Here is a 445463-nt window from a genome sequence, read left to right as displayed (position 1 = left end):
TAGTTGAGCCTGAAACTAACTGGAGCCACGAGCCAACTGACTTGAATAGTGCCTTCTTAAGGTTAACCGATGAATGTCTAGTGCCCCTAACCACCATAAGGAATGACAGAGTTAGGCAGTGATGAGATCACAATAAGAGAGCCTCTATATGTGTTTGCCGTAAGCAATTTATTTAACAGCCACAATGACAGAGCGAAGTAGATTATTTTGCTAATTGAAAAACAGTTAGCTGCCTATCGGCAGCTAAAAAAGATTCTATTGTTTATTTGACGGAAGAAGGTTCATATGTGTTAGGCATTTGTTCCACCGAGCAAAAGCTCTGAATCAACTAGTTTCGGATCGCGATATTTAGGGTTTTCTAATAAGACTTTTAGAACAAAGCGGAGGTAATCTACCGCAAGGGAGTGAGTTGTAGTCTCATTGTTATCTTCAAGCTTGATAACTCGCTTTTTGTCCAATTTTTTGCTTCCATGCACAATTGCCGAACGATATGCATATATACTTTTAATATCTTTGAAAGCTTGCTGTGGTGTCTTGTTAAAGCTGCTATCCAGATTTACCAGAGCTCCCACCCTCATCGCCAATTTATGAGTCATTTCTTGATTGCCATCATCTGAAAGTAAAGCTTCCAGTGCGATAGTTGCATCAAGTACAGAATCTTCCTCACTATCTCGTACAAGACACTGATTTAACCGTTTAACCGATAAATCAATTGAGTTTTCCTCAGAGTCGGAAAGCAAACCAAATATTTTACTAATGGTATCCATTTCATTATTTGCAACTAATGGTACAGATTCAGTGTTCCAGTAATAGTCTTCGAAAAATGCAGGGTAAGAACGAGTAGTAGTTCCGACAATGTGAGGCAGGTCAGCTTTACAATGACTAATCCAAGATTTAGCCATAGAAAAAACTTGAGCGTATCCTGTGCTTATGTCTTTAACCAGGCGAATCGAAGCAAAGAACTTGTTAATTCGTTCAATTGGATATGCTCTTATATTATGTAAAGCATTAAAATCCATAGAACAGGGACTGTTCTTTACCTCCCAGCCTTTTAAGACTAACGCATGCGTTGCTGAAGAAAGTACCGAGTCATGAACACTAACGTTATAGGACTTTATATTATATCGAGCTAGATGCTCTTTCTCTGTCAAACGCCTAACTTCAATCACTTCAGATAAGGCATATGAATCAAAGTCAAAGTTAACAAAAAGAATTGGTATTACGATATCAATTGGTAACGTATCTAAGTATATAAAATTTTGTATATCACGAATTACATCTGTGGCTTTATCTTCATCGTACTCAAAGCTGTCATTCGCATGTATATATCGTTCAACGGCATCTTTTACAATAGAGTGAATAAATATAGTTCTAAAATCTGGAAATTTATCATCCTTTATTTCTTTCCATTGTTCCAGTATGAATCGACTTTCAAGATCTTCATTTGATGTCACAAATTCTAAAAACTTTCCAAATGATGCTATATCTGATTCGTTAATTTCACCCTCTTTGGTTCCAAAGCACTTTCTATACTCTTTCGCGCCCTGGAAACTGGAAGAAGATAAGTTAGGAAGACCGTTTTCTCTTAATGATATTGAAGGCCATTCATAATACGTGCCAATATATTTTTTAGAAGCTACTGCTTTGGCCACTTCGGTTAGGCCGTCTTTCATCGCAGCAGTCAAGAGTACGCCAAACTCTTCTCGGCTATTTTCTATTTTTTTAAAAATACTATCTTCTGATTCCATTCTTACAACCTAAATAGATTAAATCTTCAAGTGTGCCTAACGCCCGGCTTAGCGGCGCGAGCGCAGTGAGCGTCCTAGGCCGCGTTTTTTGCGGCCGTTGCTACAGCCGCTTGTTAAGTGTGGTGGGGCTGAGGGAATCGAACCCTCGTGGCGCGCTCTTAGGTAAATTACAGTTGCACAATTAGCTCTGCGACTCGCTCAGATTGAAATCTACCACCAGGCACCCCAGTAACGCCACGATTCCACCTTTCACGTTTTTCATAATATTGCTATTACTATTGCTCTTCATAGTTTTTCTCTCCTGTTCCAAAGTCACCAATGGGGCATTTGATAGTTCCAATCCGAGCGAAGCATCCACTTCAAGATTCGCTGTAATTCCTGTTCCTAAGCCAGTTTGACCTGCTGGCAAGCAGATCTAATTAAACTTGTTTCTATTTACTCTTCGATTTTTCTGTACGAATAGTAACCCGTCTCTCTCCATGAGCGCATTACGCTCCCACAAGAACAAACAAAGCTGTCATCATCTTTTTCTGGGAGATTGTGATAAGTGACGGAATAAACTGCACCACATTCGGAGCACTCTTCAGTTCCTAATTTCTTTTCACTCCAATCCATAATGGTTCTCCTACGTTTAAACACTTAACGCCCTGTTAAGGTGTGAGCAACGCAATACCGACGCTTCCGCAAACCACCTTAACCACTAAACACAACGCATAGTAAAAATGCCACGCGTTGCGAATCACTCTTAAACAGTTTGTTAGCACACACTTATTCCTACAAGTCTATACTTTCAACACTATCTATTTTTAATGAATCTAAGTCTAAACTGTTTGAAAAGTCGTCAAAATCCAAGTTATCCCGATCAAATTTCACTGTTGCAATACCTTGAACAGTTACACGAAATTCGTCCTCAGCCTCAAAGTAGTGGTCATTGTGGTCCGAAACACTAGGAGGAAATTCCATTCCATAATAATCTGCTTTAAATATGTAATAATACGCACACACATCTATCTCTAGCTCAAAAGGTACCCCTACACTTCCACTCCCATAATAAAGTAGATTATCGAGATCTAACTCTATGGAGTCGACTTCTCCAAAGCTCGATATCGTAGCCTCATTATTATCATCAGGAATTGTCCCATCAATAATTACACTACCTATAATGTAATCACCAATTTCCCAAGATATCCCTGATTTTAAGTCACCCTCATTTTCTTCAAAGTCATGAATTGCTCTAAAAATAGCAGGTAAATCTGAAATAAGATCGATGTCTTTTAACTTATCTTGAACTGGAGGAGTCTTAATGTATTCACTGAGTTGAGCATAGCAATCCACTTTCTCATTTTCAGAAAATGAATTCTTTACCTTTGCGTCTTCAGCAATTACGACAACTTTTTGACTTTGGCTGGAAATTTTATTAATTGATTGAACAATGAAGCTATCAGGAATATCTTCTCGATTTTTTAAGTTTGTTAAAGGAGACTCTCCTTTAAAATATGCCTCCATGGCATTTAAAGCTTGCTCCTCACACAGAGCAACAACATTGCCACCAATACTATTTAACCAATCATTGAAATAGTTTTCAGCAGCTTCAAGTGTATCATCGTAAGCGGTCTCGACAGCTTGTTTTATTGCTTTAAGTTCGTCAAGCTTGTCACTTGTAAGTGGGCGTCTTAGTAATGCATTTATACCTGACAACGATTTATCCAAATCTTTTTTACATTGTTCTCGTTGTTGCGTTTGGAACTCTCGTTGGACTATGTAAGGTACCTGTACTTTCAAATAATGTGCATCAGACAACTTTTTTACGACCGAAAAATCGCTGTTATCTAACTTAGGATTTTTTCTATAAATGTTTGTATCTATAACTAAATTTATCATTACAACCTCATAATTAGTACATCACCTGTGGGTGCTAACGCCCCAATAACCGGCAGATGGAACACAGCGAAGCGTAGTGTAAGCTGTCCGGCGCCGTAGGCGCGAAGTTAATTGGTTTGTTATACGATTTCTGCAACATTAGCCTCATGCACTTCGATATTAGGATTGAGCTTGTTCACGAGATTTCTTACTAGACTTTTAGTTCGAGTGTCCATTTTTGAACCAAGCAATATTTGGCTTATGGATATATCCACGTAGTTTGAATCTGTGACGAATACTCGCTCTTCCTCTTCATAAGCCCACGGTTCCAGCTTACAAGTTAAGACATTTTTCGCGGTCTCGTGACTGCCATTCCTCGTGGCATTTTGAACATAAGATAAACCCTCGTATGTTATGGGCCTCATCTCATGCTTGTTATCAACGACCAAGCCTATAACTACTCCCCTATGACTATCTGCGTAGTGTGACCACATAAGAGTGCTATCGGGTCGGCGCGAAAGTGAACATATTCTGAGCTTAGTTTTCTCGCCCTTTATTTTTTCCACCAACTCTCTATTTATGGTTCCCGCATCATATGTATAAAGCCCTTCCATTGGATCATTAAGTTCGAAATATGGCGCCGCATAAATTCTATTATTTAGAATTATGTCTACAAAGTTCTTGAAATTTTCTAATGACCTATATTTGTAATGCATAGCTAACTCTTCGTATAACAGCTTATTAGCCTGCATTTCGGGTTAAGCCAAAATTCAAATAACAAAAAATTAGTCGCACACTTTATATTAATAAGTAATTTCATGAAGTTACCAGAGTGGATTGGTAATGTCTAAGCAGTATTGGTTTGTTAAAAACGAGCATTGAGATATCCGAGCCTAAAATGGCACGATATATAAATATCGAACTTCAACACTTTCATAGGGTTAACTTTAATTTCTACTTATTCGAGCCTAAAACTGCAGTATATAACGAGCCTTATTTTACGCTCTTGGCTTATTTCTGCTCTGTTGAGCACCCGCGTTATTTACACAAGGCAAGTAGCCTCTTTGATGATCGCTCATCGCGTTTTATTGGGTGTGAATGATGGCCACTTACCACAATGGCGAGGTTCAGATGCGAGGCGGCTGATACACTGCCTCGCACCTAATTAACCGGTATTGCGCATACCCGCTGCGATACCAGCCATGGTAACCATTAAGGCTTTATCTAATGCCTGTGAGCTATTTGTACGGGCTCGTTTCAATAGCTCCACCTGCAGGACATTAAGCGGATCTGTGTAGGGGTTACGCAATGCAATAGACTCACGCACCCACGGCTGATGCCCTAATAAAGTGTGCTCTGGGCTTAATTCTTTGATCAGTGCCACTGATTGCGCTAACTCTTGGCGTAAACGTTCGCCAAAGTGCTGTAACTGCGGCGCCACTAAGTGCTGATCATAATGCGCACTAAGCCAACTATCCGCCTTACAGAATACCATTTCCAACATTTCTAATCGGGTGCGAAAGAACGGCCACTGCTGACTCATCAGTTGCAACGTATGTTCACCGTATTCACTAATCGCCGCTCCTAAACCTTGATAGGCTCCCAACCAAGCAGGCAGCATCAGACGGTTTTGCGACCAAGCAAAGATCCAAGGAATGGCCCTTAAGCTTTCCACCCCACCATTGGGGTTGCGCTTAGAAGGCCGCGACCCCAATGGCAACTTACCCAACTCTTGCTCTGGTGTGGCACTGCGAAAGTAAGGTACAAATTCAGGGTTCTCGCGCACAGTCGCACGATAATGCTGGCACGATGCGTCGCTAATTTTAGCCATAACGTCACGCCACTTAGGCTCAGGCTCTGGGGGTGGCAGCAGGTTCCCCTCAAGTACTGCGCTGGCATATAAATGCAGGCTTTGCTTTGCGACACTGGCCAGTCCGAACTTGAAGCGGATCATCTCACCTTGCTCAGTCACGCGCAGGCCATTTTTCAAACTCCCTGGCGGTTGCGAGCGCAACGCTTGCGCAGCTGGGGCTCCTCCCCTACCAACAGTACCGCCGCGCCCGTGAAATAGCACGAGCTCAATGCCCTGCTCCTCACTAAGCTGCACCAAGGACTCCATAGCGCTATATTGTGCCCAGCCTGCGGCCATCATCCCTGCATCTTTGGCTGAATCTGAATAGCCAATCATCACATACTGATGAGTGCCTAGATGTTGGCGATACACATCATCGCTAAATAAAGCCTGCATCACTTCCGGCGCACGGTTGAGGTCATCCAGAGTTTCAAACAAAGGTGCAACCGGCATATTAAACTGGCAGCCTGCTTCTTGAAGTAATAACTTAACCGCCAGCACATCTGATGCCTGACGAGCCATGGAAATAATGTAAATGCCAAAGTTTTCGGCGCGATTTTGGGCAATCACTTTAAAGGTGTCGAGAACCTCTTGGCTTTGATCGCTTGGTTGCCAATTGCGAGGTAATAACGGCCGCTTGCTGGCCAACTCTGCTTTGAGAAACTCTTGTTTGCCTTGCTCATCCCACTGGCAGTAATCACCTAAGCCTAGGTACTCGGTCAGCTCACCGAGCACCTGTGCGTGTCTGTCACTGTCTTGGCGGATATCCAATTGCGAGAGCTGCAAACCGAAGCACTGGCAGCGGATCAGCGTATCGCGCAGCTGACCCTGGGCGATGATGGCCATATTATTGGCCTCTAACGAGCGCTCACAGGCCTTTAACACATCCGTTATCTGAATGATATCCGTGATGATGTTTTCGCCACGTGGCGACTGCCCAGTTATTTTGGCCTCGAGATACTCGTGAGTGAGTGTCAGCTTTTCACGTAGTTGCTTTAATACGGCACGATAGGGTTCATGGGCTCCTTCAGCCTGTTTAGCTAAAGCATCATCGCAGGCGAACATCGATAATTCACTGATCAGCAGGTTGATGTCTTTAATATACAGGTCCAATGCCATCCACCGGCCATGGTCGAGTACGCTCTGTGTCACACTCGACGTTACAAAAGGATTGCCATCGCGGTCGCCACCCATCCATGAGGTAAAACGCACCGGCTTAGCGTCACTTGCTAAACCAACACCCAACTCTTGAGTCAGCGTGTCATCGAGCTCACGCACATATTCTGGCACCGCTTGCCACAGGCTATTTTCAATGACCGCGTAACCCCACTTCGCCTCATCCAAAGGCGTTGGCCGTTGTTGACGAATTTCATCGGTATGCCACGCCTGAGCTATTATTTGGCGCATGCGCGCGTGGAGTTTTTGTTGTTCTTGCGGTAGCAAGTCGCCCAGCTCTAACAGGTTTAAGCAATCACTTAATTGCACATGTTTGTTAATCAGTGTGCGCCGTGTCACTTCCGTTGGGTGCGCAGTTAATACCAAGTTGATATCTAGTCGTGCGATTGCCTCTTTGATGGTGTGCTCTTGCACATGGCTTTGCTTGAGGCGCAGCAAAGTCTGCTTTAATGGGTCAAGTTCGCAAAAACCCTGGTTACCCGAGCGCGACACAGTATGGTACTGCTCAGCAACGTTAGCGAGGTTGAGGAATTGGTTAAACGCGCGCACAACAAGCAGTAACTCATCGTCGCTTAGGGATTGTAGCTCACTGATCAGCGCCTCACGCGCCTGCTCATCGCCACCGCGAGAAGTTTTTGCCAACTGACGAATTGATTCAACTTTGGCCAAAGCCGAATCACCCAATGCCTGAGCAATGGTTTGTCCTAGCATCTGCCCTAATAAACCCACATTACTGCGTAGTGCTGCGTATTGATCACTCATATCCTCACTCCTGTGTCTTTATTTTTATCTTTTGTAGCATGGAAGTGCCTCGCTTTGAAAGGCTAAGAAAAGGAGAAAAACTAATTTGATAATAATTCCTATTTGCACTTGACACATTAGGCCATGCTAGTAATAATCATTATCAACAAGACGAAACGGAGTCTTTTGCTTTCTCTTGGTCTTGTTCATACGCACTCAATGCGATGAAAACTTTACTTGCTACATTGCTCATATCGGTGACGGTAGATATGACCCCAAAAACCCAAGCCTTGCTTGGGTTTTTTTATGGCTAAGCTTTGGACCCATACTAATAAACAGGCTAGAATCATAAAGATACGAGCCATACGCGGAGAACACAGATGTTGCGATACACACTATGCGCACTGACACTGAGCAGTGCACTTGCACTCGCGCCCGCAGCACATGCGGGGTTAGAAGAAGGCATTGCTGCGGCCAATGTGGGAGATTTTGAAACCGCCCTCAGCGAGTTTCAATATTTAGCAGACATGGGCTATGCCCCTGGAATCTATCAACTGGCGCAAATGTACGAAAGCGGCCACGGTGTAGCCAAGAATCAACGTAAGGCTGCTCAGCTATATCAGCAGGCCGTGGATAAAGACTATGCAGACGCGATGTTTTCCTTGGCGGTCATGTACCAAGAAGGCCGAGGAGTAAAGCTAGACTTGCAACGGGCGGTCAGTTTATTCAAAGGGGCTGCCGAAAAAGGGTTGGCTGCTGCGCAATTTAACCTTGGCGTTATGTACACCAATGGCGAAGGCGTTATTAAAGATTACCAAAGCGCAATCGATTGGTATCGTAAAGCGGCAGCGCAAAATTATACCCTGGCTCAGTTTAACCTTGCGCTAATGTACTATGAAGGCCTAGGTGTAGCTAAAAGTATCGAGAAGTCTTATATCTGGAACACCATCGCGGAATACAATGGCAATGACGATGCCAGTACCAGCCGCAAACTCGACGAGAAAAAATTGCAGCCTGAAGAAATTGAGCGGGCAAAGCAAAAAGCCGACGACATCTATGAAAAGATCCTCGCCGGCCGTTATGCTGGAGAAGGTCGTCGCCTATAAATAAGCTGAGAGTGACTTGTTAATCGAGTCACTTCGCTCTATTAGCTTCTGCGCTGTACGATACATGCGCTTTTGCATTAATGCATGCGCCTTCGACAAATATGCAGAAGCGAGCGATTTCTTCAGTTTTACCATGGGCTGAAAATCTTCTGGCACTTTTTCTGCCAACGTGTTCACTTCTTCTTCCAGTGCAATCAGCTCTTTATGGTCATCCATATTAGTAATAGATACTTCCCAAGCATCAAACTGATCTTGGTAATACGCCGTGGCAGCCTCGTAAGGATACGGTGTATCCGGGTTACTCTCACGTTTATTGAAGTACTGTGCTAGCACCGTCATGGCTTCGCGTTTCGCTTCACCTTGTTGCAATAATTGCGCAATCTGCTGATTTTGCGCAAATACGGCCTCACCGACTTCGGCTAAGGTATCTAAAGTCGCAACGTCGTCTGCTTCAACGGCTGCTTGGTATTGCTCAAGGTATAAAGTAACCCCAGCTTCCATCGGTTGATAATCAAATTCAGGGGCAATGAAGGCTAGATCTTCAGAAAGCTTAACCAAAGAGTTGTCACCGCCCTCGGTTAGACGTCCTTGACTCAATAACAAGTCAATTTTTTCAACCACACCATCGAGCACCGATTGCTGCTCTGTTCGTGTATCTTGAATAAGTTCAGCCAACGCCAGTGAGTCTGGGAAACGAGGTTTGGCTTGATCGTACACGTTAATAATTGCAGTGAAGTTCTTGTATTCTTGCTCTTTATTCTGCCCTGCTAACTTCGCTTGTTGCTCTAACTGTGCCAGTAACTGGGGCTGGTTTTTAACCACCAAGCCTTGTTTTAGTACTTGGTACTGTGGCGGAATTTCACCTAATTTATTGAATAGGTTACTTGGCCCCCATCCCATCCACTGGTTAAGTTGCTCATTTTTAGCAACAGCATTGTCGTATTTAGCTTGCAACAGAGCGTAATCACTTTGCGCTTGGGTATGATAAGTAAATCCTAACCCTGCAACTACAGCTACAGTTGCCACCGCAGCCACTGCCGGCATGTGGTTGACAGTCAATAATTTCGACTTGAGTTCGCTAAAGCTCTTAAACCCTGGCTGCGAAATTGATAATGCTTTTTTCAGCGCGCCCCAACGTAGCATCGGCATCGACGCTGGCTTTTTCAGAGTATAAGTCGCTGGCACCTCATTGGCGGCAACACGGTCATAAGGGTGGTTACTCGAAATAAGTTCATAGGCGATACACGCGAACGAAAAAATATCATCTTGCGGTGTCGGCTCTTGGCCATCTAATTGCGATGCGCTGGCGTAAGCTGGGGTGTACCCGGCAACACCATCTTCTGCCTGAGCGCCTTGATAAGCGTAAATATCATCGCCACGATGGGCGCGAGCAACACCAAAATCTAGAATTTTTACGTCACCTTGGCTGGTGACCATAACATTGGAAGGCTTCAGGTCGGTGTGCACAACACCGTGGGCGTGCGCATAAATTAGCGCATCAATCATTTGCGTGAGAATGGGTTTGGCGTTGGCAAATTTCATGCCCGTTGGCCGTGAACGCTTGATTATTTGCTCAAGTGTCTCGCCCTCAATCCACTCCATAACGATGTAGTGAATCCCGGCCACGCTTGCACAATCATAAACGCGGACAATATTTGGATGCGATAATTGCTGACAGCGCTGGGCTTCTTTTTTCAACAGCGCCAATGCTTGCTCTGATTCTGCAAACTGCGATTGTAACACTTTAATAACGACGTGATGTTCGCCATCGCTGGTTGAGAGGTGTAGGTCTTTGGCGCGGTAGATATCACTCATACCACCTTGGCCGACAAGTTCCTCCAACAGATACCGTGCACCTAATTTCAGGCCCTGAAGGTTGGCACTTTGAGCATTCTTTTGTGGGGCGTTACCTGAGTTTGCGATACCAGCGATTTGCGTTTTATCTTGCTCGCTTGCATTTTGCGGCTTGTCATCCATATTGGCTGTCCTTTGATGCGTTCATCCATTCACTGAGCGTTAATATATTAGATTATTAAATAAAAGGCTATAACAGATTGCGGTTTAAATGACCTTTTATACGGTTCAATAGTATAACCACTAGTATAATTGCAAAAATCACCACAATCTCTTAAGGCCACTACAATGGTTACTTGAACTTATGCCACACCGGAGTAAATGTCGCGCTATTAGATACCGTCACTTTTATTGACAAAATCTAACTTAATATTTATCCTCGTGAGCTATTAACGTCGTCTTATGGAATAGAGTAAAGCAAATGGAAGCGACCTTTAACGTTATCAGCTACCACCGCCTATCCCCTGAAATAGAAACATCAAAGACCACCCAAGATAGCTTGGTATTTGGTCGTTCACAGGAGTGCGACTGGCACTTGCCAGATCCTGAGAAAATAATTTCCAGCACCCATGGCCGTATTGAGCGTTCTGGGTCGAACTTCGTTGTTCATGATTTATCAACAAACGGCCTATTTGTTAACCACAGTGTGACCCCCGTAGGCAAAGGCAATCAACAAGCATTGCAAGACGGTGATGTGCTCAGTATTGGCGATTATGAAATCGAATTTAAACTGGCGCAAAGCGCCGTCGCCGCGCAAAGCGCACCAGTAGCTCAACCATCGCAGCCGAGTATACCTGCGCAGCAAGCTGCACCTGCTGCGAGCACGAATAACGATGATTTGTTTGCAACGCAGATGCAATCCGCAAACGAACTTGACCAATCTTTCCAGATGCCCGGTCTAGAAACACCAGCGAGCGCCTCAGCAACCGGCTCTCAATCCGCAGCCGAAACCATTCCCGAAGACTGGGGGTTGGACTTAGCATTCGGCCAACCTGAGAGCGCGTCCCCTGCAAGTCAGCCTGCGCCTCAGCCAGAGCCACAACCAGCTCCTGCTCCTACGCCGGCACCAACAGCGCAAACGCAACATAGCATCGCTCCGACCCCAGAGCCAAAGGCGCCACAGCAAGCTGCACCACAAGCTTCGGCTGCGCCGCAGCCAGCTCAAGCTCCAGCAGCTGCAGGACAAGGTGAATTAGCAGCTGCTTTTTTGCAAGGTTTGCAAGTTGACGCGCAGCTTGCGAATGAATTAAACAACGCACAAACGTGGCAACAGATGGGGGAGAGTTTACGACTCCTATTGTTGGGCTTAGTTGAATCACTTAGACAACGCTCCTCGGTGAAACAACAACTGCGCTTGAATCACACTATGTTCCAAGCACAACAAAATAATCCACTGAAGTTTTCAGCAACTTTAGAAGATGTAATCCAGAACTTATACACCCGAAATAGCGCCAGCTTTTTAAATGCTGAGCAAGCTATTGCCGAGGCGTTTAAAGACACTCGCGACCACGATACGGCAATGATGGCCGGGACCGTGGGGGCCATTGAAGGATTACTCGATACACTTTCACCAGAGCGCCTGAAAAGCCAAGCCAACGAACAAGGCGGTCTGAAAAAAGTTTTACCATATCAATTAGAAGCGAAAAGCTGGCGTTTATTTAGCGCTATGCACCAAGACATGGAAAGTGAAATTGAGCGCAAAGGCAGTGGCGCGCTCGCTGATGATTTTGTTAAAGCTTACGATAGTAAATTAAAAACGCTTTAGATTAGTTATCCTAGAGGAAACAACATGAACAACAAATTATTGTCCGTATTGGTCGTAATTTTTACCTTAGCACTGAGTGCGTGTACTGCGGTGAATAAGATAGTACCGCCCTCCACCGACGTCACCTTTAATGTCGCGGCTGATATCAACCCAGATATTAATCAACGTCCTTCACCTGTTGTGGTTAAAATCTTTGAGCTGAGTTCACGGACAGTATTTGATAATCAAGATTTCTTCACCCTTTATGAAGATCCTGAGTCGGTGTTGGGCCCTGATCTGTTAAAAAAGGACGAGTTAGAGCTGCAACCTGGAAGCAAACTTGAGTACCCGATGTCGCTAGATAGAAATACGCGCTATGTCGGCTTTGTTGTAGCCTATCGCGATATTGACCAAGCTCGTTGGCGTGCAGTGTTAGCGGCCGATCCAACTGGCTATGATGATGTAACTGTTAATGTTGAGGAAATTGCTGTTTACGCCAAAGACTAAACAGCACTAAGAGGGAATTTACATGAGCGACCACAGCGCAATCGCATGGACCGAGGGGATGTTCTTACGTCCCCAACATTTTCAGCAGGCTGAGCGCAGCATTCGTCGTGCGATCAACCACAGCAGCCAGCATGTCCACCACTACCCGTGGGGGACTGTGTCGTTGGAAATAGACCAATCCTTGCTACCTTTAGGGCAAGTTCGTTTAAGCAAACTGACCGCTACTCTAGCTGATGGCACCGCCGTTGATATGCCTACGATCGACCCGCTACCACAAGCACTGTCGTTAACCAGCGAAGTACGGGACGAAGTTATCTATTTGGCGATTGCCAGTGATAAAACCAATGGCACAAATATCAGCGCTGATGGTGACGGTATGATCACCCGATACCGTTTCGCTGACCATACTTGCGCCGATGTAAGCTTAGGCAGCGATGCTCAGGAATCAGTGCAAATTGCCGCACTGCATAGCCAACTTAAACGCCATAACGATGACCGAGCTGGTTATATTTGTTTGCCTATTGCACGGGTAATCGAAGTATCCGACGAGGGCAACATTAAACTCGATAGCAAGTTTATTGCTCCTACCTTGAATGCCAAAGCGGTTGCGCCATTAACCAGCGTGGTACGCGAAATTCATGGCATGATTAAGCAGCGTGCAGAAGCGCTTTCTGCGCGGTTAACTCAAGGGCAAGCAGGTTCCACTTCGGTGGCTGACTTTATGATGCTGCAAGTGCTAAACAAGTACCAACCGGTGTTTAGTAACTTTGAAAATATGGATATGTTACATCCATTTATGCTTTATAACCGGGTGATTGAATTAGTCGGTGAGCTCAGTACCTTCAGTACCCGTGATAAACGAGTTCCCGAGCTGCCCCATTACAACCACAGTGAGCTGACTGCTGTGTTTGGTAATTTAATGGTATTAATCAACCAAACGCTGAGCCAAGTACTTGAACAAACTGCACTGGAAATACCCCTTGAGAAAAGCAAGTTTGGTATTTATTTTGGCGCAATTAATGATAAGTCTTTACTTGATAATGCTCACTTTATACTGGCTGTAAAAGCGAACCTACCTAACGAAGAAGTGCGTCAGCGTCTACCCGCACAGACGAAAATAGGTAGCGTCGAGACAATTCGCGACTTAGTGAATAACCAAATCCCAGGAATTACTCTTGCGACCTTGCCTGTCGCACCTAGGCAGGTGCCCTACCATGCTGGCTACCATTACTTCCAGCTGGAAAAAGGCAATGAGCACTGGCTTAAGTTAAGCAGTAGTGGTGGTATTGCACTGCATATTTCTGGCAACTACCCCGAACTACAAGTGGCACTTTGGGCCGTTAAGGGATAACTAACCAACAGGATACAATCATCATGGACAAGACGATTTTAAAGCCCCGTCCAGGAAGAAGAGGACTGGCACAAAATAATGGCGAGCCAGCTCCTGCAGGTGCTGGTGCTTCAGGCGCAGCGGCTAGTGCAGACACCTCTAGCGGGGATAAGACTGTAGTCAATGTGAACCAGTCAAAGCCTGTTGCTCGAGTGCAAGGGAACGCACCCATTTTTCAGTCCAAGCTAGTCGATTACGGTGCTGATATTTTTTCGCTGACAGTGGCAATCAATCGCATGAGTCATTGCGATGATGTCGATAAGCTTAAACAACAAAGCATTGATGCTGTTAAGAATTTTGAACAGTCTTTGCGTAACGAGCACCTCGATAGCCAGCTTATTGAGTCTGCACGATATTGCGTATGCGCGCTGTTGGATGAGACCGTGCTCAATACGCCGTGGGGCAGCGAAAGTGTGTGGGTGAATGAAAGTCTCCTATCCATCTTTCATAAAGAAACCTTTGGTGGTGAGTACTTCTTCACTTTACTTGATGAGGCACTGCGCCAGTCGAGTCATAATATCGACCTACTCGAACTACAATATTATTGTTTGAATCTTGGGTTCCAAGGCAAGTATCGTGTCAGTGCACAGGGACAATCTGCGGTCGATGATTACCGTGATAAGTTGTATCGCGAGATAAGCCTGATCCGTGGCACTGGTTCAAGCCAGTTATCGATTAATTGGCGCAAACGCATTGCTAACGGCCTAGAGCTACGCCAGCAATTTCCACTCTGGGTTATATTAACCTTATTTGCTGCCCTCGCCCTGGTGGTTTACACCCTTTTTTCGTACCAACTGAATCGTTACTCCGATAATGTTTTCACAGAGCTTGATGCCTTAGTTCCCTATCAATTAGGCGAACAAACCACTGGTGATAGCATGGAAGCCAGTGTGCTGAACCAGTTGTTGCAAACAGAAATTCAACGTGGCGTGCTCAGTGTCACGTCACAATCTGACCGCGTACGTATTCGTATATCCAGTGAATCGCTGTTTGATTCCGGCAGTAATATTGTTCGTGCTGATATGAAGCCGATTATTGCTAAAATTGCCCGTGCCCTTGAAGGCACACAAGGTAAAGTGCTGATCACCGGCCATACCGACAACACGCCGATTTCAACGCCTGAATATCCCTCTAATTGGCACTTATCATTGGCGCGAGCAACGCAAGTTGCCAACGCAATGGCGCAAAATGCGTCGTTAAGTGGCCGCTTATGGCCAGAGGGGCGTGGCGAAGCGGAACCAGTTGAAAGTAATGATACCGCCGCACAGCGAGCCAAAAACCGCCGTATTGAAATTGATCTGCTGTTTTAAGTTTCAAGGAAGAGATTATGTCTATCAAAGAAAAAGCGAGGCTGCTCTCGTACAAACTTAAATCTCGAGTTGTAGTAACAACTTTGGGCTTTTTAGCGCTTGCCTTATTGATATGGTTTGGCGGCCCACTCATTGCCATCGCCGGTGCCGTTCCTTTGGCTTCAGCAGCATGGCGGTTAGTGTTAATTTTATCCATTGTCGTCGTGTGGTTGCTAGTGACTTGGTCGAAACGAGTCAAACAGAACAAACGCAATGAACAAATGGCCAATGAGCTCATTGATGGAGATGCCGACGCCAACAGTGATGTGAACGAGGAAATCGACACACTGAAAAAGCGTATGAGTGATGCCATTGATACGCTGAAAACCGCAAAGCTATACAAAAACCAAAATGTATACCAGCTGCCTTGGTATATTATGATTGGCCCACCGGGTTCAGGTAAAACCACTGCTATTAACAACTCAGGCCTTGATTACCCACTGCGTGAATCCATGGGTATCGACATGATCCAAGGGGTTGGCGGTACTCGCAACTGTGATTGGTGGTTCACCAATAAAGCCGTGCTCATTGATACCGCTGGACGCTATACCACACAAGACAGTCATGCCCGACATGATGCTCGTGCATGGCAAGGTTTTTTGGGGTTATTACGTAAAAACAGACCATTACGCCCCATCAACGGCGTAGTTATTTCCATGGGCATTAGCGAATTAATGCACCAGACCAAGACCGAACGAAATCTCCACGCCCGCGCCATTAAACAGCGTTTACAGGAACTGCAAAACCAGCTTGGTATGTCGTTCCCTGTGTACGTTATTTTGTCGAAAGCTGATTTGATTGCTGGCTTTAATGAATACTTTGAGTATTTAACTGAAGAAGAAGCAGAACAAGTTCTAGGTGTCACCTTTGAATTGAATACAGCGGATAATGAACAAGCACCGGTGAATCACTTTAACCGGGAATTCCATGCGCTTATTTCTAACCTTGCAGCCAAGCTCAACCAACGCTTGATGCATGAGCGCGACCCGAAACGTCGTGGCATTATTTTTGAGTTTCCTCGTCAATTGCGTGTACTGCAGGGCATCGCCGACACCTTCCTAAAGGAAATTTTCACCCCTAACGCCTACGAGCAGCTGCCTATTTTACGGGGCGTTTACCTAACCAGTGCGACACAAGAGGGTGTACCTGAAGATTTATTGGCCCATAAGAAAGGTTACAGTGCTAACACAGGCGGTGAAAGTAGCCGCGCCTTCTTCATTAAGCGACTATTAGAGGAAGTGGTCTTTCCGGAGCAAAACTTAGCCTCAACTAACCGCCACCACGATAAACAGAACAAGTGGATGCGTATTGGTGCAATATCCACCGCTGCTTGTGCCACTTTAGCGCTGAGTATTAGCTGGTACCTTAGTTACTCATGGAACAAAGAACTCATCAAGTCAACGCAAGGCGCTATTGATGAGTACCAGCTGCTCACGGCTGGCGGGCTGAACGGACAAACCGATTTACTCACTCTCACAAAAGCGCTAAACCGCCTGCGTGATCTGCCTGCAGGATATAGCGACCATATTCCGCTCGCAGACCCATCAGCCGTAGGCTATGACAAAGGCAGCGATCTGAAACAACCATCGGTTGAAGCCTATAAACGGGCACTATTCGCACACCTCGCGCCTTATATGGGCGAAGCGATGACCACAGAGATGAGTGAACACAAAGAACACTTAGGGTATCTGTATGAAACCTTACGCGCTTATCTTATGCTCTATATGCCAGAACGCTTTAAGGCCGAGGATATTCAGGCTTGGTTCGCCGCGTACATTGAACGCGAGATGCCAGGCGATGCATATATTGCCGACCGACAAGCTCTTAACTCTCATATCGCAACGCTCTTAGCTGAAGGCTTTGAAGGTGCCGACCAAGACCTTGCTGCGGTTAAAAATGCCCGTGTAGAGCTGACTAAACTCCCCTTGGTTGATCGCGCCTACCAACGCCTAAAGACCGACTTCATCGACTCTAGCGTGGCCGACTTCAAACTCAGTGATGTGATCAGCTACAACAGTATGTATGCGTTTAGCTTTAAAAGTGGTCGTGACATAAACACAGGGATTCCGGGGCTCTATACCCACAGTGGTTTCCATGGCATTTTTAACATTGAAAAAAAGAAACTATTGAGCAACTTACTGCATGATAGTTGGGTGTATGGTGATAATCTCAGTGAAGTCGGTGACGATGCCAAAGCACGTATAGAGAAAGATTTAGAGTATCGTTATTTCCGCGACTATATCTACTACTGGGAAGAGTTTTTAGATGACTTAACGCTGCGCCCTTACAGCACCACAGAAGAAGGTGTGCGCGTTACAGAAATACTTTCTGGTCCAGAAGCGCCCATTAAGAATATTCTTGCTGCCGTGCAAAAAAATGTCGCGCTCACCAAAATGCCGGTGTCAAAAAACCAAAAAGCAGCTGCGGCTGTAGCGGCTAATGCCGCCGATGTGGCCCTGCATAGTAAAACGTCGCGATTAAAGCGCCTACTGCCTAATGAAATGCCAGATATCGAGATGCAACTCCCTGGTGCTGAAGTGGAACAGGCCTTTGCGAAAATCCTTGAGGTTGACCCGGATTCGCTAGAAGATATCCAAACCAACCTGCGTAGCCTTAATCGCTATCTTGATAAGCTCGCCAATGGCGATCAGCAAAAGCTAAGCTTTAAAACTAAGGTCGCCAGTAATACCGATCCGAAATTTATTGCGACACTGCGCTCACAAAGCCGCTCTCTGCCCTACCCGTTTGATAACTGGCTAGAAGGCATGACTCATAATGCCGATCGCATTACCAAGGCAAGCGCTAATCAGCACTTAAATGAGATTTGGCGCTCGCAAGTAGTTCGTGAGTACCGAGTTGCCATTGCCGATCGCTATCCGTTTAATCCTATTTCTTCGCAAGAAGTACGGATGCGTGATTTCAGCCGCTTCTTCGGCCCAGATGGTACATTGGATAAATTCTTCAAGCGCTACCTAGCAGCTAATGTTGATACCAGTACCTCTCCGTGGCGCTTTGAGCGCGATATCGGTGTTAGTCAACGCAGCCTAGCGATGTTTGAGCAGGCCTCGAAAATTCGCCAAGCATTTTTCAGTGGAGGCAGTGATAAGCCCAGCCTACAGTTCGGGTTGAAACCTATCTCACTGGACAAAAAAGTCAGTAATTTCCGCTTAGAAATAGACGGGCAAGCGCTTAACTATCGTCACGGTCCGCTGCGTGTAGTCAATATGACCTGGCCAGGGGACAGTGCAGAAAGCGAAACACGCATCGTCTTTACACCACCAGAGGGCGGGCGCTCAACGAATACCACCTACTCGGGTGAATGGTCATTGTTCAGAATGCTTGACGATATGAGCCAGAAGCGTCCAGAAACTAAGGATGATCATCAGTTACATATCGCTTTAAGCGGTAACGAAGCTAAAGTACAACTGCTACCAAGTAGCACCATTCACCCATTTTGGAGTGCCAACATAGAGAGTTTCAGATGTCCAACCAAGCTGTAAATATGGGCTATTGCGGAAAGGTCCCCTCCCGTGGGGACTTTATCGCGCATCAACTTGAGCGTAGTTTTCAGGTACCTTGGAACGAGTGGTTACAATCAGTGGTGGCGGTAAGTAAAGAACAGCTTGGTGATATGTGGACTGAGCGTTACCTCACCTCTCCAGTGTGGCACTTTGCCCTATCAAGCGGCGCCTGTGGTGCCAATGCTATGTGTGGCTCGTTTATTCCCAGTGTTGATGCGGTTGGGCGTCACTTCCCGTTTACCGTCGCTGCCATTACCAACAGTAAGCCGTTGGATTGTTATAACAATGACTTTGCAACGCAAGAGTACGAAGATGCGGTGCTCAATGTGCTAGAGGACTCGGTTGATTTGCCCAGCTGGTTTAAATCAGTTAATGAGCAATATCAGCAACCTAAAGCAGACATTGAAGAGCTTTTGCTGACACGCTCTGGCGATCCCAGCAAAGAGTCGTTAAGCGTCATGCTTGCTCCCAGTGCAGACGCTAACACCTTATTACACAATTTACTGAGCTCACGATATGCGAACTATTGTCTATGGTGGACACATGGTTCCTGTTTGGTTGAGCCTTGCTTACTGGTTACGCCCGGATTACCGGCGATAAGCCAATTTTCCGCCATGCTTGATGGACGATGGCAGCACTGGGATTGGAACCATAGTCAAAAATTAGACAGGGAAACTGCATGAGTATTACCAGTTACGCGCAGAGCCATCGAGGTGTAGTGCGAGAGATAAATGAGGATGCGTTAGTTGAGCTTCCACAACATAATGTTTGGGTCGTCGCCGACGGTATGGGCGGCCACGCCGCTGGCGATTACGCCAGTCAGCTAGTTGTTGATGTATTAAAGCGCCACCTCGATAGTGTAGGTAGTGGCAACGTCAATTGTAATGTCATCATCGCGGCATTAGAGGATGCCAATACTCAGTTGTACCAGCACAGCCAAGAAAATATGGATGGTAAAACCATGGGCTCGACAGCGGTGGTGCTATTTCTTCACGAACAAAGCTATTACTTCGTATGGGTGGGCGATAGTCGCGGCTACCTATTGCGTCGCGACCGACTCGAGCAGCAAACGCGTGACCACAGTCAAGTGAATGAGCTAGTAGATGAAGGTGTTATTACCGAAGAACAGGCTGCCGTGCACCCACTGTCGAATGTCATTACTCGCGCTGTAGGTGTAGCGCCGGAAGTACAGCCAGAGGTTATGCAAGGCAAGTTACAAGATAAAGATGTGTTCTTGCTCTGTAGTGACGGGCTCACTGGAGAAGTCTCTGATCTCGAAATAGAGAGTTCATTATCACCACTGAACATTATTGATGCCGGCATGGCACTTATGCACTCTGCGCTGGTGCGAGGAGCGAAAGATAATGTCACCTGCATTTTAGTGAAAAATAATGAAAATCATGTACAAGAGACGAATCAGTGCGATCAGGGTGACAAAACCGTACCGCTCTTCTAATATTTAACTATTGCCAAAAGATAAATAATCACATTTGTGCTATATAACCTTGTTTTAGGCACATTTATTATTTATCATGCATAAGACGCAATTAAGTTAAGCAATCAAGGGATTTTGAGCGTATATGTCAGGGACCGATCTTTTCGATTTATCACCACTTGTTAACGCTATCAGCGACGAGCAGCCGACCGGGGTAGACCCGCGTGAGGATGTATCGCCAACGTCGACGTACTACACGTTAAAAGACTTACGTAACACGCTGCGCGCGGATGAGCGCAATGCCCTCATTGACGATGAAAGTATTATCGCTGTTGCGCGAGATTGGCGACCCTTACTTGAACAAATCCCCGACGTCCTTTCACAACAGTGTAAGGACTTAGAGCTAGTCGCTTGGTACATAGAAGGGCTTTGTCGCTTACATGGTTTTGCCGGTTTAAGTCATGGCTTTGAACTTGCCGCACAGCTGATCGAATTATATTGGGATACCCTCTACCCCACTCCTGATGAAGATGACATTGAAGAGCGTGTAGCACCGATTGTCGGTCTCAATGGTATTGACAGTGAAGGCGCACTCATCATCCCATTGAAGAGCATCGCCATGACCGAAGGAGTCTCTCAAGGTCCATTCTCGTTATGGGAATATGAGCGTGCTGTTGATTTAGAGCGTCTAGATGAAGAAAAGCGAGAGCGCCGAGTTGAAGAAGGTGCGGTATCGCTAGAGCAAATCACGACCGCCGTCAAAGAAACTCCAACCGAGTACTTTGTTGCTCTTGATAAAGAAATTGATGACTGTTTACAGGCTTTCACGCACCTAAGTGAGGCCATGGACGAGAAAGTAGGTTCGCCCCAACCTACCAGCTACATCACTAAAACTCTCGAACAATGTAGAGCTGCTATCAAGCACCTGGCTGGAGATCGTATCGAAGCCGCAAATGCTGTCGATGAACCGGCTGCTGATGATGGGCAAGCAAGCGATGGCGACGCAGCCGATAGCGAAGAACAGAGCACTTCTGGCGGCAGCAAAGACGTTATTCAGGCGAGCATTAACTCACGCCAAGACGCCATAAAACAGCTGCAAAAAATATCCGATTTTTTTCGTAAGACAGAGCCTCATTCGCCCATGTCTTACACCATAGAGCAAGTAATCCGCTGGAGTGAATTAACACTGCCGGAACTACTTAACGAACTGATATCTGACAATGATGCACGCACAGGTTACTTCAAGTTGTCAGGCATCAAAGTCGAAGATAGCGAAACCTAGAATAATCTGAAAGGAGTTCTCGATGAGTATCCATGATAAGTTGAAAAGAGTAAGGAAGCCTCGCGTCCACATTACCTATGATGTCGAAACTGAAGGTGCAGTGGTCAAAAAAGAGCTCCCTTTTGTTGTTGGTGTTGTCGGTGATTTTTCCGGCCACAATAAAGAGGCACTAAAGCCATTAAAAGATCGCCGTTTTATTCAAATTGACCGCGACAACTTTAACGATGTGTTGAAGCGCATGAGCCCAACGTTGAATATTAAAGTTGATAACACTTTGGCCGATGATGGCTCCGAAATTGGTGTTGATCTAGAGTTTAAATCGCTGTCTGACTTTGAACCCGCAGCCATTGTGAACCAAGTTGACCCGCTGCGTAACCTTATGGACACGCGTAATAAGTTACGTGATTTAATGACCAAGGTTGACCGCTCAGAGGAATTAGAAAACATCCTAGAAGACGTACTGAGCAACACTCAAAGCTTGGATAAACTTGCCAAAGAGTTAGACGTTGAGGAGAAAGAATAATGAGCACGGACGTTCAAGAACAACAACAGGAAGGCGTAGAAGAGCAAAGCTTTTCATTGCTAGAGCAGGCAATTGGCGCTACCAAGCAGACTGAAAGCTCACGCGCTCAGGAGCTTATCAAAACCTTAACTGAAGAAGCGCTAAAAGGCACAGTACAGTGGAATAAAAACCTGACTGTCACCTTTAATGAAGCAATTAAAGTTATTGATGAAGCGATTTCTAAGCAGTTGTCGGCCATTATGCACAATGAAGAGTTTCAGAAGCTTGAAGGCTCTTGGCGTGGTTTGCATCACTTAGTGAGCAACTCAGAGACCAATGCCACTCTCAAAATTCGTGTAATGAGCTTGAAGAAGAAAGAGCTGCATAAAGATCTCTCTAAAGCTGTTGAATTTGACCAGTCGCAAACCTTCAAGAAAATTTACGAGTCTGAATTTGGTACCCCAGGTGGTGAGCCCTATGGTGCTATCGTAGGTGACTACGAGTTTACTAACCACCCAGAAGACATTGAAACTTTAAGCTTGATGTCAAACGTCTCTGCTGCAGGCTTCTGCCCATTTATTTCAGCGTCGTCACCTTCACTGTTTGGTTTTGACTCATGGACAGAATTAAGCAAACCGCGCGACCTTGAGAAAGTATTTGAATCGCTAGAATACACCAAGTGGCGCTCATTCCGTGACAGTGATGACTCACGCTTTGTGACGCTTACCATGCCTCGTGTGCTAGCGCGTCTACCTTATGGCGAATCGACTAAACCAGTTGAAGAGTTTGGCTACGAAGAATTTGACGTCGATCCGTCGACTTCTCGCTCTGGTAATACTGAGCATGATAATTATTGCTGGACCAATGCTGCGTATGCAATGGCAACGAATATGACTCAGGCCTTCTCAAAATACGGCTTCTGTACTGCTATTCGTGGTGCTGAAGGTGGCGGTAAAGTTGAAGGCCTTCCTACGCATATTTTCACCAGCGATGACGGCGACCCAGATCTCAAGTGCCCGACAGAAATCGGTATTACCGACCGTCGTGAAGCTGAGCTAAGTAAATTAGGCTTCTTGCCACTGTGTCACTATAAAAACACTGACTATGCTGTGTTCTTTGGTGGTCAAACTTGTCAAAAACCAAAGGTTTACGATAACCCAGACGCAACCGCCAATGCGGCAATTTCTGCTCGCCTACCTTATATGATGGCAACCTCACGTTTTGCCCATTACCTCAAAGTAATGGCGCGCGACAAAATTGGTAGCTTCATGGAAGCAGAAGATGTGGAAATGTGGTTAAACCGTTGGATCCTGAGCTATGTCAATGCTTCAGAAGGGGGCGGTCAGGAAATTCGTGCTCGTTACCCACTTGCTGATGCAAAAGTAAGTGTTAAGGAAATTCCTGGTGCACCAGGTTCTTATAATGCTGTGGCATGGCTTAAGCCATGGCTACAAATGGAAGAGTTAACCACCTCTTTACGTTTGGTAGCAAAAATTCCAGAGGTGGGCTAAGCCCTCCTCTTTACAAACTCAGTATTTTTGCAAAGGATGATGTGAATGAGTGCTGGTGAGTTTTCATTTGTTAGTCAGGATGTGTTCGAGCAGCAGCAGGAATCTGCTTCTCGACGCCTGCCAAATGATGTCTTTATGGAGCGCTTCGTGCGCCAAAAAGATGCAACTCATGCACTGCTTTTGTGGCTTGAAAACGCCCCTGATGCTCCATTACAACGCAGCAATGAAAAAGTGGGGGCTTATTTAAGTCGCACTATCGCACTGATTGATGAGCTGTTACAAAAGCAGCTCAATATCATCCTTCATCACCCCAAGTTTCAAGCGCTCGAGTCCAGTTGGCGTAATGTTAAATACCTCACAGAAGAGGCGGAGCAATACGACAAAGATGGTAAAGTCAAAATCAAGCTACTAAATTGTAGTTGGCAAACGCTGACCAAAGATGTCAGCAAAGCCATTGATTTCGACCAAAGCGACTTTTTTAAACAAATTTATTCCAACGAGTATGATAATCCAGGCGGTGAACCTTTTGGTGTCATCATCGGAGATTATCGTATTTCTCATAAGCCACGACCTGGCGTTGCTGGTAACGATATCGATACCTTGCAAGAAATTGTGCGCACGTGCGCGGCTGCTTTCTCGCCCTTCATTACCTCTGCAGAAGCAAATATGTTTGGCGTTGATAACTTTTCCGAACTCGGCTTTCACGTTGACTTGAGCTCCCAGTTCGAGCAAATCGAATATATTAAGTGGCGAAAGCTGCGCAATATGGAAGATGCTCGGTTTTTAGGGATAGCCGTGCCTCGCGTGCTAATGCGTGCCCCTTATGTTGAAGATGGTCAGCGTAGTGAGGGATTCAAATTTCGTGAGGTCATTAATAACCCCGATGAAGATAACCTCTGGGGCAATGCCGCTTACCCGTTTGCAGCAACGCTTATTCGTGCGTTTTGCAATTCAGGTTGGTTCGGACAAATTCGTGGAATGCAGCCTGGTCAAACTAACCAGGGAGTTGTAACGAACCTAGCACAGAGCCCTTTTGAAACGGACTTGTATCAAAAACAGCCGAAGCCTCCCGTTGATTTACTGATTACTGACCGAGCCGAAAAAGCACTCTCTGATAGCGGCTTTATTCCGCTTTCGCCACTGAGTAAAAGCGGCAACTTGGTGTTTTTCAGTAATGCAACTGCCCAGCAACCGGCCAACTACGATAGCGTTGCTGCGCGTATTAACGCCAAGCTGTCCTCGATGATGCAATATATTTTATGTGTTTCGCGCTTTGCTCACTACATCAAGGTGATGGGCCGTGACCGAATTGGTTCTTATGCGACTCCACAAGCCTGTGAGCGAGACCTGCAGTCGTGGATAAATAATTACACCACCGCATCAGACTCTGCGTCTGATGAAGTGCGCTCTCGTTACCCGCTTTCGAGCGCCCGGGTCAATGTTAAGGAACACCAGGCCAAACCTGGACATTATTACTCAGTGATGCAGCTTCAGCCCCACTTTCAGCTAGACCAGATGGTGTCCAGCATCAAGTTAGTGACCGAGCTCTCACCCACTCACTACGAATAAGGCAAATAGACAGGATTACTATGAAGGAAATATTCGATTACATTCAACAAGGCAAGCTACTTGAAGCGATCAGCTACTGTGAGCAACAGTTGAAAGATGATCCCGTGAACTTTGATATACGCAGCCAATTCATAGAGTTGCTTTGCCTTAACAATGAGCTTGAGCGCGCTGATAAACAGCTTGACTACATGGTTCAGAAAAACCCTGATTTTGCTGTTGGCGCTATGAACTTGCGTCAATTAGTACGTGCTGAGCAAGCGCGTCAAGACTTCTATCAAGGTAAAGCTGCACCAAAACTATTTCATGATAACGATGACCTAGATGCTATTTTCTTGGAGCTACGTATCGCGTTAAACGAAGGCGATAATGATACTGCACAGCGCCTAGCCAAACAGCTCGAAGAGCAGCGTGCCAACCCGACCCTAGCGATCAATGACGCTCCTTGTACTGATTTTAGAGATCTTGATGATAGCCTGAATAACTACATCGAACTGCTCGGCACCAATGGCGAGTTTTACCTCGCTCGCAGTGAAGAAATTCTCAGCATCGAGTTTAAACAACCCGAGTCACTGGTTGAGCATCTTTGGTTGCGCGTCGAAATTGATATTAAAGATGGTCCAAGCGGAGAAGCTCATATTCCTGCTATCTACGGTGGTGATAACAATGAAATCGAGCGTTTGGGACAAGCGACAGAATGGCAACAGTTAGGTGACGAGCTGTACATAGGTCGCGGTCTGAAAATGTGGTTTGTTGATGGTGAAGCAGTGGCTATTAATCAAATCACCACGGTGGCTCAACAATCTGAGCAAGCGGCCTAAAGGAATAAACGATGCGCGTTCGCAGTGACCATCAGCTACAAGCTTCTATTTTAGACAGACTCATCGATGATGAGCCTGATAATCAGCTGAGCACTAGCCGTGGAATGGCAATTAATCTAAAGACTCTGCGCGCCAGTGTGCGCCGAGACTTAGAAGCGTTGCTGAACGCGCGAATCCATTGGCATACGTGGCCAAGACAGTATGAAGAACTTGCCACCTCAGTGTTGACCTACGGCTTGCCTGATTTTTCAAACATGCCTGTTAGCAGCACCGAAGGCCGGGAGCTACTGTGCCAAAAAGTGCGCGACACGATTTTACGCTTCGAACCTCGCTTTATTGAGGTCGAAGTGAGCTGCCTAGAAGATGACTTGCCGCTGGATAGAATCATGCGTTTGCGCATCAATGCGCTGCTTTGGGCAGAGCCAGAACCAGAGCTCATTAGTTTTGACTCAGAAGTGGAACCGATTAATTTGGGAATGACAGTCCAAGAGACCAGCTTATGAATGACGAATTACTAAAGTATTATAATCGTGAACTGGCCTATATTCGTCATATGGGGGCCGACTTTGCCGACAAATATCCAAAGATTGCCGGGCGTTTAAAGCTTTCTGAAGAACAGATTGAAGACCCGCATGTATCGCGCTTGGTTGAGTCTTTTGCATTTATGACTGCACAGATCAGGCAAAAACTAGACGACAGCTTCCCAGAATTAACTGACGCCTTGATGGGTCAACTCTACCCTGATTATCAAGCGCCTATCCCGTCAATGTCTGTCATTAAGATGACTACTGAGAACCTTTCAACAACCGGGGTGGTGCTACCGCGCGACAGTGATGTTGAGTCTGATGTTGAGGGCATGAAAACCTGTCACTTTCGCACCTGCTACGACAGTTATTTATGGCCGGTCGAAGTTAATAACGCACAGTTTAACAACGCCCCCTTTAGTGCTCCGCGCCCAATTTGGTCTACCACTGCCAAGTCTGTAGTAAAAATTGAACTACAGGGTGAATACAAAGAGGTCGGCCTTAAAGAAACCGAATTAAACAAGCTACGGTTTTATATTAATGGTCAGTGGCACCATAGTTTGAGCATTTATGAATTACTCTTTAAAAGTGCGATTGGCTTTGCCATCGAGGCTGAGGGTCATGAAGCTAAATTCTTCTCAACGCGTCACCTGCAAGAGGTCGGTTTTAGCGACCAACACGCCACCATTCCCTACAGCGACAAATCAGCGACTGGCTATCGCCTGTTGGCAGAGAACTTTATTTTCCCTGAGAAGTTTCTATTCTTCGACTTAGAGGATATCAACCAGTTTCTACCTGAAGATAAAGCAAACTGTAATCTTTACATCTACTTCGATGAAAGCTCTCAAGAGCTTGAGAAACAACTCGGTAAGCAACATTTTCAACTCGGCTGCACGCCCATTGTTAACCTGTTTGAACAGGAACTCGAGCCTGTTCGCGTATCACTCAGCCAGTACGAGTACAAACTGGTACCGCGCTATATGGACGCGGATATCTCAGAAGTGATTCAAGTTGGTGAAGTCAACGCCTACGACCACAAAGATAACAGTTATCAGGTAACACCTTTTTATGGGCAAACTCACCCGGCTTATCGCGATCAAGATCGACTTTTTTGGCATATCCGCCGAGAGTCTGCATATTGGGCTGGCGGATTTACCGAGCAAGGCACCGACACCTTTTTCAGCTTGGTTGATAGAGAGTTTGAACATTTTGAGCCAGACAGCGAGCATGAAAGTTGGTTAGTTACAATAAAAGCACTGTGCAGTAACCGCAACTTGCCGGCCAATTTGCCTTTCGGCGGTGATGAACCGCAGATGCTCGTACCAGAGCGTGCGGATATTATTAAGAAAGTCCGTTGTTTAGTTGCTCCCACGCATGCAGTTCGCCCTGAGCTTAGCGATGCTACACGGTGGCAGTTAGTGTCCCACTTGTCTTTGGACTATTTCTCTGGCCCTGATGCGCTTCGCAAGTTAAAAGAAACGTTACGCCTGTATGATTTTAAGAATGCACCTGAATCGAAAGCGCTTATTGACAATATCCATGGTGTTAATATTGAGATGACCTCGGCGCGGCTTGTGCAAGGTGGGCGTACGTGTTTTGCCAGTGGCAGCGCTATTACGTTGACCTTTGCAAAGGATGACTTCTCCGGCAGCGGCATGTTCTTTTTTGCTTCGGTGTTAGATCATTTCTTCGCGCAATTTGCCGCCATTAATAGTTTTACTCAGTTGCGGATACGGTTTAAGGATCAAGACAGTATCTATCATAGCTGGCCTCCTCGCTCGGGTAAGGTGCCGCTGTTATGAGTATCGATAGCTTATATAAAACCCCCGGCCAATTTGACTTCTATCAAGCGGTGTTTATGCTGCAAAACCGTGCTGGAAGTCGTGGTCAGAAAGTAGGAGCTGATGCCTTACCTAACCAAGAGTTAGTGCGGTTCAAGTCTGTACAGCACTTAGGCTTTCCCGGCTCCCCTGTTGCTAAAGTCAAACCAGTCGCTTGCGAACAAGGCGGACAGTATCATCAAGTAGATGTGACCTTTATGGGGCTCACAGGCCCAAGTGGAGCGCTGCCTCAGCACTACAGTGAACTGGTGCTTTCTCGTATTAAGCAAAAAGACACCACAATGGTGGACTTTTACGACATGTTTAATCATCGCTTAGTGTCTTTGTATTACCGCGCCTGGGAGAAATATCGCCAAGCAATCAATTACTCTACGCATAGTGAGCATTTTGACCCATTTACTCGCGTATTAGGTCACCTTAGTGGCGGCAATGCACCTTACCGTTTGCATATGGCTGGTTTATTTAGCCGCCGAGTGCGCAGCGCGGTACAGCTAGAGCGTTTGCTCACTCACTATTTAGAACTTGATGTCGACGTAAAACAATTTGTCGGTACCTGGCGACCACTAGCGTCATCAGAGCAGACACGCCTAGGGACAAGAGAAAACCCCGAAGGACAATTTGCTCGCCTCGGCTCTGAGGCTGCGGCCGGTAAATCCGTATGGGATGTAAATAGCGCCATTGATATTACCTTCCATTGTAAAGATAAAGCCAAAGCACGCGCGCTGTTACCACAAGGCCCGTTAAATGGGTTGCTCAAAGATATGCTCCATAGCTATTTAGGCTATGCGGTCAAAGCTAACATTAATGTAAAAACGCAATTAAAAAACCTACCTGTTATGAGGTTGGGACAACAGTCTTCAGCCTTGGGCCATGGGGGCGTAACCCTCGCTCGGGAACGGGTACTATCGCGTGATGTTTGTATTCAATTACGCGGACAATAAGGAAAAGGAAAACACCTATGTCATCTATGACCCTCAATAAACTCGTAGAGAAGCTCTCGCCAGAATGTCGAGGCTCCTTAGAAGCAGCGGCTGCGCTGTGCCATAGTCGCAGCCACTTTACCGTGGAGCTTGAGCACTGGTTGCATGCCATGCTGGATAAAAAACTCGATGATGTGCGTATCATATTGGCGAGTTTCAGTATTAATGCTGACAGATTAATGGCCGAGCTAAACCAAGCTTTGGAAAGCTTTAAAACCGGTAATGAGTCTGCACCCAGCTTATCACCACATGTGATCTCTTTATTGCGTCAAACCTGGCTTAACACCAGTATCGAGTTTAACGATACGCAAATACGCAGCGCTTATTTACTTTACACGCTGGTAAAAGACGACACGCTTGGCTCTTTAACAATGCGCCATGCACCGCAACTGGAAAAAATTGACCCTTCTCAATTACTCCATGCGTGGCCCGAATTGGCCGGTCAATCAAACGAGAGTAATCAGCTCGCTTCATCTACATCAAATTCTGACAAACCAGCAACGCAAGCTTCGGGTAAGACGCCAAGCTTAGATCAATTCACCATTGATCTTACTGCGCAAGCAAAGTCTGGCAAGATTGACCCTATTCTAGGGCGTGATGACGAAATTCGACAAATGATCGATATCCTGACACGTCGCCGTCAAAATAACCCTATTCTGACTGGTGAGGCAGGTGTGGGTAAAACTGCTGTTGTGGAAGGGCTTGCGCTTCGCATCGCCGAACAAGATGTGCCAGAAGCAATTAAGAATGTGCGTATTCATACGCTGGATCTCGCGCTCCTTCAGGCTGGCGCAGGAATGAAAGGTGAGTTCGAAAACCGCTTAAAGTCACTAATTAGTGAAGTGAAAAACTCGGCGCAGCCCATCATTTTATTTATTGATGAAGCCCACACTATGATCGGCAGTGGCGGTCAGGCAGGTCAAAATGATGCCGCCAACTTGCTGAAGCCCGCGTTAGCGCGCGGCGAGTTGCGCACGATTGCGGCAACGACATGGGCCGAGTATAAGAAATTCTTTGAAAAAGACGCCGCTCTAACTCGACGCTTCCAAGTCGTCAAAGTCGATGAGCCTGAGCCAAGCAAAGCCATCGCCATGTTGCGCGGACTTGTACCCGTCATGGAAAGCCACCATAGCGTCTTCATATCAGAACAGGCACTGGAAAGTGCAGTGAATCTATCGCACCGCTATGTAAGTGGCCGCCAACTCCCCGATAAAGCCGTTGGTTTGCTAGACACAGCCTGTGCTCGCGTTGCTATGAGCCAAGCTGCTACGCCTGGCCCGGTGGAAAACTTAAACCGCAAAGTGCAGCGCCTTGATGATCAAATGGCCATGTTGACGCGCGAAGCGAATGCGGGCTTAGACCATAGCGCTAAAATTTCCGAATTAGAACAACAAAAGACGGATATCGAAGCGCAGTTAGCCCCGCTCAAAGAGCAATGGCAGCAAGAGCAACAAGCTATAGCCCGTGTTGGAGAAATTCTCAGTGAACTACAGCAAGAACAAGCGGATAAAGAGACGCTCGTTGCTGAGCTCAATGATATTAAGGCCAACCTGAGTGAATATGAGCAAAATATGGTTCACTGGCAGGTCGATGAAGCTCTCATTGCCCAAGTTATTGCTGATTGGACAGGTATTCCTGTCGGTAAAATGCATGAAGATGAAATCAATGCGGTACTTAACTTAGCCGACAGCATGAAAGAACGTGTGGTCGGCCAAGATCATGCGCTTGACCTTATTGCTAAAACCGTTCAAACATCACGCGCGCAACTTGCTGATGAGAATCGCCCCAATGGTATTTTCATGCTTACCGGCCCAAGTGGTGTAGGTAAAACAGAGACAGCGCTTACACTAGCAAGTGAAGTATATGGCTCAGAAGAAAACGTCACCGTTATTAATATGTCTGAGTTCAAAGAAGAGCATAAAGTGTCATTGCTATTAGGCTCACCACCGGGCTACGTTGGCTATGGCGAAGGCGGTATTTTGACCGAGGCGGTGCGTCGCCAGCCATACAGTGTGGTACTGCTTGATGAGATGGAAAAAGCACACCCTGGAGTACAGGATATTTTCTATCAAGTGTTTGATAAAGGGATGATCAAAGACGGTGAAGGCCGTGACATCGATTTTAAAAATACCATTATCATCATGACATCAAACGTCGGCACTGACACCACCATGAACTTGTTCGACGATCCGGAAACAGCCCCATCTATCAAAGGACTGCAAAAGGCGCTACGTGATGATTTGCTAGAAGCGTTTAAGCCAGCTTTCTTAGGAAGAATTAACATTGTTCCTTATGTACCTCTGACTGATGAAATGCTCATCGACATTGCCAAAATCCAGCTCGCGAAAGTCGAAAAACGCGTCGCCAAAAACTATGGCGCAGAGTTTAGCTTCGAAAAAGAGCTTACAGATTATATCGTACAACGCTGTCATGAGCCTGGTTCAGGTGCTAGGAACATTCATAATATTCTACAAAATGAAATATTGCCGAAACTGAGTGAAGAGTTACTCAACAGCATGACCAGTAAAAAGGACATTAATTCAGTATCATTGACTATCGAAGGTGATGAGTTAGTGATTGAGGTGGCTTAACCCACCTCAAATCGAATTGCAAAAATCAGAATAATATAATTTCTTATTAATTATATTCTTGTGTTAGATATCGCAATTAAATATAATTTACTCAGCGCATATAAAGATGCACTAGAGAAGGAATTATTTTTTGCTGACAAAGGGATTTATCAGTACCCACCCTTTACTTGCAGTTCAAAAGATAATGAAGTCGAAGCTATAAATTTCCGGTTCGCCGGGAAGTACCCTATCCATTTATGGATGTTAGTAAAATGCAAAAAGGAGCATAAGAAATGCAAGCAAATACTTACCTTAAGTATGGTTCAATCAAAGGCGAAACAACTGCTGAGTCTTTCAAGGATTTGATCACAGTACTATCTCTAGACTGGAACATCAGCCGTGAAATTACAGCTCACACTGGTACCGCTATGGACCGTGAAGCAAGCGCGACTCGCCTAGGCGATGTGACTATCACTAAACTTCAAGATAAAGCGTCTCCGGACCTTTTCAAAGAAGCTACGATTGGTAAAGGTCAACCAGCGACTTTCCACATCACTAAGCAAGGCGACAAAGTAGAAGAAATCATGAAAATCGACCTAACTGATGCCATGATCTCTAGCTACAGCGTGTCTGTACAAAACGACCGTCCTATCGAGACAATCACCATCAGCTACACAGAAATGATGATGACTGTAACTCCAACAGACGACAAAAACAGCATCACTGCGCCGCTTGTATACGGCTACAGCGGTGTTAAAGGTCAACAAATGTAATTTATTTGTTGCCCAACTCAGCTTCGGCGCTCACGCGCCGGAGCTTACTGTATTTTGGATAACAATTGAGGCATGGAATGCAAAAAGCGACACAAGACAAAAATGTAATTAAAATCACCACAGCGGCTGGCAAGGATGCGTTTTATCTCACTAGCTTTAATGCTGCGGAGAGTATGTCCGAGCTGTTTGTTATCTCTGCCAATATGTTTACCATTGGCTCGCAAGTAAGCCATGATGCCGTAGTAGGTAAAGCGGCTGTTATTGAGTTACGCAATGCTAAAGGCGGCGGTGCGGCTCGCCACTTTCATGGTATCGTAAGCCAAATGGTGTCCTTGGGCACACGCACAGCTGATAAAGATGAGCAAAAAAACTACATCGATTATCAGGTTACTATTGTGCCTGTTGCTGCGACAATGCAACATCGCCAAAATTATCGAATCTATCAGCAAAAGAAGGTTACGGAAATTGCCGCTGATTTATTTGGTCAACATGGCGTTGCTTTTAGCGATAAAACTAAAAAGAGTTATCCAAAGTACGAGTACTGTGTTCAATATCAAGAGAATGACTTGGAATTTATCCAACGCTTATTCCAGCAAGAAGGTATTTACTTCTATTTTGAACACTCACAAGGCAATCACACTTTAGTTTTTGCCGATGATGAAACCGTCTATGCTGATGTAGCAGATTCACCCGTAGCCCACTCCTCGGGCCACCTTAGTGAATCTCATATCAGCGCTTGGCAAGGTGGCCTCTCTCTGGCTCCGGGTAGTTATAAACGTTTAGGTTATGACTTTGAAAAGCCGAGCAAATACCCAGACGGTGAACAGAAAAAGCCTGAACTGCCGACACAAAGTAGCGGCGAGGTATTCGAGTACACCGGGGAGGCAGAGTGCAACAAGCGCGCCTCGGATCTCGCTTCAATTCAACTTCAAGCATTACAAAAAGACATGAACCTGAGTAGCGGTAAAAGTGACTGTCGCTCGTTTGTGCTCGGTGGTATCTTTGCGTTTAAAAAGCATGAAGATCCCCGCCTAGAGGGTAAAAAGTTTGTTGTTACAAAATTACGTACCTCTGCCAATGTTCCTAACCAATCGGGTGCTGGCCAAAGTGAAGGCTTAGTCTACTCCAACAGCTTTAGCTGCGTACCTAAAGATACTGTTTATCGCCCTACCCGCAGTTACCAAAAGCCCTTAGTTCAAGGTATACAAACTGCACTCGTAACCGGTGATCCAGGTGATGAAATCCATATCGATAAGTATGGTCGTGTAAAGGTGCAATTTGATTGGGACCGCGAGGGTAAAAAAGACTCCAAGAGCTCATGTTGGATCCGTGTAGCTCAAAACTGGGCGGGTAAAAAGTGGGGCGCGTTTTTCTTCCCTCGTGTTGGACAAGAAGTCTTAGTTGAATTTATTAATGGCGATCCTGATCAACCCATTATCAGTGGTGCGCTCTACAACGCCGACTTGATGCCTCCTTATGCATTGCCTGCGGATAAAACCCAAAGTGGTATTAAATCAAGGTCCACCAAAGAAGGTGGCGCCGATAACTTTAATGAAATACGCTTTGAAGATAAAAAAGGCAGTGAGCTTCTCTACTTACAAGCAGAGAAAGACCATCACTTACATGTTAAAAACGATCAGAAAGACACCATACTCAATGACCGCTTAAGTGATATAACCAACAACGACACGAACAAAGTCGGCAAAGATCGCAGTACAGATATAGGTAAAAACGACACCCTGAAAGTAGGTGACGCACTTAATATTGAAGCTGGTAAAGAGATTAATATTAAAACCGGTGGTGCGTCTATCACCATGAAAAGTGATGGCAGCATTGATATTAAAGGCACCAATATCAAGATCAATGGCAGCCAAATTGCCCTTAAAGCTGGCGTAATTAAGTTGAATTAATATGAACGCTTACCTTAGCAGCCACAACCAAGAAGCCTTGTTTTCACAAGGTATCGTGGTGTACTGCTGTTTTGGTGAGCCTCACTTAATATGTCGTCCAGAGCATATCCCTGATGATCCTATGCTGGGGCCAGCAATGGCCGAGTTCAGTGCGGGGGTGGTGTTTGCAGAGCAGTTCCTTCAAGACTTGGACCCGTGGCGAAATAATCACCTTATCATTAGTGCGCTTTACGACTATTTAAACTTAACCTTACTAAATGGCGGCTCAAAGCCCTTGCATGTACAGTTGTGCGATGTGGCGCAGGCGATGACAGACGGCCGGCTAGTTGTTTATCCACTAGAAGATATTGCCCAGCATCCAAGCGTTGTAAAACGTCAGCTGCAAAAATCTGACAAGACTCGTTCACAGCAATCCAGCGCTGAGCAACCAAAACGTAGTAGTGGTGCAGATTTGGCCAGTCCTCAAGGTAAAAGCACACCTTCTAGCTCAAAAGCTGCGGTTCCAGCCTCAAGCTCGGCCGGAGTAATAGACAGGCCTTCGACAAACACCCCATTACCCCAAGTGGCAGAGGTCCCTGAGCAGTTTGATGCTGTCGCAGCTAGGCAACAACGTTATCAGCAAAGAAAGACTCTAATTGCCGATACCCGCTCGCTACCTGGAGCAGAGCCTGCAGCGCAGCGTCTTGACTTTAATAATGACAATGTCGTTCGTGCTGAGGCCGCTCAGTATGTTTATCGCGTTGATGAATACAACCGAGGGCATATAGACACGCTGCCAGAACCGCCTGTGGGTTTAAAACACCTCAACGCAGAAAATACACCAGAATTAGCGGACGCGGTATTTACTGATAATGATTCGGGCTTTGGGGCGGCGTTATTTGAATCTGATATTACCGGTGAAAAAATGTTAACGTTCAGAGGAACGAATAACGGTGTAACCGGTGCAGCGGATTGGAAAACCAATTTTATGCAAGGCAGTGGTATGGAAACGACCCAGTACAACCAAGCGATGGAACTTGCACGAAGAGCTGAGCAATTATATCAAGATGATGTCATTATGGTCGGTCACTCTCTCGGTGGCGGGCTGGCAACATCCGGTGTAGCTGTATCGGGAAATAAAGGCTATACCTTTAACTCCTCAGGCTTACACCCGAAAACGTCGGCACGTGAACAAGGGTTGCCTTTAGAAGAAGTATCAAAACTGATTGTTTCTCAAGCGGTTGATGGTGATGTTCTCACCATGGCGCAGAGCTTGCCAGTAAAAGGCATACTCACTGGCGCTGCGGGATATCTGGGGGGCCCTGTCGCGGGCCTTGCTACCGCTGCGGCAATTGCCGGTTTAGACCTAATCCCTAAAGCGTCTGGTGATATGCGCAGTCTGCCAAGCCTTCAAGGTGGCACCCCCATAGACCGCCACGGTATGGACCAAGTTGTTGAGGGAATTGAGTCGCAAAAGCAAGAAGATATAAACACCCTTAATACCATTAAAGACAATTACTTAGGCTAGGTGAACATGAAGCTTCTTTTTATTGCTGTGCCTTTGGCACTGATACTGATAGCCTGCATAGCATTGCCTACTCAAGGAAAAAATATGAAAGCTGAACAATTTTTTGAGCCCTCCCATGTAAAGTTGCTCAACGCCATTAAAGCGGGTGACAAGCAAGCCGCGCAAGCTATCATTGATAATGGCGTTGCACTGGATGTACGCGGTGAACATGGTATTACGCCACTATTTTGGCTCGCCATGGAGACGGACAAAGAATCGTTACAGCTTGCGCTAGAACTCGGCGCGAATCCCGACTACCCGGCCTTAGTTAAAAAAGACCGTAACGAACCAAAGAAAGAGCAGCTCCTCGCAGCTTTAGCGGGCAGCGACAAAACAGATATGATGCAGGTTTTATTAGAGCATAATGCCTCTCCCAACGGCGTTGATGCCCATAAAAAGCCAGCTCTTTTCAATGCTATTGCCAACGATAAAGACGACCAAATAGAGTTACTGCTAAAGCATGATGTTGATCTTAATGCCACAGATGCGATGAACACCAACGCCGCCAACTATGCGGCGCTCATGCTAAAGTATAAATACGCTTTACTATTTATTTCTAAAGGAGCCAACTTCTCTGCGCCCTCAACCACTGGTGGCACGGTTGCCAACAGCATAGAAAAAGACTTGCGTAAAAAATTGGTTCGCCCTGGCACTGACAATTATGAGTATGTAATGGAAATCAAAGAACTGCTGATAGAAAAAGGCGTTTCTTTTCCTCCACCCTCACCGAAAGAAGTTAGAGCGGCTAATTAAGGCTTTGTGTAGCTAAAAGGCCGCAACTGAATCACTGCCCGCTCTACTTTATTTGCTACCGAAAAGGAGTGATAAATTAATAAGCCTATTTACCTTGTCACATTCATTGGTTCAGACTTCGCGTAAGACTGACATTGACGTTCTCCAACTTTAACGTAGCGCGAACATGGCTGTATGCAGTGCTGCTTATATTTATGGCCATGCCCACACTAGCGCAAGGTATGAAAGCTGAACAATTTTTTGAGCCCTCCCATGTAATATTGCTCAACGCCATTAAAGCGGGTGACAAGCAAGCCGCGCAAGCTATCATTGATACTGGCGTTGCACTGGATGTACACGGTGAGCATGGTATTACGCCACTATTTTGGCTCGCTATGGAAACGAATAAAAAATCATTAAGGCTTGCGCTAGACCTTGGTGCTGATCCTGACTTTCCAGCTTATGTAACCCTAGACCGAAATGGACCGACTGAAGAGCAACTATTGTCGGCTTTAGCCGGTAGCGACAAAACCGAAATGATGCAGGTTCTGCTTGAATATAATGCCTCTCCCAATGCAGTAGATGCAAGCTTAGAGCCGGCTTTATTCAATGCGGTTGCTAATGACAAAAATGAGCAGGTAAATTTATTATTAGCTCATGGGGTTGATCTTAATGCCACAGACGCGATGAACAATAACGCCGCCAACTATTCGGCGCTCATGCTAAAGTATAAATACACTTTACTATTTATTACCAAAGGTGGCGACTTTTCTGCGCCTTCAGCCACAGGCGGCACGGTTGCCAATAGTATAGAGAGAGACTTGCGAAAGAAATTACTTCGGCCCGGAACCAGTAATTACGATTATGCGATGAAAGTGAAAGAACTGCTGATAGAAAAAGGCGTTTCTTTTCCTCCGCCCTCACCGAAAGAAGTTAGAGCGGCTAATTAATATAAACGAAACTTAAGTTATTGTCGTTTTAATGAAGCCTCACACCTAGATCGCGCTGTAAGATGGGTGGTGGAATTGGCCACGTAATCACTTAATGCCGTTTATTTTACTCTTTGTAAAAATACTGACGCTAGGTATTGATCCGCCCTCTATTTCACTTAATATGCTACCTTAGCAACCAAAACCATTATATAGGGACATAAGCTATGGGCATTGATATTAAATATTTACAACGAATCGTTGATGAGGTGCTAAAAGCTTCAGCACTAAAAGACATTACCTGGTCAACCTTAGCTTTGGTTCTTACTCGAGAAGATAAGGGGTTTGCAAACGCTGGCTTCTACTACCAAGACGATGGTTCAGCCACGCCATTTTACGTCAACTCTAATGAGCATTTGGTTCTCTCAGATATGGTGCAGGATATGCAGCAGGAAATTACTCGCCAAGGCCCCTTGCAAATTCAGCAATTATTGGTACAAATTCAACAAAAAAGCGGCTTTTTCAAAGCAGACTTCGAATTTAAAAACCATCAGCGCTGGGACTTTAATACCACGGAGCTTGAGCCATTGCAGGCCTTGTTGAAACCTGACTTTTCAGAATAATCAAGCTGGGCATTCAATATACTTGTCGACGCACTATTAATCGGCGATAATATAGCCTTTCAGCGATTAAAAGGATGTGATCATGGGAAAACCCGCTTCCACTTTGACTCATATGCATGTATGCCCCAAGACTAATCCCGGCCCAGTTCCCCATGTCGGTGGCCCTATAATCATGGGCTCAGGCAATGTATTGATTGGTGGCCTGCCAGCGGCCAGAAAAGGCGATAAACTTATTTGCGTAGGTCCGCCGGATACCATTAATTCAGGCTCAGGATCTGTAAAAATCAATGGTAAACCCGCCGCACGTATGGGCGATGGGACCGCTCACGGCGGGAAAATAGTAGTTGGTAATCCAACTGTATTGATTGGTGGCTAGGCTAAAGGATTGCACTCACGCATGGAAGCTTTGAATACCGCTCAACGTTTGCAAGAACTGGTGTGCTTACAATCACATCCTCTGGCTAATCGTGCCAGCTTTTTAAGCGCCGTTAACCGCTTCACCGTCGAATTGCGGCAGGCCAGCGCGGGTTTGCGAGATTTTTCTGATCCTCATTGCCCTTTTTCACTGAGTATAGCCAGCAAAACGCTGCTCGATGCAGCTTTTATAGTTAGCGATGAAACCAACTCCGAGCAACGAGTGCTTTTTTGCCAGCTATTGATCAGGCTACAACGATTAAGTCTGAAATCTGCACTGAATCAATTGTTACTTAGCGAATCACCAGAGCATCATGCCATCGCTTTAGAGCTGGCTTGGCGAGAGGGGGTGTTAACACATATTCCCGAGTCGGTGTTGCAGCAAATCGACACGACAGATTACAGCGACTATCGCGCGTTGCTCACGGGGCAAACCTTAAGTTGGCAAGCAAACGATAAACAAGACATATTGACTGCTTGCGAAGAAATACTGGCACGTTATTCGCTCACGCACCCTTTAGCCCAACTATTTTTCTTGACCTGTTCCAATGATGATATTCAGCGTATTGCCAATACCTGGTCAAAAAGCCACAGCCCACAAGACATTGCACACCTATTCATGCTCGCAGGGCTGACAAAGCAGCTTCCTTTGATTTACCAATTACTGTGTGAGGAGCCCAATAACGAGCTTATCAACACTTTCATGAACTGTTACGGCGAGCACGTAGAAACGCTATTTACGCAAGAGCAACTGACCGAAGCTTGGCTTGCTCCCGATACCTTGGGCGACCTTCAAGAGCAACTATCAACACAGTGGCCAACCTTTTGCGAGCAGGTCGATTTTGCCAATCGACTACTGGCAGGGAAAGACATCTACACGCACCCGCTTAAAGACTATCAGTTCGATGCTATTACGCCTTACTTGGTGGCGCAGCTGTTTAATTTAATGCACAAAAAAGAGAGCCATATAGTTCATCCACTCTCCTTGGGGGTCACATGGCAATAACACTCACAGAGTTCGATATCGCCCTTCCTGGGCTCGAAAGTACCGACGCGGCACTTCTTCTTAGCGAGCCTATGCCTGTAAGCGAGCAGTCGCAACAGAGCGAGGCAATGCCCTGGCCTATTTCTCTTATTGCGCCACTGAATCAGTTTTTAGCCCGTTTTGAGTTTGACCCCGAGGAGCCTATTTTTTGGCTTCTGCCTAACCTCGCTTATGATGAGCAACGCTTAAATACGCTTATTTCAGCCCTAAACGAAGTGGCTCCCAATGGCCGAGCGCAACCAGGCCACCCCCACCCGGTAAACGAGTTTTTCGCGCACGGTGAATCGGCACTGCACTGCGCGCTCATTAAAGCGATGCAGCTTGCTAAACATGTCACATTCATTGCCTTAGATGAGCAATTTTTACATCTAAATGAAGGTATCACGCACAATAATGGCGCCGCATTCGCATTAGCACGAGTAAAATTTGGTGAAACAGGGCTGCACGTGCCCTTTTGTCATGGTGAACCTTGCTTCGATATCGAACAACACAACCCCTTCCCTACTTTACTCAGCCAAGCGGTAAAAGAAGTGCCCGCCCCAATAGAGCACATTGTAGCCCCCGCCTTAGGGGAAGAGCCTTGGCCTAGTGCCTGGCTTGAGGGGTATTTACAACTAAACGGTAAAGTGGTTGAGCAACCAAAGGTGACTCAAAGTGAATACGTTCATGGTCAGCTCGGCGCAGTGTTTGGCCTTTATTCATTTATTGGTATCTATAATGACTACAATTCGAGCATGCATCGTGATATTATTTTACACCTTGGCAGCACGCCCAAGCTCTATCAAGCAGCTTCTGTGTATCAATGGATTGATTAAGGAATAACGTAAGAATATGGATATTCGTTCAATTGCCTTTCGCTCAAAACGCGGCTCAGTGTTAATTACCCTCGCCAATGATAAGGCCCCTGGTGGCTACGATCCGGTGGCGATAGACACCCCAGATGCGGCAGGCGCTCAAGTCAATCTATTGGCCGAAGATCTGGTCGGCGATATTCATAAACGAATTCAATGTGTGCACATGCTACGCGCTGCGGGCGTGCATTCGGTTAACACCGCCACCGCGCGGGAAGTCGCCCATGGCCTAAGCTCGGCGTTAGCATCAGGCTCCTTACTTTGTTATAACCAAAAACCTAAACGCAGCATTCAAGTTAGCGACAACACCAACTCGGCCAGTGCCAGTGGCGGCGCCAAAGCACAAAAAGATAAAAAGTCCCAACCCAGCGTGGTCAAAAAAGGCGGTCAATCCGAGGGCAACCCTAACAAAGCACAAGCCAATGACACGGCCACTGAGCAAAGTGTAGATGAACAAGAGTGCCGCTCTGATCCTATCTCCATGCTCAGCGGTGAAGAAATTCTCCCATTGGTCGATTTTACCCTTAACGCCCCCATGCCTTTAAAGTGGCAACGCCTATACCGTTCCAGTAAAAGCGATACCAATGTGGGCTTGGGTTTTGGCTGGCGCCATCATTTTGCTCTTAGCATTTTTGAGCGCTACGAAGCGCCACCGAAAGTTGGCCCGAAAACACCCGGGCGCTATTGGCTAGAACTCGTTGATGAGCAAGGCCGCATACATGAGTTTGAGAAAGTAAAACCAGGGCAAACCAGTTATCAGCTTAGCTCACAACTTGCTTTACACTACCAAAACGATGGCAAGCAAACCTTAGTACGCCCTGATGACAGCCATTACACGTTTTTTGCTGGTTCCAAGGCCTGGTTACTCGAGAAAATAACCGATGCCAAGGGGCAAACACTCAGCTTTTTCTACGATGCCAACGAACGCCTAAGCCGTATTGCTATTAATGATAAGCGCGGTGTAGTACTGCAATATAACGGCGATGATTTATTAACCAAGGTTGCCGCTTATCACATGGATGACAAAGATAAACGTCACATCCATGAGCCGCTGCTTGCTTGTTACCAATACAATGACGCGAAACAACTGGTGGCAGTGACCGATAGCCAGGGCAATATCGAGCGTTACAGCTACCGTGGCGATAATGTTATCAGCAAGCGTACCCGCGCCAGTGGCTTTAGCCACCACTTTGAGTGGCAAGGTGCAGGCGTTGATGCAAAATGTATTCGCCAGTACGGTGATAACAACACCTACGAATACAGCTTTGAATACCCACGAGAGGGAGTGAGTAAAAGTACCGATAGTCGCGGTAATACCGAAACCTTTGTTCACAACAGCGACGGTAAGCTGATTGAATACACCGACGCGCGGGGCCATAGCTGGCGATACCGCTATGATGCCTTTGGCAATCGTACTCACACCCAGCATCCAGATGGCAGCGAAGAGCGCAGCGAATACAATGATCGTGGCCAAAAAGTGGCCCACTACGATGCTCAAGGCAATAAAACCACCTTTGCTTACAACCAACTGGGACAGCATGTACTGACTCGCTATGCCGATGGCGGCGAACTCAAGCGCGCGTTTACTGCCATGGGTCTGCTGCAATCGCAAACTCTGCCCGATGGCCGCACCAGCCATTATCAATACAATGATAATAATCAACTGACCACGGTAGTGCATGGCGATGGCCGCAGTGAACAGTTTAGCTGGAGTGCTCAAGGCGAGCTCTTAGCACATCAACAAGGTGATGTCCTAACGCGCTTTAGTTACGACGAACTAGGCCGTGTTAATGCAACTCTAACCAACACCGGTCTACTAACCCAATTCGAGCGCAATGCCGCCGGCCAACTCAGCGCCAAAGTCATGCGCCAAGAAGGCGACGAGCACGCGGCGATTCGTATTGAGTACCATTACGATGCTGCTGGTCGCTTAACGGCGACCACCAATGGCAATGGCGAGCAAACCAGCGCAGATTACGCTGGGTTAGCGCAGCCCGAACAAGTGCGTTTTGCCGATGGCAGCCACTTGCGCTACCGCTATGATAAAGAGCGCAACCTGATCGGTATTACCCGCAGTGATGGTGCAGAATACCGCATTGATTACGACGCCAATGAAAACCCAATTCGCACCACGGGCTTTGACGGTCGCGTGCAGCGCTTTGAGTTTGATGCTCATAACCGTGTGGTCGCACTCAACGATGCCGACGAGCGCTTTATTAAATTAAAACGAAACGCGCTTGGTCAAGTCATAGAGCAACAGGCTGCTCACCCCAATGCCAAAGACAGCACCCTGTGTAACCTGTCAAACTATTTTAGTTATGACAGTCAAGGACGCCTGCAGCGCGCCCATAACGGCGCCACCACTCTGACACAAGGGTTCGACCAAGCCGGTAAACTACTGGTAGCGACCCAGGGCCAACATACCCTTAATTACAGTTATGATGCCTTTGGCCGACGCAGCGCCTTAACTTTGGCCGACGGCCAAATTCTTAATTATCATTATGATCCCCAAGGCCAACTGGCGCGCATCGATCTCAATGGGCACACCCATGTTGAGCTTAGCCATCGACATGGTCAACTCAGTGAAATTCACTACGCCAATAACATCACCACCAAGCAAGAGTTTGATTGTTTTGGCCGCCTTTGCGAGCAGGAGTTATCGCACCCAGAAAATGCGCTCTATGCTAAACAGAGCTACCAATACGATGGCAACAATCAACTTATAGCCAGTCAGCGCGAGAGCTCACGTAGCGAGCTAAGTAGCGATAAGCAATATCAGTACAACGCCATCAATCAGCTTATTGAGGTCAACGGCGATCAATCGGCGCGCTACCACTGGGACAGCTTTGGCAACCCGGAGCAAGCGACCGCACCGGATGAACCAGCACTGCGTCCAGTTGATAAAGAGCACACTTCCCCTGCCCTTAATAACAGCGACGAGGATATCTTTACGGGCACAGCCTGTATTGATGACCGCCTGTACCATCTTGGCCAAGACGAGTTTGACTACGATGCCTGTGGTAACCAGGTGCATGTGCTTGGCAAGGGGCAGCGCCAACGCTTGGAATACAACGCCTTAAACCAGCTCGCAAGCTTTTATCATAACGATCAGCTGACTCGTTATGAATATGACCCACTCGGGCGACGCTGCACCAAACTGACCGAGCAAGGGCGCATTGACTATATTTGGGATGGTAACCAACTGCTCGGCGAGTGCCAAAACGGCCAGTATACCTGGTATGTATCACTGCCAGGCGAGTATCAGCCATTACTGCTAATCAACGACAGTGGTGTGTATTATTACCATTTAGACCAACTCGATACCCCGCAGTTTGTGACCAACGCCCATGCCGAGGTGGTGTGGCAAAATAATACCGATGCCTTTGGTTACAGTGAGCAAATCGAGCTCAGCACAGAGCACATTACCCAACCCCTGCGTTTTCAAGGCCAGTACTTTGATGAAGAAAGCGGCTTGCACTACAACCGCTACCGCTACTACAGCCCCAAACAACAGCGCTTTATCAACCAAGACCCAATTGGCCTGGTCGGCGGTATCAACCACTACCAATATGCACCCAACCCCATCAACTGGGTAGACCCATTAGGGTTATTGTGTAAAGAGGGGCAAGCCAAAGTACAAGCGGCAATTGATGCTAGCTCATCAATCGAACCCGCGTTGGCGGCGAAGCTAATTGAATTGTCCCAATTAGATGTAACCCCATATACTGCAGACGAAATGGTTGCAGCCATAAAGCAAGGAAGTGGGGATGCGCTTGTCAATATGAATGAGCCTTCAGCACTGGGCAGCGACAACTTGACGAAAGCGCAGAGAGCCCATTTTAGAAAGAAAATTGATAAAGCTGAAACGGATGCCGATGATGCAAGGTACGAACGTAACGCTATAAGTAGGTACAACAGAGGCCTTGCTCCTATTACACGCGAGGAGTGGGACAAAGCAAACGAGACAGCAAAGCGCAACAGAAAGCTTGGAAGTGAACGAGAAAAGGCAGCTCGTGAAGCGCTATCCAAGCATAAAGAAGAGTCGCTAGTTGATAATAATAACGCCAAATCCAGTGGCGGCAAAGTGCAGCAGCGCAGCGCAAGCTCCTCAGATTACAAAACACGTCCAGACAGCTTAGGTGACAATATTGTTCATGAGCATAAGCACTTTACGAAAGACAACAGCAATCCCGTTGCATATAATACCAAGCAACTAAAAGAGCAACGCAAAGCTTTCCCAAGTAAGAAACACGTATTGACTCTGTCATCAGACTCCCCCTGCAAAAATGGTCTGCCACCTTGCCGACCTTCATCGAGGATTAAAAGGGGTAGTGAAGTGTTATATTATGACAATGAAAAGAAAGCAATAACCCATCAGTGGGACAGCAAGCGACAATGCTGGGATGAAATATAAGGATAAATAATGGATTTTAAACCATTTCAAATTAATATATCTATGCTAGGTACAAATCCACTTAATAATGAGGCGTTATTTACTGAGATATTAAGCGTACTAGAGTATTACCCCGAGTTCGCACCGGAATTTTGGAACACCGAGGAGCGCGGTAAATTACCGTATAACCGCGAAGATATTTTAGCGAAAGCCACGGCAGTAAAAAAAGGCGGTGGTGAAGAGATTTACTTAAAACGCAATAAGGCGGCAAAGTATTTTGGCTGTATAGATGTAATGCCAAGACAAAGCATTAATTTTGAGTTTGATCCTAAGCTGAACCACAAGCACTACCCTACCCTCTTTGAGTTTGCCGACCGCCTCGTACAGGTATTTAAACCCGATATTGCTTCTGTGCACATAGACAGACCCTATGCTGACAGACCATGGCAAAGTGAACGCGACCAACATATTGAAATGATGGGCGAGGCCGCATTTTTAGCGCCGGTTGATTATTTTGAGGTTGGCCCTAAAGGGTTGGCCATGCGCACCTATTTAGGACCGCATTATATTAAACAATTTGGTCAGGAGTTATTACTCAGTACACCTAAAACGATTACTGAGCTCCAGCCTTGGGGCGGCGTTCGCCTTGACTTGTCCGACACCCCTTGGGAGCTCCCTGAACAAACACAAATTGAACATTGGCAAGCGGCCATGGCCCATTTACGCCCTGCCAAAGTCTTTGCTGAAATGGAAGTTGATGCCGAGCGTTATAGAACTAAATGTACAAAGGCCGAAAATTGCACTATCGGAGGCTTTAACTATGTCTAGGCAAGCCGCGCTGGCGCTGCTCGAAGAGTCTCGAATACAGGACAAGGTCAACGGTGTCGATATCTCTGGACTTGATTTAACCCAAACCGACATTAGCGAAACCTCAACGGAGTTACTCAAAGGGACCGGTGTTATATTACGTGCAGGTATCTTAGATTTAGCCTACTTTTTAGATGCCGATTTTACCTTGGCCAATCTAGAGGGGGCTAGCTGCAATCAAACTGCTTTTTTTGACTGTATTTTACATCAAGTCACCGCAACGAACGCCGACTTTACCCACGCAAATATATCGGCAAGCAGTGGCACTGAATGTGATTTTTCATCGTCTGAGTTTGATAACGCCACTCTTTGGGCCTCAATCTTTGTCAGAAGCAACTTCAGTGATGCAACACTCACTCAAGTTGAAGCAAGTAGCGCATGTTTTGATGAAGCAAACTTAACCAACGCAGACTTGTCGGATGGTAACTTTACAGAAACCGTGTTCAGAAAGGCAAATTTAACCGGTGCAAACTTAAGCGGTGGTAATTTTACAGGCTGTGATTTTACGGGCGCTATTTTAACCGATGTAAACTGGGACAACGCGACTCTCACCGGAGCCAAGTTCGACCCGGGAGTAGTCATTTAAGCTCTACCGACAAGTTCACATGAATCAAGGGCTGGCTAAAATAAATTAAAGGCTGTTAAAGGGTTTGCAGTCAATAAAGCCAGCCTATACAAGTTTCAGCTAAAACTTAAAGCACAATATAGGAAGGGACATCCAATGTCAGCAATGAGACTCAATCAATCCGTTGGGATTGGTGCAATGAATAACCCGAACGATGTGAAAGCAGTTCAGAATGCAATTAATTCCCTGATAAACTTAATTGCTCCTACGAGAACACTTGTCGTTGATGGCCGAGTTGGTGCAAGACCAGAGAATTCTAAGACTGTTGCTGCTATCAAGGCATTTCAAAGCAAAGTTGTGGGTATGGTGCGCCCAGATGGAAAAATAGATGTTAATGGACGAACTCACCGTAAAATAAATGAGAAACTGCTCCAAGCACCAGGTCAAGATAGCTTCAAGCTGCCAACAGCATCTTCTGATGTAATAAACTTATCAAACTCTGACTATGTAGATGTTGCCAACGAACTAAGCTGTAAAGTTGCCGCAATTAAAGCCGTTGCAGAAGTGGAGTCATCAACGGATGCTTTTCTACCTAACGGTAAGCCTAAAATCTTATATGAAGCGCACATATTTTCTCGACTAACGGGGCATATTTATGATGCAAGCCACCCGTCCATTTCAAGTAGGGCTTGGAACCGAAGCTTATACATTGGCGGAGCTCAGGAGTACACTCGACTGGAACAAGCGATGGCATTGAATGTGACTGAAGCGCTCAAGTCTGCTTCATGGGGACGCTTCCAAATTATGGGCTTTAACCATCGAGCAGCCGGCTTTGCTAGTATAGAAAACTTCGTTAAAGCGATGTTCACGTCTGAAAGGAAGCAGCTCGATGCATTCGTTAGCTTTGTAAAAAGTAAGGGGTTAGACCAGCACTTAACCACTTTGAATTGGGCTGCATTTGCTCGAGGTTATAATGGTTCTCAATACGCGAAAAACAAATATGATGTTAAATTACAACAGGCATTTGATAAGTATGACAACGAGTAAAGTCCTAACCACATTGCCACTATTTCTAATAGCTTCATGTCAAGCAACAGAAAGTGACACAAACACCGTATTTAAATGCTATGCAGATAACCCAGCACCAATTTATGTCGTTGCAAGCAAAGTGGGTAACACTTATGCACTCACCCATTTTGAGCACCCAAAATTAAAGCTCGATATTGGGTCTACTGCTGATAGTGTTAATAAGTCGAGTTATCACCGTGCTTTGGTTTCGGAGCACAGTATGCATTTTAGTTATGATAAAACTAAGGTTGTTATCAGCGACTATCACAGTGAAGAGCTTGGAACGCTAAACCAAGAGTACTCGGTGACATTCACCCAGGGTGATAACAAGCAATACTGGCTTTGCAATGACAAAAGTGAAAGCACACTTCCAGCGATTGAGGATTTCGACTAAACAATGACTAAAAGACCACAGAAAGTGCCAACCTAAATTCACTTCAGGAAGGCATAAGTAAGTGATAACTATATAAGGAAATAGCATGAATAAAATAAACAAGGATGTAGATTACAAAAAAATGGCAGGGAGCGCTCGTTTGGTGATGCTCGGCGAATCAAGCCATAATCCCGCAATCTATAAGTATGAAGCCATTAAAGCCCTAAGACAGCTAAAAGCTGCAGGCTTTACTCACTTTGCAATAGAGATGCTCCCCCGCTCCATGCAAGAGAAAGTAGAGTTTTATCAACGTACTGGTAAAGGGTTTGGTGAAATACAAAAGTACTTTGATGATAATTGGGCTTGGGGATATACAGTACCTGCTGCTTACGGTGAGCTAGTCAAATCAGCTCGTGACATAGGCCTTAAGCTCGTTGCTCTTGACTTAACTTTAGCTGAAATGGACAGCATTGACTCATCATGTCCTTCTAAGCTCGCGGAAGAAGAAGAGTGCTTCGATAGCCATACTCGGAGAAATCTAGTTTGGGTTGAGAACATAGTTAAAATTCTGAATCAAAAGAAGAAAAACCGCGTAATTGCGTTTATGCATCGATGGCATGCGCTGAGAGGTACTTCTTATCAAGAGGGCCTCGACACCCTAGTCGTAACCGAGGGGATATCAAAGGTAAGATATATAGATTTTGTTGGTGGAATAGCATGTTATTCAAAGCGCAGTTGCGAGGGCTTTTCAGACGAGCAAGGAAGCTTAAAAAACGAATATTTCTACAGAGAAAACGTTTCGCTTGAAACAGCAATCAAAACCTATCAAGTGCACTTGCCTGAGAAGAGCTTAATGCTTGAGAGAACAAAGTGATGAAATATTTAACTTTTATAGCCCTTGTGCTCAACTCTCACTCTTACGCTGGTACTTTATTCCCAGATCACGACATTAACGACCCGAGCTTACCTAAAGCCACTGTTATGTTGCAATGCAAAAAAAGTCTGATGTATGCGCCTAGACAGCTAGAGGCTTGGTGCGAAAAGGCGTATGAACTGGGTTACTGGAGGGCTCTAGAGTTTATCGGTTTGCATACAGGAGATGGTAGCCGTTATATCGCCGAAGTAAAAAAGCGCGCAGAAAAAGGCTCTTTAGATGGAGTATTAGCACTTGCCTATGCTTATAAGTCAGGGAGATTTATTGATAGAGACGTCAAAAAGTCTATCGCGCTTTTTAAACAGTACTTAAATGAATACAACTATTTAGAAACAGAGAGTTTGACTGTGGGTAAAACTCATGAGCAGCTTTACCTCCTATACAAGGAGTTAGGGAATGCTGAGAAAGCTGCTGAACACAAACTCTCCCTTGATAAAAGTAAGTATGCAGAAGTGAAGAAAGCCATGCTTAAAAAATAGCTTGATGACATTGGAAATTCACTAGAAAAGTATAAGCTGTAAAAACCTAGACTTGCACTTACAATCACACAGTTTAGAGTCGGTGATAGTCAGCTTAGATATGGGTTCTCCCCCTGCACCATGGTACACCAAGCTGAACGGTAATAAGCTATATTAGTGCAACCTATCATTCAGCTTTTTGAGGAAAACGGCGACCAATCAGCGCGCTAACACAAGGACAGTTTTGGCAACCTAGAACAAGCTACCTCATCGAATGAATCACCGCTGCGCCCAGTTGAACATGTCCGCAAATTATTTCAGAATACAAAATGATTAAAAATACCGCTCTATTTATATGCATTAGCATCTCAAGTGTCGCATGTACAAACGTAGATAAAAAAGCTATAGGTCCAAAATTTGGTTCAGAAAATAAAACGGATGGATATTTCTTAGAAAAACTGGCTTTAGACAAGCCTGAGCAATTTAAAGAGCTATTAAATAAAAAGTGGTTCTATTCTTACGAAGTTACCTCAGAGAGTAACAAAACTCTTGAAATTAATAGCTGCAAAAAGCTATCTGAAGCATTAGAAATAGGTTACAGCTCATCAAATTACAGAGAGCAGAAAGCATTAATTGCCACCAATAAAATATGCACTACTTGGTCTCATATGGGTGAGTTGAAACCCTCTAAAAAGAGCTTTATAGGAGCACTTAAACATAGCTTGGATTTACCAAATAAAATGCCTCCAGAGTTGTCTTTAGTTATTTCAAATGATGATAAACGTCGCTTAGACAATGCGAGTAGCTGGGAAGAGATGGGCCAGATTAAAAATATAGAGCAGGTCAACGATGAGCAGGCTGTTTATTATGACAAAGATGGCGGAATTCAAAGGTTGACCATAATGGCATATGGCGATTATAACGAGGATGGTGTTGAAGATGTTGTTCTTCACATGGCAAATACAGTTGAACGCGGAAGTTACTCATCCTCATATAGCTACGTCATAACACGGTTAACCGCCGACTCAAAATATAGCATTATTAAGAAACTTTGACCTTTCCCCCAATTTGAGCACCCACAATTAAAGATCTATATCGGGTCTACTGCTGATAGCGTCAATAAGTCGAGTTATCACTCGTGCCTTGGTTTCGGAGCACAGTGTGCATTTTAGTAACGATGAAAATAAGGTTGTTATCAGCGACTATCATAGTGAAGAGCTTGGATTGCTAACCCAAGAGCACTCGGTGACACTCACCCAAGGTGATAACAAGCAGTACTGGCTTTGCATTGACGAAAGTGAAAGCACATTACCAGCGATTGAGAATTTTGATTAAACAATGACTAAAAGACCACAAAAAGTACCAACCTAAATTCACTTCAGGAAGGCATAAGTAAGTGATAACTATATATGGAAATAGCATGAACAAAAAAAACAAGGATGTAGATTACAAAAAATGGCAGGGAGCGCTCGTTTGGTGATGCTCGGCGAATCAAGCCATAACCCTGTAATATATAAGCATCAAGCTATTAAAGCTCTCCGACAGCTAAAAGCTGCTGGCTTTACTCACTTTGCAATGGAAATGCTCCCTCGCTCTATGCAAGAGAAGATATTGGAATATCAGCAGACAGGTAAAGGCTTTAAAGAAGTTCAGAGATATTTTGATGAAAATTGGGCTTGGGGATATTTAGTCCCAAAAGCGTACGAAGAATTAGCCAAAGCAGCTCAAGATATCGGCTTGAAGATAGTCGCTTTAGATATTTCACAAGAAATGATGGCTAAATTTGATAAAGAGTGCATTTACAAAGAGTATGAAAATGGCAAATGTCTTAGTACCCATACTCGTAGAAACAAGATATGGGCGGACAATATCACTGCCATTTTAAATCAGTTTAAGTCAAATCGCCTAATTGCTTTTATGCACCGTTGGCATGCTGTGCAAGCCTCGGAGTATGAACCAGGTTTGGATATTCTGATGCAGGAAAGAGGGATAAACAATATTAGGCTTATAGACCGTATAGGCGGTATTAGTTGCCTATCTCAAAGACACTGTGAAGGTGAATCTACAGAGGTAGAAACTCTTAAACAACAATATTTTTATCGCGAAGGCTTCCCTCACAAACACTTCGTAAAAGCATTTCAAGTACATGTCCCTGAAAGGAAAATAGATTCAGATGGGAAAGTACGATGGTAAATGTAAAACTAATATTTTTCGCTATCTGCATCGGCCTAGCTTTTCCGTCGTATGGCAAACCTTTGTCAAATCAATTATGGCCAGCTCTTTATATAGAAGACCCGCAACTAACCAAAAATACCGTCATGCGGCAATGCCAAAGAAGTCTAAAGTATGTACCTAAGGAGCTTGAAGCATGGTGCGAAAAGGCTTATAAAATGGGGGCTTGGGAAGCTTTACTTTATATTGGTTACCACACAGGAGATGGCTCTCGCTATGTGAGCGAAGTAAAACGCCGTGCTGCAGGAAAAGAACACATAGCTATTCGTAAACTCGCTTGGCTTAACTATAACGGTATATTTATAGAGACAAATTTAGCGGAGGCAGCGCGGTTGTATAATATTTTTCTAGCACAAGGGAGCGACTCCTCTGCATTTATGCTGAGGTCTATTCACTATAACCTAGCAAAAATCTATACCACTTTTGAAGATTGGCCACGTGTTATTGAGCATGCACAGTATGTAATTGATCAGAATGTGGGAGATGGCTCTGACGCCCTTGCTAAAGACTTAAAGGCAAAAGCGCTAAGTAAGTTAAATAATTAGCCAAGGAGTACGGGTATTATAACCAAAGGAACCTGGCAACATAACGACTAGGCGATTGAGATGCGATACATTAGCTAGCGTTTTTAAGCTTAAGGTTTTTTCAATAGCAATGCCATTAACTCTCACCCACCTCTTATACTCTTAGATTAGAGGTGTCACTAGAAGGAGCTTCATTATGGTGAAGGCTATATTTTAAACTCTAACGCTATTACCAGCCACCTTAAGCGCAGCAGGGCCACGCTGGGATCACTCTATCAAGATTGACGATCCTAAGCTCACCGCCGAGGTGGCCGCACGGCAATGCCATAAAAGTTTGATCAACGCCCCAGAGCTTTTAGAAGATTGGTGCGAAAAAGCCTATGAGATGGGTTACTGGAGCGCTCTTCAGCTTATCGGCTTGCATACTGGAGATGGTAGCCGCTATATCGCGGAAGCGAGAAAACATGCTGAACAAGGCTCTCCTGGAGGCATTATCGCACTTGCCTATGCCTATAAATTAGGGCGTTTTATTGATAGAGATCTCCAAAAATCTATTGTGTTGTTTAAACGATATTTAGATGAATACGGTGATGTCGAGAGTGAGAAAATGAGAGTGGGTAGCACCCATGAGGAGCTGCTTGCTATTTATGAAGAGCTGGGCAATTCGGAAAAAGTCGCTGAGCATAAGCGTTATCTTGAGCAAAGCAAATACGCTGAAGCTAAAAAAGCCATGTTTAAAAGGCAGCTAGAAGACGCCGGTATTTCTTTGGGCGAGCAAAACCAGTAGTCGTGTCAATAGAGCAAGAAAGCTGCCTTTACTCACGTAAGCTGTATTTTCATTACTAATATGGCCTCAAGTAATTTCCGATAACATTTATCATAGAAACGCGTGGTCGACTCCCGTGTGATTATAGAAAGCTTAGTTGGCTTGCCGATTAAATAGGTTCAGGCGTATAGATTATAATGACGGCTTAGCTTGCTTTAGCAAAAGCTATTGTGAAGGACAATCGGATGAAGAAGGCTCACTTTCACAACAATACTTTTACAAAAAAGGCAGTGCTATTGATTCTCGTTTACCAACCTTCACCGTTCATTTGCCTGAGAGGAAGGTATCACAAGAAGGAGCCCTATCATGGTAAGGGCATTAGCGATGTTCCTAGCATTAATATCCAGCACTTTAATCGCAGCGGGCCCTCGCTGGGATCACTCTATTAAGATTGACGACCCTAAGCTTACCGTGAAAGAAGCTGCGCAGCAGTGCCAAAAAAGTTTGATAAATGCACCAGAACTCTTAGAAGCATGGTGTGAAAAAGCCTATGAGATGGGTTACTGGTCTGCTCTGGTACCTATAAGTTTGCATACAGATGACGGTACTAGGCTGGTAGCAGAGGCCAAAGAGAGACTAAAAAATAAAGAGCCAAAAGCATACACAGTGTTGGCTTGGCTCTATGGCTCAGGGCAGTTTGTAGAGGAAGATATTGAACGCGCAATATCTTTAAATAAAGAGCTGCTAAATCTCGCTCATGCCGGAGTTACACCAGCAATAAGAACCTCTGCTCATAAAGAGTTAGCCGATTTATATCAGCTACAGAAAAATTGGCCTGCGGTAATCAAACACGCTAGCTACGTCAAAAAGTACAGCCGCTTTAAGTTTGATATTGATGCTGCTCAAAGACAAATAGCCAAAGCGCAAAAACATACCCAACCAAGCACTCAATGACAATGTAATTTATCGCAGTACTTACTCATACTTAGGTAGTATCCTCGCTTGATTTTTGTAAACAAGAGTCAAGCGAATCACTCCATATTTATTCATAACCGAACAGTATGTTGGAGGCTCAAAGAAATAAGTGGGCAGGAAAAGCGTAAGATACAAGTTGTACACTTTATCGTTATCTATTGGTTACTAAGACAATAAGGCTTTCACATGGTAGTAAACGCTCCTTGGGTAACAGTACCCTTGCTCTTTATTTCGTGTTTAGCGCAATCAAATTGGCAAGAACCTGACGAAAATGATCCAACACTCACAGCCGACAAACTCTTGAGACTATGCGATAAAAGCTTTTATTACCGTCCCGACAGGGTGCTTTTTTGGTGTGAAAAAGCAGCCGAGGCTGGATTTGCACAGGCACTGCTTAATATTGGTTACCACACCAAAGATGGTTCTCGTTACATTGACGAGTTAAATAAACGTATTAAGGCAGGTGACTCCGTTGCCCTACTTTCACTCGCTTGGCTTTATGAAAGTGGTACGTTTGTTCGGCGCGACGAGAGTCGCTCCTTAGCTCTTTATAATGATTACCTAGAAGGTATTGATCCTTCACAGCCATGGTATGGGCAAACTCATCTGGATTTAGCCAAAATATATCAAAAACAAAAAAATTGGCCTCTCACTCTAAAACACGCAAGTGTTGCGGCCAAGTATATAAACGATAGTAACAAACGAGAGTATGCAGCCTCTATTATTGAAGCAGCTAAAGCTAAAATACACAGTCAAAAAGATACCAACTAAGGCCTGTAGAATGTCACCTTCACTAGTTCTCTTTATTATTTTGTTCGCGTTATATACGCATATAGCTATGGCAGCAGGCCCTCGCTGGGATCACTCTATCAGGATTGACGATCCTAAGCTCACCGCCGAGGTGGCCGCACGGCAATGCCATAAAAGTTTGATCAACGCCCCAGAGCTTTTAGAAGATTGGTGCGAAAAAGCCTATGAGATGGGTTACTGGAGCGCTCTTCAGCTTATCGGCTTGCATACTGGAGATGGTAGCCGCTATATCGCGGAAGCGAGAAAACATGCTGAACAAAGCTCTCCTGGAGGCATTATCGCGCTTGCCTATGCCTATAAATTAGGGCGTTTTATTGATAGAGATCTCCAAAAATCTATTGTGTTGTTTAAACAATATTTAGATGAATACGGTGATGTCGAGAGTGAGAAAATGAGAGTGGGTAGCACCCATGAGGAGCTGCTTGCTATTTATAAAGAGCTCGAAAATTCGGAAAAAGTCGCTGAGCATAAGCGTTATCTTGAGCAAAGCAAATACGCTGAAGCAAAAAAAGCCATGTTTAAAAGGCAGCTTGAGGACGCCGGTATTTCTTTGGGCAAGCAAAACCAGTAGTCGTGTCAATAGAGCAAGAAAGCTGCCTTTACTCACGTAAACTGTATTTTCATTACTAATATGGCCTCAATTAATTTCTGATAACATTTATCATAAAAACGCGTGGTCGACTTCCGTGTGATTATATAAAGCATAATTGGCTTGTCGATGAAATAGGTTCAGGTGTATAGATTATAATGACGGCTTAGCTTGTTTTAGCAAAAGCTATTATGAAGGACAATCGGATGAAGGAGCTCAACTATGATAAAGGCAATAGCGGTGCTGTTAGCATTAATATCTAGTACTTTAATCGCAGCGGGCCCTCGCTGGGATCACTCTATTAAGATTGACGACCCTGAGCTCACCGTCGAAGTGGCTGCGCATCAGTGCCATAAAAGTTTGATCAACGCCCCAGAGCTTTTAGAAATGTGGTGTGAAAAAGCCTATGAGATGGGTTACTGGTCGGCTCTGGTACCTATAAGTTTGCATACAAGTGACGGTACTAGGCTGGTAGCAGAGGCCAAAGAAAGGCTAAAAAATAAAGAGCCTGGCGCTTATACTACGTTAGCTTGGCTTTATGGGTCAGGCCAATTTGTGAAAAAGGATATCGCTAAAGCAATAGCACTTCGTGAGGAGTTAATGGTCTTAGATAAAAGTTTTACCCCTAATCAAATTGCTGCAAACCATATGAAGTTGGCAGATTTATATATACAAGATAGAAACTGGAAGAAAGTAGCTATCCACGCTAAACATGTTCTAAAGCATACCCAATCAAACTTTCAGAAAAAGTATGCTAAGAAACAGCTGGAATCTGCTGAGCGGCATTTGTCCTCAAACGAGCTCTAACTTTTTATGAAGCACTTTCCCCTGCTAGTGTGGCGTGATAAACGCTTAGCTAGCAGGATATACTTAGTTTGACAACTAAAATAATACGCATTTCATTATTTCAGGCGCTAAATTAAGCATTCACAAAGAGATAACCTAAACACGACTTATCGCTGAGCGTTTATATAGTAGTTACCCTAATAGTAAATCTATAAGTCTGCTATATCGTCATAAGTGTATAGCTTGTATTTGCCCGTGCACTCAGAGCCAAACCTTACATTACCTCACCCATTTTTTGCGCTAGATCAAAGTCTTTGCTGAGCAAAGTCTTCAGCGGGTCTGGACCTGATATAGATCAAATTTTTACTGGCCGTATTTGCTAAAGTTTGACCAATACATATAAGAACTCCAAGGACAGACAATGGCGCACTCAGACTTTCATACCCCAGTTGAACCTATGCCGCAGGCTACCGTAACCCCTATTGGCCAAAGTAGTGGCGAGCCTTCCCTGAGTGAGCAACTGCACCTTTACAAGCAACTGTTACAAGAAAAAGAGCGGCAAATTAAACAGCTAGAACAAGCTCATGCCCCTTTGGTTCAGCAGATAAACCAAGCGGAATCATTAAATAAAAAAGCCCTTGCGCACATGGATAAAATGGCAGAGCAGATGCAACAAGTGCAAATGCAGGCCAAACGCGATGTGCAAATTGAAATGGCCGAGCTTGAACAGCAACTCGAGGAAGCGAGCACCAGTAAGCATGTAATGAAGCATCATTGCCGTGACTTACAAGAGCGCAATAAAGAATTACATGAATTACTTAAAGCGTCGAACAGTCAAGTTGATGAACTACAAAGCCGATTAGATAGCCAAAGTATTGATGTAAAAAACCTGCGTGAAGAAAAAGTAAAACTGAGCATGCAAGTTATTGAACAAAGTGAACAGCTTAAACGCTGCGAACGGCAATTAAACGAGGCACTGCACGGTTATTACTCGGGTGTAATGAATAAGAATAAAAAGCTCAGTAAAAACTTACCAAGATAGCTAACACGCCCCCGATAAAGGCTCTTGCGGTCATTACCTACTTGATGGCTAAAAGAGCCTTTGCTATTTAAAGTACAGTTGCGCTACTGCGATGGTGTTGTTTACAATAGTGGCTTAAGGATAAGTTCACCCCCGAACAAGGATATGTCATGCTAAACATTGAGCGCCCTACTACAATTTCTGAAATTGACGAGAAGATAAACACCAGCCGCAAAAAGTACCAAGACACCCTTAACTTCGTGCATGTGCAGCGCGATAACCTGATGTGGCTCGCTAATCACGCACTCACTTTAGCGCAGTACCTTTCATATGAGCAAAGCCCAGAGCACAACGCAGAGGCGAAACAAGCCATTGCTCACTGTGCGCAGGCCTATGCACTATTATTTAGCCTCGCGAACGACCCTGAACGTATTGTAGAGCTAGAATTTAACGGTGAACAGCACGACACCCAGTACAACGGCGTCGGCCTAGTTGAACAAGGCCGGATCAATGCACAGAATTGGCAAGAAGCCGTCTTTTGTGCACTCACAGTACGCGACCACGATGCCCTTTCCTCACTGTTAGCGTTTGACTTGTCTCACTTAAGAGAAAGCCGTGCCGTGTGCCCGGAGGTTGAGCTTATGTTGGCCGAGCTGCTGCAAAAAGTGTTGTTGGGAGAAAAGGTCTCGCAACCAGAAATCATCGCTCTGAGCCAGCAAATTGCCGCCGACACTAACCCGCTAGTTCAACATTGCACCAATGCAAAATTAAGCCTGATTAATAATGCCTTGATCAGTAAAGCAACTGATCTAGATGAGACCTTCCTAGGTGCCTTAAATCACTATTGGCAATACCAAGGTCAGCACCTTTACACCGACCATGCCCACACAAACTTCTACATGCCTATTGAGCTTTTAGGCACAGCCTGTTTAGTGCAAGACCAAGGCCGCAGTGTAGATATTGATACCGATTTTATGCCACGTTTTTATATTGTTAGTTAGCGTATATTTTTTTGGATTTATCTCAACTGCGTTGACTATATCGCTGTGAGTAAGCTACAGTGCGCAGCTGTATCTAAAATTAAACCATTAACGAAGAGATCCCTGAAAGTTCGTACGAACCTACTAGGAAGTGAAGCCACAGTTAAGGAAAATCCATGAAAAAGCTATCTGTCCTTGCCCTGAGTTTAATGCTTGCAGCGTGTCAAAATACCCAAGCGCCAGCACCTGCTGAGCCACAGACTAATACCGAGCCAAAAGAGCAAGTTGTTGAGGTAGTCAAGCCTGAGATCACGCAGTTAACCGTGAATACCACCCCTTCGGATTCACGCGTAAGAATTATGAATATTCGTCCGAAATACCACGATGGGATAGAGCTGCAACCTGGTGAATATGAGGTTGAAGTGAGTAAACCCGGCTACGAAACCTTCCGCGAATGGGTCATGGTAGAGAATAACACCGTGATTGATATCGAAATTAAACAGCTATAAATACGCTTAGGAGGGGTAACCCTCCTATTTTTTTAAGTAAAGCCAAGTCACTATTTTTAATAACCAAGGCGAGCGATGTAACAACAACTTCGCACGCGGCCACCAATGGGGTGTTTTGAGAACCGAGCGCGCATGGGAAAAAGTATAAAACCCCTCAATACCATGATACTGGCCAAATCCCGATGCTCCTACCCCGCCAAAAGGTAAATCAGTTGCACTGACTTGCATGAGGGTGTCATTAACCGCCAACGTACCACTTTGTACTTGCTCACTCACTTTTTGCCAATGGGCCCGCTTGGTCGCGAACAAATACAATGCCAATGGTTTGGGCTGCGCTTTTAACGCTGCACAGGCGTCTTCAATATGCTCATAAGTTTGGATAGGCAATAACGGCCCAAAGATCTCTTCTTGGCAAACACGCATGCTATCATCGACATTTAAAAGCAGGGTTAACACATGTTGATCCCCCCCATTAATGAGCTCCAACGCCTTGGCTCCTTTGCTGATTGCATCCTCTTTTAACGCCTTTAGGCGATTAGCCTGAGCCTGATTAATCACCTTCGTTGGGCGGTGGCCTAGCTGCGCCACCTCTGCTTTGATGCAAGTGATAAAAGAATCTAATTGTGAGGTATGTAAAAGGACAAAATCTGGAGCTACGCATATCTGCCCAGCATTAGTCGATTTACCAAAGGCAATCTGGGTTGCCGCATGATTGACCTGCGCACAAGGCAACATCACCGCCGGCGACTTACCACCGAGCTCTAGGGTTACCGGTGTGAGATTCTCAGCAGCGCTGCGCATTACCTTTTTGCCGATTTGACCAGAGCCAGTAAACACAAGGTGATCCCAAGGCTTGGCGCTAAACGCGGCCCCTACTTGTGCATCTCCTTCAATGAAGGCCACATAGCGCTTCAACTCAGAGCTAAGCAATGTTTTTAATACTTGATTCACAGCAGGCGTATATTCGCTCAATTTCACTACCACTCGATTACCCGCTGCGAGGGCAAAAGCAAGGGGCGATAACGCCAAATTCACTGGATAATTCCAAGGCGATACAACGCCCACCACGCCTTTGGCCTCATAATGTACGTGTAATGACGAGGGAAAGTGTGCAAAACCACCCTGGCGCTTTTCCGGTTTAGCCCATTTAGTGAGGTTTTTACGGCAGTAGTCCAATGCCTCTATCGTAGGAAGAATGTCGCTCACCAAGGTGTCAAAGCGCTCGCGATAACCAAAATCTTCGCTGGCTGCTGCAATCAATGGCTCTTGTGCATCAAGTAGTGCATGCTTGAGCGCTAATAGCGCCTGCTTGCGTTGTACAAGACTCATTATTGGCTCTTGTTCATGGGCTTGTTTAAACTGCGAAAACACCTTATCAAGCACACACAACTGCTCGCTCACTAGAATATCCCTGCTCTTTAAAACTGATAAGTATAGGTTAGACTGGACTGACGTCCGTACCCGGGTACGCGGCCATCAAACACGCGCGCATCGAAGGTATCGTAATCTTTATCGGTAAGGTTTTCTACTTTTAAGCTCAGCCGTGTATGTTCATCCATCTGCCAATGCAGCGCTGCGCCGAGCAACACATACGCATCTTGATAAAAGCGCTTATCATTAGCACCGAATACTTCGACACTATCGCGCCACAAGGCATTCGCGCTGAGTGTCAATGTCTCAAGCTGCATATTAACCGCCACACTGGCAAAGCGCTTAAAGCTTGGGCTAATGGGATCATCAAATAGCTGGGTATAATTGATTTGCACATCACTATATTGGCCTAGCTGCGATTGAGCACTCATCTCAATACCCTGCATAGTGGTGCTAAATACATTCGCAAAGGTAAAAGCTTGCTGCTGCTCGTTGACCATCACCAAATCAATAAAATCCTCTAGGGCGTTATCAAACAGCACCACCTCACTTTTCCACTGTGTGCCTTGAGCTAACCACACCAGCTCGGTTGTTTTGATCACTTCAGAGGATAAATTGGCATTACCTGAGGTGATATCATCGTTAGAGTAAAGCTCATTGGTGACCGGAGTACGAAACGACTCGCCGTATTGCGCTTTTAAAACATGGCGAGTGTCGCCGCTGGGCAGCTCGTAAATAAGCGAGGCTCGTGGTGACCAACGTGCATCAATACCATTGACATGATCATAGCGTGCCCCGAAAAAGGCAGTGAGCCCGAAATCCGGAAGCTGTTGTTTCACTTGCACATAGCCTGCTTGGGCATCAAAGCGATGCTCTAAATCACTGAACTCACGATAGCGACTCAGTACTCGCGAAGGGTTTTCATAATACTCACTATTGAGCTCAATAAAGCCTGATTGGTCATTGAAATAGCTGGTCACAACGCCGGCTTGAGTTTGCTCGTCTCGGCGCAGCTCAACACCAGCAAATAACGTACTGTTAGCATGAAGCTGATGCTGATAATCGCTGACAAACTTAAGCTCAGAGCTTTGCCAGTTAGGACCAACAAAATACGGCATGTTTTCAGGTAGATTAAGGCCCTCCACTAAGCCTTGCGCTTCAATATGATGCTCGGCATAACTCAACTGGGAGGACAAATCGTGGTCGCCTTGCAACCATTGGTAGGCAACACTGGCGGCGTAATTATCACTGCGATGGCGATTCTGAGGACTATACCCGCCTAAATTCAAAAACTCATTCAGCTCAGTACGCTGATAGCGCGCATTGATGGTTAAGCGCTCGGTACTAAGCTGGGTATTGGCAAAAACAGAATACAGTGGGTCACGAACATTATCGGCAACGTCGTAATCTTGGCCATTGGTTTTTTCCACCGCAATATTCGCAGAGAACCGCCCTAATGATGTCGCTTGATGCCACTGCCCTGTTAATTGCTGGCGGGCATTCTCACCTATGCCTACACTCAAGGCATTGTTATCGTCACTTAGGATAATATTCATCACCCCTAAAAACGCATTGCTGCCATACAATGCAGAGCCCGGACCGCGAATAAACTCTACTCTTTCAATTAACTGCGCCGGAATATAAGGTGTGTACACTGAGGCTTTACCGAAGGAAACTTCATTTAAGCGCTCACCGTTAATCATCACCAGAATATTGCCACTGTCCAAATGCACGCCGCGCGCATGCTCTTTTGGCACGGCCCCGACCCAGTCGCCCCGAGTCAGCTGCATGCCGGGCACATAATTCATTAATTGATAAGCATTGTGGACACCCAACTGGGCAATTTGTTGGCGGGTAAATAAGGTCACCGAAGAAGGGGCTAGAGATTGGCTTTCTGCACTTTTTGATGCGATATCCACTTGAACATCAAGCAGTTGTTCAAAGCTTAGAGAAAAGAGCTCATCGCTGCTCGCTTGTTCAGCCAAGGCTGGAAAGACAAACGAGCCTACGAGCGTAAAATAGAAACAAAAACGGAACATCGCACATACGGTGTAAATCACTCATAAATTAAATAATTACACCATATTTACATAAAAACAAATGTAGTTTCACGCCAAGGTGTGTTTATGAGGCGGAATGCGCCGCTGCAAGCTTACTGGCTTTACGCGCTTTAATGTATTTATAGATACCAATGAGTGACGCCGCTATCCAGAAAATTTCGATAACGAAGCTGGCCAAGTTAAAGTTATAACAAAGGCTTATTAGCAATAAAATGGCGCCTGATAGGTTCATTAGGTTGTAACCTAAGCCCGTTGCAGGCAGCTTATTCAACTGCAACAAAAAGAATGCACCTACCACTAAAAAGGTGCCCGACATGCCAATAACATCGAACAAAATATCCATTGTTTACTCCAGATGAAAACCAAACCGGTCGAGCTTAACAGTGGCCATTCATACACTTTAAGGACAAATGCCCGTATCTTTTGCTTGCTTATTTCATAAATACTTTTTGGCCGATCATTTTCAATGCGGGGGTGCCCCTGATCATAGTCTCTCGTGCGAAAACCTGCTGACATTGCGGACAGGTGGCGAGCTGCTCAGTGAAGTCCTCAGTTATGCGTTCGATAAAACATTTAATAAGCGCGCCCTTGCCGCCTTTGCGGTATTTGTAGAGTTTAGTGCGGCACTGCGAACAATGAATATTCACGGTGCGAACGGGGCCCTTTTTGTTCGGTTTAGCCATGCTCCCTCCCTTAAGACAACACAGCCTAGTCTACCATTGTCAGGCGCGATGCTCTAATGCCACAAGCCCAGAATAAGCCCCATCAAGGTAAACTGCACAGTATGGTATCCGGCATTAACTAAAAACAGCTTTAGAGGTCGCTGCTCGAAAACATAGCTAATCCCAAAGGACGTAGCCACCCACCCTAAACCCGCAGCAAAGCCTGCACCTACCGCAAACCCGAGCTCGGGCCGAGGGCCTAAAAATAACGCAAAGATAAAAGCAGCCAAAAGAGAGAGTATAAAGGCGATGGTAAAGACCTTTCCCATTGCCGCATTTTGCAAATCTATGTCCGTTAACCCGCACCCATCTAACCAAGCATTTTTAAACATCAGTGGTGAATACCACACGCCACCTAAGATAAACGTGGCAAGGGCTGCAATTAGCACCGCGATAAAATTAAAATCTGCAAAATTCATAGCGTGGCTCACAAATAATACACCCTACTAAGCGTAGCTCGCGAACACCGTACCAGCAAAATTCGTGCGTTGATCACTGGAGTGCGACATATTGCCGCACTGTGGCGGTTTGTTATTGCACCTCGTCCCTAAGCAATTGAAAATTCAGACATGCTTTTCAATTCTCAGTGGATATTATGAAGATAAAATCAGCCCTTGGCGCAACCATCACCGCACTTCTCGCAGTCAATAGTCAAGCCATGGAAGTGATCACCGTGCACTCGCAACACCATGATACAGGTGCCCGTTTAATGCAAATACCGGCACAAAAGTTTGCAACCGACACGGCCGATTGGCTCGATGGTGTTGTTGGTGCGGGTGTAAACAAAAATGGCCCGATAACAGGGTTAGCGCAATACCGAGGTATGTTTGCCCAGCGCATTAATGTTGCCAGCAATGGCCTCAACTTTAGTGGTGCAGGCCCCAACTCAATGGATACACCGCTCAGTTACACCCCCGCCATCATCATTGCGAACATGGACATCTATCGTGGTATTGCCCCGGTCAGTGCCGGTATCGACACGCTTGGCGGGGCCATTGACGTAAACATGCGCCGCGCTGAGCTCGATAGCCCATTGACTGTAAATGGCCGCATCGATGCGCAAGATAATGGCTCAGGATTCAATGCTAGCCTCGCTGGGGGCGCTGGCAATAGCCAATTTGCTTGGCTTGCCTACGCAGATACGCGTAACAGTAATGAACAAGACGCCAAGGAACGTGCAATTCCGAACAGTGATTACCAGCGTCACCAGTATGGTGTGCTTACCACGTCGGCCCTAAATCAAGGGCGCCTCTTCGCCAATATTCATCGTACCGATACCAAACAAAGCGGCACAGCCGCGCTGCCTATGGATATTGATTACATTGACACCACACGATTTGAGCTATCGGGTGAGCACGAAATCAGTGACACAACGCTATTATGGGGTGTGGGCTTTCAAGATGGCGAGCATGGTATGGATAACTACCAACAGCGCGCCCTTAGTACCGCGCAAAAAGCACGTTATACCTTGGCTTTAGGACGCAGTACCAGCCTCTTTGCCCACATACAAACAGGGGCTTGGCTATGGGGCTATGATGGCAGTATCAACCGTCATGATGCGGACATCACTAATCCAAACAATGACGCGTTTTTCGTGGAAAACTTTAATAATGTTGCTGATGACCGCCATAGCCTATTCACCGAGTACACTTTTAGCCATCGTAAGCTCAACACAACAGTAGGCGCACGGTTGAAATACAATGTTGCCGATGCCGATAAAGTAAGCTCCACCATGGCCATGATGATGCCAGCGGTTGCAGCCTTACAAACTCGTTTTAATGATGCAGACAAAAGCGTCAGTGATACCACCTTCGATGTGGTCATCAATAATCGCTATACGTTGAATTCACACTCAGACCTCAGTTACGGTGTCGCTATCAAAGAGCGGGCTGCGAGCTATCAAGCGCGTTATTTATGGCTTCCCATGCAAGCAACTGGGGGCCTTGCGGATGGTAAAACCTATGTTGGTAATATCAACCTTAAACCTGAAACGGCGTACCAAGCGAATGTAGGTTGGTCATACACCAATGAGCGGCTCTCGATAAAGCCTCAGCTATTTTATCAACGTATCGATAATTACATTCAAGGCGCCCCCAGTGAAGACAGTGCAGTGAATATGGTGGCGATGATGATGTCTGGGCAAGGCGCGCTTCGCTTTAGTAATATTGATGCTCACCTTTACGGGGCTGATATGAGCGCCGAGTATCAACTCTCTCGTCAGTGGCAAGTTAATGCTCAGATTAGTTATGTGCGCGGTAAACGCAGCGATGAGGTGAATGACGATCTCTATCGTATCAGCCCACTTAACGGCCAATTGAGTGCCCATTACTATGCCAATGATTACCAAGTGGCTGCGCGTTGGCGCTTCGCCCAGTCGCAAACGCATGTGTCGCACTATAACAGCGAGCTGAGCTCACCCGGCTATGGTGTCGTTGATGTGAGTGTAGATTATGATATCAACAGCCATTGGCAGTTCAATGCAGCGGTTAACAACCTGTTTAATCACAGCTATGCGCCACATCTCAACGGCATAAACCGTGTTGATGGCCGGGAATTAGATAAAGGCCAGCGCTTACAGGCACTGGGCCGTACTCTCCATCTAGGTGTTAGTTTCTCTTTGTGATAGCTACCAAAGGCCACGTTATTATTGGCCTTTTTTCTTTTTTAAAGTCTCCTCAGCGAGGTTAATTTGCCACCGGTTTTTTCTGCAACTTACGTTGCAAGGTACGTCGGTGCATGTTGAGTTGGCGCGCTGTTTGCGAAATGTTGCCATTGTTGCGCGTCAATACTGCTTGAATATGCTCCCACTCCAAACGCTCAGGAGACATGACCTCATCGTCGTGCGAAACGTGTGAATGCACAATATCATCCTCCAGAGTTGCCAGTAAAAGTGCCATAGACACAGGCTTAGCGAGGTAATCATCAGCGCCGAGCTTCACTGCTTTAACAGCAGTGGCAATACTGGCAAATCCAGTTAGCAATATGATTCGTGCACTCGGCAGCAAAGAGCGCAGCGGAGCAAGCAGTTGCAGTCCAGACTCATTATTTAAATTCATATCCAAAATAATGTGACTGGGTCGCAACTGTCGTGCTTGGAACAGCGCACTTTGCACACAATCAGCATGTGCCTGCGCTTGGGTGTGCGCTTCTAGGCGCCGCATGAGTGTTCGCGCAAAGGCCAGGTCATCTTCAATCAGTAACAGCTTCATAGCGCCTCTTAGGAATAGTGATATCAATGCATGCACCGTGTTCATTGTTGGCCAATGCCAAAGTGCCACCAATGCGCTCTATCGTGGCGTTGGTTAGCCACAGCGCCACACCAAAACCATCACTGCTCGCTATCACTGCGCTGCCCAAGGAGGCCTGCATCTCAGCGCTAAACCCTCGGCCTTGGTCCTCAATTCGCCAATGAAGAGCAGAGTCAGAGTCGTAAATGGTAATCGTGATACGCTCTGCCCCAACCTCTTCGTTTGCCCGCACAGCATTGGCCAATACGTTAATCACAGCGGCACTCAACAATGGGTCACTAATAATTTCAATATGTTCACCTTGATGTGGGAGCTGACAATGCAGTTGCTGAGACGGATAATTCAGCGTGAAGGCTTGGCGGATCTCATCAACGAGCTGTAATAGCGGCTGGTAATGTGGCGCTCTTTCATGAGCATCACGCAGCTGCTGCGCCCGGGCACGAAACAAATCCAACTGCCGCTGACACTGCGTCAAAGGCACCGCCATATCATCAACCACAGGCTTTAACGTCGGACTGTCGGCGCTTAGCTCCCTTGCTTCATCATGCAACAGCGCCAAATTTGCAAGCGGTGTGGCTAATTGGTGGGTCGCTTGCGCTGCAGCGCTGCCCAAGGACACAAGCTGCTCAGCGCGAAGCTGCTCTTCTCGGCTTTGGGCAATAGCGCGCTGTTGTTTTGCCAAAGTGCGAGATAATGCGCTAACCAGAGTGGCGACCACAACTGCACTGAGTACGAAGTTTATCCACATGGCGATAAAATGATGGCGCATTTGCATGCCATGCTCACCTTGATGATGCAATGGCATCATCATCACTAAGGCCGAGTAAGCAGCAATTGCAATCACGGTTAATAACACCGTTAAACGCCCAGGTAAGGTCACAGCAGCAATCATAACCGGCAACAGCAGCAATGACACAAAGGCATTGGTCGCCCCGCCACTGTGCATAAGCAGCAAGGTTAAGAACAGGATATCAGCTAATAATTGCCACACTACGGTGGCGGCGCCTACCGGTGCGCGACTATGGATGCGTCGTCGTAGCACCACCACACTCAGCAGCTGAAATAGCGACTCCACGGCGATGATGCTCAACAGCGGCAAAAGTGCTAACGCAAAATCAAGCACATAGTAAGCAATGAGCACCGCCAGTAACTGCAGTGCAATGGCGACACTGCGTAGCAATAACACACGGCGAATACTGGATTGTAATAGCAGGTCCAAAATAACAGCGCTAAGAGGTGATGAATAACGAAAGTCTATCGTTATTGTGGCGCTGAGAAAAGCACTGAGTGGGAGACTACGGCGACGTTACCGGCTTAACTGGAAGGCCTCACAAGGCGTGCCTTGGTGGTAAACTAAACGCCAATCTTGGTTGCTATTTAGACACCATATCGACATCCTTACAGAGTAGTGCCATTGCCCTCCTTTGATGCGTCTGAGCGCACCTCGGTAAGAGAGCTGGGCGACATCAGCGCACAGCATACGCCCTTCAAAATCTTGATTGTGAAAGGTAGGTTTTCGTCCCTTGGCTTGCTCTTTTGGTAGCCGAGCAAGCACATTGTCCTTATCAAAGCGCCGGCCGTCGGCCGACACCTCGATAAAACGTTCATCAAGCAACTCATTTAATCGCGAGGCATTGCTGCGCACCTCTTCGCTCATTAAAGTTCTTTCTAACTCAATTAGTTGCGCCAACGTTTGCGCTTTAATCTTGCTCATGATGTTTGATGACTTTCCCTTCTTTCATGACAAAGGTCACTGCGCTTAGTTGCGAAATATCCTTTAATGGCGACTGCGCAACAGCAATTACATCAGCGTAGTATCCGTTTTGTAATTTGCCAACTTCCTTGCTCATATTCAATAGCTTAGGTGCTTGTTCTAAACTAGTCGCCAACGCTTCACGGGGCGACATACCATACTCGACTAACAATGCAAATTCGCGGGCGTTATCTCCATGGCGGGATACCCCTGAGTCGGTACCAAACGCGATATTCACGCCTTCATCTAAAGCCCGTTGGAATGATGCTTTCACCACCGGGGCGACCTGCGTTATTTTGTCTACAATAGCCTGAGGAACCTTATCATTGTGCTTCACTTCCTCACTCACAGAGATCCCTGCTAACAATGTCGGCACTAAGTAAGCGCCCGTACTTTTAAACAGCGCCACCGTTTCGTCATTAGCATAAGAGCCGTGTTCGATAGAATCGACTCCGCTGCGAAGTGCAGCTGCAACCCCCTGGGCGCTGTGTGCGTGAGCTGTCACAGGGCGACCAAGATTATGAGCGGTATCAACAATCGCCTTCATTTCCTCATCGGTCAGTTGCTGATTGAGCCCCGCTTGAGTGTTACTCAATACCCCGCCAGTGGCCGTGATTTTGATAACTTGTGCCCCGGCTTTAACAATCTCGCGCACCGCCCGTGTGCAATCATCGGCGCCATTGCACACGCCCATGCGTGGAGCAAACGCATCAAGTACCTCTTGTCTATACCCATGTAAATCACCGTGGCCGCCTGTTGGAGTCACCGCCTCACCTGCAGCAATAATACGTGGCCCCTGTATTACGCCACTTTCTACTGCTCGTTGCAGCGGAAAAATCACCTCGTTATAACTGCCCAAATCACGCACGGTAGTGAACCCCGCATTGAGGGTATTGCCAAGAAATTGCGTTGCACGTAACGCCTGATCGGCCTCGACCTCCTTCAACCACCTTTCAGGGTCAGCCTGGGGATCACGTTCAAAACTAATATGCACGTGCAAATCTATCAGCCCCGGCATTACAAATTGCTCTTTAAGGTCAATAATATGCGCGTCGGCCAAGCCTAACGTCTGAGCACTAACATAGCCTTCATGAATACCCTGGACACGTCCGTCTACTACTTCCAGGGTTTGCCGCTCGAGAACATCGGCATTGGCCGCAGGGAGTATTTTACCGGCATAAATCAATGTACTTTGCGCCCAAGCGCTTGCACTTGATAACGCCAATAGTAAGCTTGCACATGTGATGAGTTTCATTGTTTTTCCTTGGTTATTATTTTCTTTTACCTGAACATACTTTGCCGGTGCAAACCAGTATAACTCGACCAAAACGCTGCATTTTGGTATAAAGTTGCCATAGCAAAGAGATCGGGCCAGATGAATAAACAAACGTCCGACGCAGCAACCTTAGGAATTTTTATGCACTATGCAGAGATCACTGGCTGGGGAAAATGTATCCCACCAGCACGCATTACTAACGATGACATTGCCACCGTGGTTGATACCTCAGATGAGTGGATCAGCTCTCGCACCGGTATTAAAGCCCGCCATATTAGCCACGTAAGCACTGCCGAGCTTGCAACCGTGGCCGCTCAACGCGCGTTAGATTGTGCTGGCGTTGACGCCGAGCAGCTTGATCTCGTGCTGGTTGCCACTTGCACACCGAGTACCATGGTCGCCAACACAGCCTCGGAAGTACAACAACGCCTAGGCGCCAAAGGGGCTGCTACCTGTGACAGTAACGCCGCCTGCTCTGGTTTTTTATATGCGCTGCAAATGGCCACGGCTCAAATCCAGGCAGGCATGATTAAAACCGCTGTTGTAGTCGCCGCCGAGCGCATGCTGTGGTATGTCAATTGGGCCCTGCGTGACAGTGCGGTGTTATTTGGCGATGGCGCCGGTGCGGTGGTACTGCAAGCCAGTGAGCAACCATTAGGGTTACTCGCGAGCAAAAGTGGCTGTGACAGCAGCGACCGTTCAATTTTGCATATTAGTAATTTTGGCACCAACGTGAATAAATACCAGACCATTGGCGGGTCTGATTTAAACTTTGTTGGCCCGGAAATCTTCAAACGTGCCGTCAAAGGCATGAGTGTAGCCTGCGACGATGTGTTGAGTCAGGCACAACTTAGCCTCGATGACATCGATGTATTAGTACCACACCAAGCGAACTTACGAATTATCCAATCAATTCAACAGCGCTTAAAAGTAGACGATGACAAAGTGATGGTTAATATCGATGAATACGGCAATACCTCCGCAGCAACCATTGCCATTGCCTTGTGTGAGGCTGTAGAAAGAGGGATGGTCAAACCCGGCGCGAATATAATGTCAGCCGCCTTCGGCGCTGGCCTGACATGGGCAGCCAGTTACATAAAGTGGGGTGAGCGTGTAACTCCAGTGCGTGACAGTCAAGCGGCTTTACCTGAGTGCTCGCAAACTGGGTTAGAGCTCATTGCCGAGGCGGTAACGGCCTGCCAACAAGGGTAACGCGACTATGGGCTGCAATGGTGGCCCAATTACTTTAAAACTTTCATAAATGCCGCTATGGTTACCTTGAGCGTAAGCTATATAGGAACAGTGTTATGGCTAAAGACGGTTTGAAAGTAGATATAGAGCGCCACCAACAGCGCATCTATATCGCCTTAGTACTGACCGGTACGTTGAATCATGAGCATTATCAACTACTGACGCCATTATTCGCTTCTGCCTTGGCTGATATTGACGAGCCCATTGTCGATGTTTTCATCGACGCCAGTCAGCTAGACGGTTTTACGACACGAGCTATGTGGGATGACTTCAAGTTAGGGGTTATTCATCGTAAGCAATTTAAACGCATAGCCTTGTACGGCCATAAACGGTGGCAAAGCTTCGCGGCAAGTGTTGCAAATTGGTTTGTCAGTGGCGAAGTTAAATATTTCGACGACCCCCGCGCGGCAATCGCCTGGTTATCTGAACATTAAAAAAGGCCACTTACGCGGCCTTTTGTGTAACTTTTTTGCTTAGCTACCAAAGCGCTGTTGCAACATGGTGTATGCAGCTCGAATACCAAAGGCCTCACCACCAACCGGGCGACCTGGTAGTGCGCGCACATTCCACGCCATAACATCAAAGTGCACCCAAGGTGTTTCTTTAGCAACAAACTCTTGCAGGTAAAGCGCTGCGGTAATGGCGCCGCCAAATGGCCCTTGTGAGCAGTTGCTCATATCCGCCACGTCGCTTTTCAACAAGTTTTTATACTGAGCAAACAGTGGCATACGCCATACTGGGTCTTGGCTTTGATAGCCAGCCTCTGTCAACGCCTGAGCGATGTCATCATCGCTACTGAAAAAACCGGGTAACTCGGTGCCAAGAGCAATTCGCATAGCGCCGGTGAGGGTGGCGAAATCGATAATAAGATCGGGGTTATCTTGCTGCGCTTCATCAAGCGCATCGCACAACACTAAGCGACCCTCGGCATCGGTATTGTCAATTTCAACGGTAATGCCTTTACGAGTTTTAACCACATCACCTGGGCGAAACGCATTACGTGATACCGCATTTTCGACTGCAGGAATTAACACCCGTAGCTGCACGTTTAACCCAGCTGCCATGATCATATTAGCAAGGCCCAATACATGCGCTGCACCGCCCATGTCTTTTTTCATTAAACGCATGCCCGCCGCAGGCTTTAAATCTAGACCGCCGGAGTCAAAGCATACGCCCTTGCCTACTAAAGTGATTTTGGGCGCTTTTTTATCACCCCAGCGCAAATCAAGCAATCGCGGCTTGTTTTCACTGGCACGACCGACCAAATGAATGGTCGGATAGTTTTGCTCTAATAGCTCATCACCGATCCACTGTGAGAATTGGCCATCGTAACGCTCAGCTAAGTCGCTCATGACTTCACTTAAGTGTTGAGGCATCATATCCGCCGCAGGCGTATTAACAAGGTCGCGCACTAAGTTTGTCGACTCAACACTGGCTACCAGCTCATTGAACAACGCCTTATCGGTTATGAGTAAACGCGCTTTCGGTGCATTCGTTTGTTTATACCCGGTGAATTGATAGCCACCGAGCGCAAAACCCAGGGCAATATCACGTTCGTTGGCGCAGTCCGTCAGTTGATAATCGCCCTCTGGCAACTTGTTCACACTGTCTCCAGCGGCCCACACACTTTGCTCATTATCGCTGACTAAGACTGCCAGTTTAGGTTCGCCATTGTCGGTATTTGGCACAACACATAGACCTTGACCTCCACCGAGTGAACGCAATACCCAAGTTCGGGTAAAGTCGTCCTGTTGCTCAGACCATGTCTCTAAGTTGTTTTCATTGATAACATAAAAAGGGATTGGCGCGTTATCCTTACGCGGCGTATTTACCAAAAGATTCATTGCAGACTCATCGTTGGTTGCTGATAATATTCAGCATATCAAGTTCGCCTTATAATTGGTATAGGATGAGTAATGGCGTCTTCACTTTCCAGCCGACGGTTGTTTTTTGCTCTGGGTTTAAGCAATGAGGCAAAGTCTTCACTCGCGCACTGGCTACAACACCATGTCATTGCCGATAAAGCCTTTACGCAACCACGAAACTGGCACTTAACCCTGTTATTTCTTGGCAATACCCCTTTGAATACGGAGGCTGCGCTAATTAAAGAAGTGAGAGCCCTGCAGCTTAGGAAGTTTAACTTAAAGGTGGCAGACATCGATTGGTGGCCCAGTAATGGCATTTTTCACCTTCGCCCTAGCTCGCCACCTGATGCGTTATTCACACTGCACAATGGCCTCAAAGAGATAGCACAAAAGCATTATATTGAAATTCCGCACCGGCGCTATCGCCCCCACATCACCCTCGCAAGAAACTGCAAAGCGATGCCCACAGTTGCTCAACCGATGCCAGCTTTTGATATGCAAGTGCATAGTTTTACATTATTTGAGTCGACCCGTGATGAGCAAGGCTTGGTCTATCGCCCGATTGAACATTTTACGCTGTATTAGCGTGCTTTTAAGCAAATACATTGAGACTCTGAGGATGGCACACTATGCTAAAGGTAACCGGTTCCCTACATCGCATTACCAGTCAGAACCACGACTTTGAATTATCTATTTTCAAGGATCCATCATGACGCGATTTATTTACTTTCTTTTACTTTTTTCTTTCGTTGCCCACGCAGAAAATGTGCATGTCGGCGATTTTGGCGCCACAGCCGATGATCAACAAGATGACAGCGTAGCGATACAAAGCGCCCTCGACTCGCTGGCCAAAGGTGACACACTTATCTTTGCTGAGGGCACTTACGATGTGTGCACCACCTTAGTGTTGCAACACAGTGAGCAAATCACTTTGCGCTCTTTTACACAGAGTAAATTAAAAAAGTGTGCAAACTTTTCTGGAGAATACTTGCTTTACGTTAAACCAGCGCAAGACTTCACCCTGAGCTCGTTACATTTTCAAGGGCTCCATAACGGTCACCAAGTTAGCACCTGGGGCAAACAAGGTGTGTATATCGCCTCGGCTACAAACGTAAAAATTATCGGCAATGAGTTTAGCAACTTTGGTGATGCTGCTTTGCGCGTGACCTCTGGGCCTGAAGCCGATTATTTCACCACCAATACCCGTGAAGTCATGATCGCCAGCAACCGCTTTAGTCAATGCCGGCAAGTGACAACAACACAAGCACAGACAAACTCTTACGTGGGAGGGGTGAATGATATTGTGGTGTTGGACAATGAATTTGAGAGTTGTACCCTTAAGCTTTCAACTCGTGCGCCAGCACAAACTGCGAATGTGTTGTTCAATACTTTTAAGGATATTAACAAGACCGCATTTGAGGTGAGCTACTACTCAGATTTGTGGGTCGCTCATAATCGCTTTATGAACATTGATGGGTTTGTTATGAACTTATACCCGAACTCTCAAGCTCCCCGACAAATCCCGTGGGATAACATTATGTTTGAGAAAAACTTTATTCATAACACTCGATTTGGTCTGCGCCTAAATAGTCTTGGCAGAGAGCAACTGCGCCCTGTGTACGCCTTGACCGTGCGCGATAACCGTTTTGAGCAAGTCCACTTCGCTGAGGAAACCAACTGGCGTGATATTGTGCGAACCTACAGCTACTCTGATCACGCTTCTTTCGATGGAGTACATATTTCTGGAAACGAATATGAACTCGCCCCGGACAGCGATTTTCTTTACATTGATCCCCTTAGTCGCAATGTGTATATCGACAACAACACTGCCCTCCCCAGTCAACCGGGCAGTTAGCTGAGCGCCGCCTAGTTGGGCACGCCAGTGGCTAAACTAGTCCTTAGGAGGGGGACTGTCGTCGCAGCGGGATGAATTCTTGGCTGGTGGTTTGGGGTGACTGAACGAGCTAGGTAACACCTCAACCCCTACCAGCTTGGCAATTTTAACAACAAGGGGGATGGTAATAGGTGCAAATGGCAGTATTGCAAACACGCCTAAACCCAGCCCCTTTAAAATATCTACAAACTGTTCATTCGCCACTTTGAGTTCATGCTTAGTGGCGTTACCACGCGTGTAGCGTCGGTAGATATCCAGCATCTCTTTTGTTTCTTGGCGTTCTTGCGCCAAGGCCCACTTCACCGTCACCATCGCGCGACGTAATTTCAATTTTTGTCGCCGCCGAGAAATAAGCAGCACGCGGATTGGAGCGCGATGGAATAAACGATAGATGCGCATAAGGTCTTCACTAAGTAGTTACTAAATGATTGTCACACAGATAACTCCTAGACGCTAGCACCATGCAATTTCTCCCACTTAGGTCTAATATTTTGTAACAAAAGTTATTGTTGTGTTGAATCTATTGTAAACAACATGTATAGATACCTTATACACAATGACAACAAAGAATCATAAATCTGTATACTAACTGGGGGATACAATATGAAGTTGAAATACAGAACTCTGCAAGCAGCCGTTCGCTGCGCACTTCTTTCCACATCAACGGTAGCGCTGCTACACACCGGTAATGCACTTGCTGAAGACGAGAGCAACGCTGAAAAAACGAAAAATATTGAAAAAATCGCCGTCGTAGGGTCACGTGCTGCGCCACGCTCTATCGGTAGTTCTCCTGTTCCGGTTGATATTATCGGCGGTGAAGAGCTCAGTAAGGTGGGTAATTCCGATATGTTAGAAGTGCTTAAAGGCACTGTTCCATCATTTAATGTACATAGTAACCCTATCAGTGACGCAGCAACGCTTGTGCGCCCTGCTAACTTGCGAGGTCTCCCCTCAGATAGCACACTAGTCTTACTCAATGGTAAACGCCGCCATCGCGCCTCGGTCATCGCATTTTTAGGCGGTGGTATTAACGATGGTGCACAAGGCCCTGATATTTCAGTGATCCCAAGCATCGCGCTGAAACAAGTAGAGGTATTGCGCGATGGTGCTGCGGCGCAGTACGGGTCGGATGCAATTGCTGGGGTAATGAACTTCGTGCTGAAAGATGCCAGCGAAGGGGGTACGTTTGAAGTACGCCATGGGCAGTACTACGAAGGCGACGGTGATAGCACCCAAATTGCGGGTAACATTGGCTTACCTTTCACTGATAACGGCTTCGCTAACTTAAGCTTCCAATATAAAAATGCTGATGCGACAAGTCGCAGTACTCAGCGCGCTGACGCGATTGCGTTAACAGCGGCGGGCGTTCCGGATATTGACGACCCTGCACAAATTTGGGGTACCCCAGAGATTGAAGACGACATTTCCATTTTTGGTAATGTTGGCTTAGAGCTAACCAATGATGATGAGTTCTACATGTTCGGTAACTATTCTGAGCGTGATGTTCGTGGTGGCTTCTATTATCGTAACCCGCATACACGCCCAGGTGTGTACTCCAACGATGGCGGTGAAACGCTGCTTGTGGGTGATTTAACTGGCGATATGAGCGGCAACTGCCCAACCAATATCCAAATCGACGATAACGTACTGGACAACCCAGAGTACATTAATGGCGTTGCTAATAACCCTGATTGCTTTGCCTTTAATGAAATTCTTCCTGGTGGCTTTACGCCAAACTTCGGCGGTAATATCGTTGACACCTCATTCACGGCAGGTGTTAAAGGTGAGTTTAGCGATGGCTGGCTCAAAGGTTGGCTCTATGATGCCAGTGGCTCAGTGGGCTATAACGCCTCACGCTACTTCCTCTATGACACCGTAAATGCCTCTTTAGGTCCGCAAACACCGCGCGATTTCTCACCAGGTAAATACGAGCAGCTAGAGAAAACATTTAACTTCGATATCACCCGAACCTTTGATTGGGGCTTGTATTACGATGCCAACGTTGCCGGTGGTATTGAGTGGCGTGAAGAAACCTTCACCGTGATCGCTGGCGATGAAGATTCTTTTGAAATCGGCCCGCTGACAGAGCAAGGCTTCAGTATTGGTTCTAACGGCTTCCCTGGCTTTAAGCCTTCACAAGCCGGTGAATTCACACGCCGCAACTATGCAGCCTATATTGATATCGAAACACCATTCACTGAGAACTTTTTAATGGGCTGGGCGCTGCGCTATGAAGACTACGACAGCTTTGGTTCAACAACTAACTACAAAGTAACTGGTCATTACACTATTAATGACATGTTCTCATTGCGTGGTTCATTAAGCACTGGTTTCCGTGCGCCGACTGTTGGGCAAGCGAACGTTAGTAACGTGCAAACGAACCTAAGCAGTGGCGTGTTGGTTGATTCGGCGCTATTACCACCAACTAACCCGATTGCGGTTCAACTCGGTGGTGAAGAACTACAACCGGAAGAGTCTGATAGCTATACCTTCGGTGCGGTTTACCAAAACGGTGATTTCTATCTAACCATGGATTACTACAACATCGATGTAGAAGACCGTATCAGCCAATCAGAAAAAATCGTGCTTAGCGATGAAGATAAAGACATCTTAAAACAAGCAGGTGTGCCGAATGTCGACCAGCTTGCACAAGTCAGTTTCTTCACCAATGACTTCGACACCACCACTGAGGGTGTTGATATCGTAGCCAACTACAGCACTGATTTACTCGATGGTTTCTCAACCTTTAGCTTGGCGTACAACTGGAATGAAACTGAAGTGACCAGCTTCAGTGATATTACCGGCGACTTTAAAGTACAACGCCTAGAGGAAGACCTACCTAATCATCGTGGTACAGCAACTTGGTCACAACAATGGGATTCATTCTCTGGCTTTGTGCGCGTGAATTACTTCGGTGAGTACCAAGGTGTTCATGTTGACTTCGACCAAACAGCAAAAATGGCCGATGCCGCAGTAACGGTTGATGCAGAGGTGACTTACTACCCCACCGAAGCCATCGGTCTATCTGTGGGTGCACAAAACATCTTCGACCAAGAGGCAGAGCCTTTAGATTTCGAGGACCGTACAGGTATTCCTAATAACAATTGGGGTGGCTTGTACTATGAAACCTCGCCGTTTGGTTTCAATGGTGGCTATTACTACGTAAAAGCGACTTATAGCTTCTAATAGAAGCACATTAACCACATCACAGGCGGGCGTAATGCCCGCCTTTTTTATGCTTGCGTCGACACAGGCCGCACGGTATGTTGAATTAAAAAGCTTTACCGAATCACTATGACTATTTTAGAGCGCGCTAATCAGCTGCTAAGTGAAAACAAACTGAAGGAAGCCGAGTTTCATTTTAAATCGGCGCTTGAAGCCGACCCGAATCAAGGCGAAGCACTGTTTGGTTTGGGTCGCATTGCCATCCGCTTAGAGAAGTACCCTCAGGCAGTCTATTTGCTACAAAAAGCCTGCCAAAGGCTCCCTAAAGTACTCGACCCTTTATTTGCGCTTGCCGATGCATTTGACGGCCTAGAGAAACGTAGTGATGCTTATGAAGTACTGCACTACTGCACCAAAATTGCTCCTCATAACGGCGAGTCCTTTTATCGCTTAGCCCTGCACCATCTTACCTATGGCTATATCAAAAAAGCTAAGCAGGCTCTGCTCAATGGCTTGGGCTGCCCCGATCACCCGGTCACCCCATACATATACTATGAGTTAAGCCAACTGAAAGGTAATAATGTCACTTCTAAACAGATTGCTCATATGCACACTCTGCTTAGCGCAAGCCGTAGCACGCAAGCCAAAGTGGTGCTGCATTACAGCTTGGCAAAAAGCTATCATAACAGTGGTGACAAAACTCAGGCCTTTGCTCACTATCGTTTAGCCAATGAAATGCAATATACCTTGTGTACGCCTTTAGGCGAGGGCTTCGAGCAGTACATCAACACGCTCATAGCGCAGTTTTCAACAACCTTTATTGCTGAGCAACAAGACACCTTAAAGGCCAGCTTTATTCCGGTGTTTATTGTTGGCATGCCACGGACGGGTTCCACCCTGTTAGAGCAAATGTTGTGTCAGCACCCAAGCATAGCAAGCCTGGGTGAAAACGACGTTATTAGCGCCAAACTGATGGCTTATTTGAGCGCGGTCAATGAAGCTCCTTTCCCACAATGCATGGCCAATACGAACACCGATATTCGTAACCGACTGCGACAGATGTACGTTGATGAACTGACCAAGCATCAACTCGCTCACCGTGTCGTGATCAATAAACTCCCCGCTAACTTTCAGGCTCTCGGAGCTATTCAAGCACTGATGCCGAATGCCGTGTTTATCGATTTGAGACGTAATTTCCAGCCCATGGCTTGGTCGGTATTTTGTCATTACTTTGGCGCCAATGAGCCCTTTTTCTGCCATATGGACACCTTAGCTCGTTACTACGAAGGCTATGATAACTTGATGCAATACTGGCGAGACACATTGGGGGAAAACCTGATCACGATACATTACGAACAATTAGTGCAAGAACCTGAACAGTCGCTACGTAAAATATTCAGTAAACTGGAGTTAAGTTACACACAACAATGCTTGCGCTATTTTGAATCACATCACGCGGTGACGACCTTGAGTCGCCATCAAGTGCGTGAACCCGTCTATAAAGATGCGAACAAAGCTTACAAAGAATATGAGCAAGCCTTTAGCGAATGCTTTAGCCGTAGCGTGAAAACCAGGCCAGTACATCCTGAAACTGATCCCGCTGCGCTTGGGGATGAGTAAGCATGTCAATATGACCATAGTCATGGTGATGGCCATGACTGCGCCCGTACAACTTAAATTCTTGGATGCCACAACCTGACTCTTGCATAAACTTCTTTATATCTATGGGTTGTGCCAGCGCTTTATCCTTCACCCCTGCGATGTGCAACGTTGGCGGTAACGCCAAGCGTTTAATGGCATGGCCATAATCAAAACCATCGTCGCTATCAATCCAAGGCCTTACCTTTGCCCACTGCATACTTTGATAGTGTGATTTAACGGTTTCGTCATCACTGCCCCACTTCAGTTTACGCGCAGGCAAATAGCCATATTTCTTCGCTTTTTTTGGTGCCAACCAATACCACACCAAATTACCTTTAAGGAATTTACTAGGGTGACGGTTATACAATGAGCGCTTGGATCCAAAATACGCACAGGCGCTGACTTTCTTTATGTACTCAGGAAAGCGAGCAAAGACACTGTTGAATAACACGCCGCCCCAAGAATGAGCGACCCAAAAACGAGGAAATTCACCGGCATGCTCCGTTATTTTGCTCAAAAACGCTGGGATCTCATGACATATGGCCTCGGTTTGCCCATAACTGGCCCCAGGGCCTATTGATGGCTTACTTTCGCCACGACCACATAAGTCGGCGACATAACATCGATATCCATGTTTAGCTAAAAAAGGCGCTAATCCTTTATTCGAATGCGTATAAAAAATCTTGCCATTTTCAACAGCACCATGCATAAAAAAGATGGCTGGACCTGTGGCGTTATCTTGCGCAATATAACGTAAATGCAGGGTTTGCTGCTCACTGTAATCAATATATACCGACTGTTGAATAATATCGCTCATACTTGATACTGCTTATTCTTTTTTACTCATCGTACCAGCATCAAATGTTATCAACAAGTAACATGATTCAGTCACTATTTAGCCACAACAGCTATGCTCGCATGGTGAATAGGCCAGAGGTGTAAAGAAAAGCAATGAAACTAAAAATGAGCAATATGAACGCATGTAGCGCTCTTCGTCAGCCATAAAGCACTACAGCAACAGAGTGATTTTCTCTATAATGGTGCTTTTAGCCGAATAGAGTTTGCCCTTGCATCCGAAGAACCGTCACGCCAACGGCTATGATTTCGACGCCTTGTGTCGAAGCTTACCTAGCTTAGAGAACCACATTATTACTCGGCGCGATGGCCAGCCAAGTATCGATTTTAGCGACCCAAACGCGTTAAAAACACTCAACCAAGCACTGCTCAAGCACCATTATCACATTGATATATGGGATTTACCCAGCGGCTTTTTATGCCCCCCGGTTCCCGGGCGAGCCGATTATGTGCACCACTTACACGACCTACTTGCCAACGACAGCGGCTTAGATGTCGCGCATCATAAAGTAAGAGTGTTGGATGTGGGGAGCGGCGCATCGCTCATTTACCCTATCTTAGGTCATAAACTATTTAACTGGCAGTTTGTTGCCAGTGATATCGATCCCCAGTCTGTCAAGCTCGCTAAGCAGTTAGCACAACTCAATCAATTACCTATCAAGGTACAACAACAAAAACGTCCAAGTAGTTATTTTAACGGCATAGTTAAAGCCCAAGATACCCTAGTCGCCACCCTGTGCAACCCGCCTTTTCACGACAGCGAACAAAGCGCGCAGGCTGGGAGCGAGCGCAAATGGCGTAATCTTAAAGGCCAAACAAAGGGGGCGCACCTCAACTTTGGCGGTCGTGCCAATGAGCTGTGGTGCCAAGGTGGCGAACTTGGCTTTGTGCGCGATATGATTTTAGAAAGCAGCCATTATGCCGAGCAGGTACTGTGGTTTAGCTCATTGATTTCAAAAAAAGACAATCTCAGGGCCCTCAAAAACACCTTGCGTAAGGCTGGGGCCATCAATATTGAGGTGGTGAATATGGCCCAAGGGCAAAAAGTCAGCCGCTTTCTTGCTTGGAGCTTTATGCCACAGAGTGAACGTCAAGCACGCTTAGAACAATTGCTTTGCTGAGTGGTACTCGGGTCATTGAGCGCTTGCTTATAATGTTTACGACACACGGAAACATAGCGCTCGTTACCACCAATTTGCACTTGGTCGCCACTGGCAACCACCGCTCCTTCGCTGTCATAGCGCAGTACGTGGTTGGCTTTGCGGCCGCAGTGGCATACGGTTTTTAGCTCCACCAGCTTATCGGCCCAGGCTAGTAAATATTGTGAACCGACAAAGAGTTCACCAAGGAAGTCACTGCGCAGACCATAACATAAAACGGGGATGCGCAACTGATCGACAACCTCGGTGAGCTGCCACACTTGCTGCTTCGACAAAAACTGGCTTTCATCCACCAACACACAATTTACCGGCTGGATTTGGTGCTGCTGTTGGATAAGTGCAAACACATCAGACTCACCGTCAAAGACATAGGCATCGGCCTGCAAGCCAATTCGCGAGGCAACCTTACCAACACCTGATCGGTCGTCTATCGCGGCAGTCATAATCATAGGGCGCATACCGCGCTCACGATAGTTAAAAGCCGATTGCAGTAAGGTTGTGGACTTTCCAGCATTCATCGCCGAGTAGTAGAAATAGAGTTGAGCCATAGTGATTGTTATCCATTTTTTTCGCGCGCCAAGCTTACACTAAGGCTTTATGAAAGTCATATATCCTCTCAGAGAGCTTTAAACAACACTAATCGCGAATTTGTAGATAGCGTCGGTAAATAGCAGTGGTATCCAAGCCTTTTAGCGCATCCCATATACGTTCCACTCTGTGCGGATAAGCCTGGTAAAATTTTGGGGCGAAGATAAGATAGCCATAGTGCACATCAAAAGGCGGATAAAGTGGGCTCACCCCTTGGATATCGGCGGGCTCAACATATAGATTCTGATTACCAACTTGGCAAAAATCCATCACTGCGTGTACACGCCTGTTGGCCAGTAGCCGGTATGCGTCTTGCTGCGAAAAAACAAAATGCACAAAAACTGGCTGATCGTTTAAGCGCTGGGCAATAGCGTAACCATGCGGCAAGGCAATCGCCACACCTTGCTGTTGCAAATAGTGTCTTCTTGGCCAGAACTCATGAAATTCACGATTGCCAATAAAACAACTTCCCACTTTACTCAGTGCACGATCTGTATCAACGTCATCATTAATCATAGGATAACGCAGCCGAGAGAGTCGTTGCTTTCGATAGCTGCCTATTAATGCTTGCGCTTCGCCCTTTTCAACCATATCTAAACAGCGCTTCCAAGGTCTGCGAATAAATACAAAACGCACGTTCTCTAGACGTGACTGTAATTGTTGGATCACTTCTATGTTAGCACCGGGGTTGTGGGTAGGCACCTCTCGGGTTTGTCCCATGTAAAACGGCACCACCTCTTTGTCCTCATAACAAAGGGTTATTCGCAGATTAGTGTTAGCTGCCAATGCGACGCGGCAACAAACAACTGTTATAACCATCATAAAAAGGAGGAACCGAACCATTTAAGACCACTTAGCTGGATTAATTGTGTTTTAGTTTAGTCGTCGTAATGGGCCTGTTCAAACGCTAGCAACCATTGTTTTTTGTCCACTCCACCGGCATAGCCAGTCAAGGTGCCGTTGCTGCCGATAACACGATGGCAAGGCACGATAATACTGATAGGGTTTTTGCCATTCGCCGCGCCCACGGCGCGCACTGCGTTAGGGTTATTTAATAACTTGGCAATATCACCGTAGCTGCATGTAGTTGCATAACCTATCGTCATCAATGCATTCCACACCTGATTTTGAAAATCAGTGCCGGAGACATCAATAGTCACATCAAATGTTTGCCGAGTACCATCAAAGTACTGCTGTAGCTGATAGAGTGCCTGATTTAGCAGGTCGTTGTTACAACTAAGGCCACTTTGGGCACGGCCCATATCAAAGCCGACATAACACAGGCCATGATCGGTGGCTTGGATTAACAAGGCGCCTATCGGCGTCTCTAGCGTTGTTTGGTACATAGTCATAATTGTTGCCATAGCTGAAAGGTTAAATAAGAACGAAACGGCGCACAGGCTTCGGGGTCTAGGCTCGGCAGGTGTTGCAGCGCTTTTTTGACCCCCAAGTCCCCCCCTAAATAGATATCAGGGTCGCTCAGACCACGCATTTTCGCATAGTTTACAGTCCAAGGGCCGATACCTTTTATGGTTAACCAAGCGTCTACATCGTCAATACCATGGCTGCTCACATGCCGGGCTAAATCAATAAGCGCCTGTTTACGCCTTGCGGGCATTTTAAAGAAGCTAAGTTCACTTTGCGCCACTTGGTGAGCACTGGGAAAATAGCGCCCTTCATCACCGAGCGATGCCACCAAGGTTTTGCTTAACTGTCTTGCAGCACTAACGCTGACTTGTTGCCCTAACACCGCCCTGATACCCGCTTCGAACGGCTCCCAAATGCCTGGCAGCCTGAGCCCTTGTTTAAGCGGCAGACACTCCCCGAAAGCACGATGCAGTTGCTGATTTATCACCTCGGTATCGGCATCCAAATCTAAGACACGGCGAATGTTCGCCACTACAGCCTGTAAATAAGACCAATCCGTGAGGGTAATATCAACCCAAAAGCCTTGTTTGGCCCGGTCAAAAACAGCATTAAACTGGCCTTTACAGGATGCATACTCAAAGGTGCGACCATAGCTGTTGGCGTCAACCCACTCTACAGGGTCGACCGCCCGCTTTGCTAAAAACTGTTGCATAGAAGGCCAGTCATAAGGCGGGCGAAAACTTAAAAACAAATTAATATGCTGCTGCGCAGGCGACTTTCGACTACGAATATCACTCGGAGTGAGCTTTAGAAGCTGTTTAAATGCATCATTGAAGCGCCGAACACTATTAAAACCTGAAGCGAATGCAATGTCAGTAATTTTTAGCTGTGTTTGCTGCAATAGCTGTTTGGCAAACTGGCACTGGACAAACTGGGCGTATTGGCCAGGTGCGATACCATAATGTCGTTTGAATAATTGACTTATATAACTTTGCGACACCCCTAGGCGCGCCGCCAGCGCGGGTAACCCTCCCACACGCCATTGCCCTTGATCAATTAACTTTTTGCCACGCAGTGCGGTTGTTTGCGCGCCCAGCCAAGGATAACTGCCTGGACTGGCATCGGGGCGACAGCGCAAACAGGGTCGAAAGCCGGCTAAGGCTGCCTGATGTGCATGCTGATAATACTGCACGTTATGCTCTTTTGCCGCAGGGGCTGGGCAAATAGGCCGACAATAAATGCCGGTACTACGCACTGCAACGTAAAAGAGCCCATCAAAGCGCTTGTCACGGCTCATCCGGGCTGTTTGGCAGATATCTGGGGGATACATGCTCTACACTCACTTTACTTTAAGTCTTGTGATCAGCTTATCGTAAAATGCGTGAATACCTAGCCAGATTTTACACTCAATATAAAATTAACTTAGCGCCCTGTCGCTTGATGAAAAAGCGCCTCCACCGCTGGCCAATCGATGACCTCATAAAAGGCTTCAATATATTCTGGTCGGCGGTTTTGGTACTGTAAGTAGTATGCATGCTCCCATACATCCAAACCTAGAATAGGCGTTAATCCATCCATTAGTGGGCTATCTTGATTGGCACTGTTGACCACTTGAAGTCGATGACTACTATCAACCACCAGCCATGCCCAACCACTTCCAAACTGCGTTAATGCCGCCTGCGTAAACTGCTTCTTAAATGCCTCCCAGCTCCCTATGTCACTTTTGATAGCCTGAGCTAACGCACCTTGTGGCTCAGTGCCACCTGAGGGGCTCATCACTTGCCAAAACAAACTGTGATTGGCATGCCCACCGACGTGATCACGGACCGCAGGTCTCAGTGCCTCATCTATCTTAGCGATGTTACGCAACAACCAATGTGCCCCTTTGCCCTCATATTCGCTGTCTTTCAAGGCGTCATTGGCCTTATTGATGTAGGTTTGGTGATGTAAAGTATGATGAATTTCCATGGTCCGGCCATCAATATGAGGCTCCAGGTCATCATAGCCGTAAGCTAATTCTGGAAGTTGAAATGCCATCGTCACTCCTTATTTAGTGAAAAGTGGGGTGTGTAACACTGTGCTGATTAAGCGCGTGTTGTAGTTGCTTATGAGTTTCAGGGTTGGGGCCATAGAGCTTGGCGAAGTGCATCAGTTGCGCATAGGTTTTATCACTATGGATAGCACCAATGTGCATGACACTTGGATCAGAGTGCTGACGCAACGCCAGCATATTGGCATGCACTTGAGTAAGAGTGTGTGCAGCGCCACTTAGGTTACCAAGGCGAATGTAAGTATCTGCGAGGTTATGGGCGGCCACTACCATAGCAGGGCTACATTGCGCCAATGCTTGGCAACGCACACCCTCATCTTTTAACGTTAAAAATTGCGCCATCAAGCGATAGCTAAGTTGGTAAGCAACAGTGTATTTATCTCTGGCGAGGTGCCACTGCTTAGCGTTGAATGCGTGATTACCGGCTTGAATATCGACTTGCCAAGGGGTGAGTGCGGATTGCACCCACGGCAAGTCAGTTAATGGAGATTGGCTCATACTGATTTACATTCACGTCACTGTGGATCATATCATTACCTTAAATACAGATAAACGTTAATGCAAATCATTTTTATTTATGAGATTGGTTTACTAACCTCATTGCGCAAACTGGTGCAGCTGCTCACCATCTAAGCGATAGATAATCCACTCACTTTGTGCTTGCGCGCCGATACTCTCATAGAAGTCAATCGCTGGCTTGTTCCAATCGAGCACCACCCACTCAAAACGGCCACAGTCTTTTTCAATCGCGCGACGGGCAAGAAATTGCATCAATGCCTTGCCTGCACCTCGACCTCGCTTATCTTCGCTAACATATAAGTCCTCAAGGTACAGGCCATTGCGGCCCAACCAAGTAGAATAATTGAAAAAGTACACTGCAAAGCCGATTGGCTCAGCATCAGGCGCCTCACTATCAAAGCAAATCACACTATGGGCGGTCGCTCCTTCACCGAACAATGTGCGCTCAATGTCCTGCTCCGTGGCAGTGACCGCGTCCGGCTCTTTCTCATAAATAGCGAGTTGATTGATAAAATGATAGATAAGCGGCACATCATTGATCACCGCATCGCGGATAAACACTTGACTCATAAAGGTTCCTTGGACTGTGAATACCCTTCCATCATACAAGTGCGAGCCCACCTTGCAAGTTATACACGTGCTCAAAACCTAAGGCTTTTAAGTTACTGATTGCCTGTCCAGAGCGATTCCCTGTACGACAGATCAATACATAGTGTTTACTTTTGTCCAACTGTTGCGTCAGCAATGCATTCGCGAGCCGACTAAGTGGGATATTAATAAGCTGTTCTGGCGCTAGCGTAAATAGGCTGCGAATATCCGTTGCTCCGTGTTCATAGGGTTCACGTACATCAAGTACTACAGTACTGTCGCTGTGCTCATGCAGTAACTGCTGCAACTGCTGTGCGCTCAGCTGTGCCCCACTTGCCTTGACGGGGGCTAGGCTAAAGCCACATAAGGCGCCGCATTGCTCGCCTTGGCGCTGATCTAATTGATCTTTACGCAAAGCGAACTGCTCATGGTCTACCTCCCCTTGTAATAAGGCTGCCAACAGCTCACTGGCTTGGCACTGTGCCTGCCAGGTCATGGCAAAGCACTGTTCGTAGTCGTGCGCTGGGCAAATAACCGTGTTTTGTTCAAGTAATTGACTGAGTAATTTCAGCGACTGCGCCATTTGCTCGCAACTGGCATCGTCGAATTGAGTACTGCCCAGCCCACCCCAAACAAGCAAATCGCCACAGAAACAGGCTTCAATATGCTCGTTTTGAGAAAGTAAATAACTGACACTGTCACTGCTGTGCCCTGGCGTGGTAACACGGCTTAATTGGTGTGAACCAAGAGCAATAGCATCACCATGAGACCACCCAAGCTCGCCACTTGCATCGACTTCTAAGCGCTGCGCCAACAGCGAGCGAGCAGAATCTTTATCTTGATGTCGGTGAGTCTCTAGTACGGCTTTGACCCGCAGTTGCTGTTGCTTTACTAACCGAGTCAGGCGAGGCACCAATTCAACAATGGGGTCGACTATCACTGCGTCATTATTGTCAGCGACAAATAACCAACAACAACTGCCTTGATGGCGCAATTGTGTGAGCCCCAGTGCACAGACCTCTTGCTCTGGCTGATGAGCATCAGAGACAATGAGACAATGATTACTAAGCACTGGTTTTAACGCACAAATACGCTCACAGGCCAAGGCGATATCCGCAGCGCTGGCAGCTGGACCAAAGGACATGCGAATGGCATTTTCGCTTTGCCAGTCGCTAACACCCATGGCATCAAGTACGAAACTGCGCGATGCGCCAGAGCTACAAGCTGAGCCACCACTAACGCGGATCCCCGCAGCATCGAACAAATCCATCACCTCTTTTGAGGTCAAACTATTCACGCAAAAGTTCAGTGTCGTCGGCACCGTTGATGCTAAAGGCGCATTAAAGGTGATATCACCAAAGGTTTGCTCTAAGGCACTAATAAGTTGGTCGCGGTATTGATGCAAGGTGCACACAGGTTTGAACACCGCTTGCTTAGAATCTAGCAGTAGTTCAAATAGTTCATACAAACCGGCGATACCGGGTAGGTTCTCTGTTCCTGAGCGCATACCACTTTCTTGACCCCCTCCGGCGATAAATGGGGTATAGGGGCTATTTTCGCGAATATACAAAAAGCCTATTCCCTTAGGTGCGTAGAGTTTATGCCCAGAAAAAGGGGCATAATCAATTGTGGTATCACTTAAGGCCAACGCCTGTTTACCAAGAGCTTGAACGCAGTCGACCATCCAAGACACTTGCGGATTATGCGCTCGGATCACTTTCTCGAGTGCACCTAGGTCTTGATATACGCCGGTTTCATTATTCACCGCCATGGTACATATCATTAATGCTTGGCCCACGTGCTCTGCAATAAATTGGCTATCTAGCAAGCCATCTTTATCCACCGGAATCGCCAAGACTTTTGCCCCAAGCCCTAATACTTCGTTCCAGTGCTTCAGGGTATTTGGCACGGCCTTGTGCTCAGTCGCCCCATACAGCAATACACTGTGCTCGGTGGCTTTATGACGGTTTGCCAGCAGCGTGGAGACCACTGCCGTTTGAATTCCCTCGGTCGCACCTGAGGTGAAAAGAATATCGCCACTTTGCGCACCTATCACCTGGCGTGCCTTGTTGCGCGTTTGCTCCAATAAATATTTCGCTTGCACGCCGGTTATATGAGAGCTTGAAGGATTTCCAAAACACACTTGCATGGTATGTGACACCACATCGGCAATACACGGCAGCACCGGAGTGGTGGCATTGGCATCAAGATAAACCAGATCTTGGCTAGGCTGGGTGAAGAAACGCTGCGACATAAGACACTATATTACTATTAGCTATAACTTATAACCATTGTACACATAAGCACTCAACGCAGTAAGACTAATTTGTTCGAATAAACCGAGGTTTTATGAGTTTATCGTATAACTCGTGCGGCAACAGGGGGAGCTTGTTAAGAGCAAAAGTAGATTGCTGCATAGAAGCAGCAATCTATCGGTATTTTTAATCGTTGTTCATTTCTTCGACTAACGCTTTGGGCATGCTTTGATGGGGTTCATCAGCACTGCTAGACCACGCATTAATAAGCGCACGTACCAGTGACGCCAGTGGGATTGCGAAAAAGACCCCCCAAAAACCCCATAGGCCACCAAAAAACAGCACCGCGACGATAATAAAGACCGGATTCAAGTCCACTGCTTCTGAAAAGAGTAAGGGCACCAACACGTTACCATCAAGTGCTTGAATAACGCCGTAAGCCACGAGCACTGACCAAAACTCGCTACCGAGTCCAAACTGAAACAACGCAACGGCAGCCACAGGAATCGTCACCAACGCCGCACCAATAAAGGGAATAAGGACTGAAAAGCCCACTAACACACCCAGCAACGCCGCGTACCGCAGGTCGAAAATGGTAAACACCACAAACGACACACCACCAACAATCACAATCTCAAACACTTTACCTCGGATATAGTTCATAATTTGCTGGTTCATTTCTATCCACACCTGATGGATTAAACGGCGTTGTTTTGGCAGCAGCGAACTCATGCTTTGGACTAGCTGCGCCTTATCCTTGAGCATGAAAAATATCAGTAGTGGCACTAATATCAAATAAATCAGCCATGCGGCCAAGTCTTTAAGTGAGGTTAAAGAAAATGACACTAAGGTTTGCCCAAGCTCCACCGCTTTAGACTCAACACTGCTGACCACCGAACGGACCTGTTCGGGCGAAATGAGAGTTGGGTAGTCTATGGGCAAGTGCAACAAATAATGTTTTCCTTGCTCAAGCATGGTTGGCGCCTCTTGTACGAGATTACTGGTTTGTTGCCACAGCACGGGCCCAATCCCAAATAAGCTGCCAATAACTAACGAGCAAAATAAGGCCATCACCACCACCGTGGCCAAGAGTCGTGATAGACCCAAGCGCTGCAAGCGGGCCACTGGCCAGTCTAAAAGGTACGCCACCACCACTGCGACCAACGCAGGCATCAACAAGTTACCGAAGAAGTAGAGAATGGCAAACGCTGCAACGAGCAACAGCAATAAGGTGACAGAGTGAGGGTCAGAAAACTTTCTTTGATACCACGAACGCACGTATTCGAACACGAATTTAAATCTCCACTATGAGGCGGTAAAACGATGGTTGACGCTGCAACGCATAGCTCAGCCCTTGCTTTTTCAAGTACCGTTCAATATCGGTAAATTCTTGAGTGTTGGTATTCAACAATAATAATAAACGACGATGGTCACCCTGAGCACGCTTTAGCGCGAGTTTAAATTGCACAAACTGCTGCGGACACCGTAACGACCGTAAATCAACTTCCACCATTATATTCACATTACCTTGCTTGGCGCTTAACACTTGTTATCGATGCCAATATGTCGCTGAGATTAAGCGTAAAAAGAAATAGTTAGTAGATGATACCGATTCCTTAATCATACCGTAAAAAAGCTTAAAAGGTTTACGACATTCGTTTATGCTTAATACTATAAGGCGAAAATGAAGGAAGCGTGTCATGGCGACGTCGCATAACAAAGCTAGGCTGCCTGCCAATCCGACCTTAAAGGAAATCAATTGGTATAAAAAACAGCTTAACTGGGGTGAACTGCCGCCTTTTTACCATATGGTGTCACAAAGCCTCAGTGAGTCCGAAAACCTGCTAGAGCACGGGTTTGATACAGCTATCAAGCGCCTACTCGATAAACGAAATTGGAACCTGAAGACACTCGGTGGGCAGGAAGATCATAATGGCATTATCCACTGCGATAACAAGCCGCGTATCGGTTTACATCAAAGCTTTACCGAGCGAGGCTTTGAGCTCAGTGCTTATGCTTATGCTGGCGACGAGAAAATTCGTCATTACGTGCGTGACAATGCCAAAATGGAATTCGATGTGTGGGATCCGGCGACTATGGAGCATGTGATCCGCATCGGCCAGTTGCACAAATTCATCGCATTTTTCTTTGATAATGGTGATGAAGCCGATAAAGCTCTGATCATCCATGCCCATAAAGTCGTGCATGACACGGTTGAATTGTTACGTCGCGAATTGAACGTTCAAGCCTACAACGGAGTCTCAATAAAAGAGTTCTACAAAATGTGCGAAAAGCACCACAACGCTGGCGGTAGTGAGTTCGCACTGGCTAGGTTGATGGAGCCAGATGATTATAACCACAAGGAATAATATGCCTTTTAAACGTATCTTGTTGTCCTGTGCTTTATTGAGCACAACGTTTATGCCAGTAAAGGCACAAAATACCTTTGAGCTGCCAGATTTAGGCACCTCGGCTTTGCAGGTGCTGCCCATTGAAAAAGAGCGGGCTATTGGCGATGTGATGATGATGCAAATTCGCGGTTCATCGCCGGTCATCGACGACCCCGTGCTTGATGAATACCTCACTACGCTTGGCAATAAGCTTGTCTCCCACGCCGACGATGTGCGTTTTCCATTTTCTTTTTTCTGGATAAATAACAAAGATATTAACGCATTTGCTTTCTATGGCGGGCACGTTGGCGTTCATACCGGGCTAATCGCTCAAGCGGATAACGAGAGTCAATTGGCGTCTGTGCTCGGGCATGAAATTGCGCACGTGACTCAGCGCCACCTAGCAAGGCGTTTGCAGCAGCAAAAAGATAACTCTGGGGTTACTATTGCCGGGCTGATTGCCGGTATACTAGCGACCGTTGTTGCCCCCGATGCCGGCATGGCCATTATTTCCGGAACCCAGACACAAAGTGCACTGAGCCAACTAAGTCATAGCCGGGGGGCTGAGCAAGAGGCCGATCGAATCGGCATGCGTACCTTATACGAAGCTGGATTTGACCCTCATGCTTCTGGCGAGTTTTTAACAAAACTGGCCGCGCAAATTCGTTACCGCCAAAAGCCGCCGGTATTTATTCTTACCCACCCATTACCACAAAGCCGGATCAGTGATGTCCGCTTGCGTGCACAGCAATATGAAAAGCGTCAATATGGCCAAAGCTTAGAGTTCTACCTTGCGAAAAGCCGCATTCTGGCCCGCTATGGTTATGACTCACAACAAGCGCAAGAGCAGTTTAATAAACTATTGCGGGAGAACGCCTATGGCGACAAGTCAGCATTGCACTACGGACTGGCGCTGACCTTAATCGACCAGAAAAAATTCGACCAAGCATGGCAATACCTCGCGCCCTTGTTGGAACGCGCCCCGAGTAATCTTTTTTATTTGGATACGCTAACCGATTACTATGTTGGCAAGGGCGAGCCCGACAAAGCCCTTGAGCATTTGCGCCCATTTCATCAATTGCGGCCAAACAACCAAGTTATAACCTTAAACTACGCCCACGCTGCAATTGAAGCCGAGGACTATGCGCTGGCCACTGAACTGCTGCGTAGTTTTACCCTGGAAAAACCAGACCACTTTTTGGCTAAGCAGCTGCTTACCACTACCTACCGACGCCAAGACGACAAAGCAGCCTACCATGAGGCTAATGCGGATTTAATGGCTCAGGTGGGGGCGTATATGAAAGCCGCTGATGAAGTTCAAAAAGCCCTTAATCATATTGAACCGAATGAAGCGATTAAACATAAACGACTGAAAGCATTGTTAGCGCAATACCGGCAAATGCAAAAAGAGCTCGCTCGTTTATAACGCATATGCCACTTCAGTGGCGCAAATTGAAGCAACAAGGTGTGCGCCTCTATCAACGGGCGCACGTATCTTTTACACTATAGGTATAAATTTATCGGCCCCGCCTGCACTGCCAAGGCCAATATGGTTGTGGCCAGCTCACAGCAATCAAGGGCAAAACATCCGCAAGAGGAAGCTATGTCTATCGTTATTTATCACAATCCACGTTGTTCTAAATCACGCCAAACTTTGGCCCTAATCGAGGAAAAAGGCGTAGAGCCAGAAGTTATCAAGTATTTAGACGATACCCCCAGCGTAGAGCAACTAAACACACTGGTACAACAATTAGGCTTTAGCTCTGCCCGCGAATTAATGCGTACCAAAGAAGACACGTACAAAGAGCTTGATTTAAAAAACCAGCATGACGAACAGGCGCTATTAAATGCCATGCATCACAATCCAAAGCTTATCGAACGTCCTATTGTTGTAAATGGCAATAAAGCCGTTCTTGGACGTCCTCCTGAAAATGTCTTGGAGCTGCTATAAATGGCACCTATTTTAGTGCTGTACCATTCTCGCGGTGGCAGTGTTCGCGCATTGGCCGAGGAACTTGCCGACAGCATTGAAGCACAAGGCGTTGATACACTGATACGCTGTGTCAGTGAGGATGGGTCGCATCCTCAAGTAGACTTAGTCGAGCTCAGCCAATGTTCTGCCTTGGCTTTTGGCACTCCGACTCGCTTTGGCATGATGGCCTCGCAAGCAAAAGCGATGTGGGAGCAAACCAGCGAGATATGGCTTAAAGGCGAACTCATTGATAAGCCAGCCTGTGTGTTTACTTCTTCAAGTAGCATGCATGGAGGTAATGAGGCGACCTTGCTTAACTTGGCCACGCCGCTACTGCACCATGGCATGTTATTGGTGGGGGTGCCTTATGACGTCCCGGCATTGAGTAGCACCACCTCAGGGGGCGCGCCTTACGGGGCAAGCCATGTATCTGGGGCGCACAATAACGCTCAATTGAGCAACGATGAAAAACAGATATGCCAAGCTCTGGGCAAGCGCTTAGCAACGTTAACGAGAAAGCTTAATGACTGATATTGCAAAAAAACCGATCACTAAACGCTACCAACTTTTGGCGTTGACCGGCTACATTGGCCTGCTAATTCTAATGCCGCTGTGGATGTTTGTCTTGGTACCACGCACTGACTATTCACTGGCATTTACGTTTGGTTTGTATATTCTGCCGTTGTTACTGCCATTGAAAGGCATTATTCAAGACAAACCTTACACCTATGCTTGGGCCAACTTTGTGGTCATGATTTATTTTATTCATGGTTTTACCTTGTTGTGGGTCAGCCCCGACGAGCGCCTTTGGGTCATTCTTGAGTTAATACTCTCAAGCATGATGTTTGTAGGTTGTACTTACTATGCCCGACATCGCGGTCAAGAATTGGGACTAAGAGTAGGTAAGCTTAAAGATGACCTAGCCCAGGAGAAGGCCGCACAAGAATATCATCGCCAAAATCACCACAAAGATAGTTAGTAAGCTCGCAAACATGCCAGAGCACTGCGCTTCGGCATGTTTGCATAATAACGACCTAAAAGTGCCTCTACCCCGCCAGCTGGCTTAAAAACGCCAAGGCAACGACCGATAACAGGCCTAATTGGGCCACCAAGGATAATACCGAACCCATGCGAATAACCCCTAAACCAAAGGGGTGTTTTAGCTGTGGATACAACGCACAGCGCTTTAAGCTGATAGCAAAAAATATCGCCACCATGGAAAACATCGTCAACGCGATGGTGAGCTCGCTTTTATGCTCAATGCTCTCATCAAAAAAGAAAAACAGCTGCAACGGCAGCAACATCACCACCAAAGCGTGCAACACATGCACCTTGGCAACACGCATGTACTGCCCCTGTGGTGAAAGCTCTTTAATTCCAAATTCACGTTCCATTAGGCGCACCAGCTCTTTACGGTTGCGCTCTACGGCGTAACGATAACAACTGAGCCCTGCGTTATTTTTAGCGTGAAAGTTAGCCCCGGCGCGCAACAACAACTTCAAACATGCGCTGTTATCGGCTGCCACAGCATAGTGCAAAGCAGTATTGCCCTGCTCATCTTTAGCATCCATCGAGGCATCGCCGAGGATGGCTTCAAGCACCGCTACAAAGCCTTTCTCAGCGGCCAGCATCAGTGCGCTTTGTCCTTGCTCGTTATATTCGCTGCCTTTCGCACCTTGCTCAACAAAGCGCATAGCCAAGCTTTGTTTAGCATGCTCACTTTGTAAATGTGCCAATAGCGCTTGCTCGAGCAGATGCTGCAAATTATCGTCGGTCGATAGATGCTGTAATAAGGTGAAGAAGTCTTTACCTTGCACCAATTCGGCTTTGGCGGCATCGAGCACGGTGTCTTTATCCGCTGCGCACTGTGGTAAAAACGCTGAGAACTTAGCTCGAAAGTCTACTTCCTGCCAGACCAGCATAATGTCCGCACTGGAGAGCAGCGCGCCGCGAGCTAGCAACTGCTCCAACAGCGAAAAATAGCGCTGTTCAAATAACAATTGCGCCAATGACATCGGCGACTCTAGCGCCAATTGGGCATTTACATCAGCATATTGGCTCAAACGTTCAAGCAAAAACTCGCTTATTTGCTCGTTGGTGTATTCATTATTTAGAAAATACTCTCGTGCGGCGTTAATATATTGATGGGCCTGCTCATCAAAGTCACTGATATGCTGGAAAGTACACTCGTCAAATGGGTCTCTTGGCGCCAACCATACCAAGTAATAAATAGGCGGTAACACCGTGGTGCTGACATTGTCTTCGATTTTAGTACTACACGCCGGCCACGCCTCAAGGGCGTCTAAAATAAATGCGCCGTTTTGCTCAATAAGCCCCTTGAGTAATAACGGATAGTGTTCAGGCCAAATTAGTACCTTTTCCATTGCTTGGGAAAACTCCACTAAATGTTTGTTAATGTTGCATGGCAACGGTGGTGTCAGTTATAAAGGGCACAGCCTTACCCTTCACTTAATACATGAGCGAACAGTGCAATGCAAACTTGGCAAGTTATTCTAATTATCGTCGCCGTTTTTGGCTTCGTCGGGAGCAATATAGCGCTGCTCAAATACTCCGCCAAACTGGATATGAAACGCCTAAATCAAGACCCTGTTGAGAAAGCGAGACAGCGCCTGAAAGAAAAGCAGCGCAGTGCCCAAGATGAGCACTGCGACAAAGACTAAGCCACTAGCCAGTTTGCCATTAGCGTGATCACCGGTAAGGTGATCAGCGTTCGCAATATAAAAATAATAAATAGCTCAACTATATTTACCGGTATTTTACTACCCAATAGTAAGGCCCCCACCTCTGACATGTAAATCAGCTGCGTGACACTCATGGCGGCTATGATAAAACGCGTCACTTCACTGTCAATATTCGATGCCGCTAGAATCGACGGTATAAACATATCAGCAAAGCCAACAACGATGGTTTCCGATGCTTTGACGGCCTCGGGGATCCCTAATAACTCAAGGTAAGGAATAAAAGGCTTACCTAGCCACGTAAAGACTGGGGTGTATTCAGAAATGATCAAAGCAAACGTACCCACCGCCATCACCACAGGCAACACGGCAAAAACCATGTCTAATGCGTTGTGCACACCTTCTTGTACCGTGCCCTTAACCCCTTTAGCATGGCGCGCCTTGTGCAAGGCCATATCCAAAGACTGACGCCAAAGGTTTTTCTGCGCCGAGTGCGACTCATCATCTTGATTTTGAGTACTGCCGTCCACGTAGGTGTTCTTTTTCAAGCTCAGTGGTGGAATTCGTGGGAGAATGAGCGCGCATACCACACCAGCGACACATACCGTCAGGTAAAACGGCGCAAATAAGTGCTCTAATCGTACCTGCCCAATCACCACAAAACAGAAGGTAATCGACACTGCTGAGAACGTAGTGCCAATAATAGCGGCCTCACGCTGGGTGTAATGCTTGTCTTCGTATTGGCGCGCAGTCATCAAAATACCGACACTGCCATCCCCTAACCAGGATGCCGCGCAGTTTACCGCGCTGCGCCCTGGCACGCCAAAGAGCGGCAGCATAATTTTCGTAAACAGCGTGCCCACCAATTCTAATAACCCAAAATTAAGTAACAACGGCAACAAAAAACCAGCCAAGATAAACACTGTGAGCAATAGCGGCAGCAGCTCATTCATAACAAATGCGCCGGTGTTCTCGGAATGAATCGCCACTGGACCTAATTCAAAATAGGTCATCACAATAAACACCATGCCCAAAAGGCGTACCACCAACCACACGGGCGTCACAACAAACAGATGCCGGATTAATGTGTTATCAAACAACGACCGAGGTTGCACGGTACTCATAAGTAAAGAGAGCAACCCGGTTCCACAGATAATTATTAGCAATAAGGTACTGGCTATTGGCGCTAACCACACACGCAGCATATCCGCCAATATTGCCACAGTGATTTTTATCTCCCCTTCCCAAGGAATGGGCACCATAAACAAAAATACCCCTATCAAGGAGGGGATAATGAAGGTCAGCAAAGTGCTGGCCATTGAACGGGGCTGGCTTGTTGTCATAATCGTTACTTGTTCATTGTTATTATTGGCCCATTTACTGGGCTCTATACATGAAAAAAGGAAAAGAGCACGACACTCTTTTCCTTCATGGCCTGCTTATCAGGCGTTATATTTGAATTCCTCGGGTTCGCAGCGCTTGCACCAACGCTTGTTGCAAGTCGTTCATGGTGCCGGGTTGCAATACTTCACCCTCTTTATCCATCCAGGTAATGCTGGTGCCACCCTCGCGCGTAGTGCTCATCAAAATTTGATACTGCCCATCTTCAAGCGGTAGCTGCATGGCTTCCTCGCCCCAGATAGAGTCCCAAACGCTGGCTTCTGGCTTGGTGTAATCTGCAATGATTCGCCCTGAATCTACATCCACCTCGACAATGGTGAATTGCAGCCGCTCCAAGAAACCTGCAAAGCGTTCAAACACGACATTGTAAGCTTGCTCTGTGACCAGTGCCGCATTGCCTTTGTTGTCAAAACCCATATCCAGAGAAATGATCCCTTGGCGCTGGCGCAGCTCTACTTTCAATTGACGATAGCGATAATCAAACTCCGAAATGACCGCGTTGAGCGCGCGGGTTTCAAGACGCTGTTGTAATAGTGGCGTCAGGGGTACATCGTCTGAGCGATAGTCCACCATTTCTGCGCGCAAAGCGGCAGTGCGCTGATGGTCTTTCTCCTCGATGATGAACTTGTAACGCTGCTCAGCGACTATCTCGTCATCCCATAACCACCCTTCTTCAACTCGCACGATTGAAAACCAATCGGTTTCCACGGTGCCGATTAACTTATCCGCACTTACTGCTTGTGTGTTGTAGTCAGATAAAACGCCCTCAATTGCGTGCCAAATAAATTCATCAAGATCTTCGATGCCTTCGTTTTTGTCAAAATATACACGGGCCAGCTTTTCGTTTTCATCCAGCCAACTGCCCTCAGCAAGCGGCATTATTTGCATTGGCGGCTTTGTTGCTTTTGCTTGTTCGCTATTATCGTAACGGGCAACATCCATTTTATAGGTTGGGTCTTGGCGCGGTGCATCAAGCCCTTCAGGGGCCACCACCGGTTCATTGGTACGGTAATTACGTGGATGATGTGCTTCGCTGGTAAAAATACCGCATCCGCTTAAACTGACTAAGGCACTTAACATCAATGCTTTAGGGATCCAATACTGCACGTTGTCTATCTCCTATGCTCACCTTTTTTTATTCTACGGACTTTGAGTCGGTGAGACGTAATTGGTTCAGTGTCAGGTTAAAACTTGGTGCACTTACAACTGATCCATTGACCATTGCAAGCGGTATTAAGCAGAGTATCGACACTCGCCACCGCTCATCTAAATCAGCGGTATGGCAAAAATTTTCACTATGGTACTTTTACATTGCTGTAAAAACAAGAAAGACGCCGTGCAAATGCGAATAAACTCGGTCACGGCTAAAAGTTGCGCGTAACACCGCTGGTTGTGCTAAACTGCGCGGCCATCTAAAGGTTTTCGTTTTCTCTTAGCAAGGGTCGAACAACATGGCTGAATTAGCCAAACAACAACTAGTGATCACCGCCATAGGTGAAGATCAACCCGGTGTAGTCAGCGCACTAACGCAATTAGTCAGTGACTGTAACTGTAATATCACCGATAGCCGAATCGCTATTTTAGGCAATGAGCTTACTTTCATTATGTTGCTGTGCGGCGACATGGCGGCCATCAGTCGCGTAGAGCATACCCTGCCAGCCACGGGCATGGAGCTGGGCTTATTAACAATGATGAAGCGCACTTCAAGTCATAATGCAGAGCAATATGGTGGCGGTTACAACCTCGAATATCACGGCGTTGATACCCCAGGTACGCTGAGCCAAGTAACAGGCTATTTTGCCGAGTACGGTATTAGCATCTGTTCATTAAAATCAGACACCTTCGATAAAGAAGAACAGGCATACATGCGCTGCGAGCTTGAATTTAACGTACCGCAAGAATTAGATATAGACGCGTTTAAAGTATCATTTGAGGCGTTATCGCAACGCCTTGAAATTGATTACATTTTCAGACGAATAAGATAAGGAATCACTATGAATACCTTACAAGCAGGCGATAAAGCCCCTCTTTTCAACCTTCAAGACCAAGATGGCAACCCTGTCAGCTTAGAAGCACTCCTAAAAGAGCACCAGGTGTTAGTTTATTTTTACCCTAAAGCGCTTACTCCTGGGTGTACTGTGCAAGCCGAGCAATTGCGCGATCACAAAGCGGCTCTTAGCGAGCACAATACGGTTGCTGTCGGGATCAGCCCCGATCCGGTTAAAAAGCTGAAAAACTTTGAAACAAAAAAAGAGCTAAACTTCCAGTTGCTTAGCGATGAAGACCACAAAGTTGCCGAGGATTTCGGGGTGTGGGGCTTGAAAAAGTTTATGGGTAAAGAATACGACGGCATCCATCGTATTAGCTTCCTTATTGGCCAAGATGGCAATATCAAACACGTATTCAACAAGTTTAAAACTAAAGAACACCACCAAGTGGTGCTCGATTATTTGCAAGAGCATAATGCGTAACGCAAAAAGCCCACGGTATGTGGGCTTTTTCATAACCTCAGTATGCTGCAGCGCTAAGCTCGTGAGCGAAGTTAATTAATACCAATGTATTTATGGACTTGTACTGATAAACGCCAATTTTTCTGAATGCAGGTATCAATTGCCAGCTTGGTAGCTTTCGCTTTTTGGCTAATTGGCTGTAGGTACACAAGCTTAGGTGCCACACCTGTTTGCGCAAATAGGGCCTCGAGCTCATCCACGTGTTTTTGCATCGCTACTGGGTGCTTAATTTCATCGGCGCGTTGCATGGCACTAGCCAGCACATCATACCCACCACGCATATTAATTTTCGGCGACACTGTCACCCAAGTTTGCGTCGGCGCCTTTATGGCAAAGGTACCGCTGGTTTCTATTTGCGTGGAATACCCATGTTCATGCAATAGCTCACACAGTGGGTTTAAATCAAATAAGCAAGGTTCGCCGCCAGTGATCACGACATGTTTGGCAAGATAACCGCGCTGTTGAAATAACGCCAGTACGTCTTCGGCGCTGGCATGGGCCCAATGTTGAGAATCCGCTTTTTTCTCCACTGTTTGCTCAAGGCTTACAACGTAGCTATCACTTGCATCCCATGTCTGTTTGGTATCACACCACGCACACCCTACAGGACACCCTTGCAAGCGCACAAAAATAGACGGTGTACCAGTGTAACTGGCTTCCCCTTGGATGGTTTCAAAAATCTCATTAATTTGGTACAAAAAACTTACCTACTGCTCATACTTTACATTAGCGTGTGACATTTACAGCCCCGTATTCGGGAATAATTGTGATCCACTCTCAAACCCTGTAGTATACCGCGCCCGAAGGCAAACCTCTATGATAAAAGGCTAGAAGGCACCATGGCAGAAAAAGTTGTAGTTATTTATTCCGGCGGCATGGACTCATTCACTGTGCTGAATAAAGCACGCATGCAGGGGCACGAAGTGTATGCGCTCTCCTTTAACTATGGTCAGCGCCATGTTAAAGAGCTTGAGGTTGCAAAAGCAGTCTGTGAGCGCCTTGGAGTGGATCATAAAATCGTTGATATTTCTGCCATAAATCAATTGATTGGTGGCTCGTCTCTGACCGACGACATCGAGGTTCCCGAAGGCCATTATGAAGAAGAAAGCATGAAAAGCACGATAGTGCCGAACCGCAATATGATTTTGTTATCGCTCGCTGTCGGTTATGCTGTCTCACTTAAGGCCAATAAAGTCTATTATGGCGCTCACTCGGGCGACCATGCCATTTATCCAGATTGTCGTCCTGAATTTGTGAAGAAAATGGATGACGTGTGCCGTATTGCTAATTACGACGAAGTCGAAATTGTCTGCCCCTACTTAGATAGCAGTAAGATTGATATTCTCCGTGACGGCTTAGCCATGGATTTAGATTACAGTCAAACATGGACCTGCTACAACGGCCGTGAACAAGCCTGTGGCAAATGCGGTGCTTGCCAAGAGCGCTTAGAAGCGTTTGCGGAAAATAACGCAACGGATCCTCTCCCCTACGAGTCTTAATCCTGCCTGTTGACCACTGATGATTGTAAAATTGTCAGTGGTCATACTGAATTTTCCCGTTATACTGAACAGTAGATCAAATTAATAGGGAATTATTTCATGTACATAGCGCTGATGTTGGTGGTAGCCGCCCTTGTTATTGTCGCCACGGTGATGGTGGTGGATGTTCGTAATAAACAAAAAGCGCTGAACGCACGTGCTGGCCGCGAAAATGAGCAGCTCACAACCATGAGCAAGGAGCTTTCCCAACTCAAAGAACGTGTACAAATATTAGAAAGAGTTGTGACAGATAAGGGATTTAGCGTCGAACAAGAAATAAATAACCTATAATGCACCCAGTTGTGTGCTATTTGTGGCTGCCGCTACCATGAGCGTCAAGCGTTTATACCTTTATATCTTTGCGAGCCTAGCGTATTTTTGCGTGGCTGGCTTTGGTATTCACCTACTCACTTCGGCGTATTTCGAAAAACAAAAAGCAGAGAGTGAGCAACACCTGCGCGAGCAAACCGCACTTGTCCGCAACAAAATAGAAACCACCATTTTCAAAGATGTATTCGCCGCTGAAAGCTTGGCGACCGTGGTGGCTCTAAACCCTGAACTGGCCATTGCTAATTGGCATACCATCGCCGCTAAGACCCTAGAACAATCGCAATTGGTGCGCAATTTAGGGCTTGCTCCCAATGACACCATCAGCCACGTATTCCCATTAGAAGGAAATCAGCGCGCCATTGGTTTTAACTTCAAATCCAGCCCTGAGCAATACGCCACCGTGGTTAAAGCGCGACAAATTAAGAAGGTGGTCATTGCCGGCCCTTTAGAGCTAGTGCAAGGCGGCCAAGCGATCATCGCACGTTTCCCTCTTTTTGATGACTACCCCGTCAACGCCCATTATTGGGGCACTCTCAGTGTGGTCATGGATTTAGCCACACTGTATAAACAGGTCGGTATCAAAGATACTGAGCACTTGCATATCGCTTTGCGTGGGGTGAATGCATCGGGTGCCGAGGGCCAGGTGTTTTATGGCGATGCGAGCATCTTCAGTAATGCTGACAGCACCGCCACCATCCAACTTCCTAATGGCCGCTGGCAACTTGCGGCCCGCTATAGCATCCCCAGCAACCACGGTGACAATGCCCAACTACTCGGCGCCATCAGTATCGCGGCTGCCATTATACTGTATTTTTCTGTCGCGATACTGGTGCGGGCATACCACCTCACTAAAACAATGTCTTTGCAGGATGAGCTAACCAAGCTGGCAAATCGGCGATATATCATGCAACGCCTCAATGCCTTGGTAAATGACCCACAGCAAGAAAAGAAGTTTGCCATCATCAGTATTGATTTAAATGAGTTTAAACAAGTAAACGATAACTTCGGTCATGCGGTGGGAGATGCGCTGCTAGTTCACGTTGCCCGAGAACTAGAAACGGCACTACGCGACGCCGATGTGGTTGCCCGCCTTGGCGGCGACGAGTTTTTAGTGCTTTTATATCGTATAAATGATCCGGATACGGTCGCACAAATTGTCGAAAAAGTGCGTCGCCATATAGAAAGCACTCCCCTCGCTCATGGCGATTTGTTTATCTACCCTTCACTAAGCTGCGGTTACAGTTGCCATACCGAACAAACACTGGATATTGAAGCTCTGCTAAACGAAGCAGATAAACGTATGTATAGCGACAAAGCGCAGCAAAAATAATCAGTGATTGATGAGCTCAGCCAAAGCCGCATCCATTTTCGCTATAAAATCATATTTAAAGGGGTAGTTGCCGCGTTCGTCCCGCGCATAGCCGATGTGGGCTGAGCGTGTCATTAACACATGCTGCACAGTCAAATTCTTCGCCTTTATAGCAAGTTCAGGCTGTCGCTGCACTATTAGCTCTAATTCATACTCGCTTGAACGGCGGTCATTCACATAGCACTCAATTCGTTGCTTTAGTAGCTTAAACAAATTTGAACGGGTATTGGCATTACGCCATACTCGCACATCGCCGCGCTGCTGGGCTGCACGCACGGCATGGTCAAAAATCAAGTACCCAGCGTTGACACCAATATTAACCGCTGGGCCCGCTTTGCCAGCTAATGCTGCCGGTAAATCAGTGTCATTGTGGCACAGTGCGACCACTGTTTCTTGCTCCAGTGGCAGCGAATACATATCGATAAAGGGACGTTTATCAAGGTGTTTATAGGGCGGTAATATCGCAAACGCAGCGCCCTGCTCAAGCTGCTGCAGTGCCCGTTTCCAGGGCATTGGCTTTAATACCACCTCATAGTCTGTCAGTGATTTAGCAGCGCTTTGCACCAATGCAACGTAATCGCCTTGCAAAGTGCCTTGGCGAACATAAGTGTAAGGCGGATAGCTTTGATCAACCAGTATTTCAACGCGTTGCGACTGCGCAAAAACCGGCGCCACCCAGCACATAACAGCGCAGCCGAGAAGTGAAAAACACGCTTTTAAAATCAACGTGCGCCAACCGCCTTTGCAGGAATAATATCCTTAGTTTATAGCCTCCAACGAGCTAATATGCAAGGAGCCGATGGCCACTAGCTATGAATAAGCTGCTGCTGCAGTTCGTGCACTTGGTCGCGTACTTTGGCCGCTTTTTCAAATTCCAAATCACGAGCAAATTCGTGCATTTGTGCTTCTAGGCGACTAATCTCTTTGGCTATTTCACTGGCATCCATTGTCGTGCCGGCCTTTTTCGATGCCGGTTTAAGGCGTGCCTGCGCCGCTTTGTTTTGTACCTCTTCGCCGGTATCCATCACATCGGTAATGCGTTTTTTCAGCGCTTGCGGGGTGATCCCATGCGCTTCGTTATGGGCTATTTGTTTTTCTCTACGGCGGTTGGTTTCGTCCATGGCTTGACGCATTGAGCGAGTGATCACATCACCATATAAAATAGCACGGCCGTTAATATGGCGGGCTGCACGGCCAATGGTCTGAATAAGCGAGCGCGCTGAGCGTAAAAAGCCTTCTTTATCGGCATCTAAAATAGCGACCAATGACACTTCCGGCATGTCTAACCCCTCTCGCAGCAGATTGATGCCAACGAGCACATCAAATACCCCTGCCCGTAAATCGCGAATGATTTCCATGCGCTCTACGGTATCAATATCGGAGTGTAAATAGCGCACCTTCACATCATGATCGCTAAGATAATCAGTGAGGTCTTCCGCCATTCGCTTAGTTAGGGTGGTCACTAAAACCCGCTCGTTCACTTCGACACGTTTGTATATTTCAGAGAGCAAATCGTCCACCTGAGTGGCCACGGGACGCACTTCTATTTGCGGGTCGACCAAGCCAGTAGGACGGATCACCTGTTCAGCAACTTCGCCTGCGGATTTGTCTAGCTCATAATCCCCTGGGGTGGCAGATACATAGATAGTCTGGGGCATAATGGCCTCAAACTCTTCAAACTTGAGCGGCCGATTGTCCATTGCCGAGGGCAATCTAAAACCATACTCGACAAGATTTTCTTTGCGCGAGCGGTCGCCGCGATACATAGCCCCCACTTGTGACACGGTAACGTGAGACTCATCGATGATCATCAAAGCATCATCCGGGAGATAGTCCAGTAAGGTTGGCGGTGGCTCGCCTGGCGCCCGACCCGACAAGTAACGGCTGTAGTTTTCAATGCCACTGCAATAGCCAAGCTCTTGCATCATTTCAATATCGTACTGGGTGCGTTGCGCAATTCGCTGCTCTTCAATCAGCCGGTTGTCATCAAGCAAGCGTTGGCGGCGGCTTTTCAATTCGGTTTTGATATTCTCAATAGCCGCTAAGATTTTCTCACGGGGTGTAACATAGTGTGTTTTTGGGTAGATGGTGGCGCGCACGAGGTTTTTTTCTACATGACCGGTGAGCGGGTCAAATAAGCTTAAGCGCTCTATTTCATCATCAAACATCTCGACGCGCACGGCAATATCATCGGACTCAGCGGGGAAAATATCAATCACCTCGCCACGCACGCGATAGGTGCCCCGGCTGAAATCCATGTCATTACGAGTGTATTGCAACTCAGCTAAACGCCGCAGCATATCACGTTGGTCTATGGTATCTCCGACTTTCAATAGCAGCATCATTTTCATGTAGGAATCAGGATCGCCAAGACCGTAAATGGCAGAAACGGAAGCCACAATCACCACATCGCGCCGCTCTAATAAGGCTTTGGTGGCCGACAACCGCATTTGCTCAATATGCTCATTAATGGAGGCGTCTTTTTCGATAAAGGTGTCGCTTGCAACTACATAGGCTTCTGGCTGGTAGTAGTCGTAGTATGAGACGAAATATTCCACAGCATTATTGGGAAAGAATTCTTTCATTTCGCCATACAGCTGCGCCGCTAGCGTTTTATTGTGCGCCATGATAATAGTCGGGCGATTAAGCTCAGCCATAATATTAGCCATGGTAAAGGTCTTGCCGGTTCCTGTCGCGCCGAGCAAAGTTTGGTGAGCCAGTCCCGCTTCTAACCCTTCGACCAACTGGGCAATGGCACTAGGTTGGTCGCCACTTGGCGAGTAACCTGATACCAATTCGAACATATCTTTCACTAACAAGACTCCTTATTGTTGGCTGTGGCGTTTAAGCTCATGGGTGAACCATAAGTACGCAACGACGGCTGTAAACAGATTACCCATTGCCGCGCCAATAAATAAACCGGTTAAGTCGGCGATTAAACTGCCGACATAGGCAATCGGCACATAAAAGACAAACAATCGAATTACGCTCAAAACGAGTGCATTCATTGGCCTGTGCAAGGCATTGAACGAGGAGTTAGTTAAAATAATAACGCCTTGTAGGCCATACGATAGCGGTAAAATGTAAATAAATAAGCTGATCAGCTCCCGTACTTGGCTCTCACTGGCAAAAGCAAGCGCTATCCAATGACCCACAGCTAACAGTAATAAGTAGATGAGCAATTGCCAAATAAGGACAAACTTCAAGGTCTTTTGGTATGCCTCGCGCACCCGCTCTATTTTCCCAGCTCCAAAGTTTTGGCTGATAAACGGCGGTAATGTCATTGACAACGCCAACACCACCAACGATGCTATCGACTCTATCCGGCTGCCGACACCGAACGCAGCCACCGCTGGTGCTCCAAAGGTAGCGACGATAGCAGTCATAACGGCCATCGCTAAAGGCGTTAGCATATTCGCACCCGCCGCAGGAAAGCCTATTTTTAAAATCTTCCGTGTTGCCCCATAAAAACTCTGACTGCGGCACTGACTGCTCAGTAGTTTACGACGCACAATGAGGATATGCAGCACCAAAATAACGCCAACAACCCATGAGATCGCACTGGCAATGGCCGCGCCTTGGACACCTAATGCCGGAATTGGGCCCCAGCCGAAAATCAACACAGGGTCAAGTATGGCATTGATAAGTCCAGAGCCGCCCATGATCAGGCTAGGCGTCTTAGTATCGCCATTCGCGCGCAAAATAGCATTGCCAATCATGGGCGTGACTAATAGCACACTGGCTAAAAACCAAATATGCATATATTGGTCGATGATGGGTAGCAACTGTGCTTGGGCCCCTAGAAGCTTAAACAACGGTTCGCTAAAGAGATAACCTGCTACCGATAGCAAGAGCACAAGTATCGCTGAAACAATGAGCGCAACCGTGCCATCAAAGCGAGCTTGAGCATGCTCACCCGCTCCCAATGCTTTAGCTATCACCGCTGAGGTCCCAATCCCTAGACCAATAGCGAGGCTAATAACAGTGAATGTCACAGGGAAGGTAAAGCTAATTGCCGCTAAAGGTTGTGTACCTAGCATACTAATAAAAAATGTATCAACTAGGTTAAACATCATTAGAAAGATCATGCCAAAAATCATCGGCACAGTCATTTTCGTTAAAGTCGGTACAATGGCAGCATGAAGAAGCTGAGAGGGTTGCGCATGATCAGAAGAATGAGTTTCGGCTGTAGCCATATCGACGCTTATTGCTGCTAATTCCAAATCCCCATTCTAAAGCATCAAAGCATCCCTCGCTACGCCTAAATGGTGCATAAAAAATGATCTTTTTCTAAATTTGGCTGACTTGTTTGTGCAAAAGCATGTAAAAAACAAATTATTTACAGCATGTATACATTTTGGGGATGAAATGACTTTTTTTTACACAGTAAGATGAATACATCGTCAATTCAGATTATAACAAACGCTCTTTAAGTAACGCCAAAGAATATAAGAGCAAATCATTGATTTTAAATAAAAATATTTTTTATCCTTTTCCCCTTGCATTCTTACTCGCTCTCTGTCGATACCGATAGCTACTGCCCTTGCCCTATTCATAAACAGACTTATCCACAGATTTCGTGGATAAGTTACGCCACCCCTTTAATTATAAGGGGTTAAGCTAATTTGCTCGTTTTTTACTGAGTTTACGTTCATCTTCGGGTTGTTTGCGCTATGAGTCATGAAAGTATAAGTTACTGACAGACTCGATTATTTCCCTTTGTCAGTGTAATTACTGATGAAATCGCTCTGCGACAGGCGCAACGCAGCCCCAAATAGAGGCTGTTTTGCGCGCTAAGCAGTCAATTTGAGTGAAAAAGCGCCGAACAGTCTACTTTTTTTATTTTTAGAGTTTTTATTGGTTGACACTTTAGGGCGCGGTCATTAATATTTCGCCCCGTTGAAAGGCAGGCGCTTCCCCCTTAGCTCAGTTGGTTAGAGCGACGGACTGTTAATCCGCAGGTCCCCCGTTCGAGTCGGGGAGGGGGAGCCAAATCTTTCAGCAATAAGGTAATTGTTCCCCCTTAGCTCAGTTGGTTAGAGCGACGGACTGTTAATCCGCAGGTCCCCCGTTCGAGTCGGGGAGGGGGAGCCACTACTTACCTTTGAAATTGTTCCCCCTTAGCTCAGTTGGTTAGAGCGACGGACTGTTAATCCGCAGGTCCCCCGTTCGAGTCGGGGAGGGGGAGCCAATTTTCATCCATCTCCTCTTTCTAGACAAACTCATCTTTGTAAACTACTCTTTGTACTGTGTTTTTTCTCAAGCCGTGCTATATTATTGCGCCATTAGTCAATGATTTATAACAACTCATTGCACCAAGGTTGTATGTAATAACGGTTAAATTACACTAGTAGAGATTAGGCCGCTGTGATAATTCGCCGTCTCACATGGCACGCTCGCGCATGTGAATGGACTCTTTGCCAAAGTTCAGTCGCGATTAGGATTTATCGTTTAGCTGGTTAAATAATAAGGATAAAGCTAAGTTGAAACGGTTCACCCTCTTACAATTTTCTTTATGGCTACTGGCATTGTGTGCCGGTATTATCGCTAATGTGATGGTTTTTCACTCTTACAGTGTGGAAAAGCAAGAACACATGCAAGTAAGCTTGCAGCGGTATTTAGATAGCCATCCGCAAATTACCGTCACCGATGCTCCCGCTATGGCAGAGCAATTGTTTGCCACCATGAACTTGAAAAATCTATGGCTGAGAGATGCCGAAGGTGAAGTATTGGCAAACAAAACACATCGCCAGAATAGCGCACTACTTTCACAAGTGGCTCAGTCTCAGTTCAACAGTGTCCGCAGCCAGTATGCAGTCAGCAGTAATGGTGAGCTGCGCATAGAGTTTATTGCCGATTTAGACGATGTAGCGAAAACATTTGAAGTTGGGTTACTTTATTTTGTATTAGTCATTTCCCTGCTCGCACTGTTGCCTATTGCTAGTTTAAAAACGGCGTTTGTGGGATACCGCCGGCATGTGGCTGATATGATTTCAGCGATAATCGACCAATTCGTCAGCAATGGCGTGGTGCCAGATACCAGCAGCCGTGCATTCTCTGACGATAGCCAAAAGCAACGATTAGCCAGTCAAATCTCCCCTGCCCTCAATCGCCTATCAACATACTTAGGCTCGCAACTCGACAATATTGCCAGCTCGGCAGTAGAAATAAAAAAAGAGGCCTATAAAGACGTAGTCACCGAACTGGGTAATCGCAACATGTTCGTAGAGTATTACGAACGTCACATTGAACACGTTCAAGGTGATTGTTTTGGCTGTATCGCCCTGGTACGAGGCACCGAATTGCAGCACATCAACCAGCGCAGCGGTTATCAGCAAGGTGATGAGTACATTCGCAGTATTGCTGAGATGCTCAGCGCCGTGGTCGGTAGTTATCGTGGCAGCAGCGTATTTCGCCTTAACAGCTCAGATTTTGCCGTGGTGTTACCTAATATTCCGCTAAAAGAAGCGGAGCGCTTTGCTAATAATGTTCAGTCTAAGCTAAACCAGTATCAGAAAATCCATGATCTAACCTCTGTCGCTTACACCGGCATTGTCTCCTATGAACAAAATAAACCCCTAGGCGAGCTACTGGCGAATGTTGATGTGGCGATGAATATTGCCCAGAGCAAACAAAATAACGCTTGGCACATTCAACGCCAAGAGGATATGAGTGCTAGCAGCAATCAAGGGTCGCAAAATTGGCGCAAAATGATCAACGATTTACTCGATAAGCAAAGTGTGACCCTAGTGATCCAAGCCATTATGCCGCTAGGTAAAAGCAACAATGCCTACTCAGAGATTCAGGCGCGATTTCGCGATGAGGAAGAGCATATCTTACCGACCTCTTCGTTTATGGCGATGGCCGATCAGTTAGGAAAATCGGTTGAACTGGATCAGATGATCATCGAACATGCTTTTCGGGCGATGAAAAGTAAAAACCTCAATGCACAGTATTTTGGGCTCAACGTGTCAGCCGCAAGCGCCCATGACGATAAATTTGTAATCTGGCTTGAGCGTCGACTGATGAAAGAAGGCGAATTGGCAGCTCGTCTCATATTTGAGATTTCAGAGCTAGGACTGCAACAAAACATCGGCGCAAGCAAACGCTTTATTACCATGCTGCATCGCGCAGGCGCCCGTATTACCGTAGAGAAGTTTGGCGTAGGGCTAACGTCATTTAAGTTTTTCCGAGAGTTAAAACCAGACTTTATCAAAATGGATGCCAGCTACACGCGCGGCTTAGAAGACGATAAGAATAACCAGTACTTCATGCGATTAATGGTTGATTTAGCGCACCGTATTGGCGTTAAAGTATTCGCTGAAGGCGTTGAGAGCCAAGAAGAGAAGCATATTATCGAGCAGCTTTGTCTTGATGGTGCACAAGGCTACTACATTGAAAAACCTCGGGAGCTGTAACACAGCTCCTTTCCTACACTTACCCCAGCCTCTAAGAGCAGACATGCAACATCGCGTGTAAAAGCAAGTTTGCTCTGCCCGCTGTGCATAAGTTACCGCGACTAAATGCATATGGTCGGATGACGTCTTTTTCACCTTGTTATCATTGGTGATATTAATTATCATTCGCCTCTCCATTTTAGTACAACAAGGACAATACGTGCGCTTTCCCTTTTCTCTAATTATGCTTGCTCTCAGTGGCAACGTCATCGCCAAACAAAATAACAATGAAAACTTAGAACATATTATTGTGACTGGTAGCCGTGTCATAGAAAATATTGACGAAGTGCCAGCATCGGTGACGGTGATCACTCGAGAACAAATTGAGGCCCAGCTTAAGGTTAATCCAGAATTACAAAACCTTTTGCAAATGATGGTGCCAGGCATGGCGCCAAGCACAAATAGTTCAAGTAACACCGGGCAAACGTTGCGCGGCAGAGCGCCCTTAGTGATGATTGACGGTGTCCCTCAATCCACGCCGCTGCGTAATGGCTCTTTGGGCATACGCACACTCGACCCAAGCGTTATTGAACGCATTGAAGTCATCAAAGGGGCCACCTCAGTATATGGCAATGGCGCTGCAGGCGGAGTGATCAATTACATTACCAAAACACCGACAACGGCTGATGATTTTAGTGCAGAGCTTGATGTGTCAACACGATTCAGTGCCGTCAAAGCGGATGAAACCTTAGGTGCACGCATCGAGGGCTCGGTCAGTGGCCGGGCAAACAAGTTTTCTTATTTAGCGACAATCAGCTATGAAGAAAATGGCGTACAGCGCGACGCCGAGGGCGATATTCTTGGCTTGCAATACGGACTCAGTGACGTACAAACGCACAATTACTTCACCAAATTAGGTTACGACTTTGATGCAGATAAGGCCCTCGCCTTTACTTACAACTATTATAAGTCGCAACAAAAAACAGATTTAGGCGATGTCTTTGGTAACGTCAATTCTGGCGATAAATCCTACGCGATTCATGTGCCGCCAGCACAGCAAAAGCAAGGTCGTCCTCAAGGCCCAAGTGGCAACACCAATGCCATGCTTAAGTACACCGATAACGCTTTCTTCGCGCACACCGCACTGACTCTAGACTTATATGCGCAAGATATTGAAAACGTGTTCTTCTTCTCTCCAAATCTTGCCAACCCAGATGAGGGTTATGAGGGCGGTCAGTCGATCATTGCCTCGCAGAAGCAGGGCCTGCGCGCCACATTGAATACCTTGATAGATTTTGACAACACCGAAGCCACCTTTATTTATGGTATTGATGCGCTGCAAGACACCACATCTCAACCCTTAGTTGATGGCCGTGAGTGGGTCCCGGAAATGGACATGAGCAACCTTGCCGGCTTTTTTCAAAGTAAATGGGTGATGTTTGATGACTATGTTATCAAAGCCGGTGTACGCCATGAGGACATCAACCTCGAAGTTGATGATTACCGTACCCTTAAACTGTGCCGCAACGCCCAGCAATGCTCTGTGGCGTTCGAAGTGCGTGGTGACACCCTCAATTACACAGCCACCACCTACAATGTCGGGCTAAAATATAATGCGTATGAGCAATTTAGTCCGTTTTTTAGTTACTCTCAAGGTGCAGATATCTCGGATATCGGCCGCTTGCTGCGTAGCGCTACCGTGGATGATATTGCTCTGATCCGCACTGAAGCCGCGCTTATCGACAATTACGAAGTGGGCTTTACGTCGGTACTTGATAGCCTGCGAATTGAAGCGTCTTTATATCGCAGCACCTCTGATTTGGGAACCACTAACCGTTTTGATGAAGCCACTGGCGTATACATGCCTGTACGTGCTCCACAGGAGATTTGGGGGTATGAAGCGCTAGTGGATTACCGCTTTCACTCTGCTTGGCGAGCCACTGCCACCTATTCTTATGTCGAGGGCAAAAACACCGCTGAAGATATTTATCTCGGAGGCAAACAAATTAGTCCACCCAAGGCGACTGTGAACCTACAATGGCAAGCTACAGATGATGCCGCGCTCACGTTATCAACCTTATACGTGGGAAGCCGCAAACGGTTTAACGCCAACGATGCTGGCGAGTATGTTGGCGATCAAGGGCCGATTGACGATTATTTTGTCATGAACCTCAGCGGTAACTGGCAATTCAATTCAAGCGCCAATGCCTATTTCGGCATCGAAAACCTTCTAAACCGCGATTACTATCCCGCAAGAGCGCAAGCTTACACCTATGGCGGCTACAATATAAAAGGTTTAGGCACCACAATCACCGCCGGTATCCATTACCAATTCTAGGGCGGCAATAAGCAATCCAGTTGTATCAACAGTGCAAAGCCGGTTTACCGGCTTTTTTATTCTGTCTGTCTCACTGCGGTTAAAAAAGAATCACTCACAAGCATTAATCGAAACTTGAATGCGAATACTTTTTAATTGTAACCCTATGATTTATATATAAAAATTTGATTTATTCATAAGATCGACTACACTAGGGCTACATCTTTCTAAGGAGATTATGGCAAATGCAAGGTAAACAACGAGTTATAGACGCATTCAATAAGCTGCTTGCAAATGAGCTGGCCGCAATTGACCAATATTTCATTCATTCGCGCATGTACGAAGATTGGGGTTTAAATAAACTTTATGAGCGTTTGGAGCACGAGCGCGACGAGGAGACGCAACACGCTGACTGGCTTATCAAGCGTATTTTATTTTTAGAAGGCGTGCCCGATTTAACTAAACGTCGAGCTCTGCTTGTTGGTGGCAACGTCAAAGAGATGATGGCCAACGACCTTAAGCTTGAGCTTGAGGTTGTACAGTGTGTTAAAGAAACCATCAAAATTTGCGAAGAAGAACAAGACTATCAATCTCGCGAAGTACTTGAGAAGCTCTTGTTTGATACCGAAGAGGACCATGTTTATTGGCTTGAACAGCAACTGGGTCTTATTGAGAAGATCGGTATTCAAAATTATCAACAATCGCAAATGGGTGAGTCTGAGGCTTAATTATGAAAGGTGATAAAGACGTCATTGCAGCCTTAAACCAAGTGCTTGCAAATGAGCTAGTAGGCATTAACCAATACTTTTTGCATGCGCGCATGTTTAAAGATTTTGGTTTTAGCAAACTAGATAAAGCTGATTACAAGGTGTCTATCCAGAAAATGAAAAATGCCGATAGACTTATCGAGCGCATTCTGTTTTTAGAGGGGCTTCCTAACCTACAGGATTTAGGGCGCCTGCGCATTGGTGAAAATGTTGAAGAGATGATAGCTGCCAACATGCATTTTGAGCTGGAGTCATTAAAGGACTTGCAGACAGCGGTAAAGCTTGCCGAAGAGCGTTTAGATTACATCAGCCGTGAGGCGCTAGATGCAATTCAAAATGAGCAGGAAGAGCAAATAGATTGGCTGGAAACGCAGCAACATCTAATCAAGGCCACGGGCCTCGAAAACTATCTGCAATCACAGATGTAACCCTTGCCGCGCCTGATCTTCATTAAAAAAAGCCGCTTAATTGCGGCTTTTTTATTTAAGTGTGGCCAACATAGCTGTGCTATAGAACATCTTCTATCGGCAATAAAGACATAAGCCATACTTTAAAACGCAACCATGCACTGGTATCAGGCTCAGTGGTCAATCGCTGTTGATTCTTTCTGTCTTGCCACACAATATCGCCCTGCTCGTCGAGGCTTAGTTGCCACGCATATTTAGGCATTTCCGTTGTGATCCATCGACTTAATAAGCGATTCATACGCTCGGAGTGAATCAACAACCCTTGCTCTGTGTTTAAATTAAACGAGCGCGGGTCTAGATTTAGCGAACCCACAAATATTTTGTCATCATCCATGGTCATGCTTTTGGCGTGCAAGCTGGCAGTGGAAGAGCCACGAAACCCTTTACGCTTCGGTTGCTGCGCGGCTAAGTCCAGATTACGCTTAAGCTCCCATAATTCGACGCCCATAGCCAACAGCTGCTGGCGATAGTCGGCATACCCAGCATGCACAACCGGCACATCGGTGGCGGCAAGCGAGTTAGTGAGAACAGTCACAGCAACCCCCTGCTCACGCCATTTCTTAATGAGCTCTAATCCTTTATCTTTGGGAATGAAATAAGGGGAGATAATGTTCACGCGCTGGCGAGGCTCTCCCATGGCTGCAAACAGCTTCGGTGCCATGTGCGTACTATTATTACGGCTATCGGTTAACAGCTTATTAGGGTCATCAACATATAACTGCGCTTCTGCCCAATCCATAGACAGCTTGCCGTTAACCAATGTTTGTACCAAAGTGGACTCTTTAAGCCTTTGAATATAGGGGCTTTCATTGTGAAATGCGGTGCTAACGTAACGACTTAGGCGGCTTGATAACTGCGCCAAATCTTGGCTGTCAGCACTGCCAGACAATTCATTGATATCCTCAGCGAGTGGATGATTCCAATATAAGTCGAAAGCCATGGTTGCCTTATCAACGATTGGGCCGACACCCAGTACGTCAAAGTCAACAAATTGTGAGTTATGATCACCGGAAAAATAGGCGTTGCCAATGTTCCGCCCCCCAGTAATGAAGAGCTCGCTGTCAACGATAAAGCTCTTATTGTGCATACGCCGCGATACACGGGAATAATCAGTGATAAAACTCAAGAACCGCAATCGTCTGTGATTCAAAGGATTAAACAGTCTCACTTCAACGTTGTTATGCACCGCCAAAGCACTTAAATCTTGCTCTAAGTTCGCTTGAGATAGGTCATCAAGTAACAGGCGAACTCGCACGCCACGCTCGGCAGCACGCAATAAATAGGCACTCAACAGCTGTGAGGTTTCTTCGCGATGATACAAATAGTACTGTAAATCGACAGAGTATTGTGCTGTCTCTATCAGCGCAATACGTGCAGCGAAGGCATCCAGGCCATCAATCAAGGGATAAAACCCCGACAGTTCAGGGCTGGGCTGTTCGTCTATAACATTCGATATCAAAGCTGTTCCCTTCGCTGGCATGGAATAACTGGCATCATCTAAGTTGTGCACGTTATACGCTTTAGGGGCTACGCAACCGGCAACAACCACCACGGCAAAGACAAATAATAAACGCGCGTTGATAAGGGCATCCATTGTGATTACCTAAGCAACGTAGTCTATTGTTACTATAACAAATTCAGGGGGATATAAAAGGAGGTAGGAGGATCACACGTCGCTATGGGGATTAAGCGACGTCGTCAGTCACATCAACAATATCAATCAGCTTTTGGTTAAGGATTTTTTTGGTGCAATTGCAGCATTTGCCACACTGCGAACCAACCTTTAATTCTTTTGTAAGATCGCGCATTGAACGGGCTCCATCATCAATCGCCTGCTCAATTTTTTTGTCTGATACACCATGACATAAACAGATATACACGAATACAAACCACTCTCAATTGCGTTATTGGCTATAGTTTAATCTAAACAAAAATAGTTATCAATAAAAAATTATTGCTGTTTTATTGCGCTATCTACACTTTGCTAACAAGCAATTAGACATCTAATCATTGGTGCTGATAAAAAAATTTTGTATCTCTATTCTCGAGTTGTACCCGCCACAAAAAAAGCACTTTGATAGAACTATAACTCAATGTTTTAAATTGATATTTATCAATTCACCGACCAGTGAAAATTAGCCTCCTAGTCAACATAGATCTTTGCCTACGTTTGGATCTGAACAAACTCTGAAGCTTGATCATTTCAGCTCAAACTATTAATCTTTATTTTAATTGAACGGTCAATTAATAAAAATATGCCTAAAGTCGGAATGGAACCTGTGCGGCGTCAACAGTTAATCGACGCCACTTTAAACTCAGTTGCTGAGCTTGGCTTACATGCCACCACCATCAACAGCATTAGCAAACGTGCCGGGTTATCTTCGGGCATCATTAGCCATTACTTTGGTGGTAAACAAGGCTTGATTGAAGCAACGGTGCGTTACTTATTAACCCAGCTGAAAATTAACTTGCTGGCGAAGACCACCGCTGACGACACGCTCAGTCCACGAGAGCGACTAAACTTAATCGTTGAGTCAAACTTTGCCCCCGTACAGCAACAGCATGACAGCACCCGAACTTGGCTGAGCTTTTGGGCGCAGTCACTGCACGACCCTGCCCTATTCCGACTGCAGCAGGTCAACAGTCGTCGCTTACGCAGTAATTTACAGGTGTCGTTTAATACCCTGATGCCACGCGACAAAGCCAAGCAGGCCGCCGAGTTGGCCGCAGGCATGATTGACGGATTATGGCTACGCTGTGTACTCAGCCGCGGCGAAGCCGATGACTTTCATCACGCTGAGCAGTTAAGTAAAAGTTATATCGATACCCTGATAGCGCAATTTGGAGAACAGTAAATGTCTTACCCTCGCTTACAAAATTTTATTGATGGTGCCCCCATGGCCAACGCCAGTGGCGATGTGTTTGATGTCATTAACCCAGCAACTGACGAGGTCATCTATCAGGTCGAAGTGGCCGATGAGCATATCCAACAAGCCGCCATCGACAGCGCTAAAGCTGGTTTCGCGCAGTGGTCAGCGATGCAGCCTATCGAGCGTGCCCGCATTTTGCACAAAGCGGTGGCGTTGTTACGCGAGCGTAACGATGAGCTGGCGAAAATTGAAGTATTAGATACCGGTAAACCGTGGCAAGAAGCCGAGTGCGTCGATGTAGTCACCGGTGCCGACGCCATTGAGTACTTTGCCTCATTGGCGCCCACCGTAGTCGGCCAGCAGCAAGAGGTTGCCGGCGATTTTTATTATACCCGCAAAGAGGCGTTAGGGGTGTGTGCCGGTATCGGCGCATGGAACTACCCCCTGCAAATCGCGTGTTGGAAATCTGCACCCGCCTTGGCCGCAGGTAACGCCATGATTTTTAAGCCTTCGGAAGAAACCCCAAAAGGCGCCAACATGTTAGCGGAGATTTTCATTGAAGCCGGCGTTCCAGCAGGCGTTTTCAATGTCGTCCATGGTGCCGCCGAGGTGGGTCAGTGGCTTACAACCCACTCAGAAATCGAGAAGGTCTCTTTCACCGGCGAAGTGGGCACAGGTAAAAAAGTAATGCAAAGCGCCGCCAGCAACTTAAAAGACGTCACCATGGAGCTCGGCGGCAAATCACCGCTATTGGTATTTGATGATGCCGATATTAGTGAAGCGGTCAGTGCCGCGATGCTTGGCAACTTCTACACCCAAGGTGAAGTGTGCACTAACTGTACTCGTGTATTTGTGCAGCGTGGTGTTTATGAGCAGTTTATGAGTGAACTGCTCGAGCGCACACAAAAGAATATTATTGCCGGCGATCCGTTAGACCCTGAGGTGAACTTAGGCGCGCTGATCTCGAAAAAGCATCAACAGCTTGTGCTTGAGTACATTGACAAGGGTAAACAAGAAGGGGCTACCGTTGCCATCGGCGGTCATGCACTGACCCCAACAAGTGCGCCGCAAGGCTATTTTGTGGCCCCAACCGTGTTTACCGATTGCGATGACAACATGACTATTTGTCGCGAAGAAATCTTTGGTCCGGTTATGAGTGTCTTAGTGTTTGATGACGAGCAAGAAGTCATTGAGCGCGCTAATAACACACCTATGGGCCTAGCCGCTGGTGTAATGAGCCAAGATCTACGTCGCGCCCACCGTGTGATCCACCAGCTTGAGGCCGGTATTTGTTGGATTAATGCTTATGGCGCCTCCCCGGCAGAAATGCCTGTGGGCGGCTATAAGCTATCGGGCATCGGCCGTGAGAACGGTTTAGAGGCTATCAACCAATACCTACAAACGAAATCTGTGTACGTGGGTATGAACCAACTTGAGAGCCCGTTTTAAGGAGGTGTCATCATGAACAGCGAATTTGATTATATTATCGTTGGCGCCGGTTCAGCAGGTTGTGTACTGGCAAACCGCCTGAGTGCCGATAGTAACAACCGGGTGTTGTTACTTGAGACCGGCGGCAGTGATAAAAGTATTTTTATTCAAATGCCTACGGCGCTGTCTATTCCTATGAATACCAGCAAATATGCTTGGCAATTCCACACTGAGGCAGAGCCGTATTTAGACAATCGCAAAATGCATTGTCCTCGCGGCAAAGTACTCGGTGGCTCATCATCTATCAACGGCATGGTGTATGTACGCGGTCACGCCAAAGACTTTGACGAATGGCAACAACACGGTGCACAAGGCTGGAGCTATCAGGACTGCTTACCTTATTTCAAAAAGGCCGAGCAATGGTACCTCGGCGGTGACAGCTATCGTGGTGGCGATGGTCCTTTGGGCGTAAATAACGGCAACGACATGAAAAACCCGTTGTATAAAGCCTTTATTGATGCCGGTCAGCAAGCAGGCTATGCCTTGAGCAAAGATTATAATGGTGCACAGCAAGAGGGCTTTGGCCCTATGCATATGACCGTAAAAGACGGCAAACGTTGTTCGGCGGCGCGTGCCTATCTGGATCCGGTCAAAGAGCGTAGCAATCTCACCATCGTCACTCATGCGAAAGCGCAAAAAGTGTTACTAGAGGGCAAACAAGCTCGTGGCATTCAGTATCGCGTTGGTGGCAAAGTTCATAAAGCCATGGCCAACAAAGAAGTGATTTTAAGTGCCGGGCCCATTGGCTCTCCACATTTGTTGCAGTTGTCTGGCATCGGTGACAAAGCCCATTTAGATAATGCCGGTATTCCCTGTACACACCATTTACCCGGTGTAGGTCAGAATTTGCAAGATCACTTGGAGTTTTATTTCCAATTTAAGTGTAAGCAACCTATTACCCTCAATGGCAAGCTTGGGCTGTTTTCAAAAGCCATGATTGGGGCTCGCTGGTTATTATTCAAAGATGGCTTAGGGGCGACCAACCACTTTGAATCATGTGGCTTTATTCGCTCTAAAGAAGGGGTTGAGTGGCCTGATTTACAGTATCACTTTTTACCTGCGGCGATTCGTTACGACGGCAAGAGTGCCTTTGCTGGCCATGGCTTCCAAGTCCATATTGGTCACAATAAGCCGAAAAGTCGTGGTCATGTGTTGGTTAAAAACAGCGACCCTGACTGTGCGCCAAAAATTCAATTTAATTACCTTCAACACCCGGACGATATCGAAGGCTTTCGTGCCTGCGTGCGCCTAACGCGCGAAATTATCAATCAAAATGCATTTGATGCATTCCGCGATGAGGAAATTCAACCGGGTACTGACGTGCAAACAGATGAGCAAATTGATGCCTTTGTGCGCCAAGCCGTTGAAAGTGCCTACCACCCTTCTTGCTCGTGCAAAATGGGTGAAGATGAAATGGCCGTGGTTGATAGTCAGGCAAAAGTACATGGTGTTGAGGGTCTGCGTGTGGTTGACTCCTCAATTTTCCCGACCATTCCTAATGGCAACTTAAATGCGCCCACCATTATGGTAGCGGAAAAGGCAGCCGACCATATCTTAGGAAAGACTCCGCTTGCGTCGCAACATGTTGAAGTGGTCAACGACCCGCAATGGCAGCAGCGACAGCGTAGCCAAACTCTGTAACTAATACGATTTCACAAGGCTTTCTTGGTGCAGCTCAATAGCTGCGCCCTGGGCGCCTTATATTTTAAAAACAACAAAATGGAGAAAATATGAACTATTTCTACTTATATTGGGAGGGTGATAATGACTTTATGGCTTAGTGCTGGCATTTTATTTACCCTACTCGCTATCGTCTTTATCTTGGCGAAATGGGGGAATGTGCAGTGCGTGGGTGTCACCCCAGTACGAACCTTCACCTTTATTGCTATCTTGTTCACCTCCGGCCTGGATGTGGGACTGATCATGTTCCCATTGACCGAGTTTGGCGGTTATGCAGACATAAACGCAAGCCCAGAATATGCATTCACTAACCCGCTCGCCATTGAGTTTGGTTTTTGGGGCTTTTTCATCTGGAGTTTTTACTTCCTCACCTGCTTTTATTTCTGCGTAATTGAGCCCAAAGTAAAGTTCTTTGAGATCCCTTGGGTGAAGTTTATTAATAACGTGGTGATTATCGGCACCTGTGCCTTTACCGCTTCATTATTGTTGGCCAACTTACCATGGTATTTGCCTAGCATCGGTGATGGCGAGAGCATCATTCCGTTATTTTACCTCATTGTATTTGCCGCTATTGCCTTTTCTGTTTACTCCAGTACCGACATTAAATATGTACGTGTATTGAGTGTATCCACGACGTGGGTCTTTATTGGTCTTATCGCCTTTATGTGGGGCAGCGCCTTCTTATGGGGTGATAGCGCCATGGGTGAGTACGCTCAGTCAGTGGCCATGCTGGGAGGCTATTTCGGCAACATCCACGAATTTATCTTCCCTATCAATGATTACCACGCCTTCTACCTGTTTTGGTGGTTCGCATGGAGCATCATGATTGGCCAATTTACCGCCCGCTTTGTCGGTGGTCTTAAAACCTATCAGGTGCTAGCAGCAATGTTGATCTTCCCCTCTATTCCAATTGCGCTGTGGTTTGCGGTGTTATACCACTATCACGATGCAGGGCTAGATACGACGGGTATCCGTAACTTCGCCATGGTGTTTGTCGGCATTATCTTCGTGATCAACTCGTTGGACTCATTAATCCGTCTTTATAGTGACAACCTCAATCTGACGACTAAGCGTCTGGGTAAATGGCGTTACATGGGCTTTCATTTTCTAGCCTTAGCAGCGCTGACACTGTTGTTTACTTTTGACTTCTTACAAATCCAATGGGTCGGTGCCTTGGTAATTGGTCTATTCTTTAGTTGTTTAGGCTACATTTTGTACACCAAATTCAAAACCGTGAGCAACATCGATAGCTCACCAAAAGAAAACCGTCTTGATTATAAAAAAATAGAATCCGTACATTAGGAGCAATGATGAGAAAAACAATTTACTCTTTAAGCGCAATCTCGTTAATGATGGCCTCACAGGTCGCATTGGCTGATTGGTCAGCAACAATTACTGGTGCTAGCGACTACACCTTTAATGGTGTAAGCCAAACTGAAAACGACCCAGCGCTGCAAGGGAGCATTGATTACGCTGCCGATAACGGTTTCTACGCCGGCAGCTGGGCGTCAAACGTCGACTTTGCCGATGGCACTGACTTAGAATGGGATTTCTATGTCGGCCAATTTCGCCAGTTGAACAACCAGCTGTCTGTGGATTATGGTATCGCTTATTACAGTTACCACGGCGCATCTAGCTCCAGTGACGGTAACTATTTTGAAGCTTACACCAAATTTGCCTATGACTCGCAACTGGGTACTACCGAGGCCAACTTCTGGTACACCTGGGATTACTTTGGTACCGATGCTGGCCATGTTATCTCCATGCTAGCTCATAACTATGCACTGGCAGAGGGTCATAACTTGCGCTTAAGCGTAGACGCGTCAAACTCGCTAGATGGCGATAAGTTCGCGTGGCAAGCGGATGGCAAATCCTACGTACATTACCGTCTCGCCTATCAAACCTCCTATTCAGGCTTTGATTTCGAGTTAGCGGCAGAAGATACCAACCTTGATAGCGAATACGCTGATGAGCGCTTGGTACTGTCAGTGAGCAAAACGTTCTCACTGTAAATCCCCACAATGGGCGCCGACCATGGCGCCTATTTTATTAACGCTAAAACCTCTTTAAATTGCGGATGCTCGCAACTGTGCATCCATCCGAATATAGCCGTCTCTGCAGAGCATACCTGCACGCCAGCTTGACGCAGTTGCAAAAGCGCCCATTGTTTGTTTTCTTGTTTTCGTGAACACACCGCATCGGCTATCACACTCACTGTGTAGCCCTTAGCCAATAGATCCATTGCCGTGAAGTAAACACAGACATGACTCTCCATACCACACAAATAGATGTGCTGGTGCGAGCCTAATGCTTGCTCAAAATCTTTATGCTGGGCGGCACTGAACGTTGTTTTGGTAATATAGTTAGCGTTCCCTATTTTAAGTTGTGCATCGGTTGGCCCGAGACCTTCGGGGTATTGCTCTGTCACCACACAATGAATATCAAGGCAGTGACTGGCGCTAAGTAGCAACTGTACCTGAGCACGTATATGGGTGTACTCGCTCATAGCGGGTGCTAACTTAGCTTGCATATCAACAACCACTAAGGTTGCATTTTGTGCATTATTGTTCATTAAACGCTCCACTTTGTTCCTTTTTGTTTTCCGAAATTCATCATAAGGTGTGGTTTTTTCAAAGTAAAATTATAAAGATATAGTGACGAACCAAGGTTCTATGCTAAATTTATGTATTATTGTTAACGATTAGTTGATGCCTAAATGCCCTGAGGGATTTAAGGCTAATATGTTGGTTTCAACTTCAATTGGGGTCAGCCATTGCGTCGTCTACATAGCGCATGTATTACTGTGCTTTTCATGCTTTTGCATTTATTTGCTACACCCTCACAGGCACACGTCAACGATGCTGGATACGGCTATCAGCTCCAACGTTTATCCACTGATGAGGGCTTGTCTCAGGGCTCGGTTAGTGCCATAGCCCAAGACGATTTCGGCTATATGTGGTTCGCCACAGGGCGTGGTTTAAATCGTTACGACGGCTATAAGGTAACGCTTTTTGAGAGCCAACACTCGGCGCTAAGTAGTGACTTTATTTTGACCATGCTTAAACTAGCAAATGGCAAATTACTCGTGTCGACGCAGTTCAGCGGCGTGTACTTGGTCGACCCGGCCACACTCACTTCCAAGCAAATCATTGCCAACACCCTTAGTGAACACAAGATAGACTATGTTAGCGTCTCTGCAATCGCTCAAGATCCCCTGAACCCTGAGCGTGTTTGGCTTGGCTTAAATCATCATATTTTCAGTCTCGATTTAACCGATAACTCACTCACCCATGCCTTTAGTATTGCCAATGAAACCCATATCATCCGCGCCTTGCTGCCACATCAAGATGGGCTTTATGTCGGTGCATCTAATGGCCTTTACCATTACCAACAAGGCCGAGTGAAGCAAATTAACTACCTACCCAAGAGCGAAGCGCCGAGCGGCGATCAGCAAAACGTGAAACTGTTGCGCTTTGACAGTGAATTCGGCCTGATGATCGGCACGGTAGAAGGCTTGTACAGCATGAGCCTCTCGAGCCCCAATACATTTAGAACATTATTGCCAAGCTACAACATATGGGGCTTCCAACGCTATGGGCTTTATGACTTTATCGCCACAGATGAGGGCTTAAAACAATTTAATCGGCAATCTTTGCGCGCGCAAACACTGGTCCAATTTAGTAAATCGCGCTTTGCCGTCAGCGACAACAGTATCCAAGTACTCTTTCGCGATAAAGGTGGCATGTTGTGGCTCAGCTCTCGCTCCCAAGGAGTATTCTCGTGGTCGCCGCTGTCTATGCGTTTTCGCCAGCGAACGCTTCCTAGCGGCCAATATAAACATGGGCATATCGCTTGGGGCATGCATGAGCAGGCCGATGGTACATTGTGGGTGGGCAGCGATAACGGCCTCAATCGTCTCAGTGCCAATGGTGAGAGTGAGGCATATTTGGTCAATAAGGACGATAAGCTCGCCATTGGCCAACAAACTATCTATCGTATCTCACCAGCTACACATCAACCAGACTCGCTTTGGTTAGATTCGAGCTACGGCAGTGAGCTATTTAACATCAAAACCAGTACCCTCACCCGACCGTTAGAAAAAGCAGATAGACCACAAAGCTTCGACCCCCAGAGTTACTATGGCGGGCTTGTGCAGTTACCTGACAATCGGGCGTTTTTTATCGCCCCCAGTGGCTTTTATATGTATGACCCCGAGGCCAACCGCATTACCGATGTGCCAGCACTAAATCGTGCGCTTTTGCCTGATTTAGCCACGCACTTTCTATCGCCGCTGCCTAATCATCCGAACGACCCACTGCTCAGCCATAGCGGTACGCTTTATCGCTATGACACCTCGCGCCAACAAGTTGAGGTGGTTTATGAATCCGCCAACACGAACCCGCAGCACTTTAATTATATTGATGGCTGGACGGTCGATCAGAATAATTCCTTGTGGTTAAGCATCGATAACGAGGGCTTAGTTGCTCTTGATATGGAAACACTTGAGGTTCGCGCCCGAATAGGCCTCGAACAAGGATTAAAGAACCTTGGCGTGTATACGCCAGTGGTGGATGATTTAGGTTACTTGTGGTTTGGCTCCAACAACGGCTTGTATCGATTAAATATAAACTCTGAACACGTGCGCTATTTCACCGTAGAAGATGGCCTATCCGCATCGGAGTTTAACGCCTTCGCGGTACTTAAGCGAGGCAACGGCGAGCTAGTATTTGGTACCGTAAAAGGGTTATTGGAAATAGACCCGACAGACTTCGTCTCTGGCAACACCCAGTATATTGCACCACCACCGCAAATCACCAATATTGATTTATTATCTCGTTCAATCGATTACTCCCCTATCAGTTATATTGACAAGCCGCTACAGTTACAACACGACGACCTCGGGCTGACAATATCCTTTTCTAGTTTTAACTTTTTACACCGCAGCCAAGTGCGCTACCGCATTAGTTTATCGGGTGCCAGCGACTTTACTTATAACGATTACAAAGACAACACCTTACAGTTTGCAAAACTCAACCCCGGACGCCATGAACTAAGCATTCGTGCTTTCGACCCCGTCTCCGGCAAGTACTCACGTGAGGCGCGTCTTATTGTTAATGTGGCCTACGCGCCATGGCGTTCGCCGCTTGCAAAAACCATGTATGCCTTGCTCGCCATTGCGATTATTGGCGCTTGGCTAATGTACTTACGCGCACAACAACGCAAATTACGTGACGCCCACAGTGTAGCGGTCAACTCGCAACAGCAAACCAACCTAGCTCTGCAAAGCAGTAACAGCGGTGTGTGGCACTACTATGTATCTGAGCGCCAATTTGCGCAGCGGCGTCTTAGCGACGAGCTCGGTTATGCTAACAGTTTTTTGAGCTGCTCATTTGAGCAACATGCCGAACTTATTCATCCCCATGATGTGGAGCGCTATCGTACCCAGTGGAAGCGCTTTTTAAAACAAGGGGAACAAGGCACTTGGGAGTGCACCTATCGCATTGCTCACAGCAGTGGTGAATGGCTGTGGTATCACGAAGTCGGGCGCATTACCGAATGCGACTTACAGGGGCATGCGCGAGTCGTATCAGGCATCTATACCAATATCACCGACGCGAAAGCCTCAGCGCAGCAAGCCACAGTATTAGGTGAAGCCATCAGCCAGATCAGCGATTGGTTACTGATTTTAGATGAGCATATGCAGCCGTTCTCCGCCAATCATAGTTTCCTGCAAGCCTTTGCCAGCCAGCAAGCGCCACAACTTAATATTCAGCCATTTGTGCGTGCTCTAGGTAAACACAAATATAAGAAGTACATGAGTATCATTGGCCGCTTAAAAGCGGGGCAGAACTGGCGTTGTGAAGAGCAGATCCGCACCAAGCATAATCGCCACCATCCAGTGCAAATAAGCGTCACTGCGGTGTGCCGTGATAATAACGACAACCGTGATGAGGTAAGCTACTACGTCATCGTGATCACCGATTTGACCGAGCAAAAGCGTGCTGAAGACGAGTTACGCTACTTAGCCAATTACGACCCCTTAACCGGGTTACCGAATCGCACTATGATGCGCTCAAAAATATCCCAAGCAATTGACTATGCGAAAGAAAACGCTTCCCTTTTGGCCTTATTATTTATTGATTTGGACAAATTTAAGCCGGTAAATGATTCGTTTGGCCATGCCGTAGGTGACCAAGTGCTGTGCTGCATTTGTGAGCGCATCAGCGAACAATTAGACGACAATGCGCTGCTCGCGCGTCAAAGTGGCGATGAGTTCTTGTTACTGATAGAACATGTCCATTCACCACAGATGCTCAGTGAATTTGCTGAGCACTTAGCCAAGGTGTTAGAGCAACCCATAAAAATTGGCAATATTACTATCAATATCTCTGTCAGTGTGGGAATTGCGTTGTCTCCTTTCGATGCGGATAACGCCGAAGATCTTATTCGTAATGCCGATATGGCGATGATCCATGCCAAGAATGCGGGCCGCAATGGCTATAAGTTCTTCACCGAACAAATGAACAACCGCATTACCCATAAGTTAATGCTAGAAAATGCGTTACAAGATGCCTATCGCGATGAGGTGTTACTCAACCACTACCAGCCCATTGTGCATGACTTCCAAAAGCGCATCGTAGGTGTGGAGCTCCTTCTGCGCTGGCCACATGAAGGCACCTTTATCTCTCCGGGAGAATTTATCCCCATCGCCGAGGAAATAGGCTTAATTGATGCCATTACCGAGCAAGCACTACACAGAGCCCTGCGCGATTTAAAGCCTTGGTTTGAGAGCTCTGATGATTTCTATTTATCTTTGAATCTGTCGCCTATTCATATCTTAAAGTCGAATTTAAGCGACCGCCTACAAGATATTTTGGCTCTTCACCATGTTAGCCCCACCCAGCTTCGCTTGGAGATCACCGAAAACACCCTACTAGAGGATAAAACCAAAGCGGCAGAGCAACTTAACCGCTTGCACAGCGCCGGATTCAAACTTTTCCTTGATGACTTTGGCACTGGTTTCTCATCACTGACCTATTTGAGTCAATTCCCCATTGATGTCATTAAGATAGACCAAAGCTTTGTACGGCAAATTGGGGTAAATCCAACCAATGAATCCATTATTCGCACCATTCACAACTTGGCGCGCAGCCTTGGCCTATACTGTATCGCCGAGGGGGTGGAGACCAGAGAGCAAATCTTTTTCCTCAATAAGTTAGGGTGTCACCATTTACAAGGATTCTTCTTTGCTCGACCAGTGGACGCACAAACACTGCTATCGAGTGAGTTTATCGATGGCGTGATTGATAAAACCAAGAGTTTGTAGTGCTTGAGTGTCGCCGATGCTTTGAGTTTACGCCTAGTTAGTGGGAAATATTTAACACAGCGCGAATACTGCGGTGCAACTGATGCGCTTGCAGTGGCTTAGAAACGAAGGCATTCATCCCCGCCGCCAAACAACGGTTTTTGTCCTCTTCATAGGCGTTGGCAGTAATCGCGATAACGGGCATGACGCCATATTTGTGCGGCTCTTTGCGAATATGTTGGGTACATTGATACCCATCCATGTGCGGCATTTGGCAATCCATGAGCACCACATCATAGCGTTGCTGCTGGAGCATATCCAAAGCTTGCACCCCATCTTGAGCGATGGCCACCTCACAGCCCAAAGGTTCAAGCATCTTGGCAAGGACTAATTGATTTACAGCGTTATCCTCAACCACCAGGACGTGTCGCTCAGTTAAATCAGGCGCCGAGAGTTCGCTATGTTGGTTAACCTCGATGTCCTCACAGGCTGGCGCTTTGATGGTAAAACTAAAGCAGCTGCCTTCTCCTTCATCGCTGGAAACGCAGATATCGCCGCCCATTTTTTGTACCAAGGAGCGACAGATTGCCAGTCCCAGACCAGTGCCTCCGTACCGCCGAGCTGTTGACACATCAGCCTGAGTAAATTGCGTAAAGATACGTGCTTGCTGCTCTTCGCTCATGCCTATGCCAGTATCACGTACCGTCACTTGAAGCTCATCATCGCGGTATTGCACGCTAAGGACAATCTCTCCTCGCTCGGTGAATTTTTTCGCGTTGCTTAATAAGTTGGTGATCACTTGGTTGAGTCTGAGCTCATCAACACGAATACTAGAGGGCACATTCGGGGCAATTTCGCACGCAAAGCGCACCTCTTTGTTGTCGTTGGCGCTATTAAATACCTGCTCTACGTGAGTGAAAAATGCTCGTGTAGCCAATGGCTGTGCGTTCAATTCCAAGGCATTGGCTTCAATTTTACTAAAATCCAGTATGTCGTTAAGAATTTGCAGTAGGTTTTGTGCACTTGCATCCAAGGTGGTTAAATACTGGCGTTGCTGGGCGCTCAGCTGCGAGTCTTGCAGCAAAATGTCGGTGATCCCGAGTACACCGTTCATGGGTGTACGCAGCTCATGGCTCATGTTAGCTAAAAACTGTGACTTTGCTCGACTGGCCTGGTTCGCCCTATGCACCGCAGTCTTGAGCTCTGCAGTTTGCTCTTGTACTTTACGCTCCAACTCTTGATTAAAGCGCGTTAATTGTTTGTTCAAATCGCGGTTGCGGTCATCGGATTGTGCTAGCTGCTCAAAACTCTGCTGGAGTTGCACCACCAGCGAATCAAACTGTTCGTGTAGTTGCTGAACTTCCTGCCATTCGTGTTGGCTAAGCGGCGTCTTATTTGGCAGCATCGGGTAGCGCTGCATTACTTGGGTTAAAAAGTTAAGTGGCGCCACCAATCTTTGACTTAGCTGGCGAATGAAAACCCCTGCCAGCAGCAAGAGTACCAGCGTGAGCAGCAACACGTACAACCAGGTTGAAGCGACCACAGAGTTTACATGGAGGCGGTTCATCATAGCGATGACCGTCCAACCTGTTTGGGGGCTATTAAGTGACCGGCTGTAATACAGCTCATTGTTAGCAGAGCGGTATAAAGCGCTTGAATCACCGTTAAACTCCGCTAAAGCAGGTTGCTCGAGGTGGCTTAGCACTTTGTAAGTATTTACACTGCTATACACCACGTGATTGTTGGCATCAATGACCAGCAATTCCCCTTGTTGCTCAAACAAGTAGGGCCGAAAGCGACGAAAGGACTCTAATCGCAGCGAACCTTCAATCACGCCTGCAAACTGTTGTTTTTCGTATATCGGTGCAGAGATGCCAACAATGTGGTTGTCACCTAAGCCACGACCGCGAAAAACACTGGAAATATAGCCGTTAGGGTGGCTGTGCGCTTGCGTGAAGTAATCGCGGTCTGTCACATCTCGCTGCTGTGCGGAGAGCCCATCAAGAAGCGACTTGGGCCATCCCACATACGCCACCCCTTGCTGATTGATCAGTACCGTAGAAATAAAGCCAGGGTACATTTGCCCTAAATGACTAAGCTGCCAACGCTCATCAACACCTTGCGCCAAGGTATCGCGCGCCGAAACAATGGCATTTTGGTGCTGTTCCAGGTAGCTATCTATTTGTTGTGATACCCTATCTGCATGGGCACGTAATTGTGTATTGACCTCATACTCTATACGTTCATAGTGGTCGTTAACCAAAATCACGGTCGTCAACAGCACCACCAATAGAATCAATACACTGACCACGTAGCTGAGAATATGTTTGAGCGAGTTTTGCCGATAGTGCCAAACTATAAAGGGTAAAAAGTAGCTTAATAGGTCAACTACAGCTAATGAAATAATGGCGTTAAGTAAATACTTGAAAATAGCAGTGGTGAGCGATAACCACGGCAACTCGACCATCCAATGACCAAAAACCACCAGCAGCGGCAAGCCAATCAGCAGCCAAAAGACCCCACCCCATGGCAATAACGGACGCCTTAAGCGGCGACAACAAAACCAATGCAGCCATATCAACTCGAGCAAAAATGCGATACTGGGCCAAGCATGTTGCCAGCGATAAAAGATAAAAGCAGAGGCGATAGCCAAGGTGATAACACTGTAGCGTAAGCCCAAGGCAACGAGGCTCAGCAACACAAAAATTTGCCCGAATAAAAACTCAGAGCTGTCCAAAAACCATACAGGTATTAGGTGCGTCAACCCGCCAATCAGGCCGAGTAAGCAAGCCACCATGAACTTGTTGCTGCTTTGAAGTCCGGTGCGAATTGTGCTCATTTGTAGGAAAGCTTAAAAACTTATAGGAACTGCATAGTCTTAGTGTTGTACACAGTGATGCGCTTGTCCATCTTCGGAGTGCGGATGGGCCTCTATTTGCAGTACGCTGTGCTCAACATTAAAGCGTTGTTTTAACATCTGTTCGGCATTGTTTCGACAGACAGCATCATGAGCCGCGACAGTACATTGATGTTTCAACACGATATGCGCACCAACGGCGAGCTGCTTGTCAATTCGAGACACGGTCACATTGTGCACACTGTGTACGTGAGCGAGTTTAGTCATCGCCTTTTCAATAGCTTGTGCACTGGGCAAACGCCCTTCTTGATTCTGCAACCGCTTTATACACTGTACAATAAGGCGCAAACCGGTGAATAACACGAACACGGCTATCACCATGCTAAAAAGCACATCCAATTGCTGCCACCCAGTGAGCGCGATAGTGACACCGGCCACTAGGGTACTGACGGTGGAGAGTAAATCAAAGAAAGTATGGAGAAACACCGCGTACACATTAATGCTGTCTTTGCGGCCCTTGTATAGCACCCATGCGGCGCATCCATGAAAGACAAAGCCGATACTTGATACCCACGCCATAATGGTGGTGTTAACGTCTTTGTGATGCCCCTCATGCATTTCAAAATACCGCTCAGAGCCAAGAAACAAAATGGTTAAGCTAATTCCCAAATACAGGCTGCCATTAATAAGCCCGCCCACTAATTCGGCTTTTTTATAGCCTTCATTAAAGTTGCGTGCCAAATGAATAGCGATAGAGGACGCCAAAATAGCGATAAATAACGTGCTGTTGTGCACAAATAAATGACCGGCATCGGCGAACACCGCTAAAGAGTTCGCGTGATAAGCCCCTATTAGCTGGATGACCATAAAGCTACAGGTTATAGCGAGCGCAATAAGTAAGCGTTTGCGAGAAGCCTGGTGTGTGGTGATGTCGGTCATGCGCGCCGGATGATACTCGGGAATGATATATAGTCGCAATTGTACTTGTTTTGCGACTATATTACACCCGTTTTCATCTCCACCCGTTGTGAATGCACAAGAACTGCTCATAAAAGAGTGATAGGCACCACTGCCCGCTTTGGAACCAATCACCGCTCTAACTTGCCGGTCATATCGATAACTAAATTTCCCTAAAAATCATCCATATGTAACTTTTTTGTTAAATCAGCATTGAAACTATGCTTTTTTTAGCTAATCTCAAAGTCGCGTGGCGACACAACAGGACTGAAGGATTGCTCTTGTGTGTAACCAAAACGCAAAAACACATCTATATAAGGAAATATAATTATGAAACTAGTGAAATCACTCTCTACTGTGGCCTGTGTTATCGGCCTATCTCTTGCTTCAACTTCCTCTGTATTAGCTGCGTCTTCGACCTCGGTAGTCGGTACTTGGCGCAACCATGTCAATTGGAATTGTAATACTGCGGGCTCAACGCCGATTACCGCTGCGTTATTTACAATTAATGCCGATGGCACATGGAGCTACCCATACGGAGGCGGTAACTGGTGGCAAGAGGAGGGATTGGTGATCATCTCTTTCGATAGCTACCCGACTTTGCAGTACGTGGGCAATGTGACTAAAGATGCCGTTGTTGGCATTCAAGGCTACTCCGACAATCCAGGTTCTCGCGGCTGCTTCTATTTGTTGCGTGAACAAGCGGGTAAAGCCAGCGACGTTAAACACTATGTCGATGGTAAGGATGCAGTTACCAATCGTTGATCACTTTTATGGCGGTGCCCTATACACCGCCTTTTGCCCATTGCTGCGCAAATAAAATTCATGCTAAGTTGCTGAGGTAGTAAATAAAAGCGTATGCAGGGTTTTACCTATCTCCAATTCATCTCTAAGCCATGCCCTTGTTGTTGAGGGGGGCGCGATGCGTGGTATTTTTGCCACCGGCGTACTCGATACGTGGCTACATCAGCACTACCAGCCCTTTGATATGTATTTTGGAGTGTCCGCTGGCGCAACCAATATCGCTGCTTATTTGTGCCAACAACACCAGCGCAACTATAAGGTGATCACGGATTACTCGTGTCGACCTGAATTTATTAATTACCTACGTTTTGCACGCGGCGGGCACCTGTTTGATTTAGATTGGCTTTGGCAACAGACCATTGCTGATATCCGCTTAGATTTAGCGACATTTGCGAAGCAAGCCGCACCATTTTATGTGGTGGCCACCAACATCGCCAACGGTCAAGCGGAGTATTTAAAAGCCAACGCCGATAATTTAGAAGCGATTTTAAAAGCCTCTTGTGCGCTGCCTTTGGCCTATCGCGATTATCCGCAAATTGGCGATAAGCAATATACCGATGGGGGTCTGAGCGATTCCATCCCCGTGCAACAGGCTTACTTACAAGGAGCAAAGCGCATCACCGTGATTTTGTCCCAGCCGTTGGGCTATCGCAAAAAACCGAGTCGCTCACACTGGGTAACACGACGCCTACTGCGCGATACCCCGGCACTGATCAGTGCCTCGAGCCGCCGAGCAGAGGGATATAACCAAAGCTTAGAATTTATCCATTCACCGCCGCCGGATTGTCATATCGAGGTGATTGCCCCCGAACCAGAGTTTGCTGTAGGCAGAACCACACGCGACGCCGCCAAATTACGCCACGGCTACACTCTAGGCTGCCAGCAAGGGCTAGACTATTTGCAGCGGCTAAGCATCAATTAGCGAGTGCGTATTTAGACCACAAAGGCTTTCACTTGCTGTTGCAGGCTATCAGCGAGCTGCGCCAGTTCTTTACTGGCATCGGCGTTTTGCTGTGAGCTTTGCGATACGCTGGTAATGCTGTCGTTAAATTCATTAATATTTTGGCTTATCTCCGCAGCCACTGTCGTCTGCTCTTCGGTGGCTGTAGATACTTGTAAATTCATATCGGCAATGTCAGCGACCGCTTCACGAATACGGTTAATGGCGGTTGCCGACTCTTGGCTGTGATGCTCACTTTCTTTGGCGCTGTCATCGGCACTCTGCATTGCTGCCACCGCCTGGCCAGCCATATCCTGCAGCTTGGCGATCATGGTATTGATGTTTTCTGTGGCCTGTTGAGTATTGTGTGCCAGTGTACGAACTTCATCAGCGACCACCGCAAAGCCACGCCCTGAATCTCCGGCGCGGGCAGCTTCAATGGCAGCATTCAGCGCTAGCAAGTTGGTCTGCTCAGCCACCCCTTGAATCATGAGCACCACTTGGTTGATCTCATTTGACTGGGCATTCAGCTCACCAATCAATTGGGCGTTTTGCGCAACAATACGAGATAAGGTGCGAATAGCCTCAAGGTTATCATCGATGGTTTGACTGCCCTGCTCTGCCAAGCCATCCGCAGATGCAGCATGTTGCGAGGTATTTTGCGCGTTTTGAGCCACTTCTTGAATCGCTGCACTCATTTGTGTAATGGCGGTGGCTATCATCGCACTTTGTTGCTCTTGCTGGGTTGCAGTCGAGGCCACCTGGGCACTGATCGCTTGCATTTGCTCTGACGCCGATGACAACGTCAGTGTCGCACCCGTGACGTCAGTAACCAAAGTGTGGATTCGGCTAAGCATATGATTGAAGTGCTCAGCTGTAGTGGCTATTTCGTCTTTCCCGGTGACTTTAGCACGCAGGGTCAAATCGGCTTGTTCGGCAATGGTTTGAATGGTGCCCTGCAAGTGGCTCAAAGGCCCATGAATAGAGCGGTAGATAAACCAAGCCAATAAAGACATAAAGGCAATGGTCAAGATAATAAAGACTAACAATAAGGTGGTGACGTGAGAAACTTGCTCATCGGCACTGTCGCGAAACCGCTGCGCTTCTGATAGCTGCAAATCGATAAGTGCCGCGTAGCTGCCACTGAGTGGGTCAAAAACACTGTAAAGGTCGGCTACAAACTGCGATTGGTCCATCGCTTTAAAGGTGCCATTTTCTATGGCCCGCATGTACGTATCAATTTTCTCAGCCACTGGTGCGAGGTGCTCATCCACGTCTTCGGTTAAGCGCTGCTCTTCGGTTGTGAGTTTAGTTTGTAAATAGTCCTGCCAGTGCTGCTGCGCGGTGGCTTTCGCCTGTTCAATCAAAGATATAACTTGCGATTTGTCGATAACGCCAGCGCGATACTTATGCAATAAATCGACAATGTTGACCGCGTAATTATCTGACACCACTTTAATTTGCTTTAATGGCACCACCCTATCTTTATAAATACTGTCAACGCCCTCGCCAATGGTATTAAGTTGAGACATACTCAGCGTCGCTGAAATAATAAGTAATACAATTGGAATTATGGACAAAATAATCAGTCGCATCTTTACAGACATGGTATTGAGCATGGGACACCCTCGTAATTTAAACTAAGATTTTTGTGCCTATCCATGCACTTCATGCAACAGCAGTTGCTACTTAATTATTTTCGAAGATAAGCAAATGCGCCAATCCAGTTTAAAAAATTACTGTTCTCACCCCGAGATAATATGTAAAAAACGAGTGTGATTAGCGATTCACGCTAACCCATATGTGATCAATACGATGGACGTCAGTTGGTCTTTTAATGGCCACGAACCCAACCAATACTTAACAAATAACGACTGCCTGAGGTGACCTTAGTAACTGCATGCTCACTGATATCGGGGCGAAATAACTTGATTCGTTTAGAGCTGTAAATAGGCGTTTTACAAACAAACTGACCGCCACAGCGTGCTTGTTTGAGGATAATATTAAGCCGATAATGCCGGCCTGCGGTTACTTTGTCAGTGTGCGTGGGCACCTCACAGCCTTGTGGGAACTTGAGCAAGTAGACATCGAATTTTAGCGGCCACCATGCCCTTGCCAGCAACATTTTCTCATAACCGCTTTTCTGGCGGCCTTTTTGCCATCTAAATATCCCTAGCTTCATCATAGATAATCTCTGCTTGCACCAGGGGGATACAAAAAATAGGGATAAGTAGCCATATATACAGGTACTTCATTTTCTCTCCTTAAGGCCTCGCACCCTACTCAATGGGCAAAGTTACTCATGGTATTTTCTTATTACCGCAATTTTGCCGTCTTCAATTTCCAATACTTCCATCATGACTTGGCTATATTCTATCGGTTGATTATTTTCAGGGTGGGTGCCCTTAGCGTAGTTTTTATATCTTATAGCCACTGCTGAGTGGTTAAATGTAAATACATCCAATAGCTCTGCATTGTATTCGCTGTGGGCGCCAAGATAAAAAGTCATCCCTTTTCTCATTGCCTCTTTGCCATTTGGTAAGCGCGAATCATCTGTCACCCAAGGTAAGTGCGAATGCCCAACATCCTCTGTAAGTAAATTAAGATGGGTCTCCAGCTCTTTTTTTGTTGCTCCTGGGCTTTGCGTGGCAACCATGGTATCGAAATACTTTTGAGCAAGTTCATTTAGATCAATTTTTGTCTCTTTGGCGGATAACGATGCTGAAACCAAAATTGATACTGCAAAGAATAGGTATTTTTTCATTGAAAACTCCGTTTTCGGTTAATTCATATAACATGTTTATAAAGACCCAGTCGCGTTCCTCGAAGCCAGTAATGCGATTGAATTCAAGCGACTCATTGGCAAATTTGTCCAAAGCGAGCACTGAATGTCACCATAGGTTTGGGTAATGTGACGAGTTACACCATTGTACGATTACAGTAAGTGGCCATTTCAAAGTCACTGATATTCATGGCGATATTCGGAACATTCGGAAATAAAGTTACCAGCTTTGATACCATTTGCTGCGATAGCATCGCCTTTTGCTCAGTCGTCCTGCCTTGCATGATGGAGGCGAAAACATGAATGAAGGGCTCTCGCTTATTACCTACAGAGTATTTTTCGAAAGAATTTATTCTGACTTTGATATCACGTTCATCAAACAAATTGGTAGCACAAGCTTGCAAAAAAAGTTGTTCAATAATAAAGGCTTCATCATGAGAGACGAAGATGTCCTGTGAGCAATCCATTACAAAATGTGGCATTAATCCTCCGCCGACGGTCTGACTAACAGGTATTGTCCCTGCTTTACACGCTAGCATACCTTGTAAAATTGAAATTCGCTAATGAAGGTAACGCAATGAAAAATAAACTGAAAAATGACAGCTAACAACACCGGTAGCGCGGCATAAGTATAAGTGGGCGGCATTCAAATAAAACCACTTAATCGGTAGGGGGACATGCACAATCAGCTTTACCGCTTGCAGTGGCAGCTGCTTTCAATTTCACAGCACAGGAAAAAAGCCGCTCATTGAGCGGCTTGGGGACTACACATCTGGAGATTTCAGGGTGTGTGCAGTATCTACTTTAAGCGGCATCACTTTGCGCTTGGTCGTCGCTGTGACGAATTAAGTAATCAAAGGCGCCAAGACTGGCACTGGCTCCTGCGCCCATGGCAATAATGATTTGCTTAAAAGGCGTGGTGGTGGCGTCCCCAGCGGCAAAGACCCCAGGCAGGTTAGTCGCGCCTTTATCATCAATCGTTATTTCACCAAAAGAGCTTAAATCCAGACCACTGTCTTTCAGCCACTCGGTATTAGGCACTAAGCCGATTTGTACGAATACGCCGGCTAAGGCTACATGCTGCGATTGTTGTGTTTCGCGGTCGGTGTAATTAAGACCGGTTACCTTATTGCCATCGCCAACAATTTCGGTGGTCGCCGCATTGGTAATGATAGTGACATTAGTAAGGCTCTGCGCCTTTTTAACCAGCACGTCGTCAGCACGTAAGGTATCGGCAAATTCCAGCACCGTCACATGTTCAACAATGTTAGCTAAATCGATCGCTGCTTCAATGCCTGAATTACCGCCACCAATCACCGCTACCGACTTACCTTTAAAGAGTGGACCATCACAGTGCGGGCAATAAGCAACCCCGTGGCCTCGGTATTCACGCTCACCTGGCACATTCATTTCCCGCCAGCGTGCCCCCGTGGCGAGGATCAGAGATTTGCTTTGCAGTGTGGCACCATTATCCAAGGTGATGGCGCGGTTATCGCTGTCTAAGCGCGCGGCGCGCTGATTATCGATGACATCGACATTGTATTCTTTCACATGCTCTTCTAGCTGAGCTACCAGTTTCGGGCCCTCTGTGGCTTTGACCGAGATAAAGTTTTCAATGGCCATGGTATCGGCTACTTGGCCACCAAAGCGCTCAGCGACAATACCGGTGCGCAGCCCTTTTCGCGCCGCATAGATAGCAGCCGATGCACCCGCAGGACCACCGCCGACTACCAATACGTCATAAGGGTCTTTTTCATTCAATAGTTCGGCTTGGCGCGCCGCAGCTCCCTCATCGACTTTGTTAAGAATGTCATTGAGGCTGATAGCGCCTTGGCTAAATAGCTCGCCATTCAAGTACACCGTAGGCACCGCCATGATGTTGCGCTGCTCTACTTCCTCTTGGAACAAGGCACCGTCTATCATGGTCACATTCACCTGAGAGTTCAAAGCCGCCATGGTATTGAGCGCTTGCACGACGGCTGGGCAGGTTTGGCAGCTCAGGGAGATGTAAATTTCAAAATTAAGGGTTTTATCTAAGGCCTGGATTTGCGTGCGTTGCGCCTCATCGGCCTTGGTTGCCACACCGCCGCTGTGCAGTACAGCGAGCACTAATGAAGTAAACTCATGACCCATCGGGACCCCAGCGAATGTAATCGAGGTGCCTTGCTCGCCGAGTACTTGCATCGCAGGGCGTCGCGCTGCTTGGTGGTCTTGCCGTATACTAATGCGCGGGCTCAACTCGGCCAAATCGTTGGCCAAGGTGTCTAATTCTTTACTTTTATTGCTTTCATCGAGGGCTAGAACCAGCTCTATATTGCCCGTCAATGCACTAAAATGGCTTGATAATTGATTCTTAATGGTACTGTCTAACATGGTTAGCCTCTTCAAGCGTTAGAAAAATAAGGCGGTGTTGCCACCGCCCGAGTGTTGCGATTTAGGCGTTATTAGATTTTGCCGACAAGGTCTAGCGAAGGTGCAAGCGTTTCTTCACCTGGCTGCCAAGAGGCTGGGCATACTTCACCATCGTGAGTAGCGATGTACTGCGCCGCTTGTACTTTACGTACTAACTCTTTAGCGCTGCGACCAATGCCTAGGTCGTGCGTTTCAACCACTTTAATTTCGCCTTCAGGGTTGATAACGAAAGTACCGCGTAGCGCTAGGCCATCTTCTTCAATCATCACACCAAAGTTGCGAGTGATTTTGCCAGTTGGGTCGCCAATCATTGGGAACTCAATTTTATTAATGGTTTCAGAAGAATCGTGCCACGCTTTGTGGGTGAAGTGAGTGTCCGTAGACACTGAATAAACTTCAACACCCATTTCTTGCAATTGAGCGTAGTAGTCAGCCAAGTCACCTAGCTCCGTAGGACATACGAAAGTAAAGTCCGCTGGGTAGAAAAACACGATTGACCATTTGCCTAATAGGTCTTGCTCGCTTAGCTCAACGAAGTCACCTTGGTGATAAGCCGTTGCGTTAAAAGGTTGGATTTTAGTGTTGATCAATGAGTTGCTCATAAATTACCTCATGTTGTCTGTCATCAGTTTTAAATAATTAGCGGCGTGTGCCGCTGCGTTGATGAATAAGATAGAGGTTGTGCTTTAACAAATAAAACAGATTGATTCGATTATAACCATCGATAAATATGATTGACGCTTAGACTTACTGCGATTTCTCAGACCGTTAATGGCTTTTTCGCCTGAACTCATTGAACTCTTTAACCTGCGCCACGTACAATTAAGAAAAGCATCCGCGCTGAGGTCTACTTTGTCTATTGCCCGTTATATCAATCATATCCAATTAGGTTACTTAGGATTACTGCCGTTTTTAGCCTTGGTTGGATGGAGCATGCTCAGTGGTCGCACTGAGTACGCTGGCACCATGTTCATTTATTATGGCATCGCGATTATGAGCTTCCTTGCCGGTCAGTTATGGCGCCCCGGTGAGCAAAGCTATGGGCGCGCCATTGCTGCTGTTATTCCCACCATCCCGCTGCCGCTGTTGGCGCTGGGCAATGAGCTGTTCACATTAGCGTGGTTAAGCGCCAGTTTTTGGTTGGTGCTGGCCATTGAAGTAAAACAGCCGCAATGGGCAGAGCACCACAAGGACTATCGCAAGATGCGCTTTGTGCTTACCTCAGTGGTATTTGTGTGTCACTTGCTGATGATTGCCGCCATGCTCGACAGACCTTAGACAGCTTCACAGCAATACAGTACACTGCGCGCTCTGATTTTTCGGTGAGATGGCCATGATTGACGATTTACGCAGTGCCCTTGAGCAGTTGGGCGAACAGTTCAGCGAAAAAAACGCCGCATTCAAGGTAAAGGTGGTGCCGTTTTTTTGCTCGGTACGCATTAAAAAAGACCATAAACACGAAGGCACCCTGCACTTTTATGCTAACCAATTTATAGATGCGTGGTTGGTGTGTTTGTTTATTTTATTCGGGGCATTAATTTATCAGCCTGAGCTTGGTCTTACCCACGGCCCTATCCACTTTGCCATTGCCGCTTTTGTGGCCCTGCGTTTAATTATCCGCCAGGTGGCTATTGAATCACTGAAAGCTCGGCTCTATTTGTTGCAACCCCGCTCCAATGCCCCGCAGAGTCACGAGTAACGATGTACTTAAGTGCTCAGTGGCGTATTTTAACGGTCGGCGACGGCGATTTAACCTTTACCCGGGCGCTTAAACGACGCTTTGCAGACGCCCATATCGTCGGTTCGGTGTATGACTCAAAAGCGGTACTGCGAGAGAAGTATTCCAGTCACGGCATTGATGAGTTACGCCAAGCCCAGGTACCGCTGTATTTCAGCTTTGATGTGACCAACCAGGCCTGCTGGCAACGCCTTAGCACGGGCTTTGATGTCATCATTTTTCAGTTTCCATTGCTCAGCCAACTAGGCTCTAAAAGCGCCTTTGCTGCAGCGCAGCAACAAGGTGGCCTCAACACCTTGAATCGCGCCCTGTTACACCAATTTTTACGCTATGGTAGCGCCTATGGCCTAGCTAAACACGGCGCCGGGCTGTGCTATATCACCTCAAAAGACGTCAAACCTTACAGTCATTGGAGTCTTGACCACGCCCTGTGTGCTGGTCTTGATATACAGTATGTCGGTGAGCAGTCCTTTAATATTGATGATTTCCCCGGTTACCGTATCCGTAACGTGGACCGCAATAAACATGTCAAAGACACCAAAGGAGTCACCTACAGCTACGCGCTGAACCCCAAAAACCTTGACTTTCCCTATCACCGCCCGCGTTATTTAGATGATGCCAACTATTGCCCACTGTGCCATGCTGGGCCTTTTTGCAATGAAAAAGACCAGGCACAACACTTCGAGAGTCGCCAACACCAGCTTATGCTGGGTTATCAGCAACACTGGCAAAATTGGCTTGCGCACGCTTACAAAGGTTATTCATGACTTGATGCTGCTGTTGCAGTTTCGCCACTTCATGACATAACAAGGTTTTGCGCATTCGCAGTTGGGCTCGTTCCCACAATAGCCAGGCACCATCCCGTTGCACTAATGCTCGTTGCAGCTGAGTACGCAGTGCTTGGCGCTGCTCGGCGTTGAGTTCAGCGTAATATAAAAGGTAAAACTCAACACTGGTGATATTAACCTCTTTTATAAAGGGCCCATATTGTTGCGCCTGTTTTAAATACTGCCACACCGAATCGTTGATTCCATCCAGAGAATAGCTTACTTTTGCCAACTCCAGCCAAGTATACGGCCAGCTCGGTCGCAAGCTCAGAGAGTGCAGTAATTGTTCTTTGGCTGTTCGCAGTTCAACGCCATCGGCATAGCCATGCGCAAAGCCATACAATGATAGCTGCGCCTGAATCGTGTGGTATTGTGCATGGTTAGGAACGAGCTCAGCAGCGCGTTGCAGACGCATGTGGGCGCGCATGTAATGGGTCGAGCCGACGGCTGGCTCCAACTCATCTTGTTGCACCTGCAAGTGCGACAGTAATGTTTTACCTTGTAAATAGGCTAGATTGCCCTGCAAGGCAGCAATGGAGCCCGCTGCCAAGCCAATACTGATCAGCATAAGCACGGAGGCTGCCAAGTGTCGAGGTGTTAACCGAGCTAAAATAGACCTTGGCATAGACGCCATGGGTTCTCCTTGGTGTAGCGTTGGGCCAGCTCCTTGCCGACCAGTTGCTCAGAGCGCTCACGGGCCTGCGCTAGGCGAAAAGGTCGACGTTCGCAACTGTGGGCATCACTGGCTATCAGGTCAACGTCACCCTGCTCTAGCCACTGCACTGCGAGTTTTTCACTGTCATCACCAAAATCCCCTAGCAAACTCCCTGCCGTCACTTGAATTAAGCACCCCAAGCGCTTAAATCGTGCCAGCAAATGTGGCTTCGCCTTAATTTCTCTATTGCGCTCAGGGTGCGGCAGCACCACTGTTAAGCCTTGGCGATTTAACCAAGTGATCAGCTTGTCAGCACCGAGAGGTACATGCGAGTGCGGCAATTCTAAGAGTATTGCGCGCTCTGGGCCTTGACCATGAAATAGCGCAATGAGGTCCCTGGCAAGGGCTGCCATAATTTGCGAGTCAATGCGCACTTCACTGGCAAAAGCAACGTGAATATCGAGCTGTTGCTCACGTATAGCTTGTTGCAACCGCGCAAAACTTTGCGCGATTACGGGTTGGGTGTTGTCAAAGCGACCAAAGTGCAGATGCGGTGTGACAACCACATGGGAGATCCCTTGCGCCTTAGCTTGTTCGAGCATGGCGATACTGTGTTGCCACTGCTGCGGTCCATCATCTATCCCAGCCAACACATGGTTGTGAATATCAATCATAGCAAGCCTTAAGTTGGTGCATTTGCTTGGGTATATCCATGGCTATCGTAGTAGCCATAATGGGCATTATGGCCCTGCTTTTGTTTGCCATTAACTTGGTTTAGCAGCACCCCACAAACGTTTGCTTTAGCATCAATTAAGCGGTGTAGCCCGGCCTTCACTAACCCCTGACGTGTCGATCCTGATTTAACGACATAGATCACTGAATCACTGTGCTGGGAAACAACAAGCGCGTCACTCACCGCCTCTAAAGGTGCCGTATCAAGCACGATATAATCGTATTGCTGGCGCAAGTGTGCCAACAGGGCCTTAAAGTTTTCGCTACTGAGTAGCTCTAACGGGTTAGATGGGATTTGCCCTGCACACAACACGTGAATGTTTGACTGTTCATCAACGTGAATACACTCCTCAAGCTGCTGAGTGTTCGCAAGGACATTCGCCAGCCCTGGCTGGTAAGCCGGAAGAGAGAAGCGCCCAGCCAGCGAAGGACGACGCATATCAGCATCAATTAATAATACTTTTTCCATTTGCCCGAGCGAGAAAGCAAGGTTGATGGACGTGGTTGATTTCCCTTCACCCGGCACCGATGAAGTCACTTCAATCACTTGATTGTCACGGTCCATCTGACTGAGTACCAGCGACGTTCTAAAAGTGCGCACCGCCTCCGCAAAAGCCAACTTACCTTTATCAAAGAAGGTGTGCGTTGGCAGCGGCTTACGTTTTGATGAGGGTAAACTCGGCAACACTCCTAGCAGTCGCTGACCGAGCTTATTTTCTACTTCTTCAGCGTTGTTCAGCGTGTCGTTTAGCGCGTCGGTTAGAAACGCCAGCACGATACCGAAACCTAAGGTCGCAACGAAGGCCAATACGACGATTAACTTACGGTTCGGCTTCGCTGGATTCGTCGGCTGGTAGGCATAATCGGTAAACCGCGCGATTGGCGAATTGAAATCACTGGTGACTTCGGTCTCTTTGGAGCGCGATAAAAAGGTATCATAGATATTGCGGTTGGTTTCCACTTCGCGTTTGAGCTGGTGATACTCAGTTTCTTTACGCGTTAGCATTTGAAAACGCTGACGCAATCGCTCCACATCTTGCTGTAACGCTGACACCGTACTATTGGCGGTGCGCATCTCTTTTTCTAAGCCCATCACCAAAGAGCGAATTTGTGCCGATAAGTTTTCCTGCACAGTAGCAAGCTCCGCTCGCGCGGCAATCATTTTAGGGTGTTTAGGGCCATATACTTGTCGTAGTTCACTCACTTTGCGCTGCGCGGTCACAACCTCGCGCTTCACGTCTTGAATCACTTTGTGAGTGGTGATTTCGTTGATCGATTCCAACCTGGCAATGTCATCACGACCATACTCATCCACCACGCGCATAATCGCGTTAAGCTCGCTTTGGTTACGCTTCGCTTCCACCAATTGTTGCGCGGTTTGCTCTAATTCACGACGCACTAACCCTACAACGCCCTCAATATCAACTAAATCCTCACGCTCTCGGTAGCTTTGCAGCTTCTGTTCCGACTTATCCAAGCGCTCTCGCAGGATACTTAGGCGGTCGTTTAACCACCCCGAAGCCTGTTTAGCAATGCCCATTTTCGCTTGCATCGCATGAGTAATGTACGCTTCACCAACGGCATTGGCGACATCAGCAGCCAGCGCCGGATCGCTTGACTCATAGGCGATAACCACCAACTGGGTTTTACGGATCGGATGAATACTCAGCCGCCGCGAAAACGCGGTGATAATTTTCTGCATTCGTTTTTCGTAAGCTTGCTGCGCATCGGCGGTGCTTGGCAATGTCTGTGGCTTTTGTGGAATATATTGCTTCACCCATTGCTTAATATCATTCATAACCCAACTGAGCATACTAGGCTTGGGTTGAAAATCTCGATGCTCAAGCAGGTTCAATTGCTCTATCACATCTCTGGCAATGGCTCTGGAGCGCAGAATCTCATATTGGGTTTGATAGTACTCTTTTTTTGAGGCATCTAAACCATAGACCTCTTCAAAACTGACCGCTTTACGCTGCTGCGCCTCAATAAGCAAGGTGGCGCTAGCACGGTATGAAGGAGTCAATTGCAGTGCCCACACCATAGCTAGGGTGGTAACTAAAATCGCCAAGAGCGCAATGCGCCACTTAAACTTGTTAATGACTTTTAAGTAATAGCCCAGAGTCACAACCTCAGCGGCGCCTGTATTGCGTGTTGCTGTTTTCATTCTCTACCCTGAAATTAGAAGAACCGTTGCTCTATTTTTATGGTGTCACCGGCGGCGACCTGAGATTGCAAAGACGCTTTACTGCGCTTTGCCTGTTGCTGCTGTTCACTGAGCAAAAAGATTTTGTCTGTGGAGGCTCGCTCAGTGAGGCCACCGGCCAAGGCGATAGCTTGATCCACCGTCAGTCCTGGTTGATAGGGGTAGGCACCAGGCTCTTCAACTTCGCCATGAATATAGAAAGGTCGGTAGCTGACCACTTGGGCGTAGACATTGGGCTCAACGAGGTAGTCGCCTTTTAGGCCACTGTAGATCAGCTGCTCCACTTCTTTTACTGTGAGTCCTGTCAAGGTAAGCTCACCCAAAAAGGGGTAGCTGACTACGCCACTTTTGCCTAATAAAGCATCTATATTAAGATCCGGCTGACCAAACACTCTAATTTGCACTTGATCGCCCGGCCCGAGCTTATAATCGCTGTTGGCAACCGCCCATTGACTACATAGTGCCAGCAGCACTGCAGCTAGCCACCGCATTAACGACTCCCCATCAACGCAAACTGTACAGTCAAACCAATGCGATTGCGGTCAAAGGCTAAATCGTCGCGAGTAGAGTTGTCATTGCGCAGTTCGTAATAACTTGATAGCACCACGCTTGGGCTCAACGCGTAATCCATCGCCAAAGTGAGCCCGCGTAGCGAGTCTTGACGGCTTACACCGACAAACTCATCATCGGTGTACGAATACGCCACCTTCGTTTGCAGGTTTTCACGCCATTGGTGCACCCACTGCGCCTCGTAGAACGTCTCACGAACATAATCGCCTTCAACTAAAGGGTCGCGAGCACTGCGTGAAGTGGTAAATCGGAAGTGGCTATAAGTCAGCGGCTGCCACTTAATCTTGGCCTGCCAACTGACCCCTGAAAAGTTCTCACGAGCAGCATTAGCAAAGTCCTTTTTTTGATAACCGACTTTGATCTCACCTTCTGTTAGCGCCGTTGCTTCCCAGCTGTACCCAGCATAAGCCTGATAATCATCGGAATCGCGAGTGACACCATTGATGTCAACAACATCGTAGCGATAGTTGTTTTGATGTACGGAGACGAACACGTCTGAGCGTGATTGTGAATTAAAGTAAAGTGTGGCGCCGAAATTTGCTTTGTCGTAATCACGATACTGCGTAATGGTCTCAAAACGCGTGTAGTTTTTGTTGTAATAACCCGCATCAAACTTAACACGGTACATCGCTGTTTGTGCGCCAAACTCATAGTCGGCGTGGTAATCCTGCTGCTCGTAAGTGAGCGGCTCAGCAAAGGCATTAGGTTGTCCCTCAGACAGGCCTTCACCACGGCGCTCAACATTCCAATCGGCGTCAACACGCACATTGAAGCGATGACGTCGTGACGGTTCAAAGTGAGACAAGTAACCAATATGACCATCGGTATAATTGTCTGCACTACTTTGAATATAGGCCGCTGAGCTCAACCGTGTGGTAAGCTGATGACGGTTAATGCCGTCATCATACGCCATCTCTAACTCTGGCGTGGCAGTGTAAATCATACTGCTTTGTTCATTGTTGGCCGTACTGAAAATATTATCATCGTACATCGCGCCTACACTGAGCTTGGGCGTTAATTCAAGGCCATTTTGGGTGATATAGCTGCCTGGCTTTGGCATCGCTGCATGGGCTGTTGTCGCACTCAATAACGCTGCTGCCAGCATCGACTTTCTCATTCTCCACTCCCTGATATTAATACGCATTTTTCCCAACGAAGCCTTTGAAAATAGTCATAAATATAATTTTTATATCAAACCACAAAGACCAACTTTTAATGTATTGGAGATCGAACTCCACCCGCTTTTCCATTTTCTCTAAGGTGTCTGTCTCACCGCGCCAGCCATTAATTTGTGCCCAACCTGTGATCCCTGGCTTAACCTTGTGACGGATCATATAAAACTCGACTTTCTTACGATATTCCTCGTTATGTGCCACAGCATGCGGGCGAGGGCCGACAATGGACATATCACCGAATAAAACATTAAAAAACTGCGGTAATTCGTCCAAACTGGTGCGCCTCAAAAACCCACCGATGGGGGTAATGCGTGCGTCGTTTTTCGTCGCTTGACGCACCACAGCATCGTTTTCCATTACTTTCATTGAACGGAACTTCCAAACCCGAATACGCTCGCCGCCGAGTCCATACCGGTCTTGTACAAACAACACTGGCCCCGCAGAGGTTAATTTAATTGCAATTGCTATAGCGATAAGCAGTGGTGAGATGAGCAATAGGATTAACGCCGCGACGACGATATCTTCAGAGCGTTTGATAAATTCTCGCGCACCTAAGTAAGGCGACTCAAACACGCTTAGGGTATCAAACCCACCGACGTGGTCGATGCGCGCATGAATCAAGTTCGAGAGTAAAAAGTCAGGGACAAAGTGGACGTCAACAGTGGTATCCCCAAGTTGACGCAAGATATCGGCAATACGCTTGTCGGCTTTCATCGGCAGAGCAATGAACAGCACATCGACTTCACCGCGACGAGCAGCGTTGACGGCCTCACAAATTGCTCCTTGAACATGGAAATGCAACTGCTCGAATACTCTATCTGGTTGGCGGTCTTCAAAAAAGCCCACAAAATCAAAACCCAGCTCATCATGCTGACTTATTTCCCTAAATAAATTGGCCCCTGACTCGGTCGCGCCAATAATAGCGACTCGTTTTAAGCTAAAACCAAGCTTTCGTTTATTGACTTTATATAAACGAATAAACAACCGCCAACTAAACAGAAATATAAATGAACTAAGAAACCAAATAAACAAAGTTAAACGTGACAAATTCTCACTAAACTTAAAACCAAAAGCAAAGATGAATAATGCACCACTTGCAATAACTAAAGAGAGCCAAGACCAGCTCACCATATGCTGAAACTTACCTGCTCGCCAACTGCGATAGACGTTAAAAACTTCCGCAGTGTAGAGGTAACAAATCATCAAGATAAGAAATGCTACTAGGTAATGCTGATCCAGCTCTACGCCACGTATAGCAGCGGCTATAAAGAGCCCGGCAGTGATCGAAAACAAATCCATCAAGCGGTAGAAAACACCGCTGGAGGTTGGGTTATTTTTAAATGTTTTATCGCTGGTCATGGGTGCTCCAAGCTTAAATTCAGCCATCCTAGTAACAGGTGAAATTATAATCCACAATCCCACCAAGTAAAATAGATTTAACTAACTTATCTATAATAAACATTTAACCATGAACAACGGGTTAACTATAAGCGCTGTCATCTATTTGTCATGCGCTCTTTCATTAACAAATAAGCGAAGCGGCTATTCGTAACAAGGTAGCGTTTCCACATTCGTCCGGGTTCTTGCAAAACGCGATATAGCCATTCCAACCCCGCATTTTGCATCCACTTTGGCGCCCGCTTTACTTTACCGGCAACAACGTCAAAAGTGCCGCCAACGCCCATAACGAAGTTGACCCCGAGCTGGTCTTGCCAGCGGTTGATAAAGTTCTCTTTTTTCGGCGAGGTGATGGCCACAAAAAGTAGCTGTGCACCGGATGCCTTGATTTTCTCAACCACGGCCTGCTCATCATCCCAAAAATAGCCATGGTGATACCCCGCTACATTTAATTGCGGATTTTGCTTTTGCACCACCTCAGCTGTACGAGCCACCACTTCGGGTTTAGCGCCAAGTAAAAACACACTGAATTGTTGCTCGGCGCTCATTGCCAGTAGCTCATGGAACAGGTCAACGCCAGCGACGCGCTCTGGTATGTCATGACCACAGGCTCTTGCTCCCCAGACCACACCCATGCCATCAATATTGATGATGTCACAAGCTTTAACTGAGTCAGCGAGTTCAGCATCACGTTGCATATTGACCAATTTGGCGACATTAACCACCACGTGCTGAAGAAAGTGCCCGCCCTTAATATGATCGCGGATCACCGTTACCGTCTCCGTCATTGTGGCGCTATCCATAGGGACATTTAAAAATTGAATTCTTTTCATGATTTCTCCTTAATATCCGGCAATATAGCGACTATATCGCTTGCCGATAAGCCGTTGGCCAATAGTGAGCGCAGCGCACGCAAGCGCAAGACACAGCGCCATTGCGACCACGGAGCTAAGTACATAGCTAATGTGTGCCAAGGGTTTGGTAAGTAGATACAACTCGTAGGTAAACAAGCCGTGAATAAAGAAGATGCCAAAGCTCATCATCGCCAATTGTGACAGCGGCTTGAGTAAACTGGGGTGTCGTTGCAACCACTGCTCTACGCGTAAATCGCTTAATAACAATAACAACACGCAACTGAGCATCGCTTTTTGCACAAACAGCCAATCAACAGCATACAACCCTAAGCGTGGATGATGGGCATTGCCAAACTGCTGTAAATGCAAGCTTTGATATAGCCATACGCCAATAGCAGCCACAGCTAAGCTGACTATCAATGCTGTCGATACTGGTCGACAGCGCTGCAGCTTTTCACAGCTCAAACCCAGTAAAAAAGCAGGTAAGAAATAGAGTAAATTATGTGCGAGATGGGTCAGCTCTTGCGGACGCCCAATACGCATGGAGAGGTAGCACAAGGGGATTAGCACTAGGGCTTGCAACCACAGCGGCTGAGCATGATACAGTTTGAGCATTGGTGTAAGCGAGAACATCACCATAATAAAGGGCACATACCAAAGCGGGAATAACGCTCCCCCTAAGCCTACCTCTATAAGCTGATAATCTTGGCAGTACAAACCTAAGGTGCATTTAGAATACGCTTTGGTAAGCGCCAATAAAGAGATGCACACAAAAGGTGGAATCAACAGCGCCTCTTTCTTGCGCATAAAATCAGTCCAGCGCTGCTTCGGCCAGCTGATATGCGCTGCTAAAAAAGCAGACAAAGCAACAAAGAATACCGATGAGTTAGCGACCAAATTTTTATATAGATAGTCAACAGCAGTTTTGTCGTCGCCCATCAATGAGGTGTGCTGCGCGACGACTAAAATAATCGCCAGTGAGCGCATTGCGTCAATCCCAGCAAGCCTCACGCTGCCTCCTGCTCAACGCGGGTACGCTGCTGCACAAGCGCCAATTCACTAAAGCTGTAATACACCCAGGCCTGGGTCCAACGCATATAATTGACTTTATTGGTGTAGCGTTTGCCTTTTTGATACACAAAACGGCCACTGCGCTGCTCGTAGAGCAACTCCACGCTGCGAGTGAGTATTTTACCCGCCAATGCCAGTTGCTCGGCATTGGGGTTAACCTTTAGCAAAGTTAATAGCGCCTGGCAGACGCTGTGCATATCCAGTGGGTAGGGATTATCGTGATAGTACTTCGCCGTGCCTTGGCTATCAAACAAGTGCTCAGTATAAAACTGCAAACCACGTTCTATTGCCGCGTCAAACTCTGTCGTTTGCAATTGCGAACGCACAATATCCAACGCCTCGAGGTTATACCCGGTGTGAAAGCCGTCAATGAACTGATGATGATGACGTGTTCCATAGACCCACGCGCCCTGCTCATTTTGTGCCTGTACTGATTGTCGCGCAACCTGCAAGGCTAAGTCGCCGTATAAGCTGTCATCATAGTACGCAGCGTAGGTCGCCACCCAAGCCGCTGCCCACAAACTGGCATTGTGTACGAATGCCGACTCACCTGGAATATAGGCAAAATAGCATTGCTCTCGCCCCTGTTCGTCCGTGGTCTGCGTATATAAATGGTCTACCATAAAGTGGGCGCTTTGCATTGCACACTGTGTGTACTTATCTTGCTTCGTCACTTGCCCAAAAGCATGTAAAGCTTTGGCAACATACAGGGTGGTGATCACATTGGGCTTGCCTTTGGGCACATAAAACGCCCGGGCATTCCAGTCAAAGTGATAGCCCCAGCAAGGCGCTCCCCACTGCTGCTCATCGCATTTCTGCGTAAGTAACCAGTCGGCTAAACGTTGTGCTTCATGCACGTACTTTTGCTCACCACTGCGCTGATAATCATTCACCAAGCCTAAGATAAATAATGCCACGCCTTTGGGGTTGCGTTTCTTGGGCACCAAGCATAAGGGCCTGAAGTTGATGGGCGAGCGTTTGAACAGCTGCGTCCATGCCAGCCCAAATACGCCCTTGCGCAACATAGGGGCAACAGAAAATAGTCGACTGTTCAGGCCATCAAAAGGGTCATAGCCGGCATAATCATCCGCTTGCGCTAAATTTAAAGTTTGCTGAGCCAGTGTGTTAGCAGTTTCAGTGTTCATCGTGTAGCTCCCGGTACAGGGCGTCTAACTGCGGGATCACCGCTTGCTTGGAAAAGTTGTCTTCAAAGCGTTGTTTCGCATTAGCAGCTAATCGCGCGTTAAGGCCACGATCGCCAATGGCATTGATGAGCAACTGGGCCAACGCTTTAACGTCACCGGCAGGACACATCAATCCGCTATGTTGATGTTGCAAGGCGTCAGGTATGCCTCCGGCATTGGAGGCGACCACGGCTTTTTGCGCAGACATGGCCTCGAGCACCCCCATAGGGAAGCCTTCGTTGTAGCTAGGCAGGCAATAAATATCCGCTCGCGCAAGATAGTCGAGCTTTTGCTCACCACTGATCCACCCTAAAAAGCTAACACCCTGCTCTAACCCTAATTCAGCAACCTGAGCTTTAAAGGTGGCCATATCACCATCGCCACCGAGTGCTAAGCGTGCGTTAGGACACTGTTTTTTTACCTCAGCAAATGCCGCAATTAAATCTCCAACCCCTTTGCGTTGGCCTAGACGGCCCAAAAATAGAATCAATCCAGGCTCGGTGCGCTCAGTCCCTAATTGCAAAGAGTCCACGGCGTTGTATATCACTTGTACTTTACTGGGGTCATTAACTAAGCTCTCAACCCAGCTTTGCCACTGTGTGGAGAGCACAATCACCTTATCGGCGAGCTCGTAGGTATGACGAATATGGGCTTGTTTTTGGGCGTCACATTCGTTTTCGAAGAAGTCACGAAATTCGGCGCCATGCAAATGCAACACAACCTTCACTCGAAAGCGTTTTAGCAATCTAATAAGCAGCGATTTGCGTTGATAACTGCCCCGCGATGCCATATGAATATGCGCCACCGCCACACGGGAGCTCAATAGAGTCCACGCTGTTTGGATATAGGCGAAGAGAAAAGTAAACAGCCGTTTTAGGCCCAACTTTGACGTGTCACGCTGATGGGTGGCGATATGCTTTACATGCCAGCGGGAGAAAAACCCCGAAGATTCCAACGTATGCAAGACCGTAGCTATACCGCCTTGGCCGCCTCGCGCGGTGGCTAACGTAATGTTTTTGTACTGTTTCATCTTCATTCCTCAATGCTACAAAGCGCTTGGCGTACCTTGCCCGATGCGGTTTTTTCTAGTTGCGATACCGGTGTTACTTTCACCTGCATGCTTTGACCCAAGCGCTCCTTGGTATTGCTTATTAATTGCTGGCGCTGGTGCTCATCAAAGCGCCTATCATCTATTTGCACTCTAACCTCAACCGCGCCTAGGCGATGTTGCACAAACTGACACCCTAGTAAGCCGTCAACTCCTTTAGGAATATGGTTAAGCACGTAGACCTTCTGCCCTTGTTCGGCCACCAAGTAATCCCCTTGGCGGCCCTCAATGGCGCTAATAACAGGATAATGACGACCGCAGGGACAGCTTTGTTCATCGCTCAGCTGGACAAAATCGCCCGTGCGATAGCGAATGAGTGGAAATAAAGAGTTGTTAAGGTTACTTCCGATCAGTTCATAACGATTACCATCGATATGGTGCAGCTCAACTTCAGCGTAATCGTTGAGAAGGTGGTAGTTACCATGCTCACAATTGGCGATCGCTGCAACACGCTCAAATAGACCATACCAATCAAATACTTTGCACTTAAAGCGTGACTCAATCAGGGCTCTGTCTTCGGCGCTTAAAGATTCTGATGAGGTGATGACTGACTTTAATGGCGCGGGGTAATAGGTATCACAACTTTGTAAATATTTTGCCAAGCTGACAATCGACGACGGGTAGGCTTGGATAACATCGACACCAAACTCCACCATAGCGTCGATGTAACTCGCCATATTAGCTGTGGTTAAATGAAAGGAAGACAGCATGATCATATCTTCAAACCACGAATAACGCCAAAACGGCGCCTTTCGTTGCTCACCTGGGACGATCATATCTCCGCGAAGCCACGCTCGCTTATCTCCTTTTTGATATCCCGCCCACTGTCGGTGGCGATTAGTAAAAGCTCGCTCACGCATGACCGATTCTTTCGATTGGTAAATCACTAAAGGACTGCCTGTGGTGCCACTGGTTGCCCCTTTGATCTTGACCCCTTGATGTTCGGAGTCTAGAAAATCACGATGCTGAGCTTTGACAGTGGCTTTATCAATCACACTGTATTGCCCTAAATCAGTGCCTTTATCGCGATAAAAAGGGACTCGGCGAGCCGCGTGTGTAAGCATCTTTTTAAGCCGCGCTTGGCGATAGGCATCGCATTTGTGCACATCGTATTGCAACTGTTCAAGCTGCGCTGTTAGCGAGCGAGTGTGTCGGTTATCCCGTAGCTTCTGACGCAAACCACCATAGACCGAGGCCAACACATTTTGCAGCCAAATCGGACTGCGCTTGTACATACGAGACGTATACATTTACACCGTCTCCCGCGCATCTGAGAGAGTGATAAATTGACCCTGACGCTGTGCTCGTTTTAGCGTGTATGCAAAAGGAGAAAACCATGAATAGTCTTTGGCATGTCCAATAAGTACGGTGGTAGACAAGCACTTTTGCTGCGCCAAAGCTAAAAATCGCTGTACTTGTGCTCGGCTACTTAGACACACATCGAAGTTACTGTTTGTCAATTTGTGTGGCTGCAAAGGGGCAGCTGGCTTAACGCTACGCTGATAACCAATGCGCTTTAATTTTTTATTAAATAACCGCGTGTATAAACGCGCCAGAGAGATTTTTTCTGGTAACGAGCTGCGCAGCGTAAGCAGCGGGTACTCGATGACTTGTGTAGGCTCATCACTGCCGGGCATGGGCTGAGGCAAGAATGAGTCACAGTCGGTGTAGTCGTATTGACACAAGGCCTTATTGGCATAAAAGCCCGGGCACAAAGATGATTCAGTATCAAAGCCTGCAGCGCTTAGTGCTTTCACACTCTGCGGATTAAAGCCGATATTGTAGCCACCTGCACGAAAAGCATGACAACGATATTCGCTGTTGAGGGGCTGAATTAATGCTTCCAGAAAAGCTTTACCGGCGAGCAATAAATCAAGCTGACCTGGGGTGCCATCAGCACTGGTTCGATAAGGCAAGGCAGAAAATCGCCACCAGTCAAAGTTGAGCTGCCATTGTCCTTGACGGTACTGTGCTTGATACCATTGAGGGTGCAGGTGTAATTGTAAGTCGTGACCTAGAGACACCATACGCTCGAGCTGGGCTTTAATATGCTTGGCATCGTCGATAAAAAGAGGGTTGCCGCTGTCGGCTTCTTTAAAAATCGCTTCGAGCTCAAGATATTCGATGAAAAAAGTAGCGCGTATTCCCAAACGTTGCATGGTTTCGAGCATTTTGTCTGTGGGCGCGACCAAGTGCTTAAACACATCGCCCTTGCCACTGCCAAACAACTCATAATCAAACGTCAAAATGTACTTCATTAGCTCTTCTTCCTTGAGATATTTTGCGCGAATAGCTGCTGGCATTGCGGCAACAGTTTAGAGTTGTCGATAGCATAACAAGGCGAAACTAAACGCTGACTTAAGGTAACCAATTGGGGACAATGCAAATCAAAAAATGTGCTCGACTCCATCAGCGGCTCGCGAATGTCATGTACAAAAGTGGTTACGCGATGTTGTTTGCCTTCATGAATCACCGTTGCTGCAAAGGACTTGTCGCCATAGAGATACCCTAGGTCTTGCTCGTACAGGTCTTCAGCGCAGTGCACCATCGAACAATTACGTACGCCCAAACCGATGGACTTGGAGTGCTCCAATTGTGCCAGCAAGTAATAGGGGCTGTGCGCGTCATAAGGCGTCTGGCTACGCTGGTGATGAGCGGTAATTAATCGGCTGTGTTGGCCCCAAGCGGCAACAGCTTTGATAGGGTGGATACTGATGTGACTGTGCTCATCATCAGCTAGAGTTTGCGCCAATACCCCGGTGCCACAACACACATGTGCGCTATCAAAAATACGCCCAGCCTTTAGCCAATCTTGCGACAACCCTGGCGGGTAAAATGGCATGGCCAAGGTCCCTGTAGGGCCGACAATTTGCTTTAGTAGCTCGAGCAATTGCTGGGGAGTAAAATCAGCATGCAAAAACCCAAAACCACAGTGCACTAACAATGCATCCCCTTGCGCTATCTGCAAATCATCGAGCAACACCGCTCGCATCTGCGCCAGCGCGGTTTTAGGTTGCGCGTTTAAAGCCTGACGTTGGCGACGGTACTTTATTTGCCGTAAATGGGCATAAATAGACGATGACTTAAGTCGCGCAAGCATGGCTAGCTCCTTGGGCCCGAATCGATTGTTGGGCTTTTTGTTGAAGTTTTAAAGCACAGAACAAGGCACAGTAAAGTAGTAACAATACCGGTGTTTTTGTTGTTAATGAGTTATTGGTTACCCCCACAATCATAAACACACCAATCGCGGTACGGCTGACTAAGTTCCCGTGATAAAAGAAATAACCTAGGGGCAAGAAAGCGGCGATAAAAAGCGGCACAGCACCAATCAAGCCAAAATTAAAAATCCATCCTACGAGGTAGTTTTCAATAACCGAGATATCAATATAAAACTCGATAGCAGCCATCAAACTCGCTGAGGCGCCGAACACCCACTCTTTTGGGCTTAACTGCTCAAGTAGATAAAACACATCTAAACGCGCTGTAGCACTGTGATCGATATACATTTTCGAAGCGATACGTTCCGTGATCCCCGACTCAATAAGCACCACAATAAAAGCAATAAAGGCGAAATAGCCGAGCATCATAAGTACCGCTAGGTACCGCCTGTCAACGGCCACACCACGGGTTAAAAATCGCCACAATGCGGGCACGGCACACACTAAGGCGCCAAGGCAAAAGAGTGCTAACGCTGCCCGCCCACCAAAAGCAAACAGCGCCAAAATCACTAGGCCGATATAAGCAAAAGCCGGGAGTCGAGTGTAGGAGCAGAGCAACAAGGCTAAAGCCACGGTGATCAGGGCATTGTTCAGGGGGTGTGTCATCAATGCGGTTGAGCGAAAAAAAGCAAAGGAGTCAAACTCAACGCTTACAATACGAGTATTTAATACATACTCCCCCACGGCAAGTAAGGAATTAAACAGCAACAAGTAAGCAAGTAGCACCAAAATACGCTGCAACTGCGAGTGTGATAGTTGCGCGAGTAGCACTAACAACAACAATGGCGCTAAAAAGGTATTAACCATATAGGCCATGCCTGACGTGCCTTGTGTGGCTAGGCCATAGACGATAACAGCGCTTAGAGCGATAAATGACCACCACCAAATAGACGCTAACTGACCTAATTCAGCAACACTTGCTGCCATGCCTCTGCTCAACACCAATAACCCAAATAACGCCTGTAAAATGTATGCATAAAGGTGTATTTTAACCACCGGCGAGCCGCCTTCTGATACGTAGGCGATACCGAGGTTTTCAAGCAGGTAGCCACCGAGTACCACTGCACTGAATAAGGCTAATTGTAGGTATTTTGCTAATTTAATCTCAGACACTGCGCCGCCTCCAGTTGAGGCTCTGGCTACGTATAGCGAAGGTATTGAGTAACCAGTGCATCAGCGCATAGGTCGTGATCCCTACCAGTACACCAATAACAAGCTGCTGCCAAGGCGCAAGTGATACAAGGTTTTTCAACAATGTATAAAGCACTGCGCCCATCACCATTGTCGCCAGTAACGTTTTATAAAGCTGTGCTGGCCAGGTAAAGTGGTAACGGTAATAACGCCCAGTTATCAACGACAGCAACGCCGCGACACACATAGCAATAAGCAACGCCAATGCAGCACCTAAAGCACCTAGCTTGGGTACCCATGTAAACGCTAAAGCGAGCTGCAAGGCAAAGCCCACAGCAGTGATCAGCGGTAGCCATTGAGTACGCAACCTAAACTGTAAGCCATGGTCTAAATAGTGGCCGCGTAGATTCAAAATAAAGGTGGCGGCGGCAATAGCATAAAATACGCGTAAATCTAGCTGCTGATAGCGCTCACCTAAAAACACAGTGATCAGCGGCTGTGCCAGTAAACACAGCCCGGTCAGCGCCGGTATCGCTAACGCACATAAATACCCACCATATCGGCTATGAGCCTGACGCAATTGCTGCGGTTTGTCGGTGAGTTTGGTCAGCTCTGGATACAACGGCAAAGCCACGACCATAAACACCAGTGCCATTAAGCCCACTAACAAGTTCGCTATGCCGGCGTAGAGCCCAGCTTGCTCTAACGAGGTAAGCTGGGCAATGACGATACGGTCACTGCGTGTCGCCAATACTCCGAGGGCACCAGTAAACATAAAAGGTAAACCATAGTGTAGAAACTCTCGGCGCAGCACCGGTGTGCCCTTATGTCCCTGAGGGTTTCTACGCAAAGTAAATAACAAGGCGATGGCGTTACTCGCTACCAAAGCAATTAAGGCGCTATGCAGGGCACCATCAAGCCACAGGCAACCTAAGGTAAGCACCACGGATAACACCGCTTGGGTCAAGGTTGCATAACGATAACGATTAACTTGCTCACACACTCGAGCGCGCTCAAGGTAGTAGGTGTATGTTCCTTTGGCAACGAACAGCAGAGCAACCCAAAGCATATTGCTCCATGAGAACAGCGAAAACACCCACAAGCATAAGGCTACAACCAGTACTGCTACCGCTGCAAATAACCATAACAACGAGCTACTGAGGTACAAAAGCTGCTCACGCTCTGGACTTTGTGCACTGGGGTAAAAGCGTAACAGTGCAGTATTAATCCACTGCGCAAACATAGAGCGTGTGCTTTCCATGATCACCAGCAGTACTGCCAAAAGACCGTATTCGCTTACCGCGAGAAAGCGAGTTTGTATGGCTATAAGCGCAAACACACTCAATGCTGAAAATATCTGTACTGGGGCGTAGCTGAGTAACTTATTAAACACCCGTTAGCTCCTTGTACAACTGCTGATACTGGGCATTGACTCGTTGCGCCGAAAAAGCGTCGGCGATGAGCTGAGGCTCAGCACTGCCCCTGCCCTCGAGCACCTGACTAACTCTTTGCACCGCAGCGTCGATATCATTGCTATCGATAAAGGCACCACCCGCACTGATGAATAACTGTGGCTGCTCAGCCAATACACCCACGCGCGTCGAGACCACGTTAAGACCAGCAGCGACCATTTCCAAGGGGGCTAAGCCAAAAGTTTCCTCTTGTGAACAAAACAAGCCCACATGTGCTTTGCCATAATGCTGCGCCACTTCAGACATTGACAAGGCACCGGTAAATTTCACGTTAGTCGAGATCCCAAGCCGCTCGATTTGAGCGTCTAACTCCGCTTTATAGTCATGATCACGTACCGGGCCGATAATGCACAAATTCACCTCACGGCTTTGATTTAGCTTCGCCACAATATCTATAGCGACATGAATGCCTTTTTTCCGGTGGATCATTGCACAGGTCACTAAGGTGGGGGTGTTAAACTTCTCTACCGACGCTGTATTTACGGCAAAAAAAGTGGGATTAATGGGGTTTGCAACGACCTCTGCATTTATTCCTGTTTGCTGGGCAATACACTCTCGCAGCTGCTCGCCTACACAGGTAACTTTATTCGCCCTATGGCGTGACAAGCTCGGCAGAATACGCTCATAGAGCAAGTCATTGAGCATCGACACTGACTTACGCCCTAACTTTCCAAACGAATGCACTGTCACCATTTTCGCAATGTGTTTGGGCACGCCAAGCAACAGCGACCAATAGTGACTGTGCACCACATCCGCACGGTGCGCCCGGCAAAACTTGCGCACTTGCCAGCACTGATAAATCACGCCAGGCACTGGCACTCCCGCGATCTTGCCCTTGCTAGGTACAAAGGTCACATGCACTTGTTCGCTTAAGCGATAACGCGTGAAATACTCTGCTGAAGACTGACCAACTTTCAACGCGAGCACTTCGTACTGACACCCGGGCGTTGGCATCGCTATGAGCGCTTGCAATAACTGCTGGCACACACTATCGACGCCCCCAGCGTTATCGCTGCCCCATTCAATGGTGCTTAACGGTGCAACAATCACTACTTGGGTCATGAATTAACCTGCACTGGATTTGCAATATAGGTTGCCTCACCATGTTCGCGTACCACTTTAGCCGGGTTCCCGACCACGGTGGCATGCGCAGGTACATCCTTGATCACCACAGCTCCCGCGCCTACCTGAGCACCATCGCCAATGTGTACGTGTTCAACCACACTGGTGTGTGGTCCAATGTATACATTGTCACCAATATGCGCTGCGTGACCATGGTTTGAACCAATCACGGTATAAGGGCTTAAATTACAGTTAGCGCCAATTTTAGCGCTGGCATTAACAATAATGCCGGTGCCATGACCTAAGTACAGCCCAGGCCCGACCTGCACTTCCTTGGGCAACTGAATCTGATACCGTACTGATAAATGTTTATGTATCAACCGCGCAAAGCCGCGCACCAGGGTGCTGCGAGCACGACACAAGCGAAACCAAAACACATAGTTGAACGAGGGGTTCACTAATAAATGCTTGATCAATAACACCCTAGAAACCCGCCCGGTTTGCCGATATAAATCGGCCTTAATGAGCTGCTTAGGTGTCATCACGCCAACACACCTCGGGTATCAATCACCACTTTACGGGCAAATTCGGTTTTGTCGGCATTTTTAAATTGCTTATGATCAACCAGTACAACAACGATATTTGCAAGCTCTAGCGCCTGCTCCAAGGAGGTTAGTTCAACCCCTTGGGCACCAAGGTGACTAGGAAGCTCATCGATGTTCGGTTCAACAGCCAATACGGCGCCGATTTGTTGTTGCGCTAAGTCACTGACAATGTCTAAAGCGGGGCTTTCACGTAAATCGTCTATATCAGCCTTAAATGACAGACCAAGGCAAGCAATAACCGGGCGCTTAAACTCATCCGCCGCTTGCTTTATTTGCTCAACCACATAGCTTGGCTTGCCGTCATTGACCAAGCGCGCTTGTTTAATCAGCTTTGCCTGCTCGGGGGCACTGCTAACAATAAACCAAGGGTCGACTGCGATGCAGTGACCCCCCACCCCTGGACCGGGATTAAGGATATTGACGCGGGGGTGGCGATTGGCCAAACGAATAAGTTCCCACACGTTGATTTTTAGCTTGTCACAGATCAACGATAATTCGTTGGCAAAGGCGATATTCACATCACGGAAAGAGTTTTCGGTTAACTTAGCCATTTCTGCGGTGCGTGCATTAGTGATAATACACTCGCCGCGAACAAAGTTTTCATACAGCTCTACCGCACGTTTTGAGCATGCCTGCGACATACCACCAATGACGCGGTCATTGGAAACTAGCTCCTGTAGTACATAGCCAGGTAGTACACGCTCTGGACAATGGGCGATTTTAATATCTGCGTTGTCACCCACTTGCTGTGGAAAGCTCAAATCTGGACGCGCTTCGCTTAACCAAGCAGCGAGTTGTTCGGTGGCCCCAACCGGGGAGGTCGATTCAAGAACCACTAGATTGCCTTTTTCCAACACCGGCGCAATCGCTTTGGCCGCACTTTGGATATAACTTAAATCGGCCTCCACTGGTCCACTGTCATTGTCTTTAAAGGGAGTGGGCACCGCGACCATAAACGCATCCGCTCGCTGAGCTTCGGTCGTCGCACGCAGATTACCGGTGGCAACCACACCGCGTACCACAATGTCTAAATCAGGCTCAACGATGTGGATTTTTCCTTCATTGATGGTATCCACTGCTTGCTGATTGACATCAACGCCAATGACATTAATGCCACGCGAGGCGACAACGGCGGCGGTAGGCAGGCCGATATAGCCCAAACCGATAACTGAAACTGTTTCAAAATTCATAGTAACTATCCTTATTGGGCATGAAAGTGAGCGCCGATGGCATCGGCAATGCGTTGACTGGCTTGACCATCACCGTAGGGGTTATGAGCACGGCTCATGCGCTGGTAGGCCTGCTCATCAGTCATTAAACGTTCAACGGCAGTGAAAATGGTTTGCTCGTCAGTGCCTACCAGCTCGACTGTGCCCGCCGCCACCGCTTCTGGGCGCTCGGTGGTATCACGCATAACTAATACAGGTTTCCCAAGGCTTGGCGCTTCCTCTTGAACGCCGCCAGAGTCAGTTACAATAAGGTGCGCACGATTCATTAAATAAACAAAGGGAAGGTAATCCAATGGCTCAATAAGTGAGATATTTTCCAAGCCTTGGAGCAGACGATTAACCGGCTCACGCACTTGCGGATTCATGTGCATAGGATAAACAATCCGGCTTTGTGGAAAACGCTTAGCAATGCGCGCCAATGCCTGACAAATACGCTCGAAGCCGCCACCGAAACTTTCTCGGCGATGCCCGGTCACTAAAATCACTCTCTCGTCTGCGGCCAAAGCCAATTGCTGCTGCAACTGTTCGCTAAGACTTGGCTTGGTATTGACCTTATCGACAACATCCAGCAACGCATCAATCACCGTATTACCGGTTACGTGCACGTTGCTCGGGTCAATATTTTCCTTCAGCAAGTTGTTCTTTGAAGTGTCTGTTGGCGCAAAGTGCAGCTGTGTCAATGCGCCTGTAAGCTTACGGTTCGCCTCCTCAGGCCACGGCGAATATAAATTCCCGGTGCGCAGCCCTGCCTCTACATGGCCGACGGGAATTTGCTGATAGAACGCCGCCAAACTCGCCGCAAAGGTGGTGGCGGTATCACCATGCACTAATACGATATCGGGTTTAAATTCATCAAGCACAGGAGCTAAGCCCTGCAAAATGCGACATGTCACATCATTGAGTGACTGCCCTTTTTGCATAATATCGAGATCATAGTCGGCTTTAATGGCAAAAAGGGCCATAACTTGATCGAGCATTTCTCGGTGTTGTGCCGTGATACACACGCGCGCTTCAAAGCGAGAGTCATTCGCCAAGGTTTTCACTACCGGCGCCATTTTGATTGCCTCAGGACGTGTACCAAATACACTCAGTACCTTAGTGGCCATATAAATCCTCTAATTTTTTAATTCGCTTAACAGGTGTTATGCCGATGCGCTGGCACTGTGCTTGGCTTGCTCGATAGCTAACATGCTTTCCAGTGCAGCTTGAAATTCGCTGCCAAACTGTTGGCTGCGCATGGCATAGTGCACATTGGCAATCATGTATCCGAGTTTAGAACCACAGTCATGAGAGCGACCCTTCAAATGGAATGCCTCCACGGTTTGAAGTTGGCGAAGCTGATGTAAGGCATCGGTTAATTGGATTTCGCCACCGGCTCCTGGGGGCGTGTGTTCGAGCAGATCCCACGTTTGCGCACTGAGCACATAACGGCCGGTTATCGCCAAACGGCTTGGCGCTTGTTGCTGTGAGGGTTTCTCTACCATGTCGCGAATAACAGCGCTGTCACCCGCGTGAATAGTCTTACCGTCAATGTCAACGATGCCATATTTGTCGACATCTGTGGCTGCTACAGGCTCAACCATGATTTGCGAATGCTCACTGTGCTCATAACGTGCAATCATCTGCGCAAGGTTTTCGCTGCGCAAATTACACGCAAACTCATCAATAATCACATCAGGCAGTAACACCGCGAACGGGTTTTCACCAACGATCGGACGCGCTGCTAATACCGCATGGCCTAATCCTAGCGGCTTGGCTTGGCGTACTGAAATGATAGTGACATCGTCTGGCACAATGCTGCGCACCTCTTCGAGCAAGCTACGTTTGACTCGTTTTTCCAACGTCGCTTCGAGCTCAAAGCTGGTATCAAAGTGATTCTCTACCGAGTTTTTTGAGGAATGAGTCACCAGCACAATTTCCTTGATCCCCGCCTCAACGGCTTCACGGACCACATGCTGGATAAGGGGTTTGTCCACTAATGGGAGCATCTCTTTAGGGATGGCTTTGGTCGCTGGGAGCATACGTGTTCCGAGACCAGCGACCGGTAATACCGCCTTTTGCACTTTCATATATATTTCCTTTGAAAACGGTGTGAGTGGCAAAACACTCAGTGAGCCCACTCCGTCCTTGGCACTGCACATCTAGTCGATAAGTACTAAACATTGTACTTGTTAACAAATAGATTTCAATAACTAGCACCAAAGAATTAGATTAAGTTTTTATTTCGCGTGTACCTGTTGTACATTTAAGTGATATCATTCTGGGAATGAACGCAAACTTATAAGGGACTGCAAAATTGTAACCGGAATCAAAACAGCAGTAAGATTTGCTGTCGCAGTCGCCTTAAGTTGCACGGCTGCATTGACCTACGGACAATTGTTGCAGCCGCAGCAGCTCGTTGAGTACGTGCAAAATAAAGGGAACATTAGCGCATCAAGGCGGGCCCAACACTGGCTAGAGATGCTTGTTATGCAGCAACATGCAGATGCATGGCGCCAGCTGCAGAGCGTCAATCAGTTCTTTAATGAAGTGGTGGCCTACCAAAGTGACGAAACGCTGTGGCATCAAAGTGACTATTGGGCCACACCGGCTCAACTGCTGATCCAAGGTGCCGGTGATTGCGAAGATTACGCCATCGCCAAGTTTTTTACCTTGGTTAGTTTAGGCATCCCCGATGAGCAGCTACGCTTAATGTATGTGCGCCATTTAACGCTTGATCAACCACATATGGTAGTGCTGTATTTTGATGGTCAAGATGATGAGCCTTACGTACTTGATAATTTTGATAATCGTATTGTCAAAGCCAGTGAACGCGAAGATTTAAAACCGATTTATAGTTTCAATGGCCAAGGATTATGGTTGGCTAAAGCGCAAAACCTCAGTGGCCAAGCCACTGGCAGTCGAGTGTCTGCTTGGGAGGAGTTGATTAAGCAGATCGAACAGGAATCAGCGAACAAGGAGTGAAAAGTCAATGAACAAACCAAGGATGAGTTTACAAACTCAAGTCTACGCCCTCATCGTGTTACTGGGAATAATCACTTTTGCAGTGAAGTTAAAGCTTAGTAGCGAACAAACCCAAGCCTTTTATCAGCAACAAATGGCGACTCACGCTCGTGATACCGCGACCAGTTTAGGTCTGGCTATTTCACCCTATTTAAATGAGCGCGATATGATGGTGGCACGCACCATGGTTCAAGCTATTTTTGACTCTGGTTACTATGCTCAGATAGAGCTTAAAGATGATCAAAATAAGTCGCTTGTTAACCTCAATCACAACCCCGAAATACACGGGGTGCCATCATGGTTTATGCGCCTATTTCAGCTCACAGCACCGACCTACACCAAGGAGCTCAATAGTGGTTGGAAAGTGGGTGGCTTTTTAAGTGTTACCACGCATCCAGGTGCTGCATACATCGAGCTTTGGCAGCAGGTGAAGCAAGCGGCAATCAGCTCAGCAATGATTTTAGTGATTGCTCTAAGTCTTGCTTATTTGGTGCTGCGCTCGGTATTCAGGCCACTGCGCAAAGTAGAACAGCAGGCACAACGCATTGGCCAAAAACAGTTTGTTCAAAACAACGCGAGTCCGAAATCTCGAGAGCTGTTCTCAGTCACAAAAGCGATGAATGACATGGTGACAAGTATTCAGCGTACCTTTGATGCGTTAACCAAACAAAGCGATGCCTACTACCGCCAAGCGTATCGTGATGAGTTAACTGGGTTGGGGAATCGTCGCGCCTTTGATAACCAACTTAGCGCAGTGACTGAACAGCTGCAAGATGAGCATACCCACAGCGTGGCAATGGTCACCTTGCCTAGCCTGCAATTAATTAATGAACATCATGATTACCGTCAAGGTGACGCCTACGTGCTCGCGGTGTTGGAAGTCATCAAACGCTACCTCGCCCACCTAGGTGACTACCATATCTATCGCATTAGCGGTGGTACATTCACTATTCATATGCCCTACCCTTGCGACTTTGTTGCTGAAACATTATCGCGCTTGCACCACAGCCTTCAAAAAGAGCAACACCATCGTTATGAGAAGGGCTTTGCACATCTGAGTATCGCCTCCGTTAACAGCTACAGTACCGTGGGCAGTATACTTAGTGAACTGGATACCGCCATTTCAACAGCGAGCCCTGACAAGCCGGCAATGTGTCAAACACACAATTTAGTGCAATCGCAAAGCCAGTGGCGAGAGACCATTGTGAGAATTATCGAGCAAGGTAATTTTAGTTACTCATTTCAACCCGTTCGCAAACAACAACAGCAGCAAGCTCATTATTTTGAGACCTTTGTGCGCATTAGCGACCAAGGGAAATCTATTGATAACCAACAACTATTCGCCATGGCTGAGCGCCTCGGCTTGGCGTGTGAGTTAGAGAAAAAGCTATTCCAAGCTTTTATTAACTTTCGTAATACTCATACGGAGTTAGCCCTTGCAGTAAACCTAAGTAAAGAGGCGTTTTACAATGAAGATTTTATTACTTGGGTGTGTCGTCAGGCTCATCATTACGGGTGCTTACGCCACAACACGGTGTTAGAAATAGGTGAAGCCACCCTATTGGCCGATATCGCCATGACCAAGAATGTGTTGGCGCGACTGAAAGCATTCAATATTAAAGTGTGTATAGAGCACTTTGGTTCCAGCCTTACCTCATTTAGGTATCTGCGTGACCTCAATATAGATTACGTGAAGGTGGATGCGGCCTATACCAAGGACTTACAGCAGAACGATGATGCACTTGCTTTGTTACGTTCCATTGTCACCACTTGCACAGGAATTGGAATAAAAACAATTGCCTGTCATATCGAAAACGCGGTGAGCTTTGACAAAGCTATGCAGCTGCAGTTTGACGGTCTGCAAGGAAACTACATAAAGCCGCCGATGCAATTAGAAGAAGGCCCCGAACAAGCTATCTTCAACTTTCAAACACGAACATTATAGCGATAAAGGAGTAGATCATGAGAAAGACCGGTTTAGTGCTGTGCATAGGGATGATATGCGCCATGATGATAGGCAATGCGCACGCTGTCGAAGCGACCGCTAAAAGCGATGCGATTATTACTGAGGCTATCGACCAAGGGCAGCCACTCAGTGAACAAATTACCGCACTTATGAGCCGCTACCCAGCATTAAATGCGGCTTTGGTTAATTCTGCTATCACTGCTGTTGGGGCTGATACCAGCGCAGCCAATGAGCTATTTTCCCGAGCCCTAGTCCACGTGGGCGTGACCTCAGATGAGGCCATGAATATCGTTGCAGCGGCGCTCAGTGCTGGCATGAACCCTGATAATGTGACCGCGTTAGCTATTGCCAACAATATGGATGCAACCTTAGTGTCACAAGCAACTGCAGCAGGGCCGGCAACAGCCCCAAACTTCGCACCATCCCCCATCGTCGGTCTCGGTGGTTCAGGCGGGGATGGCGGAATTTCTGAGTCAAACCAATAAGCGTTGATTCTTCAGTGTTAAGCCTGTCTCTGAAGACATCCGAAAGCTCGGATAATCGCCTTAAAGCGCATGGTTCACGTGCTATCTTTGCGCTGCTACTCATCATCTTATTTATAGCCCCCTTTGTATTAGGGGGCTTTCGTCTTTGGGCCAGTGCATTATTGTGCTTAGCTATCGCTGTAGTCAGCGCTTTGCATTGTGCTTATGCTGTGACGACTCAACAACCGCTATGGAGTATAAATAAGACGCACCGCTGGCTTATCATCCCCATGCTAAGTTGTGTGTTTGTAGTGGCTATGCAGGATGTACTAAAGCTGAGCGCCAGCCCCGGTGCGACCAGGCATGCTTTGCTGGTCACGGTAGCACTGACCCTCTACGCCGTTTTGCTGCTCACTTACTGCACTAGCTATCAACGATTGCGGGCACTGGTCGTGTTATTGGTGATAACTGGGTTGGTGCAGGCAAGTTATGCCTGTATTTTGGTGTTAAGCCCTGACTTACCTAGCCTAGTCTTACAGTGGCAGCGTAACGATAAAGCCTTCGGTAGTTTCACCTACCAGAACTTTTTAGCTAATTACCTTGGTTTGGTTTTAAGTTTAGGCGTTGGGCTCATCATAGCTCAGCTAAGCACTGGGCAAAATCCTCTCAGCTTTAAACGTCTGATCCAAGTATGGTTAAGCCCCAAATTAATGATTCGCTTAGCATTAATGGTTATGGTTATCGCACTTATCCTGACCCGTTCCCGCATGGGCAATGCTGCCTTTTTCATTGCCTTGGCCTTAGCCTGTTTATTAGCCCTGTTTTTTTACCGCAAGCCCTCAAAGCAGTTTAAATGGTTAATTTTTAGTTTTTTCGTGCTTGATTTCATTCTTATTGGCGCACTGTTTGGGGTTTCCCAAGTGAAGGAACGTTTGAGTAACACCGCTTTGCTTTTCGAAAGCCGTGATGAAGTGCTTCGTGACGCATGGACACTGCTGTTCGAACACCCTTTTTTAGGCCATGGTGTGGGGAGTTTCTACACTGTATTTCCAAGTGTCCAACAAGGGCCCTACTCTGGATATTACGATAACGCCCACAATGACTATCTGCAGTTTTTAATTGAGCTTGGTTGGCCTGCTAGCATTGCCTTGGCAGTGGCGATTGGTGGTTGCTTATGGGTCTCGGTACAAGTAATGAAAAAGCGCAGAACGCGGCTTTATCAGGGGCTCGCATTCGGAGCAATAGCCGCCATTATATTTATGTTATTGCACGCAAGTGTAGATTATTCTCTGCAAGCAATGGCCAATGCGCTCACTTTTATTACCGTGTTATGTATTGGGCTATTATGCAAAACCTTATCACCGCCTGTGCTTGCCCGTAATTAGCGTTTATACACTTGCTTACATTTGAATGTTGGCGAGGCATTAAAAGTTATGTCACTGTAAAGAAGTCATCTTGGGTCTGTACTTGCGTGAGTCGCTGGCCCCAAGGTAAATACCAGTGACAATACATAACAATAATGAGGTTTAACGTGACAGGAAGACACTTGCCAATTAAAAGTGCCATTGCCGCACTGCTTTTGCTAAGCAAACCAGTATGGGCTGACGCTTTTAGTGAACACCATCTTGATGTTGACTTTAACATTACTCAGGCCCCTATTAGCGCCGATATTTCGCCTCATCCGGGTAAAGAGATAATCGCTATCGGCCGCAGCAGCGCCAAAGCACAGCAAGTGGCCGTTCTGGCGTTGGTTGACGGGACACTAACCCAGGTGGACCGCTTTGCCATTGGTGAGCAGTATTTTGCCTATGACATTGGCAACGACCCACAGGGCAAACAGACTCTGTATTTCCTCGCCAAAGACCATGTTGGTCGTTATCAGTATCCACAAGGCCCTTCAGAGCCAAGGCTATTGTCCTATCTCGAAGTCAGCTCCGTATTCCAAATTCAACGCAGTAACTTTATGCGCCGCATGCCATTTATATTTGATTTTAATGGCGATGAAAGTGCTGATGTGATGCTGCCTAACTTTAATGAGTTACAGGTGTGGTTTAGCCAGCAAGATAAAGCGCACAAGCTCTCTAAATTGGCTATTACCGGCCAAAACGTTTTAACTCGCGATGGCTTGAGTGTGACTCCGGCACAAACCTTTACCTTAGATATTAATAACGATGAGCGCATGGATATTGCTCATCTCACCTCCGGGCAGCTGCACATTTACACTGCTGCCAAGCGCCATTTTGACCATCAAACAGTGGCCATTCGCGAGGATATTCACGCCATCGATTGGTGGGATCAACTCGATGATGATGGCCGCTCTTTGGACCAAAGCGATCTCAACTACCGTAAGTTGGAACGCTTTGAAGACGTTAACGGCGATGCAATAGTGGACATGGTGGTGCGCTATACCCAAAGCTCCGGTGTGCTAGATAGAAAGAACGACTACGAGATATTTTATGGCAAAAACACCGCTGATGGCGAGCTTCGTTATGGTGTGCAGGCCGATACCACAGTGCGTGCAGAAGGAACGCTCACTGGCCTTGAACTGCAAGACATTGATGGTGATGGTCGCAAAGAAGTGATGGTATCGAGTTTTGAGTTAGGGGTCTCGCAGGTAGTCTCTGCGCTGCTAGCAAGTAGCATTGACCAAGACGTGCTGCTCTATCGCCAAAATGCGCAAGGACAGTATCCGGAACAGCCGAGCATGGACTATGAAACCGAAATGGGCTTTAGTATCAGCAAAGGCCGCGCCAGCGAACCCTTGGTGAAACTCGCCGATATTAGTGGCGATGGCATTCTTGATTTACTACTTTCTGAGGACAGCGATGAGCTTATTTATCGCTTAGGTAACAAAGACGGCGGCTTCTCCCGCAAAAGCAGTCAAGATATTGCCTTGCCACAATCCGCAGCACAGATTAGCCATGCCGATATCAATGGCGATAACAAAGCTGACCTTATCGCCTATTATGGCAAACTCGATAGTGCCAAGCTGCACAAGCGCTTAACCCTATTGGTCGCTAAATAACTGGCTACGTAATCACAGGCAGCGCGTTATTTATGGTCGCGCTGCCTGAGAAAACCATTAAAAGTTAAGCACCATCGGCGCTATCACCAGAGTTGCCAGCGTGATCAGTACAATAGCAATAATGTTCAAAGCAAAGCCTGCACGGATCATATCAGTAATTTTTATCTCCCCCGAGCCAAATACAATCGCGTTCGGTGGCGTGGCCACCGGCATCATAAAGGCGCAACTGGCGGCAATGGCAGCGGGCACCACCCACACTAAGGGCGTACCAGTAATCGACTCTGCCACCGGCCCAAGTAAAGGTAAAAACCCGGCGGCAGTCGCCGTATTGCTGGTGATCTCGGTTAAGAAAGTAATTAACGCGGCCACCACGAGAACACTTATCACCAACGGCATAGCACTGGCCCCACTAAGCAGATTTGCGATGTAATCAGCCAAGCCTGAGCTTTTTATCTGCGCCGCTAAGGTCAAGCCGCCACCAAAGAGCAACAAAATCCCCCAAGGCACGTTTGCTGCGTTTTGCCAGTCTAAAACCCGCTCTTGAGAGTGCTTTTCTGCCGGTAACATAAACAACAGCAACGCCGCAGCAATAGCAATACCGGTATCTGATATCGCCAGCCCGGTGACATCACCGAGCACAGGGCGCAACACCCAACTCACCGCCGCTAAGGCAAAGACCGCGAGGACACTTTTCTCGGCCCGAGACATCGCTCCTAACTGCGCTAGTTGATTGCGAAACATGCCTTTGGTCTCTACTTGGCTGGCAGTTTTATCCACTTTATACATCACTTTCGTTAACCACAGCCAGGTTAACGTCAGCATCACTAAAGACAAAGGGACGCCTATCATCATCCAGGTAGCAAAGCCGATTTCGATATTGTAACTGTCGGCTAGATACGCAGCCATCAAGGCATTCGGTGGCGTGCCTATCAAGGTGCCAATACCACCAATGCTAGCGCCATAGGCAATACTCAATAGCAACGCCTTGGCAAAATTATCACATTGGCTGCCATTGTCCTTTAATAGGTGGACCACCGATAAAGCTATCGGTAGCATCATCACGGCTGTTGCAGTGTTTGACATCCACATTGATAAAAATGCGGTCACCGCCATCATCGCCATGATTTGCAAGCTTGGCTTGCTGCCCGCCAGCAATAAGGTAGTCAGAGCAATGCGTTTATGCAGCCCCCAACGCTCCATGGCAATTGACAGTAAAAAGCCGCCTAAAAAGAGGTAAATAAGAGGATGGGCGTAAGGAGCTGCAACCGCCTTAATCGGTGCAATCCCAGCCAAAGGCACAATCACCAAAGGCAGCAACGAGGTGGCCGGAATAGGCACCACTTCGCTGACCCACCAAGATGCCAACCAAATTGTTAAGCCGGTAGTGCGCCAGGCAGCCACAGACATCCCCGCTGGTGGGTCGAGCAAACAGGTCAACAACATGACGCATGGCCCGAAGGCCAACAACAGTTGACCCCGAAGTTGAGTAAATTTCGAATCTGACATGCTAAGACCTCTTAGAATTTATATTTTAGTCCAATTGCAGTACTGGTATCGGAGACTTGGTTGAGCTCAAGTTTAGTCGCTAAAAAGTAAAAAGATGTTTGCTTATCAACTACGTAGTCAACACCCGCTGAAAGCTGCTCGCTATCGCTGTCGTGACGAAGCTGGCTGGTATCACGCGCATATTGCAATTTGGGTTGCCATGCGTCACTTGCATAATAGCGCAAACTCACAAGCATACTATTACCGTCTTTATCACCGGCTAAATTTTCACTGCGCTGCACCAGCACCCCACCTTGCAGTCGTTGCCATTGATACACCGCATTGACGCGCAACGCTTGAATATCAGCTAGGGCATCGGTGTAGCTTAGGGCTAAATAGTAAGGGGTCTGCTTTAGGGCGCGATCGCCATAACTCAATAAGGCGGCGACGCCGTTCTTTTCGGTTTTAGCGTCATCTTTCGGCGCAAAAGTCAGCGCCCATTGCCATTGCCCCCACTTTGGCGAGGTATAGGTAATGCTATCGGCAATACGGTCTTGACCGCCTATTGTTTGCGCTATGTCACTTTGGGTCTCATTGAATTGGTCAATTTTGCCCTCACTGTACTTAAAGCGGCTGTCATTACGGCCAAATAGCACCGTGCCATAAGCTGATTGCACTCCTAAGTAGGTGTTGCGCGCACTGAATGGTTCGCTGGTGTCGTCGCTTTCAAAGCCTTTCACCTGCACTTCGTATTTATATACCACTTGGGCTTGCGCACTGATATCGTGCTTGCCTTTTACGCCAATGCGCGAGAATGGCGCATCAATATGGGTGCCCTTATCGGTGTAACGCATCACCCCTTTATCGGTGTGCTCAAGTTGCACCTGTGCTTTACCATAAATGCTGTAGTCGCCGGCCGCAGCGCCATGTGCAGCCACCCCAAGCATCACGCATGAATATAATGTTATTGGTCTTATCATAGTGTTGTCCTATTGTTGTCTGCAACACTACACTCAAGAACCTGACCAATTTTAATAACCTAATATAAACAATGAGTTATCATAACTTAAAGCATGTATAAGGCGTGACATGTGTGGATTCCCGCACATTCTTTTACTTATTTATCACCAATTCCACCCATTAATTAGGTTCGGTATAACTTGCTCGGGTGAGCTGGTACTTGGCCATTTTGTCATACAGCGTTTTACGTGGGATTTGCAACAGTGCCATGGTCTGTTTGATACTGCCTTGGCTTTGGGCTAATGCATCTTCAATGAGTGACTGCTCATAGTAAGCGACTTTTTGCGCCAAACTCAGTACTTCTTGCTGCGATTCAAGCGCTTGTATTGAGTGAGTGGCTAATTGCTCGCCAAGCAATACCGTACGCTCAGCATGGTTGCGCAACTCACGTACATTGCCCGGCCAATCGTATTGCATCAGTTGCGCACGCAGGGGCTCTGTTAACGCCATACTGGGTTTATGAAAACGCGTGGCGGCGATAGATAAGAAGTGCTGATACAAAAGGGGGATATCGGCTTTTCTTTGCCGTAGTGCCGGGATCGGCACTTTTAAAAGATTGAGGCGAAAGAACAAGTCGGCGCGAAACTGTCCAGTATCCACTAAGGTTTGCAAATCGACCTTGGTTGCCGCAATCACCCGCATATCAAGGTCAATGCTCTGGTTCGAGCCGACGGGGGTGACTTGGCGCTCTTCGAGCACACGCAGTAATTTAACTTGTAAGCTTGCTGACATCGCTTCGATTTCATCGAGAAAAACCGTTCCGCCATTGGCGTAAGCGAACTTGCCTTCGCGTGCCTGATTAGCTCCAGTATACGCACCACTGGCAGCACCGAAGAGCTCACTTTCAATCAGCTCTTCTGGAATTGCGCCACAGTTGATTGCCACAAAGTGGCCTTGGCTGCGATCGCCATGTTCGTGTAAATAACGCGCGACGAGCTCCTTCCCGGTGCCGGTTTCACCTTCGATTAATACATCTGCGGGGGTGTCTCTAATCGCATCAAGTAACTGCATCATCTGCTGTATTTGTGGGGTTTCCCCCAGAATACGCACCCCAGGAGCACAATGATGCTCTATTTGCCGTTTTAATTGGCGATTCTCTAGCACTAGTTTGCGTTTATCCAAGGCCCGTGCCAAACAATCTAATAGCTGTTCATTGACCGGTTTTTCAAATAAATCATAAGCCCCTTGCTGCATCGCCTTTACTGCGGTACTCACATCGGCATAGCCAGTTAAAAACACCACCGGCAACTCAGAGTCAAACTGCTTAACCTGCTGCAAAAACGCCAAACCATCCAGTTTCGGCATATTAATATCGCTAAGCACCACACCGGCAAAGCTACGGTTAAGCTTATGCAAGGCTTTATTGGCATCGTCAAAACACACGACCTGATAGCCCTCAAGCTCTAACAATTGCTTTAAGGAGTCACGGATACTGGGTTCATCGTCAATAACGTAGATAGTCTGTGCATTGCTCATATGTGTGGCTCTTGTTGATGCAAACTAATTAAAAATTCAGCGCCGCCATCGGGGTGATTATGAGCGCTAAGCGTGCCTTGAAAGGACTCGATAATTTGCTTAGAAATGGATAACCCCAGCCCTAGACCATGCTCGGATTTGGTGGTGTAAAATGGCTCAAAAATGCTGCTTAGCGCATGATGCTCTATCCCCGAGCCGGTGTCGATAATGGATAAATACACATTCTCGTCGTCACTATCAGCTTCAATACGCAACCGCTTCACCGCCTGTTTTTCCATGGCTTGGCAGGCATTAGCAAAAAGGTTCACCAACACCTGCTCGAATTGATAAGGATCAACCCACACCGTCACATTGGGCGGGTGGTAGCATACCTCAACACCGTATTCTTTGAGTTGTGGCCCTGCAACCAACAAAGCGTTATCTATGGTTTGCGCCAATGACGTTGCTTGCATTTTATGCTCACGCTTTTGACTAAAAGACTTTAGTTGCGCCGCAATGGCATGAACGCGATTAACTAATTGCTCGATTAGCTGTAAGTTGCTGAGCGCTTTATCATATTGACCACGAGCAATAAGCCGTTTACTGGCGGCAATATACGCACTCATGGCACTGAGCGGCTGATTAATTTCATGGTTAACGCTGGCACTGAGTTGACCGATAGTGGCGAGTTTAGCGGTGCGTACTAAGGCATCTTGGGCTTGCTCCAACTCCTGACTTCGCTGCTTCACCTGCTCGGCAAGGGAGCGCTCGCTGTAAAGCAGTTGCCGATACCCCGCTACTTTCACCAATAAATATTCAACCAAGGCAATCAAGACCAATAAACACATGAGGGTGACACCAAGGCGCGCCACCAAGGTTTCATTAAGGTAATTGCGAGGCACGAGGGTCAATAGTTGATAAGGTGCACGCGCCAAAGCGGTGTCATCAATCACAAAGGTGCGCTTGCGCTTTGCAATGTAAACCTGCGCTTGACCTTGCCACTGCCAAGGCGCCGGTGCGATGGTGCGTTCAAGAAATTGCTGCGACTGCTTTAGCTGCTGGCGCTGCGGCGTCGTCATTGGCGACAACGAGGTTAATCGCCACGGTTCAGCGTTCGACATCAACACTACATCGTTCTCATCAACCAATGCAAACAGCGTATCTTGCACGCTATCGAGTGCCGCTTTATCGGCCTCAAACTGGCTGGTATTCACTTTAACAACGATGACGCCGGCCGCCTCACCTGCGACTATGACAGCTTGAGAAAAGTAAAAACCGCGCTTACGTGAGCGCTGCCCTAGGGCAAAATCAATGGCGCTATGGTGGCGCATAGCATCTCGAAAGTAGCCGCGAAAAGCAAAGTTATTGCCTTTGTAGCTGTAGGGTAAATGCCAATTACTGGTCGCAACCACAGTGCCTGATGTGTTGAGTAAATACACATCAGAGGCGCCACTGGCCAGTTGCATATCGTGCAGATAGCGATCGGTATCTTGACTGGCCGCGCGCTTTATATCCAAGGCTTGGTGCACTGCTTTACTGCGACTCAAGGAATCGACAATACGTTGATAGCGGCTAAATTGCCTATCGATATAGTCACTGAGGTGCGCCCCTTGCACCCTTGCTTGCTGGTGCGCACGTTGCGCCTGCTGCTGCACGGTCACCTGCACGGTTAACACCATAGCGACCACCAGCACTACGCTATAAACAAGAAGCTTAATGACCAGCTTATTTGACACGTATTATTCACTTATTGATGGTGATATTCGCCCTCAGTCTACCAGTGTGACGACCATGATGGTAGCTGCACAACGACGAGCGATGGACGGGTTTAGCGCGCATTCGAGCAATAAAAAGGCCGCTAATGCGGCCAACAGGAGACACAGCGATGACGCTGAAAAGGCTATTTTTGTAGCACTAAAGCAATGGACTCTGGCGCCACGAAAGCATAGCTGGCATCTGCACTGACATCCCCACTGACACGGTTAAGGATATTATCCCAGCGCATCACCAAGCCATTGGACTTTTCTGCTAGGTATAAATCGCGCCCACTGAACATAATGTCTACTGGGTTTCCTAACATCGAATTAGGCCCGCTAATAGCAATATCAATGTTGGTTAGCCCAGAGGCCATGGCCGCGCTATTGAGCACATAAATTTTACCGTCGGTAGCATCGGCGGCGCTGCCCACATCTGTCACGATTAAGGCATCGCTCAGCGGGTCGTAGTCAATGCCATGAATATTGGTGGGCGCCGCCACAGCCATACCTGACATTGCCGGGACAATAAGTCGGTCTTCGCCGGCCAAGGTGCTCATTCCACCATACATCTTAGCGCTGACTTCATCGAACACGGCAATGGTGCCATTGGTTAAGGCCACAAAAGCGCGATCGCTTTGGGCATCATAATCAACATCCCAAGGGCGTGCATCGTTGGCTGGCAGCAAGGTCATCAGCGGCGCCACATTGCCCGACGCACAGCGCGAAAACACTTTTATACCGCGATTACTAGTCGAGAATTCGGCAACAAACATGAGCCCTTGCTTTGATGCGATATCGATCCCTTTCGGTGAGGTTAACGTGGTGTTGGTGCCACTTACCATACGATCCTGACTCAAGGTGAACATGCCGTTATCACGGGTGTTGGCAATACGGTTTGCGATGATAACACCGCCAGAGCTGCCATCACTGCTATCGAAAGTGGCGTAACCGTTACCCTCAATATCAAAGGTCACGCTTTCAATGGTCGCTTGCGTATCAAAGCCCATGCTCATAGCCGACAGCGGCGCATTTAGTTGCGCTATCATTCCGGTTGTCGGCCCAGCAGTTCCCGGATTAGATGACACCGCAACGCCACGTACTGTGGCTGGCCTATCAATATCTGAAGCATCAAGGCGCGTGGTGTGTTGTTTGCGAGCAAGAGACTCGGGTTTGCTGGTCATGGTCACAAAATCAGGAGCGATATCACCGCTGGCACCATTGAAAATATTGGTGTACACCAAAATCGCATCGTTCGACTTCTCGGCCACTCGCAAGGTAGCGCCCTCTAGGAGAATATCAACCGGATTACCTAGGCGGGTGTTTGGGCCCGCTATCATACGGCTTACAGGAGTATTGCCGTCAGCCATTGCCGCACCTTCAATGACAAACAGCGCGCCATCATCGGGACTCTGCGCACTGCCAACATCAGATAACACCAAGCGGTTTTGGCTGCCATCGAAGGCGATGCCATGTAAATTTACGCCAATGGCGTCGCCGTTACTGTCGCTTGGAACAATCGTACGAGCTGGGGTGGCTGTCATACCTGAAGCAATGTAATTGTCGTACACCGCGACAGTGCCATTGGTGAGTGCAGCGTAGAGGCGGTCATTAATATCGTCATAGGCGAGATCCCAAGGAGCGGCATCGGTAGCGGTTACGGCAATTGGCGCGTTATCACCACTGGCCATCGCACCAAAGGCGCTGATTTGCATAGCGCCAAAGTCAGCAACCAATAAAATCCCGTGCGCGCTGGCGAGCGTCATCCCCTTGGGGTTTACCAAGGTGCTATTGGGGCCAGATATTGCGCGATCCCAAGTGCTAGAGAAGCCATTGTTTTGCGCCCGTAGCGATGTTGCGCACAGTGTTTTAATACTGCCAGTATCGGCATCCCCGGCTTGAATAAGCTGATCTTGATGGCCGTATACCAGCCCTTGATTGTTGGTAGTTTCTAGCGTGTATAACAGTTCACCGTATTCATTAGTGACATCAACGGTGCCGGCATTATCGCTGCCATTATTTGCACGTAAGAAGGTGCCTGCTGACAAAGCCGGGCGGCCGTCTTCTCCGTCGTTGCCATCACTACCTGGCGCGCCATCGGCTCCTGGCGCACCATCACTGCCATCATCACCGCTACAGCCAGCAATGAGTCCGGCGCAGGCCAAGGCGATGATACTCAGCTTTATCGCATTGGAGTGGGTAGAAGGTGTGAGCTGCTGCGATGCAGCAGAAGTATGTTGATTACGCATATCCATTCCTCGCAAGTTGTTAAACCGTGTTATAGCGTGTCTTCGCTATACTGCTTCACGTCCTAGCCCTGACGTCGCTATCTTTAGTTACATCAGGGGCGTAACGGCTTAACCTCGCAATTGGATGCGAAATTATTCAAATTATCAGTGAAAAATTATAACCATCTGATTTAAAAGGGGTAATGACACCCCTTATTCAGTAACTAAAACGCCTTAAGCGTCTTTGAGTACCAGTTGTACCTCAATATTATCTCGGGTCGCATTTGAGTAAGGGCAGACTTGATGAGCTTTTTCAATCAATTCTTGCGCTTCATCTGTAGCCATATCTGGCAGATGGATCTCCAATTTGGCCTTGATGCCAAAACCGCCTTCAATCGGCCCTATTGAGACCTGCGCGTCAATGGCGGTGCCCTCGGGTAAGGAGGTATTTCCCTCGTTGGCAACGTGGCGCATAGCGCCGATAAAACACGCTGAATACCCTGCTGCAAATAACTGCTCCGGATTGGTCCCCTGGCCATCATCGCCGCCTAACCCTTTAGGCGTGGACAGGGTCACGTCCAAACGACCATCGTCTGATTGAGCATGGCCTTCGCGGCCACCTTCGGTATGTACTTTCGCGGTGTAAGCAACCTCATTAAGTGTCTTCATACTGTGCTCCTCTTTAGCAGTTGATGCTAAGTGTGATAAGCGAATTACCAAGTTTTCCTTGGGCCTATAATGGGTGTTGCGACGCGAGCGATAGTTTTCAAGACCAATGACAATAAAAATGCGACCAGCAACCATTGGCCATGTTTACCCCACCAGCTCCCTTAGCTACACTAGCGCCACCTCATCAAACACGGATGATTGCTATGTTTTCTCCCCAATACCGTGTGCTACTCAGCGCTATTTTTTGTGTTTTATTGGCCATGGTCACGATTCAATCGGGCGCTTCTATTGCCAAACAGCTATTTCCCCTAGTAGGCCCTGAGGGGACCACAGCCTTGCGCTTAGGCTTCTCAGCCTTGGTACTGTGTCTGGTTTTTCGTCCCTGGAAAGCGCTTCCCCAAGGCACCGAGTGGCGCAGTATTATCACCTATGGCTTGTGCTTAGGCGGTATGAACATCACCTTTTATTATGCCATTGAGCGTATCCCCTTAGGGATCGGTGTGGCGCTGGAATTCACTGGGCCTTTGTGCGTTGCATTGCTGAGCTCAAAACGTAAACGTGATTTAGTGTGGGTGGCATTGGCCATCGCAGGTATTGTGTTGCTGCTACCGGAGATAGATGCGCAGACGGGCCTCGACCCCATCGGTGTTATTCTCGCATTAGCGGCCGGTGGTTTCTGGGCAGGCTACATCCTCTTTGGTAAGCGCACCGGTGGGCAAAGTTCGGGCGGTCGTACCGTTGCTTTAGGCATGAGTGTAGCAGCCCTGGTATTAGTCCCCTATGGCGCAGCATTTCAAGGCATGGACTTACTGAGTTGGCAGGTGATCCCGCTCGGCCTATTGGTCGGTGTGATGTCCAGCGCCTTACCTTATACGCTGGAAATGGTTGCTCTTAGAAATATGCCAGCCCAAGGCTTTAGCGTGATGATGAGTATGGAACCGGCCATTGCCGCTTTGGCCGGATTCATGATCTTGGGCGAATTGCTGACGCCATTACAATGGCTGGCCGTAGCCTTAGTGATCACCGCGTCCATTGGCTCATCATTACAACCTACTAAAACATAACCGGGTCTATTTCGCTGGTTTTGAAAATAAAAAGTTAACTAATGTAAGCGAATTTGATCGTTTCTCATATGGCTTTCGTAATCGCCCTAGTTGGACACGCAGTACACGTCCCTCTGTGAGCAATCAATTTACAGGAAGCCATTATGAGATACCTACTGTTACTGAGTAGTCTACTATTTGTGAGTGCCTGTAGTGATGACGATGACGACAACGTTACTACACCGCCTCCCCCTCCTCCCGCACCAGAATTTTCTGCCACACAAACTTATGAGCTAACGCTCAGCGCCAAGCAAGAAGTACCGATGAACGATTCTATGCAAAGCGCTGCTGCCACTGTTGAGCTCGATGAGAACCTGATGCAGTTTCGAGCCTCTCTCGATGTCAGTGATGTCGAAGGCTTTAGTGCTGCCCACATTCATGATGGAGATATCGGCGAAAATGGTGATGTTGCCTTCACCTTTAGTGCTGCCAGTGAAGGCATGTTAGAGGTGGCCATCACCGATCTAAGTGAAGACTTAGTATCGGACTTAATGGACGGCGACTGGTACATTAATGTCCACACCGACGCCTACCCAGACGGAGAACTTCGCGCTCAGATTGTGCCTGATACCACCTCCATTATCACCTTTAAACTAAGCGGCGAGCAGCAAGTTCCCGCTAACGACAGCGCCGGTCTTGGTTATGGCTATGCTGCCTTTGACAGCACCAATAATGAGTTAGCGCTGCGCGCTGTAACCATGGGCGTGGACGATGCCACCGCCGCACATATTCATACCGGACGCATAGGTAGCAATGGTGAGGTGTTAGTGGTACTCGAACAAGATGATGAGGTCATGACCGATTGGGTTGCACCTGAGGGCACGCAAATCGACGCCGATACACTCGCTGTTCTGCTCTCTGGCGGCCATTATGTTAATGTTCATACCCCTGATTTTCCCGATGGTGAAATTCGCGGGCAAATTCTCACAGATAACTTTGTTGTCGCGACTTTCCCTCTATCAGGTGCTCAAGAAGTTCCAGCGGTTGACACTATGGCCGCTGGTGACGGTTATGCCCTAGTCAACACCGACGACTATGGCGTTGAGCTAAAGGTCAACACCACCGGCGTTGATGATGCCAGCGCGGCGCATATCCATACCGGCCGTGTAGGCACCAATGGTGAAGTGTTGGTCGCCCTTGAGCAATCTCTTGACGATGCCGGTACGTGGATGGCCCCTGAAGGCACACAAATCAATGCCGATATTTTTGCTGTGCTGGCCTCTGGCGGTCACTACGTCAATGTGCATACCCCAGCCAATGCCGGCGGCGAATTACGCGGACAAATACTGACCAGTAATTTTGCCTTGGCCACCTTTGCCCTCTCCGGCGCGCAAGAAGTGCCGGCTGTTAGTACGACCGCCATGGGTAGCGGTTACGCCTTGGTGAATACCAGCGATTACAGCACCGAAGTACGGGTTGTCACCGAAGGCGTCGATGATGCCACCGCCGCCCATATTCACACCGGTCGTGTGGGCACCAATGGCGAGGTGTTTGTTGCCTTGGAGCAGTCGATGGAGGATGCCGGGGTGTGGATGACCCCTGAGGGCACGCAAATTGATGCCGATATTTTTGCTGTGCTGGCTTCAGGCGGTCACTATGTCAACGTGCATACACCAGCAAACACCGGCGGAGAGTTACGCGGACAAATACTGACCAGTAATTATGCGCTGGCCACCTTCGCGCTAACTGGTGCCCAAGAAGTGCCTGCGGTATCCACTTCCGCCTCAGGCAGCGGTTACGCCCTGGTGAATACCAGCGACTACAGCACTGAAGTACGGGTTGTCACCGAAGGAGTCGATGATGCTACGGCTGCACACATTCATACCGGCCGTATTGGTACCAACGGCGGGGTGTTTGTGACCCTTGAACAATCCATGGATGATGCTGGGGTGTGGATGACCCCAGAGGGCACACAAATTGATGCCGATATTTTCGCAGTGCTGGCTTCAGGCGGTCATTATGTCAATGTGCATACACCGGCAAATACCGGGGGTGAGCTGCGCGGACAAATTCTTACTGATAACTATGTACTTGTCGCCTTTCCTTTGAGTGGCGATCAGCAAGTACCCATGGTGACCACAGACGCTTTTGGTGATGGCTATGCCCTAGTTAACACCAACGACTATGGCGTCGAGCTGCAAGTGCTTACCAGCGGTGTCAGTGATGCCACTATGGCGCACATTCACACCGGTAACCTGGGTGAGAATGGCCCGGTCTTAGTCGCCCTAGAGCAAGACATGGAGAATGCCAACCGTTGGATGGCACCAGCGGACACGGCCATTACCGCAGAAATTTTCGCCATTTTAGCCAGTGGTGGTCATTACGTGAATATCCATACGCCTGCGTTTCCAAACGGAGAAATACGCGGACAGATTCAATAAAGCTTACATATAAGGCCAGCAAAGCTGGCCTTTTTTATTTCCTCGCCGTGCTAATTCATTCTTTGTCTACCTGCTGGCGCTGCTTAGTGGTTAATTCATCGGCTACGGTTGCCCCACGCTCCCCTCTTGAGCGAGGCTCGCCTATGGTGCTATCTGTCAAGGTTTGTTGCTCAATACTGGCGTTAATCGCTGCGCCCAGAATGACAATATAGGCGCTGATATAGAGCCACATCAACATGATCACCACACCAGCCAGTGAGCCATAGGTTTCACTGTAAGAGGCGAACCGTGAGACGTAAAAAGAAAAGCCAATCGAGGCGACAACCCACATGCAGGTGGCAATGAGCGCACCGCAAGAGAGCCATCGCCACTTAGCCGCTCGACGATGCGGCGCGTAACGATAAATAATACTCAGTGACAATAAAAAGATGGCAGCCAACAGCGCCCACGTGATTAATTTTATAGTCCAGTCTATGTTGCGCTCGAAGCCCACATAATTGAGTATTACCGGTAATATACCAATGGTGGCAAGGGCCACCACCGCAATAATGATGGCGCCAAAAGCAAAAACAAAGCGCGTTAATAGGGCAATAAATAAATTGCGCTTTTTACTCTCGTGATAACTAATATTGCACGCAGTGATCATCGCTTGCGCGCCTTTGGAGCTACTCCAGATGGTCAACACAAAACCGACAATGGCACTGATGCTTAGGCTTGCTTGAGATTGCGCATTCAGCTCTTGTACTTGGCTCATGACCAAGTCTTGGCTCGCCGGTGCAAGTAAGCTCAGCACTCTATCAAGTTGTTCAACCATATCTGCTGCTGAGAAGAAATAGCCATACAGTGATAATAATGCCGCAAGAGCTGGAAAAATCGCCAACAAGCCATAAAATGCTACCCCCGCAGCGACGAGGGATAAGTTGTCTTGGCCTAAATTATGGATCAGCCGTTTGCTTATATCCCACCACCCCCGTAGTGGAACATCACTGGGCTTTTGAGCCTGATAACCTCGCTTTTTCAACATATTACTCCGTTATCTTGGCGGCACAGCCGCACCGTCTTCGTACTTTGTTAACTAGCAATAACAGCGCCAACATAGTGGCACTGGATTTGCTCGCATATACCCCTATTCGTTCATTTGTGGACTAAAAACACCATGAGTATTGACCTCACCACTGTGATTTTAAAGGCGGCTGAGCGCATTGCACCGCCAATGCCTGAGCCCTCTTGGCAAGCATTGAGTGAACAGTTTAGGCAGTTTTTACACAATGCTTGGCAAATGTTACCTAATCTCAGCCTTGGCCTCGCAGTCATGATCCTATGCTGCCTGCTCGCTCGCCCTGTGGCCTACCTGTTGATCAAACCTTTGCATCGGTTCAGCCAAAGCCGTTTAGTTCAGTTGGTCATGCGCCGTTTTATCAGTATTCTCATTATGCTGCTGGGTGTTTATGTGTTTCTTCGTCTGGCCGCACTGACTGAATTTGCTGTCGCAGTAATGAGTGGTACCGGCCTTATCGGACTCATTCTCGGCTTCGCCTTTAAGGACATTGCCGAGAATTTCATCTCTAGTATGCTGCTAAGCATACAGCGACCTTTTAAAATAGATGACGTAATCGAGGTGGACGGCCGTTTAGGCGTAGTGCGTAAAGTGACCGCTCGCGCGACCACTTTGGTTGACTTTGATGGCAACCATATTCAGATCCCCAACGCCACCGTGTACAAAAATGTGATCAAAAACTTCACTGCCAACCCCAAGATGCGGGGTCACTTTATTGTCGGCGTTGGTTACGACAATAACTTAAGGCAGGCTCAACAGCTTGCTTTACAGTGTATTAGCAGTAAAACCATGGTATTGAGCGACCCACCACCACAAGTGCTAATTGATAATCTCGGTGCGTCCACCGCTAACCTGCAGATTTATTTCTGGGTTGATAGCGAACGCTTCAGTGTGCTTAAAGTGGCCTCGCACCTGATGCGCGAGGTGGTCGATACCTTTACCGAACAGGAGATCAGCATGCCTGACGATGCTCGAGAGCGCATTATTGTTAACCAACCTGACGCCTCAGCCGAGACTACGCATGCACAGCCACAGAAGGCAAAGCCGAGTACTGGCGCTAGCCGCCATAATCAAGCGGTGGATGACATCAGTAGCGACGCCGAAGATATCCGTGAACAGGCGCAAAAATCCCGAGAGCCTGAACAAGGCAACAACATCATCTAGCTGAGCTCGGCTATCAGCGCATCAAGTTGCAGTGCCATGGCATTAAGTTCTTCTCGCTGACACTGCAGAGATTGACTTAGGGTGTCTCGCCACTGCTTAGCGTTGCTTTGCAGCGCCAAACCCGCCTCAGTAAGTGCTATTTGCAATTGCCGTTCATCATCATCACTGCGCACTCGAGATAGCAGCTCCTGCTTTTGCATCCGTTTTAACAGCGGCGTCAATGTGCCTGAGTCAAGGTGCAGCTCTGCGCCAAGTGATTTAAGGCTCATGGGCAATTGTTGCTGTTCATGGCGCTGCCAAAGCACCAAAAGCACTAGATATTGAGGATAGGTCAGGCCCAGCTCATTCAACATAGGTTGATAGCCCCGCACAACTAGCCGAGAGGCAGTGTAGAGCTTAAAACACAGTTGATTTTGCAAATATAAGGTGCTGTTATCTGTCATTTAGGGTGCTAATAGTTGTTCAATATCGGCGCGTATAGCTTCGGGTTTTGTCGTCGGTGCGTAACGTTTCACTACCTGCCCTTGCTGGTCAACTAAGAACTTAGTGAAGTTCCACTTTATGGCCTTAGAGCCTAGCACGCCCGGCGCTTGCTGCTTTAAATAGGAAAACAAAGGGTGGGCATCGGCACCATTAACATCCACCTTAGTCATCACCGGAAACGACACGCCGTAATTAAGTTCACAAAACTCACTTATCTGCGCATCATCACCGGGCTCTTGAGCGCCAAACTGGTTACATGGAAAAGCGAGCACCACCAATCCTTTATTTTCAAAGTCTTGATAAAGTGCGTTCAACCCTTGGTATTGCGGTGTAAAGCCGCACTTACTTGCAGTATTGGCGATCAGTAAGACTTTGCCTCGATATTGCTCAAGTGGCACTTGCTCGCCACGGTTATTGACTGCGTTAAACTGATAAATAGACATAAATACCTCGCAATTATATTGTGCACAATATAATTGATCGCAATCTAAATGCTTTCAAGTTTTATTTATTGCATACAATATACATCAAGTGTATGGTCTAGCTAAACAATAAAAACTGATTCAGTATGAAGATAATAACGCTCATCCTTTTACTAATACTCATCACTGGGTGTGCATCACTCCCTCGTGATGAACCCGCTCTTGCTCCCGCAATCGATGGCTGGTCGAGTACGCCAAGGTTGGCCGAGGCAAAGCAAGCCGTTATCTTTTTGCACAGCCAAGCGAACCAGACACACCCACAGTGGCAGCAGATTAATGCGGTGCTTTATTTCTTACGCTCATACAGCTATCTCGGCGAACCCGATAAACTCAGCGAGCGCCTGCGAACTAAGCTCGCCAACTCTTTACAGCGCTTAGCTAACAAGGCCAAAGAGGCGGATAGCGCCGAGTATGATCGCTTTATGGAGCATTATGCGGTGAGCATCTATCGCTTGCTTGATACCCCCGCATTGCACCCTAAGGCATCCTCTTGGATTAGCACGCTCACTGACTTTATTGCCATGCAGCCTGATACTACAACCATTCACGCTGACTATGCGCTATGGGAAAGTTATCGGGCACTGGCCTTTTTGGCTTTCAGCGCGCGCACCGAAGCGCCGCTGCAACACACTCTTGTCCGCTCGCCCTCAACCTTGGCGGTGCTTAGTGATGCCCTTTCCCGCTCGCAATGGCAACAACAGCATGCACTTTGGGTATTGGGCTATTGGCATCAATTGTTGCCTCTGCCACAACAACACACGCTTGATGCCGCGATTTGGCGAGCAGTGCAACAAAGTACGGACGATGAAAACGAGCAACAGCGATTATTTTCGACCGTATATTTGGTCAACAGTTTTCGTGGTTTGAGCTACTGTAAAGAGGGCTTCCAAGCGCGCTGTGCGAGCCCCAATATTGATGATGTACTACCGATTAACCACCGATGCAGTGAACGCTTGTTTATCCGCGCCACTTCCCTTAACAGTGAGCAACTGCAATACAGCTGCCGCCGCTTAATCGCCCAAGAACAAGACTTTCATGAACTATTCGCCAGCGACTATACGCCCGTGGCCAACGATCATAACCATGCCCTACGGGTGGTCATATTCGACAATTACAGCGACTACAATCGTTATGGTCAGTTACTGTTTGATATTCAAACTAACAATGGTGGTATGTACATAGAGGGGACGCCCAGCGATCCGCAGAACCAAGCAACGTTTTACTCATTCCGTGCGTTTTGGCTGGCCGATACTAACCGGGTGTGGAATCTCAATCATGAATATGTGCACTACCTTGACGGCCGTTATAATAAATATGGCGGTTTTGGCCACTTTGCCGAGCACCTAGTGTGGTGGAGCGAAGGCCTTGCAGAACTCATCGCCAAAGCTCAGCACAACCCTCGTGCAATCGAAGTCATAAAAGACACCGATGCCAACGAAAGACCAAGCTTACAGGCTATTTTTGCCACTGATTACAACGATAGCAGCGAGCAAATTTATCAATGGTCATACTTAGCCATGCGTTATTTACAGCAGCATGATATTGATGCGCTGCGCTCACTGCAGCGCCACCTTAGCGGTGATTTTTATCAAGGCTATACGCGTACACTCGCACATATCGCTAAGCAGCATCAACCGCACTTTGCGCGCTTTGTGAATGCACTTGCAGCTACTGAGCCCAAGCAGCAACCGAGTGAGACTAAAAACCGACTATACCGATACCTTTATCGTGACTACCTAATGCCCTCACACTTAAGTTACGACGCGCGTCACCGTCACTTGTTGTAATGTAAAGCCCCTTTACGCACGGTGCTAAGGTAAGGTGTTAGCACCGTGATTGCCCCTCGCCGCTTTACCGCCATAAAGCTATAACTTAATGTTTTATGGTCAGTTTTGTGAAAACATCTATACTGCTAAGGGTAAGCAATGGTGCGCGCCCTGTATCTGCACAGCAATATCATCTTGGAGGCGAAGTGACGTTCACACATAGGTTATATCGGCTTTATCATTTCGGTCTTCGCCTCGCAGCGGCGCTTTTGCCCATTCGCACGCCGCATGTTTATGCCGGGCAGCAAGCGTTGTCGCAATGGCTTTGTGAGGTTAAAAAGCAAAACCTGCGCACCTTGTTAGTGGTCAGCGACCCGGGCATCGTTGCTTTGAATTTGCAGCAACCCATAATTGCGGCACTACACCAGCAAGGGATTAACACGGTGCTCTACAGCGATGTTGAGGCCAATCCGGGGATACCTTGCATTGAGCAAGGGGTAAGTTGCTATCAGCAACACCGTTGCCAAGGTATTATCGCCATTGGCGGTGGTTCGGTGATGGACTGCGGCAAACTGATCGCCGCACGCATTGCTCGACCGAGTAAATCCCTGCAGCAAATGCAGGGGTTATTTAAGGTGTTGCGCCCCTTGGTGCCACTTTATGCAGTGCCAACCACGGCGGGCACCGGCTCGGAAGTCACGGTCGCCGCCGTAGTCAGCGACCACCAGCGACAAATAAAATTCGCCATCAATGACTTATGTTTAGTACCAAAAGGGGTACTTTTGCTGCCAGAACTAACCCTTGGTTTGAGCCCACAGCTCAGTGCGACCACCGCCATAGACGCCCTCACTCACGCGATTGAGTCCTATATTGGCATTAATGCAACGCGCTTTAGTAAAGCAAAAAGCGTGGCTGCCACTAAGCTGATCCTCACTAATTTACCCCTGGTTTACCAACAGCCCAACCACATCGATGCGCGCATGCACATGTTGTGGGCGGCCTTTTATGCTGGCCAAGCCTTTACCCGCACCTCGGTGGGTTATGTGCATGCTATTGCCCATCAATTGGGAGCGCTGTACGGCATTGGCCACGGCCTAGCCAACGCCCTGCTGTTAGCGCCAGTGCTCAATGCCTATGGACAGCGCATCGATGCTCAGCTCACGGCGCTGGCACAACAAACTTTGGCAGCAAATAGCGATGCTCAAGATATGCGCGCGGCGATTGCCACCTTGCTACATGACTGCGCTATCCCCAGTACCATTGCGCAACTGCGCCAAGAAGACATAACCACAATAGCTAAACGAGCGATTGCTGAAGCCCATCCTGACTACCCGGTGCCCTGTTTTTTTAACCAGCACGACATCGAAACAATACTGTATTCGCTACTGCCACAACAGCAGCACTCCAAGCAAACAAACGAGCAACAGTCGTTGACAGGCCAGTATCGCTGAGCGTGAATGCATAACAACGTCCCCGCGCTTGCTAATATAAAGCCAGCGCGGCGGTGCCGCATGGCTATAAAACATATATGAATTGACTCGGCCGCCGTGTCGGTAGGTCAACAAATAAGGCCTGAGGCTCATCAGCTCCATAGACATAGCCCGTAGGCTACGCCCCCGGGTGATTGTCAGTACTTCGCAGCACTGCACTTTGACTTTAGCGGTCGCTGAGTTGCTGGTACACATAATTGGCCGCAATGAGGTCACTGAGCGCAGTCCCCACGGATTTAAATAAAGTGATGTCATTATCACCTTGGCGCGCCGGACGATTGATGCTGGCCAAATCACTGAGTTGCCCTTGTATTTGCTCGGGTGAGAATACCCCCTCACTGATGGGGATTAATAGCTCCCCGGCTTCATTGAGGACGTTATCGCGGCTATCCACGTACACGCGACTGCGTTTTATCGTTTCGCTATCGCACTCACGAGCATCGCGATGATGATTGCCTATTAAGTCGATATGAGTCCCTGGCGTTAGCCATTGACCACTAAACAACGGCGCGTGACTGCCGGTAGCACAGCAGATGGTATCGGCACTGGCAATAAGCGCTTCACTGGCTGAAGCATGCTCAAACTGACAATGAGCAAACTCTTGGCGCAGCTGCGCGAGGATGGCTTCGGCTTTGGCGGTGTTGCGGGCAACCAGACTGACTTGTTGATAATCTCGCACGCTCAGGTGCGCGCGGATCATAAACGGAGCGAGCTTGCCCGAACCAAATACCACCAGCTTTTTCGCCTGCTGCACAGCCAAATAACTGGCCGCTAATGCCGACACCGCTGAGGTGCGCCACAAGGTGATTTCGGTGCCATCCACCAGCGCTCGCGGCTCGCCATGCTGGCGCGAAAATAACATCACCTTGGAATACAAACTGGATTTACCATGGTGCTCATTATCTGGGAAATAAGTAAAAGCTTTAACCCCGATGACTTGATCATTCCATGCCGGCAGCACCGCGAACGCATCATGGTTATCGCTCTCGGGGCTGAGCGGGTAGACATTGCGTCTGGGCATAGTGGCTTGACCAGCAAAGCCTCGTTGTAGCGCTTTTAACAATGGCGCATAGGCCATCACTTGCTGTACTTGCTGTTGATTAATAATCTCCATGTTCACTCCTTAGCGCGAATTGTTGAGGGGCCTGAGTCAGGCGCTGATAGCCCGTCTCGGTAACGACAATGTCTTCTTCTAAACGCACACCACCGTAGTTAGGAATGTAAATGCCGGGCTCAATGGTAATGACGTTGCCACTTTCTAGCTGATAGGGGGCATTGGCTTTAATAAAGGGCAACTCATGAAGGGTTAAGCCAACACCGTGCCCCAACCCTTCGCCGGCATAACGATGATACGGGCTCGAGGCCAACACTTGCTGAGCGGCGTGGTTTAACTCATGGCAACAAATGCCTGCGCAGACCTGTTGCAGCGCTGCTTGTTGTGCCTTGGCTACGGTGTCAAACAAGGCTTGCTGCTCGCTAGTGGGCTCGCCCCACACATAGGTGCGGGTCATATCTGAGCGATAGCCGCTGCGCACAGCGCCAAAATCAATCAATATTAAATCGCCCTCGCATAAGCGCTTTGCTCCCGGCTCACCATGGGGCAAGGCCGTACGCTCGGCGAACAGTAAAATAGTGTCAAAAGACACCCCTTGCGAGCCACGTCGTTGCATTTGATAATCAAGCTCAATTGCCAATTCTCGCTCAGTTATGCCGCTTTCAAGCAAAGTAAGCATATCGGCCAAGGCCGCATCGGCAATCTCAGCAGCGCCACGGATACAGGCTATTTCTTGGCTATCTTTAACACGGCGTAACCTCTCGACCACCTGTACTGTGGCAACACAGGTATTAGCGCGCAAATGCTCGGCGATATGCTGCCATTGACCGACACTAAAATGCTCTGCTTCAAAGCCCAGAACGCTGTGCTTGGCGCACACCCGAGCCAAACATTGCCCAAGGCTTTCGCGGTCGCGATCGCGCTGAATAACCTCTATCCCTGAGGTTTCCTCTAGCGCACGCAAGTAGTAACGGTAATCGGTGATCAGTAACGCTTGCTCGGCGCTGACAACCAGGGTGGCGCCATGTCCACTAAACCCGCAGAGATAAGCAATGTTTTCACCGCTGTGAATGATAAATGCCTGTACTTGATGACTCTCAAGCTGTGCTCTTAAGCGCGCCATACGGCGCTGAAAATCAAATGTTATCGCCATAACTCCTCGCTCTAGTTCCTTTATAGTGATTGCCGCTAAGGCGCACATATCGCACCTTAGTCGTTAACGAAAAATGCCGAGCACCTAAGGTGCCCGGCGGGGTTGCGTAATAACGCAGTTCAGGGAATTAAAAACGAATACGCGCCACCAATGAGGCGTAACGCGCCGCTGGACGCCAGGTTGTCATGCCATAATCTGGATTCAGCTCGAGGCCATTGGCACCATATTGCGTGCGCTCTTCGTTAATGGCGATGGCGGTATCATCGTTCAGCATGTTATACACGGTGCCCTTAAGCATCAGCTCTTGACCAAATAGCTCGCCATAGTAGCTTAACGACATATCTACTTGTGTACTCCAAGGTAAGTTGCCTTTGCTGCCACGCGGTGCTGGCTCACCGTTTTCATCATAATGCGAGGCATGATCGTAGTAGCGGCTGATACACGCATCCCATGGGTTGCCTGGGGCACAGCTATCAACGCCCTCGGGGTGTACACTGAAATAGCTTTTCGGTCGACCTGAGGTGCCACGGGCAACCAGGCCAAAGGTTAAATTGTCGGTAATATCATACGTTCCCGAGAGCTTAACTGCGTGACGGTGGTCATTCGGCAGGTTGCCATAACCATGGTCCATTAAATCGCCATAGTCATAAGAGGTTGTCCAACCGGGGTCGGCTTGATCGTTGTCGGTTTTCACCAAGCCTTCGGTGTTGCCCCAGCTATGCGACCAGGTGTAAGAAGCGTCAATGCGCAGCTGCTCGGTGATGGCGCCATCTAAAGTGAACTCAAAAGCCAGGTATTTGCGCTCAGCCTTTGGCAATGCCAGCTCTTGGGCACTTAAGGTCACTTCATCAACTTGTCCATCCCCGTCGAAGTCATAGCTCATTTGTACACTCTCGCCGGGGTTATTAAGCACATAATAGGAGCCTTGACCGACATTATCGGCGATGCCTAATTCAGCCAGCTTTTTCGCCAGCACCGGCCCTACATCTGTGTCCTCGACACTGCGCCCAAGCTTGCGATAAATGGCACGTGCCCCAAAGGTCATGTCGCTGAACACTTCTTGTTGGTAGCCAACAGTCCACTCATCGGAATACATAGGTTTAAGATTACTGGATGCAATCAGCCCCGGTTCAGTGATCCCGCGTTGACGCCAGCGTCTGTCGCGTAGCATCGCGCCCCGACTAGGAGAGCCATCCGCAAGTAAAATAGGTTCGCCCGAGCCATTGAGCTCGTCGAGCTCAAAGTATTCAAACCATTCCACCGATGCCGAACCTTGGGTAATGTTCATATTCGCCGACACGGGCTGAAAATAACGCCCATACGTGGCATAGACCTTGGCACTGCCATCGCCCCATAAGTCATATATGGCTTGCAGGCGCGGCGCTATCTGGTTGTCAATATCAACATAGGCGCGCCCGTCACTGACGGTGTTTTCAAATTGGCTATAGCGCAAGCCTAAATTCAGTACCAGCTGCTCGCTGACCTGCCATGAGTCGTTAATGTAAAACGCCAACGCACTGGTATCGGAATCAACGGCCCGAGTGCGTACTCGTCGCTCAATGTAATCTTCACCAGCGGCGGCACCGGAAATATCATTGTCTGCGGCGGTGGCAATGGTCCACCAGCCCATGGCATCACCTTCGCCATTTTGTCCGGAGAAGTAATCCACCTCGACCTTGGTGTAATCGACGCCAAACTGCAGCGCATGGGCGGCTAAGTCCCAGTTAAAATCTAGCCGCAGTTGGTCTCGGGTATATTCCTCTGCCGAGACATTGGCATCGGTGTGCTCCGAAAGCGTAATAAACCCATCGCGTTCGTCCCAAACTCCCGGGTTCGTTGAAGCAACTACATTTTCAACATTCTCGGTAACGCGCCCAGCTACCGCCGACACAGAAAAATAATCACTGAGGTAGCCATTGTACGACAGGCTATACATGTTGCCGCCGTCCTCACCGGGTGCCGTCACTCCCTGCTGATCGCCAATGCGGTCTTGCTGCCAGTTGTAGCCGTAGGTGTCCGTTTCCCATTCGCGCTTGTTGTTCATCGCTGAAAAGCCAACGGCGTGGTCTTCATTAATAAACCAATCTAACTTGCTGAACCAGCGGTCTTCATCGCGGGAGAAATCACTAAAGGTTGTTTGCCCTGCGCCCTCTGAGCTTTCGCGGCGCGGATTAAACAAAGCATAGGCAAATAAGGTGTCCTCAATCAGGGCGCCACTGGCCCATACTTGCAGCTCACTAAAGTCGTAGGCACTGCGCTGGGTATTGGTGCTGATGGTGCCATTACTTTGATAAATTGAGTCATGCTGGGAGCGCAGGCTATCCCCCTCCCAGCGCACCTCGGCGCCAGCACTAAAATCATTGTCACCGGATTTAGACACTGCATTGACAATCCCCCCCATTGCGCCGCCAAATTCAGGGTTGATCCCTCCGGTTTTGACCTGGGTTTGCGAAATAGCTTCCCAAGGCAGGCGAATAGAGCCGAGCCCAGTGCGAATGCTGGTTACATTCAACCCATTAAAGTAATAGCCATTTTCCGCAGAAGATGCGCCGCCAAAGCTAGAAGCGCCATTAAAACTGCTGCCACCAGCAGCGGCGGTGCCCGGTGCCAGTAAAGCGATACTTTCAAAACCACTTTGCACGGGCATAACCTTGATTTCCTCATCTGAGAAAGTTAACCCAGAAGTCGATGAACCTAAATCGACACGGCGAATGGCAGCACCGGTAACAGCAATGCGCTCCATGGGCTGCGCACCGGCCTGTAGCATTTGCGCGTCTAAGATGATGGATTGACCAATGCTTACTTTCACACCTTGCTCAATGACGTTTTGATAACCCTCTTTGCTTACGGTGACGTTGTAAGTGCCCACCGGCACGTTCCGCAAAATGTACTCGCCATCGGCGTCGGTGCGGACTTCATAAGTTAACCCCTTGCTGATATGCACTAAAGTGATGGTGGCACGGGTAATATCTTCACCGGCGCTGCTGACTATGGTGCCTTTAACGATACTGCTGCCATCCACCGCCATTGCCGGCGTAGCGCTGGCTACTGCAAGGGCCAAGGTACTAACTTGAAAAAGACGATTTAACGATGCCTGCATGCCCTTGCGGGAGCGGCGCTTTGATGCTGTTGCCATGGTTTTATCCTGTTTGATGTTGTTGTTTTATTGCTCAAGGCGAACACACCATATCGCTTTTACATATTGTATACAATATTAAATATACACAAAATGCTTATATACTTAGTCAATTCTCTTATGAGTAAGAGATCATCGCGGTTATAGCGGCGGTCGGGGTCGTTAGGGGATCACCGCAACCTGCTCAAATAGCTGAGCGAGGGCATCGGGCATAAATTTGCGCTGTGCGGTGATGGCGTAAAAGTGCTCGTAAGCATCCGGCAGGCTTTGATACTGACACAATATGCCTTGCTCTATTTCATCTTTTACCACCACCGGTGGTAGCACCGCCAGCGCACCGCTGTCCCGTGCCAATAGCCGAAGCATCGCCATATCATTTGCTTGTGCTTTAATATCGGGTTTGTACTGCCATCGTGCGCACAAGGCGTTAAAAGAGTCACGAATTTCTGAGTTTTCGCTCGGCACCACCCACTGCACCTGCTCGTACCCCAAGGGAAAATCACTGTCTATTTTAGTGCTCGGCGGCCCGACTATCGCCAAGGCTTGACGGGATAGCAACCGGCTCTGCCAGAGATCGTCTTGATGGTTTGGGCTGATGGCGCGATTGGTTAGTACCACATCCAGTTCGTGATCAATCAAACCATTGAGCAATCCCTCCATGCGCCGCGCAGTCAAAGAAAAGCTCACATCTTGATGATTCAGTAGTGGGGTAATAAAGCCCTCGATAAAGTTCCGTGATAAGGTATTAAGCACACCAATCGACAAATGCTGTTTCTCTTGCTGTACTCCTTTTAATAAAAACGACGAGAGCTCTTCACCTTTATTAAATATATCATCGGCATAGGCCAATACCCGCTTACCCATATCGGTTAACACAAGGTTGCGACCTTGGCGAGCGAACAACTTAATTGCCATTGATTGTTCGAGCTGCTTAATTTGTACCGATAACGCTGATTGCGATACATGCAACTCCTGCGCTGCTTGGGTTAGGTTTCCCAAACGAGCGACACGCCAGAAGTAATACAGGTGATGATAGTTGAGTCGATTCATTATACTTATACAAAACAGAACGGTTAGTTAAATTATATATATTTTTTTTACTTTTGCATCTTTGCCATACTAGCTGCACTCAACCAAGGAGCCATCGATGAGTGACATGTTAATTTCTGTTTTACTGGCCTTTATTCCTGTGAGCTTGGCGCTAAGTTCTTGGTATATAGGGACGCAGAAGCGTGCCAACAATGGCAACGGAGCGTTTCGCCTTATCTCTCTACTTGGCTTTATATTCGCCGCCACAGCGGTGCTTTACAGCCAATTTGATGCCACTCCCCTTAGCGTATTAACACTGTCCCCAGCGCGCTTAATCGTCCTTGGCCTAATCCTTTTCATGAGTTTGATATTAATAAAGTTTTGCCGCAATTACATGGCCGGTGAGCAGCGAATCAACTTATTTTGGCGACGCTTAATCGCTACCTTAAGTGCGGTCTCCTTAGTGGTAATTAGTAACCACCTTGTGCTGTTTTGGCTGGGCTGGGTAGCCATTAGCCTCGCCCTCCACAGATTGCTGATGTTCTATCCTGACAGACCGCGTGCGGTGATGGCTGCCCATAAAAAGTTTATTGTGGCACGCTGCGCAGAAACCTCGCTGTTAGTGGCCTTTGCTCTGCTTTATTGGCATCACGATAGCTTGTTAATCAATGAAATTACCGCTTCTTATGTTAACAACACGGTGCCATTGACACTTACCGAACACTGCGCCGGGTTTTTTATTGCCCTAGCGGCCTTGATTAAGTGTGCACAGCTACCCATTCATGGTTGGCTGATGCAAGTAGTTGAGGCTCCGACCCCGGTTAGTGCGCTTTTACACGCTGGGGTTATCAACCTAGGTGGCTTTTTGTTAATCATCTTCGCGCCCCTATTTATGCAAGCCACCGTGGGACAATGGTTAGTGCTTATCGTTGCCGGACTCACCACAGTGATCAGCGCCCTTGTGATGACTACTCGGGTAAGCGTGAAGGTACGCTTGGCGTGGTCCACCAGTGCGCAGATGGGGTTAATGCTGGTTGAATGTGCATTAGGGCTGTTTGAGCTCGCCCTGCTGCACCTTGTGACCCACTCAGCCTACAAAGCACACGCATTTTTAAATTCAGGCAGCGCCGTGCAAGAAGATATCGCTCGGCGGCTGTCACCAGGGCGCTCACCCAATGGCAAAGACTGGCTTGCCAGTGGCGTGTTCTCCTGCATTACCGTAGCTTTGGTATACCATTTTAGCGGTTACTACGGCGCCATCAGTGTATGGGCGTTGGTTGCCCTCGCCTTGAGTGTGCTTATCGCTACTCGTCGTGGACTTATCACCAACGGCCACTTTGTCACCATGGCGCTGTTAGCTTTGGCTCTGGCCAGCTGTTATGCAGCCCTTAAATCGCTGTTTGCGGTTGCTGTGCCCGTAAGTAACTGGCGAGAGGCCCCCTTGAGTGCTGCCGACCTGTGGACCTTATTACTGATTGTCAGCCTGATGTGTTGCAGTTATGTTTTACGCTATCAAAACCATAAACCTAGAGTGCAAGCACTCTCGGCTATCTTGTTCGCAGGTTTGTACTTAGATGAATGGCTGACTCGACTCACTCTGAGAATATGGCCTACGCGCTTGCCTACCCGGCAAAATGCTAAAACAGCCTCACACTCGTCCGCCAGTTCAGCTAAGGAGAACTTTTAATGAGCGCTCAGCAACCCTCGCCTTCACCGCTATTTAGCTTGAGCACCACGCAGCAACAAGCTATTACTCAAGCGTGCCAATACATAGCGCCGAACTGGCCGTTAGATCAGATGATAGCGGTTAATCCGTTTTGGGAAATGCGCGGCCTTGCCATTGAAGATGTGGCTGCCCGGCTGGCAACCTTGGCCAATGTCGACTTGCTCATGCCTCGTGCGTATTATCGCCAGCGCTGGGCTGATGGCGACATCACCGATGCGCATTTGGCCATGGCCAACAGTCAACTAGGCTATGACTTCACCCCCGAGCAACTACACAGTGCTTTGGAAATCGCGCTGCCACAACAGCATTGGCACAATATCGCCGATTTACTAGACGCCCACCGCCCGGCCCACAAAATGGCGTGGCGGGATGAAATAATCCATCAGATCAGTCAGTTTTGCGCTGCTCATTACCAAAAGTTAAGGCCGATGCTGTACCGTGACAATGTCTCGTCAATGCCAGATCTATACCAACACTGGCTCAGTGTTATTCGTGCTGACAAAGGCATCAGTATCGTCATGGATGAAGCTGGTTTACATGAATATTTTCAGCAACTACCGGAAACGGCTGATGAACTGCTATCGCAAAGCCTGCGCTTATTAGAGCTTGATGATGACATGCTTGAGCCCTATGCCCATGCGTTATTGCTCGATATAAACGGCTGGGCCTCATGGGTGGCCTATATTCGTTGGCAAGGCCGGCTCTATCAACAACCGCAAGACGACATGCTGCAACTACTGGCGATCCGCATGGCTTGGGATGTGGTCATTTGGCGCTATTTAAAAGCGCAACACACCAGCACATTCGCGGTGTTACATGAGCAATGGCAATGTGAAAAACAGCACCTTCCTGAGCGAAAACAAGCGTTTAAAGCAGCGCAAAAACCTTTGTGGGTGTGGGCCAAAGCGTTAGAGGTCAATTATCAGCAAAACTTGCATGCCACACTCAGAGCAGCAGAGCCTACTCCCCCTAGCGAAAGTGCGCTACAGGCTGTGTTTTGTATTGATGTGCGCTCAGAAGTGATGCGCCGTGCCTTAGAGGCACAAAGTGAGCACATTCATACCTTTGGTTTTGCTGGCTTTTTTGGCTTGCCGCTGGAATATCAACCGGCGGATAGCGCGCTCAAACGCCCACAACTTCCGGGGCTGCTTAAACCTGTTATCAAAGTAAGTGAAGCCCAGGCGCCTAAAGGTGCAAAACGCAAACGCCACTTCAGTGCTCATTGGCAAGGCTGGTCAAAGGCGGCGCCGTCGTCATTTTCGATGGTGGAATCCGCAGGCTGGATGTACGCCCTGAAAATGCTGAAAAACTCTTTTAAACGCGCCAAACAAGCCGCACACAATGAGCACATTGAGTGGCAACTGCATAAGGACGACCATAACCTAAGCCTGGCGCAGCAAGCTGAGTTCGCCTACGGCGTACTCAAAGCCATGGGCATACAACGGTATGCGCCCAAGGTGTTGTTAGTGGGTCACGGCAGCCACACCACCAATAACCTTCACGCTGCCGGCCTTGAGTGCGGCGCCTGTGGCGGACAAAGTGGCGAGGTTAATGTGCGTGTGTTAGCGCAATTATTGAATGACGAAAAAGTACGTGAACAGGTGGCAAGCAAAGGGATCACGATTCCTAGCGTTACCGAGTTTGTTGCCGCGCTGCATAACACCACCACCGACCATATTCAGATTTTTGATAGCGAATTGGACAAGCAAAGCCGCCAGTGGCTCAATAACGCCACGAACACAGCTCAGCGCGAACGGTTAATCAATATTGCCCCTGAGCTTAAAGAGCGAAGCGATAAAGACATCGACAAAGCCTATTTAAACCGCGCTGGCGACTGGTCGCAAGTGCGCCCGGAATGGGGGCTGGCGAATAATGCCGCCTTTATCGTCGCACCGCGTAGCTGGACACGCAATGCGAACCTGCAAGGGCGTAGCTTTTTACACGACTACCACTGGCAACATGATGAAGCCTTCCGCACTTTAGAGCTTATTATGACCGCGCCAATGATAGTAACTAATTGGATCAACAGCCAATATACCGCATCGGTCACCGATAACTACAAATACGGCAGTGGCAATAAGGTATTGCACAATGCGGTAGGCGGTAACATCGGGATCTTTGAGGGTAACGGCGGCGACTTACGTATTGGCCTGGCGATGCAATCTATCCACAATGGCAAGCGCTGGATGCACGAGCCACTGCGTTTGAGCGTGTACATCGCCGCGCCACGAACGCCTATTGAGTCTATTTATGCGCGCCACGAAAGCGTTAAAAGCCTGGTTGATAACCGTTGGCTCAACTTAATGCGCTGGGACGACGATGGCCAGATTGAACGCTTTTGTGACGGCGCGTGGCAAACCTGCTAAGCATACACGCTGTAGTGCCATGAGTGCATAACAGCCAAAAGCAAGAACAGCTGCGCTACTTGGCTTTTCGGAGTCGCTCAGTGGTGATGCGCATCAGCATGTAAATTTGGAATAAGTGAAGTTGCCCACTGAGGTTAAAATGAGGCTCGTTATGCAGAACAGCTTTTGGCTCGAATAAGTAGAAAATCAGGCTAAAGCACTGAAAATATTAAAGTTACTATTTTACATACTGTGCCATTGTTAGGCTCGAATATCTCAATGCTCGTTTCCCACCACCCTATTCTATTTAGACATTACCAATCTACTCTGGTAACTTTATGAATTTATGGACAAATATTAAGTGTGCAACTAAGTGTTTATTATTTAAGTTTCTGGCTTAACCCGAAATGCACGCTAATACACTGTTATGCACCAATGATTAACCACGAGAACACCGGAGAGAAAGATGGATTTTGATAAGTTGGCATACCCTGAAAAATTAACTATCTCAGGCATCGAATACAAAGGGCAACGTAATATGTCCAAAGGTCAAGTACTGATTCCGTATACGGATGAGCCAGATGTGGGAATCGGCGATGTTATTACTCAAAAATCTGGTAAGCGTGAAATACATCTTAAAGTTGTTGATGTGTCATTTTTAGAGGGGGGATCTTTAGGCGTAGGTACTTCGCATCCTCACATGCTGACTCTTAAAGTCGAGAATACGACTGCACAGCCTCATGTCACTAAACACGGTGATTCCACTTTCAATATTGGTTCAATTAGTGGCGAAAATGTTCAGGTAGGTAACAGTAATACATTAACGACAAATGTGACTATTCAAGAGTTGGCAGAAAAAATCGCTAAAAGTGATGATCCTGAAGCCAAATCAAAACTGAAAGAATTCTTACAAAACAGCACTGTAGGTAGTCTTATTGGCGCAGGTGCTTCAGCTCTGATAGGCATTCTGTAAGTGCATAACAAGGCCATTAAATTCGCTCCCTTCGGTCGCCCGACGCTCGCAAGCTCGCGCGGTTTATGGCGGCGTTATGCATCAGGAGCTCTAAATTGAACGATGAATCCAATGGTAGAAAATGGGACTTTGCTTCTATCGCTCCAATTGTTATTTCCTTATTTGCTCTGCTCGTTTCTGTAAAAAGCTGCCACTTAGCCGATGAGGTACAGCAACAATCCAGCAAAGAGTACAAACAAGAACGATGGTTAATCCTAACTGGGGTATTTGAGGAAAAAGGGCTCGGAATAAAAGTCAAAGCTATCGATAGTGAGAAGGTATTTTTAGAGGGTAAAGCAAGCTTTCCAAAATCTATTTATAAAGAAGAAATACCTATAAACTCTGATGGCGATTTTTTGCATATGGGAAGTGTAGGGTATGACCTAAAAAAATTTATTGCTAGTAAAATCCCTAAAAAGGAAGGGTTTGCTAAAGTTAGCAGCGGAAAAATCCCGCTATATATACAGTCATACTATGCAGTAAAAGGTGAAACTTATACTGATATTTCTCTCTATATGCTAAATATGACCATAGTTGTTTCAGGTGAAGAATATAAAGACCCTCATGTAAATCTTGAAGGCTTAATTTTTGTAGAGCGCTACCGACCTGATGTTAAGCCAGATCATGAGTTGCTTGATAAGTTTATAAACGAAGAAATTGGACTTTACCTTCCACCAAAGGCTCCCCAATAAATGCATAACATACGCGCCTTCGGCGCCGGACAGCCCAAAGGCTGCCGGTTATTGAGGCGTTATTTTACAAGGAGAGCTATGCGTAATCTAATCATTATTTTAGTCGCTTCAGCGCTAATATCTTGCGTCGGAATCCCTGCCGAAATTTTAAAGTCCAAATCAGCTGAATATCAATTTCCTATTCTGCCTAGTACCGAAAGTACAATCGTATATCTAATATCTCCTGTTGCATACCAAGATCCAAGTGCGCACCAACAAGTAATAGTTAACGGCATTGATAGTAAGCTATATTTTGGAGCCTACAGTTCAATTACATTAGCCGAAGATGCAACTATACAATATCGCTTCAATCACAATTCAAGCTTGGTTGGTGCTGGTCAATGGAATCAACTTAAAGTAGCAGCTAATAAAAATGAGCTATTTTATGTATTAAAGAATGGTTTGTTTACTCAAGTACCTAAAGAGCAAGCAATCGCTCAAATTGTAACCATTGAATATAGGTATTGTGTATATAAACCAAAGCCTTGTGAGCCAATGGTTTACAATGCAATATAACAGTCGCATTAAGGGTGGACGCAAAAAGCTTGGCTGGCGCGCATTCTTCGGTAATTTTAGCCAAGCTTTCTCCGCCCATTATGCGGGCGTTAGGTAACCGAGGGAATATAGGTGCATATTGTCATAACTGAGAAGGGAGTGGTTCTTACTAAACAGGATTACCAATCGTTCCGAGAAATTCAAAACGACTTCTTTGATTATGTCACCTCACTTGGCCCTTGGTCATCGGAGGAGATAGTAGATTACCTCGAAATTGAGTATCCAAACGTTACACCTCCTGCCAAAGAACAAGTAGATGCACTTATGAAATCAGAGCATTTTGAAGTTGCCTTAAAGGGGCTTGATGAATAAGGTTACCTAACAAGTTACTCAAAAGGGCGCAAAACGCTTGGCTTGCGCTCCTTCATCGCTAATTTAGCCAAGCATTTATGCGCCCATTAGTAAGGCGTTAGAGAGAAAATTAAACATGGTGGGTTTAGCAAACGTATTTTCCTTACTGGCGCTATTGGGCTTTATCGCGAGCTTGGCGGCACATATTGCAGGGTATGCGGGCATTGAGCGTCCTTTCGGGATCAGCCCTTGGCCATTGCATGTTGGTATTTTCGTTGTTTGGTTGCCTGCGGTTCTAGCTTCCATGAAATTATCTAAAGGGTTCCCACAAAAAGACATGTGGAAAGTTGCTCTTCGGGGTTGCCCAAAATGGATGCGATACGCGCTCTATGGCCTCTTTGGTTATGCTTTTCTTAGCTTTTTTGCGTTTTTTGTTTCAGTCGGAGATGGAGAGTATGAAGCAAGTACTATTAGGGGATTTTCAGGCCATTGGCTAATTTTCTATTTTGCAGCGTTCGCAATACTGCGCTCTTACGTTAGCGTATCTCAAAGCGACACTATCCGGCGATGCAAAAAATTACACGTAGTTGAGCCCGCCCACGCCCACTGCCCTGAATGTGGTGAATATGTTGGTAGGCAGTACTGAGTTACAGTCTAACAAGTCAATTAGCTACGCGCCTACAGGGCCGAACACAGAAAATCTGCGTCGGTTATTGAGGCGTTAACTGTATCTGGGAAGTTATGCGAAATACTGAGAGAATCAATTCAGAAAGACCGGAAAGCGCATTTGAAGGTGACGTAGTATGGAGCCCTTTGAAATCAATTTGGTTTCTTTCAAATCTATTCGCTGCGTTATGCATCGCTCCTTTCGTATTTTCATTTTCAGCTCTTATCATATTTGTCTCGTCGACTGCTGTAACACTCTGCTTTGGACATTCTCTGGGAATGCATAGATTGCTAATTCACCGATCTTATGAATGTCCAAAATGGATGGAATATTTATTTGTCTACTTGGGTGTGCTAGTTGGTATGGCTGGGCCAATTGGAATGATGAAGCAGCACGACTTAAGAGATTGGGCGCAACGCCAGAAAAAATGCCATGATTTCTTATTGCATGGATCAAAAATAGTTAAAGATGGTTGGTGGCAGCTCAACTGTGACCTCAATTTGAAATATCCACCTGAGTTTACTATCGAAGATGAAGTGTCAAAGAATAGGTTCTACCTTTTTATTGAAAAATATTGGTTGCTTCAACAGTTAGTCTTCGCAATTCCTCTATATCTATTGGGAGGTATATCGTGGCTGGTATGGGGTATTTCTGTACGGGTTGTCATCTCTGTCGGTGGTCATTGGCTTATTGGTTACTTTGCTCATAACCACGGGCAACGAACTTGGGCAGTCGAAGGTGCGGCTGTTCAGGGACACAATATTCGTATTGCCGGTTTTCTATCAATGGGTGAGGCGTGGCACAACAATCATCACGCATACCCCGGCTCAGCTATGCTTGGTTTATACAAAGATGAACCGGACCCAGGTTGGTGGGTATTAAACGCTCTTCATAATCTAGGGGTCGTTAAAAACATTAAGCTACCAAAGGAATTACCTCATCGTTCAGAGTTAGTCACAGAAGCTACAGACCTTGAGCATCGAATAGAACGTGTTCCTGAAGAGTGTAAAATTGCAAAATTCATCAGAAGAAACAGTTAACAAACGGCTAAGACTTACCCAAACTGCTAGACATCTAGCTAATGAATTTATATGCTCGTTAATCAAGAGGCTGGACGCTTATTGACAGTAATAAAGTAACTCATTTTTCTGACATCAGTGGTAAAGTTTTATTCAGTAAGCTTTTTAAAAAAGCACAAAATACTGTTGTGCTTTACTCCTTCGTCGCTTATTCTGGCCAATCAAATTTTTTATCATTAACAGGACGTTAGTGCCATAAGGACTTAGCAATGAGAAAAACAGTTACATTATCAATTTTTAGCTTTTTTTTGGTATCATGTGTATCAACGACTCCCCCTACTTCTCCTAAAGAGCAAATTCAGTATATTGATTTGACCTCAGACGATAAAAAGGAATTAGTTAATGAGTATTGGGTAGTAGAAAAAAGGCAAGACCCCAAATACCCAGTTGATGCTGCTAAGGAAGGTCTATCTGGCTGCGTAGACCTTATTGTAGGCATCAAGAAAAACGGGAAGGCGGGAGGTTATAAAGTCAAAAAGTCATACCCTGAAGGGGTATTTGAAAAGCATGCAGCAGCAGCATTAAATAATTGGCAGTGGTCAGCTTCAGATAAAAATACTAATAAAGCGCCAGTACTAACTACAATCAAGTTGGACTTTATGGTTAGTAATTCTAAAAATAAAGCTGAAGCACAGAAACAATGTGGATTCTCGCATAAGCAATAAACTTAACCATCTTCTAAGATAAAATACAGTTGGCTTTGCTTCTTCGCGGCTTATATTAGCCAACTATATTTTCATCATTAACAGGACGTTATTTTTCAGGAGAATATGCACGATGTAGGCTCCCTTTGGCAGAAGGGTATTAAGCTTGTGGAGAGTATTGGCTTACGATTCGCGCACTTGGGGAGCCGGAAAATGGCTTTACCGAACAATTATTGCTACGCTCGGCTTTTATCGCCCTACTCACCTCACCCCTTATGACTCAGTGCTCGCAAGTATCTAAAATATCATCCGCTTTACAGTGCCTGTGCTCAGAAGTTCTTTGTGTAATGCAACAATTGAAGAATACGGTCTCTAACTATACTTGCCCGATAATCACCACGAGAAATCGCTGCAGAGCTACCAAAACTTTTACGGTTCCAAGTATTCTTAATAAACTCAAATTCCGCATCACGATACTTTACCCAGTTCAACTGCGCAGCCATCAACTTTGAACGTCTATTATCTGGCAATTTAGACGTCAGTTCTTGCGCAGCTTTCTCAAGCTCTTTATTCAAAAAGTTCAGGTAATGGTTATAGGCAACAAGATAGTCACTTGTACTATTTTTAGGGTTTTCAATTGCTAATAAATAGCTAGCCTCGCGTTTTACAAATTCTCCAATTAAGTCTGGTGCATCCGGATTATCGATTGCATGTGCCTTTACAGCCCCCATAAACAGCCAAAATGCCAGAACAAATTTATAAACTATTCCTTTTTTGGTTTTTATCACTTTGCATAAACTCCTTTACTGTAGCTTTACCATTGTGCCTATCTTGTGCTTTTCAAGCCACGGTTAACTTCCCTTGATATTGATACTCGGCTTTTAAAGCAATCTCTACTTTTTATAAAGCTTTCTTATGAAAAACATTTATATTCAGCCTGTTAGGCATTGCTTTATCACCTTTAATCACAACTTTGTCACTCAATTTCTCGTCTTTATCACTTTTATTTGCGCTCATTCGCGCATCATCCAATGGTGTTTTACAACGAGAATAAAAGATGAAAGATGCTCTAACCATTCAACGCTACTTTGTTAAGTTACTCATATTATTTATTTGCGTACTAGGCACGCCAGTACAGGCAAAGTGGCAACAATTCACCCAAACCGATACGCCCATTCCCAACTTAAAAAATAAACCCAAAATCGATGGCAAATTCGCTCTAGGTGAGTGGCGAGATGCAAAACGCATAGAGGACTTTGTCGTTTTTCGCCCAAATATAGGCGAGCGCCCCGATTATCCGGTACAAGCTTATATCAGCTACGATAGCGAGTTCTTTTACGTAGCGGCGAAGATCAGCCAGCCTGAGCAAACTCTCACCGACAGGGTGCTCACTCAAGGTGAGTACATGTGGCATGAAGATTACTTCGGTTTGGTGTTAGATACCAACTTCGATAAATCTGATGCCTATCTTTTTCATGTCACCCCCTCCGGTGTAAAAGAAGACGGCCTAGTCGATGGCACCCGCTATATTGGCGAGTGGAAGACCCTTTGGTATGCCAAAACCAGCATTGAGGCACAAAGTTGGTATGTGGAAATTGCTATTCCCATGCAGTCCATCTCATTTGAAAAAGATGCCGAAAACTGGGGGCTACAGCTTCGCCATAGGGTTGCGAGCCCGAACACTCAGGTGTACTGGAACCTCAATAACCCCAGCAATTATGCCTGGCATACCAATCAATTGGCGCCCATTAGCGGTTTAACGGGCTTAAAGCAAGGGCTTGGAATTGAAGCAAAGCCGAGCTTGGCCTATAAACGTAACCAAAGTGAGAGCGACTTAACGCCATCGTTGGACCTACTTTATAAACTGACCCCAAGCCTCTCAGGAATGTTAACCCTCAACACCGATTTTTCCGGCACAGAAGTGGACGAAGTGCCGCTTAATACCACGCGCTTTAGCCAATATTTTACTGAAAAGCGCGATTTTTTCTTGCAGGATAGTCAGATCTTTCGCTTTGGCGGTATGGATGATAACTACGCGAACGGAATGGCGTTTTACTCCCGGCGCATCGGACAAGGTAAAGACTCGAACTTACTGGATATCAATTGGGGGACCAAACTCACAGGGCAAATCGGCGATACTCGTTTGGGGGTATTAAGCGTCAATCAAGATAGCGATACTTCGCGAGCACAACAAACGCAACTAAGTGTGGCGCGATTAACTCATCAAGTTGCCCCTGCGCATCAGCTTGGCGCCATTTTAACTCATGGTAGCCCAGATGATTCGGGGGATAGAACCCTAGTAGGTGCCGATTACCGCTACCAAAGTACGCTGTTTAATGACTATCCTCTAGTCGCCCATGCCTTCTACCAGCAAGCGGAGCTGGCAGATAAAGTGCAGCCTAACGATGCTGATAAAGCATCATATGGCGCCTCACTGAGGCTGCTAAACGACGCTTTTTATTTACGCGGGCGCTTTCAATATATAGGTAAAGACTTTAACCCTGCTTTGGGGTTTGTGAATCGCAGAAATTTACGCTACTACGAGAGCGTGAGTCATTATCGGATACGGTCGAAATCGGGTTGGTTAGCTCAGCATATTAATTACTATCAGTTCACTGGTTTTTATTATCTAAGGGAGAACACTGAGGGGCATCGCCAAGGGCAAAGCGTATTTATAAGGCCGCTTCAGGTTGAAACCAAAGGTGATAACTTCTTTTTTCTCAGTCACAACAGCTATCAAAAAATACTCGAGCGACCATTTAACTTTACCGATAAATTGACCTTCACAGCCGGAGAGTATAACTACAGCCACAATGAGCTCTATTTTAGAACAGCGAACAGTAAACCTTTTTACGTCACCGCCAGACTCGCAAAAGGGATGTTTTACGATGCCGACTTTGAACGACTCAGCACCACCCTTAATTACCGCCCGAATAGGCATTTGTATTTGGAACTGAGCCGCGATATGTATTACTACGATACCGACACCGCCGCTGATAAGCTCTTCAACACTCAATTACGCGTGAATATCGCCTTTAACACTGAATGGTCGTGGAATAACCTGCTGCAGCATAACACCCAAGCTGACAGTTTTTCAGTTTTCAGTCGAGTGCGTTATGAGCCGTCGCCAGACGCCGTGTACTTGCTTAGCCTTAACCGGGGCTACGATTTGCAGCAGGGCTGGCACCAACGGGAGCAAGTGTTTGACGAAACCGCTATAAAAATGGCCTACACCTACAGATGGTAGCGCCACGAAGCTAACAGCTCCCTCCCCCTTTTTAAGCCATAACCTGTTATTGCGCGTGTGTTGTATACAGATCACTGCTAAACGCACGCGTACCACCATAGACAATTTGCCCATTTTCAACATCAAAGCCATAGTAAGCATTAAGCGGTTGCTGAGTTAACAGCTGCAAAGAGGTTGGATTTATCTTGTAGGAGGAAAGCTGCGCCTCTTTATAGTTATTTAAATACAACACCCCGTTATCAATAATGGCATTTGAATAGCTTGCCACTTCTCCTATCGGCTCAGCCTCGGGTAGCCGGCCATCAAGAATCTCGGAAAAGGAAAAACGATACAACTCATTGCTTTGATTTATGAGGTAAGCAAATTGTGGCTCGCTGTTATCGACGAGAAGGCGTACCCAAGGAGCGTCTAGCTCAGCCAATAACTGCATCTGTCGGTTGTAAATCCTCACTCGGCGCTGGTGCTGATTCTTCACCGTTAAAGAAAACAACGTCGGGTTAAGCCAAGACAGTGCAAAGCCATAGCCATCTATGTGTGCTCGTTTGGCTATACCGTGCTCTACAATATCCACCAGCCAGAGCTGACGATTATCATGATTAACTACGGCCAGCCTATCGTCTGGTGAAACCGCCAGCTCATTTAATACCATATGCTCGGACATAGGCACTATTTGCTGTGCTCTTTGTCCTGGGGCCTGAAAATAAATATGGTCGCTGCCAGCACGATTGGAAACGAAGTAAATACCGGGTTGAGTATGAGCGAATGCCGGCAATCGCTCATTGCCATTACTGTTGTCCAGCTCAAATCCAGGGTTTTGCCAGCGAATATCTATGTTTTTATCGTAGGTTGAGTAGATGTAATCTTTCTCATTGGGGTGGCGCGCCAGCGCGCAACATAGTCTATCGCCTAAACTGGCGATTACCTGAGACTCACCGCTTTGAATATTCAGCATTTGTAGTTGTGCGGGTTTTGATGCGGAAACATAAATAAGCTGATGCTGCGCATGGCCCCAAATAGCTTGATTCAACTGCTGCGCGACATCAATCAAAGGCTCTGCCGCCCCAGTAGCAAGGTCAACCTGGTAAAGTCGACTTTGCCCTTCACTATTATTGGTAACCAATAACAAATTTTTGGCTCCGGGCTTTAAATCAAGATCAACTAAATGCCATTGCTCAGGCAACTCAACAGCCACCGGCTCAAGGCCTTGGTTCAGATTAATTCGATAGAGCCTATTTCTATGCTCATGGTTGCGGGCATGACCAAGCAGCCAAACCGACTCGGTTTGTGTATCAAAAGTGTATCGGTGCGATATTAAGCTCTCGCAATCAAGTATTTGTGCACTTGGTGCAGTCAGTGCTGCACTTTCACGACTAAACGGCACCTTGAACCAGCCGCATTGGTCTTGGTAGTAGCCTTTAACAATCAGTGCGTTGGCGGTTTGGGCAATAAGGGAGTCAAAGTAATAATCTTTACTTTCAATAACCGCACCAACATCGTCATAGTTGTTGTCCAAGCGCTTGTGCCATAACTCATTACCATTGGCATAGGTATTATTGATAAAGGTTACAGTGTTCCCTTTCGGCGCCACCACTGGGCTTCTTTTAGCCCCATCAACGCGGGTTAGTACGGTATTTTCACCGTAATTTAGGCCGCCGTTCTCGCCATTTTGCCAAAATAACAACAATACAACCACCGCACAAATTAGTACGGGCAACGCAGCTTTAACGGCAAGGTTGCGGCTTTTGGGCTGGGTGTTGGTGTTAATTTCATCCACATGCCCGTTTGTGTTGAGACTATCTTGAGTGTGTACAGTGGCAATAAAGCGGTAGCCCTGCTTTGGCACAGTTTGAATATAACGCGGCGATTTAGGATCATCGGCCAATGTTTTTCGCAAGCTGGCAACAAGCTTATTAATAGCGTTGTCGGTGACTATCACCCCCTGCCAGATGGCTTGTTGCAATTCGTCTCGGCTAATAATTCTATTTGGGTTGGCAAGAAAAAACCGCAACAGCGCAACCATTCTTGGGTCTAAGGAAACGGAATATGCTTGGTTCTTTAATTCATGGGTGCTGGTATCAAAGCGATACTCGCCAAAGAAAATACATTCCATTGATGGCTCGAATTGTTCTTTTTATTGCTCCCTAGTCTATAAGGAAGGCGGTTCAATGCAAGCTTAGGTTGTAACAAAATCCTCGGTGTAATCACGCGCTTAGGTTTCAGCACTGAGAATCACGCTTGGCCTGAAGTAAGTGTGGTTGCAGGCTTCAATCAGCATTGCGGCAAGGCTTTTGCTCATGGCAGTAGGGAGTTATATTGGTTCTTTAAAGTAATTAAGCCCTAGCTTATTGCGGTTCTTGATTTGGTAAGTAGATAATTGGACAGGCATAAGAGTAATTAAAATTTTAATCTGCTTTCAGTAATAATGAGCGAAAGCCTATAAATCCATTTAACTATTCTATTTTTCCATACACTGGGGTAAATCACCAATGGAGATAGGTAGCCCAGCAATACAATTAAACTTTCCCTTTGCGGAGTCGAACGCAAAGGAGAGCCCATCATCTACCCATTCAAAGTCTTCAAACCAACTCCCCCCTGACCTATCGTGATTGATATTTACAACCTCGTTGCTTGGTACGCTAACTGAGCACACCTTATTGCTACTTGTTTAACCAGCGTGGAGGCCGCCTTCATAGTTTTCAATGATAAAACAGGGTTCGTACTCTGAGTTAAAACTAATTACCCTAAAAGTTCCCTTTCCTTGCACCCAATGAGTTGAAACAAAGTTAATACTTTTTGGGATAACGCCTGACTCTTCAGCACACAATGAAAACGAAAAAGGAATAATTAACAATAAAAATCTCACACCACCTCCACTTAAAAAAGCACCTTTAAATATGCATTAAACTAAATTTAAAATAACCGCCCTTAACAACCAAATCCATCTTAAACCTTACCAATATTAATATTTATCGATGATTTTAAGCATTATTTGCCTTATACATTAATATATTGGAAACTATGAAAAAGACATGTGTTGCGCGAACGGGATCCAGCCATTAGGCTGCCGCTGCCCCCTATTACAAGGAAGGTATCAATGTTAGAACAGATAACTCAATGGATAGAGCATACCAACAATGAGTTTACACCGCAGAGGCAGAGTTGTTATCAGTTAATGGATAACTTTGCTGATTTTTATCCTACGGCCTTTCTAGATAATGCCTATTTTGTTGTCGTCGACACCCTTCCGAAACCTGACTTCCCAGAGCTTCGCCAACTTGGCCTTGGCACTTTTATCGATATGGATGCCGCTGGTATCACTTATAACAATACCTATTACTTGCAGCCTCATGTGGCAAAAAACCTCCGTGTTCATTTTCACGAGTTAGTGCATGTTGCCCAATGGCAGCACCTTGGTATAGCGCAATTTATTGCCCGCTATATGCAGGAAATTCAAAGTGTCGGGTATATGGATGCGCCATTAGAAAAAATGGCCTACGCCTTAGATAATCACTTTAGCCTAGATGGTGCCCCTTTCGATGTGCCGCGCTATGTAGCCCAGCATCTGTAGTGCGACGACGCAGAGCACACATCGGTAAGTGAAACGCTAGCTTTTTAATAGCACCTCAAAGCTCGTAAAGACGATGGGCATAGAGGGAGTAAACACCTTCTCACTGCCTGCGAATACCCGCTGGTAGTAGTCTTGGTGTTCGCGGCGCCAATACGCCAATGATCCATCGCCTTCGCCTTCTAAAGCAGCGTGAGCCTCAGTTACGGCGGAAAAGCTAAGCACCTCCACCGCACATATGCGGATCACGCACTGTGCGTGCCCCTGCCAATTGGTGACAATATGAATATCTCCAACTTGCGGTAGCGGCTCTGCGGCAGCTTCTAACTCCCACAAACTCGGAGCTGTGGCTTGTTTTCTTCCTTGTAATACCCACCGCGCGCAGGCATTGGCGTCGTGTTCATTATCGCAGAAATGCCAAACACCTTGCAGCCGAGCCTGCGCTCGGGGCTCACCCACAAGCGTATCAAGGTAGCGCCGCCATAGTTCTGTGACCGATGGGTGGGCGCGCTCAGCAACTTCGGTATTCGCTCTTTCGCTCATCACACCTCACTAGGTTAGCGTGCTCACAACCCGCACCTCTGTAAGAATGGAATTGGCAATAAAACATTGGCTATGGGCCTTTTCATGTAGGGCATCTAGCTGCTGCTGTGAAGGAGTCGTGTGGTCGGCAAATTTAACCTCTGGAAACAGGGTTATTTCCGTCATTGCCAATTTACCGGCTTGGTTATTTGCCATCACGCCTTGGGCATGATCATGATAAGCACTGATCTCCAACCCTGCTTTGCTCGCTAAGGCTAAAAACCACAGCATATGGCAGCTGGATACCGAAGCAACGAAGGCCTCTTCGGGGTCCACGTATTCACTGACCGAGTAGGGTATGGGCACCACTTGCGGTGACGACGAGGCCATAACCTCAATTCCGCCATCAAATTGCCAACGATGGCCTCGGCTATACGTGTTATCTAAAAAGCTCTCACCCTGAGAGAGAGACCATATCACCTTAGCTGTGTATTTTGACATGACTGCCCCTATTACTAATTATGTTCGCCAGTACGTTTAATCACTCGTGTTTTCGCTAACATATCATGCAAGCCTTGATTCTTTTTTGAAATAAACAGGGGCAGTAGTAGCACTATATTAAACGAAACTAACATACAAAAGAGTATCGACCTTAAAAACAACTGCCATATCGACGCCTTTTCCTCGCTAAGCTCGTCTACAATAACCAGCTTAAAAATGCGCTTACCAAGGTTAATGTTGAGCGCCCAATAGACAAAAAAGCCAACTGGTACACAAACAAACATCACCAGTTCGACAGCCGGCGGCTCTTTTATAGTGTTGGTAAACAACAACAGCTCGAGCAGGCCAACAAGAGCTGCTACTACGAACGCTGCATCAATAAAAAATGCCGGTATTCTCAGTGCGGCGGTTTTATTGTCTTTCATTATCACTTTCCTTAGTGTGTCATTATTATTTATTATTTTGTCCGTACCCGTTTTATCAGGGTTTGTATATGCTCCACTACCCACTGCGGCTGCTCATGGTGTATAAAGTGGTAACTTTTATCGGTCAGTATCGCCTCTCCTTGTGGGAAGGCTTGAGCCCACTGGCTATGCAGGTCGCCCCACATAGCTCGGCCTTGATCAGTAAATAAAAGCAGTGAGGGCTCTTCATAGGTTTTCACCGAGGCAATAACGGTTACTGGAATATCGGGTATGTCTGGGTAGTCTGGCAATGGCCGCTTGGACCAAAAATCTAAATACTGATTAGACATGCCATTTTTCATATCATCGCGCTTAACTTGCGCGATTTGCCGCTCAGCGGTGGCCAAGTCAATTTGCCGCATAATATCAACGTCATGCTCGGAGGCCGGATCAATAAGCATCAGTGCCGCTATTTTATCGGGGTAACGCGCAGCGAAGGTGCGCGCGATGTACGCACCATAGGAGTGCGCGATATAAACCACCGGCTCAGTAATACCTAATACTTGCAGCAGAGCCAGCGCTTCTTGAGCATACTGCTCTGAGCTATAGTGTTTTTTTACCGCACTGGAGCCACCATTACCGACGCGAGAGTAGCGGATCACGCGGGCATGCTCAGCTAACGCGTAAAAGATAGGTTGCCAATCATCCAGCCCGGCAGAGCCGCCGGCTTCAAGTAGCAAGGTAACATCGCCGCCCCCTGCGATTTCATATTCAACGTCATATGCGCCAATTTTCACTGTGGGGTAGTCGCGCGAACCGGCATAAAGCTGGGCGCTGGTGCAAATAAGTAGCAAGCCCAGCAAGCAGTGAGTGAATCGTTTCATTGTTTCTTCCTTGAGCAGATGGCTTGTTAATCCTGCGCTTCCATGGTTAATAACAGCTCTTTAATATCGTCTTTAGCGCCGCTGATGTGGCGATATAAAAACGCACAGGCATCGTCTACGCGTTGCTCGCGGCACAGTTTAAGTAACTCACGATGCTCTTCCGGTGCAGTATCTAACCCCCCGGCAAGAAGAATATGCATGCGCACGTAACGCTCTGAATTTTTGCTAAATTGCTCAACTAATTCACGGGTTTGCGGGCGCTGCGCACGGCTATATAATTTGGCGTGAAATGCGCTGTTAAGGTGCCCAGTTGCGGCTTGCGTATCCCCTGCTGCCATCGCCGCTTCTAAATCTTGCAATAGCACCTCGGCTTCGCTGAAATCAGCATCGGTGAGCTTAGTTAAAGAATGACGCAGTAGCTCGGCTTCTAACAGTGCCCGTAAGTCAAAAATTTCATCCACCTGAGATGCACTCACCTCGGTTACCGTTGCTCCTTTGTGGGCCTCAAAGTTCACTAACCCCTCAGACTCAAGCTGCAGTAGAGCCTCTCGCACGGGAATACGGCTAACATTGAGCTCTTGTGCCAACGCCGCTTGGCGCAGTGGCGCACCTGATTTTAGCTCGCCAAGTAAGATTTTTTCGCGAATTGCTTCAGCAACTAGTTGGGTACGGGTTTTATGCTCAATTGCCATATAAGAGTGTTGGTAGGTGGTCCATGGAATACAGTATACCACCCTGTATTTATCTTGCGAGTGCTATCTATGTACCTGTTTTACAATTAGAAAAATGCGGACAACAGAGGGAGTGTTGGCCGCATTGGGGGACACTTAAAACGAAAACGTTATCGGCTCAGCGCTGCACACACAGTGGCCGCAAGAACCGCCGCATCGCCTCTAACCCAACCGAGGTCGAACGCACATCGGTGGCAGCCGGGTATGGGCCGCCATGATTCATTGATTGGCACACCTCTACACCGGTAGGCATTTGCCCATAAATCAACCGACCTATTTTATAGCTTAACCGTTCAATAAGCGGCTGATACTGGGCTTGTTCACCAAAAATTGAAGCGGTTAGCTGCCCTTCTAAGGCATCAATAAGGTGCATAAGCTGCTGCTCATCATCGTAACGAACAATAAGGGCTGCCGGGCCGAACACCTCTTGATGCAGCATCGGCGTATTGATAAAACCCTCAGCGCTGCAAGTAAACACCTGCGCTTGCGCGTGGAATGGCGCACTTTTATGACCTTGTGCCAACAATTGTACACCGTTGCATTGGGCTAACGCTTTGGTATCACGCTCATAGGCGTCAATAATACTCGGGCTAAGCAGGGTATCCGATGGCGCATCACCTATATGCTCGCGCACTGCCGCGATAAGCTCATCGCTGCCGTGTGTGGGCACTAACCATAGCCCTGGGCTGGTACAGAACTGGCCATGACCCATCAGCAATGAAGCACACAGCTGTTGCCCTAAAGTACGCGCACTTGCCAGCGCCTGGGGTAAAATAATCTGTGGATTGATAGCGCCAAGCTCACCATAGAAAGGGATCACCTCTTCACGGCTATGTATGGTACTCATTAACGCCTTGGCCACGGTTAAAGAGCCAGTGAAACCCACCGCCTTAATTTGCTTAGCACTGACGAGTTGGTGAGCAATACTATGGTCGGTACCCTGTAACATGGCAAAGGTTCCCTCAGGCATCTGACAGCGGCTTATTGCTTTGGCAATGGCTCGGGTCATCAACTCGCTGGTTCCCGGGTGTGCTGGGTGACTTTTGACTATCACCGGGCAGCCGGCGGCTAACGCCGCTGCGGTGTCTCCCCCGAGAGTTGAAAATGCATAAGGAAAGTTAGAGGCGCCAAAAACCGCCACAGGCCCTAGGGGTAAAAAACGCAAGGTGGTGTCAGGCTTAGGCAACGGGGTACGATTTGGCTCGCCAGCATCGTGATAGTGCAAGTGCAAAGGCGCCAAATTGTCAGCTAAGGCATCAGCAAATGCGCGTAGTTGATTCATCGTCCGCCCACGCTCACCTTGTAACCGAGCCAAGGGCAAATTGGTTTCTAGATGAGTGGTATTGAGTAACTCATCGCCGAGCACTTCAATTTCATCGGCAATAGCATGCAAAAACTCACTGCGCTGCTGATACGAGGTGCCACGATAGGCGATAAAAGCGCGCTCAGCGCTCGCGCAGGTACTCTCTACATCCTGCAAAGAGGCATTGTAAAAGGGTGTAGCCATGTCCTCATTGCGCGCCGGGCAAAAGGCATGAAATACCTGCTGTTGCTCACTTTGCCACTGGCCAGCGATAAAGCTAAGGCCATTCAGGCTTGCTGTGTAGTTCTCCATCTTGGTCTCCTTATAACACTTGAAAGCCGAAGGCGTAGGGGTCGTCGTCATCAACCACTATGCAGTTGTGACCGGTGACGCGGGCCCAGCCCTCGATACTAGGAACAATGGCGGTGCGCCCTGCGATTTCGGTCACCGCCTCGATGCAGCCAATAAACTGGCTGCCGATGTAGCTTTCATGAACAAAGGCTTGCCCGATAGGCAAGCGCCCCTGCGCATATAACTGTGCCATGCGCGCGCTGGTCCCGGTGCCACAGGGCGAACGATCGATGGCCTTGTCACCATAAAACACTGCATTGGCGGCATCGGAGCTGGCCTGTTTGGGCTGTCCGGTCCACAGCACGTGAGAGGCCCCGCGCATGGTGGGGTCTTGCGGGTGGATGCAATCGACTTGGGCGTTGACAATATCGCGGATCAACGGGCTGTAGCGCAGCAAGAACGAAGCATTGCAATGCTCTATGCCAGCAAAATTAGCTTGCGGCTCAACAATGATGTAAAAGTTGCCGCCAAAGCTAATATCCACGCTTAGCGCCCCCAGCTCAGGCACCTCAATAGTAAGTTGCTCAAAGGCCAAAAAGGCAGGCACGTTATAAAGCTTGATTGCTTCGACCTTGTCGCCACTACGACGCACATGAGCATCTACGCGCCCGGCCGGCGTATCTAAGCGCACCCGATGTGGGTCTTGTGGTGTCAGCAGACCATTTTCCAATGCAAATGTCAGGGCGCCTATGGTGCCGTGGCCGCACATAGGCAAACAGCCCGAAGTTTCAATAAATAAAATCGCGGCATCGCCATCTGCTGTGGTCGGCGGATACAAAAAAGCCCCAGACATCATGTCATGCCCGCGCGGCTCGAACATCAGCGCTTGACGGATCCAGTCGTAATGCTGCAAAAAGTGTTGTCGTTTCGCACTCATACTCTGGCCGCGCAGCGGTGGGTGGGCGCTTGTTACCAAGCGCACCGGGTTACCACAGGTATGGCCGTCAATACAGAAAAAGGTCCCCCGGTTCATAGACTAGTCCAGGTTGTACTTGCTTAAGTCGATACGATTGGCAATGGCCGTGTTATAGAGGCGCTCCACTTCAGCTTTTTGTTCTATGGTTAGCGGCAAGCGCGGTGCGCGCGTGCGCTCACTGCCTCGTCCAGCCAGTTGTTCAGCGTATTTAATGCATTGCACTAAGGTGGGGATGGTGTCTAAACGCAGCAGTGGCAAGAACCACTGCCAAAGCTCCCGCGCCTCCTCATAACGCCCCTGCTGAGCCAATTGGTAAATGGCCACAGACTCACGGGGAAAGACATTGGTAAGCCCCGATATCCAACCCGTGGCGCCGAGCATCAAGGACTCAAGAGCAATGTCATCAACACCACCAAACACCACAAAACGCTCACCAAACGCACTAAGCAACTCGGTGATACGGCGTGTATCTTCGGTCGCCTCTTTCACCGAGACGATGTTTGGCTCAAGCGCTAAGGTGTGCATGCCGGCAATAGACACATCGACGCCATAGGTCACCGGGTTGTTGTAAATCATAATAGGTAACTGGGTCGACCTAGCAATACGCTGATAGTGATCAATGGCCTCGCGCTCAGTGCTACGGTACACCATGCCCGGCAATACCATTAACCCATCCACTCCTGCAGCTTGTGCATCGGCGACAAATTCAATAGCAAATTGTGTGGTTGTTTCAGCCACCCCGGTTAATAGCGGCACACGTGTACCAACCACCTCTTTTGCCATCGCCAACACTTGGCGCTTTTCTTCACTGCGCAGCGAGCAGTTTTCACCGACGGTGCCAAGCACAATAATGCCATGCACCCCCTCATTAATAAGGTTATCAATCATCGCTGCGGTGGCTTTAAAGTTGATGCTGTCGTCATCATGGAATTGCGTGGTGACTGCCGGATAAACACCCTGCCAATTAACGTTCATATTAGTTCCTCTGTTGTCGTTATGCTTGCCATCATAGATATATTGTATACAATATTCAACATACAAAATTAACAAACCCTGTGTAAGCCAGCTAAATAAGCCCACTCATAAACGTAATAGTATGAGTTATAAGCAGTTTAATTTTATAAAAAGAAATATCTAAGAGGTGAAAACGAGGAATGCAAAGTCAGGCTCAACATCATGCTGCTAACAACCACGTTGCGGTGCTCGGTGCCGGCGTTATTGGCTTGAGCTGTGCGTATCAATTGCAGCGCCAAGGCTATCAAGTCACCTTGTATGACCCTGAGCCGCCGGGCAGCCAATGCTCTTTTGGCAATGCCGGCCACTTTGCCACCGAACAAGTGTTCCCCATGGCCTGCTCTTCATTACTCCCTAAGCTGCCGAAAATGCTGATCAGCCAGCGCTCTGCCCTGCGTATTGCGCCCACATACCTACCCCAGCTACTACCATGGCTTGCTCGCTTTGGGGCCAATATGATGCCGCATCGTTATCGTCGCCACACTGAAGTCTTGAGCACCTTAAACAGCCATGCCCTTGGCGCCTGGCAGCGCTTACTCGCAAATGATTACCACCAGTACGTACAACACCAGGGTTCGCTGTTAACCTTCGAGAGCACGACAACAAATAAAATAAAAGCCGTGGCTGCGAAGTACTCGCACCAAGGCGTGGACGTATCGATACTCAAGCGTGCTCAGGTCAATGAGCTAGAGCCCGCTTTAACTGCCCATATCGACGGCGCGCTTTATTTTAAAGCCGTGGGCCACAGCACCGACCCTGGCGCATTAAGCCAATACTTATTCAGCCAGTTTTGTGCTTTAGGCGGGCACTACCGCGCCGAGAAAGTCACTTCCTTGACCTGTGCGCATTCACATTGTCGGGTGAGTAGCGCACACAGCCGCGAGCTTTATCGCAAAGCGGTTGTTTGTACCGGCGCATGGAGTAAAGTACTGTGTCAGCAATTAGGCTATGCCCTGCCGCTAGAGGCGGAGCGCGGCTATCATTATCAGTTATCCGAACACCTCGAGCTCAAACGCCCGGTGGCCAGCTTTGAGCGACAGTTTATTATGACGCCCATGAGTGCAGGCCTGCGACTGGCCGGCACGGTTGAATTTGCCGGTTTGCAAGCGCCTGCAAATATGGCGCGCGCTCACGCTCTATTGGCTCATGCGCGGGAGTTGCTGCCGCAACTAGGCACTGAGTTTGACGAGCAGGCCTGTTGGCAAGGGGCGCGGCCCTCTTTGCCAGATTCATTACCGGTCATTGGCGCAGCTCCCAGGCATCCAAGTCTATTGCTGGCACTGGGCCATCAACATTTGGGGTTAACCCAAGCAGCCATCACCAGTGAGTTGATTGCTGCACTCATAAATCAACAACCCACCGCGATGAATATCGATGCCTTGAGCATCGCGCGGTTTCAAGGTAACAGGAGCAAAGCGTTATGAAAGGCATTGGCTATCAAAACCAACAACAAGCCTTAGCACAACTGAGCGATATGACCGGCGATATCAGCGCCATTGAAGAGCACGAATATCGCCAACGCATCGCCAAAGCCCAGGCTTTTATGCAGGAAAATGGCATTGATGCCCTTTATTTAAATGCTGGTACTAACATGACCTATTTCACGGGACTAAAGTGGTATGCCAGTGAGCGCTTGGTGGGCGCGTTACTGCCTGCCCAAGGCGAGCTGGCCTTCGTGGCGCCTTTTTTTGAAATAGGCTCGTTGCGAGATTACCAGGTGATTGATGCCGATATTCATGGTTGGCAAGAAGAGCAAAACCCTTATGCATTGATTGCCGAGGTGCTAAAAGGCATGAGTTGTGGCGACGATGCGGTGCTGGGCATTGACGAAAGCGCGCAATTTTTCATCGCCGATGGTATTACTAAAGCGGCGCCACAATTAACGCTGGTCAATGCTGGCGAAGTCACAGCCCATTGTCGCATGCACAAATCCACTCACGAGCTTGCCCTTATTCAGCGGGCAATGGACATGACCTTAGAAGTGCACAAAGCCACGGCGTCGATGTTACATGAGGGGATCACCACAACTGAGGTCGAGGCATTTATTAATGCAGCGCATAAAAAAGTCGGTGCCAGCGGCAACTACTTTTGCATTGTGCTCTTTGGCCAAGCCACCAGCTTCCCCCACGGAGTGAAAGACCCACAAACACTGAAACAAGGGGATATGGTGCTAATTGATACCGGTTGCCAATTACACGGTTATCTCAGCGATATCACTCGCACCTATGTGTTTGGTGAAGCAAGCGCTCGACAACAAAAGTTTTGGCAGTATGAGAAAAACGCCCAGTTAAAAGCGTTTGCTGCCGCCCAAGTAGGCAACACCTGTGGCGATGTAGATAAAGCCGCGCGCGATTATCTCAGCGCCCAAAGCCTGGGGCCAGACTACCAATTACCTGGTTGCCCCCACCGCACAGGGCACGGCATTGGTTTAGATATCCACGAATGGCCTTATTTAGTCAAAGATAACCCTCAGGTGCTGGCAGAATATATGTGTTTTTCTAATGAGCCAATGCTGGTGGTTCCCGGCGAATTTGGTATCCGCTTAGAAGATCACTTTTACACCACGGCTGAGGGGCCAAAGTGGTTTACTGAGCCAGCACACAGCATTGATAACCCATTTGGGCTATAACCAAGAGGTCGCAGCCGATGTCAAATTGATATCAGCTGCAACCATAACCCCCTAAGTCATTGTGGCTTTTGTTCGACAATAATCGCCACTACGGGGTGGGCACTGAGGTTTGTGACGCGATGGCGCCAAGACGGATGCCACATGACCTCACCATCGGCTACAGTGACCTCTTGCACCCCCTGCTCGGTTTCAATAGCAAGAGTTCCGCCACGCTGAAAATAAACCGTTTCACTGTGATGGCTGTGCCACTTATCTCGTTCATTGGCGGCCAGCGTCATTTTCAAGGTCAATACTTGGTCATTCTCAAACAGCACTTGATACTGCGCTGGCGCAGCGTTATGCGCTGGTATCGCCGCCTTAGCTACTCCTTGCAGGCTTGCCAGCAGTGTCATCATGGCAATAACTAACTGAGTATTCATTTAGCCCACCTCTTTACGCATACCCCGAATGGGGTAGTTATTGTTAACATCACGTATCCATTTGAGGCCACTAACCAAGGTATTGAGCTCGGGGCGTACAAAGGGGTTGTTAGAAATATCCACCACGTGCAAGCGCTGCTGAGCGTTGACCACAAAGAGTCCGGGCTCGGCAAAGGGGTGATCTGTTTCCTCTGGCGAGCGAGGATCCGAGACATACAACCCCAAAGCCCGCATCTGAGCAAGGCTTAAGTTATAGGCAATGGGGAAAGTCACAGTCAACTCCTCAAGGTGTCTTTCAAGTTGTTCTTTGCTATCAGCAGAGACCGCAATAACATCAACCCCCAGACTATGTAGTTGCTCAGTCACGGCCGATAACTGGGTAAGATATTTGCTACACATGGGACAATGTCGACCCCGATAAACCACCACCAACTGCCAGTCATAAGGTGATCGGGTATGACCTAATTGCACTTCAGCGCCCGCCAACGTCGGCACTTTAATAACTGGAAACTCGCTGCCAGCGTGTAACTTTTGCGTATATTCGTTCATGGCGAGCTCCTTAAAAATGTGCTTCTAGGTGATCTTGAAAGCGCGCAAAATCGGCCTCAGGCTGAGCATTTTTCATCACGTCAAAAGCGCTAAATGTCGGCATTGGCGTCATATCAAAGAACTTAAAGTTCATATGCATGGGCATTAATAAATCGTCTATGCTATGACCGTCAAAAAACTCTTCAGGGTCATTAAAGGCTTGTTGCGGCGCATTGGCCGTCACCGACAACATATAACGAGTACCGCCTAAGGTACCGCCACGGCCGTAGTTTTTTTGCGGCGCATCGGCGCTGCGTCCATCGCCATGACACAGTGCTCCGCCCATACCAGCGGTATACACTTCATCCATATACTTTTTGAATGACCAGGGGACCCCCATCCAATTCAAGGGCATTTGCACTAACACGATATCGGCCCATTGGTGCTGTGCTAGCGCAGCTTCCACATCAAACCCTTCTGAGGGTTTGCTTATTTGGATGTTGTAACCTTTGTTTGCTAATAGTGTTTGTGCTTTATCAACAAAGCTTTGGTTGAGATTTCCCGGCGAAAACGGGTAGTGATGGTGTGCATTAATGATCAGTACGTTACTCATATGCAAGGCTCCTAGGTGAATGTTTAACTTTAAAACCACGAGGTTTATAATAGTGACCTAGAAACTAAAAACAATTAGTATACTTTTAGTAACCTAATAAGAAGACGAGGGTCTATCATGCAAAGTTCCGTAAAAACAGATAGTAAGGGCAGAAAAAAAGTGTTGAACGCGTGCACCGAGCCTTGCGCTATTGAAAAAGGGATGCGCCTTATCGGCGGAAAATGGACGGGTTCAGTGATCTATCACTTAAAAGATGAGCCAGTGCGTTTTAATGACTTAGTACGCATGCTAGGCGGAGCCAGTAAAAAGATGATTGATCAGCGCCTTAAAGAGTTAGAAGCCAACAACATGGTTATACGCAAAGTGATCAGCACGCGTCCTGTGGCAGTAACTTATGAGCTTAGCGAGTTTGGCAAGTCAGCCTTGAGTATACTTGAAGAGCTCAGGCAGTGGTCGGAGTCGAATAACCTGCCAAGCTAAACGTTATCGTCTTGCTGTTTCAGCCAAGCTCTCGCCTCATTCATATCGGTAAAAAAGGCCACTTTTTGGGTCGCTAATGCGGGCGTGCGCTGCATCAAAATATGCCTATTCATGGTGCTTTGAATGACAAAGGCTTTGGCTATCAGTGCTTGCGAGTTCAACCAGTCATTGTAATTATCGAGGGTTTGATAAGCTTCTGGTGTGCCTCCTTCGAACCCCGTGTTATCAATTAACATTGAGAACTTCGCACCGTCAAAACCCGCAACAAGCGCTTTTACTTTACGTGCATATTCTTGTACGCCGAGCGCGTTAAAGCTGCCAATAAAGCGCGCCTCTATTACCCTATCCTGGGCGCTAACTTGCGATGTACCATGGGACAAACTTGTCATTATTATATTATTTGCCAATGAAACCTGAGCAATTATTAACACTCTTTTCATAGATAAACAATGACTCAGATCACTGCTCCAACCATTGCCCCAACATATATGTCTTTTTGCCGAGGTGTATACTAGCGCATCGGAGGAATTGAATAAGTCCCCACCGCATGAGCAACAGGTTCAGTGTGTGTATCCGAGCGTAAAGTAACTTCTCCCACAATAAGTTTACTACCCACCTTGATAAGTTGGCACGTCGCAATAACATCCTTCTCAGCTTCAGGTTTGGACAAAAAGTTAATGTTGAGGTTCGTGGTCACTGCGTGAGCGACAATACCAAGCTCCGCAAAGATCGCGGCATAAAGGGCTGCGTCTACTAGTGCCATCATAAAAGGGCCGGAAACACTGCCACCGGGGCGCAAATCTGCTTTATTTACCGCCCTACGTAGTTGCGCCTGTTTAGGACCTACACGCTCAACAACAATATTTGAGCCGGGAAACTCATTGTCAAAAAACCTTTGTATTTGTGCTGCTGTTACCATCATTTAACCTACTTCACACACCCCAAATTAGCGGGTGATTCAATTATGAAGTTCCGATGATACGCTACCACTAGTGGGATTAAAATTATTAAAGTCGCTACTTTTTCACCGTGTTATGAAAGCAAATAAGTGCGACTGCCGTGAGCGCAGCTATCCCGGCAAACAGCCCCCACATGAGTTCTGGACGCCCGAGCGCTAAGGTAAGCTGCGAGTAACTCCACCCAGATAAAAACCCGGCAAACAAAAAGCCCAGAGCCATGGAAACAAAGTAGTAACCCATGTAGAGCGCCGCTTGCTGCTTTGGTGCAATGCTGGCTACGTATTCTTGGCTTTTTGGTGAAGTGAGCATCTCTGCCAAGGCGATAAGCAAAATAACGCAAACCACAGCCCAACCACTGGCATGCATATCCATCGTTATGAGGTAGCAAAACGCGGTGGCCATCACCACTAATCCTGCGCTTAATACATAAAATGTTTTAAAGCGCTGACACAGTGCGCTTACCGCGATTTGCAGCAACACGATGGCGGCAAAATCTAAATTAATAAGGTACTCTGGATTGACTTGCCGATACGCCGAAAGCGCATCGACCATGGCCGTAAGTTGCACCTTACTCAGCTGCGCTTGTTGCTGAGCCAACAGTGACAAACGCTCCACCAGCACCGCCAGCTCTGCGTTGGGAACATTGACTTTGTAATGCACCCACTGCAACCGTAACGCCTCTAAATCGATGTTGCTTGGGCCTTGTTGCAGCTGCAAAAACAATGCATTAACGGCTTGTGCTAAGGCATCTTGGTCGACATGGGCAAAAAAGTTCACCGCCGAGTCACCAAATACTGCTAGTAGCGCCAGCACATCGCCGGTATCAACGTAGTCGCGAATATACAAAGGCAAGGTATAAAAAAGCTGGTTATAGACGGTCCAAAATCCCGTCAGAATCAACAAGTACAAGGCAAAACGCGGGTTACTAATACGGATAGGTTGTCGCCACCAAGTCTTGGCGCTCATTGTTGCAACGGGTAGCCTATCCCAGAGCAAATTGGCCCCAACCCACAGAGCAATCAAGAGAAATGCACTGCCATAGCTGAGCCATTGTACACCGGCGCTCATCAGCACGATTACACTCAGGGCAATGAGCAGAGCAAACCGGGCATTGCCCAGGACCTGCTGCGCCTGCTTCAATATCATCCTTAGTGAGGCGTGTTGTTGACGCAAAGCAGGCGGATCACGGTAAAACAACAACACTGGAATAAAGTTCAGTACTATCCATGCTGCCGACATAAGAAAAACCGCATCCCAGCTAATCGCTCGCATGGCTCCAGCAACCATAGGGCCTATAAAACCGCCAATATTAACCATGGTATAAAAAACGCCAAAGCCCACGCCCCGGTTATGATCATTGGTGCTGTGGGAAATGGTGCCAACCACCACAGGCTTAAAACAGGCCGCCCCCAATGCCACCAACGACAGCGCAGCAAAAAACGGCCAAAAGCTACGCGCCTCCCCTAACAGGTAATACCCTGGCGCCATCAGCATAAATGACACAATAAACATCTTGCGATAGCCCACTCGATCGCCCAAGGCCCCTGTTAACACCGGCAATAAATACAAAAAGAAGGGAATAATGCCTTGAATAGCACCGCGTTGACTATCGCTAAAACCGACCCCTCCATGACTTTGTGGTGTAGTCATATACACCGATGAAACAGCGAAAAAGCCATACCAAGCGAGGCGTTCAAATACCTCCATTAAGTTAGCAATGTAGAATCGAGCACCGAAGCGCCAGTGCTTAGTTGCGGGTTGTTGAGCTTGCAGCGAAGTGGTCATAATGATGTCTTTTTATTATTGTATACAATATACATACCATACTTATAGTGTGCTTCTCAACCACAACCAGCGCCCCTGACCAGCGAAGCAAATATCCAGCGACTAACACCCTGTCTTACTGACGCTTACAGGCATAAAAAAAACCCGAGATAAACTCGGGCTTTTAGCATGGTTTCAGTTATTCGCTAGGGGTATTGAGCAGATACTTATCAAGCCACTGCTCTTGCTCCCATAAAACATGAAGCAGACTCTTACGGGCACGGTAGCCGTGGGCCTCGTAAGGCAGCATTACCAAACGTGCATCCTTACCTAGGCCCTTCATCGCCGCATACATGCGTTCACTTTGCATTGGGAAGGTACCGCTGTTGGGATCTTCCTTGCCGTGGATCATCAACATCGGTTCGTTAATCTTGTCGACATGGAAAAATGGCGACATGTTGGCGTACACGTCTTGCCCTTCCCAGAAATTGCGCTCTTCACCTTGGAAGCCGAATGGCGTTAAGGTGCGATTATAAGCGCCACTGCGGGCAATTCCTGTTTTGAACAAGTCGCTATGGGCAAGCAAGTTAGCCACCATAAAGGCGCCATAAGAGTGCCCGGCGATAGCGATGTTGTCTTTATCGGCGACCCCTTTTTCTACCAGTACATCCACTGCTGCTTGGGCGCTGGCTACTAACTGTTTACGGAAAGTGTCGTTAGGCTCTTTGCCATCCACGCCGACAATGGGCATTTTCGGGTCATCAAACACGGCAATACCTTTAGCGAGATATGGCATTGGGCCCCAATAGCCGATATAGGTAAATTCATAGGGCGACTCCCGCACCTGAGAGGCCACGTCTTTATCTTTATACTCGAGTGGATAGGCCCACATCAGTACCGGAATGCTGCCCTGTGAAGGGTCATAACCTGGAGGTAGATACAGAGTACCCGAGAGCTCAACACCGTCATCGCGCTGATAACGCAGTTGCTCTTTTTGCACCCCTTTAAATGCCGGGTACGGGTGCGGGAACTCGGTCAGCTGAGTTAACGCATTATTGTCTAAATCACGAATAAATAAATTAGGCTGCTCGGTTTTTGACTCACGCACAGTGATAAAACGGCGTCCTTCATCATCAAGCATCCCCACCACGCGCTCGTAATAAGGCGCTTCACTTTGCCACAACCGCTGGGTGCTGTTGGTTTTTACATCATAGCGGTCTAAAAACGGAATATTGCCCTTTTCTGAAGCGCCATTACCGCGTAAAAACACATAGCGGTCGCCGATGACTTTCATTACTCGAGCGCCGAGGTCGTTGGTGGTGTAAATCGGATTACCGGGGTCTTTGTAGGCGTCGTTATAGCTGCGCTCTGAGAAGAGCACCGGGGAGCTGGATGCATCGTCAGGTTGAATAACCCAAGTACGTAACATGCGATCGCTAAAGCGCCATTCACTGAGAGTTGCCACCGTATCGTTACCCCAAGTAATACCAGCGAAACGACGCTCTACTTTAGTAAACAGCTTAGGTTTACGCTTAAAGGGTGCACTCAAGCTATAAACGTAATCATGGTGCGGCACATCGGTTTTCATATCGCCGCCATCTTGAGCCTCAGCCCAGATCACCGTCGCCCCTTTATCAGCACGCCATTCAAAGTCACGAGGGCCGGTGCGCACACTGTCAAAGCCCTGAGGAATATTATCCGCCAGTGGCTGTTGCGCCAGCTGTTTACGCTCATAGCCACTCATGCCCCAGATAGACCAAGTGGCGGCGAAGCGATAATACGGCACCTGATAAGAAAACGGCTCATTCAATGCGCCAATCAGGAGATTGGTGCTATCGGGTGAAACACTAAAGCGACGAAATAACGCGGGTTTACCTACTTTTGTCGCCTTGCCATCGAGGCTAACGCGATACAGTTGCCCTTGCCCGTAAAACTTGAATAACGCTTCGTCATGAGGACTGGTGAGCAAGTTTTGATAGGTACGGGCCGGTGCTTTTTCCCCTGTGGTTTGCTGGATCACCGGCACCACGGTACTGGCATCATCTTCAGGGGCTTGTTTATCGGCATTGATAGCATGGTTGATAATCACCCCGCTGGCATCGGGTAGCCACTGATAGGGCTTAGCTGCCACCACTGAGTTCAGGGCTAAATCTGAAAGCTGCTGCAGTGCCTGGTTTTCAATATCATAAAACCACAATGTGGCGCTATCTGGAGTTTCCCACACAAAACTAAGGTAGCGACTATCACTGGACCATTGCGGTGAGCGCATAATCCCCTCACCTAAACCGTCGACTTCAATGCTCTTGCTGCCATCCACTGCCTTAAAGCTTAACGCCGTGTATTTATTACGTACGCGAGAGCGAGAGAAGTTCTTTGGATTTAGTTTAATACCAGCGAGCTTGAGCTCCGGTTTAGCCAATGCTTGCAAGCTTTCAACTCGACGACGCTCAAGTAAGGCCACATATTGGCCATCAGGAGATAACATCGACCGGGGTGCAAGCTTCGCTTCTACTACTTGCGCCAGCTCTGGCGAGGGCATTTGATAGCCCGATTGTGCCGCTGCCTGTGAAGGGGCCGCATGAGTGTTCAGGCTTAGCGTACAAGCTAAGCCCAACACACTGGCAATAAAGCGTTTTTTCATTATTTTTCCTTTATTGTTATGGATTCCTGTTAATGTCTTAAAGGTATTCTAATGCCTAAGTGTTACTGAGCAACTTTTTGGGTCCAATGCCCGGTTACCAAGGTAATTGCTCTGCACGATAGTTATAAAAACCGCCGCTTTGCGATATCTGCAACGAGTCGATCACCTGTTTTAGGCCACGGGCCGACTCACTGGCATCAATAAGCGCATGGGGTCCGCCCATTTGTGTACGCACCCAACCCGGATGTAAGGACACTGTTTTAATGCCGTGTTCACGCCAGTCGTTACTCAGGCTTTTCACCACTGAGTTCAACGCGGCTTTAGAGCTGCGGTAAATATAGCCACCGCCTTTAGTATTCTCGGTGTGACTCCCCACTTTTGATGACAACGCAGCAAACACACCGCTGTCGGCGCGCGCTAAATGCGGGAAAAAGGCTTGCGCAAGTTTAGCCGGTGCTAACACATTAATGTCCATGACCTGTTGCCAAGCAGCAAAGTCGAGATTAGCTAGGCTGTAGCCTTTAGGGCCATAGATGCCGGCGTTACTGATCAGCACATCAATCGCAAGGTCATGGTAGTGCTCTGCGAGCGCCACGATTTGCTCATTATCGCCGATATCTAACGCCTCAATGCTGATGTTACTGTGCGCTTGCGCCAGCTTTTGTAAGGCCTGCGCCTGTTCTGGATGGCGGCAGGTTGCGATTATTTGCCACTGCTGCTGACAATACTCTTGTACTAGGGCTAAGCCGATGCCGCGATTGGCACCGGTGATTAAAACCTGGGGCATAAATGTCTCCTTGCGCGTCTGTCATAGGTCTATGCCCAGCGTAACAAAGTCATCATCACAAGGCTGCTATTTAGGTCAATTTAAGCTAGTATGGCCCGTCATATTGCAGCTGTATTACGCCATGATAAAAAAGCATCCCAACGATAAAATCACCATATTTGATGTCGCCGAGCACGCAGGCGTATCAAAATCAACGGTCTCCTTAGTGCTCACCCACAGCGACAAGGTCAGTGATAAAAGTAAGGCAAAAGTCGAGCGCGCCATTGCCGAGTTGGGCTACGTATACAACCGCGATGCGGCGTCGTTGCGCTCAAGGCGTTCTCGTTTAGTGGCTTTGGTAATTAATGATTTAACCAATCCGTATTCGGCGCAGTTAGCGGTGGGCTTGGAGCAATATATTTATGATTTAGGGCTCGTTCCCATGTTGGTTAACACCGGCGAGAGTTTTGCTCGCCAGCAACAAGTGGTCAACACCCTAAAAGAGTACAATGTCGCCGCATTTGTTATGTGCCCTGCGCCGGCAACGGATAAGCAATGGCAGAATGAGCTGATCCAAAGCGGCTTCCCAGTTATTAATATCATGCGCGAAATTAGCTTAAGCAGCGCGCCATGTATTTTGCCTGACAATCGCAAAGGCACATTTTTAGCCGCCGAACACCTCCTCAGCCAAGCGGTGCAGGAGCTAGCATTTATCGGCGGCAATAGTGATATTTCTGATTATCATGAGCGTCTCGCGGGGTTTGAACAAGCGCTCAGTGAGCACCCAAGTGCTGTACACAGCCACATCATTAACTCTGCGACGACACGCCAAGGCGGGCATCAAGCCTTTCAGAAACTGCGCCGCCAAGCACCCTCGGTGCAAGCAGTGGTGTGCTTTTCCGATGTCATCGCCTACGGCTTTATTGAGGCCATGCGCGAGGTTGGCTTGATCCCAGGGAAAGACATTAAAGTGGTGGGCTTTGATGATTTGGATGATTCGGCGTTGATGACCCCAGCGCTGAGCTCAGTGCGCATTGACGCTGCAGAAATCGGCCGGCGCACCACGGCGGTGTTAAAAGAAATCATGGCGGGTAATAAAGCCCCAGTACGCACCTTGATAGATGTTGAATTACAAGTACGGGAGTCAAGCCTATGACCCAAGTGTTAGTGATTGGCTACGTGTGGCCAGAGCCAAATTCATCGGCGGCGGGCAGCCACATGATGTCGTTATTAAAGTTGTTTCGCAGTCAAGAGTGGCAGGTCGAGTTTGCCTCTCCTGCACAGCGCTCCGAACACATGCAAGATTTGACCGAATATGGTATCACCTGTCGCGATATCGCCCTTAATTGCAGTAGCTTTGATGCCTATATCAGCGAGTTGCAGCCGGATATTGTTATGTTCGACCGGTTTATGATGGAAGAGCAATTTGGCTGGCGCGTGGATAAGTTTGCTCCCGAGGCACTGAAACTGCTCGATACCGAGGACTTGCAATGCCTGCGCGGCGCTCGCCATGAAGCGCACAAAGCGGGCCGTGAGTTTAGTCATAACGACCTACACGGTGATCTAGCCAAAAGAGAAATCGCCGCCATTTTACGCTGCGATTTGAGCTTGATTATCTCCAGCTACGAAATGCAGCTGTTAGAGCAGGTGTTCAAGGTTGATAACGCCTTAGTGCATCATTTGCCGTTTATGGTTGATCCCGCCGCGCTGCATTCGCATTGGCCGAGTTTTGAGCAGCGCCAACACTTTATGACCATTGGTAATTTTCGCCACGCGCCAAATTGGGATGCGGTGCTGTATTTACAACAAATTTGGCCTCTTATTCGCAAACAGTTACCTAAGGCTGAGTTACATATCTACGGCTCATACCCACCGCCTAAGGCCACTGCATTACATAACCCGAAAACCGGCTTTATCATCAAGGGCTGGGCCGAAGATGCGCATCAGGCCATGAGCTCGGCACGGGTATGCCTTGCGCCGCTGCGCTTTGGTGCAGGCATCAAAGGTAAATTACTCGAAGCCATGATCACCCGTACGCCTTCGGTTACCACCGCCATTGGCGCAGAGGGCATGCATGGGGATTTGCCTTGGAATGGCGCCATTTGCAATGACGCGCAGCTGTTTGCCGATGCCGCAGTTAAGCTTTATCAACAACCCAGCGAATTTACTGCTGCACAACGTCATGGCGATGAGTTGCTGCAACGCTTTTATAACGGCGAAGCACTCGGTAAGCAACTGATCACGGCTCTTGAAGGGATACGCGCCGATTTAGCTGGCCATCGCCGCAATAACTTCACCGGGCAAATGCTCAAACACCACACCATGCGCAGCACCCAATATATGGCGCAGTGGATTGAAGCGAAAAATTCATTTAAACCTTGATAGAAATCAGTAGACAGTTAACCTTAGATCAATAAAATGCGCGAGCGCCTGCAATGCAAGGTGCTGTTTTATTTTAAAGATTTGAGGTCACTGCGTGGAAGACGCCCAATTTAAAGAAAAGCGTAAATTTATCGTTAAGCTCGGTAAAATGCTGCATAAGTATGGCACCCCAGCCTACCGCCTAGAAGCGCATTTGATGGAGGTGGCGACCTACTTGGAACTCAAATCCTCGTTTGTAATGTCGCCCACCTCGGTGACCTTTGTGATTTGGACAGAAGGCCATGAGAATGAATACACTCATGTTGCTCGCGTCGACCCCGGCGATCACGACCTTGGCTCCCTCGCCAATACCGATGAAGTGGTAAACTTGCTGCTTAATGGCGAGCTCAGCATTAGTGAGGCCGATCAGCGCCTTGATGACATAGCCGTGATGCCCGCGCCTTATAATAAACTCACCACCGCAGGTGCCTTTGCCATGACCGGCGGTGCCTTTGCTATGCTGATGGGCACAAGCTGGAACGATGTGCTGTGGTCAGCATTGCTGACCTTGGTGGTGTATCTGTTTGTGTTATGGTCCGGGCGCTCAAAGCGCGTGGCACACATGCTAGAGCCCTTAGTGGCGGTAGTCTCGGCGCTTATCGCCTGCGCCGTCAGTGTCTATCTCGACCCTTACATCAATATCCGCTTGGTGGTGCTCTCCAGCATTATTGTGTTTATTCCCGGTCTCGCCCTGGCGCTCGGGCTCGCCGAGCTGGCGGCACGGCATCTGGTATCGGGCACGGCACGGGTTATGGACTCTTTCATGTTGCTGTTTAAGCTGTATTTTGGTGCTTTTATCGGCATTGGCCTGGGCTTTGCGCTGTTTGGTCAGGCTGACTTTGTGGCCCCGCAACCGCTGCCGAAATGGACCGCCTGGCTCGCAATTTTACTGTTATGCTTATCTTTGGTAGTTATTTTTCGCACCAAAACCAAACACGCACTGTGGTCTATCGCCTCGGGGTTTATTGCCTATGGTGCCAGCATTGGCTCCGCCGCCTACCTAGATTACACCCTTGGCACCTTTGTCGGCGCCCTAGCCGTAGGCATTTTTAGTAATCTGTTTAATCGCATTGCCAACGCCCCCGCTTCCATAGTGGCTATGCAAGGGCTAATCGTACTGGTGCCGGGATCAAAAACCTATATTGGCTTGAACTCCCTAATTGAAGGACAGGATTTCGTCTATGCCGATCACATCGGCCAACAAACCTTTTTGATTTTTATGTCGCTGGTCGCCGGACTTATCTTCGCCAATGTAGTCCTGCCACCGAAAAAGAGTCTGTAGCATCAGTGACTAAGCTGAAATAAAGCCCACCACTAACAACACAAGGAGTGTGAGGTGATAGTAAATATGGAAGGCTTAATAAACGTACTCTTTATAGTTTTTATGCCGCTGTTTTTATTAATGACGGCTCTATTCCACCGGGTCTCTGCCGCTCATATTAGCAAAGGCATGGAGTCTGAAGGAGTGCCGCCACCGAGCTGGGATAAAGGCGTGGGTGCTAGTGCTCCGTGCTATGCCATGGCCATTTTCTTTAAGCGCTGGCGTGGCCCAACATTTATGTTTGATGGTCGACTCGTTCCCAAATATGCTAGAACTGTAGATAAAGTGCTGGCATGTATCTATCTTTTTTCCACGTTCGGTTTTGGCATCGTGTTGATACTGGCTGCCTACTTCGACCCATACTAGTTATAGATACCTATGGCGACCATTACAAAGGGCTATAGAATTGCCGACACAGATTTAGGGGCCTTGAAAATCGAACTAATCCAAATAAAACTCTTTTTGCTCACCACTTTGTGACGCAGGATAATTTTCCATTGCTGTTTATATCAGCAATGTGAAATTACGCTTCCAAGAATTACCATTCATCTGTATTCAGGGTCTCTAAAAGAGAATTGAAATCAAAAACGGTGGTACCTATTTGCTTTTCTAATTCATCTCGAAAAGGTTTGCTTTGACTTTCATAGTGAGCCCTCACTTTTAAGAAGTTTGTAGATTCATATAAAAGCTCAGCGCTTGCTTTAGAATAATCTGAAACAGCCAGCCCTAGTTCGTTGCGCGTATAAGCTAATTGGCCAATAGCATACGCAAGCGACTCTCGAAGGCCACCTTCACAAAGATTCTTATTTCGAATGTTTAAGTAGTAGAGTGCTTTTAAAAGATCTTCTCTGTTGACCTTTAACTTTTTAAATACGTTAGTTTCAAGTACCAAAGATGATGATTGAGCTTGCTGTTTGCACTTTGTAATCTTGGCAGATAAAAGTACAATTTTCGCTTTCACATCTTCGTCTAGCAATTTCAGTATTGCGTTATTATTGGCAAAGCTTTTCGTTGTCGCCACTAATAAAAAAACGAGTAAAAGGGAGTAAATTTCACTCACCCTCATCTAAAACTCCTAATAAAATATGAGTGACTCAGGGTTATTGTTCACTTTTTAGTGCCGCCTAAAATTCAGAATTTTCTCACTAAATCTTCTTAGTAACTACGCCATCATTGACTTAGTATAAAGATTTTCATTTGCCTTACTGACCTGATATGCCGCCAGAAAACATTCTCAGTCTATATACCTTAGAACATACCGACTGTTGAAGAAGCTGACAATAGGCTTGCAGATTATACCCTTAGTGATAACTGACTTTTATTCACGCAATAAATTTTAACTCTTTGAATCGACAATCAAATTTCAACAACTCTGACCCCTTGATCTCCTTGTTCTCTAATCCCTTATGGTGAAAATACATTTATGGTCTCTAGGCAAGCAGCCACTGGTTTTTCGGGAATGGGCAACTTGAAATCAGAAGCTCTTGAGGAAGCCAGCGCACATTGCGCGAATTCGGGTAAGCAAGTGAAGGTTTTGAAAGAGATAGGTGCTGAACCACCCTATATTCTCGGTAATTATCCGCGAACAGAAATCCACTTTCAATGTATTTAGCTTTTGCTCACACAGTTGATGGCAACTATGTTGCCGCCAAAGTTTAACGAGCCAAGTCTGTGCTTGGCTCGTTCCTACCTGTACACCTCTGAGCGTTCGATCACTTCAATATCATAGCCGTCAGGGTCTTTGATAAAGAAAAACTTAGCGACTAAGTCATCACCATTATAAAAGGACTTAATTTCTTTGGGTTGATAGCCTGCGGCGATGGCTTTGCCGTGCAGCGACTCAAGATGCTCCTCGGCAAAAGCGAGGTGGCCATAACCGTTACCTAGGTTATAATCGCTATCACTGTGATGGTTCCAGGTCAGCTCTAGTTCAAAGCTGCTGTGTTCATTAGCTAAATAGATAAGTGAAAAATCAGCAAAATCGACCCTTCTTTTCACCTGCAATGCGAATACATCGTGGTAAAATTGAATCGAACGTTGCGCGTCTTTCACGCGGATCATGGAATGAATCATTTTGGCCATTATTTACCCCTGAGAAATCTATGTGTGAACTCTATGCATCAACTACCCCTGAGCGCTACAGTGTTAAAAAGCGCTCTATTCGTATTCAAGGTGTAGTCACCAGCCTCGCTTTAGAAAATGAAATTTGGCATACCTTGGAACGCATTGCTGCCCAAGAGCAGCTGCCCTTAGCGGAATTTATTTCCACCTTGTATCAGGAAGTGATTGAGCGTCATGGCAGCATAACCAACCTCGCCTCAATGCTAAGAGTCACGTGTTTAACGTACTTGGACCAGTGTAAACAAAGCTGAGTCGCTAAGGGTAGTAAAGGAATACTACATTAATAATAAAAAGCGGGTGAGCGCCTTATCGGGAGCCTCATGGGTAAAAGGCTACTCGCTCACCCCAAAGGGAAGGGATTAACTTTTCGCTGAGAGCTCTTGATTGACCTGGTCAATACCCACTTCGCTAATACGTGCAATGATCTCTTTTTGCTTCGCGTTGAGTAAAGAGATGCCCTCAGCCACGAGGTCGTACACACGCCAGGTGCCAGATTTATCGCGGCGCAGCTTAAACACAATATCTATGGTTGGCTTACCGGGCTCAACAATTTCGGTTTTTACCGAGGCATAGCCATTGTCACCGTGGCCGTTAGGTTTAATAAAACGCACTTCTTGGCCTTTATAACTCATCAATGCATCGGCATACGTCACCGTTAAGTAGGACTCCACCGCATCGATAAACGCCAGCGCCTGCCCCTTATTAATCTCGCGCACGTGTTTACCCAATAACTTAAACGACACAAACTTGGTATCAATGTGCGGTATTAACCGTGTTTTCACGACTTCTTTAAGTTTGGCTTTTTTGTCATCACCTTGAGCATCGACTGCGGCGATATCGACAAAGAGCTTATCGCCCACTTGCTTGAGCAGAGAAAATGGCGTATTGGTTTGCGCAGCATGAGCTGAGCCAAACGCAACAGCAAAAAAGAGTAATAAAAAATAACGATATGCTTTCATAGTGCATTCCAATGAGCTGTGAATGGTGAAATTCTAGCGCAGCGGCCTTCGCAAAGTAAGAAACAATAATGCACAGCATTGGTTCCAAAAATGCACATATCAGTAACACCAGTAAAATCAGATAATTAAGGTTTTTGTGCCATAAAGGCACAGTTGTTGTGCACGGGCGCGCATTGAAACTAAAGGGGTGGATATAGATATTACCGCTACTTTTTAGCAGCTAAACACAGACGTATGAAAGCAGTAATCATCCCATTAACCTTAGCGCTAAGTTCGCTCGTTATCACGCCTGCTCAGGCAGGGCCTCGCCATGGTGTTGCCAGTCACTACATTCAAGGTGAGGGTGATGTTAAAGGCATTAAATTGGCCTATCAGTACTACGTCAACGACTACCTGCCCGATCAATTCTCCCAGTTTGATGTGTACTTCGAGAGCAGCATCAATTTTTGGCGTTATGGCAAGGACAATCAGCACGATCAAAATGTGGTGGTGGCACTATCACCGGTGTTTCAATACCCGATGACCACACTCAAAGGACGGCCCTTGGTGCTGGAGTTTGGTATTGGTGTATCACTACTTGACGACACCCAGTTTGCTGGCAAAAACGTAAGCACTCACTACCAATTTGAAGACAGAGTTGGGGTGGTTTATAAAATGGAAAATGCCGATATTGGTGTGCGCTATATGCATTATTCGAATGCGGGGTTTAAAAGCCCGAATCCTGGCCTAGATTTTATCTCTTTTTCTTACACGCATTTCTTCTAACAGCAAAAAGGGCGCTAAGCGCCCTTTTATAAAACAATGTGCTACACCCGCATTAAGGCTGAATTTTGACCACCGGGCGCAATCGCGCACTGTGATTGTATAAGGTCGTCAGCGCATCTCGCACTGCCGCTTCGGTAAACGGGATCACTTCCAGATCCGGCGCAATAATCGCTCCCGATTGCACGTCTCCAATCAACTGTTGCCCCATAAAGCTAAGCTTTTGCTGTGCGCATAAGCTGTTCGCCAACCAAGCACCACCGAGCGACACCACAGAGATGTTCGGTGCGCGGCGGAATAACAGTTCTTGGGGAATACTAGGAAAGCCATTCAAACAGGCGATGCGGCCACAAAAGCGCAAATGCTCTAAGTCACATAAGAATGAGTCACCACCACAGGTGTTAAGAATGGCATCAAAGCCGCCCGGACCCAGCTCATGTTTAATATTGCACTCCAGCCCTTCGCAGTTAGCGTCAAATACCACGTCGGCCCCCAAGGCTTTCAGCCGCTCATGCTCCCCTGCTTCACTGTATACGAACACCATAGCTCCGCGCAGCTTGGCATACTGAATAGCAAAATGCGCCACTGCCCCGCAGCCAGAGTCAATCAACAGACTGTCTCCTTCTTCAAGCTGCAGCTTGTCGAGCGCCGCTAAGGCCGTCATACCGGCATTGGGCAAGGTGGCCGCAACCTCGCTCGGCACCTCAGCGGGGACTTCCGATACCGCATAGTTAGGAACGGTGGCATACTCTTTGAGCATGCCTTGCGAGCCAAGGCTGGCGTTAAACATCACCCGTGCGCCCTTGGCGGGAAACACGCCTGCGGGCGCGTTCAGTACCGTTCCCACCGCATCTAGGCCCAGCACATGAGGATATTGCCAATGGCAAAAGCCTTCTGCTGCCAGCTTGGCGTCGATGTGGTTTAACGCCACATATTCAATCGCCACTAACAACTCATTGTCATCAGCGACGGGAACGCTCTGCTTATTCATGCAAAGGGCAAATTGCGGCGACGGTTCATTGATCACCATCGTTGTCATTTGCTGTGCTGACTCTGCCATAACTCTGACTCACCTCTTAAATACTGTTCATGCGCAGAACCCCTAGATGACCGGCACCTTGTGCAGTGCGCGACTCCAACGTCCACTGAGCTCGGAATATACGCCAACCTGGGCATTGAGCCAAGTGTCACGCGTGATCAGGGTATCCTGCTGTGCTATTAAAACATCTTGACGGGCGTCCAACAACTCAAGGTATGGCAACTGCCCCTCCTCGTATGCGGCACGCGCTTGTGCATAAGCCTGTTGCGACGCTTGTAAACGCGATTGCGCCAAGTTCAATGTTTGCTGTTGTTGGAAAACGGTTTGCAGCGAAAGTTCCGCACCGGCTATGACATTACTCAAGGTTTGCCGATAGCTGTGATACTGCGCCTGCGATAAGGCTTTTTGTTGCTGCAGTTGTGCCAATAGCTCGGGGTAGCTAAACAGCGACCATTGCACTTGCGGGGTAACCTGCCACTGCCCCTGAGTCTGTTGAAAATGACTGCCACCTACGCCCAGCACACCGGCAAACGCACTAAGGCTAACATCGGGGTACAACGCACGTTGAGCGCTGGTGCTCAACGCCGCCTGTTCGGTTAATTGGGCAACACTGCGGCGTACATCGGGACGTTGCATAAGCGCTTGCTGTGGGTCTAACAAGGCGAGATTGAGCGCCCACTGTTGATATTGCGCCTCGCTTAGCGCCGTTAGCTGGAGCTGCTGCGCGCTGCTATCGAGAATCATCGCTAAGGTGGCGCGCTCGGCCAGCATCAAGGCTTGTAGCTGTGGCAGGCGTTGTTTTAGCTGGAAGTATTGTGAGCGGGTGCGATTGAGTTCAAACTCGGTCGCCACGCCCTCTTCGACTTGCACCGCCAGTATATCCATACTTTGCGACAACGCCTCAAGTTGCCGCTCGGTCAGCTGCTGTTGTTGGGCAAACCCTTGCCAACGCATATAGCTGCGCACCGTGGTAACCACCAGCTCTTTACTGAGCTGTTGATGTGCCGCAAGTTGGGCATGGGTGCGGGCACTGGCAGCATCGGCAAGCGCGCGCAGACGCCCTGATAAATCCAGCTGCCAATTGAGCACACCGCGCGCACTGGCCTGTTCCTGCACGCCACTATATGCAGTTTGAACGTTCTTACCACGCTGCGCTTGAGCATTCAGGCCACCATTAGGCGAGTAGGCAAACTCACTGACATCCAAATTGGCCAATGCCGCCTTAATACGTGCGCTGGCGGCTTGTAAGTCTTGGTTGCGCACCAACACGCTATCCACCAGCTGGTTTAGCTCATCACTGTGCAGTTGCTGCCACCAACCGATTTCATCCGCACTGCGCTGCGCCATCAGCACCTGATTGCGCTCAAGGCGCTGCTGCGTTTGTTTGTCTGCCTGTTGCGCCTGAGCAATAACACGCTCGCCGGGAGCAGCGCAGCCTGCTAAGGCTGCGATACTCAGGGCTATGACACTCATTTTAGCTGTGTTCATGATGCGCTCCTTTTTGCCCTAAGGTCACCACATAGTAAAATACCGGCGTAAATAGTAGCCCAAATACAGTCACGCCAATCATGCCAAAGAACACCGCATTCCCCATGGCATGGCGCATTTCTGCACCGGCCCCAGAGGCCAGTACCAAAGGCACAACCCCCGCTGTAAAGGCGATGGAGGTCATAAGAATCGGGCGTAAGCGCAAGCGACATGCTTCAATAATGGCCTGCCAATGACTGCGCCCTTGTTTGTGACTATCGCGGGCAAACTCCACCATCAAAATGGCATTCTTAGAGGCCAACGCCACCAATACAATTAAGGCGATTTGCGTGAAGATATTATTGTCGCCACCAAGTAGCCACACTCCCAGTAATGCCGAGAAAATCGTCATCGGTACAATCATAATAATCGCCAACGGCAAGCGTAAACTTTCGTACTGCGCCGCCAACACCATAAATACCAACAGCACCACTAAGGGGAATACGTAGACCATGGTATTACCGGCAAGAATTTGCTGATAGGTGACTTCGGTCCACTCATAGGCGATGCCGTTAGGCAAGGTGTCGCTGAGCACCTGCTCAATGGCCAACTTCGCTTGATCTGAGCTGTAACCCGGCGCTGGACTGCCGTTTAGCTCGGCACTGGGGTAGCCGTTGTAGTGCATAACACGATCAGGGCCGGTGGTAGGCGTGACCTTTAATACCGAGCCTAGAGGCACCATGTCGCCACTGCGATTACGCACTTTAAGCTGGGCGATTTGCTCGCGTTGCTGGCGATAATCAGCATCGGCTTGTGCTGTCACCTGATAGGTGCGACCAAAGACATTAAAGTCATTCACATACAGTGAGCCCAAATACACTTGCAGCGCATCAAACACCTCATTGAGCGGGATCCCCTGCAGCAGTGCCTGCTCGCGGTCGATATCAATGTTCATTTGCGGTACTTGAATGCGGAAGCTGGAGTATAAACCCGTTAACTCCGGTTGCTGACGCGCCTCGGCGATGACTTTTTGCAGCGCGGAAAAGAGCGCCTCAAAGCCTTTATTTGCTCTGTCTTCAAGCTGCAACTTAAAGCCACCTGTGGTGCCAAGGCCTTGAATGGGCGGCGGTGGAAACACTGCAACATAGGCTTCATCAATAGCCGCAAAACGCTGGTTAAGCTGGGCTGCGATAGCGTGTGCCGACATGCTCGGATCACTGCGCTTATCAAAGTCATCAAGGGGCGTGAACACAATGCCGCTGTTGGTGCTATTGGTAAACCCGTTCACCGATAACCCAGGGAAAGACACGGTATTAGCCACACCGGGGACTTGCAACGCAATTTTCTCCATTTGCTGCACCACTTTGTGGGTACGCTCTAAACTGGCCGCGTCGGGCAATTGCGCCACCGCAACCAAATATTGCTTATCTTGCGCCGGAATAAACCCACCCGGGACTTGCTGAAATAACCCCACGGTGGAGCCCACTAATACCACGTACACGGCACCGACGACCACACTCATGCGCAATAGCTTTTTAACCAGTCGCTCATAGCCTTTGGCGCCTTTGTCAAAGAGGCGATTAAAAGGTTTAAATAGCCAAGTTCCAAATAACCGCTCCAACAACTGTGTTAGCTTGTCAGGCTTGGCATCATGGGGCTTAAGCAATAAAGCAGACAGCGCTGGCGATAAGGTTAAGGAGTTAAACGCCGAGATAAGCGTGGAGATAGTAATGGTTAACGCGAACTGCTTATAAAACTGACCCGATAGCCCGGTGATAAACGCCGTGGGAATAAACACCGCACATAACACCAAGGCAATGGCGATAATGGGCCCGGTCACTTCGGTCATGGCAATGCGCGTGGCCGCCAATGGGCTATGGCCATTTTCAATATTACGCTCGACATTTTCGACCACCACAATGGCATCATCAACAACAATGCCGATGGCCAGTACCAGCCCAAATAACGACAAGGTGTTAATCGACACGCCGAGCCACTGCATCACCGCGAAAGTACCAATGAGGGAGACCGGCACCGCAATAAGCGGAATAATGGATGCACGCCAAGTTTGCAGAAATAAGATCACCACCACTACAACCAGTAGAATCGCCTCCAGCAAGGTTTTGATCACCGCATCAATCGAGCCGCGCACAAACACGGTAGGGTCGTAGGCAATATCGTATTCTACGCCAGCAGGAAAGTCTTGTGACAGGCGCGCCATGGTTGCACGAACATTATCGGAAAGTTCAATGGCGTTCGAACCCGGACGTTGGAAAATCGGAATGGCTAATGCCGGTTGCCCGTCTAGCATCGCCCGCAGGGCGTAATTGTCTTGCCCTAACTCGATACGAGCGACATCGGCTAAGCGGGTAATTGCGCCGTTGTCATCAACACGCACTACCACCTGCTCAAACTCGTCAACGCTGGATAACCGCCCTTTGACGTTTAGCAACACTTGAAACTGACTGCTCGTTGGTGAAGGCTGCGCGCCTAGGCTACCCGCTGCGACTTGCTGGTTTTGCTCACGCAGCGCCGCAACCACATCCATTGCCGTTAGCTGACGCTCGGCCAGCGCACTGGGGTTGAGCCACACGCGCATAGCGTATTTACCGCCGCCGAACATCTGTACATCGCCAACACTGCTCAGGCGTGCCAACTCATCCTTGATATACAAATCGGCATAGTTCGACATATACGAGGTATCGTGGGTCTTTTCAGGAGAATAGAGATGAACCACCATAGCCAAATTCGGCGAGGACTTTTGGGCCACCACGCCTAAGCGCTGCACTTCTTGCGGCAATCGTGGTAAAGCGCTATTCACTCGGTTTTGGACCTGCACCTGAGCGCGATCCAGGTCTGTTCCCAAGGCAAAGGTCACCGTCAGGGTGAGGCGGCCATCACTGGTGGCTTGAGAGGACATATACAACATGTTCTCAAGGCCATTTATTTCCTGCTCTAACGGCGTGGCAACGGTTTCAGCGATCACCTTAGGGTTAGCGCCGGGGTAAGTGGCATTGACCACCACCGTAGGCGGTACCACCTCAGGGTATTCACTGACCGGTAGCTGGAATAATGAAATAGCCCCGGTGATCACAAACACCAAAGACAACATGGCCGCAAAAATCGGCCGGTTTATAAAAAAGTGTGAAAAATTCATACGCTCCCCTAACGCGCTGCGCTTAATGCATTATCAGCGCCCTGCGCCGGTGCCATAACAAAGCGCGTGTCGCTAAAGTTAAGTGGGATTTCGTTCACCGACACCGTCATGCCAGGGCCGACACGCGCAGGACCATTGGCAACCACCAATTCACCCGGCTCCAGCCCTGATTGAATGGCGCGAAACTCACCATAACGCTCACCGAGCTGCACTCGGCGGTATTGCAGGGTGTTATCACCATCAACGGTCAGCACAAAGCGGTTTTTCAAATCGGTGCCAATGGCACGCTCCGGAACAATGGCTGTTGGGCTGGCCCCTTGTGCCGCTAAATTAACGCGCGCAAAAGCACCGGGCTTTAACTGATGAGCGACAGCGTCAAACACCGCACGGATGCGCAAGGTCCCGGTTCTGACATTAATTTCATTGTCGATAAAATCAATGCGCCCGGTGATAGCCTCGCCCTCTGCACTTTTACGCAAGTTTTGTAGAATAACGCGCGCCTGAGATTGCGCATTAATACCGGCAAAATCTTGATACCAAGTGCGCTCGTCAACATTAAAGTAAGCGTAAACACGGTCGTTAGAGACAATACGCGTTAACACATCTTGGCCTGCGGTGATGTGGTTGCCGGCTGTGATTTCGGCGCGGGAGATAACACCATTAATCGGCGAGCGTATGGTCGCAAACGCTAAATCGAGTTCGGCGGCTTGCAGCTCAGCTTTAAGGGCACTGCGCTCGGCTTGGCGCTGCTTTAAAATCGCATCGCGTTGCCCTGCTTGTTCCGTGGACATGGCATTTTTCGCCAGTAGACGCTGCGCCCGCTGCGCCTCACGCTCGGCCTGTGCCAATGCTGCTGAGTTGCTGATCAATTGCGCTTTTAAACGGTCCACTTGGGCGGCAAAAGGACGTGGGTCAATTTGAAATAACGGCTGACCTTTCTGTACCTGCTCACCCTCACTAAAAAAGGTTTGCGTAATTTGCCCAGACACCCGGCTTTTCAGCGCCACTTTGCTCGGCGCCTCCAACCGCGTAGTGAAACTGTGCCAACGCTGCGCGGGTTGCATTTGCACGCTGGCCACATCGATGGTCATCATTGGCCCCTGAGGGGTTGCTTGCTGGCTGGCTTGCTCCGAGCAGCCTGCTAGTATCAATGCAGCACTTAATAGTACCGCTGTTGTTTGCGCCAATCGCATAGTTTATCTCCTTGTTCGAAAGTACTGTCGATCCTAAGGAAAGCGATTGATGATAAAAATAGTGGTTTTATAAAAACATTAATGCCAGAATGGCACCAATAAATCATCGCACTGTCATGCAGGCCGCACTATGGATACCACAAGCCGTTTAATTATGCTGCTCGAAGTGGTTGAGCAAGGCTCTTTTTCTAAAGCCGCAGAGATGCGCAATATCGATCGCTCGGTGATCTCAAAGCAAATTAGTAAGCTCGAAGATGAGCTCGGTGTGCGATTGCTCAATAGAACCACTCGTTCATTTTCGCTTACGGCAGCGGGCGCAGAAATGGTGAAAAAAGCCAAAGAACTGCGCTTGTTGCTCAATGACACCGTGCAATTGGCGGAAAACTACCACCAGGAGCCACGCGGTTTGCTGCGTATCACCACTTCCACTATTTTGGGCCGACGCTACATACAGCCGGTGATCAATGATTTTCAAAAGCGCTTTCCGCAGGTGAGCATTGATATGCGTTTGGACGATCGCTTAGTGGACATGGTTTCCGAAGGATTTGACTTGGCCTTTCGCGTAGGTGAGCCCCGCGATTCATCTTTGATTGCACGAAAGCTGGCTCGTAACCGCGTGCTACTGCTGGCTACTCCGCAGTTTGTCAATGCCTATGGCGAGCCGCAAAGTATGGAGGAGTTGGGTAAACTGCCTGCAGCCACTTATCATAGTGCGCACAAACGCGTCGATACTATTAGCTACATCAATGATCAGGGTGAGCAGTGTGAACAAGGGATCAATGCGGTCTACAGCGCCAATGATGGCGAGGTATTGCTGGATAAAGTGCTCTCGCATACGGCCTACGTGTTAGCGCCTGCTTTTTTAATTAACGACGAGATTAAGAGCGGTAAATTAGTGCCGTTGCTGCCCCATATTACTCTACCCGATTACAGTGCCATGTACGCCTTGTACCCACACCGTGATTTACCGGTGCGAACACGGCTTTTCCTTGATGCTGTGCGCCATTACATTGGTGAAGGGGTGCCACGTTGGGAGCGTAATATTCCCGGCTTAGATAACTTGTATCAGGGCCGTTAACGCCCGTGTAATGCATCGGTAATTTGCGTAAAGCCAACTGGTTTACCGATAAAGCTGTCCATTCCCGCCTCCAAGCAACGCTTTTTATCGAGCTCAGAAATATTGGCTGTGAGCGCGATAATATGGGGCTGCTTTATATCTGCGTTGCCGCGTATTTGTGCCGTAGCGCCAAAGCCATCTAGCACCGGCATCACACAGTCCATAAAGACCACGTCATAACCGTCCTGCGTGTTACCCACCAACTCCACCGCTTGCTCGCCATGCTCGGCAAAATCGGCATCTAATCCCAGTTTACCTAACAGCGCTTTCATCACTACGCGGTTCATCTGATTATCATCAACCACTAAGATGCGTAAATCAGGGTTGATCCCTTGGGTATCAGGCAGGCTTCGCAGCTGCGTGGCAATCGGCTCGCCCTTCGCAAGCTTGATAGTAAAGGCGAACTGACTGCCCTGGTCGGGCTCACTCTCAACCTCAACATGGCCACCCATTAACCGGCACAGCTCATAGACAATCGACAAACCCAGACCAGTGCCGCCAAATTCACGAGCTATATGCGAACCACCTTGGGTGAAAGGCGTAAACAATGCCTTTCGTACTTGTTCATTCATGCCCACACCGGTATCTACAACTTGGGCCTGCAAGGTGTAACCTGTCTTACTTTCAGCAAGTTGGGCACTTAAGGTAATACTGCCTCGGTGGGTAAATTTAAGGGCATTACTGAGCAAATTGGTGAGGATTTGTTTGATTCTCATGCCATCGGCTTTTACCCAAGCCTCGTTACTGACATCGAATTGATGGTTCAGGGTAATGCCTTTTTGCGCGCACAAAGGTTGATAGACAGAGATCACATCGTTAAGTAATAGCCCGACATTCAGGTCTTGATGCTCTAAGTGCATCTGCCCTGCATCTATCTTCGAATAATCAAGTACATCATTGACCAAGCGCACTAAGGTATCAGCACCACTGAGCGCAAGCTCAACACGCTGTGAGATTACCTGTAAATCTTCCTCTCCCTGCATCGCTAGCAACATGCCGTTAATGCCATTGATGGGGGTTCGCAATTCATGACTGATTTTTGCTAAAAAGGCACTGCGGGTACTTAATAGGTGCTCAGCTTGCTCACGTTGCTGCGCGAGGGCCTGGCGTGTGTTGACAATATCTGTGATATCTTGAATTGCACCATTTATACGCACGCATTGACCCTGTTCACACTCTGGTTTGCCCTTTATCGCCACCCATTTTTGTTGGCCATCTCGTGCAGTCAACGCAACTTCACAGCTCCAAGGTTGGTGCTCAGCAATTGCATGATTGATGTGCTGTTCAATCTTGTCCCGCTCAGTTGGCACGTAGAATGATAGCGCTTCACTTAAGGTCGGTTGAAAATCATCTGCGACACCATGAATGGCTTTGGTTTGTTTTGACCAATACAAGCGATCGCGTACTAAGTCGACCTCCCAGGCACCGATTAGCGCCAGCTCACTCATGGCTTTAAGGGATTGATGTTGCAATCTAAGTGCTTGAATGTCTTGATACCTGGCTATCTCAATGCCTATCCACTGCCCGAGTAAGGTCACGTAATCGAGCTGCTCACGAGTGAACGCTTGATGGTGAATATTTGGCGAGGAAAAGTTGATGGTGCCATAGACTCGACCCGCCACCTCAATAGGTGCACCAATGTAACTTTCCAATTGGAAGTTGATGTAACAAGGGTGGGTTGCGATATCGCTATTTCCTGCGTGCTCAAACGCCAAAGCGGACTTGGCATGCAGTGTATGCGTGCAGTAGGTTTCACCGAGGTTAAAATGTGTTCCTACAGCCAATGAATCATCAGGGGTTATAACATGCTCAACAATATAGTCTTTACCATCAATTCGGCTGACAATGGCGATATCCAGTGCAAATTCATCAAGGCCAAAGCGCATTAAACGATGCACTTTTTCAAAGAAGCTGAGCTGTTGATCTGAGGTGATCTGATGTAGTCGAGCCAGTGTGCTCACGCAAATCCTTAGCAGCATTAAGCGAAAAAATAGCGGAGTATCCCCGCTGGGTACTCACTCTAGTATCACCAATAACAGCCGAATTATCTACCTCAGTGTAAAAATTCAGCCTTTGTTCGCAGCTAGACATAAAAAAACGCTCAAACCACGAATAAGTAAACTTAATTTATTTACCGGACCCCAAAATAAGCTTCAACTAAAAACAATTAATAATCATAGAGATAAAAAATAAAACCCAGTAATTCATAACTTTTCATAGTGATTCAAGACTCAAAATGCGTACTCGACCTAGGTTGATGGCAGACAAATGATAACGCTGTCATTTGTCGTGTTTGTAGCAGTCAAATAATAACTAAATGCGCTCCTTCGGGCAGTGTGCCGCCACAGGCCGAGCACAAGGGAGCACAACAACACCAAGGGGAAAGTTTATGAGTCATCAACTCACACCCGTCGCTTGGGCCATTGGCCTTGCTTGCATTGCGGGGTCGTTTAGCACACCGGTGCAAGCGCAACAGCCGCAGGCCACCAGCAGCGATATGGAAGTGATTCAAGTGCGTGGTATTCGTTCCAGCGTTGTGCGTTCGATGAATACCAAACGCTATGCCAATGCGGTCGTCGATGCCGTTACCGCAGAAGATATTGGCAAATTTCCGGACCAAAATGTTGCCGAGTCGCTGCAGCGTATTACTGGCGTATCCATCACTCGCAGTTACGGTGAGGGCGAGCGTGTCAGTATTCGCGGTACACCAGAAAGCCAAAACCGGACGTTGCTCAACGGGCAAGCGGTGGGCTCCGCCGATTGGTGGACCAACTCAGCACCCAGTCGTGGCTTTAATTACACCATGCTGCCCTCAGAGATTGTTTCTGGGCTGGAAGTGTATAAATCACCAGAAGCCGACCTAGATGAAGGCTCTATTGGCGGCACCGTGATCGTGAAAACACGTAAACCATTGGACTTGCCCGCCCACAAGATTGCCGGCTCGGCATTAGCGCAATACAGCGAGGTATCCGGTGAGACCGATCCGCAGCTATCGGTAATGTACAACTATAAAAATGAGCAAGAGAATTTCGGTGCACTATTGTCGTTAATTCGCCAAGAGCGCAACCTTCGACGCGATGGTATCGAAGCTTGGAGTTGGATAGACAGAAACATTACCACCGCAGCGGGCGATACCTATAGCAATGTTTACAGCCCTGGGGGCGGCGGCTCAGCGATGTTCACCCAGGAACGCGTGCGCACGGGTTACACACTGGCATTGCAATATCGCCCCACCGATGAGCTCGACATCAGTTTCAACGCTTTAGATTTTACTTTAGATGCCGACAACACCAACCAAAACTTCCTTTGGTTACCCGGATACGGTGGCTCTAACTACCTTGATGCTGAGGTCATCGACCACCCCGTTGTTGGCGATATGCTGGTCGCTGGGACCTTAGGGCTATCTCCTGATGGCAATAATATCCTGGATGAAACTAAGGTGCGTAACTCGCAAATAGATACCCTTTCTTATGACTTAAAAGTGGTACACCAAGGTGTACTTTGGAAAAGCAGTGTACACCTTGGTTATACCGAAGGAAGCGGCGGTAGCCAAGCCGACCGCAGTGTCGGCTGGGAGGGTAACTATCAGCATAGTTTCGATACCAGTCAGGTTGAGGATGTACGCACTGAATATGGCGCCGACCCAGCGGATGGTCGTAATTGGGACTTAGGTTTTTTACGCTATGACAGCAATGATGCCAAAGATGACGAAAGCTACATTCAATTCGATTTTGAACGCCCTATTGATGTAGCGGTATTTAGCGCTATTAAACTAGGTATAAAGTACCGCGACCATACGCGCTTTAATACTAAACACACCACCGATGCGCGTACCGATCTGGGCTGGAACCTTGGCGACTATGCCAACACCATGCCCAGTGACTATCTTGACGGTTTAGGCAGTCCCGGTACGCTCACTAATTATGCCATTACTGACTCTGACAAAGTCCGTCGCGAGGGCGATGCCCTAGACTGGCAATACCGTGTCCTAAAAGCCAGTACTTTTGAGATAAGCGAGAAAATAACCGCAGGCTATGTCAAAGCCACGATTGATGTCGAAGGTATGCGCGGCAACTTGGGAGTACGCTTAGTTCAAACACAGCAAGACTCGGGCGCCTACGCAGGTGCTGAAGGCGCACAGGTGTGGACACAACAAGATAAAGACTATTTCGATGTTCTCCCAAGTATCAACTTGGCTATCGACCTGAATGACGACTTGTTGATGCGCTTTAGTGCAGCGCGAGTGATGTCGCGCCCGGATTACGCAGATTTGAGCTCGGCCACCTCCTATAACAAGGAAACCCAGACCGGAACTGGGGGCAATCCGGATCTCGACCCTTATCGCGCTGATCAGTTTGATACTGGCTTAGAGTGGTACTTCAATGAAGCAGGGCTACTATCTGGCGTGTTCTTTTACAAAGACATTCAATCCTTTATTGATAGCACACCCAACTTAGAGGTACATGAAGGAGTTGAGATATTAATTAGCCGCCCCGTTAATGGTCGTGCTGGGCGCATTCAAGGCTTAGAACTTGGCTACCAGCAAGAGTTATATCAAGGTTTTGGCATCGGTGCCAACTACACCTATGTCGACGGTGAGGCGAAAAATGATGAGGGTGACGATGTTACCATTCCTGGTAACTCAAAACATACCATCAATCTCAGCGCATACTATGAGAGTGCACACTTTAGTGGCCGTATTTCATATAACTATCGCACCGGTTACGACACCGGCCGAGATTGGCCCGGGTACATCGATGATTATGGTCAAATTGATGCCAATCTGACCTACAACATTAACGATAACGTCGCGGTGGTGTTAGAAGCCATTAACCTCACCGATGAGCATACGTTCAGCTATCAGGAGGAGGATGTAAAACAAGCCCTGACCTCGGTCTATGCCGATGGCAGACGATTTACCGCCGGCGTACGCTTCAACTTTTAGCCCCTTCCCCTCAATATCAACTCTGCCACTTATCGTTGGTATTGAGGGTGTTAGCAGCCATGCGCGGCTAGCACAGGCCCGCCAAGAAGGCCGTCTCCACGACCATAGGCAACGGGCCTTTATCCCCTAGTGGGGAAGCTAATAGCCCTTTGGCAAGGTGCCAATGATTATATGCTGTTAGCTTTTTTTTCACTTAGTTTGTACAATTGAGTCGTTTTAAATCGCCAGAAGAAGCGCTTTGTTGCTGATATTAAAAGGCTTTACTTATATTGCGCCGTACTAACCTCGCCTCAACGACCTTTGTTATATTGTTGGTATCGCTCAGTTATGCGCTGCCGGTACGTGGCGATCTTGCTAGTGCCACCAAAGCCTACCAAGCGCAACAATACACTGAGGCGTATCAGCAATTTAAAACCCTAGCGACGCTGGGTAATGTCGATGCACTCTATAATTTAGCAGTGATGAATTTACACGGCCAAGGCCGTGAGCAAAACCTTAACAAAGCCTTTAGTTACTTTGTGTTAGCCGGTGATTATGGCTTGTCTGCAGCCGATAACCATGCCCGCCTCATTGCGCAGCAATTAGAGCATAATCCCGAGCACAGCGAGATCTTCACGCAGTTGGCGCATCAATTCGATATTAGGGAGCATAACCGTCGCTTGGGGTTCGAAAACAGTGACCTTGGCAATACCTCCACGCTCAGTACGACCTATCAAGTACAACCTAACTACCCCAGCCATGCGATTGAAAAAGGCATAGAGGGCTGGGTTTGGGCCGAGTTCGATATTGACGCCAGTGGCGCGGTAAAAAATACCGTGGTTATTGATGCCTACCCACCCCATGTGTTTGAAGAAAGCGTCCTTGCGGCGCTAAAGCGCTGGCGTTATGTCCCGCCCGAAAGCCAAAATGCCCGTCGTGGACGTTCCTTGCTGTATCACTTCAATACTCATAAAGGTGAACGTTATCGACAAAGTTTCACTAGCCAACAACGCCTTTATGCAGAAGAGATCAGTGCGCTTGTCGAAGCGGCAGAGCAAGGACAAAGCGACATTCAGTACCGCATTGCCACTTGGCTCAGCTCTGAGCAGTATAATGTCAGTCAATTACTTAAAGCGCACTGGCCAGATAACGATGCCAACATCACCTTATTGCGCGCCAGCGCGCAAAATAACAACGCTAAAGCGCAGTACCGCTTAGCAAAAAAATTGCTTAACAACAGTGATCCACGCACTCGCCAGATTGGCCTAAATTGGCTTCGTGTGGCCGCCAACAATCAACTGAGCGCGGCGCAATGGACCTTGAGCTTACACACCACCAACTCCGAGCGCAAAATGTGGCTCAAACGCAGCGCCAAGCAAGGTCATTTACGCGCTCAGATTGACTTGGTGCAGCTGCTACTTGAGGAGCCAAAAAGCGCTGAGCAAGACATAACTTTTTGGCTGAACCAAGCACAACAGCAGGACAACACGCACCCTGACTTATTGTGGGCACAGGCCCTATTTAATAAGCATCGCGGCCAACCCTATCAGCAGCTTATGTCGCAAGCCCGACAACAAGCACAGTCACGAGGCTGGTCTGAGGCTGCATATCAAGATTAAAGGGTATTGATGACGATATCGTACTCAAAGTCAGTAATTTGGTTGTACACTAAACGCGAGCCATCGCTGGATGTCGCCAAAGACAACGATACATCGGCACCGTAACCATAAAAACCAAGCTCGCCAATATACGTATTCTGCCTTGGATTATGTGTGTAACGATACAAACTCAGCTGATGCCCTTGGCGAATCACATAATAAATGCCCCCATTGAATATCGCCGGTCGATAGATACGCATTGAATCAGCAATCACATCGCTGGGGATAAAGGCGCTAATACGTGCTTGCCACACTGCTAAAGGCTCATTTTGCGGCGCTAGTTTATCGCTGCTAGGGGACGCCACCCGAGAGTCTAAATCATATTGCCATACCTTCCATGGCACGTTTTCATCATCGCGGATATGATACTGGATGTGCTTATCATTGGCGCTAAACTGCGCCATCTTCAGGCCATATTGGGGATCCACTATCTGCACCAGCGTCCGCGAGAACACATGCAGTAAATACAGGCTATTATCAACATTGTGTATCAATAAGTAGTCACCATCGTGGGAGTAACGCATAGATTTAATGCGGGTATTAGCAGGGAATGAAGCTAATAAGCTTGGTGAGCTTTGCTGCTGGCGCTTTTGCCAAATTTCAACGGGCAGGTTCCTAGGATCGCCTGCTTTGGCATATGAGGCGTAAGCCAGCTGCTCGCCATTGGCTGACAAAGTGGGGAGCACATCGAGGCGCGTTGATGAACTTAACTGGGCTGAATGAAGCGTCCCTGGTGAGCGCCACGTGGCGGCAAAAAGGTTGACTCCAAAATTCCCCTCATTATGCACCACTCGCGTGCCCGCTTCGCTATGACTTACACTCAAATCCTGACCTAACGCAGCGGTGTCGCCAAAGCTTTGCTTCCCACCATCTAAGGTAACCAGATGCAGCTTTTGCGCACCCACCCAAAGCCCATTTTCAGACCAGGTAAGACTTTGAATGGGGTGAGTGGAGGTAAACAACTGTTGTTGTGAGCCGCTATCGATATGTCGCACCCAAACCTGGAACTGATTTCGTTCGCTGACCACATACGCCAACTGATTACCCTGACTTAACGCCGCCACTGTGCTAGGCAGCTGAGCAATAACCTGGCGCTGGGTTAAGTGCGCTCGGGTCTGCAATTGCAAGCGATACGTCACCAGAGCAATCTCACCTTGGTGCCATTCAAATAGCCATACCGTGTCGGCACTGGGCCAAAACACCGGGCTGCCTCCCACTCGTTGCTGACAGTGCCCTAAACTGATGTCTTTTGCTAGGCGCCAAAGCTCAACGGGCTGCGACGTCGGCAAAAGACGTAAGTCACAGCCAAATGCATCAAGGCGCTCATACAGCAGCCAGTGACCGTCTTTGGAAAAGGCCAACGCCTGTTCACTATACCCTGAAGTGCGAATGCTGTGGTGGGCATGGCTGTGGGTGTCGTAAATCATTAAATCAAAATGTCGGCGGTTTTCAGCACGTTGCGAATAGGCTAGATAACGGCCATGATGTGAAAGCGTTAAATGGGTCTCGCCACCGGGAGCCGAGGAAGCCCGGTATTGTTCACTAAAGTGCTGCACTGAAGAGCCTTTCGGCCACACCCACATTAGGATAACAAGGGCCAGTGTCAGTGCTGTCATCCCGAGCCAAGGCAACCGCTTATTAAACGCAGAACGCTGAATAGTCACAGGCGTAACCTCAGCAATAAGCTGATAGCCAATGCGTGGTACGGTTCTAATAAATCGAGGCTGCTCCTTATCATCGGCTAACTTTTTGCGCAGCTGGGTGACCAGTTGGCTCAAAGAGTTATCGCTCACCACCACATCGCCCCATACCGCATTGAGGATGTGCTCGCGACTCACAGCCTCACCCGGGCGCTCGGCAAGTACCCGTAACAGTGCACATTGCTTTGCCTCTAAAGGATACCAACGCCCGTGTCGACGCACGCGCATCGCCGCAAAGTCGACAAGGATGTCACCGATATAACATGATTGATGTGCCACAGCCCGGTTATTCAAAGTGTTCGCAAGGTTAAAATGTGGTTAATGAGTGCCAAGCACGTTATGATACCTCAACTTTAAGCTTTTATTAGTCGCTTAGCTTGATTTTACTGAGCATGGTGAGGTTGAAGATGCGTGCCCTAACACCCAGTCGTCGTTATTTATCTTTCGCTAGATTAACATTTTATTTCATCTTAAGCGTCCCTTTTTTGGCATATGCCGAGCAACAAACCCAGCCTTCGCGCACTAAGGTGAGCATCAAAGGCTTAGAAACCATTGAAATTCGGGGTTTTCGTGACAGCGCTGTCAAATCACTCAGTGAAAAACGTCATCACGATGGTGTCAGTGAAGTGATCAATGCAGAAGACATCGGCCAGTTTCCAGACAAAAATGTCGCCGAGGCCCTGCAACGATTAACCGGCATTTCCTTGTTTAGAGCGCAAGGAGAAGGTGAGCGTATCGGTGTGCGCGGCACCACCGCTGAACAAAACCGTACTTATTTAAACGGCCAATATCTAGCAAGTAGCGATTGGTGGATCTCCAGCCTACCTAGTCGCGGCTTCAACTTTACCCTGTTACCAAGCGAAATTGTCCACTCGGTGAGTGTATTAAAAACCCCACAAGCTAAGCATGATGAAGGCTCTTTAGGGGGGGCCATTAATATCACCACCCCTTCACCCCTTGATAACTATGGGCCAAGGACCGTGCTCGCCGCGCAGCTGCAATATAACGATCTTAGCCGCGCCTTCGACCCTCAATTTACGCTCCATAGTGAATGGCAAAATCCCGCTCATACCTTGGGCGTCATCGTGAGTTATACCCATAATCAGCGCAGTGTGCGTCGCGATGGACTGGAGTCTTGGGGCTGGGATGACCGCCATTTCAGCCAGCAAGGCACACGCTTATACCCCTTGCTTGAAGAGCAAAACCCGGCTCAAAGCATCCAGCTTTGGTCACCCGGGGGCGGTGGCTCAGCGGTATTTCAGCAACAGCGGGAGCTAAATACCTTGATGATTGCCGCGCAGTACGTACCCAATCCGCGTTGGCGATTTGCTTTGACCTCCTTGTACTCGCATTTGGACGCCGATAACACCAATCAGAATTTCCTGTGGCAACCCAGTAATGTGTATGCTCGCGGTGGCCATCTCAGTGATTATCATATTATCGATAATGTGCTCGCCTACGGCGCTTATACCCAAGTGCCTGCAGATAACCCCAGCTCGCAACCGTTTAACACTGCGATGGAAGCTATATGGAGAGATTCTGCCATCGCCACCACCAGTAATACCCTCACAGCCACCTGGCAGCGAGGGTTATGGCAAGCTCAATACCAACTCGGCATGAGTCGAGGCAGTGGTGGCACACGAGAAGACCACACCACACAGTTTTCGGCAAATACCGCATTTCGTGTCGACACTCGCCAGCGACAAAACATCATCGCTGGATATGAGGTAGCTGCCACCGATGCACAGCAGTGGTTACTCAGTGACATTCGCAATGACGCTCAGGATGCCGAAGACGAACAGTGGTATACCCAACTTGACATCACTCGCGCGGTGGATCATAGCGTTATTAATAAAATAGAGCTGGGTATCAAAGCCCGCGACCACCAACGAAGCTTCGCTCGCCGGCGCTCTATTGGCGGCGATTACACTGGTTTAGCCGGAGATTTAGGCTGGCGTCTAAGTCAATTTTCAGCGCCCTTCCCTGAGCGCTATTTACGCCATATTGGCAGCAGCGATACTTTGAAACGTTACGCCTATGCCGATACCCAAGCGCTGGCAAAGCAATATCGTAGTATTGACTTTCAGCAGTACGAAGAGCGACCCAGCCGCTTTGAAATTAACGAGCGTTCATTGGCCGGTTATACCCAGCTTCAGGTAGGGACTGACACCTGGCAAGGGAACCTGGGGGTGCGCTTGGTGGCCACCGAGCAGCAAGCCGAGGCCTATGCCGGCCCAGCCCACTCGGGCCGAACCCATTCGGGAGGAACCCATTCAGTGGCAAACGCCAGTACTGTGCAGCTTGGGCAATGGCAACAAAGCCGACGCCGCTACTGGGATTTTTTACCTAGCTTAAACCTCAGTAGCCACTTAAGTGACAACTTACTGCTACGCCTTGGCGCGGCGCGGGTTATGTCTCGTCCGCAGTATCATCACCTTATGCCCTCAACCAACTACAACGTCACCCAAGCGCAAGGCCAAGGCGGCAATCCACAACTTGACCCTTATCGCGCCAATCAATTTGATGCCGCCTTAGAGTGGTATTTTAATGATATAGGTTTGCTCTCTGGCACCGTGTTTATGAAGGACATTGCTTCGTTTATTGAATTCGAGCGCCGACAGGAGGAGCATGAGGGCATTTTGATGACCATAGATAGGCCCACCAACGGTGCGGGCGGCACCATAACCGGTGCAGAACTCGCATTACAGCATGAGTTTTGGTACGGCTTTGGGGTGCTGGCCAATTACACTTATGTACAAGGCTCTCGTGAAGCTCACTCTGCGGGGACACTCAATGCCATCCCCGGGACGTCAAAGCATTCGGTGAATTTTTCTGTTTATTATCAACAGCCATTGTTTGATGTTCGCTTGGCTTACAACTACCGGACCTGCTATGCCACCGGCGTAGGCGAAACCTTCATGGATAACTATGGCCAACTTGACGCCAGCGTCCGCGTCAATCTAACCGAGCAATTACAACTGAACCTAGATGTGGTCAATCTCAATAATGAAATCACCTACCTGTATGAGCGTAGTCACTTGGCGCCCACTGGCATTTACGAAAATGGTCGGCGTTTTTACACGGGCCTGCGCTACACATTTTAAAGGCGAAATGTAACTTTCTGTCAACTTGGGTAATAGTATGTAAAACACGGAATTATTAGCCGTTTAGTGCGTCTTAGAGATAACTAATAAAGAGAGTGCGCAATCGTACTCGCTAATGTTTTTAGCCATTGCATAGATAGTAAACCCAATCCCAACCTTAGGGGCTCCAGCATGGGGCCCTTTTATCGCAGCCAGTGTGACCTTGAGCGCAAACACTGGCTTTCACTTGTTGCTTTTGTACAATAGCCAAAGCTAATAACAAGTGAAGGACTAACATGAAACTACTGACAACAGCGTTAGCGCTGGCAACAGCCATGGGCACCAGCCTATCGGCCCAGGCCAGTGATACCATTACCGTTGAAGATATTCCGAAAATTAAAAGTGTGATCCAAACCGCTATCAGTCCAGATGGTGAGCAGGTTGCCTTTACGCGCTCTTTACCACGCGAGCTGTACGTTGATAAAAATGGCTACAACTACAGTGAACTCTATGTGGTTGATGACGAAGGCGTAGAGCGCCCTTTTATTACCGGCAAGGTAAATATTAAAAGCATTAGCTGGTCAGCAGACGGTCAAGACATCTATTTCCTCGCCAAACTAGGCGAAGACAAGCACACCGCCTTGTACCACATTCCGGTAGACGGTGGTCAAGCTCAGCAAGTGTTTGCCCTGAAAGGCCGCTCAATCTCCAGCTACGAACTTAGCCCAACAGGCAAGCAAGTCGCAATCCTGGCCATGCCAAGCAAAGATAAGTCGGAAAAAGAGCTAAAAAAATTAGGCTTTATGGCTGAGGTGTATGAGCAAGGGCTGAAAAACAAGCAACTGCATTTAATTGATCTAGCCAAAGCTGACAAACCGCTAGACCCTGAAGCGATTGACATTGATGGCTATGTTAGCGACATGAACTATGCTGACGATGGCAGCAAATTATTAGTCAAAACTCAGCCGACGGCATTGATTGATGATAAATACATGAAGTCGCAGTGGCACTTGTTTGATGTCCAAAGCAAGGCCGTTACGCTGTCGTTTAAAACGGAAGGGAAATTAGGCGATGCCGAACTTTCTCATGACGGCCGTTATGTAGCTATTTTAGGCGCCGAAGATAAACACGACCCCGCCACCGGCCGTTTATATTTAGCCGATACGCAAAGTGGCGAGATTAAAGAGTGGTTACCTGACTTTATGGGCCACATTGCCGATATTGAATGGGCCAATACCGAAAACACCCTCAACTTTATTGCCGCTGTAAGCCCTGAGACCTTTGTTGGGCGAATTGAGGTAGGCGATGAGGACTATGACACCTTGATTGAGCAAGGCGAATTTATTGCCAGTCGTTTGAGCGTGTCTGATTCGGATAAAACTATCGCGCTACGCGCTAACACCGCCAAGCACCCGAACGAAGTATTTATGATCCGTGGTGATGAGGCAACGCGCCTAAGCGACTCAAACCCATGGCTCAACGATAAACGTTTTGCCAAACAGCAAGCGCTTAGCTTTGAAGCGCGCGATGGTGTAGAGATTGGCGGCGTTTTGGTATATCCATTGGATTATCAAGAAGGTCAGCGTTACCCACTGATTATGGCCGTGCATGGTGGTCCAGAAAGTCACGACAAGAACGGCTGGGTAACCAGTTATTCTGATCCAGGACAAATGGGCGCGGCGCGCGGGTATGCGGTCTTTTACCCGAACTATCGCGGCTCTACTGGTAAAGGCGTTGCATACTCTAAGCTGGGCCAAAATGACTACGCTGGCAAAGAGTTCGACGATCTTGTCGATATGAAGCAATACTTGGTAAAAATGGGCTTAGTCGATAGCGACCGTGTTGGTATTACCGGCGGCTCTTACGGTGGTTATGCATCAGCCTGGGGCGCCACTAAATTAACCGAGCATTTCGCAGCCAGTGTGATGTTTGTCGGCGTGACCAACCAGCTTTCTAAGTTCGGTACTACCGACATTTCCAACGAAATGTACTTAGTACATGCACGCTCTTACCCATGGGAAAAATGGCAGTGGTATTTGGAACGTAGCCCAATTTACTGGGCGGGTCAGTCTAAAACACCGCTATTGATTATGCATGGTAAAGACGATCCCCGTGTACACCCAGCGCAATCTATGGAGCTATATCGCTACATGAAGGTGCAAGGGAAAGACGTTCGTTTAGTGTACTACCCAGGTGAAGGTCATGGTAACCGCCGTGTCGCTGCCCAGTATGATTACAGCCTGCGCTTAATGCGCTGGATGGATAATTACCTGATGGAAGGCAACAAAGATATGCCTGATTACAAAATTGACCACGCCAGTAAATTAAAAGCAGTTAAAGACGCCAACAAAGCGGACTAAGCTGTACTCCTTGAGAAGCCTGCATCACGCAGGCTTTTTCATCTTAACAATTAACGTTCTGTTGTATGACTTCCGCCCGCGTGCCTAAATGGCGGCTTGGTGTGGTGAATTTTCCACTTTTACTTGTAAAAGCTACATTGCCTCACTTCTTTAAAATAAAAAACATTTACTAATCATAAACTTGAAATGTGGCATTTGACTTGCTCTGTGTAGTTGGTAGCAAAGTAAAAAGGAGACACTATGACCATATTTGAAGCACTACGTCATGACCATAACACCCAACGTAAGCTCATTGATAAATTGATCGAGACCAGCGGTGACACCAAAACACGCCATGGCCTGTTGGAAAAACTCAAACATGAGCTGCAAGAGCATGCCAAATTTGAGGAGCGTTACTTCTATGACCCACTTATTTTTAAAGACCTAACTCAAGAAAAAGCGCGTCACAGCATTGCCGAACATCATGATATTGACGAATTGATCGAAGAGCTTGAAAGCACAGATATGAGTTCACCTGCTTGGCTGGCAACGGCGAAGAAGTTACACCACAAAGTGCACCATCACTTAGATGAAGAAGAACAAGAGGTATTTCAATTAGCTGGGCGTGCCTTAAGTGATAAACAAAAACACGATTTGGCGCAAAAATACGATGCGAATATGCACTAAGCCGTAACAGTGATGACGCCGCTGCATCTAGAAAACTAGGTGCAGCCCTATCCAAGCTAGGCGATAAGCTCACTTACCCTTGCTATACATCCACCATTGAGAAATGATGGCTGGCGATGTTAAAACCCTCACGCAGATAGAATCGATGTGCAGCAAAGCGTTGAACGCCCGAGTCTAAGTGAATTTGCTCACAATTATTAGCCTGCGCATAAGTTTTAAACCAATCCAGTAAAAATTGACCTACACCACGCGAGCGATGCTTCGCATTAGTCACCAAATCCTCAATATAGATATGTTTACCCCAAGCCAGTTTTTCACCAACACTGAACCCTGCCACAGCAAGTACTCCTTGTGAGGATTTCACATACACAAGCTGGTAATGATGTAGTTGTTGCTTGTCAATTTGCGCAGATAAAGCATCGAAAGAATACTGCGGGCGAAGCTGTAATAACACTTCCAGCACCGCTTTATAATCAGCATCCTTTTCAAGAAATTTAACTTCCATGATGTCTTCCTTATTTCAGCGAGATTTTAAGCTGTGCATAGACAGTTTTTGATAATAGCGACTATCGCCTATGTGCACCGAACACTTATTTGGAGACCGACTTTGTATACACATTAGCTGTTTATCAAACCGTACAATACCAAAGCGAGTCCTCCAGCGCTTTGCAGCGCGATGATAAGCCAATACAACAGGGGAAAGCGAGCTTTGGATACGTCAAACCACACCCACCAATCGAGGAGCAATACGGTGTCAGTTTCCTCCTTGCGATAGTCCCAATAAGTAATCGCGAGCACGACCAGCCCCAGAAATACTAAAAAATACACGTCAAAATCCTTTAAGCCGACTAGAAACTCAATACCGAGCGCTCAGGTGTGGTTGCTTCATCCTAAAATGCCCCACCTTCATGCCATTGATAGCAAATTTAGCCAAACGGTTCTAGCTTTAATAATTTAAACGCGGTAGCGATGAATAAGATCCAGATTGCTACTTTATGGTTTTCGCATCGGGTGTGTTTCGCACAGTTTTACCGCTTTGGGCGCTGCTAGCTAAGCTTGCCTTCACTGAATATACTGATTACTCTAAACGCAGCGATTTTAACTAGGTGATTTAGCCTATGCAGCTTTGCATGTACATTATTGACGCCTTCACTCGTGAGCAGTTTGGCGGGAACTCTGCGGCGGTGGTGGTACTTGATTCACCATTATCCGATGCACTCATGCAGCAAATTGCCAGTGAAAATAACCTCTCGGAAACCGCATTTATCATTGCTCACCCAAGTGGTGATTATGCCATACGCTGGTTTTCACCGCTGATGGAAATTGACTTTTGCGGTCATGCAACTTTAGCCTCGGCCTTCGTGCTATTTGAATATTTTCAGTGTCATCAGACCATACGCTTTACCACTCAGCAGGTCGGTGATTTAACGGTGTGGCGCCACCATGATGGTTGTATTGAGATGCGCTTTCCCAACCTTGCTCCTAAAGCAGTAGAGACTCCTGCGGCGTTGTTGGCAGGTTTATCACGCCCTCCGAAGCAGGTGTTGGCCAACGCGCAGGCCTATTTTGCGATATATGACGATGAACAGGACGTGATCTCATTGCAAAGTAACAGTGAGCAGTTAAAAACCTTGGCACCACGAGATGTGGTGGTGAGCGCCAAAGGCAGTGATTGCGACTTTGTCAGCCGCTATTTTTGGCCCGCTAACGGCGGTGATGAAGACCCTGTGACCGGCTCTATCCATGCTGGACTCACTCCCTATTGGGCAGAGCAACTAGGTAAAACCAAGTTTCACGCAAAGCAAAAATCCATCCGTGGCGGTGAGTTATTTTGTTCATTAGATGCAGAGCATGTTTTGGTCAGTGGCTACGCTGTGCTTTACGCGCAAAGCACCCTGCATATAGCCACGGCTGCAAGCTGACGGTGGCCAACAATCGCTTATTTGGTAAATAATACCCTATGGTGTTAAGACGTATCAAAGTCGCGCGCTGGCGCGCAAATAAACATTTACAGCGGCAACAGAGCCAGTGGCAGCCGCATAAAATGCGCCTGTTAAAACGTTGCCAGACGATTTGGTTTAACCTTGGCAGCGCACAAAAGCTCTACCTGCTTGCCATTCTCTGCTTAGTAGTGCTGCAATCAGGCTGGCTGGCCACTGTCATCACTATTATTGCTTTAGTGGTAGAGTTTTGGCCTAAGTTTAACCAGCTGTGGCACTCACTGGCAGGTAAAGCTCTAATTTTAGTGTTCTATGCCACCATCGCAAACTTTGTGCTCGCCAGTGCCAGTGGCATTGTCAATGAAGTCACTGGAGTGTCGGCCAGCTACTTCAACTACACCCATAACTTTGCCACGTTGTTGTATCTGCCCCCTTGGGCGCTGGGGATCACCTTATGTACCTTGTTGTTGTTACAGCTTTTTCTACCATTTTATATTGTCGCACTGCTGCTTATTAAACCCTTTGGCTCGCAACGCATTAAATTTATCAGTCAGAGCTATTCGCCATTAATGACCGCGTTGGTGCGGTTCTTTCTCGCCAGTGTGGTGATTGTTAATATCATTTCCTTCGTTGATGACAAACCTGCTGAGGCTGTGCTCGATGATATCACCGCCAGCTTTAGCGAGGGTAAAGCCTTAGTCGATGAGTCGCCTGCTCGTCAAGAGCAAGCGGTGCAGCAACTGAGCAAGAAAATCCAACAAGATTTGCCCACCCAACACTCGGACGCAAAACAACCCGACAACAGCGCCGAAGTGCAGGTTGAGGGAGACACCGAGGCAGCAAAAAACATCCAGCAGTTTTTACACACTAAGGGCTATTTTGAGCGTAGCAAGCGCCTTATTGCCATGTTCGCATACAGCTACGAAGCCGATAGTTTCTCTCGCTGCGAAAAAGCGAATAGCGTCAAAGCGGTGGAGCTTAACGACTACGAAATCGTCGAAATTGCGCCGGATGATAGTATGCCTTATGGCTACCGCTTTCGCGTCAGAGCCTGTCAGTCACCTGGGATATCTCCGCCCTAGTAGGGATGAGTTGAAAACCTTAGGTTTTAGTCAGCACGGTTTATTACCGCAATGCAGGGTTATTGATGGCCATTGCGCTGGCTCAGCGCTTTATAGCCTACTTACTGAGGAGGTTTTAGTGTATGAGCACTCATCAGGATAAAGGTAAACGCGCTTTTGTCATTGCTGCGCTATTAAGCTTTCTTGGAGCACTGGCGCATTTACTGACCATTTTCGCAGGAGCGCACTGGTATCATACCACGGGAGCCGGTAAGGCGATGGCGGTCGCAGTGCCAGTGCTAAGCGATTACTGCTTGTAGGTGACGTGCAGGGGGATATCAATAAACCTCGCGAGGTCTTCGCCGTCGCGTTCCAAACGTTTTTTAAACCCTTTAGGAGCGAGATTGAAACGATCGCCGTTAGTTAGTTGTAAAAAAAGCCGCGCATCATGACGGTCTAGCATCCGTTCATCCACAACAACCGCCTCGATATCACCAAATTTAATATGTTTCGTTTTTATTGGAAACAGCATCTTCGCGCGTATAGTCACGGCCTGTTTACGCTTATCAACCCACACCGCATAACTGCCAAACAACCCGATAAGGCCAAGTGTAGTGACCGATGCCCAGACAAACAGTGGCATATCACCACGGGCCACTGAGAACAAATTCGCCGCGCCAATTAAGGTAATAAATACACCGATAAACCGAGCAACGAAGATTTTACTGCCTTTGTTTAGCACCGCTAATTCATTAGAAATTTGCTTAAAAGACACGATGTAACTCCTTGGCAATAAGGCCGACCACTAGCAAAAAGAAAAATGGCCCGAAAATAAACTTAGCGAGCGCCGTTTTATCCCAAAAATACAGTTCTCGGCCAACGCGAGGGGGTGTATCAGTAGTCTGGTTTTGCACGGTTTCCGCTTTCACTTCACTTTTGTCAGTGCCGAAAGAAATCGTTTGCTCCGTAGCCGTAACACTCTCTTTCACACTCAGTTGGCAGCCGAAGTGCTGCGCAAGAAAGCTGGCCGCCGCTTGGGTGTCAGCAAGTGTCCCTAGCGTATATCTTTGCCCACATAGCGCAAATTGATAGTGCGTCACCATGCTAGGGATAGGTTGCACCACAATTTTAACGTTTGCCAAATGACCCATGGGCATGGGAGTGCCTGCTCTGCCCGCGAAACGTGACTCTATATATGCTTGACCTTTCGCTGCATCGAGCACCAAATACTGGCTCTTAAGCCAACAAAAAAGGCAAGGGATCAATAAAATAGGTGCCACCACCGCATAAAACAGTGAGTCATCAAAAACCGCGACCACGGCCGCTGATATTGAGAAAAACAGCAACAAAAAACGAAAGGTCACAATTACATGGTGCGTTTTTGTTTGCAGCGCGACACGTTCAGGTAAGAGATCCGCTTTAATATGATGACGCGCACCTTTGGATAGTTGGCTATACTGCATTTGCTTATTACTTCCTTGTTTACTCACTGTATTACTTTAAACGCTCTGCATCTTTGATTGAAGCATTTTTATCATAAAAAGGCCTGCTTGATATCACTGTGGCTGGGTTGCTCTTTTAACGCATAGCTAGCAATCCACCCAATCAGTGAACAGTGAGCATAAGCGCAATCATCAGCACGTGAGTGGCAGCGAAAAGAGCAGTTCAGCTGTTATACCCCTTTGTTTTCGTTTACAATTAACATTATGTAAACACTCAGTCATGAATTAATAAGGATATCGCCCTATGGAAATGGCAGATTTAACATGGATACACTTTCTCGCCATCGTCGGTGCGGTGATTACCATGCTTTCAGGCATAGCGCTAACATTTTATCGCCTGCATGTACTCAATGCCGATTTTGGCCCTAACTCCATAAAAGCACTGGGAGTGATGGTGTTTTTACCGTCGCTGCTGATCCTTGCCGTGCTCACCGACTTCGGCAGTGAAACCTTAGCGGCATTACTCGGTACCGTGGCAGGTTATGTGTTATCGGGTTCAGAGTCCAAGCCCGAACAAGGTCCCCACCAGTAAGTTCTAAAAATAGTAGCAGTGCCCTGTGCGCTGCTATCTACTTTACCCCCAGTTACCTCGCTGATCACACTGACACAACGTGAATTTTTATCACTTTCTCCTGAACAAAGTGCCTTGCTTGAGCCCTTACTCGCTTGCACCTGGTAGGTAGTCACCCCTTTGAATAGCCGGATTTACTTTAGAGCGGATGCATTATTCGAGTATGAATAATAGACATGTAACAAAAATGTAAGTTAAATTAGTCCTTTTTTATTATTGTCAGTGATAACCATTATCATTACGATCCCGTTTCTAATCTTTGTACCTTAAATGGAGTTGCGTCGTGAATCAATTAGCCCCTGTGATTGATAGCCAATCAGCTAGCAATAGTCATAGTGACCCAAGTCACCCTTATATTTTTAACGAGAGTAACCTGCTGCATTACGAGATGGCTTCTATGCAAACCATGTCGTTAATCCATCAGGCCATACGCCGTGCTAAAAAGGTTCATTCAGGTGTTAACCACCAGCAGCTTAGCCAATTGGTTGCCGATATAGATTTAAGTCAGCCATTACATAGCGTGGATAAAGCACTGGATGAAATAAAAGTACTGTACTTAGATCATGCAGTCTATTTTCACCACCCTAAGTACGTAGCGCATTTGAATTGCCCGGTCGCCTACCCTGCGGTGATAGCCGAGCAATTGCTCAGTGCCATTAATTCTTCGTTAGATACCTGGGACCAAAGCGCTGGCGGTACCTTAATAGAGCAAAAGCTAATTGACTGGAGCGTGCAAAGAATAGGCTTTGATAGCCACGCTGATGGCATCTTCACCAGCGGCGGCAGTCAGTCCAACCTCATGGCATTATTACTGGCGCGAGACGATGCGGCCAAACGTTTGCATGGCCATGTCATACGTGATCATGGCCTGCCCGCACAAGCCAAGCGTTACCGTATTTTCTGCTCAGAAGTAAGTCACTTTAGCATTCAAAAATCCGCGGCCCTATTGGGACTTGGGTATAACGCAGTGGTACCAGTGAGTGTTGATAAGCACTTTAAAATGGACTTAGATGCGCTCGATGCGGCCATGTGCCAAGCCCGAGCACAAGGTGACATTCCCATTGCAGTCATCGCCACGGCAGGGACCACCGATTTTGGCTCAATCGACCCCTTGGCGAGCATCGCTGAGCGCTGTCAAAAACAGCAAGTATGGATGCATGTTGATGCCGCCTATGGCTGTGGCCTGCTTGCCACCGATGATTACACCCATTTACTTAGCGGCATTGAGCATGCCGACTCGGTCACCCTAGATTACCATAAGTCTTTCTTGCAACCGGTGAGCAGCAGCGCCTTTATCGTCGCCGATAAACAGCAATTCCAACATTTAACCCATCACGCTGATTACTTAAACCCGTTCAGTGATTGTCCGCAAGCAGCACCTAATTTAGTGGATAAAAGCCTGCAAACCACTCGCCGTTTTGACGCTCTGAAGCTGTGGTTGACGCTACGCATTATGGGCAGTGAACAGGTTGGCCGCGTGTTTTCAAGTGTGATGGCTTTGGCGCGCAGTAGCTTTGTGACGTTAAAACAAGATCAAGAATTTGAACTCGTTCACGAGCCAGAATTAAGCACGCTGGTGTTCCGTTTTATTGACCCCCAACTCGATGACGAGCAGCTCAACACACTGAATTATCAGATTAAAGACGAGTTATTCAAACAGGGTGAGTGTGCCATCGCACGCACCAAATTCAGGGGTATTAATTACCTCAAATTCACCCTACTCAACCCCAACACCGCCATTGAGGACATTAAGACCATTGCCGCCGAAATTAAAGCATGCGCCTACACCCTCAAAGCGCGCTTATTCGAAAAGGAGACAAACTATGAATAAGGTGTATGACTTCATCGCTATTGGCCTCGGCCCTTTTAACCTCAGCCTAGCCTGCTTAAGCGACCCAATTGAGCAATTGGATGCCTTGTTTCTTGAGCAGCGCCAGTGCTTTGATTGGCACCCAGGGTTGATGCTCGACGGCGTCACCTTGCAAACTCCTTTTATGTCGGACTTGGTGACTTTGGCGGACCCCACCAGCCGCTTTAGCTTTCTAAATTATGCCAAGCAGCAGGGAAAATTATACCAATTCTATATTCGGGAAAGCTTTTTCTTACTGCGTGAACAATATAACCAATATTGCCAGTGGGCAGCGAGTGAGTTACCCAGTGTGCGCTTTGGCCACTGCGTTCGCCGTGTCGAATTTGATAATAGCCAAGATTGCTACCAGTTAACCGTTGATACGCCAGAAGGTGAAAAGCGCTTTTTTTGTCGCCATCTCGTACTCGGCACCGGTCCTTCGCCGTACTACCCACCTGCTGTGCAGCCCGATGCAGCCAATGTCTGTCATGCCACTGAATATCTGTATCGTCGCGATGCCCTCAACCAAAGCAAGAGTATTACCGTGGTGGGCTCAGGGCAAAGTGCCGCAGAAATATTCTATGACTTATTATGTGATATAAAACACCAAAACTACCACCTGCAATGGGTCACCCGCGCTCCGCGCTTTTTCCCCTTGGAGTACACTAAATTAACCTTGGAGATGACCTCTCCTGAGTACGTCGATTACTTTTACCAATTAGACGACGCCACTAAAGAGCAACTGCTTGCCAATCAGCGTAACCTCTACAAGGGCATAAACAGTGAGCTGATAAACCAAATTTACGACAAGCTTTATGAGCTTGATGTTCAAGGTATTCAGCGGGCGCGGTTATTTACTAACAGCGAACTCCTTAAACACCAAGGAGAGAGCCTGCAATTCAAACATTTAGAGCAGCAACGTAGCTTCACCTTGCACAGCGAGCAAACGGTCATGGCCACCGGCTTTAATTATCAGTTACCCGATTTTCTCAGCGGCCTAATGGATGAGCTCTGTTGGCGCGACGATGGTCGTTTCGCCGTTAATCGCAACTACAGTATCGATAAACGCCAACGCGTATTCGTACAAAATGCTGAGCTCCATACCCATGGCTTTGTCACCCCAGATTTAGGGATGGCCTGTTATCGTAACAGCTGCATCCTTCGCGGCATTCTCAAGCATGAGCCCTACAAGATTGAACAGCGTATCGCTTTTCAAGAGTTTGGCGTCCCAGCCAGTGTTCAGCAACCACAAAAGAGTCCTGTATGAAGCAACAAGCGCTGAAATCGACGCTTATACTGCTTACGGTGATCTCGGTGGTGTGCGACACCATGATTCTGCCGTTTTATCCGCAGTTTTTTGCCACTGAGTTCAACGTCAGCTCCAGCTTGCACGTAGGCAGCTACCTTGCCACTTGCTGTATCACCGTGATGTGCGCCTTCCCGCTCTGGGCTAAGGTGGCACGTCGCGTTCATGAACTGCACTTGTGGGTGGTGACCCAGATCATTGCCGGAGGATTAGGAGTGGCATGTTATTTTGCCACCGATCTCCTCGCATTCTGGCTACTTTCGCAAACGATGTTGGTGTTTAAGGCCAGCTATTTACTTATCTACCCCTTTGTTCTCAGCCTTGAAGAGAAGGAAAAGCACCTAGGCATCGTCGGCCTGTTCAGTGTGTTGATGCATTTCGGTGGCATTGGCGGGGCGTTATTGGGTGGTCTGGTCTTACACAGCTTTGACCCTCGGGCGCTGTATCTCATTATGGCGGCTGGCGATGCTGTACAAGTGCTGCTGTGCCTGTACTTAATTCGTGTTTTAGCGGTCACTTGGCATCAACGAGCGCTTGGTGAAAGTACCACTGAGCGGGCACGCATCCCCCGGTTTGTGCTCGTCCTTGGGCTGGTATCCATGGGAGTCTACTTCAGTGCCTTTTTGGCGCGCCCGTTTTTCACGCTCTTTTGGCAACAACTAAGCGGGTTCAATAACGATATCCTCGCCGGCTTTATTTTTGCCATCCCGGCTTGGGTGGCACTGGCATGCTTGTACCGTAATCATCGTCGCCCGCGCTCGCAAGCGCACCATAGCAAAGACATCGCCTGGGCTATGCTGCTTGCCAGCATCGGGCTGCTACTGCATGGCGCACAGGCATGGCCGGTGATGATCTTTGGCCGAGTGCTACTCGGTATCGGCTTATTTGTGGTCACGGTACGCCTTGAGGTGGTGCTTTTTGCCCTGAGCGAGCCTCGCTTTTATGGCAGCGACTTTGCCAAGGTGCACTTTATGCAAAACATAGGGCTGATCAGCGCCTCGTTTCTCGTCGGTTCGCTTGTGAGTGATGGCAATTACACACTGCCCTTTTTCGTTGCCAGTGCCGGCTTTGTGCTCACGTTGATGGTGTTTTATGGGCTTTATATGCGCCCCGAAGCACAGCAATTTAATCGCGTTTCGCAAACCAGCACACCGAGTCATTAATAAGGAAACAATCATGAATACTCACCGCCTAACTGCCGTCGACTTTGTTCGCGGGTTTAGTGTACTCATCATGGTCTGCGTACATACGCTGTGGATGTACGGTTCCAGTTATACCCAGGGGCAATCGTTACTGGGGGAGATTATCCATTTACTTGGCAAAGGCACCGCTGCGTTCCTTATTGCTATGGGAATTTCCTTATTGCTTTCTCGGCATCATAGTCCGCGAGCCTTGGCAAAACGGGGCGTAACTATACTCGCGCTGGGCTATGGTATGAATGCACTGAAGTTTGTGCTCCCTATCGCCCTTGGGGTATTACCTGAGAGCTTTATCAATGCGTATGGCTGGCAATCGCCGTTACAACTCCCGCACTACCTGTACTTGCTGGGCACCGGCGACATTCTGCAAATGGCTGGGCTCTCGCTGCTGTTGTTAAGCCTTGTGGTGCACCCGAAGCGCAGCCCATGGCTTTATATTGCCTTAGCCTTGCTGGTTGCTTTTGTGACGCCGCTGATACGCGGCTGGCAAAGCGGTATGACTGGGCTGGATTACCTGGGTGATCTTTTTGTCGGCGCGCAGTTTAACGTCTACTTCCCGGTATTTCCATGGCTGGCGTGTGTGCTTTTTGGTCTTGCACTATCAGCGCGGCTACGCCAAGGCCGGCCTCTTGCGCGCAGCGCGCTACATCTTGGCCTGCCGTTGCTAATCGTCGGCGGCGCGCTGTGCCTGTGGGATAAAGACACTCATTTTAATGACTTTTTCCATCTTGGCCCCGGTGGTGCCTTGTATTTAAGCGGACTGAATTTAGTCGCACTCGCGGCTATCGACAAGCTGTTGCACTTGAGCCAAAACGGGCCTGTGCAACAACGGGTTATGACGGTGTTGACCTACTGCTCTCGTCATGTAACCAGCTTGTACATTACGCAATGGGTACTGGTGTGCTGGGGCATGGCGTGGGTTGGTTTTAAAACTCTCTCGCCTTGGCAGTGCGCCGCGATGATGCCGGTGATGTTACTGCTCACTTTCGCGATTCATCGTCTTTTATTTGTACGTCAGAGGCAGCCTACCACCACGCAGCCCCACACTCATAAAGTTATTGACTGAACTACTTTATCAACCAGATTGAGAACGAATTATGACGAAAAATACTGTATACACGCACTCTCATCCACTGTTAGGCACGCTTACCTTTCGTGCTCTAGATCTTGAACACGACCTACCCCTGTTGGTGCAATGGTTGCATCATCCGCAAGCCCATTTTTGGGGCGCAACGCAGCAATCTGCCGAAGAAATTAATGACTTCTATCAAGCACTCAATAACGACCCAGCGCAGCATGCTTTTATTGTCGAGATCAACGATAAACCCAGCGCGCTTATCGAGGTATATCAACCGCAGTTACTAAACCTTGAGCAGCACTTAAATCTACAAAGCGGTGACTTGGGCATGCATTTGCTTTTGGCACCGGCGCACTTGCCCGTACACGGCTTTAGTCTGGGGGTGATGACGTCGGTCTTACACTTTATGTTTACTGAGCTTGGTTGCGAGCGCGTGGTGGTTGAGCCGGATGCCGGTAACCACAAAATTCATACCCTTAATTTAAAAGCGGGGTTCAGCCATCACAAGGTGATCCAGCTAGGTGATAAAACGGCGCTGCTAGGCACTTTAACGCGCGCGCATTTTAATTATCTCAAGCAGTTGCCTGAACGCTTTGATAGCTCAATGCAAAGCCCAGAAAAACAACGCATAACACCGAGCCTAAGTGGCCAACATTTGGATGATGAGTCATGGCAATACGCCAATCGTTTGCTGATCGCAAAAATGCTGAGCGAATTTTACCATGAGCGCATCTTTACCTACGACCAAGATGCAGCGGGTTATGTGCTCAGCACCCTCGGCGGACACAGTTATCACTTCCAAGCCCACGCCATGGCGCTCAACCATTTGCAGGTTGACCCGCACAGCATTACCAAAGTACACCTTGGGCAACACCAGGCCCTAGACGCCATCGCCTTTGTGTTAGAGTGCAATGATAAATTAGGCATTGCCCAAACTATGCTGGGTACCTATTTGGAGGAGCTTGCCAGTACCCTCAGTGGCTTCGCATTTAAGTATCGCAATAACAGCCTCAGCAGTGCCCAACTAGCACAGGCTGATTTTCAGGTGATTGAAACGCAGATGACTCAAGGCCACCCCAGCTTTATCGCCAACAATGGCCGCATCGGCTTTAATGCCCAGGACTTTCACCAGTACACGCCTGAGGCGGCCAACGCATTTAATATTGTTTGGCTTGCGTGTCATAAACACCACACTACCTTTAAGAGCACCGCCGATTATAGTTATGAGGTCTTAATTACGCAGGAGCTCGATATCGCCGAGCGACAACGCTTCGATGCTCAGCTAGGCGAGCAAGGGCTAAACCCTGACGACTATTATTTATTCCCCATGCACCCATGGCAGTGGTTCAATAAGCTGGTGCATGTTTACAGCTACCACGTAGCGCAAAAACAAATAGTATGCTTGGGCTACAGCCAAGATAAATACTTACCACAGCAATCCATTCGCACCCTGTATAACATCACAAAACCGCATAAATGCTATGTGAAAACAGCCTTATCGATTCTCAATATGGGCTTTATGCGCGGTCTTTCCAGCGCGTATATGAAAGTAACCCCTGCCATCAACCAATGGTTATTTGATTTAGTTGCCGGTGATGATTACCTGCGCCAATGTGGCTTTATACCGCTTCGAGAGGTGGCAACTCTGGGCTTTGACGAGCAGTATTACACCCACCCGGCGCTCGGTGATAACCCCTATAAAAAAATGATGGCGGCACTGTGGCGAGAAAATCCACGCCATTATATGGATGACGACGAAAGCTTAGCGACCATGGCCAGCTTACTGCATATTGACACCCAAGGTCAGAGCTTTATCGGCGCCAAGATTGCAGCGTCTGGGCTCTCGCCACAGCGCTGGTTAGCGTATTACCTGCAGGCCTATATGACGCCTCTGTTGCACTGCTTTTATCAATACGATTTGGTGTTTATGCCCCACGGCGAAAACCTCATTTTACGCTTTAAAGATCATATCCCAGTTGGGGTGTTCATCAAGGATATTGGTGAAGAGATTGCAGTGTTGAATAGTGACATGGCCATCGCCGACGAAATCAGTCGGATCAAGATTGAGGTACCTGAAGAGGTGGCGGTTCTGTCTATTCTTACCGATGTGTTTGACTGCTTCTTCCGTTATTTGGCAGCGATTATGGTCGATGCCAAGCTGGTGAGCGAAACAACATTTTGGTGCTGCGTGGCAAAGAGCATTCATGCTTACCAACAGGCTCACCCCGAGCTGCAAGACAAGTTTGCCAAACATGATTTGTTTGCGCCCTCGTTCCCATTGTCTTGCTTAAACCGCTTACAACTGCGCAATAACCAACAGATGGTGGATATCGCCGACCCCGCCAGCAGCATGCAATATGCCGGTGACTTGCGCAATCCGCTTGCCGATTATGCCGATGTCAGCGAACGTGCATAACAAGGCCATTGAACAGCAATTACGCCAACAGTGCTCGCTGTTGGCGTTTGCCGAGCCGCGCCCGGGTGACATCTGGTTTGCGAATAACCACCTTGAGCGGCAGCCGTGGCAGGCGTTGTTGAGCCGGCTAAACGCTCGCGCCGAGAAGCTGAGCTCAGCGTATCTCAGCGTTAATAGCTTTTTGCAGCTTAGCTGGCAACCGCTTTACCTGAGTGTTGCCTGTGTCGAAGGGTTGCACTGCGTACCTCAATTAGGCGTAATGCAACAGCAGCTGCACGCCAGTGGCAGTATTTATGGTCTCAGCGCAGTGACTTATCAATATGTTGATAAGTGCATAGATAAGCAGATATTAAGACAGCAGTGCCATGCTCAGCTGTTAACACTAAGCCAAGGTTGGCAGCAGCACATCGCAAGGTATGCGGGGTTAAGCCCAGGGTTAGCCCAACGACTGTTAAGTGACACGTTAACTTCGGCACTGCTACATGCTGGCGGGTACGGCAATGAAGCGTACCTGCACCAAGCGCATCAAGGTTGGCAACAGCTTTTTTATCCGCGCTTTCGGCAAACCATTCACTACTCACAGGGTCAATATCAAAGCTCACGTATGACGTGTTGCCTTCACTATCAACTCAAGGCACAAGAGGCTTGTCAGAACTGCCCTATCACGTGCAAAGCACAGCAAAGCGCATAAAAAAAGCCCCTAGATAGGGGCTTTAGCAGGGTAGAATAATATTAGAAAGTAACGTTCACGTTAGCGAAGAAACGACGACCTACGACATCGTAAATTGCCTCATCACCGCCGCTTGCTTGAATGTAAGCCGGTGGTAACTTATCAGTTAGGTTACGTAGACCCAAATCAACGCGGGTGTTATCTGTTAGCTGATAACGCGCTGATAGATCATGTGTGATCATGCTGCCAACATAAGATGGTGAGATATCTTCCTCAATATCTCCCTCAGGTGACACATCGAAGCGAGCCGAACGGTCGGTGTAACGAGTTGTCCACGTCAGGTTCAAATCCTGCCAGCTATACTGGACAGTGAAGCGACCTTGCCATTGTGGATCACCTACTTCGCCGTCCTCTACGTCCACGGTATCAGGACGATTTTGGAATTCGAACTCTTCAAGTTCAAGTAAGTGGTTAACAAACAAGTTAAAGGTTAGCTCACCATCTACATCAAAAGCAGCAAGGTCGGTGCGGTAATCGAAGTCTGCCTCGATACCACTGGTTTTAATTGCTGCGGCATTTAAATAGCCCGAACGGATAAGTTCAATGTCGTTGGTTTCAGGGTTACGGTCAACCTGAGCACAGAAGTTACTATCTGGTGCGCCTGCTGCATCAACACAGTTTTCTGCCACCGTCTCTGCTGAGATAAATTGAATTGCATCTTCAATCTCGATGTCGTAGTAGTCGACCGTCATTGAGAAATTATCAGCAAAGCTTGGTGTCCAAACGATACCTGTGGTTAGAGACGTTGATTGCTCTGGTTTCAAATCAATGTTACCACCACTTAGAATATCAACACTCACTGCGTCCTGCGATACAAAGCCATCAGGAATACCTAATGCAGCACAGTTCGCGGCACGATTCGGGTTATCGTTAATGTTCGCTGCATCACAAGGGTCTGAGATATTTTGGAAACCAGGAGAAACTGGGTCAAAGGCCTCGGTGATGTTTGGCGCACGTTCTGCTTCGCCATACGTACCGCGAATGCGAAGATCATCAATTGGTTGATACAGTAGACCTACTTTCCAAGAACCGCTTGAACCCGTGTGCGAGTAATCAGCTGAGCGATATGCTGCATCTAATGTCAGCTCTTTCGCGAAAGATAGACCCGAAAGAAGTGGTAAGCTTACTTCAATAAACCCTTCGGTAACATCATACTCACCGTATGCATCAGGTGTGGCAGCGGTGGTAAGGAAACCAGCCTTAGCAAATTCATCGGTAATTGTCTGCGATGTCTCCTCACGGTATTCGAAGCCAGTTGCGATACCGATTGGTCCACCTTGCAACTCGAAGAACTCTGCAGAGTCAAAAGAGATGTATCCACCAATCACTTCTTGGGTAATCTTGTCAGTACGTGTTACATCAGCACTCACCCAGTCTTTTGCAGCTTGCGACGCTTGGTTGAAGCCAAATGGGTTGTAAGGAGCACAAGCACCACCATTTACACTTGCAGGGTCGCTGTAGTCATCACCTTGCGCCGATGCCACTTGGCTACGACAGGCTGCTTCGCCAGTAGCCGGATCAATGACTGAATCAAGCGCGGCAACGAAGTTATCTGGAATAAGATCGTTTAAGGTATTACGCACATTGTCGGTGCGCCCGAATACATAGTAAGTGTCGTATGAGAAATCAGTTTCACTTAAAGTGAATAGACCTTCGAAGCCACCAACAAAACGGAAAAGCTCTCGCTTATTCGATGCGCTACGGTTACCAAGCTCACCAAAGAATTTTGAAAAGCCAATTGTTTCATACCCTTGAGACAGAAGATCTTGGCGTAAGGTTTCGTCTAAATAAGGGTTATCTTGAACATTTACAGACACGTTACCGAAGCGGAAAGAGGGCTGGAATTGCTGTTTGATATCAGAACGAACAAATTTAAAGTCACTGTAGAAGGCGTGATTATCAGTGAAATCGAAGCTAAATGACGAAGCTACGGTTGTTTTATCTAAATCAGGATAAACATTCTCATAATCTTGTGTCTTGAAGCAGTATTGACACCCATCAGGGAAGCTACCAAATGCACCGTTTGAAGAGTACACACGTTCAGGCATTTGTACCGGTACGCCATTTTCGTCGAAAGTCCAGTTAACATCTGCAGAAATAACACCATGCTCACTAATAAGCTCTGACATTACATTGGGCACTGTTAAACGGTCAGGGATGCCGTCTGTCTCTCCGGTATCTTCTGGGTTAGCAACGCTACCATAATGCTGTACTTGGCGAATATCATTTGCCATTACTTCAGCGATACGGTCCTTACCTGCGAAAAAGGTAACATTACCACGGCCGTCAAACACTTCAGCACCACCAGTAACACTGAAAGAGTGGTTTTTAGTACCCACACCCTCAGTAGAGTTACCTACGGAACCATTAAATTCAAAGCCTTCATAATCGTCACGAAGGATGATGTTTACAACGCCAGAGACGGCGTCTGAACCATAAATCGCAGAAGCACCACCGGTGATCACTTCCACACGCTCGATCAGTGCTGAAGGGATAGTGTTAAGGTCCACCTGTGCACTACCTGGCGCACCTGCCACGTGGCGCTTGCCATTTACTAACACCAACGTCCGTGAAGCGCCCAAACGACGCAAGTCCGCAGACGTAACACCCGCAAATTCGTTACTATCATTGTTACCAATGAGCGTGTCTGTCGAACCAATTGCAGGTAGCTCTGCAAGTACACTACCTAAATCTGGCACACCTGCTTGAGCGATATCTTTAGCGCCAATCGTAACAATAGGTGCTGGTTGAGAAAGCTTAGGCTTAACAATTCGAGACCCCGTAACTTGGATTTTTTCTACTTCTTGTACGCGATCAGAATCTGCTGCAAATGATGCATTTGTGTGAGCGACTGCGCCAATGACTACGGCCGATTTGACCGCCAGCGCAAGCTTGCTAAATGAAGTCATAATTATTCCCTGTAAACTGAAAGTTGTTTATTTTTCTAAGAATGAAACCCATATAAAGGACTGGGTTCAGGAACAATTAGTATCACAAAAAAAAACAATTGGAAGCCTAAAGAGACAGATTTTTAACTTAAATAACAACAAGTTGTAACAGCAAAGATGCAAACTAGTGTAATTTTTTTTAATTTTATGTTTAATTTTTTAACCTTTAAAATCATGCCATTGTCATTTAAGGGACATAAAGAAGGCGCAACTTATCGAAAACACTCCTAATAAATAGCTGCGGCGAAATTCTCACTGCTAAACACAGCACACACAAACAAAAAACAGTTGCAATTAATGAAATAAAAAATCAAAGGGCAACATAAAATGCGCTATTAACAAAAAACTCTAATGCTGATTGTTAAAAAGGAGTGATTAAAATAGCGAGGTTCCCTAAACATTCTTCAAGGACTTCCAGCACAGCTTGCACCATGATTTTGGTCGAGGCTTTCACTGACCTATGAGCTCTTAGTCTTGAATGCTATTTAACAACATGCTCCAGCTGTCCACTTGTGGCTTGGGCTCAGGTAACAACAAAATAGGGAAAACAAAAGAATAAAAATAGAAAGGAGACTTGTAAAAACCATTTAAATGTAAAAGATAAAAACTGACTCCACCTTTATCAAGCGTTAAATGAAAGGTGATGATAGAAAAAGGCTCCTAGATTGAAATCTAGGAGCCAAGTTTTTTATCAATCTACATTAGAACTTATAGTTAAAGCCCACAGTTAAAGTGCGACCGTCTAGATCGTAGAACTCACCATCATCATACAGTACAGGGTTACGAGGTGGAGTGCGATCGAATACATTTAACACACCACCACGCACTTCTAGATTGTCCAACACTTGGTAACGCGCCGTTAGATCCCACTCTGTGTAAGAAGGTACATCGTTATAGTCGTTATCTTCTGATGTCCACTCTCTATCAAGCACCGTGGCGTGACGATAGTTTGCCGCAAGAGCAACAGTTAGATCTTCCCAGTAGTAGTTAGTCATGAAACGAGCTTTCCAGCGAGGACGATGATATTCGCCTTGGTAACTACGCTCATCTTCAGCTTTACCAGTGTTGTTTTGAGTACGCTCGTCCAAGTAGGTAGATACTAATCGGAAGTTAAACTGACCAAAACTTGTATCTAAGCCATAGTTAATTTCAACATCGGTACCAGCGATAAAGCTCGTTGCCGCATTAACTGGCTTTTGATAGAAGTTATCGATTTCTAGGGTTTCTGGGTTACGCTCAATCAAATCGCAGTAAGGATTATCTAAGCTTTCAAACTCATAACAACCATTAACCACAGTAAGCGCTTCTGGTGATACGATCATTTCTTCGATATCGAATTCCCAGTAGTCCACTGTAATAGACAGATCTTCAACAAATTCAGGAGTATATATAAAGCCAATAGTCCAGTCGTTTGCTGTTTCGTTATCTAATTCGGTGTTACCTACGACAAAGCCTGGGTGGTTAGTTGACTTCCATAGGTTAGATGGAGCCCAACCCTCAGGGATCCCCGCTGCACGGCAATTACGCTCAATGTTCTCGCGATATTCACCGGCGTTATCAATTTCACCCTGTTCACAAGGGTCGTCAAAAGATGCGAATGTCTGCGCGGCAGGTTGATAAAGCTCAGAAATACTCGGTGCGCGAACAGATTTTGAACGGTTAATACGAAAACGCAGTTCATCGTTCAGTACATAGTTAAAACCAACCTTCCACGCGTTATCAGTCCCTGTTGAAGAGTAATCCATGTAGCGGTAAGCCAATTCAAAATACACTTCATCAGCAAAGAATGTATCAACAACAACAGGAACCGAGAATTCGGCCGCAAGCTCTGTTACGTCAAACTCACCTTTAAGCGCATCTGATTGGTTGTTGAAAATAAGCCCCTCACGCATTGCAGGATCAGGCAAAGTAGATGATTTTTCTTCGCGATACTCGGCTGAGAAAGCCGCAGCAAGTGGGCCAGCAGGAAGTTCAAACATGTAGCCAGAAACCGTACCCGCAATCACAGTTTGGTCAATTGAGGCTCTGCGTGTAGCATCGGTTCCAACATAATCTAACGCTTCTTGTGACGCTAGGCCTTTACCCCAAATATTCAATGGAGAACAGCCTGCTTTGGCGCCGATCACTTCACCGTCTGCATCACGCTCAGCACACACAATATTGCCATCAATTTCTACTGCATCAATAGCGTCTCTAAAGCGTTGTTCGAATAGCTCACCATACCAAGTGGTGTCTGACTGAACATGGCCTTTGGTAATATATGCGTCATAGCTCCAATCGTCATTGATGATGCCTTCGAAGCTTAGCGCACCACGAATAAGGCTACGTTTCTGGTCGTACTGACGGTGACCGAACAAATCAGCTAGGTAGTAAGCATTGAACGTGTCCATACCTTGATCAGCAAAAAACTGCTTTGTTTGGTCATCGAAAAATGCATTATCTGTACTATTGCCACCTAGGTAGAAGAAAGCTGGCGATGACTCACCATATGCTGACGTATTTGAATATGTCATTTCAAACGCCATAGAGTGATCTTCAGCCAAATCGTAGTTTACATTGATCGACGCATTTAGACGTTCCAGTGGCGTACGAACATACTTGTGCTCTAAGAAGCTATAGCCATCACCTTCGCCAGTATAATATTGAGTATTACGGCTACCAGGTGTTGAGCTTGCGGGAAGAAAACCTTCCGCTGCGAACGGACGGATTGAGCCATCATCGCCAAAGGCGTAGTGGCCACCATCGTTAGCAAAGAAGTCACCATTCTTACTGTAGATAAATAATGATGTAGAACCTTCACGATCTAAAGTAGTACGCCCTGGAATGCCATCTTCGTTATCGACATTATCTGGGTGATCTAAGCTGATTACACCATTACGAATGAAGTCACGCTGGTCACCTCGTAATTGTTCGTTTTTGGTGTAAGTAATGTTAGCAATAAAGCTACTATTCTCACCTTCGTCACCGAAAGTAAGTGATGTGTAATATGATTCGCCGCCGTCTTGCGTAGGTTGAGAAGTAGAGGCGTCGATTTCCAATCCATCGAATGACTTTTTAGTAATAATGTTTACAACACCCGCGACTGCATCGGAACCATATACTGCAGAAGCACCACCTGTTGAAATCTCAACACGGGCTATCATAGAAGTTGCAATGTTGTTCAAATCAACTGCACTACTACCAGGCGCACCGGCAACAAAGCGTCGACCATTAACAAGTACCAATGTACGCTCAGTACCTAAGCCGCGTAAGTCGGTATTGTTTAAGCCATTTGCAAACACACTGTTGTTAGTTGTTTCTGGGGACAGACCTACTGTTGAGTTAGGCATTTCAGATAAAAGGTCAGCGACATTGGTAATACCAGCGTCAACCAAATTATCACCGCTAATAACCGTAACCGGAGTTGGTGATAGCTCGCCAATACGTTTAATTTTTGAGCCTGTTACTTGAATACGTTCTACTTCTTGGTTTTGGCCGCCCTCTTCCGCTGCCCATGAAGCACCCGTGTGCGCTACTGCGCCTAAAACCACAGCCGATTTTACAGCAATGGCTAACTTGCTAAATGAAGTCATAGTTATCCCTGTTAAAAGTGAAGTTCGTTATTTTTATGTGACTATAACCCCTATAAAGGGCCTAGCCTGAAAACATTTTGTAACACAAAGGAATAAAAATAAAAGCTTTTCTAGACAAAAAATTTAACTTAATTAACAGCAGGTTACAATACCATCAATTCACTTTTGTTTTATTTTATTTAATTTTTTGTAAAAAAAATAATAATGAGAATTCAGATTTAAAAATGATTGATTGCAAAAAATATGTACAGAAGTGAATAAAAACAAGCAAAAGCTGGACTTGCAACATCAAACTCAAGAGACATAAGTTGCAAATTAAGAAATAACACAGAAACGGACACTTATAGAATAAATTAACATCTACAGAGATTCGCTACAATTACCTTTAATTGCAAAAAAACACCCTATTGCTATTTTGGGCACAAAAAAAGCCCCTACGCAGGGGCTTTGTTAATTTTAACTTTACCTTAAAAGGTTACATTAACATTTGCGAAGAAGCGGCGACCTACTACATCGTAAATGGCTTCGTTACCACCACTTGCCTGGATATAAGCAGGAGGTAGTTTGTCAGTAAGGTTACGAAGACCCAAGTCTACGCGCATGTTATCTGTTAACTGGTACCGAGCAGATAGATCGTGAGTAACAATACTGCCTACATATGCAGGAGAAATATCCTCTTCAATATCCCCTTCTGGTGATACATCAAAGCGCGCTGAACGGTCAGTGTAACGTGTCGTCCACGTAAGGTTCAGATCCTGCCAAGTGTACTGAACAGTGAAACGACCTTGCCATTCAGGGTCACCCACTTCACCATTTTCGACATTCACTTTATCAGGACGATTCTGGAACTCGAAATCTTCTAGTTCAATCAAGTGGTTAATGAACAGGTTAAAGGTAAGCTCACCGTCAATATCAAAGTCAGCTAAGTCAGTACGATAGTCAAAGTCGGCGTCAATACCACGTGTAGTGATAGCTGCCGCATTTAGATAACCAGAGCGAACTAGCTCAATGTCGAACGTTTCTGGATCTCGGTCTACTTGGCTACAGAACGCCTCATCGATACCGCCAGCCGCATCAACACAGTTGTCTGCGATACTTTGTGTTGCGATGAATGAAATCGCATCTTCAATCTCAATGTCATAGTAGTCTAAGGTCATTGAGAAGTTTTCAGCAAAGCTTGGGGTCCATACTAAACCACCAGTAAATGAAGTTGACTTCTCTGGTTTAAGGTCCGGATTACCACCACTTAGCGTATCCACACTCACGTTATCGTTAGCTTGGAAGTCAGCTGGAATACCCAGCGCAGCACAGTTTGCACGACGGTTCGGGTTATCATCAATGTTATCCGCATCACATGGATCGGATACGCGACCGAAGCCTGGAGATTGTGGATCGAACGCCTCTGCAATGTTCGGAGCACGCTCTGCTTCGCCGATAGTACCGCGAATACGTAAGTCATCGAAAGGTTGATACATTAGACCGACCTTCCACGAGCTGCTTGAGCCAGTGTGTGAGTAGTCTGCAGTACGATATGCCGCGTCTACTGTCAGTTCTTCAGCGAACGACATACCTGCAAGGATCGGGAAGCTCAATTCGATGAAACCTTCACTTACATCGTACTCACCGTATGAATCCGGTGTTGCCGCTGTGGTTAAGAATCCTGCTTTAGAGAACTCATCAGTAATGGTTTCTGATGTTTCTTCGCGGTATTCGAAACCGGTTGCAATGCCGATTGGACCACCTTGTAGCTCGAATAGTTCTGCACTATCAAACGCAACGTAACCACCAACAACTTCTTGGGTAATTTTGTCAGTACGCGTTACATCAGCACTTACCCAATCTTTAGCAGCTTGTGACGCTTGGTTGAAACCAAATGGATTGTATGGCGCACAGTCACCACCATTCACACTTGCTGGATCAGTATAACCTTCACCTTGCGCAGAAGGCACTTGGCTACGACATGCCACTTCACCTGTAGCAGGGTCAATTACCGCGTCCAGAGCAGCAACAAAATTATCAGGAATAAGATCGTTCAAGGTATTACGAACGTTGTCTGTGCGACCAAACACATAATAAGTGTCATAAGTGAAGTCTGTTTCACTTAACGTGAAGTACCCTTCAAAACCACCTACGAAGCGGAATAGCTCACGCTTGTTAGCAGCGCTACGGTTACCAAGCTCACCAAAGAATTTCGAGAATGTTGCAACTTCAGTACCTTGAGAAAGCAAGTCTTGACGCAACGTTTCATCTAGGTACGGGTTATCTTGAACATTGATAGCCACGTTACCAAAACGGAATGAAGGCTGGAACTGCTGCTTGATATCTGAGCGAACAAATTTAAAGTCACTGTAGAAAGAGTGGTTATCACTCAAATCAAAGTTAAAAGTTGAGCCAACAGTTGTTTTGTCTAAGTCAGGATAAACATTTTCATAATCTTGAGTCTTAAAGCAATATTGGCATCCATCAGGGAAACTACCAAAAGCAAAGCTATTGGTGAATTCGCGCTCAGGCATAAGCTCTGGCACACCATTATTATCAAATGTCCAAATTGAACCAGCGGCTCCAAATGGGTTGATAACACCGTTCTCACTGATACGCTCTGACATTACATTAGGTACGGTTAGCTGATCTGGAATACCATCTTCTTCGCCAGTGTTCTCTGGGTTTTGAATCGTACCATAGTGATTAACTTGACGAATATCATTTGCCATTACTTCACGAATACGATCTTTACCTGCGAAGAAAGTAACGTTACCGCGGCCATCAAACACTTCGGCACCGCCGACGATGCTGTAAGAGTGGTTTTTAGTACCAACACCTTCTGTAGAATTACCTACAGAACCATTAAACTCGAAACCTTCGAAGTCATCACGAAGGATAACGTTTACAACACCAGAAACTGCGTCAGAACCATAGATAGCTGATGCGCCACCGGTGATAACCTCAACGCGTTCGATTAGCGCCGCAGGAATAGTATTTAAGTCCACCTGAGCACTACCAGGTGCACCGGCAACATGGCGTTTGCCATTTACCAAAGTTAGAGTACGAGCAGCACCTAGGCGACGTAAGTCAGCAGAGGTTACACCAGCTAGTGCGTTGCTGTCGTTGTTACCAATCAGAGTGTCTGTCGAACCTATCGCCGGAAGCTCTGCGAGAACACTACCTAGGTCAGGGACACCTGCTTGAGCGATGTCTTTTGCGCCGATCGTCACGATAGGGGCAGGTTGAGATAGTTTAGGTTTTACAATACGAGAACCTGTAACTTGAATTTTTTCGACTTCTTTGACTCGGTCAGACTCTTCCGCAGCAATCGCGGTGCCCGAAGCAACAGTGCCAAGCAACAAAGAATATTGAATAGCTTTGCTAATTGAAGATTTGTTGAACATTGTTAATTCCCTGAATTTATTGTTATAAAGCGAACCATGACAAGCATTATGTTTAAATCATGTAACTCACAACATACTTTTTACATATAATTCTCAACTTTTACAATAAAAAACAGCACTATTTTCGTGCACCATTAATAATTATGTAAATAAATCTTTACCTGGATTAATTTTTGTTCTGGTTATGTCAATTTGTATGACTTATTACCTCATCTCGGGTAACTGCAACACATGCATTCACCTAGCGACGACATAGTCGTCAATAAAAAAACCCCAAACTAACTGAGTTCGGGGTTTTATCATTGCGTCAGTGCTTTGCACTGCTGTTTATAGTTACTCGAAAGTCACTGTCACTTCATTCGAACAAATATCGCCTTCTTGACAGATTTGATAGGTGTAAGAAGTTTGGTCTGCGCGGCGTTCAAAGTCACGATAGCCACCGGTATTGGCAGTGCTTTCTAAGAACTCGCCATTACGGTACACATCCACTTGCTCAGCGCTGCTTCCCTGCCATGCCAGTTCAACGCGCATAAAGCCTAAGCGTGTTTTATTAGCACGTACCACTTCGAGTTGCACATCATCTGCGCTTAAAGTGACTTCTTGAGTTAAGGTATCACTGTTACCTTCACTGTCGGTCACAGTCAGGCTTACACTGTACGTGCCATAATCTGTGTAGGTATACATAGGGCTAGCATCAGAGCTGCTGGCACCGTCACCAAAGTCCCACATCCAACTAACAATATCGCCGTTCACATCAGAACTTGCATCTGTAAACTGCACGCTTAGGTCATTAACGTCATAGCTAAAGCCTGCCTGCGGCGGCTGCGCCGTTACTTCGCCAATGCCTGTAAGGTTAAGGGTCCAAGCGTTTAATGTCCCCGTGTCAGCACCTACATTATCAGACACCGTTAGCGTCCAATCACCGGTGGCCACTTCACCATTAAAGGCCTCTGAGTTGAAGGTTTCGTTAATGTCATCCGCACTACCGCCACTGCGATTATGAAGCGTAGCTACCGTGCCTGATGGCGAAGTAAGCGTGACAATCAAATCGCCAATCCAAGTGTGGCTGATATCTACGAAGGTATTGGTATCAAACACCGTGACGTCATCTGCAACAGTGATCACTGACGTGATACCTGTTGCGTCATTATCAGGAATGTCCACAGCCGTGGTGTTTTCATAGCTAAACTCAGTTAACCCCTGAGGTAATACGTATAGATCAACTGACTTTTGCTGTGCTAAATCACCCGAGGTTGCATCAATGGAAAAGCTGTACTCACCCCATTGCGTTTGTGCCGTCGTTGGCACGCTCAGCGTAACCACATCACCTGGCTGTGCAGTGTTGCTCGACAAGCTTGCGCCATCAATGCCTGCAACAAGCGCAAGGTCGATTGTTCCTTGCCACTCGGCCACCGAACTAAAGCTCAGCTCATAGGTCGCAGTGTCACCGGCAACAATCTCTTGGTTACGGGGCGCAGCCGTCATTCTAAAGCCTGGCTCAGGGTCAGCATCAATCACCGCTTGGTTCACATTTAAACGTGTACCCGCAACGGTCATTCCATCTAAGTCAGCATTCGCATCGCCACTGCTCATTAGCAATTGCTTCACTTCTACTGCACTCAAGCTCGGATTCACCGACAGCACCAACGCTGCAGCGCCTGCAACATGAGGTGTGGCCATTGAGGTACCAGAGTAGGACGCATAACCGCCCCCCGGCACAGTAGAGAGGATAGCGCTGCCTGGAGCCCCCATATCAACACTTGTTAAGCCCCATTGTGAGAACCCCGACATCGCATCGGTGTGCGTTGTACTGGCAATAGAAAGCACTGATTCATGCTCATAGCTCGATGGGTAGTGAGGGTTAACATCGTTATCAACCGCGTCATTACCTGCAGCGGCAACGAAAAGAATGTCGGCATTCTCGCTCGCCGTAATGGCATCCGCAAGCGCTTGGCTAAAGCCGCCGCCACCCCAACTGTTGTTGGTAACACGAATGTTGTGACCGTCATTTTTCAGGGCCACGAAATAATCGATACACTCAATCGCATCCGATGTTGAACCCGTGCCTGCTGCACTGAGGAACTTACAACCTGCGATGGATACTTCGTGGTTTACACCGACAACGCCCTCAGCATTATTACCGGATGCACCGATGGTGCCAGAGACGTGCGAGCCATGACCTTGGTCATCCATAGGGTCGCCATCACCAGTGATGGCATTAATACCGTGAACATCATCGATATAGCCGTTGCCATCGTTATCCACACCGTCACCAGCAACTTCACCTGGGTTCACCCACATGTTCATAGCAAGATCGGGGTGTGAGTAATCAACACCAGTATCGATAACACCGACAATTACATCTGCGGAGCCGGTGGTAATATCCCATGCTTCAACAGCATCAATATCTGCATCCTCTGTACCACCTGTTTGCCCAAGGTTATGAAGGCCCCATAACTCGTCAAAACGGCTGTCATCAGGCACGCCTAATGCTTTTACTTGGTAATCTGGCTCGGCATATTCCACACCAGGGTGCTTATTGAGTGCCGCCAAGGCTTGTTTGGCACTGACGCCATCGAGTTTAAAATTAGCAAGACGACCACCAAGCACATGCTTGTAGCGATCATCAACTTCGTCAGCATTCAAATCGCTGATTTTTGCTTTGACTAAAGACCGTGCTTGAGCACGCACTGCGGCAGAAGTGCCTTGTTTGAATACCACAAGGATGCTGTCGTCATTGTCAGTGGCAGCTGTATCTTTAATGTGAACGCCCGCGTGAGCGCTTAATGAAAGTACCGGAACGAGCGCTAAAGTCAGCGCAGATAGTTTGGTTTTCATAGATCTATTCCATAGAAGTTGTCCGTGTGGCCCGAAGGTACACAGAAGTAAGTATCTCTTCTCCAAAAGAGCACATACGCAGTCAATGTGTGGCAACCTCTTTGTTGTAGCGACTGTTTTAGGAACACGCAAAACAAAAATGAACAGAAAGTTAAAAACCACTCTTTTTTGTTAAATTTAATCCAAAAAGGTTTAGTCTCTCATGCTTTTTTTTGATCCCACTTCGAGCAATTTCAACTCATTTTTTCTCATGCTTTTTTGGTAGCAGCCGCTAACCTCCACCATAAAAAGCTACAAAAACAAACACAACACACTGATTTTAATAAACAAATAACCAACCATAAAAATTGCTAATTTATCTGCTTTCAAAGTGAACTTAGAGTGAATACCTCGGTAGGAAAATGAGTATTACTAATATTGATACCTTGCAGCACCAATCCATGCATTGTGCATGCAACTATCAATGACCCAGGAGGGAATATGGCTCGTTGCAATTACTCAACAAAGCATTGGAAGCAAGTTTTTCCCATGCATATTCGTAATTGCAACTTAGTGACGAGTTTTATTTCTCTCCCAACGCTTACCGAACTCTTAGGCTTCTCCGTATTCCAGCGCCCGGCTACTTATTTACGGCTAAGGCAAAGGAATGACGCCATACGCACCAGTGACCGTTGGCTTTTACTACTGCCAACACCTTTTAGGACAACAACGCTGCGCTCGTTTACACGCTTTTTTGATTAACCCAGCTCAGGTCGGCAACCCTGAGATGAGCCTTTTCATTTGTAACGTCGTCGCAGTAATAACAAACAACAAGGAGATAAGCGTGAAGCTTTCTAAATCTATTTTAACCTGCGCCATCGCGATGGCCCTATCAACAGGTGCTTACGCTCAAAGCGAAGACAAACCTGGGTCAACATCTGCACTTGCTAACGTAGAGCGTGCAGCCGCCGTTGGCAATGAGCTCACAATTTCACAAACATCTGTACAGGGTTTAGGTAACAGCGCCAGCTCTTTGCAGCAAGGCGACGCCAACCTTACTGAGATCACTACGGTAGGTGATGGTAACCAAACAGATGCCATGCAAATAGGTAACGGCAATGTGGTGTTGGTGACCACACAAGGCGACAACAACCAGCAATCCTACAACCAAGATGGCGAAGCGAATGGCGCATTAAGCGAAGTGACTGGCAGTGACAACCAAATCGCGGTTGAGCAAAATGGCACTGGTTTCTTAGGCATCAACAATGAGGCCATCAACGTGATTGGCGGCGATGCAAACCAAGTTAATGTTGTTCAGGGCGATGGCGGACACTGGTTCTACAACCTGGATATGCAGGGCAATGCCAACGTGGTTAATGCACAGCAAGCTGGACTATGGAACGAAGCGCAATTTACGTCGGTTCAAGGTGATGCCAACGACCTGAGCGTAGAGCAGGATGGTTTTTGGAACCAACTATCCGTCACTTCTATTAATGGCAGCATGAACGAATTTGCCAGTGAACAGCTAGGCGATACCAACGTCATCAGCATTGGCGATATTTTCGGAGATGAGAACGAACTCGCTGTTGAGCAGGAAGGCGCGAATAACAGCACTGATATCGTCTCTATCGAGGGCAATGAAAATGCTCTGTCAATTGATCAAGAAGGCAGCGCGAATACTTTTGAGTCGGCTCTATTCTCTGGTGATGGAAACGAGCTAAACGTTATGCAAATGGGTGATAATAACGCAGCATCAGCTGAGGTATTAGGCGATGAGAACGATTTCAGCGCAACCCAAAATGGCAGTGGCAACGAAGTGTACCTTGGCGTGCTAGGTAACAACAATGAGTTTGATGCCATGCAAATCGGCAACGATAACGCCACGCATGTTGTTAACTTCAACGGTAATGACAACGACGTAGCAGTTGCCCAATCTGGTGACATGAACACCGCTGTTATTGAATCATCTTACCCAGATCCAAGCATTGCCAGCAACGATAATGATATCGCTATTACTCAAAGTGGCATGGGCAATGAAGCTGTATTGACCATGGGCTCAGTGATGGAAAGCTCAAGCAACCAAGTCGACTTGGTACAAAGTGGTGAGCTCAATGCTATCGACCTCATGGTAGAAGGCAGTGGCCACAGCATTGATATCGCCCAAGAAGGCGGCATGAACATGGTTGCCGGCATGGGACAAGGTGCGTTCGCAGTCGCAGGTGAAGGTAATACTGTGTCTATCAGTCAACTTGGTGAGGGTAACTTGGTTGAAGGCTCGGTTATGGGCACTGGTAACACCGTTGCTGTCACTCAAGTCGGTGACTATAACTCTGCAACTGTTGTACAACAGTAAAGCTCTAATGGGAGGGGTAACCCTCCCTTTCAGCCGATGATGAAGTATTTTCTCAGCACTCTGATTGTGCTCCTTGCCCTGACTCACACGTCAAGCAAAGCACAAGAAGTGGAAATTGACGGCCTCGTACTCGATCGCAGTATTAGCCGCTTTGGCCACCAATTTTACTTTAATTTCTCACAGTTATGGCGCGATCTACCTGACACCAGCGGCACCAACGTGGTGATCAAAGAAACGGTGCTCCCTCGTGCTGGCACCCGCCTTGAAGTACTCATGAATAATGAATTGGTATACGTCACTTTTATGGGCCGACGTGGTGGGCCACTTAAAGAGCGCGTCGAAAGCGCGATGTTCGCGATTATGGACGCCATGGCGCGCGCCAGATTTAAACAACACTCCCCTGATCTAGCAGCAAGTGGATGGTAAAAATGAAAACAATAATTTATGCACTTTTGCTTTGTGCGTCACTGCCACTGATGGCCACTGAGCTTGTATACAAACCTATTAACCCATCATTTGGCGGAAACCCGTTAAATGCCAATATGTTGCTCTCTAAAGCACAAGCCCAAAACAAGCACCGAGCCCCTATCAGTGAAAAAACCTATGGTGAAAAGTTTCAAGAATCGTTGGAGCGTACGTACCTCAACCGCATGGTTCGTGAAATTACCGATATCGCTTTCGGTGACGATGTTGAAGACAGTATTTTTAACCAAGACTCCATCTTTATGAGTGGCGACTATCAAATCCAGATTATCACCAGCACCCCTGATAGTATCACCGTGCAAATAACCAATACCCTGGATGGCACTGTCACCGTAATTGAAGTACCGAGGTTTGGCTAATGAAACGTATATGTGCATTTTTATTATTGGCTTTGCTCAGCGGCTGTTCGGCTATCACCTCGACTGTGCCCCCAGATGAGCAAATTGCTGAGCAATTGGCGCTCACAGAAACCTTTGCCGAACTGAAAGCGCTACCTAATCCCAGAGGCGCGATTCCCGTCTCAGTTTATTCATTTCGCGACCAAACGGGACAATATAAGCCGCAAGAGAACGTCAGCTCGTTTTCTACCGCCGTAACCCAAGGTGCAAACTCTATTCTGATGCAAGCGCTGCATGAAACCGACTGGTTTGTGCCCGTGGAGCGTGAAGGATTACAAAACTTGCTTACAGAGCGAAAAATCGTGCGAGCGGCGATGAGTGATAAGGGCGACAATGCCCCAGAGCTGCCGCCATTAACCACCGCTAAAATCATTCTTGAGGGCGGGATCATCAGTTACGACAGTAACGTAAAAACCGGAGGCCTAGGTGCAGAATACTTTGGTATCGGCGCCTCAGAGCTGTACCGTGAGGATGTTATCTCTATTTACATGCGTGCGGTCGATGTGCGCACCGGGCAGGTATTGCTGTCGGTTGCCACCAGCAAAAAAGTACTCTCACAAGAGATGCGTGCTGGCTTTTTCCGCTATGTGAGTTACAAGCGCTTGTTGGAAGCCGAAGCGGGCTTCAGTGATAACGAACCCATGCATATTTGTGTCACGCAAGCGATTGAAAAAGCACTGACGTTACTCATAAAAGACGGCATTAACAAAGGGGTATGGTCGGCGCGAGCCAGTTGATCACCTCTGCACTGACACAATAAAGGCGCCTCGTTTGGCGCCTTTATTTTTGCTCAATGATAACCTTGCGTTCAATTGCATGCTGAGCAGGTTATTGACGTTGTTCCATAACGCGAGATGCCACTGGAATATAGCGCTGTGCCCAATTGGCCAATTCAATACGATTACGCGAGTTGGTCTTACGAAAAGCACTGTATATATGCGTTTTCACTGTGTGGTTACTGATGTTCAAAGCGCAGGCGATATCATCATTTTTAGCCCCCTTAGCCAACAATGAAATCACCGACTTTTCCCGTGCGGTTAGCACACTTAAGTCGATATCGCTGTGGCGTTGCGCCGATAGTGCATCGGTGGCGGGGAGCTGTTGAATTAGATCGCCAAAAGCATTGGAGATAGCCTTGCGGCAAAACCATAGCTCGCCGCCGAGGACGCGGCGCACGCCTTTAAACATATGCTCAGGACTGTCATCGTTATAAAGCGCGCCTTTGAGATTCGCCAGCAGCGCTGTGCGCTCGTTGAGCGCGTGACGCTGAGCATTAAACACCGCAACACTGTGCTGGCGCGCTAACTGAATGATCTCCTCGCTGAGCATTTCTTGGCAATCACAATACGCAGCATCCACTAAAAATAGTGCAATGTGTTCGCGCTCACCCACCTCAGGCAGGCGGGTATCGACCTTAACGGTTGTTGCGAGCGTTTCCAATACTTTGAGTAACAACAAGAAATCGTCGCTTTGAGTATTTGCATTATCTTTTGTTAAGACAAACAACTGCTTGTTATTCATTACTTCTTCCTCTGAAGCACCCAAACACTGGGGGGGAGCATTGAGTGTACCTATTTAAGCTTTACTATCAAGACTAACCCCGCACAAAATAAACATCTTGTTTACATAACAACAATAGAGCTAAGCCTCTAACAACGTCTTTATTGCATCATAAGAGTGCAAAAATGCACTCTGTGAACTAATAAATTTAATGGCGTCTAGAGATAGTAACCACTCGCAGACATTCATTTTATATTCAGCTAATTTTGCGCTTGAACGGATAATTGCAAAATAATCACTAATTTATCTAATAAGGCCTGCTTGAGTGTTCAACAAGGCATACAACTTGCGCCACCACATTTGTCTTTTAGGGTATTGCACGGCTACAGATTCAGGGTCTGCAGCGCCAGCATGATAGTGAGTGACAAATTGCATCCCTAGGTAGGTGGCAGTATGGATGAAAGGGTCCACAAACGCTTGCGGCGCCCGCTCGGTGTAACTAGTGGAGAGCAAGGATGCTTGCTTAGTGCGCAGTTGTCGTAACTGGCTACGCAATTGGGGCTGATCCATGTATTCAGTGAGTCTATCAAAAAACGCCTTCATCTGCGGTGTGGTGTTATACCAATAGACGGGCGATGCAAATACCCAATGGTCAAACTCCAGTAATCGCGTGATTAACGCGCGGAAATCATCGCTTTGTTCGCGAATATCATACCGATATGGGTTAATCTGATAAGCGTCTAAATCAATGAATTGCGCACCTAGGTGTCGGGCGAGAGTGTCGGCAGCTTGCCGGGTGTTACCTTGGCTTCTAGCACTTGAAAAAATAATAACATGTTGGTTCATAATTGCTTTCCTGCATTTGTATGTTTAACCTAAGGCTAAAAGCTCAAGTTAAGTTTAGGTCAACAACAAAATGACATTGGAAGCAAATTTATCTGTCGGCACTGTCGCCAAACGTGCTGGGGTCGCCGTATCGGCGCTGCATTTTTACGAGAAAAAAGGACTTATTCGCAGTTGGCGAAACCAAGGAAATCAACGCCGCTACAAGCGAGATGTACTAAGGCGCATTGCGGTTATCAAGGCCGCACAAAAAATGGGGATCACCCTAGAGGAGGTAAAAGAAACACTCAGTACCCTGCCCGAAAAACGCACCCCAAATAAAGAAGACTGGGCCAACATGTCACGCCAATGGCAGCGCCAACTCGATGAAAAAATTGCCTACATGCAACGAGTACGCGCCTATGTTGATGGCTGTATTGGATGCGGCTGCCTATCGATGCAACGCTGTCCTATTTATAACCCTGAAGATAAGCTCGCCAATGTCGATGATGGAGCCGTGTTATTGGATCATCCTGAGCTGGGAGACTAGCGCCAACAATGCACAGGCTGTTTATTACAGAGCGCAGACAATCACTCAGTGAGCTATAAGGGGAGTCACTTTGGGCCGGCCTAAAGATGTTAAATTTCTGTATTTAAATGTATAAATTCACTTGTTTATTGCATAGAGTAACGTCTTACTCTTTCAAATTTGGATATGAACTGGTAGCGTACGCGCCTTTTTTTAACCTCGACAGGTGATATATGAAGTTAGGACCTGGACTACTGGTTGCCGCCGCCTTTATTGGCCCAGGCACCATTACCACCGCCAGCGTAGCCGGTGCAAACTTTGGCTTTGCTTTGCTATGGGCCTTGGTATTCTCAGTGCTGGCAACCATTTTATTGCAATCACTGGCCGCGCGTTTAGGCGTAGTCACCGGCCTAGATTTAGCTCAAGCACTGCGCGCGCATATTGAAACTCCTGTGTTTCGTTGGCTTGCCGCATTTTTGGTGATCAGTGCCATTGGCATTGGCAGTGCCGCCTATGAGGCAGGTAACCTCAGCGGTGCCAGTCTCGGTTTACAAGGGTTATTTCCCTCCGCTTCAGCGCAGCTATGGACGCCCTTGATTGCTATTATCAGCGCCGCACTGTTATACAGCGGCAAATATAAGCTGATAGAGGGCGCACTGATCTTTTTAGTGTTGCTGATGAGTTTAGTTTTTTTAGCGACTCTGGTCATCGCCAGCCCCGATCTCAGTGCCATGTTTGCAGGTTTTAAGCCTAGCTTCCCTGAGGGATCACTGACCACCGTATTGGCGTTAATTGGCACCACCATCGTACCGTATAACTTATTTCTTCACTCTGGGGTGGTCGCACGGGCCAGCCAAGGTGAGCAGGATAAACAACAGGCCATTCGCAGTAGCAACTGGGATACCGGTTTATCAATTGGTCTTGGGGGATTGATCACCTTAGCTATCGTGTCCACCGCAAGCGTGGCCTTTTTTGGTCAGGGCAATAGTCAGCTCAGTGCCGCCAACCTGGCCTCGCAGTTAACGCCTTTATTGGGTGACAGTGCCCATTACTTTTTTGCACTCGGACTGTTCGCCGCTGGGTTAACCAGCGCCATAACAGCGCCTCTGGCGGGTGCCTACGCGGTGTGTGGCATGCTCGGGTTACAAGGAGATACCAACAGTCCTCGCTTCAAGCAAGTGGCGTTGGTGATATTAGTGTTTGGTGCTGTTGTGGCCAGTCTTGGTTTAGACCCAGTGGCAGTGATTATTTTCGCGCAGGCCACCAATGCGCTGTTATTACCCATTATCTGCATTTACCTGCTGTGGCTAATGAATCAAAATAAGGTCATGGGCAGATTTAAAAACTCACTGCTGATTAATGTGCTGACGATGCCGCTGCTGATACTGATCATTACGTTAAGCGGATACAAACTGCTTTCGCTCATATAATGCCTATTAAGTGAGCGCAAGGCGCTTGCCTCTGTGCTCACTTTCCCCTACCATCTCGGCTCATTTTACCAAGGAGTCGGTTATGGCAACATCCCCACCACAGGACAAAAAAATCCCCAAAGTGCTGCAACAAGTCGACAACAAAGAACTACGCAGTACCGGTTTTTGGCTCAACCAAGTATTTTTGGTGCTATCCACCATTTTTGGTGTCTACCTCGCCGCACAAAGCGGTTTAGAGCAGGCAATTAAATTCGATACCTACTCTAAAATGGAAGATAACTACTATCTGCGTACGTCTCTGTACGATGAGTTGCTCGACAATCAACGTAAAATTCAAGCGTATGCCGAGATACTGGCTAAGAGCCCGCCTACATCTGAGCTTGAGTTCAATAAACCCACTTTAGATAAATATGTGTGGCACACCATGCAATACTCACCCACGACTTTGGAAACCCCAAGTGCCATTCTCTCTGCTGCGCGGCGTTTTTATAGTCAAAGTGAGTTTTATATTGAACGTGCTCTAAAGCGCAAGGTGTCAGCGCGTCACGCCAGTGAAAAGCTAGGCAAACTTGCAACCGACCTAGAGCAAAATACGCTCCCCTATTTAAAGCGCAGTGCCCAGGCACTGAAACAAGAATTAGCTGATAACGACGTGCAAATTGGCAGTCTCAAGGAGTTAGAGCATGAATAAACGCTGTCCCCATTGTGTTGATGAATACCTAGAAGTGACCGAGTATCAAGGTGAAGAAATTGATGTGTGTTTAGAATGTGGTGGCCTTTGGTTTGAAAAAAATGAAGTCAATCGCATGTTGAACGAGGTCAACGACGGTCCTGTGGGTGAGAAATATGAACACAATTTTGGTGAACATTTAGGTATATCTGAGCGCGACTGCCCCGATTGCTCAACATTGATGGAGCGCTACCACTTATTAGAGCACTACCACAGCGAAATCGATGTATGCCGTCATTGCGATGGCAGCTGGATCGAAAAAGAGCAGTTAAAAAGTGTCGAAAATAGTCCACAGCTAAAAGCAGCACTTGGCGAGCTCAACCAGAAGGTGTCATGGAAAACCTACTTATTTCAATTTCTAACGCAAATGCCAGTAGAGTACAACATCAAACCACATCGTACCCCGTGGGTAACTCGCGCTTTGGTGGCGTTGAACGTGTTGATATTTGCCGCTTACTTTTTTGTTCCCAGCCATTTTGAGTTTGTACTTGAGTATTTCGCCATGCGCCCAGTGGATGTGCTCGCCGGGGAAGAGCCTTGGACCTTGCTCACCTGTGTGTTTTTACACGGCTCTATTATGCACCTGGTAGGCAACATGTACTTTTTATACATCATTGGCGATAACCTCGAAGATGCACTTGGCCACTGGCGCTTCTTAGGCTACTACCTGCTTTGCGGGGTGCTCGCCTCCGTTGCCAGCCTCATGCTCTCAAGTAATGGTGCAATCCCCAGTGTCGGTGCCAGTGGTGCCATTGCCGGTTTATTTGGCATGTATTTAATGTGGTTCCGCTACGCCAGCTTGACCTTTATGTTCATTATTTACCAGAAGAAGCTCTCTGCTATGTGGTTCTTCATTATTTGGCTGGGCATTAACTTATTCGGTTTATTTAGCCTGCCCGATGGTGTTGATTATGGCGCTCATATTGGCGGCTTTATCGTCGGTCTACTCATTGGCTATGCGCTAAAAACCAAAGTAATGAGCGACAGACCTATGATTGCACTACTAAATAAGCCAGCCGCCCAGCTTAAACGCTAATATCGGGTTTCATCAGGTGAGTAGCGTGCATATATGCCATGCTGCTCATCATCACCTACCCCTTATTCATGATGGCGGCGCTCGATGGCCTCTAACTCGCTTTGCGGTTCGCTAGGCGCACTGGGTTGCATGGGCGCAACTAAATCACACTCAGTGATAGTGTCGGACAGTTTCTTACACTCTTTATTGCTTTTACTCTGCGTTGGTTTTTGCAATGCACCGAGGACCGCCGAGTCAATCGCCAAGCCAAGTTTAGCGAAGCTAAAGCCGTCATTATCTGTTGGCGTGTAACTGGATTTACCCGGGTCGCCTTGGGTGCTGGCGGTATAGTGCTTTTCTGCGCGCTGCTGCATATTTGGCTGCGCATAGCCATCGACTAAAATGCCCACCACCGTACAACCATTTAAAATACTCAGCGCGGTCAGTGCGATAAATAATTTAAGCATGCTACGTACCCTTTCATGCCTTCGTGTGCTCGTTCTATCACTTTAACGGTAAACATTAACGCAAACTGTAAGAAAATGTACCCCTTATTTTTTTGCACCTTGGCGGCGGTGGTTTACGCTTAAAGCTATGCACACATTATATGCTGTAAGCGCCATTGTACTGCTCATGATGCAGTTGTGGTCATCATCAAGCTGGGGCTCACCGGCACCACTGCGAATTTGCTTTGAAAGGTGGTGGCCCTACAGCTATGTCGACGAATCGATGCAAGCAAAAGGCATTGAAGTGGATTTAATTCGCTATGCACTGTCACACTCAGGCACTGACGTCATCTTTACTGAGCTGCCCTACAAACGCTGTGTTGAAGCCGTTAGCCAAGGTAAGCGTGATTTCACCTTGCATGTGGATGAAACCGATGGCTTGGCAATGCTCGACCAATCCTTCGTTAACTGGGAGCTGACGCTAGCGGTGGCCATCAAGCGCCAAGAGAGTTTTTACGAGCAGGCTGTGCAGCGCTCCCCCATTATTCTCATTGCTGAGGAGTATCCATACCCTGATGAAGTCTATAGTGCACTAAAAGCACTCAATGCTGATATTGTTACTCGCTCCTACTACGAGTCAACAGACGCGCAAGCTAAATCATTTTTCGCAACGCTGAGCGATAGTCGCGTTGATGCCATTGTGGTGGATAGAACCTGGGCTGCGAAAATTATTCACGATTTCGATTTGCCCGTTGCACTTTTACACAACCTGCATATTGAGCCTCAATACATCGGCTACCATCCTAATAACGAAAAAAAGGCGTTGCGCTTGCAACACCTTTTGTCATCTATTCCTGAGAGCGTCAAAAAAGAAATTGAACGCCGCTATCAGCAACCCTAGGCTGGTTTTGTTAGCCTGTTATTGCACAGAAATATTCAAGGTTACACCGGAGTAATTGCTGTAAGCACGAAGACCTACATGCCAAGTGCCAGCTGCTGCGGCCTCTGAACACGACTCGTTATTGCCTGAACGAAACGGGCGACAATCATAGCTAGAGGTCGTTGGCTGCGCGCCTTGACGAACATACAAATCGACATCACCGCTGCCACCGGAGGTACTTACATCAACCGTGCTCGCGCCCGCAGGCACATCAACAGTAAAGTATTGCCACTGACCTTGGCTGCCTGAGAGGTTTGACTCAGTGATCTCAATCGGTAAATCGCTGCCACTTTGCTCATAGCTTGCCACTAAGGTTGCGCCACTATAAGCGTTGTAACCATGCACCATAATTGAGTAAGTGCCTGCGCGCGTATCTGTACAGCTCTCGTTATTCCCGTTTTCATAAGGGCGGCAATCATAGTTGTTCTGCGATGCCGTTGCGCCGTATTTTACATACAAGTCTAAGTCACCTGAGCCACCTGAGCTGGTAATGCTGATATTGCTGGCACCGGCTGGTACTTCAAAGGTGTATAGCGTTTCACTGCCATTAGCACCGCTGATGCTAATAGGCTGACCATTTTCAAGCTCATTTGGAGGCGGTGGTGGCGTGCCGCCACTGCGGAAATTAGCAATCGTTGGACTGGTAATATTCAAAACACGCGTGTTGTCGCTGCGCGTGGTTGTGCCCATCGCCGTGCCATTGTAGCTCTTGTTTGGGTTTGACCAATAATTGATACGAGTACAACCACTGTTACAGTTATACGCCATCACCGTACGCCATTGCGAGCTTGGGTCTTGGTAGCCGTGACCGTAGGCATAAGGCGAATTAGTGGGATCGTTTTCAGGGTTGTGACGCGCCGCTTGGAGGTGACCAATTTCATGACCGAAAGAGTAATAGCCGGTAGCACAATCATAATCAACCATGGCAAAAGCACTGCTGGCGCTGGCACCAATGGCATCAGCTTGACCACAATAGCCATTTACATCGTTCACTAATACCACCACATCGGCACCATACTGGTCACGCAAACCGTGCACCTCATCCATGTAGCCATCGTTGGTCCCGGCTAAGCGATTTAAATCGGTGCCTGAGCTACTCGCTTCGGTGTAGTTGACCTGTGCTTTATGGGCAAGACTGACGGTGGCATTCACACCTGAATTTTGATAACCCTGATTGGTTTCATTGATAGCAAGGTCTATCAAGGCATCAATGTCGCCAGAGAGCTGAGCAGCCTTGGCAGTGTAAACCACCAGTAGGTCGATTTGCGTATCGGCAACGGCCTGCGGCTGCGCGAAAATGCTAGGGCTATTATTGACGCTAACCTGCTTTGCAAGTGGGCCTTCAGGCATAACGTGTCCTGGTTGGTGCTCTGGTGGCATTTGCTCAGGCTTGAGTGTACGCAGCTGATGACCATAAGCGCCAACAGGCTTAAGCTTTAGCACGTCACCGTTGGTTTTAACCGTACCAGAGATGCCTTTTGCAGTTTGCACTAATGTGACCGAGTCACCATTGTCATTTTCACCTTGCCAAATAAGGTTACCGCTGGCGCTAAGGCTAGCGTTTTTGCGGGTAAAGTGTACCTGCGCACCATCAACAGGCAAAGACAAGGAAGCAGTATTGCTGGTTAATTGGAACTGCGCGCCACTGAGCTGTGACATATTTGCTTGTGCAGCGTTAACGCTGTTAGCCATTTGCTGCGATGATACTTCAAACAGTGGACCTTGAGCAAATACAGCGGTACTGCTAAGCAGCGCGCTGGCGATAAGGGTGGGTTTAAACATGGGATATCCTAGTTGTTTCTTTTATGGGAAACAGCAAAATAAAACAACATCAATTTGTTTTCAATTATTTTACATTTAAACCACCGAAACTTTGTAAACGCTTGTAAATATGAGATATTAAAGAATCAAAAGCAACAAACAAAAAGAGCTAACTATTAACCCAAGGTTAATAATTGGCAAAAGTGATCTCTTTATTCTTTTTTCTTGAGCTTATCGAGGCTGTGTCTCAAGCTTACCTAAAGCCATACTCCACCATTAAGGAATGACTATGAAACCTTTGTTTGCAGCGCTCGTGCTGCTATTACCGACTCTCGCGCTTGCGAAGAGCTCATTGTCACCTCAACTGAGTGTTTTCGAACCCTACTTAGGCACTTGGCAGGCACAGTTTCAACCCGCTCCCGCTCAAGAGCAGGTCACAGATGTAAGCCAATGGCAGCGTGCCCTCAATGGCACTGCTGTTCGCACTTTACACAGCATCAATGACGGCGATTATGGTGGCGAATCACTGATATTTTGGGACCAAAGTAAACAAAAACTGGTGTTTTATTATTTCACTACCGCCTCTTTTTACACTCAAGGCTGGCTTGAAGTGGGCGATGACGGCAGCTTCACCGCTTATGAGGAAGTAACCGGCAGTGCTCAAGGGATCACCCAAGTAAAGTCCACGAGCCAATTCGTGGATGGCAAAATAGTAGTCAGTACACAATACTTACAAAACGAGCAATGGACATCACCGCAAATCCGCACCTACACTCGCTCAGATAAAGCGGTCGTTTTTAAGTAGATTTTCACAAAGAGGTATTCATGTTTCGTAAGCTGCTAAGAGCTTTGTTGCCATCGTTTGTGCCCGCTGAGGTTGACGCTAATTATGCGTTTTTTGATAAAACACCGGAAAATGAGCCCTTACCGTTCGCCGATAAAGCCCTTGTTAACGACCAAGCAATGCCTTACGAAAACGACTTAGAGGGCGCCTATCTCGATTACTTATTTGGCTGTGATGCTCGGCCAATGCAGCAGAGCGACAGCCTCAGTCACTTCATTTACCATCAACTGAGCCTGTTAATGCATGAGCCTGAGCAGTTGCTGTCACATTTACCCGTTATGCCGGCCTCCATCAGTCAGGTGCTTAAAGAGCTGGATAACCCAGATTTCGACGTGCAGCGATTACTCGCTGTGGTAGAGCGGGAGCCTGCGATGGCAGCGGATCTTATCAAGCTAGCGAACAGCCCTCGTTACCGCCGCCGCGAACAAGAAATCACCGAGCTTAAAGCCGCTTTTATGAGTATGGGGGCCAATGGCCTGCTTGAGGGCGTGGTGCAATCTTATATTAAGCGCTTTACGCCGCGCCCGAGTATTTATTACCGCCAGTTTGGCGAAAAAATATGGCAGCACGCGTTGCAAACGGCTGACTTTGCCAAGTTAGCAGCTAGCGATAGCGAAACCGACCCTGGCGCCGCATATTTTACCGCACTGCTTTACAACCTCGGCACCATGATTATTTTTGAGCTTATGATAGAGGCCTTTAATGTTGTTGACCCCGACGTCACTCCTAGCAGCGCAGCCTTTAAACGCCTCATTAGAGAGTACAGTCACGATTTAACCTTAACCTTGGCAAATTATTGGCAGTTACCGCAACTGATTGTAAAAGGGTTGCACCACAGTAGGTTGGACCGCAGTCGGGCTCAACTCTCGCCTTTAGCGCAATTGTGTGAGCAAGCAGACATAGCCAGTAAACTGTGTTGCTTACAAAACCAACAGCAGGCGAGGCAGCTCAGCGACCACCTCACCCACCCTGTACTTAAACAGCGAGTCGACACCCATTTATCGGGTGTTTGAACTGGGCAACAAACACTTAGTTGGGCTGCGCTATCATAATCGATTTAACATTAACGAATTCACGCATACCAAAGCCGCCGTGCTCGCGACCATAACCGCTGTCTTTAACGCCGCCAAAAGGCAGGTTAGGCTGTGCTAACGAATAGCCGTTAATGTTGACCATACCGGTATCGAACTCGGTTTTTGCCAACGCCACGGCTTTTTCTGTGTCTTCACTGAAAATACCGCCACCTAAGCCATAACGCGAGTCGTTGGCCAGTTGCATGGCATGTTTATCGTCATTGGCACGAATGAACGACGCCACCGGGCCAAATAACTCATCATCGTAGGCGGGCATGCCCGATTTAACGTCTTCCAATACGGTGATCGGGTAGAAAAATCCTTCACCTTGGGGCACATCACCACCGAGAATACACTTTGCACCGGCTTCAATGGATTGCTGCACTTGCTGGTGCAATTGGTCGCGCAAGTCATCTCGCGCCATCGGCCCAAGATCGGTGCTGGACTCTTTTGGGTCGCCCATTTTCAGGTCTTTGGCCGCTTTGACAAAAGCATCGCGAAATTCATCGTACACCGCATCAGCGATAATAAAGCGTTTGGCGGCGACACAGGTTTCACCGTTATTGACCACACGGCCTTGAATACAACATGACACCGCATGCGCAATATCAGCATCGCTGAGCACCACAAATGCGTCGTTACTGCCAAGTTCTAGTACCGACTTTTTCGATACCGACGCAGCCTGCTCCGCCACTTTCTTACCGGTTTCGTCACTGCCCGTAAAGGTCACACCGCGTACTTTATCGTGCGCAATAAGTTTACTGGCGGTAGCGCCATCGATAAGCAGTGATTGATAACAGCCCTCAGGGAACCCTGCTTCAAGAAACAGCGCTTCAATTTTCTTCGACATACCAAACACATTGCTGGCATGCTTCAACACCGTGGTATTGCCCGCCATAATATTCGAGACGCTATAACGGATCACTTGATACAGAGGGAAGTTCCAGGGCTGGATCCCTAAAATCACACCTATGGGCTGATAAGTCACCAAGGCGTGCCCATCTTCAAAGAAACGGTGTTCATCTTCTAATTCTTTGGCGCCATGCTGGGCGGTGTAGCGGCAAATTTGCGCACATAACGCCACTTCTTGTTTACCTTGGTCGGTGACTTTACCCATTTCCTCGGTCATCAAGGTCACCAAAGCGTTCTCATTTTGTTCGATCAGGTCGGCGAGTTTGTTCAGTTTCTCAGCGCGCTCTGAAAAAGACGTTTTGCGCCATTGGCCAAACGCGTCATGGGCAGCATCGACTGCCTGCTCTGCTTGAAACTGTGATAATAAGGTGTACTCAGCTAATGGGTTACCATTACTTGGATTTACGGTTGTTACCGTCTTTGCCATAACCTTCTCCTTTAAATTTAATCGTCGAGCTTATGCCAGCAAAAACAGCACCAACTATTTAAACCTTTAAAAATCAATAAATTAAGCTGAAGCAGTGAAAATAAGTGACTCTGTACTAGCAAGCACTACACACACTCAGTGAAGATTTTTCAAAAGCGCGCTTGAGCAATGCTGAGCCTATCTTTTGTTGCACTAAAAATAGGGTCAGATAAAATAGCCGCAAAACAAAGGAGTGTAAGATGTTAAAAAAGTCTCTCAATATCGGCCTATTGGCTTTACTAGGCTCACCTTGGATGAGTGCCGCCGCACCCACACCTGATTTCGATGCCGCCTATGACGCCTTTGAGCAAGCATTGCACACTGGCGAGAATGTGCAGCAACATGCACAAACCGCCTATGAGGTTGGCCTGAACACCTTTGGTGAAACATCGCCAGCTGTTGCTAAGTTAGCCATTAACTACGCCAACGCGATAGCCCCTTCACCCACTAATGCGCAGCAACGCGCGACCCTTTATAAACAGGCGTTGACGATTTTAGAGCAGCAGCCTAACCCAGACCCGCTAAGCCTTATCGACCCGTTAATGGGCATCGCCAAAAGTGCGGATAAGGCACACACCGTTGAGAAGGCCATCGAACGTGCGATAGATATTGCAAAGCAGCAACAAAAACCTAAATTGGTCGCCGATTTAAAAGTAGACGGTGCCGAAATTTACTTTCGCCGCTTGGACTTTGATAAAGGCCGTGCGGCGGTAGTCTACCTCAATGAAGCCGAAGCATACTATCAAGCGCATATCGCCGATGACACGGTCGAAATGATTAATGTCACCATGCTGTTAGGTGCGGTAGACAAAGCCCGAGGGCGTCGACATACGGCCATTGAACGTTTTAACAAAGTGGTCAATATTTTTGATGATAACTTTAGTTTCGACCACCCTGCTGAACTACAAGCTCATTCGCAGCTCGTCGCGCTGTATGAGCAAGAAGGTGAATCCGAGCAAGCCACTAAGCATTGTGTTGCCATCGCAAAGATGCGTCCGTGGACGAAGAATCAGGAGCAGACCCCATTGTATCGCACTCCTCCGCGCTACCCTGCTATTGCCGTGCGCCAACGCCGCGAAGGCTGGGTACAAATGGAGTTCACCGTGAACGAGAGCGGCTTCGTTGAAGATGTCAGTGTACTGGACTCCGACGGCAGTGCGGCGTTTGAAAGAGCCGCTGTTAATGCCGTAAAACAATGGCGATACGCACCAAAGTTTGAAAATAATCAAGCCATTAAAGCAAAAACCTCGGTCCAGCTTGATTTCAAAATAGGTTAATCACTCGGCCCTGTGAATATCAGGGCCTCCTACTTTTTACTTAATTTAGAAACAAATGTTAATTTAGTGTTTATTTTTTGTTTGTTCTCTTATAGGGTAATTCCACTGCCTTAATCAAAGGCGATATCGATGGCTTACAGGAGTATAAGCAGTTGTAGAGCCCGTGGAATGATTCAAATGGAGAGAACAATGAAAACACTTATTGCATCAGCCGCTCTACTGATTGGTGGACTATTTAGCGCCCAAGCAAGCGCCGACAGCATGGAATGTTATGTCGACACTCAGGCATACGACCAATTTACCCCTAACCGTTGTTTCGCACTGGTTTATGGTGCGAGATCAAGCACCGCCGTTTTTCGTGTGGTAGGGAACGGTTCACAAATCGACAGCGTTATTTGGTCTAACGCGGCCTCATCGTGCGGCACCTCGGGCACGTCGTGCTCTTTTGAAATTCGTGCTTTCCGCCCATATACAGCCGAAGCAACCATTCTTTACAGTAACGGCTCGTGGAGCAAAGTTTCAGCTACGGCGTCATTTGAAGACGGCCGATAGTTAACAGCAACCGTCACACGGTTGCAGGTACCTCGTTCATTGAATGGACACTTCGTGAATGTGCAAAAGCCGACTCGTTCGGCTTTTTTTATGGTTCACACAGCAAAAAACGCAGTCAGTTCTTTTTATCACGCTAAAGAGCAATAAAAACAAAGAGCCTGCTCTTATCAAGCGGTGTAGAAAAAATCGCCATCACTTCCTATTAAGTCATAAAACTGTCATTTAACTGCGGCATAATTGTGCGCAAATTATCAATATTAAGCAGGATATGGCGCAGTATCGCTCCCCTCTCGCTGTGTTCGCATTGCGAAGCGAAGGGTTATTATCAGATTTCGAAACTTTGGCTGCCCGGCCAACCACTCTGGGCGGTGTGGGTGTGCCTGTGCAATTGCTGTGTCGATTGCCCAGCAGTGCGCAGCAAGGCGATGCGCTGCAGGCTAGTATCACCTTTGCACAGCAACGTGATGCCCAACTTTTGGCGCATCAGCCATTGCATTACAAAGATATCGACAGCGGTATGGTGGCATTAACCCTCTGCGCGCATAGCACGATGCAGGGTGAGTGTGAGTATGAACATGCACAGTTGCAACTTACGCTGCATGGCCTGCACAACACCGTAAAAGAAAGCGCGCAATACACCGTGCATATTCATCCGCAAGCGCAGTTAAGCTCGCCACAAATGGTGAATTGCACCGGCCTGCGCCAACGCCTCGGCCAGTATTGTCAACGCCTATGGCGCAGCACGGCGTCAGTCGGGAAAGCTTAATTTACCCATAGAGATTTGCGGCATCCCCTCTATGGCCGCTGCTTTCGCTGGCTGACCGACAAGGGTTTCATTGGCGAGTAAGGCAAACAACACCGCCTCTTTGGCGTCGGGGTTCATGCCCAGCTGTGTCAGGGAATCTAGCTGCACCTGTTCACCGCTGAAATAGGCAATGCGCGCCATTAGCAAAGGGTTGTGCACACCGCCACCACTGGCATAGACATGCAGTGGGCCGTGGGATTTCGCCAACCGTGCTAACTGCGTTCCTACTTGATAAGCCGCAAACTCACATAAGGTTGCCAGCACATCTTCATGAGCTAGGTGCGTTTCTCCGAGTGCAGTTTGGCACTGTGCTAAATAGGCAAGGTTAAACACTTCCGGCCCTGTGGTTTTGGGCATGGCGACGTGCAAAAAAGGGTGCTTTGAGAGCTTCGCTAAAAGAGGCTCATGCACCTGCCCCTGCCGCGCCAGGGTGCTATTTTCATCGAATTGTCGTGGCGCAAAGTAGCGCTGCACATAGGCATCGAGCATGGTATTGCCAGGGCCAAGATCAGCACATAGCGTGTCGCTCAGCTCCCCGGCCTTGGGCAGCAAAGTAATATTGGCAATGCCTCCTAAATTTAACAACACCCGATGCTCATCGGTGCTAGCAAAGTATAGGTAATCGCCATACGCGGCCAAAGGCGCGCCTTCGCCGCCTGCGGCGATATGCTTTTGGCGAAAATCACTGATAGTCAAAATACCGCTGGTGCAGGCAACATGGCAGCCATCGCCAATTTGTAAGGTGGCATTAGGGTAACCATCCAAACCATGCTGAGCTTTAGGGCAGTGGTACACGGTTTGCCCGTGACTGGCAATGGCATCGACCTCATCCGCATTGACCTGCCACTGTGCTAAACATTGCTTGACCAACTGGCCGTGCAAGCGCCCCACCCACGCATTTAATAAGGTGAGGTGTTGTAAATCGATATCGCGCTTGGCGAACACTTGACGCAGCCGCTGCGAATACTCTTTCGGGTAGGCACAGGTGGTGAAGTGCTCAACCTCAATACGGGTATCACGACCCGCTCCGCTGACCCGGCACAAGGCCACATCCAACCCATCCATTGATGTGCCACTCATCAGGCCGACAATCGTACGCTGCGGCTTGGCACTGAGCTCATATAGGGCATGAATGTGTGGATGCATAGGGGCTCCATGGAATAATTTATGAAAACAAAATAGCCTGTTTATTATCATCATTCAATCTTTACGCTGCGGATGACATTGCCGCGCGATAGGCGTAAGCTATGAATCGGAAATCCTCAAAAACAAGCGGTTAGCCCCTGGGTTAATGATACCCAAGTGCATTTAAGCGGTACTGGGCGTGCATTTGGGTATGCAATTTTTGAGGAATAAACCATGAACCAAGACTCTGTGGAGCGTATAATTGTTATTGGCGGTGGTGCTGGCGGACTCGAGCTGGCAACCGGTCTAGGAAAGTCTCTAGGCAAAAAAGGCCGCGCTGAAATTGTACTCATTGATAGAAATCGCACCCATATATGGAAGCCGCTGCTGCACGAAGTCGCGACGGGCTCTCTTGACGCCAGTTTAGATGGCGTGGTGTACTCCGCCCATGCCGCCAAGCACCATTTTCAATTCCAGCTTGGCACCTTCTGCGGCCTAGACCGCGATAGTAAACACATTACCTTAGCCCCGCTTCGCGACGAGCGCGGTAACGCTATTCTCCCCGAGCGTACTCTCAGCTACGACAAGCTGGTAATTGCCATTGGCAGTGTCAGTAACGATTTTAATACCCCTGGGGCGCAAGAGCATTGCTTCTTTTTGGACTCAGTCAAAGGAGCGGAGCACTTTCAACATACCTTATTAGACAGTTTTACCCGTTTACAGCAAGGCGAAAGCGATAAAAGTGCGCTTAATGTGGCGATTATCGGCGCTGGCGCAACCGGTGTAGAACTCTCCGCCGAGCTTTACCATGTTACCAACTTGCTCAAAGCCTATGGTCTTAATAAAGTCTCCAAAGAGCGTTTAAAAATTCATTTATTGGAAGCAAGCCCACGCATCTTACCGGCTCTGCCAGATAAAATCGCAATTAAAGCCAGCAAAGAGCTGCAAAAAATTGGCGTACAGTTGCACCTTGGACAAATGGTAAAAGGCATCGACGAACACGGTATTGATGTCGGCGATGAACGTTTGGATTGCGATATAAAGGTATGGGCCGCCGGTGTAAAAGCGCCCGACTTCTTACGCGACTTAAATACTTTTGAGCTTAATAAAAACAACCAAATTTTGGTTAATCAGTACTTACAGGTGCGCGGCGATGACACGCTTTTTGTGATTGGCGATAGTTGCGCCTTTGAGCAGCCAGATGGCAGTTTTGTGCCGCCGCGAGCACAGTCTGCGCACCAAATGGCCAGCAATGTACTTGCTAATATTAAACGTCAATATAAAGGTCAGGCGCTGCGTCCATTTCACTATAAAGACCATGGTTCACTGGTCAATTTAGCGCGCTTTAGCGCGGTCGGGAACCTCATGGGTAATTTAAATAGCAATGTGTTTATCGAAGGTAAACTGGCGAGATGGATGTACATGAGCTTGTATCGCATGCATCAACAAGCAGTGCATGGCACATTAAAAATGATGGCCTTATGGATAAGTGAAAAAATAACGCGAGTGGTACGACCGAAGATGAAGTTGCACTGAGGCATCAAGTTTAGGGGTGCGCGGCACCAAGCTGGTTTTGCAATAACACCGTGATAGCCTGTTGCTGCGCTTCAATGGCTTGGTTGAGCTCGCGCATAAAGCCTGTGTTACTCAGCTGATGGCTAATCAGAAAATGAATGGGTTGTGCCGAGACTACCTTGGGGTGCAGCATCAGTTGCGCGCCGCCATACTCGCTCAATAGATGCTTGGCGACTTGCTCATCCTCTATGGTGACATCAGCACGGCCCGCTTTAAGCATTAAGTAACGCTTTACCGGCTCACTCACGGTTTGAATTTGCTGCTGATAACGGCTTTGTTGCACCAGCGTTTCCACTTCTTCACCATAGTAAGCGCCTGGCGTGTACACCAGCGTTAGGCCGCTTTGCAGCATAGCCTGTAAATCGGCCAAAGCAGATGCTTGCACCCGCTCGCTCACAACCAAACGCACGATTTCTTGCCGATAAGGTGCGCTAAATTGGCCGATGTCTTGGCGATAAGCGGCGAAACTCACCCCACTGAGCAAGTCAATTCGCCCAGCGCGCAGCTCGTTCATAGACCGCCCGGCACTGGGCAAACGCACGTAGTCAAAACAACGACCCATACTTTCAAGTAATAAAGTAATGATGGCCATGTCTAAGCCGCTGATATGGTCATTCTCAATCGAAATATAAGGCGGCCATTCGCTGTTCACGCCAACTCGAATAGGGTTTGTGCACTGACCAAACGCGGTGCTAGAGAAAAGTAAGATAATAAGCAGAAACTTGCCCACGCACATCTCTGTGGAAACAACCTTAAGTATCCTTGAGTATGGTGGCGAACATGAAAAAGGGCAACTCTCGTTGCCCTTGGTCTCTCAAGTAGGAATCTTATTTATAGCTGGTTCCACACAGCGGCTACACCAGGCTCTTCACCTTTTGTCCACCACTTAGCTTCAAAACGTGCGCCGTTATAAGACACAACATCACCGGTGTTGTAGATAGACGAGGCACTCCAAACTAGGTCGCCGTTACCGTCTGTGGGTGCTGATACTGGCTCCCAAGGACCACCCAAGTCAGGTTGGTCGCCTTGAGTCCACCATTTAGCACGGTACTCAACACCGCCATAGATCACGGTATCACCACCGGTATACACAGCTTGTGCATCCCAGGTGTCACCCGGTGTGGTGGCGCCTGAATCGGTCACCGTAACAACAAAGCTCTGGCTGCTGCTGGCTTGGCCATCACTGACTGTCACTGTGACGATATAGCTAGTATCCGCATCCACAGGGTCCGCACTCAGCGTCGCACTAGCACCGCTGCCAGAAAGCGTTAACCCGGCTGGTACGTCCCAGCTGTAGGTCAAAGCGTCATTGTCAGCATCGCTGGCAACCACGTTAACGGCTAGGCTTGCGCCCTCTTCCATACTGGCATCAGCGATAGCATCAACCACAGGTGCAGTGTTGCTGCCGCTGCCATCCGCTACAACATTAACACTAACCACTTTACTGACCGTGTCTTTGCCATCAGAAACCGAAACAGTCGCACTGTACTGCGTGTCTTGGCTTACTTGCGGCGCATTGATCACTAAGGTCGCTGAGTTTGCACCGCTCACACTGAGCGCGCTATCAGCCTGCCAGCTAAAGCTGAGCGGGTCATTATCACCGTCAGTGGCTGAGGCAGTAACTGACACTGAGCCACCGCTTTGCACTGTGACACTGCTGTCTACACTGAGCACAGGGCGTTGATTGGCCGGCGGTACATCACCTAAACCTTCATGCATAGCATTAAGAATATCGCCATTATCGGCATCAATTTCCCATGCGAACAAACCACCGAGGTTATGCTGTTGCACGTATTGACCTTTGGCCATGACTGTTTGCGGGGTGTCTAAAGTGATCAGCTTACCGCTGCTGCGATTCCACACATAAGCCGCTTGAGCTTGCGCGTCATAACCCGCTTCAAAACCGTTAATACCTTGGAAGTTAGCACCGAGCATATTGGCTTTTACGCCTTTATAATCAATGACTCCATCTTCCCATACACCTTGTGCTGTGGTGCCTTTAAGCGGCCCATTACCGGATGCGGTCATCGGGTTGCCTGCGGTACTCGCGTTTTCAGGATACACGCCTTCCCAACCACGACCATACATAGCCACACCCGCCACTATTTTTTGCGAGGGCACGTTTTGCGCTAGCAACAGCTGAATGGCGTTATCCATGGTGTAAGCCGGGCCTTTATAAGGCTGGCCGTTTTCATCAGTGCCGGAGCCGTCACATTGACCTGGGCGGAAGTGTTCGCCACAATAAACGGCCGTTTGGTGTCCGGTCACATTACTCCAAGCCCCATAAAAGTCATAGGTCATGGCAAAGATGTAATCCATGTACTGCGCTGCGGTAGCATAGTCAACATCTTCAATCTTGTCGTAACCAGCACCGATGGCTGAAGTCAGCTCATACTGGCGACCTGTTTCCGCTTCCAGCTCATCGAGCATGACGCGTAACTCACGCATCAACGCAATGTAAGTAGCGCCATCGGTGGTTGGGTCGCCAAGGTTCGGGTTAGCACCATCGCCCCCTGGGAATTCCCAATCAATATCAACCCCGTCATAGAACTTCCACGTTTTAAGGAACTCTTTCATCGATGCCACAAAGGTATCGCGGTTGGCTTTATCGGTGAAATAGTAGAACGGATCAGAGAGTGTCCATCCCCCCACTGAAGGCACGATTTTCAGATCTGGATAACGCTGCTTCAGCGCCATTAACTGTGCATAAGTACCACGAATAGGGTCATCTGCACTGACACCCGGTAGGGCTTTTTGCACTGCCGCCCACGGATCGTGAATAACCACCTCAAAGTCTTGTGAACCCTGACAAGCGGTATCAAGCGCACGCTTTGGCCCGCCAGTCAGTGAGTCATTCGGGCCACAAATCGGAATAAAGCCGTATAAAATGTGGCTAAGGTTTTGTGCTGGCATGTTAGTGACATCATAGTCACGACCATAAATGCCCCACTCTACAAAGTAGGCCCCTGTAACCATGCCTTGCTTTAAGCCATAGTCTTTGTTGTTAGGATCATAATCCATCGGTAACGGTGCTAGATGCGCGCCATCGGTATCGGCAATGACGATGGGCTTGCCATCACTGCGCGCACACACGGTGCCTTCACACAATTCAACATACAAGGTATGACGGCCAGCCTTGTCATACGGGAAAGTGATCACGCCACTTTTAGTGCCCGCTGGCAGCGCACCAGAGTTCACAACTTGGTCATCAAAATACACTTTATAGTTGTCACCGCCATCACCACTCCAGGCATTCCACTCGATGTTGATGTTGACTTGGTCTTGGCGACGCACCAAGGATTTATAGCCACCTGTGCCTTCTAAATCTACTTCAACAAAGGAGTACTCTTGTGGCTCCCAGTTTAAGCTCGGTGTCGAAGGCGCGGCAACGGCGACACCCGATGCCATGGCCAGCGTAATCGCTGCGGTTAATTGAGTTAATTTCATATCTTTCTCTTCTTGTTGTCTTATTAAAGGCTAAGCACGACGCATAGGTACTTGCCCGACTAGCGGCAATTTAGGCGCCTCCGTGTGTCCATCATCGCCATTGTTTACTGCTTAAAGTGCTTGCCAAACGGAGGCCTGACCCGGGGTATCCCCTTGAGTCCACCACTTGGCTTGGTATTGTTGCCCTTGATAGAGCACCGTCGCGCCACTTTCATAAGCGCGCTGACTATCCCATTGTGCGCTGCCAGCATCTTTACTCAGCGTTTGCCATGCCGAGGATTGATCGGGTTGTTCACCTTGATTCCACCACTTCGCCTCATAGTCGCTGGCGTTGTAGCTCACTTTGTCGCCCGCTACATAAGTAGCACTGGCCTGCCACGCAGGGTAACTTGGATCAGGGTTAGTGCTGGTATCGGTAACGGTGACGACAAAGCTTTGGCTGGTACTGAGCTCACCATCTGAGACAGTGACTGTAATGGTGTATGGGGTATCGGTATCGACATTTGCAGCGGTGATCGTTAGGTTGGCACCCTCACTGCTCATAGTCAGTGGTGCTGGCACATCCCAGCTGTAGTTCAGGGTACTTTGCTCATCGTCAAAAGCATGCACATGAACGACACTGGATTGTCCTTCAGCCAAGGTAATGTCATCAGGCTTAACCACAGTGGGTGCACTATTGCCTGGTGCCTGTTGCACACTTAAGCTATAGCTGTAGTTAGCATTGGTGGTGTATACCTGATTTACCAGCGGGTCGCCGCTTTGGTAGACCACTTGACCTTGCTGGTCTTGCAAACCAATTTGCATATATTGGCTGTAGTCGAGATTAAGCATAGCCGCGAGGTCTTGCTGCCAGCTTGCTTGGTTATCGGCGCTGACGGCAAACATTTGGTTAACTAGCTCTTGACCGCTCTCGTCAAATAGCCGCACCCAAATAGAATCACCCACCGCCGGTGTTTGACCTTGTTGCAAGTAGTAACCAATGCTTTGCCACTGGCTGGGATCACTAGGCCCGCCATCACGCACTATGGTGATGTCACTACAGTTGTAAAACCCCTCTCCAGCTGCGTCATCACGCTGCCAGCGTGTGTACAAGATGGCATCACCTTGGCGCTCAGCGGGAATAGCGACATTCATTTCATAGTAGCGGTGACCCTCAGCGTCCTTGATAAAGTCGATATTGCCCACTTCTTGCACCAGCTCTAGATCGCTCCAGGCAAGTGTTTGCGTGGCGCCATCAAACCCGGGTTTGCTTAGGTAAAACTTCCAAAAGCTGGGGTTATGTGGAGTGGTCGCACGAAAGCGCACCTTAATCTCGCCATTAGCATTGGGGGTCACGTCACTGCGTTGCCAATGCGCTGAAGGTAAATTCATACCGCGCTTGTTGGTGTCTCCAGCGGCGCACAAGGTGCCATCGGGAACGCTGGCCTCAACCGCTGCTTGGTTGTAGTAGTCAGCGGTGTTAACGGCAAATTCATGTTCTTGAATAAACTGAAAGTGCCCTGATTCCAAATAGGCTGCGCGACACGCCAAGTTAGGAATGTTGGAGCCATCTTCTGGCCACCAATAACCACCCTGAGCCTGACAAATCGCTTGGCGGGCCTTCGGGCTATCCATATAACCGTGGGCATAAGCTTGGCTGGCACTGAGCGCAGCACCAACGGCTAGCGCTGACACAGCCAGTGATAATAATTTCGCTTGTGGTGTTCTCATATCAATGTCCTCGTTGACAAAAGAGACCCGAGGCAGCCCTTGCAGGGAGGGCATGGGGCCGCCTCAAGTCTAAGATGGCGAGTTACAGGCTACAGACCTGATCCCAATCGGCGCTGCTACCCGGCTCAGCAGATGTCCACCACTTCGCCTTATACACAGCATTACCGTTGACCATTAAGTCGCCACCCGCAGCATGGCTAGGGTTGCCGGCGTAGTCACTTTGTGGCCAGTTAGGATAAACGGGGATATCGGCAATCGCGGTGCCTTCACACGTACCATCGCCGCTGCCATTGCCACCGCCAGTGTCGCCGCCGCCTGTTCCTGGCTGGGCATCAGGAAGGTGCGGGTATTGCGATTTAAAGGCATAGGTTTTGCCATTTTTCTCGATGGTAAAGTTTGCAGGACCGGTAATAGGCATGTAATACATTACCTGCGCATTCACCGTGTCACCTGGAGCAAAGGCTTTCTCTTGTCCGCCCCATTCGTTGGTCAACGTGATTGAGAAACGGTGGAACTCATTCTCAAAACCACCGATATTGTTACCTGCTGCATTCGAGCCATTGACGTCGACCGCCATGCCCAATTTCTCTTGTGCGTTCCAGTTAGACTTGAAAATGGCAGAGGTCGCCACTGGCACATCGAAAGAAATCTTGGCACCACTTAAATCAATGTTTGAGTTGTTAGTGAAAGCAAAGGTTGGAGCAATCGGGTAGTTGTCATCACCCACTGGAAAGTCCTTGGCTTCAAAGCTCACATCAACCGCTTCTGTTGGCACTACAAAATTAGTATTGCCTTGGTCAATGCTGTACGGCACGCCGCTTTGATTAAACTGATTATAAGCAAGGGTAGTGAGCGTTGAGCCCATGAAGTACTCGCCCTTGGCCTGGTCATAATCATAGTCACCCGCCAATTCCCAGAACATAATGCCACCAATGCCTTGATCGATAACGTATTGCACTTTAGTGGCCATTGATTCCTCGTCTTCCATAGACAAGAACACATTCTTATCGGCATTCCATAACCATGGCGCAACGGCCACGTTGTCATAATGACGCGTGTAGGTGCCAATCAGCTGATCATCTGGATCGGTTTGTGGCGTTAGGCCATAGGTTGCGCCATAGCTTGGGTAAATACCGTTTTCTAAGTTCTTGGCATGCCAAAGAGGGTTAGAGCCTGCTGGCATTTCTTCGCCATTGGCATCTTTATCGTGCCAAAGGTTATCAATGCCAATGGCACCGTTACCGCATTTGTTTTGCTCGCCAACGCCCGTGCCTGCTGGACACTCGCTTTGGTTCGGCAGCGCCGCCTGGCCCCACAATCCATTGGTGCCACCTTGTACGTCTTTAAAACCACGGGTGTAATAAGGAATACCAATATTGATACGCCCTGCCGCTAGCGCGCCACGGAAATAGCGTACCGCCCAATCGGTGTTCAAATAGCCAATGCCTTCGAACTCCTTGGTGCTGTATACATTCCATTGTGCCAACTCCGAGTCTTCACCGGTGTCGTACAATGCCGCATTGTGCCCGACATGAGAGTTCCACGCGCCGTGCAAGTCGTAAGACATAATGTTGACGTAATCGAGGTATTTAGTGACCTGGAAGGTCTCCATACCCCGCAGTAGGTAGCCCGATGACGGTGAAGCAATCGTGAGCATATAGTGCTGACCATCTTGTTCACCCGCTTTATCAAGCTCTTCACGTAGCACCTTCATCAATTCTTTGTAAGATGCATTGAGACTAGCGCGCAAAGGGTTGGAGATAGCAAAGTCATCTGGGTGACCAGAGTCCTTCATTGACGATGGGTATTCGTAGTCAATATCCACACCATCGAAGTCGTAGGTACGAACAAATTCAACCGCACTTTGTGCGAACGCGGCAATACCTGCGTGATTAATTGAGCCATCAGCATTGGTGGTCATAGTGTAGAAGCCACCGCTGTTGACACGGTTGCCATTTTCGTCAAAATAACCGCCAGTTTCAGCCCAGCCACCAACAGAGATCAGCGTCTTCACGTCTGGGTATTGTTTCTTGTACTTGTTAAGTAGGTTGAAGTGACCTTTGTACGGCAGGCTTGGGTCCATTTCAGCGCCCGGTTCACCTGGCCATTCCATGTTGGTTGCTGGATTGCCTGGGGCACTGGGATTGCCGATGGACAACTTATTGTTGGCATCAACGTGTGCGAAGGCATAGTTAATATGGGTAATTTTATCCCATGGAATATCGTCAACTAAATAACTAGGTTGCTCATTGGCGCCGTTACGCCAACTGGTAAAGTAACCGATGATACGACGAGGGTGATCTGGGCCCATTAGCTCACGGCCGTCTTGATCATAAATAGTACAATACGGCGTGTTCACTCCCGGCGTTTGGTATAAACCTGCTGGGCGACAAGCGTCAACGCCAGTTCCTGGCTCAGATACATCTACCACATTGATCACTTGAGTGGCCGTCCCCGTGGCCCCTTGATCGTCAGTCACATTGAGTACGAATTCAAATTGCCCCGTTGCTGGAGCCTGCCAAGTGTAAGCTTCACTGGCGTTTGCTGAACTCAGCACTTGGATGCCATTCTCACTGAATGTCAGCGCGGTGACTTGGCCATCGCTGTCTGTGCCGCTGAGAGTAAAGTTCAAGCTATCTCCCACCATCACTTGCGTGGGCAGATTAGCAATTTGAATGCTTGCGCTTGGCGCTTCATTCACGGGGGTGCCGCCGCTTACGCTAACAGCATTAGCAAGAGCTGTAGATAGCGCGCCCTGATCGTCTGTAGCCACAGCGCTTATGGTCGCATCGCCAGCTACAGCTTGCCACGTAGTGCTAAACGGCGCGGTAGCATCAACCGCGATAGATTGATTATTAACGAAGAATTCTACCTGGCTAACTTGACCATCACTATCACTGGCTGACGCCTCGATGATAACGCTGTCATTTTCAGCAAATTGACTGCCTGCAGCGGGGCTCAACGAGGTGACCTCTGGCGCCTGGTTGACAGCGCTGTCACAAGCACCCAAAAGAGTCCAGTCTTGCCATTGTCCAGAATTCTCCACAGGGTTCGTTTGCGTCCACCAGTTCGCCTCATAGGCACTGTTTTGGGCCTGGACTTGGCTTCCGCCAACGTAAGCGTCACCACTTTGCCACTGGGCTAAATTGCTGCAATCAACAGCAAAAGCACTGGCGCTGCTCATACCTAAGCTGGCAAAACACATCGCCAGGGCGCTGCGTTTAAAGCCGCTTTCGCGCATACTTTGTTTACTCATTTTGTTCTCCACGACGTAAGGTTTGTTGCGTTATTTTTATAACAATATATTTACAATGCTTTTAAAACTTATCACACCTATCCGGCTCTTCAAGCAATAGTCGACCACTTTTTAGACGTTTTAGTTCTAGAAGAACCGTTTGTTTATTCGAATAAATTGCTAAAAACTGGGGTAAGCATGCCACTTTATTCATTCAGTTTTTTGTAAGTTTGTACCTCAAAGCCGCGTGGAGTCTAGCAATCACAAAATGAACAAAAGATTAACCTTTGGTAAACAATTAGAGTTATATTGGGTACATATTTATTTCGTCTAGTTTATAACCAAAACAGTTTTTTAATAGCTTTGATGATAGAAAATGCAAAGAGTTATGCTATTTAGAAATATGACATTAACGTCAACGTTAATGCTTCTGCATACGTTGGTGGTTTTTACTTGCCGTTCACAAGCACTGGGTAAAGGGTTGACGGGGGAGTTAAGAGTGACACGTGTGCTAGCAGGTTCACCGCCATAAGCGTTACTCAGGCGGTGATAGGCCTAGTCAGCACGCTAGCGCGCTGACAGTTAGGTATTAATCATGTGAGCGAGAGAAACGCACCACCAGCTCACAGAGTTCATCTGATACAGTTGTTAAGCGAGTAATAGCTTGTTGCGCTTGATCCGAGCTTTGCTGACTATCATCAGCCAGGCCGGCAATACTGACCACTTGCTGGTTAATATCCTCAGCCACATGAGCCTGCTCTTCAACAGCCGCAGCCATTTGATTCGCCATGTCGTTAATGTTGGCCACCGCCTGAGCAATACCACTGAGTTTTTCGGTGCTTAGTTGCACTTCATCAAGGCCTTGTTGCGACTCTTTACGCCCTTGCTCAGCAATAGTGACCGCCTGCTCACTGCGGCTATTGAGCTCGCTAATGATCCCCTGGATCTCCCCGGTCGATTTCTGTGTGCGTTGTGCAAGTTGCCTTACCTCATCAGCTACCACCGCAAAGCCTCGGCCTTGCTCACCAGCACGTGCCGCTTCAATCGCCGCATTGAGTGCCAATAGATTAGTTTGCTCAGCAATTTGTTCAATCATTTGCGCCGCTTGCGCAATCAAGGCTGACTGCTCTGAGACCCCTTGTACCGAGTCACCGATTTGCTGCACCGTGTGCCCCAAGGTTTCAATAGATTGACGAGTTTTATCTGCCACTGCAGCACCTTCTGAGGCTAAATCATTGGCCTCGCTGGCTTGCTCAGAGGTCAGTTGTACATTTTGTGATACTTCGCCAATGGTGGCCGTCATTTCGTTCATAGCCGTGGCGACTTGCTCGGTTTGCTGATGCTGAGCGTCTATTTTCTCTCTCGCATCGACCGACATGGAATAGCTGCTGCTGGCATCTGCAGCAACACGGTTCGCGGCATTATCGATACGCGTTAAGATGGTATTTAAATGCGCCCTGTCTGATTTCACCGCTACGCTTAAACGCCCCAAAGGGCCACCATGATCGCAGTAGCTTTGCACCGCAAGTGGGTCACAGAAGCGATCGCCTATGAGTATGTCTAAGCGTTTTTTCAAACGCACCCGAGAAAAGGTATTAAATCCGGCAAACACTAATACACTCACTAAGGCCACCGCCTCGGCGGCGACAGTATTGCCACTTAGGAAGATAATGAAAGCGACTGCGAGGGCAAGGCCCAAGGCATAAAATTCAGTATTGTTAGGCAGCGTGAACGTGCTTTTATTGTCTCTGATGCGCGCGTAAAGTGCCTCTGCGCGGGCAACATCCTCACGTCGTGGGCTGGTGCGTACCGATTCATACCCTACTACTTTACCTTGTTCGGTAATCGGCGAGACATGGGCATCAACCCAGTAGTAGTCACCATTCTTACAGCGGTTTTTTACTAGCCCCATCCACGCTTTACCTTGCTTTAGGTAACCCCACATTGTTTTAAACGCCGCAGGTGGCATATCGGGATGGCGGACAATATTGTGAGGTTGGCCAACCAATTCGTCGCGGCTAAAGCCACTGATATCGACAAACGCTTGGTTACAATCAAGGATAGTGCCGTTTAAATCAGTGACGGAAATGAGCTTTTGCTCGGGAGGAAAACGCTTTTCACTAGCGGTGATGGGTTGGTTATTTCTCATTAATGATTCCCTGTTACGACGCCCGTGCCATGCTGCACGTATAAAACTCTATATTAACAAAAACTTATACTTCATAGATAGCATTTGCTTGGCAAAAAAATAGCAGCTGCGATACTAAACAGTGATGGTGTTGTAAGCTGCTGTAATTTATTACTTAGTTCAGTCTAGTTAAGCTCTGCGCGAAATTGCAAAGAATTCGCTGGGTACAGAGCCGTTGTCGGTCAGTTTTGCATAAACAATACATCTTATCGGTAAGTTGTTTACCTTTGTTCACCCTAGGTAAATTATTGCGTAGACGCATTACCCAGGAATGTGACATAATAGCGACAAACTCACCCTAAAGAATTAGTTTCAACAGCAGCAGTTTGTAGCAACCTATTAAAGGGCTTACCCAGCCGCACATCGTCACTTGGTTTAAGTTAATTGGCAGTATTACTATTGACTAAATGTAAATTTGTTTTCACTGTGGTTGTTGCTCTGGTTGTCTCGGGTTTAATAGCGCAGCCTACAAGAGCAGTTGCATCAACCCACTACGAACAGTCAATCGCTTTTTATTACGGCGAAGTTGACTCCGTGCGCGAGCTTATAAGCTATCAGCGGGTTGTGGTGTCACCGGAGCAGCTGTCAAAACGCCAGTTACAGCAATTAAAAAATGCCAATACGCAAGTGTATGCATATCTCAGTGTAGGGGAATACCTAGGCGTAGATACCCGGCTTTTAGACGCCGCAAGCATGGGCCGTAACAGCGCCTGGCAAGCCGAAATTATGGATGCGGCATCACCTGTGTGGCGTCAACATCTGCAACAGCAAACTGAGCGCTATCAACGCCAGGGATTCAGCGGTGTTTTTCTCGATACCTTAGATAGTTATCAACTTGCACTGCCTCGCGAACAACATGCCTCGCAACAACAAGCGCTTGTCTCGCTCGTCGATAATATCGCCACATCACTGCCGGTGATGCTCAATCGCGGCTTTGAATTGGTCGACAAGCTGGCCCAGCCGCCGCAAGCAGTGGTCGCCGAATCACTGATGTACGGCTTTGATATAACCAAGAATGACTATACTCGCCAAAACGATAGCGATATCCAGTGGCTTCGCACCAAGCTTGAGCACATTGAGGGCTTGGGCATTGAGGCCATTGTGATTGACTACCTGCCAGCAGGTGTAGAAGCCAGAGTCGCGGCAGCAAAAGAAATCGCAGCTTTAGGCTTCACCCCCTATGTCAGCGACGGCTTATTACAGCAGTTTGGGGTTTCTTTGCACTACCCTGTTCGTCGGCGAGTACTGGGGGTCTATGACTCAAGCGTAGTGCTAAAAAAGCAATCTGCTTGTCATAAATATTTAGCCACCTTAATCGAGTATCAAGGCTATGTTCCCCAATGCATTGATATTCGTGACAGTCGCCTTGCACAGCTTGACTTGAATCGGTTCGCCGGCGTCGCGTTTTGGCTCCCCCAAGCCAGTTATCAGCATTTAGATGCTCAACAGCTGCTACTGCGCAGTATTTCTCAGCGGCCAACCGTTATTATCGGTGAGCTTCCCGATGATGAAGCCTTGTTAGCGCGCCTAGGGATACGTGAAAACGGCAGTTACATCGGCGCGCTTGAAAGTAGCGGAGCCAAGCTCACCTACCCCATGCCCCATGCTGCGCCCAAACAATTTCCTCGATATCAGTTAATGGACTCGCGCACACCGGCGCTAGTGAGCATTAATGATAGCCAAGGCAATACGGGCGTGGGCGTAGCGCGTATGCCCTGGGGTGGGCTGTTTCTTGAACCTCTGACGGTCCAAGAGTTAATAGGCGACCGCAACCGTTGGCCACTAGAGCCATTTGCGCACCTAATGCCACTGTTTTCCCTTGCTGCTATTCCGGTGCCCGATGTCACCACCGAATCCGGGCTACGCATCGTTACCGCGCACATTGATGGCGATGGTTTCCCCTCAGTCGCTTGGCTTCCTGGGCGTCCCTATGCTGGCGCATCAATACTCAATAATGTGCTGAAAAAATCGCCCCTCCCCCATACGGTTTCAGTGGTTGAAGCGGAAGTTGCTCCTCATGGCTTATACCCTGACATTGCCAGTGAACTAGAGGAAATAGCGCGGCAAACCTTCGCGCTTGATAACGTTGAAATTGCTTCGCACACCTTTAGCCACCCTTTCTTTTGGGACGACCGTATTGATGCGAAAGAAAAGCTCTATGGTGATTCCTTACCGATCCCCAATTACACCCTTGATTATGACCGTGAAGTGTTTGGCAGTGTGCGTTATATCAACGAGCATCTAGCCCCTAAGCATAAGCAAGTAGAGGTGTTCTTGTGGTCTGGCATGGCCGACCCAACCGCTGATGTCATCGCTAAAACCAGGCAACTCGATTTATACAACGTCAATGGCGGCAACACCTATGTACTCAACGACAACTACTCTATTGCCCAAGTATATCCACACCTAAACTGGTATAAAGACGGCATTCAAGTCTACGCTGCGGTGATGAACGAAAACCTCTACACAGAGCTGTGGACTGAAAATTACCGAGGCTTTGCCCGTGCCAGCGAAACCTTTGAATTACTCGGTACGCCACGACGCTTAAAGCCTGTGAGCATTTATTACCATATGTATTCCGGGGTTTACCCTGCTTCTTTAGGCGCATTAGATCACCTCTATGATTGGGTAGAGAAGCACGAATTAACACCACTGTACTTAAGCGAATACGCCCACCGTGCGCGCACGCTTTATGAAACTGGGGTGGCTCGCGCCATTGATGATGATAACTGGCATATTACCAGTACCGGCGTGAAATCGTTGCGTATCGCTAGCAATCAACTGCCAGATGGTGACAGTGAAGGCATCGCAGGGTTCACCCCAGGCCCGGATGGCAACTACATCACCTTAGTACAGCCACGCTCAACTTTATCGCTTAGCCAAGGCGATGCGGCGGCGTTTTCTAACCGTGCCTATTTAGCTAAAGCCAACGCGGTGATTGAACACTGGCAGTGGCAAGGAGCGAGGTTACGCTTTACGGTGCTCGCTCATCGTGATTTGCAACTAACGTTAACTAATGTCGCTTCATGCCAAGTAAATAAGCTCAGCGACCCCGCGCTTACGCTTGATAAAGCTGCTAATCAATGGACAATTCGCAGCACTCAGCGTGGACGCTACCATGTTGAGCTCTATTGCCCGGGGCAGGGTCAATAACGATGAACCCGCCAGCGCGTATTCACACCAAGGGCGACCCTCGCGGCGACAAGCGTATCGTGTTGATGAGTCGTCGTGCGTTGATCACCCTTGCAACGGTAACGTTGGCGCTGTTGTGGATACTGCAACCCAATCGCGCTCTGCTGATTGATATGCTTGAAGACGCGCAAGACCCCACTGTGGCCATCGCCTTCTTGAACGTACTTAAAAGCAACCAAGTACCGAGTTTAAAACTGGATTTAACCCTCGCAAAGCAACACTTCAAGCTCGATCAATATCATCAAAGCTTGGCCCAGCTAACACCGCTGACTAAATTTGCCGACTCCGCTTTACTTACACAAGCGCAAACGCTCTACGCCGACAGCCTACTGCGACTGATACAGCGCCAAGACCCAACGGCGCGCAGACAATTAATCGATTATTTAAACGCCCTAGTGCCAGAGCTTAACTCATCACAACGCCAACACTTTGCCAGCTATGCCTTGCAAATAGGCGAGCCTCGCCTTGCTTATCAGTTGCTAAGTCAACAACAAGGTGAACATCAGGCTTTATTGTCTTTAGCGTTGCAGGCGGGGCTTAAAGAGCGGGCTATTTTTCACAGCCAAGCCTTGTACGAGCAACAACCTTCAGATGCGCACTTTGAGCAGTTACTTGGGTTATATAGCGCCCAACAACACTGGCAACAAGGTGAGGCGCTTATTCGCCGTCATCAGCATCAGTGTGACAACACCTGTTTGCAGTTGAGTATTAATTTTTTACGGGCCGCCAACAAGCCAACGTTAGCAGCCCAATTAAGTGCGAGTAAGGCCCAACAAAGTACTGATCCCGCTGATTGGCGCCAAGCCAGTGAACGCTTTGCTGAGGTGGGTGATATTGAACAAGCCGCAGTGTGGCTTGCTAAAGTTTTGAGTGTTGCACCTACTTTATCCGATAAGCGCCAACTTCATGATTACTATCTTTGGCTGGGCGATACCGCCAGTGCGCTGGTACTTGCAAAGCAAATTATTGCCACGCAACCTGACAAAGCACTTCTGTGGCAAGGCGTCAGTGAAGCTTTAGCAGAGAGTGACCTATTTGCTTTGAGCGACTTTTACTATCAGCTAGCACTCAAAGACGAGCTCGATGATAGCACCCTTAAACAATGGGTCGACTTCAGTGACAAAGCCCTAGGCGCACAAACGACCCTCACGCATTTGCAAACGCTGCATCAGCGCTTTCCAGCTCGAGAGTTTTATTGGTTCCAACTCGCGCGTTTTTATAATTTTGTCGGCGCACCAAAGCAAGCCACTGCCTTGTGGGCAACTTTGCCGCTTGAGCCGACATACGACTACATCAACTTGAATTACTTTGCGCAAAGCTTTGTCGCGATTGGCGAGGTAGATAAGGCGCTGATGCTACTTTATCGATACAGCGATGAAGAAGCCCTAGATGTAGAGCAGCTTACCAACTTACAAGAGCTGGCGACCTATATTGCAAACAGGCCATTGCAACAGCGCTTTCAGCGTGCTCGTGTGTATCGAGGCGATACCAGTTTGGACCCCTACTTACTGATTGCCACCCACAATAAGCTCGACCAACAAAGCCTAGATACCTTGTGGCTTTATTATGCGCAAACAAAAAGCATTGTGGTGCTCAATCACCTCCTAGAATATGGCCTCAGCGAGCAAAATGCAGCACTGATAAAACGTGCCAGCGACGCCTTAACAGCCGATCACAGTGGCGACAAACGCTTATCCGTGCAGCTATTGCGCGTGCGTTTAGCCATGTATAAAAAACACCATACTCGCGCCAAAGAGCTGCTAAGTACATTACTCACCCAGTACCCGCATAACCCGAACGTGCAACAAAGTGCATTGTGGCTGGCGATAGACAGTCAAGACACCCCATGGCTGCGTGAGCTGTACTGGTATTTAGCACCACACAACCAGCAAACTGCGTCCATGTATCAAGCGTTAGCTTATGCGGCGCAGCAACTGGGCGAATATACTCATGCTGATAGCTGGTATCGCAAGTTAGATAACGCCAAGTTAAGCACCGCCGCTGATAAATTAGCCTGGGCATCGCTGTTGCAAAACCAAGGTGCTTTAGCGCAGGCTCAACGCTTGCGCGTACAAGTGCTCACACAATTAAGTGCTGAGCTTCGCGCCCTCCAAGACGGCGAAATCAGCTACGTATCATTGCTACGCACCTTAGTATCGCCCGCCTATGCCAGCGCACAGCTCAATTGGCATCTGCACCAAGGCAACGGTGGCGCTGATATCAATGCCTTGTTTAGCGACCCAACGCTTGGGGCCTTGCAAAAGATAGCCTTGTTACAAGCCCATCAAGTCATTGCTTCCGAGCAGTTCAATGACAGCATTTTATTGTCTTTAGCGCTGGCACAGCACAACCACTCGCAAGCGCGTACTTTGGCTTACCAATCAACAACACTGACCGCCACTGAGCGGGCCACAGCACTCTCGCAATTAGGTGATAATTTTGCCGCATGGCAACTGGGCCAACAAGCCCTTAATAGTGGTGTCGCCAAACAAGATTTAGCACCATTGCAACGCTTTTTAGCTGTCCAACACGACCGCCATGCTCATGGTGTGCGTTTTGAACACAGCCAGCTTGATACGTGGCAGCTAAGCACAGAGCAGCTTAGCTATTATCGTCCTTTAGGCGATGGTCATATGGCGCTTTCTTATCAATATGATAGTGGCGACCCCGCCTCAACCCTAATCGATCATTACCAAGACCAGAGTGTGAATCTAGATTGGCGGATACGCGCTCGACCGCGTTGGCAAGACCTGCACTTTGGTATTGCCATTAGCGAGCGCGATACCAACACGGTATTCGGCCACCACGCAAGCGCAACGTGGCAATCTGATAGACGCCTAAGCCACACCCTGAGAGTGCGTCACAGCATGCCCTCGCAGCAAAGTGAAAATCTCTACATGTTCGGCAATGAGGATAGGCTCGCCTATCAACTGAGTTGGCAGCCAACGCGCTACGAGCAAGTAAATATAAATATTTCGCGGGCGCTATTTCATTCCGATTTTGGTGAGCCTATCGGTCAACAATGGCAAAGCAGCGTGCGTCTGAGTGAGCAATTCAACTTTACTCCAAGTTGGCAGGTGTATGCGCAATATGACCACCAGGAGAACACCTTGGACGAGCGGCCATTACAGCGATTAACAGCACACTTGCAGCGCCCAGAGCTAGTTAGAGCTGTGGATTTTCTAACCCCTAAATACCGACGTTTAGCGTTGGGCCAATCGTTGCTGCGTGGTGAAGTCTCACAGCCTGGACGAAACACCCCAGGTATGCGCTATTGGCTTGATACTTCCGTGGGTTATAACTTTATTGAGCAACGCGTCGATTATTCGGCTAACGTAGGGCTGGGTGTGCAAGCATTTGGCAATGATGAATTTTTCATAAAGGGTGTGTGGCAAAGTGCCGACCAAAATGGCCGTGAGAGCTTAACACTCAACGTGGGATACTTTATCGACTTTTGATGTGAGGATAAAATGATGAAAACAATAATGGCATTGGCTTTGGCCTTCATACTCAGTGGTTGCGCAACGCACTATGCCGGTGAAAGCCCGACGCTCAGCGCCAATCAACAGGTCTATATTATGCCCTTGGCAAATCAGTCAAATATGCCCATGGCGCAAGCTCAGGCTGAGCAACTGCTGGCATCTGCACTTGCTGAGCAAGGGTTGAAGGTAACACTCTACCCCAAGCAACAAGTAGGTGATTTACAGGCGAGCCTAGAGCCTGCCCAGCGTAATAAAGAGGCGCAGCGGTGGCTGAGTGAACAGCAGCCGGGCTATGTGGTATCTGGTTCAGTACAAGAGTGGCAATACAAGTATGGCTTAGATGGTGAGCCGGCTGTGGGGCTGACACTGACCCTTGCAGATAGCAGTGGCAATGAGCTTTGGCGTGGTTCCACATCAAAAACAGGATGGGGCCGTGAGTCGCTCTCGCAGGTCGCACTTGAGGCCATCGATACCCTGATTGATGAACTAGACTGGGATTAGTCGCGCTATGCCTCACAGTAAACGTCGTGGCCTTAATGCCGTTATCAGGCGCCTGCTTTTTGGCAGTGACCACCAGCCTATCGCCTGGTTTGAACTGGTTTTAATCACCTTTATTGCCCTGAGCATCTGGGTGTATCAAGCCAGCCTCGCTCATGAACACGCCACTGATTACTTCTATTGGCCGATGTTGGGACCCCTTGTCATCGCCCTGCGCTACGGGTTTGGTCGCGGAATGATGAGCTTCGTGCTGTTACTTGTGAGTGTCGGTGTGGTCGATAATTTTATCGCCACCGAAGTATCGATTAGCCTATCTGTGTCTGTGGGCACAGCAGTGGTGACCATGTTGGTGGGCGAATTTCGCGATCACTGGCATGATATCAATCAGCGCTTTGAGCTAAACCACCGCTATATGGAACAAAAGCTAAAAAGCTTTACGCAAAATTACCATTTATTGAAGATATCCCACGACCAGCTTGAGCAGCGCGCGGCTGGCAAACAAATGAGCCTACGCACTGGCATTCAACTACTCCAACAAGCGGCCTCCGGCCATGCAGAAAACCGTCTTGCCAACCTGGCCCAAAAAAGCCTCCTAGTATTTGCTGATGTGATTACCATGTATCAAGCAGGTTTGTACGAAATACGTGACGGCAAGCTGGTGCCCGGCGCACTGGCCACCATTGGCAGTGAGCATGCCCTTATCGCTGATGATTTAATGCTACAAGATGTGTACACCTCTAAGGCTGTACTCTCTCCGGCGAACTTTATCGACAGCGATGAGTATAATCTCAATTATCAGTTGGTGATCCCCCTCGTTGATGTCAGCGGCGAGCTGCAAGGGGTGGTGCTTGCAGAGAAGGTCAAGTTTGTGTCCCTCACGCAAAGTAATATTGCCCTGATTGCATTACTGGCCGGTTATATTGCCAACTTTATGTCACACCAGTTGTTCGCACCCATTCTCAAACCCGAACAACGCCAGCTGTTCCGCCAGTATTTGGAAAACCAACTGTGGTATAAGCGCCATTACGGTGCAGATAGCGCCATGGTGGTGTTTTACGACAACAGTGAAGCGCAACACCTCGATTTAGAACATGTTACCGATTTTCGCCGTGGTGCCGATATTTACTGGTCTTGCGAGCGTGAAGATGGCCGCCAAGCATTGTGCGTGCTGTTACCGATGACCACAGTGATGGAAGCTGAGCAATTTGTGCAGCGGATCCGCAGCATCCTCGCCAATAATGCCCCCCTTGCCGAAGGCGATTTAGACGTATTTGGTCCGCTGTTGGTATTTGAGCAATACCAGCAAGTAAATACCTTGCTCGAAGACTTAGGAGCGTTCGATGAAGATTTGGCTGATTCTTCAAACGATTCTCTTTGAGTCGGCAAGCCTTTACCTACTCGGCGAGCAAGACCTTAGTTTGCTCGGCTGGTTGGGTTATGCTGCCAGCCATGGCGCCGCTGCGGGAACCTTCACCTTAGTGTGTTGGCTGGCGCTGCCGCGACGCTACAAACAACCCGTTATCGGTGCCATTACCTTTATTTTTGTGATTGCGTTCAGTATGCCGATGGTTGGTATGCTGGGGTTGGCGACGATTTTTATCGTCGCCTTGTATTTCCCGAAGAAAAAGCAGCCAGCACTATGGGAGCGCTCCGAAAGCTTGGAATTACCCCTGCACCCAGAGCAACTTGAACAAAGCCAGTTTGGTGCCGCCGCACTGAAAGATATTTTGTTGTTTAATCCCTCCGACGAGCGTCGCCTGATTGCGGTCAATGCCTGTCGCTTTTTACCAGAGCGCGTGGCGGTGCCGTTGCTTAAGTTAGCGCTGACCGATAAGGTCGATGACGTGCGTTTACTTGCCTACGCCGCCATCGAAAAAATAGAATTTGGTATCAACCGCAACATTGACGCATTGAAAAACAAACTAAGCGAAGGCGCACAAGCCTCGTTGCATTTTCAAATTGCTGAGCTGTATTGGGAGCTATGCTACCTTGGCATCGCTGAAGGGCCACTGCGCAATCACTATTTAGAGCAAGCGAAAAGTTACCTACTGCAAGCCGAAGCCCTCACCCCTTCACCGCGCAGTGAGTTACAACTCGGCCGGGTGCTGCTGGAATTACAAGAGTATGATTTAGCCACGCAGTATCTAGAAAAAGCGCGTCATCGCGGCCTGTTATTAAAACAAGTGGCGCCCTATTTAGCCGAGGCCGCTTTTGCTCAGGGCGATTACGACCATGCCGCTTTATTAGTCAGTCACCTGCCCACCGAGCCCGGTGATGCGCTAAATGAATTAAGGGAGTTTTGGCGTCGTGAAGCGTATTGATGTGTGTTTATTGTTAGAGGGCACGTACCCTTACGTGCGCGGCGGTGTATCAAGCTGGGTGCATCAGCTGATCAGTGGCCTTAGCCACCTTAACTTTTACCTTGTATTTATAGGCGGAAGCCGCTCTTTTTATCAACAGCAGCATTACACCTTGCCCGACAATGTGGTCGGCATGGAGACCCATTACTTGATGGATAAAGACGGCTTGCTGGCACCGCGCGCTCGACGCGGGAAAAAATCCGCCTTCAGCCTTTGGCAAAATGTCATCTCACGTTTTAAAAACCCAGAGCAAACCTTAGATGGTGAGCATTTACAAGGCTTGTTGGCTAACTTGGGTAAAAAGCATGGCCTAAGTTATGATGACTTTTTATACAGCGAGCGCTCTTGGGATGTGATTGTTGATCTGTATTTCCAACACGCGCAAAACCAATCGTTTGTGGATTACTTTTGGACCTTTCGCAACATCTACAGCCCCTTATTCACCTTAGTCAAAGTGGCTGAAAACCTCCCCCCTGCGCGGCTATTTCACAGTATTTCGACTGGCTATGCGGGGTTTCTCGGCGCCTTGGCGAAACAAAAACAGCAGATGCCTTATTTATTAACCGAGCACGGTATTTATACCAAAGAGCGCAAAATCGATCTCACTCAAGCAAGCTGGATCAAAGACCGCCACAGTGCGCTGGACACCAGTATCCATAAAAAAATGGAGCAAACACGGCAAACCTGGATAGATTTTTTTGAGCAATTAGGGCGTACCGCCTACGACCAAGCAGATAGCATTGTCGCTTTGTATGAAGGCAATAGACAGCGGCAAATAAAAGACGGCGCACCGGCCGATAAAACTGGGGTGATTGTCAACGGTATCAGTATGGAGCGCTTCAGTGAGGCCTACGCCAAGCGACCGCAACAGGCGCCTAAAGTCGCGGGGTTAATTGGTCGCGTGGTGCCCATTAAGGATATTAAAACCTTTATTCGTGCTATTCGTGTGGCCCTTAATAGCGAACCAGAACTACAAGGGTGGATCATTGGCCCCACCGAAGAAGATCCAAGCTATGTTCGCGAGTGCGAACTGCTGGTTAATAGCTTGGGGCTGCAAGACAATGTGCTGTTCTTGGGCATGCAAAATGTTGCCGAAATTCTTCCCAAACTTGGCGTGTGTATGCTCACCTCCATCAGTGAGGCGCAACCCCTGGTACTACTTGAGGCCATGGCTGCAGGTATCCCTTGTGTGGCCTCAGAAGTTGGCTCATGCCGCGAAATTCTCGAAGGTATGAACGAACACGACCAACAACTTGGGCGCTGTGGCTATGTAACAAATATAGCCGACCCCAACCAAGCCAGTGAGGCCTTGCTGGCGCTATTGGAAGATGACCAGCGCTGGCGAGAAATGGGTGATAACGGCTACCGCCGAGTGCAAGCATATTATCAAGAACATACGATGTATGAGCGCTACCAAACGCTGTATGAGGAGCATTTAACATGGCAGGAATAGGCTTTGAGCTACGCCGAATATTAAAGAAAAACACCCTGCTCTCTTACCTCGAAGCATACGGCTTGGCAGCAGTTGTGGGCTCAGGGCCCTGGGTGCTATCCATTTTAGCGCTGATGATCATCGGTATGATAAGCATCGGTCGAGTGTTCCCCAACACTCTGATCATACAGTACCTAGTGCTAGTCACTTACATGATGGCTGGCTCCCTGATCCTCAGTGGTATGTTCCAACTGCTACTAACACGGTTTATCTCCGACCGGCTATTTGAAGGCAAAGATCACAAGGTAACGCCAAATTTATTAGGCTGCATGTTACTTGTTTCGGTGCTTGGCACAACCATTGGTATTGCGGTACTGGCCAATACATCGTTAGATGCAGCAGTGAAAATGGCGTTGTTATGCGGCTTTGTGGTGCTGTGCAACCTGTGGTTAATCATCGTATTCCTAAGCGGTATGAAGCAGTATTATCGGATTGTAGCTACCTTGGCGATTGGCTATACGCTGATGGTGCTGGCTTCATGGTTACTGCCACCTTACGGTATTTTGGGGCTATTGATGATCTTTGCCGCGTGTCAGGGGCTGATCACCTTTGTTTTGCTCTTTTTTATTTTACGCAATTACAGCGCCGGTTCGCTTATCGCCTTTCAGTTTTTAAACCGCAAGCAAGCTTTTTACTCGCTCGCATTATGTGGGTTGCTTTATAACTTGGGAGTGTGGGTAGATAAATTCGTATTTTGGCTACACCCCGAGGTGTCTTTTGCCGTTATCGATATGTTCCGCGCCTCATATATCTATGATTTGCCAATCTTTATCGCGTACCTCGCCATTATTCCTGGCATGGCGGTGTTTATGCTGCACATGGAAACCGACTTTGCCGCCTCAAACGAGCGGTTTTACCAAACGGTGCGCGAAGGCGGCACCTTGGAGTCGGTGTACTTACTTAAAGACCAAATGGTATTGCACTGCAAAGACAGCTTATATCAAATTTTTAAAGTGCAAGGGATCACCCTCGCGTTGCTGCTGTTGTGGAGTGAAGAGATTCTCACACTGCTGAAAATAGACCTCGCGTATCTACACTTACTGTATGTCGATTTAGTCGGCGTGTCTTTGCAAGTTATTTTGATGGCCATACTCAACGTCATGTTTTATTTAGATAAACGTTATCAGGCCACGGCCTTGGTGACGGTGATGACCCTCGCCAACTTGATGCTCACCGAGCTCTCCATTCAGCTTGGGCCTGAGGTCTATGGCTACGGCTTTGCTTTAGCCATGCTGATCAGCACCGTCTTGGGGTTAGTGATGCTAAATCGTCAGTTTAACCGCCTCGAATATGAGACCTTTATGCTGCAACGCTAATAAGTAAAGCCCTCATTGCTCGCTACAGCTAAAGCGATACGCGTCATTCAATGCCGTGGGCAGCACCAAGGTGGAAAAGCCCAGCGGCTCGGTTTGTGCACAGACTCGTTGCAGCTCACCGCTGCCGACCTCAGCCACCGACAAATATTCCACGTGAAAAACCGCCTTTTTAGCATCAACAAAAGGGGCTAGGCGTGCACACTCATTAAAGCGAAAGCACGATTCATTGACCGCAAAATCAAAGTAAGGCTCCAAGGTTTGCGCCAAGCCAACATTGTTTTTAAGACCCACATACAAGCCGACCGAGCGCGCATACTCAGCAATAAACTGGCTGTAATTAATGCTGTTCTCACGAGTGAGTGCAAAACCGGTGTTATTAATGTGACCATCAACATTATCCGGCTCCACCGCATCACAGCCTTTGGCGGCGGCCAAATCCATGCGCGCACGCATGATAGCGCGGACATTGCTACTGCGCGTGTCCAACCAACGCTCATTAGCAAAATTGGCCAAAGTATTGCCAAGCTCTGAGTCTAAAAACTCGCCGGCATCCTCACGGTAAGATTCATAACTTCCGGCTGAAAAATAACAGATGACGAAGCGCCCTTGCTGTTGGAGGCTGGCAATAGTCTCGGCTGCGGTATTAAACAAATCAATGTCGTAAGCGAATACATCGTACTCGCTATTGAGCGCCCCCAATAATTGCCATTGCCATGTACTACCTTGCGGTGGATACGGCGGCGGCCCTGCAGGCGCTTGTGAGTCGGAGCTTGACCCACCGCAGCCCACCAACATACCCATACTTAGCAGCAATGCACTGCTTAACCGTCTTATCATTGATGACTCTCTTTTCTCTGCTTAGCAGTCCATTGCGCTGTTATTGTTTATTAATTGTGTGCCTCATGAGTCCATACCCTGAGGCCAAAGCACTTGGTTATCTAAAAGCGGCCATCATTTGGGGCAACGCTGCGCTTTCGTATAGGTGTTATATTCCGTATCATTGGGTTTTAGTCAAGTGAAAGAAGCGGATGAATATTCAACAGGTTATTGACGACATTAACACCGATGTACGTTCACGATTGTCGCAGTTCGAGGGCGCGGTGGCCAGTTATATTCCGGCTTTGGCTGAGGTCGATGGTGAGCAGTTTGCGATGGCGGTGCATACCGTGGATGGGCAAACCTTCAGCACCGGCGATGTGGACGTGCCTTTTACCATTCAATCGGTCTCCAAAGTGCTCACTCTCACCTTAGCGTTGCAACGCTATGGCAATTCGTTGTGGCACCGTGTTGGCAAAGAGCCTTCGGGCACTGCATTTAACTCGCTTACCCAGCTTGAATTTGAACAAGGCATTCCGCGCAACCCGTTTATTAACGCCGGCGCGATTGTTACCTGCGATGCGCTTTACTCCCGCTTAAGCGCGCCCACTCACCACATGTTAGAAACGGTGCGTTGGCTCAGCGGTAATCCTCGGGTGTGTATCAACCAAACAGTATCTCGTTCAGAGTTTCAACACCGCCATCGTAACGCGGCTATGGCGCACTTAATGACCTCGTTTGGCAATTTTGAAAATGATGTGGAAGAAGTGCTCAAGGTTTATTTTGGCTTTTGCGCCATCGAAATGAACTGCCAAGAACTGGCGCGCACCTTTGGCTATCTCGCTAATCGTGGTGTCGACATCGCCTCAGGCGAGCGCATTCTGACCAGCAAACAAAACTCGCAATTGAACTCGCTGCTCTTTACCAGTGGCCTTTATGACGCCGCTGGCGATTTTGCATATCGCGTCGGCATGCCCGGTAAATCTGGAGTAGGCGGCGCCATTGTTGCCGTTGTCCCAGGGCAGTTTGCAGTCTCGGTGTGGTCACCCAAACTCAATGCCTTTGGCAACTCCAGCGCCGGTCTTTATGCGCTGGAGCAATTCGCCGACAGACTTTCGCTGCACCTGTTCTAAACCTTAAATTGACTCACTAAGTCACGCAGATGCTGCGCCCGCGCTAATAAACTTTGCGTTGCGCTTTGCTGCTGCTCGGCATAAGAGTGAATACTGCCGGCACTGTCTGATATTTCATGGGCCGACTGGTTAATGTGCTCAACCACTGTGCCCTGCTCTTCGGTGGCGGCGGCAACCTGATGATTGCCTTGACTGATCTCCTCAAACTTTTGCTGAATCGCGCGCAGCGACGCCACCGCCGTTTGCGTGTGCTCAGTGACTTGGCGGCTACTTTCTGTGCCTCGTGCGATGGCCTCTTGTGATTGCGTCGAGGTGCTTTGCAAGCGCGCCACTTGATCGCGGATCTCTGAGGTAGACTTTTGCGTACGCTGCGCCAGTGAGCGCACCTCATCCGCAACCACAGCAAAACCGCGCCCTTGCTCACCGGCGCGAGCAGCTTCGATAGCGGCGTTTAGGGCTAATAAATTTGTTTGTTCAGAAATGGCATTGATCACTTCCACCACCGAGTTAATTTCTGCCGCCTGATTAGCAAACTCACCCACGCTGGTATCCACATTATTGAGAATATCGTTGAGTTCTTGCATGGTTTGCGCGGTGAGCGTCATATTGTCGTTGGTGGTGGTCGTTTCACGCACCGCTTCTTCGGTATCACTGGCGGTACGGTGGGCAATATCGGATACCTCGGTAATCGTTTGCCCCATTTCAGTGATCGCTGTCGCGACCTGATCCGTCTGTGAGCGCTGGCTTTCTGTGGCGCTGAAGGTTTTATCGGAAAAATCAGCCAGCTCAGCAATGCCCTCGCGCATCGCTTGTTCGGTGACACTGATTTCATCCACCAGCTCAGCGACTTTGGTAATAATGGCGTTAAAGCCCTTGGCCAGATGCCCCAACTCATTATCAACGCTATCATCAAGGCGCGTACTTAAATCGCCTCCTTGCCCAGACATGGCAAGGAGGTCATCACCCACAGTACGAATGCGGCTGCTTAGCCAATTGGCAAAATACATGGTTAGCACCAAGAACACCACTGCAAGTACCACACTGGCAAGAACCGACGTCCAAATAACCGAGTTAATCGCGCCGGAGATCTCATGCTCTGGCAGCACCGCGACCAGTTTCAACTCGGTGCCTTCAATGGGCATCACCGCACCATAAACCGCCTCGCCATCGAGCTCAGTTTCATTGAGTACAAAGCCACTGCCATTGCTAGAGAGAGCCGATCTCAGTGGTGTTAATTGGTTAACATCGGCCACCGTTTTACCAATAAAGCGGCTGTTTTCATGAGCAATAATACGCTGTGTGTCATCAACCAGGAACAGATACCCTTGCTCGCCAACTTTACGTGAGGTAACCATATTGGCAATTTTCGACACATCATAACCCAGTCCCGCGACTCCTGCGCGCTGGCCATCAATACTCACTAGGGTATTAACGTATAAAGTCAGTTGCCCACCTTGTTCACTGGCATCCAGCGCCAACTGTTGCTGTGCACTGCTGGAAATGAAATCAAAGAACCAGCTGTCCCGTGATTCACTGCGCGATACCTGTTTAAACAGTCCACCCTCGGTGTAATAATTCAGGCTTTCTCGGCTTACCCAAAATACCGATGTCGCACCGGATTTTTGCTGTAAGTCGCGAAAGTAATCAAGCACCAGTCCATGCTGAGCACTCCCTTGCTCGCCATCACGCACCCATTGATGCAACATCGCGTTTTGCGACAGCGTTTTTGAGACCGTAGTGGGATACATCAGTTCAGCTCTAATTTCGTTCGCTACTCGCCCAACAGTATCTGGTAATAACTGCGTTTCAGTTTGCCGATAATAAAGGCTGGAAAACTGCCCAGTATTAATGAGTGCGGTCACTAACGTAACCACAAACAGGGCGACAAACACAAAACCAATGAAAATGGTTTTGAGGGTGAGGTTCTGCATGGTGTAGCTCCTAAAACATCGGTCTTATTCACTATGGCACAAGATTGTTAAATTGCGATTAAAACGCTGCTAATCGCTTCATTTTTAACACTTTTTGAACCTATATTGGAAAACTCATTGGGGCCGTTGTACATCGCCATTATGCTTGGCTAACAGCACCATCGCCTCTTTTAAAGGAACTGCAGGAGAGTAATAATAACCTTGGCTAAAGTGACAACCATACTCACGCAATTGTTGCTGTTGCTGCTGTGTTTCCACGCCTTCGGCAATCACTTCCATATCCAGCTCTGAGGCAATACGAATAACGCTGGCAATCACCACTTGGTGCTTGTGTTCGCTGAGCATTTGCTGGGTAAAGCTCTTATCGATTTTAATGTAATCAGCATGTAGGTCGATAAGGTGACTCAATGATGAATACCCTGTACAAAAGTCATCCAAGGCCACCATGACTCCTTTGCTACGTAACTCATTAAGCACCCCTTCGGCTTGCTTTCGGGCATGAATGGCCACCGATTCGGTCACCTCAATGGTCAAACTGCTGGGCTTTAAGTTATAGTCAGCCAAGGTATCGAGCACCGTATCAACGGGATGCAATACATGGTTAAATTCTGAGGCTGAACGATTCACTGCCATGCTGATGTCGTTGTAGCCTTGGCTATGGATCCATGCCAAATCGGCCAGCGCTTTGCGCAGCACAAACTGACCCAAAATAGCCACAAGTCCGAACTCCTCAGCGATGGCGATAAACTCATCGGGACGGATCACCCCAAGCTCTTCATCGCGCCAGCGTGCTAGGGCTTCAAACTTAACAATACGCCCGCTTTGGTTATCGATAACCGGTTGGTAGGCCACATCTAGGCCATCAAAGCGCAGTAGCTTATGGAGTTTGTCGCGCAGTTTAAGTTTACGCAGGTAAATGGCTTCAATCTCTTGGCTGTGTACGGCAATGCTATGAGACTGAGCGCGCTTAACACTCAACATGGCATGATTGGCGTTGCGAACGAGCACCGTGGCGCTATCGGTATCGCTATGCATGTGGGCAATGCCAATACTGCAACTTAGTTCAATGCTTAAATCACCCAAGCGTATGGGCTGGTGGATTCGCTCCAACACTTTCTCGGCGCAGCGGTGCGCGTGCCCAGGTTTGGCATCGGCAATTAAAATAGTGAATTCGTCACCGCCATAGCGGCTGATCACATCATGATTACGCACACAATTTTGCAGCCGCAACGCCACCGCAATCAGTACCTTATCGCCAATTTCTGGACCATATAAATCGTTGATATCTTTAAAACGATCGAGGTTTAAAAACAGCACTGACGCGTGCTGCTCCTGAGCGCGAAACAACGAAATGTGTTGCTCCACTTTCTCTAAGAAACTGCGACGATTAAAAAGCCCTGTTAAGGGTTCTTGGCTTGCGTAAAACCGTAGTTGGCGCTCACTTTCTTTCCATTGGCTAATATCACGAAACAAACCAATATAATGGGTAATTTGTCCATTAGCACCACGGTTAACAGTGATCGACAGCTCTTCTGGGTAAATTTCACCATTTTTACGACGATTATAAATCTCGCCTCGCCAGTGGCCCATCTGCTCGAGCTGCCGCCACATTTCATGATAGAACTCTGGAGGATGCTGACCTGAGGAAAGCACTGCGGGTGAACGCCCTTTTAGTTCACTCTCACGATAACCGGTATACAACTCAAAGGCGGGGTTAACCCGTAGGATGCGGTTATTGTTATCGGTGATCATGATGGCTTCTTTGCTTTGCTCAAACACGATATTACGCAGTGATAGCTCGGCTAACAGCTTATCCTTTCGCGCCAAGTCAGCATCGTGGCGGGCTTGAGCAGCAACGATAAATGCCAAGTCCTTGAACCACTGCTCATCAACTTGGTCAAACGTTCGCTGTTGGTCAAATAGCGCCACCAAAATACCAATGGGTTGGCGTGATACATCGCGCAGCGTCACACCGATGTAGGCTTCAACCCCCAGCTCCGCAAGCATGGTATCACCGGGAAATAAATCAGCCACATTATCGCCAAAAGCACACACATCGACGCTCTGTAATGCATCGGCGCACGGAGAGCCAGCCAGAGGATATTGGAAATTTGCGCGTACGGCACCGTCTTGATGGTAAGCCACAGTATGTACTTCTGTCGCGTTGGCGCATAACTTACCAACAAAGCAATGGGCTGCGCCAAAAGCTTCATCAATCATACTCAGTGCCAGCTCATAGGCTTGCTCGCTGCAGCTACATTGGTAAAGCGCGTTAAAAGACGATGTCATATGATTCTTGTAATTTTGTATACCATTTCATAAGAAGCTTAGCACAGTATCAGGAACAGGCTTTGAGGGAAATTCTGGTTATTGGTTAGCTGGCAAATGTATGATTCAAATCAATAAATTACAAGAGTTTAATTGTTACTTTCCAACAGTTTAACAGCTGTGATCGGAGCGCATGCTAGCCGGTGGTGAAACTTTGCTCATCACATCTTGAATTACGTCGTTAAGTTACAAAGTGAAGGATGATCAGCGCCCAGAAGTTGATATACTATCGGCAGTTTCTAAAACGGTAGGTGTGCATGACTAAACAGGCGAATAAACGCAAAAATACTTTACTGAGCATTTGTGTGTTTTGCTGCATTGTGCTGAGCCTAAGCTGGTTGTTTATTAATGACTCGGCGCTGCTATTGGTGATCACACTGCTGATGATTTTGCTGTTGGTATGGGGCATTGCGCAGCGCCTATTGTCGCTTTGGGATAAACAGCAACCACGCAAATAACTCTAGCCCAGCAACTCCACCTCGCAGCGATTGCGGCCTCGTTGTTTCGCCCGATACAGCGCATTATCAGCAGCTTTAAGCACCGCATCCACCGAGCAACCTGGCTGCCACAAACTCACGCCAAGAGACACTGTCACTTGCGGTACTGGTGTAAAATCATGGGCCTGGATAGTCACTCGCAAGCGCTCTGCCAGCTCTAACGCAATGTCTTTACCTATGCCTGGGAGAATAAGTAGGAACTCTTCGCCACCACTGCGACACACGCCATCGTATTCTCGACAACTGCTCTGCAATAGCTGCCCTAACCCTTGTATAACGTCATCACCCACATCGTGGCCATAGTTATCATTGACACGCTTAAAGTGGTCGATATCCAAGGTGATCACCGCAAAGGCTTGTTCATCAGCGACCATAGATTGAATAAACACTTCCATATAACGGCGGTTGCCAATGCCGGTGAGCGGATCGGTTAAGCTTGCTTTATTCAGGTCGTTAATACGCTGGTGCTGCTCATTGCTGTAAGTTCTCAGTGCATTGCGTAGCGTTTTCGCTTCAAAAAACCAGGTTGGCACATCATCATATTCTTTACTTGAATCGGCCACGCGTTGCGCGAGCTGTCGCAGCGGAGCACTAATTAAATTCGCTAAATACCAAATCACTAATAAGGTGATCACGGTCACTGGTGCAGCTTTGGCAAGCACGTTCATTATAGTGTTGCCGACACTCTCAACGACTTGATTGCGCTCAGTCCCCACTAGCACCACCCAATTCGCTGTGCGCACAGGTGCATAGCCCACTAACATAGCGCCAACACCTTCGCTGCCACTTTGCATTTGCGCATTGGCAAACGCAGGCCACAATGGCGAAGCGGGCGTGATTTTGGAACCCACACGCTGGCGTTGAGAATGATAAATAACACTGCCATTTGCGCTGAGCACCATAATATTGGCTTTGTCGTTGTGAAAGTGCTGCCCGAGTAGCCGCGAGAGAATATTGTCGCCATGCAAATAAATGGTGCCAGCTATGTAGCCTTGATATTGCTCATCGGCGCTAAAAATGGGGTGTGAGGGGCTCACAATTAAATTACTAGCCGGCGATACAAACGGTTGAGGAATAGTAGGTGCTTGTGCGCGCAAAGATTGCTTAGCACTGTCGCTTTCTAACCTCACACCTTTAACACCCAAGGTTAACGGCGCAGTGCTGGTAATAACGCCTTGCTCGTTCACCACCACCACAGAGTTGAAAGACGCGGTTTGCTCTAATAAGCGCAGCGTTTCTTGCTGCTGTGATTTTAGGGTATTGTTATCAGCTAATCGCGCAGCGCTATAGCGCAACTGCATTTGTAAAGAATTGAGGAACTGTTCGGTAATATCAGAGAGCTTACTGGCATAAGCCTGATTGGATGCCAAGGTATGGGCCACCATTTGCTGGCCGTGTACTCGGTAGTTAATAATGAACTGATTACCGAGGGTGACCATCACACACAGCACCGCAAACCCGAGAATAACTTGGCGTAAGTCAATCACACCAAAACGGGAAAACTTCATATACACAGCCCAACTACAAGCACTACCTACTACTTTATGAGTATAACAATAGCACTAATCATCAAGCTTGTGCTACATCAAATGATCTTCCTACTGCGATGCCCCGTACTGCTCGGTAGAGAACTATGTATCACCTTAGGTGCAATCGTTTAACTACGGTTGTCGAACAACAATGCTATTGCTGACACGGCTGTAACTATGAATCAACCAAGCGCACATTTAGATTTAGCCGAACTCACTGAGCTGGAACTGTTTACCTTATGGCTTTGCCTGCATGCAGACAAAAGCAAGGAACAGGTTTTGGCACAATTACAACCCATGCTTGGCAGCGCTTTTTTATCGCCGCAAACCATGGCGCAGCGTTGGCGTGAGGATGTTTACAGGCAACTTATGCACAAAGGTATGGCCACAGAGCAGCGCCCGGCAAAGCCTGGGTTTGCGGATTATCTATTTTGCCTGTTATCAAAAGTGCCTGATGTAGAAACGCATTATGCCAAAGAGCTGGCGCTATTGGAGTCCATTATTCAGCACCCAGAGAAGTATCAAAACAATCCAACCATCATTCAGCATTGGTTGGAATCCCCTATTCACTGACCTGAAAAACAGGCGAAAAATTCATCAACTGTTCAGTATGATTGCGAATCGCGCTTTTTGGCTATAGCTAAATGTGGTCACAAGCTTTAGACTACGTGTAGATAACACCTTGTTTACCCATGTTTATAAAATGAGATTCGCGTATTTCGTCTTATTCCTAACCTTGAGCCTAGCGAGCACTCAAAGCAGTGCCCGCGAGTACAACAGTGCTATGTGTATTCTTTTGAAGCAGCAAATGGCGCAGTTTGATCACTCTCGCACGCACCCAAGTTATCGCAGTGCCAAACGAGATTACGATGCCAATTGTAAGAATATAGAAAAACGCACACCGCAAGCGAAAGCGACCTCAAAGCCCGAAAATGACCAATCTCAGCCTCAGGAAGTAGCCAGTAAACCTAAGAAGGTGCTAAAAGAGCAAAGACCTGAGGCCGAACCAACAGTTACCACCTCTGAGCCGCAACTTACTATTGTCGAGCAGCGTGCCGCCGAAGAGGCTGCAAAACAAGCGAAGGCAGAAAAAACACAAACTACCGCGCCAAAAACAGCTCCGGTGACAGCGAAAAAGGTGGCTCCAGCCCCAGTACAAAGCCAACCTTCAGAGCCGAGTTCACCTTTCGTTGGCTTGATTTTCCCTGCATTAATAGCCTTGGTGCTTATTGCCATGCTAATTACGTTGCTGATTTTTATTCGCAGCAACCGCAGCAGCCAAGGTAAAGCTGTGAAGCCGAAAAAGACAGCGGCTATCAAAGCTATTCCTGTGCCGAAGTTGCCTAAGAAACAGGTTAATTACAAAAAGATGTGGCAAAAGGTCACCGGTAAACAACCTGACACGCTCGACCCACAAGTTTATAAACGCTTTTCTTCGGTCCCTGTACTGGTGGGTCCAAAAGCCAAATCATCAGCCATCGAGCAGTTATATATTAGCCCGTACGGCGTGTTTATCGTGGCGCGACCAAACCAAGAAGGCGATATTTTTGGCGGCGAGCACGCTCAAGAGTGGACCGCCCGAAACGGCGATGAAGAAATCAAGTTTGATAACCCCATCACCGAGCTCAAGGCCCAGGCTGCCGCGCTAGCTAAAGTACTGGACATACAAGAGCAACAGGTTAACTTACTGGTACTGTTTAGTAACAACGCTTTATTCAAATCTGATTTGCCTCCGTTGGTGATGCAGCGTGAAGACTTGGTTGACTACATTCTTAGCTACAGTGTTGAAAGCTTCGACGCCCAACAATGTTCTAACTTAGTCGACAAGGTGAAGCAATTGCTTGCTCAGGGAAGCAACGCCGCGCTGGGCGCGTCTTCAACCAAGCCGTTAATCGAGACGCCCGTGCAGCCACCAAAATCAGAGCCGCGCACTGAGCCTACGCCTCAACCAAGCGCTGCACAAGAAGAGACATCTCGCCCTGAGGTGCCCGCAGAGAACGTTGCGCCGATGCCCAAACCTGCCGCAGAGCCTCGCTCCAGCGATCCGGAAGGAGCAAGCAAGAGCGCGGAAATTCACCCGTTCAAACGCAAAGACGACGCACCCAACTCGGACGATACAGCGCACTCTAGTAAAGATTCAGCACCCGCGCCGACTCCCAAACCGACACCTGCAACGGAGCAACAAGAGCAAACTCCTCTGCCCAGCAGTGACAACAGTAGCAAAGACTGGTCGAATATGAGTGATGAGGAGTTTATGGCGTTTTTAGAAGCCGCCAATAAACGTGCAGGTGGCGAGTCCGACCCAAGCTCCGATGAGCAAGCATCATCCACTTCTGCCGCAGAGCCGCCTGCATCAAGCTCGCAGAAAAGCCATGAGGATTCCAGCCAAGGGGATGACCCGTTTGACGACTTTGACCCGTCACAACCCTTGGTAGAGACCCCTGAGCCTGAGCCTGAGCCTGAGCCTGAGCCTGAGCCTGAGCCTGAGCCTGAGCCTGAGCCTGAGCCTGAGCCTGAGCCTGAGCCTGAGCCTGAGCCATCAATTATTGAGCCCCAAAGCACAGCAACACAAGCGCAAACATCATCAAGCGATGAAGAGTTGGCGCTAGATATTGACGATGGTAATAGTCAAAGCCTTGATGACGCGCTTGCGGAGTTAGAATCTGCGCTTTCAGAGCAAGACCAGCAAAGTGAAGAAGCTCGCACTGATGACTTAGAGCCGGAACAAACGAGCGCTGAAGACGAAGACAAAGACAAAGACAAAGACAAAGACAAAGACAAAGACAAAAAGTCGAATCCTTTTGCTAATCTTTCGCTAGACCCTGACTTTAAGCCAAGCGAAGAAAAAGTAGATATTGGCGCCGGCCCGCTCGATGACGAGAAACCAAAACGTTAGTGCCTGCGTATTATTTACTGGTGCGAGTGGTATTGAGCGAACGTGCAAAAATAGTCAGGCTACAACGCCGTGTGGTGCCTATAATAAATAATTGTCAGTGGCTCACACTGGCGCAGTAAAGCTCCAGTTACGTATCTAGCGTACGGAGCAAGATTGGGCATAGTCACAACGTTTTTGTTGTGAGGAGAGTGGCAAATGGTTGATTTATTTCAGCTTAACTTGGCTTTAACTAACCCAGGTTTAAGCCACATAGAAAAGCTGCAAAAGATAGTTCACACTGCAGCAGAGCATGTTCCCCAAGCCGATGTCGTAAGCCTTTGGGTGGCCAATGAAAACACCTCAAGTATTGTGTGCATCGCTAAATTTGATAAACACACCGGCGCCTATTCTGACGGCGGGGTTATTGGCCAAGATACAGCCCAGGCTTATTTTTCTGCGCTATTCAGCCATGATTTTCTTGCCATTGAAGATGTGCGTCACCACCCGTTTACCAAACATATGGTCGCAGGCTACTTTGAGCCATGTGGCTTTTACTCTTTGCTTGATTACGTGCTGCACGATAACTTCGAGCCAAGAGGGGTGCTTTGCTGTGAAAGCCGCACGCAAGTGCCGCAATGGCAGGACCAAGAAAAAGCAGCATTGAAGCGCATTGCCAATATGAGCTCGCTGTTCTTCGATTTGCCCACCTACCAACGCGCCGTGGGCTAGTTTATTGACTGATAAGTGCTATCACTCACACCGAAATAACACATTGATTTGTGAACTAAAGCTGCTAATTTAGACGCAGGTCAATTATCTAGGAGTGATGATGGCGCACATCGATTTTACTACAAAAATAAACACCGCACGCCAAGTGAACCCGCTGAAAACTTTGCATACCAGCTTAGAGAGTGATCGCGGCCGCATCATCAACTCCTCCGGCATACGTCGGTTGCAGCAAAAGACTCAGGTATTTCCATTAGAGCGCAATGCTGCCGTACGCTCTCGCCTCACCCACTCTCTTGAGGTACAGCAAAACGGCCGCTTTATTGTGCAAAAACTGTTTTCTAAGCTCAATGCACAAGAGCGTGCATACTATGGCCTCACCGACATGGAGCGCCCCTTTGAGACCTTAGTGGAAATGGCGTGTTTGATGCACGATATAGGTAATCCGGCCTTTGGCCATTTTGGTGAGGCCGCCATCAACCACTGGTTTAGCCGCTACCTGCAGCAACGCTTTGGCCCGTTGCCGACGCTTGCGCAAACACACCCGCTAAAGCACCAGCTAATGCTTGATTTACAAAGCTTCGAAGGCAACGCGCAAGCGATCCGCGCAGTTCACTCGCTGTTAGCGCTGAACTTAAGTTACAGCCAAATAGCAGCGATTCTTAAATACACTCGCCCCGGCACTATGGCGAAAAACGCGCGCCCTAAAGATAAAAGCTACCTTATGAAAAAAGTCGGCTTTTACCACAGCGAGGCCGCGTTCATCGCTCAATTGGGTGATGCCTTAGAAATGGATAATGGCTGTCGTCATCCCGCCAGCTACATTATGGAGGCCGCCGACGACATTGCCTATTGCTTAGCCGATATGGAAGACGCAGTAGAAAAAGGCATACTCTCGGTGGAGAAATTGGTGCACTACTTAGATGACGCTTATCGCCAGAGACTGGCCGCACTGGATACCGCAGAGCAAGGTTACAGCAACCTAGTGGCCAAAGCCTGCGAGTTTGCCCGGCAAAAAGCAGATGAGGCCGAGTTTAACTACAACAACACCTTTTTCATTTATCTGCGTGTCAAACTCCTACACCCGTTGGTCGAGCATGCGGCAACGCGCTTTAAAGACAACATAGAGCACGTTTACGCCGGCACCCTCAACGCCTCATTAATCGAAGATGGCAGCCACCACCAAGCCATTACCGATGCCTTGAAAACAGTCGCTCGTGAACGCGTATTTTGTCACCCCGAAGTTGAAAAGCTCGAGCTACAAGGCTATAAAATCATCTCCGGTTTGCTCGATGAATACCAAGTGCTACTCGATTTAGAGTATGAGCAATTCACCCAAGTGCTGAGTCACCACAAAGACTTTTTAATTGCCACACGCATGGTGAAGAAACTCTCGGGGAAATACCTCAACGTTTATGAAAAAGCCGTTGCTGCGCTGGATAAAAACGCCGAACACTTTCACCTGTACGAGTTTTACCACCGCTGTCGACTGATTCAAGATCACATCAGCGGCATGACCGACCAATTCGCCTACGACGAGTACCGTACTTTAAAGGTGGTGGAATAAGTGATGATGATAAAGCTTCGAGCTTTATAAAATCTAAAAGTAAGGCATCACCATTCTTGAAGCTGTTGCATTTCTCGTAAACGATCACGCTGCAACACTAAGGCATCGAAAAGATCATCGACTGAGGTATTATTAATATCTAAATTCGGTAGAGCCAGGTTAGCCTCTGCAAAAAACCGTTGCTTTTGTCGATTCGCTGCATCGCCAGTATTAAGCCAAGCACTGCGCCACCAGTGCTTTATTAAACCTTCTTGAGCTTCTAGGCGCTGCACACTTGGCAAGCGGTCACGCTTTTCGTTGTTGGCTTGAGCTGATGCGGGAAGCAGATTCCACAGGTCATTATTGGGCCATCGCGCAAAGGGCATGCAATGATCAATGTCATACTCTCGTTGCAGCTTACGGGTTGTCCAGACACAAGATAAGCTCTCACCTGCATGGCGCAGTTGGTCAAAGCGCTGGCGTACCTCGGTTGTCGTTCTTTTCGGCTCTAACCAACTCAATGCTTCGATAAAAATATGACGCTTAGTGGGGCACTGGTACTGGTTGTTGCCCTGATAGGACTGCATGGTTTTAGCCCATTCATTGACTAAAACAGGCTCAATCCAGCAGGCATAGCGATTAAGCGCTGTCCAGGTGTGCTCAGGCAAAGAGAACTCGCCCCATTTGCATAACGTTTGAAAATCAAGAAATAGTAACTCAGTAGCTCGCACTACCGAACTGCTGAGTTCAAACACGCATTGCTGCGTATTAGGGAAAGTAATGTAACGACAAGGCATATCACGAATGTTACTCACCGCATGCGACAACGTGCGACACACAGATTTTGCCTCTTCTCCCTTAAAGCCATTCCCGACTTTCAGATCTGAGGCGGTGAGGTGGCCTAATTTGTGCCAACCATTTTTCTTCATAAAACCCATATTGGGGCTTTTATTGGGCGTTTGATAAAGGCGGTAGTGATCAATTAAGGTTTTATATTGATGGCACCAATAAAGAGCAACTAAGCCAGCTGGCAATATCACGCGATTATCCTCGCGCCGTATTACAGCACCGGGGTGGCCATCGGCAATACGCAGTAGCACTCGCATTAAGGCGAGCTTATGTGTCGCTGACTTACCATCATTTAACGCCACATGGCGGATCAGCGGAAATGCACCGGAACCATCATCTGGTAAACGAAAAACCAACGTTTGCCAGCTTACTTGCTCACGTTTTAGCTTATCGCCCTCACGTTCAGTACATAGAGTGCAACTAAGGCCCAAACTGCGAGCCATCGCTTTGAGCGAATCGGCGCAAACTTGATACATAGCTCGCTCACTACGCTCATGCTCACCTTGACCATAACGCAGGGAAATAACAATTTGTCCACCTGGTTTAAGTAAGTTGGTCAGTTTACGCAACGAGCGCTCGCGTTGAGACTCCGGAATGTGCATCCAAACGGCGCTAAGTAAAATAAGATCGAAACTGATTTCTAATCTTGTCACGGCGTGAAGTGCTGGTAATGAGTCCGTGAGCCAGGTCACAGGTAAGCCTTGCGTATGCTGCTCACCGAGCTGAGCTAACAGTTCCGCTGGCTCCACAGCATAGACTTGAGCTTGGTTACCTTGTTCAGCAAAATAGCGCGCGTCACGACCTGCTCCAGCACCAATATCAAGGATCCGAGCGCGAGCCTTGCTCAGTACCGGCACAATATATGGCATACACTGCTCATGTACCTGCTCAAAGTCAGTGCTTAGATATTGTTCAGCTAAGCGCTCAGCATGGGTGTTGTAAAAGTCGCTACTCACAAAAAGCTTTGTTATTTATAAAGTTAGTTAAAAGCTATCATATAACAAACAAAAAGTAATGAAGTGCTTTGCACATAAAAAACGCCTCACTGAGGCGGTTTTAAAAATTAATGTCTGCGGCTGATAATCTCGACTATTTCTAGGCTGTTCTCTAATAGCCGGAACACATCGCCGTGCATATCCACAATTACGTGGCCATGGCGGTCGCGCCTCAGAACCTTGCCGTGACGATATACGTCGTAATCAATATGTCGGCCTATACGCCAGTAGTCATCGTCGTATCTATGGCTGTAATGATCACAGTGATGATGGCGCTCATCGCGCTCTTTGTGTTTGTGCTTATGTTTTTTGCCGTGGTGCATTTTCTTCGCATGGCCTGGGGGCGTGAAGTGTTCAGGCTTAGCCATTGCCTCACTCATAGGAAGGGCACCGGCCAGTAACGTAGTTAAGTATAAAGCTGTCAGTCGCATAGCAACCTCCTTAATTGGTCTGTTGACCATTTCGCAATAACTTTACTGTAAATGTGCACCAATGAACCCAAGCTAAACGTATTGAGGGCAAAAATATTGCGGTTTTCTCATTTTTTAATCTAGTAACGCACTAAAAATAAATAGCTTTTAATAATTAGCCTATACTTTTGTATGAGCTATCGAAATAAATACACTCTAAAGTATCGGTACCTTAAATAGGTCATTGTTTTGGCTAAGGAAGGAGGCACTTTGCAGACACAGTCGCACACATCACTGCTTATTTTCGACTCGCAAGGAGTTTGCAGCGCTGCGCACCCCGCTCAGCTTGAGCGCTATGTAGGTCTGCATTTTGATGATTTTTCATTTTTTAACAAACAAGATGTGTGTGTGTTTACTACGTTTTGCAAGCAAGCCCCTTACATTACCCTGCAAGTTGAACTTGAACAACGTACTTTTATTGCTACAGCGCAATGGTGTCAGGGTAATCAGAGTAGTTTAGTGGTCTCATTAAGCGAACATTTTGAGGGTTACCGACAGCGCTCCAATGCTGAGCGTTTGGAGGCCTTAATAGAGGGCACTCAAGCCGGTACGTGGGAGTGGAATATGCAAACCGGTGAGGTTGTGTTAAATGAGCGTTGGGCCAATATTATTGGTTATACCTTGGATGAGCTTTCACCTATTTCAATTGATACCTGGCTGCTCTACGCCCATCCTGAGGACTTACACGCATCGGATGCTGCCTTTGACCGCCACTTCAGTGGTGAAGACCCTGTTTATCAATGTGATGTGCGCATGAAGCACAAGCAGGGTCATTGGGTTTGGGTTCGAGATTGCGGCAAAGTGGTGACCCGCACCGCAGATGACAAACCCGAGTGGATCTCTGGCACTCATATCGATATAACCCAACGCGTGCATGACTTGAAGCAGCTCACGCAAGTAAGAAACGAGCTTAAAACCATCATCGACAGTGTCCCTGCCGCTATTTACAAAGCCCCCTTTGATGAGCCTTGTTGTTTTAGTTTTATTTCTTCGCAGATAAGCCACATTACCGGCTATAACCGCATAAATTTCGTACAAAGCCCGCACTGGTGGCGCGAACATATTCATCCTGAGGATTTAGATGCACAGGACACACAAACCCGCCACTGGCGCAAAGAAGGGGCACAAGGGGTGTTTAAATCCGACTTTCGGTTTCGCCACAAAGACGGCCATTATATTTGGCTTACTGAGTACAGCCAACGCATGCAAACCACGGCGAATAATGGCCAAGATTACTTAGTGGGCTCGCTCACCGATAAAAGCGAAAATGTCAGCCTCTCGAATCGACTGGATGCGTTTGCACAAGTGCTTCCGGGAATGATTTATCAATTTGCGCTAACGGCTGAGCGCTCTTGGCACTTCCCTTACATAAGCGAGGGATGTACGCGCATCTTTGAAGTCGCACCCGAAGCAGTGCAACAGGACCCCGCCTCGTTGCTTACCAAAATCGCCCACGACGATCGTCAGCGGGTGGTACGTTCTATTTTAAATTCCGCGCAAAGCCTGGATGACTGGGAGTGCGAGTTTAAAGTGGAACTTGAAGACAATGAAGAGAAATGGTTATTCGCTCATGCTATTCCCAAGCGCCAGCTCGATGGCACAGTGTTATGGTCTGGCATGGTGATTGATATTACCGATCGTAAAAGCTTGGAGCTCACTTTACTGCGCGAATCAACAACCGACCCTCTCACCGGGCTGTATAATCGCCGTCATTTCAATGAACAATTGCAGCAGCAACTAGCTCGCGCAGAGCGAGATGGTACCCATGTATCGCTGATGATCATCGACTTTGATTTATTCAAACAGATTAATGACCAATATGGCCATCATGCCGGTGACATAGTGCTCAAAGAAGCCACCATGCAGATCAGCGCCATTTTACGTAAGTACGATATTTTTGCTCGCATTGGCGGTGAAGAATTCAGTGTTATTTTACCCAATACTTCCTTGGCACAAGCACGCCATGTGGCAGAAAAAGTACGCCGTCAGGTGGAGCATTGCCACATTCAAGCGCACGAACACAGCATTTCGGTAACCACCACAATAGGTGTTGCCTCTACTGAGCAAACCACCGCCCACCCCGGCGCACTTTTAAAACAAGCAGACAATTGTTTATACCAGGGCAAGCATCAGGGTCGTAATTGCGTAGTGAGCGACTAGGCGTTGGTCTACGTATCAGCACCATAGACAATACTTAAATCTTAATGCACCCTGTGCTTTTAATTGCAGTTATCAACGAATATGAGCCTACGCCAACCTTACTCTGTACTCGTAGTTATCTACACCCTCGAGGGCGAATTTCTGTTACTACAACGCGCTGATGACCCTGACTTTTGGCAATCGGTTACCGGCGGTATTGATGAGGGTGAGCTCCCCTGTGCTACTGCAGCTCGCGAAGTGTTCGAAGAAACCGGCATTGATATTAGCCAACAGCAACTCAGGCTGGTGGATGAACAGCGCTGCCACCGTTATGCTATCCGCGAGCAATGGCGCTATCGCTATCAACCGGGGGCAACGGTGAATACCGAGTATGTATTCTCATTGTGCTTGCCCAAGCGTTATCCAATCCAACTGGCCGCCGACGAGCACCTTAGTTACCTGTGGCTTGATGCCAATCAAGCCAGCGCCAAAGCCTGGTCTGACAGTAACGCGCAAGAAATCCGCACACTCGGCTCGAAGCTTGCACATAACAGCCGTTAAACACGAATATTTGTTCCGCCTTTATCTGCTGTGGTAATCTTTGCTTCCTAACATGGAAGTGTGAACGCTATGGATACTGCACAGATACTGATCAACCTCTTACTCTTCGTTTTTTTGCCGCTATGGGGCATTGCCGGCTTCATTGACTGGTGTTGTCACCGCGCAACCGATATCGAACACACCTCTGGGTTAAAAGAGTCGTTAATGCACTCGGTGATGGGCATCCAAGTGGGTATCCCTATCCTGATGTGTTTGCTATATCGCGTAAATGTCTTGGTGCTGCTGATATGCTTTGCCGCTTGGCTGCTGCATGAGGTGGTGGCCCATTGGGATGTCTCGTACGCGACGGGTAAGCGCCACATCAGCATATGGGAGATGCACGCACACAGTTACCTGGCGACCTTGCCGCTTTATATGTTGGCGCTCATCGCAGTAGTTAATTGGCCGGTGGTGGTCGATTTAGTCACCCTCAATTGGCAAGGCCAAATGCAGCTTACCCCGATGGAATACCCTCACGGTGGCTCTTGGTTCTTACCCGCTTACTTAACCTTTATGGCGGTGCTGTGTGTGTTCCCTTATTTAGAAGAAAATATTCGCTGCTTGCGCAGCAGTTTGAAAGGACTTTAACGTGAGCGTTTATATCACCAGCACGGGTTACCACTTGCCGGGCCCGGCCATTAATAATGAGCAAATTGAGCCGCTTCTGGGTTATGTGCACGGCAAAGCAAGCCGCCTAAAAAAGCGCATTTTACAATCCAATGGTATTAAAACACGCCATTACGCCATTGATAGCGATCACAACACCACTATTTCTAACGCCGAAATGGCCGCTAAAGCGGGTGCCGACTGCCTTGCGCAAAGCTATCTTGATAAACATCAGCTTGGCTTATTGTGCGCAGCCACCAGCCAAGGTGATTTGGTGCTGCCCGGGTTTGCCTCTATGGTGCAAGCCGAGCTGGCACTCAGTGATGTAGAAATCCACTCCAGTCACGGTATTTGCTCGAGCAGCTTAATGGCATTAAAGAATGCCTATTTACAGCTGTTGGCTGGCGAGCACGAATCGGCCATGGTGGTCGCCAGTGAACTCACCTCGCGGCTGTTCAAAGCCAGCCGTTATGAGGCGGCAGACGCGCAGCTAGATTTTAACGCCGAGTTTTTACGCTGGATGCTCTCCGATGGCGCGGGCGCCCTCATGCTCGAGCGCCAACCCCGTGGCACCTGCTTTAAAATAGAGTGGATCCGCAGTTTTTCGCACGCCGATGCCTACCCCGTATGTATGTCGGTGGGTACGGCGGATAAAAGCACTAAGCCATGGCAGGATTACCCCAGCTATCGCGATGCCGAGGCCGCAGGGGCTATTTTATTACGCCAAGATGTGCGCTTACTCGATAACATCGTCAAACTGGGCGTGGATGGCTTTTTACGGCTATTAGACCAAGGCCGTGTCCAGGTCGACGAGATAGACCATTTGCTGTGTCACTACTCATCCGACTATTTTCGCCAGCCCATCTTCAACATGCTTAAGCGCGCTGGCTGCCATATTCCCGAACATAAGTGGTACACCAACTTGTATGAACGCGGCAACACCGGCTGCGCCTCTATTTTTATTATGCTTGATGAATTTCGTCGCACTCAGCAGTATGACGTAGGCGATACCATTATCTGTATGGTGCCGGAAAGCGGCCGCTTTAATAACGCCTACATGAAATTAACCGTGGTACAGGAGTAAACATGGAACACTATGTATTAAGTGAGCACGGCCAACAGTGCCTGCAAGGGCTAATGCGCATTTGGTTCGACTTTGAGCGCCAACTTGGACGCGTCGACATTATTGCGCGCCTACAGCGTGGTCAGTTTACAGTGCACGACTACCAAAAATTACTCCTTAATCTGCGCCAGCAGGTGGTTGAGGGAGCCCGTTGGATCACCCGCACCGCTTCAAGCTTTGATAGAGACTATGCCGATGTGCGCGCCGTGGTCATTGGTCATGCCCAAGAAGAGCACCGCGACTACGAGGTGTTAGAGCAAGATTACCTTGCCACCGGCGGCCAACTTGACGATATTCTCAGCTCCCCTCGCAACGCCGGTAGCGAAGCCTTGCATGCGTTTTTAATGTATCGCGGCTCGCAGCCCAACCCGGTGGATATGATAGGCGCGATGTGGATCATTGAAGGCCTAGGCCACAAGATGGCCAGCGATTGGGCAAAGCAAATAGAGCAATGTGTCGCGTTAGAGGGTGAATACACTCGTTTTATGCGCTACCACGGCGAAAACGACGATGCCCACTTAGAAAAGCTTTATCAATTAATCGACCGGGTGTGTAAAAACGAGTCTCAAGTGCAAGCTATTTTACGCACCGCCAAGGTTGTCGCTCGCCTTTACGCCCTGCAATTGGAGGAAGTCGATGGCTAATAATAGCACCAATAAAAACGACTCAGCGCTGTTGCAAGCGCTGGCCGTTGATAATTCCATCCCCATTGAGCAAGCGGCTGTGGATTTATGGCTTAAAGACTTAAACAACCCGCTGCGCTGGTTAGTGCGCCCGCTTTTTCAAGGGTTCTTCGCTATTTTGCTGCATTTGGTGTGGTTATTTAAACGCTTACCGCTGCCCCAATTTAGTGCCCATGGACCACTACAAAAGTTGATTTGCTGGTTTTGTCGCCACTTTGTGAGTGTGGAGGCTAATTTGTTGATTTTGCGCCACTACGCCACCGAGTCCAACATTTTGAATTTTATTATCGCCAATAGTGATAAAGCCGATGTTGAGCCAGTGCCGCTATATCCAAAAACCATTGATGATATGCGCCATGCCAGCTTTGTTGAACATGATCAGTGCTTGTTTAAAGCCTTTGCTCAGCTCGGCTATTGGCAACCGCTATCAAAGCCTAAAACTGAGCTTAATTGGCACCATTGGCAAGCGGTTAATATGGATGATTTTCAGGTGGAAAAGCGTTGGAGCCAGTTTTTAGACTTTGAAAGTGCTCATGCACTGTTTATGTGCCTGTTTTGTTTGCTGCTCAAACGCGACGAATACCGCGACGCCATTAATGGCTTTAACCTGGACCAATCTATGGCTATTCGCATTGGCCAAATGATTGGCGAACCTAATCTCACCGAAATGGCTTACAACAAACACCCTCTGTATTTAGTTGGGCCGTGGAACCTCAGCCAACGCTTTTTAATGCATGGCTTTTTTACCGAGTATATGTACGCACGCTTGGAACAGCTGCGCGACTCATCTTGCTAAATATCAACAAGGATTTACATAATAAACATGAAACATTCGCTTCTTTGTAGTGCTATTGCACTGTCTCTTTTTGGCTGCGGTGGCAGCTCTTCTGATTCAGAAAGTGCCCCTTCACAACCACAAAACACGGCCCCATCGCTCAGTGGTGTTGCCAACAACACGGTTAAAGCTTTGCAAAGCTCCACGGTCACTCTAGAGATGAGCGACAAGGAAAGTGATGCGCTCACCTTTACCATTGAAGACAAACCACAATGGGTCACTGTGGACCTTACCGAAAATACCGCCGCGTTAACGTTGGCACCGGGTTTTTTTGATATTGGCAGTCACGAATTAGCACTGAACGTTTCCGACGGTGAGCTTAGCCAAGCCTACTCTTTAACCGTTGAAGTAGATGACAACCCCGAGCAATGGCGTGATGACATCAGTCTGAGTCGCGCTGAACTGCGTGGTGCTTGGTCAAATAGCGCTAATGATTTTAATATTGTATTTAATGGTTATGATGCCGGCGCGCTAATTATTGATGACACCATGAAGCAGTTTGACTATGAGTTAAACAATAGTGCGACCGCTGTGAATTTAGCTATTGACCCTGCTTTATGTGGCCCATATTGCGAGCGTGAGCAACAAACTGCAACGCTGCGTGCCGTCGCTGAGTCTGACTCGCAACTGCGTATCCATGTCGAGGGGCTAGAGCAAAACTACACTTTTAATATGGCCAAACGCTCGGCTCCTGCAATCGAAGATGCCTACTTTACAACAGCAATAGACCCTAGACTCACATTTTTAGGGCTGTTCACCGCTAACGCTGAAACTCGTTTAGAAGCGAAAGTTTCGTTACCTGATCGCTCTTTTTATTACGCTAGCCTAGTTGGAAAACTCGATGGTGAGCACTTCACTGTGAATGAAACCGAGATTAGTTTTTCTAAAGACTTTGAAAACGCCAGTGCGCCTCGTTGGGAAGAAGTGACGATAGGTCGCAACATCGATTACATCGAGCCACTTTACGTTGATGATAACTTTGTCGTGTATGATGCACTGCACAGTGGCGAAGTATTGTCTTCATTAAATGGCTACGAAGTAGATGACTTTATTGGCTTAGCCCCTTTATTAGCTGACTATGCTTCTTTAAGCGCCACCTATCGCCTGCACAAAGTAGCCCCCCCCTCTTTAGAATTCGGACAAAAATATGTTGGTCGATTAGCATCAGTTCACGATGATCTTGCCAGTGAAACACAATTTAAAGGAGTGGTTGAGGTCATCTTTGATTCTGCCAGCGAGCTGACCTTTCCTCTAACTATTCCACACACTGAAGGGTCGTTGGAGCTAAAGTTTCCTTACCAGATAAAAGCAGACCACATGCTTTTAGGTAATCCAAGCAATGAATATAAGGTAGGTTTCTTCCAACACAAAGATGACGATATTTTTGTGTCGCCAGATGTAAGCCATGTATATACAACAAAAAGACCTATGAGTCTGTTTATGAAGGCCGAAGAGCAGCCGCCGCTTTCAGTGCAAAGCTTTGCCGGTTTGTATGAGCACCTAGATTGGGTAAATGAAAATGACGATATCTATTACTCAGTTTTTCACGACAATGGCACATTGGGTTTCAATTTACGTGCAGATGGCCCTCTCGATGAAGTTGAATTAAGTGAGAAGACAACACACTTTTGGGGAGTTTACGATAACCGCGTCGTTTTTATAAAGTATGATAATTGTCCTCAAGCGACTGACTTTACTACATGTTTTGGCATCGTACAAAATGCCTTAAACAATAATGAATTAACTCTTATACAAAGTTTTGCACCTCTGGCAACAGAGGGTGAGAGTATCATTTTTAATTATTCATCATACTATGGTGGTTGGGCGAATAGTGAATCTGACTCAGTTTCCAATACCGCTGTAACCTCACTACGACAACTAAAAAAGCATTAGCGTTTTAACGCCGAGGCAAGCGCCTCGGCTCGCTTTCCGTTATTCAGGGTTGTTTATTTTGACGACCATTTTGCCAAAGTTACGCCCTGCCAAAACATCATTGAGGCCTTCAGGTGCATTTTCTAGCCCTTCAATTAGGTGTTCCTTATACTTAATTTTTCCCTCTTGCACCCATTTTTGCATGTCGGTGGCAAACTCTTCATAGCGATGAGCGTAATCATCAAAAATGATAAACCCTTTCATGGTCATACGTTTAGTAAGGATTTTCCCCATCAGCAATGATAAGCGATCAGGCCCTGGCGGTAATTCGGTGGCATTGTATTGCGACACAAGGCCACACACCGGAATACGCGCACCGGTATTTAATAACGGCAATACGGCGTCAAACACTTTGCCACCGACATTTTCGTAATACACATCAATACCGCTGTCGCAAACCTTGGCTAATTGCTCAGCAAAGTCATCGGCTTTGTGGTCGATGCAGGCATCAAAGCCGAGTTCATCTTTAACATAACTGCATTTTTGCGCGCCACCGGCGATACCAATAACCTTTGCCCCTTTTAGCTTGGCGATTTGCCCAACATTAGCACCTACCGCGCCACTGGCCGCAGCAACCACGACAGTCTCCCCCGCTTGTGGCTTGCCAATATCAAGTAGCCCCATGTAAGCGGTAAATCCTGGCATGCCCAAAACACCTAAAGCATAAGATGGGTTTTGTGGCTGGGAGCCTAGGTTAATAACGCCTTCACCATTGCTGATGGCGTAATCTTGCCAGCCATTCATTGATAGTACCCAGTCCCCTGCTTTAAATCCTTCAATATGAGATTCAACAACCTGGGAGACCGTACCACCGACCATCACCTCATCGATAGCCACAGGATCGGCATAAGACTCGGCGTCGCTCATGCGCCCGCGCATATAGGGATCAAGAGATAAATAAATCGTGCGCAGCAGCATTTCCCCTTGCTTCGCTTTCGGGGCGTCCACCTCTTGCAGGCGGAAGTTATCTGCTACGGGCTCACCTTCAGGGCGAGAGTTCAATACGATCTGGCGGTTTGATAATGACATAGTCACTCCTTTTTGAATAGCCGTTCAAATTTAAATTGGGACACGCCGATGAATTTCAATAGCTGAGCGTCGATTTATTTTGAAGATGCGAAGATATCAATACAGCATAAAATGTTATAATATAACACTTGAATTTTAAGGGAGGACCTATGAAAGATAAATTAGCTATTTTTTTCAGTGCTTTTTGCCTAGTCCATTGCATTGTATTGCCCGCAGGCTTTTTGCTATCGACATCTATTTTAGGGCAGTTTTTGTTCTCAGAGCGCATTCATCAAGGACTTTTCCTCGTTATTGCAGCCTTGGCGTTATGGGCTCTTCCTCAGGGGTTGCGTCAACATCATCAACCACTGCCGTTACTGCTCGCGTTGATTGGCTTGTCGCTGCTTGGCACCGCGTTATTTGTGCCAAGCTTAGAGGTGCTTTTCTCCGTTGTCGGCAGTTTATTGCTGATGGCTGCGCATCTACGCAATTTTTGGTTGTTAAAAAAAGCCAAGCCACTGTGTGTATAGTGCTTATCTGACAGTATGTACGAGGGGCTTAAACGCCCCCCGGCGATGAGTTAGAAGCGCGCTCGCAATCCAAGGGCTATGCTGCGACCTGGCAATGGAGCAATAAAGCGTAAGTAACTTTGGTGCGCACGGGCATCTTCATCAGTGATGTTATCGATATTGACAAATAATTCCCCGCTATCTCCTAACCAAGGTTGCACAACACTGGCATCAAAACCTAACAAGGCATAGCTTGATGAAGGCCTTTCATGCTTACCGACATTTTGTTGTTTATCATGATGTGTGTAATTTACAGTGAATCGCAAGCCATCATACTGCCAACCTAGCTTTAGGCCTGTTCTATTCGCTGGAGTTTTAGGTATGCTGTCTCCTTCCATAGTGCGCCGCCAATATTCAGCTTCTTGTGCTTTATCTGGGTTTAGGAAGTTATCTAGTTCAAAAGGATCGTAGCTGCCATCAAACTGATAGCGAGGCGTATTTTTTACACTGTCTGTGAAAGCAGATAGCGTTATTACGCCCCAGTCTGTAAAGGTATATGAATAATCTAAAGTAATTTCATAGCCTTGATTATCGGTATCAGCCTGACGCCACTCTTGAACATACACACCCCCTCTGTTTACGCCAGTATTTCCTAGATAAGTGAAGTCGGTGTATTCATTATCAAACCATGTCGCCGCCAATTGTAGGTCACCCAAGGTAACGCGCGTCCCCCATTCTAACGCTCGGTTTTGTTCGACATTTAAATGCGTATTGCCTTGCTCTTCAATTAATAAAGCCAAATGGGGGTTACTTGCGTAGAGCTCATTAATTGCAGGTGCACGCTGCGCATCAGTGTAGCTAGCACGTAGGGACCACATAGGCACGGGATGATAATTCATGCTTACACTGTAGTTTTGCAAGTGAAACTCACGTTCCTGCACGTTTGCTCCTTGGCCACGCCCGGGCACATAACTCCCTTCAAGATTCGGCTTATATTGAATATGGTCATACCTTGCGCCAAACTGAAGTTGCAATGCTTGCAAGTGCAGGTTTTGAAGTAAATACAGCGCCTCTCGTTTGCCCTCGATCTCAGGCAAATAGTTATCGCTCCCCTCGCCTCGATGTTCACTGCGCTCTATCTGTAACCCAATTGAGGCCGGTGCTTGGTCGTGCCATGTAAAGCCAATTCGTGGATTGAGTTGCAAAGCATCTACTTCGAACAGGTTAACGGAGGTGCCAGCTAACGTCTCGTCATCTCTTTGTTGAGAATAAAAGCCATTAATTTCAAGGTAGTCTAGGTAGCTTTGGGTATTGAAGTGTTGACTGTAGCGGCCATCAATACGATGAAAAGAAGAGTAAATGCGAATATCCGCTGCTTGACCTACTTTTGGGGCCGTTGCGGACCCTAGATGCATAAACCCAGGGATCCCTCGGTTAGCTTTGCCAAAGCTGTATGCAAACCCGAGCTCTTGATGCTCTGAAAATAGCTGGCTTCCGCCAATTGAGCCAGAGGTTTGATAGCTGCTAGAGTTGCTAACTTTCCCTTGATCATTGAGGCCATAGTGACTAATTATCTGCTCATCAATGGGGGTAATATCAACCCATTTTTCACCGTTAAACTGCCACTGCGGCGACGCTAATTTAACCTGACAGTGGTCGGCTAGGCGCACATCGATCACTAACTCTGACCAGCTTGCACACACCGGTGCCTTGGCGCTGTCTGGCACTTTGTAATCACCTCGTTGACGCACAAGAATATTGGCATTGAAGGCGAAGCCTTGTTGCTGCCCTTGAGTTTGCGCTAGCAATGAGCTGGCACTATTGTAGCCACTTTGCAATTCGACTTTTTCTTGCGCTTGCCAAGCACTTAGTTGTTTTGGAATACGGCTATCATCAACATCGACAACGCCTGCCATCGCCTCACCGCCAAAAGGGATCACCGCAGTGGCGCCTTTAATCACACGGATATTGTCGGCAAAGAAAGGCTCTATCGGCACGAGTTGATCCGCACTGATAGAAGACATATCACGCACAGCCATCGCATTGGTCGCTAAGACCACACGTTGAGCGCCGAACCCCCTGAGTTGTGGACGACTAGCAGAGGGGCCAAAGTGGCTTGCGCTCACACCTGGCAGCGTATCAAGGGTGTCGCCGAGTGTTGGTGCTTTTAACTCGTTTAATTGGGTACCATTGAGTTCAATATTTGCGCCAATCAATTCACTGCTTGCAGAAGGAAGTTGATGCTGCCCGCTGACTTCGATGTGCTCAATGGCACTATTTACATTGTGGCTGCTGGCTAACGCTAAGGAGATAAGAGAAAGTGAAAGATTCATGATTTACTATAAAAGTTATGATACAACATAACATTATCATCACAATGATAGTTCCTTTTCAAGGAAATTAGACAAACTCTAGGTTCTTTCGTTACGCTTAACTTCTCGTTATCGCTAAGTCTGTTTGCTGTATGGTCTTGAATCCGCATTTACCTTTGGTTTATCACCCCAATTACTCGTTTAGCTTTGACCCCTATCATCGCTTTGTGATGAGCAAGTTTGCGCGCCTGTACCATCATGTAAAAGGCCTAGGCTTGGTCGGTGATAACCTTGAGCAACCGCCGCTCGGAACCCCGGATGATCTCAGCTTAATTCACTGCGATAACTATGTGCATGACCTATGGCATAACCGTTTAGATGCCAAAGCGATGCGCCGTATCGGCCTACCCTGGTCACACAACTTAATGGCGCGTACCTTCACCGCGCCTTTGGGGACACTGAAAACAGCCCGCCTCGCCCTTGCTCATGGGGTGGCTTGCCATTTGGCAGGGGGCACTCACCATGCTCATTATGACTTTGGATCTGGCTATTGCATGGTTAATGATTTAGCGTTCACGGCGCAAACGCTGATTAATAGTGGCGAAGTGACCAATGTGTTGGTTTTTGACCTTGATGTACACCAAGGCGATGGCACAGCCGCGCTGCTGCAACATCAACCCTATGCTTTTACCTGCTCCATTCACTGTGAAAAGAACTTCCCGTTTCGCAAATGCCCCAGTGATTTGGACATCGGTCTTGCCAATCACATAAGCGATGACGAATACCTCGGCGTGGTCGATGACACCCTAAAGCACTTGCTCGACAGCCTAAACCCCGACTTAGTGTTGTATGACGCCGGCGTTGATATCTGGCAGCAAGACGGCCTAGGTAAGCTGGATGTCAGCTGGCAGGGGATCGCACAACGTGATCGCTTAGTGCTCAAGCGCTGTGCACAGCACAATACCCCAGTGGCTACGGTAATTGGCGGCGGCTACGATAAAGACCATGAACGCCTAGCGGCACGCCATGCCATTGTGGTTGAGCAGGCTGCACAACTATAAGAAAAAAGGCCCTTACGGGCCTTTGGTTAACTTTGGGAAAATGCTGCTAAAAGGTGCTAATTAAGCACCAGCAACTGTGGATTGGCAGCGTGATAGTCCACAGCCATGGTGATGCTCAACACGGTGATATTAACAATGGAAAAGGCAAACACTTGGCGTGCCCAGCCATGCATATCAATATCGCGGCGATAGCCACGTAGGGCCATCAGCAACCACCAAAAACTGGTCGTGCATGCCACCGCCATAAAGGCGAGCCCGGTGTAGCCACCGAGCGGCAATAGCATGACCACCAAGGCATACAAAGCAATGTAGAAAACAATATGCCGCTGCGCTCTAGCTAAGCCCTTTGCCACCGGGAGCACCGGAATATTGGCGTCGCGGTAATCCTGATAACGGAAAATCGCAATGGCATAGGAATGCGGCATCTGCCATAGGCAAAACATCAGCAACAAAATGGCTGCCCCTGCATCAAATTGGCCGCTGACGGCGCCATACCCCACCACCGGAGGCACCGCCCCAGAGAGGCTGCCAACCAGGGTGCCGTACACGGAGTGACGTTTCATATACAAGCTGTATACGCCCACGTAGATGATGTAGCCAAAGGCAGCAAAGCCCACCGCCAAGGTATTGGTGTAGTAGATTAATGCGCCAAAACCACATACCGCCAATACCAAGGCGTGGAGCAGTGCCGCCGACGCCGATATTTCGCCGGTGACGGTGACGCGGCCTTGGGTGCGCGCCATTTTGGCATCAATGTCACGGTCAATAACATTGTTTACAACGCACCCCGAGGCCACCACCAACGAGAGCCCCATGAGCGTAGCCAGCATAAGTGGCCTGTCTATCTCGCCGCGTGCGGCCAGCAAGAAGCCCCCCGCCACAGAGATAAGATTGCCGATGATGATCCCCGGTTTAGTCACCGAAAAATAACGACGAAACATAAGCACGACCTCGACGTTAATACATCATCATGGCGTTGGACTCGTAAATGATCCACACCGATAAGCCAACCACCATAACGATGATAAGGGCACTAAAAATAAAGGAGATACTATTAGCTTTGCCTTCTTCACTAACAAAGTTAAGATGCAAAAAGTATTTTAAATGCACGTAAATTTGCACTATGGCTGCCACCACCACAGTGGCCAAGGTACTGGTTGTCGACAACGCTCCACTGCTCACCGCCCAAAACGGTGCACCGGTGAGCACGACCGAGAGTACAAAACCAATGACATAATCCTTAGCGTGATTAACTAGGCCTTGCTCTGCGACTGCCTCGAGCTTATCCATCGCGTGAGTTTCACTGTGACTCATGACATCACCCCCATTAGATACACCACGGTAAATACACAAATCCAGACAATATCCAAAAAGTGCCAAAATAAGCTTAAACAGCTTAAGCGCGTTACCGTTTGCCCCTTAAGCCCACGGCGCAGCACCTCAATCATCATCACGCTCATCCAAATCAATCCCGCACTCACATGCAGGCCATGCAGCCCCACCAAAGAGAAAAACGAGGTTAAAAACGCACTTTGTTGTGGGCCATTGCCAGCGGCAATTAAGTGATGAAACTCATACACTTCCATAGCGATGAACACTGCCCCTAGGGCAAAAGTAACCGCCAACCAGCTCAATGTAGCCGCCTGTTTTTGCGCCTTAGCGGTTATCATGGCAAAACCAAAGGTAATACTGCTGAGCAACAAGGCGGCCGTTTCTAGGGCAACAAAGTCAAGCTCAAAGATATCTTTGCCGGAAACCCCGCCGGCGGTGTTCATGTACAGCACCGCGTAGGTGGCAAAAAATGACGCGAATAACAGGCAGTCGGTCATCAGGTATAACCAAAAACCAAACACGGTATTGCTTGATGTATCGTGGTGCGCACAATCGGGGTGATGCGCCTCACCTAAGGTGTGAATAGCGGTTGATGTAGTGGCACTCATGAGCGACCCTCCGCAGTTGCATGGTGGATATGGGCTGACTCGATGGCTTCAATTTCAGCCACCTGCACATAGTAATCAACGTCATTGCTGTAACAACGCTTAATAAACACGGTTATAGCGGCGCCAAGGCCGGCAATGGCAAGCCACCAAATATGCCAAATCATGGCGAAGCAAAATGCCGTAAGCGCGGCGCTCATAAGCACGCCAGCTGAGGTGTTTTTCGGCATGTGGATGGGCGCATAGTGTTGCCCTTGCTGATAAGCCTGCTCCTGCTCTTTGGTGTCGGTCCAAGCGTCAATATCACGTACCACCGGGGTGTTTGCGAAGTTGTAGTACTGGGGCGGTGATGCCGTAGACCACTCTAAGGTATGGCCATTCCAAGGATCGCCGGTGGTATCTTGCAATTGCGCACGGTTTTTATAACTCACCACCAGTTGGATCACCTGAAATAGGATGCCAAACATAATGATCACAGCACCGACAAAGGCAATGTACAGCCAGATGTTCCAATCTGGGTTGTTGGTGTGGTTTAGGCGTCGCGTCATACCTAAAAAGCCCAGTACATACAGCGGCATGAAGGCAACAAAGAAGCCCACCAGCCAACACCAGAATGACGCCTTACCCCAACGCTCATCCAATTTATAGCCCATGGCTTTGGGGAACCAATAAGCAAAGCCGGCAAGGTAGCCAAACACTGCGCCACCAATAATGGTGTTGTGAAAGTGCGCAATCAGAAACAAGCTGTTATGAAGCACGTAGTCTGCGCCGGGAATGGCGAGCAACACGCCGGTCATACCGCCCACGGTAAAGGTGATCATAAAGCCAATGGTCCACAGCACCGGCACGGTGATGCGCAGACGCCCTCGGTACATGGTAAATAGCCAGTTAAACAACTTCACCCCAGTAGGCACCGCAATGACCATGGTCATCACCCCGAAGAAGGCGTTTACATTGGCACTGGAGCCCATAGTGAAAAAGTGATGCAGCCAGACGATAAAGCCCAAAATAGAAATCGCACCACTGGCATAAACCATGGACTTGTAGCCGAACAAACGCTTGCCAGTGAAAGTCGAGATCACTTCAGAAAAAATACCAAACGCCGGCAAAATCAGAATATAAACCTCTGGGTGGCCCCATGCCCAAAATAAGTTGATATACATCATGGCATTACCACCTGCTTCATTGGTGAAGAAGTGGAAATCCATGTATCTATCTAGGGTGAGCATGGCCAGCACCGCTGTTAAAATGGGGAACGATGCGGCGATAAGAATATTCGCCCAGGTACATGCCCAAGTAAAAATAGGCATCTTCATCAAACTCATGCCCGGCGCGCGCATTTTAAATACCGTCACCAAGAAGTTTACCGCCGTTAGCAAAGTACCCAAGCCTGATATCTGCAACGCCCAAATATAATAATCGACTCCCACACCGGGGCTAAAGGATAACTCTGATAGCGGCGGATAGGCGACCCACCCAGTCTTAGCAAATTCGCCAAGCCCTAGGGATAAATTAATCAGTATTGCGCCGCCCGCCGTAAGCCAAAAGCTCAGGTTGTTTAAAAATGGGAAGGCCACATCGCGGGCACCGATTTGCAGTGGCACCACAATGTTCATCAACCCAATCATAAACGGCATCGCCATAAAGATAATCATGATCACGCCGTGTGCGGTAAAGATTTGGTCGTAGTGCTCAGGGGGCAAGTACCCGGCCGCCCCGCCGGTAGCCATGGCCAGCTGAGTACGCATCATAATAGCGTCAGCAAAACCACGGAATAACATGATCAGGGCAAGGGTTATGTACATCATGCCCAATCGTTTATGGTCAATGGAGGTGATCCAATCTCGCCATAGCACGCCCCATTTTTGATATTTTGTCATCGCTGCTGCAAGCAGCAGACCCAGTACAGCCACAACCGCCAAAGTCACCATAATAATGGGCTCGTGGTATGGAATGGCCTCAATTGATAGTTTTCCAAATAGATTCATTTTCACTCCTCGACGCGATGTTGGTTATGCGCCGCATGCTCGGGCTTGGCGTAGTAATTCATTTCACCGTGACCTTGCATGTACTTCATCACAATGCTGTGAAACAGCCCCTGTTCCACCTCGCTGTAATAGCTCACCGGATGGTATTCACTGGGTTGGGTTAACGTCTCGTAGCTGTGTTGGTCTAACTTAGTCCCTTTGGCTTTGACATTGGCAACCCAGGTATCAAAGTCGGCCTGTGTGGGGGTGGCAATGGCATTAAACTTCATGCCGCTAAACCCGGCGCCACTGTAGTTGGCTGAAAAGCCTTTGAATGTGCCAGGCTCGTTGGCAATCAGGTGTAGCTGGGTTTCCATGCCCGCCATGGAGTAAATTTGGCTTCCCAGTTGGGGAATAAAAAAGGAGTTCATGGTACTTTGCGAGGTGATTTTATATTCCACCGGCACATTGGCTGGAAACACCAGCTCATTGACCGTGGCAATACCCTGCTCAGGGTAGATAAATAGCCACTTCCAATTTAGCGACACCACCTGCACGGTTAAGTGCTCCCCTTTACCGGCCAGCGGCTTGTATGGGTCAAGTGCTTGTGTGGAGCGCCAAGTGATCACCCCAAGCACAATGATAATAACGATGGGAATGGTCCACACCGCCGCTTCTATTTTGCTCGAGTGCGCCCATTTCGGGGCATAGATCTCATGGTCGCGACCATCGCGATATTTCCAGGCAAAATACAAAGTCATGATGATCACCGGGATCACCACAACCAACATCAGAACGGTGGCAATAATAATGAGATTTTTCTCATCGATGCCAATTTGCCCCTTGGGGTCCAGCACTCCGCCACTACAGCCACTGAGCGCCAACACCATAAGAGCGAAAGCGAATGAAAAGAGTTTTCGAGTTAACAAAACACTACCCTACAACCTAAAGGTTAAACCTCGCCACAAAGTGGCCTGAGCTACTTCAAGCGCATAAATACAGCGCTTAAAGAGCGAAATTCGCGGTTAAGGGAGCATTTTTAAGATGCAAAAATGCTGCTTTGCCAAAGGTTCTCTGCAGCCGCAGCATGGGCGACTGAGTCAGCGCAAAGCTTGACCTTCACTGAGATAGAGTGTGCAGAGATAAATTAGCATTGCTGCCCAAGGCACCGCGAATAACACTGCGGTGGGTTGACTGTGGTCAGTGACAAAAATTAAGCAGACGCACTGAGGTCGCTACCAAGGACACGCATTTCCTGAGTGGTAGCAACTAAAAACAATCAACCGGCAAATGATGGAGGAGCGCGGCACCCATGCGCGCCTTGAGGATTCTGGCAACGGGTGGGGGCGACAAAGTCAAACGCCGCTTTACGCAGCGAAATGGCTGCGCGCTTAGGCGCAAAAAAGTGAAACAATAACCAACATAAACCAATTAACAACTGGGCGCTAAGCACCGGCTGGGCAAAAAACTGCATCGCCGCCACCAACCAAGGCTCTTGGCTTAAACCTTCGCCCATTAGCGCTTCAAGCTCAATGGCATCTCCAAGGGAGCCGCTGAGCAACAACGCCGTATTAAGCGCAAAGAGCACACAAGCAAGCACAACACCACGACCAAAGTACGCGCCCGACACCAGCGGCTGCGTTAGCAAGGTTGAATTGTTCGTGTTAGCTGAAAGCACTGTGTACATCCACTTCGGGTTTAATTGCGAAATATCGGTTAGGAACTTTCACTACTTACTGAAAGTTCGCGCCGAGTATAACAAAGGCATGCTAGGTTGCAACTAACAAATCACCTAAGCCCGCGCATTAAAGTAAGGCGCTAGTTCTCTAGCCACGAGATAGACGCGATTGTTATTTTTTTAAAATAAAAGTGATCGCTCTATTTATAAAGTTCCGTAAAAGCGTGCGAAGGGTTTGCAATTGCAACCACCTTTTGTTCCTCTCTAACTGGATTCAAACAGGGGGTGTGCATAGGAATTGGCCCCCCTTCACCATAGCGTAGAATAAGCGCCCTGACTGGGCGCTTTCTTTTTATTGTGCTTTTTTTTAGGCATCACATCGGGTAATATTGTCGCTAGTTAAAAACAATTTATGTGTGCTATGGAAAGCTCTAGTCTTGTCAAGGATTACAACCCAGTAACGCCTGCGGCATTCGCTCGCGGTTACATTGTGTATTGCAGTTTTGGTCATCCTCATTTGGTGTGTCGCCCTGAACATATCCCCGATGATCCTATGCTTCCCCATCCCATCTATGCATTTCGGTCCGGGCGTGTATTCGCCGAGCAGTTTTTGCATGATCTCGACCCATGGCGCAATAGTCAGTTTATTATTAGCACCTTGTTCGACTATTTACATATCACCAGCTTCGGCTCAGGCTATAAGTCAGTCACTTCACAGCTTAACGAGGTGGCCGAAGCTTTGGTGGATGAACGCTTAGTGATGTTCGAATTGTGGGATATTGCCGAGCACCCTAATGTGGTTAAACAACAGCTGCAAAAATCAGATAAAACACGCAGTAGCGATGTCGCTGGCTCAAGCGCACCGAAGCGCAGCAGCGGCGCCGATTTGGCAAGCCCAGAGAAAAAGGCACCCGCCCCCAACTCCACAAGCTCAGCCCCAGTGGTCACCGGCGCAGGCAAAAAAGCGGATACCAGCAAAGCAAGCGAACCGCAAGCAAGTGAAGCAAACGCTAAAAAAGCGCCAGCACCAAAAAAAGCACCACCGCAAAGCATGGAAGAGTGTGTGCAGCGCTTGGCGGATGCGCGTAAACGTCTAGAAGAGACCGGCGAATATCAACCTAAATATTCACAGAGTGAATTAGAAGCCTTAGCCGCAAAGGGCGTTGTAAAAGAGCGCTTTATTGTCACCTTACAAGAAAAGAAAGGACCTAACGATAAGCTTGGTTTTGAACGTGAGTCGGGGCGGACAACCACTTGGACCACTACCTTTGACCAAATGGAAAATGCTGACACAGACCCTAAACTGCTGAACGATTTAAATGGTATGAATTGGAAAGAGGACGCCGAGTGGGAAGTTATTATCGTAGACCAAGAGAAGTATTTGGAAAACGAAGACTCCTATACCTTTGTACCAACCTATGATCGGATGAAGGACGTGGGTGTTAAGGAGTTTAGCAATAAAAACTTATCGGAAAAAAATGAACACTCCCCAGAGAAGTTAAAAGAGGTAATGACTCCAGAGTACTCTAAAGAGTACAGCAAAATTATGGACGACTTTGAAAAGGCAAAGCTCAACCAATACGATAAAGAGCACGTTAAAGCTTTTTCAAATAACTACTTTAAAGATAAAAATGAAAAAGAGAAATTCCTTTGCCGCCACGAGTACACCTGTGAAATTGGCACAAACAAGTGGTTCTCCGGCGATGGTCTAACAAAGACTAATGGCAACTCTGGATATGTTCCAGCAAATCAACATGGTACGCTAGAGAGCATTACACTAGAACGCTCCCCTAAAACAATCGCCGAACTAGAACACCCTAGCTTAGGTGCTATTATTCGCGTTCCTGCGAAGCCGATAAAAGGGTAATAAATATATGCTGGATATTAATAACCTTCCTTCTGAATATCGTTTAATTAAAACCTTTCCTAATTATTTTGGCCCTCAAAAATTAATGCATATAATTGAAGGGAAAGATTCTCTTATTTTTTTTAATGAGAGTAAGTTGAACGAGGCACAGCAAGCTTTTTTGAAAAAAAGTGTTATTCAAAGCACCTTTAGCCTCCCATTAAGTTCACTCGATTGGGTGGTAGACGTCATAGAAAATGGCTTTATGAAACTACCGAGCGAGGGTGGATTATCTGCTGACACACGTCATGTTAAGAATAGTTTTGATAAGCAAGAATTAAAAGTACGCTTCTCACCGAATTGCCTAGCAGAAGGTGAAAAGGGAATTACGTTAATAAATCTCTCAATACCTGATGATGTATCAAGCTATACAGAGCTACAACTGCCTTACATGTCTCTACTAGAGCAGGGTATTCTTGCTGAACTCAAGCGTATAGCCCAAAACTATAAAAACGCTTGAACGCTCTAATATAGATATAAATAGCCAAAAGCGACTGAAGCGCTCATAAGAGGGTTTATGATTATACCAGCAGAAAGACTACAGTACATTGCAGACCTATTCTTACGCTGTGAAAGAGTAGAACAAAACCCTTGGACAGAATTAGCCTTTGTTTTCGAGTTTAATGAAGGTCATATGGCCAACTCTGGTTTCATATATAACGCAGAAGCAGTACGCCCTGCCTCTGCCGAAATAGAAGACGATCCTTTGTTGTTAGACGACACTCTGCTCGAATTCCGTGAGGAAGTTTATGAGCAATGCGACTGGCGTTTTATAAAGTTATTGTTCCAAATGGAAAGCGAAACCGGGCGCTTTAAAATCGACTTTGAGTTTGAAGATAAAAGCCGCTGGGAAATCCACCCAGGTAATATGATGGAGATGCGAGAAGAGCTGCGCCCTCATTTCGATTGATGCCTATTCTGATGTGCCTACTACAGGTCTTCGATTGCGAAAAGTATCAGCCAATCAGTCTGGTACTTTTCGTACAGCAGAACCGTTGGCATTGTTAATCACCTCTTAGAAATTTAATAAAAAGGCCTTGTTATTTAATGCCTTGTGAAATGACAGGATCAGATATCAAAGCCCAAGGCACTGGCACAATGAATTTCATAAGACTTGAGAGCGCGACTCAAAATGCGTTGAGGTTACTCAAGCTGGAAACGGATGACTCAACTGCCAGCGTTAAGCCTGAGATAAAAGCGCAACTTGCGTTTATTTTGGCCTGCGCTCAATATGAGAAGAACCCTAGAGACGAGCTTCCTGAAGGAGAGGCTTTTACTTTTGGAGTCCTAACTTCCAGATATTTTACCGCACCAGTCCATAACGAATTCTTAGCAAATATCGATATTATCTTCGAAGAACTCTTAACGTAAGCCATGCTTTGACCTATCTAACTTTGAGCTCACTTTAGCACGGCCCGAGAGCGCTGATACGGGAACAATATGAATATACCAGCAGAACGACTCCAATATATTGCCGACCTCTTCCTGCGTTGTGAGGACGTAGCAGAAAACCTATGGACAGCGTTTACGTTTGTTTTCGAATTCAATGATGGCCATATAGCTAACTCCGGCTTTTTATATAATGGCGACAAGGTTGAACCCGCAACAGCTAGAATAGCAGAGGATATGTTACTACTTAGCAATACTCTTCGTGAATTCCGTGAGGAAGTTTATGAGCAATGCGATTGGCGTTTTATCAAAATGCTGTTTCAAATGGAAAGCGAAACCGGGCGCTTTAAAATCGATTTTGAATTTGAAGATAAAAGCCGCTGGGAAATTCACCCTGGCAATATGATGGAAATGCGTGAGCAGTTGCGCCCTCATTTCGATTAATCGCTATTTTGGCGTTGGTTGTCGATTTTATGCATCAAACGCCTACAAGAGGACACCGTATGAATATACCAATGGAACGTCTCCAATACATTGCAGATCTATTTCTACGCTGCAAGAAAGTACAGCAAAACCCATGGACAGCGTTTTCGTTTGTTTTTCAATTTAACGAAGGACACATCGCTAACTCTGGTTTCCTATACGATAACGATAAAGTAGAGCTCGCTACAGCCAGGATTGAAGACGACTTGCTGTTGCTCGAGGATACCTTACTCGAATTCCGTGAAGAAGTTTACGAGCAATGCGATTGGCGTTTTATAAAACTGCTGTTTCAAATGGATGGCGAAACAGAGCGCTTTAAAATCGATTTTGAGTTCGAAGATAAAAACCGCTGGGAAATCCACCCTGGCAATATGATGGAAATGCGTGAACAGCTGCGCCCTCATTTCGATTAATTTACGCTCTGCCAATATTATTGAGTCTTTGGTTCTGGCCCAGCACTTTTTGTATAACTGACCAGTGTTTTTGTAAAACAAGGTCACAAAACAACTTATATTCAACCATAGCGCCCTGCAACCTGAGGCAGGGCTTAACTGCTTGGTTATAGGAACATGGGTGCTTTAAGTACCAATTCAACGCGACGGTTACGCTGCATATTATCGTCATTGTCGTTTGCAGCCAACGGAACGACTGGCCCGACACCCACCGCTTGCAATCGCTGTTGGGTTATTTGGTAATCACGAACTAGGGTGTTCACCACTTCTTGAGCGCGTCGACTCGCTAAGTCTTGGTTGTAGTCAAATGCACCTTTATTATCGGTGTGACCAACCACATACAAAGAAACATCAGCCCTTTGCGTTAAGAACTTTGCAATTTCATCCAATTGCGCTTTTGAGCTAGGTTTAATAGTGTGTTTATTAAAATCAAACTCAATACCATACAAAGAAACACTGCCTGTGTTTTGTATTTCTTTTAAAAGATTGTCACTGTCGATATTTAAAGCTACGTGGCTAACTCCTTTTTCTTCAATAATATCAACCACCAACTCTACACTTTCCTTGGCCCTACGTTGTAGGCTGTACATTGATGTGTATAGCTTGCCATGAGGTGTGTCTTTCTCAGCTGTGAACAAGTAAAAGTTGCTTTTTTCAGTCATGTTATAGATATCAGAATCATGACGCTTAGCAAAAATGGTATCGCGGTAATTATCACGCAAAATATAGTTGCCACAGCTACGTGCTTGGCACTCATAAATAATAGTGAACCCAGCTTGGGTCAGTGCATTCATGTAGTTTTTATGGACTGCATAAGGTCCAACCGTTTTATCAATACGGTAATTTAGCGTGGTCACTTTACCGCCGACGGTGCGTACCGGAATTGATTTTTTATACTGACCTACAATTAATGGATAGGGTTCATAATCACTCACGCCGCTGCTTTTGATATAACTGCCAGGGAAGCGCTCGATTAATGGGTGATCAGCACTGCCTTTTGCATCTTTTTCCTTGGCTTTTAGCTGACTAAAATCCAACGCATCAATCTCAAAGTCTTGTTGCACGCTAAGACCCGCATCAGGCATAGGCAAGGATGCAATTTGTTCATAGCCTAAGGAAAGCCCTCCGCTGCGTTCTTGTTTAGCAAACAGCATAACTGCACGTGGCTGCTCATTCACTGTTTTCATCGCTGACAGATAGCCAAATCGGTTTTCCTGAACATTGTAATAACCTAAGCGATACAACACTGTATCGCGAAAGGTATCATCAATTAGCCGGGCGTAAGTGCGTTTATCACACTCCTGAACACAATAAACCTGTGTGCTAAACCCCTTAGCCTCCAGCTTGGCTTTAACATCAGCAAGTAGGTGTGAAAAGCCGAGCTTAGCGCTAGGCTCAATCTCCTGCATGTAAGCGCGATACTCCCCCGCTAACTCTATACGTTGATCACCTTTGCCTAGCACTAATACAGGCATATAGCTGTAATGGGCGTCGGCCTTGGTGCGGCCGCCTTTGTATTTGTCGACGAATAGATTACTTTGCGCAAGGCTAGAAGTGGTAAGTAACAGTAAAGCGAAGGTAAAGAGCAAGCGAACCATTATTTTCATCCTTAAATATAATTAGCCTTATTAATACTTATTACCGTATTTAAATCAACTAGTTTCAGTAGCGAAAGCAAAAAGGCGGTGATCACCGCCCTGCTCTTGCCTTACTGGTGTGAAATCTTGGTTTACTGCAAACTCAACGCCCTGCCTCGGCGCTGGGTTAGTGGCGATCGTGCTCGTATCGCCCGCACCGGGCCATAGTGCTTGTTGCCCTTGAACGGTTGCCACTGGCCATCCGCCGCTTGTACTTCAATGGCAAACCCGGGAAGTAAAGTAAAGGCATCGATATAGCCTTGTTTAGTGGTGCTTGCCGCCACTGTGGGAATGCGATAAAAACGCCCGTACTTTTCTAATTTAGCTATTTCCCGTTCGCCAACTAAATAAGCAAAACGCTGCCAGTCCTGCTCTCGTTGCTGTTGGCGTTGCGCATCGAAAAACTCGGTGTCGGCACTGTAACTGCGACCGGCCACATAAGGCAGTGCCCACTGCGGTTTGTGCCAAGCACGCTCTGCTAACGCCAATAAGCGTGGATACAGCATGTACTCGGCTTGGCGGTCTGTGCGCAGCATCTCCGACCAAAGGTGTCCTTGCACACCGGCAAACTGCACACCGGGTTGCAAAGACGAGTCACTGTCATCGGCGCGGTACGGCTGATTTTTAACACTGCGCCATATCTCTGCATGTGCGGGCAGATTATCGGGCATAAACTCAAATACTTTGCGCGTATCAGCAGCCCGACTGGCCCAGTGATTACCGCGCTCTTGTGGGTGCGATTGATATGGAAAGTCAAAATAGGTGACATCTGGGCTGGAGATCACCACATCCCATCCTTGATTGGCATGCTGATGGGCAACCTCATGGCCATTGTCACTCAAAGTCGCCCAGGCGTTACTTTGCACATGAGCTGGCATATTTGCTAAGCGCACATCGCTCATGCCATCACTCCAACCACCTACTTTAATGCCTTTATTAGCCAAAGATTGACTAATCTTTTCAATAAAATAACCATTGAATGAGCTAAAGTCCGCGACCTTATCTTTGAGCTGTTGGCATGCCGGTGACGCCAGCCAGGCTCCGGCCGTTTCATCGGCACCAATATGATAAGTGTGCAACTCCACCCCCGCTCGCTGATGTAAACGCTGTACTTCCAGCAGGACCTTATCGATAAAGCGATAGGTTGACGGCAAACAAATATTTAAGGTGTTGTCGTTATAATGCTGAATAGAGCGGTATTGCGTACGGTCTTGTGGCTCCACTAAACGGTACTGACTGGCGCGCTGTTTGTCGCCTTGCGCCAGCAAACGCTGATAACGAGCCTCCATCGCTTTAATAGCGGCACGCGAGTGCCCGGGCATATCCAGCGAAGGCACCACTTCAATATGATGGGCTTGGGCATAACGCAAAATATCAACATAATCTTGCGCGCTATAAAAACCATTCACTCCACTGTCACTAAGGTGGCCGGCGCCCAACTGGGGCAACAAGCAGCGCTGCTCTGCTAAATCTAAACAACGTGTTGCCGCCACCTCGGTCAGCTCCGGTAAACCATCAATGGCAAGACGCCAGCCTTCATCATCTGCCAAGTGCAAATGCAGCTTGTTAAGCTTATACGCCGCCATTTGCTCTATGGTATTAAGAATAAACGCTTTAGTTCGAAAATTACGTGCTACATCAATGTGTAAACCACGAAAGCCATAATGCGGCGCATCTTCTATAGCGACCCGCTCTAGGCTTAAATCGTCACTATTCAATAGCCCCGCTACACTTTGCAGCCCGTAAAAGGCCCCAGTGGCACTGGGCGCTTGAATAACAATGCTCTCACCACGCACATTGAGTTTATAAGACTCTGGCGGCGCGCCTGCTTGCTCGCTAACATGAATTTCAATGCTCACCGCAGCTTGGCGCTCATGAACGCCGAGGGTTGCTAATCGTTTTAACGCCGCCTCGATAGCGCCTCGCTCTATACCCTTTAATTGCAGTGTAAAACCTTTGCTTAGCGACAGCCGCCCCGGCGCCGTACGCGCAATGTGCTGTGGCTGTGGCACCAAACCCAATACGGTATCACGGGGCTTCGGGCGTACTTGATGCTGATATAAATACTCAGCCCCCATCCAGGGGGTTTTATCATCATCACTCACTCGTAATTGCTTGATGCCGGTGAAAGCCTGTAAATAGGGTTGGCGCTCTAAGCCTGTAGTGTCGTCAACAACGCTTTGCGTGCTGGCGATCACCTGTGGCTCTAGGCGGTGCTCAACATCGCTTATCAGGTAGTTGGGCATAAATTCCGAGCGGGTGATTTGCGATTGTTCAGTGTAAAAACGCACGCTTACGCCCGCCTCACCAAAGCCGGTAAACTGCGAAGTGGCACGGATGCGGTGTAGATCACCATTAACATGCTCAATAGCGAGCTGCTCCCCCTGCACCGCGTAGATAGGCATCAGCTGGCTAAAATAGATGGCCCAATCGCTTAGTGGCTCTAAATCCTCGGCGCTGGCTAACGACAGTGTCAGTTCACTGAGGTAACACGCCTCTTTTTGCTCAGGACAACTATCAGGATTGGCATCAATCAAGGTGTAATGCACTTGTAGTTGCTGCGCCAAACGCTCAAGCTGCGACGCCGTGATCGCTTGCGCGTTGGCCGCGAAAACAAGCAACAATAAAATTAGGTTACGCACAATAAACCTCCTTGTGTGGCAAATGGGTGTGACGTTCGAATAACGCATATGCCCCCAACAGCGGCGCATATTCCAACTGCCCGGGGCTTATTTGCAACGCTTCAACCAAAATGGGGTGAGCCTGGTTACTGAGCGCGTGCCGCATGGTTTCAGCAAACAGTGAGTAAGAGCGTGCCACTGAGCCGCCGAGCACGACTTTGTCTGGGTCAAAAGCCAGCATCACCTGCGCCAAGGCATAACCTATGTGTGTACCTAACTCAGCAAATAGCGCCTTTGCATGGGCATCGCCTTGTTGCGCTAACAGTGCCTGCTCGCCCCCTTCTAAACCTCGGCGCTTAAAGAATTGCCCGCTGGTATAGTGCTCAATGATACCATCTCGATAGGGAAAGCTACCAAACTCGCCGGCCGCCGCATGTTTGCCGCTATACAAGGTGCCATCGATGACAATGCCCGCGCCAAGGCCGGTGCCTAAGCACACACCCACGAGGTTTTGCACTTGATGGCCGCCATAACAATACTCGCCCATGGCAAAACAGTTGGCATCATTGTGCACCACCACCGGTAACTCAAAGTGGGTCTGTAACAATTGCTGTAAAGCAACGTTGTGCCAACTGGGAATATTCACGGTTTCCAGCACCCGACCTGATTGCATTTCCACCATGCTCGGAACGCCAATGGCAATGCCTTGACTGTGCTCGTTAATGGTACTGCGCACTAACTCTAAGACAAATGCATTGATTTGTTCTTTCTCCCCTTGGTAGGGCACCGCGCGACGAATCGGGGCGCTGAGATTCACGCCATCAACACGCGCTGCCAGTGCTTTGGTGCCTCCCAAGTCGATGCATACAACATTTTTCATGAAGGACTCTTTAACTCTTCGTTGGAAACGGATTTTTTAAACAGATTAAGGGTGTGATTGCGCACCAGTGGACGCGCCCAAATACCCACGCTAAAGATATAAATCAGCGGTACAAACAGTACTAGAATGGCGATTTGTAAGCTCCCTATACCTTGGCTGATTGCGCCAATGATTGGCGAGGCCACGGCGCCGCCAATAATGCCAGTGCAGAGGATCCCGGCCACAGCGCCATGCCCGGCTTTAAAAGAGTTGAGCGCCAAAGAGAAAATAACCGACCACATAATGGACAAGAAAAACCCACAGGCAGGAAATGCCAGCACCGCTAGCGATTGGCTGCCAAACAGCGCTACAACTAAGCAGAGCGCGGCACCCACGCTAAAGAACATCAATAACTTTTGCGCATCCACACACTTAAGTAGCACTAATCCGAGTAAACAACCCAGGGTTAAACTCAACCAAAAATGACTCACCACCGCTGCGCCCTCAGTGTTGGGCTCTAAGCCATGTTGTTGCTGTAAAAACACCGACATGGAATTGGCAATGCCTTGCTCTAGGGCAACATAAGCGGCGATTGCAAAGAAGAACTTAATGGCCGTGGGGTTTTTAAAGTATTGCAGGCTTTGCTTGGCGCTGAGCCGTTCATCGGCGTTGCGCTGGGCTCTTTTAATGGGTGTTAGCGCTATCCATACCAGCATGGCCACACTTAATGCCGCAAACAGCCAATACATACTCAGCCACCCCATATTCGCGGGAATACTCGGCGCTATCATGGCTCCAACACCTTGCCCAGTTTGCGTTTGCTCAAGTAAATGTGAATACACCAAAGGGGACAACGTTGCAGCGCCACCAAACATCAGCTGCGCCAACACTGACAACAGCGCAAAATGCTGGCTGCCGCCGCTTTCGCGCAATAATGGGTTAACCGCCACTTGCAGTAGTGCCATAGCTGAGCCGAGCAAGAACAGCGCTGTCATTGCAACCGCAAATACCGGCATAAGCACAAACGCCATTGCGCCTAATGCAGCGAGTAAAAACGCCAACAACATCACGTGTTTCTCGCCCCAAGATTGCACTAACAACCCCGCCGGAATGGACATGACTCCGTAGGCGATAAAGAATGCGAACGGGAAAAACCCCGCTAGCGTTAAGCCAATATCAAAGCTATCAATAAGCGCCGGAAATATCGGTCCGAGGATATTGGTAATAAACGAAATCATAAAAAAGGTCGCGAGTACTAATACGACCACAGGGATATTAGTTTTCATTGTTTTTCCCTCTGTGCCTTAAAATAAAAGGGGTGATGGTTTATACGAGCCGGCTTGTGGGCAAACAAACACAATGCTCAAGGGGAACCACGACCATCACCCCAAATGGGTTATTAATGCTCTTTGTATGCGCTGCCAGTATCGCAGCCTTTTGCCACCACTGGCGGCACAATTCAGTGCCTTACCGATACTATTCTCACAGCCTTAAAACCTGCTCATGGACGCCAAAATGAGTCTCGCATAGTGTTTTTACATAGGCCTTGGCGGCGCTGTCGATATGCGCCGGGGCGCACTCAAAAGGCTGGGTGAGGTGCGTGTCGCGATAATCCATGCCCGCTAACAGGCAATACCAGCTGGCTCGGTTATAAGCCTGCTGATGACGATGCTGATGCAACCACTGGTCGATATCTCCACCGCTGCGCCAACGCTGTAACAGCGGCGCAATTCGCGGGCTTTGTGCGGCTATTACCGCACTGGCTAACCAATAGGGCGTATCGACACGACGGCTAGTGGCGTAATGGCCGAGAATATAATCTTTCACGCCCAACACGAGGGTGTGTAATTCATCATTAAGGTGCTGCGCACTGACCTGGCCTTCAATAAATTGACTCAGTAGTGTGATGCTGTGGCCAGTGATCATCAGCGCGGTGGCCTCCAAAGGCTCGATAAAGCTCTGCGCTAGGCCAACGGCCATGACATTACTGACCAGTGCGCGGCGCATCATGCCCACTCGCATGTGCAGATGTTTAGCGCTGCTATGATACTCACCCAAGGCTTGGCGCAACTGCTGTTCAGCCTGCTCCGCATTTAGATATTGGCTGCTGTAGACATAGCCATTGCCACAGCGGCTTTGCAGTGGAATGTGCCAGCGCCAACCACTCGGCATAGCTTGAGCATGGGTGTACACCGGTGGGTTAGGCAGCGCCTCAGTGGCGAAAGCCACGGCGCGGTCATTGAGTAACTCATCGTTAAAGCGAATAAAGGGCTCTTGCAGCGCCTTTTCCACCAGCAGTGATTGAAAACCACTGGCATCAATGTAAAAGTCTCCCTGCAGCGTGCGCCCATCCGCCAAGGTGACATGCTCGATACGCTGGCGACCTTGTACTTGCGAGACTGTTCCGCTGATGTGCTCAACGCCACGAGCGCAGGCATAGGCGCGCAGCCAATCTGCCAGCTTTTGCGCATCAAAATGATAGCCATAGTGCAGCGGCCGCGCTAATGCACTGAGCGCTTTGGGAGCACGATTTTGCGCCGCCAACTGCGCCGCTAAAAAGTACCCATCCGGATGGGCGGGCACAGCAGCACCGCGACGCCTGGCATTGGCGTTGACAAAAAACACCTCCGCCGTTTTTTCATCTAACTCACTAAAGAAAGGGTGAAAATACTCACTGTCATCGCCATTCCAGTGACTAAAGCGGATCCCTGCCTTATAGGTGGCCTCGCAGGCACGCATCCAATGGCTTTCTGTCACCCCTAAGTCGGCCATAAACTGTTGCAGGTGTGGCGTGGACCCCTCGCCAACACCAATACGACCAATGTGTGCAGACTCTATCACCCGCACCGTTTTATCTCGGTGGTGCTTACTCAGATAGGCGGCGCACATCCACCCGGCCGTACCTCCGCCCACTATCGTGATGGTATTAATGTTATTCATCGCCCTGTTTGCCCAGCGCTGAGGCTGGGCCCTTGATAGTTAGAACTTATAGCTGGCACTGAGGTAGTAGCGAGAGCCAAACTCAATGGTGTTTTGCGTTAAGTCATAGTTGGTATCGTAAGATTGAATGACCTCATTGGTAAGGTTCACCCCCTCTAAGCTGATATCAAGATTTTCCATGGCGTGCCAAACAATGGAGGCATCCCATTGTTGATAGTCATCATTGCGTACCGCTTGTGCGGCGCCCACACCTATCCACTCACTGCGCCAGTTGTAGGCGATACGCGCACTGATGTGATCGTTCTCGTAGAACAGCGAGCCGTTAAATGAGTTTTCCGACACCCCAGGAACCATTTCTGTGGCGCCATCGGGGCGGGTTGTTTCACTATCAACATAGGTGTAGTTACTGACAAAGCCAAAACCATTGGCAAAGGTATGCTGCAATTGCAACTCTAAGCCGGTGACATCACCATCGCCATTACTGCGAGGTCGGGTGACGCGGCAGCTATCATACTCTGAAGGTTGAGCGCCACAGCCATCGACAAACTCGACTTCTTCAGTGAGAAAGACAACGTTGTCAATTTGTTTCACAAAAGCGGCTGCTGAAAACAGCGATGCCTCGGTAAAATAGTATTCAACCCCGAGGTCGGCTTGGTCGGCCTCATAAGGTTTTAGATAGGGATTGCCGCCGTTGGCAGAGCCAAAGTTTTCTTGAATGGCTAAGCCGGGCTTCAAGTCGCTGTAGTTCACCCGTGACATCACACTGGATGCGGCGGCGCGGACAATAACGTCGTCGCTGACATCAAAGGCGATGTTGATGCTTGGCAACCAATTATCGTAGTCCACCGTTTCTTTAAAGGCTTGGCCATCGGCATAGCCAGACGAGGTTTGCTCGGTGTCCACATAGCGCAAGCCCACGTTTCCTCGGAAGTATTCGCCGCTGAAATCACTTTGCACGTAAAGCGCCAGCATATCTTCATCCACGCCGAAGGTATCGCCCAAGGCAGGTGTTTCAATCAGCTCTCCCGCCTCATATTTGCCACTGATAAAATCCCACCACTGGTCTTCATCAAGCTTGGCATAGGAGTCAAGAATATGGCCGCTGCTTTGCGAGTGAAGATCAGTAAACACGCCATCACTCCAATTGCTTAAATTGCCATTGGGAACAAAGCCAATCACATCGGCTGGGTTACGATGAATCGCTACGCGTGAGAATTCACTGCTATTGACCTTCACCCCGGCTTCAATACTGGTAAACAGATCGCCGCTGAGCAACCATTTGATATCTGCTTGAGCGTAGCGGATATCATGCTCTTGTACGGTAGTTTGAAAGTTGGCCTCTTGGGCATGTTTAAACTGACTGGCATCGGTGGCATCGAGTGAGCTCAGCCATACTTGATAGGGGCCGGTCGCATCATAGGTAAAGCCGCCATCGGTGCTATTTTGACCATTTTCAAATGCCGGGTCGCCGATTTTATCACCCTCGTCAGTCGCCGGTATCCACCAACTGGAGGCGCCGAACTGCGTACCGCCATCGGAGGTAGACTGACCCAGCACGGCACTTACTTCATAAGTATCACCGATATACTTACCCGATAAGTTCAGTACATCGGCTTTCATATTAACGGCATTGCGCACCACCGGATTATAAATAATCGAGGCGTAGGCAGGCGTAATGGTCGCTTGCTCCGTGCCGCCAAGGGCATTATTTTGCACGTTTTCAGAGCCGCTGCCGCGCCCGCCGACGGTCAAAAAGTTATGGTTTACATGAGGGTTATCAAGCTCGAAGCGAAAATAATCAAGCACAAACTCGGTATTATCGGTAGGCGCAAATTGCGCGGTTAATTGCGCACTGGTGCGCTCGCGCTCAGCTCGAAAAGCCTGCGAGCCTATCGCCCACGCGCCCACTGTCGATTCTTGCCCTGTGCCTGGGTCAGCGGCAAAGTATTCATAGTAACTTCCGATAGACTCCAGCACATGGCGCCCGGAGGTCAGTTGCTCGATGGAGTAAGAAGCGAGAATACCAAAGCGCTCTTGCTCATCTTTCCAGCTCGCTAAAAATGCGCCACCCGCGTCGGTTTCATCGTACAGAGACCCACGCGCTAGCTCAGCGGATACCATCAGGGTGTTGGTGTCTAAGTCTAACGGCTGGCGCGTGGTCAAATCCACGGTGCCGCCTAAGGCCCCTTCCTCGATGGAAGCTTTGGGTGTTTTGTACACTTCCACCGCCGATACTTGCTCTGCAGAGAGTAATTCCATATTAAATGTACGTGTTGCAGGGCCTAAGTCGTACCATGAGGTGCTGGCCACTGATTGGCCATTTAACAACACTCTTGATTGTTCAGGCGCTGTACCGCGAATGGTCACCCCACTGACTTCACCGTATTGGCGGTCCACGGTAACCCCAGAAATACGCTGTAAGGCATCACCAATGTTTTTGTCAGGGAATTTACCAATGTCTTCAGAGGTAATGGCATCGACCACGGCATTGGCAAAGCGCTTAGTGTTCATGGAGGCTTCCAACGAACGGCGAATCCCCCTCACCTCAATGGTTTCCATTTGCTGGTCATCTTGCGCTAACTGCTGTTGTGCATAGACGCTGGGAGTAATAGCCATGCTAGCGAGTAAACTTGTTGTCACGAGTGCAGCCACTCGGTTGATATTAAAGCGGCGTTTAGGTGTTGTTTTCATTGTTATGCTCATCTTCTTCCTTACTATTTTTGGCCTATTCAGAGTAAAGGCATGAGCGTTTTTTAAGCGGTACGATTCTATGCACTGATCATACTTTTCTCGCAGTGTTGCGGTTAAGCTGTCAAAAAAGCGTAAAACCAAAGCACTATAGCGGCAAACGAATGATAGGTTAGTATTGAAGTGTGAGAGAATAGTCGCACACAAGCGCTGGGGAGTTGCTGAAATAGCAAAACAATTAACAAGGACAATAACAGTGGAGGTTAGCGCGTGCGTGCAATGTGTGAAAAGGTGATCCCCTCACCAAACTGCTCTTGGCGTTATTGCTTGTATCGCTTGCCCGAAATCCCATTTAATTGGCACTATCACCCCGAGTACGAAATATGCTTAACCCTCAATAGCCGTGGCGTGTGCCATATTGGCGACTATATTGCGCCCTATGGTGACTACGACTTGGTGTTGCTCGGCCCTGAACTGCCCCATACTTGGCAATCGAAAATCAATACTGACTTATCTGAGCAAATTGTCCATGTGGCACAAATACCGGCGCCGTGGTTAGAAAGCATGGTGGCTCAACACCCTGAGCTGCAACAACTGGAGGAATTACTCAGTGGGGCTCGCCGAGGCCTGCGCTTCTCGCAACAATTGGCAAAGCAATGCCAGGCCTTGTTCGAGAGCATGGAGCAAGCCAGCCCGTTACAGCGCTACGTACTGTTAATGGATATGCTAACGCGCATGGCACAATCCCAGTATGATTACCTTTCCAGCGCCGGTTTTCGTTTTGATTATCGCCAAGACCCAGCCAAAGACAAGTTTGACCGGGTGATCTCCTTTATTTATGACAACTACACAGAAAAGCTCAGCGCAGATATGCTTGCCGAGCATGCTCACATGAGCACCAACCACTTCCATCGCTTTTTTAAAAAACGCACCGAGCGCACCGTGACCGAGTTTATTAATCAGCTACGCATCGCCAAAGCGTGTAAGCTACTCATTAATACCTCGTCGCCGATTACAGTGATCTCCGATCAATGTGGATTCAATAACATTTCTAATTTTAATCGACGCTTTCAAACAATAAAGAACTGCACCCCAAGCCAATTTCGCGCGCGGCTTCAGCAGCGCGCACTGATCTAAACATCGGAACCTTCTCCCCGGTGCTAGAGCTTTACACAGCAACCACGCCAGAGCAGCCGCACAACGCTATACTGATACTGTTATCGCTTTATAGCAACTGTACCAAAAATTAAAACTCATTGACTTTATAGCTCACAGTTGCCACAGTTAACTTATTGAGTAAAAAGACATTACTGGAGGTGAAATGGCTAATTGGCTGAGCGCAAAAGTGACCCGAGTGAAGTGGTGGAATGATAAGTTATTCTCGCTGGTGGTCCACGCCGACATCGCCCCTTTCACTGCGGGGCAATACACTAAGCTTGCGTTAGAGGTAGACGGTGAGCGTGTGGCCCGAGCCTATTCATTTGTAAACCCTCCTAGCAGTGATGACCTCGAGTTTTACTTAATTAAGGTTGACGATGGTGCCCTATCTGAGGCGCTGGCCAACTTACAACCCGGTGATGAGGTACGCATCGCCGAGCAGAGCACGGGCTTTTTCACACTTGATGAAGTACCCAGCAGCGAGCAAGTGTACATGCTTAGTACCGGCACCGCGATTGGCCCGTTTTTATCAATACTGCAACAGCCCCATGTATGGCAAAAATTTACTCACGTGGTGTTGGTACACTGCGTAAGAGAGCAGCAAGATTTAAGCTATCAAGCACTGGTTAAACAGCTGCAACAGCAGTATCCACAACTACACTATGTGCCCGTGGTCACCCGCGAAAATGTCGATGGCATGTTGAGTGAGCGTATTCCCGGGTTAATAAAAAGTGGCAAACTTTTTGATCATGTTCAGCTCAGTGCCAGCCCAGATGTGGCACAGTTTATGATCTGCGGTAACCCTGAGATGGTAAAAGACACCAGTGCCTGCCTTCAAGAACTAGGCTATACACGCAACCGACGGCGCACGCCAGGGCAGATCACCGTAGAGCAGTATTGGTAAAAAAGGACCAACAAATGAAATACCTAATTGTGTCATTGCTATGCCTAAACTTTATTGGCAATGCCTACGGCGAACAAACGCCGCTTGAGAAAGACCCAGCGCAGCAACAAGCGCTCGAGCAAGCCATCAAAAAAGCCGAAAAGAAAGCGGTTAAAAAGCTCAGTAAAGAACAACAACAAGCGGTTGCAGTCGTGGATGCCTTGGTGGATGCCTATAACAACAAAGACATCGACACCTTCATTAGCTACTTCGCTGAAGATGTGGCATTTTATATGTTCCCCAACGAGTTGATGTTCACTGGCAAAGAGCAACTCATAGCCCGCTATGGCTTAATGTTTAAAAAATTACAGTGTGTAAATACCGCCCCTATCAAGCGTATTGTTCATGGTAGTTTTGTTATTGACCAAGAGCTCTCAGAGTCGTGCAGTACAGACCCTGAAGTTATTGATAAACGCTCTGAGGTGGTCACCAGTTATCAAGTGAAAGACGCCAAAGTACAAAAAGTGTTGTTTTTTAAAACTACCAGCTAAACTGCTAGGTGTGCGCAAGTAATTGAGGAAAGCCATGGCAGCAAACACCCCACCACAGATACAGTTATTATACCGTGTTGAACCGGGATGTTTGGGGCCGGATGGCAAAGATCACATAGAGGGATTTTGTGCCTACGCACAACAGCATATCAGCGCTCCCGAATTTGCCACTTACCGTTTTGTGCCGCGTTACGATAAAAGCAAAGATGAAGTCAGCTACACGCTACGTAATAAACGTTTATCATTGCAACAGGCCGAGCAATTTCTCGCTCACTTTGGCAGCCAACGTAGTGATTTTGAAGAACATCTAGACGAACAACTCGCCGAAGCCATCGACCAATTTTTACGTCCCAGCTAGGGGCGTAGCAGCGGCTACACCCCCCTAATACCTTTAGCCATTAACGATTTCATTAAAGCTATCGTTGTCATGTAGACTGGCAAACGCACTTTCGTGCAACAGCTCATTGCGCAGATTAGGCGAGTAGTCTAAGGCCATACGAATATCCGCCAAGGCATCGCTGTGCTCGTGTGTTAGTGCGTATGCACAAGCTCGCTGCCAGTAGGCATAGCCATAATCTGAGTCAATTTCCAGCGCCTGATTACACAAACTAATTGCCTCTTGGGTATCACCAAGCTCGAGTAAGGCATCCGCCTTATAGGCGATAGCTTCAACATCTTCAGGCTTACGATTGAGGATCTCGTCGTAAATCTCAACCTTGGTAGCAAAGTCACTCTCTAAATTAGCACGCATCCACAATGAATGAATTTCGTTGGTGATGGTGATCTTCTTCTGGTTGTTGAGGATTTCCTCTGAGCGACCTCGAAGCTGCTCTTCTAAATCTTTTAGGCGCGCTTCATATTCGTCGGTAATGGCACTGACGCGGGAGTTAACAATGTCTTCAACCTTATTTTTTACATCGCGTAGTGAGTTCCACCCAACTAACACCAAAATTGACGCCGTCGCGGTGAGAATAAAAAACACATTGTTAATGGTGTCTGTGGTGTAGACAATAGCGCGATCAGCGGTTTCTAGTTGCGCGTGAGCAATCTTTTCGGTGTATTCGGCACGCAAAGCCTGCTGGTCTTGGCGCACCGCCTTGAGCTCATCGAGGATGTAACGCTCAATCAACGGGCGATACATGGGCTCATTTAAATCCTTAACCACCTGCTGTGTTTGTTGCTCTTGGTTCGGTGTTAGCCCTTTCGCCTGTTGCGCCGGCAGCGCCAACTCGGGGGTATTGGCATAACTGCTGGCCATAGTGCCAAAAACAAAAAGTAAGCCGCTGAATATAAAGCAAACTAACTTAGACATGCCTATTTCCTTTTTTATAATTCTCTCAGCCCCTATGATGCCAGTTTGCTGTGTTTCAGGCAAAAAAAAGCCAGCTACAAAAGTAACTGGCTAACCTGCTTAACAACAATAAAGGTTCAAAGGAACATTAACAGGAGTGAGATTATAACTTAGCAAGATGTCCCTGAACCCATACTTAATTGATTTTGCTAAAACTTAGTTTATCTCCTAGGCTTATTTGGGACGAAGGATTGAGTAGATTGATGTGAAGTATTGGCTGTTATTATTACCTCTTGTGAGCTGTTTGAGCATAGCCCAGAATAAGGTTTTTTTGGTAACCGAGCAGTTGCCGCCATTAAGCTATGTTGATAAGCAGGGCCAGGTGCGAGGAGATGCCACCGAGCGCGTACAGCAACTTATGCATCATGCAGGCCTTGATTACAGCATTGAAGTGTTGCCATGGAAGCGCGCCTACAAACAAGCAGAATCCTCTGCCAATACCCTTATTTTTACCATATTAAAAACCCCCACACGCAGTGAGCGTTTTGATTGGTTATGCCCTCTGGTTCCTCCTTTGGAGGTTTATCTATATAAACTCAAAAATCGTCATGACCTGGCCCCAAGCTCTCTGGCTGATGCAAAAACGAGCTTAGTGGGCGTGAGTCGTGGCTCGGTTGCACATTCTTTATTACTCAATCAAGGCTTTATCGAAGGCAAAAACCTGATGGTGACGACCAATATCGATGTATTAACGCAAAACCTCCGTAATGGCCGGTTAGATTATGTGTTATTAATTAATACCTCAGTGCATGATACAGACAATATTACCGCAGCTCTGCCGGAGAATTTCAGCCGCGACCTCCCTGCATGCTTGGCAATTAATAAGCAATCTGACCCACAGATCAAGCAGCGATTAATGGCTTCGTTCACTACGTTGAGCGCTACAAACTTCCACCAACCTTGAGAAAAGCGCCAGTGTCATATTGGCTAATGACACTGGCGTTGAATACAGGCCGTTAATCAACTAACGCGATGGGCCACTGCCCCATTTCTCGTACAGCATTCATAACCGTCACAACTTGCTGATGACGGCTTTGCTCATGCGCGCGAATGGCAACCGAAGAGAATGGCTCTGTGGCAGATATGCGGGCGATGTTGCTGGCAATTTGTGAGGTCTCGATATTCCTCCCCGCCATCACCACATGGTTACTGTGAGTGACTTGAATCATCAAGGTTTTATTTTCTGCTGACACCGCTGAATTAGACTCGGGACGAGTAACGCTCAAACTGTGCTCGCGAACAAAGGAGGTTGTCACCACAAAGAAAATTAGCAGGATGAAAACCACATCAAGCATTGGGGTCATATCAGCTTGCGCTTCGGTGTTGGTCGGTCTTTTTCTATTCATAGCATGTTCCTTTTTATTAGACTCCTTATTCACCCTAGACCACGAATGAAAATGCTTTGTTACATTAAAAGCGTATAAACATTTTATTTTTATGATCTTTTTGTGCTTTTAGTGATGCAAAAATCAAAACAGTGCGGTGTATACCTCTGGCTGCGTTTGTCTCACGCACTTTTGTATTGTTTTGTAACAAGCTGGTTGTTTTTATTTACGTAGCCATGACTTATGCTCACAGTAGCCAAGTAAATATGGATATAAGGAAAGGGCAATGAAAGACTTACAAAAACTCGTAGGGAGTTTAAATAAATCAGGTGCACTAAGCGGCTTCCTAGGCGGTGTCGCTGGCGGTGGTCTAAGTGGCTTAGCCACTGGCAAAAGTGGCAAAAAGACTTCTGAGAAAGTGATGAAGTATGGTGCCCTTGCCGCCATTGGTGGCCTTGCTTGGAAGGCATACCAGCAGTATGCACAAAAAAGTTCAGCAGCTGAACCAAGTACAGAACATCAACGCTCAGGCAACTTTAATTATCACTCGACTCCTAAGCAACAACAAAGCTTTGAACACGTTGTGGAAGATGACAACGAAGGCGGTCAACTGCTGCTGATGCGCGCGATGATTGCAGCCGCCTACGCCGATGGTCATATAGACGAGCAAGAGCGACAACGCATTTTTGCGCAAGTAGAAAACATGGACTTGCAAACCCATGAAAAAGCCATGTTATTTGATGAGCTGCGCCAGCCCATGAGCTTATCGGAGCTGGTTAATGCTGTACCAAATGCGCAAACAGGCATCGAAGTCTATGCCGCCAGTGCCAGCGCCATAGACCTGAGTCAGCCCATCTCTGGGCAATATCTTGATGCGTTAGCAAATAAGCTCTGTATCCCACAGGAATTAGTCAACAATGTGCATCAACAGCTGACTCAGCAAGCGCGCCTAGCCAGTGAGTAACCGTTGAGTGCACGCTAGAGTGACCCACTCGGCGTCACTCTCTGTTTATTTATCAAGCCACACTCCCCCCTCGTTTTTCACGGCATTTGAGCCGACAAATAAAAAAGATTGATGTTATTTGAAAGTTAACTGAGAACCACAAGGTCTGTCTCAGCTGAGTGATGAAACGGCCGATTCGCATTCACGAACTTCCCATAACTAGGTTGCCTTTCCCAGTGCAAAACGCGCTGTGATCGGCATGTGAATAACAGAGGATTCGAGATGAAATCGTTGCCAAAAATGACCCTGAGCGCTCTTGCACTCACACTTTGCCACACTGCGGGCGCTGCTGAACTTGATGTGCGAGTGCAAAACCTAACCCAAGGTATGTATTTCACGCCCCTGCTGGTGGCTGCCCACGATAGCAACAGTGAATTGTTTCGCGTTGCCACCGCCGCCTCCAGTGAATTACAAGCCATGGCCGAAGGCGGTGCCATCGACGGTCTTGTTAACCAAGTAGAAGTCGCTGGCGGTGATGTGCTTGCCAACCCCGCGCAAGGTTTGCTTGCGCCTGGACACAGTGGCGAAGGCACCCTCACCACCAGTGAAAGTAATACCTATTTATCGCTGGTGGCGATGATGCTACCCACCAACGATGGTTTTGTTGGCCTTAGCAATTGGCCTGTACCGAGCGAACCCGGAACTTACCATGTATACCTTAACGCCTATGATGCCGGCACTGAAGCCAACGATGAAATACGCGGCGGCGGTGCCCCAGGTGTGCCTGGTATGCCGGTTCCACCGCCTTTAGAGGAGCTTATTGGCAATGGGGGCAGCGGCGTCACCAACGAATTGAGCAATACGTTGGTGCACATTCACCCAGGTAACCTTGGCGATGACAGTGCATCAGCGGGAAAAAGCGACATCAATAACAGCGTCCAGCGATGGTTGAACCCTGTCGCTAAACTAACAATTACTGTGCAGTAGGGGGTGAGCATGCTTTCGCAAACACATTTCCCTCGAGCACTGGGTTTAAGTGCTCTTGTGGTGCTTGGTTTAAGTGCCTGCGGCTCTGATAACACAAAACCCACGGGAGCAGCCGTGGACACGCCAGAGCCGGTGCAATATCGTTATCAGGTGACACTGACCAATTTAACGCAAGCACAACCATTGAGCCCTGTCGCTGGCGTACTGCATCAGCAAGGTCAATTTTGGCGTATTGGTGAGCCGGCTTCAGCTGCTCTCGAAGCACTTGCTGAAGGGGGCGATAACTCGGCGCTGCTAGCAAATACAGAGGTGATTGCACACTATGGTGGAGAAGCCCCTATCAGCCCTGGTCATACCGATGAATTTACCCTATCAGTAGAGGATGTTGCTGATAGTAAGTTGACCTTAGCAACCATGTTGGTCAATACCAATGATGCGTTTACGGGTGTTAACGCCGTCGATTTAACGCCGCTGGCTGCTGGGCAAAGCATATCGCTCTATGGCCATGGGTATGATGCTGGCACCGAGGCCAACTCTGAACTTGCGCAGTTTATCCCAGGTCCTGCCGGTATGGGTGAAGGATTCAACGCAATAAGAGACGACACTAACTTTGTGGCTTTGCACCCTGGCGTGGTAAGTGCCGATGATGGCTTAGCGCAATCGGCTTTGGGTGCTCAACATCGCTTTGACAACCCGGTGATCAAAGTGGTGATCACGCGCACCGAGTGAATCACATTCATATCTAGGCGTCACACCCACGAGACACAACCGCTGGGTGTGAATTCACAGCTTTTTACGCCAAACTGCAACGGCACTGAATACCTGCTATGTGACCTTGGTACTTACGAGTCAGTGTTAAGCGGGGCATAGGCAACTGTATTTCTGCCAGAGTCTTTAGCATGATAAAGCTGCACGTCGGCGGCTTTTATCAACGCTTCAATATTATCGCTGATGCCGTAGGCAGCCCCGACAGAGACAGTAAATGCAATGCTCTGCGGCGTTAATGCCGCACCTTGAGTGTGCACAAAGCGGCGAAAAGCCTCCAGTTTTTGCAAACAGTGCTGTGGGTCTTCAGCGGCAAAATACACCGCAAATTCCTCACCGCCCATACGTGCGACTTGCTCATAATCAAAATGCTCACATAATGCCTTACTCAATGCCTTGAGCACCTCATCGCCACCATCATGGCCGTAGCGATCGTTCACCGCTTTAAAATGGTCAACATCTAACATGGCAATCATACTTGGTTGCTGTTGCTGCGCAGCCGCCTTAAGAGATTTGTTCACTTGGCTAAAAAAATAACGCCGATTCGGCAGTTCGGTTAAGTAATCCGAGTTTGCTTGGCGACGGATGGTTCGAATTTGCTCGAGCATTTCTACGTTTTGTCTTACTCGACAGTAAAACTCTTCCGGGTTAAAAGGTTTACGCAGATAATCGTTGGCGCCATTTTTTAAAAATCGCGCCGATAAATGTGCCGACTCCACCCCAGAAATACCGATAATGGCGATATCCTCTTCAGTGTAAATACGACGGATCTCGATGCACAGCTCCTCACCTCGCATTTTCGGCATTTCACTGTCGGTTACGATTACGGAAATATCGTTATATCGCTCAAGCATAGCCAAAGCTTCTAAGCCGTCTCGCGCTTCCAGCACCTGGTATTTATGGCGCTTGAGCAGACCACTTACATAGTTTCGGGATGTCGCTGAGTCATCCACCACCAATATCTTTATCTTCTCATTGCGCGGCAAGCGCTCGAGCTGACGCTTTAGATACTGATAGGCCTGCTTGTTTTCTTTGGTGATGTAATCAATGATGGGATGGCGGTCTACAATTTCTCGGGTTTTGCTCTCTAAGCTGCCGGTCATCACTATGGTAGGAATTTTCGCCTTTGTACTACAAGGTATGGCCTCCCCCTGCGGCGCATCGGGCAATATAAAATCGACAATAGCGCAAAAGTAATTGTTTTTTGCAATCAGCGCCTCGGCTTTCGCTTTAGAGTCAGCGATATCAACCTCATAGCCCGCTTGCAAACAAATGTGCTTTTGCACCCGGGCGATAGTAGGGGTGTCTTCTACGATAAGGATTTTTCGTAGCACTATCCGGCGCTCCAACTGGTGCTCAATCGATAACTCAATTGTTAGCCCTACTGGCGCTAAAAGCAATCTTTGCATTTGAATCTAAAGCAAAAATATTGTTATTTAGAAAAGACGTACAGAGGGCTTAAAAAGATACCTGCCCTGCATGCTTAGGTTTGCCTAGAACCGCAAACCTAACTTCTATAAAGTATAAAAGAAAACAAGGACCATCATGTATATAGGTGAAGTTGCCAAAAGGACCGGGTTATCCGTTAAAGCCATCCGTTTGTATGAAGCCCGAGGGTTAATAACCGCACCACCAAGGCAAGGACGCTACAGGGTGTATAACAAGTCTCATGTAGAAGTGTTGTTATTGATTGTGGAGGCAAAAGCCTTAAGCGCGACCTTGGCAGAATTAAAAGACGCGCTTATCTACAACAACGGCGCGCTTGATTGGTCACGGGTGCACGGGTTTTTAGCGGAAATTAAAAACAAATTACTCTCTCAGCAATCCGATATTTTAAAGCGTATAGACGCTGTAGAGCGCTGTATATCCACCCTCGATTCATGCCCCCATATTCAGCACGCTTGACTCTGCCCCTAGGGGCAGAGCTTAAGATAGTCATCGAGTTTTCACCTTACGGAAGTAAACCCGATGACAAAAAATATCCTAATCATTAACGCTAACCCAAAACGCTCAAGCTTTTGCCAACACTTAGCAGATACCTATGAATGTGAAGCGAGGGAGCAAAATAATACTCAAAGAGTTAACCTGTCGGCATTGCAGTTCAATCCTAGCTTGGATTGTGGCTATGATGATGAACAACCTTTAGAACCTGATTTACAGGTATTTCAGCAACAAATTGCCTGGGCAGATCATGTTGTGATCGTTTCGCCTATTTGGTGGGGCAGCCTTCCGGCAAAATTCAAAGGCCTGTTTGATAGAAGTTTCCTGCCCGGGTTCGCATTTAAGTACCAAAGCTATACACCCGTGCCTCTACTCACCGACAAAACCTCTCGCCTCGTCTTAACCATGGATGCACCGCCGCAGAGCCTGCAAGACCAAGCCGCATCGGTTATTGCACAACTCGATATATTCACCTTACAGTTCAGTGGCTTTCAGCCCAGCGCAGTGAGTTTATTTGGCTCAGTTGTAGCGGCCTCTGAACCCGAGAAGTCTGCTTGGGTAAATGAAATAAAGCAATTAGGTCGAGCAGCGAAATAGCTTGTACTGACTCGAGCAGTTTCTCCAGTGCTAGGGTCAGGTTTACGCTTTTGTTTCGTTTCTGTTTCAAAGGGTCAGAGTTGTTTGTTTCAAAGGGTCAGAGTTGTTGATTTTTATCCCGAGCGTTAAATGATGCCGACTTCCTGTCTCCGCCATGCGTTTTTACCTCAATGGTATGCCCCAGCTGCTGCTCAATCTGTTTCTTAAAACGCTCATCCCCCAGTACCCAGGTTCTTTGCAGGGCATCTCGAATCTGCGCGACGGAATAATCCGGCATCTGCGATTTAAACAAGGCTTGGTACGCCTGCTTTCGAGCTGATTTGTCTTTACCTAGAGCCTGATAGACAGGATGCTCCTTAATCAGCTCTATTTGCTTGTCCAAAGCATTATGGCGATAACTGGACCAAGGGTATTCAGACGGATGAACAACCATGTTCGCTCGCACCGGGTTCAGTTCAATATACCGACTGACCAAAAGCAAATATTGGTCACTATCAACCAATGACGACTTAAAACGTCCTTCCCAAAGTGTTCCTGTCCGCTTATAAGTATTGTTCACGTAGCGGACATAGTAACGTCCTAACGATTGCATCAGTTGGCTGACGCCCGTTGCTGTAGTAGGTGTCATCAATAAATGAACGTGATTGGTCATCAACACAAAAGCGTGAACAGAGACGTCAAAGCGACGACTGTAATCTTTCAACTTGTCCAGGTATACGGTGTAATCCTGTTCCGTATAGAAGGTGACTTGACGGTTATTTCCACGCTGAACAACATGTTGCGGAATATGGGGTAAGTTTAATCTCGGCCGACGCGCCATGGCCTTTCCTCCCTGAAATAGCCAATTGCACTAAAAACTTAGCGCAACTCAGCAATTTCAACAACTCTGACCCCTTATCGATCTAGGAGGGCCCATGATTCTATTTTTTATTTATTTTCATAGACATCAAATAAATTGTAATTGCGAAGATAAACAGTGAGATTCCCCCAAGGTAAAACTTTTCTTCGTTCTCCATATAAACATTCATCGAAAAGACGCCAAAAATGACTGAAGCTATATAAAACAGCCAAGTCGCAGGTCCGTTTTTTGTACTCGCAAAAAGCTTAAAATATATAAATCCCAAAAATGAGACCACCTGAAGAATAAATAACATTTATTTCTCCACCTTATTCAATTCACCAACAGCTTTTTGTAACGATTAATACAAATTTCAACAACTCTGACCCCTTGATTCGACCCCTTGATTCGATTCTGCCATTTCCGGGGTGGCAGTAATACCATCTATGGCTAACCCTTTAGTGGTAAAAGCCCTTATCCAAGTGTTGGCTGGTGTATCTTGGTTGAGGTTTATTTCAATCGCCTTCTAAAACCAATACTTGGTAACATCAGTGACAACACCATCTAGTCCCTGAATTTCTCCAAGAATATAGCCGTAGGCACCTCCATAATCTTCATCTTTGAAAAAGCCAGCAATGTTGCCTAGTTGCTCATCATTAAAGGAAGCTTGCAATTTCAATTTCAACAACTCTGACCCCTTGATCGGACGCCCGTTGCTGTAGTAGGTGTCATCAATAAATGAACGTGATGATTAGTCATCAACACAAAAGCCTGAACAGAGACGTCAAAGCGACGACTGTAATCTTTCAACTTGTCCAGGTATACGGTGTAATCCTGTTCCGTAAAGAAGGTGGCCTGACGGTTATTTCCACGCTGAACAACATGTTGCGGAATATGGGGTAAGTTTAATCTCGGCCGACGCGCCATGGCCTTTCCTCCCTGAAATAGCCAATTGCACTAAAAACCTAGCGCAACTCAGCAATTTCAACAACTCTGACCCCTTGATTGACCCCTTGATTCGATTAACCCCTTGATTCGATTCAACAACTCTGACCCCTTGATCGCTGTGTCATCGATCGCTGTGTCATCAATAAATGAACGTGATTAGTCATCAACACAAAAGCGTGAACAGAGACGTCAAAGCGACGACTGTAATCTTTCACCTTGTCCAGGTATACGGTGTAATCCTGTTCCGTAAAGAAGGTGGCCTGACGGTTATTTCCACGCTGAACAACATGTTGCGGAATATGGGGTAAGTTTAATCTCGGCCGACGCGCCATGGCCTTTCCTCCTTGAAATAGCCAATTGCACTAAGGACTTAGCGCAATTCAGCAATTTCAACAACTCTGACCCCTTGATCAGACCGACCCCTTGATCAGACCCCTTGATCACATAAAATAGCCCCGTGAAAACGAGGCTATTTAAAATACATGATTGTAGACTATGAGGGCTTGCATAATGCAAGAGCTGAACCCATCACTTTTGTATTTTTATTAACTAAATACAAATTAATTTATATGTACAAAATTCAAACCAGTAAACTTATTTTGAAGAACTAAATTCACAAAGTCTTCAGTCAAAACTGGAGGTTGGTTTTCCAGACCTTTCAGCTTAAAAATACATGGTGAATTCCTTTGTACTTTATTGAAGCACAAACGATTAATGCCTGTAACATAACCTTCAAATTCCTCGAACTCAGAGTTACTATAATCAACTACATCCTGTACAACAGTCGTATTAAAATAATAGTAAATTTGCGAATTAAAGGTCATTTCTAAAAATTCCCCAAAGGGCTTTAAAACCTCATTAAGTGCTTTATAAACATGACTTTTCATAAGCAGGCCATATGAATAGAAGCCGATAAAATCAGATAGTCCGTTTTCACTAACGTGACTATCACTAGTTTTCAATTCCAGAACCATATTAGACACGACAGGTTGTCCATTTGATAACTGCCTTCTCATAAAAGAAATATCTTCTTTTTTATTTCCAACTGTTAAGAATTGATATTTTTCATCAAATTCAAATTTGTAAAGTTTCATTAAGGCGTTTCCCAAAATTTATGCCCTCTTTCTAGGTCGTTTCGAATACTTCTTAATATTGCCCTAGCATGATTTGAATCTACGCCCATATTTAACCTCTGATAAACTGATGATATAGCTCTATGTGTATGAACTCCATCCCCATGATGAGCTATATGAGTTACACCTAGTTGAATTTTGTCATTTACTGTTCGAGGTAGCCATACTAGATTATCTGCACTATTGATATCTATTTCGAATTCTTCCAGCAGATCTCTTGCCAACTTAGAATCGGCATGTGAATGCCCCCAAAATACAATATGATGTGCATCCCAATTACCCTCCGGCTTTTCCATACCTGCTTTTGCCAAGGTCTTTTTTAATGCTTCTGTATTTGGCCTTCTTAACTCCAAAAGGGCCATTTGAACCACTTTGACAACTAACTTCTTTTGTTCAAAAGAATCATTTAACAGCTTTGTTAAACTGTCTGCCATTTGTCTATTACGCTTTCCCTGACCAGTTACGTCAGCCATACCCGCAACAGGGGGAGGTGGTAAAACGGCACATACAGCAGCCGAAGCAGCAAATATACCACCACAACCCCCACCACCACTATGTCCCCCATCCGCTTTTCCTTTCTGCCCCTCAGCATTAATATCGGTGATTGCTACATGACCTTTTTGCTGCGCCTGAAATGCCCCGTTACTGTTTTCAATAAACGTTGTAGCGGGATTACCTGAAAATCCAAGCTCGCTCATAGCCTCATTGAGTCCACCACTAAACTGGTGACTTCTATTTATCTCTCCTTTTGACAGCCCACCAACACCGCCACATCCCACTCTCGACTCTCCTTTTAGGCAGAGGCTATTGTAACCACTCGGATCTGTCCCCGCCAACGGGTTATTCATAATATATGAATACGGATTGATGCTCTGTGAGTTACCTGGACTCTGAATAACCGGATCAACCGACATAAACCGACCTAGGTTATAATCGTACACCCGACCGTTCATATGAATAAGTTGGTGTTCATCAAGGTGTTCATGGTCGGTAAAGCCTCGGTATGTGGTGGTATCTACAATATCGCCTAAGCGGGCCGAGGGCTTTGAGTTACCATTGGCTAAACGCGGTTTACCGAATGGATCGTAATTACGCGTTGCAAGTACATCACCATTATGATTTGTGAATAATCGACTGCTGCCAAGACGGTCGGTGTGCGTGTACCTAATTTGTACTGCTTGCTCATTAGTTTGACTCACTATGGCGACATTATCTATGTATGCACGCCAAGTGGTCTCCTCTGCTTGAACTTCTTCTTCATACAGCTTGTCTGCATAGTATGTTGTTCGGCCATTGGTGGTATGTTTGAACCGCATATGGTTGGGGCCATAAACGAACTGACTGGTGATCCCATTTTTGACCAGCGTAGTTGGTTTATCCATGGCATTGTAGGTTGCGCTGCTCAGCCCATCACCGGTGAGCATGTTGCCCCGCTTATCGTAACTAAAGCTGACCCACTTACCATTGCGTTGTACTCGCTTAACGGCGTTCGGGCCTCCACTCCCCTCACTTGCGTAGTCATACTCGTTAGAGTAGTCGCTCTTGCTGAGTAAATTGCCAATGGCATCGTAGGTGTAAGAGCCGATTTTTATACCGTTAACCTGATTCGTTTTAAGGCGATGAAGGTCATCGTAGGTATAGGTTTCTGTGAAGGTATGCTGTTCACCCACGGCCCCTGTGGTAACATCCATTTTGCGTATGTTGCCAAAACCATCGTACTGTTCATAGTTAAGAAACATTAGGTTGTTGTTGCCATCAGCTATTTGCTTACTTGTCATCGCGCCGTCTACAGCGCTGTATGAGGTGATTTCGGTCAACTCATTTCCTAAAGTGGCTTCGGTGACGTTGGCAAAGGCATCTTGCCCTGTAATTTTCTTAAAGATGTAATGGCTCGCCGCATTTTGAATCGTTTCTAAATAGCCTGCATCAGTGTAAAGGTACTCTAAGGTCAAGCCATTGGGGTAACGCAGCCCCTTCGCGCGACCATAGTTCCCATCATAGAACGTTGTGATGCGATAAGAACGATTATTGCCGTTGATTAGTGTTCCTGTGGGGCGACCATAAACATCATATTCATAGGTACGGTTTACACCATTACCCACTTCTTTGTGCAACTGCCCAACACCATTATCAGCTGTGTCATAAGTGTAGGTTAACGTGTCCTCGCCTGTTGCCGAGCGCTGGATTACTCGTCCTAGCTTATCGACTGTATAGATAATACTTGTGTCGGTGCTATGTGTTTCCTTTTGGAGCTCACCAAAGCCATTATAAGCAAATGTGCTCTTACCCTGATTGGGGTCATCAACGTCGGTCTTACGTCCAAAAGCGTTATATTTTGCTGTAATGTGATTGTTTTTAGCATCTTGAATAACAATGGGTAGGCCTTGCCCATTATATGCGTAGCGAGTTATCCCATCTTCAGTGTCTTTGGTTTCAATGAGCTGGTCGCGGGTGTTATAGGTGCGAGACATCGTAATCAGTTTGCTGTTACACTCATCTTTCACCTTGATGTCTGTTGTTAACCCTGCGTATGCATAGCTCGTTGTCATGCCTCCGCAGCTTCGCTGTGTAACTTTACTCTTTGGCCTACCTAAGGCGTCAAACTCCGAGTAAGAAACACCATACTTGGAATGGCCATTGTAATAAGGTTGAGATTCAAAGACTTTTCGCCCTAACGCATCGTACTGTGTGTCGGTAAATACCCAATCGTCAGAGTTGAAACCTTGGGTTGCGACCCGCAGCGTGCGGCCCAATTTATCTTGATAAACTTTTTGTGTTGGCTTGCCCGCTGAGAGGGTAGTTATTTGCACAACTGCATTCTCGGGCGCGTGGGTTGTATCGGGCCCAGTGACCACGGTGTAAACCTTCGGCTGACCGCTGGTTTTACTGCTATACGGACGCTGATAGCCATCTAATGTATTTATTGTCTCTTGGTATACATTGTCACCTAGTTGCACTTTGGTTTTAGTAACAAAACCGGTCGCTGGGTCGGTGTGCTTATACAGCTCATGCTGCTTCGCATTCGTTATTTTAAGCGGGAAGTAACCATCATCCGCCTCTGTGGTTCCATCTTTGGTATAGGTGATACTTTCAACCACCCGCTGCGACGATGACCACGTTCCCTCCGCTAATACGTTCGCGGATACTGTTTTACTTGTTGGTAAGCCATAGGAGTTGTAAACAATGTTGGTGCTACTTCCTGTTCCAGACGACCCGCTGACGGTAATTTTTTTCGGTTTACGGCTATTATCATCATATTCAGAATAATTAGTCGTCAGGGTGGTTTTTGTATCGAGCTCTTTTTTTTGCTCATCACTCAATGAGATGTAAGGGTCCGTCACCGCACGTTCGCTTATTTCGCTGGTTTCAACCTTCAAGGTATCGAGCTTATTTAGCCACCAAGTATCTGTATTCGGGGTATAGGCGCGGGTTGTGGTAACAGTCACTACGCCGGTTTCATCTTTTGATGTTTTTTTGCTTTCAAGCACGTTGCCGTAGGCATCAATACTTGCGATGGACTCAACCACACTGCCTAATTTAGTTGCATCCTGGGTGATATCTCGGGTGATAGTCTCTTTATTCGCTAGGAAAACATGATTACCGTTATCCGTGTTTACGAGCCATTCAAATTGAGTGTAGCTAATCGCATTTGTATGGTCAGACTTTCCACCTAAACTGCCAGCCATGTAGTCATTCTCCAAGAATGTGGCCTGACGGTAAGGCTTTCCTTGCAGTGGGAACACTTGTTTAAAGTCTGTTTGTGTAACTAAGCCTCGATCTAGGTCTTTTTCAATAACACTTTTGAAGCCCATAAAGCCTCGGCCTTGGTTATTAAACATTGCATCTCGGTATTGATAGGTGTAGTGCTGATTTCCACCTATACCATCGCTTTGAGTAAACTTATGAACGACATACATGCTAGAGCTAAAGTAAAAGTGCTCAGTGTCATTTAATTCATTGTGTTTTGGGTTGTTATATAATCCATCTACAACGTCTGAGCTTAGAGGCCGATAGTGCCATTGCTCTTTTTTATCAAGGCCATTTGTGACCGATAGCAAAAGGTCATGAGGGTGATAATCTGATTTTTCTATGCTAGCTTGTTCGGTCGCACCGTAATTGCGGTTAAAGTACACTTTTCTAACTTGGTGATCAGCAACAGCGCTGCTCCCCCCTGCTGTACCACTAGGATAACTATAGGTAATAAGGTTTTTATCGACCAGCTCCGGGCCCTCTATTCTCTCTCCATTAACACCTTTCATATAGCAGAAAAACTTGTGATTTTCGTACTCACCTGATGCGTAATGTCTGCAGCCGTATTTGTATACCAAATCAGGTAAACCGTTGCCTGTTGCATCCATCACACTGGAGTAGCTGGGTGTGCCAACTAGGTCTGTATCGACAAAGTGGGCACTCACTGAGCCGGTTGCATCTTGTGAAAACTTTAAGGCCTGATATTGATAGAGGCTGTAATCAAACTTCGCCTCTACTGCCTCGAATTTATTAGAGCCTTCTTCCGAGATGTATGGTTCATAAACAGAGTCTCCGCACACAGTATATCTTCCGTGGCGTTGAGCTACTTGGCGGCGCCCTACTAAAATGATACAGCCTTCGACAAGTATATTATTAGGCATAATAACTTCGCTACGACCATCACCATCGATATCCATAATACGAAATGCATCAGAGAATTTAGGCCTGAGTACCCCTTCACTTAATCTATCACCTGAATTATGAAGCGGTATTCGCCGCACAGGCACAGACACACCGATATCTTGCGCTTCAGTAAAGGTTCCATTTCCCTGGTTTAGCTTAACTGTAAGGTTTGCGCCCACTTTACCGTCTACCCAACCTAACCAGTCAGGCAGACCATCGGCATTTACATCAACCCAGTACCCATAGGCTGACGACTGTCCATTGATATCAGCACCGAATAACACATCATAAGATTGCAATTGAATTGCGCCATTTGCAGCCGTGCTAGTAAGTAAGAGCTCAGATGAAGCACTGTCCATATAAACACTTCTGGTTTTCTTTTTGAGAAAGTCTGGAATGCCATCACCGTTCATATCTCCGACAGGCTCAATACTATATCCGTTGAATATAGCGCTATCGAGCTCGTGAGATTCATTCTCTGTGTATGGGTTCTGCAAGTTTTGAGTATGTTTATATACAGTGAGCGTTCTTTTTTCTTCACTAATACGCCTCAGCACAGTAATGTCGACCCACCCGTCGCCATTATAATCTGCTGCACTCAGCAATGTGTCACCTTCACTACGATTAGCGCTAGTATAATGGCCAAGCTCTACACCTGTATCTTGCCAATTTAGGGATATAGTGTCGTCACCCGATACATAGCCTATTCGCAAAATATTATTTTCTTTACTCCAGCGGTCGGTCCTACCATCGTTATTAAAATCGCCTTGCAAACACGTAGTGGATAGCAACATACTGCTGAAGTGGCAATCGGTTCCCCGTAATGGGTTAACACCTACTTGGTCAAACTCTGCATTGGTAAAATAGCGCGGCCAATCTCTTGAGCCATTTCCATCGGCATCCCCAAACGCAGTCACTTCCGCAAACCCCTCAGGGAAGTGGCCTTGCCCAAAAATCTCTGTCCCATCAGACGTGGCCAAAAGTTCTGGTTTATAAACAGCAGGCTTACTGCTCCAATCAAATTCAGTACTTGGAAGACATTTTTCTGTTCCACTGATATGGCTACAATACTCTATTGAATCTAATAAGCTTCGCGATGTCCCTAAACTCGCTGAGTAGGATAAGCTCCATGAACTAACTTGAGCATCGCCATATTCAGTACTGATACTCTTCAGTCTTTTTGTTGAAAAGTAGTACCCACCCGCTATATAGCGTTTATAAAGGTTTGCAGCACTTTCATACTCAAATACAACTTTACGGTCACCGAGCTCTTCAGCTCCCGTACCTGTGTAGTAAATAGTATTGAGAAGCTGCTCTCCTTGCCCATACGATGAATACTCATAGTGGATATAGTTATTTTCAGTGGCGTCGTGCTCATATGAGATAAGCCACGAATAAGCTGAAGATTTGTTTGCGTGAATTACTTTAGAGCTTGTTTCCTGTCCAAAATAGGCTGTGCGGCCACTTTTATATTCTGCAACAAAGGATGCTTCATCTGTAAGAGATCCTGTTTGTTTGACCCTGACAAAGGTATCTAGCTCAGTTTTGTAAATTGCACCTGAGTTTCCATAGTTCCCCGAAACAATTACAAGTCGCTGGCCATCTAGGCATAACTTATCATTCGCTGTGTAATTGGGCGTATGGTTAATTCCATCTTGGGCCACTGTTGCCGCGCACCGGGTAATACTTGAGCCAGCTGATAAGCCCCAGCCAACCCCTGCGATGCCATTACCACTGCGAGAAGAGTATTTCAAAGAAACGTTCGGTTGCATTCCTGCTCGCCCTGGTGGCAATTTAATGGGTATCGTGTAGCTTGCAGCACCGCCATTCACAGCTGCTTGACCCGCAATAGTACCCACTGCCTCAGCGGTGATTTCTTGGACATCAGAAAATGGTTGATCGTCGGGGTCGCCTAATAAGGCTGAAAAGTTGCTATCGTCTTGAATGCTAAAATCAGCGCTGATGACGTCACTTTCACCAACGCCATCTAAGCTTGCTTTCGCGCAAAGTGTGGTGCTTTCAGTTATAGCAATTGGGCTGGTGTATGGCTGCCAGTCAGCGGTGCTATCACATAATGTGTCTGCCGCTATTTGCGCAAAGCTTATATTCACCGAAGGAAGACCATGGGTAATACGAATGCTCTCACCAAATGGCACTTCTCCTGACTGAGGGGCTAGTTTAGGTGGCGCTACAACACCATCCACTGTGTTCGTCAAAGTGCTATTAGCAGAGCCTTCATTATTCGTACAGGTGATAGTCTGGGTCATTATATATGCTTTGTCTCTTACTGGACTGAGCCACTTGTATAAATAACTGCCATCATTTTGTACGGTGGTATGCTCATCCTCTCTGCTATAGGTAACAGAGCCAGATACACCATCATCATACTCAAAGGTGGAGGTACAAGAACTGGCATTTTTCCAAGCAAAGTAAAGCCATTGTTTTTCACCGATACGCGCTGTATTTATCGCCTCTGATTCAGATATATACTCATGCTGAAGGATCTGTGGCGGTGGTGGAGTAATAACATTGACAAGAGAGCTGGAGTCACTGCCCCCCGAATTCTCACAGTTTATAGTCTGCTCCATTGAATAAGCAGCCTCCCTAACTGGAGATGTCCATGTGAATAGATAACTGCCGTCGCTCCTAACAATGGTGCGCTCATCACTTGCGCTGTAAGTTACGGTTCCGCTCTCGCCATGGCTATATGTATAGTTCGAAGTACAAGATTCGCTGCCTGTCCAAGCTAGATAAAATACTTGGTTCTCACCAATAAATGCAGCATTTGTTGAGCCTGAAGCGCTTACAAATCTGTGCTGCAAAATTTGTGGCGCCCTAGGTATGACCTTATTAACTAGTGAGCTCGTTTTAGTGCCTGCATCATTGGAGCAACTAATTGTTTGCTCCATTGTAAATTCAGATTCTCGAACAGGACTTTGCCAACTAAATAAGTAGCTGCCATCACTCTGATGGATAGTACGTTCATCATGCTTGCTGTAGGTAACAGACCCTGTTCTACCGTCATCATAGCTGAATTCAGCGATGCATTGCTCAGCACCTCGCCATACGAATGTCAGCGTTTGTCTTTCACCAACAACAGCCTGATTAACAGCTCCTGACTCACTCACAAACTTATGTTCTAGTATGGCAGGAGCATCAACGACACTTAGATTGACTGTAAGGGTTTTTGCCGTACTTTGTTCAATGCCGTCGTATACAGATAGCGACACAGGAATGGCACCACTCACTCCTTCATTAAACCTGAGGGTATTTCCTTGCACACTGAAGCGATGGTCTTCATTTATACGCCAGCTATGACTCTGAACGTCGGCGTCTGAAATACTTACAATGTCTTCGTTTAACACTAACTGTCGTGTATTAACTAAATTAATACTGGCTTTGTTCAATATTAATTCAGGCTTGTGATTAATGGTGAAATTGTGAAAACTAGGTTTACCAACGCCTGATGAACCACCGTCATCAATTGCATATGCAACCAATCGATATTGAGTACCAGGCAATAAGTTTTTTTGCTGAGCTGAAAATGAAAACTTTCCGCTGTTTGAGGTGCTGGGTGCAAAGTTTTGTTGGAATACTGTCGACCAACTACTCCCTTGCTTTTTCTGCACATTGATTTTCAGTTGCTTCAAGCCGTCACTGATGTCTGAAAAGTTATTCAAATGAACATTAATCGGTTTTGAATAGGGGAGTTTGCCGGCAGCGGGGCTGGCTATGTTAATCGACGAGCGGCCATTCACATAAACATATACAGAGTCTAAGCCAGCTTTATTATGTAAGTCATACGCCCTAAGGCTTAGTTTTAGACGCTGATCTCCGTGATTTTGAGCTGGTAAGTCGAAGTTACTGGCGGCGGTACGTTTATTACGCCAGTTGAGAATCGTCGAACCTGAATCTTGACTCCAAGAATAGCTTTTAATTCCGCCATTGGCAGTTGGATCGCTCGCACTGCCTCTTAAGTTAATCACTTGAGGGCCGCTCATTACATGAATGTCTGCACCTGCACTCACTCTTGGTGCGGCATTATACACTTGAGCGCTAACGGATTTTGAAACTCTTTGTCCTGAGCTGTTCTCACAGTATATGGCAAAGTTATACGTCAGCTCTTTATCACGAACTGGCGAAGTCCATCGATAAGTTCCATCTCTTTGCGCACCATTGTAGTAAGTCACGCCATATTTAGTGTTATAACACTTAGATGCATTCTTATATTGTATTATGAGGCTTTGTCGTTGCCCAACAGAGACTCGGCTTGGAGAGTAATACGCAGATACGATAACTGGTTTAGGGTTAATAACTTGCATAGAAACATAACGAGAAACTTTGTTACCCTGAGTGTCTTCGCAAATGATATTGAAACTTTTGGACTCTACTTTATTTCTCGCTGGAGAATCCCAAATAAACTCTCCATTGGTGTTTTTCCCTGTACTCGCTTGGTGGTACACAACGCCATACTTATCGTTATAGCATTTATGCGCATTTTGCCAACGTAACCGTAGTTGTTGAGTTTGTCCGAGCTCTACTACTCGAGGATAGTAGCCCGCTGTAGTAATAGATGGGGATGCTATTGCGCCAACACTGATTAGCAATAGAAGTACTCCGGCTAAAAAGCCAGATTTAGGGAAAACTAGTTTCATGTAGAAGTCCATTTCAGAATAGTTGTTTATGCCACCCTTTTAAACCGCGAGCAGTTCATACATTCAACAAGAAATAATAAGTCGCTCGTGGTTTTTATTAAGCATATACAGATACAAAATACGCGGCGGAGATCATACAGATATAATTACACCTGTAAACATAAGATGAAAAAAATTTCACTAGTGTTAAATTTAAAGACATAAAAAAGCCCCACCTAAAAGGTGGGGGCTTTGGGTTAACGTATTTACGTATTACCAAGGAACTCTGTGCGCACTGGCCATGGGCAGATGGCATAGTGCACCGCAAAGACGCTTCTTTGCGTTAACTAAATTTATTTAAATTGATTCAAGCGCGATTTTAACCATTTCGTTAAACGTGCTTTGGCGCTCTTCCGCTGGGGTTGCTTCGCCGGTGATCACATGATCGCTCACAGTAAACAACGCCATGGCTTTGGCACCATATTCAGCAGCTACACCGTATAAACCAGCGGTTTCCATATCCACCGCTAACACACCCAGTTTGTTTAGCTGCTCATAAAAGCTGCCATCAGCCTGGTAGAAGGTATCGGTGGTGAATACATTTCCTACTTTGGCATCAATGCCTAAGTCGCGGGCTGCACGCACACCATTTTCTAACAAACCAAAATCGGCAATCGCGGCGTAGTCGTAACCACTGATGCGAGCGCGGTTCACGTTAGAGTCGGTGCTTGCGCCTTGGGCAAAGATAACATCACGAATTTTGGTGTCTTGGGCAATGCCACCACAGGTGCCGATGCGAATAATGTTTTTAACGCCAAAGCTAACAATCAGCTCACGCGCATAGATAGACATAGAGGGAATACCCATTCCCGAGCCCATGATGCTCACAGGCTTACCTTTATAGGTGCCAGTAAAGCCAAACATATTACGTACACTGGTGACTTGTTTGGCATCATCCAAAAAGTGCTCAGCGATGTATTGCGCACGAAGTGGATCGCCTGGCATAAGTACCGTTTCGGCGAAATCACCTGGGGCTGCGCTGATGTGTGGCGTGCTCATATTCTATCCTCTTGCTATTCGTTCTTAGCGCTCTAGCGCCGCTTTAAACCCTGTACCATAGTCTAGCTCAGGTAAGTTAAACCACTGCGCTAAGGTTTGCCCCATATCGGCAAAGGTTTCACGCTCGCCCAGCGCCACCGGAGTCATCCCCGGCCGATAGGCAATGACAGGGACATACTCACGGGTATGATCGCTGCCAGCTGCAGTGGGATCACAGCCGTGATCCGCAGTGATTAACAATAAATCGTCGTCATTCATTTGCGCGAAAATACGCGGCAAAAAGTCATCAAAGGTTTTCAAAGCTTCGGCATAACCGATAGCGTTGCGACGATGACCGTATTTTTCGTCAAAATCCACCAAATTGGTGAAAATCAGACTGTTATCCGGCGCTTCAGCCATCACTTGCTCGGTTTTCTCGAGCAAGTTTTCAAGGCCCGGCGCTTTGTGTTTTTGGGTGATGCCTTGGTGCGCATAAATATCAGCAATCTTGCCAATACTGATCACCTCACCACCGGCTTGCGCGAGTTTATCTAGCACCGTCGGCGCCGGTGGCAACACCGAGTAATCACGGCGGTTGCCGGTGCGCTCAAAGTCGTCGCTGCTCTCCCCCACAAAGGGGCGGGCAATAACGCGGCCAATGTTATGCTCATCAAGTAGTGTCCGTGCAACTTCACATACTTCATAGAGTTTATCTAGGCCAAAACTTTGCTCATGAGCGGCCACCTGAAACACGCTGTCACTGGAGGTGTAACAAATCGGTTTACCGCTGCGCACATGCTCTTCACCTAACTCGGCGATAATAGTGGTCCCCGAGGCATGGCAATTGCCTAAGATGCCAAGAATACCTGTACGCTCAATCAGCTCATCAATGAATACTTGCGGGAAACACGGTTGTTCAACGGGAAAGTAGCCCCAATCAAACAACACCGGCACACCGGCCATTTCCCAATGCCCTGAGGGCGTATCTTTACCACTGGAAAGCTCTTTCGCATAGCCCCAAGCTGCTTGGGGTTGTTGGCGTTCATTAATGTTAATGCTCGCCCCCGATGCAGCCTCACATGCATCGATTAACCCTAAACGCGACAAGTTTGCCAATGCCAATGGCTGGCCCTTGTCTTGCTCGTATGCCTGCAAAAGATGAGCGAGTGTGTTGGCGCCAACATCACCGAATTTATCAGCATCTGGAGCTGCACCAATACCTAAACTATCAGCCATCAGGATAATTGCGCGTGCCATACTCACCTCACTTTTGTGGTTTTATAGAGCCACTTTAACGACTTGTTACTAGGCGACACAGGACAAAAGTCCGTGCTTTGTGGGTTGCTATGAATGCAGCCGCAACTGACGATGGCTGTTCACATTCAGCGGACATAAGTCCTTATTTTGACCACTTAATAATAGCTACATTTGTCGGAATAACGTGAGGATTTGCGTCACTAAGGCGCTAGACAGCAGTAAAGGACGACATCTTCAGAGATTAATAGCAGCGAATTTGCTAAAGTAATCCTTTATCTTACATCAGTCTGGGTGCTTGTCTGTGACACAAACGATTATCGCGATCGCTGGTGCGTCTGCATCAGGGAAGTCGCTTTTTAGCCAAACAATATATAACGAGTTGGTAAATGAACTAGAGCCGGGGGCCATCGCCATTATAGAGGAAGATGCCTATTACCGTGATCAGTCTCATTTACCGATGGCGCATCGTATTAAAACCAATTATGACCATCCCGATGCGTTTGAGCATGAGTTAATGGTGACTCACCTACGCAATCTGCGTGCGGGAGAGTCAGTTGATGTGCCAATTTATGATTATAGCGAACACACTCGCAGCGCCGAAACGCGTCGAGTGTTGCCAGCAAAAATACTCATTGTCGAAGGTATATTGTTATTAAGTGACCCAGCACTTCGCGACGAATTTAACATTAAGGTGTTTATCGATACGCCACTGGATATTTGCTTGATGCGCCGAATGCAGCGCGATATTGAACAACGTGACCGCAGTTTGCAATCGGTGGTTGAACAATACAAACGAACAGTGCGACCGATGTTTTACCAGTTTATTGAGCCCTCGAAGCACAGCGCCGATTTAGTGGTGACCCGAGGCGGTAAGAACCGTGTAGCAATCGATATAATAAAAAGTAAAATCAAACACCTACTACAAGAATAACGGGAACATCGGGCATGACAACATTAATGAGCTTGGTGGGTATGCTAGCCCTACTCGCCATCGCTTTCGGCGCTTCAACGAACCGTAAAGCAATAAACCTGCGTACAGTTGGTATCGCCTTTTTATTACAAGTCATCATCGGTGGCTTTGTATTATTTTTTGAATTTGGCAAAAACATACTCGCTAAGATGTCGGCAGCGGTCGCGCAAGTGATTAGCTACGCCACCGATGGCATTACGTTTTTGTTTGGGCCACTGGCCTCGGAAAAAACGCTAGGCTTTTTGTTTGCCTTTCAAGTGTTGCCGGTCATTGTCTTTTTCTCCTCCTTGGTGGCGGTATTGTACTACCTCGGGGTGATGGACTGGGTTATTAAAATTCTCGGTGGGGCGCTGCAACGGTTATTAAAAACCTCGCGTCCAGAGTCGCTCTCGGCAACGGCAAACATCTTTGTTGGTCAAACCGAAGCACCACTTATTGTAAAGCCGTTTATTGCCTCTATGACTAAGTCGGAGTTGTTTGCGGTAATGGTCGGTGGATTGGCGACGGTGGCGGGCTCAGTGATGGCCGGCTACGTCAAAATTGGCGTCGATTTACAGTATTTGATTGCCGCAAGTTTTATGGCGGCGCCAGGTGGTTTCCTTATGGCAAAAATGATTGTGCCAGAGACAGAAACCCCGAAAGAAGATTTGGCTGAACTGGATGGCGACCACGAGCAGCCCGTTAATGTTATCGATGCAGCCGCATCAGGTGCATCAAGCGGGATGCAGCTTGCTTTGAATGTAGGCGCTATGCTGCTTGCATTTGTGGCCCTGATTGCATTGCTTAATGGCGTATTGGGTTGGTTTGGTGGTTGGTTTGATTACCCACAGCTCACGCTACAAGAAATTCTCGGGTATGTTTTCGCGCCGGTGGCCTGGTTATTAGGTGTACCGTGGGACGAAGCCATTATTGCCGGTAGTTTTATCGGCCAGAAATTAGTCGTCAATGAGTTTGTAGCTTATTTAGACTTTATAAATTATCGCGACCAGTTAAGCGAACACACTCAAGCCATTGTTACCTTTGCGCTGTGTGGTTTTGCTAACTTGTCTTCGATAGCCATTTTACTAGGTGGGATTGGCGGTATGGCGCCAAGCCGGCGAAAGGACATCGCACGCCTAGGGCTCAGAGCAGTGTTGGCAGGATCTATGGCCAACCTCATGAGCGCCGCAATTGCTGGGTTTTTCCTCTCTATTGCTTAGAAACAAAGAGAAGCCACAGTTGCAAAACAGGGCCTCCTCGGCCTAGGTTATTGTTTTAAGGGGTTAAGGCAATAGCTAACTTGAACGATACTTCACCAAAGGGCCGCAAGGCCCTTTTATCGTTTAGGGCAAAAAATCATCGCAATTCGCTGTGAACTTATCTATTCTAAAAACAAGTGCTGTGTCTTTGGTTTATCGCTTTATGGCTTTGTTTTTAGCTCGCTTTACGCTGTGGTTAATGATTTTATTATCGACCACGCGCATTGCTGCACAACCTATTGAAGTGGTCACAGAGCTGAGCCCGCCCAACCAACTAGTGATCAATGGTCAAATAGGTGGTAGCAGCACCGATATAGTCCGCCATGTGCTCTCTAAAGCCAATGTTGATGCCACTATCAATATGTACCCTTGGGCACGCGCTTTTCACCTGGCACAAAAAAAGCCTAACACCTTACTTTACAGTGTTGCCAAAACCCCCGACAGACTCGATAAATTCCAATGGTTAGGCAAAGTGGCATATTTCCGCTTAGGTTTTGTTACCTTGGCTTCACGTTCTGAAATTAACTTACGCCAAGTGAACGACGCTCGTCCTTATCGTATTGCTGTGCAGCGCGGCGATATCAGCGCCAAGTTCTTTGCCGATCGTCAGTTTAGCACCGTACAAACCGCTGATATTAAACATTCCTATCGACTGCTGCTTTCGGGCAAAGTCGATTTAGTAATTGATGACCCCAATTATCTTGGTGCTATGGCTAAACAGTTTAATGTCCCCACCAAGGAGCTTCGCTTTGTCAGAGATATCGAGCAATTAAGTGTATATGGCTATCTCGCCGCTAATGTCGATAGCGACCCTCAATTGGTGGCCAATATAAAAGCCGCTTTCTCAGCTATCGAAAAAGCGGCTTGGTATCAACAAAAATTATATAATCCGTATCAGGATGTATTAACGCGTTAGCACTACGCGATAACGCGCCTTGCCTTCACGAACATGGTCAAGGGCGGCGTTGATATCATCGAACTTAAAGGTTTCGATTTGTGGAGCAATGTTATGCTGCGCAGCAAAATCGAGCATTTTAGCGATGGTTCCTGGGCTGCCCACTGGGGAAGCAGATACACTGCGCTGACCCATTAACAAACCAAACACGCTTAAGTCTAACGGCTCAAGCGTAGCGCCAACAAAATGCAAACGGCCTTTGGGTTTCAAGGTATTGATGTACGCATTCCAGTCAAGCTTCACATTGACGGTGGAAATAATAAAGTCGAACTGCCCTGCGGCCTCTTCTAGGGCCTGCTCCGAACGCGAGTTAATAATGTGATGCGCACCCAACTCTTTGGCTTCTTTGGCTTTGCTATCACTGGAACTAAAAGCGGTGACTTCGCAGCCCCAGGCGTTTAGAAATTGCAGCGCCAAGTGGCCCAAACCACCAATACCAATGACCGCGACCTTATCGGTAGGTTTGATGTCGAACTGTACCAAGGGGTTGAAAACAGTGATACCGCCACAAAACAACGGGCCTGCCGCCTTGGCATCAAGCCCCTTAGGCAGTGGGATCACACTTTTACTTTGCGCGCGCACTTTATCGGCAAAGCCTCCGTGATGAGCAATAATAGTCCCTTGCGCACTGGCACACAGGTTTTGGTCGCCATCATCACAGCTCGGGCAATGACCGCAATAGCCGCTGTGCCAACCTAGGCCTACCGTTTGTCCAACTTCAAGATTGCTGACATCGCGGCCGACTTTCTCAATGCGCCCTATCACTTCGTGTCCGCCCACCAGCGGATATTCACTCATCCCCCACTCGTTATCGATCATCGACAAATCAGAGTGGCAAATACCACAGTGATCGACGGCGATTTCAACTTCATCAGCGGCCAGCTCACCCGGATCATATTGGTACGGCTCAAGCGCTTTACCTGCTTCCATCGCAGCATAGGCGTTAATTGTCATTTTTTGCTCCCGTTTAATAACTCAGTACTGAGTGAAAATGTACTGATAACAATGGCATGTCGATCAACTTAATGCAAAATCATAATCGGGGCGCACATTTAAAACTCAAACTCTAGCGCTAAACGAACGCTGTGGTCTTTGCCGCCATGACCTACTTCGGTAATAAAGCCTGCCTCCCACTTTAGCTGTCGCTGCCCTGCAAAACGGTGCAAACCTATAAATCCAGGGCCGATGCCAATAAAATCTTCACCGCTATATAGCTCTATTGCAGGTTGAAATGCAGCCCGCCAGCGATAACGATATTGACCTCGAAACTCACTTTCCCATTCACTATCTATATCCGCGCCCCACTCATAAACCGCAAATGCATTAAGCGTTAAGCTGGTCGATCCAAATTCTTTTTCAAATAATAGCCCGGTGGTAAATTCATAGGCATTTTGACGATGGCTTTTTTCTACTTCAAACAGAGCTCCAAAATCAGCCCAATAACGACCTTGCTCCACAACTTGCCAGCGCAATTCAGTTTCATAAGCAGCAAGACCAAAATCACCATTGTCATCGCGCTCACCCACCGCATAAAGCTCCACACTGAGAGTCTCGCTAATAGCGCCGCCGCCGCCAATGCGCTGCGCCAGCACATTCCCAGCGTCACTTTGATGCGACACTAAACGCCATTCGAGTTCCTTTTCATAGGGTAAAACATAAGGATGATACACCTTATCAACCACCATACCATCAGCCCAACAGGGCAAGCTGAGGAACAGCAATAAGCCACTAAGGTAACGCATGATTTCTCCTTCGTTGCCAATAGGCGGCAAGTAGCAAGAGAGCTCCAGCGCCAAGATAAACACATACAGACAATATGGATGGCATCGCCTCGTACCCGATTAGAATCTTTAAAAGTCGCCCTATTGGGCTATGCTCATCAAGCCACTGACGACCATCAAACAGTGGTTGTGGCAAGGTGATAAGCCCAGCGCCAGCGGCGATATCTAGCGAAGTAATAAACTGGCCACTGACATGCAAGGCAAAAAGCGCAACACAGAGCCAACCATTTAGCCATTGTGCCAGCCAGGCGAGTAAAAACACGAGCAACACCGTCATACTGAGCACAATGCCTACCCCTAAGCCAATTCCCAGCAACACACTGGTATTGAGTTGCAGCTGCATTAACCAAGGTACATAGTGGCTTAAATACAAACAGGTAGCGCAAGCAAACAGCGCCAGCATTGCAATGAAGTTACGAAAAAAAGCCAGCCCGCCAGCACTTAGGGTCAACAACACAATCAACAATATTTGTGAGTATTCAAAGCCTAAATAGTTAAACCCTTGACTCAATTGCTCAAGTGCAGCGATATAAGCCACGGTGGGCACAGTGACGAAAAAAGCAAGCGCCCCCCACTGTTTGCCTTGTATTTTTTTATCGACAAAGTAAATTGCAAAAACGCCGATGATAGCAAGCGGCAACAGCTGGTTAATGGTCACGATGACGCTATTGATCATTGTCCCTCCTGAGGCGCTTTGACGATAACGACTCCCCTAGCTGTATCCGGTGAGAATTCACCAAAAAAGGCATATTCGCCTGGTGCTAATGGGCCAATGAAAATAACGTTCACACGTCCAGGAAAGAGCACTTTTTCACGATTTAAATCAAAGCTGTCAAATTCCTCCGGGGTGGCATCGTGATTGCTGACCAATAACCGTACTTTCTCCCCCGCCGGAATTTCTAGGCGTGACGGATAAAATAAATGGTTTTTTAGGGTTAGATGAAACTCTTTGAGCTCGGCCTTAGCGGGTAAGCTCAATAGCAACACAATCCAAATCAGTCGCTGCATAAGGTATCTCGCTGCCTAGCCAAAGTGACCTGCACCTGCAGACCGCCCCAGGGACTGCTCATCAATGCCAGCTTACCTTGATATAATCCGACAACATGCTGCACGATAGCCAACCCTAACCCTGCTCCGGGTATATGGCTTGGGTGACTATCCCCACCGACACGAAAAAAGCGGTCAAAAATACGCTCTCGAAGATCAGTAGCAATGCCAGGGCCTGAATCGCTGACACTCAGTATCACCTCAGCGCCGAGGTCTTGCAGCTCTATCACCACTTTACCCCCTTCAGGTGTGTACTTCACAGCGTTACTAATAATGTTTTTTATCATCACTGAAAGGGTAAAGGTTTCACCCTGAATGTCACGACACTCTCCATTTAAGCTGATATCCAGCTGTTTCTTTTCAATTTGCGGGTACAACTCGGCAATACAGACTTGGCATAACTGTGCCAAGGATTGCGGCCCGAGCTTATCCTGCCACTGATGGGAAGAGGTGCGCCCCAGCGCGAGCATTTGTTCAACTAAATGGTTTAGCCGCTCTACACTCTCCACGAGCGCCTGCGCATCATCGTCATCATAGCGCTGCTGTAAGTTATGTAAGTTAATTTTCATTGCACTTAGCGGTGTGCGCAGTTCATGTGCGGCATCACTGGCAAAATAACGTTCTCGCAAATACGCTTGCTCGGTGCGATGCAAAAGCTCATTGAGCGTTTGCACAACCGGCTTAATTTCCGACTCATTGGGTTGCATCTGCAACAAGGTAAAATCGTGAGCGGCCCGCCCTTTCAATTCCTGTGACAACTGCGATAAAGGCCGCAATGCACGCTTCACTACGATACTAATTAACAGCGCCAGCAGGGCCATACCCCACAACATAGGCACTACCATGGCCATGATCAGCTGCTCACTAAGCGCAAAACGCTCAGCGATGGGCTCAGCAACGGCAACACATTGTTGGTTTTGACAATACGTTGCCACACGCAGGCGTTGTCCTTGTGCATTGAGGGTACTCATGCCTGATTGCTCGGGCTGCGTCAGCCAAGTTGTCGAGCCAGCGACAATATCGCCCTGATGCCAACGCTGCCAAGTGACATTAGGTAAACTTTGTGGTGCTATCTCGCCACTGTGAAAAAGAACCTCGGCCTGGGTATGCAAATGTGAATCAAATAACGTCTCGGCGCGGGCTAAACTGCGTTGGTAGCCCTCAACCAAAGCCAAAAATAAGGTCAAAACCATCACTGATATCAATAACAACAAAAGTTTCGCACGAATACTCATCATCGCTGCGCTTATTGAGGCTCACGTGCGAGGACGTAACCAATGCCCCGCAATGTTTTGATCATGTTAGCTGGCAGCTTTTTACGCAAATGGTGAATATGGACCTCAATGGCATTTGAGCCGAGTTCTTCGCCCCATTGATATAACTTTTGCTCTAGCTGCTCCTTTGATAACACTCGGCCTTGGTTTTCCATCAATGCTTTCAGCAACATATACTCCTTACGCGGTAAGGACAGCGGCTGCTCGTCAACCCAGGCTTGATGCGCAGCTAAATCAAGACGCAGTGCAGCACAATGCAGTAAACTAGAGGTGACGCCACTGATACGCCGCGACAACACCCGCAGTCGAGCAAGCAGCTCATCCACTTCAAAGGGTTTCACAAGGTAATCATCAGCACCTAAATCAAGGCCTTTAATCTTATCATCTAAGCTATCTCGTGCCGTTAAGATCAACACCGGCAGCGGCTTTTTGCGCCCTTTTATTTGGCTCATCAAGGTGAGTCCATCACCGTCGGGCAAGCCTAAATCTAAAATCACCATGTCAATATCGTCGCTGGCGATATATGCGCGAGCTGACGCTAGGTCTGATACCGACTCCATCGCGTAGCCCTCATTGCCTAATGTTCGCGTCAGCCCTTGATTCAAGAGCGCATCGTCTTCAACTAACAAAAGCCGCAACCCAACTCTCCCCTATTAACGGCGTAATTTACGCTCAACTTTAGCTAATAAAGTGCTAATTTCCTGCTGCCGATACTTATCTGCAAGCGGGCGAGCCAAGCGAGGTGGTGCGGCTTGGGCCTTAAGCAGATAGGTTTTCGCTTCTTTATATTCTCTTTCATCATAGAGGAACTGAGCATAAAAGTAATTAACGTCAATGCCTTCAGGGTTGATTTGCAGCGACTTCTGTAGCAGTTCTTTGGCTTTATCATCGTCACCGAAGCCGATAGGCCAACCCGGTACTTGCGCATACAAGGTCCCCAGGCTAGTGTAAGCAGAGCCTTGTAAAGCACTGCCATCTAAACGGATAGCGTACTCCAACTCTTGCTTCGCTTGCTTTGCCAAACCCAAGGCACCTAGCCCCCCTTTCGCACCAGCAAAACTGGAATAAATAATACCTGCCCAGATATGACCCTCTGCATCTTGTGGAAACTTGTGGGTGTAATCTTTGGCAGTCCCCATCAGCGCTTCAAAAGCCTGCTCTTGGTCATCATCTTGTAGCTCATAATTAACGTGTGCCCATTGGCTCATCAGCTCAGCGACACTGATAGGTGGTTCATCTGCGTAGGCTGGGGAGTGGCACAGTGCCACAGTGAAGATCAAAGATAAAAATGATGTCTTCATAGCTCACCTCATTAGCTTTTTAATAACAGGAAGTTGCTTGGCTAGCGCGTTATCAACCAAGGTTGGCCATAGTGCATTCACCTTGGCGAAGAATGCTTCTTTCTTGCCAACACTGCGTTGGCGCTCTGTAGAGTCGAGTAGGCGTATAAATTCATCGGCTACATAATCAGGCGTATCCATAGCGTTACCGAGTGCCGTGTTAAGCGCCACCACTTTGTCGCTGTTGATCGCCGTGTGTGTTGCTCGTGGGGCGAAGTATTTGACGGTAATCGCGCTGTCGCTGAGCTCTCTAGCTAATGCTTCGCTAAAACCACGTAATGCAAATTTGCTCGCACAGTAATGGCTTTGCAGGGGGTAACCGATGGCGCCGAATGACGAACCAACATTAATAATGGTGCCCCGAGCTTGGCTCAAAGCCGCCAATAACCCTTGACTCAGCAGCATTGGCGCACGAATATTGACGCTCAACATATTATCGATTTGTGTAGTCGAGAGCGTCTGTAGGGGCTGCATACTGTTGACACCGGCATTGTTAATGAGCAAGTCACAACGACCAATCCCACTAATTAAATCAATAACATGGTTAATATCATTGGTCATTGCCAAATCGACACTGAGCCCGATATGGTGACCACATTGAGGACTTGGCAACTCGCTTATTAAAGAATCAAGCAGCTGTTGCTGGCGCCCAAGCAGCACCAAACGATAGTGACGTTGCGCTAAGCGTTTGGCGATGGCTTGGCCGATGCCGCCAGTGGCTCCGCTGAGTACGGCGATAGCTTGGCTCATGCGCTCACCTGCTGGTCACGGATTTTGGCGAGACCGTGCTCGGCGCTCAAAGAGTGAAAGATATTCCCATAAAGGTGGTAAAAGCGCTGCGCCGCATGGATGATCGCATGTTGATCATCTGTATCAGTAATACGATTCATAAGCCCCTGAAAAAACTTCACATGTTCTTGGTCTAAGGCGCCATGGGAGGTGAGATAAGTAAACGCCTTTTGAGGCAGCGCCAATGACGTCTTTATTTCGCTTGCAGCAGAATCTGCAAGTGCTATCGAGGTTCCTTCCAGTACATGCACCATGCCAAAAAATCCAAGCGGATTGTTTCGCGCTATGGTGTCGTAGGCATAACTCACCATCAGCTCTGTCGCCATAGCTGGCTTACTGGCCCGGGCTTGCTCTTTATCAAAGCCGCAAGCAGCAATATCATTGAGTATCCATTCTTGGTGCCCCAACTCTTCCTCAATGTATTCGGCGAGCGCGTCTCGTAGCCACTCCTTGTGTTCAGAGACGCGTGCACCACAGGCCATAAGTAACGGCACAGTGTGCTTTACGTGATGATAAGCTTGGGTTAAAAAGGCGACGTACTGATCTAAGCTCACCTTACCGGCCAATGCTTCACTAATAATCGGCGCTGACAATAAATATTGACGTTGCGCCTCGGTTTTAGCCACTAGCTGTTCAAAGAAGGTCATTTTGGGTTGCTCCTGGTATAAATCATTTAAAATATCGCTGAATGCGTGCGCGATAGCGGCGCGTTTTGGCCGATGGTTAGCACTTAGGTGCCCAGCGTCCACAGATAAAGGAGTTACAAGGCGGTGGTAACGCATGATTTGCGCATAACTTGGCAGTGCTTTATTGACACGCGCTAGTGCGCTGTTTAATTGCTGGTCGGATACATTTTCAGGCGCCCACAACAACGCCACAAGGTGGGCTTGAGCCTCGCCAAATACCACAGCCTGAGTAACTGCAGTTTGGTTTAACAGTTCAGACTCCGGCCACTCGGGGGAAACATTGCGGCCATTCGCTAAAATAAGGCGGTTACTTTTTCGACCGATAATAAATAACTCACCCTTTTCCACGCGCACGAGATCGCCAGTTCGATAGTGCTGCTGGGTAGAGTGTGGCTCGCCGAGATACCCCAAGAAATGAGGTGCAACAAGACATAACTCGCCATCTTCAATATGATATTCAACATGCTCTAGTGGTCGGCCGACACTGTGTAAGTTATTGCAGCCCTCAGTTGCAAGGCTCACCACCGAGCCGGCCTCAGAAAGGCCATACCCCTGATAAACAGGCAGACCCAATTGCCTTGCGCGTACGATGAGTTTGGCACTGACTTTGGCCCCACCCACAGCGATAAACTGCAATGACGTAGGCACTTGCCAGCCATTCTCAGCCCCTTGCACTAAACCCTTAAGCAACTCTGGAACAAGGATCAACGAGTGCGGTGCAAAGGTGCTGATATAGGTCAACAGCCGCTGTGGTTGTACAAGCTCGATACCATTGAATCCAAGTGTTCTTAAACTTGGCGCATGCACTTGCCCTCCCGTCAGTAAGGGTGCATACATACCAGCCACATTTTCAAGCAATACTGCGAGGGGAAGTAAACACAAATGTTTCGCCTGAGTCAGGGTCGTGCGTTGCACGAGCGAATTGGCAACTTGAATGAGCTGTTTGTTGCTCAAACACACCCCTTTTGGGTTGCCAGTAGAGCCCGATGTAAAAGTGATCTTCTGGGTGTTTTTAGGAAAGGCCTGAGCTTGCTGCTTATACTCAAGCTTTGTCAGTCGCAATTCAGTGCCTGCCACCCACAGTGATTGACCTTGATGACAAGAATCGCTGAGCACATAATCTGGCTGAGCAGTATCTAGGGCATGCTGGCGCTGTTGTGGGGTAAAAAACGCAGGGAGCGGCAACGCAACAACGTCTGCTTGCTGCATGGCCAAATCCAATACCATCCACGGTACGCCATTATCTAGCTCTAATGCGATACATCGCGCCGACATTATGCTTAGCTGTTGTGCTAGCTGGTATACCGCGAGTTCGAGCTGTTTAGCTGTCAAGGTGGTATGCTCGTCACTAATGTGGCTGCCCGATGGCAACGGCCATAACTTGTGGTTCATAGCATTTTCCCCTGCCAAGCTAGGGTGTTCACTTCCTCACTTAGGCTGTTGGCCAGTGTTTGTAACTTAGGCGTGTTATCTATGTGCTTACACACAGAATCTATATCGACGCGACATACTTGAGGGCGGTTAAAGTAATAACTTCCCCAACATCGCCCCTGATCGCTTAAACACTCGGGTTGAGCGTCGCACACGACCTCAAACGGTGCCCCGATCCGCGATAGTAAAGCGCGTATGTGGGCCGTGGCGCAAAAAAGTAGGCTTTTTTTATGTGCTTGTTTCAACGCCTTAGCAAGGATCACAAAGTGAGATAATGTAGTCTCGCTGTGTGTCGACACTAAGTTACCCATTTCTACACATTGCTGCGGCGCTATCTGCCACTGCTTAAGATATGACGACAAAGGCCGAGGCAGATAGTTCTCTATAAACAAGGGCTCATTGGCACTGCGTAGGCCGAAACAACAATAGCGCTCTTTGGTAGTCACCAAACAAACCAATAACGGCATAAATTGGTTGATATCCGCATCATAGTGCTTGGCAAAGCCTTGACGGATCCGCGTACATAACACCTTATAATGATGGTGCTCTAACGTGGCCGTAAAATACCCGGTGGACGGAGGTCTTTTTGACGTGTTCAGCGACTCTGGCGCAAGTCGCTGTTGGTGGTTTAACGCTATCGACTCCATAACCTATCTCGTTTTACTTATGCTATGGAATCAAGTTAGTGAGCCAATCTTAAGTAAACCTTAAGGGTGCTTAAAAATATAAAAAGGCCATGATTATGGCCTTTTTGGTGGGCGTATTATTGGCAGGCGGGATCAGAGCCGATTCGGCGCCACACACCCCAGGGACCTGATTCTGAGGGGACATCTCCTTGTGTCCACCAGCGTGCCTGATAGCGATAGCCATTGTACGTGACCTGATCGCGACGATAGTAAATGGTATTAGCGTCCCAATTACCTTTACAGACGCTGCCGCCATCCACTGCGTTAGCCGAAATTGCCGCGCTATATTGGCGTGGACTCTGCTCGACACTGAAATCAAGCGTTACACCCAAACTCCCAGCAGCTGATGCACCAAACTCAACACCAACGCTACAACTTTGATTCGCTGGCAATGTTGCAGCGCTGCAGCTATCTTGCGCTTTGACAACAGTTGATGCCACACCAGCGCTTGATAGGCTCACGGTGTTGAAAGTGACGGCGCTGCTGCCGGTGTTGGTAATGGTGAAAGTGTGCTGTTGTGTCTCTCCCAAGGTAAAATTACCCAAGGATTCGTTTTCTGTATACGATAAAGACACTGTCGGTGTGCCTGAGCCACCGGTTATCCCATCAATCCAACTGCGTAAGTCAGCGACATCAGCGTACACCCCGTAGTTGTTTGGTCTGGCGCACCCGATCCCCCAACTTACGATACCAAGCTGCACCCTTTGCCCACCGGAATTAATCACAATAGGGCCGCCGCTGTCGCCCTGGCAGGCATCTTTTTGTCCTTGCGAATAACCAGCACAAAACTGGGTTGCGCCGACATTGTTATAAGAGCCCCCGGATTGGCGACACACACTATCAGACACCAGCGGTACATCTACCTCATATAAGGAACTCGGTGACGAGCCACCTTCACTTAAGCGCCCTAAACCTGCAACAGTGAGTAAATCACCGTTATTAGCGTACTGACCTATCGACCCCTGTGCCATGGTTACCGCTTGGCCTTGATTTGGAAGACGTGCCAGCTTTAATAGCGCCACATCGTATCCGGTTGACACTGAGGCGAAGTTCGGATGTACGTATACTTGCGACACGCCAATACGATCGCCATCACTGCCGCCGCTGCTAAACCCCGCTACTTTTACATTCAACGAGGAAGCTGAGCTGCCATCAACACAGTGCGCTGCCGTTAATACATAACCATCTCCGATATAGCTCGCGCCGCAAAAGGGAGAGCTACCATAACGTGATAATAGCTGAGTGAAAAAGGGCCAATCTGCGGTGTTAGCAGGATTGCCGCCGACAATAAGAGGGCTCACTTGTCCCGACCCATCGAGGTGTTGTTGAGCATGCACTGCTGCACTAGTAAGCATAACTACGGTCACCCCAGCGCAGGCCAGAGCTCGTTGAATGGGGTTGAGGGTTGTTGTTTTCATTACCTTGGTCTCCTTGTTAGTTCGAAGTATCAATATAGGTACGAAAACAATAATGTAAATTTTTTGTTATTGAATATTATTCAAGCGTATCGCTCCCGTTGTTCACGCTGCATTTAAATTTCATGTAATTATTACGTTATATCAAAACTTTGCATTATTCTTTTATTTGCCTAACAAGCCTTTACTACACGCGTGCGTATCTAAAAATTTACACTTAGCGCAGCTTAGACCAGTCCCCTGAGTTGGGAAAGTAGGCTGCGGTTCTATGCGAATAAGCAAAAAAAAGCCACCGGGAGGTGGCCTTATAAGTGCTAATCGCGCCCTTATTTTTTTCGCCGTAGCCCTAGCATAGCGAGCAGCAATAATGCCCAACCACCCATGGAGCCACTGCCACCTTCATCACTGTCTGAGGGCGTGGGCTGAGGCTCGGGTTCAGGAGCTGGCTCGGCGATATTATTGACACTCACCTGCGCATCTTGCTGAGCAATCAGCTCGCCATCGCTCACCGTCACGGTGAATTCCAAGGTTTGCTGCGCACTGACTTGTGGTGCATTAAAACTGACTGTGGCCGTGTTAGCTGCGCTGAGAGTCACGTCAGGCCCAGCAGTTTGTTGCCATTGATAGCTCAAGGTATCACCGTCAGCATCTTGCGCATCAGCGCTGATACTGACCTGCTCTCCCTCATCAACACTTTGCGCTGGTATCTGCGCAATAACAGGAGGACGATTATCACACCCTTCCACGTCGCCGGGTACAACCTGATAAAACACCTCAGAGCTGATCCCCGCAATACTGACATTGTCTATCCACCAACCGGTATCTTCTACGCTGCCATCGGAGCTGATACGAAAACGCAATTGCACTTGCTCACCTGCCAGTTGCTGGCCAAAATCAATGGTTTCCATATTGCCAAACACGCTGTCGGTGCTATTGCGCCCAGTAAACACAGGACGCTGTTGCAGCGACTGAGCCGGGTTCTGGTTGAGTTGTCCATTATAGCCGACAGCGAACTGCCCTCCCGCCTCGGTGACATCTTGCCAACCTTGATCATTGATGTTCACTTCAACGACCGCGCCATCCCAAAACTCTTCTAGGGCATAAAAGTGCCAAAAAGAGACGCTAAAGTCTTGCTCTTCAGCAACCGTAAACGCTCGCGTAGTCAGAGCCACATCAGACTCGAAGCTATTGTTGCGTAAAAATAAGCTTTGCTCGCCCAGTTGCACACCTCCTTGTTCAAAGGTGTCGATGATATCTGAACTATCAAAGCTTAATGTTTGCTCAGAACCCACCGTGTCTTTGAGCAAAGAAAGCGCTAAGTTCTCTTTACTCAATGCCGCTAATTCCATGTCGTCACTTTGACTGGCATCGGTGAGAGGCGCATCCGCAAAGGCAATATTTACTGTAAACGTCTGGGTGATAGGTTCGGGACGTTGCACACTCTCACCATCGTCAGGGAAGCTAACCTGAAGCTGCAAAGGCGAGGCGATATCAGCATCATTTAAGCTCACATTGATGGGCGTGCTTTGAGCGCTGGCAAAGGGCTCAATGCTCACCACTTCACTCTCACCGCCATTGCCTAGGGTTACATCTTGCTGCGATAGCACGCTAAATTGCACAGGAATGTTATTAAGCGTTTCACTTCCGGTATTACTAATTTGCACCGTCAGCGTACCGGTTTCACCAATATCAAGGTAGCCATCGGCGCTACAGAAGCTCACTCCTTCGGGGTCGAGCGTTATTTGCTCGGCACTAAATGCTGACGCTTGTGTTTCATAGGACTCGACCACGCCATCTAAAGTAGTACTGAAACGCTCAGGCGATTGCGCACCCAGCCCCATCCCACGGTTGGCAAAGGCATTCAGTGCGAGGCGATAGTCGTCGACGTCCTCTGCGGCAATGGCCGCTAATAAAGCATCTCGTGCTTCGGTGTAAAGCGGAGAGACCGGGGTCATTTTATACCCGGAAACGAGATAGCGCGCCATGCGTTGTTGGGCCTCGCTAAAGCCATGTTCATTAATCAACGCCACATAGCTATCCCACAGCACAGACGCCCATAGCTCACCCGGCGCATGAGGTGAGGCGACACTGGTAGGTGGTAAACCAACGTCACCACCTGCACCTTCAGTGATATGCCTAAAGTTCAGTGGGTTGATATCTTGATTCGGCGTATAAGGAACACGACGAATACCAAAGTAAAAATCCTCTACAAAGGTGCCGGTAGCATAAGGCTTGGTAAAATCGCTATTACCGGCAATTTGCGCATCACTGGCTTTAGCAATAAACAGGAGTGAATGAAAATCTGCCCAACCCTCGCCCATAGCACGACCTTGGAAGTTACCCAGCCCTGAGCCGTTGCCAATCAACCGGTTACTGATGTAATGACCCCACTCATGAGCGATTATACCGTTATCAAAGGTGCCATCTTTGAGCGGGTTGGTATTAAACATTCGCACCGTGACCGAGCCCAACAGCATGGCATTATACAACTGTTGGCCATCATCGAAGCTGAGGCCCATATTGCCAATGGTGACGGTGGCGTCCTCACCGCCCATGGGGGCGGGGGTGCCATCATTGACATTGTTAGTGACAATAGCGCCTAATGCGCCAGCATCTTGTGCGTTTTTAACCTTCACCGTGAAGTTACAACTGCCACGCTCAATAATAGCGATTTTACTCGCCAAGGTGCTGGGGTCAGCAGCGGCCTCGCACCCATCAAACACACTGCCTGAATCAACATCGTTGCCATCGTTAAAGCGCGCAAGCTCGCCAGTGATATCAAATTCTAAAGGGCCAAAGGCCGAGCGCTGCGATGAGCTCAAGGTACCTATTCCTGTCGGCCCGATAACACCAAAGTCCTGGCCGACTTGGGCGTCTTTGGAGTTATACAAATACATTTGCATTCTTGGGCTGGCGCCATCTGCAGGGGTGGCCATATTGGCGTTATTCAAACCACTGTAATCTTGTGCCTGTGCCTCTATCGGGTCACCAGCAGCGCCGCCTCGGCCATAATTATCTTGTTGAGCAACACCTGCCGTCTCATCAAAGCCGTAGTCGTAAAAAAAGTCATGCAAAAAGTTATTCATGTAAAAAAGGTTCACCACCGCCGCTTTTACGTTGCCTTCAGCAGTCGGAGCTAATTCCGGATCAATGGGGTAGTCAAAGGTGAACGCCGAAGTCGTCTCGGCACTCACATCGCCGGAGGTAAAACCTTGGGGAGCATTGATATCTGCATAAGCAAAAACGTTGTTACCCTCGGTGCGGGTGGCACTCTCGCCAAGCCATGGGTCTTGGGTTGAAATCGCCGAGTAATAGGCAATATTAACCAGCGGTGCAGCTAGAATAGTAGTTTCGTCGGTTTGATTCGGTCCATCGGCGGGGATCACATCACCATGCGGCCCCTCTAGGGGATAACCGCTTTGCACATCAGCGTAAACTCGGTAGTTATACTCCGTGGCATGACTGTGCAAATTGTTTTTAAACAGCACTTTACCGGTGTCGCTGGCAATCACATAAGCAAAGTAATCACTCTCCAGTGAGTCGCTGCGTTTGCGTTCCACTTCAACGTAATGGGCTGCTTTCAACTCATCGGCAAGTGGATAAAACACCGCCTTCACACGCACATTGTCAAATTGTTGCTGGTCGCTGGCACTGCGTACTTCAAAATGGTTATAGCCTTGGCGAATACGGCGTGCATCGAGCTGTACCGGCACATCACTGAGCTCGGCAATAGCTCTAAGCGCTGCCTCCTGCTCAGACGAAAATGCGCCAAGGGCGGTAAAGTTCTGCGCGCTTTGCGGTACATCAGCAAAATATCCGGCGCCAGCGACGAGGCTACCTTGACGGTTGAGCATAACGCTGTAGCGGCGATTAAATACTTCAATACCTTGCACAAATTGCTGATAACGCGCCACGATAGCGCCAGTACCTATGTCATGCCAGTCATTGAGGCGCACATCCACCTGAGATGATTTGAGCGCACTGATGCCGCTGAGCCGTTGCATATGTGTGTGTGCACGGGTTTTTAAATCTGTGACTTGGGCAGTGCCAGGTGCCGCCTTAGCTTGACCCCACACGAAGGTAGCGCGCTCTAAGGTATTATCAAAATGAGATTGATGGCCACTGGCCGTTGGTTGCTGTGCTAGCTTTCGTTGCGCCACGGCCAGCGGCGCTGCGGCCTTGGCCACCGCTTGGTAATGGTCTTGGCCAGCCTGTTGTGGCGCGCTATGCAGCGTTAGCGGCATACCAAATAAAGCAGCGCTCAATGCAGTGGTAACTGCAACGCTTGAAGCCGTTCGCGTTAATTTAAAAGAGTTACTGCATTGTTGAGATTGAGCCATAAGTCACCTTGCGTTCGCGGTTATATCGGAGCTACCTTAAAGGTAGACCATATTACTAATACACATTCGGAGTAATAATGCGATCAATTTATCTCCTACTCAGCGCGCTATTGCTAACCAGTTGCATGCCTCAGACGCCGACTTCTGCCACTGCACAAAAAAGCACACCTGCTGTTTACACGCTAAACAACAACGGCGATAAGATTCGCTGGCAAACCCCTCGCTTGCAAGCTGGAAACAAGGTATTCAACGTATCGACAGGTGAATATGGCACGGTAGTGGGCGATATTGTTGTGACCAGCCAAGCTTTACCCGCTGACATGCTGCGCGCTCGATATAAAATAAACAGCCTCTCTGGGAATAACTACCGCTTAACCCCCATAAATAAAATTGATTTAGCCGCTGAGATGATGCAACTGCAACAAAACGAAGCCATCGACGTTGTTGAGCTATTAGTGGATTATTCAAAACCAAGCCAAGCGGCTATCAAATGATGAGAAGCATTCTGGTTGTGCTAGCACTCTGATCTCGGTCAAATAAAACGTATCCTTTGCAGGAACTTTTTAGGGCCTAAGCTATACTTTTTAGCATTTGTGGGAAGACTCACTCTCGCGCTTATTGTGGACTGCTTTGTTAAGGATAATCATGAAACCCCTCATTTTTTTATTATTGCTCACTCCCATGCTGGTTCTCGCCAATGACGATGAAGTCCAGGATATGTCTGATCCCTTGGCAGTGTATACCCAAGCCGGTGTTGGCGTTACCGACAAAGGAGTCAATTTTAAAGTCGGTCAGTCTTACGATACTGGCAATGAACAAACCGCCGCGATGAATATCATCGAGGCTAAAGGCCTGTTAGGCGATACTCTAGGTTGGCGCTCTGATACGCGTACGTCACAGTCACTCGACTCATTTCGTTTTCGCAACTTCAATGTTACGCTCCCCAAAGGTCAAGCGCAGCAGCTCGATATTAATTACAACTTTCGCGGCAGTTTGGTTGCTGATGAAAGCGCTGATATCTCTTACAGCTTTATTCAAGCATTGCCTGCTCACGGAGCTTTTAGCTTCTACCCGCTCGCCGGGGTGGGGCTCTCTGTGGGTAAAGACCGAGTGCAAAGCGATGGCGGCATTGATGACGGCTACGCGCTCATGGGCAGTTATGGATTGTTAGGTATGTACTCTAAATGGGCCATCACCGAAAACATTTGGGTAAACTACAACCCTTTTTGGTTAACTACGCTAACCGGCTCCAGTCAATACAGAGATAACTACTATGGCGCCCAAGAAAGCACCCTACTCACCCATGAGTTCGCCCTCAGCTATCAGCTCACCCCGCGTATGAACCTGCGCTACTTTGCTAATTGGAATGAAAACACTGACTTTTTTGCTGGCGATCATCGCTTAGAGTTTAACTATCAGCTTTAGTAACAAATACTTAGTGCAAAAATGCTGTGCTTTACTGCGCAGCAAATAAACTGTTATAAACAAGTTAAATTATCAATGTAGTGAATGTAGCAATGGATTTGAGCAAATTAGGCAGTTGGAGGATCGTTGGCGTTGCCTTGGTGCTGTTTACTACACTCGCTTTTGCCGACCCTAGGCAGTGCGCCACCTGCCATCAACAACAGGTCATGGATTGGCAGCAATCAGATCATGCCAACGCGATGGCGCTAGCCAGCAAAGAGACCGCCCTAGGGGCATTCGATAACCGCACATTGGCGTTTCAAAACCAACAAGCGATCTTTAAGCAACGCAATGCGCAATTAATTATCTCCATGCCTGACTTACAAGGGCGAATGCGTGATATTGAGGTGACTCACACCTTCGGTCACTTCCCTTTACAACAATACATGTTTGCGTCAGACAATGGCCAACTACAGTTTTTTCCATTCGCTTGGGATAGTCGCCCAAAGGCACAAGGAGGCCAGCGTTGGTTTGTTCTTCACCCTGAACAGCAGCCCCACGACGAATTCCATTACAGCCAAAAAGGGCAAAACTGGAATCATATGTGCGCTGATTGCCACTCCAGTGATTTTGAGAAACGTTATTTAGCAAAACAGCAACAATTCGACTCGCGCTACAGCGCTATTAATGTCGGCTGCGCGTCCTGTCATGGCGATAGTCAGGCGCACTTGGCATGGGCAAAGGGCGACAAAACCATTAACGATAAAGGCTATGAACACACTATCGGTGTAAAAACGCCGCTGTTTAAGCGCCAGCAAGATGGCAGTATGAAAGCGGCCAGTCCACTGCGTCCCAGCTCTCAAGTTGCAGTGTGTGCCACTTGCCATGCGCGACGCTCGCAAGTGGCCGACCGCCAAGGTCCGCATAGTTTTATGGACAGTTTTCAACCAGCGCTGCTGGAACCTGAGCTGTACCATGTTGATGGTCAGATATGGGATGAGAACTATGTTTGGGGCTCATTTGTGCAAAGTAAAATGCACCAAGCGGGTGTCACGTGTGCGAACTGTCATAACCCGCACAGTGGCAAATTAACTCTGCCAAGAAATCAAACCTGTACCCAGTGCCATACTGCCGAAGTTTTTGATACCGCCAAACATCATGGCCACAAACACGACACTGAGGGCAGTCAGTGTGTCGATTGCCACATGCCAGCGACTACTTTTATGCAGGTGGATGCACGTCGCGATCACAGTTTTCGCGTACCACGTCCCGATTTAACGGCGAAAACACACGCTCCCAACGCCTGTAACGGTTGCCATCAAGATAAAACGCCGCAATGGGCAACGTCGCACATAAAGCGCTGGCACCCGAACTCAAATTACTTGGGCACGCCGCACTTCTCCGAGGCCTTTTATGCTGCAGACAATAACTTGCCGAGTGCATCCGCCATGCTGACAAAAATAGCGCAGGATAAGAGTTACCCAAATATCGTCCGCGCTTCAGCATTGGCTCGCATGGCAGATCAGCCAGATAGAAATGCCGTAGTCGCAATTGTTCGCGCGGTGCGGGACGACGAGCCTTTAAAACGCCAAGGAGCCATAGCCGGTGCGCGCAACTTTGCCATTGCCGAGCGCTATCGTATGTTACAGCCTTTGCTCACAGATCCTCGCCTGCCCATTCGCGCGGAAGCAGGGCGAGCCTTAGCTGAAATGCTCACGGCTCCCTTTGCGACTCAATTAAGTGATAAGCAGCGTCTTGAGCTTGAAGATGCACTAAAGGACTATCGTCAAATGCAGCATTATCAAGCTGAGCGCGGCTACAGCCATACTAATCTTGGAAACTTGGCACGCTCATTGGGCGAGCATCAGCAGGCTGAGCAACATTACTTAGCTGCCATCGCAGTGGAACCCATTTTTATTCCGGCTTATGTCAATCTGGCCGACCTTTACCGTGCACTATCGCAAGAGCAAAAGGCCCGTACTACGATTAAGCAAGGGCTCAGTGTTAATAAAAATGCCTCTGCGCTGCACTACGCTTTGGCCATGAGCTTAGTGCGCTCAGGACAAAAGCAGCAAGCACTCTCCCATTTAGCGCGCGCAGCACAAAGTGACAATGGTGATTATGTGTATACCTATGCGCTACTTCTGCAAGATAGAGGGCAGCACCAAGAGGCGCTTGTGCAACTAAACAACGCATTTGCACTTACACCAGCCAACCCTGATATCAGCTATAGCTTGATGCAATTGCATGCACAGCAAAAGCAGTATCGCCAAGCCTATCGCTATGCCCAGCAACTGCAGCAATTGCTGCCAGATAACCCACAGATAGCGGCCATGGTCGAGAAGCTCGCGATGATGCAGCAATTGCAAAACCAGTAACAGCGCAACCAGAGTGAGCAACCTCACTCTGGTTACACGCGCTTAACGGTTATGCGATGCCGATTTCGCCTTTTTAATTGCCTCATTAATATTTAGTGAAGCAGCTTCTTGGCGCGGCGGGAATTTTTCAAAGCTCTTGATGTGTTTGGTCAACAGGGCAATGGCTGGTTGGAATACCCAGCTTTTTTTCATGATTTGGTGAAAGCCTGTCACGCCATCATAATGCTCCATAGGGTCTTTGCGCAGATTAAACAACTTCGGCATGGTATGAGTCACTAAATCTTCGTAGTAGCGGCCACCGGGTTTTGAAGCAAAGTGCATTTTCCATGGGCCAACGCGAATAGCCGTTAGTTGTGATTCATAGTAATAAAAGAAGTGATTGCGCGCAGACTCATTAGCCTCACCACGCCAATAATCCAGATTGTTCTCACCGTCGATATAAACATTGAACTCTTTTTCCATCTCGGTACGTAAATCATCCTCACCGACGGCTGCGGCTAAGGTCGGGAACACGTCCTCATGCGAAGAAATACCATTGAGTTTTAAACCAGCGGGAATTTCCTTGGGCCATCGCACTAAAAATGGCACGCGCACTCCCCCCTCCCATGTCGTCATTTTTTCACCTCTGAACTTGGTGGTGCCGGCGTCCGGCCAAGAACTCTGCTCAGGGCCATTGTCGGTGGTGTAAATAACAATTGTATTATCAGCGACTTTCAACTCATCCAGCTTATCCAATAACTGACCAACATGGCCATCATGCTCCAATAAGCCACTGCCAAATACGTCTTCTTCGGAGCTAATATGAGTTGCTAAATGGCGGCTTTCAGGTTTGAGGTGAGTGTAGACATGCATACGACTAGGGGCATGCCAAATAAAAAACGGTTTATCGGCGGCCACCGCTCGCTCCATAAAATCCAATGATTTGGCTAACACTTCCTCATCAAAGGTTTCCATACGCTTACGCGTCAACGGGCCGGTATCGACAATACGACCATCGGCAAACGCCTCAATCACCCCGCGCGGTCCAAACTTGTTCTTAAACTCTTTGCTTTTTGGGTAATCCTCTTGTTCAGGCTCTTCCGACACATTGAGGTGATAGAGGTTGCCGTAAAACTCATCAAAGCCATGACGAGTGGGTAAGTGCTCGTCCAAATCACCTAAGTGATTCTTACCATACTGCGCCGTCATATAGCCGCGCTGTTTTAGAAACTCAGCCAGAGTTGGGTCGGCCTCTTTAATCCCTAATGGATTTCCTGGCTGACCAACCGTCGTTAAACCTGTACGTACTGGCAGTTGCCCCATTAAAAAGGCAGCTCGTCCAGCGGTACAACTGGGCTGGGCATAATGGTCGGTAAATAGCGCCCCTTCGTTGGCAATACGGTCAATATTTGGGGTGTTATAGGTCATTCCATGGGAATAAGCACTTAATGAAACTTGCGCCACATCATCCACCATAATGGCAAGCACATTGGGATCATCCTTTGCACTTAAGGTGAAAGTACTTAGCGCTAACACAGCCGCCCCTAGGTATTTTTTCATGATGTTTCCTTACTAACATTTGTACGATTTATTTAATTGCAAATAAAATATAGCAGAACAGGGACAAACTGCGAGATGAGCACCCTAATTGAGTAAAGTTTCCAACAATAAGTTGATCTGAGCCCATATAGACCGAGCAAAGCTGCTGTTATTAAGTGCGCACATCATCGCTAGGCGATTGTTTTTAATACGCTAACCGTGTAGCCTAAAAAAATAATTAAGTATTTGGAGCGTTATTGTGACATTTACGCCGCCCTAGGCTTTTTCCTTCCTTTTGTGCACTACACTTAGTGCCGCAACCTTTATTGTGCGCGCAGTATGCGAACACACTCAATAACACAATCATTGCCCATTGGGGTAAAGAATAGTTCGTGCCATGTTATCGAGGCTGTGACGCTGAGCTTTTCAGCGTTTGTAGCTTACCCGAGGGCGCCAACTAGTAACGCGTTAGGTTATCTCTATGTTTGAACACGTAAAACAAGACTGGTTTTCTAATATTCGCGGCGATGTGCTTGCTGGAATCGTAGTGGCGCTTGCACTGGTGCCCGAAGCCATTGCTTTTTCCATTATCGCCGGGGTTGACCCTAAGGTGGGGTTATACGCCTCTTTTTGTATCGCCGTGGTAATCGCCTTTGTTGGTGGTCGTCCGGGGATGATTTCGGCAGCCACCGGTGCCATGGCGCTGCTGATGGTCACACTCGTTAAAGAGCACGGCTTAGAGTACTTACTGGCCGCGACCCTACTCACTGGGGTGCTGCAAATCATTGCTGGCGCACTGCGCCTCGGTGAGCTAATGCGGTTCGTTTCTCGTTCGGTGGTCACCGGCTTCGTCAATGCCTTGGCGATATTGATATTTATGGCACAACTGCCGGAGCTCACTAATGTCACCTGGCATGTGTATGCGATGACCGCTGCGGGCTTAGCTATTATCTATTTATTCCCCTATGTCCCTGTGGTCGGCAAAGTGATCCCCTCACCGCTGGTATGCATCGTATCGATGACCATTGTTGCCATGGTTCTGGGCTTAGATATTCGCACTGTCGGTGATATGGGTGAGCTGCCAGACACCCTCCCGGTATTTTTGTGGCCGGATGTGCCTTTGAACCTTGAGACCCTTAATATTATCTTCCCCTACTCTGTCGGTCTTGCCGTAGTGGGCTTACTGGAATCGATGATGACCGCCACTATCGTCGACGATTTGACCGATACCCCAAGCGATCGTAACCGCGAATGTAAAGGCCAAGGTATAGCCAATATTGGAGCTGGCTTGTTCGGCGGTATGGCCGGGTGTGCCATGATTGGGCAATCTATTATTAATGTTAAATCCGGCGGTCGTGGTCGGCTTTCTACTTTTGTTGCTGGCAGCTTTTTATTGATCATGGTGGTGTTTCTCGATCAATGGCTAAAACAAATCCCCATGGCGGCGTTGGTGGCAGTGATGATAATGGTGTCGATTGGTACTTTCTCGTGGTCGTCTATTCGCGACTTACGCACCCATCCATTATCGACTAATGTAGTGATGATCAGCACCGTTATCGTGGTCGTTGCCACCCATAACCTCGCCTTGGGAGTGCTCGTTGGGGTGTTACTCGCCACGCTGTTTTTCGCCAATCGCATTGGTCGCTTTATGGCGGTTACAACAAGCCATAATGAACAGCAGCATAGCGTAACCTACACCGTCAAAGGGCAAGTATTTTTCGCCTCGGCAGAGCAATTTATTGCTGCTTTTGACTTTAAAGAAGCGGCCCCCAAAGTGATTATTGATTTAACTCATGCTCACTTTTGGGATGTGACAGCCGTGGCTGCGTTAGATAAGGTAGTCATAAAATATCGCCGTGAAGGCGCAGAGGTCAGTGTTATCGGAATGAACGAAGCCACCGAAACCGTAGTAGACAAATTTGGCGTTCACAACGACCCCAAAGAAGTGGATAAGCTCATGGGCGGACATTAGGAGCATACTATGAAGAAAATAATTACCTGCGTGGATGGCTCAGCAATCACCCAAGCGGTCACTGACGCCGCTATATGGTCAGCGAATAAGCTGCAACATCCGCTGTGTTTTTTACACACCATTGAGCGCCAACAGCAACACGGCGCGGACGACCTTAGCGGTGCAATCGGTCTCGGAGCCCGCTCATCGTTACTCAATGAGATGACAGAGCTCGATGAAAAGCGCGGCAAAATGGCGTTGGAGTTGGGGCAGCAGCTACTCGAAGACTTGGCCACACAAGCCAAACAGGCTAACGTTGAGCAAGTAGAAACGCGCCAACGCCACGGTGATGTGGTCGAGGCCATTATTGATCTCAGTGACATGTCACGGTTAATCGTTATTGGCCGCTGTGGTGAAAACCATGAAGATAACTTCAAAGCATTGGGCTCACACATTGAGACCTTGCTACGCCAGGCCAGCGCGCCGGTACTATTGGTGCCAAAGCAGTTCTCAGCACCAAAGTCATTTATGATTGCCTATGATGGCCGCGCCACCGCCGACAAGGCACTGCAAAAGGTTATCGACGGGGGCCTTTTACATGGCATCCCCTGCCACTTGGTGGCGGTAAAAAATAAAGAACGTGACTTAGCACCAAAGCTAAAGCTAGCCACGCAACGTTTGCAAGAGCAAGGGTTTGATGTCAAAGCTGAGCTGCTTGAAGGCCCTATTTACGACTCGCTGATGGCCTATAAACAAGCCAATGATATCGAGTTGATGGTTATGGGCGCTTTCGCGCACTCGAAACTGCGGCAACTTTTTGTTGGTAGCAATACCCTACGGATGCTGGAAACCTTAGATATCCCGCTGGTGGTGTTACGTTAAACACACTTCAAGCCCGCTAGGCGCTTTGCGGCGCGGGCTTTGTCTTCAACATTTGCAAAGTAAGTGATTATTTACTTGCTTTGCACAATCAACTGCCTTATAGTGGCGGCTTGTTTGCATTATCTCACCAAGCAAACCCGACACCACAGTGTCATCGTGATGCCTTTCCTTGATCCAGTCAGTTCCATCGCCACAATACAAGCCTTAAAAGTCTGACCAGAGATTTATAAGCTCAATGCCTTTATCTGTTGCAAGTAAAAGCCAGAGCCTGCTCCGTGTTAACAACGCGGCCATTTCCAGACGATAATAAGGCTTATTTTTTGCGCCCAAGGCGCCCAAATAAAAAGAGTTTTATTATGTCCTATTTATATCAAAATCAGCGTATTGATATTGCGCTACCTATCCATGCTATTTCCGTGAACAAACATGCGATGGCGATTCGCCACCATCAAGGAAAAAGCTACATTGAGTTTGCCAACAAAGCCGATATGCAAGGTTTTATGCACTGGCTCACAAGCCAGTAATCAAGTGTGCGGTGCACCCAAGCGCCGCGCCTAAAAAGTGTAACGAGTATAGTGGCTATAGCCCCTTTCATGGCCTGCGCCATGGCGACTGAAAGCTGTTATTTAAGGAGCAAGCGCATGGCTACCACTTACCGCAAATACAGGCGCGCCCTGCCTAGCCTGCAATGCTGAGATGCCAGGTACTATTAAACGCCGGGGTAAACCCTTTTATGCCCTCGGGCATGGCCGCTCGGTTAAGGCAATCAAGGCGATAATGGTCGCCATAAAGTTGCTGTAATTCATCTGCTGGAACCGATTGCGGTGTACTTTGCGGCTCGGGCTGAGGGTACTCCACAGTAACCACAAGCTGCTGCGCCTGAGGGCACAGCTCTTTTAGCTTGGCGCTGTAACGCATGCGCAGAGGCGCATCTAAAGCGACCAGTGCGCCGCGATCGTAGATAGCCGTCACTCCCTCTAATTGTGCTCGTTCAAGCGCAAACACATCACCCACATACACGCAGAGGTTGCCCGCCTGATAACATCGGTGCTCACCCTGCTGAGAGATATCTGGGGTGAGCTGAAGCGCTTGAAACAACGCCCGCACAGCGTCTTCACTGAGCTCCACCGCAACCACAGCGTGCCCTTGTTGCAACAGCCACTGCACATCAATACTTTTACCACACAATGGCACAAACACTCGCGCGCCTGGAGTCAGTGTCAGGGTGGGGAAAAACGCCACTAGGTTGCTATTGGGCTCTTGTTGATCAAAGCCAATATCCCCTTGCTGCCAACGTTGTAACCAATATTCAGGATTCATAGTACACTCTCAATTACTCACAATTAGACTGCCAATGTGTAGGCCGACACCAAAAATTCCATGGCTCAGCATGCTTTTACCCCGTGCCCGCCAGGGCTTGAGGGTGTGGCGCGCGGCTAGGCCTGCGCCCATGCCCGGCTGCATTACAAAAAATGCAAATACCACCGTGGCTAAGGCGTAGGCAATAGCAATCATTAGACTGGGTGGGCGCTGCAGCCACTGCAACATAAGAAAATACCCTAAGGCAAAGAGTATTCCAATAGCGTAATGCACGCTCCAGCCCAATGCACATTCACCACGATGCCTTGGTTGTTGCGCAACATGGTGTTGCACCATGCCCTGCTCGGGCATGTGCAGTAGCCAGCGCCCGAGCACACACAAGCGCAATGAAGGCACTTGCAGGGTTGATTTTAATAGCCATGCCCAGGCATCAAGCAAAGCAGTGGCGACCACTCCGACAATAAGCGCCGATAACAACATGTCTGTATTCATATGCGACTCCCAAAAGATATTGGCAGTAGCATATTCAATTTCACTAATAACCTATACACTGAAATAAACAACTTTAAATTTCATTTATGAAATTATGCTTGATGATATTCGTGTATTTGTTCATATTGCTCAACAAGGCGGATTAGGCGCCGCCGCTCAGCTTTTATCGCTGCCGCCAGCCAACGTCACTCGGCGTTTACAACGCTTGGAGCAGCACCTTAATTGCAAACTACTAAACCGCAGTGCCCGTCATTGCCAACTGACACAACAAGGCGAGGTTTACTACCATGCCTATGTCGATTTGGTGGCGCAATTTGAGCACACTGAGCACCGTCTTAACGAGGCCAACGCCTCGCTAACAGGACAACTAAAGGTATTGGCGCCGATGAACTTCAGCCACGGTTTTTTAAAGCCGTTTTGGCTGCGTTTTACTCGCACCTACCCACAAATTGCTCTGCAGTTGGAACTCAGCAATGATAAGCAGGATATGGTCAACACCCAAGCGGATATGGCAATACGCATTGGCCCCCAACACGATAGCGCGTTTATGCAACAACGCTTAGGTGAAAGTGACACCTTACTGGTCGCAAGCCCTGAATTTATGCAACGGCAAAAATGTGAGGAGGTAAACACCTTAGAGCAGCTGCGTACCTTGCCTTTAATTGGCACTACGCTGCGTAAAAGCTGGCAATTAACGCACCTTCCCTCGAAACGCCGCCATAAGTTTGTGCCACGTTTTATGCATCAATTTAACGATACCAGTTTTGTAAAGTATTTGGCTTGTGATGGCCAAGGCGCAGCGCTGCTGCCCCGCTTTGAAATTATCGATGAGCTACAGCGCAATGAACTAAAATGCATCGCCCCAAATTGGCGCTCTGAGCCGCGCACAATTTATGCACTATGGCCCAGTGGCCGATTACTCAGCCGCCGTGCCCAGCTATTAAAACAGCAACTAAATGAGTTTATTGCCACGCATTTACCATCCGACAATGGCTGATTGTTGGCTGCAACGCAAATATTCAGTCACGCTCGTTTCACTCGTACAGAGCATAAAGTGTGAGTAAACAGGGGTGAGTTTGAAGATCACTGCATGTTTTTGTCTATGAGTTCATGCATTCAAAAGTTGTTCGCCATGTCTAGCTCATGCTTTACCCTTAATGTACATGGCCCACTAACACTTAGCTACAATTAGTTACCTCGCAATTTAAGGCTCCAGTGAGCATTTCCTTGCAAAAATTGCGCTTAGTGTTTATTCCCTGAACATAGATTGTCATACTTATAGGAAAATCACTCGTTAATAGGGAAATTGATGAAGAAGATACTTTTTGTCCTACCATTTATCTTTCCATGTAGCGCTTCTCTGGCTGCGCAAAAGTGTGACTTTATCGGCAAAGATAAGCTTATTTATGAAATTGCCAAACCTCTGATGCCTTTGGAGTGTAAAACATCCGGCAATGCTTATCGCCTTACCGGCGAGGGCATCAATATTGAAATCAGCTCATATACAAACAAAGAGATGCTTGATGATGAGATGACTGTTGACGGCGAGCGCCTGACCTTCAATCAGCTTTACAGTGCAACTCAATCACCCGAGCCAAGTATTACAAACGACTATATAGAGCTGCGCCGCGAGTTTCTTGCCACAGTTGAAAGCTCTGGCATTGTAAAAAGGGATATTGGCAATTTCTATTATGAGCTTGGTGCGATTGACACACAGTACAAGCATTTCATTACATTTGTTCCCAACAGCAAGCCTGAGACCTATTTCGGCATTGGAACAAATAGCAATTCGAGCGTATTTATCAAATTAATGTTTAATAAAAAAGGAGACGAGGCTGATGGCCAGTAAGTATACGGATGTAAGTAAAGATGAGATTACAATAATTGCTCAAGGGAGCCCTCTTACCAACTAAAGGTAACAATTTAAGGTCTATTAAAACACTATTTCTGAACCTCGCGGCACACATTAAGCTGTTTCACTATACGCTTCATTGCCTTTTAGCCCTCGCCTAAGCAGGCACAACTTACTTCACCTAAGCCTTGCTCATGCTTTACACTAAATGCATGTAACCTGTGAACACTTAGCCGTCATGAATTACCTCGCGCATTTATTTTTGGCCCAAAACACAGCGGATTCCCACTTTGGTAATCTGCTTGGCGACTTTCGCCGTGGTGTTAGTACCGAGCAATTGCCTCGGCCTGTGTATTTGGGATTACAAAATCATTTATTGGTGGATAAGTTCACCGATAACAATGAGCAGGTCAGGCAGGCCAAGCAGTTGTTCTCACCTCAGCGCCGCCGCTTTGCCGGAGTGGCATTAGATGTGTTGTTCGATCACTTTCTTATTCGCCATTGGTCGCGCTTCAGTAGCACGGAGTTTGCTAACTTTCGCAATCACGCTTACACGCTGCTACTAAGGCGTCAGTCGCATATGCCCCAAGCCATGCAACAGGTGGTTGCGCGTATGAGCGACCAAGACTGGTTTAGCACCTATGCCCACTTAGACGGGGTGGCTTTGGCGCTGGATAACATTGCCAAACGTATCCGCTTTAACAATGAATTTGCTGGCAGCATTAACGATATTGAGCAACATTTTGAGCAGTTTGAGGCGGTGTTTTTACACTTTTTCCCGCTGTTGCTCGCTCACGTCAAACGTCATAGCGTCGAAGCCAGCTCTAAAACGCAGTAATGACAGCTACCCAAACGAGCGCATAGATGATTAATGCCACGAGAACAGCGGCCGACCCTAAATCTTTTGCCCGTCCAGATAAAGGATGAATATCTAACCCTACTCTATCGACGATCACTTCAATTGCGGTATTTAATATTTCAGCAAACATCACAAAAAGTGTAGCCCCAATCACAGCTATCCATTGATATATATCGGCTTGTAACACACCAAGCGCGACTAACGATACGAGTAGTAATGTCACCTCTTGCTTAAATGCTGATTCGTTTTTTATTAACCAAGAAAGAGCCCTTAACGAGTGTCGCAATGCGAAGACGATTCGCTTGAACCCTTTTGGCTTTTTGGTGTTGTCAAAGCGCATAGTCAACCTTCTCTCGTTTTATCATGGTGTGGTAATTCATTACTTAGGTTGTGGCAGTTGATATAAGCGCTTTTGATACGCCATCGTGCTATATAAGGCATGGGCCAACGCTTTATTTTTCAAAGTGACCAACTTATTGCCCGTTGATAACGATGTTTGCGTTTTTGATGCTTTGTTATAAGACCAATAACTAGCCCTTTGACCAGGCATTAATACCACCGCTTTATCATTCTCTAAGTATGCAAAGTTGTCGTAATACTGCATCAGCGCTCTTTCCACTGGATAATGCTTTGTAAGATCAAACCCAGTCATAGGCGTTGCTGCTTCAATACCTGCTAAGGATAGTAAAGTCACTGGCAAGTCTATTTGACTGACAAGCCGATCATCTTGAATGCCGTCAAAAGGAGAATTGAGAATAACGCCGGGAATATGAAAGGATTTAATTGGCACTGGCTCACGCCCATACACCCTAACATCATGATCTGCAACGATAAGAAACACAGTATCCTGCCAATATTCACTGTGTTTTGCACGCTCAATGAATTGACCAAGCGCCATATCGGCATATTTTATCGCCAAATCTCGCTTAACATGTTCATTGGTACCGACCGCATCGAGGACGACTTTATTCTCTGGAATATCAAAGGGGTCATGATTACTAGAAGTAAAAATAAGACTAAAAAAAGGTCGTTGCTGCTGCGCTAAATAAGAGAGTTCTTTATCTGCTTGAATAAATAAATCTTCGTCACTGACCCCCCAAGAGGACGTAAACTGAGGCTCGGCAATATCATTCATATCGACAATATCCTGAAACCCATTCCCTAGAAAGAAGCTTTTCATATTATCGAAGTGGCTCTCGCCACCATAAATGAACTGTGTCATATAACCGTGCCTAGCAAGCAGCTGAGCAATGGTAAAGAATTGCTTCTGGGACTTTGATAGCTTCACCACTGAACGTGAAGGCGATGGTAAAAAGCCACTAATAACCGCCTCAATGCCTCGCACCGAGCGCGTGCCTGTTGCATAAAGGCTATGAAATCCCCATCCTTGAGCGTATAAATTATCTAGTTGTGGGGTTAATCCTTTACCACCCAAGGCGCCAACAAACCGCGCTCCCAGACTTTCCTCTAAAATAATAACCACGTTTTTACTTTGACCTTGGTGGTAAGGAGCATTAACCGTGAGTGTAGGGATATGCTCATCGCCCATTGAGGAACGAAAAGTGGATGACTTCATTATCTTAACAACCTGCTCCTCAGCCATCGCCCCGTACAAGGTCTGCGCGCTGCGTTCCGAGGCCATATTTTTGGCTGCAAAAACCACACTGTATGACGAGTTCAAAATGAGTGAATTCACTAAAGCGTCTTGAGAGAAATAAACTAGTGCAGGGTTTAAAGGACGATGTGCAAACGTACCTCGAGCTAAAACCGCCAGCGTAACTACCGTGATTAAGACTGCGAATACGCTGAAGCGACGAGACTGATGTTGGCAATAAGGACGTGGTATATAACGGATTGTAGCAATGGCGAAAATCAAGGCCAGAATGAGTGAGATTGCTGCCGCGAGAAAGTGCCCATTCGCAAGCATGGATAGAACCTCTTTGGGGTATTGCACATATTCTATGAATAATCGATTTGGTCGAACGTCATACTGCAAGATAAATGCTGGTGTTGCGGCTTCGACCAACACAATTGTCGCAATAGTAAGTGCCGCATAAGCCTTTAATAAAATAAATAAAACGTATTTCAATTTGCGTGGTGCCATCAAGTACACCACATTGATGATTAATAGTGGCAGAGCTATATAAGCAATACTGCTCAGGTCAATACGCACACCACCTAGTAATACCAACCCCCACTGACCTACTTCCAAGCGCTCATGTTGCCAGAGCATTAAACCGAGCCGAGTAGCCACAAAAATTACTGCTAAAGTAGTTACGAATAAAATAAAGGGGGCAAATTGCCGTATGTATAATTTGAGCATGTCATCGCATTAAAGAGAATTCGTGCGGCTAACATAAAATGTGAAACTTAAGTGAAACTTATGGCGATGAGAAAACAGTAGAAATGCGAACGCGGTAGACAAAAAAATACCCAAGCTCAGGCTCGGGTATTTTTTATTGCAAGTGAGCGTATGCGCTCAATTGCATCACAGATTAGCGCCGTAATTAAACAGCAGTAACTTGTGTAGCTTGTGGGCCTTTAGCGCCTTGTTCAACAGTAAACTGAACTTCTTGGCCTTCTTGCAAAGTGCGGTAGCCGTCATCAGAAACGATAGCGCGGAAATGTACGAATACGTCTTTGCCGCCATCAGTAGGAGTGATGAAACCGAAACCTTTGCTCTCGTCGAACCATTTAACTGTACCAGTTGTATTAGACATAGTGTCTCCAAAATCTTTTAAATATAAATGTGCGCTGTTAACAGACGCGGTAATGCCAAACTAAGTACTAGCTAACACGAACGGCTTGGTGCTTAAATTCGGGTGGAACACTAACTGGATAGGACTCACGAAGAACTGAAGGACAAAAGCAAATATCGAATCTGGGTAGAACTCATCAGACAGGGGCACCTTAACACAGGCACTAGGGTTTACCTAATGTTATTTCATTTATCTGCGCCAAGCTCAGTACCTGACATATTTTGTAACAGCCTTTTATCGCAGCGCTGTCGCAATTGTAAGTACCCTTGTTATGATGTAACAGCTTCTAAAAAAAGGGTTACCAAAGATGAGAAAAATAACCACCTTGGCACTCGCCATGGCCGCAACGCTGGCCCCGTGGGTGTCAGCCTATGAAACTGAAGACACACGCTTATTGCGCTTTCCTGATATTCATAACGAACATGTCACCTTCATTTACGCTGGCGATGTGTATGTAGCAAACACCGAAACCGGTGCCAGCCAGCGCCTGACCGATCATATCGGCTTTGAAACTTTCCCTAAATTCTCCCCTGATGGCCAACGGATCGCCTTTGCCGCCGAATACAATGGCAGCCGACAAATCTACGTCATTAACCGTGATGGTTCTGGCCTTAAACAGCTTACCTATTACAACGATGTTGGCCCTATGCCACCGCGTGGTGGTTTCGATTACCGGGTGCTTGATTGGACACCCGATGGTAAACATGTGGTATTTCGGGCTAACCGGACTCCTTGGGGTAAACGCATGGGCCGCCCATACATGGTGCCTGCCGATGGTGGCCTAGAGCAGCCTCTAGCTATTCCTGAAACCGGGGGTGGCATGCTAAGCCCAGATGGCAGCAAATATGTATACACCCCGATTGATCGTGAATTTCGTACCTGGAAACGCTCGCGCGGCGGTCGTGCCCAAGATGTATGGGTGTATGATTTAGAACAAAACAGTTCCAAGCAGCTGACCACAGATCGCGCCACCGATCAGCAGCCAACTTGGGTGGGCGATAATATCTACTTTGTCTCCGATCGCGACTACACCTTAAACCTGTATCAATACCGCGAAGGCGAAGCGCCTAAAAAGCTCACCACCCATGAAGACTTCGATGTGCTGTGGCCATCAGCTGGCCCCAACGCGGTGGTGTACGAAAATGGGGGTTATTTATATCGCTTCGACCCCAAAACCGAGCAAAGCAATAAACTCACCATTAATGTGGCTGGCGTGCGCCAATATGCCATGCCTTACAGCAAAAATGTGAGCGACTTTATCGACTCTATGTCGCTGTCTCATGATGGCAAACGGGCCTTGTTTACCGCCCGAGGCGAGCTATTTAGCGTCCCCGCTCAAAAAGGCCCAACTCGTAACCTTTCCTACACCCCTAAAGGTCGAGAAATAGACGCCAGTTGGTCACCCAACGGCCGCTATATTGCCTACATGAGCGACGAATCCGGTGAATACGAAATTTATTTACAGGACCGCGCGGATAATAACGCCGTTAAGCAACTGACCAGTAATGGCACCATTTGGCGCTTTACCCCCATCTGGTCGCCCGACAGCTCTAAGCTGCTTTTTGCCGATAAAAACCACACGTTATGGTGGCTGGATACGCAATCAGGCAAGCAGCATAAAATTGATACTAGTATCTATGATGAAGAGGGTATTCGTCAGTACACGTGGTCACCTAATAGCGAAGACATTGTCTATGTTAAAAACAATGAAAACCGCTACGGCTCGTTATGGCATTACAATACCGACGAGCAAGACGTAACTCGCCTAACCGACGAGATGACCAATGAGCACAGCCCCACTTTCTCACCGGATGGCAACTACCTGTATTTCACCTCTGAGCGCGACTTTAACTTAGCCTTTAGCAGCTACGAGTTCGATTACATGTTTAACCGCGCCACACGCATCTACGCTGCGGCGGTGAACACTGATATAACGCCGTTGGTTGCATTGCAAAGTGACGAAACCACCATAGTGAGTGACGACGATGCGCAAAGCGATGCCGACAATGGCAACCAACTGCAAAGCACGGGCTTTATGCAACGCGTGACCGCGCTAAACGCGCCCTCGGGCGATTATCGCTCACTGCATGGCGTTGACGGTGGCGTGCTGGTGATGGCTAACGGCGCCTTGCAACTACTTGGCACCGAGCACGATAGCGAGCTGAAAACCGTAGCTAAGGGCGTTAGCAGCTATACGGTATCGGCAAATGGCGAACACCTGTTGGTGCGCGCTGGCGATGACTACAGCATTATTGCGCCTAAACCAGAGCAAGATTTAAGCGCCACAAAATTGGATTTAACCAATATGATGCTGAAAATCGACCCTCAGCTTGAGTGGCAACAAATGTATGTGGAAGGCTGGCGCACCCTGCGCGATTGGTTTTACGATGAAAATCATCACGGTCAGGACTGGGATGCCATTGTTAAGAAGTACCAAGGCATGGCCAATGCCGTGGCCCACCGCGCTGATTTAGATTATGTTCTCAGTGAAATCGCCGGGGAAATTAACGCCGGCCATATTTATGTGCAATCCGGCGATATGCCCAAAGCCGAGCGTAAAAACCATGGTCTACTGGGTGCCAAACTAGCAAGCCACCGCTCTGGCTATGTGCAAATTGAGCACATTTTCGAAGGCGAGAACTGGCACGAAAACTTCCGCTCTCCGCTTGGTACCACCGGTGTGAAAGCCAGCAAAGGCGATTTTATCATCGCCGTTAATGGTCGCTCGGTAAAAACAGTAGCGAACTTTTATGAGCTGTTGGAGAACACTCAGGGTGAGCAAGTTGAGCTGGTGCTTAACGACAAACCCAGTAGCAAGGGGGCATGGCAAGTCAGTGTCGAGCCGGTAGCCAGCGAGCAAGGGCTACGTTATTTGCATTGGGTCAACACCCGCGCCGCTTATGTTGATAAGCTCTCTGACGGGCGTATTGGTTACGTGCACTTGCCAAATACCCATTATGAAGGTAACCGCGCCATGTTTAAAAATTACATGCCGCAAACCACCAAAGACGCCATGATCATTGATGATCGTTATAATGGCGGTGGGTTTATTCCCGAGCATATGATCACCTGGTTGGCTCGCAAGCCCCTGAACTATTGGAAGCGCCGTGGTGTCGAGCCGACGAAAACGCCGCAGTTTGCGCACGATGGACCAAAAGCCATGCTGATCAACGGCTATTCCAGCTCCGGCGGTGACGCCCTACCCTATTACTTCCGTCAAGCAGGGTTAGGTAAACTGATCGGTACCCGCACCTGGGGCGGCCTCATTGGCATTTCGGGTAATCCCAGCCTAGTGGATGGCGGCCAAGTGATTGCCGCGACCTTCCGTATTTTAGATAACGAAGGCAATTGGATTATCGAAAATGAGGGAGTCACCCCTGATATTAAGGTGATTGATCGCCCAGAGCTTATTTACAAAGGCCAAGACCCATCGATTGAGCGTGCGGTTGAAGAGCTGTTAAAAGAGCTGAAAGCGAATCCGAAAAAACCACTGAATGTGCCGCCGGCGCCCAGTGAGTTTTAATTCACCTTAACCAATGAAAAGGGCGCAAATCGCGCCCTTTTACATATAAAGGAATTGGCTAGCTGTTATTCACCTGCCTTTTTATTAGCACTGTTGATTCACGGTTTCCATGTATTTAAGCACTTTGCGCTTTCTTCGGTGTAAACGTCTTAGTATCAGGGCACTCACGTAGGCTAACCTACTGTTGAGTAACCATAAAGACAGGCTATTCAGGCTCAAAAAAACCAATGCTGATGTGGGAGGGTATGAGTTGAGCTCGGCACCGCCTAAAACCAACAAACATAGGTGCACAATAAAACAGAGTAACACTGCCAACTTACAGTATGGTAAAACGCCTACCTTACCTTGAGATAACATCCATCCCGCAGCGCATACTATGAGTATCCCCAGCATAGTAGCCATATACCATGCTTTAAGGTGTTGATCTAAAGAGAACACTATATTGACAGTGATCGATATCGTCGTATAACAAAACACCAACGCCATGATGCAGGCGACTAATGTCAAAGAATATCTCAACTTAGGAATGAACTCATTTATCGGTAAATCTTCGGCTTTCATTATTCACATGCTCATTTTAAGTTTTCGAGAGCTTTCTCACCATTAGAGTATAGGTAAGAAGTTAGAGGTCATTTGCAGATTTGCTCACACTATGAAGTGCCCCTAACTGGGCTTCAATATGCAGCAGGTTCCGAGCCTAAGTCCATAATTTGTTTGTTTTCTAACGCACCACAAAGTCAAAATAGGTATCTGGATAGGGTTGGGGTTTTAAGGAAAAGTGCCACCATTCCATCGCGTAGGGGGCAAAGCCCTGTGCAGTCATGAGATCGCGTAGCAAATAGCGATTCTTACGCTGTTGCGCATTGATACGCGGATCATCAGTATTTGATATCGGGTCAAACATATCAAACGCCGAGCCCATATCCAGCTCCTCACCGGAAGCCATGTCGACTAAGGTTAAATCAACGGTTGCACCTCGGCTATGGCCCGACTTTGGGGCAATGTAATCACCAAGTAACACGCCCTTATCTAGATTTGGGTAATAGTGTGCTTTGGTATCTTGTGCGCTGGTATCGCTCACCCAGCGCACAAAATGATCAACGGCGCGCTGTGGTCGGTAACAATCAAACACTTTCAGGGTCATGCCCTGTTGCAGTGCCTTTTTTTGTACCTTGGCTAGCGCTTTAGCGGCACGTTGATGGAGCAGACATTTAGGTGCCAAGTAACCATCGATAGTCGTACCAACAAAGTTATCCCGACCAAAATAACGGATATCTTTTTGAATACTTGGCGCGATATCAGCAATGGCGACAAATTCACTCGGCTTCGCTGCCACAGGGTTGATAGTAGCGCAGGCAAACACAGCGGCACCGATAATACACCCTTTCATAACCTTTCATTCCTGTTTTTGCCCAAAGCGATAAAATCAACAATACCCTATTCCATCGCTAAGGAAAACCACCGCTCACGCGGGACTCAGCGATGCACATGTTCGTTGAGGTTAGCGCTTTGACAGCGCGCCAGTGCCGCCTGCATGGACGCACTGGCGCTTTCGCCTTGATGAACAGTTCGCGCGGGTAAGCTCAAGTTTAAATAGTCGGCGCTGTAGCGCACTAACTGGGCTAGGCTGTCATCTTTTATGTGTGTATAGCGTACTCTTAGTTGCTGCTCACTGTGGCGCACAGGTTGGTGTTGTTGCTTATCGAGCATTGCGTGCAGGTATGCAGCCAAGGTATGGCGGTCAGGGTCAGCAGACTGTGTAACTAACGCATCTATATCGGCAAGTAATCGTGCTCCGCGCTCGCTCTGCTCGTTTAACAACAGCGCTAGGGTCAAGTTCATCGCTGCATTCAATTGACTTAACGCGAGATTATGTTGCTCTTTTAAAAAAGTGGCTTTACGAAAATCCCCCACAGCTCCTTTAATATCACCCAAACTTAACCTTAACATACCCATATTATTGGCAAGGCTGGCGCTTAAAGCGTCATTTGGGTGGGTTTGTAGAATGGCTGCTGCGCGGTCGTAGTAACTTTGTGCCAACTGATAAGACTGCCGATGACGGGCAACAATCAACATATTATTAAGATAGATAGCGCGATAAATAGGTCGTGATTCGGTTGTAAATGCGCATTGGTAGGCGTGCTCTGCATCGGTTAATAGCTGGTTTTTCTTAAGCCAAATACCCAATAAATTATAGCTACGACTCAGCTGCTGCGTTTTGCTATCACCAAGGGCTAAAAGACTGTCGATAAGATCGCGCGCCTGGTTAAAGTTATTACTGAATATGGCCGCTTGAGCAGCCGCGAAATACCAGCGAAAGCGCACCGACGTCGGCACAGAGCCGAAGCTATCGTTATATTGTTGATATAGAGCCAATGTTTGCTGCGGGCGCTCACGCGCATGGCTTTCCGCCCGCACCAGCACGTCATTCAATTGCATGGAGGTTAACGTTGCAGCTAACACTATTAAGCTGGGAACTACGGCCATAAACGCACTCTGTTATTGTCGTCACCGTCAAAGTATAGAAAGATTTTACCATTTCAGTTATGACAATAATTCAATTCGCACGTTGGCTGCGCGATGCCCCGGCTCATAGCCAGACATCGCGCGCTACTTAAGGCAGTAATTTATCTATCTGCCGCCAATCAATAATTTTAAAGTTTTGTGGTTGTTGCGGCATACGGTTATAACCATCTTGAACAACCAGCACGCCTTGAGGGTAACCTGGTAAGGCATGGGCGGTGACCGTTAGTCCGTCTGTTTCCGATACACCATCTATGCCTTTTTCAATATTAGCCGTTACCGCAAACTTCACTAATCGCGTTAGCGTCGGCTCTAAGCGCGTGCCCTCTATGCGATAAAGCACATAGCTGTTATCACCTTGACTGGACACCACCAGCAATCGTGTGCCATCGTCGCGATGATAAATCTCCATGCCCTCAACATCGGCAACAAGGTGACTATCTAGCTGCTGTATACGCTGTGCCCTGGTGCCAGCATCAGGCTCCGCGCCGATAAACCAAATACCCGCATCTTCCTCGCCCATAAATAGTTGCCCGGATTGGTCGTCAGCGCTGCAGCCTTCGGGTTGGCTTGGTAATGAGAACTGGCGTACACGTTGACCGTGAACCTCGGTGTCTTGCACGCTAATACGGTACTGTTGATAGGTGCCATTTTTATCATTCACAAACACATAATGACCACTTTGCGCGCTGTACATACACAGACCATAAATTTCTGTTAGGTTAGTGGCAATATCACTGAGCTGCTGTACCTGCCCATTTCTGCTCACGGTAAACAAACTAATGCTATTGTTGCTGCGGTTACTTGCTGCAATTAACGTGTGGGTGGCGTTATTGATACCTTGATGCTGGCGCACATCGACATTATTCACCCGCCCTACAGCGAACTGTTGCCGTAACTGACCATCAAGCCCATAGACCATTAAGCCACGACGTTTATCTGTGCCCAAAATCAGCGAGTGTTGCGCATTACTCGGATGGACCCAAATAGCGGGGTCGTCCGCCGCATCGCCAAAGGCGGCTACCGGCGTAGTTTCAGCGCTTGCGCTCACCTGTTGCAATCTTTTTGCATGCCTCGCAGGCGCCTGTTTAGCACTGGGTAGCTGGGTGCTGATATAGCTATCGAGCTTATCGGCAAACAACACGGCTTGTTGTTGCCCTTGGCTGCTTACGCCCACAGCAATGGCCTCAAGGCCTAACTCGGGACCCTCAAGGTGCCAACTTTGCAGTGCTTCACGCAGTGGGTCGTAGCGATACACCTGCTGACGCTGACTGCTGGTAAAGTAGATATAGCCTTCGGAGTCGCTGCTGAGCGCCGCAATTTCCGGTGCCAGTTGCCCAAAGGGTGAGACCAAGGCGACAGGTGTTTTATCGGCCCGCGATTCGCTGTTGGCGTTTATCTTCCACACACCCAGCTCTGCCTCACCGATAAAGAGCTGCTGAGCCTGGTCGCTGACGGCACAGCCAGACGCTTCACTGACTCCAGCAAAAGTGCGAATCGGCAGCTGCATCGGCTGCGCAGCCTCTAGATCATACACTAGCGTTTGCGCAATAAGCCCGCGCACATCGGCAACAAATACCGATACCGTGCGCGTTTGCGCATCATGGTATAAACAGGCCGCTTCCGGCTGCGCTTGCGGCGGTGTTAGCCGTGACAGCTCATCAATCTGCCATTGAGCGCCATCATAATCTAACTGCCATACCACCACCGCATCGGCACTATTATCAATACTGGTTAGCACATAGCGCTGTGGGCTTAGCCGGCGTAAAGACAGGCCTTCATAATTACCAGCGAGCAACGGGGTGATTTGTTGTTGATGTTGCTCGAGCAGCAATAAGCCTTGGCTTTCACTGGCGAGTAGCCAGTGCCCGGTGTGCAACCACTGAGCCTGTGAGCCCTGCATATTATGTTGCTCACCGAGCTCCGTCACCGCCAAGCTTTCGCTGTAACTATGTTTAGTAAACAGGGTTAGCGCCATTAGCGCTGCCGCCATACTGACATTAACGAGCTTATTATTTTTAATGGTCATGTTTTTGCTCCTTATTACGGCGCAGTTGTTTATGTTGGTAACGCACTTCGCCTCGGTGATTAACCGCCGTCATCTGTAGTGCATCGGCATTAATTGAAAATGTTAAAAAGCCTGGGGTAGCTTCGGCGTAGCGCGTAAATTCTCGTTGCTCGACGCTGCGCGCTTCGCTGCCGCCGCCAGAAACATAATGCGCCAGATCACTGTGTTTAATTTGGTTATGTTGTAAGTCATGTTCATGGCCGGCTATATAGGCATCAACGCCATAGCGCTTCAGCAGCGGTGCTAACGTCTCAACCAAGCCGTTATCGCGACCATAGCGTTTGCCACTGGTGTAAATGGGGTGATGGCCCACAACGAGGGTCCATGCTGCGTCACTGCCCGCCAATTGCCGCTTTAGCCATGCGAGCTGTGGCCCTGGGTCTTGCCCTTGGGTGGCGCGGTACTTGGCGCGAGTGCGATAGTCACTGACTAGGGTATTGGTATCCAAAAACAACACCAGCACAGGCTCACCACTTGCTAACGTGAAGCGCTGGCTGTAATAGCGTGCCGGCATCTGCCAACGGCCACTGACGTTGCTGTAATCAATTTGCGCTTGGGCATTGCCTAAGTAGTCATGGTTGCCCAACACACTGTGCCACGGCACAAAACTATGAGGGCCGTGATATATCCGCTCAAAGGCACTTTGCCACAATGGATCCTGGGTACTGGCAACGCCATCGGGATAAAAGTTATCGCCTGTGGAGATCACAAAGTCGCCATCTAGTTGGTACAAGGCAATCTCTAACTGGTGGGCAACGGGGCGCTGGTAAAAGTGGCCGTTGTGGCCCCAATCACCAATAACGGCAAAGTTGATGCTATCTGCCAAGGGCGCCAATCCTTCAATGCGCTGCTGTTGATAGAGCGCATCGCTATAAATGGGCGTGCTCTGGGCCAACAATGGCGGCGCTACGAGCAAGGCAATGAGAGTTATTAACTGCTTAATCATGTTCTTTCCTCATTAGCGTGGTGCATAACTCACCACGCCTAAATTTAAAAGGCGTAGCGCAACATCAATTGCACCACGGGCCCGGCCTGCTCCGACTCCAATTCGTATTCATCAAAGTCCCGCTCGATTTGCTGCTCTAAGGTATCGAACTTGTTGAATACTTCCTCTTTACTGGCATCCAGTAAGTTGGAGCCCACCATCCGTAGCGTCAGCTTTTGCCAACGTTTTTCTATAAACAGCTCAAGATCGGCGCCATAGTGCGTGCTTACCTCTTCACCGACAAAACGCCCAAGGGCATCGCCTTGCTTGCGATAGGTAGCCCCGAAAGACGCGCCTAGCTGAGGAAAGTCATGAATAAACCCGAGGTTATAGACGTAATCTGATTGGTCGTTAAATTTACGCTCACCGAAAAAGTCTTCGACTTCACTATCAAGCCAAGAGTAATTCACAAACACCCCGGTATTGGGTAGCCCCAACGCGCCTAAAGGTGTCGATAAGTCGAGCTCGACGCCATACACCGTGCCATCGCCGGTATTACGGGGTTGCAGCACAAAGGTGCCCTCGCCCTCGGCCCCTTGCATACCGGTATTGGCGATTTCAATTAAATCACTGACATCACGATAAAACAGATTCACGCCCATCACCCCAGTCTTACCGAGACGATACTCATAACCTAGGTCGACGCCCCACGCTGACTCCGGCTCAAGTGCCGGGTTGCCCAGTAAGTCGTTGTCGGCCAACTCCTCCTCACGCAGCGCGGGGGTAATATAGTCAAAGTCCGGACGACGTAAGCTGCGCGCTACCGATGCGTTGATGCGGCCGTTTTCTGCCACTTGCACGCGTATATGAGCGGAGGGCAAAATAAAGTCGTAATCGTTGTCGGTGCGCACCGCATCAACATGGTTGTCCACCTGCGAATCGGTGCTCTCCCAACGTACACCCAGCTCCCAAGCAAACTCTTGACTCTCGTGTTTAAGCAACGCAAAGACATCAAAACGCTGCTCTTGCACTGTGTTCACACCGCCGCTTACGGCCACAAATGGCGCATCAAAAGTGGCCAGCGACAGCGGCGACTGCGCGAATTGATCCCAGCTGCTTTGCATAGTTTCTAATTCACTTTCAGAGGCGAAAATATCGGTGTCCCGCTCTTTTTGCTGCCAAAACACGCCGATTTGACATTGTTTGCTATCGCTGTAGGGCTGACTGTGCTGCCATTGTAGCGTCCACTCTTTATCATCAATGTCGCTGCGCTCTTGCTCCTGCTCCAATACCATGGGCAATTCAGCGGTATCGAGTTCAACCTCTTGTTCAAATACCGACTCTTCAAAGCGCGCCACAGCCACCTTAAATTTACTGTTACCGCCAAAAAGTGGCTGGTTATAGCTGGAGCTAAGGCTGTAATTGGTCTGCTCAATATCGGCAATATTGGCATTATCGGTCAGTAAACTACCGCCGTTGGCCGCATCACCACTGGCCGTACTGGGGTGGTTATACTCATATGAGCGTTCATCCTCGCTGCGCTCGGTGTCGACCCAAATACCGCTGATGTCGAAATAGGCGCCATCGTTGAAGGTGTATTCATAACTGGCGTTCAGTGAGGTGTCATCGCCATCACGGGTATCGTCTTGATGTTCGCGATTATCGAAAGTTTGTTCACGGTAGTCGGGGTTGTTTTCCGGGCTATCACCGTAGCGAAAACTGGTCTTTTTCTTGGGGTTGTAGCGCCCTTGTAAATTGGCTCCCAGCAACAAGCGCCCGCCGCCAAGTTCAGTGCCATAGACACCGCCTAGGCTTTCTTTAAATTCACCATCATCGTAGCGCAGGCCGCCGGCGCGCAAGTAGCCACCGTCTAGGCTATAGCCATCACGCAAAACGATATTCAGCGTGCCGGCAATGGCATCGGCGGAGCGGTTAGCACTGGGCGAGCGGATGATCTCTACTCGTTCGATGAGCTCAGCGGGAATGCGATCAACAAAGAATGAGCGGTCGGCGCCAGCACCGGGTACTTCTTCGCCATTGATCAGCACCTTAGTATAGGCAGGACTCAAACCGCGCATACGCGCGCCATCGGATTCCAACACATCAGATAAAAAAGTCACACTCGGCACCCGTTTAAGGGCATCGCCAGCGGTCAGTGGTTCAAAGCGCTGAAAGTAATCTTGGTCATATTCCAAAGTGGGCGCTAGCTGCTGCGAGCGGTTGCGATAGCCGATGTCGCCGTACACCACCAGTTCCTCAGATACTTTCACCGGTTTGTTGGCGTTTTCTTGAGCGCCATAGGCGCTGATATTGGTAAGCGCTAATGCCGCCACCAGCGCTTTTAGTTTAAAGCTTGTCATTGCTATTTTCTCCTGCGTGTCCTTGGTATGGCGCT

369 protein-coding genes, 3 tRNA genes and 1 pseudogene are annotated in these 445463 nt (G+C 47.8%); 194 read left to right on the top strand and 179 right to left on the bottom strand.

From position 1 onward, the window contains the following. Positions 1 to 290: 290 nt before the first annotated feature. The 4 genes from MHM94_RS03395 to ppc all read right to left on the bottom strand — a co-directional run bounded on the left by MHM94_RS03395 (position 291) and on the right by ppc (position 7398). Positions 291 to 1748 (bottom strand): HEPN domain-containing protein, encoded by a 1458-nt coding sequence (locus MHM94_RS03395; RefSeq protein WP_235418788.1) that lies wholly within the window; start codon positions 1746 to 1748, stop codon positions 291 to 293. 774 nt (positions 1749 to 2522) lie between these two features. Next, positions 2523 to 3629: a PIN domain-containing protein gene (locus MHM94_RS03385; protein ID WP_235418787.1), complete on the bottom strand. Its 1107-nt coding sequence runs from the start codon at positions 3627 to 3629 to the stop codon at positions 2523 to 2525. A 119-nt stretch (positions 3630 to 3748) separates the two neighbouring features. Then, the gene (locus MHM94_RS03380) at positions 3749 to 4324 is read right to left on the bottom strand and encodes a hypothetical protein (protein WP_235418786.1); all 576 of its coding nucleotides are present in this window, start codon (positions 4322 to 4324) and stop codon (positions 3749 to 3751) included. A 449-nt stretch (positions 4325 to 4773) separates the two neighbouring features. Continuing rightward, positions 4774 to 7398, bottom strand: a complete 2625-nt coding sequence (ppc, locus tag MHM94_RS03375) for a phosphoenolpyruvate carboxylase (RefSeq protein WP_235418785.1) — start codon at positions 7396 to 7398, stop codon at positions 4774 to 4776. A 359-nt stretch (positions 7399 to 7757) separates the two neighbouring features. On the opposite strand from ppc, the gene MHM94_RS03370 reads away from it, so the two are divergent. Then, entirely contained in the window at positions 7758 to 8483 is a 726-nt protein-coding gene (locus MHM94_RS03370) for a tetratricopeptide repeat protein (RefSeq protein ID WP_022944412.1), read from the top strand. On the opposite strand, the gene MHM94_RS03365 is transcribed toward MHM94_RS03370, so the two are convergent. Further along, positions 8478 to 10460 (bottom strand): serine/threonine-protein kinase, encoded by a 1983-nt coding sequence (locus tag MHM94_RS03365; protein ID WP_235418784.1) that lies wholly within the window; start codon positions 10458 to 10460, stop codon positions 8478 to 8480. The two genes, MHM94_RS03370 and MHM94_RS03365, sit on opposite strands and share 6 nt — an antisense overlap. Before the next feature lie 298 nt (positions 10461 to 10758). Between MHM94_RS03365 and tagH the strand changes: the two genes are divergently transcribed. The 44 genes from tagH (at position 10759) to MHM94_RS03145 (ending at position 58553) form a co-directional block, all read left to right on the top strand. Then, complete coding sequence (tagH, locus tag MHM94_RS03360) at positions 10759 to 12102, top strand: type VI secretion system-associated FHA domain protein TagH (protein WP_235418783.1); 1344 nt, start codon at positions 10759 to 10761, stop codon at positions 12100 to 12102. Between the two features lie 24 nt (positions 12103 to 12126). Beyond that, positions 12127 to 12588: a type VI secretion system lipoprotein TssJ gene (gene tssJ / locus MHM94_RS03355; RefSeq protein ID WP_045980643.1), complete on the top strand. Its 462-nt coding sequence runs from the start codon at positions 12127 to 12129 to the stop codon at positions 12586 to 12588. Positions 12589 to 12610: 22 nt separating this feature from the next. Next, entirely contained in the window at positions 12611 to 13939 is a 1329-nt protein-coding gene (gene tssK, locus MHM94_RS03350; RefSeq protein ID WP_045980642.1) for a type VI secretion system baseplate subunit TssK, read from the top strand. A gap of 23 nt (positions 13940 to 13962) precedes the next feature. Then, positions 13963 to 15288 carry a type VI secretion system protein TssL, long form gene (gene tssL / locus MHM94_RS03345; protein ID WP_022944417.1) on the top strand — a complete coding sequence of 442 codons (1326 nt, stop codon included), beginning with the start codon at positions 13963 to 13965 and terminating at the stop codon, positions 15286 to 15288. A 17-nt stretch (positions 15289 to 15305) separates the two neighbouring features. Continuing rightward, on the top strand, positions 15306 to 18827 hold the full coding sequence (gene tssM, locus MHM94_RS03340) for a type VI secretion system membrane subunit TssM (protein ID WP_235418782.1): 3522 nt from the start codon (positions 15306 to 15308) through the stop codon (positions 18825 to 18827). After that, positions 18809 to 19531, top strand: coding sequence for a type VI secretion system-associated protein TagF (tagF, locus tag MHM94_RS03335; RefSeq protein ID WP_235418781.1), 723 nt, complete (start codon positions 18809 to 18811; stop codon positions 19529 to 19531). The genes tssM and tagF overlap by 19 nt, the downstream gene beginning before the upstream one ends. Continuing rightward, positions 19528 to 20304, top strand: coding sequence for a Stp1/IreP family PP2C-type Ser/Thr phosphatase (locus MHM94_RS03330; protein WP_022944420.1), 777 nt, complete (start codon positions 19528 to 19530; stop codon positions 20302 to 20304). Before tagF ends, MHM94_RS03330 begins: the two co-directional genes overlap by 4 nt. A 124-nt stretch (positions 20305 to 20428) precedes the next feature. After that, positions 20429 to 21565, top strand: a complete 1137-nt coding sequence (tssA, locus tag MHM94_RS03325) for a type VI secretion system protein TssA (RefSeq protein WP_045980639.1) — start codon at positions 20429 to 20431, stop codon at positions 21563 to 21565. A 22-nt stretch (positions 21566 to 21587) separates the two neighbouring features. Continuing rightward, positions 21588 to 22088: a type VI secretion system contractile sheath small subunit gene (gene tssB, locus MHM94_RS03320; RefSeq protein WP_045980638.1), complete on the top strand. Its 501-nt coding sequence runs from the start codon at positions 21588 to 21590 to the stop codon at positions 22086 to 22088. Beyond that, complete coding sequence (gene tssC, locus MHM94_RS03315; protein ID WP_045980637.1) at positions 22088 to 23578, top strand: type VI secretion system contractile sheath large subunit; 1491 nt, start codon at positions 22088 to 22090, stop codon at positions 23576 to 23578. Before tssB ends, tssC (MHM94_RS03315) begins: the two co-directional genes overlap by 1 nt. Positions 23579 to 23623: 45 nt before the next feature. Next, positions 23624 to 25147 (top strand): type VI secretion system contractile sheath large subunit, encoded by a 1524-nt coding sequence (gene tssC, locus MHM94_RS03310; protein ID WP_235418780.1) that lies wholly within the window; start codon positions 23624 to 23626, stop codon positions 25145 to 25147. Positions 25148 to 25167: 20 nt separating this feature from the next. Continuing rightward, positions 25168 to 25965: a type VI secretion system accessory protein TagJ gene (locus MHM94_RS03305; RefSeq protein ID WP_138548371.1), complete on the top strand. Its 798-nt coding sequence runs from the start codon at positions 25168 to 25170 to the stop codon at positions 25963 to 25965. Positions 25966 to 25976: 11 nt separating this feature from the next. Beyond that, positions 25977 to 26468 carry a type VI secretion system baseplate subunit TssE gene (tssE, locus tag MHM94_RS03300; RefSeq protein WP_045980635.1) on the top strand — a complete coding sequence of 164 codons (492 nt, stop codon included), beginning with the start codon at positions 25977 to 25979 and terminating at the stop codon, positions 26466 to 26468. After that, positions 26465 to 28291: a type VI secretion system baseplate subunit TssF gene (tssF, locus tag MHM94_RS03295; protein ID WP_138509742.1), complete on the top strand. Its 1827-nt coding sequence runs from the start codon at positions 26465 to 26467 to the stop codon at positions 28289 to 28291. Before tssE ends, tssF begins: the two co-directional genes overlap by 4 nt. Continuing rightward, positions 28288 to 29271 (top strand): type VI secretion system baseplate subunit TssG, encoded by a 984-nt coding sequence (tssG, locus tag MHM94_RS03290; RefSeq protein ID WP_052698305.1) that lies wholly within the window; start codon positions 28288 to 28290, stop codon positions 29269 to 29271. The genes tssF and tssG overlap by 4 nt, the downstream gene beginning before the upstream one ends. Positions 29272 to 29288: 17 nt before the next feature. Beyond that, on the top strand, positions 29289 to 31901 hold the full coding sequence (gene tssH, locus MHM94_RS03285; protein ID WP_235418779.1) for a type VI secretion system ATPase TssH: 2613 nt from the start codon (positions 29289 to 29291) through the stop codon (positions 31899 to 31901). Between the two features lie 272 nt (positions 31902 to 32173). After that, the gene (locus MHM94_RS03280; protein ID WP_130145546.1) at positions 32174 to 32653 is read left to right on the top strand and encodes a type VI secretion system tube protein Hcp; all 480 of its coding nucleotides are present in this window, start codon (positions 32174 to 32176) and stop codon (positions 32651 to 32653) included. 77 nt (positions 32654 to 32730) lie between these two features. Continuing rightward, positions 32731 to 34563: a type VI secretion system tip protein TssI/VgrG gene (gene tssI / locus MHM94_RS03275; RefSeq protein WP_235418778.1), complete on the top strand. Its 1833-nt coding sequence runs from the start codon at positions 32731 to 32733 to the stop codon at positions 34561 to 34563. A gap of 1 nt (position 34564) precedes the next feature. Next, the gene (locus tag MHM94_RS03270) at positions 34565 to 36070 is read left to right on the top strand and encodes an Mbeg1-like protein (protein WP_235418777.1); all 1506 of its coding nucleotides are present in this window, start codon (positions 34565 to 34567) and stop codon (positions 36068 to 36070) included. 84 nt (positions 36071 to 36154) lie between these two features. Continuing rightward, positions 36155 to 36862 (top strand): ankyrin repeat domain-containing protein, encoded by a 708-nt coding sequence (locus MHM94_RS03265; protein WP_235418776.1) that lies wholly within the window; start codon positions 36155 to 36157, stop codon positions 36860 to 36862. 221 nt (positions 36863 to 37083) lie between these two features. Further along, on the top strand, positions 37084 to 37791 hold the full coding sequence (locus MHM94_RS03260) for a hypothetical protein (RefSeq protein ID WP_235418775.1): 708 nt from the start codon (positions 37084 to 37086) through the stop codon (positions 37789 to 37791). Positions 37792 to 37997: 206 nt separating this feature from the next. Continuing rightward, positions 37998 to 38393 carry a hypothetical protein gene (locus tag MHM94_RS03255; RefSeq protein WP_138509734.1) on the top strand — a complete coding sequence of 132 codons (396 nt, stop codon included), beginning with the start codon at positions 37998 to 38000 and terminating at the stop codon, positions 38391 to 38393. A gap of 82 nt (positions 38394 to 38475) precedes the next feature. Continuing rightward, positions 38476 to 38769 (top strand): PAAR domain-containing protein, encoded by a 294-nt coding sequence (locus MHM94_RS03250; RefSeq protein WP_026111034.1) that lies wholly within the window; start codon positions 38476 to 38478, stop codon positions 38767 to 38769. Positions 38770 to 38790: 21 nt separating this feature from the next. Then, on the top strand, positions 38791 to 39813 hold the full coding sequence (locus tag MHM94_RS03245; RefSeq protein ID WP_235418774.1) for a hypothetical protein: 1023 nt from the start codon (positions 38791 to 38793) through the stop codon (positions 39811 to 39813). Then, on the top strand, positions 39804 to 40667 hold the full coding sequence (locus MHM94_RS03240) for a hypothetical protein (RefSeq protein ID WP_235418773.1): 864 nt from the start codon (positions 39804 to 39806) through the stop codon (positions 40665 to 40667). The genes MHM94_RS03245 and MHM94_RS03240 overlap by 10 nt, the downstream gene beginning before the upstream one ends. Before the next feature lie 16 nt (positions 40668 to 40683). Then, the gene (locus MHM94_RS03235; protein WP_235418772.1) at positions 40684 to 45117 is read left to right on the top strand and encodes an RHS repeat-associated core domain-containing protein; all 4434 of its coding nucleotides are present in this window, start codon (positions 40684 to 40686) and stop codon (positions 45115 to 45117) included. Between the two features lie 9 nt (positions 45118 to 45126). Next, complete coding sequence (locus MHM94_RS03230) at positions 45127 to 45924, top strand: hypothetical protein (RefSeq protein ID WP_235418771.1); 798 nt, start codon at positions 45127 to 45129, stop codon at positions 45922 to 45924. Then, positions 45917 to 46549: a pentapeptide repeat-containing protein gene (locus tag MHM94_RS03225; protein ID WP_235418770.1), complete on the top strand. Its 633-nt coding sequence runs from the start codon at positions 45917 to 45919 to the stop codon at positions 46547 to 46549. The genes MHM94_RS03230 and MHM94_RS03225 overlap by 8 nt, the downstream gene beginning before the upstream one ends. Before the next feature lie 135 nt (positions 46550 to 46684). Then, on the top strand, positions 46685 to 47575 hold the full coding sequence (locus MHM94_RS03220; protein WP_235418769.1) for an N-acetylmuramidase family protein: 891 nt from the start codon (positions 46685 to 46687) through the stop codon (positions 47573 to 47575). Between the two features lie 241 nt (positions 47576 to 47816). After that, positions 47817 to 47990: a hypothetical protein gene (locus MHM94_RS03215; RefSeq protein WP_235418768.1), complete on the top strand. Its 174-nt coding sequence runs from the start codon at positions 47817 to 47819 to the stop codon at positions 47988 to 47990. A gap of 85 nt (positions 47991 to 48075) precedes the next feature. Continuing rightward, positions 48076 to 48843, top strand: a complete 768-nt coding sequence (locus tag MHM94_RS03210) for a ChaN family lipoprotein (protein ID WP_045979023.1) — start codon at positions 48076 to 48078, stop codon at positions 48841 to 48843. Next, positions 48843 to 49382 (top strand): hypothetical protein, encoded by a 540-nt coding sequence (locus MHM94_RS03205; protein ID WP_138509720.1) that lies wholly within the window; start codon positions 48843 to 48845, stop codon positions 49380 to 49382. The genes MHM94_RS03210 and MHM94_RS03205 overlap by 1 nt, the downstream gene beginning before the upstream one ends. A 308-nt stretch (positions 49383 to 49690) precedes the next feature. Further along, positions 49691 to 50416, top strand: a complete 726-nt coding sequence (locus MHM94_RS03200; protein WP_235418767.1) for a hypothetical protein — start codon at positions 49691 to 49693, stop codon at positions 50414 to 50416. A 106-nt stretch (positions 50417 to 50522) separates the two neighbouring features. Continuing rightward, entirely contained in the window at positions 50523 to 50696 is a 174-nt protein-coding gene (locus tag MHM94_RS03195) for a hypothetical protein (protein WP_156147999.1), read from the top strand. Between the two features lie 144 nt (positions 50697 to 50840). Beyond that, positions 50841 to 51554 (top strand): ChaN family lipoprotein, encoded by a 714-nt coding sequence (locus MHM94_RS03190; RefSeq protein WP_235418807.1) that lies wholly within the window; start codon positions 50841 to 50843, stop codon positions 51552 to 51554. Further along, positions 51548 to 52138: a hypothetical protein gene (locus MHM94_RS03185; protein ID WP_235418766.1), complete on the top strand. Its 591-nt coding sequence runs from the start codon at positions 51548 to 51550 to the stop codon at positions 52136 to 52138. The genes MHM94_RS03190 and MHM94_RS03185 overlap by 7 nt, the downstream gene beginning before the upstream one ends. Before the next feature lie 286 nt (positions 52139 to 52424). Then, the gene (locus MHM94_RS03180; protein ID WP_235418765.1) at positions 52425 to 52904 is read left to right on the top strand and encodes a hypothetical protein; all 480 of its coding nucleotides are present in this window, start codon (positions 52425 to 52427) and stop codon (positions 52902 to 52904) included. 345 nt (positions 52905 to 53249) lie between these two features. Then, positions 53250 to 53837, top strand: coding sequence for a hypothetical protein (locus tag MHM94_RS03175; protein ID WP_235418764.1), 588 nt, complete (start codon positions 53250 to 53252; stop codon positions 53835 to 53837). A 207-nt stretch (positions 53838 to 54044) separates the two neighbouring features. After that, on the top strand, positions 54045 to 54629 hold the full coding sequence (locus MHM94_RS03170) for a hypothetical protein (RefSeq protein WP_235418763.1): 585 nt from the start codon (positions 54045 to 54047) through the stop codon (positions 54627 to 54629). 67 nt (positions 54630 to 54696) lie between these two features. Then, positions 54697 to 55239 carry a hypothetical protein gene (locus tag MHM94_RS03165; RefSeq protein WP_235418762.1) on the top strand — a complete coding sequence of 181 codons (543 nt, stop codon included), beginning with the start codon at positions 54697 to 54699 and terminating at the stop codon, positions 55237 to 55239. 240 nt (positions 55240 to 55479) lie between these two features. Then, positions 55480 to 56064: a hypothetical protein gene (locus tag MHM94_RS03160; protein ID WP_235418761.1), complete on the top strand. Its 585-nt coding sequence runs from the start codon at positions 55480 to 55482 to the stop codon at positions 56062 to 56064. A 400-nt stretch (positions 56065 to 56464) separates the two neighbouring features. After that, positions 56465 to 57085 carry a hypothetical protein gene (locus MHM94_RS03155; RefSeq protein ID WP_022944450.1) on the top strand — a complete coding sequence of 207 codons (621 nt, stop codon included), beginning with the start codon at positions 56465 to 56467 and terminating at the stop codon, positions 57083 to 57085. Between the two features lie 149 nt (positions 57086 to 57234). Further along, entirely contained in the window at positions 57235 to 58065 is an 831-nt protein-coding gene (locus MHM94_RS03150) for an immunity 49 family protein (protein ID WP_235418760.1), read from the top strand. 155 nt (positions 58066 to 58220) lie between these two features. Beyond that, the gene (locus tag MHM94_RS03145; RefSeq protein WP_022944452.1) at positions 58221 to 58553 is read left to right on the top strand and encodes a carboxypeptidase-like regulatory domain-containing protein; all 333 of its coding nucleotides are present in this window, start codon (positions 58221 to 58223) and stop codon (positions 58551 to 58553) included. A gap of 24 nt (positions 58554 to 58577) precedes the next feature. On the opposite strand, the gene MHM94_RS03140 is transcribed toward MHM94_RS03145, so the two are convergent. From MHM94_RS03140 to MHM94_RS03120, 5 genes are all read right to left on the bottom strand, one after another. Then, positions 58578 to 59954, bottom strand: coding sequence for an aldehyde dehydrogenase family protein (locus MHM94_RS03140; protein WP_235418759.1), 1377 nt, complete (start codon positions 59952 to 59954; stop codon positions 58578 to 58580). 17 nt (positions 59955 to 59971) lie between these two features. Continuing rightward, positions 59972 to 61963 (bottom strand): TonB-dependent receptor, encoded by a 1992-nt coding sequence (locus tag MHM94_RS03135; protein WP_235418758.1) that lies wholly within the window; start codon positions 61961 to 61963, stop codon positions 59972 to 59974. An 85-nt stretch (positions 61964 to 62048) separates the two neighbouring features. Beyond that, positions 62049 to 62327, bottom strand: a complete 279-nt coding sequence (locus MHM94_RS03130) for a hypothetical protein (RefSeq protein ID WP_045979015.1) — start codon at positions 62325 to 62327, stop codon at positions 62049 to 62051. An 88-nt stretch (positions 62328 to 62415) separates the two neighbouring features. After that, complete coding sequence (locus MHM94_RS03125) at positions 62416 to 62667, bottom strand: hypothetical protein (protein ID WP_022944456.1); 252 nt, start codon at positions 62665 to 62667, stop codon at positions 62416 to 62418. A gap of 53 nt (positions 62668 to 62720) precedes the next feature. Further along, positions 62721 to 63125 carry a DUF1761 domain-containing protein gene (locus MHM94_RS03120; protein WP_022944457.1) on the bottom strand — a complete coding sequence of 135 codons (405 nt, stop codon included), beginning with the start codon at positions 63123 to 63125 and terminating at the stop codon, positions 62721 to 62723. A 176-nt stretch (positions 63126 to 63301) separates the two neighbouring features. Here MHM94_RS03120 and MHM94_RS03115 point away from each other — a divergent pair, with 176 nt between their 5' ends. Further along, positions 63302 to 65329, top strand: a complete 2028-nt coding sequence (locus MHM94_RS03115; protein ID WP_235418757.1) for a TonB-dependent receptor — start codon at positions 63302 to 63304, stop codon at positions 65327 to 65329. Positions 65330 to 65390: 61 nt separating this feature from the next. Here the strand turns inward: MHM94_RS03115 and MHM94_RS03110 are convergent, their stop codons facing one another. From MHM94_RS03110 to MHM94_RS03095, 4 genes are all read right to left on the bottom strand, one after another. After that, complete coding sequence (locus tag MHM94_RS03110) at positions 65391 to 65915, bottom strand: response regulator (protein ID WP_130145590.1); 525 nt, start codon at positions 65913 to 65915, stop codon at positions 65391 to 65393. Beyond that, positions 65896 to 67173, bottom strand: coding sequence for an ATP-binding protein (locus MHM94_RS03105; RefSeq protein ID WP_235418756.1), 1278 nt, complete (start codon positions 67171 to 67173; stop codon positions 65896 to 65898). Before MHM94_RS03105 ends, MHM94_RS03110 begins: the two co-directional genes overlap by 20 nt. Positions 67174 to 67260: 87 nt before the next feature. Then, positions 67261 to 67668: a nuclear transport factor 2 family protein gene (locus MHM94_RS03100; RefSeq protein WP_022944460.1), complete on the bottom strand. Its 408-nt coding sequence runs from the start codon at positions 67666 to 67668 to the stop codon at positions 67261 to 67263. Then, on the bottom strand, positions 67655 to 68962 hold the full coding sequence (locus tag MHM94_RS03095; protein ID WP_235418755.1) for an amidohydrolase family protein: 1308 nt from the start codon (positions 68960 to 68962) through the stop codon (positions 67655 to 67657). The genes MHM94_RS03100 and MHM94_RS03095 overlap by 14 nt, the downstream gene beginning before the upstream one ends. A 162-nt stretch (positions 68963 to 69124) precedes the next feature. Here MHM94_RS03095 and MHM94_RS03090 point away from each other — a divergent pair, with 162 nt between their 5' ends. After that, the gene (locus MHM94_RS03090) at positions 69125 to 70195 is read left to right on the top strand and encodes a ketoacyl-ACP synthase III (protein WP_026111037.1); all 1071 of its coding nucleotides are present in this window, start codon (positions 69125 to 69127) and stop codon (positions 70193 to 70195) included. Between the two features lie 95 nt (positions 70196 to 70290). Then, positions 70291 to 70668, top strand: coding sequence for an STAS/SEC14 domain-containing protein (locus MHM94_RS03085; RefSeq protein ID WP_053910792.1), 378 nt, complete (start codon positions 70291 to 70293; stop codon positions 70666 to 70668). 39 nt (positions 70669 to 70707) lie between these two features. On the opposite strand, the gene MHM94_RS03080 is transcribed toward MHM94_RS03085, so the two are convergent. Further along, complete coding sequence (locus MHM94_RS03080) at positions 70708 to 72078, bottom strand: leucyl aminopeptidase family protein (protein ID WP_138590237.1); 1371 nt, start codon at positions 72076 to 72078, stop codon at positions 70708 to 70710. Between the two features lie 72 nt (positions 72079 to 72150). On the opposite strand from MHM94_RS03080, the gene thpR reads away from it, so the two are divergent. Both thpR and MHM94_RS03070 read left to right on the top strand, forming a co-directional pair. Next, the gene (gene thpR, locus MHM94_RS03075) at positions 72151 to 72684 is read left to right on the top strand and encodes an RNA 2',3'-cyclic phosphodiesterase (protein ID WP_235418754.1); all 534 of its coding nucleotides are present in this window, start codon (positions 72151 to 72153) and stop codon (positions 72682 to 72684) included. 124 nt (positions 72685 to 72808) lie between these two features. Beyond that, complete coding sequence (locus MHM94_RS03070) at positions 72809 to 73954, top strand: glycosyl hydrolase family 28-related protein (protein ID WP_235418753.1); 1146 nt, start codon at positions 72809 to 72811, stop codon at positions 73952 to 73954. Between the two features lie 36 nt (positions 73955 to 73990). On the opposite strand, the gene MHM94_RS03065 is transcribed toward MHM94_RS03070, so the two are convergent. Beyond that, a complete protein-coding gene (locus MHM94_RS03065) occupies positions 73991 to 74392 on the bottom strand; it encodes a hypothetical protein (RefSeq protein WP_235418752.1) in 402 nt (133 codons plus the stop codon). A gap of 204 nt (positions 74393 to 74596) precedes the next feature. Between MHM94_RS03065 and MHM94_RS03060 the strand changes: the two genes are divergently transcribed. Together MHM94_RS03060 and MHM94_RS03055 are read left to right on the top strand one after the other, a co-directional pair. Further along, positions 74597 to 77179 carry a TonB-dependent receptor gene (locus MHM94_RS03060; protein ID WP_045979007.1) on the top strand — a complete coding sequence of 861 codons (2583 nt, stop codon included), beginning with the start codon at positions 74597 to 74599 and terminating at the stop codon, positions 77177 to 77179. Positions 77180 to 77287: 108 nt separating this feature from the next. Next, positions 77288 to 78778, top strand: coding sequence for a sulfotransferase (locus tag MHM94_RS03055; RefSeq protein ID WP_235418751.1), 1491 nt, complete (start codon positions 77288 to 77290; stop codon positions 78776 to 78778). Here the strand turns inward: MHM94_RS03055 and MHM94_RS03050 are convergent. After that, positions 78711 to 79616: an alpha/beta fold hydrolase gene (locus MHM94_RS03050; protein WP_022944470.1), complete on the bottom strand. Its 906-nt coding sequence runs from the start codon at positions 79614 to 79616 to the stop codon at positions 78711 to 78713. The two genes, MHM94_RS03055 and MHM94_RS03050, sit on opposite strands and share 68 nt — an antisense overlap. Before the next feature lie 250 nt (positions 79617 to 79866). Between MHM94_RS03050 and rlmF the strand changes: the two genes are divergently transcribed. After that, the gene (gene rlmF, locus MHM94_RS03045) at positions 79867 to 80775 is read left to right on the top strand and encodes a 23S rRNA (adenine(1618)-N(6))-methyltransferase RlmF (protein ID WP_235418750.1); all 909 of its coding nucleotides are present in this window, start codon (positions 79867 to 79869) and stop codon (positions 80773 to 80775) included. On the opposite strand, the gene MHM94_RS03040 is transcribed toward rlmF, so the two are convergent. From MHM94_RS03040 to MHM94_RS02995, 10 genes are all read right to left on the bottom strand, one after another. Beyond that, positions 80745 to 81362, bottom strand: a complete 618-nt coding sequence (locus MHM94_RS03040) for a thymidine kinase (RefSeq protein ID WP_053910801.1) — start codon at positions 81360 to 81362, stop codon at positions 80745 to 80747. The genes rlmF and MHM94_RS03040 overlap by 31 nt on opposite strands. Before the next feature lie 88 nt (positions 81363 to 81450). Continuing rightward, positions 81451 to 82137: a hypothetical protein gene (locus tag MHM94_RS03035; protein WP_235418749.1), complete on the bottom strand. Its 687-nt coding sequence runs from the start codon at positions 82135 to 82137 to the stop codon at positions 81451 to 81453. A 143-nt stretch (positions 82138 to 82280) separates the two neighbouring features. Beyond that, positions 82281 to 82748 carry a methylated-DNA--[protein]-cysteine S-methyltransferase gene (locus MHM94_RS03030; protein WP_235418806.1) on the bottom strand — a complete coding sequence of 156 codons (468 nt, stop codon included), beginning with the start codon at positions 82746 to 82748 and terminating at the stop codon, positions 82281 to 82283. 2 nt (positions 82749 to 82750) lie between these two features. Further along, positions 82751 to 84100: an AlkA N-terminal domain-containing protein gene (locus MHM94_RS03025; RefSeq protein ID WP_235418748.1), complete on the bottom strand. Its 1350-nt coding sequence runs from the start codon at positions 84098 to 84100 to the stop codon at positions 82751 to 82753. A 92-nt stretch (positions 84101 to 84192) separates the two neighbouring features. Beyond that, the gene (locus MHM94_RS03020; RefSeq protein WP_022944476.1) at positions 84193 to 84807 is read right to left on the bottom strand and encodes a superoxide dismutase; all 615 of its coding nucleotides are present in this window, start codon (positions 84805 to 84807) and stop codon (positions 84193 to 84195) included. 13 nt (positions 84808 to 84820) lie between these two features. Next, positions 84821 to 85318: a hypothetical protein gene (locus tag MHM94_RS03015; RefSeq protein WP_040643068.1), complete on the bottom strand. Its 498-nt coding sequence runs from the start codon at positions 85316 to 85318 to the stop codon at positions 84821 to 84823. A 99-nt stretch (positions 85319 to 85417) separates the two neighbouring features. Further along, the gene (locus tag MHM94_RS03010) at positions 85418 to 85909 is read right to left on the bottom strand and encodes a GNAT family N-acetyltransferase (protein WP_152441582.1); all 492 of its coding nucleotides are present in this window, start codon (positions 85907 to 85909) and stop codon (positions 85418 to 85420) included. Between the two features lie 31 nt (positions 85910 to 85940). Then, on the bottom strand, positions 85941 to 88181 hold the full coding sequence (locus MHM94_RS03005) for an aminotransferase class V-fold PLP-dependent enzyme (protein WP_235418747.1): 2241 nt from the start codon (positions 88179 to 88181) through the stop codon (positions 85941 to 85943). A gap of 187 nt (positions 88182 to 88368) precedes the next feature. Continuing rightward, complete coding sequence (locus MHM94_RS03000) at positions 88369 to 89472, bottom strand: AI-2E family transporter (RefSeq protein WP_235418746.1); 1104 nt, start codon at positions 89470 to 89472, stop codon at positions 88369 to 88371. 4 nt (positions 89473 to 89476) lie between these two features. Then, the gene (locus tag MHM94_RS02995) at positions 89477 to 89695 is read right to left on the bottom strand and encodes a sulfurtransferase TusA family protein (RefSeq protein ID WP_026111040.1); all 219 of its coding nucleotides are present in this window, start codon (positions 89693 to 89695) and stop codon (positions 89477 to 89479) included. A gap of 187 nt (positions 89696 to 89882) precedes the next feature. Between MHM94_RS02995 and MHM94_RS02990 the strand changes: the two genes are divergently transcribed. The 5 genes from MHM94_RS02990 (at position 89883) to MHM94_RS02970 (ending at position 93523) form a co-directional block, all read left to right on the top strand. Further along, a complete protein-coding gene (locus MHM94_RS02990) occupies positions 89883 to 90551 on the top strand; it encodes a hypothetical protein (protein ID WP_045978997.1) in 669 nt (222 codons plus the stop codon). A gap of 1 nt (position 90552) precedes the next feature. Continuing rightward, on the top strand, positions 90553 to 91998 hold the full coding sequence (locus tag MHM94_RS02985; RefSeq protein WP_045978996.1) for a M48 family metalloprotease: 1446 nt from the start codon (positions 90553 to 90555) through the stop codon (positions 91996 to 91998). Between the two features lie 177 nt (positions 91999 to 92175). Then, positions 92176 to 92523, top strand: coding sequence for an arsenate reductase (glutaredoxin) (arsC, locus tag MHM94_RS02980; RefSeq protein ID WP_045979065.1), 348 nt, complete (start codon positions 92176 to 92178; stop codon positions 92521 to 92523). After that, complete coding sequence (gene wrbA, locus MHM94_RS02975) at positions 92524 to 93075, top strand: NAD(P)H:quinone oxidoreductase (RefSeq protein ID WP_235418745.1); 552 nt, start codon at positions 92524 to 92526, stop codon at positions 93073 to 93075. It begins immediately after the preceding gene. After that, complete coding sequence (locus tag MHM94_RS02970; protein WP_235418744.1) at positions 93068 to 93523, top strand: DUF2069 domain-containing protein; 456 nt, start codon at positions 93068 to 93070, stop codon at positions 93521 to 93523. The genes wrbA and MHM94_RS02970 overlap by 8 nt, the downstream gene beginning before the upstream one ends. A 67-nt stretch (positions 93524 to 93590) precedes the next feature. Here the strand turns inward: MHM94_RS02970 and MHM94_RS02965 are convergent, their stop codons facing one another. After that, complete coding sequence (locus tag MHM94_RS02965; RefSeq protein ID WP_045978994.1) at positions 93591 to 94928, bottom strand: ankyrin repeat domain-containing protein; 1338 nt, start codon at positions 94926 to 94928, stop codon at positions 93591 to 93593. Between the two features lie 108 nt (positions 94929 to 95036). On the opposite strand from MHM94_RS02965, the gene MHM94_RS02960 reads away from it, so the two are divergent. Further along, the gene (locus MHM94_RS02960) at positions 95037 to 95225 is read left to right on the top strand and encodes a DUF2897 family protein (protein ID WP_022944486.1); all 189 of its coding nucleotides are present in this window, start codon (positions 95037 to 95039) and stop codon (positions 95223 to 95225) included. Here MHM94_RS02960 and MHM94_RS02955 read toward each other — a convergent pair. Beyond that, positions 95222 to 96586, bottom strand: a complete 1365-nt coding sequence (locus MHM94_RS02955) for a YjiH family protein (protein WP_235418743.1) — start codon at positions 96584 to 96586, stop codon at positions 95222 to 95224. The two genes, MHM94_RS02960 and MHM94_RS02955, sit on opposite strands and share 4 nt — an antisense overlap. A 106-nt stretch (positions 96587 to 96692) precedes the next feature. Beyond that, a complete protein-coding gene (gene bamC / locus MHM94_RS02950; RefSeq protein WP_053910813.1) occupies positions 96693 to 97751 on the bottom strand; it encodes an outer membrane protein assembly factor BamC in 1059 nt (352 codons plus the stop codon). Positions 97752 to 98095: 344 nt separating this feature from the next. Here bamC and MHM94_RS02945 point away from each other — a divergent pair, with 344 nt between their 5' ends. Both MHM94_RS02945 and bcp read left to right on the top strand, forming a co-directional pair. Next, complete coding sequence (locus tag MHM94_RS02945; protein ID WP_045978992.1) at positions 98096 to 98629, top strand: ACT domain-containing protein; 534 nt, start codon at positions 98096 to 98098, stop codon at positions 98627 to 98629. Between the two features lie 9 nt (positions 98630 to 98638). Beyond that, the gene (gene bcp / locus MHM94_RS02940) at positions 98639 to 99115 is read left to right on the top strand and encodes a thioredoxin-dependent thiol peroxidase (protein ID WP_022944490.1); all 477 of its coding nucleotides are present in this window, start codon (positions 98639 to 98641) and stop codon (positions 99113 to 99115) included. Between the two features lie 71 nt (positions 99116 to 99186). Here the strand turns inward: bcp and queE are convergent, their stop codons facing one another. Next, complete coding sequence (gene queE / locus MHM94_RS02935; RefSeq protein WP_151174048.1) at positions 99187 to 99852, bottom strand: 7-carboxy-7-deazaguanine synthase QueE; 666 nt, start codon at positions 99850 to 99852, stop codon at positions 99187 to 99189. 93 nt (positions 99853 to 99945) lie between these two features. On the opposite strand from queE, the gene queC reads away from it, so the two are divergent. From queC to MHM94_RS02920, 3 genes are all read left to right on the top strand, one after another. Beyond that, on the top strand, positions 99946 to 100653 hold the full coding sequence (gene queC, locus MHM94_RS02930) for a 7-cyano-7-deazaguanine synthase QueC (protein WP_328282751.1): 708 nt from the start codon (positions 99946 to 99948) through the stop codon (positions 100651 to 100653). A gap of 99 nt (positions 100654 to 100752) precedes the next feature. Then, positions 100753 to 100983, top strand: a complete 231-nt coding sequence (locus MHM94_RS02925) for a hypothetical protein (RefSeq protein ID WP_235418741.1) — start codon at positions 100753 to 100755, stop codon at positions 100981 to 100983. Positions 100984 to 101020: 37 nt separating this feature from the next. Continuing rightward, positions 101021 to 102352, top strand: coding sequence for a diguanylate cyclase (locus MHM94_RS02920; RefSeq protein ID WP_235418740.1), 1332 nt, complete (start codon positions 101021 to 101023; stop codon positions 102350 to 102352). Here the strand turns inward: MHM94_RS02920 and MHM94_RS02915 are convergent, their stop codons facing one another. From MHM94_RS02915 to MHM94_RS02905, 3 genes are all read right to left on the bottom strand, one after another. Continuing rightward, positions 102353 to 103075: a transporter substrate-binding domain-containing protein gene (locus MHM94_RS02915; RefSeq protein WP_151174045.1), complete on the bottom strand. Its 723-nt coding sequence runs from the start codon at positions 103073 to 103075 to the stop codon at positions 102353 to 102355. 122 nt (positions 103076 to 103197) lie between these two features. After that, on the bottom strand, positions 103198 to 105204 hold the full coding sequence (uvrB, locus tag MHM94_RS02910) for an excinuclease ABC subunit UvrB (protein WP_022944495.1): 2007 nt from the start codon (positions 105202 to 105204) through the stop codon (positions 103198 to 103200). 12 nt (positions 105205 to 105216) lie between these two features. Continuing rightward, on the bottom strand, positions 105217 to 106587 hold the full coding sequence (locus MHM94_RS02905; RefSeq protein WP_235418739.1) for an MATE family efflux transporter: 1371 nt from the start codon (positions 106585 to 106587) through the stop codon (positions 105217 to 105219). A 719-nt stretch (positions 106588 to 107306) separates the two neighbouring features. Here MHM94_RS02905 and MHM94_RS02900 point away from each other — a divergent pair. From MHM94_RS02900 to bfr (MHM94_RS02870), 7 genes are all read left to right on the top strand, one after another. Next, positions 107307 to 107383: transfer RNA gene (locus MHM94_RS02900), tRNA-Asn, on the top strand. A 25-nt stretch (positions 107384 to 107408) separates the two neighbouring features. After that, a tRNA-Asn gene (locus MHM94_RS02895) sits at positions 107409 to 107485 on the top strand. 20 nt (positions 107486 to 107505) lie between these two features. Beyond that, positions 107506 to 107582 (top strand) — tRNA-Asn (locus MHM94_RS02890). Positions 107583 to 107874: 292 nt separating this feature from the next. After that, positions 107875 to 109809 carry an EAL domain-containing protein gene (locus MHM94_RS02885; protein ID WP_022944626.1) on the top strand — a complete coding sequence of 645 codons (1935 nt, stop codon included), beginning with the start codon at positions 107875 to 107877 and terminating at the stop codon, positions 109807 to 109809. A gap of 223 nt (positions 109810 to 110032) precedes the next feature. Further along, on the top strand, positions 110033 to 112126 hold the full coding sequence (locus tag MHM94_RS02880; protein WP_235418805.1) for a TonB-dependent receptor: 2094 nt from the start codon (positions 110033 to 110035) through the stop codon (positions 112124 to 112126). 224 nt (positions 112127 to 112350) lie between these two features. Further along, entirely contained in the window at positions 112351 to 112833 is a 483-nt protein-coding gene (bfr, locus tag MHM94_RS02875; RefSeq protein ID WP_045978988.1) for a bacterioferritin, read from the top strand. A gap of 2 nt (positions 112834 to 112835) precedes the next feature. Then, the gene (gene bfr, locus MHM94_RS02870; protein ID WP_235418738.1) at positions 112836 to 113300 is read left to right on the top strand and encodes a bacterioferritin; all 465 of its coding nucleotides are present in this window, start codon (positions 112836 to 112838) and stop codon (positions 113298 to 113300) included. 79 nt (positions 113301 to 113379) lie between these two features. On the opposite strand, the gene MHM94_RS02865 is transcribed toward bfr (MHM94_RS02870), so the two are convergent. Together MHM94_RS02865 and MHM94_RS02860 are read right to left on the bottom strand one after the other, a co-directional pair. Further along, a complete protein-coding gene (locus MHM94_RS02865; RefSeq protein WP_235418737.1) occupies positions 113380 to 114933 on the bottom strand; it encodes a phospholipase D family protein in 1554 nt (517 codons plus the stop codon). 91 nt (positions 114934 to 115024) lie between these two features. After that, a complete protein-coding gene (locus MHM94_RS02860) occupies positions 115025 to 115219 on the bottom strand; it encodes a (2Fe-2S)-binding protein (protein WP_022944621.1) in 195 nt (64 codons plus the stop codon). Positions 115220 to 115594: 375 nt separating this feature from the next. Here MHM94_RS02860 and betI point away from each other — a divergent pair, with 375 nt between their 5' ends. The 5 genes from betI (at position 115595) to MHM94_RS02835 (ending at position 121389) form a co-directional block, all read left to right on the top strand. Beyond that, the gene (gene betI / locus MHM94_RS02855) at positions 115595 to 116194 is read left to right on the top strand and encodes a transcriptional regulator BetI (RefSeq protein WP_026111069.1); all 600 of its coding nucleotides are present in this window, start codon (positions 115595 to 115597) and stop codon (positions 116192 to 116194) included. Next, positions 116195 to 117658, top strand: coding sequence for a betaine-aldehyde dehydrogenase (gene betB, locus MHM94_RS02850; RefSeq protein ID WP_045978986.1), 1464 nt, complete (start codon positions 116195 to 116197; stop codon positions 117656 to 117658). It begins immediately after the preceding gene. A gap of 12 nt (positions 117659 to 117670) precedes the next feature. Then, positions 117671 to 119338 carry a choline dehydrogenase gene (gene betA / locus MHM94_RS02845; RefSeq protein ID WP_235418736.1) on the top strand — a complete coding sequence of 556 codons (1668 nt, stop codon included), beginning with the start codon at positions 117671 to 117673 and terminating at the stop codon, positions 119336 to 119338. A 123-nt stretch (positions 119339 to 119461) separates the two neighbouring features. After that, positions 119462 to 120679: a BCCT family transporter gene (locus tag MHM94_RS02840; protein WP_022944617.1), complete on the top strand. Its 1218-nt coding sequence runs from the start codon at positions 119462 to 119464 to the stop codon at positions 120677 to 120679. An 8-nt stretch (positions 120680 to 120687) separates the two neighbouring features. Beyond that, positions 120688 to 121389 (top strand): TorF family putative porin, encoded by a 702-nt coding sequence (locus MHM94_RS02835; protein WP_130145773.1) that lies wholly within the window; start codon positions 120688 to 120690, stop codon positions 121387 to 121389. 29 nt (positions 121390 to 121418) lie between these two features. Here the strand turns inward: MHM94_RS02835 and MHM94_RS02830 are convergent, their stop codons facing one another. Next, on the bottom strand, positions 121419 to 121949 hold the full coding sequence (locus MHM94_RS02830; RefSeq protein ID WP_130145775.1) for an isochorismatase family protein: 531 nt from the start codon (positions 121947 to 121949) through the stop codon (positions 121419 to 121421). A 240-nt stretch (positions 121950 to 122189) separates the two neighbouring features. On the opposite strand from MHM94_RS02830, the gene MHM94_RS02825 reads away from it, so the two are divergent. Then, a complete protein-coding gene (locus MHM94_RS02825) occupies positions 122190 to 126704 on the top strand; it encodes an EAL domain-containing protein (RefSeq protein WP_235418735.1) in 4515 nt (1504 codons plus the stop codon). A 37-nt stretch (positions 126705 to 126741) separates the two neighbouring features. Here MHM94_RS02825 and MHM94_RS02820 read toward each other — a convergent pair whose 3' ends face one another. Then, positions 126742 to 129522, bottom strand: a complete 2781-nt coding sequence (locus tag MHM94_RS02820) for a hybrid sensor histidine kinase/response regulator (RefSeq protein WP_235418734.1) — start codon at positions 129520 to 129522, stop codon at positions 126742 to 126744. A 39-nt stretch (positions 129523 to 129561) separates the two neighbouring features. Next, a complete protein-coding gene (locus MHM94_RS02815) occupies positions 129562 to 130479 on the bottom strand; it encodes a cation diffusion facilitator family transporter (RefSeq protein ID WP_045979060.1) in 918 nt (305 codons plus the stop codon). Positions 130480 to 130827: 348 nt separating this feature from the next. Between MHM94_RS02815 and MHM94_RS02810 the strand changes: the two genes are divergently transcribed. Both MHM94_RS02810 and MHM94_RS02805 read left to right on the top strand, forming a co-directional pair. Further along, complete coding sequence (locus MHM94_RS02810; RefSeq protein ID WP_022944611.1) at positions 130828 to 131262, top strand: hypothetical protein; 435 nt, start codon at positions 130828 to 130830, stop codon at positions 131260 to 131262. 109 nt (positions 131263 to 131371) lie between these two features. Beyond that, complete coding sequence (locus tag MHM94_RS02805) at positions 131372 to 132223, top strand: patatin family protein (RefSeq protein ID WP_328282750.1); 852 nt, start codon at positions 131372 to 131374, stop codon at positions 132221 to 132223. Between the two features lie 11 nt (positions 132224 to 132234). Here MHM94_RS02805 and MHM94_RS02800 read toward each other — a convergent pair whose 3' ends face one another. The 6 genes from MHM94_RS02800 to ahpC form a co-directional block, all read right to left on the bottom strand. Further along, the gene (locus MHM94_RS02800; RefSeq protein ID WP_257221108.1) at positions 132235 to 133848 is read right to left on the bottom strand and encodes a methyl-accepting chemotaxis protein; all 1614 of its coding nucleotides are present in this window, start codon (positions 133846 to 133848) and stop codon (positions 132235 to 132237) included. 227 nt (positions 133849 to 134075) lie between these two features. Then, on the bottom strand, positions 134076 to 134423 hold the full coding sequence (locus MHM94_RS02795; protein WP_235418802.1) for a 2OG-Fe(II) oxygenase: 348 nt from the start codon (positions 134421 to 134423) through the stop codon (positions 134076 to 134078). A gap of 114 nt (positions 134424 to 134537) precedes the next feature. Beyond that, positions 134538 to 135005, bottom strand: a complete 468-nt coding sequence (locus MHM94_RS02790; RefSeq protein ID WP_045978977.1) for a nuclear transport factor 2 family protein — start codon at positions 135003 to 135005, stop codon at positions 134538 to 134540. A gap of 155 nt (positions 135006 to 135160) precedes the next feature. Further along, complete coding sequence (locus MHM94_RS02785; protein ID WP_130145786.1) at positions 135161 to 135505, bottom strand: 5-carboxymethyl-2-hydroxymuconate Delta-isomerase; 345 nt, start codon at positions 135503 to 135505, stop codon at positions 135161 to 135163. A gap of 322 nt (positions 135506 to 135827) precedes the next feature. Continuing rightward, positions 135828 to 137396 carry an alkyl hydroperoxide reductase subunit F gene (ahpF, locus tag MHM94_RS02780; RefSeq protein WP_235418732.1) on the bottom strand — a complete coding sequence of 523 codons (1569 nt, stop codon included), beginning with the start codon at positions 137394 to 137396 and terminating at the stop codon, positions 135828 to 135830. Between the two features lie 71 nt (positions 137397 to 137467). After that, positions 137468 to 138037 (bottom strand): alkyl hydroperoxide reductase subunit C, encoded by a 570-nt coding sequence (gene ahpC, locus MHM94_RS02775; RefSeq protein ID WP_045978974.1) that lies wholly within the window; start codon positions 138035 to 138037, stop codon positions 137468 to 137470. A 256-nt stretch (positions 138038 to 138293) separates the two neighbouring features. On the opposite strand from ahpC, the gene MHM94_RS02770 reads away from it, so the two are divergent. From MHM94_RS02770 to MHM94_RS02760, 3 genes are read left to right on the top strand one after another with little or no spacing between them, the layout of a single operon-like run. Then, positions 138294 to 138713 carry a DUF3429 domain-containing protein gene (locus MHM94_RS02770; RefSeq protein WP_045979059.1) on the top strand — a complete coding sequence of 140 codons (420 nt, stop codon included), beginning with the start codon at positions 138294 to 138296 and terminating at the stop codon, positions 138711 to 138713. Positions 138714 to 138768: 55 nt separating this feature from the next. Then, the gene (locus tag MHM94_RS02765) at positions 138769 to 139134 is read left to right on the top strand and encodes a hypothetical protein (RefSeq protein WP_026111246.1); all 366 of its coding nucleotides are present in this window, start codon (positions 138769 to 138771) and stop codon (positions 139132 to 139134) included. Positions 139135 to 139136: 2 nt separating this feature from the next. After that, the gene (locus MHM94_RS02760; protein WP_235418731.1) at positions 139137 to 139940 is read left to right on the top strand and encodes a Rossmann-like fold-containing protein; all 804 of its coding nucleotides are present in this window, start codon (positions 139137 to 139139) and stop codon (positions 139938 to 139940) included. On the opposite strand, the gene MHM94_RS02755 is transcribed toward MHM94_RS02760, so the two are convergent. From MHM94_RS02755 to galU, 20 genes are all read right to left on the bottom strand, one after another. After that, positions 139876 to 140634 carry a hypothetical protein gene (locus tag MHM94_RS02755; RefSeq protein ID WP_235418730.1) on the bottom strand — a complete coding sequence of 253 codons (759 nt, stop codon included), beginning with the start codon at positions 140632 to 140634 and terminating at the stop codon, positions 139876 to 139878. The genes MHM94_RS02760 and MHM94_RS02755 overlap by 65 nt on opposite strands. Beyond that, positions 140607 to 141329, bottom strand: a complete 723-nt coding sequence (locus MHM94_RS02750) for a CpsB/CapC family capsule biosynthesis tyrosine phosphatase (protein WP_235418729.1) — start codon at positions 141327 to 141329, stop codon at positions 140607 to 140609. The genes MHM94_RS02755 and MHM94_RS02750 overlap by 28 nt, the downstream gene beginning before the upstream one ends. A gap of 8 nt (positions 141330 to 141337) precedes the next feature. Further along, a complete protein-coding gene (locus MHM94_RS02745) occupies positions 141338 to 143551 on the bottom strand; it encodes a polysaccharide biosynthesis tyrosine autokinase (RefSeq protein WP_235418728.1) in 2214 nt (737 codons plus the stop codon). Positions 143552 to 143565: 14 nt separating this feature from the next. Next, positions 143566 to 144081: a polysaccharide biosynthesis/export family protein gene (locus tag MHM94_RS02740; protein ID WP_022945851.1), complete on the bottom strand. Its 516-nt coding sequence runs from the start codon at positions 144079 to 144081 to the stop codon at positions 143566 to 143568. Further along, a complete protein-coding gene (locus MHM94_RS02735; RefSeq protein WP_040643255.1) occupies positions 144081 to 145277 on the bottom strand; it encodes an outer membrane beta-barrel protein in 1197 nt (398 codons plus the stop codon). Before MHM94_RS02735 ends, MHM94_RS02740 begins: the two co-directional genes overlap by 1 nt. 16 nt (positions 145278 to 145293) lie before the next feature. Then, on the bottom strand, positions 145294 to 146694 hold the full coding sequence (locus tag MHM94_RS02730) for an undecaprenyl-phosphate glucose phosphotransferase (RefSeq protein ID WP_026111244.1): 1401 nt from the start codon (positions 146692 to 146694) through the stop codon (positions 145294 to 145296). A gap of 137 nt (positions 146695 to 146831) precedes the next feature. Next, entirely contained in the window at positions 146832 to 147566 is a 735-nt protein-coding gene (locus MHM94_RS02725) for a WecB/TagA/CpsF family glycosyltransferase (protein WP_235418727.1), read from the bottom strand. A gap of 9 nt (positions 147567 to 147575) precedes the next feature. After that, positions 147576 to 148598, bottom strand: a complete 1023-nt coding sequence (locus tag MHM94_RS02720; RefSeq protein ID WP_235418726.1) for an acyltransferase — start codon at positions 148596 to 148598, stop codon at positions 147576 to 147578. Further along, entirely contained in the window at positions 148595 to 149803 is a 1209-nt protein-coding gene (locus tag MHM94_RS02715) for an aspartate-semialdehyde dehydrogenase (RefSeq protein WP_151174022.1), read from the bottom strand. The genes MHM94_RS02720 and MHM94_RS02715 overlap by 4 nt, the downstream gene beginning before the upstream one ends. Further along, entirely contained in the window at positions 149793 to 150872 is a 1080-nt protein-coding gene (locus MHM94_RS02710; protein ID WP_235418725.1) for a glycosyltransferase family 4 protein, read from the bottom strand. The genes MHM94_RS02715 and MHM94_RS02710 overlap by 11 nt, the downstream gene beginning before the upstream one ends. Before the next feature lie 2 nt (positions 150873 to 150874). Continuing rightward, positions 150875 to 152200, bottom strand: a complete 1326-nt coding sequence (locus tag MHM94_RS02705) for a phenylacetate--CoA ligase family protein (RefSeq protein ID WP_235418724.1) — start codon at positions 152198 to 152200, stop codon at positions 150875 to 150877. Next, a complete protein-coding gene (locus MHM94_RS02700) occupies positions 152201 to 153208 on the bottom strand; it encodes a hypothetical protein (protein WP_235418723.1) in 1008 nt (335 codons plus the stop codon). After that, complete coding sequence (locus MHM94_RS02695) at positions 153208 to 154050, bottom strand: AAC(3) family N-acetyltransferase (RefSeq protein ID WP_235418722.1); 843 nt, start codon at positions 154048 to 154050, stop codon at positions 153208 to 153210. Before MHM94_RS02695 ends, MHM94_RS02700 begins: the two co-directional genes overlap by 1 nt. Continuing rightward, on the bottom strand, positions 154034 to 155281 hold the full coding sequence (locus MHM94_RS02690) for a VpsF family polysaccharide biosynthesis protein (protein ID WP_235418721.1): 1248 nt from the start codon (positions 155279 to 155281) through the stop codon (positions 154034 to 154036). Before MHM94_RS02690 ends, MHM94_RS02695 begins: the two co-directional genes overlap by 17 nt. Beyond that, complete coding sequence (locus tag MHM94_RS18500) at positions 155274 to 156692, bottom strand: lipopolysaccharide biosynthesis protein (protein WP_235418720.1); 1419 nt, start codon at positions 156690 to 156692, stop codon at positions 155274 to 155276. Before MHM94_RS18500 ends, MHM94_RS02690 begins: the two co-directional genes overlap by 8 nt. After that, positions 156685 to 157833, bottom strand: coding sequence for a VpsD family glycosyltransferase (locus tag MHM94_RS02680; RefSeq protein ID WP_235418719.1), 1149 nt, complete (start codon positions 157831 to 157833; stop codon positions 156685 to 156687). Before MHM94_RS02680 ends, MHM94_RS18500 begins: the two co-directional genes overlap by 8 nt. Beyond that, entirely contained in the window at positions 157830 to 158375 is a 546-nt protein-coding gene (locus tag MHM94_RS02675) for a serine acetyltransferase (RefSeq protein ID WP_268837887.1), read from the bottom strand. Before MHM94_RS02675 ends, MHM94_RS02680 begins: the two co-directional genes overlap by 4 nt. Next, entirely contained in the window at positions 158375 to 159628 is a 1254-nt protein-coding gene (gene wecC / locus MHM94_RS02670) for a UDP-N-acetyl-D-mannosamine dehydrogenase (protein ID WP_022945837.1), read from the bottom strand. The genes MHM94_RS02675 and wecC overlap by 1 nt, the downstream gene beginning before the upstream one ends. Before the next feature lie 11 nt (positions 159629 to 159639). Continuing rightward, entirely contained in the window at positions 159640 to 160773 is a 1134-nt protein-coding gene (gene wecB, locus MHM94_RS02665; protein ID WP_235418717.1) for a UDP-N-acetylglucosamine 2-epimerase (non-hydrolyzing), read from the bottom strand. Positions 160774 to 160809: 36 nt separating this feature from the next. Then, positions 160810 to 161736, bottom strand: a complete 927-nt coding sequence (gene galU, locus MHM94_RS02660; protein WP_045978959.1) for a UTP--glucose-1-phosphate uridylyltransferase GalU — start codon at positions 161734 to 161736, stop codon at positions 160810 to 160812. A gap of 292 nt (positions 161737 to 162028) precedes the next feature. Between galU and MHM94_RS02655 the strand changes: the two genes are divergently transcribed. The 5 genes from MHM94_RS02655 to MHM94_RS18495 all read left to right on the top strand — a co-directional run bounded on the left by MHM94_RS02655 (position 162029) and on the right by MHM94_RS18495 (position 168125). Beyond that, a complete protein-coding gene (locus MHM94_RS02655) occupies positions 162029 to 162631 on the top strand; it encodes a transglutaminase-like cysteine peptidase (RefSeq protein WP_045978958.1) in 603 nt (200 codons plus the stop codon). A gap of 7 nt (positions 162632 to 162638) precedes the next feature. Further along, entirely contained in the window at positions 162639 to 164615 is a 1977-nt protein-coding gene (locus MHM94_RS02650) for an EAL domain-containing protein (protein ID WP_235418716.1), read from the top strand. 17 nt (positions 164616 to 164632) lie between these two features. Continuing rightward, complete coding sequence (locus MHM94_RS02645) at positions 164633 to 165121, top strand: hypothetical protein (RefSeq protein ID WP_235418715.1); 489 nt, start codon at positions 164633 to 164635, stop codon at positions 165119 to 165121. Between the two features lie 14 nt (positions 165122 to 165135). Beyond that, complete coding sequence (locus tag MHM94_RS02640; protein WP_235418714.1) at positions 165136 to 166485, top strand: O-antigen ligase family protein; 1350 nt, start codon at positions 165136 to 165138, stop codon at positions 166483 to 166485. Positions 166486 to 166631: 146 nt separating this feature from the next. Continuing rightward, positions 166632 to 168125 carry a VCBS repeat-containing protein gene (locus MHM94_RS18495; protein WP_235418713.1) on the top strand — a complete coding sequence of 498 codons (1494 nt, stop codon included), beginning with the start codon at positions 166632 to 166634 and terminating at the stop codon, positions 168123 to 168125. A gap of 57 nt (positions 168126 to 168182) precedes the next feature. Here the strand turns inward: MHM94_RS18495 and MHM94_RS02630 are convergent, their stop codons facing one another. From MHM94_RS02630 to MHM94_RS02605, 6 genes are all read right to left on the bottom strand, one after another. Continuing rightward, positions 168183 to 169631, bottom strand: a complete 1449-nt coding sequence (locus MHM94_RS02630; protein ID WP_235418712.1) for an SLC13 family permease — start codon at positions 169629 to 169631, stop codon at positions 168183 to 168185. An 11-nt stretch (positions 169632 to 169642) separates the two neighbouring features. Further along, positions 169643 to 170590, bottom strand: coding sequence for a porin (locus MHM94_RS02625; protein ID WP_235418711.1), 948 nt, complete (start codon positions 170588 to 170590; stop codon positions 169643 to 169645). A 160-nt stretch (positions 170591 to 170750) separates the two neighbouring features. Continuing rightward, the gene (locus MHM94_RS02620) at positions 170751 to 172106 is read right to left on the bottom strand and encodes a sigma-54 dependent transcriptional regulator (RefSeq protein WP_235418710.1); all 1356 of its coding nucleotides are present in this window, start codon (positions 172104 to 172106) and stop codon (positions 170751 to 170753) included. After that, the gene (locus MHM94_RS02615) at positions 172103 to 173821 is read right to left on the bottom strand and encodes an ATP-binding protein (protein WP_235418709.1); all 1719 of its coding nucleotides are present in this window, start codon (positions 173819 to 173821) and stop codon (positions 172103 to 172105) included. The genes MHM94_RS02620 and MHM94_RS02615 overlap by 4 nt, the downstream gene beginning before the upstream one ends. Before the next feature lie 164 nt (positions 173822 to 173985). Beyond that, positions 173986 to 176088: a collagen-like protein gene (locus tag MHM94_RS02610; RefSeq protein WP_235418708.1), complete on the bottom strand. Its 2103-nt coding sequence runs from the start codon at positions 176086 to 176088 to the stop codon at positions 173986 to 173988. 213 nt (positions 176089 to 176301) lie between these two features. Continuing rightward, a complete protein-coding gene (locus MHM94_RS02605) occupies positions 176302 to 176736 on the bottom strand; it encodes an organic hydroperoxide resistance protein (protein WP_235418707.1) in 435 nt (144 codons plus the stop codon). Positions 176737 to 176939: 203 nt separating this feature from the next. Between MHM94_RS02605 and MHM94_RS02600 the strand changes: the two genes are divergently transcribed. Beyond that, entirely contained in the window at positions 176940 to 177800 is an 861-nt protein-coding gene (locus MHM94_RS02600) for a DMT family transporter (protein ID WP_235418706.1), read from the top strand. A 143-nt stretch (positions 177801 to 177943) separates the two neighbouring features. Next, a complete protein-coding gene (locus MHM94_RS02595) occupies positions 177944 to 180220 on the top strand; it encodes a CHRD domain-containing protein (protein WP_235418705.1) in 2277 nt (758 codons plus the stop codon). A 55-nt stretch (positions 180221 to 180275) separates the two neighbouring features. Here MHM94_RS02595 and MHM94_RS02590 read toward each other — a convergent pair whose 3' ends face one another. Further along, the gene (locus tag MHM94_RS02590) at positions 180276 to 181244 is read right to left on the bottom strand and encodes a YihY/virulence factor BrkB family protein (protein ID WP_235418704.1); all 969 of its coding nucleotides are present in this window, start codon (positions 181242 to 181244) and stop codon (positions 180276 to 180278) included. A 189-nt stretch (positions 181245 to 181433) separates the two neighbouring features. Between MHM94_RS02590 and MHM94_RS02585 the strand changes: the two genes are divergently transcribed. Next, the gene (locus tag MHM94_RS02585) at positions 181434 to 182441 is read left to right on the top strand and encodes a mechanosensitive ion channel family protein (RefSeq protein WP_235418801.1); all 1008 of its coding nucleotides are present in this window, start codon (positions 181434 to 181436) and stop codon (positions 182439 to 182441) included. On the opposite strand, the gene MHM94_RS02580 is transcribed toward MHM94_RS02585, so the two are convergent. Further along, positions 182438 to 182884 (bottom strand): MarR family transcriptional regulator, encoded by a 447-nt coding sequence (locus tag MHM94_RS02580; RefSeq protein WP_022945819.1) that lies wholly within the window; start codon positions 182882 to 182884, stop codon positions 182438 to 182440. The two genes, MHM94_RS02585 and MHM94_RS02580, sit on opposite strands and share 4 nt — an antisense overlap. After that, on the bottom strand, positions 182885 to 183367 hold the full coding sequence (locus tag MHM94_RS02575; protein WP_138589072.1) for a glutathione peroxidase: 483 nt from the start codon (positions 183365 to 183367) through the stop codon (positions 182885 to 182887). A gap of 125 nt (positions 183368 to 183492) precedes the next feature. On the opposite strand from MHM94_RS02575, the gene MHM94_RS02570 reads away from it, so the two are divergent. Continuing rightward, the gene (locus MHM94_RS02570) at positions 183493 to 185193 is read left to right on the top strand and encodes a collagenase (protein ID WP_235418703.1); all 1701 of its coding nucleotides are present in this window, start codon (positions 183493 to 183495) and stop codon (positions 185191 to 185193) included. A gap of 107 nt (positions 185194 to 185300) precedes the next feature. Further along, a complete protein-coding gene (locus MHM94_RS02565; RefSeq protein ID WP_235418702.1) occupies positions 185301 to 186623 on the top strand; it encodes an iron-containing alcohol dehydrogenase in 1323 nt (440 codons plus the stop codon). A 205-nt stretch (positions 186624 to 186828) separates the two neighbouring features. Here MHM94_RS02565 and MHM94_RS02560 read toward each other — a convergent pair whose 3' ends face one another. The 4 genes from MHM94_RS02560 to MHM94_RS02545 all read right to left on the bottom strand — a co-directional run bounded on the left by MHM94_RS02560 (position 186829) and on the right by MHM94_RS02545 (position 193055). Further along, a complete protein-coding gene (locus tag MHM94_RS02560; protein WP_235418701.1) occupies positions 186829 to 187776 on the bottom strand; it encodes an ornithine cyclodeaminase family protein in 948 nt (315 codons plus the stop codon). Beyond that, positions 187763 to 188869, bottom strand: coding sequence for a Xaa-Pro peptidase family protein (locus MHM94_RS02555; protein ID WP_235418700.1), 1107 nt, complete (start codon positions 188867 to 188869; stop codon positions 187763 to 187765). Before MHM94_RS02555 ends, MHM94_RS02560 begins: the two co-directional genes overlap by 14 nt. A gap of 127 nt (positions 188870 to 188996) precedes the next feature. Continuing rightward, positions 188997 to 192005 carry a TonB-dependent receptor gene (locus MHM94_RS02550; RefSeq protein ID WP_235418699.1) on the bottom strand — a complete coding sequence of 1003 codons (3009 nt, stop codon included), beginning with the start codon at positions 192003 to 192005 and terminating at the stop codon, positions 188997 to 188999. Positions 192006 to 192167: 162 nt separating this feature from the next. Continuing rightward, entirely contained in the window at positions 192168 to 193055 is an 888-nt protein-coding gene (locus tag MHM94_RS02545) for a LysR family transcriptional regulator (RefSeq protein ID WP_022945812.1), read from the bottom strand. A 97-nt stretch (positions 193056 to 193152) separates the two neighbouring features. Here MHM94_RS02545 and MHM94_RS02540 point away from each other — a divergent pair, with 97 nt between their 5' ends. The 9 genes from MHM94_RS02540 to MHM94_RS02500 all read left to right on the top strand — a co-directional run bounded on the left by MHM94_RS02540 (position 193153) and on the right by MHM94_RS02500 (position 202105). After that, the gene (locus MHM94_RS02540) at positions 193153 to 194721 is read left to right on the top strand and encodes an NADH-quinone oxidoreductase subunit L (RefSeq protein ID WP_235418698.1); all 1569 of its coding nucleotides are present in this window, start codon (positions 193153 to 193155) and stop codon (positions 194719 to 194721) included. Beyond that, the gene (locus MHM94_RS02535; protein ID WP_235418697.1) at positions 194721 to 197126 is read left to right on the top strand and encodes a DUF2309 domain-containing protein; all 2406 of its coding nucleotides are present in this window, start codon (positions 194721 to 194723) and stop codon (positions 197124 to 197126) included. Before MHM94_RS02540 ends, MHM94_RS02535 begins: the two co-directional genes overlap by 1 nt. A gap of 445 nt (positions 197127 to 197571) precedes the next feature. Then, entirely contained in the window at positions 197572 to 198078 is a 507-nt protein-coding gene (locus MHM94_RS02530; RefSeq protein ID WP_208162406.1) for a hypothetical protein, read from the top strand. A gap of 95 nt (positions 198079 to 198173) precedes the next feature. Further along, positions 198174 to 198809 carry a hypothetical protein gene (locus tag MHM94_RS02525; protein WP_235418696.1) on the top strand — a complete coding sequence of 212 codons (636 nt, stop codon included), beginning with the start codon at positions 198174 to 198176 and terminating at the stop codon, positions 198807 to 198809. A gap of 78 nt (positions 198810 to 198887) precedes the next feature. Beyond that, positions 198888 to 199364, top strand: coding sequence for a hypothetical protein (locus tag MHM94_RS02520; protein WP_235418695.1), 477 nt, complete (start codon positions 198888 to 198890; stop codon positions 199362 to 199364). Positions 199365 to 199475: 111 nt separating this feature from the next. After that, positions 199476 to 199715, top strand: coding sequence for a hypothetical protein (locus MHM94_RS02515; RefSeq protein ID WP_235418694.1), 240 nt, complete (start codon positions 199476 to 199478; stop codon positions 199713 to 199715). Positions 199716 to 199830: 115 nt separating this feature from the next. Beyond that, positions 199831 to 200340 (top strand): hypothetical protein, encoded by a 510-nt coding sequence (locus MHM94_RS02510; RefSeq protein WP_235418693.1) that lies wholly within the window; start codon positions 199831 to 199833, stop codon positions 200338 to 200340. Positions 200341 to 200684: 344 nt separating this feature from the next. After that, positions 200685 to 201401 carry a fatty acid desaturase gene (locus MHM94_RS02505; protein ID WP_235418692.1) on the top strand — a complete coding sequence of 239 codons (717 nt, stop codon included), beginning with the start codon at positions 200685 to 200687 and terminating at the stop codon, positions 201399 to 201401. 248 nt (positions 201402 to 201649) lie between these two features. Then, complete coding sequence (locus tag MHM94_RS02500; RefSeq protein WP_235418691.1) at positions 201650 to 202105, top strand: energy transducer TonB; 456 nt, start codon at positions 201650 to 201652, stop codon at positions 202103 to 202105. A gap of 308 nt (positions 202106 to 202413) precedes the next feature. On the opposite strand, the gene MHM94_RS02495 is transcribed toward MHM94_RS02500, so the two are convergent. Continuing rightward, positions 202414 to 202872 (bottom strand): lysozyme inhibitor LprI family protein, encoded by a 459-nt coding sequence (locus MHM94_RS02495; RefSeq protein ID WP_235418690.1) that lies wholly within the window; start codon positions 202870 to 202872, stop codon positions 202414 to 202416. Between the two features lie 269 nt (positions 202873 to 203141). Here MHM94_RS02495 and MHM94_RS02490 point away from each other — a divergent pair, with 269 nt between their 5' ends. After that, entirely contained in the window at positions 203142 to 205331 is a 2190-nt protein-coding gene (locus MHM94_RS02490) for a DUF5916 domain-containing protein (RefSeq protein ID WP_235418689.1), read from the top strand. 46 nt (positions 205332 to 205377) lie between these two features. Here the strand turns inward: MHM94_RS02490 and MHM94_RS02485 are convergent, their stop codons facing one another. Next, complete coding sequence (locus MHM94_RS02485; RefSeq protein WP_235418688.1) at positions 205378 to 207441, bottom strand: winged helix-turn-helix domain-containing protein; 2064 nt, start codon at positions 207439 to 207441, stop codon at positions 205378 to 205380. A 984-nt stretch (positions 207442 to 208425) separates the two neighbouring features. On the opposite strand from MHM94_RS02485, the gene MHM94_RS02480 reads away from it, so the two are divergent. Next, positions 208426 to 208899 (top strand): hypothetical protein, encoded by a 474-nt coding sequence (locus MHM94_RS02480; protein WP_235418687.1) that lies wholly within the window; start codon positions 208426 to 208428, stop codon positions 208897 to 208899. A 36-nt stretch (positions 208900 to 208935) separates the two neighbouring features. Here MHM94_RS02480 and MHM94_RS02475 read toward each other — a convergent pair whose 3' ends face one another. The 8 genes from MHM94_RS02475 to MHM94_RS02440 form a co-directional block, all read right to left on the bottom strand. After that, positions 208936 to 209439 (bottom strand): ASCH domain-containing protein, encoded by a 504-nt coding sequence (locus MHM94_RS02475; protein WP_235418685.1) that lies wholly within the window; start codon positions 209437 to 209439, stop codon positions 208936 to 208938. A 9-nt stretch (positions 209440 to 209448) separates the two neighbouring features. Further along, entirely contained in the window at positions 209449 to 209919 is a 471-nt protein-coding gene (locus MHM94_RS02470) for an OsmC family protein (protein WP_235418684.1), read from the bottom strand. Positions 209920 to 209933: 14 nt separating this feature from the next. Then, entirely contained in the window at positions 209934 to 210344 is a 411-nt protein-coding gene (locus MHM94_RS02465; protein ID WP_235418683.1) for an RDD family protein, read from the bottom strand. A 32-nt stretch (positions 210345 to 210376) separates the two neighbouring features. Then, entirely contained in the window at positions 210377 to 211207 is an 831-nt protein-coding gene (locus tag MHM94_RS02460; protein WP_130145865.1) for an alpha/beta fold hydrolase, read from the bottom strand. Positions 211208 to 211233: 26 nt separating this feature from the next. Then, entirely contained in the window at positions 211234 to 211899 is a 666-nt protein-coding gene (locus MHM94_RS02455) for a GntR family transcriptional regulator (protein WP_138590036.1), read from the bottom strand. A 157-nt stretch (positions 211900 to 212056) separates the two neighbouring features. Next, entirely contained in the window at positions 212057 to 213553 is a 1497-nt protein-coding gene (locus MHM94_RS02450; protein WP_235418682.1) for an aldehyde dehydrogenase (NADP(+)), read from the bottom strand. Positions 213554 to 213563: 10 nt separating this feature from the next. Beyond that, positions 213564 to 214565: a 4-hydroxyproline epimerase gene (locus MHM94_RS02445; RefSeq protein WP_235418680.1), complete on the bottom strand. Its 1002-nt coding sequence runs from the start codon at positions 214563 to 214565 to the stop codon at positions 213564 to 213566. A gap of 3 nt (positions 214566 to 214568) precedes the next feature. Next, a complete protein-coding gene (locus MHM94_RS02440) occupies positions 214569 to 215483 on the bottom strand; it encodes a dihydrodipicolinate synthase family protein (protein WP_235418678.1) in 915 nt (304 codons plus the stop codon). 179 nt (positions 215484 to 215662) lie between these two features. Between MHM94_RS02440 and MHM94_RS02435 the strand changes: the two genes are divergently transcribed. After that, on the top strand, positions 215663 to 216946 hold the full coding sequence (locus tag MHM94_RS02435) for an FAD-binding oxidoreductase (protein WP_235418676.1): 1284 nt from the start codon (positions 215663 to 215665) through the stop codon (positions 216944 to 216946). Further along, positions 216943 to 218151, top strand: a complete 1209-nt coding sequence (locus tag MHM94_RS02430; protein WP_275439912.1) for a Xaa-Pro peptidase family protein — start codon at positions 216943 to 216945, stop codon at positions 218149 to 218151. The genes MHM94_RS02435 and MHM94_RS02430 overlap by 4 nt, the downstream gene beginning before the upstream one ends. Before the next feature lie 56 nt (positions 218152 to 218207). Here MHM94_RS02430 and MHM94_RS02425 read toward each other — a convergent pair whose 3' ends face one another. From MHM94_RS02425 to MHM94_RS02415, 3 genes are read right to left on the bottom strand one after another with little or no spacing between them, the layout of a single operon-like run. Next, the gene (locus MHM94_RS02425) at positions 218208 to 218570 is read right to left on the bottom strand and encodes a hypothetical protein (protein ID WP_235418673.1); all 363 of its coding nucleotides are present in this window, start codon (positions 218568 to 218570) and stop codon (positions 218208 to 218210) included. After that, positions 218571 to 219119, bottom strand: a complete 549-nt coding sequence (locus tag MHM94_RS02420) for a redoxin domain-containing protein (RefSeq protein WP_045978925.1) — start codon at positions 219117 to 219119, stop codon at positions 218571 to 218573. Between the two features lie 10 nt (positions 219120 to 219129). Next, a complete protein-coding gene (locus MHM94_RS02415; RefSeq protein WP_151173976.1) occupies positions 219130 to 219711 on the bottom strand; it encodes an NAD(P)H-dependent oxidoreductase in 582 nt (193 codons plus the stop codon). Positions 219712 to 219828: 117 nt separating this feature from the next. Between MHM94_RS02415 and MHM94_RS02410 the strand changes: the two genes are divergently transcribed. After that, the gene (locus MHM94_RS02410; protein ID WP_022945478.1) at positions 219829 to 220191 is read left to right on the top strand and encodes a helix-turn-helix domain-containing protein; all 363 of its coding nucleotides are present in this window, start codon (positions 219829 to 219831) and stop codon (positions 220189 to 220191) included. On the opposite strand, the gene MHM94_RS02405 is transcribed toward MHM94_RS02410, so the two are convergent. The 5 genes from MHM94_RS02405 to MHM94_RS02385 all read right to left on the bottom strand — a co-directional run bounded on the left by MHM94_RS02405 (position 220188) and on the right by MHM94_RS02385 (position 226342). Further along, on the bottom strand, positions 220188 to 220580 hold the full coding sequence (locus MHM94_RS02405) for an STAS/SEC14 domain-containing protein (protein ID WP_235418672.1): 393 nt from the start codon (positions 220578 to 220580) through the stop codon (positions 220188 to 220190). The two genes, MHM94_RS02410 and MHM94_RS02405, sit on opposite strands and share 4 nt — an antisense overlap. Positions 220581 to 220702: 122 nt before the next feature. Then, positions 220703 to 221113, bottom strand: coding sequence for a PaaI family thioesterase (locus MHM94_RS02400; RefSeq protein ID WP_026111189.1), 411 nt, complete (start codon positions 221111 to 221113; stop codon positions 220703 to 220705). A 94-nt stretch (positions 221114 to 221207) separates the two neighbouring features. Next, positions 221208 to 222935, bottom strand: coding sequence for an MFS transporter (locus tag MHM94_RS02395; RefSeq protein WP_235418670.1), 1728 nt, complete (start codon positions 222933 to 222935; stop codon positions 221208 to 221210). A 178-nt stretch (positions 222936 to 223113) separates the two neighbouring features. Next, complete coding sequence (locus MHM94_RS02390; RefSeq protein ID WP_235418668.1) at positions 223114 to 225555, bottom strand: prolyl oligopeptidase family serine peptidase; 2442 nt, start codon at positions 225553 to 225555, stop codon at positions 223114 to 223116. Positions 225556 to 225649: 94 nt separating this feature from the next. Next, positions 225650 to 226342, bottom strand: a complete 693-nt coding sequence (locus MHM94_RS02385) for an SDR family oxidoreductase (protein ID WP_235418667.1) — start codon at positions 226340 to 226342, stop codon at positions 225650 to 225652. 121 nt (positions 226343 to 226463) lie between these two features. Between MHM94_RS02385 and MHM94_RS02380 the strand changes: the two genes are divergently transcribed. From MHM94_RS02380 to MHM94_RS02365, 4 genes are all read left to right on the top strand, one after another. After that, positions 226464 to 227477 (top strand): LacI family DNA-binding transcriptional regulator, encoded by a 1014-nt coding sequence (locus MHM94_RS02380; RefSeq protein ID WP_235418666.1) that lies wholly within the window; start codon positions 226464 to 226466, stop codon positions 227475 to 227477. Continuing rightward, complete coding sequence (locus tag MHM94_RS02375) at positions 227474 to 228703, top strand: glycosyltransferase (RefSeq protein ID WP_235418665.1); 1230 nt, start codon at positions 227474 to 227476, stop codon at positions 228701 to 228703. The genes MHM94_RS02380 and MHM94_RS02375 overlap by 4 nt, the downstream gene beginning before the upstream one ends. Before the next feature lie 94 nt (positions 228704 to 228797). Further along, entirely contained in the window at positions 228798 to 230024 is a 1227-nt protein-coding gene (locus MHM94_RS02370) for a threonine/serine exporter family protein (protein ID WP_022946616.1), read from the top strand. Positions 230025 to 230078: 54 nt separating this feature from the next. After that, entirely contained in the window at positions 230079 to 230429 is a 351-nt protein-coding gene (locus tag MHM94_RS02365) for a hypothetical protein (protein WP_235418664.1), read from the top strand. A gap of 172 nt (positions 230430 to 230601) precedes the next feature. Here the strand turns inward: MHM94_RS02365 and MHM94_RS02360 are convergent, their stop codons facing one another. Both MHM94_RS02360 and MHM94_RS02355 read right to left on the bottom strand, forming a co-directional pair. Continuing rightward, a complete protein-coding gene (locus MHM94_RS02360) occupies positions 230602 to 231123 on the bottom strand; it encodes a hypothetical protein (protein WP_235418663.1) in 522 nt (173 codons plus the stop codon). Positions 231124 to 231749: 626 nt separating this feature from the next. Then, the gene (locus MHM94_RS02355; RefSeq protein WP_235418662.1) at positions 231750 to 232145 is read right to left on the bottom strand and encodes a VOC family protein; all 396 of its coding nucleotides are present in this window, start codon (positions 232143 to 232145) and stop codon (positions 231750 to 231752) included. A gap of 20 nt (positions 232146 to 232165) precedes the next feature. Between MHM94_RS02355 and MHM94_RS02350 the strand changes: the two genes are divergently transcribed. Then, the gene (locus MHM94_RS02350) at positions 232166 to 232435 is read left to right on the top strand and encodes a ribbon-helix-helix domain-containing protein (protein WP_022946613.1); all 270 of its coding nucleotides are present in this window, start codon (positions 232166 to 232168) and stop codon (positions 232433 to 232435) included. 108 nt (positions 232436 to 232543) lie between these two features. Here MHM94_RS02350 and MHM94_RS02345 read toward each other — a convergent pair whose 3' ends face one another. After that, positions 232544 to 233143: an ABC transporter substrate-binding protein gene (locus MHM94_RS02345; RefSeq protein ID WP_022946612.1), complete on the bottom strand. Its 600-nt coding sequence runs from the start codon at positions 233141 to 233143 to the stop codon at positions 232544 to 232546. A gap of 234 nt (positions 233144 to 233377) precedes the next feature. On the opposite strand from MHM94_RS02345, the gene MHM94_RS02340 reads away from it, so the two are divergent. After that, the gene (locus MHM94_RS02340; protein ID WP_235418661.1) at positions 233378 to 233908 is read left to right on the top strand and encodes an acyloxyacyl hydrolase; all 531 of its coding nucleotides are present in this window, start codon (positions 233378 to 233380) and stop codon (positions 233906 to 233908) included. Between the two features lie 52 nt (positions 233909 to 233960). Here MHM94_RS02340 and MHM94_RS02335 read toward each other — a convergent pair whose 3' ends face one another. Genes MHM94_RS02335 through MHM94_RS02320 form a run of 4 tightly spaced genes read right to left on the bottom strand, consistent with a single transcriptional unit; the run spans position 233961 to position 240761 of the window. Further along, a complete protein-coding gene (locus MHM94_RS02335) occupies positions 233961 to 234965 on the bottom strand; it encodes a zinc-binding dehydrogenase (protein ID WP_022946610.1) in 1005 nt (334 codons plus the stop codon). Between the two features lie 42 nt (positions 234966 to 235007). Continuing rightward, on the bottom strand, positions 235008 to 236432 hold the full coding sequence (locus MHM94_RS02330; RefSeq protein ID WP_138590042.1) for a TolC family protein: 1425 nt from the start codon (positions 236430 to 236432) through the stop codon (positions 235008 to 235010). Then, a complete protein-coding gene (locus tag MHM94_RS02325) occupies positions 236419 to 239568 on the bottom strand; it encodes a multidrug efflux RND transporter permease subunit (RefSeq protein WP_235418660.1) in 3150 nt (1049 codons plus the stop codon). The genes MHM94_RS02330 and MHM94_RS02325 overlap by 14 nt, the downstream gene beginning before the upstream one ends. Before the next feature lie 8 nt (positions 239569 to 239576). Then, positions 239577 to 240761, bottom strand: coding sequence for an efflux RND transporter periplasmic adaptor subunit (locus MHM94_RS02320; RefSeq protein WP_235418659.1), 1185 nt, complete (start codon positions 240759 to 240761; stop codon positions 239577 to 239579). A gap of 130 nt (positions 240762 to 240891) precedes the next feature. Here MHM94_RS02320 and MHM94_RS02315 point away from each other — a divergent pair, with 130 nt between their 5' ends. Then, positions 240892 to 241839 (top strand): LysR family transcriptional regulator, encoded by a 948-nt coding sequence (locus tag MHM94_RS02315; protein WP_022943685.1) that lies wholly within the window; start codon positions 240892 to 240894, stop codon positions 241837 to 241839. On the opposite strand, the gene MHM94_RS02310 is transcribed toward MHM94_RS02315, so the two are convergent. Continuing rightward, positions 241836 to 243839 carry a GAF domain-containing hybrid sensor histidine kinase/response regulator gene (locus MHM94_RS02310; protein ID WP_235418658.1) on the bottom strand — a complete coding sequence of 668 codons (2004 nt, stop codon included), beginning with the start codon at positions 243837 to 243839 and terminating at the stop codon, positions 241836 to 241838. The two genes, MHM94_RS02315 and MHM94_RS02310, sit on opposite strands and share 4 nt — an antisense overlap. 428 nt (positions 243840 to 244267) lie before the next feature. On the opposite strand from MHM94_RS02310, the gene MHM94_RS02305 reads away from it, so the two are divergent. Then, on the top strand, positions 244268 to 246823 hold the full coding sequence (locus MHM94_RS02305; RefSeq protein ID WP_235418657.1) for a TonB-dependent receptor: 2556 nt from the start codon (positions 244268 to 244270) through the stop codon (positions 246821 to 246823). Between the two features lie 269 nt (positions 246824 to 247092). Continuing rightward, the gene (locus tag MHM94_RS02300; protein ID WP_235418656.1) at positions 247093 to 248421 is read left to right on the top strand and encodes a TonB family protein; all 1329 of its coding nucleotides are present in this window, start codon (positions 247093 to 247095) and stop codon (positions 248419 to 248421) included. Here MHM94_RS02300 and MHM94_RS02295 read toward each other — a convergent pair. Further along, positions 248418 to 250439, bottom strand: a complete 2022-nt coding sequence (locus MHM94_RS02295; protein ID WP_235418655.1) for a transcriptional regulator — start codon at positions 250437 to 250439, stop codon at positions 248418 to 248420. The genes MHM94_RS02300 and MHM94_RS02295 overlap by 4 nt on opposite strands. A gap of 128 nt (positions 250440 to 250567) precedes the next feature. On the opposite strand from MHM94_RS02295, the gene MHM94_RS02290 reads away from it, so the two are divergent. From MHM94_RS02290 to MHM94_RS02280, 3 genes are all read left to right on the top strand, one after another. After that, on the top strand, positions 250568 to 253264 hold the full coding sequence (locus tag MHM94_RS02290) for a TonB-dependent receptor (RefSeq protein WP_235418654.1): 2697 nt from the start codon (positions 250568 to 250570) through the stop codon (positions 253262 to 253264). Positions 253265 to 253539: 275 nt separating this feature from the next. Next, positions 253540 to 255603, top strand: coding sequence for a S9 family peptidase (locus MHM94_RS02285; RefSeq protein WP_235418653.1), 2064 nt, complete (start codon positions 253540 to 253542; stop codon positions 255601 to 255603). Between the two features lie 240 nt (positions 255604 to 255843). Then, the gene (locus MHM94_RS02280) at positions 255844 to 256269 is read left to right on the top strand and encodes a hemerythrin domain-containing protein (protein WP_235418652.1); all 426 of its coding nucleotides are present in this window, start codon (positions 255844 to 255846) and stop codon (positions 256267 to 256269) included. A gap of 82 nt (positions 256270 to 256351) precedes the next feature. Here MHM94_RS02280 and MHM94_RS02275 read toward each other — a convergent pair whose 3' ends face one another. Both MHM94_RS02275 and MHM94_RS02270 read right to left on the bottom strand, forming a co-directional pair. Next, complete coding sequence (locus tag MHM94_RS02275; RefSeq protein WP_138509267.1) at positions 256352 to 256774, bottom strand: GNAT family N-acetyltransferase; 423 nt, start codon at positions 256772 to 256774, stop codon at positions 256352 to 256354. 113 nt (positions 256775 to 256887) lie between these two features. After that, the gene (locus tag MHM94_RS02270) at positions 256888 to 257097 is read right to left on the bottom strand and encodes a hypothetical protein (protein ID WP_235418651.1); all 210 of its coding nucleotides are present in this window, start codon (positions 257095 to 257097) and stop codon (positions 256888 to 256890) included. A gap of 290 nt (positions 257098 to 257387) precedes the next feature. On the opposite strand from MHM94_RS02270, the gene MHM94_RS02265 reads away from it, so the two are divergent. The 3 genes from MHM94_RS02265 to MHM94_RS02255 all read left to right on the top strand — a co-directional run bounded on the left by MHM94_RS02265 (position 257388) and on the right by MHM94_RS02255 (position 259590). After that, positions 257388 to 258191 carry a PhzF family phenazine biosynthesis protein gene (locus MHM94_RS02265; protein WP_235418650.1) on the top strand — a complete coding sequence of 268 codons (804 nt, stop codon included), beginning with the start codon at positions 257388 to 257390 and terminating at the stop codon, positions 258189 to 258191. Positions 258192 to 258229: 38 nt separating this feature from the next. Further along, positions 258230 to 259291, top strand: a complete 1062-nt coding sequence (locus tag MHM94_RS02260; RefSeq protein WP_235418649.1) for a hypothetical protein — start codon at positions 258230 to 258232, stop codon at positions 259289 to 259291. A 122-nt stretch (positions 259292 to 259413) separates the two neighbouring features. After that, positions 259414 to 259590 carry a hypothetical protein gene (locus MHM94_RS02255; RefSeq protein ID WP_170269007.1) on the top strand — a complete coding sequence of 59 codons (177 nt, stop codon included), beginning with the start codon at positions 259414 to 259416 and terminating at the stop codon, positions 259588 to 259590. Here the strand turns inward: MHM94_RS02255 and MHM94_RS02250 are convergent. Continuing rightward, complete coding sequence (locus MHM94_RS02250; protein WP_138509262.1) at positions 259578 to 260045, bottom strand: hypothetical protein; 468 nt, start codon at positions 260043 to 260045, stop codon at positions 259578 to 259580. The genes MHM94_RS02255 and MHM94_RS02250 overlap by 13 nt on opposite strands. After that, positions 260035 to 260760, bottom strand: a complete 726-nt coding sequence (locus MHM94_RS02245) for a hypothetical protein (RefSeq protein ID WP_235418648.1) — start codon at positions 260758 to 260760, stop codon at positions 260035 to 260037. Before MHM94_RS02245 ends, MHM94_RS02250 begins: the two co-directional genes overlap by 11 nt. Positions 260761 to 261016: 256 nt before the next feature. Between MHM94_RS02245 and MHM94_RS02240 the strand changes: the two genes are divergently transcribed. From MHM94_RS02240 to MHM94_RS18490, 7 genes are all read left to right on the top strand, one after another. Continuing rightward, a complete protein-coding gene (locus MHM94_RS02240; RefSeq protein WP_022945058.1) occupies positions 261017 to 261304 on the top strand; it encodes a hypothetical protein in 288 nt (95 codons plus the stop codon). 322 nt (positions 261305 to 261626) lie between these two features. After that, positions 261627 to 263174 carry an aspartate aminotransferase family protein gene (locus MHM94_RS02235; RefSeq protein WP_235418647.1) on the top strand — a complete coding sequence of 516 codons (1548 nt, stop codon included), beginning with the start codon at positions 261627 to 261629 and terminating at the stop codon, positions 263172 to 263174. Beyond that, entirely contained in the window at positions 263167 to 264459 is a 1293-nt protein-coding gene (locus MHM94_RS02230) for a SidA/IucD/PvdA family monooxygenase (RefSeq protein WP_235418646.1), read from the top strand. The genes MHM94_RS02235 and MHM94_RS02230 overlap by 8 nt, the downstream gene beginning before the upstream one ends. Beyond that, the gene (locus MHM94_RS02225) at positions 264456 to 265661 is read left to right on the top strand and encodes an MFS transporter (protein WP_235418645.1); all 1206 of its coding nucleotides are present in this window, start codon (positions 264456 to 264458) and stop codon (positions 265659 to 265661) included. Before MHM94_RS02230 ends, MHM94_RS02225 begins: the two co-directional genes overlap by 4 nt. 13 nt (positions 265662 to 265674) lie before the next feature. Beyond that, the gene (locus tag MHM94_RS02220) at positions 265675 to 266763 is read left to right on the top strand and encodes a heparan-alpha-glucosaminide N-acetyltransferase domain-containing protein (protein WP_235418644.1); all 1089 of its coding nucleotides are present in this window, start codon (positions 265675 to 265677) and stop codon (positions 266761 to 266763) included. A gap of 31 nt (positions 266764 to 266794) precedes the next feature. Further along, positions 266795 to 269191 carry a GNAT family N-acetyltransferase gene (locus tag MHM94_RS02215; RefSeq protein WP_235418643.1) on the top strand — a complete coding sequence of 799 codons (2397 nt, stop codon included), beginning with the start codon at positions 266795 to 266797 and terminating at the stop codon, positions 269189 to 269191. Next, positions 269139 to 269882 carry a (2Fe-2S)-binding protein gene (locus tag MHM94_RS18490; protein WP_239348334.1) on the top strand — a complete coding sequence of 248 codons (744 nt, stop codon included), beginning with the start codon at positions 269139 to 269141 and terminating at the stop codon, positions 269880 to 269882. Before MHM94_RS02215 ends, MHM94_RS18490 begins: the two co-directional genes overlap by 53 nt. 41 nt (positions 269883 to 269923) lie before the next feature. On the opposite strand, the gene MHM94_RS02205 is transcribed toward MHM94_RS18490, so the two are convergent. The 4 genes from MHM94_RS02205 to MHM94_RS02190 form a co-directional block, all read right to left on the bottom strand. After that, on the bottom strand, positions 269924 to 272830 hold the full coding sequence (locus MHM94_RS02205) for a TonB-dependent receptor (protein ID WP_045978890.1): 2907 nt from the start codon (positions 272828 to 272830) through the stop codon (positions 269924 to 269926). Between the two features lie 740 nt (positions 272831 to 273570). Further along, positions 273571 to 276441, bottom strand: coding sequence for a TonB-dependent receptor (locus MHM94_RS02200; protein ID WP_138588509.1), 2871 nt, complete (start codon positions 276439 to 276441; stop codon positions 273571 to 273573). A gap of 467 nt (positions 276442 to 276908) precedes the next feature. Beyond that, complete coding sequence (locus MHM94_RS02195; RefSeq protein WP_045978888.1) at positions 276909 to 279827, bottom strand: TonB-dependent receptor; 2919 nt, start codon at positions 279825 to 279827, stop codon at positions 276909 to 276911. Between the two features lie 333 nt (positions 279828 to 280160). Next, positions 280161 to 282665, bottom strand: coding sequence for a S8 family serine peptidase (locus MHM94_RS02190; RefSeq protein ID WP_235418641.1), 2505 nt, complete (start codon positions 282663 to 282665; stop codon positions 280161 to 280163). Positions 282666 to 283488: 823 nt separating this feature from the next. Between MHM94_RS02190 and MHM94_RS02185 the strand changes: the two genes are divergently transcribed. From MHM94_RS02185 to MHM94_RS02170, 4 genes are read left to right on the top strand one after another with little or no spacing between them, the layout of a single operon-like run. Continuing rightward, positions 283489 to 284997 carry a curlin gene (locus tag MHM94_RS02185; protein WP_235418640.1) on the top strand — a complete coding sequence of 503 codons (1509 nt, stop codon included), beginning with the start codon at positions 283489 to 283491 and terminating at the stop codon, positions 284995 to 284997. A 39-nt stretch (positions 284998 to 285036) separates the two neighbouring features. Further along, positions 285037 to 285423, top strand: a complete 387-nt coding sequence (locus tag MHM94_RS02180) for a CsgE family curli-type amyloid fiber assembly protein (RefSeq protein ID WP_045978886.1) — start codon at positions 285037 to 285039, stop codon at positions 285421 to 285423. Next, positions 285417 to 285839 carry a curli assembly protein CsgF gene (locus MHM94_RS02175; RefSeq protein WP_022945045.1) on the top strand — a complete coding sequence of 141 codons (423 nt, stop codon included), beginning with the start codon at positions 285417 to 285419 and terminating at the stop codon, positions 285837 to 285839. The genes MHM94_RS02180 and MHM94_RS02175 overlap by 7 nt, the downstream gene beginning before the upstream one ends. Beyond that, a complete protein-coding gene (locus MHM94_RS02170) occupies positions 285839 to 286615 on the top strand; it encodes a CsgG/HfaB family protein (RefSeq protein ID WP_045978885.1) in 777 nt (258 codons plus the stop codon). The genes MHM94_RS02175 and MHM94_RS02170 overlap by 1 nt, the downstream gene beginning before the upstream one ends. Positions 286616 to 286706: 91 nt before the next feature. Here MHM94_RS02170 and MHM94_RS02165 read toward each other — a convergent pair whose 3' ends face one another. Next, positions 286707 to 287399, bottom strand: a complete 693-nt coding sequence (locus tag MHM94_RS02165) for a response regulator transcription factor (RefSeq protein WP_022945043.1) — start codon at positions 287397 to 287399, stop codon at positions 286707 to 286709. A 282-nt stretch (positions 287400 to 287681) separates the two neighbouring features. Further along, positions 287682 to 288224 carry an NAD(P)H-dependent oxidoreductase gene (locus tag MHM94_RS02160; RefSeq protein WP_235418639.1) on the bottom strand — a complete coding sequence of 181 codons (543 nt, stop codon included), beginning with the start codon at positions 288222 to 288224 and terminating at the stop codon, positions 287682 to 287684. Between the two features lie 70 nt (positions 288225 to 288294). Between MHM94_RS02160 and soxR the strand changes: the two genes are divergently transcribed. The 4 genes from soxR (at position 288295) to MHM94_RS02140 (ending at position 291925) form a co-directional block, all read left to right on the top strand. Continuing rightward, complete coding sequence (gene soxR, locus MHM94_RS02155; protein ID WP_235418638.1) at positions 288295 to 288750, top strand: redox-sensitive transcriptional activator SoxR; 456 nt, start codon at positions 288295 to 288297, stop codon at positions 288748 to 288750. A gap of 212 nt (positions 288751 to 288962) precedes the next feature. Further along, on the top strand, positions 288963 to 290159 hold the full coding sequence (locus tag MHM94_RS02150; protein WP_235418637.1) for an Nramp family divalent metal transporter: 1197 nt from the start codon (positions 288963 to 288965) through the stop codon (positions 290157 to 290159). An 82-nt stretch (positions 290160 to 290241) separates the two neighbouring features. Then, positions 290242 to 290850, top strand: a complete 609-nt coding sequence (locus tag MHM94_RS02145; RefSeq protein ID WP_235418636.1) for a hypothetical protein — start codon at positions 290242 to 290244, stop codon at positions 290848 to 290850. Then, entirely contained in the window at positions 290843 to 291925 is a 1083-nt protein-coding gene (locus MHM94_RS02140; RefSeq protein WP_235418635.1) for a rhomboid family intramembrane serine protease, read from the top strand. Before MHM94_RS02145 ends, MHM94_RS02140 begins: the two co-directional genes overlap by 8 nt. 62 nt (positions 291926 to 291987) lie before the next feature. Here MHM94_RS02140 and MHM94_RS02135 read toward each other — a convergent pair whose 3' ends face one another. Then, complete coding sequence (locus MHM94_RS02135; protein WP_235418634.1) at positions 291988 to 292371, bottom strand: hypothetical protein; 384 nt, start codon at positions 292369 to 292371, stop codon at positions 291988 to 291990. 127 nt (positions 292372 to 292498) lie between these two features. On the opposite strand from MHM94_RS02135, the gene MHM94_RS02130 reads away from it, so the two are divergent. Next, a complete protein-coding gene (locus MHM94_RS02130) occupies positions 292499 to 293251 on the top strand; it encodes an ABC transporter substrate-binding protein (protein WP_235418633.1) in 753 nt (250 codons plus the stop codon). An 18-nt stretch (positions 293252 to 293269) separates the two neighbouring features. Here MHM94_RS02130 and MHM94_RS02125 read toward each other — a convergent pair whose 3' ends face one another. Beyond that, positions 293270 to 295072, bottom strand: coding sequence for a pre-peptidase C-terminal domain-containing protein (locus MHM94_RS02125; RefSeq protein WP_235418632.1), 1803 nt, complete (start codon positions 295070 to 295072; stop codon positions 293270 to 293272). Positions 295073 to 295340: 268 nt separating this feature from the next. Here MHM94_RS02125 and MHM94_RS02120 point away from each other — a divergent pair, with 268 nt between their 5' ends. Further along, on the top strand, positions 295341 to 295856 hold the full coding sequence (locus MHM94_RS02120) for a hypothetical protein (protein ID WP_235418631.1): 516 nt from the start codon (positions 295341 to 295343) through the stop codon (positions 295854 to 295856). Between the two features lie 20 nt (positions 295857 to 295876). Continuing rightward, positions 295877 to 296908, top strand: a complete 1032-nt coding sequence (locus MHM94_RS02115; protein WP_235418630.1) for an HDOD domain-containing protein — start codon at positions 295877 to 295879, stop codon at positions 296906 to 296908. 16 nt (positions 296909 to 296924) lie between these two features. On the opposite strand, the gene MHM94_RS02110 is transcribed toward MHM94_RS02115, so the two are convergent. After that, positions 296925 to 298307, bottom strand: a complete 1383-nt coding sequence (locus tag MHM94_RS02110) for an NAD-dependent succinate-semialdehyde dehydrogenase (RefSeq protein ID WP_235418629.1) — start codon at positions 298305 to 298307, stop codon at positions 296925 to 296927. A gap of 239 nt (positions 298308 to 298546) precedes the next feature. On the opposite strand from MHM94_RS02110, the gene MHM94_RS02105 reads away from it, so the two are divergent. From MHM94_RS02105 to MHM94_RS02095, 3 genes are all read left to right on the top strand, one after another. Then, complete coding sequence (locus MHM94_RS02105) at positions 298547 to 299623, top strand: TonB family protein (RefSeq protein WP_235418628.1); 1077 nt, start codon at positions 298547 to 298549, stop codon at positions 299621 to 299623. Positions 299624 to 299812: 189 nt separating this feature from the next. Next, on the top strand, positions 299813 to 300175 hold the full coding sequence (locus MHM94_RS02100) for a hypothetical protein (protein WP_022945031.1): 363 nt from the start codon (positions 299813 to 299815) through the stop codon (positions 300173 to 300175). A gap of 268 nt (positions 300176 to 300443) precedes the next feature. Beyond that, positions 300444 to 300941, top strand: a complete 498-nt coding sequence (locus MHM94_RS02095; RefSeq protein ID WP_022945024.1) for a hypothetical protein — start codon at positions 300444 to 300446, stop codon at positions 300939 to 300941. Here the strand turns inward: MHM94_RS02095 and MHM94_RS02090 are convergent. Beyond that, positions 300924 to 302126, bottom strand: a complete 1203-nt coding sequence (locus MHM94_RS02090; protein WP_235418627.1) for an anhydro-N-acetylmuramic acid kinase — start codon at positions 302124 to 302126, stop codon at positions 300924 to 300926. The genes MHM94_RS02095 and MHM94_RS02090 overlap by 18 nt on opposite strands. A gap of 213 nt (positions 302127 to 302339) precedes the next feature. Here MHM94_RS02090 and MHM94_RS02085 point away from each other — a divergent pair, with 213 nt between their 5' ends. Beyond that, positions 302340 to 303641 carry an NAD(P)/FAD-dependent oxidoreductase gene (locus MHM94_RS02085; RefSeq protein WP_045980615.1) on the top strand — a complete coding sequence of 434 codons (1302 nt, stop codon included), beginning with the start codon at positions 302340 to 302342 and terminating at the stop codon, positions 303639 to 303641. Positions 303642 to 303651: 10 nt separating this feature from the next. On the opposite strand, the gene MHM94_RS02080 is transcribed toward MHM94_RS02085, so the two are convergent. The 5 genes from MHM94_RS02080 to MHM94_RS02060 form a co-directional block, all read right to left on the bottom strand. Next, positions 303652 to 304410: a transporter substrate-binding domain-containing protein gene (locus MHM94_RS02080; RefSeq protein WP_235418626.1), complete on the bottom strand. Its 759-nt coding sequence runs from the start codon at positions 304408 to 304410 to the stop codon at positions 303652 to 303654. A gap of 101 nt (positions 304411 to 304511) precedes the next feature. Further along, on the bottom strand, positions 304512 to 307127 hold the full coding sequence (locus tag MHM94_RS02075; RefSeq protein ID WP_235418625.1) for a glycosyl hydrolase family 18 protein: 2616 nt from the start codon (positions 307125 to 307127) through the stop codon (positions 304512 to 304514). A gap of 111 nt (positions 307128 to 307238) precedes the next feature. Further along, positions 307239 to 308891, bottom strand: coding sequence for a lytic polysaccharide monooxygenase (locus tag MHM94_RS02070; protein ID WP_328282659.1), 1653 nt, complete (start codon positions 308889 to 308891; stop codon positions 307239 to 307241). A gap of 28 nt (positions 308892 to 308919) precedes the next feature. Next, positions 308920 to 312093 (bottom strand): glycosyl hydrolase family 18 protein, encoded by a 3174-nt coding sequence (locus tag MHM94_RS02065; protein ID WP_235418623.1) that lies wholly within the window; start codon positions 312091 to 312093, stop codon positions 308920 to 308922. 568 nt (positions 312094 to 312661) lie between these two features. Next, on the bottom strand, positions 312662 to 314221 hold the full coding sequence (locus MHM94_RS02060) for a PAS domain-containing methyl-accepting chemotaxis protein (RefSeq protein WP_235418622.1): 1560 nt from the start codon (positions 314219 to 314221) through the stop codon (positions 312662 to 312664). 573 nt (positions 314222 to 314794) lie between these two features. Here MHM94_RS02060 and MHM94_RS02055 point away from each other — a divergent pair. Genes MHM94_RS02055 through pelG form a run of 7 tightly spaced genes read left to right on the top strand, consistent with a single transcriptional unit; the run spans position 314795 to position 326600 of the window. After that, a complete protein-coding gene (locus MHM94_RS02055) occupies positions 314795 to 317413 on the top strand; it encodes an endo alpha-1,4 polygalactosaminidase (RefSeq protein WP_239348333.1) in 2619 nt (872 codons plus the stop codon). 2 nt (positions 317414 to 317415) lie between these two features. Further along, the gene (locus MHM94_RS02050) at positions 317416 to 320910 is read left to right on the top strand and encodes a tetratricopeptide repeat protein (RefSeq protein WP_235418619.1); all 3495 of its coding nucleotides are present in this window, start codon (positions 317416 to 317418) and stop codon (positions 320908 to 320910) included. A gap of 12 nt (positions 320911 to 320922) precedes the next feature. Next, positions 320923 to 321435 carry a hypothetical protein gene (locus MHM94_RS02045; RefSeq protein WP_235418618.1) on the top strand — a complete coding sequence of 171 codons (513 nt, stop codon included), beginning with the start codon at positions 320923 to 320925 and terminating at the stop codon, positions 321433 to 321435. 7 nt (positions 321436 to 321442) lie between these two features. Next, entirely contained in the window at positions 321443 to 322810 is a 1368-nt protein-coding gene (locus MHM94_RS02040) for a PelD GGDEF domain-containing protein (RefSeq protein WP_235418616.1), read from the top strand. Then, positions 322773 to 323753 (top strand): hypothetical protein, encoded by a 981-nt coding sequence (locus MHM94_RS02035; RefSeq protein WP_045980607.1) that lies wholly within the window; start codon positions 322773 to 322775, stop codon positions 323751 to 323753. Before MHM94_RS02040 ends, MHM94_RS02035 begins: the two co-directional genes overlap by 38 nt. Beyond that, on the top strand, positions 323740 to 325245 hold the full coding sequence (pelF, locus tag MHM94_RS02030; RefSeq protein ID WP_235418615.1) for a GT4 family glycosyltransferase PelF: 1506 nt from the start codon (positions 323740 to 323742) through the stop codon (positions 325243 to 325245). The genes MHM94_RS02035 and pelF overlap by 14 nt, the downstream gene beginning before the upstream one ends. After that, on the top strand, positions 325233 to 326600 hold the full coding sequence (pelG, locus tag MHM94_RS02025; RefSeq protein WP_138548388.1) for an exopolysaccharide Pel transporter PelG: 1368 nt from the start codon (positions 325233 to 325235) through the stop codon (positions 326598 to 326600). Before pelF ends, pelG begins: the two co-directional genes overlap by 13 nt. Before the next feature lie 12 nt (positions 326601 to 326612). Here the strand turns inward: pelG and MHM94_RS02020 are convergent, their stop codons facing one another. After that, the gene (locus MHM94_RS02020; RefSeq protein ID WP_235418614.1) at positions 326613 to 327437 is read right to left on the bottom strand and encodes an endo alpha-1,4 polygalactosaminidase; all 825 of its coding nucleotides are present in this window, start codon (positions 327435 to 327437) and stop codon (positions 326613 to 326615) included. Positions 327438 to 327628: 191 nt separating this feature from the next. Between MHM94_RS02020 and glsB the strand changes: the two genes are divergently transcribed. Next, positions 327629 to 328549 carry a glutaminase B gene (gene glsB / locus MHM94_RS02015; RefSeq protein WP_138588546.1) on the top strand — a complete coding sequence of 307 codons (921 nt, stop codon included), beginning with the start codon at positions 327629 to 327631 and terminating at the stop codon, positions 328547 to 328549. Here the strand turns inward: glsB and MHM94_RS02010 are convergent. Then, positions 328546 to 330480 carry a methyl-accepting chemotaxis protein gene (locus tag MHM94_RS02010; protein WP_235418612.1) on the bottom strand — a complete coding sequence of 645 codons (1935 nt, stop codon included), beginning with the start codon at positions 330478 to 330480 and terminating at the stop codon, positions 328546 to 328548. The genes glsB and MHM94_RS02010 overlap by 4 nt on opposite strands. Positions 330481 to 330594: 114 nt before the next feature. Continuing rightward, entirely contained in the window at positions 330595 to 332769 is a 2175-nt protein-coding gene (locus tag MHM94_RS02005; RefSeq protein ID WP_235418611.1) for an EAL domain-containing protein, read from the bottom strand. A gap of 296 nt (positions 332770 to 333065) precedes the next feature. Here MHM94_RS02005 and MHM94_RS02000 point away from each other — a divergent pair, with 296 nt between their 5' ends. Continuing rightward, a complete protein-coding gene (locus MHM94_RS02000; protein WP_045980600.1) occupies positions 333066 to 333266 on the top strand; it encodes a hypothetical protein in 201 nt (66 codons plus the stop codon). Between the two features lie 2 nt (positions 333267 to 333268). Here MHM94_RS02000 and MHM94_RS01995 read toward each other — a convergent pair whose 3' ends face one another. After that, positions 333269 to 334813: a sensor domain-containing diguanylate cyclase gene (locus tag MHM94_RS01995; protein ID WP_235418610.1), complete on the bottom strand. Its 1545-nt coding sequence runs from the start codon at positions 334811 to 334813 to the stop codon at positions 333269 to 333271. Positions 334814 to 335011: 198 nt separating this feature from the next. On the opposite strand from MHM94_RS01995, the gene MHM94_RS01990 reads away from it, so the two are divergent. From MHM94_RS01990 to dgt, 4 genes are all read left to right on the top strand, one after another. After that, entirely contained in the window at positions 335012 to 335407 is a 396-nt protein-coding gene (locus tag MHM94_RS01990) for a hypothetical protein (protein WP_026111298.1), read from the top strand. Between the two features lie 130 nt (positions 335408 to 335537). Continuing rightward, on the top strand, positions 335538 to 337730 hold the full coding sequence (locus MHM94_RS01985) for an NERD domain-containing protein (protein WP_235418608.1): 2193 nt from the start codon (positions 335538 to 335540) through the stop codon (positions 337728 to 337730). A gap of 195 nt (positions 337731 to 337925) precedes the next feature. After that, the gene (locus MHM94_RS01980) at positions 337926 to 338438 is read left to right on the top strand and encodes a GAF domain-containing protein (RefSeq protein ID WP_022946437.1); all 513 of its coding nucleotides are present in this window, start codon (positions 337926 to 337928) and stop codon (positions 338436 to 338438) included. A gap of 100 nt (positions 338439 to 338538) precedes the next feature. Then, on the top strand, positions 338539 to 340002 hold the full coding sequence (gene dgt, locus MHM94_RS01975) for a dGTPase (RefSeq protein ID WP_235418606.1): 1464 nt from the start codon (positions 338539 to 338541) through the stop codon (positions 340000 to 340002). Positions 340003 to 340049: 47 nt separating this feature from the next. Here the strand turns inward: dgt and MHM94_RS01970 are convergent, their stop codons facing one another. Both MHM94_RS01970 and MHM94_RS01965 read right to left on the bottom strand, forming a co-directional pair. Next, entirely contained in the window at positions 340050 to 341786 is a 1737-nt protein-coding gene (locus MHM94_RS01970) for a methyltransferase domain-containing protein (RefSeq protein WP_235418604.1), read from the bottom strand. Between the two features lie 107 nt (positions 341787 to 341893). Beyond that, positions 341894 to 342256 (bottom strand): hypothetical protein, encoded by a 363-nt coding sequence (locus MHM94_RS01965; RefSeq protein WP_235418601.1) that lies wholly within the window; start codon positions 342254 to 342256, stop codon positions 341894 to 341896. 249 nt (positions 342257 to 342505) lie between these two features. Here MHM94_RS01965 and MHM94_RS01960 point away from each other — a divergent pair, with 249 nt between their 5' ends. The 7 genes from MHM94_RS01960 to MHM94_RS01930 all read left to right on the top strand — a co-directional run bounded on the left by MHM94_RS01960 (position 342506) and on the right by MHM94_RS01930 (position 350174). Next, entirely contained in the window at positions 342506 to 344455 is a 1950-nt protein-coding gene (locus MHM94_RS01960) for a sensor domain-containing diguanylate cyclase (protein ID WP_235418598.1), read from the top strand. A gap of 81 nt (positions 344456 to 344536) precedes the next feature. After that, positions 344537 to 344995, top strand: a complete 459-nt coding sequence (gene nudB / locus MHM94_RS01955) for a dihydroneopterin triphosphate diphosphatase (protein ID WP_235418596.1) — start codon at positions 344537 to 344539, stop codon at positions 344993 to 344995. A gap of 69 nt (positions 344996 to 345064) precedes the next feature. Beyond that, a complete protein-coding gene (locus tag MHM94_RS01950; protein ID WP_022946431.1) occupies positions 345065 to 345622 on the top strand; it encodes a hypothetical protein in 558 nt (185 codons plus the stop codon). Between the two features lies 1 nt (position 345623). Beyond that, the gene (locus MHM94_RS01945; RefSeq protein ID WP_235418593.1) at positions 345624 to 346724 is read left to right on the top strand and encodes a beta-ketoacyl-ACP synthase III; all 1101 of its coding nucleotides are present in this window, start codon (positions 345624 to 345626) and stop codon (positions 346722 to 346724) included. A gap of 2 nt (positions 346725 to 346726) precedes the next feature. After that, complete coding sequence (locus MHM94_RS01940; RefSeq protein WP_235418592.1) at positions 346727 to 347407, top strand: iron-containing redox enzyme family protein; 681 nt, start codon at positions 346727 to 346729, stop codon at positions 347405 to 347407. Then, positions 347400 to 348242, top strand: coding sequence for a hypothetical protein (locus MHM94_RS01935; RefSeq protein WP_235418589.1), 843 nt, complete (start codon positions 347400 to 347402; stop codon positions 348240 to 348242). Before MHM94_RS01940 ends, MHM94_RS01935 begins: the two co-directional genes overlap by 8 nt. A gap of 27 nt (positions 348243 to 348269) precedes the next feature. Then, positions 348270 to 350174, top strand: a complete 1905-nt coding sequence (locus tag MHM94_RS01930) for a hypothetical protein (RefSeq protein ID WP_235418588.1) — start codon at positions 348270 to 348272, stop codon at positions 350172 to 350174. 39 nt (positions 350175 to 350213) lie between these two features. Here MHM94_RS01930 and MHM94_RS01925 read toward each other — a convergent pair whose 3' ends face one another. Beyond that, positions 350214 to 351242: an NADP-dependent oxidoreductase gene (locus tag MHM94_RS01925; protein ID WP_022946429.1), complete on the bottom strand. Its 1029-nt coding sequence runs from the start codon at positions 351240 to 351242 to the stop codon at positions 350214 to 350216. A 149-nt stretch (positions 351243 to 351391) separates the two neighbouring features. On the opposite strand from MHM94_RS01925, the gene MHM94_RS01920 reads away from it, so the two are divergent. Further along, a complete protein-coding gene (locus MHM94_RS01920; RefSeq protein WP_235418586.1) occupies positions 351392 to 351751 on the top strand; it encodes a MerC domain-containing protein in 360 nt (119 codons plus the stop codon). Between the two features lie 50 nt (positions 351752 to 351801). Here MHM94_RS01920 and MHM94_RS01915 read toward each other — a convergent pair whose 3' ends face one another. After that, entirely contained in the window at positions 351802 to 354063 is a 2262-nt protein-coding gene (locus MHM94_RS01915; RefSeq protein ID WP_235418583.1) for a TonB-dependent receptor, read from the bottom strand. Positions 354064 to 354194: 131 nt separating this feature from the next. Between MHM94_RS01915 and MHM94_RS01910 the strand changes: the two genes are divergently transcribed. Beyond that, positions 354195 to 355103: a histone deacetylase gene (locus tag MHM94_RS01910; RefSeq protein WP_235418579.1), complete on the top strand. Its 909-nt coding sequence runs from the start codon at positions 354195 to 354197 to the stop codon at positions 355101 to 355103. Between the two features lie 56 nt (positions 355104 to 355159). Here the strand turns inward: MHM94_RS01910 and cyoE are convergent, their stop codons facing one another. The 6 genes from cyoE to MHM94_RS01880 form a co-directional block, all read right to left on the bottom strand. Then, a complete protein-coding gene (cyoE, locus tag MHM94_RS01905) occupies positions 355160 to 356044 on the bottom strand; it encodes a heme o synthase (RefSeq protein ID WP_151173900.1) in 885 nt (294 codons plus the stop codon). 16 nt (positions 356045 to 356060) lie between these two features. Beyond that, the gene (gene cyoD / locus MHM94_RS01900; RefSeq protein WP_239348332.1) at positions 356061 to 356417 is read right to left on the bottom strand and encodes a cytochrome o ubiquinol oxidase subunit IV; all 357 of its coding nucleotides are present in this window, start codon (positions 356415 to 356417) and stop codon (positions 356061 to 356063) included. Next, on the bottom strand, positions 356414 to 357043 hold the full coding sequence (gene cyoC / locus MHM94_RS01895; protein ID WP_053909576.1) for a cytochrome o ubiquinol oxidase subunit III: 630 nt from the start codon (positions 357041 to 357043) through the stop codon (positions 356414 to 356416). The genes cyoD and cyoC overlap by 4 nt, the downstream gene beginning before the upstream one ends. Then, the gene (gene cyoB, locus MHM94_RS01890; RefSeq protein ID WP_235418575.1) at positions 357040 to 359028 is read right to left on the bottom strand and encodes a cytochrome o ubiquinol oxidase subunit I; all 1989 of its coding nucleotides are present in this window, start codon (positions 359026 to 359028) and stop codon (positions 357040 to 357042) included. Before cyoB ends, cyoC begins: the two co-directional genes overlap by 4 nt. Before the next feature lie 2 nt (positions 359029 to 359030). Further along, positions 359031 to 359897, bottom strand: a complete 867-nt coding sequence (gene cyoA, locus MHM94_RS01885) for a ubiquinol oxidase subunit II (protein ID WP_081604430.1) — start codon at positions 359895 to 359897, stop codon at positions 359031 to 359033. Positions 359898 to 360286: 389 nt separating this feature from the next. Further along, positions 360287 to 360685 carry a hypothetical protein gene (locus MHM94_RS01880; protein ID WP_235418572.1) on the bottom strand — a complete coding sequence of 133 codons (399 nt, stop codon included), beginning with the start codon at positions 360683 to 360685 and terminating at the stop codon, positions 360287 to 360289. Positions 360686 to 361106: 421 nt separating this feature from the next. Between MHM94_RS01880 and MHM94_RS01875 the strand changes: the two genes are divergently transcribed. The 6 genes from MHM94_RS01875 (at position 361107) to MHM94_RS01850 (ending at position 364876) form a co-directional block, all read left to right on the top strand. Continuing rightward, positions 361107 to 362552, top strand: coding sequence for a hypothetical protein (locus tag MHM94_RS01875; protein WP_235418570.1), 1446 nt, complete (start codon positions 361107 to 361109; stop codon positions 362550 to 362552). Between the two features lie 7 nt (positions 362553 to 362559). Beyond that, positions 362560 to 363051: a hypothetical protein gene (locus tag MHM94_RS01870; protein WP_235418567.1), complete on the top strand. Its 492-nt coding sequence runs from the start codon at positions 362560 to 362562 to the stop codon at positions 363049 to 363051. A gap of 57 nt (positions 363052 to 363108) precedes the next feature. Continuing rightward, a complete protein-coding gene (locus tag MHM94_RS01865; RefSeq protein ID WP_235418565.1) occupies positions 363109 to 363501 on the top strand; it encodes a hypothetical protein in 393 nt (130 codons plus the stop codon). Between the two features lie 149 nt (positions 363502 to 363650). Further along, positions 363651 to 363962: a hypothetical protein gene (locus tag MHM94_RS01860; protein WP_235418563.1), complete on the top strand. Its 312-nt coding sequence runs from the start codon at positions 363651 to 363653 to the stop codon at positions 363960 to 363962. 69 nt (positions 363963 to 364031) lie between these two features. Continuing rightward, positions 364032 to 364424, top strand: coding sequence for a hypothetical protein (locus MHM94_RS01855; protein ID WP_235418561.1), 393 nt, complete (start codon positions 364032 to 364034; stop codon positions 364422 to 364424). 59 nt (positions 364425 to 364483) lie between these two features. Next, the gene (locus MHM94_RS01850; protein ID WP_235418558.1) at positions 364484 to 364876 is read left to right on the top strand and encodes a hypothetical protein; all 393 of its coding nucleotides are present in this window, start codon (positions 364484 to 364486) and stop codon (positions 364874 to 364876) included. A gap of 146 nt (positions 364877 to 365022) precedes the next feature. Here the strand turns inward: MHM94_RS01850 and MHM94_RS01845 are convergent, their stop codons facing one another. The 6 genes from MHM94_RS01845 to MHM94_RS01820 form a co-directional block, all read right to left on the bottom strand. Further along, the gene (locus tag MHM94_RS01845; protein ID WP_235418557.1) at positions 365023 to 366513 is read right to left on the bottom strand and encodes an OmpA family protein; all 1491 of its coding nucleotides are present in this window, start codon (positions 366511 to 366513) and stop codon (positions 365023 to 365025) included. A 131-nt stretch (positions 366514 to 366644) separates the two neighbouring features. Next, entirely contained in the window at positions 366645 to 369194 is a 2550-nt protein-coding gene (locus tag MHM94_RS01840; RefSeq protein ID WP_235418555.1) for a family 20 glycosylhydrolase, read from the bottom strand. Next, positions 369187 to 370053: an ROK family protein gene (locus MHM94_RS01835; protein WP_235418553.1), complete on the bottom strand. Its 867-nt coding sequence runs from the start codon at positions 370051 to 370053 to the stop codon at positions 369187 to 369189. The genes MHM94_RS01840 and MHM94_RS01835 overlap by 8 nt, the downstream gene beginning before the upstream one ends. After that, positions 370050 to 371318, bottom strand: a complete 1269-nt coding sequence (locus tag MHM94_RS01830; protein ID WP_151173890.1) for an MFS transporter — start codon at positions 371316 to 371318, stop codon at positions 370050 to 370052. The genes MHM94_RS01835 and MHM94_RS01830 overlap by 4 nt, the downstream gene beginning before the upstream one ends. A 196-nt stretch (positions 371319 to 371514) precedes the next feature. Continuing rightward, positions 371515 to 372972 carry a tryptophan halogenase family protein gene (locus MHM94_RS01825; RefSeq protein WP_235418551.1) on the bottom strand — a complete coding sequence of 486 codons (1458 nt, stop codon included), beginning with the start codon at positions 372970 to 372972 and terminating at the stop codon, positions 371515 to 371517. Between the two features lie 39 nt (positions 372973 to 373011). Beyond that, positions 373012 to 375663 (bottom strand): TonB-dependent receptor, encoded by a 2652-nt coding sequence (locus MHM94_RS01820; RefSeq protein WP_239348331.1) that lies wholly within the window; start codon positions 375661 to 375663, stop codon positions 373012 to 373014. A 267-nt stretch (positions 375664 to 375930) separates the two neighbouring features. Here MHM94_RS01820 and MHM94_RS01815 point away from each other — a divergent pair, with 267 nt between their 5' ends. From MHM94_RS01815 to MHM94_RS01800, 4 genes are all read left to right on the top strand, one after another. Further along, positions 375931 to 376797, top strand: coding sequence for an AraC family transcriptional regulator (locus tag MHM94_RS01815; protein ID WP_152441857.1), 867 nt, complete (start codon positions 375931 to 375933; stop codon positions 376795 to 376797). A 184-nt stretch (positions 376798 to 376981) separates the two neighbouring features. Continuing rightward, entirely contained in the window at positions 376982 to 377722 is a 741-nt protein-coding gene (locus MHM94_RS01810) for a ferredoxin--NADP reductase (protein ID WP_053909564.1), read from the top strand. Between the two features lie 14 nt (positions 377723 to 377736). Then, a complete protein-coding gene (locus MHM94_RS01805; protein WP_022944669.1) occupies positions 377737 to 378252 on the top strand; it encodes a nuclear transport factor 2 family protein in 516 nt (171 codons plus the stop codon). A gap of 34 nt (positions 378253 to 378286) precedes the next feature. After that, a complete protein-coding gene (locus MHM94_RS01800; protein ID WP_045980153.1) occupies positions 378287 to 378610 on the top strand; it encodes a hypothetical protein in 324 nt (107 codons plus the stop codon). 33 nt (positions 378611 to 378643) lie between these two features. Here MHM94_RS01800 and MHM94_RS01795 read toward each other — a convergent pair whose 3' ends face one another. Continuing rightward, entirely contained in the window at positions 378644 to 379564 is a 921-nt protein-coding gene (locus MHM94_RS01795) for a tetratricopeptide repeat protein (RefSeq protein WP_235418548.1), read from the bottom strand. Between the two features lie 244 nt (positions 379565 to 379808). On the opposite strand from MHM94_RS01795, the gene MHM94_RS01790 reads away from it, so the two are divergent. Beyond that, on the top strand, positions 379809 to 380507 hold the full coding sequence (locus tag MHM94_RS01790; RefSeq protein WP_053909562.1) for a transporter substrate-binding domain-containing protein: 699 nt from the start codon (positions 379809 to 379811) through the stop codon (positions 380505 to 380507). A 52-nt stretch (positions 380508 to 380559) separates the two neighbouring features. Here the strand turns inward: MHM94_RS01790 and MHM94_RS01785 are convergent, their stop codons facing one another. Beyond that, the gene (locus MHM94_RS01785; RefSeq protein WP_022944665.1) at positions 380560 to 380949 is read right to left on the bottom strand and encodes a biopolymer transporter ExbD; all 390 of its coding nucleotides are present in this window, start codon (positions 380947 to 380949) and stop codon (positions 380560 to 380562) included. Between the two features lie 265 nt (positions 380950 to 381214). Between MHM94_RS01785 and MHM94_RS01780 the strand changes: the two genes are divergently transcribed. The 3 genes from MHM94_RS01780 to MHM94_RS01770 all read left to right on the top strand — a co-directional run bounded on the left by MHM94_RS01780 (position 381215) and on the right by MHM94_RS01770 (position 383587). Further along, positions 381215 to 381892 (top strand): tellurite resistance TerB family protein, encoded by a 678-nt coding sequence (locus MHM94_RS01780; protein WP_235418547.1) that lies wholly within the window; start codon positions 381215 to 381217, stop codon positions 381890 to 381892. Positions 381893 to 382153: 261 nt separating this feature from the next. Beyond that, positions 382154 to 382858, top strand: a complete 705-nt coding sequence (locus tag MHM94_RS01775; RefSeq protein ID WP_053909561.1) for a spondin domain-containing protein — start codon at positions 382154 to 382156, stop codon at positions 382856 to 382858. Positions 382859 to 382867: 9 nt separating this feature from the next. Beyond that, positions 382868 to 383587, top strand: coding sequence for a spondin domain-containing protein (locus MHM94_RS01770; RefSeq protein ID WP_235418544.1), 720 nt, complete (start codon positions 382868 to 382870; stop codon positions 383585 to 383587). A 113-nt stretch (positions 383588 to 383700) separates the two neighbouring features. Here MHM94_RS01770 and MHM94_RS01765 read toward each other — a convergent pair whose 3' ends face one another. After that, a complete protein-coding gene (locus MHM94_RS01765; protein ID WP_235418797.1) occupies positions 383701 to 384957 on the bottom strand; it encodes a diguanylate cyclase in 1257 nt (418 codons plus the stop codon). Positions 384958 to 385168: 211 nt separating this feature from the next. On the opposite strand from MHM94_RS01765, the gene MHM94_RS01760 reads away from it, so the two are divergent. After that, positions 385169 to 385528 (top strand): MerR family transcriptional regulator, encoded by a 360-nt coding sequence (locus MHM94_RS01760; protein ID WP_235418542.1) that lies wholly within the window; start codon positions 385169 to 385171, stop codon positions 385526 to 385528. A 63-nt stretch (positions 385529 to 385591) separates the two neighbouring features. Then, positions 385592 to 386161 carry an NAD(P)H-dependent oxidoreductase gene (locus MHM94_RS01755; RefSeq protein ID WP_235418540.1) on the top strand — a complete coding sequence of 190 codons (570 nt, stop codon included), beginning with the start codon at positions 385592 to 385594 and terminating at the stop codon, positions 386159 to 386161. A gap of 97 nt (positions 386162 to 386258) precedes the next feature. On the opposite strand, the gene MHM94_RS01750 is transcribed toward MHM94_RS01755, so the two are convergent. The 8 genes from MHM94_RS01750 to MHM94_RS01715 form a co-directional block, all read right to left on the bottom strand. Continuing rightward, a complete protein-coding gene (locus MHM94_RS01750) occupies positions 386259 to 386981 on the bottom strand; it encodes a transposase (RefSeq protein ID WP_235418538.1) in 723 nt (240 codons plus the stop codon). Positions 386982 to 387525: 544 nt separating this feature from the next. Further along, positions 387526 to 387687, bottom strand: a complete 162-nt coding sequence (locus MHM94_RS01745) for a hypothetical protein (RefSeq protein WP_235418536.1) — start codon at positions 387685 to 387687, stop codon at positions 387526 to 387528. Next, positions 387681 to 387926 carry a transposase gene (locus MHM94_RS01740; RefSeq protein ID WP_328282658.1) on the bottom strand — a complete coding sequence of 82 codons (246 nt, stop codon included), beginning with the start codon at positions 387924 to 387926 and terminating at the stop codon, positions 387681 to 387683. The genes MHM94_RS01745 and MHM94_RS01740 overlap by 7 nt, the downstream gene beginning before the upstream one ends. Positions 387927 to 388039: 113 nt before the next feature. Further along, the gene (locus MHM94_RS01735; RefSeq protein ID WP_328282657.1) at positions 388040 to 388279 is read right to left on the bottom strand and encodes a transposase; all 240 of its coding nucleotides are present in this window, start codon (positions 388277 to 388279) and stop codon (positions 388040 to 388042) included. A 228-nt stretch (positions 388280 to 388507) separates the two neighbouring features. Beyond that, a complete protein-coding gene (locus MHM94_RS01730; RefSeq protein WP_235418534.1) occupies positions 388508 to 389041 on the bottom strand; it encodes a hypothetical protein in 534 nt (177 codons plus the stop codon). After that, positions 389041 to 398388: a SpvB/TcaC N-terminal domain-containing protein gene (locus MHM94_RS01725; protein WP_235418532.1), complete on the bottom strand. Its 9348-nt coding sequence runs from the start codon at positions 398386 to 398388 to the stop codon at positions 389041 to 389043. Before MHM94_RS01725 ends, MHM94_RS01730 begins: the two co-directional genes overlap by 1 nt. A 336-nt stretch (positions 398389 to 398724) precedes the next feature. After that, positions 398725 to 399426, bottom strand: a complete 702-nt coding sequence (deoD, locus tag MHM94_RS01720) for a purine-nucleoside phosphorylase (protein ID WP_022944793.1) — start codon at positions 399424 to 399426, stop codon at positions 398725 to 398727. 24 nt (positions 399427 to 399450) lie between these two features. Beyond that, positions 399451 to 400662, bottom strand: coding sequence for a phosphopentomutase (locus MHM94_RS01715; RefSeq protein ID WP_235418530.1), 1212 nt, complete (start codon positions 400660 to 400662; stop codon positions 399451 to 399453). Positions 400663 to 400963: 301 nt separating this feature from the next. Between MHM94_RS01715 and udk the strand changes: the two genes are divergently transcribed. The 3 genes from udk to MHM94_RS01700 all read left to right on the top strand — a co-directional run bounded on the left by udk (position 400964) and on the right by MHM94_RS01700 (position 403786). Beyond that, complete coding sequence (udk, locus tag MHM94_RS01710) at positions 400964 to 401593, top strand: uridine kinase (RefSeq protein WP_022944791.1); 630 nt, start codon at positions 400964 to 400966, stop codon at positions 401591 to 401593. A 14-nt stretch (positions 401594 to 401607) separates the two neighbouring features. After that, positions 401608 to 402831, top strand: a complete 1224-nt coding sequence (locus tag MHM94_RS01705; RefSeq protein WP_022944790.1) for a NupC/NupG family nucleoside CNT transporter — start codon at positions 401608 to 401610, stop codon at positions 402829 to 402831. A 151-nt stretch (positions 402832 to 402982) separates the two neighbouring features. Continuing rightward, positions 402983 to 403786, top strand: coding sequence for a transporter substrate-binding domain-containing protein (locus MHM94_RS01700; protein ID WP_235418529.1), 804 nt, complete (start codon positions 402983 to 402985; stop codon positions 403784 to 403786). Here MHM94_RS01700 and MHM94_RS01695 read toward each other — a convergent pair. From MHM94_RS01695 to MHM94_RS01635, 13 genes and pseudogenes are all read right to left on the bottom strand, one after another. Beyond that, positions 403775 to 404779 carry an NAD(P)-dependent alcohol dehydrogenase gene (locus tag MHM94_RS01695; protein WP_022944788.1) on the bottom strand — a complete coding sequence of 335 codons (1005 nt, stop codon included), beginning with the start codon at positions 404777 to 404779 and terminating at the stop codon, positions 403775 to 403777. The genes MHM94_RS01700 and MHM94_RS01695 overlap by 12 nt on opposite strands. Positions 404780 to 404877: 98 nt before the next feature. After that, positions 404878 to 405567, bottom strand: coding sequence for a hypothetical protein (locus MHM94_RS01690; RefSeq protein ID WP_130146114.1), 690 nt, complete (start codon positions 405565 to 405567; stop codon positions 404878 to 404880). After that, on the bottom strand, positions 405554 to 406282 hold the full coding sequence (locus tag MHM94_RS01685) for a hypothetical protein (RefSeq protein WP_235418527.1): 729 nt from the start codon (positions 406280 to 406282) through the stop codon (positions 405554 to 405556). Before MHM94_RS01685 ends, MHM94_RS01690 begins: the two co-directional genes overlap by 14 nt. Further along, positions 406279 to 406614 carry a cupredoxin domain-containing protein gene (locus tag MHM94_RS01680; RefSeq protein WP_138548116.1) on the bottom strand — a complete coding sequence of 112 codons (336 nt, stop codon included), beginning with the start codon at positions 406612 to 406614 and terminating at the stop codon, positions 406279 to 406281. Before MHM94_RS01680 ends, MHM94_RS01685 begins: the two co-directional genes overlap by 4 nt. Continuing rightward, a complete protein-coding gene (locus MHM94_RS01675; protein WP_235418525.1) occupies positions 406602 to 407891 on the bottom strand; it encodes an ATP-binding protein in 1290 nt (429 codons plus the stop codon). Before MHM94_RS01675 ends, MHM94_RS01680 begins: the two co-directional genes overlap by 13 nt. Positions 407892 to 407899: 8 nt before the next feature. Beyond that, positions 407900 to 408565 (bottom strand): response regulator, encoded by a 666-nt coding sequence (locus tag MHM94_RS01670; RefSeq protein WP_235418524.1) that lies wholly within the window; start codon positions 408563 to 408565, stop codon positions 407900 to 407902. Between the two features lie 15 nt (positions 408566 to 408580). Next, a complete protein-coding gene (locus MHM94_RS01665; RefSeq protein ID WP_022944782.1) occupies positions 408581 to 409228 on the bottom strand; it encodes a tetratricopeptide repeat protein in 648 nt (215 codons plus the stop codon). A gap of 3 nt (positions 409229 to 409231) precedes the next feature. Then, entirely contained in the window at positions 409232 to 410017 is a 786-nt protein-coding gene (locus MHM94_RS01660; RefSeq protein ID WP_235418522.1) for an SDR family oxidoreductase, read from the bottom strand. Beyond that, positions 410014 to 410703, bottom strand: a complete 690-nt coding sequence (locus tag MHM94_RS01655; protein WP_235418796.1) for an iron-containing redox enzyme family protein — start codon at positions 410701 to 410703, stop codon at positions 410014 to 410016. The genes MHM94_RS01660 and MHM94_RS01655 overlap by 4 nt, the downstream gene beginning before the upstream one ends. 465 nt (positions 410704 to 411168) lie before the next feature. Further along, positions 411169 to 412134, bottom strand: a pseudogene (locus MHM94_RS01650) (AMP-binding protein); the annotation flags it as partial. Next, positions 412131 to 412820, bottom strand: a complete 690-nt coding sequence (locus tag MHM94_RS01645; RefSeq protein ID WP_235418520.1) for a thermostable hemolysin — start codon at positions 412818 to 412820, stop codon at positions 412131 to 412133. The gene MHM94_RS01645 and the pseudogene MHM94_RS01650, both read right to left, overlap by 4 nt. Before the next feature lie 116 nt (positions 412821 to 412936). Next, positions 412937 to 414277 (bottom strand): trypsin-like serine protease, encoded by a 1341-nt coding sequence (locus MHM94_RS01640; RefSeq protein WP_235418518.1) that lies wholly within the window; start codon positions 414275 to 414277, stop codon positions 412937 to 412939. A gap of 323 nt (positions 414278 to 414600) precedes the next feature. Next, positions 414601 to 418614, bottom strand: a complete 4014-nt coding sequence (locus MHM94_RS01635) for a rhombosortase-dependent M36 family metallopeptidase (RefSeq protein WP_235418516.1) — start codon at positions 418612 to 418614, stop codon at positions 414601 to 414603. Positions 418615 to 418691: 77 nt separating this feature from the next. Between MHM94_RS01635 and MHM94_RS01630 the strand changes: the two genes are divergently transcribed. The 3 genes from MHM94_RS01630 (at position 418692) to MHM94_RS01620 (ending at position 422396) form a co-directional block, all read left to right on the top strand. After that, positions 418692 to 419108 (top strand): hypothetical protein, encoded by a 417-nt coding sequence (locus MHM94_RS01630; RefSeq protein WP_130146134.1) that lies wholly within the window; start codon positions 418692 to 418694, stop codon positions 419106 to 419108. Positions 419109 to 419259: 151 nt separating this feature from the next. After that, positions 419260 to 420039: a hypothetical protein gene (locus MHM94_RS01625; protein ID WP_235418513.1), complete on the top strand. Its 780-nt coding sequence runs from the start codon at positions 419260 to 419262 to the stop codon at positions 420037 to 420039. Between the two features lie 92 nt (positions 420040 to 420131). Beyond that, on the top strand, positions 420132 to 422396 hold the full coding sequence (locus tag MHM94_RS01620; RefSeq protein WP_235418511.1) for a tetratricopeptide repeat protein: 2265 nt from the start codon (positions 420132 to 420134) through the stop codon (positions 422394 to 422396). 42 nt (positions 422397 to 422438) lie between these two features. Here MHM94_RS01620 and MHM94_RS01615 read toward each other — a convergent pair whose 3' ends face one another. Beyond that, entirely contained in the window at positions 422439 to 423935 is a 1497-nt protein-coding gene (locus MHM94_RS01615; protein ID WP_235418499.1) for an arylsulfatase, read from the bottom strand. A 460-nt stretch (positions 423936 to 424395) separates the two neighbouring features. Between MHM94_RS01615 and MHM94_RS01610 the strand changes: the two genes are divergently transcribed. From MHM94_RS01610 to MHM94_RS01600, 3 genes are all read left to right on the top strand, one after another. Then, positions 424396 to 425886 carry a SulP family inorganic anion transporter gene (locus MHM94_RS01610; protein ID WP_235418497.1) on the top strand — a complete coding sequence of 497 codons (1491 nt, stop codon included), beginning with the start codon at positions 424396 to 424398 and terminating at the stop codon, positions 425884 to 425886. Positions 425887 to 425895: 9 nt separating this feature from the next. Continuing rightward, positions 425896 to 426747 (top strand): universal stress protein, encoded by an 852-nt coding sequence (locus MHM94_RS01605; RefSeq protein WP_022944223.1) that lies wholly within the window; start codon positions 425896 to 425898, stop codon positions 426745 to 426747. A gap of 356 nt (positions 426748 to 427103) precedes the next feature. Further along, complete coding sequence (locus MHM94_RS01600) at positions 427104 to 427271, top strand: hypothetical protein (RefSeq protein ID WP_157576217.1); 168 nt, start codon at positions 427104 to 427106, stop codon at positions 427269 to 427271. A 154-nt stretch (positions 427272 to 427425) separates the two neighbouring features. Here the strand turns inward: MHM94_RS01600 and MHM94_RS01595 are convergent, their stop codons facing one another. Both MHM94_RS01595 and MHM94_RS01590 read right to left on the bottom strand, forming a co-directional pair. Beyond that, positions 427426 to 428067 (bottom strand): thiopurine S-methyltransferase, encoded by a 642-nt coding sequence (locus tag MHM94_RS01595; RefSeq protein ID WP_235418495.1) that lies wholly within the window; start codon positions 428065 to 428067, stop codon positions 427426 to 427428. A gap of 9 nt (positions 428068 to 428076) precedes the next feature. Beyond that, positions 428077 to 428559, bottom strand: coding sequence for a DUF2938 family protein (locus tag MHM94_RS01590; protein WP_235418494.1), 483 nt, complete (start codon positions 428557 to 428559; stop codon positions 428077 to 428079). Between the two features lie 94 nt (positions 428560 to 428653). Here MHM94_RS01590 and MHM94_RS01585 point away from each other — a divergent pair, with 94 nt between their 5' ends. The 3 genes from MHM94_RS01585 (at position 428654) to MHM94_RS01575 (ending at position 431249) form a co-directional block, all read left to right on the top strand. Further along, positions 428654 to 429556: a LysR family transcriptional regulator gene (locus tag MHM94_RS01585; RefSeq protein ID WP_235418491.1), complete on the top strand. Its 903-nt coding sequence runs from the start codon at positions 428654 to 428656 to the stop codon at positions 429554 to 429556. Positions 429557 to 429868: 312 nt separating this feature from the next. Beyond that, the gene (locus MHM94_RS01580; protein WP_053909540.1) at positions 429869 to 430408 is read left to right on the top strand and encodes a hypothetical protein; all 540 of its coding nucleotides are present in this window, start codon (positions 429869 to 429871) and stop codon (positions 430406 to 430408) included. A 241-nt stretch (positions 430409 to 430649) separates the two neighbouring features. Continuing rightward, a complete protein-coding gene (locus tag MHM94_RS01575) occupies positions 430650 to 431249 on the top strand; it encodes an ACP phosphodiesterase (protein WP_235418489.1) in 600 nt (199 codons plus the stop codon). Here MHM94_RS01575 and MHM94_RS01570 read toward each other — a convergent pair. The 3 genes from MHM94_RS01570 to MHM94_RS01560 all read right to left on the bottom strand — a co-directional run bounded on the left by MHM94_RS01570 (position 431236) and on the right by MHM94_RS01560 (position 433990). Next, positions 431236 to 431610 carry a diacylglycerol kinase gene (locus MHM94_RS01570; protein ID WP_235418488.1) on the bottom strand — a complete coding sequence of 125 codons (375 nt, stop codon included), beginning with the start codon at positions 431608 to 431610 and terminating at the stop codon, positions 431236 to 431238. The genes MHM94_RS01575 and MHM94_RS01570 overlap by 14 nt on opposite strands. Positions 431611 to 431649: 39 nt before the next feature. Continuing rightward, positions 431650 to 433524, bottom strand: coding sequence for an LTA synthase family protein (locus MHM94_RS01565; RefSeq protein WP_328282656.1), 1875 nt, complete (start codon positions 433522 to 433524; stop codon positions 431650 to 431652). A 253-nt stretch (positions 433525 to 433777) separates the two neighbouring features. Next, a complete protein-coding gene (locus MHM94_RS01560) occupies positions 433778 to 433990 on the bottom strand; it encodes a cold-shock protein (protein ID WP_022946139.1) in 213 nt (70 codons plus the stop codon). A 346-nt stretch (positions 433991 to 434336) separates the two neighbouring features. Between MHM94_RS01560 and MHM94_RS01555 the strand changes: the two genes are divergently transcribed. Then, positions 434337 to 437552, top strand: coding sequence for a S41 family peptidase (locus MHM94_RS01555; RefSeq protein WP_235418487.1), 3216 nt, complete (start codon positions 434337 to 434339; stop codon positions 437550 to 437552). 721 nt (positions 437553 to 438273) lie between these two features. Here the strand turns inward: MHM94_RS01555 and MHM94_RS01550 are convergent. From MHM94_RS01550 to MHM94_RS01530, 5 genes are all read right to left on the bottom strand, one after another. Continuing rightward, on the bottom strand, positions 438274 to 438942 hold the full coding sequence (locus tag MHM94_RS01550; protein ID WP_235418485.1) for a M15 family metallopeptidase: 669 nt from the start codon (positions 438940 to 438942) through the stop codon (positions 438274 to 438276). Between the two features lie 86 nt (positions 438943 to 439028). After that, a complete protein-coding gene (locus MHM94_RS01545; RefSeq protein WP_235418483.1) occupies positions 439029 to 440039 on the bottom strand; it encodes a hypothetical protein in 1011 nt (336 codons plus the stop codon). A 127-nt stretch (positions 440040 to 440166) separates the two neighbouring features. Further along, a complete protein-coding gene (locus MHM94_RS01540) occupies positions 440167 to 442104 on the bottom strand; it encodes a phytase (protein ID WP_235418481.1) in 1938 nt (645 codons plus the stop codon). Next, positions 442094 to 443089 (bottom strand): metallophosphoesterase, encoded by a 996-nt coding sequence (locus tag MHM94_RS01535; RefSeq protein ID WP_235418479.1) that lies wholly within the window; start codon positions 443087 to 443089, stop codon positions 442094 to 442096. The genes MHM94_RS01540 and MHM94_RS01535 overlap by 11 nt, the downstream gene beginning before the upstream one ends. 44 nt (positions 443090 to 443133) lie before the next feature. Beyond that, positions 443134 to 445428 carry a TonB-dependent receptor gene (locus MHM94_RS01530; RefSeq protein WP_235418477.1) on the bottom strand — a complete coding sequence of 765 codons (2295 nt, stop codon included), beginning with the start codon at positions 445426 to 445428 and terminating at the stop codon, positions 443134 to 443136. Positions 445429 to 445463: the final 35 nt, after the last annotated feature.

The organism is Pseudoalteromonas sp. CNAT2-18.1, assembly GCF_022347865.1.
GTDB classification, from domain to species: Bacteria; Pseudomonadota; Gammaproteobacteria; order Enterobacterales; family Alteromonadaceae; genus Pseudoalteromonas; species Pseudoalteromonas ruthenica.
This window is presented reverse-complemented; position numbering and strand designations above follow the sequence as displayed.

Excerpts from the sequence above, each read along its gene's own strand:
- tssJ (WP_045980643.1), top strand. The coding sequence starts at position 12,127 with ATGAACAACAAATTATTGTCCGTATTGGTCGTAATTTTTACCTTAGCA.
- MHM94_RS03065 (WP_235418752.1), bottom strand. The coding sequence starts at position 74,392 with ATGCGCATCTATCGTTTATTCCATCGCGCTCCAATCCGCGTGCTGCTT.
- MHM94_RS03305 (WP_138548371.1), top strand. The coding sequence starts at position 25,168 with ATGAAGGAAATATTCGATTACATTCAACAAGGCAAGCTACTTGAAGCG.
- MHM94_RS01655 (WP_235418796.1), bottom strand. The coding sequence starts at position 410,703 with ATGACCTTCTTTGAACAGCTAGTGGCTAAAACCGAGGCGCAACGTCAA.
- MHM94_RS01925 (WP_022946429.1), bottom strand. The coding sequence starts at position 351,242 with ATGTCATTATCAAACCGCCAGATCGTATTGAACTCTCGCCCTGAAGGT.
- MHM94_RS01575 (WP_235418489.1), top strand. The coding sequence starts at position 430,650 with ATGAATTACCTCGCGCATTTATTTTTGGCCCAAAACACAGCGGATTCC.
- MHM94_RS02205 (WP_045978890.1), bottom strand. The coding sequence starts at position 272,830 with ATGACTTCATTTAGCAAGCTTGCGCTGGCGGTCAAATCGGCCGTAGTC.
- MHM94_RS02800 (WP_257221108.1), bottom strand. The coding sequence starts at position 133,848 with ATGTCTGTAAAGATGCGACTGATTATTTTGTCCATAATTCCAATTGTA.
- MHM94_RS02040 (WP_235418616.1), top strand. The coding sequence starts at position 321,443 with ATGCCTCACAGTAAACGTCGTGGCCTTAATGCCGTTATCAGGCGCCTG.
- MHM94_RS01675 (WP_235418525.1), bottom strand. The coding sequence starts at position 407,891 with ATGATGAGTATTCGTGCGAAACTTTTGTTGTTATTGATATCAGTGATG.
- MHM94_RS01635 (WP_235418516.1), bottom strand. The coding sequence starts at position 418,614 with ATGGCTCAATCTCAACAATGCAGTAACTCTTTTAAATTAACGCGAACG.
- tssC (WP_235418780.1), top strand. The coding sequence starts at position 23,624 with ATGAGTGCTGGTGAGTTTTCATTTGTTAGTCAGGATGTGTTCGAGCAG.
- MHM94_RS02090 (WP_235418627.1), bottom strand. The coding sequence starts at position 302,126 with ATGCATCCACACATTCATGCCCTATATGAGCTCAGTGCCAAGCCGCAG.
- MHM94_RS02830 (WP_130145775.1), bottom strand. The coding sequence starts at position 121,949 with ATGAACAATAATGCACAAAATGCAACCTTAGTGGTTGTTGATATGCAA.
- MHM94_RS03170 (WP_235418763.1), top strand. The coding sequence starts at position 54,045 with ATGGTAGTAAACGCTCCTTGGGTAACAGTACCCTTGCTCTTTATTTCG.
- MHM94_RS03240 (WP_235418773.1), top strand. The coding sequence starts at position 39,804 with ATGGCAATAACACTCACAGAGTTCGATATCGCCCTTCCTGGGCTCGAA.
- MHM94_RS03190 (WP_235418807.1), top strand. The coding sequence starts at position 50,841 with ATGCTCGGCGAATCAAGCCATAACCCTGTAATATATAAGCATCAAGCT.
- MHM94_RS02175 (WP_022945045.1), top strand. The coding sequence starts at position 285,417 with ATGGTAAAAATGAAAACAATAATTTATGCACTTTTGCTTTGTGCGTCA.
- MHM94_RS02585 (WP_235418801.1), top strand. The coding sequence starts at position 181,434 with ATGCCTGAGCCCTCTTGGCAAGCATTGAGTGAACAGTTTAGGCAGTTT.
- MHM94_RS01755 (WP_235418540.1), top strand. The coding sequence starts at position 385,592 with ATGACAAAAAATATCCTAATCATTAACGCTAACCCAAAACGCTCAAGC.
- MHM94_RS01750 (WP_235418538.1), bottom strand. The coding sequence starts at position 386,981 with ATGGCGCGTCGGCCGAGATTAAACTTACCCCATATTCCGCAACATGTT.
- MHM94_RS01965 (WP_235418601.1), bottom strand. The coding sequence starts at position 342,256 with ATGCGACTGACAGCTTTATACTTAACTACGTTACTGGCCGGTGCCCTT.
- MHM94_RS01940 (WP_235418592.1), top strand. The coding sequence starts at position 346,727 with ATGGAACACTATGTATTAAGTGAGCACGGCCAACAGTGCCTGCAAGGG.
- MHM94_RS03255 (WP_138509734.1), top strand. The coding sequence starts at position 37,998 with ATGGGCATTGATATTAAATATTTACAACGAATCGTTGATGAGGTGCTA.
- bfr (WP_235418738.1), top strand. The coding sequence starts at position 112,836 with ATGAAAGGTGATAAAGACGTCATTGCAGCCTTAAACCAAGTGCTTGCA.
- MHM94_RS02010 (WP_235418612.1), bottom strand. The coding sequence starts at position 330,480 with ATGCAGAACCTCACCCTCAAAACCATTTTCATTGGTTTTGTGTTTGTC.
- MHM94_RS01730 (WP_235418534.1), bottom strand. The coding sequence starts at position 389,041 with ATGAAACTTTACAAATTTGAATTTGATGAAAAATATCAATTCTTAACA.
- MHM94_RS02110 (WP_235418629.1), bottom strand. The coding sequence starts at position 298,307 with ATGGCAAAGACGGTAACAACCGTAAATCCAAGTAATGGTAACCCATTA.
- MHM94_RS02085 (WP_045980615.1), top strand. The coding sequence starts at position 302,340 with ATGAACCAAGACTCTGTGGAGCGTATAATTGTTATTGGCGGTGGTGCT.
- MHM94_RS03380 (WP_235418786.1), bottom strand. The coding sequence starts at position 4,324 with ATGCATTACAAATATAGGTCATTAGAAAATTTCAAGAACTTTGTAGAC.
- ppc (WP_235418785.1), bottom strand. The coding sequence starts at position 7,398 with ATGAGTGATCAATACGCAGCACTACGCAGTAATGTGGGTTTATTAGGG.
- MHM94_RS02350 (WP_022946613.1), top strand. The coding sequence starts at position 232,166 with ATGTGTGAACTCTATGCATCAACTACCCCTGAGCGCTACAGTGTTAAA.
- MHM94_RS02305 (WP_235418657.1), top strand. The coding sequence starts at position 244,268 with ATGAGTCATCAACTCACACCCGTCGCTTGGGCCATTGGCCTTGCTTGC.
- MHM94_RS01560 (WP_022946139.1), bottom strand. The coding sequence starts at position 433,990 with ATGTCTAATACAACTGGTACAGTTAAATGGTTCGACGAGAGCAAAGGT.
- MHM94_RS02955 (WP_235418743.1), bottom strand. The coding sequence starts at position 96,586 with ATGACAACAAGCCAGCCCCGTTCAATGGCCAGCACTTTGCTGACCTTC.
- MHM94_RS03060 (WP_045979007.1), top strand. The coding sequence starts at position 74,597 with ATGAAGTTGAAATACAGAACTCTGCAAGCAGCCGTTCGCTGCGCACTT.
- MHM94_RS02060 (WP_235418622.1), bottom strand. The coding sequence starts at position 314,221 with ATGAGAAATAACCAACCCATCACCGCTAGTGAAAAGCGTTTTCCTCCC.
- MHM94_RS03210 (WP_045979023.1), top strand. The coding sequence starts at position 48,076 with ATGAATAAAATAAACAAGGATGTAGATTACAAAAAAATGGCAGGGAGC.
- MHM94_RS02580 (WP_022945819.1), bottom strand. The coding sequence starts at position 182,884 with ATGACAGATAACAGCACCTTATATTTGCAAAATCAACTGTGTTTTAAG.
- MHM94_RS02765 (WP_026111246.1), top strand. The coding sequence starts at position 138,769 with ATGATTGACGATTTACGCAGTGCCCTTGAGCAGTTGGGCGAACAGTTC.
- MHM94_RS01830 (WP_151173890.1), bottom strand. The coding sequence starts at position 371,318 with ATGAAAACTAATATCCCTGTGGTCGTATTAGTACTCGCGACCTTTTTT.
- tssL (WP_022944417.1), top strand. The coding sequence starts at position 13,963 with ATGGACAAGACGATTTTAAAGCCCCGTCCAGGAAGAAGAGGACTGGCA.
- MHM94_RS02645 (WP_235418715.1), top strand. The coding sequence starts at position 164,633 with ATGAGAAAGACCGGTTTAGTGCTGTGCATAGGGATGATATGCGCCATG.
- thpR (WP_235418754.1), top strand. The coding sequence starts at position 72,151 with ATGGCGTCTTCACTTTCCAGCCGACGGTTGTTTTTTGCTCTGGGTTTA.
- MHM94_RS02100 (WP_022945031.1), top strand. The coding sequence starts at position 299,813 with ATGAAAACACTTATTGCATCAGCCGCTCTACTGATTGGTGGACTATTT.
- MHM94_RS01600 (WP_157576217.1), top strand. The coding sequence starts at position 427,104 with ATGTCCTATTTATATCAAAATCAGCGTATTGATATTGCGCTACCTATC.
- MHM94_RS02380 (WP_235418666.1), top strand. The coding sequence starts at position 226,464 with ATGATAAAAAAGCATCCCAACGATAAAATCACCATATTTGATGTCGCC.
- MHM94_RS02160 (WP_235418639.1), bottom strand. The coding sequence starts at position 288,224 with ATGAACCAACATGTTATTATTTTTTCAAGTGCTAGAAGCCAAGGTAAC.
- nudB (WP_235418596.1), top strand. The coding sequence starts at position 344,537 with ATGAGCCTACGCCAACCTTACTCTGTACTCGTAGTTATCTACACCCTC.
- MHM94_RS02120 (WP_235418631.1), top strand. The coding sequence starts at position 295,341 with ATGAAACCTTTGTTTGCAGCGCTCGTGCTGCTATTACCGACTCTCGCG.
- MHM94_RS01665 (WP_022944782.1), bottom strand. The coding sequence starts at position 409,228 with ATGAAGACATCATTTTTATCTTTGATCTTCACTGTGGCACTGTGCCAC.
- MHM94_RS01690 (WP_130146114.1), bottom strand. The coding sequence starts at position 405,567 with ATGCGTTACCTTAGTGGCTTATTGCTGTTCCTCAGCTTGCCCTGTTGG.
- MHM94_RS02970 (WP_235418744.1), top strand. The coding sequence starts at position 93,068 with ATGACTGATATTGCAAAAAAACCGATCACTAAACGCTACCAACTTTTG.
- MHM94_RS02275 (WP_138509267.1), bottom strand. The coding sequence starts at position 256,774 with ATGGAAGTTAAATTTCTTGAAAAGGATGCTGATTATAAAGCGGTGCTG.
- MHM94_RS02790 (WP_045978977.1), bottom strand. The coding sequence starts at position 135,005 with ATGAAAAAATACCTATTCTTTGCAGTATCAATTTTGGTTTCAGCATCG.
- MHM94_RS01680 (WP_138548116.1), bottom strand. The coding sequence starts at position 406,614 with ATGCAGCGACTGATTTGGATTGTGTTGCTATTGAGCTTACCCGCTAAG.
- MHM94_RS01820 (WP_239348331.1), bottom strand. The coding sequence starts at position 375,663 with ATGAAAACAACACCTAAACGCCGCTTTAATATCAACCGAGTGGCTGCA.
- MHM94_RS02705 (WP_235418724.1), bottom strand. The coding sequence starts at position 152,200 with ATGTATACGTCTCGTATGTACAAGCGCAGTCCGATTTGGCTGCAAAAT.
- MHM94_RS02475 (WP_235418685.1), bottom strand. The coding sequence starts at position 209,439 with ATGAGCGAAAGAGCGAATACCGAAGTTGCTGAGCGCGCCCACCCATCG.
- MHM94_RS02470 (WP_235418684.1), bottom strand. The coding sequence starts at position 209,919 with ATGTCAAAATACACAGCTAAGGTGATATGGTCTCTCTCTCAGGGTGAG.
- MHM94_RS03205 (WP_138509720.1), top strand. The coding sequence starts at position 48,843 with ATGAAATATTTAACTTTTATAGCCCTTGTGCTCAACTCTCACTCTTAC.
- MHM94_RS02345 (WP_022946612.1), bottom strand. The coding sequence starts at position 233,143 with ATGAAAGCATATCGTTATTTTTTATTACTCTTTTTTGCTGTTGCGTTT.
- ahpF (WP_235418732.1), bottom strand. The coding sequence starts at position 137,396 with ATGTTAGACAGTACCATTAAGAATCAATTATCAAGCCATTTTAGTGCA.
- MHM94_RS03010 (WP_152441582.1), bottom strand. The coding sequence starts at position 85,909 with ATGAGTCAAGTGTTTATCCGCGATGCGGTGATCAATGATGTGCCGCTT.
- MHM94_RS01855 (WP_235418561.1), top strand. The coding sequence starts at position 364,032 with ATGAATATACCAGCAGAACGACTCCAATATATTGCCGACCTCTTCCTG.
- wecC (WP_022945837.1), bottom strand. The coding sequence starts at position 159,628 with ATGAATTTTGAAACAGTTTCAGTTATCGGTTTGGGCTATATCGGCCTG.
- MHM94_RS03270 (WP_235418777.1), top strand. The coding sequence starts at position 34,565 with ATGAACGCTTACCTTAGCAGCCACAACCAAGAAGCCTTGTTTTCACAA.
- MHM94_RS02355 (WP_235418662.1), bottom strand. The coding sequence starts at position 232,145 with ATGGCCAAAATGATTCATTCCATGATCCGCGTGAAAGACGCGCAACGT.
- MHM94_RS03125 (WP_022944456.1), bottom strand. The coding sequence starts at position 62,667 with ATGGCTAAACCGAACAAAAAGGGCCCCGTTCGCACCGTGAATATTCAT.
- MHM94_RS01705 (WP_022944790.1), top strand. The coding sequence starts at position 401,608 with ATGACAACATTAATGAGCTTGGTGGGTATGCTAGCCCTACTCGCCATC.
- MHM94_RS01630 (WP_130146134.1), top strand. The coding sequence starts at position 418,692 with ATGCGATCAATTTATCTCCTACTCAGCGCGCTATTGCTAACCAGTTGC.
- MHM94_RS02945 (WP_045978992.1), top strand. The coding sequence starts at position 98,096 with ATGGCTGAATTAGCCAAACAACAACTAGTGATCACCGCCATAGGTGAA.
- betB (WP_045978986.1), top strand. The coding sequence starts at position 116,195 with ATGTCTTACCCTCGCTTACAAAATTTTATTGATGGTGCCCCCATGGCC.
- MHM94_RS03155 (WP_022944450.1), top strand. The coding sequence starts at position 56,465 with ATGGCGCACTCAGACTTTCATACCCCAGTTGAACCTATGCCGCAGGCT.
- MHM94_RS02340 (WP_235418661.1), top strand. The coding sequence starts at position 233,378 with ATGAAAGCAGTAATCATCCCATTAACCTTAGCGCTAAGTTCGCTCGTT.
- MHM94_RS02520 (WP_235418695.1), top strand. The coding sequence starts at position 198,888 with ATGCGTAATCTAATCATTATTTTAGTCGCTTCAGCGCTAATATCTTGC.
- MHM94_RS02375 (WP_235418665.1), top strand. The coding sequence starts at position 227,474 with ATGACCCAAGTGTTAGTGATTGGCTACGTGTGGCCAGAGCCAAATTCA.
- MHM94_RS02545 (WP_022945812.1), bottom strand. The coding sequence starts at position 193,055 with ATGAATCGACTCAACTATCATCACCTGTATTACTTCTGGCGTGTCGCT.
- MHM94_RS03090 (WP_026111037.1), top strand. The coding sequence starts at position 69,125 with ATGCACTATGCAGAGATCACTGGCTGGGGAAAATGTATCCCACCAGCA.
- MHM94_RS02815 (WP_045979060.1), bottom strand. The coding sequence starts at position 130,479 with ATGACCGACATCACCACACACCAGGCTTCTCGCAAACGCTTACTTATT.
- MHM94_RS02455 (WP_138590036.1), bottom strand. The coding sequence starts at position 211,899 with ATGGCAATTGAGCATAAAACCCGTACCCAACTAGTTGCTGAAGCAATT.
- MHM94_RS02265 (WP_235418650.1), top strand. The coding sequence starts at position 257,388 with ATGCAGCTTTGCATGTACATTATTGACGCCTTCACTCGTGAGCAGTTT.
- MHM94_RS02825 (WP_235418735.1), top strand. The coding sequence starts at position 122,190 with ATGCTTTTGCATTTATTTGCTACACCCTCACAGGCACACGTCAACGAT.
- MHM94_RS02785 (WP_130145786.1), bottom strand. The coding sequence starts at position 135,505 with ATGCCACATTTTGTAATGGATTGCTCACAGGACATCTTCGTCTCTCAT.
- pelG (WP_138548388.1), top strand. The coding sequence starts at position 325,233 with ATGGCAGGAATAGGCTTTGAGCTACGCCGAATATTAAAGAAAAACACC.
- MHM94_RS01740 (WP_328282658.1), bottom strand. The coding sequence starts at position 387,926 with ATGGCGCGTCGGCCGAGATTAAACTTACCCCATATTCCGCAACATGTT.
- wecB (WP_235418717.1), bottom strand. The coding sequence starts at position 160,773 with ATGGCCACTAAGGTACTGAGTGTATTTGGTACACGTCCTGAGGCAATC.
- MHM94_RS01595 (WP_235418495.1), bottom strand. The coding sequence starts at position 428,067 with ATGAATCCTGAATATTGGTTACAACGTTGGCAGCAAGGGGATATTGGC.
- MHM94_RS02965 (WP_045978994.1), bottom strand. The coding sequence starts at position 94,928 with ATGGAAAAGGTACTAATTTGGCCTGAACACTATCCGTTATTACTCAAG.
- MHM94_RS03055 (WP_235418751.1), top strand. The coding sequence starts at position 77,288 with ATGACTATTTTAGAGCGCGCTAATCAGCTGCTAAGTGAAAACAAACTG.
- bcp (WP_022944490.1), top strand. The coding sequence starts at position 98,639 with ATGAATACCTTACAAGCAGGCGATAAAGCCCCTCTTTTCAACCTTCAA.
- MHM94_RS02715 (WP_151174022.1), bottom strand. The coding sequence starts at position 149,803 with ATGAACACTGAAACTGCTAACACACTGGCTCAGCAAACTTTAAATTTA.
- MHM94_RS02000 (WP_045980600.1), top strand. The coding sequence starts at position 333,066 with ATGACTAAACAGGCGAATAAACGCAAAAATACTTTACTGAGCATTTGT.
- tagH (WP_235418783.1), top strand. The coding sequence starts at position 10,759 with ATGGAAGCGACCTTTAACGTTATCAGCTACCACCGCCTATCCCCTGAA.
- MHM94_RS03130 (WP_045979015.1), bottom strand. The coding sequence starts at position 62,327 with ATGGATATTTTGTTCGATGTTATTGGCATGTCGGGCACCTTTTTAGTG.
- deoD (WP_022944793.1), bottom strand. The coding sequence starts at position 399,426 with ATGAGCACGCCACACATCAGCGCAGCCCCAGGTGATTTCGCCGAAACG.
- cyoC (WP_053909576.1), bottom strand. The coding sequence starts at position 357,043 with ATGAGTGCCACTACATCAACCGCTATTCACACCTTAGGTGAGGCGCAT.
- MHM94_RS03115 (WP_235418757.1), top strand. The coding sequence starts at position 63,302 with ATGAAGATAAAATCAGCCCTTGGCGCAACCATCACCGCACTTCTCGCA.
- MHM94_RS01545 (WP_235418483.1), bottom strand. The coding sequence starts at position 440,039 with ATGGCCGTAGTTCCCAGCTTAATAGTGTTAGCTGCAACGTTAACCTCC.
- tagF (WP_235418781.1), top strand. The coding sequence starts at position 18,809 with ATGTCCAACCAAGCTGTAAATATGGGCTATTGCGGAAAGGTCCCCTCC.
- soxR (WP_235418638.1), top strand. The coding sequence starts at position 288,295 with ATGACATTGGAAGCAAATTTATCTGTCGGCACTGTCGCCAAACGTGCT.
- MHM94_RS03225 (WP_235418770.1), top strand. The coding sequence starts at position 45,917 with ATGTCTAGGCAAGCCGCGCTGGCGCTGCTCGAAGAGTCTCGAATACAG.
- MHM94_RS02590 (WP_235418704.1), bottom strand. The coding sequence starts at position 181,244 with ATGTTGAAAAAGCGAGGTTATCAGGCTCAAAAGCCCAGTGATGTTCCA.
- MHM94_RS01540 (WP_235418481.1), bottom strand. The coding sequence starts at position 442,104 with ATGACCATTAAAAATAATAAGCTCGTTAATGTCAGTATGGCGGCAGCG.
- MHM94_RS01585 (WP_235418491.1), top strand. The coding sequence starts at position 428,654 with ATGCTTGATGATATTCGTGTATTTGTTCATATTGCTCAACAAGGCGGA.
- MHM94_RS02530 (WP_208162406.1), top strand. The coding sequence starts at position 197,572 with ATGGATTTTGATAAGTTGGCATACCCTGAAAAATTAACTATCTCAGGC.
- MHM94_RS01685 (WP_235418527.1), bottom strand. The coding sequence starts at position 406,282 with ATGATCAATAGCGTCATCGTGACCATTAACCAGCTGTTGCCGCTTGCT.
- MHM94_RS03020 (WP_022944476.1), bottom strand. The coding sequence starts at position 84,807 with ATGGCATTTCAACTTCCAGAATTAGCTTACGGCTATGATGACCTGGAG.
- MHM94_RS02325 (WP_235418660.1), bottom strand. The coding sequence starts at position 239,568 with ATGAATTTTTCACACTTTTTTATAAACCGGCCGATTTTTGCGGCCATG.
- MHM94_RS01640 (WP_235418518.1), bottom strand. The coding sequence starts at position 414,277 with ATGAAAACAACAACCCTCAACCCCATTCAACGAGCTCTGGCCTGCGCT.
- MHM94_RS03215 (WP_235418768.1), top strand. The coding sequence starts at position 47,817 with ATGCATTTTAGTTATGATAAAACTAAGGTTGTTATCAGCGACTATCAC.
- MHM94_RS02480 (WP_235418687.1), top strand. The coding sequence starts at position 208,426 with ATGTTAGAACAGATAACTCAATGGATAGAGCATACCAACAATGAGTTT.
- MHM94_RS01850 (WP_235418558.1), top strand. The coding sequence starts at position 364,484 with ATGAATATACCAATGGAACGTCTCCAATACATTGCAGATCTATTTCTA.
- MHM94_RS02180 (WP_045978886.1), top strand. The coding sequence starts at position 285,037 with ATGAAGTATTTTCTCAGCACTCTGATTGTGCTCCTTGCCCTGACTCAC.
- MHM94_RS02420 (WP_045978925.1), bottom strand. The coding sequence starts at position 219,119 with ATGAACGAATATACGCAAAAGTTACACGCTGGCAGCGAGTTTCCAGTT.
- MHM94_RS02035 (WP_045980607.1), top strand. The coding sequence starts at position 322,773 with ATGAAGATTTGGCTGATTCTTCAAACGATTCTCTTTGAGTCGGCAAGC.
- arsC (WP_045979065.1), top strand. The coding sequence starts at position 92,176 with ATGTCTATCGTTATTTATCACAATCCACGTTGTTCTAAATCACGCCAA.
- MHM94_RS02195 (WP_045978888.1), bottom strand. The coding sequence starts at position 279,827 with ATGTTCAACAAATCTTCAATTAGCAAAGCTATTCAATATTCTTTGTTG.
- MHM94_RS02505 (WP_235418692.1), top strand. The coding sequence starts at position 200,685 with ATGGAATATTTATTTGTCTACTTGGGTGTGCTAGTTGGTATGGCTGGG.
- MHM94_RS02105 (WP_235418628.1), top strand. The coding sequence starts at position 298,547 with ATGTTAAAAAAGTCTCTCAATATCGGCCTATTGGCTTTACTAGGCTCA.
- MHM94_RS02880 (WP_235418805.1), top strand. The coding sequence starts at position 110,033 with ATGCTTGCTCTCAGTGGCAACGTCATCGCCAAACAAAATAACAATGAA.
- MHM94_RS01570 (WP_235418488.1), bottom strand. The coding sequence starts at position 431,610 with ATGCGCTTTGACAACACCAAAAAGCCAAAAGGGTTCAAGCGAATCGTC.
- MHM94_RS01775 (WP_053909561.1), top strand. The coding sequence starts at position 382,154 with ATGAAATCGTTGCCAAAAATGACCCTGAGCGCTCTTGCACTCACACTT.
- MHM94_RS03110 (WP_130145590.1), bottom strand. The coding sequence starts at position 65,915 with ATGAAGCTGTTACTGATTGAAGATGACCTGGCCTTTGCGCGAACACTC.
- MHM94_RS03250 (WP_026111034.1), top strand. The coding sequence starts at position 38,476 with ATGGGAAAACCCGCTTCCACTTTGACTCATATGCATGTATGCCCCAAG.
- MHM94_RS01985 (WP_235418608.1), top strand. The coding sequence starts at position 335,538 with ATGAGATTCGCGTATTTCGTCTTATTCCTAACCTTGAGCCTAGCGAGC.
- MHM94_RS03365 (WP_235418784.1), bottom strand. The coding sequence starts at position 10,460 with ATGGATGACAAGCCGCAAAATGCAAGCGAGCAAGATAAAACGCAAATC.
- MHM94_RS01615 (WP_235418499.1), bottom strand. The coding sequence starts at position 423,935 with ATGAAAAAATACCTAGGGGCGGCTGTGTTAGCGCTAAGTACTTTCACC.
- MHM94_RS03395 (WP_235418788.1), bottom strand. The coding sequence starts at position 1,748 with ATGGAATCAGAAGATAGTATTTTTAAAAAAATAGAAAATAGCCGAGAA.
- MHM94_RS02125 (WP_235418632.1), bottom strand. The coding sequence starts at position 295,072 with ATGTTTAAACCCACCCTTATCGCCAGCGCGCTGCTTAGCAGTACCGCT.
- MHM94_RS03260 (WP_235418775.1), top strand. The coding sequence starts at position 37,084 with ATGAAAGCTGAACAATTTTTTGAGCCCTCCCATGTAATATTGCTCAAC.
- MHM94_RS02425 (WP_235418673.1), bottom strand. The coding sequence starts at position 218,570 with ATGAATACTCAGTTAGTTATTGCCATGATGACACTGCTGGCAAGCCTG.
- MHM94_RS02260 (WP_235418649.1), top strand. The coding sequence starts at position 258,230 with ATGGTGTTAAGACGTATCAAAGTCGCGCGCTGGCGCGCAAATAAACAT.
- MHM94_RS02225 (WP_235418645.1), top strand. The coding sequence starts at position 264,456 with ATGAAGCAACAAGCGCTGAAATCGACGCTTATACTGCTTACGGTGATC.
- MHM94_RS01725 (WP_235418532.1), bottom strand. The coding sequence starts at position 398,388 with ATGAAACTAGTTTTCCCTAAATCTGGCTTTTTAGCCGGAGTACTTCTA.
- MHM94_RS02050 (WP_235418619.1), top strand. The coding sequence starts at position 317,416 with ATGAACCCGCCAGCGCGTATTCACACCAAGGGCGACCCTCGCGGCGAC.
- MHM94_RS03120 (WP_022944457.1), bottom strand. The coding sequence starts at position 63,125 with ATGAATTTTGCAGATTTTAATTTTATCGCGGTGCTAATTGCAGCCCTT.
- MHM94_RS01555 (WP_235418487.1), top strand. The coding sequence starts at position 434,337 with ATGAGAAAAATAACCACCTTGGCACTCGCCATGGCCGCAACGCTGGCC.
- MHM94_RS02925 (WP_235418741.1), top strand. The coding sequence starts at position 100,753 with ATGTACATAGCGCTGATGTTGGTGGTAGCCGCCCTTGTTATTGTCGCC.
- MHM94_RS02200 (WP_138588509.1), bottom strand. The coding sequence starts at position 276,441 with ATGACTTCATTTAGCAAGTTAGCCATTGCTGTAAAATCGGCTGTGGTT.
- MHM94_RS01715 (WP_235418530.1), bottom strand. The coding sequence starts at position 400,662 with ATGGCACGCGCAATTATCCTGATGGCTGATAGTTTAGGTATTGGTGCA.
- MHM94_RS03015 (WP_040643068.1), bottom strand. The coding sequence starts at position 85,318 with ATGAGCCAATCTCCATTAACTGACTTGCCGTGGGTGCAATCCGCACTC.
- MHM94_RS02820 (WP_235418734.1), bottom strand. The coding sequence starts at position 129,522 with ATGAGCACAATTCGCACCGGACTTCAAAGCAGCAACAAGTTCATGGTG.
- MHM94_RS01660 (WP_235418522.1), bottom strand. The coding sequence starts at position 410,017 with ATGAGCCAAGCTATCGCCGTACTCAGCGGAGCCACTGGCGGCATCGGC.
- MHM94_RS02020 (WP_235418614.1), bottom strand. The coding sequence starts at position 327,437 with ATGATAAGACGGTTAAGCAGTGCATTGCTGCTAAGTATGGGTATGTTG.
- MHM94_RS01910 (WP_235418579.1), top strand. The coding sequence starts at position 354,195 with ATGGTCTTGAATCCGCATTTACCTTTGGTTTATCACCCCAATTACTCG.
- MHM94_RS02430 (WP_275439912.1), top strand. The coding sequence starts at position 216,943 with ATGAAAGGCATTGGCTATCAAAACCAACAACAAGCCTTAGCACAACTG.
- MHM94_RS02555 (WP_235418700.1), bottom strand. The coding sequence starts at position 188,869 with ATGGCGATAACATTTGATTTTCAGCGCCGTATGGCGCGCTTAAGAGCA.
- MHM94_RS02510 (WP_235418693.1), top strand. The coding sequence starts at position 199,831 with ATGGTGGGTTTAGCAAACGTATTTTCCTTACTGGCGCTATTGGGCTTT.
- MHM94_RS03220 (WP_235418769.1), top strand. The coding sequence starts at position 46,685 with ATGTCAGCAATGAGACTCAATCAATCCGTTGGGATTGGTGCAATGAAT.
- MHM94_RS02725 (WP_235418727.1), bottom strand. The coding sequence starts at position 147,566 with ATGAAAAGAATTCAATTTTTAAATGTCCCTATGGATAGCGCCACAATG.
- MHM94_RS03370 (WP_022944412.1), top strand. The coding sequence starts at position 7,758 with ATGTTGCGATACACACTATGCGCACTGACACTGAGCAGTGCACTTGCA.
- MHM94_RS02145 (WP_235418636.1), top strand. The coding sequence starts at position 290,242 with ATGGCAACATCCCCACCACAGGACAAAAAAATCCCCAAAGTGCTGCAA.
- MHM94_RS02695 (WP_235418722.1), bottom strand. The coding sequence starts at position 154,050 with ATGCTTGCGCGACTTAAGTCATCGTCTATTTATGCCCATTTACGGCAA.
- MHM94_RS02650 (WP_235418716.1), top strand. The coding sequence starts at position 162,639 with ATGAACAAACCAAGGATGAGTTTACAAACTCAAGTCTACGCCCTCATC.
- MHM94_RS02255 (WP_170269007.1), top strand. The coding sequence starts at position 259,414 with ATGAGCACTCATCAGGATAAAGGTAAACGCGCTTTTGTCATTGCTGCG.
- MHM94_RS03235 (WP_235418772.1), top strand. The coding sequence starts at position 40,684 with ATGGATATTCGTTCAATTGCCTTTCGCTCAAAACGCGGCTCAGTGTTA.
- MHM94_RS02625 (WP_235418711.1), bottom strand. The coding sequence starts at position 170,590 with ATGATAAGACCAATAACATTATATTCATGCGTGATGCTTGGGGTGGCT.
- tssG (WP_052698305.1), top strand. The coding sequence starts at position 28,288 with ATGAGTATCGATAGCTTATATAAAACCCCCGGCCAATTTGACTTCTAT.
- MHM94_RS01535 (WP_235418479.1), bottom strand. The coding sequence starts at position 443,089 with ATGATTAAGCAGTTAATAACTCTCATTGCCTTGCTCGTAGCGCCGCCA.
- MHM94_RS02440 (WP_235418678.1), bottom strand. The coding sequence starts at position 215,483 with ATGAACGTTAATTGGCAGGGTGTTTATCCGGCAGTCACCACGCAATTC.
- MHM94_RS02400 (WP_026111189.1), bottom strand. The coding sequence starts at position 221,113 with ATGATGGTAACAGCAGCACAAATACAAAGGTTTTTTGACAATGAGTTT.
- MHM94_RS03070 (WP_235418753.1), top strand. The coding sequence starts at position 72,809 with ATGACGCGATTTATTTACTTTCTTTTACTTTTTTCTTTCGTTGCCCAC.
- MHM94_RS03025 (WP_235418748.1), bottom strand. The coding sequence starts at position 84,100 with ATGTATCCCCCAGATATCTGCCAAACAGCCCGGATGAGCCGTGACAAG.
- cyoB (WP_235418575.1), bottom strand. The coding sequence starts at position 359,028 with ATGAATCTATTTGGAAAACTATCAATTGAGGCCATTCCATACCACGAG.
- MHM94_RS01770 (WP_235418544.1), top strand. The coding sequence starts at position 382,868 with ATGCTTTCGCAAACACATTTCCCTCGAGCACTGGGTTTAAGTGCTCTT.
- MHM94_RS02810 (WP_022944611.1), top strand. The coding sequence starts at position 130,828 with ATGAAACTAGTGAAATCACTCTCTACTGTGGCCTGTGTTATCGGCCTA.
- MHM94_RS03085 (WP_053910792.1), top strand. The coding sequence starts at position 70,291 with ATGGCTAAAGACGGTTTGAAAGTAGATATAGAGCGCCACCAACAGCGC.
- MHM94_RS03245 (WP_235418774.1), top strand. The coding sequence starts at position 38,791 with ATGGAAGCTTTGAATACCGCTCAACGTTTGCAAGAACTGGTGTGCTTA.
- MHM94_RS02315 (WP_022943685.1), top strand. The coding sequence starts at position 240,892 with ATGGATACCACAAGCCGTTTAATTATGCTGCTCGAAGTGGTTGAGCAA.
- MHM94_RS03095 (WP_235418755.1), bottom strand. The coding sequence starts at position 68,962 with ATGAAACTCATCACATGTGCAAGCTTACTATTGGCGTTATCAAGTGCA.
- MHM94_RS02740 (WP_022945851.1), bottom strand. The coding sequence starts at position 144,081 with ATGCGGTGGCTAGCTGCAGTGCTGCTGGCACTATGTAGTCAATGGGCG.
- MHM94_RS01610 (WP_235418497.1), top strand. The coding sequence starts at position 424,396 with ATGTTTGAACACGTAAAACAAGACTGGTTTTCTAATATTCGCGGCGAT.
- MHM94_RS01810 (WP_053909564.1), top strand. The coding sequence starts at position 376,982 with ATGGCTAATTGGCTGAGCGCAAAAGTGACCCGAGTGAAGTGGTGGAAT.
- MHM94_RS02290 (WP_235418654.1), top strand. The coding sequence starts at position 250,568 with ATGCGTGCCCTAACACCCAGTCGTCGTTATTTATCTTTCGCTAGATTA.
- tssB (WP_045980638.1), top strand. The coding sequence starts at position 21,588 with ATGAGTATCCATGATAAGTTGAAAAGAGTAAGGAAGCCTCGCGTCCAC.
- MHM94_RS03185 (WP_235418766.1), top strand. The coding sequence starts at position 51,548 with ATGGTAAATGTAAAACTAATATTTTTCGCTATCTGCATCGGCCTAGCT.
- tssE (WP_045980635.1), top strand. The coding sequence starts at position 25,977 with ATGCGCGTTCGCAGTGACCATCAGCTACAAGCTTCTATTTTAGACAGA.
- MHM94_RS02700 (WP_235418723.1), bottom strand. The coding sequence starts at position 153,208 with ATGAAGTACATTTTGACGTTTGATTATGAGTTGTTTGGCAGTGGCAAG.
- betA (WP_235418736.1), top strand. The coding sequence starts at position 117,671 with ATGAACAGCGAATTTGATTATATTATCGTTGGCGCCGGTTCAGCAGGT.
- MHM94_RS02865 (WP_235418737.1), bottom strand. The coding sequence starts at position 114,933 with ATGGATGCCCTTATCAACGCGCGTTTATTATTTGTCTTTGCCGTGGTG.
- MHM94_RS02135 (WP_235418634.1), bottom strand. The coding sequence starts at position 292,371 with ATGCTTAAATTATTTATCGCACTGACCGCGCTGAGTATTTTAAATGGT.
- MHM94_RS02630 (WP_235418712.1), bottom strand. The coding sequence starts at position 169,631 with ATGTCAGATTCGAAATTTACTCAACTTCGGGGTCAACTGTTGTTGGCC.
- MHM94_RS01825 (WP_235418551.1), bottom strand. The coding sequence starts at position 372,972 with ATGAATAACATTAATACCATCACGATAGTGGGCGGAGGTACGGCCGGG.
- wrbA (WP_235418745.1), top strand. The coding sequence starts at position 92,524 with ATGGCACCTATTTTAGTGCTGTACCATTCTCGCGGTGGCAGTGTTCGC.
- MHM94_RS02320 (WP_235418659.1), bottom strand. The coding sequence starts at position 240,761 with ATGCGATTGGCGCAAACAACAGCGGTACTATTAAGTGCTGCATTGATA.
- MHM94_RS02390 (WP_235418668.1), bottom strand. The coding sequence starts at position 225,555 with ATGAAAAAACGCTTTATTGCCAGTGTGTTGGGCTTAGCTTGTACGCTA.
- MHM94_RS02755 (WP_235418730.1), bottom strand. The coding sequence starts at position 140,634 with ATGGCGTCTATGCCAAGGTCTATTTTAGCTCGGTTAACACCTCGACAC.
- MHM94_RS01835 (WP_235418553.1), bottom strand. The coding sequence starts at position 370,053 with ATGAAAAATGTTGTATGCATCGACTTGGGAGGCACCAAAGCACTGGCA.
- MHM94_RS02550 (WP_235418699.1), bottom strand. The coding sequence starts at position 192,005 with ATGGCAACAGCATCAAAGCGCCGCTCCCGCAAGGGCATGCAGGCATCG.
- MHM94_RS03280 (WP_130145546.1), top strand. The coding sequence starts at position 32,174 with ATGCAAGCAAATACTTACCTTAAGTATGGTTCAATCAAAGGCGAAACA.
- MHM94_RS02170 (WP_045978885.1), top strand. The coding sequence starts at position 285,839 with ATGAAACGTATATGTGCATTTTTATTATTGGCTTTGCTCAGCGGCTGT.
- MHM94_RS01915 (WP_235418583.1), bottom strand. The coding sequence starts at position 354,063 with ATGAATCTTTCACTTTCTCTTATCTCCTTAGCGTTAGCCAGCAGCCAC.
- MHM94_RS03100 (WP_022944460.1), bottom strand. The coding sequence starts at position 67,668 with ATGAGCAAGATTAAAGCGCAAACGTTGGCGCAACTAATTGAGTTAGAA.
- bfr (WP_045978988.1), top strand. The coding sequence starts at position 112,351 with ATGCAAGGTAAACAACGAGTTATAGACGCATTCAATAAGCTGCTTGCA.
- tssC (WP_045980637.1), top strand. The coding sequence starts at position 22,088 with ATGAGCACGGACGTTCAAGAACAACAACAGGAAGGCGTAGAAGAGCAA.
- MHM94_RS02905 (WP_235418739.1), bottom strand. The coding sequence starts at position 106,587 with ATGGCTACAGCCGAAACTCATTCTTCTGATCATGCGCAACCCTCTCAG.
- MHM94_RS01995 (WP_235418610.1), bottom strand. The coding sequence starts at position 334,813 with ATGAAGTTTTCCCGTTTTGGTGTGATTGACTTACGCCAAGTTATTCTC.
- MHM94_RS02995 (WP_026111040.1), bottom strand. The coding sequence starts at position 89,695 with ATGGTGGAAGTTGATTTACGGTCGTTACGGTGTCCGCAGCAGTTTGTG.
- MHM94_RS03005 (WP_235418747.1), bottom strand. The coding sequence starts at position 88,181 with ATGTCGCAGCGTTTCTTCACCCAGCCTAGCCAAGATCTGGTTTATCTT.
- MHM94_RS02165 (WP_022945043.1), bottom strand. The coding sequence starts at position 287,399 with ATGAATAACAAGCAGTTGTTTGTCTTAACAAAAGATAATGCAAATACT.
- MHM94_RS02095 (WP_022945024.1), top strand. The coding sequence starts at position 300,444 with ATGGCGCAGTATCGCTCCCCTCTCGCTGTGTTCGCATTGCGAAGCGAA.
- cyoD (WP_239348332.1), bottom strand. The coding sequence starts at position 356,417 with ATGAGTCACAGTGAAACTCACGCGATGGATAAGCTCGAGGCAGTCGCA.
- MHM94_RS01695 (WP_022944788.1), bottom strand. The coding sequence starts at position 404,779 with ATGACAATTAACGCCTATGCTGCGATGGAAGCAGGTAAAGCGCTTGAG.
- MHM94_RS01865 (WP_235418565.1), top strand. The coding sequence starts at position 363,109 with ATGATTATACCAGCAGAAAGACTACAGTACATTGCAGACCTATTCTTA.
- MHM94_RS02835 (WP_130145773.1), top strand. The coding sequence starts at position 120,688 with ATGAGAAAAACAATTTACTCTTTAAGCGCAATCTCGTTAATGATGGCC.
- MHM94_RS02750 (WP_235418729.1), bottom strand. The coding sequence starts at position 141,329 with ATGATTGATATTCACAACCATGTGTTGGCTGGGATAGATGATGGACCG.
- MHM94_RS01580 (WP_053909540.1), top strand. The coding sequence starts at position 429,869 with ATGAAGAAGATACTTTTTGTCCTACCATTTATCTTTCCATGTAGCGCT.
- MHM94_RS01795 (WP_235418548.1), bottom strand. The coding sequence starts at position 379,564 with ATGTCTAAGTTAGTTTGCTTTATATTCAGCGGCTTACTTTTTGTTTTT.
- MHM94_RS03165 (WP_235418762.1), top strand. The coding sequence starts at position 54,697 with ATGGCAGCAGGCCCTCGCTGGGATCACTCTATCAGGATTGACGATCCT.
- MHM94_RS02230 (WP_235418646.1), top strand. The coding sequence starts at position 263,167 with ATGAATAAGGTGTATGACTTCATCGCTATTGGCCTCGGCCCTTTTAAC.
- MHM94_RS01735 (WP_328282657.1), bottom strand. The coding sequence starts at position 388,279 with ATGGCGCGTCGGCCGAGATTAAACTTACCCCATATTCCGCAACATGTT.
- MHM94_RS02675 (WP_268837887.1), bottom strand. The coding sequence starts at position 158,375 with ATGACACCTAAGCAGCTCATTAAGGCCGATTTATATCGGCAAACCGGG.
- MHM94_RS01645 (WP_235418520.1), bottom strand. The coding sequence starts at position 412,820 with ATGGAGTCGATAGCGTTAAACCACCAACAGCGACTTGCGCCAGAGTCG.
- MHM94_RS01870 (WP_235418567.1), top strand. The coding sequence starts at position 362,560 with ATGCTGGATATTAATAACCTTCCTTCTGAATATCGTTTAATTAAAACC.
- MHM94_RS03175 (WP_235418764.1), top strand. The coding sequence starts at position 53,250 with ATGGTAAGGGCATTAGCGATGTTCCTAGCATTAATATCCAGCACTTTA.
- MHM94_RS03135 (WP_235418758.1), bottom strand. The coding sequence starts at position 61,963 with ATGTTCCGTTTTTGTTTCTATTTTACGCTCGTAGGCTCGTTTGTCTTT.
- tssI (WP_235418778.1), top strand. The coding sequence starts at position 32,731 with ATGCAAAAAGCGACACAAGACAAAAATGTAATTAAAATCACCACAGCG.
- MHM94_RS02150 (WP_235418637.1), top strand. The coding sequence starts at position 288,963 with ATGAAGTTAGGACCTGGACTACTGGTTGCCGCCGCCTTTATTGGCCCA.
- MHM94_RS01980 (WP_022946437.1), top strand. The coding sequence starts at position 337,926 with ATGGTTGATTTATTTCAGCTTAACTTGGCTTTAACTAACCCAGGTTTA.
- MHM94_RS01875 (WP_235418570.1), top strand. The coding sequence starts at position 361,107 with ATGGAAAGCTCTAGTCTTGTCAAGGATTACAACCCAGTAACGCCTGCG.
- MHM94_RS03385 (WP_235418787.1), bottom strand. The coding sequence starts at position 3,629 with ATGATAAATTTAGTTATAGATACAAACATTTATAGAAAAAATCCTAAG.
- MHM94_RS02610 (WP_235418708.1), bottom strand. The coding sequence starts at position 176,088 with ATGCGTAATCAACATACTTCTGCTGCATCGCAGCAGCTCACACCTTCT.
- cyoA (WP_081604430.1), bottom strand. The coding sequence starts at position 359,897 with ATGGTGTTGGCGCTCAGTGGCTGTAGTGGCGGAGTGCTGGACCCCAAG.
- MHM94_RS02410 (WP_022945478.1), top strand. The coding sequence starts at position 219,829 with ATGCAAAGTTCCGTAAAAACAGATAGTAAGGGCAGAAAAAAAGTGTTG.
- MHM94_RS03050 (WP_022944470.1), bottom strand. The coding sequence starts at position 79,616 with ATGAGCGATATTATTCAACAGTCGGTATATATTGATTACAGTGAGCAG.
- MHM94_RS02065 (WP_235418623.1), bottom strand. The coding sequence starts at position 312,093 with ATGAGTAAACAAAGTATGCGCGAAAGCGGCTTTAAACGCAGCGCCCTG.
- MHM94_RS01760 (WP_235418542.1), top strand. The coding sequence starts at position 385,169 with ATGTATATAGGTGAAGTTGCCAAAAGGACCGGGTTATCCGTTAAAGCC.
- MHM94_RS01860 (WP_235418563.1), top strand. The coding sequence starts at position 363,651 with ATGACAGGATCAGATATCAAAGCCCAAGGCACTGGCACAATGAATTTC.
- MHM94_RS01605 (WP_022944223.1), top strand. The coding sequence starts at position 425,896 with ATGAAGAAAATAATTACCTGCGTGGATGGCTCAGCAATCACCCAAGCG.
- MHM94_RS02795 (WP_235418802.1), bottom strand. The coding sequence starts at position 134,423 with ATGAAGCTAGGGATATTTAGATGGCAAAAAGGCCGCCAGAAAAGCGGT.
- MHM94_RS02460 (WP_130145865.1), bottom strand. The coding sequence starts at position 211,207 with ATGAAACGATTCACTCACTGCTTGCTGGGCTTGCTACTTATTTGCACC.
- tssK (WP_045980642.1), top strand. The coding sequence starts at position 12,611 with ATGAGCGACCACAGCGCAATCGCATGGACCGAGGGGATGTTCTTACGT.
- MHM94_RS02435 (WP_235418676.1), top strand. The coding sequence starts at position 215,663 with ATGCAAAGTCAGGCTCAACATCATGCTGCTAACAACCACGTTGCGGTG.
- MHM94_RS03230 (WP_235418771.1), top strand. The coding sequence starts at position 45,127 with ATGGATTTTAAACCATTTCAAATTAATATATCTATGCTAGGTACAAAT.
- MHM94_RS02280 (WP_235418652.1), top strand. The coding sequence starts at position 255,844 with ATGACCATATTTGAAGCACTACGTCATGACCATAACACCCAACGTAAG.
- tssH (WP_235418779.1), top strand. The coding sequence starts at position 29,289 with ATGTCATCTATGACCCTCAATAAACTCGTAGAGAAGCTCTCGCCAGAA.
- MHM94_RS02745 (WP_235418728.1), bottom strand. The coding sequence starts at position 143,551 with ATGAAAACAGCAACACGCAATACAGGCGCCGCTGAGGTTGTGACTCTG.
- tssF (WP_138509742.1), top strand. The coding sequence starts at position 26,465 with ATGAATGACGAATTACTAAAGTATTATAATCGTGAACTGGCCTATATT.
- MHM94_RS02985 (WP_045978996.1), top strand. The coding sequence starts at position 90,553 with ATGCCTTTTAAACGTATCTTGTTGTCCTGTGCTTTATTGAGCACAACG.
- MHM94_RS02130 (WP_235418633.1), top strand. The coding sequence starts at position 292,499 with ATGCACACATTATATGCTGTAAGCGCCATTGTACTGCTCATGATGCAG.
- MHM94_RS02415 (WP_151173976.1), bottom strand. The coding sequence starts at position 219,711 with ATGAGTAACGTACTGATCATTAATGCACACCATCACTACCCGTTTTCG.
- MHM94_RS03160 (WP_235418761.1), top strand. The coding sequence starts at position 55,480 with ATGATAAAGGCAATAGCGGTGCTGTTAGCATTAATATCTAGTACTTTA.
- MHM94_RS01950 (WP_022946431.1), top strand. The coding sequence starts at position 345,065 with ATGGATACTGCACAGATACTGATCAACCTCTTACTCTTCGTTTTTTTG.
- MHM94_RS02450 (WP_235418682.1), bottom strand. The coding sequence starts at position 213,553 with ATGGAGAACTACACAGCAAGCCTGAATGGCCTTAGCTTTATCGCTGGC.
- tssM (WP_235418782.1), top strand. The coding sequence starts at position 15,306 with ATGTCTATCAAAGAAAAAGCGAGGCTGCTCTCGTACAAACTTAAATCT.
- MHM94_RS01780 (WP_235418547.1), top strand. The coding sequence starts at position 381,215 with ATGAAAGACTTACAAAAACTCGTAGGGAGTTTAAATAAATCAGGTGCA.
- cyoE (WP_151173900.1), bottom strand. The coding sequence starts at position 356,044 with ATGTTTCGTCGTTATTTTTCGGTGACTAAACCGGGGATCATCATCGGC.
- MHM94_RS02730 (WP_026111244.1), bottom strand. The coding sequence starts at position 146,694 with ATGACCAGCGATAAAACATTTAAAAATAACCCAACCTCCAGCGGTGTT.
- MHM94_RS02840 (WP_022944617.1), top strand. The coding sequence starts at position 119,462 with ATGACTTTATGGCTTAGTGCTGGCATTTTATTTACCCTACTCGCTATC.
- MHM94_RS02075 (WP_235418625.1), bottom strand. The coding sequence starts at position 307,127 with ATGAAATTAACTCAATTAACCGCAGCGATTACGCTGGCCATGGCATCG.
- MHM94_RS02570 (WP_235418703.1), top strand. The coding sequence starts at position 183,493 with ATGAAGATAATAACGCTCATCCTTTTACTAATACTCATCACTGGGTGT.
- glsB (WP_138588546.1), top strand. The coding sequence starts at position 327,629 with ATGAATATTCAACAGGTTATTGACGACATTAACACCGATGTACGTTCA.
- MHM94_RS02710 (WP_235418725.1), bottom strand. The coding sequence starts at position 150,872 with ATGAAACAGTACAAAAACATTACGTTAGCCACCGCGCGAGGCGGCCAA.
- MHM94_RS01845 (WP_235418557.1), bottom strand. The coding sequence starts at position 366,513 with ATGGTTCGCTTGCTCTTTACCTTCGCTTTACTGTTACTTACCACTTCT.
- MHM94_RS03265 (WP_235418776.1), top strand. The coding sequence starts at position 36,155 with ATGAAAGCTGAACAATTTTTTGAGCCCTCCCATGTAAAGTTGCTCAAC.
- MHM94_RS02560 (WP_235418701.1), bottom strand. The coding sequence starts at position 187,776 with ATGGAGATTATTAATCAACAGCAAGTACAGCAAGTGATGGCCTATGCG.
- MHM94_RS01590 (WP_235418494.1), bottom strand. The coding sequence starts at position 428,559 with ATGAATACAGACATGTTGTTATCGGCGCTTATTGTCGGAGTGGTCGCC.
- MHM94_RS03040 (WP_053910801.1), bottom strand. The coding sequence starts at position 81,362 with ATGGCTCAACTCTATTTCTACTACTCGGCGATGAATGCTGGAAAGTCC.
- MHM94_RS02915 (WP_151174045.1), bottom strand. The coding sequence starts at position 103,075 with ATGTGCTGGGTGGCGCCGGTTTTTGCGCAGTCGCAACGCGTTGAAATA.
- MHM94_RS02005 (WP_235418611.1), bottom strand. The coding sequence starts at position 332,769 with ATGACATCGTCTTTTAACGCGCTTTACCAATGTAGCTGCAGCGAGCAA.
- MHM94_RS02500 (WP_235418691.1), top strand. The coding sequence starts at position 201,650 with ATGAGAAAAACAGTTACATTATCAATTTTTAGCTTTTTTTTGGTATCA.
- MHM94_RS02395 (WP_235418670.1), bottom strand. The coding sequence starts at position 222,935 with ATGACCACTTCGCTGCAAGCTCAACAACCCGCAACTAAGCACTGGCGC.
- MHM94_RS02960 (WP_022944486.1), top strand. The coding sequence starts at position 95,037 with ATGCAAACTTGGCAAGTTATTCTAATTATCGTCGCCGTTTTTGGCTTC.
- MHM94_RS02115 (WP_235418630.1), top strand. The coding sequence starts at position 295,877 with ATGTTTCGTAAGCTGCTAAGAGCTTTGTTGCCATCGTTTGTGCCCGCT.
- MHM94_RS02540 (WP_235418698.1), top strand. The coding sequence starts at position 193,153 with ATGAGTGACATGTTAATTTCTGTTTTACTGGCCTTTATTCCTGTGAGC.
- MHM94_RS03080 (WP_138590237.1), bottom strand. The coding sequence starts at position 72,078 with ATGAATCTTTTGGTAAATACGCCGCGTAAGGATAACGCGCCAATCCCT.
- MHM94_RS03150 (WP_235418760.1), top strand. The coding sequence starts at position 57,235 with ATGCTAAACATTGAGCGCCCTACTACAATTTCTGAAATTGACGAGAAG.
- MHM94_RS02760 (WP_235418731.1), top strand. The coding sequence starts at position 139,137 with ATGTACTTAAGTGCTCAGTGGCGTATTTTAACGGTCGGCGACGGCGAT.
- ahpC (WP_045978974.1), bottom strand. The coding sequence starts at position 138,037 with ATGAGCAACTCATTGATCAACACTAAAATCCAACCTTTTAACGCAACG.
- MHM94_RS02285 (WP_235418653.1), top strand. The coding sequence starts at position 253,540 with ATGAAACTACTGACAACAGCGTTAGCGCTGGCAACAGCCATGGGCACC.
- MHM94_RS02620 (WP_235418710.1), bottom strand. The coding sequence starts at position 172,106 with ATGAGCAATGCACAGACTATCTACGTTATTGACGATGAACCCAGTATC.
- MHM94_RS02070 (WP_328282659.1), bottom strand. The coding sequence starts at position 308,891 with ATGCCCTCCCTGCAAGGGCTGCCTCGGGTCTCTTTTGTCAACGAGGAC.
- tssA (WP_045980639.1), top strand. The coding sequence starts at position 20,429 with ATGTCAGGGACCGATCTTTTCGATTTATCACCACTTGTTAACGCTATC.
- MHM94_RS01920 (WP_235418586.1), top strand. The coding sequence starts at position 351,392 with ATGAAAGATAAATTAGCTATTTTTTTCAGTGCTTTTTGCCTAGTCCAT.
- MHM94_RS01805 (WP_022944669.1), top strand. The coding sequence starts at position 377,737 with ATGAAATACCTAATTGTGTCATTGCTATGCCTAAACTTTATTGGCAAT.
- MHM94_RS01800 (WP_045980153.1), top strand. The coding sequence starts at position 378,287 with ATGGCAGCAAACACCCCACCACAGATACAGTTATTATACCGTGTTGAA.
- MHM94_RS02465 (WP_235418683.1), bottom strand. The coding sequence starts at position 210,344 with ATGAAAGACAATAAAACCGCCGCACTGAGAATACCGGCATTTTTTATT.
- MHM94_RS02140 (WP_235418635.1), top strand. The coding sequence starts at position 290,843 with ATGAATAAACGCTGTCCCCATTGTGTTGATGAATACCTAGAAGTGACC.
- MHM94_RS02045 (WP_235418618.1), top strand. The coding sequence starts at position 320,923 with ATGATGAAAACAATAATGGCATTGGCTTTGGCCTTCATACTCAGTGGT.
- MHM94_RS03200 (WP_235418767.1), top strand. The coding sequence starts at position 49,691 with ATGATTAAAAATACCGCTCTATTTATATGCATTAGCATCTCAAGTGTC.
- MHM94_RS02920 (WP_235418740.1), top strand. The coding sequence starts at position 101,021 with ATGAGCGTCAAGCGTTTATACCTTTATATCTTTGCGAGCCTAGCGTAT.
- MHM94_RS02215 (WP_235418643.1), top strand. The coding sequence starts at position 266,795 with ATGACGAAAAATACTGTATACACGCACTCTCATCCACTGTTAGGCACG.
- MHM94_RS03030 (WP_235418806.1), bottom strand. The coding sequence starts at position 82,748 with ATGTACCAAACAACGCTAGAGACGCCGATAGGCGCCTTGTTAATCCAA.
- MHM94_RS02445 (WP_235418680.1), bottom strand. The coding sequence starts at position 214,565 with ATGAACCGGGGGACCTTTTTCTGTATTGACGGCCATACCTGTGGTAAC.
- MHM94_RS02220 (WP_235418644.1), top strand. The coding sequence starts at position 265,675 with ATGAATACTCACCGCCTAACTGCCGTCGACTTTGTTCGCGGGTTTAGT.
- galU (WP_045978959.1), bottom strand. The coding sequence starts at position 161,736 with ATGAAAGTGCAAAAGGCGGTATTACCGGTCGCTGGTCTCGGAACACGT.
- MHM94_RS02535 (WP_235418697.1), top strand. The coding sequence starts at position 194,721 with ATGAGCGCTCAGCAACCCTCGCCTTCACCGCTATTTAGCTTGAGCACC.
- MHM94_RS02595 (WP_235418705.1), top strand. The coding sequence starts at position 177,944 with ATGAGATACCTACTGTTACTGAGTAGTCTACTATTTGTGAGTGCCTGT.
- MHM94_RS03145 (WP_022944452.1), top strand. The coding sequence starts at position 58,221 with ATGAAAAAGCTATCTGTCCTTGCCCTGAGTTTAATGCTTGCAGCGTGT.
- MHM94_RS02405 (WP_235418672.1), bottom strand. The coding sequence starts at position 220,580 with ATGACAAGTTTGTCCCATGGTACATCGCAAGTTAGCGCCCAGGATAGG.
- MHM94_RS02335 (WP_022946610.1), bottom strand. The coding sequence starts at position 234,965 with ATGGCAGAGTCAGCACAGCAAATGACAACGATGGTGATCAATGAACCG.
- MHM94_RS02575 (WP_138589072.1), bottom strand. The coding sequence starts at position 183,367 with ATGTCTATTTATCAGTTTAACGCAGTCAATAACCGTGGCGAGCAAGTG.
- MHM94_RS01785 (WP_022944665.1), bottom strand. The coding sequence starts at position 380,949 with ATGAATAGAAAAAGACCGACCAACACCGAAGCGCAAGCTGATATGACC.
- MHM94_RS02490 (WP_235418689.1), top strand. The coding sequence starts at position 203,142 with ATGAAAGATGCTCTAACCATTCAACGCTACTTTGTTAAGTTACTCATA.
- MHM94_RS01930 (WP_235418588.1), top strand. The coding sequence starts at position 348,270 with ATGAAACATTCGCTTCTTTGTAGTGCTATTGCACTGTCTCTTTTTGGC.
- MHM94_RS02605 (WP_235418707.1), bottom strand. The coding sequence starts at position 176,736 with ATGAAGACACTTAATGAGGTTGCTTACACCGCGAAAGTACATACCGAA.
- MHM94_RS03330 (WP_022944420.1), top strand. The coding sequence starts at position 19,528 with ATGAGTATTACCAGTTACGCGCAGAGCCATCGAGGTGTAGTGCGAGAG.
- MHM94_RS02385 (WP_235418667.1), bottom strand. The coding sequence starts at position 226,342 with ATGCCCCAGGTTTTAATCACCGGTGCCAATCGCGGCATCGGCTTAGCC.
- MHM94_RS01620 (WP_235418511.1), top strand. The coding sequence starts at position 420,132 with ATGGATTTGAGCAAATTAGGCAGTTGGAGGATCGTTGGCGTTGCCTTG.
- MHM94_RS02680 (WP_235418719.1), bottom strand. The coding sequence starts at position 157,833 with ATGACCCAAGTAGTGATTGTTGCACCGTTAAGCACCATTGAATGGGGC.
- MHM94_RS02600 (WP_235418706.1), top strand. The coding sequence starts at position 176,940 with ATGTTTTCTCCCCAATACCGTGTGCTACTCAGCGCTATTTTTTGTGTT.
- MHM94_RS01530 (WP_235418477.1), bottom strand. The coding sequence starts at position 445,428 with ATGACAAGCTTTAAACTAAAAGCGCTGGTGGCGGCATTAGCGCTTACC.
- MHM94_RS02485 (WP_235418688.1), bottom strand. The coding sequence starts at position 207,441 with ATGGAATGTATTTTCTTTGGCGAGTATCGCTTTGATACCAGCACCCAT.
- MHM94_RS02735 (WP_040643255.1), bottom strand. The coding sequence starts at position 145,277 with ATGAGAAAGTCGATGCTGGCAGCAGCGTTATTGAGTGCGACAACAGCC.
- MHM94_RS02240 (WP_022945058.1), top strand. The coding sequence starts at position 261,017 with ATGGAAATGGCAGATTTAACATGGATACACTTTCTCGCCATCGTCGGT.
- MHM94_RS01935 (WP_235418589.1), top strand. The coding sequence starts at position 347,400 with ATGGCTAATAATAGCACCAATAAAAACGACTCAGCGCTGTTGCAAGCG.
- dgt (WP_235418606.1), top strand. The coding sequence starts at position 338,539 with ATGGCGCACATCGATTTTACTACAAAAATAAACACCGCACGCCAAGTG.
- MHM94_RS02330 (WP_138590042.1), bottom strand. The coding sequence starts at position 236,432 with ATGAACACAGCTAAAATGAGTGTCATAGCCCTGAGTATCGCAGCCTTA.
- MHM94_RS01625 (WP_235418513.1), top strand. The coding sequence starts at position 419,260 with ATGAAACCCCTCATTTTTTTATTATTGCTCACTCCCATGCTGGTTCTC.
- MHM94_RS02990 (WP_045978997.1), top strand. The coding sequence starts at position 89,883 with ATGGCGACGTCGCATAACAAAGCTAGGCTGCCTGCCAATCCGACCTTA.
- MHM94_RS01990 (WP_026111298.1), top strand. The coding sequence starts at position 335,012 with ATGAATCAACCAAGCGCACATTTAGATTTAGCCGAACTCACTGAGCTG.
- MHM94_RS02190 (WP_235418641.1), bottom strand. The coding sequence starts at position 282,665 with ATGAAAACCAAACTATCTGCGCTGACTTTAGCGCTCGTTCCGGTACTT.
- betI (WP_026111069.1), top strand. The coding sequence starts at position 115,595 with ATGCCTAAAGTCGGAATGGAACCTGTGCGGCGTCAACAGTTAATCGAC.
- MHM94_RS01550 (WP_235418485.1), bottom strand. The coding sequence starts at position 438,942 with ATGAAAGGGTGTATTATCGGTGCCGCTGTGTTTGCCTGCGCTACTATC.